This is a genomic window from Bryocella elongata, from assembly GCF_900108185.1.
GTDB lineage: Bacteria > Acidobacteriota > Terriglobia > Terriglobales > Acidobacteriaceae > Granulicella > Granulicella elongata.
The window spans coordinates 230686-692058 of record NZ_FNVA01000001.1 but is presented as its reverse complement, the minus strand read 5'-3'; the positions used below and the strand labels follow the sequence as shown (position 1 = coordinate 692058).

Below are 461373 nucleotides of genomic sequence, written 5' to 3'. Positions count from 1 at the left end.
GATGTTTGACAGCTGCAGCATGGTGACCGCGACGTAGCCGATGCTCACCGGTGCGTGCAGAGCTTCTCCGGTGCGAATGCCCGCGATGAGATTCGCAAAGTGCAGGTCCGTCATCGAGTCGGCGCCGATGGTGTCCTGCGACGACGTCTTGTCCCTCTTTGCGATGAACTCACTGGTCTTCCTGCCGTTGAGATCGTAGATCTCGTAACCATCGCGATCGACGACGACAGTCCCCTCCGTTCCCATGATGGCCGAGCCACGATCGCGGCCGTAGAACTTCATCCCCTGGCAGCACTTGCACTCCCAGTCGATCATCTTGTCGTCATACGCGAAGCTGGTTACGAGGGTGTCGTAGAACTGCCAGTCGTCTTTGAAGTGATAGCGGCCGCCGTTGGCCGTCACCTTCTTCGGGAAGTCCACCCCAAGCGCCCAGCGGCAGACATCCACCTCGTGCGTGCCATTGTTCAGCGTCTCGCCCGTGCCCCAGGTGCGGAACCAGTGCCAGTTATAGGGCTGCACGTTGTCCTTGTACTCCTGGCGCGGCGCGGGCCCCTGCCAAAGGTCCCAATCGAGCGTCGCCGGGACGGGAGCAGGCTTGCCGTAGCCAATGGACTTGCGAACATTGCTGTACCAGGCCTTGGCATAATACGCGCGGCCGATGGAGCCGCCATGAATCTTCTCAACGATTTCGATGGTATGCGGAGACGAACGTTGCTGCGATCCCTGCTGCACCAGCTTGCCGGTCTTCTTCTGCGCAGCCACCAGCATCGCTCCCTCAGCGGGGTTATGGCTGCAGGGCTTCTCAACGTACACATGCTTGCCTGCCTGCACCCCGGCGATCGCCATCGGTGCGTGCCAGTGATCCGGCGTCGCAATGGTGATCGCGTCTACGTCCTTGCTTGCGAGCACTTTGCGGAAGTCCTTCTCGGTCTTCGGAGCATAGCCGAGGTTCTTCTCCGCAGCCCCGGCATACTTCGCGAGGATGTTGCTCTCCACGTCGCAGACATAGGCCACACGCGAGTTGGCCTGGTTCGCTTTGAGCGAGGACAGGTGCGCGTAGGCTCGACTGTTGAGGCCGATAACCGCGAAGTTCACCCGCTCGTTACTTCCCATAATCTGCGCATAGCTGCGGGCTGAGGTGCCAAGAGCTGCCCCCGCCGTGCCCGCTGCCATCGTCTGCAGAAAACTCCGCCGACTCACCATCACTGCCTCCTTTGTTGCATCTCGCTATTAAATCCCACCAACACATCGCCCGCGCCGGTGGTCTCGCTGGACCCTTGTGGGGGAGATTGGCGTGCTTCGATCCGCGACGGCATTCTACACAGCCCGATGCAGCAAGCGCGAGCGAATCGTCCCAGACGCTGCTAGGATGGCGCGCAGAGCCATGTTGACCTTCCCCGTGTCGCCGCGCCGCATCCTCGTGCTTCTCTTCGCTTCGTTGACCCTTGGATTTGCTGGAAATGCCGTTGCGCAGACATCCGGCGCGATGGAAGTGAGCGCCGGATGGAAGCTCGAAGATGCAGCGAAGGTTACCGCCACCGGAGCTGCGGTGTCACGGGCGGGCTTCGACGCGAGCTCCTGGCACGCCGCGATCGTCCCGGGGACGGTGCTGGCCAACCTCGTCCGCGATGGCGTCTACCCGGACCCGATGTTCGGCGAGAACAACCGGCCCGACGTCATCCCGGAGTCGCTGGCTCGCACTTCCTGGTGGTACCGCACCACTGTCCGCGTACCCGCCAGCTACGCGCATAGGCATGTCTGGCTCAACTTTGACGGCATCAACTACAGCTCGGGCATCTGGGTGAATGGCAAGCAGGTTGGATCGACACTTGGGGCCTTCCGCCGCGGTCACTTCGACGTGACCAATGTAGTCGCCCCAGGCTCAATCGCAACCATTGCGATTCTCGTCGCTCCTGAACCGCATCCCGGCGACCCGATCGAGCACACCATCGCAAACGGAGTCGGCAAGAATGGAGGGATCACGGCAAGCGATGGCCCGACGTTCCTCGCCACCATTGGTTGGGATTGGATTCCAGGGATTCGCGATCGAGACACGGGCATCTGGCAGAAGGTGACGCTCTCCTCATCCGGTCCCGTGGAGGTAGTGGACCCACTCGTCACTACCGACCTTCCCCTGCCCCGGACCGACACCGCCGAAGTTGCGGTGAAGGCTACCCTCCACAACGTCTCGCAAACACCGCAATCCGGCGTGCTGGAAGGCAGCTTCGAGGGCGTGCACTTCACCGTCCCGGTCCAGATCGCCGCGGAGTCCAGCAAGACGGTCTTGCTCACGAGCGCACAGATCGATGCGCTGCACATCGCCAACCCACGGCTGTGGTGGCCGAACGGCTACGGCCCGCAGAATATGTACCACCTCCGGCTGGTCTTTCGCTCGCACGGCGTGGTTTCTGACCAGCTGACAGTCCCCTTCGGTATCCGCAAGATCACCTACAGCGTGCCCGATTCGCCCAACCTGACGATCGCTGTAAACGGTGTGCGCGTCTTCATCCGCGGCGGAAACTGGGGCTTCGACGAAGCACTGAAGCGCGATACGCGCACCCGGCTTGATGCCAAGATCCACATGCATGCGCTGGCGCGCATGAACATGATCCGCAACTGGGTGGGACAAAGCACCAGCGAAGATTTCTACGAGCTATGCGACCAGTACGGCATCCTGTTGTGGGACGAGTTCTTCCAACCCAACCCCAGCGATGGTCCCAACCCCGACGACGTCGACTCATATCTCGCAAACGTGCGGGACAAGATCCTGCGTTATCGCAATCATCCGTCCATCGCACTTTGGTGCGCACGCAACGAAGGTTATCCGCCGCCTGCCATCGACGCCGGAATTCGCAACCTCATGACCGAGCTCGAACCGACGCGCCTCTACCAACCCAGTTCTACGGAAGGCCGCGGAGTGCACTCCAGCGGCCCCTATTACTGGAGAGAGCCCAGGGCCTTCTACGCCTATAACGAAGCCTTCAAGACGGAGACCGGCAGCGTCTCGATCCCTACGCTCGAGTCCGTACACGGCATGATGCCCGAGAAGGACTGGGAGACCATCAACGACGACTGGGCCGAGCATGACCTCGCCCGAGGCGCCCAGCGTGGCAACCTCTACCCCATCGAGCTCGCGAAGCGCTACGGCCCGATCCGCAACCTCGCAGACTTTGTACGCAAGGGACAGCTGGCAAACTACGAAGCCTATCGCGCGATGTACGAAGGCCGCAACGCGAAGATGTTCGCGCCCGAGACCGGCGTCATCACGTGGATGAGCAACCCGGCGCAGCCCAGCTTCGTCTGGCAGCTCTATCACTACGACCTCGAGGCCAACTCATCGCTCTACGCCGTGCAGAAGGCATCCGAGCCGGTACATATCCAGTGGGATGAGGACAACGATCACCTCGCCGTCATCAATAACCTGCCTGCCCTCCTGACTGATGCCAAAGCAACCGCCACGTTCTACACCGCCGGCGGGGAGAAGCTCGACGAGCGCAGCTTCGATGTCGCAGCCAACGGATCTTCCGTGGCGGATCTCGGCGAGCTGAAGTCGCCACCAACCACTTCTCCGGTAGTCGTGCTTCGCCTCCAGCTCATCTCGCACGAAGGAGAGCGACTCTCCGAGAACACCTACTGGAGGGGCGTCAAGAATCCCGACGAGCTGGAAGGGCTGAACTCTATGCCCAAGGCAAGCCTTACCGCAGTTCCGGAGATCCGTAGCGGCAAACTCGGGCTGACACTGTCCAACCCCGGCCCCGGGATCGCCCTGATGGTCCATGTACAGCTGCGCAGGCTGGACGACAACAAGCGCGTGCTGCCGGCCTTCGCCGCGGAGAACTACATCACACTCCTGCCGGGAGAGACTCGCACCATCTCCATCGATGCAGATCCCTCCCTGTTGCACGGAACCAGGCCGCTGTACATGATCGATGGCTGGAACGTGACCGTTCCCCGAACCTCCTTCAGCGCTGGCGAGGTTCGGCCCAATCTCGATGCCGACCCACAGCACACGCCCGAGACCGGACTACCCATGGCAGCGCCTGCAAAGTAGGGATACGCCCCGAACAGCCTCAAGAGAGTATCCTCAAGACAGACCCAGCGCAGCACGCGATGACGGCCGATACCTCGGCCCCGTCGTATGCCGCAGGTCACCCTTTTGCAAGGAGAGCCGGATGTCCGATCGGCCAGATTTCGCCCCTTCGACGCTCGTCATTCACTCCAACCGGAGCTACGAAAAGCAGTCGAACTCGATCCTTTTCCCGATTCACCAGACCGCAACCTACATCCACGAGAGCGTCGGCGTCACCAAGGGCTATGGCTATTCGCGTGGCGCGAACCCTACGGTCAACGCGCTGGAACAGGCCATCGCGGCCATCGAGGGCACCAAGCACGCGCTGTGCTTCCGCTCCGGCATGAGCGCGATCCACACCCTCTGTATGGCCGTGCTCAGCGCCGGCGATCACGTCATCCTCTCCGACGTGATCTACGGTGGCACGATGCGCCTCTTCTACCAGGTGCTTCGCCACTTCGGCATCGAGTATGACTACGCCGACACCTCGAGTGCGGAAGGCGTAGAAGCAGCGCTGAAGCCGAACACGCGGCTCATCTTCCTCGAGACCCCGGCGAACCCGACGCTGAAGATCTCCGACATCAAGGCCATCTGCGAGCTCGCCCAGGCCAAGGGCAACATCCTCGTCGCCGTGGACAACACCTTCCTGACGCCGCTGCTGCAGAACGTGCTCGACCTGGGCGCGGACGTTGCGATGATGTCGACCACCAAGTACATCGATGGCCACAACGCCACCATCGGCGGCTCGCTGGCCACGCACGACGAGACGCTCACCGAGCGCCTGCGACTGGTGCGCAAGACCATCGGCAGCATCCAGACACCGTTCGACTCGTGGCTCGCCCTGCAGGGCATGAAGACCCTGCCGATCCGCCTCGAAGCCCATCAGAAGCACGCTGGCATCGTAGCCAAGTGGCTAGAAGATCATCCACGCGTCGTGAAGGTGAACTACCCCGGCCTCGACTCGTTCCCGCAGAAGAAGCTTGCCGAAAAGCAGCAGCTTGGCTTCGGCGGCATGCTTTCCTTCGAACTCGATGCCAGCACTGAGGACTCGCTGCACTTCATGGATGCCCTGAAGCTTTGCACCTGCGCCGAAAGCCTTGGCAGTGTGGAGACACTCGCCACCAACCCGGCCACGGCCTCGCACTGCGACCTCACGCGCGAGCAGCGGGAAGCTCTCGGTATCAGCGACCGCCTCATCCGCCTCTCTGTCGGTCTCGAAGCGCCGAAGGACCTCATCGCGGACTTTGAACAGGCCTTCGCCGCCACTATCGGGAGCTCGAAGTGAAGTCGAACTCCATGGGCTTCGGCACCCATCTGGTTCACTACGATGTTGCGCCGGATGATCCCAACCAGCCCAACGTCACGCCAATCTACCAGACAGCTACGTTCGAGCAGGACCACGTTGATGTCGGGGGCCGCTTCGAGTACTCGCGCAGCGGCAACCCCACGCGCAAGGTGCTTGAGGATCACATCGCCGCGCTTGAGAGCGGCACCCATGGCTTCGCCTTCGCCAGCGGCATGGCGGCCATCACCTGCGTCTGCCGGCTGCTCAGTGCAGGAGATGAGATCCTCGCCGATTGGGACCTCTACGGTGGGGCGGCACGTCTCTTCGGACGCGTCCTGGATCGCGCCGGTGTGCGTCTCAACATCTCCGATGCGCTTGACCTTGACCGCTTTCGCGCAGCGATCACACCCGCAACGAAGCTCGTCTATATCGAGTCGCCGACCAATCCCCTGCTGCGCGTGCTCGACCTGCGTGCCGTCGCCCAACTCGCCCATGAGCGCGGCCTCCTCGTTGCGGTTGATTCGAGCGCGATGACGCCCTACCTGCAGCGGCCGCTCGAGCTTGGCGTGGACATCGTCATTCACTCGGCGACCAAGTACCTCAGCGGCCACAGCGATGTGACCGCCGGCATTGTGGTCGTCAAGGATGCGGAGCTCGCCAAGCGCATCTACTTCCTGCAGAACGCCGAAGGCAATGCGCTCGCGCCCTTCGAGTGCTTCCTCCTGCTCCGCGGCCTCAAGACGCTGAAGCTGCGCATGGACGCACAGCAGAAGAATGCGATCGCCGTCGCAGAATACCTGCGAACTCAACCTGCGGTGGCAAGCGTCGGCTATCCAGGCTTCGGCGCTCTCGTCACGGCAAGGCTTGGCAGCTTCGAGCGTGCCAAGCAATTTGCCGAAGCGCTCAAGCTGTTCAAGATCGCCGTAAGCTTCGGCAGCGTGACCTCTGGCATCAGCCTTCCTGCAACGATGTCGCATGCGAGCGTCCCTCCCGAGCAGATGAAGACGCGAGAGATTCCGCGCGATCTCCTGCGAATCTCCGTCGGCATCGAGGACATTGATGACCTCCTCGCGGACCTGGCCGAACAACTCGCCCTGCTCGGATAAGACCGTGAGCCGCAGGCCCTCTCTTCCCATCGACGCGCTGCTCGATGAGATCGTCGTCGCGATCGCACGTTCTCCGAACGTCGTGCTTGAGGCCGCTCCCGGTGCTGGCAAGACGACCCGTGTCCCTCCCGCACTGCTTCCTCATGTCGATGGCGAGATCCTTGTGCTCGAACCGCGCCGCATCGCCGCGCGCCTCGCCGCCCGCCGCGTCGCGTATGAACTCCACGAAGAGCCCGGCGAAACCGTCGGCTACCAGGTGCGCTTCGAGAACGTAAGCGGCCCACGCACGCGGCTGCGCTTCCTTACCGAGGGTGTGCTAACGCGTCGGCTGCTCACCGATCGCGAGCTTCGCGGCGTCTCGCTCGTCATCCTCGACGAATTCCACGAGCGGCATCTCGACACCGACCTCGCCTTGGCACTGTTGCGGCGCCTGCAACAAACAACCCGCCCTGATCTGAAGCTGCTCGTCATGTCCGCGACGCTGGACACAGCACCGATTGCACACTTTCTCGGCGATGCTCCCGTGCTGCGTTCGGAAGGCCGCATCTTCCCACTTGCCATCGAGCATCTCCCGTACTCACCCGCGCCACTCGAACAACAGATCGCCAGCGCCGTCGATCAGGCCGCAAGAACATCGACCGGGCACACCCTCGTCTTCCTCCCCGGAGCCGCAGAGATTCGACGTGCAAACACCACGTGCGACCCCATCGCGCGCCGCTTCGACCTCGAACTTCTGCCACTGCACGGAGACCTCACGCCTGTCGAGCAGGATCGCGCCGTCGCGCCAAGTACGAAGCGCAAGGTCATCCTCGCAACCAACGTGGCCGAGTCCTCCATCACCATCGACGGCGTCACCACGGTCATCGACTCAGGGCTGGCCCGGATCGCCACCGTGTCTCCATGGACAGGACTGCCCACGTTGGAAGTAGCGCGCATCAGCCAGGCCTCTGCAAGACAACGCGCGGGCCGCGCCGGTCGCACAGGCCCCGGCGTCGTGCTGCGCCTCTATCCCGAAGAAGACCTTCGCCAACGCGCCGCACACGACCTGCCTGAGATCCTGCGAGCGGATCTCTCGCAGCTCGCCCTCGCGCTGCGCGTGCTTGGCATCGCCCACATGCAGCAGCTTGAATGGCTCGATCATCCACCGCAAGTCGCGATGGAGGCAGCCGCGGCGTTGCTGGATCGTATGGGAGCGACCGGCCAGCAAGCCGCAGAGATCGCACGCTATCCGCTTCCCCCACGACTCGCCCGGGTCCTTGTCGAAGGCCAGCATCGCAAGGTACCGCACAATGCTTGTGTTGCGGTCGCGCTGTTGAGCACACGCTCTGAGTCATCGGACCTGCTCCGATCCGTGGATCATCCGCCTTCGGAGCCGCGATTTCAGCAGCAGCTCGCACAACTCCTCCGCGTCAGCAAGGCTCCGCGTGTGGCAGAGCATGATGACGACGCTCTGCTGCAGTCACTCCTGGCAGGGTTCCCGGATCGTGTCGCGCGCATGCGTAGCGGCAAGCAACTGCTGCTCGCCAACGGCACATCCGCAGAGCTATCGAGCGAACCTCCGCAGTACGAGTTTCTCCTCGCGTTGGATGCTGAGGACCGCAAGGACAAACCCCTTCCGCTGGTGCGGATCTTCAGCCGCGTCGAACCCGAGTGGCTGCTTGATCTTTTCCCCGATGCCTTGCGCGAAACGAAGGAACTCGCCTGGCACCGCACCGGAGAGCGCGTCGAAGAAGTGAGCGCCTTGTGGTACGACCAGCTCGTTCTTTCGGAATCGCGAGGAGTTCCGACCGACCGCGAAGCCGCGGCCACTCTGCTTGCCGACAAGGCCCTTGAAGCTGGTATCGCACGTTTCGCAGACGCCGAAGCGGTGGATCAGCTCATGGCGCGGATAGAATTTGCAGGACTTGCAGCCGCCAGCCTCGAAACCGTGCTGCGAGAGCTCTGTGACGACCTCCGCAGCTTTGCGGAGCTCAGAAACCTCACAGCATCAAGCCTTCTGCCATTGCTGGAACAGCGCGCTGGAAACAGGCTGAACGAGCTCGCGCCTGCAGCACTTCGGCTTCAGGGTGGGAAGCAAGCGAAGGTCCATTATGAGCGCGGAAAGCCCCCATGGATCTCATCGCGGCTGCAGGACTTCTTCGGCATGGCCGAGACCCCGCGTATCGGTCCGGACCACGTCCCCGTGGTTCTGCATCTGCTCGCTCCCAACATGCGCGCGGTGCAGACCACCAGCGACCTCGCAGGCTTCTGGGAGAGACTGTACCCCGCCGTGCGCCGGGAGCTGATGCGCCGCTATCCGAGGCACAAGTGGCCGGAAGATCCGCGCTAGGCGACGGCAGATACCCGCGAAGGTGTCACCTGGTCCCTGGTGCGGATAGAATGGCGCGTAGCTTCGCGTGGCCAGAAGGATAGGCCTGATAGCGCTATCATCTTTCTGTACTTTAGAGCTGTACGCCTGCATTTGCTCTCATGACGCAACAGGCATAAGGGGATCGCTTCGCATGATGTCTCGCCGCAATTTTCTGCAGTCAGCTGCTGTCTGCGCTACGGCCACCCTTCCCCGCTCGCTGTGGTCAGCCCCTGTCGGCCCCGACGCGAACGATCCGTTGCGCTGGGTCGATGTGCGCATCGGCACCGGCGGACACGGCCACTGCTTCCCCGGCTCCAGCGTCCCGTTCGCCGCCGTGCAGTTGAGCCCCGACACGGGCGATGATGGCTGGGACTGGTGCGGCGGGTACTACGTCGAAGACACGTCCATCATGGGCTTCAGCCATACCCACCTGAGCGGCACAGGTTGCGGTGATCTGCTCGACTTCCTCGTCATGGCCGGCACTGGACCGGTGAAGCTCACCGCCGGACCGAAGTCCAACCCCGAAGCGGGCTATCGCTCTCGCTTCTCTCACGAAAAAGAAGTGGCCGAGCCCGGCTACTACAGCGTCTTCCTCGAAGATCCGAAGGTGAAGGTGGAGCTTACCTCCACCGAACGCACGGGCATTCATCGTTACACCTTCCCCGCCAGCGAAGACGCATGGCTCATCGTCGACCTCCACCACAGCTACCTCACCAACGGTGGTTCGAGCGTCTACAACGCGCATCTATCTCAGACAGCCCCCGACACACTCGCCGGTGGTCACGTGACCCGCGCCTGGGGCCACGATCGCGAGTGCTTCTTCACGATGAAGTTTTCTCGCAAGCCGGACACCGTGACTTTCTATAGCGATGACACACCGGTGACCAATCCTGAAACGCTGCGCGGGAACAACCTGAAGGCCGTCCTGCACTATCGCACGCATGCTGGCGAGCAGATCCTTGTACGCACCGGCATCTCGGGTGTCAGCACGACAGGAGCTGCAGGAAATCTCGCAGCCGAGCAGCCGGACTGGAACTTCGACCACACCCGCGAGACAGCGCGGCGCAAGTGGAGCGAGCAGATCGGCCGTATCAAGGCCGACATTCACGACCCAGAGCAGAAGAAGATCTTCTACACCGCGCTCTATCACATGTCGCTCGGGCCGCAGTTGTTTGACGATGCGGACGGACAGTATCGCGGCATGGATCGCACGACCCACCACCTCCCTGCGGGCCATCACAACTACACAACGTTCTCGCTGTGGGATACCTTCCGCGCCGCTCACCCTACATACACCTTGATTCAGCGCGACCGCCTGCCTGACTTCATCAACACGCTGACCCGTATGGCGCAGCAGAGCGAAGCTGGCATGGCGGTATGGCCACTCCAGGGCACAGAAACCGGCACCATGACCGGCTATCACTCGGCCAGCGTGATGGCCGAGGCCATCGTCAAGGGCACAACAGGCATCGACAATCAGGCAGCATACGAATGCATGCTCGAGCGCGCCAACCAGGAGAACTATCGCGGCCTCGGTTACTACCGGCAGATGGGCTACATCCCCGCGGACCGCGAGCCCGAGTCCGTATCGAAGACCTTCGAGTATTGCTATAACGACTACGCTGTCGCATGCACCGCAGCGAAGCTGGGCCAGCACGACATGGCGCAGAAGCTGCTGGAGCGCTCCAGGAACTACAAGCACTTCTTCAATCCGGCAAACACCTTCATGCAGGCGAAGATGGCGGACGGCAGCTTCGCTGTACCGTTCGACCCGATCGAGATGGGCCACTCCAAGGAATGGCGCGACTATACCGAATCGAACGCGTGGCAGACGACCTTCGGCGTCATGCATGATCCCGCCGGTCTCATCGCCTTGTTTGGAGGCATGGAGCCGTTCCTCACCAAGCTCGACCTTCTCTTCACCGTACCTTCTACGCTGCCGCCCGACGCCCCGCCCGACATCGCGGGCATGATCGGCCAGTACGCCCACGGTAACGAGCCGTCGCACCACATCGCGTATCTCTATGTGTACGCGGGCCAGCCATGGAAGACGCAGCAGCGCATTCGCAACATCATGGACACGCTGTATCATGCGGCTCCCGATGGCATGGCCGGCAATGAAGACGTAGGCCAGATGTCCGCGTGGTTCCTGCTCTCAGCTCTGGGCTTCTATCCCGTGGCTCCCGTGAGCCAGATCTACATCATCGGCTCGCCGCTTGTCGATCATGCCACGGTGGACCTTGGCAGTGGCAAGCAACTGATCATCGATGCGAAGCGTTCTTCCCCCACACACCAGTATGTGCAGAGCTGGACGCTCAATGGCGTCGAGCAGAAGCGCGCCTGGTTCCGGCATAGCGACATCACAAACGGCGGACACATCGTCTTTCAGATCGGCGCAGAGCCCAATCGCACGCTGGGTTCGGATGTGGCGTCGCTTCCCCCCTCGATGGAGCTGCCCCATGCCTAAGCTCCGCAGCGTCACACGTAACGGCCTGGGCCAACTCGCAACTGGAATCATCGCGCTTGGATTGTGCGCTACACTCTCAGCGGCTCAGACATCAGCCACAAGTGCTGGATCCCCACACACCTTCGCAGCAAGTGGCGACCACTTCGCTCTTGACGGCAAGCCCTTCCAGATTCTCTCCGGCGAGATGCACTATCCGCGCATCCCACGAGCCTATTGGCGGGCGCGCTTCAGGATGGCCCGCGCCATGGGGCTCAACACCGTCACAGCGTACGTCTTCTGGAACGTCCATGAAACATCGCCCGGCGTGTACGACTTCAGCGGACAGAACGATGTCGCAGAGTTCGTTCGCGAGGCGCAGCAGGAGGGCCTCTACGTGCTCCTTCGGCCAGGTCCCTACGTATGCGCGGAATGGGAGTGGGGTGGCTACCCCTCCTGGCTGCTGAAGGATCCGGACATGGTCGTCCGCACGCGCGATCCGAAGTTCCTCGCAGCGACCTCACGTTGGCTGCATCGGCTCGGGCAGGAGCTTGCACCGTTGCAGATCGGCAACGGCGGGCCCATCATCGGCGTCCAGGTAGAGAACGAGTACGGCTCCTACGGAGACGATCACGCGTACATGGAGGAGATCAAGCATGAGCTCCTCGACAGCGGATTCACCAAAGCTATGCTCTACACCGCAGACGGCCCGGAGCAGATACCGAAGGGATCTCTCCCCGAGCTTCCGGCGGTGATCAACTTCGGCGAGGGCGAGGCGGCTGGCTCATTCAAGATCCTGCACGACCTTCGCCCCAACGGCCCGTTCATGTCCGGCGAGTACTGGGATGGCTGGTTCGATCACTGGGGCGGTCCCCACGCTCGCACGGACACAGCGAAGCAACTCGCCGACGTCGAGTTCATGTTGAGCCATGGCTACTCGATGAGCATCTACATGTTTCATGGCGGCACCAGCTTCGGCTGGATGAACGGCGCCAACGTGGATCGCAATCGCTACGAGCCCGACGTCAACAGCTACGACTACGATTCCGCGCTCGACGAAAGTGGTCATCCGACGCCGAAGTACATGGCGTTCCGCGAGGCGATCGCCAAGGCAACGCATCGCGAACTTCCTCCGGTCCCCAAAGCACCATCCACCCAGACGATTGCACCGTTCACGTTGACCGAGAGCGCGTCTCTGCTGTCGCAACTGCCGACGCCTGCGGCTACCGATGTCGCTGATCCGCCAACGATGGAGTCGCTCGGGCAGGCCTATGGCTATGTGCTCTATCGCACACACCTCGGTCAGTCCGCCAAAGGCGATCTCACCCTCCACACGCTGCACAACTATGCTCTGGTCCTTGCTGACGGCAAGCCGCTTGGCGAGTTGGATCGGAGGACCGGTACCGAGACGCTCAAAGTGGATCTCCCCGCAGGCACCGAGCTCACTCTTCTGGTCGAGAACACTGGCCGCGTGAACTTCGGGAAGACCTTGCCGACCGAACGCGTTGGAATCCTTGGCGGCGTCACACTGGCAGGATCGCCGCTGCATGGCTGGGACGCGGTGAGCCTGCCGCTGCTCCACCCTGAGCAGCAACAGTTTGCGGCAAAGTCCTGCGAGGGCGCGTGCCTGTATCGCGGACACTTTGTTGCGAAAGCAGCGACGGACACGTGGCTCGATACACGGACCATCCAGAAGGGTCTCGTCTGGGTCAACGGTCATCCGCTAGGGCACGCTTGGGACGTCGGTCCGCAGCGGACGCTCTATCTGCCGGGCCCGTGGCTGCACCAAGGTGAGAACGACATCGTCGTGCTCGACCTCAAAGGGTCAGGGGCGCCCCTGCTGCGGGGGCTGGACCATCGCGTGGACGATCCGATCGCCCCACAGTAGAACGCTGGCCACCTAGAGAGACTCTGGACTGTCTAAACTCCACCAGAGCGAAATAAAAGCGAATATGCCACAATGAAGGTGCCGCCAGGAGGGCCGCACTCTGTGGACGATAGCCCTATCGCGAACAGCTCTCACGCTCTCCAGCGTGAGCCGGAAGACTCACTCCTGCATTCGCAGCAGCCGCCGCTGCGCAAGATCGTTCACGTCGACATGGATGCGTTCTATGCATCCGTGGAGCAGCGCGATGACCCCACCCTGCGGGGCAAGCCTGTCGTTGTAGCGTGGCGAGGGCTTCGATCCGTTGTATGCGCAGCCTCGTACGAGGCACGCAGGTTTGGCGTGCGTTCCGCCATGCCAGCGGTGCGTGCCGAGCGCCTCTGTCCCGAAGCCATCTTCCTTCCCCCCGACTTTACCCGCTACAAGGCCGTGTCCCAGGCGGTGCGGGAGATCTTCGGCCGCCACACCGACCTCATCGAGCCGCTATCGCTCGACGAGGCCTATCTCGATGTGACGGCGAACAAGACAGGCCTGCCCACAGCGACGCGCGTGGCCAGCCTCATCCGCCAGCAGATCAGGAGCGAGCTCAATCTCACCGCATCCGCCGGAGTCGCCCCGAACAAGTTCCTCGCCAAGGTCGCATCCGACTGGCGCAAGCCGGACGGACTCTTCGTGATTCAGCCGCATGAGGTGCTGGGATTTCTTCGCGACCTCCCCATTGGCCGCATACCTGGCGTGGGTAAGGTGACGGAAGAACATCTCGCCAAAGCTGGAATACGCACCGTCGGAGATGTTCAGGGCAAGTCGCTCGCGGAGCTTGAAGCGGAATTCGGGCGCTATGGGCACAGGCTGTTCGACTACGCCCGCGGCATCGATCACAGCCCGGTCATTCCGAATCGCGTCCGCAAACAGATCTCGGCCGAAGATACGTTTCCGGACGACGTTCCACTCCACGCAACGGTCGAGGCGCTTCGCAAGCTCGCCGAACGCGTGTGGATTGCGTCACGAGCCAACATCCGCGGCGCGCGCACGATCGTCTTGAAGCTCAAGACCAAAGAGTTTCAATCCCTGACCAGAAGCCTCACCCCAACGGCGATGCCCGGCTCCAGCGAAGAGCTTGCCAACGCCGCCATCACCATGTTCGAACGCGTGCCGCTGGGAGACAATCAGCTGTATCGGCTGATTGGGATCGGCCTCGCTAACTTTCAGACGGACGATGAACCACCGCTCTTCGCCGCGATCCCGAATGACGACGACTCATCGGACATTCCACTGGATAGCGGTCTCGACTAGGCAAGATGCATCGGAGCGCCCATCAGATCCTCGATGCGCACGGGGAGCCGTCGAACGCGTATGCCGGTAGCGTGATACACGGCGTTCGTTATAGCTGGTGCTACGCCAGCAAGGCCAATCTCCCCGACGCCGCGTGCCCCCAACGCATTCAGCTTGTAGTCCGGGTAGTCGAGGAAGGTGACGTCGATATGCGGGCAATCGGCATTCACCGCGACGATGTAATCCGCAAGACTCGCATTGATCGGTGCACCACTCGCGCGGTCATATTCGACACCCTCGAGCATCCCCATCCCAACTCCCATCACGACGGCGCCTTCAATCTGATTCCGTGCCGCCCGGGGGTTCAGCATGCGGCCTCCATCAATCACCGTCACCACGCGGCTCACGCGCAGGCGTGCAATCTCAGGCTGCCAGGTCACCTCCACAAACTGCGCGCCATAGCTATGGAAGGAGTATTCCTCCTTCGCTCCGAACGTGCCTTGGGACTTCCCTGTGCCCGTGATTCCCTTGACGTTCGCGCCCTTGAGCACCTCTGCCATCGTGAGTTGCGGAGTTGCGCTGCCCTTGGCACGAACCGTGCCATCAACCATCTCGAGCTCCGCAGGCTTCTTGCCCTTGAAGGGAGAATTGGGAAACGTGGCCGCCGATACCAGCAGAGTCTGCACGGCGTGGTGTGCCGCATCAAGCGCTGCGGGCGTCACGGAAGCTGTTGTCCACGAGCCACCGCTGATCGGTCCCGGAGGAAGTGCTGAGTCACCCAGGATTACGTTGACCTTCGCAACCGGCAACCCTGTCTCGTGAGCCACCATCTGAGCGATCGCCGTGTACGTTCCACCACCAATGTCCTGCGTCGCGCAGGTAACGCGCGCGGTGCCGTCCTGCAGGAGCTCAACACTCATCTCTGTGTCGATACGCATCGCTCCCCACGCACAGGAAGCAACGCCCCAACCCAGCGTGGCACCGTCCTCGTTCTTCATGGAACCAACCGCGGGAGTGCGCTTGGCCCAGCCAAACTTCTCCGCTCCCACGGTGAGACATTCCTTGAGATGTCGCGATGAGAATGGCAGGCCATTGCTCTCGTCCTTATCCGGCTCGTTGAGCAGACGAAGCTGCACGGGATCCATCTTCAACTTCACCGCAAGCTCATCCATCGCGCTCTCCAGCGCATAGAGACCAGGAACCGCGCCAGGCCCACGCATCGCTGTAGGAACACCCACGTTGCGGCGAACAAGCCCGCTGGTCACGGCAAGGTTAGGACACGAGTACAGAAAGCCTGTAGCTTCGCCACAGCCCTCGTCATACTCGGCTTCCATCGCCGTGTGATTGACGTAGTGGTGCCCCAGGGCAACCAGCTTGCCGGAGGGCTCGGCTCCAAGCTGAATCTGCTGGTCGATGGCCGGCCTGTGCCCCACACTCTGGAACATCATCGAGCGGCTGACAACCAGCTTCACCGGACGATTGATGTTTCGCGCAGTAGCAGCCGCAAGCATCGCATGAGGCCAGGGCCAAAGCTTTCCGCCAAAACCGGAGCCAAGAAACCTCGTAATCACCTGCACGTTTTCAGGAGGGACGCCCAGCATCGCAGCCATCACATCGCGATGATTCACCACCGCCTGCGAGGTCTCGTAGAGCGTGTACCTTCCGTCCTTGAACACTGCCACCGAAGCATGCAGCTCGATGGGGTTGTGCGTCTCATTCGGCGTTGAGTACACAGCATCGTGCTTCACCGCAGCGTTCTTGAACGCCGAAGTAACATCTCCGCGAGCGGTTCCCTTCTTGATCCCCGGTTCGGCGATGGGTGTGCCGATCAGCTTCTCTTCGACATTGTGAGATCGCTTGTCGTAGGTCACCTTGACGGCTTCGGCCGCAGCGCGCGCCTGCTCCACACTGCTCGCGACCGCAACTCCGACATACTGGCCGTAGTAGCTGACGACGTTGTCCTCAAGCGGTGGGCGCCGTTCGTCGATGATCATCGAAAAGCCCTGCGTTGGCGGTGTTCGATACAACGGACCGATGTTCTCGTGCGTGTACACCGCGAGCACGCCCGGCATCGCCGCGGCTCGCGCCGTGTCCATCGACGTGATCGTTCCGCTTGCGATCGTGGCAATCACGGGCCACGCATACACAAGCCCTGGAAAGTTATGGTCGGAGGTGTACATCGCCGTGCCCGTGGTCTTCAGCGGCCCATCAATGCGCGGCGTGGAGACTCCGATGATCCTGCTTTCGGTAACAGCCTTCTGTGCCTGATCCTGCATCGCGTCTCCTCCTTATGCCTGTTTGGTCGCCAGGGTCAATGCGTGCGTCACACAACGCTTTGCGAGCTCCACCTTGAAGCCGTTCTGCGTCTGCGGCTTCGCTCCATGCAGCGCGGCTTCCGCTGCAGCGCGGAAGTTCTCCCTGGTCGCGGCTTTGCCTAACAGAGCCTTCTCAGCTTCATGACTGCGCCACGGCACCGTGCCAACCCCTCCCATGGCGACGCGCGCAAAGCTGATGCGGCCACCCGAGACCTGGGTCACAATAGCCGCCGAAGCCAGCGCAAACTCATACGAAGCGCGATCCCGCAGCTTCAGGTACACACTCTTCGCCCCATCCGGCAGAGCTGGAATCGTGACATGAGTGATGAGATCGCCCGGCGCCAGCACCGTCTCGCGCTCAGGCGTCGCCCCTGGAAGCACGTAGAACTCCGCGATGGGAATTGCCCGTTCGCCCTTCGCTCCGGTAACGTGCACCGTCGCCTCGAGCGCAGTCAGAGCCACGTTCTGGTCCGAGGGATTCGTGGCAATGCAGTGCTCGCTCGTCCCCAGCACCGCAAGCATCCGGTTGTGGCCTTCAATCGCCGGGCATCCCGACCCCGGATTGCGCTTGTTGCAAGCGAACGCCGTGTCGCGATAGTAGACGCAACGAGTCTTCTGCAAGAGGTTGCCGCCGGTCGTCGCAAGATTGCGAAGTTGCACCGTGGCTCCGCTGAGGATCGCCTCCGAGAGCACCGGATACCGCGCCTTGATCAGCTCGTGCTGCGCAACATCCGTGTTGCGGGCGAGTGCGCCAATCTTCACCCCGCCCCCCGGCAGTGCCTCAACCCGATCGAGCCCAAGGCGGTTGATATCCACCAGCTGTCGTGGAGTTTCAACGTTCAGCTTCATGAAGTCGACAAGGTTGGTTCCACCGGCGATAAAGCGCACCGGAGCTCCCTGCTGGGCCGTTGGACTTCCCGCCTGGGCCTTCACGGCCTCGGTGACGGATGCGGGAGTGATGAGTTCAAAGGTATGCATCGATCGCCTCTCCTACGCCATGTGGCGCACGGCCTGCACCGCAGCCACAATGTTTGGATATGCTCCGCAACGACAGATGTTCCCGCTCAACGCTTCACGCACGGAAGCATCGTCGGCGCCGACCGGCTCCTTCAGCAGAGCCACCGCCGACATGATCTGCCCACTCGTGCAGTAGCCGCACTGATAGCCATCCTCCTGCACGAAGGCCGCCTGCATGGGGTGCAGTTTCTCGGGCGTTCCAATACCCTCGATGGTCGTGATCTCATCGTTCTGGTGCATGGTCGCAAACAGCAGACAGCTGTTCACGCGACGACCATTGAGATGCACCGTGCAGGCCCCACACTGGCCGTGGTCGCAACCCTTCTTGGTACCGGTCAACGAAAGAGTCTCGCGTAAGGTGTCGAGCACCGTGGCACGCGGATCCACCATGACGCGATGCGTACTCCCGTTAACCTTCAGCGTCACCGGGACAGCACCCGGAACCGCCGCCGCCTCCGTCGGAGCTGCAGCGGTGGGAGCCTGTGCCTGCGCAGACAGCGGTGCCGCGACCGCAGCGGTGGCTGTCGCCACCCCGGCAGCGCCTGCCCGCGTGAGAAACACTCGCCGGCTGATGCGCTCCAGCGAGGTCAACGGTTGCGGATCCTTCTCGTCGATAGGGGCCACAGAGCGGTCTCCTTGAGCTGAGATATTGAGGTTTTCGAGACGAAACGGGATGGATCGTTCAGCCCGTGAGACATCCTAGCCCAGTCTTGTCGCAAACGTCGCGACTGGATAGCCTCGATAGTGGTGTTTGATGCACAGGAACGAAGTCACGGAGAGAGTCGCCGTATCGACGCCTCCCTCCGTCCCGATTGCGACCTCGATTACCGGTATGTCATCTTTTCGAGAGCCTCAGGATAGCGGTCGCCTTCGACCGGAATCGTAGCGGCGGCATCGTCCAGCCGTTTCAACTCGTCCCCGTTGAGCGTGATCGCGACCGCTCCGCTGTTCTCCTCGAGCCGCGACAGCTTCGTGGTGCCAGGGATCGGAACGATCCACGGCTTCTGAGCCAGCAGCCACGCCAAAGCGATCTGCGCAGGCGTCGCGGTATGCCCCTTAGCGATCTCCGCGAGCAGATCGACGAACGCCTGGTTCGCCTTCATGGCCTCGGCCGTAAAGCGCGGCAGACGGCTGCGGAAGTCATCGCTCCCAAACGCCGTTCCCGTATTCATCGCTCCGGTGAGGAAGCCTTTGCCCAGCGGGCTGTAAGGCACAAAGCCGATACCCAGCTCTTCCAGCAGGGGAAGAATCTCCTCTTCGGGCCGACGCCACCACAGCGAATACTCGCTCTGCAGAGCCGCGACAGGCTGCACCGCATGCGCACGACGGATCGTCCCCGCCGCCGCTTCGGACAGACCGAAGTGCTTCACCTTTCCCTCCGCGATAAGATCCTTCACCGCGCCAGCCACATCTTCAATCGGCACATCTGGATCAACGCGATGCTGATAGAACAGGTCGATCGCATCGATGTTGAGGCGCTTCAACGACTCCTCCGCAACGATACGAATTCGCTCCGGCCTGCTGTTCAGCCCCTGCCAGCCCGGGCTTCCATCCGGATTGAGATTGAACCCGAACTTGGTCGCGATCACCACCTTTTCGCGGATCGGCGCGAGCGCCTTCCCGACGAGTCGCTCATTCGTGTACGGACCGTAGACCTCGGCGGTATCGAAGAAGTTGATGCCCATGTCGACGGCCTTGTGCATGAGGTCGACCATCTCGGCTTCGTCCTTCGGCTGGCCGTAGGAAAAGCTCATGCCCATGCAACCCAGCCCAAGGGCCGAGACCTCAAGCCCACTCTTGCCCAACATACGTTTTTGCATCGCAGTTCCTCTCTGATCGTTCTAGTTCGCCAGACGAGCGCGCTGTGATTCGCGCCAGTGCCCCGGTGGCACGCCTTCCCAGCCTCGAAACGCGCGCACAAAGCTGTTCGCGTCCTCGTAGCCAAGGAGATAGGCTGCCTCGTTGAGTTCCAGTACCGAGTTCCCAAGGTAGTAGCGCGCAAGCTCGTGACGAGCCTCATCGAGCACCCTCTGATAGCTCGAGCCAGACTCCTGCAATCGACGCTGCAGCGTTCGCGTGCTCACGTGCAGAGCCCGCGCCACATCTTCCATCGCTGGTCTCTGCCCGGTCAGGCGTTGCTGAATCGCATCGCGCACCAGGTTCACAAAGCCTCCCGCGTCGCTCTCCTGTCGGCTTTGACGCAGCTGCTCCTCCAGCTGCGGCGCCAGCAAATCGAGCAGCTCCGCATTGCGGGTGAGAAACGGTGTCGCCGCATCCTCCTCAAGAAAGATCATGGCATTGCGCGAAGCGTTGGAGACGATCTCGCAACCGAAGTGCCTCTCCAGCTCCCGGACATGCTTGCGCGGCTGCAACATCTCCAGCCTCTTTGGTGAAAGCTTCGTCCCGGTTCCATGACGGGAAAGCGTCTGGAGCCAGGCAAAGCAATACTCCACCAGAACGAGGGGCTCTACATCCGGAGCCTCGGTCCAACGAAAGCGGATGCTCCATTCCCCACCTGCTACGTCCTCGATGATCTCCTCCGGGCACGTGAGCTGTTTGTAACGGCTGAGGTGTTTCATCGCGGCGCCGAAGGTCTCCGAGGCCAGCGCAGCGATGCCACTCGGGTGGAATCGCTGCGCCTGCCGCTCGGTTCCCAGCTTCAGTGCGATCGCAGGATCTTCGCTGACCTCTCCAATCGCATGCCAGAAGGCAAAGAGCTCTTGCGTTGTCAGCAGTACGCGCCCCGAAGCAAAGAGGTCCGGAGAGAGTCCGGCCCTGCGCAACACCGCAGGTACACGGACTCCGTTCTCCTCCAACCTCTCAGCCAGCGAACCAGCGACCCGGAAGTGCTTGTTCATTGCCATCTATTAGCCCTTGAGTGACGCCATGTCGATCGAGAAGCGGTACTTCACATCCGACTTCAGCAACCGCTCATAGGCCTCGTTAATCTCCTGGATCGCGATGACCTCAACGTCTGCCGTGATGTTGTGCTCACCGCAGAAGTCCAGCATCTCCTGGGTCTCCGCGATGCCGCCGATCAGCGAGCCCGAAACGCTGCGACGCTTGAAGAGCAGGCCCATCGAGAACAGCGGGAGCGGCTTCTCGGGTGCGCCCACAAGGGTCATGTTGCCGTCGCGCTTCAGCAGGTGGATGTAAGCGTTGATGTCGTGGTCAGCAGACACGCAATCCAGGATGAAGTCGAAGCTCAAGGCGTGCTTCGCCATCTCGTCCGCGTTCTTCGAGATCACAACTTCATCCGCACCGAGTCGTTTCGCATCTTCGACCTTGCTCTCCGAGGTGGTGAACACGACCGTGTGTGCGCCCAGTGCATGCGCGAACTTGACGCCCATGTGCCCAAGACCACCCAGGCCTACGATGCCAACCTTCTGGCCCTTCGTCACACCCCAGTGCCGCAGCGGCGACCAGGTGGTGATGCCAGCGCAAAGCAAGGGGGCCGTGCCAGCGAGATCGAGGTTCGACGGCACACGCAACACAAAGTGCTCATCGACGACGATCGAATCGGAATAGCCACCATAGGTGACGCCGCCCGAATGCACATCAGGCGAGTTGTACGTGAGAGTCATGCCGTTGCAGAACTGCTCGAAGCCAGCCTGGCATTCGGGGCACGTTCCATCCGAACCCACAAGGCAACCGACAGCGGCAAGATCGCCAACCTTGAACTTGCTGACGCTGGAGCCCACAGCCGTCACGCGACCGACGATCTCATGGCCGGGAACGCAGGGGTAAACGGTGGGCATGACGGCATTCCACTCATCGCGAACGGTGTGCAGGTCGGAGTGACAGACACCGCAGAAAAGGATCTCAATCTGAACGTCGCGCTCCTTCGGCTCACGACGGGGAATGGAGGTGGAGGCGAGAGGCGAGGTAGGACTGCTGGCCGCAAAGGCCTTAGCGTTGCTCATGCACTTAAGGTAGACCCATGGCCCGTGGCGCGCCATGCATATCGCGCCATTTCCATGGCGGATCACGCCAGGAAAAGCGGCCCGTTACAGCACCGTGAAGCCCGGCATCTTGCATCGGGGCAACGATACCGATTGCCTGGGCGGGGTTCCGCGCGGCATCGGGGTTTGCGTGTGAGTCAAACGACTCCGCCGTCCCAGCCTGCACGCGACTTTCGCGAGAGGTTGAGATGGCGGGATCGTACCGCAGCTTGTTCTAGTGGATGGTTAGGTTCACCAGCGTTGTGACGCTGTTGGTGCCGTCGCTCGCTACGACGTTGAACGCCGAGCTCGTCACCTTATTGCCACCTCCGCAACCGGTCACCATCAGGAATCCTCCGAAGAGCATCGCAAGCATCAACAGACGAGATGCAAGGTTGCGATTCTTACGGAGCTTCCACAAGCCCAGCAGACCGGGGAATAGCATCGCGAAATACACGCTTTGCCCGCGCCGCGGTGCGCCTTCCAGCATTGCGTGTTGAGCCGCAACGGTGATCGTGAGAGTGGACGATTGCGATGCCGTGCTTCCCTGCGTGAACGTGAGAGACGCTGGACTGAACCCGCATGTGACTCCTGAAGGGAGTCCGCTGCAGGAGAGTGTCAACGTGCCCGCGTAGCCGGCGTTGGGCACGTAACTCAGCGTCGCGGTTGTAGTGCCCGGAGCTGCCACGCTGAGGTACAGCGATGGCGTGGAGGAAGTGATCCCGGCCGAAGCCGCAACCTTCGTCGTGAAGGCGACAGCACTTGAGGTCGCCGCCACATTCAGCGAGTCTCCGACGAACTGGGCTGTAACACTGTGCGCACCCAATCCCAGAGTCGACGTTGAATACGTCGCGACCCCGCTCCCGTTCAACGCAATACCGCTCGTCAGCTGCGTGGCTCCGTCGAAGAAGCTCACCGTCCCTGACGCTTTGCTTGCCGCACTGAGAGTCGCTGTAAAGGTAAGACCGACTCCCTGCAACTCGTTGCCTGACGTCGCCGCCGGCGAGACCGACAGAGCCAGCGATGGGGTCGCCTTCACGGTAAAACTTACAGCGCTCGCCGTCGAAGCCGTAAAGTTTGCGGTCGGATTGTAAGAGGCGCTCACCGAGTGGCTTCCTGCGGCAAGCCCCGATAGGCTGATCGTCGCAACCCCTGCAGTCGTCGTAATGGGCGACTGTGCGGCTCCGTCGACGACGAAGGTCACTGTGCCGGTAGGCGTAGCGCCGGTTCCAGCAACTGTAGCCGTGATCGACACCGGCTGTCCTACCGTCGGCGCTACTGGCGTAGGAGCGCTCAGCGACAGAGTCGTCGTAGTCGCGGAGCCGTTGCCAGTCAGGTTTGCCGTATAGGTAGCTGTTCCGGTGTTCGTTGTGATCGTCAACGTGCCGGTGCGCGCGCCCGCCGCCGTCGGCGTAAAGATCACGTTGATCGAGCAGGTCGCGTTGACGAGCAGCGTGGCTCCGCACTGGTTGTTCTGCGTGAAGTCTCCGCTGGCAGTGATGCCCGAGATCGTGATCGAGCCCTCGCCCGTGTTCGTGAGGATGAAGCCCATTGCACTCGACGAAGTGCCCTCGTTGACTGTTCCGAAGGAACCTGTCCCCGTGAGCGTTGCCGAAAGCACAGGAGCCGGGGTTGCGAAGTACCCAACAGCAGCGTCGTGATCGGACTCCCGGGCCGGCGTCGTCGGATCGTTATAGGCGATCAATGGCTGATCCGCATCGAAGTGCGCATAGGCAACATGCGCTCCCGCGCCAACAAGATCGCTGGTCGCGACAATGTGGTCCAGCACCTGTGCGTTGCCATACTCCTGATACGACCACTGGTCCGCCGCAGGGAGTAAAGTCACCAGATCCGTCGGAGACGGATTCACCAGGCCAGCGATTCCCGGCACCAGGACCTGGTCGGACGGAAGCACGTTGCGATTCGTCACCGTCGCAAGGATGTCGATATACGCGTCGGAGAACTGGAAGGCGTTGTAGTCGCCCACCGAAATCACATGCTCCCCTGATGACTGATAGCCCTGGATCAGGTTCGCCAGGTACTCGGCCTGCAACTCCTTCTTCGCGCGAACAAAGACTCCGCTGGAGGGATCGTTCTCACCGGACAAAGAACGCAAGTGGTTCACAATCACGGTGACCGGGTAGTCCTTGGCATTCGTGCGCTTGATGCCTGCGTGCAGCACGAGGGGCGGTCGATCGTTCAACGTCTGCTGCGTTGTATTGTCTCGGGGGTCCGTGAACAGATTGCTCGCACCAAACTGTTGGACATTGATCGTGTTCACCGTGGTCGACTTCACCAGGAAGCCCACCGAGATTCCACCTACGTCATTCGTATAGGGCGCATAGCTGGTCCCGGTACCATACGCAACGTACTGCGGATCGGTTTCTCCTGCTGCTGTTGCATCGCTGCTGATCTTTGCAGCGATGTCCGCGACGACAGACTGGTTCTCCACCTCCTCCAGGGCCACCACGTCCGGATTGCCCAGCACGTGCCGTACCGCAAGCGAAACCTTGGACAGACGATTGGCATAAGCAGCAGCGGTCAGATCGACGGCGCTGGAGTTCCCGGTCTTCTGCGTCACCGGGTTGTAGTCGATGTCATCCGCCGAGTTCGTATTGAAGAACCGTTCGATGTTGTATGCGGCCACGCGAAATTCATTGCTTGCAGGGGCGGGAGCGGGCACGACTCCGATACCGGCCACGACCTGCGAACGATCGTATGTCGCGTCAAGTGCGAGGCGGCTTGGATCGTAGTAGCTGTCCGAGCTATACGTAAAGTCCAGTACGCCCGTCACACTCGGCAGCACCGCGCCGGTGGAAAGATCGACCTTCGTCCCACCAAGCAGCGAGGTGTCAACCAGGATGCGCTCGGGGTTGTCGTCGAAGTGCGCCACGTTTGCGGGCAAACCGGTTTGAGAGTCGCGAATATCTACACCCGGCTCGCGGAACGGCCGCGGAGTGCCGGTAATCACCGCATAGAACTGGCCGTTTGAAGTCGTTGTCTCGTTCGCTTCGCTGCTCAAAGAACCATCCGTCCCTGAGACTGACGTGAGCGAGTTCACCGAGACCCGCATGCCCTCATAAGGGGTTAGTTGGTACAAGCCACCAGAAGGCGTCAGCATCGACGCCGTCAGAGCAATCGCCTTCGGAAGCGTCTGTCCCGTCGCGAGAACCGTTGCAGTAGTGCTCGAGAGCTCCGTTGCTGGCGTGTGGCTGGCCGATACCGCAGGATAAGTGCTGATCGCGCCAGTCACCCGGACGTAGTTGCCGATGACTGCCGTCGACGGCACCTTGCCACTGCCCGTGTACACGTAAATGCCTTCGGGAGTGAGAGGATCGGCGTCGATGTCAGAGTCCGGTGTCTGGATAAAGAAGCCCGCCGTGCTAACACCCGTCACGATACCCTGGGTTGTCACCGTCTGCCCCGCATAAGGCGAAACGGTCGTTGCCGTCAGAGACTTCTGCCCCTGAATCACGTGGATGGCCACGTTGGATGCGGGCAGATTGACGGTGAGTCCAATGCTCGCAGTTGCATTACGCAGTTGTGTATCCGCTACGCTGGCTGAGAGCGAATAGGTCTTGCTCGTAGCGCTGATTGCGGTGGTCGAGAACGAGAAGACGTTATCCCCAGCGGTGACATCGCCATGAGTTCCATCGTCATAGAAAGCTTGTGTCGCTGAGCCACCGATTCCGCTCAGGTCAGCAGTGACCGTAATTCCCGTGCTTGACGGGGCCGTCCCTGGAGTCACCGTGACGGTGAGGAGAGTTGACCCGCCAGATGTGACCGTCGACGGATTCGCTGCGCCAGCAGCGCTGATGCCCGCGCTGCTCGAACCATAGGAGGTGTTCCTCGGATTCGGTGTTGCCGCCGTAAAGTCGGCCGAATTGTTATTGGTATAGCTGCTGCGGAGCGCCGCCGTCGAATTCGACAGCGTAGGCGCATCACCAGACCCGGAGTAGCAATTCGCCGTACCAAAGCCAACGAGATCGAGCACTCCATCCATAGGGCACGCGCCACTGAGCGCAGTGGTCGAATTGACAAGGGCGACCTTGCCGGTCGTTCCGCTCAGATTGATGGTGCCAGTTGCATCCGGCGTGGGCAGTGCTGCGAAGGTGCCGCTCCCCTTGGCTTCCTGCACGAGAAAGTATTGTCCCGCGGCAAGGCTTGAGCTACCGAGTGGAGTCGCCTGCCATGCAGTACCAGTGCTGGAGGCATATTGCACCGACAGCCCTGCGAGACTGATCGCTGCAGAAGTCGGGTTGTAGATCTCGATGTAGTCGTTCGAGTACGGAGCGCCAGCATTCCCGCCGCCGCCAAAGATCTGAGAAATCACAAGCCCCGATTGCGCCATGGCTGACGCAGCAAAGAACAACGGGGACACCAGAAGTACGAAGCAGCACGCGCGCACGCGTGCTCGGGTCTTGTTAGCAAACAAGAGGAGGGCCTCCAGGCAAGAGTTAAGAACTACGAGAGCTACAGGTCGATCAGGTATTACTTGGTGCTGACTGAAACAGCCATCATCCAGGATGAATTCAGGTCTGTAGAGAGTTCTATATCACAATGGGCTGCAGAGACGGCAACGCAACATGAAAACCAAGGCCCTTTATGCGGAGTTTTCCACGTAGGACGTCAACGATCGCAAACGCTGATACAGCATCATGCACTCTCAGCCGCGATGGCGCGAACGACATGAGGCCTCTCAACGCAAATGTTCCGAGACGAGAGATTACTGCAATCGCGAGCGACAGTCCAGACAATCTTCACTGCAACAAGAGTGCCGCCCCAGCTTCACTTCGAGAACGGAAGGAAGTCCGGGGCGGCATTCAAATTCTGCTCGATCCTAGTGGATGGTGAGATTCACAAGGGTCGAGATGCTATTGGTTCCGTCAGTCGCCACAACACTGAATGTTGAGCTCGATACGGAGGAACCATTGCCGCAGCCAGTCAACGAAACGAAGCCGCCGAAAATCAGAGCCAGCAGCAACAAGCGCGACGCGAGCTTGTACTTCTTGCGCTGCCGCCACAATCCCAGGAGCCCCGGCAAGAGCAGCGCATAGTAGATCGGGCGTCCGTCACCCGGTCCATGTTGCAGCATGCCGTGAACCGCTGCCACAGCAATCGTCAGAGTTGTCGTTTGCGCAGCTGTGCTCGACTGGGTGAAGGTCAGAGTCGATGGATTGAAGCTGCAGGTGACGCCTGCTGGCAATCCCACGCACGAGAATTGCAGCGTTCCCGCATAGCCTGCATTCGGTGCGTAGGAGAGCGTGGCCGTGGTTGATCCAGGCGCCGACACCGACAGGTACAGGCTTGGGGTGGAGGTCGTAATGCCAGCCGTTACCGCAGCCTTTGTCGTGAACGCCACGGGGGTACTCGTCACAGTCTGATTCAGGGAGTCACCGGCAAACTGCGCCGTGATGCTGTGTGCGCCAACCGCAAGCGCCGAGGTCGTGTAAGTCGCAACGCCACTGCCGCTCAAGGCGACACCACTTGTCAGCAGCGTTGAGCCGTCGTAGAAGCTCACCGTTCCGACCGGAGATTTGCTCGCCGTCAAAGTGGCCGTGAAGGTCAACGCGATTCCTTGCAACTCGCTTCCCGATGTGACTGCGGGAGCAACGGACAGCGCCAGAGCCGGCGTCCCTTTGACTACAAAGCTCACGGCCGTCGCGCTCGATGCAAGAAAGTTGTTACTCGATGTATAGCTCGCGCCTACGGTGTGGTTCCCGGCCGCAAGCCCGGTCAGCGTAGCGGTCGAGCTACCTGCGACAATGGGAATCGGCGATTGCGCTGTCCCGTCGACCGTAAAGACCACATTGCCCGCAGGTGATCCGGCCGCCGCAGCCACCGTCGCTGTGACGCTCACCGACTGCCCCAACACAGGACTCGCGGGCGTTGGAGCACCCAACACAAGCGTCGTCGCCAGCGGAGTATTTGTTCCTGTAAGCACCAGTTGCAGCGCACCCGCTCCATTGAAGGACACCGTATCTGTAGTGTTGGTGAACGTTGTCGGAGCATACGTCGCAGTCAGTGCGCAGCCCCCACCCATCACCACCGCTGACGGCACACCGCCACTGACGGTGCAATCCGCTGCAGCGGCTGCTGTCACCGAGTAATCAGCACTGTCCGTCTGAGTCAGCGACGAGATGCTCAACGGTTGGCTACCCGTGGAGAGCAGCGTGAACGTAGCCGGAAGGATGCCCGTCCCCTTGAAGCTTGCCGCCGCTTGCGTTCGCAGCAGCTCAACAACACCGCCGCTGCCGTTCGCCGTATAGACGTTCCCGTTTCCATCGACCGCCAGGGCGCTCGCCGTGATCCCGCTCGCAACAGGAAACGATACGGTGTTCGGACTCGACGGAATCGCGCTGATGGTGCCCGCAGACTTGTCCGTCACCAATAGGTTCCCCGCCGCATCCACGGCGAAGGCGCCTGGGTGAGCAACCGCCGAACTCACCACAACTGGCGTCGCGCTGGAGTATCCATAGCGATAGATGGTTCCGGCGTCAGCCACGTACAGCGCGTTTGGTGCGGCCACAGCCATAGCCGTTGGGCCCGTAAGGCCCGACGCGATCAAGGTACGTTGCGCGATGCCGTTGGCACCCACCTCATAGACCATTGCGGTTGAACTGTCAGCAACGAAGAGATTGTTCGCGCTGTCGGTCGCAAGCGCCGAGGGCGATGCGAACGTCCCAAAGCTCCCACTTGCACCAGTGGACGAGACTTGCGTCACGGAGCCACTTGCATCCGCAACATACACGTTGCCGCGTTGGTCCGTCGTGATGGCGGTGGGGTTGTTGATGGTCGCGAGCACGGTACTGCTGGCAGAGGCCCCAGTCGCACCGGCCGCGAACCGCAGCAGCTTCTTACTTGTCGCGTCGGCCACATATACGTTGCCCTGGCTGTCCACGGCCACAAGTGACGGAGTCATTCCCGTGCCGATCGTTGTGGACGTCGCAGGATCAAGCGTCGCCCCAGATCCACTACCGATCCCGCCAAGACTGAAGACCGCGGTATGTGACCCCGCAGTCGTAACGGGCATCGCCGCCCCGCGTGGCCCTGCGACCGTCGGCGTAAAGGTCGCTGTTGCGCTGCAGTCCTGGGTCGTATCGGTGTTCGTCACGCAAGTGAGGGAACTCAATGTGAAGTCCGTCGAGACGAGCGGCAGCGAGGTTGTTCCAAGCGTGTCCCCTGCAATCAGGTGCAACCGCACTGGCTGCGTCGTCGATGCTCCGGTCGCAGTTGACGGGAACATGAGGTTGGTCGCGATCTTGCGGATGCGTCCGTTCAACGTGTCGGAGATATACGCGTTCCCTTGCAGGTCAACGCCAACACCGATACCACCGCCGGTGCCAGTACCAAAGCTCGCCTGCGTTCCCAGGCAACCATCGCCGATGCTGCTCGAGTTGCAGCTCGTTCCCTTACCTGCCAGCAATCGAATATAGCCAGTATGCGCGTCCACAAACCATGCCACGCCACTGCCATCGCTGATGTACAGGTTCGACGAAGCGTCCATGGCAAGCTTCTGCGGCGCGACGTCCACCGTGTTCGCGAGCGCCGGAGCGGTGTAGTTATAGGTGCTCGATCCTGTGCCTGCGATGGTGTAGATGTAGCCGTTGGTCGGTGCCGAAACACCGAGCTTTTGCAGCAGGTTATACAGGCCCGATCCGCTGGCGCACGTTACACACAACACGCGCACGCGTGCCGCATCTGCGACATAGACGTTGTCACTCGGGTCAACCAGAACACCCTGCGGATTGCTGACGGTCGCAGCAGTTGCTAGCCCGCTATCGCCCGTCGACGAGCTGATGCCGGTGCCAATGATTGTCTGGATGTTTCCCGACGTATCGACCTCGCGGATCTTGTTGTCCGCAGTATCTGCGATATAGATATTGCCGTAACTATCGGCCGCGGCCCCGCGCGGCTGGTTGATAAGCGCGGCTGTCGCGGCGCCTCCGTCACCATTCGTCTGGGTCGGGTCACTCGGTCGCGATCCACTGCCGGCGACCAGGTACATCAGACCATCCGCAACTTTCACTTCGTACACCTTGTTGTCGCTGTATCCAGCGATGAACACATTCCCGAACGCGTCAGCAAAGACGCCGCGCGGCTTATTCAGCTTTACGAGCGTTGGGTTGCACGGTGCTCCTGCGGCAGGCAAACAAGCTGTGCCGCTCAAATAGCCAGCAAAGAGCGTGATGGTGCCATCGGGAGTAATGCGCCGCACCTCACTTGCGTTCGCATCTGTGAGATAGAGGTTGCCGAAGGGGTCCGCGACCACGCTCCGTAGATCAAGCGACGAGCCACTGAACACCATTTGCGTGGCCTGGCAGCCATTCCCGTTTGCATCCGTGGAACCGGCGCACGTGGTATTGGCGTTAGCCGCAGTAGCTCCGCCTGCAACTGTGCTCACTGTCAGGGGAAGCGCTATCGGCGCGGAGGACAGCGGGTACACCGTCGGCGGATTCACCGTGATGGCCACTCCGGTCGAGGTGGAAGCGCCGAAGTTCACCGAGCCGATGTACGTCGCCGTGACGTTATCCGTTCCCAGTGGCAGGTTGAGGCTCGCGTTTGCGGTGCCGTTGTTCAGCGTGGCAGATCCCACCGTAGAAGCCACGCCGCCATTCACACTTGCAGCGAAGGTCACCGTCCCCGTGGGAGTCCCCGCTGTGGAGGTCGTGGTCGCAACAAACTTGATCTGCACACCAACAGTAGTCGTTTTAGAAGATGCCGTGACCACTGTCGTCGTAGCCGCCGCTCCGACCGTGACGTTCGCGGGAGCAGAAGCAGATGCGGCACTCCCCGCTGCCCCGAGATACTGCGCGACGATCGAGTATGCACCAACCGGCAGGTTCAGAGTGACAGAAGCCGCTCCTCCCGCAATCGCCGAAGTGCTTGCGACCACACCATTGACCACGAACTCCACGTTCCCTGTCGTCGCTCCGGTCACGTTCGCTGTCGCAGTAAACGCGGTGCCATACGAGACCGACGCCGGCACTCCCGTCAGCACAGTCGTTGTGCTCGACGTCGCGCCAGGATTGACCACAACCTGATAAGAACCGAAGCTCACATAGGGCTGACCACTTATCGCCGGAACATAGGTGGTGTCTCCGGAGTACGAGGCACTGAATGTATGCGTGCCTGCGGCAAGTCCAGTCAGCGGCACCATTACGGTATCGCTGGAGCCCGGGAGCGTGACGGTCGTGATGCCCCCGCCGTTGGAGTCGGTCAACGTGACCATCCCCGTGGGATAGGGATACGACGCGGCCGCAACCGTTGGCGTGAGAATGACAACCGCAGTGGCTGTCTGCCCCTGCGTGATGCTTTGGTTCGCTCCATTCGGGCCCGTGAGCTCGGGAGCGATGTAGGTAAAGTTGCATGTGGGCGGCAGCAGGGTGCTGACCGTGCGGTTGTCCGTCACGACCACACCGTTCGAGCCAGCATCTGCATTGATCGCGGTGACAAAGTTCGACGATACCTGGCCGGGACCAAGCGTCACAACGGTGTTCGAAGGTGCAGTCCCGTTCAGGTCTGAGGCCTGCAGGGTAGTGAATCCCACGTTGTCGAATGTGATCCCGAGGGGATAGACCGTTCCATTGTTCGAAGACCCGGTGAGCTGCACCGTGCCTTCGGTGAGGAAGGTCAGGTTCTGAAGCAGGATATTGTTGAAGTTCGGAGTCAACGTTCCGGTGTTCGTGTTGTACAGAGGCGTGAACTGCATCAACGCCTTATGGTTCTGGAAGCACGAGTTGGAATACTGAATATTCGTGACCACCCCGCCACGGTCGTTCGCACTCTTGATGCGGATACCCGTGGAGTTGGAATCGACGCTCGCGTTGCCTGAGAGCATGTTGCCGTCAAAGAGCACGTTGCTCACCCCGCCCGACGTATAGCTCCCAATCGATTCGCCATGGCCGGCATAGAAATGATTGTTGGTGATGGAGATGTTCGTCGCGGGATTGGAGCCCGATGCACCAACTGCAACGTTGTCATCGCCATCCGAGATATACGACCGCGTCACGGTGAAGTTGTTTACATTGCCCGGATCGATACCATCCGTGTTACGTGAGCTGGTCGGTGTCACGATCTTCACATCCCATGCCGTAAAGCCCGCAACCGAGCTCGTGGTCGAAACATGGAACATCGTCGAATTCATCAGCGTGATCTTGTACATCGTGATGTTCGAAGCATTGCCGCCCAGCTGAATCATGCGCGGATTCTGTTGATTTCCTCCGCTGTTTGCAATCGTCGCGAGGCCCCACCAGGTCTGCCCCGCATAACTGGCCGGGAACGCGTTGAGAACGACGTCGCCACCACGGCCGTTAATCTTGCCGTAGCCCATGATTCCTACATTGCTTACTCCGTTGATCAGGATCAGCGGCTTGCAGGAACTCGTCGCGCTGTTGCTGTTGACGGTGCCGCAGGTATGCGTCCCGGCAACGGCGTCATAGTCCTGTGCATTGCGTGATCCGTACATCGTCACGCCCGGATCGATGAGCAGCGTCACGTTTGACGGCATCACCAGCGGCCCCGTAAGGAACGCATCCGCACCGGCGTTGCCTGCGGAGAGCTCCACGGCCTGACCGGAAGTGCAGGCGTTCAGCGCCGCCTGAATGCGCGCTCCATCGGGATTGGTGTTGGTCGCATCCACGCTCGAGGGGATGTCGCCGTTCGTGTCGGCGATCGCAGCGACGAGCTGCATGCAGACCGATGGGAAGCTAGGCTCGGTCACTGTGCGCGTATCGCCAGTCGCGACTGCCGTGGTGGAAGGCGGTGCATTGATCGTGAGTGTGCCATTGACGAACGTGAAGCTATAGTTCGTTGCGCTAAGCGTTCCCTGCACAGCTGTGATGGTGTAGCTGCCGGGTGCCGTCGGCGTGGCGGGGATAGTGGTCAGCGAAGGGCTGCCGCTCAGGACACTCGTCGTATCGGGTGGTACGAACCCAATATAGCTCGCAGTATATGTCGCGGCGGACGTACCGTAAGCGATCGTCTGGCTGTTGGCTGTGACTTGCAACACAACCTTAGCGAGCGACACGCTGCCTGTGCCATTTCCGCCGCTATAGACCGTATCGCCGGTATAAACCGCACTCAGGCTGTGAGCACCTGCGGTCAAGCCGCTAAGCGTAAACGAGGCCGCTCCCCCCGTGAGGTTCTTCGATGCTGGAGTTCCGCCATCGACGGAAAAACTTACAGATCCCGTGGGCGTTACTCCCGTTCCCGACACCGCAATATTTGCGATAACGGACTGTCCATAGCTTGCACCAGCCGTCGCAGTGATGCCAACGACAGGGGTCAATTTGGAAGACGGCGTGATGGTAACGACATAGGCACTCGCTGATGTCGATCCGAGGAAGTTGCTGTCGCCGCTGTAACTCACTGTCAGGTTGTTTGGGCCCACCGGAAGCGAGGTCGTGGTGTAGTATGCCGAGCCCGAAGCATCCAGCGTCCCGCTGATAAGCAGGCTGCCATTGTCGTAGATGCTGTAGGTACCTGTCGGTACCACGCCGGCCCCGGGAGTCTGCGGGCGATAGAGCAGCGTCACGCTCGTCCCCGCGTGTGCACTGATCGCTGTCGTCGGAGTGAAGGCATTGCTGTACCCCGCAAGAGCGGTCGTCGGGTTCCAGGACGTTCCGTTTGCCATTTGGCCCAGGAACGTCACAGGCGCCCACTTTGCTGCTTGCGCCGCAGTGGTGTACACCTGCGGAGCGATGGACGTTGTCTCCCTCGTGCCAGTTACGCCCTGCCCCGTGTTGCCCTGCGCATCTGTATACGGGATGCTGTTGTACTCCGCGTACGTCGACGTCGGAAGGTTCGTCTGCCCGGAAAATTCCAGCCACCCAAGTGGATTGACCTGGTCGACCTTCGTGTTCAGTAAGACATTCGTGGAGAACTGACCATAGGGCCGCCCGAAGTAGAGGCCAGTCATGCCCGTGCTCTGCGAGGTGAGCGTGCAGGCATTCATCACATAGCCGCTCAGGTAGTCATTCGTGCTGCCGTTGGCCACAGCCTTGTTCTGCGCAGAGATCGTCTCTGTGCCGCCACCAGCGGTCGTCGCGTGCCACTGGGTGTAGAACTGCGTCTGATCGAAGACCATCGCGGCATCGCCGAAGACATAGTCAATGTCGCCCGTGATATAGCCCTTCCAGAAGTACTGTCGCGCTGCTGTGTACGACGATCCGCTCGATCCCTGGCTGCCCGCATACAGAGTGTCCTGCAAGCTGTTGAGGCGGACATTGTTGAAGACCGACTGATCCGACCTGGTCCACACCGAGAGTGCCTGCGGATAGCAGAGTGTGCCCGCAAGGTAGAGCGCGTTGTTCGACAGATTCGAAGTGTTGGCCACGCACGAGCCGCCGGACGACACGAGAGCCGACGGATTCACACTCGTATCTGTGTTCCACGTGTTGTTGACCGTCATGTACTCCGCATAGAAATTGTTCGGAACATAGGTCGTCGTATTGATCGTTGCCTTGTCGACGTTCAGTGTCGACGAGCCCTCATCTCCTGTCTTGCCACCGTTCTGTGCGTTCGGTGTAGCGCCCGCCTCGGCAGTCAGAATGACCTTGGTGGGATCACCACCCAGGCCACGCAGCGAGACATTGGGATACGCGATGCTGACCTGTTCCGTATACGTGCCGGGCGCGATGTAAATTGCCCCTCCTGCCGTCGGCAGTGCAGCGACGGCAGCGCTCAGTGTTGTGTAATTTCCGGAACCATCCGCGGCGACCAGGTTCGTCGTAGCACCAACAGTAGACGTGGTGCTGGCCTGTACGACGCTGAAGCTCGATACATTCCCGGTCGACCCGCTGTAGTCCGTAGCATCCGTCGGAGTGAACGTCACGGCCAGGGCATACGTTCCAATGGGCAGATAGCTCGCGGCATCGACAGATATCGCCGGACCACCGGAGGGTGTCGCAGTGTAGACATACGCCCCTGGGATGCTGCCTGACGTCGCATTCAATACGCCCGTGCCCAGCGCCTGGCTTACCGGCACGCTTACCATCGTCGGCGTCCACGTCAATGAGGTTGTCGCCTGGGCGATCGAGAAGTTGCTCACCGTCGACGTTGATCCGACAATGCCGCCCTGACTCGGGTACGTTGCCTGGATCGTGTGTGCCCCCGCGGTCAGCCCCGACAGCGGCACGGCCGCGGCGTTGCTCGTAAGAGCATAGGCGGTCGCTGTACCTCCATCAATCGACACGTTCACGCTGCCTGTCGCGCTTCCGCTGGAGGGCGTCACCGTTACGGTGAAGCTCACCTCGGTAGCACTCGGCACATAGACAGGCGAGGCTGGAGTCTGGTTCGTCACCGTGGTCATCGTCGTCACGGCGGTGCCCGTCTTGGTGCCGGTTAGCGTCAGCGAGCCAATGCTGCTCGCTGGAGTCAAAGTCAGTACGTCACTGACCGCCCCGGTCCCCGATCCCGTAGGAGTGAAGCTCGCACTGAAGGTGCAGCCTTGCCCCTTGCCGAGAGCGGTTGATGCGAAGGTGCAACCCTTCGTCACCCCGGCGACTAAAGCGAAGTCGCTGGCATCCGTCTGCGCAAACAGAGGCGCCGCAAGGTTGCCGGCGTTGCCCAGTGTTCCCGTCAACGTGGTCGACGTGCTCGTCCCAAAGCCAAAGCTCACGGACGTGCGCGTAATAGCGAGAACGCCGGCCGTCGCTGCATCTGCGCTGATCACGTCGCCGTTCGCTTGCACTGCTACACCAGAGGGTTGCGAGAGCCCCGATAGCAGCGTGGTCTGTAGGCCATTGCTGGTATGCACCACAAGCGTACCGCTCGCAGCATCCTGCAGATACACCGCTCCGCCAGCATCGACCGAGAGGGACGTCGGCGTGAAGCTAGTCGCTAGGCTCGTCTGCACGCCGAGTGGGTTGATGCGGTACAGCGTCTGCGCGCCCTTGTCCGCGATGTATAGATTCGCAAGCGGGTCCAGCGCGAGAGCCACGACGCTGGTGTAGCCCGTACCCATCACGGTGGGAGCTCCACTGGACAACGCGGTGTTGACGAAGCGATAGATCGACTGGTTCGTCAGATCGTAGACGTAGATTGTGTGATTGGCATCAACGGTCACTGCGCGCGGCGCCGCGGGGTTCGTACCAGGCGTATAGCTGATGGAGCCAGCCACGTACGTGCCGCTGGAGTTCAGCGTCTCCGTGCTGATGGTCGTGCTGCTCGAGCCCACGGCGTACAACGTCTCCGATGAGTCGACCGCCAACGACACCGTTCCAGTAGGTGCACCCGACGCCAGCACGGTCACGCTGCCGTCGCTGTGAATCTGGACGTAGTTCCCTGTCGCGGAGTCCACCGCATATACGTTGCCGCTGCCACTGATTGCGATGGCTGCGGGAGTAATCGCTGCGCCATACACACCTGTCGTTGGGTTCGGGATGTCCGAAGTCAGCACTGGGCCCGAGCCCACCCCGGAGAGAGCCAATGTTCCGGCGAGAGCTCCAGTCGTTGCTACCGCGGTAGACCTGACTCCAGGCTTCGTCGGTGCAAATGTCACAGGCACCGAGCACTCTACGGTGCTGTCGGCGTTGACCGAACCGCAGGTGGTCGAGCCAAGACTGATCTCCGAGGTGCCCGGCAGAGTCGAAGCGGAGGAGGTCGTTGAGTTGTGCAACACCACGGTCTGACTGGCGGTCGAGCCCATCGCACTTGGGATTAGAGTCGTTGCAGCAACCTCACGAACGCGACTGTTCGTGGTGTCTGCCATGTAGAGGTTGTTGAACGCATCAAGAGCTATTCCCAGACCGTTCGATCCACCATAGGTGGCCGCGCTTGCAGGACAGCCATCGCCGACCGTGTCCGTCGCACTGCCGCAGACCGCGCCCGATGCGAACAGCTTGCGGATATATCCAGTCGCTCCATCCAGGTAAAGCACCGCGGCGCTGTCACCGATGTAGATGTCTCCGTTCGACGAGACCGCAACTTTGAAGATGCTGGTATCCAGCTTCGCCGCCGAGCCGAGAATTGGAGTGCTGCTCGGGGCAGTACTCGCTCCGCCACCCGCAATGGAGTAGACGTAGCCCACCACTGGCGTTACGCCGGGGTTGTTCACCGTAATCAGGTGGGCCATCGCCGTGCCCCCCATGTAAAGCACACGCACGCGAAGGTCACTCGCCGGGACGAAGACCACATCTCCTGCAGGATCCACAGCCACACCCTGGGCGGAGGAGCTGCTCGTGTTCGTGCTGGTCACGTATGCCGGGCAGCCATCGCCGAGCGCATCCAGTGCGGTCACCGTCGCACCCGAGTAACACGCTGCACCCGACGAAGGGGATGTCGCTCCGCCCAGGATCGGATAGATATGCCCTGCAGCGGTTGCCGCCGTCACAGAGCTATACGTCGGGTTCATCGAGATGACACTGGCCATCGGATTTGCCACGCCGTTCCAGGTCGCTGGTCCCACGACCACGCGATAGCGCAGGTTCGCCGTGTCCGCAATGAACACGTTCCCATACACATCAGCTGCGACCCCGCGCGGCTGATTCAACTCCGCGACAGACGTGGAGCATGTCCCCGTCGGCAGCGCGATACCCCCATCAGCGCCTGCACCGCCGGTGCCCGCAGAGCTGGTCGTGGCCACGCAACCGGCCACCGAGTACATATAACCAACCAGATGTTTTCCAGTGGTATTCGGGCACAACGGCGAGGTCGCATTACAGAGCACCGAGATCAGGCTGCTCCCATACCCCGCCACGAACACGTTGCCCCATGGGTCCGTGCCAATGCCTCGCGGAGTGCTGCTGAACACCGTCTGAGACTGCGGACAGCCATCACCGTTGGAGTCAGTCTTGCTCGAGCATGCCGTGCCCTTACCCGCTGCGAGCGTAATGATGCCCGAACGTGCATCAATCTTGCGAATCGCACTGTTGCTGCTATCGGCTACCCATACGTTGCCAAACGGATCGACCGCAACGCCGCCACGCAGGTCGCTGCTGAACACCGCGGACGCGCCAGGGCAACCATCACCAAACGCGTCCAGCGCAGTCAGCGACGAGTCCGTAACGCACGCCGAACCACTCGCAACTCCGGTCGCGCCACCTGCCAGACTGGTGATCGTATTGGGCAGAGCGATCGGTGCCTGCTGGGCGCTCGAAGCGCTGCCACGCAAGGCTGCGGTCACAACAACGGCGATAACAAGACGTGCGAATACGTGCGGATAGCGCATGGGATCTCCCGGCAGCCTGACCCGTTCCAAAAGTTGCCTTACAGGTGCCGGAGAAATCTAGGAGCCCGACCCAAAGCTTGTCAAGCATGCATCTTGAAGAATCGGAGGATCGAGTGCTGGACCTCATCCACGTTTGATCTATATGAAATTGTTTCAATTGGGGATTCTTGCTCCACGAGCGTCGGGCGACCGTCGGCACTGGCCGCGCCGCAGGAGTCTTTCGACGCGGCTCCTGTTTCGTCCGATGTGCTATTTGCCGGTCTGACAGATCCGCTACGGCACCGCACTGAACCTGAAGGATCCTTCAGGCCGTATCGCGACGAATGAGCTAAGACTCACGGGAGATGCAGTGCAGAAGAAGCGTTCGGGCGAGGAGCTTCGTCGCAGCCGTATCAGGCAAGCCGTCCACAATATTCGATATTTTCATGCGGCCCGATCATGAAGACCCCGACGAAAGAAGTGGCTTTTCCATCGCGCTGGGCCAGGGCGGTAAAAGAGCATTCGCCAAATGGAGATTTTGTCGTTCCCCCGATTACGTTCCCGGAAGTAGCGTTCGCTTCAGTACATCGGCCGGCGTCATGTCCTAAGTCTTGCGATGGAACCGGGAACGCAGAGTCCAAGAGTTTCTCTGGCCTGTCGGCTGCCCGGGCGGAGCAGTTCTCTCTTGCGAGTGCCTGGGGGATCACACCTGGAAACATCTGGATGGACTCAGCTCTTATCGGCGTCTACTGCCTCCCCAGCGGAGCCGGAGGCCAACTCTGGGTTAGGGTTTCGCGATAACTCGATAAGACGCCGCAGCGGCTGGAACGAAGCTGAATCCATGGCCTTCTCGTCGGACTGCAACTGCGCGTCCTTCACCATCTACCACCTCCACCGAACGCCACGTCATACCTAGCCGCAAACCTTGGACTGCTACACGAATGGGCCTGTCACTCCCCGGCAGCGTTATCGTTGTCGTGGCTTGCAGCGATACCGGATAGATGCAGATGCGATTGACTCCATCAATTGCCTCAAGCGTGACACCGGGCCCTCCAATGAACATCGGAGTTTTTCCAATGGGCAAAGAATAGCCCCGCAACATTTGGTCACCGTCATACAGCTTGCCTGTATCGAAGTCCATCCATTCTCCGGCAGGCAGATAGACGTCGCGCCCTTTAGCCGTATCGAAATCTCCTCCATACAGCGGAGTCGCGAGAATAGAATCTCCGATCATCCACTCGTAAGCGCGATCCTTCTCGTTCTCGCGCCCGTAAGCTTTGGGGTCGTTCGGGAACGCGATTGGCAGCGGCGTCATCGTCCACGGATAACCGTCCTCATAGAACCTGCGCGCATTGCTGAAAAGGTAAGGTGCAATGCGTTCGTGCAGCTTTGCCGCCTGCAACATTACCTTTGCAGTCGAAGCCGAGAAGCTCCACGGAGGTTCGCCCATTCCCATCGAACTATGCATCGCGGCCCATTGCGCATTGCGTGCCACATATACCTGCATGCGCTCCGTGCGCTGTGTGTTGAAGCGGCTCTCGCCGAAGGTACCTCCGACGATGTCCGGATAGACCAGGGGGAACCCGCTGTAGGCGAATGCAAGCGCGTTCACCGGCCCACGATCCTGATCCTGGTCATAGTTGAAGTCGTTGATGCGATGCAGATCGCCGTTGGACGAAAGATACCCGTTCCGTTCGATGACGAGTTGCTTCTGCGCCATCAGGCGATCGTTTGTTGGGTCAACTTTGTCATCGCGTAGCCCGCTGCCACCATAGCCGTAGAAATCTTCCTTCCAGCCACCGATGCCGTAGTCCTGCCACTTCTTGACGAGAGACATGTACCAGTCCAGAGCTTGGGGGTTGTGCGCGTCCAGCAGATAGTAGGGAGAATGTGGCCAACCGCCGCGATAGATCCTCGCCCGCCCATCCTCTTTGAGGAAGTATCCCTTCGCAACCCCTTCGTCCGAATACGGGCCTCCAACGATGAAGGTGATCCTCAAACCAAGCATCACCGTGAGTTTCTCGTCATGCAGATGCTGGATCAGTGCAGCTGGATCGGGGTACTTCGCCTTATCCCACAGGCCAAAGCTGGTGGTCTCATGCATTGTCTCCGGCTTTGACGGCCAGAACCCCGAGCCGATGACTGCCCAGCGCAGAGGGTAGCCTTCTTTCAGGTAGCGATCGATGCTCTCCTGGTCGGTCTTGGCATTGGTGTTCCACCCCAACGCCCCGAATGCTTCCCAGCCCACACCAAGAGCTTCATACTTCGGCATCCAGATTCGGTACCCCGCAGCGTTGCGAGCCTCGCGATAGGCTGCGTAGATCTGGTGCGGGTCTCCGAAGAAATAGTAGAGCCGGAGCTCGCCTTCGGCGTGTTTCACCCCCTGCACGATCTCCTTCGCGGACGTGTGAACGATCTTCGCTGTCGGATCGATCAACAGCTCCGCAAACTGCTGCCTGGGATAGATCACGAAGTTGCTCACCAGCCGCGTCAGTCCCTGGCCGGAGAGAAACTCATCGTCCGTAAAGCCGCTAACCTCCGTATCGTAGAAAGGCTTGTGATCAGTCGAGAACTGCCTCTGCTCCACAGCATGATCGGCAAGTCCATACGCCGGTGCTGCGCCAGCTGTTACGAAGCGAACTTCTGCGCCAGCCGGCTGCACTTCGGCGGCAAGCACAGCCTCGTTTGCCCGCATCTCCACATCTAGCGTAAGAGTTGCTCCCCGAGTCGTTCTGCCGTGCAGCATGCAATTGCTGTGCGAGCATGCCTCGTGCGACTCCAGGGTGACTGGGCTTCCATCGATCAGAATCCCGGCAACCGGCGCTGCGCCAACAATCGTATCGGTGCCCTGCATGAAGCTGTAGCGTGCGCCTTCCATCGCTACAGAGATCTGAACCCGGCCGTTGGATAGGACAATAGGCTGTTCCGCAAGTGCACTCCCATTCACGCAAGACGCAGCCACAGCCGCACCAATCAATAAGAAACGTCGCACGATCACCTCTCCCCGCAAGGAACGTTAGAAGCGCAGCTTGGCGCCAAGCTGGACATTTCGTGGCGCAGACGAGGTCAGAATCTTGCCGAAGTTCGAGTTCGTATTCGTGCCTCCCTCGGCATATGGATTCGCGGGGTTGGCAGCAGGGCCCGCAGTGAAGCTTGTATTCGGCGGCCCCAGGTTCGTCTTGTTGAAGGCGTTGTAAGCCTCCAGACGAAGTTCCAGCGACGTCCGTTGCGTGATCTGAGTCGTCTTGAATACGGAGAGATCAAAGTTCAATGCGCCTGGTCCTCGAACTTTGGAGTAGTACCGCGGCACATTGCCGAAGCTATAGTCCGGAGGATCGATGAACGCGAGAGGATTGAACCATCTATTCTTGTTCGGCCCCGCCACCGCAACCGGAACCCCCGGATTGAAGTTCGGACGAGTCGCGATTCCCTGGTTGGAAGCCCCGGTGAACGCGAGTGGCCGGCCGGTCTCGGCGGTCATGATCATGTTCACCTGGTAACCGCCCACGACCCGGCTCACCAACCCATTGCCGTGGTTGAGGAATCGTTGATTTGTCCCGAAGGGCAGGTCGTACAGCGCCGATACGACGCCGCGATGCGTCACATCGATGGCGTCCACACTGTAGTCGCCGTCCGGGTTCAGGATGTTCTGCACCGAGCCGCCAGTCTGTGTGATGCCGGTGGTCGTTGCGATATCCGTATAGATCGGAAGACTCATCACCTTGCCATAGGTATACGAGCCCATGATCTGCAATCCGTGCTCGGCACGGCGTTGCGCCGATACATAGAGATAGTTCGCGTCATAGTGCGCGGTGCGCGGATTGCTGTACTGCACCGATGACATATACGGATAGGGCTTCAACAGGTTGGCTCGTGTAATCGTTGCTGCTCCGAGCGATCCGGGCACCATTCCCGCATACGGATTAGCAACGCTCGTGTTGAGGTACGCTGTCCCTAGGCCAAAATTGCTGGGATTCAACACATCGAAGTTCTGCGATCCAAGATTGAAGTGCGCCCCTTTATTGCCGAGATACGTGACATCAAGCACAGTGGCAAACGGCAGCTCTCTCGATACCGTCAACGTGTACACCTGCGATTGTGGATCCTTTGCATGGGGGAGGATGTAGTAACCCGTCTGCCCCAGAAACGCCGTCTGTCCTGCCGCAGCTCCTAGTGGAAGAGAAGGAGCGTAGGGCACGCCCGACGACAACTGAAAGGCTGGCCCGTTGGCCGTCGCAGAGTTGTAGTTCGTCGTGATGTTGCCAAATCCGTTGGGGTTGCCTGCCGCCTGATCGTAGGATGCCTGCGCCGTTGTCGGATAGTAGATGCCATAACCGCCCCGGGCCACCGTCTTGTTATCTCCCGTGAGGACGAGCGCGAAGCCTACCCGAGGTCCCCAGTCGTTCGCATTTTCCGCGACAAAGTTCCTGCCTTCACCATTCAGCCCCGCATACCGCACTGCCCCAGCAAGACCGGTAACAGCGTTCGTCCGAGTAATATCAAAATCATCGATGCCATTGTGTTTCTCGTACGGTTGCTGCTGAAAGTCATAGCGCAGTCCGAGGTTCAGCGTCAGGCGTTGATTCACATGCCAGTCGTCCTGCAGATATCCCGCGTATTGCCATTTCCGATACGCCGTGCCTGAGGCCAGCTGGATGTACGCACTCTGCACTGCACCCACCAGAAAGCTCGCGTACTGATTACCTGTACCGGAGGTGACGGTGGTGTTGTTCCCCGCTGCCGTCTGGGCTGTGCTGAAGCTGAAATAGCCCGACGCATTCCCGGACTGATTGTTGTACCCCTCTGAAAACCGTCCGTCGAAGCCCGCATGCAATGTGTGGTTGCCTAGAACCTTCGTCACATCGTCAAGGAGTTCGATCGTCGTTGAGGCACGGAAGCCGACCGTCCCATTCAAGGTGACCACACTGCTGTTAAAGATGGGCGCAACGTATGGCGTGTCGTTGGGCAGGCCCAGCTTGCCAGCATAGTTCTGATTTGCGGTCGCAGCCACAAATGGGAAGTCCGAGCGCAGCACAGCGACTCGTGCGTCATTCACCAACGAAGATGAGAATGTATGCGTCGCCGAGAGCATCGCATTCTGATTGGTCAGCGTATCGTTCCGATAAAACAGCGGACTCAGTCCGAGATTCCCATTGTTCGTATAGTTCTGGTAGTACGCGTAGCGCGCCACCACATTATCCTTCGCCGTCAGCTGGTAATCGACTCGGCCTAACGCGGTGCGCTCGTTCGATACCAGCTTCGGGTCCGCATAGTAGTTGTTCGCATGAGTACACGCATCGTACGATCCCACCGTATTGTTCGGGTGCGGATAAAACGCATTCTGGGCAGCCAGCGCCACAGGATCCATGTTTGTCAGCTGGTTGTTCGAGTACGCCGTACGGTTGACGGTCGTCGTCCCGGTGCTCGGGTTATAGAGTTGAAGGTCGTTCGCGCCGGTTGCGGGATTCAGGTTCGGGTACGTGTAGCAAACAATCGAACCACCCACCGCAACCTCCCTTCCGAGATCGCTATAGTTGCCCGTCCGTTCCTGGTCGGTCGGCACCGTGTAGTACTGAGGACTCCCGTTCACAAACCTATACTCCTCATAGTTCCCGAAGAAAAATGCTCGGTCATGCTTGATCGGGCCGCCAAGGGTACCACCATAGTTATTGAATCGGAGCTCGGGCTTTCCAAACGCTGGGCGCGGAATCGCTTGTGCCGCATCCAAAGCATCATTGCGGAAAAACTCGTACAGGGAACCATGCAACTGGTTTGAGCCCGAACGTGTGATGACGTTGATCACGCCACCCGAGGTGTAGCCGAATTGTGCTGGGATGATGCCGGTCATGATGCGAAACTCCTGCACCGAGTCAGACTTCAGGTTGATCGCAATCTCTCCCAGGTAGTTCTGGAGATTGGTCACGCCATCCAGCAGATCGTTATTTCCACCAGGAACACCGCCCGAGATGCGGATCGCAGATGTCTGCGTGCCCCGATTCGTGAAGCCTTCACTCGTAGCGCCCACCGCCGATTCAACCCCAGGGCTGATGGTTGCGAGAGCCAGCACGCTTCGACCATTCACCGGCAGGTCCTCCGCAGCCCTTGTGTCCACGGTGTTGCCCACCTGCGCGTCGACAGTATCCAGGGCCGGCGGAGTCGATTCCACCTTGACGCTGGTCTCAACACTTCCCACTCGAAGCTGGACGTTCGAAGAAACATGCGCGGCGGCGTCCACCACCACGTCCTGAACGTTGATGGTCGAGAAACCGGCCATGGTGATCGTCAGGGTATAGCGCCCGGGAGCAATGGGTTGTGTCGCAAAGAACCCTTCCGCATTGCTGCTCACGTCTTGCGATATACCCGTGCTGACATTAGCGACATGCACCTTGGCGCCCGGAACAAGGCTGCCCGCTGGATCCGTAATCGTTCCAGAGATCGTACCAACGTCCTGCTGCGCCTTCACCGGGAGCGAGAGGACGCTTGCCGCCGCCAGGCAGATCACGGCTACGCGGCAAACCTGCCGAAGGCGATGGAGGATTGCGTTGGACATTGTGCTGAATCTCCTTGAAGTGTACCTTTGTAAAACGCTTAACTCATCTTCGCAGGCTGGAGCCCGGATCATGGACAACTCAGGAACGCCGAGAATCCTAAGGACATCTCCACGGTGTTGTCAAACGCTTAATCCTGGAAATAATGGATTTTTCCGTAACCAGGGGTGTCCCCGCATCGTGCAATATGGCATGACGCTTTCCCTCCTCTCGTGTTGCTGGAGCGCCGCCGCGCAGACCGAAATCGCAGCTCCAAACTCGCGCACTGCTGATTTCGCAGCCATGGGACGATATCGCCAGGCCGATGCCGAGCTCATCAGTGCGCGCAGAACAGTTAAGGTCGTGTTTCTCGGTGACTCGATTATGGAATATTGGGGAGTTCGCGCCGGCGCCTGGTTCACGCATGCTGGCTGGATCAATCGCGGTATTGGCGGGCAAACCACAGCGCAACTCCTGCTACGCGAGCGCCAGGACGTGCTGCTACTACATCCCTCTGCGGTTGTGCTCGAAGGCGCCGGGAATGATATGCGGCTCGGATTCTCTCCCGAAGAGATTCGTGACAACCTGCGATCCATGGGCGAACTTGCGGAGTCTCACCATATCCGCGTCTTTGTCGCCGAAATGACGCCGGTCTGCGATTGCATGCGCCCCCTCACTGGCTTGCGCACGGTTGAGCGGATATCAGAGCTCAATTCGCTCCTGGCTGAGATGTGCCACGAAAGGCATTGGGGTCTCCTGCCAATCAACCGGCCACTTGCGGACGGCGACGGCCGCATGCGGGCAAGTCTGACGATCGATGGCGTACACCCGAACAGTGCTGGCTACGCTCTCCTCGCGCCGGTCATCGAGCAGGCCCTGCGGAAATACCGCTGAAGCAACTGGACAGGTTTATCGCTTAACTTATAAGCTCGCTTCGTCTCGTAAATGATTGGCGGGATCAGATGAGGGATTTGCGCAGCGTGAGAGAGTGCAACGAAATCGTGACGATGGCTAACCTCGTGGTCGTTGGAGGCGGACTCGCAGGTGTCTGCTGCGCCATCACGGCCGCGCGTGAGGGTCTGTCTGTTGTACTCGTGCAGGACCGTCCTGTGCTCGGAGGAAACTCCTCCAGCGAGGTGCGCCTTTGGGTCCTTGGGGCAACATCGCACATGGGCAACAATAATCGCTGGGCTCGCGAGGGCGGCGTCATCGACGAGATTCTCGTTGAAAATATGTGGCGCAATCCTGAAGGCAATCCCGTCATCTTCGATTCGGTTGTGCTCGAGAAGGTGCGTATCGAGGAGCGCATTACCCTCCTGCTCAATACATCCGTCCATGAGCTGCGGATGAAGGATCGGCAAACGATCGCCGCAGTGCGCGCGTTCAACAGCCAGAACCAGACAACGTACCATCTCGAGTCGCCGCTGTTTGTCGACGCGTCTGGCGACGGTATCCTCGGCTTCCTCGCTGGCGCCGAGTTCCTTATGGGATGCGAAGCTCGTTCGGAATTTGATGAGCCTCTGGCGCCCAACCAGCCGGAACACAAGCTCCTCGGACATTCCATCTATTTCTATAGCAAGGACGCTGGCCGGCCGGTTACCTATGTACCTCCGGCCTTTGCGCTGAACGACATCACCAGGATCCCTCGATACCGCGACTTCCGCGTATCGGATACAGGATGCCGGCTCTGGTGGCTGGAATACGGTGGCAACCTCGATACCGTCACGGCCACGGAAGAGATCAAGTGGGAACTCTGGGCCATCGCCTATGGCGTATGGAACTACATCAAGAACTCCGGCGACTTCCCGGAAGCTGAGAACCTCACCCTCGAATGGATGGGCAGCATTCCGGGCAAACGCGAGAGCCGTCGCTTCCTCGGCGATGTCGTGATCACCCAGAACGATATCGTCAGTCAAACATCGTTTCAGGATGCCGTAGCCTATGGCGGATGGGCCATCGACCTGCATCCATCAGACGGCATATTCAGCGCTGAGCCGGGGTGCACGCAATGGCATGCCAAGGGTGTCTACCAGATCCCCTATCGTGCGATGTATAGCCGTAATGTGGCGAACCTATTCCTCGCCGGTCGCATCATCAGTGCGAGCCATATTGCTTTCGGATCAACGCGCGTGATGGCAACCTGCGGCCATGGAGCTCAGTCAGTCGGCATGGCCGCTGCGCTCTGCACAGAATCCAGGCTGCTGCCACGCGATCTCTTGCAGCCCTCCAGGATGAACACCCTCCAGCAGCGCCTGCTGGCGGCTGGTCAGCACATACCCGGCGTCCGAGCTACAGATTCGGCGAACCTTGCCAGGATGGCGACGATCACGGCCAGCAGCTCACTCCAGCTCGACCACTTCCCTTCCAGCGAAGAGGTCAGTGAACCTGACATCCCGGTCGCACTTCTCCTTCCCGCACAGGCAGGAAAGCTTCCTGCGACCACCCTCTATGCACGGATTGATCTGCCAACGACGGTGCGTGTCGAGTTATGGACATCGTCCCGCAGAGGAAACACAACCCCGGACGAGTTCCTCGAGGCAGTCGAGATTCGCGTGGAGTCCGGTGCCTGCGTCGCGGTTCGCGCACAGTTCGACAGCGTGCTGGAGTTCCCCATGCACGTCTTCCTCATCGTCGCTCCGTTCGCTCATGGCGCTATGCTGTTGAGCCGCGCACAGTCTCCCGGTGTCCTCATGGTCAGCCAAAGAATGAATGCAGCTGTTGCGAAGTCGCCTGTTCAAACTCCCCCTCCCGGTTCAGGGGTCGACACCTTCGCGTTCTGGCTCCCAGCTCGCAGGCCCGGCGCAAGGCTCCTCGCCGCAACGTTTCATCCTCCGATTCCGGCCTATGAACCGGAGATGGTTGTTAACGGCTTCTCAAGGCCATGGTGCGGTACAAACGCATGGGCTCCCGCATACACCGATGAGCATCCATGGTTGCGACTACAGTGGAATGAGCCGCAATCTCTCCGTCGGATCACCCTCACCTTCGATACGGACTATGACCATCCCATGGAATCGGTTCTGCTGGGCCATCCCGAACGCATCATGCCAGGATGCATCAGATCCCTCCGCATCACCACAGCCGAAGGGGACGTGCTGGCGCACATCATGGAGAACCATCAGACGCGGTTCTCGCTGAAGTTGCCAACACCGATTGAAACCAAGGCGATCACGATCGAAGTACTCGCCCGCGGCGAAGCTCCACCAGCTATCTTTGAGGTATCTTGTCGCTGAGTCCGCACATGACAAAACGAAGCATCCGCCCATGGATCATCGTCGTGCTCATGTTCGTCGTGGCACTGCTCAATTACTTCGATCGGCAGAGTCTCTCCGTGGTAGCGCCACGTATGCAGGCCGCCCTACATCTTACGGATCGACAGTACGGACACATCATCAGCTTGTTCCTGATGGCATCCGCCTTCGCTTATGCACTCTCTGGTTTCATCGTGGACCGTCTGGGCGTCCGCGCCAGCATGACGCTCTTCGTAGGCGTGTGGTCGCTCGCGGAGTCTTGCACGGCCTTCGTGCATTCCATGTTTACGCTGGGCATCGCGCGATTCCTGCTGGGTTTGGGAGAGCCCGGCCTCTGGGTCGCGGCGCCCAAGGCGGTCGTCGAAACCATCGAAACGCGTCGGCAGAGCCTGGCCGTTGGGCTATATACCCTGGGTGCGACCTGCGGGGCGGTCATCGCTGTTCCGACCATCATGCTCATCACCACGCACTACCCGTGGCGTAGCATCTTCCTCGTCGATGGCATCGCCGGTCTTCTCTGGCTCCCACTATGGTGGCTGATCTATCGGCCGCGGTTCCCCTCTACGACGCGGCAACAACGACAACCGACAGCTGGTGCCAGTCTTCTGGCATTGCTCTCGCAGCCTGCGCTTTGGAAGTTCATGATCGCGCGCGGCATGACCGACCCGGTCTGGTACTTCTATCTCTTCTGGTTTCCCAAGTTCCTCCTGACAGCCAGGCGCCTCGACTCCACCGGGATCTCCCACTATGGCTGGATCGTCTATCTCGGTGGTGGCCTGGGCACCATCGGTGGCGGCCTGCTATCCGGCTATTTGATCCGGCGCGGCCTTCTTCCCGGCAGGGCGTATCGAGCCTCGATGATGATGTCCGCGGCATGTGTCATCATCAGCCCCCTCGCTTACTTCTCGCCTTCTATCGGGGGCACCGTGCTGGTGGGATCCATCATCGCCTGCGCCCATATGGGTTGGCTGGTCAATCTCTCCGCCGCGCTGCTCAGGGTCTTCCCCCCTGATACCGTTGGCAAAGCCTTCGGATTGGTGGCAGCCGGCAGCGCCTTCGGCGGTATGCTCTCCAGCGAGCTGATTGGCTACTTTGTGACGCATGGCGGATATGCCCCCGCCTTCTGGCTGATGTCCTGCATGCATCCGATCGCACTTGCGCTGCTGTGGAACGCCTACGAACAGCCCAACACGCGGATTGACGGACCGCTTGCTTCAGAAGTCCCGGCCTAAGGTAACGGCGTATCGAAGAGCTTCTGCACCACCTTCCAGCTATCACGATGCTGGCGCTCAAAGGTGACGACGCCCCACTTGCGGATGCCATCCTCCGGCGTGCCGCGGAAGAAGGAGCGGTAATCTGCCCAGGTCCATAGCGAACCTCCGATCATGTATGGCCTCGCCTTCATCGCATCGACCGCTTCTGTGATGTCCGCGATGCGCAGCGGGTCATGCACTCCGGGCTCTCCCATACGTCCAAACTCCGTGACGAAGATCGGCTTATCCGGGTAGAGTTCGTGCGCGCGATCGAACCTCATCGCGTAGTTCCCGTACACGTTGATGGAGACGAAATCGGAATACTGACTGGCTTCATCCGGGCCCGTCTTCACAGCAGGATCGCCCGTATAGCGAGAAGCAAACGTGATGAGCCTGGTCTTATCGAGTCCCAGCGTAAAGTCGCGCATGTCGTGTGTCCACGCGATGCCCTCGCGAGTGTACGACTCATACTCGTTCCCTACGCTCCAGGCTATGACCGAAGGATGGTTCCAGTCCTGCTGCATCATCTCGGTCATCTGCTGCTTCCACAATGACCGGATTCCAGGATCCGCCATCTGCCATGCGCTCATGTTCCAGTTGCCCGCTTCCGGGATGATCAGCATTCCATGCTCATCGGCAAAGTCAAGCAGCGACTGCGCCTGCGGATAGTGGGCGATGCGCATCATCCGCATGTTGTCCGCCAGCATGTCGCTCATATCGCGTTGCACGATCGCATCGCTCTCCAGTAGCCCGTCCTCCGGATCTTCGCTCACACGGTTCGCCCCGTAGAGATGAACGGGCCTTCCGTTCAGCAACAGTTGTGTCCCCTGTACACGCACCTCGCGGACACCAAACCGGCTCTGTATCGCATCTTCTGGCACCCGAACCTCAGCGTGATACAGGAAAGGGTCCCGAACACTCCATAGATGCGCGCCATGGAGGACGGTCGTCCAGGTCACCTCCGCGTCTGCGTGCGCCGCTACATGAACTGTTGGAAAGCGCGCCGGCATCTCTGCAACCGTTCCGGCGGCTTGTGCCGTCCGCGACGTGTCGCTACCGTTGTGCAGGGTCGCGCGCACGGAAACGACAGCATCGCCCGACTTCAGATCCGGCTTCGCTTCAATCTTCAATCCACGCAGATAGACCGGCCCGCTGATCAATATCGTGACCGGCCTCACGATCCCACCGTAGGGCAGCCAACCCACGATCGTTGCCCGCGCTTCCGCGCCCACACTCGTCCGGTCCGCGGAAGGAGATCCGGTCGCCAGCGCAGGAATCGACGTAAAGGTCGGTGTGTTGTCGACATCCACCAGCAAGTCGTTTTTCCCCGGCCTCAGCTGCTTCGTGATGTCGAACTCGAATGCCGTGTAGCCACCGTCATGGGTGCCCAGGCGCCTTCCGTTCAGCCACACCCGGGCCACATCGTAGACCGCATCGAAGTGCAGACGCACAACCTGTCCCGGCTGGACCGCGGGCACCTCGAAGTCACGCTCATAGAAAGCATGGCCGAGGTACTTCTCATAACCAGGATGCACCAGCCAGCAATGGGGTACCGACACCGGCTCCGGAGTGGCGCCGAGAGTGGTACGGAAAGTCCACCCCGGTCCATCGAGGTCAACCTTCGTTGCAGCCAATGCAGGACGCGGCACAACACCGGCACAAAAGAAGACGAAGCACGCAACGCGACTCAGGATCATTCAGACCGGCTCCTGGCTAACGATCAATTTCGGTTAACCGTTTAATCTTCGAGCCAGGCTCTTGTCAACTCAAGTGGTCGCTCCCTGCACCAGCTCAAAGGGCAGAAGCACCCTTTGCGGCGGGGTGCCGGGCTTCTCGATCGAATCGATCAGAAGCTCCGCAGCCAACTCCCCCATTCGGAGCGTCGGGGTTACGAGAGTCGTCGGCCTGGGTCGAAGATGATGCTCGGGCGTCGAGTTCCCACGATTGAGCACTGCGATATCCCCAGGCATCTTCAGCCCGCGCTGTTCCGCATAGTCATACAGATTCAGCAACAATTGGTCATCAGCCGTGAGGATTGCCGTGGGACGGTCACGCTTGGTTCTGAACCAGTCATCCAGAATCTGGAAGGCGCGTTCGACCTCGTACCCCGTACAACCGATCAGCTCCGGTTTCAGCTCAAGTCCGCGCTTTTCAAGGCTCCGGCGCATCCCCTTCACCAGCTGCTGGTGCGCCGGCAACGTCGCGGACCCACTCAGGAACGCGATGCGCTTGTGGCCCCGCTCCGTGAGATAGTCCACGGCCGCACTGCCGATCGCTGCATCATCCACCCCGACATAGTTGATCGGCGCACGCCCGTAGTAGGAGTTGATCATCGCAAACTTGATCTGAGCGCGATCCAGCTCTTCGATGGTGCGTTTGACATCCCCTGCCGTGCAGGAACGCGTGTTGATGAACACCAACCCATCCATAAAACGGCTTTCAAGGATCTGATCGCGCGTCGCCCTCCCAGGCTTGCCTGAGGGAGAGAACACCAGCAGGTTATAGCCCCGCTTCATCAGCGTTGATTGAATTCCAGAGAGCGCCTGCGCAATGAACTGGTTGAAGAAGATGGGATCCCGCAACGGAACGACAAGGCCCAGCAGACGTGTGCGCCGCTCCGCTAATGCTCGGGCAAGCTCATTCGGCACATAGCCCATCTCTTCTGCAATCCGCAGGATCTTCTGCCGCCGCTCCGCACTCACCCGGTTCGACTCAGACTTGTTCAACGCGATAGAGACGGCGGCGATGGACACGCCGGCACGCTTGGCGATGTCTGTGAGCCGCGGGGCGCTGGAGTTTCGCATATCCCATGTTACATACGGAGCCTGGGAGCACTCGGGGCCCGCGAATGGCGGAGTTTGTCCTCCTCTCCCATTCGCTCGGCGCTCGCTGCTCTTGCGTTCCTGCCTTTCTTGGTGTCATTCCTTCAAGGGCATCCGCGTCACTGCCGCACCACACATCCCTTGGCACCCGCATCCCCAGGCAGTACGCTCAAATCAGGAGGGCTGTCGCCCCATCCAACACCGAGCTACCTTTTCGCTCCCTCCCCCCGCAAGCCTGACGCATCTTCCGAGCCCTCGTTACCCATGGATCCACTCAGCACCACGCTCAAGCAACTCGCCGACCTGCACGGCCCGCAACCTCTGCCACCCGCCCGTGGCCCCTTTGAACTTGTGCTCTGGGAGAACGCCTGCTACCTCACCACCGAAGAGAATCGCCTCGAGACCTTCCTCGCGCTCAAGAGCCTGCTGGCGATCGCCCCCAACCGCATCGATCCTCAACGCCTCGCCGCGGCCACCGATGACGAGCTGATGCCCCTCGCCATCCTCGGCGGCAAGCAGCCGCAGACCCGCATCTTCCGCTGGCATGAGATCGCGCAGATCACCCTCGACCAATTCGGCGGCAACCTCGACACCATCCTCACGCTGCCCTTCGACGACGCACGCGCCGCGCTCCAACAGTTCCCCAACATCCGCGGCACAGGCGCGGAGAAGATCCTCCTCTTCTGCGGCGTCGCGCAGGGCCTCCCGGTCGAATCCAACGGCCTCCGCGTCCTCGTCCGCCTTGGTTGGGGGTACCCCATGCGCGACTACGTGGCTATGTATCGCGAGACGCAGTCCAACCTCGCCGACGCCATCCCCAGCGACGTCACCGAGCTGCAGCAGGCCTATCTGCTGCTCAAGCTCCACGGCCAGCAGCTCTGCACCGACAAGGAACCCCGCTGCAGCGCGTGCCCGCTCGAAAGCGTCTGCTACTACCCGAAGGAGCAGCAGGAACGGCAGCCCAGCTAGGCTGTATCGACAAATTCATAATTACGAAAGCTGTGTCATTTCGACCGGAGCAGGACAGTTTCATCGTCCTGCGCAGTGGAGAAACCTGCAGTCTGTGCCAGGACAAACTGCAGATCCCTCGACTTCGCTCGGGATGACACATCCTTCAGGGCTCCTATCGATCCGTGGCTTGCCGAATTTTTCGATACAGCCTAGCAAGCCCCACCGGCAAAATTCCCTTTCCACCTGACCATGGCTTCGCTACACTTTTCCCGACTTCAACCGGGAGCCCCATCATGTCCTCTGTCCGCCTGTTAGTCGGCACGAAAAAAGGCGCTTTCGTCCTCACCGCCGACGGCAAGCGCAAGGACTGGATCATCTCGCAGCCCCACTTCCCCGGCTGGGAGCTCTACCACCTGAAGGGCTCGCCCGTGAACCCCGACCGCATCTACGCTTCGCAGACCTCGGGCTGGTTCGGCCAAGTGCTGCAGCGGTCAGACGATGGCGGCCTCACCTGGAACCCCATCTCAAACAAGCTCCTCTACGATGGTGTCCCCGGCACCCACCAGTGGTACGACGGCACGCCCCATCCCTGGGAGTTCAAGCGCGTCTGGCACCTGGAGCCCTCGCTCACCGACGCCGACACCGTCTTCGCCGGAGCCGAAGACGCCGCGCTCTTCAAGTCCACCGACGCCGGCCAGAGCTGGACCGAGCTGAGCGGCCTGCGCACCAACGCCACCGCTCCCGGATGGATGCCCGGCGCGGGCGGCATGTGCCTCCACACCGTGATCCTCGACAAGGCCAACCCCGACCGCATCGTGATCGCCATCTCCGCCGCCGGAGCCTTCCGCAGCGATGACGCCGGAGCCACCTGGAAGCCCATCAACAAGGGCCTGCACTCTGCTTTCCTGCCCAACCCCGAGGCCCCCGTCGGCCACTGCGTCCACCACATCGCGATGAACCCCGCCAAGCCCGACACGCTCTTCATGCAGAAGCACTGGCACGTCATGCGCTCGGACGACGCCGGCGACAACTGGACGAAGGTCTCCGGCAACCTGCCGACCGACTTCGGCTTCGTCATCGACACCCACGCGCACGAGCCCGAGACGGTCTTCGTCGTCCCCATCAAATCCGACTCCGAGCACTTCCCCCTCGACGGCAAGCTGCAGGTCTTCCGATCCAAGTCCGGCGGCAACGAGTGGGAGCCCATGACCCGCGGCCTGCCGCAAGCCAACTGCTACGTCAACGTCCTCCGCGACGCCATGGCCGTCGACCATCTCGACGACTGCGGCGTCTACTTCGGCACCACCGGCGGCCAGGTCTACTGCTCGCCCGACGGCGGCGAGACGTGGCAGTCCGTCGCCGAAAACCTTCCCGGCGTCCTTTCGGTTGAAGTGCAAACGCTGGGCTGACGGATGCCCAACATCCGCATAGAACTCCCGCTTCACCTCCGCCGCCTCGCCGCCATCAGCGGCTACGAAGCCAGCATCGACGTCGCCGCGCCAGCGACAATCACGAGCACGCTCGACGCCCTCGAAGCCCGCTACCCCATGCTCGAAGGCACCATCCGCGACCACGTCACCCGCAAGCGCCGCGACTTCCTCCGCTTCTTCGTCTGCGGAGAAGACTGGTCCTTCGGCCGTAACGACGATCCTCTTCCCACCGCGATCCTCGAAGGCAAAGAACCCCTCATCGTCCTCGGAGCCATCGCCGGCGGCTGAGCCGTGAAATCGTCATCCTAAGCGAAAAAATGGCCGCCATCCTGAGCGGAGCAGGTCACAGCAACGCTGTGACCTGCGAAGTCGAAGGACCCCGATGGAGCCGGTCCAGCCCCGACCTCATCGGGTTTCGCGCGACGACCACTCTCTCTCAACGCGCTAACCCCGCCACAAAGAGAAGGGGCCGGAGCAACCGCCCCGGCCCACTTGTCACTTTTCACTTGCCACTGGCCTTACTTCTTCACCGGAGCGCTCGAAGGCGGTACCAGCCCATTCATCCGCAGGTACGTCACCATCTGACCATAGTGGTCATACCCATGCGCCGCGCCAAAGGTCGCCAGCGTCGCCCGCGTATTCATCCCATCCACTGGCTTGATCGCCAGGAACGCATTCTCCGGCGTAATCGTCGCGATAGCCTTGTGCGCGAACGCGAACGAGTCTTCCAACGCCTTCACCGCAACCTCCTTCGAGATCGCCGAGCTCTTCTCCATCGCCTGCAGCGCCTTCATGTCCACATCAGGCTTCTCGCCACTCACCGACATGTAGAAGTAGAAGTTCGCCTCGGCCACGTGAACCACCTGCTGTCCAAAGGTGCGCACCGTCGCAAACTCCGTCTTCTGCGAGCTCGCAAAGATCGCCTGGCTCGGCGCAAAGTTATAAGTCGCAGCCGGCATCGCCTTCGCCAGCGGCACGATATCGTGCTCCAGCAGACCAAGCTCGCGCTGAATCGCCGCTGCGGGGTTCACCGGCGAACCAACCTCGGGCGCCTTCATGTCCATGCCACCCATCTGTGCGGCTGCCGTCATCGCCATCATCGCGCCCATAAGCGCCGTACAACCACCAAGCTTCACACTACGCATCGTCTTCTCCTTCAATTGGCAGGGCTTCAAGCGAATCCAGCCTACCAGAGCGATTGCGTGCAGGGAGGAAATCTCCTGTGGCCGTAAAATGGCTCGGATTCCACTTCCGCTTCGGTGACCCGCATGGCCCGCGACGAAAACATCCTCCAGATCACGCCTTTCATGCACGTCCGCCTCGCGGATTTCGAGCGCACCGTCGCCTTCTTCCGCGACCTGCTCGGATTCGAGGTCTTCATCCACGGCGACGACTATGCCTACGTCCAGCGCGGCCCCGCCGGCATGCGCATCTGGGGCCGCAAAGACGACGACCCCGAAGCCCCGCCCTATGGAATCCGGAACTTTCGTTACTACATCGATGTGAAGGATGTCGAAGCCATCTATCAAGAACTCAAGCCAAAGCTGGCCGCACTGCCGCCCGAAGACGTCCATGGCCCCGCCGACAAGAAGTACGGCCAGCGCGAACTCCTCATCCGCACCCCGGACGGAGACCTCATCTGCTTCGGCCAGGAGATCCGATCCTACGAATCCCTTAAGAACCGACTCTCCCACGCCCGGCAAGAAAGTCTGTAACCCAATCTCTCGTTTCGAGTCCCATCGAAACAAGACACCCCTCTTGCCTGGAGAGCCCCATGATTTCCGCCTCGCGCGACTTTCGCAGCACCATCGCCAGCATCCGCTCCACCCTTCTTGCGACCGCCGCCGTTCTGCTCATTCTCGGCAGTGGCTTCGCCGTCGGCCAGACGCCGGCGCTAGGCGCCAAGGCACCGGACTTCGTCCTATCCACGCCCAGCGGAGATCCCATCCGGATCAGCAAGCTGGAGTCCAAGGGAACGACCATTCTCGTCGTCCTGCGGGGATTCCCCGGCTACCAGTGCCCTTACTGCGTGAAGCAGGTGCACGACTTCGCGCTGCACGGGGCTGACTTCGCCGCGAAGAAGACCAACGTGCTCCTTGTGTACCCCGGCCCGCCTGCGGAGCTCGATCAGCGCGCCAAGGAGTTCCTTGCCAAGCAGGCCGACCTCCCCGCCAACATCCAGCTCGTCATCGACCCCGACTACACGATGACCAACCTCTACGGCCTGCGCTGGGACGCTCCGCATGAGACGGCCTACCCCTCAACCTTCATCCTCGACAAACATGGCAAGGTGCTCTTCGAAAAGATCAGCCACGAGCACGGCGATCGCACCACCGCGACCGACCTTCTCGCGGAGATCAAGAACCGGTAGCCAGGAACGAAAGCTCGTCGTCCGTGCCGCAGTCAGAGTGCGATAGCCCGCTGCGGCGAAAACAGGTACACAGGAAACTCCCGCGCGCCGCGCTTCACACGCATCGCGCCCCACAGGACGCCGCACGCTCCGGCTGCAATGAGAAAGCCGAGGGAGAGCCCCCACGTCTGCCCGAAGCTCTCGATCTGCGCGTGCTCCGGATCGGACGCGAGATACCTCACCGCCACGGTTTGTCCGATCCTGTACGCATCTTCCTTGCCGCCGGCATTCGAGTGCACCGCGACTTCGCGCCCCTGCGTGGTGAACGTAAAGACCGGCACATAGGTGACCACCGTGCCACCGTCGCCAACATCTTCGCGCACATCCATCGAGACGATGGTGCCCGTCGCGGCTACAGCACGATGCAGAAACCAGCCTTCATACCCCGCGATGCCGATGGAGGTGACGCCGAAGATCACCGCCACCCACATCAAGCAGAGCTGCACGATATCCAGCACAGCGCGACCCAGCACCGCAGGCTTCACTTCGAGATCCCCTCCAGCGGAGAGCTGGCCGTTGCATACAGCTTCTTCGGCATCCGCCCGGCCAGAAACGCCTCACGCCCGGCCTCGGTCCCTTTCTTCATAGCGCTGGACATCAGTACTGGGTTCTTCGATCCCGCCATCGCCGTGTTCAGCAGCACCGCATCGAAGCCCAGCTCCATCGCCAGCGCTGCATCGCTCGCCGTGCCCAGCCCCGCATCCACCACCAGCGGCACTTCCGTGATCAGCTCGCGCATCATGCGCAGCGTGTACGTATTCGCAATGCCCAGGCCCGTCCCGATGGGCGCCCCCAGCGGCATCACCGCAGCCGCTCCCACATCGATCAGTCGCTTCGCAAACACAATGTCGTCGGTCGTATACGGCAGGACCGTGAAGCCCTCCTTCACCAGCACCCGCGTCGCCTCCACCGTCGCCTGCACGTCCGGATACAACGTCGCCTGGTCGCCAATGACCTCGATCTTCACCCAGTCGCTCAGCCCCACCTCGCGCCCCAGCCGTGCCGCGCGGATCGCCTCTTCCGCCGTGTAGCAGCCCGCCGTATTCGGCAGCAGGAAGTACCTCTTCGGATCGATGTAGTCCAGCAGCGATTCCTTGCTGCGGTCCAGGTTCACCCGCCGCACCGCGACCGTCACCATCTCCGCGCCCGAGGCCTCAATCGCGGCCTTCGTCTCCGGCCCATCCTTGTACTTGCCCGTGCCTACGATGAGCCGCGAGCGAAACTTTCGCCCCGCAATCACCAGCTCGTCCACAACGCCCAACCCGCTTCCTGCCCGCTCTTCCGCAACCGCAATACTCATGCGAATATCCTACCGCTGCGGCGCACGCGGATCTGTGATTTGGCGCCGGACGGTGGCCCTCCGGCTTCCTTAAAGCAAGTGGCCCGTCTTCTCCCCGAAGACGGGCCATGCGAACCAGTCTCTTTACTTACGCGATACTGCGAGACCGGCGGCGGGAGAAAACGCCACCCATCCCAAGCAGCCCAGTCCCCAGCAAAACCAGCGCCCCAGGCTCCGGCGTAGCCGCCACGGAGCCGGACAATGTAATCTCCGACACACCCGCGTACGCCCCCGTTATCGTGAACGATCCAATATCTGCCGTACTCTCCTGGAAGCCATAAAAGTAGCCTTCGTTAATCGCATCGGGCCCATCAGCTACTGCGAAGTCCAGAATCTCCGACTCGATCAGGTTACCGTTGGTATCGTAAACCGCTATCGTAGGGTTTCCCCAGGAAGGCGAGTAGTTGATGAACGCACCCGCCGCGGAAACAGAATCGCTGAAGGTGAAGGTCATCGAGTCCGACGACGAATTGACTCCGGCCATTGATAACCCGTTCCAGATTCCGTTATCGTTGAATCCGTAAGTGTCGCTATAGCCGAACACCGCGCCTGAATTTGTAGAGGTCCACGTGATTCCCGTAGCCACCGTCTCAGGCCCCGCCCCCTGCTGATTCACAGAGGGAATGGTGTATACCGTCCCGTTGGAAATCGAAGTGACCTCGCTCGCACGGGCCGCTGCAGAACCAAACATCAGACAAAAGCAGGCTGCGCCAACGCCAGCCAACCTAAAAGACTTCATTGCAAAACCTCAAAAGGAATTTCAAGTGTATCGCTTCACGATACAACAAAGTTGTTCATATCTGCAAATTGTGAACATCTCATCCTCCCGCTCAAAGCAAACGGCCCGCCTCTTCTTGGCGGGCCGTTTGGCGGTGGACTGTGGGGATTGACTTGAGGACACCCGTACCCGGATGGGCCTCGGCAGAGGTCTATGTTTCGCACTTCAACTGCAAGCTGCCAGGTCTAGAGCACGATGCCCTAAGCCTCAGTCACCTCACGTGTCGTGTTGCAATAACTACCAATCTTCATAGATTAGGATCGCCCTCCTTTCCCGTGTTGGATCGAAGATTAGTCCCAAACCCGGTGCAAAATCAACCGACGCAAACATTTTCTCTTCGACCGCATCACAGGTTGGGAAGGAACGTGTCAAGTCCCGTCTCTGAAGCAACTTAGGCACGTCCATTCGATGTGTCGTCCCTGGTTCAGGCCACCTGAACCTGAACTCCTGACACTTTCTCTTACTCCTGGAGCTGCCCATGAAACCCGCCACCCTCGTCGGAATCCTCCTCATTCTCGTCAGAATCGTCGGTTTCGCCGTCGGCGGATTCAGCTTCACCCACGAAAAGCAGGACGCCAAGATCGGCCCCCTCAACATCGAGCACAAAGAGACCAGCACCGTGCCGATTCCGCCAATCCTCAGCAGCATCGCACTCGTCGGGGGAATCGCGCTGGTAGCCGTAGGAGCCAGGAGCAAGTAGCCACGAACAAATAGCGTCCACCCTGCCCCACGAACGAGCGAAGCTCGCAAACCCACGCAGCAGCTGACCGCGAAGCGGCGAAGCCGCTGCCTACTTCAGATACGCGCGCACCAGGTCGATCAGGTCTTCCGCAATCTCCGGCTCAATCGCGCCTTTGCCCTGCGCCACCACGTGCAGCCGGATGTGGTCCTCCAGCACCTCGGCCATCAGGCTGTTGATCGCTCCCCGCGCCGCGGCCAGCTGCATCAGCACGTCCGGGCAGTCATCGTCCTCGGTAAGGGCTCGCTCCACCGCTGTGATCTGTCCGCGGATACGTTTGACGCGGTTGAGCAGCTTCGACCTCTCACGAGCTTCAGTCGCCTGGACCAGGCCAACCACCTTCAACTTCGGCTCACGTCGTTTTTCTGCGCCCATTTTCTTTCCTCTTGATACCCTAGGGGGGTATCCTATCAGAGTGAACTTGAAACTTGTGTTGCCCCGCTTCGTGGCGCACAGAGAGGAGGAGCTCCCATGACGATCATCACCCAGCATCGGACAGCTGTTACCCATCGCACACGCATGACCACCGCGACCCCAATCGTCGCGCCCGCGCCGTTCGTCGTGCAACCGGCCCGTCGCCGTCTCGTGCGGAAGTTTGTCGCAACCGGCGACGCACTCTGCCCGCTGATCGGCCTCTGGACCGCAGTACCAGAGACCGACGCCACCACCGACGAACCCGGATTACGCTGGCCCGTCCGGAGAACACTCCTCCGGGATTCCCCCTTCGGGCGGGCCCTTCATCGCACCTTCGCAATTGCCTGCTAACGTGGCGCTGGCCCCTACGGAAATTTTGCTTGCTCATGACTCTGACTTTGCTGATTCGCCCCCGCACGCTTCCCTTTATCCTTTGTCTCGCCACTGGCTGCCTCGCTGCAGCGCAGCAGCCCGACGCGCCTGCTCCAGCGCCGGCTGAAGCTCCGGTCGAGGCGCAAACTCCGCTCACGCTCTTCCCTCACCCGGACGCGCAGCGCTGGCTCATCGCAGGCCAGGCCAACATCATCTTCCAGGCCCACCCCGGCTTCCACTCGCCTTACTCAGATACGAACTCCCTGCTCGCGCGCGGCGAGTACAAGACCTCGCTGGTTGGCACGCTCTTCCTCGGGTATCAGGTCATCGCCAACCCGCGCTACGAACTCGACGCTATCTATGACGAAGAGTCCGCAGGCGGCCGAGGCATCTCCGAAGCGCTCGGCCTCGCCGGCTTCACCAACCTCGACGTCGTGCGCAATCCCAACCTCGGTCCCGTGCCTTACCTCGCGCGAGTGGAGCTGCACCAGACCATCGGCTTCACCGACAAGTTGGTCGACCAGGAGCGCACCCAGTTTTCCCTTGCAACCAAGGTTCCCGAGCGACGCCTCGACCTGCGCTTCGGCAAGATGGGTCTGCCTGACTTCCTCGACATCAACAATCCGGGTTCGGATTCGCACCTCCAGTTCATGAACTGGACCGTCGACAACAACGGTGCCTGGGACTACGCCGCTGACACCCGCGGCTACACCTACGCCGGCATCGTCGAGTACGACGACAAGGACTGGACAGCGCGCTATGCGGTGGCACTCATGCCCACCATCGCGAACGGCATCGACCTGCAATGGAACCTGCGCCGCGCCAGCGCACAGAACGTCGAGCTGGAGTACCGCCGCACACCATTCGCCTGGCTGCCGACACGCATCATCAGCCCCAAGCGCCAGGGCACCGTGCGCCTGCTGGGCTATGTGAACCACGCCAACATGGGCGACTACCGCGTCCAGAATGCGCTCGCGTTGTTCGCCCGCACGCATGGCAGTCCCACCGCAACCCCTGACATCACCGCGCACGCTCTGCAGACGACCGTGAAGTACGGCGTAGGCCTGAACTTCGAGCAGGAGCTTACCGACGACGTGCGCGTCTTCGGGCGCTTTGGCTGGAACGAAGGCCAGCACGAGAGCTACGCCTACACCGAGGTCGACCAGACCTTCGAACTGGGCGGCGACCTCAAAGGCACTCGCTGGTCACGCGCCAACGACAAGCTCGGACTCGTCGGCGTCAGCAACGCCATCAAGCGCGATCATCAGGAATACCTGAAGCTCGGCGGCAAAGGCTTCCTCCTCGGCGACGGCAAACTCAACTACGCCCGCGAAGATATCCTCGAGGCCTACTACAACGCCCACAACTGGCGCGGACTGTTCACCACCTTCGACCTCCAGGCCATCGCTCATCCCGGCTACAACCAGGATCGCGGCCCGGTGGTGGTCTTCAGCGTCCGCACCCACGTGGACTTCTAACAAACACTCAGATCCTCAGGCAAAGACGTCTGCATGACGCAGAGTTCATCAGGGATTCGAAAGATTCCCTTGAACTCGCAGGCGGCTCGCATAGAATCGCGGGAAACCTATGTCCACTTCAGCCAGTATTCTTCGCATCCTGCGCAAGGTGCATCTGTACGTCGGTGTCTTCATCGCGCCTGCCCTGCTCTTCTTCGCCTTCACCGGTTTTCTGCAGACATTAGGCCTTCAGGACCAGGCCAGCAGCCCCAAGTGGATCCACGTCCTCGCCCAGATCCACAAGAAGCAGACCTACATCATTCCGCAGCGCAAGCCCAAACCAGCGGCGGCTGAGGCCAAGCACGCCGATGGCGACATGCCCTCCGGCGATGCCGCCCTCAAGCACCACAAGGACGACGCTGACGGAGCCCCTAAGCCCGCCGCCGACGCCGCGCCCAAGCCTCCGTCCACACCGCCCCCTTCGCACACGCCGGAGAAGATCTTCTTCTACGTCGTCACACTTGGGCTGTTTACCTCGACGCTTAGCGGCATCTACATGTCCTACAAATACAACAGCAACAAGATCGTCGTGACCGCGCTGCTCGTACTGGGGGTTGTGGTTCCCTTGGTCCTGCTCAAGTTCTAGCCCATCGCTCGCAGACAAACGAAAGCGGCTGCCAACTGGCAGCCGCCTTATGTTTCGGGGACTTCATGCAATGTGCGTTGAGGCAGAGTTAGCGACGTCCGCCGCCCCCACCACCGTGGAACCCGCCACCGCCACCACCGTGGAAACCACCGCCACCGCCGCCATGGAAGCCCTGTCCGCCGCCAAAGCCGCCGCGAGCCGCTCCGCCAGCATAACCACCACCACGGTATCCACCGCCAGCATAACCACCGCGATAGCCGCCAGCGTATCCACCACGGTACCCACCGCCGTAGCCGCCACGATATCCGCCGTAGCCATAGCCAACGCGACCACCATAGCCGTAACCACGGCCATACCAGTGCGAGTGATACCACGGACCTACGCCGATGAACACACCGTTATAGAAGTAGTCAGGACCCCAGTAGCCATAAGGCGCGCAGCCGTAAGGATAGGTGTTGTAGTAGCCGTACGCGCAGGAGGGCTCAGCATACACCGGACCACCGTACACCGGGCCACCGATCCCAACGCCAACCGACACCTGAGCATCTGCCTTCTTCGCAGGCAGGAACAAGAACAAACCAAGAACCGCCAGCCAGCCGAATTTAAGTACGTTACGCATCGAACTTCCTCCTGCAACAACGGAGACCTGAGAGCGATCGTCAGCCATCTCCACGCTGCGGAAGCCTCGCCGTCTCCGGCTTGACTCCCCTCGCATAGTAAGAACCCATGTAGCCGGAAATTGTTGCATGACCGGACAAGACTCCGTGTGGGGTGGGCTAGACCTTGAAGCCCCGCCGCAACTCCAACGCAACAGGCAGGTTGGCAGCGCTCTGGAATGCTAGAAACATTCGGAATTCTCTGCATCGTTTCGGGCTCACCCGCATCAACCACCGGCCGTCGCGTCCGCTTGTCCGTTTATCGTCCCGGTGACCCAGCGCGCGCTGCCCTGTGTTTCAAGTCACAGAGCCGGACCGTCCGAGCAACCTAAAGTCCAAGTCGAGGCAGGAAGAGCCGAGCGCGCTGACAGGTAATCCCTGCGGCAACGCTGCGGGTCTGCCAGTTCCGGAGGAGACGTGGCCGCACCCCACGACTCCCACCAGCCCCCGCCAAGGACTTAGCCAAGGACCTCTATGAACTCGTTTCCAGCCGTCGATCCCATCCCGCTTCCGGCGCCGATCTGGCTCTTCAAGCTCCTGCATATCGTCACGTTGAGCCTCCACTTCGTCGCGGTGGAGATGCTGCTCGGTGGCCTCCTGCTGGCGGTACTGCTCAGTACCCGCAGCGCCGGTTCGCCCGCCCACACTGCAGCCCGCGCCATGGGCCGCCGCCTCACGGTCGTGATGACCTATGTCATCAACCTCGGAGTACCGCCGCTGCTCTTCGCGCAGGTGCTGTATGGCCGGGCTCTGTATACGTCGAGCGTGCTCATCGGCGCCTACTGGATCTCCATCATCGCGATCCTCACGCTCACCTATTGGCTCCTCTACCAGTTCAGCTTCCGCCTCGAAGCCGGCAAGAGCGCCTGGCTCGTCGGCCTGCTGGCATGGCTCGGCTGCGGCAGTGTCGCGAAGCTCCTCTCCACCAACATGACACTGATGCTTCGCCCCGAGGTGTGGCGCAGCATGTACACGGCCTCCGGCGCAGGTGTCTATCTGCCCAAAAGCGATCCCACCACCGAGCCGCGCTTCTTCCTGATGCTCTGCGGAGGCGTCTTCGTCGCTGGCCTCTGGATGATCTACCTCGCAGGCCGCTCCACCTTCGCCGCAGAAGACAAGAAGTTCCTCGCCGGCTTCGGCGGCAAGGTGGCTGTGCTCTTCGGCATCCTCTATATCGCCGCGGGTCTCTGGGCCAACAGCGTGCAGCCTGCCGCCGTGAAGGCCGGCATCGCCTCGCACCCGCTCTATCACCTCTTCGGATACGCAGCCTACGGTTGGCTCGCGCTGGTGGGCGTAGCAATCCTCCTTGGCGCCGCAGCAGGCTTTGGACGCATCACGGCGGGCTGGCTCGGATGGGCCGGCGCTCTCCTCACGCTCCTCTTCGAGATCTGTTTCACCACCTACCGCGACGCCATCCGAGACGTCACCCTGCTGACGAAGGGCTACAACGTCTGGGACCGAGTCGTCGTCACCAACTGGAGCGTCGTTGGCATCTTCCTCGTGCTCTTCGTCGCGGGCCTGGTCATCGTCGGCTGGCTCGTTTCGGTAGTGGCACGCGCCCAGAAACCCATGGAGAGCGCGGCCTAGCCGCGGACGGAGGACATCGATGAGCGACACCCTGGTCAACATCACGAACCCGGAAGCAGAGCTGCCCGGCAACATTCAGCTCGATCCCGCCCGCAGCGGCTACGGCGAGGACGGGGAATCGCCCACCACCCGCCGTGCCTTCCTGGTCGGCGCAGGTTGTGCGACTGCAGCCTACGCCGCAGCATTGGCCTATCCCGTCTACCGCTACCTCGCCTCGCCCATCGAGACCGCGATGAATGCCACCGCGGTCAAAGAGGTCACCCTCAAGGACGCACAGAAGCTCCCCATGGGCTCGGTAATGATGTTCAAGTTCGGCCCTTCGCCCGCGATGCTGATCCATCACCTCGATGGCAAGTGGGTCGCCTTCACCGCGGTCTGCACGCACCTGGGCTGCACCGTGCAGTACGAGGCCGGCCCCGATCGCATCCACTGCGCCTGCCACGGCGGTGTGTACAACTCGCAGACCGGAGCCAACGTCAGCGGACCTCCGCCCAAGCCTCTGCTCGCCTACAAGGTCGCCGTCAACGACGCCGACGTACAGATCTCGCGCGCCTAACGCCGGAAAGGATCAGACGCACCCATGACCACCAAAGCCATCACCAATGCCGCGTACGAATGGGTCGATGAGCGGCTCGGTATCTCCGACCTCATCACCTTCGGCAAGCACAAGACCGTGCCCGTCCACTCGCAGACCTTCTGGTACTACTGGGGCGGCATCTCGCTGTTCCTCTTCCTGGTGCAGTGCCTCACAGGCGTGCTGCTGCTGGTGTACTACCGCCCCGGTGCAGAGGCCTACGAGTCCGTCCGCCAGATCACCTACGTGATGCACTTCGGCTGGCTCATTCGCTCCGCCCACTCGTGGTCGGCAAACCTGATGATCTTCGCCATCCTGGTGCACATGTTCAGCGTGTACTTCATGAAGGCGTACCGCAGCCCGCGCGAGTTCGGCTGGTTCAGCGGTATGGCCCTGCTCGGCATCGCGGCAGTCTTCGGCTTCTCAGGCTACCTGCTGCCGATGGATGAGCTCGCGTACTTCGCCACCAAGGTCGGCCTGCAGATTCCTGCCGCCATCCCTGTCGTCGGCCCAGCCATCGCCAACATGCTTCGCGGTGGTACCGAGGTCGGCGAGTTCACCGTGCAGCGCTTCTTCGCGCTCCACGTCGTAGTCCTGCCCGCGATCTTCCTTCCACTGCTCGGCTTCCATCTCTGGCTCGTCCAGAAGTGGGGCAACGCCGCGCCGCCCAGCATCGAAGCTCTTCCGAAAGAAGAGCGCAAGACCATGCCCTTCCTGCCCACCTTCCTGCGCAAGGACCTGGCGATGTGGCTGATCTCGCTCAACGTGATCGCCCTGCTGGCTTCGCTCTTCCCCTGGCCATTAGGAAAACCCATCGACCCGCTCGCTCCCGCACCCGCCGGCATTCATCCCGAGTGGTACTTCATGAGCCCGTTCGAGATGCTCAAGCTCCTCGGCAACGTGCTTCCCGGCGCCATCGGTGAGATCGGCGGCCTGCTGCTCTTCACCGTGGGCATCCTGCTCTGGGTACTGATCCCCTTCTACGACCCGAACAGTTCGTCCGGCCGCAGGGGACGCAACGCGCATTACTTCGGTCTGGTCGCGGTCTTCGCGCTACTCGCCACCACCATCATCGGCTACTGGACGATTCGTTAAGCCTTCACCCGAAACTCGCGACTCACGACCCACAGCTCGATCACACTTATTTCGCACTTCCTGGCGCGGTAAGCCAGCCATAGGCTCACCTCGGAGACACGCATGAACTATCCATTCTGGGACATTCCCCATCTCGGGTCCGGCTGGGTGATCGGCCTCATCGCCATCTACCACGTCATGATCTCGCAGTTCGCCGTCGGCGGAGGTCTCTACCTCCCCATGGCCGAGCGCAAAGCGCTCAAGCTGCAGGACCCCACCGCCAAGGCCGCATGGCTCGAGCAGCTGCACAAGCACTCCAAGTTCTTCCTGCTCATCACCGGCGTCTTCGGCACCGTGTCCGGCGTGGGCATCTGGTTCGCCATCGGGCTCACACAGCCTGAGGCCACGAGCACGCTCATCCACAACTTCGTCTTCGGCTGGGCGATGGAGTGGGTCTTCTTCATGCTCGAGCTCACCACAGTCGCGGTCTACTACTACACCTGGGACCGCATCCCCGAGAAGCTGCACCTCAAGGTCGGCTGGCTCTATGCAGGCTTCTCCGCCGCGACGCTGATCATCATCAACGGCATCCTCACCTTCATGCTCACGCCCGGTGATACCTGGATCGGCGTGGCCGGCACGGGCCGCGAAGCCAGCGTCTTCTGGAACGCCTTCTTCAATCCCACCTACTGGCCGAGCCTCTTCCTTCGCACCTGCGTCTGCCTCTCCCTCGCCGGCATCTGGGCGCTCATCACCGCCAGCCGCCTCGACGGCGACAAGCAGCCCGCACTCAAGACGGCCGTCGTGAAGTACAGCACCAAGTGGCTCATCCCCAGCTTCCTGGCGACGCCCATCCTGATGGTCTGGTACGTCGCCATGGTTCCTGCCTCGCAGCGTGCGATCCTCTCGCTGGGCATCGACACCATCGGTGCGGGCACGTTCTCCGTCGTTACCCGCATCGCACTCGTCATCATCATCACCTCGGCGGCGATCATCGGCGTCACCTACTACACCGCCTACCGCAGCCCACGTGACTTCTCGCTCTCCCACGCGATTGCCATCCTGCTGCTCGCGCTCGCGGCTACAGGCTCCGGCGAGTATGGCCGCGAGATGCTCCGCAAGCCCTACGTCATCGGCCGCTGGATGTACTCCAACGGCGTCCGCGTGCCTCATGTCGCCACGATCAACCACGATGGCTACCTCGCCCACACCAACTGGGTGTGGAACGGCCAGACGGACTCCAGCTACTCGCGCGGCGAAGCGATCTTCCGCGGCGAATGCATGAGCTGCCACACCCTGGACGGCTACCGCTCCATGCGCAAGCTCATGGAAGGCCGCGACGGCGCAGCGATCGAGAGCTTCGTGCAGATGTTGCACGACTACAAACCCGACTCGCCCTACCGCCGCTACATGCCTCCGATGTCCGGCACCGATCAGGATGTGAAGGACCTGGCCAACTATCTCAATTCGCAGATCAACGGCGCCGGTGGACCTCCACCGCTCGTCACTGCGGGCAAGCTGGAAGCTCCGAAACCGCCTCAGCCTCTGCTGACGGCGCATAAGTAGGGACCGGGCGCGTGGTGTAAGTCCCCTTTGGACACCCACGCGACAACACACCGGCACGACGCTGCCGCGGCTTCCTCCCCGCAGCAGGCACGACCGGTGATCAAGGCGGGTGCGTGCGGGCGTATGAGAGCCGCCCACAGGCCCCGCGAGGCTGGTGCGACAGGATGTGGATCCAACTCATGGATCCGCATCCTGCAGCCTCACTTCCGTAGCACCCCATATACTTGACCCAAGATGCTGCTTCCCTTTGAGCTGATCGCGCTTTTCGTGGGCCTCGTGCTCGGCAGCTTCCTCAACGTCTGCATCGCCCGCCTCCCGAACCACGAGAGCATCATCCAGCCGCGCTCGCACTGCCCCCGCTGCCTGGCGACGATCCACTGGTATGACAACATCCCCCTCGTGAGCTGGTTGTTGCTGCGCGCCCGCTGCCGCGCCTGCAAGGCAACCATCCCCTGGCGCTATCCGCTCGTCGAACTCGGCGTCGGCGTCTGGGCGGTCATCGTCACGCGGCTCTACATCATCACCTCGGAGCAGGCCTCGAGCATCGGTTCCGCCTCCGTCGTGACGACCGTCAGCACCTTCAGCATGCCCACGCTGATCCAGATGACGAGCGTCTTCATCCTCGGCTTCCTGCTGATCGGCCTCATGGTGATGGACTGGCAAACCCACACCCTGCCCGACACTTTCACCCTCACCGGCACCGGTATCGGCTTTGCGCTCGCCTTCCTGCGAGCCGCCTTCCTCGGTCCTCATGAGAACGAGGTCGTTCTTCACAGCCGCAACCCCATCTCCAGCGCCGGCGCCACCCAGGACGCAGGCACCATGGTCCTCACCGGGCCTGAACACTACATCATGAGCCGGCTGCTGGCCATCGTGCTCGCCGCCGGGCTCGTGCTCGCTGTGCGCGCGCTGTACAAGGCCATTCGCAAACAAGAGGGCCTCGGTCTCGGCGATGCCAAGCTCATGGCGATGATCGCCGCCTTCCTCGGCTTCGGCCCGTCCATGCTCGCACTCTTCGCGGGAGTCCTCCTGTGCGCCTTCTACGCGGCTTCACTTCTCGCAAAGAAACAGGCCGACTCACAGACCGCCGTCCCTCTGGGCACATTCCTCGCGATCGGCGGCCTCTTCGCCGCGCTGTTGTCCGCGCCGGTACTTAGCTGGTACTCCTCGTTCTTCTAGAACGAAGATTGCAACACCGGAAGCGCGCCAGGCCCCGCCTGCTGGCAGGCGACGGCAAAATCCCTAGACGTCCGTCGCCAGCAGATCGCTGGCCGCTACCTTCGGCCGGGCGGCCGCGGTGGACACCTCCAGCAGAGTCGCCACCTGTGCCGAGAGCCGGGCAAGATCCGCCTCCGCCTGCTCCAGGTACTTCGGCGCGTTGGCCGCGTCGCTCCGCGCCAGGAACAGCGTGTTCGTCAGGCTCTGCAGCGGATTATTGATCCGGTGCGCCAGCCGATGCGCCATCTCGGCCACGGCAATCGCCTTTCCGCTCTCATGCAGCAGCCTCTGATGGTGCTGATACCGAACGATGATCGATGCGAAGTCGGCAAGACTCGAAAGCAGCGCGTAGTCTTCCTCATCGAACGCTGTCTCCGACGTGTGCGACACCGCCCACAACGTTCCTTTCAACGCCGTCGTCGCCCAGGGAATCAGCACACCGTCGGTCACCGGGCGGCCCATCACACCAAGATGATCGATCTCAGGCTTCGACACACGGAACAACTGGGGCCGCGAGGATTCAATCAGGCTCCCAAGGGGGCTGACATGCCTCGAAGCTCTGTCGTCGAGATATCGCGAAAGACTCCCGGCCACGACCACCCACCGGAAGCTGCGCCGCTCCGGCTCCTCCAGCGAGATTCCCGCGCCATCCGCGCCGCAGAACTCTACCGCTGTATTCACCAGCTCCTGCAGCACAGAATCCGGCTGCTCCGCGAACGATCGCGATAACCTCCGCAGAGCAATCGACTCACGATTCCCCTCGCGAACCCTCCGCGGCCGGGCCCGGAACGAGTCGTCCGTCAGCAGGTCGCGCATCTCCGTTCTGCTGTCGGGCGTGGCAATTTGAGTTTGCAAGTGGTCCTCGGGGCCTTGGAGGGAGTGTACTCCCTCCACGACCCTCCCGATTCCGCCAGGCACACCCGCCACTCACCCGCAACGCTGTTCGCGCTCTCCGCCTTGACCCTCGACGCACCCGCTCCTACACTTAACTTGTCCATGACTGCTCAAAACCCCATACCGTACAACGCTCCGTACCTCTGGCAGTACATCCCCCTCGCGCTGCAGGTTCTCGTCGCGCTCGGTGCGGCTTGCGGCATGGTTGCCGTTTCGTACTTCATCGGCAAGCACAAGCGCTCCCGCGTCAAGCTCGAACCCTACGAGTGCGGCATGGATCCGGTGGGCGATGCCCGCGGCCGCTACAGCGTCCGCTTCTACATGGTCGCCATGCTCTTCATCCTGTTCGACGTGGAAGCGGTCTTCATGCTCCCGTGGGCAGTCATCTATCGCCAGCTCCCGGCCATCACCGGATCGCGCATGTTCGGCTTCTGGGAGATGCTCGTCTATCTCGGTTTTGTCGCCGTCGGCCTCTTCTACGTCTGGAAGAAGGGCATCCTGAACTGGTCCAACGACAAGGCCGACCTGTAACGATCGTCAGGGCCGAAGGCCCGCCATATCACAGCCTGGGCCGAAGGCCCAGGTTCCGATGGAAGAAGCACCCAAGCGCTGAAGGCGCGACACATCGCCCCAGCCCCCATTCGAGGACAATACCGGCCGATGCCCGACCCCATCACCAACCCCGCCACAGCAGAAGCCATCTTCGGCAAGCAAGCCGTCGAAGCCGCGCTCGCCGACCACGCCGCCGTCAAGGGCCTCGCCCACCTCACCACCGACGCCAAGTGGGACCGCGGCGAACTCACCCTCACCATCGCGCCCGAAAGCATCGTCGCCGCCGCACGTGCCGCCCAGGCCTCCGGCTACAACTTCTTCGAAGACTGCACCGCCGTCGACTGGTACCCCAGCGAGCCACGCTTCCAGCTCAGCTACTCCCTGCTCTCTCACTCGCTCAAGCAGCGCATCCGCCTCGTCGCGCGCCTCGACTCCGAGTCACCCATCATCGACTCCATCACCAGCGTCTGGCCCTCCGCCAACTTCTACGAGCGCGAGGTCTTCGACCTCTTCGGCATCCGCTTCGCCGGTCACCCCCGCCTCACCCGCATCATGATGCCCGACAACTGGAACGGACACCCGCTGCGCAAGGACTACCCCGTCGAAGGCTACCGCTAGACCTTGAACGATCTGGGTGCCCCGGGTCCCTTAAGGGACCCGGGCTTCATCCCGGCACAGATCCCCAGCGGAGTCTAAAACCTCCGGCATCGACCTCAGGAGAACTACTCCATGCCAGTTCTGGAACACCAGCCGTTTACCGAAGACAAGAACAAGCCCACGGACTCCACCGGAGCTACGCTGGCGGGCTTCCGCAACGCCGAAGATCTGCTGGTTCCCGACGTCAAGGACGTCGTCGAGTCCTCCACCGGCCACCACAAGCCGCACGGCTCGGATCCCGTCTCCGACCAGACCATGGTCCTCAACATGGGCCCGCAGCACCCGTCCACCCACGGCGTGCTCCGCCTCGTCATCGAGGTCGACGGCGAGACCATCGTCTCCATGGCGCCGGACATCGGCTATCTGCATACCGGTATCGAGAAGACCTGCGAAGCCAAGTTCTTCAACCAGGTCACGCCCCTCACCGACCGCATCGACTACCTGTGCCCGATGACCAACAACACGGCCTACGCCCTGGCCGTGGAGAAGCTCCTCCAGCTTGAGGTCCCTGAGCGCGCCCAGTGGCTCCGCGTCCTCTTCAACGAGCTCACGCGCATCCAGTCGCACCTCGTCTGGCTCGGCACCCACGCCATGGACATCGGCGCGCTCACCGTCTTCCTCTACTGCTTCCGCGAGCGCGAAAACCTGCTGCGTATCTTCGAGGCCGTCAGCGGACAGCGCATGATGACCAGCTACGTCCGCATCGGCGGCGTCTCGCTCGAGCCACCCCTCGACCTCTTCAAGACCATCAAGGAGTTCCTCGACGACTTCCCCTCCAAGATCGCCGAGTACGAAGGTCTGCTGCAGAACAACCCCATCTGGCGCAACCGCCTCATGGGAGTCGGCATCCTCAGCGCTGCGGACGCCATCGCCCTCGGCGTCACCGGCCCGCCGCTGCGTGCCTCCGGCGTCGACTTCGACGTCCGCCGCGACATGCCGTACTCCAGCTACGAGAAGTTCCAGTTCAACGTGCCCGTCTCCAGCGTCGGCGACGTCTGGGCCCGCTACGAAGTCCGTATGCAGGAGATGCGCGAGAGCGTGAAGATCTGCCAGCAGGCGCTCGCCGGCCTGCCCGAAGGCCGCATCGTCGCCCACGCTCCCAAGATCCTCGTCCCCGACCGCGAGCAGATGAAGACCCAGATGGAAGCCCTCATCCATCACTTCAAGATCGTCACCGAAGGCTTCCAGGTCCCCGCCGGCGAGGTCACCAGCTCCGTCGAAGCTCCCCACGGCATGATGAACTACTACGTCGTCTCCGACGGCACATCGAAGCCCGTCCGCGTCCACATGCGCAACGCCGACTTCGCCAACCTCCAGGCCCTGGAGACAATGTGCAAAGGCAAGCTCATCGCCGACGTGGTCGCCATCATCGGCTCGATCGACATCGTGTTGGGCGCCATCGACCGGTAACCTGCGCAAGACACTCAATCGGGTGCCCCGGGTCCGGATTCTCGGACCCGGGTTTGCATTAGAGGGGATCCACTAGAAACCAGGTGCCCCATATCTCGGAGAGAGTGGTTTCGCGGGAAGCATACCACTCCTGTTCTCAGCCTTTCCTCATTCCTCCAGCCCGCGAAGCGGGCGACCTGGACACTCATCCCGCTACAGACTTGCCTTTGCCGGTTCCCACCCATGCGAGCGGCTGGGAAACCAAGGCGCTCGTCCCGACCATCCATCCTCCAGCACGAACGGCAGGTCACCCCTTCAGGGGTGACATTACGACGCCCCGAATCCGCGGCTTCAGCCGCCCGGGACCACATCCTCCGCTGACACAACGCCCGTTTCCCGCTACGATCACCCCATCACCAAATCCTTCTGCCCCGGAGATACGGGATGAACATCCTGTTGTGGATTCTGCAGGTCCTAGCCGCGCTCCTCTACGGTTCATCGGGTGTCATGAAGCTCTTCCTCTTCGAGAAGGTCAGCCACGACGTCCCATCCTTCGGCGCGCTGCCTCGGAGCGCCTGGACCGCGCTCGGCATCCTTGAACTCCTCGGCGTCATCGCGCTCATCGCTCCCGCCGCCTTTCACTGGCATCCGGACGTCACCATCGCGGCCGCCGCAATCCTCTCCATCGAGAGCCTGCTCTTCATCTGGGTGCACGCCCGCTACAAGGAGGCAGCCCCCATCGTGATGAGCGCAGTCCTCGGAGTTCTCATGGCATTCGTCGCCTATGGCCGACTGGCTCTGGCTCCGATCCATTGATCCCAACCTTGGCATAGTTCCCGCTCCAAGCCGTTATCATGGTCTTGGGGCGCCTTTCGCTCTTCATCCGGATTCCCCGGCCTCTAAGACCAAGGTCCACCCCTAACGTCTCTCTTCTTGAACACTTGCAGAAAACAGGGGGGAGGGGGGCCAACACAAATGATCGATCAGCTCCAAGCCGAACTCTGGACCTCCTGGGCCTCCATGCTGCGCGTCTACTCCGCCGCCCACGGCCTCAACGCCACCGAGCACGCCGTCACCGAGATCTCGGCTGACACCATCACCCTCCGCGTCGGCATTCGCTGGCTGCGCTTCACGCCAACAGAGATGACCGCGAGTGACGGAACCTCGCTGCCCTTCGCCATCCACGACGACGGCACCGTGACCCTGGGCACTGGCGCCCCGGAAGAGCTCGACATGGCCGCCGAACGTCTCACCCGCGAGATGCTGTACCCCGCATAGTCACTGCCGGCGAGGCCGTTTTCCGCACGACCCCTTGGCCCTGAGCCCTGAACCCTATACCCTAGAGCTGCTATGGCCGCGATCTCGAACTCAATCTTCTCTCCTGCGACTGCCGCCCGCTTCGACTACCTCGTCACGATCTACCCCGTGCAGCGCTCCGCGCTGGTGCCGATGCTGCTCTACGCGCAGGACGATATTGGCTACGTCTCCGACGAAGTCGTCGCGGAGATCGCGAAGCGGCTCGACCTGCTAGAGCTCGACGTGCGCAACGTGCTCAGCTACTACTCCATGCTGCGCACCAAGCCGGCCGGCAAGTACAACGTGCAGGTCTGCACGAACATCAGCTGCATGCTGCGCGGCGGCTTTGAGCTGCTGGACCACTGCAAGCACAAGCTCGGCATCGGCCATAAGGGCGTCACCGAAGATGGCCTCTTCTCGCTCGAAGAGGTCGAGTGCATCGGCGCCTGCTGCTGGGCCCCGGCTGTGCAGGTGAACTATGACTTCCACGAGAACCTGACGCCCGCGAAGATCGATCAGGTGCTCGAGGACTACGCCGCAGGCCGTGGCACGGACGTAAAGTAACCCAACGCCACCTGTATCAAATGAGGTGCTTGTTCGCAGAGCCACGTCGCGTCCGCGATAGGCTGGTGCGAGGAGCCCCCACTGTTGACAACGCCCGCTCGACCGCCTGAGACGACGTCATCGTCCATGACACCGCTGCTGATCGGCTGCGCGATCCTGCTGATCGTCTTCCAGATCCTGGGCACGTTCGTTCTGGGGATGCGGGACCGTTCGCCGGACTTCCGCAGCTTCTACACCGCCGGCTATCTGCTTCGGACAGACCGCACCCACCTGTACGACATGGACGCCCAGACCCGCGTCGCGGACGGCAAAGTGATGCCCGTCGCGATGCAGCTGTATTACTTCCATCCGGCCTATGAGGCTGTACTGGACGTCCCGTTGTCGTGGCTTCCCTTCAAGGCGGCCTATCGCACCTTCATGGTGCTGAATGTCCTGATGCTGATTGGTTGCGTTTTCATCGGGCGCTCGGCCTTTAGCCGGTTCATCCCGTGGATTCAACCGGGGCTGGGCCTGTCGATCTTCTTCTTCGCCCCCCTGCTGCTCACCGTGGCGCAAGGGCAGGACTCGATTCTTTTCCTGCTGCTCGTATGCGTCTGCTGGCACGAACTGGAACGCGACCGCGACGCGAATGCCGGCGTGGCGCTCGCGCTCGCGCTGTTCCGCTTTCAGCTTGCGATTCCCCTGGCGATTCTTCTGATCCTCCGACGCGGCTGGAACTTCGGCGCGGCCTTCGTAGCGACAGGCGCTGTCGTCGTCGCCTCGTGCTTCGCACTTGTCGGCGTGCAGGGGATGCGCGACCTGCTGCTGCTGCTGCGATTGAGCGGCGGAGGCTCCGGCAGCGCGGCGCAGCGGGTGCAGATGAATCTACCGGTATCGGCTATGGCAAACCTGCGCGGCCTCCTCTCCGGGCTGGGCACTCACACGCTGAGCCCGACCACCGCATTTCTGGTGGTCGCGATCGCTTCCTTTGCCGTCCTCGCGTGGTCAGCCGTGCTGATCCGGCGGACGCCATCGAACCAGGTGGCCTTCGCGATCGCCGCGCTCTGTGCGATTCTCGTCAGCTATCACATGTTTCTCTATGACCTCACGCTGCTGATCCTCCCGGTGGTGATGCTTGCGGGACGGGTTCGGGGCTGGCTCATCGCTGCAGCCTATCTGGCCCCGGCCGTCGGACTTCTGTACCTCGGAATTCATTCGTTCGTCATCGCTGTGGTTCCGCTCGTCATGCTGTTCGCGCTCTCCAGCCGACAATCGGCCAGTGCCAGCGAAGTCGATGCGATGCAGTTGACTTAGAGCTCCACTGTTCCTCTGCAACGGGGTATAGAATGAGGGCTCAGGGCTGTTTCAGGGGAAATCGCATTGCCAACACTCGTCTCCCATCCCGATGAAGTGCGCGTCATCTCGCGCCGCTTTGGTCAGGGCGCAGCAGATATCGACAAGTATCTGGAGCTCGACGGCTATAAAGCCGTGCAGAAGTCACTGGATCAGGGCGCTGAATGGATCATCAACGAAATGAAGGCCAGCGGCCTTCGTGGTCGCGGTGGCGCCGGTTTCCCCACGGGCATGAAGTGGAGCTTCGTGCCCAAGCAGAGCGAGAAGCCGAAGTATGTTCTCGTGAACGGCGATGAGTCCGAGCCCGGTACCTGCAAGGACCACGTGATCTTCCTCCACGACCCGCATGCCGTGGTCGAAGGAACGATCATCGCTGGCCTGGCCATCGGCGCGAAGATGGGCTTCATCTATCTGCGCGGCGAATATCGCTACCTGCTGAAGATCGTGGAGAAGGCTGTCGCCGACGCCTATGCCAAGGGCTTCCTCGGCAAGAACATCTTCGGTCGCGAAGGCGTGGACTTCGACATCGTCACCCAGTCCGGCGCGGGAGCGTATGAGGTCGGCGAAGAGTCCGCGCTCATGGAGTCGCTCGAAGGCAAACGCGGTGTACCGCGCATTAAGCCTCCCTTCCCTGCGGTCGTCGGCCTTTACGGCGGCCCTACCGTGATCAACAACGCCGAGACCATCGCCAACGTGCCGCATATCCTGCTGATGGGCGGACCGGAGTACGCGAAGCTTGGCACGGAGCGCAACGGCGGCACGCGCCTCTTCGGCATCAGCGGCCACGTGGAGCGTCCCGGCGTCTACGAGCTCCCGATGGGCTACTCGCTCCGCAAGGCCATCTATGAGGTCGCCGGCGGCATCAAGGGTGGCAAGCAGCTGAAGGCTGTCGTTCCCGGCGGCTCGAGCTGCCCGGTGCTGAAGGCCGATGAGATCGACGTGGGCTTGGACTTCGACCAGATGGCCAAGGCAGGTACGATGCTCGGCTCAGGCGGCATCGTGGTGCTGGACGAGACAGTCTCGATCGTGGAGTTCGCACTCAGAACGATCCGCTTCTACCAGCATGAATCGTGTGGTTGGTGTATCCCGTGCCGCGAAGGTACGGACTGGCTGAAGAAGACGCTGACGCGCTTCCACGCCGGCGCCGGCAACAAGAAGGATATCGACAACATTCAGTACTTGGCCGAGAACATGATGGGCCGGACCTTCTGCCCGCTTGGCGATGCTGCGGCCATGCCGACGCTCGGCTTCATCAAGAAGTTCCGCTCGGAGTTCGAGGAGTATCTCGAAGGCAAGCGCGTCGATACTCCGCTGATCCAGATTCAACCCTACGGCGAGCCGGAGCTCGCGGGAGCGCACTGATGGTCGAACCAGCGATGACAAACGTCTCTCCAATCACTTTGAACTTTCATTCTTTCTTGTCGGCGGACTGCCTTGAATAAACCGTAATCGTAGAAAACGAAGCCTCACCCATATGGAGCAACACTGAGGTGAAAAATCGCGATCTTCTCAAGCTCGTAAAGAAAGACGGTTGGAAGTACAGCTACTCAACGGGCGGTCATGACCACTACATCCATACAACGAAGCCCGGCAAAGTGACATTCTCTGGCCACCCTTCTGATGACGTTGCACCCGGAACACTTCTGAGTATTCTGAAACAGGCAGGCTTGCGATGACGAGACAATATCCAGTGATCTACGAATGGGCGGGCAGGAACTTTTCCGGCTACGCCCCAGACGTGCCCGGATGCGTGGCTACCGCAAAGACCTTGCCGGAGATGCGCTCGGCACTCAAAGGAGCGCTTGAAGCACATCTGAAATGGCTGGGAGCAGAAGGCGAGGATGTTCCCGCAGCGTCCGACTCCGTCACCGTTGACATGGAACCTGACGCAGAATTTCCGCAGCCTCGCGGCTACTATGTCGTGGTCGAAAAGCTCAACGTTGTCCTGCCGAAACCCAAGGCCTCGAAACCTGGACTCACCCAGGTCAAGCGGTCAAACCCCAAGCGCCGTGCGCTACAGGCGGCCTGAGGACCAAGATGCCAGACGTTTCGTTCACAGTAGACGGTAAGAAGCTGACCGCCCCAGCGGGCACGCTGCTCATCGATGCCTGCAAGTCCGCGGGCATCGAGATCCCGGCCTTCTGTTACTACCCCGGCCTCTCGCTGCAGGCGGCGTGCCGCATGTGCGTGGTCCGGATCGAGAAGCAGCCCAAGCTCGCGACGGCCTGCACCACCACGGTGGGCGAAGGCATGGTGGTCATCACCGAGTCGCCGGAGATCGCGCAGGCTCGCAAAGCCACGCTGCAGCTGCTGCTCGGCAACCATCCGCTCGACTGCCCCGTCTGCGATGCGGGCGGCGAGTGCGAGCTGCAGGACATGACCTTCAAGTATGGCGCGGCGGAGAGCTTCTACACCGAGCCGAAGAACCACCGCGAAGAGCAGCAGTGGTCGCCGGTCGTCTACTTCGATCGCCCACGCTGCATCCTCTGCTACCGCTGCGTCCGCATGTGCGGCGAGGGCATGGACGTCTTCGCGCTGGGCATCCAGAACCGCGGCTCGTCCTCTGTCATCGCGCCCAACGTCCCCGCCCAGCTTTCCCCGGAGAATCTCGCGCAGCTTGACTGCGAGCAGTGCGGCATGTGCATCGACGCCTGCCCTGTGGGTGCGCTGACCTCCGGAGCCTACCGCTACAAGACGCGCCCGTGGGAGATGAACCACGTCGCCACGACATGCACGCATTGCGCCGATGGCTGCAAGGTGACTTTGGGCGTGCGCTCCGTTTCGGACGGCAGCGAGATCCTCCGCGGCGATAACCGCGACAAGAGCGGCATGAATGGCGACTTCCTCTGCAACAAGGGGCGCTACGCCTTCGACTTCACGAACAGCTCCGAGCGCCTGACGACGCCGCTGGTGAAGAAGAATGGCAAGCTCACTCCCGTCAGCTGGGAAGAAGCTCTCACAGCGGCAGCCAAGGGACTTGCCGAAGCCCGAGACTCGAAGGGGCCGCGATCCATCGGCGTGATCGGCTCTAACCGGACGACGAACGAAGAGAACTACCTGCTGCAGAAGTTCGCACGCACGGTGCTGGGCACCAACAACATCGACCACCACCGCACGGCTGACTTCCTGGCTCTGGCCACCGCGCTCGCCGGGACAACACTTGCGGATGGGCGCCAGCGCTTCGCTTCGCAGCATTGCGTGGAGAAGGCCCCCGCGCTGCTGATCGTGGGTGGAGATCCTACCAACCAGGCTCCGCTGACCGCGTGGAACATCCGCACGAACGTGCGCCAGAACCGCGCGCGCGTCTACATCGCGAATCACGAAGAGATCAAGCTGCGGCGCCAGGCCAAGCTCTTCCTGCAGACGCAGCAGTTCGGCTACGGAGCCTTTGCCGCCTACATGGCAGGCGACGACACCGCAGCTGAAGCAACGTCGATCGTTGCCCAGGCTGACCAGATGTCTTCTTTCCGCGAGGCAGTCAAGGCGGAGGAGAAGCTGGTAGTCGTGGTAGGCAACGAGGTTCGCGGTGGCGAGCTCAAGGCTCTCGTCGCAGCCCTGCCGCACGCCAAGTTTGCAGTGCTCGGCGACTACGCCAACTCGCGCGGAGCCTCCGACATGGGCCTGCTGCCCGATGCCCTGCCTGGCTACCAGCCGCTGGCAACCGGCATCGTCGCAGGCGAATACAGCGCCAACAATCACCCCGCCCCCACCGAGCCCGGCCTCGACCTGCTCGCCATGTTCGACGCCGCAGCTGCTGGCACTTTGGGCGGGCTCTACGTGGTCGGCTCGAATCCCGTAGCTCGATACAACGTCGATCCCGCATCCCTCGCAAAGACCTTCGTCGTCGTGCAGGATCTCTTCCTGACCGAGACCGCGGCGCTCGCCGATGTCGTTCTTCCCGCCGCCTCTCTATATGAGAAGGCCGGTTCGGTGACGAACTCCTACGGCGATCTCCAGCTGGTGGCCAAGGCGGCGGATCGTGCGGGCGTCAAGTCTGACTTCGAGCTGATCGTTCGCATCGCGGACAAGATGGGCCACGAGGTGAAGACGCTCGTCCCCTTCGGCAAGGGCCTTCGCGCCGACATGGGACAGTCTCGCGGCGCGCAATCGGGCGAAGCCGACCGTCACTCCGTTTGGCTCACAGCGCACGGCATGGAACCGAAGCTTTCGCCGTTTGATCCATTCGCAATTCTCGATGAGATTCAACGCGTCGTTCCGGGCTATACCGAGCTGTCGCGCCTGAAGCTTCTCGCCGGCAACGATCAGCACCTCGCTCCGGCCTCGCAGGGGCTGGTGCAGATCGAGAACCGCAAGGATCTCGTGCTGCCCTCCTCCGACACACTGTTCACCTCGGGCTCGCTCACAAGGTATTCCGCCGCACTCAACGCCATCGATCGCCACCAGTCCGTTGAGGTGGCAGACCATCTGGCCGCTGACTGAAGAGAAGAAGCCGCCAGCTGCTAGCTTTTAGCTTCTGGCGAAACCAACACACACGCCACATCACGCATGCGATTCCCGTCTGCAGATAGTTGGCTAGAAGCTGGAAGCTAAGGGCTAGACGCTGACACAGATGCCTCATCTCAGCCAATTTCAGACCTTTCTACTGCTCACGATCGTGAAGGTCGTAGTGGTGTTCGTCATCACGCTGACTGCGGTCGCCTACACGGTGCTGCTGGAGCGCAAGTTCCTCGGACGCATGCAGAATCGCTGGGGACCGTCACGCGTAGGCCCCTTTGGCCTGCTGCAGCCACTGGCCGATGGCATCAAGCTCTTCCTCAAGGAAGACATGATGCCGCTCGCCGTTGAGCGACCACTGTTCATCCTCGCTCCGGTCATCGCCCTCAGCTGCGCGCTCATCTCTATCTCAGTCGTTCCCTTTGGCCAGCAGCACCTGATCGGCCAGACCGGTGTCGACGCCTTCCAGGTTGCCAACCTGAACATCGGCCTGCTGGTCATCCTCGGCATCACCTCGGTGGGCGTCTACGGCATCACCTTGTCGGGCTGGAGCGCGAACAACAAGTACACCCTGTTCGGTTCGCTGCGTTCGACGGCCCAGATGATCAGCTACGAGCTCGCACTTGGCCTCTCGCTGGTAGGCGTTGTCATGCGCGCCGGCTCGCTCTCGCTGCGCGATATCGTCAACTCGCAGTCGCACTACGGCATGCTGAGCTGGAACATCTTCGGCGGCCTGCAGGTCGTTGGCTTCTTCGTCTACATGATCGCCGCGTACGCTGAAACGAATCGCGCTCCCTTCGATCTCGCCGAGGCGGAGAGCGAGATCATCGGCTACCACGTCGAGTACAGCTCGATGAAGTTCGCGATGTTCTTCATGGCCGAATACGCCAACATGATCACGGTCTCGTGCGTGGCCACGCTGCTGTTCTTTGGTGGCGCAGGCTCCCCCTTCGGGCATCTCTTCGACCACGTCTTCGCTACGGGAATCATCTCGATGATCCTTCCCGTGCTTTGGTTCGTCGCGAAGGTCTTCGGCTTTCTTCTGCTGTATATCTGGGTGCGCGCGACGTTGCCGCGCTTCCGCTATGACCAGCTCATGGGCTTCGGTTGGAAGTTCCTGATGCCGGTTGCGATCCTCAATATCCTGGCCACGGCGCTGTGGCTGGCGTATCGCGGCTAAGAAACTTCCGACCGCGGCTGGCGGCTTCCATCCGCGAACGGCGCAGTACAATCGGTAGGAAGCCAAACATCTGAACGCAAGCGAGGCACCGAGTTTCGGCCAGCCTCGAGAGAACCTGGACGCTGATGCAACTTGCGCTATTTCTCATCTTCGGTGTGCTGGCCGTGCTGGCAGGGTTGAACCTGCTGGCGCAGCGTCACCCCATCAATTCGGCGCTCTCGCTCATCGTGGTGATGCTGTCGCTGGCGGTGTTGTACTGGTCGCTGGGCGCGGAGTTCCTCGCCGCGGCACAGGTCATCGTGTATTCGGGCGCGATCATGGTCCTCTTCCTCTTCGTCATCATGCTGCTGAACGCCGGCGAAGAGGTTCGATCGAAGGGCTCCAAGGTCGCCAGCCTGATCGGCTTCCCCGGCGCCGCTGCGATCTTCTGCGTGCTCTCTTTCGCGTTCCTGTCCGAGCGTGACAAGCTCGGCATGACGACGCTGGGCGGAGACCTCACGGGCGCCACCTCGAACATCACCGAGATCTCGCACGTGCTCTTCACGTCCCTGTTGCTGCCGTTCGAGGTCACTTCGATCCTGATTCTTGTCGCGATTCTCGGCGCGGTTGTCCTCGCGCGGAAGGAGCTCTAGTGGTTCCCATCGCTTATTACCTGATCCTGGCCGCGATCCTGTTCTCGATCGGTGTGGCAGCGTTCCTGATCAAGCGCAACGTGATCACCATCTTCATGTCGATCGAGCTAATGCTGAACGCTGTAAACCTGACCTTCGTGGCGTTCGCGCACATGTGGCACCAGGTCTCAGGACAGATCTTCGTCTTCTTCGTGATGGTGGTCGCCGCGGCGGAAGCTGCCGTCGGCCTCGCCATCATCATTGCGCTGTTCCGCACGCGCCAGACCCTCAGCGTGGATCAGATCAACCTGTTGAAGGACTGACCGCACCCGCAGCTGCTTTTGTTGTCATTCCCTCAGGGAATCTGCTTTTGGACTTCGAGATCTCATGAATCAGTTCGACACCAACCTGCTGTGGCTCATTCCGGCGCTTCCCTTTGCGGGCTTCCTGTTGAACGGGACGCTGGGCCGCAAGCTGCCGCGCGCTGCCGTGACGGCCATTGCGCTGCTCTTCACCCTCGCGCCAGCGCTGATCGTCGCCAACCTGTGGATTGTGATGAAGGCGGCAGGCGCACCTCTGTCGCTGAGCGTAACCGGCGGCCCCTGGATCGCTGTCTCCGGCTTCACCGTGCCGTTCGCGTTCACGGTCGATCACCTCACGCTGATCATGCTCGGCGTGGTCACCGGCGTAGGCTTCCTGATTCATCTCTACTCCGCCGGCTATATGGCGCATGAGGATGGGTACTGGCGCTTCTTCGCCTACCTGAACCTCTTTATGTTCTTCATGCTGGTGCTGGTGCTCAGCGCGAACTTCCTCCTGCTGTTCGTGGGCTGGGAAGGCGTCGGCCTCGCGAGCTACCTGCTGATCGGGTTCTACTTCAAGAAGGACTCGGCCGCGAACGCAGGCAAGAAGGCGTTCATCGTCAACCGTATCGGCGACTTCGGGTTCCTGCTGGCGATGTTCCTGATCATCGTGCACTTCGGCACGTTGAACTTCGCGGATGTCTTCGCGAAGGTTCCGTCTGTCGCAGCTCCCTTCACCGCCATCGCGCTACTGCTCTTCGTCGGCGCTGCGGGTAAGAGCGCGCAGATCCCGCTCTACATCTGGCTTCCGGACGCGATGGAAGGCCCGACGCCGGTCTCCGCGCTGATTCACGCAGCGACCATGGTGACCGCGGGCGTCTATATGATGGCGCGTTGCCACGCGATCATCGATCTTTCCCCCACCGCGATGGCCGTGATCGCCTGCCTTGGTGCAGCGACCGCACTGATGGCCGCTACCATCGGACTCGTGCAGCATGACATCAAGCGCGTGCTGGCCTACTCCACCGTCTCGCAGCTGGGCTACATGGTGCTCGCCTGCGGCGTGGGTGCCTACTCGGCGGGCATCTTCCACCTGATGACCCACGCCTTCTTCAAGGCGCTGCTCTTCCTCTCGGCGGGCTCGGTCATCCACTCGCTCTCGGGCGAGCAGGACATGCGCGTCATGGGTGGTCTGCGCACCAAGATCCCGGTCACCTTCTGGTGCATGACGGCAGGTGTCTTCGCGATCGCCGGGATGCCCCTTCTGTCGGGCTTCTTCTCCAAGGACGAGATCCTCTACCAGGCGTACATCTCGCCCTCGCCTGTGGGCAAGCTCGTGTGGCTCGTGGGCGTCATCACGGCTCTGCTGACCTCGTTCTACATGTTCCGCCTCTGGTTCAAGACCTTCTTCGGCGCACCTCGCTTCGATGAGCACGCGCTGGGTGGTCATGGCCACGAAGACCTCGCTCCAGTCCACGCACACAAGGACAAGCACGCGACGATGGTCGCCGAGCATGAGCCCTCGCACGGCCACGGTGGCGTGCACGAGTCGCCCCTCGTGATGACGCTCCCGCTCATGATCCTCGCAGTCCTTTCCGTGATCGGTGGCATCGTCGGCGTCCCAACGGCATTCGGCGGACACAACGAGTTCGAGCACTTCCTCGATCCGGTCTTCGCCGGCAAGGTTGAAGCTTTAGCGGGTAGCGGCGGCACAGCCATTACGCTGTCGACCATCGCTACGCTTTGCTTCGTGCTGGGACTCTTCGCGGCATATCTCTTCTACTTCAAGAACCCCGACCGCGCCTCGCAGCTTGCAGCCAAGGTCAAGCCGCTGTATTCCCTGCTCGACCACAAGTACTGGGTGGATGAGATCTACGGCGCGGTCATCGTGACGCCGCTGCTCATGTTCTCGCGCCTTTTCCTCGGCGGCCTCGTCGAAGGCGCCGCGGTACAGGGCTCGGCAGCCGGTCTTGCTGGCGGCGCACGGGGCCTTGGCTGGCTCGTTCGCCGCATTCAATCGGGCAATATCCGTTCCTACGCCGGCTGGCTCGCCTTCGGCGCCGCACTGTTCCTGGTGTTCACTCTGGTGATCTCCTACTCGCTGCATTTCTAGCGACTTCGATTCAGAACCGAAACGTACCGAACGCGGCGTGCCGCGACGCAGAAGACGAACCGTAACGCAGACATGAATCTTGATCATTCCATCCTGACGATCCTCCTCCTGACGCCGCTGGCCGGCGCGGCGGTGCTCGCGCTGCTTCCGGAGCGAGAGGGCAGCAAGACACACGCTGCCGTGGCCCTCGTGGTCACGCTGCTTACGTTCCTGTTCACGCTGCACCTGCCGTGGCACTTCGACTACGCCGCAGCCCCGGGCACCTTCCAGTTCGAGAAGAACTTGCCTTGGATCGCAACGCCGGCCATCCACTACCACGTCGGTGTGGACGGCCTGTCGATGTGGCTGATCGTGCTCGCGGGTTTCCTTGCGCCGATCGGCGTACTGGCAAGCTGGAAGGCCGTGAACAAGCGCGAACGCCTGTTCTACACGCTGTTCCTGCTTCAGCAGGTCGCGATGATCGGGGTCTTCATCTCGCTCGACACGTTCCTCTACTACGGCTTCTGGGAGCTCTCGCTGATCCCGATGACGTTGCTGATCGCAACCTTCGGCCGCACCGAGAACCGTCGCAGAGCCGCAATCAAGTTCTTCCTCTACGCGTTTATTCCGTCGGCAATCCTGCTGGTCGGCATGCTGTGGCTCTACGCGCGCACCGGCACGTTCGACCTGCCGAAGCTGACGGCGCTTGCAGCAGCACATGCAATCTCGCCGAACAATCACGCGCTCTGGCTCTGCTCGCTCGCGTTCCTCGTTGCCTTCGCCGTAAAGGTGCCGGTCTTCCCGCTGCACGGCTGGCTCTCGGAGAACATCCAGGAAGCTCCGACCGCTGCAGTCATGGTGCTCGCTGGCAAGCTTGGCCTCTACTCGATTCTCCGGTTCAGCTTCGGCATCTTCCCGGAGCAGTCGCATGCTGTCGCTCCGCTGATGCTGGCGCTCGGCGCCATCGGGATCGTGTACGGCTCGCTGATGGCGCTGGTACAGAACGATCTCAAGAAGCTCGCCGCGTTCTCAACCCTTGCGCACGTGAGCTTCGTGATCCTTGGCATCTTTACCTTTACGGTCGCAGGACTGGACGGCGGCACCTTCCAGATCCTCAACGAGTCCCTGGCTGGCGCTGCCCTTTTCGTGCTGATGGGCCTGCTCTACGAGCGCTACGGCAGCTACGATATGCGCGACTACGGCGGACTCGCAGTGCGCCATCCGTGGATGGTAACCATGTTCCTCATCACCACCTTCGCTGCGATCGGCCTGCCGATGCTGAATGGCTTCGTCGGTGAGTTCCTCATTCTTTCAGGCACAATGCAGTCCTACGTCATGCACCACGTTCTGTGGACTGTGATCGCGACGACCGGCGTGATCCTCTCGGCGAGCTACATGCTGTGGATGATCCAGCGGGTGTTCTACGGCCCGCTTGGGCTGCGCGCCGAAGAGGTGAAGGGCTGGGACCTTACCGCTCGCGAGCATCTCGAGCTTTGGCCGTTCGCTGCGCTGTTCCTGATCCTGGGCGTCGCTTCGCCCTACTGGATGAAGGCGATCGACACCTACGGCACCATCGTGGCCACGAAGCCTGACACGATGGCTCCTGGGGAGATCAAGCACATCGAGACCGAGACATATCGCACCACTGGCACGGCGTTTATGGATCCGGCGCTTGGAGCCGCAGCCCAGGGCAAGCCGACTCCGCCCGTGAATAAGGGAGCGCGCTACTAATGTCGCCGAACCTGATCGCTATTCTTCCCGAGATCGTTCTTACCTTGACGGCCGTGCTGGTGATGCTGGCCGATGCGAGCCTTGCTCCCGGCAAGCCGCGTCGCCTGTTAGGCTGGGTCGCCATCCTTGGAGCTTTTGCCGCGGGATCTTTTTCGCTCTGGCAGCTTCGCCTCGTCGATGCCTCCGGCCCCATCACCGCCTACTCCGGCACGGTGCAGGTCGATGCCTTCAGCGTCTTCTTCCACTTGCTGATCGCTGCCATTGTGATGGTGACGCTGCTCGGCTCGCTGGACTACTTCGCGCCCCCGGCTGCCATGGCGGAGCACAGCGAGACCGCTCGCCTGGCTTACACGCACGTGGGCGAGTACTTCGCTCTGGTGCTGTTTGGCGCAACCGGCATGATGTTCATGACCTGCTCGGTGGAGCTGCTCATGGTCTTCATCGGCCTCGAGATCTCTTCGATCTCCACATACATCCTTGCTGGTTTCCGCAAGGGCCAGGGCGTTTCGGCTGAGGCCGCCCTCAAGTACTTCCTCCTCGGCAGCTTCGCCACTTCGTTCTTCCTCTACGGCATCGCCCTGGCCTTTGGCGCGACAGGCTCGACCTCCATCGCGGCCATTGCAGCCGGCATGAGCACGACACACACGCCTGTGCTGGCCCTGCTCTCGGTTGCGATGATCCTCATCGGCATCGGCTTCAAGGTGTCAGCGGCACCGTTCCACGTGTGGACGCCGGACGTCTACCAGGGTGCTCCCGCGCCGGTGGTTGGCCTGATGTCCACGGCTCCGAAGGCTGCGGCCTTTGCCGTGCTGCTTCGCGTGCTCTTCAACGCCGTACCGACACTGCGCGCCACATGGCTTCCTCTGATCCTCGCGCTCTCCGTTGCTTCAATGTTCATCGGAAACCTTGGCGCGCTGATGCAGCGGGACGTGAAGCGGCTCCTCGCCTACTCCTCGATCGCGCACGCTGGCTATCTCCTGGCTGCCTTTACAAGCACGCATCCCGAAGCCGTGGCCTCCGCTTGTTTCTACACGGCAGCCTATGCTGCGATGAACGTCGGCGCCTTCCTCGTCATCACGGAGCTCTCCGGTGTGGACGAGACGATGCGCACCATCGATGACTTCACCGGCGCCGCCAAGTCGCGTCCGTACCTCTCAGGCCTGTTGGCCTTCTTCCTTTGCTCGCTGATCGGTATTCCCTTCACAGCGGGCTTCTTCGGCAAGTTCTACGTCTTCTCCGCTGCGGTCCACGGCGGCTTCACCTGGCTCGCGGTTCTCGGCCTGCTGAACTCCGGCATCGCCTGCTTCTACTACCTGCGCCTCATGACGGCTCTCTACTCCCGGCCGCTGCATGGCGAGGTTCGCGGAGCCATGGCAAGGGTGACCCCTTCCGCCGCGCTTGGTCTCGCGTTTGCCGGTCTTGCAACGCTGGCGCTTGGGATCTTCCCGGGCCCGGTGTTGAGCCTCGTGCAGCGCGCAGCGCCGAAGACCATCCCCATCATCAGCTCCGCTCCCTCCTCTTCTGCGACAGCGTCGCTTACGAACGGGCAGTAAATCGGGCCGCGCCTAGCAATTCGGCGCGGTTCTCTATTTTTCTCATCGGCACATTCACTGAGGAGTACTTCGCATGTCCACGCTCTACGACATCGAGCTGACCACCATCGACGGCAAGACCACGAGCCTGAAGGAGTATTCCGGCAAGGCTCTGCTCCTCGTGAATGTCGCGTCCAAGTGCGGCTTTACCAAGCAGTACACCGGCCTTGAAGCTCTCTATCAGGAATACAAAGATCGCGGCCTCGTGGTGTTTGGATTCCCGGCGAACGACTTCGCTGGCCAGGAACCCGGCACCAACGAAGAGATCGCAGCCTTCTGCTCCACCGAGTATCCGGTTACCTTTCCGATCTTTGCGAAGCTCACAGTAAACGGCCCCGAACAGCACCCGATCTATACGGCGCTGACGGCCGCTATGCCGCAGCATGATGCGGACTCCGCTGGCCTGCGTGGTGGACTCGACAGCTACCTCGCCAGCCAGGGACTGCCATTGTCGCCAGCTTTGCCTGCGGTGCTGTGGAACTTCGAAAAGTTCGTGGTGGCGCGTGATGGCTCCGCGGTAGCGCGTTACGCTTCGGATGTTGAGCCCAGCGATCCTCGTCTGATCGAGGCCATCGAGAAGGCCCTGCTCTAGATTCCACGACGGGCTTTTACCAGCCCACCCAGGTACACGACGCGGCCATCTGAGGATGGCCGCTCTGTCATTCAGGCCGATCACCGAAGGAGACCTCATGGCGTTTGGCACCGCCCTTCTTGCCCCCGCGCTGCTGATTGCATCGGGAGCCATTGCACAGACCCCTATCCGCATCACCGCCGATCTCACAGACGCTCCGCGCAAGCTCTATCACGCGGAGATCGATCTGCCGGTGCAGCCGGGATCCGCGACCTTCACCACGCCGAAATGGATCCCCGGCAACCATCGCCCTACAGGGCCGGTGTCCGACATCACGGGTGTGGTTTTTACGGCGAACGGCAAGACGCTGCCCTGGCGCCGCGATGACGTGGACCTCTACCAGTACCACGTCGAGGTTCCTGCGGGCGTCACCACACTGCATGCCCATCTGGACTGCATCGTGACCTCTCGTGCCAGCGACTACATGGCCGTGCTGGAGTGGGAGAAGCTGATGCTCTATCCCGCGGGTATTCCCGTGAAGCAGATCGCCATCCAACCCAGCGTGACCGTGCCGCAGGGCTGGGGCCTGGGTACCGCGCTGCAGCCCGTGAAGCAGTTCGACGCGAACACCAAGCCTGGTGGTACCGTTCAGTACCAGGCAACGACCGTGGAGCAGCTTGAGGACTCGCCGGTGATCGCAGGCGCCCACTTCCACGAGTTCGCGCTCGCGCCGGAGATCTCGCCGAAGCATTACCTCGACGTGGTGTCCGACGAAGCACACGATGAGGACCTCAATCCCGAGACGATCGACGCCGCGAACAACCTGATTCGTGAGGCGAGCGCGGCCTATGCGTCGCATCACTACAACGTCTACCACCTGCTGCTGACGCTCTCCGACGTCGCTGGCGGCGAAGGTCTCGAGCACGGCCAGTCTTCCGACAACGGTGTGGGCGAGAAGGGCTTTGCATCGCCGGCATCGCGACTCGGCAACTCCGATCTGCTGGCGCATGAGTTCACGCACTCATGGAACGGCAAGTATCGCCGCCCAGACAAGCTCTATCAGACCGACTTCGCCACCGCGCAGGTAGGTGAACTGTTGTGGGTGTACGAGGGCATGACGCAGTACATGGGCAATGTGCTGGCGGCACGTTCGGGGCTCGAGACGGTAGCTCAGTACCGCGACCGGCTGGCTATGACGGCCGCGAACCTTGACTACAAGTCGGGCCGCCAGTGGCGTTCCACGGATGACACGGCCCTGGCGGCAAGCATCCTGCGCAGCGAGGGGCCGGAGTGGGGTAACTGGCGTCGTGGCCAGGACTACTACGCCGAAGGCGAGCTGCTCTGGCTCGACGTCGACACCCTGATCCGGCAGCTAACCAACGACAAGAAAAACATCGCTGACTTCCACAAGCTGTTTCTGGCCAAGGGTGGCAACACCGGTCCACTCATCGTGACGTACGACCGGCAGGAATTGATCGACGATCTGAACCAGGTCGCCCCCTACGATTGGAAGATGTTCCTGCATGAGCGCGTAGATGACATCACACCGCACGCGGACGTTGCCGGCATCGAGCGCGGCGGGTACAAGTTGGAGTACAAGCCGAACGCCTCGAAGTCGGAGACCATGATCGCGCAGGCGCGCGCACGCCGCCCGGGCGGTGGTGGCCCGAGCGTCTGGTACTCGCTCGGCCTGCAGCTGAAGGGCGACGGTAGCGTGAGCGATGTTCGCTGGGGCAGCGTGGCCGACAAGGCGAAGCTCGCACCCGGCGAGAAGCTGATCGGCGTCAACGGCTGGGTCTACTCGGCGGATGCACTTCATAGCGCGATCGTCGACGCGATGAAGAGCACTCAGCCGATCCACTTCATCGTACAGTCGCAGGACAAGCTGCACGAGGTCGACGTGGACTATCACGATGGCGAACGGCATCCGGTACTCGTGCGTACCGATGGAACGAAGGATTACCTCGACGAGATCCTCGCGCCACTCACGCAGCATCCGCCGGCAAGCAAGCCGGCGAAGAGTGAAAGCGATTCGGACAGCAACTAAGCGAGAAGGCCCGCCATCACGGCGGGCCTCTTATTTTTTTGCAGCTACAACAGGAGGTTCCCCGATGACACGTTTCCAGCTCTTTATGTCGTTCGCTTTCACTGCACTGGCTTTCGTGTTCCTCGCTGCATCGTCCGGGCGCAGCCTGCACGGTCAGACGATGACGACCACGACTGCGCCCGCCTCGCCAACGTACAGCGGATCGCCCGGGGAATATATCGCGCACGACTTTCGCTTCGGTACAAGAGAGACGCTTCCTGCCCTGCACCTGCATTACCTCACGCTGGGCAAGCCGCATCGCAACGCCTCAGGCCGCGTGGACAATGCGGTGCTCCTGCTGCACGGCACCGGAGGCAACGCGCATACACTCTTCAATCCGGTCTTCGCCAGTGTGCTCTTTGGACCAGGCCAGCCATTGGACGTCGCGAAGTACTACCTGATCTTCCCGGATGACATCGGTCATGGCGAAAGTTCGAAGCCTTCCGATGGCCTGCGCATGAAGTTCCCCCACTATGACTACGACGACATGGTGCGATCGCAACACCAGATGCTGGTCGACGGCCTGCATCTGGATCATCTACGGCTCATCCTGGGGACATCGATGGGCTGCATGCAGAGCTTCGTATGGGGCGAGACGTATCCGGGCTTCATGGATGCCTTGATGCCGCTCGCCTGCAACGCCGTGGAGCTGGCAGGGCGCAATCGCATGACACGCTACATGGCGATCGAAAACATCGAGCGCGACCCGGCCTGGCAGAACGGAAACTATACGACGGAGCCAGAGGTCGGCCTGCGCACGGCCAACGAGATGTTGCTCATCATGGGTTCGGCACCGCTCTACTACCAGAAGATGTATCCCACCCGCGCGGCTGCCGAGCAGGACGTAGACGCCTATCTCGATCATGCAGTGAAAGCCACCGACGCGAACAACCTGATCTATTACGTGGATGCCTCACGCAACTATGACCCGAGCAGGAACCTCGCGAAGATCAAGGTTCCTGTGATGTGGATCAACTCGGCCGATGACTTCATCAACCCGCCAGAGCTTGGCATTGCCGAGCAGCAGGTAAAGGAGATGCCGCGAGCGAAGTTCGTGATCCTGCCCATCACCGATCAGACGCGCGGCCATGGAACGCACACCATCGCCAGCGTGTGGAAGCAGTACCTCGTGGAGCTGTTGGCGGAGTCAGAACCCAGGCCATAGTCCGTTCAGTCTTCTCTTGACCCACCCAACCGCGCGCGACATACTGTGCGCGGTCCCCCATTTCATCTGAACAAAAACCCTCGGAGCAGCTTACGGAGCGACGCGATGGCCTTCCCTGCCGGATGCATTCCTGGCGTTGATGTGTCTCACTACAGCGGTGTCGTAAACTGGCCCGCGGCTGCTTCCGCTGGCGAGTCCTTCGCCTTCACCAAGGCCAGCGAAGGCCTGTTCACCACCGATCCAACGCTGTCTCCCAACTGGGACGGAGCCAAAGCTGCGGGGCTGCTTCGCGGAGCGTATCACCTGCTGCATCCGGGTAAGAGTGGAGCGGACCAGGCGACGTTCTTCCTGCAACAGCTGGCGGCAGCCAACGGAGGCACGGCCCAGCTCGCCCCCGGTGATCTTCCCTGCGTGCTCGATATCGAAGTCGCCGACGGCGCACCCGCAGATACGATCGTCGCCTGCGCGACAACGTGGCTGAACACCGTGGAAGCAGCGACGGGGCGCACACCGATCCTCTATACCTTCGCGAGCTTCTGGATCGGCTCAGTCGAACATGTCCCAGCGTTCGCGCGCTATCCGTTGTGGATCGCAGAGTACGGTGTGCCCGCGCCCAAGGGCGTCCCCAAAACGTGGGCAGACTGGACGCTGTGGCAGTACGCGGAGCAGAACGTGCCCTGGGCAGCGGGTAACGCGGATCTCGACGCCTACAAGGGCAGCCTAGCGTCTCTGCAGGCATTCGCTGGAATCGTTGCCGATACCGGCCCCTAGTAGGGCTACTCCAGCATCGTGGCTGCGCGGTCGATCACTTCATCGAGCAGGGCGTCGGCTTCAAGCGAGTTACCAGGGCCAGCAATCATGGGCTCCATCGCGCGCCCCACGAGCAGCAACACGGGCGCTGTGCCAGGAGTGAGATGCTCGAGTTCGTGGAGCCTGCAGCTCACGTAGTTCTGCTCCGGCGTGGCTGCATGCGAGATCGCGCAACACGGCGTGTCTGGCGGCAGACCACCATCGCGCAGCTCCTGAGCGAGCCGCTCCATATCGCGGCCCGGCATGTAGAGGATGAGCGTGGCATCCTGTGGGATCGCGCCCTCGAAGACCGGCGCAGGATCTTTGCTCGACGCATGATGGCCGGTGGCGAAGATCAGCTTCGACGCGCTCGTGCGATCGGTCAGTGGCAGGCCCAGCGCAGCGCCTGCAGCAAAGGCAGCCGTCACTCCAGGGACTATCTCAAACGGTACGCTGGCCTCGCGTAGTGCAGCGAGCTCTTCTCCGGCGCGGCCAAAGACCAGTGGATCGCCTGACTTGAGACGGACGACGCTCCGGTTCGCTCGCGCGCCTTCGATCATCAGCTCATGAATTCCCTGCTGCGTGATGCGCGGCTTGCCGCAGCGCTTACCCACGCTGACGATCTCGGCCTGCGGGCCAGCGAGCGCGAGCACCTCGTCGGGCACGAGGTCGTCATGCAGAACCAGGTCGCAAGACTCCAGCAAACGCAGAGCGCGCACGGTCAGCAGATCCGGCGCTCCTGGGCCCGCGCCTACAAGATAGACGTTGCCGGGTGTTGCTGCGGTCTGCGTGGAATGCGTTGGCATAGGCGTTGACGTTATGGCTTCGACGCCGAAGACTCAGCTGGAACGTACCCCATCTCCACCGCATGCTCGCGGGCGCGAAGCCTTGAAGGGCACTGATCGTAGCCGCAGACCTCGCGCTGCGCGAGCTCATGCAGCAGCTTGCGGCGCGGATCGCCTAGCGGCTCGACAGCCACAACTTCGCGGCGCAGACGGCCGAGCTCCATCAGCCATTCGCCAAGATCAAGCGGTAAAGCCGCGTTGAGCTCCTTGCGCAACCGCTGCGCCAGCGCGGGGCTTTCGCCGGCGGTCGAGATGGCGATCTGTAGCTCACCACGTTGAACGATGGAGGGAAAGTAGAAGTCGCAAAAGGGTGGGTCGTCGACTGCATTGCAAAGGATGTTGCGCGAGGTGGCTTCCGCATAGACGGCACGATTCACCGCCGCGATCTCCGTGGCAGCCACCGCGAGGAACATCCCGGCAAGATCGCCGTCAGCATACTCACGCTGCAGCCATGTGATGTCTCCGCCTTCGGCCCAGGCCTGCACGCGCGGCAAAGCCTCGGGCGAGATCACCGTCACTCTGGCCTCTGCGTTGAGCAGGCTCTCGATCTTCGACTCGGCGATAGTGCCCGCGCCAACGACGACGCAGGGCCGCGCTGCGAGCTTGAGGAACATGGGAAACAGGCTCATAGCTCCCTCGTGGGCAACGCCACCTAGCTTACGTTCGCGGGCACGTGGCCGGGCGCAGGATCGCGCTCGACAGCCTCGGTGGTCACACCGTTCAGCAGTGTGCGCAGGTCTTCATCGCTGGTGCGGCGGAAGAACGACCGCAGCGATTCCTCGGGCGTGCGCTGCGCGAGGTAGCCTCGCAACAGGCGCTCGATGGCATCCGGGCAATCCTCCGCAGCCGCACGGAAGCCGATCTGTCGCGCGATGCCCGCGTATTCCGATCCCACCGCGCCGCCCACGCAGAAGTAGAAGGCGTCGACCAGCTTGCCGTCCTTCTTGATCTTCTTGCCTTCGAGGCCGAGGTCAGCGATCCACGACTGGCCGCAGGAGTTGGTGCAGCCCGTAACGTGCATGCGCAGCTGCTGATCGAACTGCGGCAGCCGCTCTTCAAGTTCGCCGACGAGCCACTTATTGAAGGCCTTGGTCTCCGAGATGGCGAGCTTGCAGAACTCGGTGCCGGTGCAGGCCACAGCGCCACGGAAGAACACGGTCGGCTCAACCGAAAGGCCGAGCGCGGTAACTTTCTCCGCGAGCTCTGCGACCTTTGCGTTGGGTACGTTGACGATGAGCAGGTTCTGGCCGATGGTGGTGCGCACGTGGCCCGAGCCGTACTCGCTCGCCAGGTCCGCCACGCCATGCAGCTGCGTGGGGTTCAAGCGGCCGTTGATGACGGTGACGCCAAGAGCGCTGAGGCCAGCCTGAAGCTGTGGCGAGACGCCCATGTGGTCGCGGAACTGGTCGCCCGAGACCGGCCCTTCCGGATGCGGCTCGAACTTGTAGCCGAGGCGCTCTTCGATGGCTGCGAGCATGGACTCAGCGGTCCAGCCATGCTTCATGAAGAGGTACTTGATGCGGGCGCGGGTGCGGCTCTCGCGCAGCGCGGTTTGATCCTTGAAGATCTCGCAGATCGTGCGCACCACATCGAAGGCCTTGTCCTGCGGGATGAAGGCATCCAGCCGGACCGCAATGTGCGGCTCGCTGGAAAGGCCTCCGCCGACGCGCAGCGAGTAGCCGATCTCCTCTCCGCCATCGGAGTTCGTCCGCTTCACGGCGGTCAGGCCAACGTCGTTGATCTCGGGATAGCTGCACCACACCGGGCAGCCAGTCACGGTGATCTTGAACTTGCGTGGCAGGTTGTAGAACTCGCCGTTGCCCATCAGCGTCTCGGCGATCTCATGCGCGAGGGGCGAAGCATCCAGCAGCTGATGGGAGTCGAGCCCCGCGAGTGGGCAGCCAGTCACGTTGCGGACGACGTCGCCACAGGCACCCTTGGGCGTGAGGCCTACCTTCTGCAGCGCGTCGATGACCTCGACAAGGCCCGCGATGGTGAGCCAATGGAGCTGGATGCACTGCCGCGTGGTGATGTCGGCGAGGTTGTTGGCGTACTTCGCCGTCAGGTCGGCAATCGTGTGGGTCTGCGCGCTCGTCAGCTGGCCGTTGGGAACGGCGATGCGCATCATGAAGTAGTCGGAAACCTTGCCTTCGCCGTCCTTGCCGCCGGTCACGCCCAGGCCATCGCCCTGCGTGTAAACGCCCCACCACTTGAAGTAGAGACCTGCCCAGCTTGGCAGCACACTCGTACGGCCCTCCTCGGCGAACTTGCGCACCTCGTCCCAGTTGTCCCAGGGGTTCTTCTCGAGCTTGAGACGCTCGGACTTCTGGGCCTTGGTCTCCTTCACAGCAGGAACGGTGGGTTGGGTGGCGTCGCTCACGAAACTATCTTCTCCGGGTTGGGGGTTGAGTTGAGGGCGGAAAGCAAAAAACCCACGTTGCAGTCGCAATCGTGGGCGGTCCGTGCCAGGCTATGCGCGCGCTACCAGCGTGCCGCAGCCGACGCAGAGGCGCCAGCGCTGGGACAACAGACCGTTGTGCGGAAAGCTCGCATGCAACAAGGGTAAAGGGATTCGCCTGATATGGCAACGCGGCGCGTCCCGGATTACAGACCGGATTGAAGACGTGCCGCGTGCACCGCAACAACTAGGCAGCTGCGTTACTGGACATGTCCACGCCCTTGGCCTCGGGGCCGAGAGACGTTATCAAGGCAACCAGCAGACCGACGATCAGGACCGTCCAGCCCAGCGCCGGCGCCATGTGGCCGTGGAAGAGATGTTCCGTCGCTCGGGACTGGAAGACGCCATTGCGCGACGAGAGCAGGTTGCCGAGCTGATAGGCCACGCCGGGAAGAATCGCCCGCACAGGCCCAGGCGAAAGCTCGTTGAGGTGCACCGGGATCACGCCCCACGCGCCCTGCACCATGAACTGCATCAGGAAGCCGCCAGCGGCGAGCATCACGGCGGTGTGCGAAAACGCCCAGAGCGGAATCATCGGGATGGCCAGCAACGCGGCAAACATGATGGTCTTGCGACGGCCGATGCGCTCTGACAATGTGCCGCAGGTCATACCGCCCAGCAGCGCGCCAAGGTTGCCGGTCATGGCGACCAGCGAGATCACCGGCGCAGACAGATGGTAGTCGTGCTTCAGGAACTTGGGATACAGATCCTGTGTGCCGTGGCTGAACGAGGTGAAGGCAAACATCATCAGCGTGAGGAACAGGAAGGTCGGCGCGAAGCGGGTCATCTGGCTGATGTTGCTCGCCAGCTTCAGCCCAAGCGCGACGGGAGGCTTAGCCAGCTTCGCGGCGCGACCCGCAATCCATGCCGGGGACTCGTCCACGGTGGCCAGCAGCGCCAGGACCAGCAGCGTGAGGCACGCGCCGATGACGAAGAGCATGCGCCAGCCCGCCGCGAAGCCTGTAAGCCCGAGGTGCGCCACCGCGACGGCGAAGATGCCGCTGAGCGCGGCCGCCAGCATGTTGCCGGTCACGTAGCCTTCCTGCAGCAGGCCGGAGAAGAATCCGCGGCCCTCCTTGGGGAGAGACTCCAGCGCCAGCGCTGCACCCACGCCCCACTCGCCGCCCATAGCGACGCCGAACAGGGCGCGGCAGACCAGGAAGATAGGCCAGGTGGGTGAGAAGGCGCTGGCCAACTCGAAGATCGCGAAACATGCCACGTTGATCATCAACGTCGGTTTGCGGCCGATACGCTCCGCGAGCAGACCAAAGAGCAGGGCCCCGACCGGACGCATCGCCAGCGTCCAGAAGAGGCTCTCTGCCACAGTCTCGAGACCGATGTGGAAGGTGGTGCCGATCTGGTCGAGGCAGAAGGTGAGGATGAAGAAGTCGAGCGCATCCAGCGTCCAGCCGAGGAAACAGGCACTGAAGACGCGACGCTGCATCGACGTGAGCGCGCGAAACGGAGCAAAGACCGAGTGACGCGGCGCAGGGCTACCTGGAGCGGTGGGAGAGTTCGACTGGAGGCTCAAGCCAACAGTCTACATTCGAAGCGCTGGCATGCAAGACCAAAGGCAAGCTCCCGCGCGAACGATGCGCACAGCCTTTAGAACTTGGCGCGCATCGGCTGGCTTCCGGCCATCGCCGGGACCGGCATCTCTTCGTGATCGTTCTGAAGGATCTTGTGGTGCAGGCAATAGAGGGCAAGCTCCAGGCGATCACTGACGCCAAGCTTGTCGTACACCTTGCGCAGGTAGTTCTTGATCACCTGCTCGGTCGTGCCGATCTGATAGGCGATCTCCTTGTTGCGCATACCGCGTGTGATGCACGCAATGATGGCGAGTTCCTTCTCGGAGAGCCGCGGAGCCTTGTTGGGATCCGTCGCAGCCGAAGCCTGCGCGCGGTAGGCTTCAATGACCCAGCCGATCGACTGGTTGTCGATCCACGTCTCGCCAGCCGCGATCTTGCGCACACACTTGATCAGCAGGTCCGGGGAGATGGAGCGGGGCACGACGCCACGCACGCCCTTGCGGTACAACTCCACGGTGCCGCTCTCGTCGCTCTCGGCGACCTGAACGATAAACTTCGCCTCCGGAGCGCGCCGCTGGAAGTTATTCAGGGCGTCAGGAACGCCCATGATCAGCGCACCCTCCAGCACGACAACGTCGGTGGGATAACGCTGCAGGGCAGCAAACATGTTCTCCAGCGTCTCTGCCTGGGCCACGACGCGGATGTCATCTTCCAGCGCGAAGACCTTGCGCATGCCCACGCGATAGATCGCCTGCGAGTCCGCAAGGATCACGCGGATACCGGGTCGCGCATCGACCGCTAAGGTTCCGTCCTCGAATCCGTTGGCGCCTTCGATGTTCATGCGTGTTCAGCCTTTAGGGAGTACTCGTCGATGACCGCGGCGGCCATCTTCTTCTCCGGGATGTGCCGCACGATCCGGCCCTTGCAATGCAGTGCCACATCCTCAGCTCCGCCCATGATCGTGGACGGCATCATCAGCTTGAACTCAACGCGTTCGCCCACAGCCGGAAGCTCATCGGCGCAGAACAGTACGCCGTTTGCAGACACATCCTCGGTCACCGCCACGTATTCGCGGTCGGGCGTCTTGAGGACGATCTCCAGATGCAGCGGGAAGCGCACAGCCGTGCGCACAGGATCGATGTTCACCGCGTTAGCAGAAGTCGGCACAGCTTCCCTCGACCGGGTGATATCGCTTGGCCCGGTATGGTGTGAATTTTACGCGAGCATGGCCCGTGCGAAATGACTAGATTGGGGGACGTAGCCCCGCCGATCCCCCCACCCACGTCCGGTCCCGGTTGTAGTCGACTCCCATCATGAGGCCACGTCCCATCCGGACGAGGCTGGTCATTGGAATCATGGACTTACCCTCCGGCCACGCGTAAAGGATCCGAATCTCAGCCTGCGTTGGCCCCTCCGGCGTCTGGATGACAGGTTCAAAATGGACCCGCTCCTGCAGGAGATAGTTCTGGCGCTCACTTGTGGGAATCGCGGCAAGATCTTCATCGCTGGGCCCGAACTGGATGCCCTTCCCGGCAAAGGAGTACAGCGGCTTGAAGACCCACTGGCTGCGATCGGCGGGCAGGCGGTCGTGGCCTTGGCCCGCAAACCACTCGTCGAGGAAGACCGCAGCCGGCACCGTCGGGTGCCGCAGATGAGGGATCGAGAACTTGCTGATCTGGAAGTACCAGTTGGGATGCCCGGCCCACTCAACATCAAGCTCATCGCGATAGTCGAAGGGCAGCTCGATTCCCTTCCGCTCCAGCTCATCGACGATGACGCGGTTGTAGATGCGATAGATGGGCACAAGCTCGCCTGTCGCCTCGTCGCGATAGAGCAGCTTGCGGCCCTGCTTCACCACCTTCGCCACGTCGACGATGCGGATGCCGAGGTGCTTCGCGTGCATCAGGAAGTCCGGCAGCGTCTTCTGCGTCTCCGGCTCGACCTCCATCAGCACCACGTTCTTCGGGTCATGCGCGGCGACAATGACCTCGCGCAGGATCTTCCAATAGCCAGCGTCATCCAGGCCGCCGAAGAGGTACTGGAGCGAGGGCTCGAGCCCGAAGACCTCGATGTAGGCCTTCGCCAGAGCCGGCTGGTACCCGAAGATCGAAGGGAACGCCTGCATCTCTACGAGCTTCGGTTCGAGTTCGCCTGCGGCATTGCGAACCAGGCCAAAGTCGACCGTCATGAAGTGGGGATGCGCGTTCTGCCCGGGCACATGAAAGGCCTCCGGAATCGCCGCACGGCTGGCCTGCATGTACGCTTCGTTGCCGAGGAGCTGCTCTGTGAGCTCGATGCCCGCCGTGACCATGCGCTGCATCAGCTCATCGGCAAAGAAGCACGGGGTCTCGGCGATGCGGAACTCGATCTCCGTTCCAGTCTCAGCGCTCAGGCGAGCGGTCAGCTCGCGATACCTGGCTTCCGTGAAGCGCGCATTGAAGTCACTGCGGTACGGCTCAAGCATGGGCAGATCCTGAACAGCTCACGCCCATCCTACAGGGTCTCTCCTCGCAGCTCGACACCTGAAGACCTCAACGCTCAACAGATCGAAGATGGATGATCGAGCTTTGAGCTTCGGGTTACGAGCTTCGAGCGCTTCATGACTCGATCAGGAATGTCCCGTCGCGCATGATCTGCTCTTCGCCATTCGGCCCACCGAGCCAGATATTGAAGCCCAACCCTACGACGTCGATGTGCGTCGTCGACTTCCACGGCGCGCCGGTGTGGTTTCCGTAGGGATCGCCAAATGCGATGTGGATGCCCGGGAACTTCTCGTCCTGCAGGATGTTCCCGATCACCTGCTTCACGCCGATGTTGGTGCCGATGGCGAACTCGCCCACGCGGTCCGAATTCTCATCCGTGTGCGTGTAGGCCCAGAACTCGCGCTCCAGGTCCTTGTTCTCGCACGCGATGGAGACGATGCGGTTCTCCGAAATCTCGATGGTCAGCGGCGTGGCCTGCAGCAGGCCGTAGCGCGCGCAGAGGAAGTCTCCCACGACGCCATCGACGACGAATCGGCCGTTCACCTCACCGGGCGACGTAAAGCACTCACCGCCGGGCAGGTTTCCCCACTTTTCGGTCGAGATGATGCCCGAGGTCTTGAACCACTTGTAGTCCGGGTTGAGCTCGGCGCGAATATCCGTACCTGCGGGCGTGGTCGCGCGCACATAGGTGGCCTCGCGGACCTTATCCAGTACCTTCTGGCTCAGCCGGTCGACTTTGTTGAAGTCCGCGCGCATGCCCTCCACCATCACCTGGGGGGTGATGTTGACCATGTGCGCGTGGCGCATGTGACGGCGGTTCACGACGTCGGTCATCTGCATGCGGCTGCCCAGTTCATTGGGCTGCACCTGCACAGCGAAGATGCTGACCTGCGAGCTCTCCATGTCCGCAAGCACCGGCGCGGGCATGTCCTTCACGGGACGCGGCGCAAGCTCTTCGAGGACAAACGCATTCCACACACAGCCGACCGCCTCGAGCTCGGTCGCCAGCGCGGCGGCGATCTCGATGGTGGAGTTGTCAGCGATGAGCGTGACCTTCTCGGAGGGCTGAACGCGCAGGCAGGTGACGACGGCATTGCGCGCGCCCTCGCGGAAAGCCTCAGGGAACGCGAGCGCGAGCAGGTGCTGCCCCATTCGCGCGGCGGGCACCGAAACCGCCTCAATCGGCTCGTTGATTGTCAGTGGTTCGCTGTTCGCAGCATCCAAGGCGAAGACTCCGGCATTCTTCATCGATTCATCCCCTATTCATTGTCCCGCAAAAATGCGAATGGGGGGATCGAAATTGCCGGATTTGCAGGCGAATCGCGTAAGTCTGTGCAGCAAAAGGAGACAGCGCCGGTCAGAGGCCCGCGCGTGTCTCCTCCGCCATGAAATCGACGACTTTTTTCAGGTCTCCGGTCTCCCGCCAGACCTTCAGCTGCCGGTCCGCGCCCGAGCCCTGACGGAGCATCTGGCGGATGTAGTTGATGGCCTCGCGCGACCCCAGTTCATCGACGGCATCTTCGACAAACGCCAGGTACTCATGGATGAGGTCGTGCTCCGGCACCTCCAATTGCTTGCCGAAGTCGATCAGCTTTCCCTCGAGCCCATAGCGCACCGCCCGGAACTTGTTCTCCATCAGCAGCGCGCGGGAGTAGCGGCGGAAGTCCATGTTGCGCGCATGCAGCTTCCATAGCGTGCAGGCCGTCGCCTGGATCAGCGCGGCGATGGCGATCGACTCCTCCGCCCGCAGCGGGATATCGCAGATGCGAACCTCAATGGTGCTGAAGTACGGATGCGGACGGATGTCCCACCAGATCTTCTTCGCGTTGTCGATGGTGTTGGTCTTGATCAGCAGATTCACATACGCTTCAAACTCCGAGTACGTCGCAAACTCGTCCGGGATATTCGTGCGCGGAAAGTTCTCGAAGACCTTGGCGCGATAGCTCTTGTAGCCCGTCTCCATGCCCAGCCAGAAGGGCGAGTTGGTGCTGAGCGCGAGGATGTGTGGCAGGAAGTAGCGCATCGAGTTCATCACCCGGATGGCCGACTCCTTGTCCTCGATGCCCACATGCACGTGCAGGCCAAAGATGAGGTTGGAGCGCGCCACCAGCTGCAGATCCTCCACCACCTTGGCATAGCGCGGATCAGGATAGATCTCCTGCTGCCTCCAGTCGGCGAACGGATGCGTCGCCCCGGCGACGAGGACAAGGCCATGCTCCTCCGCCAGGCGAATCATGCTGCGCCGCAGGTCGTACAGGTCCTCGCGCGCCTCTTCGATGTTGTGGCAGACGCGCGTGCCCACCTCGACCACCGACTGATGCATCTCAGCCTTGACGCGCTCCTGCAGCTGCAGCTTGCCGTGCTCCAGCATCTCCGTCGCAACATGCGACCGAAGGTCGCGCGTCACCGGATCGATGGTCTGGTACTCCTCTTCAATGCCGAGCGTAAAGCTTGGTCGCATGCGCAGCCCACCTCAGATGTGGCAACTATACCTACGAAGCATTCTTTGCAGCCTTCTTCGACACCTTCTTGGCGATCTTCTTGGCAGCCTTCTTCGGCGCAGGCGCCACCGGAGCTGGCCCCCGCTCACCCTTGAGGAAGCCAGCCCAGCGCAGCTCATTCATCGCGCCCGACGGCTTCTGCGCGCGCTTGATGGCCAGCTTCGCGACCTTGTCTACGATCCACTCAAAGTTCTCTTCGCCCACCGAGACGCGATCGGCATCGGGTGCAGGGTTCATAAAGTCGATGGCATACGGGATGCCGTTCTCGACGGCGAACTCGACTGTGTTCAGGTCATAGCCCAGGGCGCGGCACAGCTTCAGCGCATCGCGCTCCACCCGCTTGATCAGCTTCGGGTCATAGGGCGGAGGGTTCTGCACGTAGCGCAGGTGGTGCGGCTGCCGCGGGTCGTACGGCATGATGCGCACGTCCTGCTGCCCAACGACGTAGCAGCGGAAGTACTCCTTGAAGTTCACCGCCGCCTGCAGCGTCATGGCAAGATCGCGGCTCTGGTCGTAGGCGCAGAAGAACTCCTCGCGATCGTGGACATGAAAGACGTCGCGCCAGCCGCCGCCATCATGCGGCTTGAGGAAGGCCGGGAACTTCACGTAGTCGAAGACGCCATCCCAGTCGAGCGGAAACTGCAGGTTGCGCACGCTACGCTCGGTGATGTCGGGCGGAAACTGCTTATGCGGCAGCAGGACGGTGCGCGGCACGGCCACGCCGAGCCTTGCGGCCAAAGCGTAGTTGAAGAACTTGTCGTCGGCAGACCACCAGAAGGGGTTATTGATGATCTCCGTACCTGTAAGCGCGCAGTTCTTGAGCCACGCCCGATAGAACGGCATGTCATGCGAGATGCGGTCGACGATGACCGCGTACTTCGAGGGCTCGGCCATCTTCACGCCGCCCACCTCGCAGAACTCCGCGCGAACCCCTTCGATGTTCATGGAGTTGATGCGCTCCACCAGCGCCCCGGGAAAGGTATTCTCCATGCCGAACAGCACGCCGATCGTCTTTGCCAAAGGAGCACTCCTTCTTTGAATTCTCGTTGCGTTCAACGTTCTAAGTTGTACGTTCTACGGCTGCCCGCAGAGAAGATGTCCCGTACAACGTAGAACGAACTACGTAGAACCCTACAAATACACCTGCGCCATCCTCTGCCACCACGGCCAGTCGTGGCCGGTATTGTCTCCCCACACATCCAGCCGCACGGGGATTGCCTTGTGCCGCATCGCCGCCGCCATGCGCTCGTTGTCGTTCCAGCACTGGTCATGCACGCCAGTCGCGAGGATGTAGTTGTTGTGCCGCATGCGCTCCAGCCGGTGGTGGTCGTGCAGGTTCGGCACGTAGTCCAGCGGAAGGTTGAAGTACACGTTGTCGTCGTAGTGATGCCCTAGAAAACCGAGGCCACGCAGATCGAACGCCCCACTCATGGAGAGAAAGCCCGTAAACAGGAACGGATGCTTCAGCGCGATGTTCACCGCGTGGTAGCCGCCGAAGCTGCAGCCCAGGCTGACCAGGTGCGGTGAGTGGTTCAATTGCCGCACCAGCGGCACGACGTCATGCAGGATGTAGTGCTCGTAGTCGTTCTGGCGAGCGGCTCTCCAGTCCGGGCCCACGCCGCGGTTATACCAGCTCTCCGCGTCGACCGAATCAACGCAGAAAAGCTGCAGACGGCCAGCTTCGATCTCGCCCGCAACCGCGCCCACCATGCCGCGATCTTCGAACTCAAAGAACCGCCCCTGCGAGGTCGGGAAGACGATCACCGGCAGGCCGTGGTGCCCGATGACGAGCATCTCCATGTCCCGTCCCAGGTCCCGGGAGTACCACTTGTGGTAGTCGCGCTTCATCGGCTGACGGTCTCTCTCTGGTAGTCTGAGGCCTGACAGGCCCGCAGGGTTGTGTACGTGTTGGGGAGGCATCCGATCCGCCACCCGCACCGCAGACTCCGCCGGTGCAACTGGAACCTCCGGACGGGACACAAAGACGCTGTTGAACTCAACACTGCAGGACTCATCGCTCCAACCAGGAGCCTTTGCTCCCGATGGTGCCCAGCCTGCCGAGGCCGTGGACCTGCTCCCACTCTACCCAAAGCCGGCTCCCAGCAACGAAGCTGATTACAACGAGCTCGACGATAACCCGCGCTACCAGGTCTTCCGCCTGAACTCGAGGTTCCTTCGCAATGAACGGCTGGTGCGCGTCTATCTGCCAGAGGCCTACCTCCACGACTCGGAACGTCGCTTCCCTGTGTTGTACCTGCACGACGGTCAGAACCTGTTCGATCCTCGCACAGCGTATCTGCGCGGCCATACCTGGCGCGCGCACAGCACTGCGGACCGGCTGACCCGCGAGGGCCGAACCCGTCCCGTGATCCTTGTCGGACTGGACAACACGGGCATTCGGCGAATGTCGGAGTACACGCCTACGCGCGACCCGATGCGTGGCGGCGGCGAAGGAGAACTTTACGGCAAGCTCCTGGTCGAGGAGCTTCGCCCCGCACTCGCTTCCAGATTCCGCGTCGAGGACGGCCCCGAGAACACCGGCCTGGGTGGATCGTCTCTGGGCGGCCTTATCTCGCTCGCGCTCGGCCTTGAGCACCCTGACGTCTTCGGACGGCTCGCCGTCATGTCGCCAAGCTTGTGGTGGAACAACCGCAGCGTCTTCGAGTGGCTGGCGCAACGCGCCCCGCTGAAGACCTCAAAGATCCGGCCGCGCTTCGCGCCGCCTCCGCCGGAGTACCCGCATCCCCGGTTGTGGCTGGACATAGGAACCCACGAAGGCCTGCGCCATGTGCGCGATGCAGACATGCTGCACCGCAGGCTCATCGACCGCGGCTGGCGCGACGGCATCGACCTTCGTTACCTGAAAGTGCCTGGCGGATTGCACAACGAAGACGCGTGGGCGAACAGGTTCGACCAGATGCTCACGTTCCTGTTTCCGCCCCAAAAAGAGTCGTAGCCCGGCGAAACACGAGTGTCGGGGCATGTTTTCGGGAGTTTTCCTCCGCCAGGTCGCATTTTGGTGCAACCACCTCATTGCGGAGTCGCCTAAAATTCGAGATACTTAAGCGTTCGGGCTCGCATTGCCCTACTGAGCTGTCGCAGACTGCGATGTATTCCAGACGGCCAGCTTCCTGAACAAACTTCAGATTTGAACCTTGAGAGGAATATCTCCGTGTTGATGATCCGTCTGGCGCGTGTTGGCGCCCGCAAGCAGCCGCACTACCGCGTCGTTGTAATCGAAAAGGACCGCGCCCGCAATGGCCGTTCGGTCGAGGTCGTGGGAACCTATAACCCCCGCACTGAACCGGCCAGCGTGCTTCTGAAGCGCGACCGTATCGACTACTGGACTGCCAATGGCGCGCAGCTCTCTGAGACCGTTAGCAAGCTGCTGGCAAAGTATCAGCCGGCTGAAGCGACCCCTGCCGCCAGCTAACCATTACCACTTTGGTAATAGTTACTGGGGTAGCTGTTGACTCAGAATTGTCGGTGCCTAAAGTTTCTGGTTACCATTGCCCCAACCCCGCTTCGCCTCACGTAGACTCGCCGTTGAGAAAAGTCGTCAGTTGTTAGTTGTTGGCTTCTTTGAATCATTTGACCGGGATCGTTCAGGATCGGTAGACCACTTCATGCCAAACGGCAGCGGTACCTGCTCGTAGTACACGAGAAGCAGGGCCGGGATGGTTTGAAACGCTACCCGAGATTTACCCGAGGTGTGTATCAGTGACTGAGACATCAAGTCCCATGGATCTTGAAACGGCAGCGTCCGAGATGCGGGCTCTCATCAAAGAGATTGCCTGTGCGCTCGTGGACAATGTGGATGCCGTGTCCGTGGAAACCTTTAGCGAGACTGACTCAACAGTTATTCGGCTGCGTGTAGCACCGGAAGACATTGGCAAAGTGATCGGCAAGCAGGGCCGTACGGCGCGGTCCCTGCGTACCATCCTGAGCGCTGCCAGCATGAAGCTGAAGCGGCGCTTTGCCCTCGACATCGTCGAAGTCGATCGCCCCGGCGGTCGTCCCTTCGTAGATGACGAGGACTAACGCATTTCCTTGTGGGTGTAGCTTCGGGGACCGGCTCCAATGGGCGTTTTCTCCAATGAAAATGCCACGGAACATCACTTCCGAGGTACACCGCAACAAGGACATTGCTCTGGCCTAACCGACGGCAACGCAGGCATCAATTCGTGGAACCTTCTGTAGCGTCCTGGGTGGCGATAGTACGTCTGATGCGTCCTCAGGGACGCCGCGGAGAGCTTCTCGCCGATCCCCTGACCGACCAAACCGTGTTGCTAACACCGGGTCGCGAGCTTTGGCTCGCGAAGCCGGGAGCTTCCGAACCCTCCGAGGGAACTTCTCCGCTCAAGCTGGAAGATTCCTGGGAGCCCACCGGACGCAACGCCGGACGCTGGGTGCTGAAGCTCTCCGGATCGGATTCGATCAGCGACGCCGAAGCACTCTCGGGATACGAACTGATGCTTCCCGCGTCTGAGCTTCCTCCACTCGCGGAAGACACGTACTTCGTCCGCGACCTTGTCGGCTGCGAACTGTTCGACGGCGATGAACTCGTCGGCAAAGTTATCGGGATCGAATACCTGATCGGGTCCGACGGCAAACGGCAGGAAGATGCGGCGCCATTTCTCGCCGTACAACTGGCCGATACCGCCTCCAGCGATCCGGAAGAGGCACCCGAGGAATCGACTGCAGTCAGCGAAGAACAAACAACTTCTGAACCAGAGCTGATCCCGTTCGTCCGTATGTGGCTGGACTCCGTCGATCTCGACCAGCGGCGAATTGTGATGCACCTCCCTGACGGCCTGGTCGGCGCCGAGGGTTAGCCGCAGCATCCCTCATCCCTGGCCTCCGTTTAGACGTGCCCTCCATCCTGTATCCGACCAGACTCATGCGCTTCGAACTCATCACGATCTTTCCGGAGTTCTTCGGCTCGCCTGCCGACGGAAAAGGCCTGTTCGCCTTCGGGGTGGTGTCCCGCGCATTTCGTGAGGGTACGGCAGAGCTCGCGGTGCATGATCTGCGAGCCTTCACACACGATCGCCACCGCACCGTCGACGACCGCCCCTTCGGCGGCGGCGAGGGCATGGTTCTCAAGCCAGGCCCCATAGCGGAATGCCTTGAGAGTCTTGGCCTTGGCGCGAAAAATGAACGTGACACCTCCAGAGAGCGCGTCGTACTCCTGTCTGCCCAGGGCCGTCGATTTACCCAGGCAAAAGCCCGTGAGCTGGCCGGGCTTGACCGGATCGTGCTGATCTCCGGGCGGTACGAAGGTGTCGACGAGCGCGTAGTAGAGATGTTTTGCGACGAGGAGTTGGCGATCGGCGACTATGTCCTGTCGGGTGGCGAACTGGGAGCGGCCGTGATCGTGGACGCCGTCACACGGCTCCTCCCAGGCGTGCTTGGCCATGCCGACTCCAGCCGCTTTGAAAGCTTTGGCGAAGGCGATGCCGGGGAGCACAAGACCGAGGACGGAGTTCCCCGATCGACGCATGGCGCCGGCGGCATCCTCGACTACCCGCACTACACGCGGCCGGCGGAATTTCGTGGTCTCGAGGTGCCGGCGCCGCTGCAGAACGGCGACCACCTCGTTATCCGGAAGTATCGGCGCGAGGCTGCGCTCACCAAAACGTTCAGCAATCGCCCGGATCTGCTAAAAAACGCGGAGCTTAGCAAGGATGACCGCAAGCATCTTGAAAGTCTGGGCTGGAACGAGTTTGCTTTCGATGAGTAGGCTGGAACAGTATTTGCACCAGCTCTGAGGCAACGGATGTTTCGTCCCTGAAATCGGGATGTACCACAAATCGGTGGAAAACTACCGCAAATGCACTTGAATTGCTGTAAACTAAGGCCTGCGACTTCAAGCAAGGAATTCCCCTATGTCTATCCATCCCATCATGCAGAAGCTGGCTGACAAGCTCCAGCGCACCGACCTCCCAGAATTCGCCCCGGGCGACACCGTCCGCGTGCAGGTGAAGATCAAGGAAGGTGACAAGGAGCGTCTGCAGGCATTCGAGGGCATGGTCATCGCATGCAAGAAGGGCCCCCAGGGCTGCTTCACCGTTCGCAAGATGAGCTTCGGCCAGGGTGTCGAGCGCATCTTCCCTTACAACTCCAAGGTCGTCGATAAGGTCGAGAAGGTCCGCAGCTACCGCGTGCGGCGTTCGAAGCTCTTCTACCTGCGTGGTCTCCGCGGCAAGGCCGCCCGTCTGCGCGAGGTTGATCGCAAGGCTTAGTCTCCAGTCGCGCAAGCGGCCGGTACGACATACGGAACAAGAGAGGCGATCCCCGCGGGGATCGCCTCTTTGCTTGTGCAGGGAAATTCGCTTCAACCCTTAGGCTGGCGGTGGAGCGGCGGCGACCGGGTTCGCCCCGGGCGTGGCCGTAGCCGGAGCTGCCGCAGGAGTCACCGCCTTCGGAGCCGCGACGCACGGCGTCAGCCCCTTGGCATTGGCCGGACCGGGGACCTGGCCTGCAGGGCACTTCTGCCTGGCGAGCGTGGGCCGCAGATCCTCGGGAATCGGAGGAGGCTGCACCGGCCCCTTGAGAGCCTCACTCAACTTCGCGCCCGGCCACGCGTAGGGTGGCTTGCGCAGCGTTCCGTAGCCGACCACCGGAAACTTGGACGGCAGCTTGAAGTCGCGATCAACCAGAACGAAGGCGCTCTCGGGCTTCTTGCCAAGCAGCCGCTTTTCGCTGGCGAGTTCCATCTCATGCCCGTCCGCGTTCACCTTCAACGAGGCATCGTTGAAGGCGCCCTTCTGCTCCTGGGCTCCCGCGAACGGAGCGTTCGAGACCACGACCGTCCCCTCGCCCGGCACGTAAAAATAGAGGTACTTGAGATCGGCGATGTCGTAGTTCAGCGCGGCTTTGCCGATAACGCCATCCACGGTGAACGTACCGCGGGAGATGGAGACCGGCGTCTTCCTGGGCTCCTTCTCCTTCTTCTCCTTGATCTTGTGCCCCTTCTCGTCGTAGCCGAGGTCGGCGGCGGTCTGGAAGACGGGCTTGCCCTTCTCGTCGAACTCGGGGTGGCCTTTCTTGTCGCGTCGCTGGGCTACCGGAGGGTTGAACATGGGCTTGCCGTCCGGATCCAGCCGCTGCTTGCCGTCGTCGTCCAGCATCGGAGTCGGCGCCAGCACAATGACCTCGGTGGGCCCGGTATACGGTTCCTTGCCCTTGTGCTTCTTCTCCGGGGCCGCCGGCTTATCTCCCTGTGGCGATGGCTGGGCTGTTGAAGCGGGAGCAGCCGACGTGGGTGGCGTCACCGCCGCCGGAGTCGACACCTGCGGCGTCGCAGAAGCTCCTGGCGCCGAGGCTGGCCCCTGCGCCATCGCGATCATGCCCCAGGCCGCGAGCAACGGCACCACCCCGACTCCCCAACCGAAATTCTGCCGACGCATCTCGCCTCCCAGGCCCTGCGGACCATCCGACGCAGGACTTCCGGCCGCAGGCTGCCGCCAGGTAACTGCTTCGAAGTCCGCTGACGGCGCAAGGATATCGCGCCGGTGTGTTGAAACCGTAAACCAAATGCCTCCGGGCGGCCGTCTCATGCTCCCCCTGTGTCGGCTTGGGGTCGTGCTGCATGCACACCGGCCTGGTCTAGACTTGGGCTGAGGGGCCTGGCCTCCTCCGCTTGTCCAAAGTTCCCCAACAAACCGTATGAGTACCCTCTTCCGAGTCCCCATCCCGACTGGCGTTACCAAGGCCACGGCCAAGCAGAAGATGCTGCGCCAGCTGGTTTGCTCGAACGCGCCCGAGGAGGCCTTACGCTACCACGGCTACCGCGTCATCGCCGGCGTGGACGAGGTGGGCCGCGGCGCCCTGTTCGGCCCGGTTGTGGCGGCCGCCGTGATCCTGCCAGAGAAGGTCGGCGCGCTCAGCCGTATGGGGCTCACCGACTCCAAGCAGCTGGACCGCGACCAGCGCGAAAAGCTCGACGTGAAGATCCGGTCGATGGCCATCGCTATCGGCGTGGCTGAGATCGATGCGGAGACCATCGACCGCGTCAACATCTACCAGGCGACCCGCATCGCGATGCTGGAGGCGGTGAACCAGCTAAACCCCGCGCCCGACCACCTCATTCTCGACGCCATGCAGATCGACCACCCCTGCGCGCAGACCAAGCTGTACTACGGGGACGCGCTTTGCCTGTCGATCGCCGCGGCTTCGGTGGTTGCGAAGGTCTACCGAGACGGCCTGGTGCGAGATATGGACGCGCGGTACCCGCAATATGGACTCGCCAACCACAAGGGCTATGCCACGCCCGAGCATCGCAAGGCGCTGCGCGAGCATGGCCCCACGCCGCTGCATCGGCGCAGCTTCGCTCCCGTAGCCGCCTCGGACAGAAACGCCACCCTGGAACTGGTGGTCGAGTCGGGCGACCTCTTTCTCGACGAGCCGCTGGAAGAGTAGGGCTGCCACACCGCACGCGATCCGTGCCGCATCCTGTGTCTCAACTGTCGCATCTGGAGATCCATGCCGCTTCGCCTGCTGAACGTGTGTGCCCATCCCGACGACGAGTGCTTTGCCTTTGGGGGCGCACTCGCACTGGCGGCGGATCGCCACGTTGAGGTCATGGTCCTCTGCCTCACGGATGGCCAGGCCGGGCGGCATCGCGAAGATGGCGCGTCCAACGCGGATCTCGCCCGCATCCGCAGCGAAGAGTTCGCAGCCTCCTGCGGTATCCTCGGCGTCGCATGCCACGAGCAACTGGCCTATCAGGACGGCCGGCTCGAACACGAGCCGCTGTCCCGGATCGCCGCCGACATCGTCAGGCGCATCCGTAGCTTCCAGCCGCATGTGGTGCTGACCTTCGGTATGGATGGCGCAGCCAATACGCATCCGGACCACACCAGCACCTCGGCCGCAGCGACCGCGGCGTTTCACTGGGCGGGCTCGGTGAAGCGATTCCCCGAACTTGGTGCGCCGTGGCAGGCGCACCGGCTCTTCCACCACACCACGGACTACTTTCTGCCGGACCGCGCACGGCCTCTGCCTGCCCCGTGGACGCTGACGCTGGATATCAGCAGTGTCTTTGAGCGCAAGATCGCTGCTCTTCGATCTCACGCCTCCCAGGGACCACTGGCGGAGAAGACGATCCCGATCTTCGAAGCCCAGCCCAGGATCGAGCTCTATACGCTGATGGCTGCAGCCGAGCCGCAGCCCGCTACCCAGTCAACAGATCTATTCGACAGTGTGACCGCATAGGTAAAAATAATTTTCATTAGTGGAGAGTCCTGTTCCGCACCGGCGTGTTTGCAACGGAAAGCCTTCATCTCGTGTTCTGGAGCTCCCCTGATGCCAGTACCGTGGCCGCATCGCAGCACCACCGCCAGCCTTAGACTCTTCACGCTGGCCCTAGCCGCTTTCGTTCGGTTCAGCCCCCATGCCTGGTGCCAGGACGCACAGACACCGAACCAAAGCCCAGCCCTCCACGGAACGCAGCAGGCCCCCGTAATGCCAGCCGAGGTCATCGCCCCGGCCACAGAGGCTCACCAGGCGCTGCCCACGCCGCCGCCATACGATCCGGCCATCTTCCGCCACGCGCTCCCCTCTGCGGAGTTGGCTCCACTGCTAGGTGACAATGGCCTTCCCTCGGGTCAGATTTATGGCGACCGTGCGATGCACAAGCTGCTGCATTCCGCCGCGCCGGATGTGATGTTCCACTACGGCCGCGATGTCACTTTGCCCGACACGCTGGACATGAGCCTCTCAGGTTCCTCTAACCCCGTGGTGGTGCGTGACAACCGCTATATCTCGCTGTCGGGCTCCGGAGCGAACATGAAAGGGTGGATGCGCCATGATGGGAAGATCCTACTCTGGGTAGACACGCAGGACGGCGTGATGCTCGGCGCGTTCTTCTTCAAACCGACGAATGGTGAGCCCACGCCAACGGTGACGGTCTTCGGCAAGCAGATCAAACGAGAGTCAATCACCCTCAGCGAGCTGCCGCCAGGATTCGAGGTTGACCTGGAGCATTGGGAGCAGGCCAACGGACTTCCCACGGTGAGCATCCTCTACTTCATTGGAGATACTCCCCAAAAGCTGCCTCTCATACACGATAACGATTACTGCCTCTCAAGCGGCCCCGCCACCGGCCCAACAGCGGACTGTGACCAAAGCAACGCCGAAGCAGCCGACGACGATCTGGTCGCGGCCTCCTATCTTGAACAGGTGGCATTCGCCCCGAACGCTACGGCGCGGATGATCAGTGATCCTTCGCAAGAGGCCTGGGAGGCGGCCCGCAACGATACCTGCGGTCGTGGCCCCAATCCCATGCGTTGCCGCGTGGTGATGACGCGCGAACGTATCCGTAAGATCGCACCGAGGCCGGCGCGTGGAGGAGGGCGTCGCTGAGCCGCTCTGCCTAGCGCAGCTGGAACTCCGGCGCTCCCATAACGAGTGCCGTGAGCAGATTCAGGGTGTCCGCGGGTGTCGCGTTTGCGGGCTGCGAGACCAGCTGCTGCTGGATGAGCTGGTTGGTCTGCGCGCTGACCGGCGCACCGATCATCGTGGCTTCCAGAACATGCATCGCCACCTGCGTTCCGGGCGAGATGGGCGAAGTCGAGGTGGTGGCTGCCGACGCCGATCCGTTCGTTCCCGAAGGCGTAGCCACCAGGCCGACGAGCTTTGCAGTGCCGGGTGGCGGCAGGATCTTCGCGGCTGCGGGTGCTGCTCCCGGCAACGGCTTTCCTGCACCATAGGCTGCGAACTCACCAGCGCTCGATGGCGTCAGCAGACCCATCGCAAGCACGTTGGGTGCATCGAACTTCTGGTTCGCGTACTTGCCGTTCGTCAGCTGGTAGGCGAAGTTCAGTCGATCGACCAGCGCGGTGGTGTTCATCCATTGATCTGCGGTGAGGTAGTAACCCGTCGGCGGCAAAGCGTAGTACAGCGGCATGCCCATGGTGCGGACGGTGTTGACCAGTGCCCCGGGATTCTGCGGGTCCGTCGCCGTGGCGCGGAAGGCCGAAGCAAGAAACTCCTCCGGCGTCTTCACCTTGTTGTGGAAGTACTGCCGCGAGTTGAACTCCGGCGACGCGATGATGGTGCGCAGCAGGGTCTTGATGTCGCCCTGGCTCGCGAGATACGTCGCAGTGAGCCGGTCGACCAGCGCCGAGGGAGGATTGTCGGCGACAAAGTACTGCGCCAGCTTGGTCGAGATAAAGTGCGCGGTCTGCGGGCTCATCGCAAGGATGTTCAGCGCCGTCAGGCCCTGCTTCATGCTGTCCGCCGTTGCGATCTCTTCCAGCGGCATTCCCTGCCCGAAGGTCGAAGCGTACTTCTCATTCGGCGCGAGCTTATGCGCGTTGCCGTGGTCGTCGATCACATACCCAAACCACACCTTGGGCCCTGGCTCGTGCCGTTTGGGATCGAAGAGAAAGCCACTTCCCTTCTGCACGTTGTCGACACCCCACCCCGTGAGGATCGCCGAGAGCGCCGTCACGTCGGCCTGCGTGTATCCGCCGTTCACGCCGACGGTGTGCAGCTCCATCACCTCGCGGCCGTAGTTCTCGTTCAGCCCCTTGTTGCCCTTCTTCGACTTCGGATTCGCGGGGTTCACACCGTTCGCGATCGAGTCCGGCCCGATCGAAAGCCAGTTATCGAGGTACACCATCATCGCGGGCGAGGTGGCCGTCGCGACCAGCAGCTTCGGAAAGGTGTCGAGCGCGTGGGCGCGGATCACATCGCGCTCATAGCTGGTCGTGTACCACTGGTCGGAGTCCTTGCCGACGTAGACGTTGAAGTGGTTGAACCAGAAGTCGGACATCACCTGCTGCATCTGGCGCTCGGTGAGGATGTCGCGCAGCACGCGCGCCTCGGCCAGCTCCCGGGCCATGTTGCCCGACGAGCTCACCTGCCCGCTCATCGCGTAGAAGGCCTCTTTCTCCTTGGGATTGAAGTCCGCGAGGAGCATATTGCGCTGGTCGCCGGTGAGGTTGCCGTTGCTGGTCAGGATGATGCGGTCGTCCACCGGCATCTTGATGACCGCATCCATGCGCTGGTTCTTCGGCATCGCGATCAGCTCGCCGAAGAGACGCGAAGCCGTGGCCTGATCGGCCTTCTTCTGCGCGGCCTTCTCTTCCTCGCTGGGCTCAGCCTTGGGCTGGCCGTTGGCGTCGAGCAGCTTCTTCTGGTCGCGCTCCTTCGTGAGCTTGGCCACCTGCAGCTCGTAGACCGCTGCACGCAACGGATCGGTAGGCATCGGACCTTTGCCATCAGCCACAGTGCCCACCTGGGCGCGGTCGGGGTAGACCTCGAGCGCCTGGGCCGCCTGCATGTTGATGGTCGGGTACGGACCGAGGTGGCGATACAGCACATCGTCCTTGATGGAGTTCGGATCGAGCTGCTGAGCGACCCACTCGTCCTCCCCCTGCGCGAGCACGCGATCCACCTCGCCCGGACGCGGGCCAAAGGTAAAGCGATCCAGCAGTTGCACAACGCGCTCACGAGGATTCAGAGCGGTCAATGCGGCAGGCTTCGCCGGCATGGGTTTCTTCGCAGACCGCGGTGCGCCCTTCATCACAAAGGTCTTCGCGGCGCGCTGCTGCATCGCATCAGGCGCAGCGGCGGCGTCCTGCGCGGACAGCGGCAGGACGCATCCTGCGCAAAGGGCGGCACTTAGAGCACCGACCCCGATCTTCGCGGTGAAATTCCCAGGGACCCAGAACATCGGCTTCAACCTCATCACCGAACTTAGACCAGTTTCGGTGGACGAAGTTGCCCCAAGTTGACTAAACGCTGGCGGAAGTCACCGGAACGGAACGTCCGGAGCGCACCCGCTTCATAATCGCGAAGACCACGCGGATGCCCAGCAGAAGGGCCAGCACGAGGGTGTCCGGCAGAGGCCGGGTGACCCCGGTCTTGACCAGCCACCAGTAGTGGATGACCGCCGCGATGCCCGCAAGATAGACCAGCCTGTGCAAGCGCTGCCAGTTCTTGCCGCCCATCCAACGCAGCACGCGCTGCGGGCTGGTGATCGTCAGCGCCAGGAGAATCACCCACGCGGCGAAGCCTACCTGGATGAACTTCCGCTTGGTGATGTCCACCCAGATCGCCGGCCACGCCAGAGCGAACTGGTGGAACGGTTCCCCCAGCTTTCCATGGCGCAGCCCATCGATGGCGGTCGCGGTGTCGTACCCGGAGAAGAGGAAGACATACGTCGCGAGATGCAGCGTGGCGTAGAAGAACGCATACAGGCCGATCATGCGGCGCAGGCGAATGAGCCACGCCAGCGAGGAATGGATGCGGCGCACAGGCGTCACCGCGAGGCTCATCAGCAGGATCCATAGCGCCCAGTCGCCGGTGAGGTGCGTGATGTAGTTGACCGGATCGGCCTGGTTCGCCAGCGCTCCGCTCTGATAGTCGCGGAACAGCAGCGCGACAGGAATCAGCAACAGGACGTGGACTACCACTTTGATCCAGGGAACGGCTTTCGTGGGCATGGTCTCTCGCTCGGGCTCTAGTAGTTCTTCATCAGGTCCATGCCGTTGTACAGGCTTGCGACTTCGCTGTAGCCGTTGAACATGTCGGTAGTGCGAATCTTTGGCAGGATGGAGTTGGAGTTCAGCAGACGCTCACGCGCCTGCGACCAGCGCGGGTGGCTGCGATTCGGATTCACGTTGGAGTAGAAGCCGTACTCCTCCGAGTTCATGTCGTTCCAGGTGGTGTGCGGCTGCTTGTCCAGGAAGCGAATCGTCACGATAGACTTTGCGCCCTTGAAGCCATACTTCCACGGCACGATCACCCGGATCGGCGCGCCCTGCTGGTTGGCCAGCGTCTCGCCGTAGCTGCCGAAGGTCAGCAGCGTCAACGGGTGCATCGCCTCGTCCATGCGCAGCGCTTCGGAATACGGAAACTGGATCCCGAACGGCAGCACCATCGTCTTGGAGTCCTTCGCGGTGAGGAACTGGACGTACTTCGCGCTGGGCAGCGGGTTTACAAACTTGATGAGCTCGGAGAGCGGGTAGCCATCCCACGGAATCACCATCGACCAGGCCTCGACGCAGCGGAAGCGGTACACGCGCTGCTCGAGCGGGCGGTAGGAGAGCAGCTTGTCGATGTCCAGCGTCTGCGGCTGCTTGACCAGGCCCTCGATCTTCACCGTCCACGGGCGATCGTGCATCTTCCAGGCATTCTTGGCCGGGTCGGACTTGTCTTCGCCGAACTCGTAAAAATTGTTGTAGCTCTGCGCCTTGGGCTCAGGGGTCGTAGCGTCACTGACCGTGTACTTGGTCTGCACCACGTTGAGCTTGGTGAGCGTCTGCGTGGGCGCCGCAAAGGCAGCCTCCGGCAGCAACGCGCCGGCAGCCGCAGAGGCTCCCATGGCCACGGCCCCGCCCAGGAAGCGGCGACGGGTTGCATTGAAGCTTTCATAGGCGTCCTTCGAGGTGATCTCGGACGACGGGATCTGCTTGGCAAATTTCAGGAGCACAGGGTGTTCCTCCAGCACATAAGAGTCATGGGGTGCCTCAAGGTTACAGCGCTTCCCACAATCAATCTACGCTGGAGAGCCTCCGGTGGATGTTCCGCGGCCAGAAGCTGCTGCCGAAGCAAATTGCACCGCGAAAATGAGATACGGCTATCGCAATCGCTTCGGCGCTACGGACTCTTCCAGCGGCCGGCGCGCAGGATGGGCGACTCGAACCACCGCCACGAAGCCGCGGACCATGCCAGCGTAAGAAGGCCACACCCCAGAACAGCCAGGTTCCGGTTCGAGGTGAAGCGCAGCAGCAGCAGCAGGAAGCCCACATGGAACAGGTAAACGGAGTAGCTGATCTGCCCCAGGTAGCGCAGGGGGCCAAGCTGTAGAAGCCCGATCTTCCATCCGCCAAGAGCCCAGAGAATCACTCCGCCGCAGATCACGAGACAGAACTCGAAGATCAGAACGTTGCCGAGCCGGTTGTTGGCCGAGGTATTGAACGTCGGAATTACCCTGGACATCCCAATGAGCAGTGCAGCTCCAGCAAGAGAAAGAAGCAAGCCATATCGCCCCCAGCGCTCAATCAGGCCGCGCCGTTGCCTCCAGACGATGGCGAAGCAGGCTCCCAACGCGATCAGATCGCCGCGAAAGGGAGTCAGCTCGTAGATCCCTGCCCCTGTCGCAAACAAAGGCGTGCAGAGGCCACGAAGCAACGGCGCCACAAAGAGAATCGCAACCGCGACCCGCGCCACGTTTTTCTCGCTGAGGAAGTACACAACGAACGGCCACACCATGTAGAACTGCTCTTCAACAGCGAGCGACCAGAGAGTTGAAAACTCCTCGTGCCGGCCAATACCAAGAACGTCCAGCAGGTTCATGCCGAACAGGTACAGGTATCCATGCCGCAGCCAGTCCCAACCGGCCCATGTGGAGACCACGCACAGCATCAACAAGTACGCCGGCAGGATGCGTCGCACACGCCGCTCGTAGAAGACCTTGAAGTACGTCCCGAGTCCTTCCGAGCGGCGACGCAGCAGAATGTCGGTGATCAGGAAGCCCGACAGGATGAAAAACAGGTCCACGCCCATCCAGAGCAGCTTCCAGTGGTACGCGTGGTTGAAGAACACTGCCAGAATGGCGATCCCTCGTACACCGTCGAGTTGGGTGATGCGTCGCTGGCTCTCCATCCGCCTTCAGGGTACCCCATGGTCTGGCACCTTCCTCGATTTCCCAGTGTGCGAATGGTAGGTTGATCTCAACCCCGGGCCCATCTCAACAGGAGTTCTCCCATGGCTGACGCTGTCAAAGCGCTTGCTGTTCCCGCTTCTCGCCCGCCCGGGACCACAAAGCCCTCGAACGAGCCCGGTTCTCCGCCGGTTGGACGCCGGAAGCTGGCACTCGGGATCGCGATGACACTTGCTGGCCTGTGGGTGCTGATCACGACTGAGGTAGCCCTGGTCGCGGATGATCCGCTCTATCACTCGTTTCGGCTCCAGGCCATTGCAGACCGCTATCTGCTCCTCCCTCACGCCATCTTTGGCGGCTTCGCGCTGCTCTCCGGGCCGATGCAGTTCTCTTCCCGGTTGCGGCGCAAGCACCTCAAGCTCCATCGCGTCCTTGGCCGGATGTACGTGATCTCGGTCTTCTGCGCCGCTCCCCTGGCCTTCGCCATCTCGTGGGGACGTACGCTGTTCCCGGGCACCCTGGTACAAGGCTCAGCCTGGATCGTGTGTACCGCGATCGCCTTCGTCACGGCGCGCAACCGGCAAATCGCCGCGCACCGGGCCTGGATGATGCGCTCCTACGCCGTAACCTTCACCTTCATCTCGCTGCGCCTCCTCGACCCCTGGCCTAAGTTCTGGAACATGTCCGACGCAGCGAACGTGCTCTGCATCATCATCACCACGTTTGCCTCAATCCTGGCGGTGGACATCGGCCTGAACTGGCGCGAGTTGACCACCAGACGCAGCTGACCGGCGATGAGGACGCGGGCGGAAGCACCGCCGCCTGTGCGAAGCTAGAAACCATGCAGCGACTCGCGTCCCTGGCCGTGCTGGCCACCCTCGCGTCCGCCGTGATGCTGGCCCCCGCAGCCCGCGCGCAGGCGACCTTTGCCGATCCCGCCAACCTCGCTGGCGAACGGCCCACCGTGGTCAACGGACGCGAACTCCCCATCGACCTCGGCTCGCAGGGCCTCCAGCAGATGCTGCGGCGCCTCAACACACGCGCTTCGCTGCTGCTCATCGTCGCGCATCCCGATGACGAAGACGGCGGCATGCTCACCTATGTCTCTCGCGGCCTGGGAGCGCACACCGGCATCCTGACGCTGAATCGCGGTGAAGGCGGACAGAACGCCATGACCTCGGACTTCGAGGATGCTCTGGGCCTGCTCCGCACGCAGGAGCTGCTCTCCGCCGACCGCTACCTCGGCGTCACGCAGATGTTCGGCACCGAGGTCGACTTCGGCTTCTCCAAGACCAAGGAGGAGTCCTTCGCCAAGTGGGGCCACGAGCGCGTGCTCTACGATGCAGTGCGCGCCGTGCGCATCTTCCGTCCGCTCGTCATCGCGGCGGTCTTCGTCGGCGGCGTGACCGACGGCCACGGCCAGCACCAGGTCTCCGGCGAGATTGCGCAGGAGGTCTTCAAGGCTGCGGGCGATCCCAAGGTCTTCCCCGAGATGGCGAAAGAAGGCATCCTGCCCTGGCAGCCGCTCAAGGTCTACGCCCGCGTGCCGCGAGCCGCCATCACGGACAAGGGCCTGTTCGACTACGCGACCAACCAGTACATCCCCGCCCAGTTCAAGAACTATGTCACCGGCGAGGTGAGCGATCAGCCGCCGACCACCGACGTGATCGTCCACGAAGGCGCGACCGATCCCCTGCTGGGCAACTATCCGGCCAAGGAGCCGTTCGTCAGCTATGTGCAGTTTGCGCGACAAGGGCTGGGGCTGCAGAGGTCCCAGGTCGGCCCGGGCATGCGCGTGCCATCTCCGGGTGTCTTCGACGTGGGCTACCACCGATACGGCACCGTGCTGCCGCCAGCTCGCCAGAAGCTCGTCGAGGACACATTCTTCGACGGCATCGACACCTCGGTACGCGGCATCGGCTCATCGTCTGCGAACGCTCCGGCATTCCTCAGCGACGGCCTGCGCCAGCTCCAGGCGCTGATTGAGAACGCGACCTACCACTTCAATCCCGAGACACCCGGCAACATCGCCCCCACGCTGGCAGACGCCAACAGCCATGTCGAAGCGCTCATCGCTCGCGTTGAGTCGACCGAGACCATCGGAGCCGCGCCCCGCGCGCAGATCCTGCATGAGCTGAAGCTCAAGCACGCGCAGCTCAACGATGCGCTCGCCCTGTCCCTCGGCCTCACGCTGGACGCCATCGCCCCGGAAGCCGATCTTCCCTCGGCGACCGCCGTGAAGGTGATGGTCCGCACGCAGACAGCGGCGGAACAGGAGATGCGCGTCGACCGCACCCGGCTGATCACAGCGCAGGGTGGCGAGTCCATGACCGACGAAGACAGGCGCTCGGATCGCTCGTTCGTCGCAGGGCACCCGGACATGCAGCCGATCACCCTGGGCGCGCGCGAGACCACGGTCGTCACACGCCCCTACTTCTACCGCGACGACATCGAGCAGCCGGTCTACAAGCTGCGGGACGCGAGCCTTCGCAACGCTCCCGCCACACCTCCCGCGGTGGTGGCACAGGAGATGATCGGCTATCACGGCATGCAGATCGAGCTCGATCGCGTGGTTCACGCGGGAATCCAGCCGGTCGAGATCGTGCCTCACGCCAGCGTCTCCTTGTCCAGCAGCGGCATGCCGGTCCATGCGCAGGTGCTGCCGGATGGAGATCGCATCCTGCACCTCTCCATGATGCTTCACCCCGCAGCAGCCGGCATGAAGCCGAAGCTTGCCGCACCGGCGAACTGGAAGTCCTCGCTCGCGATGGGTGACGCGGCGATGCCCAACGAAGTCGAGTTTCAGGTCACCGCTCCGGCGATGCTGGAGCACGCCGCCACCCTGACCGGCGAAGCCATCGACGCAGGCGGGACGCGCTACATGGAGGGCTATCGCGCCATCGGCTATGGCGACCTTCCCCGCACCAACTACTTCACGCCCGCGACCGACCGCGTTGTTCCCGTCGACCTCAAGCTGCCTCCCGCCGATAAGCGCCGCATCGGCTACCTGCCGGGAACGGGCGACGATGTGCCCGCAGCCCTCGCGTCGATCGGCATGAAGCCCACCATGCTGACCGTGGCAGACCTCACGCCCGCCAGGCTCGCGCAGTTCGATACCGTCGTCCTTGGCGTGCGCACCTACAACGCCCATCCCGACCTGCACGGTGCGCCCACGCATGCGTTGCTGGAGTACGCGCGCAACGGAGGCAACGTCGTGGTGCAGTACCAGACGGCCGAGTTCACCGCAGCCGATGCACCCTATCCGCTGACCCTGGGTGGAGCTGCCGAGAAGGTCGTCGACGAGACCGACCCCGTCCAGCTGCTGGATACGACCTCCCCTCTGCTCTCCACGCCGAACCGCATCACTCCCGCAGACTTCAATGGCTGGATCGAGGAACGTGGCCATGGCTTCCTGGGCACATGGGATTCGCATTACACGGCGCTCACCGAGGTGCACGATCCCGGCTCCGAAGCAGAGCACGTGCAGCCGGAGCAGCCGCAAAAGGGCGGCCTCGTCACCGCTCCGCTGGGCAAGGGACGATGGACGTACCTCGCCTTCGCGGTCTACCGGCAGCTACCGGAGGCCGTCCCCGGCGCATTCCGGCTGTTCGTGAACCTGCTGAATCCGTAGGAACCCGAGACGACGGCGTCGCGCGCGCATCCAGTACCTCATGAGCGAACCGAAGCAAACCGCGATCACCGTCGTCCGCCCCGAAGACCTCAGCACCAGCACGGCGCAGACTGCGGGTTCGCAGCGATGGGCCGCCTTCGACGCAGCTACCGGCGTCAGCGGCCTGTGGGCCGGTAGCTTCGAGGTCCAACCCGGCGCAAGCACCGGCATCCATCACCACGGCGAGCAGGAAACCGTGGTCTACGTCCTCGAGGGCGAAGCTCTGGTGCGTTGGGGCGAACGCGGCGAACACCATGCCACGGTTCGAGCTGGCGACTTCCTGCACGTCCCCTCCTGGCTGATTCACCAGGAGGTCAACCCCTCCCCAACGCTTCCCTTCCGCTGGATCGTCGTCCGCAGCAGCGCTATGCCCGTCGTGGTGGACCTGCCCGACTCGCAGTGGCCAATAGTCCACCCCGAGTGAGAGTCCTGCAAACAACAACGGCCTCCCTTGGGGGAGGCCGCTGCCGTTGCGCTCTCACGAACGCGGATGATTACCTCTTGCGGACCGGGTGATGCACTGGTGCAGCCTTCTTGGGCAGCACCAGAGCGCCGTCGGACATCATGATCATGAGCGGCTTCTGGGTGTAGCTGGCGTAGGTACCGTCGATGGTGACCTTGTCGCCAACCTTCGGCAGATCCTTGTCCGGGATCGGAGCTTTCATCGCAACGGTGAAGTCCGCCGTCTTGGCCTGGACACTATCGTCCGAGACCGAGAGCTGCAGTTGGTCAGCCGTTACCGCGACGACCACCGCACCGGGGATCTCCACGCTCTTGCCCTTGATCGTGTCGAACACCTTGTCCGAGTCAGACTGCTTGCCGTACTGGAGGATGAACTCCTTGTCCGACAGAGCGAGCGTGGCCAGGTCCGGGGTCGAAGCGATGGTCTGCGCCACGATGTCCTCAGGCTTGGGAGCCGGGGTCACCTTGGTCGCGAGATCCGCCGGGGGATCGAGCTGCGTCTGCACCATCGCCTGGAGAGCGGCGTAGCCATCCGCCGTGCCGTGGTACTTCTTGTAGCAATAGGTCGCCAGCGGGGTGATCTGCGTGGCGAACTGGCCGGCAAATGCAGCTGCGCGGGTCGCGTACCAGGTGCAGTTCAGGTAATCCGGCGGGTTGGACGTGTAGTAAGCCTGTGCGAGAACGAAGACGTCCTGCAGCACGGGGCTGGGTCCGTGCGTCTTGTCCTCGTTTGCCGAGATCTCGGCCTTCAGAGCAGTGATGGCGCCGGCGTTGTCCTTCTTCGCCAGGTCATCATCCGCAATCGCCGACTGGAACGTCGGCAGAGCCGCATCCTTCAGCTTCTTGAAGTCGTCAGCGGACGTACCGGTCGGCGCGGTCGCACTCTCGCCGGTCTGGGCGTAGGTCGCAACCTTGTCCAGTGCAGCCTGCTTGGCGGCTGCATCGGTCAGCTGATCGGCATCCGCACGGCGGTAGTAGACCTCGAAGGTCAGTGCCCGAAGATTGTTCGGGTCTACCTGCAGCAGACGGTCCGCCGCGTCGAGAGTCTTCGCCTTGTCGCCGGTCTGGCTGTACAGATACAGGAGCTGGTTGAGAACATCCTGCTTCACGGCAGACTTCGGATATGCCGTCAGGTAGGCTTCGAAAGCCTGGGCCTTGGCCGCCGGGGTCGTCTGCGTGTTCGCGTTGTTGTATGCCGCATATTCATCCTGCGACATCTGGATCGATCCGGCTCCACCTGCCGGTTGCTGCGCGGCCATCATTGGCGGCATGGACGCTGCACCGGCGATTGCCAGCAGGGAAGCAAGTACGACCTTCTTCATAGTGAGAGCTCCTTCGGGGAGGGTATCAGCTTTGCAAGATAAACCGAAAATTGCGCACACCGCAGGGTGTGAGCAGATGCGCCCCACCCACCGGCGCGAGTTCAGCGAGGGGATGCGCGAATTATAGAAACCGGTACCGAAATTTCGCAACCTGCTTCCTGACAACATTTCCCGGAACCTCCTGATGTCTGCTTTCGGTACACGCCATTTGGGCCAAGCCATGGTTCCCCTGAGACAGTGCGCTTCGGGGGCTTCAACATCGTGAGATGCACCATGCCTGAGGCAACGTTGACAGCACTTGTGGTTGAGGTACGTCTTATCCACAACATATCGCCTGCGACCGTTGCCTCTGGGTATTCCCGACCATAGGATGCGGATTAGCGATGGACCGCACGGACCATCTGATTTCTTCGATTTCTCTAGGGGATTTGCACTCTTGCTCAAGCTGAAAAAAGTCCAGATTCTCGGTTTCAAGTCCTTCTGCGACCGCACCGAAGTGCAGCTCGCCGGACAGGGCATCGCCGCCGTGGTGGGCCCCAACGGCTGCGGCAAATCGAACATCTCGGATGCGATTACCTGGGTGCTCGGCGAGCAGTCGGCGAAGAGCCTCCGCGGCATCAAGATGGAAGACGTCATCTTCGCCGGAACGCGCGACCGCAAGCCCACAGGCATGGCGGAGGTCTCCCTCACCCTGGTTGATCCTGACGTGTACGACGGACAGACGTTAGCCGAGGGCGAGCTCGAGTTCGTGGGCGAAGAGCCGGAAAAGGCCGAGCCGATAAGCGACTGGGACGAGACCCAGCTCCGCGCCGAGATCGCCGCCGAAACTGAAGCCGCCGTCCTCGACGCACAGCCCGGCCAGGTCTACGAGACCGAAGCTCCGAAGAAGAAGCACGTCGAAGGCGAGTCCCCTGCCCCGTCCGCCGAGGCTACCGCCGACGCCAATGCCCAGGCCGGCATGGAGTCCGCCAGTGGCAGCGTTGTGCTCAAGATCCGCCGCCGCAAGTTCGGCCGAACGCCCGTCCGCGCGGGTGAAATCACCATCACCCGCCGCCTCTTCCGCTCCGGCGAGAGCGAATACCTGCTCAACGGCAAGATCTGCCGCCTGCGCGACATTCAGGACATCTTCATGGGCACCGGTCTGGGCGGCGAAAGCTACGCCATGATCGGGCAGGAGCGCATCGGCCAGCTCCTCTCCTCCAAGCCTTTGGATCGCCGAGCGATCATCGAAGAAGCAGCCGGCATCACTCGCTTCAAGACCAAGAAGCGCCTCGCCGAGCTGCGGCTGGAGAGCGCCAAGCAGAACCTCGCGCGCGTCAACGACATCTTCGAGGAGGTCACCCGGCAGATGGGCTCGCTGAAGCGCCAGGCCGCCAAGGCCGAGCGCTACGGCGCCATCCGCGACGAGCTGCGCGGCAAGCTGCGCGTCGTACTCGCCAGCCGCCTGACGCAGATGGACGCCGAACAGACCGCCGCCTCCACCGAGATCGCCCGCCTCGCCGAGCTGATCGAAGCGCAGTCCGCTGAGCTGGAGACGATGGACGCGCAGCACACCGCCGGCGTGACGCGCGGCTATGAGCTCGACGAGAACATCCGCTCCGCAGGCTCTCGTGCCAGCCAGTCGGCGATCGAGCTGGAGCGCATCACCGCGCGCACCAACTCCAACACCGACCGCATCACCGAGCTAGAGAACCGCATCGAGAGCGGCAACGACGACCTCGCACAGGCCCGTTCGCAGCTGGAGCAGCTCGCCGGCGAGCTCGAAGAGCATCGCAGCTTTCTCGCCAACGCCACGGCGGAGTCCGGCTCGCATCGCGAGAGCGCGCAGGCGCAGCAAAGCGCTGCCCAGGACGCCACGCGCAAGGTGCTCGCCGCCGAAGCTCTCGTCGAGCAGCAACGCCAGCAGTCCGTTCGCACGATGCAGCGAGCTTCTCAGGCGTCGAACGAAATCGCGCAGGCCGAAGCCGCGCTCGCCAATCTCGACCAGGAGAACCGTCGCCTCGAAGGCGAATCTGAGTCGGCACGCCAGGAGCTGGAACAGCTGGGCCACCAACGCGGCCAGGTAAAGATCACCTTCGAGAGCGTGACCGAGCGGCTGAAGGCTCTCGAAGGCGAGATGGCCGACACCCGCCGCCTCGTGGAAGAGAAGCGTGCCGCCGAGCAACAGTCGCGCCGTCGCGGCAACGAGCTTCGTGCCGAGGTCGCCACCCTGTTGGGCAAGCGTGGATCGCTGGAATCGCTCATCCGCGAGCACAGCTACTCCACCGACACGGTGCGCAACATCTTCCGCGCCAACGAACGCCGCGCGCAGCAGAACGGCACGGCACTTTCGCCCGTGGGCACGCTGGCAGACTTCCTTGAAGTCGATGGCCGCTATGAGCAGGTCGTCGACGAGTTCCTCCGCGACGAGCTCAACTACATCGTCGTCAAGAGCTGGGACGCAGCCAACGAAGGCATGCGGATGCTGCAGTCCGACGTGACCGGCCGCGCAACCTTCATGGTGCATCCGAACGACGCCGATGCAGCGTTTCCCTTCGCCGAGGGCATGAACGCCTCCGCCAGCCCCAGCGGTGAGGGCGTGGTCGCGTTGAAGGACTGCGTCCGCGTGAAGGACGGCTTTGGCAAGTCGCTCGAGGTTCTCCTGCCGAAGCTGCGTGAAGGCTTCATCGCTCCGGATGACGCGACGGCACGATCGCTCGCGCTCTCCTACCCGCAGAGCTTCTTCCTTTCGCCCTCCGGTCAGACCTTCAACAACGTAACGGTGACCGGCGGTCGCATCAACAAGCAGGGCCCGCTCGCCCTGAAGCGAGAGCTCGCGGAGATCGAGAAGAAGCTGCAGGCGGTGGAGGCTGAGCTATCGCAGAACGAGCTTGCGACAGCCGCGCTGACGCGCGAGATCGCTGAGCTGCAGTCCATGCTCGAAGCCAAGAACGCCGAGCGTCGCGACGCTGAGCGTGAGAGCGCCAACACCGGCGCGGCCCTGCGCCAGATGGAATCCGAAGCCGCCCGCATCGAGCGCCGTTTGCAGGAGTGGCAGGTCGCCGCAGGCCGCAACAAGGACCAGCGCCAGCAGCGTCTCGATCTCATCGCCCGCAAGCGTGAAGAGGCCTCCGCCTATGAGGCCGAGCGCTCCGGCATCGAAGCGCAGCTCGCTGAGCTGGCCGCCAACATCGCCAGCCTGCGCACGGCCCGCGAAGAACAGCAAGCAGCAGCCTCCGCAGCCACGGCCGCGCTCGCCGGCCTCGAAGAGCGCCGTCGCAACGCCAACGCGAACTTCGAGCAGACCAACCGCCTCTTCCAGTCGCAGCAACAGCGCATCGCGCAGATGCAGTCGCAGCTGGCCTCGGCTGCGGCAGAGAAGCTGCAACGTGAAGAAGAGCTCGCGTCCCTGGGTGGCCGCCACACGGAGCTCGCCGAGATGCGCGCCCAGGCCATCGCAGAAGGCGAGACGCTTTCTGCAGAAGCCAGCACCCTGCGCGCACAGATCGCTGAACTCGACGCCAAGCTGCGCACGCTGCGTCACGACACCGAAGCCCTGCGCGAACAGCGCGCAACGCTCTCCGCAAAGTCGGCCAAGCTCGCCTCGGACATCGAGCATCTCGAAGGCACATGCGTGAATGACCTCTCCGTTGAGGCGTCCTCGCTGCGTGAGGACGAAAGCATCGAGCGCATCGAGGGCGACGCTCTGCACATCGAAGACGAAGCCGCACGCGCACTGAAGCAGAAGCTTGAATCCATGGGCCCGGTCAACATGATGGCGCTCGAGGAGTACCACGAGGTCTCCGAACGGCACACCTTCCTCGAGACCCAGCGCAAGGACCTCATCGAGTCCATCGAAAACACGCAGGCCTCCATCAAGGAGATCGACGACGTCTCGAAGGACAAGTTCGACCACGCCTTCCACCTCATCAACGAGAACTTCTCGCTGACCTTCACCAAGCTCTTCGGTGGCGGCCAGGCCATGATGCGTTTGACCGACGAGGCCAACTCGGCCGAGAGCGGCATCGACATCATCGCGTCGCCTCCGGGCAAGAAGCTGCAGAACGTCCTGCTGCTCTCAGGTGGCGAGAAGACCCTCACCGCGCTGTCGCTGCTGGTAGGCATCTTCCAGTTCCAGCCCGCTCCGTTCTGCGTACTGGACGAGGTCGACGCTCCTCTCGACGAGACCAACGTTGGCCGCTTCGCGCGCCTCATCGCAGACATGAGCCAGAACACGCAGTTCGTCGTTATCACCCACTCCAAGCGCACCATGGAGCAGGCGGACGCAATGTTCGGCGTCACGATGCAGGAGCCCGGCGTCTCGAAGATCGTCTCCGTGTCGCTCGGCGGACGCGATCGCGGCAATCAGTCGCGGAGCGCTCTGGCCGCGGCGTAGGTTCCACCGAGGGTTCGCACACCAGCATCGCCGCTGATGATCCGGGACAATAGGCTTCGTGCCACTTGCGCCATGGAGAATCAGCGGCGATGATGCGTCTACGCATGAAAGCTTCGGGCCTCCTCGTGACGGTGCTGCTCATTCTCCCGAGCGGCTGCCGCACAACGTCGCCCGTCGCGGTCGACCGGCCCCGCATTCCCGACTCTGTCCACATGACCGACCTTACGCTGCACTCTACGATCCTCGGCCAGGATGTCCCCGTGCGCGTGGTCGCGCCCGCCGTCCTCGCACCCGGACGTCCGCTCTCTGTCATGTACGTCCTGCACGGTGCAGGCGAGGACTATCGCAACTGGACCAACGAAACTCCCATCGCGGAGTTTGCCAGCCGCAACGTACTTCTGGTCATGCCCGACGGCCTGCAGACCTACTACGTCAACGATGCGCTCGGCCATCGGTATGAGGACTTCTTCTTCGACGAGCTCATTCCGGCAATCCACAGCCAGTTCCCCACCGCGGCGAAGGATCGTGCGCACACAGCCATCATGGGGAACTCCCGCGGTGGCTTCGCTGCGACGCTCTACGGCCTCAAGCATCCGGAGATGTTCAGCTACGTCGTGGCCTTGAGCTCGGCGATGGACCTCGCCGACCGGCACTTTCGCTGGCGCAATCTGCGCGAGTCCCTGCACTACCGCCGCGTCTTCGGTCCAAGAGGAAGCAGCGTAAGACGAGACAACGACCCGTATCGTATCGTGCGGTCGATGGCGCCGGCCGACGCTCCGTATCTGGACCTCAGCTGCGGCGACAAGGATGTCTTGCTGCCTTCAAACGAGGCGATGGCGGCCCTGCTCGAGCAGCGGGGCTTTGCGCGTCGCTGGATCAAAGTACCGGGCGATCACAACTGGGGCGTCTGGAATGGCCAGCTCAGCGGGATCGAAGATCGCCTCGCCCTGCACCTTGGTCTTGATACTTCAGCTTCTCCCAGCTCTTCTCTTCGCTGAAATTTAGAGAAATCGCAGTACTCTCGGTATCAGAAGAAGCCAACCCATGGGAACAATGACCGAGCTCAACCCGCTGGACTGGATGCTCGCGCTGCTGTTTCTGCATTCGACGGTGCGCGCGATGTGGCGTGGCTTCTTCCGCGAAGCCTGCGCACTGGCCGGTCTGTGCGTCGGATTTCTGCTCGCGTGCTGGAACTTCCAGTGGGTTTCGACCTACCTCCTCAGCCTGGTCAACTCTCCGCAACTGGCGCAGATGTTTGGCTTCCTGCTGATCATCTTCCTCGTGATGCTGGTGGCTTCGCTGATCGGCAGGGCACTCCGGCGCTCCGCGAATGAGGTCGGTCTGGGCTTTGCCGACCGCATCGTGGGTGCGGTATTCGGACTATTCCGAGGGCTCGCCCTGGGCGTCGCACTCCTGTTGGCTCTGGCGGTCTTCCTGCCGGCTTCCGCATGGTTGAAAACTTCCGTGCTCGCACCGTATTTTCTTCGCGCCGATCATGCGCTATCCTTCGTCATGCCCGATGACCTCGAGCACCGGCTGCTGAGCGCCCTGGACACGCTCAAGCACAAAGAGCCGGGCTGGATCAAATTGGACTCCGCATCGCAAACTAAGTCTGAAGACAACGAAAGCAAGGTACCGTCGCCCCAGTGAAACGCGATTTCGACATCCTCGTCTCCCAGATGCATGCGTCGGGCATGGCCTATAACGACGCCGTCCGCGAGTTCAAGAAGCGTTTCCTGCACGAGGTTCTCGCGCACCATCGCGGCAATCAGTGCAAGGCAGCCGAAGAGCTTGGCATGCACCGCAACACGCTGAGCCGCACCATGGCTGAGCTGGGCATGGATTCGGCCACGATCCGGCGCGGCATGCGCAAGCCGGTCCGCTCCGTGCGCCCCGCCGCACGAAATCTCACCATCGTCTCCAATAGTCGTTAGCTTCGCGACGGACGTTAGCGCTCCCCACACGTCCAACTCTGCAGCATCCATGGCTGGCCCCTACCCATTCCGCGACGCCCCTCCGCTGCGGTGGGCCTGCTCTGCGCTGCTGCTGAGCAGCGCCTTGCTTTACGCTCAATCTCCTTCCGATGCGCCTGCCAGCGTTCCAGCCAACACCGGCGCTGCCACGGCGGCCGCAAGCCCTAGCGTCCCAGCCCCCATCTCCGCCAGGCAGGCACGCGACGCCGACGATGCTTACCTCTCCGGGGCGAAGCACGTCTCCCACGGCGAACTCGAAGCAGCAGAGCGGGACTTCGGCCGCGCTCTCAAGCTGAACCCCAACAACTCCGACTACGCCCAGGCCGTTGCCGTTACGAGGCAGCAGCGAGTCACCGCACTCGTGGAGCAGGCTGCCCGGTCACGCGTCGCGGGCGACAACGTCCAGGCGCAGCGCCTGCTCGCGGAGGCCCAGAAGCTCGACCCCGGAAACCCCATCGTCACGCAGCATCTGGGGCCGCAGGCAGTCACCTCCCCGGCCGCAATGCAGAACATCGACCTCTTCTCCGCTCCAGCGGATCACGTCGGCGGCCTGCTCGCAGGGCCAATCCATCTGTCCCCCACCGACGGCCTGCACAGCTTCCATCAGCGTTCCAGCCAGCAGGAGCTGCTGCGTCAGGTCTACGCCGCGTACGGCATCCGGGCCAGCTTCGACTCGTCGTTCACCTCCAACAGCTCACTCCGGCTCGATCTCGACGACGTGAACTTCGCCGATGCCACGCGCGTGATGCGTCAACTCACCCACTCCTTCGCCGTGCCCATCGATGCGAAAACCGCCCTGATCGCCAAAGACACGACGGAGGATCGCGACCGCCTCGAACCACAGATCGAAGAGACGATCTTCCTTCCCGGCATGAGCGGCGAACAGATGACAGAGCTCGCCAACGTCGCGCGCAACGTCTTCGAGATCAAGAAGGTCACCAGCAGTCCCGCCAGCGGAGGCCTCCTCGTGACCGGTGATGAGCCGACCCTGCGCCTGCTGAACGCCACCTACGATGACATGCTCGACGGTGGCTCGGACGTGCTGCTCGACATACGGCTCTTCGAGACCTCCAAGAGCCACACCAAGAACATCGGGCTCTCGACCCCCACCGGCGCGGGAGCCTTCTCCATCGCCGCCGAGGCCACCTCGCTGGTGAGCGCAAACCAGTCCCTGATCCAGCAGGCCGTCGCCTCCGGCGTGCTCACGCTGAACGGCACGGCTATCCAGAACCTCATCAAGGAGGTTGCGTTCCTGGTCGCTGCAGGAGCCGTCAGCTCCACGCAGTACAGCAACCTGCTGGGCACCTTCGGCGGCGGCCTTACCTATGCCGGCCTGTACCTCGCTTCGGGAACCACCTTCAACCTGCTGCTGAGCTCGACGGATACGCGGCTGCTCGACGCAGTGACGCTGCGCGCAGGCAATCGGCAGCCGGCAAGCTTTCGCGCCGGCTCGCGCTATCCGGTCATCACCGGCAGCTACAGCTCAGGAGCTTCGAGCGCCCTGGCCTCGCAGCTCGCCGGCCTCAACGTGAATGGAACCAGCGTCAGCTCCCTGCTCTCGCAGTACCTCGGAAGCACCTCGACCACCGTGCCGCAGTTCCAGTACGAGGACCTCGGCCTGACATTGAAGGCCACCCCCAACATCAACCACACTGGCGGCGTTTCGCTCACCCTGGACATGAAGCTGGAGGCTCTGGGCGGAACGAGCATCAACTCCATCCCGGTCCTCAACAATCGCGTGCTGACGTCAGTCGTCAACGTCCCCGCCGGACAGACCGCCATGCTGGCCACGGTGGTCGACCGCAGCGAGCTGCGTAGCATCGCGGGGCTCCCCGGCCTCAGCGAGCTTCCCGGCTTTCAGGGCACGGACAAGGACGCCGAGCTCAGCGACGATCAGCTGCTGATTACCATCACCCCGCACATCGTCCGCGCGTCAGCTCTGCATATTGCGAGCCGGCCGCTCAGCATGCCCAAGCCGTCGCCCAGCGCTGGGGCGGAGCCGTAAGCCACTATCTCCGGAGTCTTCCACAGATAAGCTCCTCGGCCGTGTCCTGTAGCCCTTTGCAATGGCCTTGTCTTTTGCTTATAATCAATTCAGCAGAGCGGGAGTAGCTCAGTGGTAGAGTGCTTCCTTGCCAAGGAAGATGTCGCCGGTTCGACCCCGGTCTCCCGCTCCAAACATTTCCCCCTACAAGCCCTGCTGGTACACTGCTCTTGCAGTTGTCTGCGCCTGTTTGGGTGTAGGCTCCCGAGGCGCGGTACCCAAGTGGTAAGGGAGAGGTCTGCAAAACCTTTATGCGTCGGTTCGATCCCGACCCGCGCCTCCAACACATTTGATTGATTGCAAAGGGCTTCCTCGGAAGCCCTTTGCTTTTGTATTGGAATCGTATCGTCAGGCATCACTGCGTGCATAAGCGACTGTCGCCGCAATCTCCGCGCTTACCTCAGTCCCACGGTGATGCCGCTCCGGAAAGACATTCCGGATGTCAATGCGTCCGCCGATCCGTTCCGCGCGTTCCCTCATCCCAACGACTCCCCAATGGCCTGCCGGGCCGGAGAGCATATCTCGCTCGTCTATGCCGATTCCGTCGTCGCGCACAATCACCTTCAGGCGAGAGCGCGTGTAACTGAGAAGGACCTCGACCTTCGACGCTTGCGCATGCCGAAAGGCGTTACTGATAGCCTCACGGCAGATAAAGCAGATCTCCTCATAGACAAGCGGAGCGAGATCGCGCTCGTGGCCCGTAACCACCAGTTCGAAATCCGCGAGATCCTCCCCCAGAAAGCGCTCCGAGAATCGCTCAATCTCCCGCACGAGACTACGGTTCGTCAGGCTCTCGAAGCGGAGTGCGCGGATCTTCTCGCGCCCTTCCTCCAGGACTGCCTCGGCACGATCGCCGACGGCGAGGATCGTTCCTCTCACGTCGTCTGCGAGACTTGGGTTCTCCGACAGCGCGTGGAAGCTTAGGATCAGACCCTGCATCCCCTGCAGGAGGGTGTCATGCAGGTCGCGCGAGACGTTGAGGCGTTCGGAGGTCTGTGCATTGATTCGCATCGACACCTGCCGGCAGAGGAAGTTGACGCGAATGCGATAGGCGATCCAAAGCAAAGCGGCCACCGCACCAATGCAGAAAAGAAAGAACCACGACGTCTGGTAAAAGGCGGGCGGCACCTGGATCAACAACGGGATCGCAAGTGTGCTCCACTCCCGGCCATTGCTTGCGCTCACTTCGAAGCGATACGTGCCGGGTCTCAGGTGCGTGTAGAAGGCCTGCCTGCGCTGCCCCGCGTCTTCCCATGCATTGGATTCCCCAATGAGCCGGTAGCGATAGTAGACGCGCTCAGGCGCAGAGAGCTGAATGCCGATGTAACTGATGGCCAGCTCATGAAAATCGGTTGAGCTTGCCGTGACAACCATACCCGAGGGGCCGCGCGCGGGGACAGCATCAACGCCATTGATGGATACGCTCTCGAGCAGAACGATGGGCGCAGAACGCGGCTGCAGGGCCTTCGAAGGATCGAGGCTGAAGACTCCGCCGGCGGTTGCGAGCCACAGGACGCCGCTCTTGTCCACGATGGCTGACGGCGTTCGCTTGGACTGCGTCGGCTGCCCCGTGAGTCCGTCATTGTCATCAAAGACATCGGCCTTGGTGAGATGATCCGGCTGCAGTAGAAGCTGCCGCACCTCGCTCGCGGGAATGCGTAAAGCTCCGGCAGCGGCGTTGAGCCACAGATTGCCTCCACGATCCTCGACGATGCCGGAGGTGCCACGAAAGAGGTCGGCCTCAAACGGATGCACGACGATCATCCTGCCGTCGTGCAGAAAGCAGAGACCATGCGCCCCGCCTGCCCAGATGGTATTCGCCGCTTCGTAGAACGTAATCGTGTTGCTCCACGGGCCACCTTCGATGGGGATTGTCTCGTAGCGTCCATCGTGCCGCTCGACAATCTGGTGGTCGTTATATCCAAGCCACAACCGGCCGCTGGAGTCTACGAGCATGCCCCAGGCGTCGGAGTCGTTAGGAACGGCCTTATCGGTGACCCTGTCCCAGTGCGCATCGTGATAACGCCAGAGCCCCTTGCCGATGAAAGACGCGAGCAACGTATCGTCGGAGTCGGCCGTCATCGACAGCGGCGGCACGTGATCCATGATGGGATCGAGTGGGGTTTCCTTGAAGCCTGCCGAACCATAACACTGCAGCACGTACCGCGTCGCATCCACGAAGCAAAGATCTCCGGAACGCATCTTCGCCAGTGGCCCCGTATTCACCGGACCTCCGACGAAAGTGGTGACGCCATCCTTCACGCGCATGAGTGGGGATCCGCGGGAGTTGATCCAAACGGCACCATCGTCAGTAGCCACCAGCGACGGAAAGTACTGCATCGATACCCCGCGGAACTTGGTGAACGTGGTCTGCTGAAAACGGTCCAGTCCCCTATCGGTCCCAAGCCAGATGTTTCCTTCGCGATCTTCCAGCAGAGCATTCGTGCCCATCGCGCTGATCTCATCCGGCACGGCGTGCTCGACTTTGTGAACGGGCGTATCGCTGGAGATGCTCATAATTCGCGAAAGCCCCTGATCGGCCTGTGCGACCCAGAGGTTGTCTTTGGAGTCCACCATCATCTCGGCTCGGCTGTTGAGTGCCAGAACGCCCTTCGAAGACACATCGGATATGGGCCTGATGGAGCGCCAGGCGTCCGCGATCCACAGCTCGCCCTTGCGGCTCTGCACCATTGAGCTGACGTAGTGGACCGGCACCGGCGCCTCTTCGAAGCGTTCAGCACCCTTGCGTAAGACCACCAGCTTCTTGTCTCGGCCAATCCATATGTTGTCGTCGCGATCAAAGAAGACGCTGAAGACTCCTCCGGAAGCAGACAGGCCATGATTGCCGCCAAAGTTGACCCATCGGCTTCCCACCAACTGAAAGAGCTTGCCTCCACCGAAAGCAAAGACGCGGCCATCGGGCCTCGGGATCACCTTATCCATCATGTCCGCGATCAAACCATCGCGTGGAAGGTACGTCACGCGCGTGCCGTCCGCGCAGAGGTGAAGAATCGCGGGATTGCGGAACGAGACCCACAGACCACCATCAAGATCCGCGGCAACGGAGCTCACGTAAAGAGACGGCATGGGCGGGTCAGAGGCGTTGAAGGGAAAGGACGCAAAGTGCAGACCATCGAATCGATAGAGGCCAAGGGTAGAGCCAATCCACAGGTATCCATCGCGGGTCTGGGCGAGCGAACTGATGCCCCCCGGAGCTCCATCACGCCGCGACCAGAATGTGTGCGTCGACTCCGAGATTGCAGGCTCGGGCACGGCTTGAGGAGAGCTGCCGGCCGGCTGTGACGGCGGAACCTGCGATGCTCCGAAGGACACGGAGCTACCAGCAAAGAGAACGAGGATCAGGAGCACCCATGCACTCGGGCCGCCGCTGCTCTGGAGCTTGCCTCCGAGACGCCCGAGGCCACTTCGGATAACTTCGACAAACTCTTCTTTATCTCGTGTCATCCGCGCGACCCCAAGCTTGGAGGGAGCCAGGATCACTTGCACTGCTGCGCCCGGGGCCATCATTCGAGTCTAACCTCAACCTACCCTCTTCCTGAGTGTGCTCCAGGAGGCGAGATCGCAGGCGATCGCGTTCAATCTGGCCAGCTTCGATACTCCGAGTCTGGACCAGAGTCGGTGTTGTTCGGTACGGACAGAAACTTCCCGGCGGAGTGTCGTCGCGTGGCATATCCAGGTTCCCGTTGCCGATTTGCCTGCTTGCCAGATCGTGGGCTAGCCCCGCACAGCCGACGGCCAAGAGATCACCCCATCAGGTGATCACGCACCAGCCTGGAAGGAGTGCGACATGGGTCAGAGGACAAGAGAAACTACGGTATGGATGGGCTATTGCAGATAGCAATGGGAGCAACGCAACGATGACGCCAGGCCGTGTGAGTATTGCGGGAGGATCGGTCGGCGGCCTCTTTGCCGCTGCCTTGCTGCAACGTGACGGATGGCGGGTCACCGTTCATGAACGGTCAAAGCGCGGTCTGGATGGCAAAGGCGCGGGCCTGGTGCCACAGAGCGAAGTCTCGGAGGTCCTTCAGGAGATCGGACGAGCGGATGTTCTCGATTCCCTTGTCATAGCGAAGGAACGCATCTTCCTCGATCGCACAGGAGATGTTCTCGGAGCCGCACACACACCGCAGGGACAGATGTCGTGGGATCTTCTTTACCGCGCCTTCCGGCAGGAGATCGAAGCCCTCCGGTATCATGCCGGCGCTCTCGTTCAACGCGTTGAGGACAGTGAAGACACCGCGACGCTGCACTTTGCGAATGACCCGCCGGTAGAAGCTGACCTGATCATTGGTGCCGATGGCATAGGCTCGAATGTGCGCGAATTTGTAGCTCCGGAGACGAAGCCCGTCTATGCCGGATACGCCGCATTTCGCGGGCTTGCGTCCGAACTGAAACTGCCGCAGCGGAGCGCAGCACTGCTCAGTGGTCGCTTCGTGTTCTACGACGCGCCTGGGATGCAGTTTCTCGGATATCTGGTCGCGGGGGCGGATGGAAGCATCGAACCTGGCCAGCGTAGATACAACTGGGTCTGGTATCGATCGCTGACGCAGCAGCGCTTCCAGGACGCATTGGCCTCCGAAGCCGGAGATCAGCTCACCTATTCGGCTCCGCCTGGTGGCCTCTCCTCTGTCACTCTTCACGAGCTACGTGAGAGTGCGCGGCGCGACCTCCCCGATGTGCTCAGTGATGTGCTGGTCGCGGAGGCCGCGCCATTCGTTCAAGGAATCTTCGACTATGAGACGCCGCGAATGGTCCGCAGCCGTGTCGCCCTCCTCGGCGATGCGGCTTTCGTCGTGCGGCCGCACACAGCAATGGGAGTATCGAAGGCCGCAGGAGATGCCATGGCCCTGCGGGATGCCCTGCGTTCTCACGAGACTGTGCCCGAAGCTCTGCTGGCGTACGAGCAGATTCGTCTCCCCATAGGACGAAAGATCGCGCAGTACGGACGACGCCTGGGCTCTGGCTTTCCGCGCTACTAGTGGCACATTCGGTTGAGTTGACCAGGATTCGCCCACATAACGAGCCCCTTCGCAGTGTCACGATCGTCAAGACAGCGCGCATCGCATCCGAAGGTTCATGAATCATACGAAACAGGAGATCGACACATGGATCTGAAGCTCGCAGGCTCGCATGGAATCGTCACAGGTGGAACAGCAGGAATCGGTCTGGCTATTGCAAGGCAGCTCGCAGCAGAAGGCGTGGATGTCGTTATCACGGGACGCTCAGAGAGCGTGCATACCGTGGCAGCACAGTTGCAAGCTGAGATGCCCAATGCCAAGGTCACCGGCGTGATCGCTGACGTGGGCAGTGCCGCTGGAGTCGAAGCCCTTTTCCGGGCTGTCCCGCAGACCGACATCCTCATCAACAACCTCGGGATCTATGAGGCAAAGAAGTTCGAAGACATTCCCGACGCAGACTGGTTGAACCTGTTTGAGGTCAATGTGCTCAGCGGAGTTCGGACGGCACGGCACTATCTGCCCGGGATGATTCAGCGCGACAACGGCCGCATCATCTTCATCTCCAGCGAATCGGCCGTGATGACCCCACCCGACATGATCCACTACGGCATGACGAAGACCGCGCAGCTTGCAATTTCCCGTGGACTTGCGGAGACGACCAGGGGCACGAAAGTGACGGTGAATACGGTCCTGCCTGGACCGACTCAATCCGCGAACATCGAACAGTTCCTGCGTTCGGTGGCGACTGATCCCGGTGCGCCGATCGAAGAGGTGGAAAAAGAGTTCTTCGCAAGGCATCGGCAATCGTCCCTGCTGCAGCGTCTCATTGCCGCGGACGAGGTCGCACACCTCGTGGCCTACGTGGCCAGCCCGCTATCTTCAGCATCGAACGGCGCCACGTTCCGCGCCGAGGGCGGATTGATTCGAAGCGTTGTGTAAAGGCCGTGTCATTGCCGTCATCACCCTAACGAGCTACTCCAGCGACGCTCCCCTTGGGGTCGCGTCGACTCCTGGCTTCGCCGAGACTCTGGTCATGTGGCCAGCTCGATTCGGACTTAGCCGATTCGAGGTACAGGCCGCAGGAGTGGTGGGATCGTGAACAATCGTGACATCCTGTCGGAAGCTGACGCTTATGCCCAGCATGACCTCGTCTTCCCGCAGCTTACCCAGGAGATGGTCGACCGTAGCCTCCCGTACGGCACGGTCGAACACTACCGTGCCGGCACAATCATCTACGATCGAGGAACACGTGGCGTCGATTTCCTTATCGTTCTGCGCGGCAGCGTGCTGATCACCGGCCCCTCCGATGACGGGCGCGAATCGGTCATCACGATCCACAAAGAACGCGAGTTTACCGGCGAACTCGATCTGTTCAGCTATCGGGAAGCGCTGGTCGGCGCTCGCGCTGCCACGGAGACTGACGTGCTGAAGATCGAGCGCGAGCAGTTTCGTGAGTATGTTTCCGGAGAGACGGACATCAGCGACATCATCATGCGCGCGGTGGTGCTCAGGCGTCTCGGACTGATCCAGCACATGATGGGTGGCGTTGTCGTGCTCGGCTCCGGGCGGGGCGTCGACACGCTGCGCATTCAGAATTTCCTCTCGAGAAACAGCTATCCCTACCGATTGGTCGACACGGAACTCGATTCCTCGGCTGAAGGTATCGTCCAGTCCTTTAAGCTCCGCTCTCAGGATCTTCCGGTCGTCATTTCAGGACAAACGGTGTACCGCAATCCCTCCATCCCGGAACTCGGCGACGCACTGGGGATAGCCGAGGAGATCGGCTCCGAGACCATCTATGACGTAGCCGTGGTCGGCGCTGGCCCTGCGGGCCTTGCCGCCGCCGTCTATGCCGCGTCAGAAGGTCTAAAGACCGTGGTGATCGAAGGCAATGCTCCCGGCGGCCAGGCGGGGACGAGTTCTCGCATCGAAAACTACCTTGGCTTCCCTTCTGGCATCTCCGGGATGGAACTCGCGGCCAGAGCACAGACGCAGGCTCAGAAGTTCGGCGCCAGGCTCGCCGTCTCACGGAACGTTACCGGTGTTGAGTGCAGTACCGATCCTTTCGGCATCACGCTACAAGGAGGAACGCGGCTAGTCGCGAGGACAATCGTCGTTGCTTCCGGGGCGCGCTATCGGAAGCTGTCTTTACCCAACTACGAGCGCTATGAGATGGACGGGATCCACTATTCCGCGACTGCGATCGAAGCGCGGCTCTGCGCCGAGCAGGACGTTGTTGTCGTGGGTGGAGGAAACTCCGCGGGGCAGGCGGCCGTGTATCTCGCGAGTTACGCTAGGCACGTCCACATTCTCATTCGCGGCCCTGAACTGGCCGCGACCATGTCCGAGTACCTCGTCCATCGCATTGTGAATAGCCGCCATATCACCCTGCACGCAAGCACTGAGATCGTCTCTCTCAAGGGAGATACTCATCTCACCGGCCTTACATGGCGCGACCGCACGACCGGCGAAGAGGAGACCCATGCCATACGGAACATCTTCGTCATGATCGGCGCGGAGCCCTGCACGGAATGGCTGGGTCACTGTGTGAATCTCGATGCCAAGGGCTTCATCACCACAGGAGCCGGAGACCAGGCGCACGGACACGGACCCTACCGGACATCCAGACCGGGAATCTTCGCAGTCGGCGATGTTCGATCCGGCTCCGTCAAGCGCGTTGCATCGGGCGTTGGCGAGGGTTCGGTGGTAGTCGCGGACATCCATGCATATCTGCGGGATCTGTCTGCAGCGCCCCCTCAGCCGCCGGTCTAGTTGAGATCGAGAAATCCCCTGCGCGCAGCGATCGTCACGGCATGCGTTCGATCATTAGCGCCCAGTTTCGACAGGATGTTCTTCATATGGGCCTTCACGGTGTCCTCGCTGATGTTTAGCCGGTCCGCAATCATCTTATTCGCGTTGCCGGCAGCGACACTCTTCAGCACCTGCACCTCGCGCGTGGTCAAAGAATCGTCAGCGGCGTATTCGGCCATCTCTGCTGCGATCTCGGGAGGAATGCGCTTTTGGCCAGCGTGGACCGCTCGAATCGTATCCAGCATATACACACGCAACATGCTCTTCAGCAGATATCCAGCAGCGCCCGCCTTCAGCGCACGCAAGGCCTGCACATCGCCCTTATACGTGGTCAGGACGATCATCCTCGCCCGAGGAAAGCGTTCGCGGATCAGCAACATCGCGTCAATGCCGTTGATGCCAGGAAGACGAAGGTCCATCAGCGTGATGTCAGGCTTGTGCTCAGCGTACAACTCAACGGCCTGCTCGCCCGTTGAAGCCTCTGCCACGAGTTCCATATCTTTCTGCGTGGCGAGCATAGCACCGATCCCCTCGCGGAAGACATGGTGATCATCGACCGTCATGACACGAATGGCCTTCAGGAGAGTTTCATGCATGGTTCGGACCTTTCCGTCGCCAAAGAGAGTCTGAGGCACTCTTAAGGATCGCAGGGGCGGGCGCAATACGCCTTACCCTTCCGGGTATTGACTGCAGGCTCCGCCCGTAAACGGCCTTCCGCGCTTGACGTCTACCAACAAGGTGTCGGGGCGACCAGGCGGCGCCTCCGTGGCTACGCGGCACAGATCGACTCATCTCCTCACGTGAGTCCCCGCGGAGGTACTCGAATGAGGTAACCGCCTTCCGCCAGAAAGGGGGCTTCCCTCACCTGCGAATGACCACTAGACTGAGCGCGAAAGCCCCGGGCGAACCCGCGCCGGAGTTCAGACCAAGATGAGTACTAGCGATCTTCGTGAGCGTTCATCACGACGATGGAAACTGCGGTCCTTATCAAGAGCATCCCGAGTACAGGAGCGAAGCTATGAGAGGCATCAAGCCCGCTGCAGTTCCGAGCGGTCCAGGTTGTGTCGAGTGCGAGAGAGCAGGAACGTGGTGGTTTCATCTCCGCCGCTGCGCTGAATGTGGCCACATCGGTTGTTGCGACAACTCCCCTGGCCAACATGCCACAAAACACTTCGAGCATACGGGGCATCCAGTGATTCGCAGCTTCGAGCCGGGCGAGAACTGGTTCTGGAACTTTGAGACGCAAGCCCAATTTGATGGCCCTGCCCTGGCGCCACCGCAGTCTCATCCCCGTTCTCAACCAACACCGGGTCCGCGCGGACGAGTGCCACGCAACTGGCAGGATCTGTTGAACCCGTAGATCCAAATGGTAGCCAGGCAAAGTGCAACGAGACCTGGCTGTCATACGCCGGTGCGGCAACTCGAAGGTTTCTGGAAAGAGAGTAACGATGTCTGGTCCCTCAATCCTGCAGGAGAGAACAGCCCTTCGGCTTGCGGCAGCGGCCTTGATCGCTGGAACAACCTCCCTCGCAGCGCAAACGGTAGCAGTACCCGTCGGGACCCTGCTCCCCGTCCCACCGGCCGTCTCCTCTCCATTCACTCTCAGCGCCATCAACGATGCATCGACGGGTCAGGGGGCATTCTTATACGCCGGCCAGGAGGTCCCTCCAATCATTCGGGTGAATCCCGGCTCGAAGATCCGCCTGGTTTACAGGAACCGAATGTCGGCGCACTCCACCGAAACCTGCGTAGATGGCCCATGCACGAATATGAGCAATCTGCACTTTCATGGTCTTCATGTATCGCCCAACAGACCGCAGGACGATGTGATCTCGATGATGTCGATGCCTGGTGAGTCCCTTCGGTATACCGTCGACGTGCCGGAGAATCAGCCATCCGGGCTCTACTGGTATCACACGCACCCGCACGGAGAGAGTTATCAGCAGGCTTTGGATGGGATGTCAGGCGCTATCGTCGTGGAAGGCATCGACCGATATGTCCCTGAGATACGCAGCCTGAAAGAGCAGATCCTTATCCTGCGCGACGTGCAACTGACGCCGGGCGATGCTCGGTCAGAGACTCTGGTTGAGGCGTCGGACGTCTCGAAAGAGAAATGCGGCGAAGCCACCGGTCCGCTCGAGCGGCTCTTCACGATCAACGGTGTCCTGCGCCCAAGAATCGGCATTGCAGCAGGAGAGAAGCAGTTCTGGCGCATCGTCAACGCGTCTCCCGATCTGTATGCGGATCTAACCATAGACGGCGGTTCGATGACGGTCGTGGCTTTCGATGGCATGCCCCTGGGCTACCACCATCCCAACCATCCGACCAGGCAACTGCAGCATGTTCTGCTCCCTCCGGCAGGACGCGTGGAAGCGATCGTTGTGGGCCCGGAGTCGCCGGGCAAAGCCTCTCTGCGAAGTCTTTGCGTGGACACGGGACCAGACGGCGACCCGAATCCCGAGTTCGTCGTGGCTGACCTCGACGAGACAAGCGCAGCACCTCGCACGCAGGTTTCAGCGAATATCCGTGCGGGACATTCCAAGCCGGTGGCTGTGCAGCTCTCCGCAGCCATGACGAAGCAGCTCGAAGGTAGCGAACCTGCCTTCACGGTGGACTTCACTGAGGATCAGCACGGCTTCTACATCAATGGGAAAAAGTACAGCCCCACGGATGGCCCCATGACCACGGTCTCGATCGGAGACTATGTCCACTGGCGTGTGAGGAATGACACCCATGAAGTCCATCCCTTTCATATCCACCAGGTCCATTTTCTTACGTACAGCGAAGACGGCCGCTTGATCGAGAACCCGGAATGGCTGGACACCGTCAACCTGAAGCCGCAGCAGACTCTCGATCTGATCATGGATTTCACTGATCCGATCATTCGCGGCATGTCGGTATTTCACTGCCACCTTCTGAAGCACGAAGACAAGGGAATGATGGCGAAGATCCTCTTTCAGTGAGCGGCATAGCGCGGCGCTTCGTTACCCCATGAGAAAGCTTCCATCAGGCTTCTCCGAGCCCACGGCCACGCGTTCAGACACCATCCTGCCCTGATCGACTCCAAGCGACATCACCTTCCGCCCGAGACCCTGCCGCGGACGACGAACGCATTCGCCTGCCTCTTTGAGACAGCGCAGACAGCTACACGGCTCTCTCGTCTGTGTCTTTGAGCCGACACTCTGCGAAAACTGTCGCCCACTCGACACTCCGATCCGCGAATACCAGCGGATTTGCCAGCTTTCGCGTGGCATGCCAATTGCATTCGCCTTGTGCAGAGGACCCGGACATGTTGCCAGGCTTTTGCTTCGATCGATTGGCGAGCTCACATCGAGGCGCACGCATGTGCACCTCCCTCGGGAGCGTGCCCTCATGATGTGGCTCGTGCGCGTCGCGCTTCAGCGCCCCTACACCTTCATCGTGATGTCGCTCCTGATCGCGGGTCTGGGGATCAGCTCTGTGTTCACAATGCCGATCGACATCTTCCCGCCAATCAATATCCCGGTGGTCAGCGTTATCTGGACGTACAACGGGATCTCACCCGACGACATGGCGAACCGCATCGTTACCATCTCCGAACGCGCCATGACCACGACCGTGAACGATATCGAGCACATCGAGTCCCGATCCTATGCGGGCGTGGCCGTCATCCGGGTGTACTTTCAGCCGACGGCGAATGTTGAGATGGGCGTTGCCCAGGTGACTGCGGTCAGCCAGACATTGCTGCGGCAGTTCCCTCCCGGAACGTTTCCACCGCTGATCGTGAAATATGACGCCTCGAGCGTGCCCATTCTGCAACTTGGAATCGACAGCAATACCCTCACCGAGCAGCAGCTCGCGGACTACGCCCAAAACTTTATTCGCGTCGATCTTTCAAGCGTACCCGGAGCCGCGGTTCCGCTTCCGTATGGAGGAAAGACTCGGTCCATCATGGTCGATGCGAACCCGCAGGCCATGTACGCCTACCGCGTCTCCGCGTCGGACATCTCGAGTGCCCTCACGAACCAGAGCCCCATCCTGCCGGCCGGCACGATCAAGATGGGCACGAAGGAATATCTGGTGAGGACGAACAGCAGCCCGAGCGTAGTTCAGGAATTCAACATGATCCCCGTCAAGTCGATCGACGGCGCGACGGTGTATCTCAAGGATGTCGCGCACGTCCGCGACGGGTTCCAGGTGCAGACGAACATCGTTCGGCAGGATGGACAGCGCGGTGCTCTGCTTACGGTTCTCAAAAACGGCTCAACCTCGACGCTCTCCATCGTGAGCAACGTACGAGAGCGTCTGCCGCTCATCCTTGCGGGCCTGCCAAAGACCCTGCAAATCAAACCCATATTCGATCAATCTGTCTTTGTGCGCGCTGCGGTAAGTGATGTCGTTCGCGAAGCCAGCATCGCCGCCGCGCTGACCGGCGTGATGATCCTGCTGTTCCTTGGCAGCCTGCGTAGCACGATGATCGTCTGCATCTCCATCCCGCTGTCCATCCTTTCGTCCATCCTCATCCTCCACACGTTGGGAGAGACGATCAATGTCATGACGCTCGGCGGTTTGGCACTGGCGGTCGGAATTCTCGTCGATGACGCCACCGTGGAGATCGAAAACACCAATCGCAATATCGCGATGAAGAAGCCAATCGTAAAGGCAATCCTCGACGGAGCCGAAGAGATCGCCACACCGACGTTGATTGCAACGCTCAGCATCTGCATTGTGTTCATCCCCGTCTTCCTTCTATCAGGCGCCGCGAAGTTCCTCTTCACGCCGCTGGCGATGGCAGTCGTCTTCGCCATGCTGACTTCGTACTTCCTCACGCGGACGCTTGTGCCAACGCTGATGCACTACCTGATGAAGCCGGAGGTTCCACGCATCGAGCGGCCAGAAGATGCTCCTGCTCGTCCTGGAGACGGACGGATATGGAAGACGCACAAGGCCTTCAACCATCGCTTCGAGGAAGGCCGCGGAAAGTACCTGGAGCTCCTTCGATGGTGCACACAACATCGAGCATCCTTCATTGCGATCTATGGCGCGATCGTCCTTGCGTCACTGCTCCTTGTACTGGTTGTTGGCCGCGACTTCTTTCCGTCGGTGGATGCGGGGGAGATTCGGCTTCACCTTCGCGCTCCTGCCGGGACCAGGATCGAAGAGACGGAGGTCCTTTTCGGCAACGTCGAGGGCGAGATTCGAAAGATCATCCCCGCAGACAAGCTGGACACCATCCTCGATAACATCGGACTTCCGGCCAGTGGCATCAACCTTGCGTTCAGCGATACCGCCACCGTCGGCGATGGTGATGGCGACATCCTCATTGCGATGAAAGATGGGCAACCGAGCGCTGCGTATGAGCCCCTGATCCGCAACATGCTGCGCAAGAAGTTTCCGGATTGCGTCGAGTTCTTTCAACCCGCCGACATCACCACTCAGATTCTCAACTTTGGCCTGGCGGCTCCGATCGACGTACAGGTCGGGGGGCGCGATAACGATGGCGACTACAAGATTGCCAAGGCCATCCGTGACGATATCTCACGCCTCCCCGGAACAACTGACGTGAATGTCTTCCAGGAACCTAACTACCCCGAAGTAGACGTTGCCGTCGATCGCGTGAAGGCGCAACAGGCCGGCCTCACACAGCGGGACGTTGTTGGCAGCATGCTCGTCTCGTTGAGCGCGAGTGGTCAGCTTTCACCCAATCAATGGGTCGATCCAAAGAACGGTGTCAGCTACCCCATTCTGGTGCAGACACCCCAGTACAAGCTCGACTCGATGTCGGATCTCTCACAAACGCCCATTACCTCATCTTCAGGCTCTCCATACACGGCGGTGCCCAGAGCGGGGACATTGCAGGCTCCGAGTGGTGGATCCCTGGCATACGGAAATCCGGGTGCGGTCAATAACTCCACGGAGCTGCTGGGAAACCTGGCCACATTCCAACGCAGCGTCTCTTTGGAGGCGATCGACCATTACTCCATCCGACCGGTGTATGACGTGCTGGTGACTCCCGATCGCCGGGATCTCGGCAGCGTCGCATCGGCTGTTCAAGAGATCATTCAGAGGCACAGGGCTCAGCTTCCTGGCGGTTCCACCATCACCTTGCGCGGCCAGGTGCAAACGATGAACGACTCCTTCACGCGATTGGGGATCGGCATCCTGTGCGCCATGATGCTCGTGTACCTGCTGATGGCGGTGAACTTCCAATCCTGGGTCGATCCTCTGATCGTTCTCTCTACCATCCCGTCTGCGCTCGCCGGCATCCTGTGGATGCTATTCCTCACCCGGACGACACTCAGCGTTCCTTCGCTCATGGGCACGCTCATGACCATCGGTGTTGCTACGTCCAATGCCATCCTCGTCGTCACCTTCGCCAACGATGAGCAGACCGCCGGAAAACTTCCGCTCGAAGCGGCAGTATCGGCAGGCCATGTACGCATGCGCCCCGTCATCATGACGGCCACCGCAATGATCCTCGGCATGCTGCCGATGGCGCTTGCCTTCGGGCAGGGCGGGGAGCAAAACGCACCGCTCGGGCGCGCCGTGATCGGAGGCCTGCTCTTCGTCACCGTCTCAAACCTCCTGTTTGTGCCTGTCGTCTATAGCTATCTGCGTACGACCCCGCCCGTGAACTTCGAAAAATTGATCGAAGCAGAAGCGGAAGGCCTCGCGCCATGACGCTATCGACGCGATCGATGCGTAATACGCCCCGTCAAACCATCCCATGTCGGTGGTCGAGGATCTGCCAATGACTCACGAAAATGAAGTGCACAAGCTCCCCGCGAACGAATCAGCCTCCACGGTGCCGGGCCTTCCATCCCATGGCACGCGCCGCAAGGTCTTCCTCCTCCTTGCTGTTTGCGCGGTCATCGCATTGATCTGTGTGGGTACAGTGCCCAGGCTCTTCCTCAGCCACGAACTGCGCTCACAGGCACATGAGCAGGCCGCCACGTCCGCCAACGTCTTCGTCACGCCTGCCCAGGCATCGCCACCGTTTGTCTCGGTGCAGTTATCCGGCACCATGTCCCCGATCACGGAGGCACCCATCCTCGCCAGGGCCGACGGGTACCTGAAGCGGCGCCTGGTCGACATCGGTGACCTGGTCCGTGCAGGCCAGGTCATTGGCGTGATTGAAACACCGGAACTCGACCAGCAGGTCCAGCAGGCCAAAGCGCTTTATGAGCAGAGTCAGTCGACCCTGGCGCAGAGTAGCGCGGCCCTCGAACAGGCAAGGGCGAACGCAGGTATCGCGGGCATCACGGCGGAGCGATGGGCCGCACTGGTGAAGCGCGGCGCTGTGTCGCGGCAGGCAAACGACAACTATCAGTTTGCCTACAGCGCGCAAGTTGCAGCCGTCAGCGTCGCCACCGCCAGCGTCGCAGCGGCGACCAACAGCGTCGGAGCGAACGCCGCAAACCTGGATCACTATCGCGAGCTTCAGAGCTTCGAGATCGTGCGTGCGCCCTTCGCTGGGGTCATCACGCAGCGCAACGTCGATGAAGGCGCTCTGGTCACGGCAACGGACACCCTGCTCTTCCGGGTCGCGAAGACAGACACACTGCGCACCTTCATCGATGTGCCACAGATCAACGCTCCATCGATTCATGTGGGAGATGCAGCTGATCTCACCTTCGTTCAGTTCCCAGGACACACGTTCCACGGAACCATCACTCGGACCTCAGGTTCATTGGACCTGAACACTCGCACCCTGCTAACGGAGGTCGATCTCGATAACCGCGATGGAAAGCTTCTCCCTGGCATGTATGCGACGGTCACATTTAGCTTGCCTCGTACCGTGTCCTCCATCCTGATCCCCAGCGAGGCGCTTGTCTTCCGCGCAGCGGGCACAACGGTAGCGGTGGTTGATGACCAGCACACGGTCAGATTTCGAAAGGTCGTTGTCGGCCACGACTACGGTCCTCAGATCGAGATCGTCTCTGGCCTCGGCGTGGGAGAGTCCGTGATCGTGAATCCCAACGACACTACGGCGGAAGGCGCGAAGGTGAACCCGGTGTCCCTGAAGCAGGCCTCGGGAAGCCTTGCGGCTGCATCCACCACGTCATCGGGCAACTCACGAGTCGAAGTTCCGCCTGCACGTGGAATGGCAGTCAATCATTAGGGAGAGAAGAACGATGAAGACCTCAAGGAACGCCCGGCGAAAAAGGAGATTGGACAGGTCTGTTCACGGCCGCCCGGTGAGCACCGCTCTGCTCTACGGGCTACTCGCATTCGCTCCTCTCGCTTACGCGCAGAACCGAATGGACCAATCCCCATCGACCGTGGCCGGCGCACCGAAGATCGACTTTCGAACAGCAGGCAGACTGAACTGGTTGTTCTCCGACTACAGGACTCCCGTCGCCCAGCCATCGCGCGCGGGTAACTCGGACCGCGTGGCAAGACTGATCCGAGATGGCAAGCTTCAGCTGACACTTCAGGACGCAATCCAACTCGCCATCGAGAACAACTTCGATGTAGAGTTGCGTCGATATGACCTGGCTGTCGCCGAAACCGAGATCCTGCGTGCCAAAGGTGGAGGCCAGCTTCGTGGCGTGCCAACCTCGATCAGCGAGCTTCCCTCTGGCGAAGGAGGTCCAGGAGAGCCACTTCTCACAGCTGTAGGAGGCTACACACCAGTCGTGCAACTTCCCAGCAGTTCTGCGGATCTCGCTACCATCACTGGCACGCAGAGCGATCTTTCCATCCTGAGTGCGACCCCATACTCCGCCGGATCCGGTATTCCCGCATTTGATCCCTCCGTAAGCGCGAATGTCGCCTTGTCCCAAACCGTCTATCCCCAGTCAGATGCCTTCTCTACGGGATCGAACTACTTCTCGAGCCACACCCTGGGTGGCTCAGCGCTCTATTCTCAGGGCTTCTCAACGGGCACCGTATTGAGTGCCTCGCTCCAGGGCAATCGGCTCAATGAAGCTTCCACGCGGCTCAACCTGAATCCGTTCGTCAGCGGCTCGCTGAATGTCAGCGTGGTGCAGCCTCTGCTCCGGGGCTTCGGCATCCATGTCAACCGGCGCTTCATCTCGATCGCAAAGAGCGAGAGCAGCATTGAGGCCGATGTCTTCAGGCAACAGCTGATCGCTACAATCTCGGACGTCACGCGTCTCTATTGGGATCTTGTGAGTCTCCAGCAGGACCTTCGCGTCAAGCACGAATCGTTGCTGGCTGCAGAGCGGCTCAATCAGGATACGAAGAACGAAGTAGATCTCGGGACACAGGCTCCCGTTGATCTGACCTCGGCCATGGCCCAGGTGGCGAGCAATCGCCAGGCTCTCATCAATGCCCAGGGACTGGTCTTGCAACAAGAGCTTCTGCTCAAGGAGGTGCTGACCCGCAAGGGGATATCGGACTCCTCGGTTGCCAGCGCATCGATCGACGCACTCACACAGATCGCACCTCCAGTAGCAGACCAAACCCCGCAACTTGCCGACCTGTTGGATTCGGCCATGAAACAGCGACCCGACCTTGCATTGGCTGAAGCGCAGGAACAAAGCTCCCGGGCTGCGCTGACCGGATCACGCAACGCGCTTCTTCCAGAGTTCAACCTCATCGCCTCCATGCAGAACAACGGTGGAGCCGGCACGGTCAGTGCGAACCTCGTAGCGTCCTCGGGAACAACCTCGACCGCTCCGCCATCGAATCTCGTCGGCGGCTACGGATCGGTACTCGGGCAGATATTCAGAAGAGACTTCCCCGATTACACGGTAGGAGCGCAAGTCAGCATCCCGGTGCGTAACAGGATTGCCAGGGCCGATGCAGCACGAGACGACATTCAATATCGGCAAAGCGAAGTTCGTGTGCAGCAGCTGCGCAGCCAGGTGCGTCTCCAGGTGGGCAACGCCTACATTGCGATGCAGCAGGCAAGCGAGAGCTACCATGCCGCGGTTGAAGCACGCCGGCTCCAGGAAGAAGCTCTCGACGTCCAGCAGGCAAAGTTCGAGGCTGGTGTGGCGACGGCCTATGAGGTGCTGCAGTATCAGAGTGGTGTTGCTGAGGCGCGGTCCGCGGAGGTGAGCGCGCTTGGGGTCTATGCCAAAGCCAAGAGCGCCCTCCAGCGCGCGACGGGGGCAACGCTCATTGACAACGGCATCACTATAGATACGACGCTGAGCCCGCGCTAACCGAATACAACGCAACCTCCTACCGAGACCTTCGCCCTCGGACCGCCTCCGAGGTGTCTCCTTCACGGCAATAACGCCGATGTATGCCACTGGGTCTTGCTCTCCAGCAACAGTGTTCCTTATCTCTCAAGATACTTCCGATACCGGGCTCCTTCCATAAAACGCGGAGTCCACAAAGGACTCCGCGCAGAACGACCGTGTTTCAGAGAATGTATCTTGCCCGTGTATCTGCGTACTTAGATCACCCCAAGGTTCTCTGCAGGTATCTTCATCGCTGTCTCCTTGTCGATGTTAAGGTGCGCCTTCAACATCTCACTCGGAACCCTTCGGAGCCACTGATTGAGAGAAACATCGAGGAACTCGTCGGCCGCAAAGGTCTCGAGGAACACCAGATCCGTATCGCCCGTGTTTTCGATGTAGTGGGGAGCATTGCTGGGAACGTACCCCACGTCATTTGCGTTGAAGTCGACCGTACGTGCATTGTCGACCGGGAAGAAGACAGTCATCCGCCCCTTGCCCGCGATGTAAAACTGCCACTCGGATGCATGAGGATGCCAATGCAGTTCACGCAGACCTCCAGGCTTCACCGTCACCAGAGCTGCCGCAATTTTCTTGGATGTGGGAAAGTTCTTCGAATCCACGATCCTCACCTCGCCTCCCTTGGACGACTTGGTCGGCTCCATGGACTTGAGCTTGAACGTGTACTGCTGATGCGCGGCAACGGCCTCTCCGCCGATCTCTGCCTTGTCCACGGAAAGCGCGGGAGGCACCTTGCCAGGGAAGATATACAACGGCGCTTCGGGGGCCTTGGCAAAGACGCTCGCATCCAGCCCCGTGTTCTTCGTCAGCACCTCTGGGGGCGTGTGAGCGATCCACTCTGAAAGCAGCATCGTCCCATCTTCGGAGAACGCCCCCTGGTTGAAGACCAGCAGAAACTCCGTGCCATCGGGTCCGAGGCCCTGGATGGAGTGCGGATGCCCCGCCGGGAAGATCCAGAGATCACCCTCCTCGACATCGCCGATGAAAATGTTCCCGTCTGGCTGCATGACAGTGACGCGTGCCTTGCCATAGAGAACGTAAGCCCACTCATCGGCGGTATGCCAATGCATCTCGCGATAGCTGCCGGCGGTAAGCCGCATGTTGACACCTGCGATATCCCGCGACGACGGCAGAACGCGCTCGGTCACCTCGTGCGTCCAGCCGCCCTCTTCAACGCGCTTCTTTACCAGGTCAAACGAGTACCAGAGAGGAGCTACGCTGCCATGGTCGGTAGGCGGAGGCGTGTTGGAGTTCGGGTTCAGTGCAAGCAGCCCCTTGTTCTCCTGCCCTGGGTCACTCAAGGAATGATCATGCTCGCCCTTTTCGATGCTCGTCTTCGTCTGGGCGTGGACGCTCAACCCAGTAAGTGCAGCAGCAGCCAGAGCTACAGAGCTCCGGCCAAGAAAGCTTCTGCGACTGGCATCCACCACTGGGAGCTCATCGTTTTCGTGTTCCATCATCGTATGACCTTTCGTGTTTTCGAGATTGGATCGCAGCTGTCGAAAGTCGGCAACGATCGGACACCCTGGGGTCGTCCTGCGTATTACCTCTGCATTCTTCGCGCCAAACTGCGTGGTTCTGTCAGGGCCTCGTTACTGCCTTAACCTTGAGCAAATGTGCGTACCGTTAGCGGTTTGCCGAGAGTTGCAGCGACAGCAGCGAGGTTGGTGGGAAGGTTTCGCTTCGCGCCGCCAGCGCTTCACGAGGGCGCGCCTACGACACAGTGTCGGCACAGCGACATGCCAGGTACTGACCGAAGCGGGTACACGTACGCTGGGATGCTTGTGCCCTACTTCGGCGGAAAGTTCTTAAACATGCGGCTCATGTCCTTCGACAGCTTCCCGATGTTCTTGTCCGGGTTCGAGGAGAGATCATTCCTGTCGACGCCTCGCCACACAAGCTTCTTCGTATGACCATCGAAGATGTCGATGACGACATTGCCGACCTTCGTCACAATCGTCGTTGTGGTCGACATCCCATCGTCCTCTCCAAATCCGCGCCAGCGCCAGCCCCCGCCGAAGCCATCGTAGAACGTCTGAAGTGTGCGTTGATCATGTGTACTCCGGAACGCACTCACCGAAGCATCTCCATTCGAGTCGACCTTGATCCAACCCTTCGCTGCGAGTTGTCCATCAACGTCCGCCTTGATTCGGTCGTCCCAAAGAGGGTTGCCCGACTGCACCTGCAGCCAGGTATACGTCTTGTAGGAGTTGAAGTTCGTTTGATGGTCATAGTCCGTCCTGGCCTGAGCCTGGATGCATGCACTGCCACTCAGCAGCGCGGCCGCGAGCAAGAAGACCGAGAGCTTGTGCTTCATTAGGTAATTCCTCCTGATGACAGAGCACTGCAATTGACGTGCCGCTCCATGAACTCGTAGGTTTCGCGAAAAAATCGAATGCTTCAAACCATATCGCGTGTCTTCGCGTCGACCAGTAGTCATCTGTCGCCGAGGAAACACCTTGGAACGCTGCCTTGCTCGCACGGTTCGGCTCCAAACAATGATGATGAGTAACTCCTCTTAAATGCTCTTTCCGTCCCTAATTCATCGACACCTCACACTACCCGTACGGGTAGTGTGGATAGACCTCCAAGGTGTGCTGCGCACTCCGCGTCGTGACGCTATTGTTGAAACGGTCGCAAAGCGACCTCGGATTGGAGTGACATCATGGCGCCGGAAGAATCGTCTGTCGGTAAGGAGGTCAACCGCGTTGAAGGACACGCGAAGGTAACCGGGAGCGCGCTCTATTCCGCAGACTTCCACTTCCCGAACCTTGCCTACGCCGCACTGGTACAGTCGGAGATACCCAACGGACGCGTTGAAGCGGAGAGCCTGCGCACAAGTGCAGAGCGTGCATCGCGGGCGCCTGGCGTCCTCTTCGTGCTCACCCCGCTCAATTGCCCTCCGCTGAATGTCCTGTCACGCGACCTGACCTTCGACCTGCCTCTCGAGCGTCGGCCGCCGCTATCGGATCTGAGTGTGCAGCATGTCGGGCAGCACCTCGCAATGGTCGTTGCAAACAGTCCCGAGAATGCGACCGACGGTGTGTCGCTCTTCTCACTCGAGTACGTGGAAGCCGCGCCACAACTGAGCGCTGAAGAGGTGCTCTCGCAGCCTGTTCCAGCCGACGAGAAAAACGGTCAAATCCGGCATGGCAGTTATCTCCCGGACCACTTTGTGAAGTTGACCGAAGAGAAGCTGCAGGACCACCGAGGGCCAGCCGAAGCATCTCCATCGACGTTCCAGGTGGACTCCACCTATACCACCCCGGTGAATGCGCATTACCCCATCGAGCTCGCATCAACAATCGCGTTCTGGGAAGAAGGCAAGCTCACAGTCCACGACAGTACACGCTGGATAGCGGGCGAGAGAAAAGCTCTCGCCGGCTATCTCGGAATTCCCGAGGCCGACATACGCATTCTCTCTCCCTTGGTAGGTGGAGCATTTGGCTCCAAGAGCTTCCTGTGGATGCACGTGGCCCTAACAGCGGTCGCGGCGCGCGAACTACAGCGCCCGGTAAAGCTGGTGCTTACGAGGGACCAGATGTTCTCCTCCACTGGTCATCGCCCAAGAACGAAACAACGAATCCAGTTATCGGCGTTCGAAGGCGGACTGATTGAGGGAAGCGAACATCACACTCTGACAGAAACCTCCACCGTGGCGCACTTCTGCGAACCGGCCGGGCTCTCCACTCGTTTTCTTTATCACTCTCCTCGTTTGGCGGTTTCGCACCAAGTGGCTCGCATCAACGCCCCAACTCCGTGTTTCATGCGCGGTCCCGGCGAGGCGCCGGGCCTGTTCGCACTTGAATCCGCCATGGATGAACTGGCCTACTCCGCTGGCATGGATCCAGTGCAACTCCGCGTCTTGAATCACGCGGACATCGATCAGACCAACGGCAAGACATGGTCCACCAAGCATCTGCTTGAGTGTTACGAGCAAGGCCGAAAAAAGTTTGGATGGGAAAAGAGAACAATGGCGCCACGCTCCATGACGCGCGATGGTGTCCAGATCGGGTGGGGCATGGCGACTGCCACCTATCCCGGACGCCGCATGCCTGCTGGATGCCGCGTCATCACCAACGTCGAGCGAGGTGTCGAGTTCGCCTCCGCAACGCATGAGGTGGGGAATGGTGTGCGAACCGTGATGTCGCAGGTAGCGGCCGACGCCTGTGGCCTCCCGATGGAACGCGTCTCATTTGCATCCGGAGATTCATTCTTCCCTGACGCCCCATACAGCGGCGCATCTCAGACGACCGCCACCGTGGGTTCGGCTGTATACAAGGCTGCGATGGAATGGCAGCAGAGAGTCAAGCAGCTTGTCATCAGCGATGCTGCATCTCCCTTTCACTCGCACGATCCGGCCGCGCTCACCATCACTGCAGGCGTGGTTCATAGCGCCGATGGCTTCAGTGTGGGCCTGTGGGAGTTGCTCAGGACCTTCGACACCACCACGGTTGAGCATGCCCTGACCTTCGACGTTCAAAGCGATGCAGGAGATCAGGAGAAATTCGCCTTCCAGTCCTTCGGTGCTCACTTCTGCGAGGTTGAGGTCGACGAAGAGATCGGCCGTGCCACGGTCACGAAGTGGGTCGCAGTCTTCGACTGCGGACGAGTTCTGAATCCCAAGCTCGCTCGGAATCAGATTATGGGGGGGATCACGTTCGGACTCGGCATGGCACTGCTCGAACAAGTTCCCTACGATGCGAAGACCTCGCTGCTCATCGGCGAATACTACCTCCCCACTCATGCGGACCGGCCTGACTTCGACATCAGCTTTATCGACAAGCCGGACTACGCGCTGGATCCTATCGGCGTCCGCGGCATTGGTGAGATCGGGGCCTGCGGCGTTCCGGCTGCCATCGCGAATGCCATCTTCCATGCCACAGGCAAGCGACTGCGCGATCTACCCATCATGTTGGAACAGCTGATGAAACCGTTCCCAGAGTCAACGCCACACATGGAGGCCGTATGATGCCCGACCATTCGCAAGAGCAAGCGAGCGCTTCCCTTCCGACCTTTCCATTGACTCTCAACATCAACGGGGAGACTCGGTCACTCGAGATTGACATACGTACAACGCTCCTGGATTTGTTACGCGAGCGGCTCAACAAGCCTGGAACCAAGAAGGGCTGCGATCACGGACTGTGCGGAGCATGCACCGTCTCGGTCAATGGAGAGCGCGTCGTCAGCTGCCTCACCCTGGCGGCATCCATCGATGGCTCTGACGTACTCACAATCGAGGGTCTCGCCGATGGCGCTGAGTTGAGTTCGCTGCAACAGTGTTTCCTGGAACACGATGGCTTTCAATGCGGCTATTGCACGCCAGGGCAGATATCGTCGGCCCATGCCATGCTCGCAGAGCATGCCCGCGGCGACCTCAGCATGGTGTCGTTTGAGACCACTCGAGAGGCAGTCCTTACGGGTCAACTCGAGCTAACAGAGCACGAGGTCCGCGAACGCATGGCCGGCAATATCTGCCGCTGTGGAGCGTACGCGAACATCGTTGCTGCAGTTCGCGCTGCCGACCAGAGGGGGCGAGCATGAAGTCCTTCGAGTTTACGCACGCAAGCACCATTGAAGATGCCATTCGAACGGCCGTTTCGTCCGGAGGAAAGTATCTTGCCGGGGGAACCAACCTGATCGACCTGATGAAAGATGGCGCGGAAACACCGCGCAAACTGGTTGACCTTCGACGTCTTGGGTTGAACGAGATCCTCTCTCTACCGGGTCGAGGAGTGATGATCCAGGCGAGAGTCTCCAACAGCGCCATCGCAAATCATCCGCTGATCCGAACACAATATCCCGTCGTGTCGCAGGCCATTCTCAGCGGAGCTACAACACAAATTCGCAACATGGCTACCGCGGGGGGAAACCTGCTCCAGAGGACGCGGTGCCCCTACTTTGCCGAGGTCGCCTTCAAGTCCTGTAACAAGCGCGAACCCGGCTCCGGCTGCGCGGCGCTGGACGGATTCAATCGCGAGCACGCACTCTTCGGAACAAGCGCCCAATGCGTCGCCATTCATCCTTCCGACATGGCCGTAGCCCTCGCCATCCTCGACGCCATCGTTCACGTACAAGGCCCTGATGGAACCAGAGCCGTTCCCCTGCGAAGCTTCTTCCGCGCTCCCGGGGATCAACCCGACCTCGATAACACGCTGCTGCCGGCGGAGTTGATTCTGGGTATCGAGTAGCCTCCTTCCGCGTTCGGCGCTACTGCGTGGTACCTGAAGGTCCGCGATCGGCACAGCTATGCCTTTGCCCTCGTCTCGGTTGCTGCCGGACTCGAACTCGAAGGTGGCGTCATTCGAAAGGCCGGCCTGGCGATGGGCGGGGTCGCCCCGATGCCCTGGAGGGTTCCCGATGCTGAGGCGAGCCTGATCGGCAGAACTCCATCGTTCGAAGCCTTTCGAGACGCCGCGGAGATCGCGATGCGAGGCGCACAGCCACTGAGCCAGAATGCCTTCAAAGTCGACTTGGGGAAACACAGCATCGTCCGCGCGCTGACCCTTGCCAGCAACGGCCCTCAGACAAAGTAAGGAGCGGAACATGCCTCTCACCATCGAACAGAACTCAGGCATCGGGGAGTCGACGAAGCTTCGACTCATCACGCTGGAAGAACACTTCACCACGCCGGGGCTCCTTCGCGCGACCCGGCCTTTTCTTCCGGCTCTCGCCACGGGGCCGGCGCTGGAAGCACGCCTCCTTGATCTCGATCAACAGCGGATCGATGCGATGGATGAGGGGGGCATCGATATTCAAGTGCTTTCCATCGCTGCCTCAGGACAGGAAAGCCTCGCGCCTTCCGACGCCACGGCACTGGTGCGCGAAGCCAACGATGCAGCCTTTGCCGCTACGGAGCGACACCCAACGCGTCTTCGCATGTTTGCCAGCCTTGCCCTGCACCAACCCGATGAGGCTGCAAAGGAACTTGAGCGCGGCGTCGAACGCCTTCGTTGCGTCGGCGCCTTTCTGAATGGGACCGAGGGAGGCACGTTCCTCGACGACCCGCGCTACTATCCCATCTTCGAAGCCGCGGAAGCACTGGATGTGCCCGTCTACATCCATCCCACGCCCCCTTCGCCGGTTGTGCGCGAAGCTTACTTCAGCAATCTGCCTGAAAAGAGCGCGTACTTCCTTTCGACCGCAGCCTGGGGCTGGCACGCTGAACTTGGGATGCACTGCCTGCGCCTCATCCTCGCCGGCACCTTTGATCGCTTTCCCCGACTGAAGGTCATCATCGGCCACATGGGAGAAGACCTTCCCTTCTCGCTCCTGCGCGCGCAGGATGGCCTCCCGCAATCAGTAACGGGCCTCGATCGGACCATCACTGAGTACTTCCTGAACCACTTCTATATCACCACCAGCGGCTACTTCACGGCCGCTCCCTTTCGCTGCGCCATGGACGTCATCGGAGCAGACCGCCTGATGTACTCGGTCGACTATCCCTATCGCACGAATCTTGCGGGGGCACGCTTTCTCCAGAGTTTGTCGATCCCTCCGGCAGACCTGCATCGAATCGCTCACGGCAATGCCGAACGCGTTCTGAAGCTCGCTTTCTAGCGGACGGCCCTGCCCTTCGATAAGACGGCAAAGACCGAGCGAATCGTCATGGCCACGAGCCCACTCGTGCGACCATCGCAAACGACATGCCATCCCATGGGCAATGGCGGCGAGCCTTCTCCCCCGTGAAAGAAGGCTGGCGAGATGATTGCATCTGACGATTCCCTCTAATAGTTACTACGCATATCTCACATCTCCGTGCGCTGCCCCATGGCGGCCTTCGCATCTGTCTGGCCGTTCGAAATCAAGTTGCCCAAATGGGTAATGCGCATTTCATTCGATCGAGGCTCGCTACACCCGCTAGGAGATGGGACGATAAAGTGACTTACTCAGCGAGCTTATGTTAAAAGCTCCCACTCTGCACTTACTGCGAATTTCCAGAAAAGAACAGCCGCAAGACGGACAAACGACGGCTCCCACGCGCCGGCTCTTCCATGCCAACATCGATCCTCTCCGTCAGTTCAACTATGGCTGCTCATACATGGATCACTCGATAGATGAGATCGACGGCTACCGCTCAATAAGATCTCATCCAGGTTACCGACTTGGGCGGCGGCCATGCGCCATCCCCGTATCGTGACACCGCACACTTCAAGAGGGAAAGACATGAGCATTCCGATAGGTTCCAGTCCTCGATTTCAGGAAGTCCTTGCGGACGTGCGGGCAGCAGCTCCTACTGAATGCTCTGTGCTGCTGCATGGCGAGACCGGCACGGGAAAAGAAGTGATCGCGAGAGCTATCCACGCGGCCAGCACACGCAGCCGCGGACCCTATGTTGCACTGAACTGCGCCGCGGTACCAGCGACCCTCTTTGAAAGTGAGCTCTTTGGGCACGAGCGCGGCGCGTTCACCGGTGCTGTCCAACAGACCACCGGCCGTATCCTCGCAGCAGACGGAGGCTCCCTCTTTCTCGACGAGATCGGCGACATGCCCCTGGATATACAACCCAAGCTCCTGCGAGCGCTTCAGGAAAAATGCTTCGAGCGACTTGGTAGCCCACGCAGCATTCGAACCAATACCCGTGTCATCGCCGCGACCAATCGCGATCTTGCGGCGATGGTCGAGAAGGGGCTCTTTCGGGCTGATCTGTTTTACCGTTTGAATGTCTTCCCCATCTCTCTTCCTCCGCTGCGAGAGCGCCGCGAAGATATTCAAGAACTATCTCTCCACTTCCTGCGCGAGTGTGCGCGAGCACAGGGAAAGACAACACTACGATTGCCGGATCCGCTGCTTCACGCGCTTCGTCAATACCATTGGCCCGGGAACATCCGCGAGCTTCAAAACTTCATCGAGCGTGCCGTCATCGTCAGTCAAGGGGACGTCCTCACGCCGCGCGAATCCGATATGCGCAAGCTCGCCCAGAAATCGCAGACCGCCGAGTCCGGGACCCTGGACGACATGGAAAAGCAATATATTCTGCGAATACTGCATGAGACGGGGTGGCTCGTGGGCGGCAGGCGCGGAGCTGCTGCAAAGCTCGGTATTCCGCGCACGACTCTGATCTCAAAGATGCATCGATTCGGGATTGCCAGGAATGCCATCGGCTTCAGATCGCATCTCCCGGTTGATCCGTTACCAGGGGCAGTCGCAGCAACCGTGATACCCGTGCAGTAAATGAGCATCGGCTTCTCCCTCTTTACTCGGCCGGGCGAAGCTCTGGATAGGGCCAGTGAAACTCCTGCTCGAAGAACTTCACCTACCTGGGAGCACGTGATTCGAAGCCCGCAGCAGCAGTAACTCGCCACGCTCCATCAGCCTAGGTTCGCCTGACGCATCATGCCTCCCCCATTTGAGTAATGCCGGGGATCCTCCATCGAGCGGCGTAACGAAGATAGGGCGCAGCAAAAAAAAGACTTGGAGCAGCCTTAGCATCTCGCGATCCATGCCGCGCTTTCTCTTGATGAGGAAGCGCGGACCGCCCGACGGCTCCTGGGGAGCGCATTGCGATGCTGCGCAGCCCTCTCCGGTGGTCTGTTCCTGCCCCGCATCCAAACCGTGCTACCTCGGCCTGCGCCACTTCCGGTGATCCTCGATTTTGCTCTGGCGAAGGTTGTCGCGTTCACAGCAACGCCTCGGTCGCTGATTCGCCGGAACTTGCATCGTGGAGGACGATGCTTTGTTGACCGGCTCAACAGGGGCGTTCTCCCACTTCCGTAACCGTATAAGGTTCCCCCGATAGGACACCCGCTGACTCCGATGGGCCATGGAGTCTTCGTGATATCACCCCAAATATCGTTAGAGGGACTAAGCCGCGCTCTCCGGTCCCATTCAAAGTGATTCGCTGCGAGCGGTATGCCGAGCCCACTTCCTGCCGGAAGGCGGAAAGCCCGCGTCGCGAAGGGAACACATGATGAGCATCCGTCGTCTTGCAGCATTGTCTTTCGTCTTGCTAGCGGCAATTGGGGCAGTGAGCCTTCCCGTCTGGAGTCAGTCCTCATCCCTGGGCCACGGTCTCAGTGCCGCAGCGGAGGCACGCGGTGGTGCCCAGGTCGCCGACCAGGGCAGCCCCATCGACGCCATTGAGAGCAATCCCGCCGGTCTTACCGGTATTCATGTCCCAGTACTGGAGGGCGGAGCCATCGGAGTCTTCGGCTCCGGCTCATTCCAGAACTCCGCCAACACGAACGGGCGCATGTCCGGCGTGGTCGGTGCGATGCCTTACGGCGCGTTCGTAAGACCGGTGGGGGATCATGGCTGGGACGTCTCCGTTGGATTTACCCCTGAGATCCTGATGCGTGCCAACTGGCGCTATGTCGATGCCCCGGGCACCGCCGGCGTGAGCTACGGCCTGCAGACCAATGAGGACGAGATCATCGCCGTGCGCACCTCTGTCGGTGTGGCGCATACCTTCGGGCCGAAGTGGTCTGCCGGAGCTGTGCTCGGTGTCGTCTACAACCAGAACAATCTCAACGCGCCCTATATCTTCCAGCAACAGCCGCAACTGGCCGGGTTGAAGGTGCTGCTCGATCTTGGCACCCACGGCTACGGCTGGAACGGCAACGCCGGTGTCCAATGGCAGCCCAATTCGCGGCTGCGCGTGGGTCTCGCCTGGAAGAGCGAAACGACGATCCATACGCATGGTGACGCCAACGGCTCGGCTTCGGCGCTCTTCACCGCGCTGGGCGTCTCCGCAGACCCCACCTTCCACTACCAGGCGCAGGTGCTCAACAAACTGCCCCAGGCCTTCGATACGGGATTCGCCTGGCGTCAGAGTCCGAGGCTCCTGTGGCAGGCGGAGGGTGATTTCGTCGTCTGGGGTCAGGCGTTTCAGCAACTCCCGGTGGCGTTAACCGGAGGCACCAACGCAGTCATCAACAGCGTCGTGGGCAGCAGCACCCTTCTGGATGCCGTACCTCTGTACTGGAACAATCAGACAGCCCTGCACATTGGAGTCGAGTCGCCGATAAGCGAGAGCACGACGCTTCGCGCCGGATACAGCTTCATGACCAACCCCGTGCCCTCCTCGACGCTGCTGCCCATGACGGCGGCAATCCTGCAGAACTCTCTGGGCGTCGGTGGCGGTTGGACGCATGGTCGTCTGCGCACTGACCTCGCCTATTCACTGCAGTTCCCCGCCTCGGAGTCAGTCGGCAAGAGCGGCATCCTCTCCACCGAGTACGACAACAGCAAGGTCCGGCTGCTGCTGCAGTCGGTAACCCTCACCACGCGTTACAGCTTCTAGAACGCACGAAAGGCCTAGAACGACATGCGGCAGCCGACTTCAGCGGTCCTCAAAATGGAGGTGACCAAGGATCCAACGCTCCAGGAGATCCTCGTCGCACTCTCGTTTGCATTGGATCTGACCGAAGGCGCGGTCCCGGGCCACGCGATCCGTTGCAGCCTGCTTGGCATGCGCATCGCGCTGGAGGCTGGCGTCTCCCGTTATGACCTGCCGGATCTCTACCATGCCTCACTGCTGAAGGATGTCGGTTGCAGCAGCAACTCGGCGCGTTTCTGCGCCATCGTCGGCGGCGACGATCGCGCCATCAAGGCCGGAGCTAAGCTCAGCGACTGGACGAAATCGATCCAGGATCCGGCCACGATGAAGATGCTCTGGAAGGAGGTTCTTCCCGGAGCGCCCGCCTGGCGCAAAGCCGCACGGCTCGCCAGGATGGCGATCACGCAGCAGACCAACAATCGCCAGGTCATCGAGATCCGCTGTGACCGCGGAGCGACGATCGTGCGCAAGCTCGGCCTGCCCAACCCGGTCGTGCTCGGTGTGCGGCACCTCGACGAGCACTGGGACGGTGGCGGATATCCCGACGGACTCAAAAAGCACGACATCCCGCTGATCTCGCGACTGATGCTCGTGGCCCAGCATCTCGACGCATTTGGCATGGAGCGCGGCGAGCAGGCTGCGATCGATTCGCTGAAGGAGCGCGCCGGCCGCTGGTATGATCCCTCACTGGTGCGGGCCGCCCAATCGCTCCACAAACGCGACTGGCTCTTCCAGCACTGCCGCGCCAGCGATCCTATCGAGCAGGCCAAGGCCGCGATCCTGCAAGCGCATCCCGGAGGCCAGACCATCCTCTCCGCCCCGGACATCGACAACCTCTGCGAGACCTTCGCCTGGGTCGTGGATGCAAAGTCGCCGTTTACCTTCCGGCACTCCGTCGGAGTCATGGACGCGGCCATGGCCATCGGCAACACCCTGGGCCTCAGCCCGCAACGTATGCAGGTGCTCCGCCGCGCGGCCCTGCTCCACGACGTCGGCAAGCTGGGCATCTCGAACACCATCCTCGACAAGCCCACCAGGCTGACCGACGAGGAGTTCACGCTGGTCAAGTCCCACCCCCGCATGAGCCAGGAGATCCTCGGCCACATCGACGCGTTCCAGGAGATCGCGGTGCTCGCGGGGGAGCATCACGAAAAGCTCGATGGCAGCGGCTACCCCAACCGGCTCCGCGCCGAAGACCTCTCCCTCGAATCGCGCCTCCTGGCCGTGGCGGACATCTACGGTGCTCTCTCCGAAGACCGGCCCTATCGCGCAGGCCTTTCGCCCGCGCAGATCCAGGGCATCATGGATCGCGACATCCCGATGAAGCTGGACCCGGTCTGCTATGACGCGCTGCGCTCGGTGATGGACGACCTGGCCGCCGCCAACCGGACCATCCAGCACATACCCGACACGTCCTGGTCCCCGGAACAGGGAGCCTACACGGACAACTACAGCGAAGCCTACATCTAGCGGTGCCGCCCGAAGCGTGCGCTCAACGCACATCGAGGCTGCGTCCGCCGCCATGCGGCTGATACCCTCTGAGTGCAAGCCCCGCGCAGTCAGCTCTGGTCTCCGGCCTGACTGCGCGCGGGTACTTCAACGGGAGGCCTACTCCGCTGCGCATCGCGCTCTTCGTCGCCTGCTACAACGACACGCTCTTTCCGCAGACGGGCATCGCCGTCACAGAGCTGCTGGAGCGCCTCGGCCACACCGTCGAGTTCCCTCTCGCGCAGACCTGCTGCGGCCAGATGCACTACAACACCGGCTATCACGGTGAGGCCGTCCCACTCGTGCGGCGCTTCGTCGAGCTCTTCCGCGACGCCGAGACCGTCTGCGTGCCTTCCGCCTCCTGCGTCGCGATGATGCGCGAACACTACGAGCTGATCGCGCGCAACGAAGACGATCCCAGGCTGCTCGCCGAGGTCCAGGCCCTGCTGCCACGTGTCTTCGAGTTCAGCGAGCTGCTGACGAAGAAGCTCAAGGTCACCGACGTGGGCGCGCACTTCCCGCACAGCGTCACCTACCATCCCTCCTGCCATTCGCTGCGCATGCTCAACATCCGCGAAGAGCCTTTGACGCTGCTACGAGCCGTAGACGGCCTCAACCTGATCGAGCTGCCTAATCGCGAGCAATGCTGCGGCTTCGGTGGCACCTTCGCGGTGAAGAACATGGACGTCTCCACCGCCATGCTCGCCGAGAAGAAGGCCTGCGTCATCGAGACGAAGGCCGACGTCGTCACCTCACTCGACAATAGCTGCCTGATGAACATCTGGGGCGGCCTGCATCGCGACGGCTCCAGCGTGCGGACGGTACACATCGCCGAGATCCTCAACTCTGTCAAAGGACTCGCTGGAGGCAACGCATGAGCATCCGTGTCGGCAAGGCCGCCAAGGCTCCCGCCTTCCCCATCGCCGCGCACAAGGCGCTCGAAAACAACCAGCTCCGCGCCAACGTCCGCCGCGCAACAACGACCATCCGCAACAAGCGCGCCCTGCGCGTGGAAGAGATGCCCGACTGGGAGTCGCTGCGCTCCGCAGGCGCTGCCATCAAGCAGCACACCCTCGCGCACCTCGATCATTATCTGGAAGAGTTCGTCCGTAACTGCGAGCGAGCCGGCGGCAAGGTGCACTGGGCCCGCGACGCCGATGAAGCCAACTCCATCGCGATCAACCTCATCCGCACCTATACTCCAAAGGATTCGACGGCGCCCGTAGAGGTCATCAAGGTCAAGACCATGACCTCCGATGAGATCCAGATGAACCACGCCCTGGAGCGCGAAGGCATCGTGCCCATCGAGACCGACCTCGCCGACATGATTGTGCAGCTCGGCAAGGATGAGCCCTCGCACATCGTCGTTCCCGCGCTGCACAAGAACCGCACCGAGATCCGCGACATATTTCGAGCCTCCATGGCTCAACCTGAATTAACAGACCAGCCGGAGGACCTCACCGCCGCCGCCCGCAAGTATCTCCGCGAGCGATTCCTGCGCACGAAGATCGCCGTCAGCGGCGCCAACTTCGCCATCGCCGACACCGGCTCGGTCTGCGTCGTCGAGAGCGAAGGCAACGGCCGCATGTGCCTCACGCTGCCCGAGGTGCTCATCACCCTCGTCGGCATCGAGAAGGTCATCCCCAGCTTCGGCGATCTCGAAGTCTTCCTGCAGACGCTTCCCCGGTCGGCCACCGGCGAGCGCATGAACCCGTACAACTCCCTCTGGACCGGCGTCACACCCGGCGATGGACCGCAGCACTTCCACGTCATCCTGCTCGACAACGGCCGCACCAAGCTGCTCGAAGACGAGATGGAGCGCGAGACCCTGCAGTGCATCCGCTGCGCCGCGTGCCTCAACGCATGCCCGGTCTATCGCGAAACCGGCGGCCACGCCTACGGTTCCATCTACTCCGGTCCCATCGGCGCGATCCTGTCGCCTCAGCTACAGAGCCTCGAGCACTCACGCTCGCTGCCCTACGCCTCCACACTCTGCGGCGCCTGCTACGAAGTCTGCCCGGTGAAGATCAACATTCCCGAGGTGCTCATCCACCTGCGTGGGCGCGTCGTGCGCGAAGACCAGAAGACCCTCAAAGGCAAGCTGGGCGTAGAGAACATCGCCATGCAGGCGGCAGCCACCATCTTCCGCAGCGAGCGCCGTTACGAGGCCTCGCAACGCCTCGCACGCATCGGGCAACTCGCCTTCGAGCGCAAGGGCCTGCTCACCAACCTGCCCGGCATGGCCGGCGGCTGGACTGCCACACGCGACCTCAAGCCCATCCCCTCGCATAGCTTCCGCGACTGGTGGAAGTCCCGCAACAACACTACGTGGTCGCCGAAGAGCAACATGAGTCAGGGAGGCGCGAACTGATGACTGCCCGCGAAGAGATCCTCGCCCGCATCCAGGGCGCATTGCATGTGCGGGCCTCCGACCCCGCCAACGGTCATGGCAAGATCGAGCGCACCTACACACGCACGACCTCCATGAACGAGCACGAGACCATCGAACTGTTCATCGATCGCCTCGTCGACTACGACACCGAAGTGATCCAGGTCGCCTCTGATTCAGAGATCGCAGGCGCCGTCGCGCAGTCGATGACCAAGGCGCAGGAGACAGCGCTGCTAGCCCCCGCAGGCTTCCCGCAGGAGTGGCTGCCCACAAGCATCGCGATCACCTTAGACGAGAACCTCTCGCATGTAACACTCGATGCCGAAAAGACGGTCATCACCACCTGTGAGGCTGCGGTCGCCTCCACCGGCACGATCTTCCTCGTGCATGGGGGCACGCAGGGACGTCGCGTGATCACGTTGCTCCCCGATCACCACATCTGCATTGTGCGTCGCAGCCAGGTCTACAGCGTGCTTCCCGAAGCACTCGCTGCGGTCACAGCCAACGCGACGAAGCCCATCACCACAATCTCCGGACCTTCGGCCACCAGTGACATCGAGATGGTGCGCATCCGCGGCGTACACGGGCCACGCAGCCTGACGGTGATCCTGGTCTCTTAGAAGAGCGTTAAGTGAAAAGTGGTAAGTGAAAAGTGAAAGGCTTCGTGCCCAGCACTTGTCACCCACCACTTGTCACCCACCACTTATCACTTTCCACGGCTCTTCTACTTCAACGTCGAGAGCGAAGGTTGCAGCGGCAGGTCGATACCGTCCTGTTTCGCCTGCCAGACGATCATCCTCTTCAGCGTCTCGTACGGAATCGCTGTCACCGGCAACAGGTGACCGTTCACTGCCAGCATCGGGGTCTGATCGACACCGAGATCGTCGGAGAGCTTCGTCGAAGCTTTGATTTCGGCCGCGATCTCCGGCGTCTTCGCGCAAGCGGCAGCAGCGACAGGATCGCCACCAGCAGCCGCCACAGCCGTCGCAAGAGTCTGATCTACCAGCTGCGGTGTCAGCGAATCCTGCTTGGTGAATACGGTGTTGGCATAGGTGAAGAAAGCTTCATCACCCTTCGCCTTGCGCACGCAGAGGCCTTCCGCGGCCGCGCGAAACGCATACGGATGAATCTCCAGCGGGAGATTCTCAAAGACAATGTGAGCCTGCGGGAAGTCGCTCGCCAGGTTGTTCATCGTGTCCTGGGCATCCTTGCAGTGCGGGCACTGCAGGTCGGCGAACTCGACAAGCTCAAGCTCCTTGGACTTCGCGCCTCGTGCCGGACCGGTTGCCTGCTCCATCAGCACCTTGCGATTGTCGGCCCAGGGCTTGGAGCCAAACTCAACCACCTGACCGGCGAACGCGTGCTTTCCATCAGGAAGCGTATAGAAGTCCGACTGCTGAACCTTGCCGGGCTGTGACTTATCGCCGACGAGAACGACAACCTTCGCCACACCCGGCGCCGTCGTCTTCAGGACAGCAGCCACGCTCCAGATGCGGTTCTCGTCATAACCCCACAGAGCTTTGAGGAAGTCATTGACCTCATCGCGAGATGGCGAGGCGACCGTAAAGTTCTTCGGGTTCGGCTCCGGAAACGTCGTCGTCGCAGCGCCGGGCTGCGGAGTCGGGGCAACGGGAGTCTGCGCCAGAGTTACACCACACGCGGAGATCGCCATTGCCATCGCCATTGTTGCTCGCCACATCATCTTCACTCGGTTGCTCTCTCCTGGGCCGCTTTGCTCCGGCCTTCGAACTACATTCAAACTTCGCGGCGAGCCGCAATCGGAAACCTGCGGCCCATGCCGAACGACTTCCTCGAAACCTTGAGGACAGGCGCAGCCTGCTGCCGCTTGTACTCGCTGATCTCCACCAGGCGAATCACCCGGCGAACAAGCTCCAGGTCCACATGCTGCGCTGCAGCGATCTCTTCCGCGCCTGCGTAGTCTTCAATGTACGCGCGCAGGATCGGATCGAGCACCTCATACGGTGGCAGCGAGTCTGTGTCCTTCTGCCCCGGCCGCAGCTCGGCCGAAGGAGGCTTGGTAATCGTGTCCTCGGGGATCACCTCGTGCTCACGATTGAGCCAGCGTGCGATGCGATAGACCTCTGTCTTGTAGACGTCCGCAATCACCGCCAGGGCTCCGACCATGTCGCCATAAAGCGTGCAATAGCCGCAAGCCATCTCGCTCTTGTTGCCGGTGGTCAGCACCAGCGCTCCCGTCTTGTTGCTTACGCCCATCAACAACGCACCACGCACACGCGGCTGGATGTTCTCCTCCGCAAGCCCGAAGTTCGTGCCCGCAAAGAACGGCTCCAGCACGTCCGTGAACTGCGTGAAGATCTGCTTGATGGGTAAGACGGTGAAAGCGATGTCCAGGTTCTTCGCCAGCTTTTCCGCATCTGTGATGGAACCCGTGGACGAGAACTCGCTGGGCATGCCGATGCCCTGCACGTTCTCCTTGCCCAATGCCGCGACAGCAACCGCCGCCACAATCGCAGAGTCGATGCCACCGCTGAGGCCGATGACGGCCTTCGAAAAGCCGCACTTGCGCACGTAGTCCCGCGTGCCCAGCACCAGCGCATTCCAGGTGCGCTCGGTCTCGATATCGGCTCCGTGCTCCAGGGGCAAAGCCTGCGTATCCGCAACCGTATCGAAGACCACGAGATCCTCGGCAAAGCTCTTCGCGGTCCGAACAACTTCGCCTTCGGCGTTCACCGCAAACGAGCTTCCGTCGAAGACCAGGCTATCGTTGGCGCCAACCTGGTTCACCATCACCATGGCCGCGTGATGCCGCTTGGCTAGCGCGCCGATCATCCGCTGCCGCACCTCGACCTTGCCATGCCAGTACGGTGACGCGGAGATGTTCACGATGAGCCGATCGTCGCTCAAAGGCTGTGGCAGCGCACCCCACTGCTTCATCAGATCCTCTACGGGATCGATCCTGTAGGTCTGACGCGGCCAGAACATCTTGTCGTTCCAGGCGTCTTCGCAGATCGTAATCGCAACCGCATGCCCCTTGATGACCGTGAGCGACTGGCGCTCCGCAGGTTCGAAGTAACGCTGCTCGTCAAAGACGTCGTAAAACGGCAATAGCCGCTTCTGCTGCACGAAGCGAACATCCCCGCCCTCAAGCACCGCAGCTACATTCCGTGCGCCCTTGGCCCCGGGCGTATCGCAGCGCATGGGGGAGCCAATGAGCACCGCTGGACGCGAAGGCCCGCGCGTCAGCTCAGCGACCTGCGCCAGCGTCTCTTCACTTCGCTGCAGGAAGACCTCTTTTTCCAGCAGGTCGGCAGGAAAATAGCCACAAGTTGCGAGCTCGGGAAACATCACGAGTTCCGCACCGAGCGCCGCCGCGCGCTCGATGTACTCCGAGATCTTGGTCAGGTTGCCGGAGAAGTCGCCAACCGTAGGGTTGATTTGCGCCAGAGCGATCCGCACCACTTCAGTTTACCCGGTCGTGAGAACAACCGCAGGTCTGACGCCTCCCCTAAAGCAGCGCGGACAAAGAAAGGGCGCAGCGAAGACTCGCAACGGCCGATAATGCGACTGCCCCAATACCTCTAGCTTCCTGTTCCACCAAGAACCACGGTGACCGTGCGAGCCAGGATGCGCAGATCGAGCCACAGGTTCCAGTTCTCAACGTAAGCCGTGTCGAGCGAAATGTAGCTGTCAAACGAAGGATCCTGCCGTGCCTCCACCTGCCACAGGCCCGTGATGCCAGGCAGCACGTCGAGCCGGCGAAGGTGCTCCACGTCATACTGCTCGACCTCGCTCGCAAGCGGTGGACGTGGTCCAACCAGGCTCATATCTCCCAGGAGCACGTTGAAGAACTGCGGCAGTTCATCCAGCGAATACTTCCGCAGCTTCGCGCCGATCTTCGTGATGCGCGGATCGTTGGACATCTTGAAGAGGATGCCATCCCGTTCGTTCTGCTTCATCAGGTCGGCTTTCAGCTTGTCCGCATTCATCACCATGGTGCGGAACTTGTAACAGCTGAAGTGGCGTCCTTTCCGTCCGATGCGAGCAGCTTTGTAAAAAACGGGCCCCTTCGAGTCGCGCTTGATGATGACTGCGATCGCCAGCATCACGGGGGCAACCGCAGTCAACGCTGCACCCGACAGGATCACATCCATGATGCGCTTCAGAATGAAGGCCCCGCGTGGGAAGTCGCGGCGGTGCAGCGGGATCGTGGGAAACTGCCCAACGTACTCAATCGGAGCGTTCCATGCGAGGCCATCGTAAAGATCCGGAACGACGCGAACATCGATGCCCGTAGCGCGCGCATCCTCAACGACCGTCAACACGGTCTGCTTATCAGCCGGCGTCGAAAAGTAAATCTCGTCGACAAACAGCGACCGCGCGAGAGCCACACAGTGTTCTACGTCGCCCAGTACCTGCTGCTGCGGCCCGTCCTCGCTTTTGTCCAGTGAGATAAACCCCTTGAAGCGAAAGCCCATATGAGGAAGCGATTCCAGGTGGTTCCGGAGTGCGTGCCCAACGCGACCGTTGCCCACGATGAGCACATTCCGAACTTCTTTGCCCTGGAGGTAGCGGCGCTCCCGCACCCTGCGCCATACTGCCCTGCGCCCCACCAGCATGATGCCCGTAAGGAATACCGTGATCACCACCACGACACGCGAAACAGCCGACATCTTCGTGAGATAGAGAGTCCCGCAAATCAGCAGCCCTGCGGTAAGCGTGGCTTGCAGCGTAAGGCGAGCTTCACTGAGCCCGCTCCGCGTCTCTGTCGCTCTGTACAGGCCATAGACGCGCGCGAAAATAAGCAGGTACACCCCAAAGATAAAGAGAAAGACCAGCGAGCCGAGGGGGGCGGCGCGCTCCAGATGCCGCAGGATGACACGGTTCGAGTCAGGAGTCGTGGGAGGGAGATAGACGCGAAACGCGATCAGCCCGGCAATGATGACGCTGAGAAAATCCAGCGTGGCCCAAATCAGATTCCCAACGGGCAGAGAGTCCAAAGTGCTGGAACGACGCGCACTTCCGCCGGCTCTTCGCCGCACATTCGAAACCACAACTTGCTCCAGATAGTCCGGTGTCGTCATCCAGGTCGTCCAGAATTCATGAGTTCGTTCTGTGCTCTGCGTCCTTGGAGAATCAATCGAGGGGGTTTCTGTAGTGTAGCCTTCTCCGCACCCGCATCCTAGCAAATTTGCAAGCGTTGCAATATCTAGACTTACAGAGCTTTTTCCACCGGCGCCTCGGGCATCGGCCGCCCCGGGAGCACAAGCTCATCCATGGCGAGGAACTCGCAGAGGATGGGGTCGTCGCTGGCCCGCATCTCCTCCATGGTTCCAAAGAATCTGGCACGCCCCTCATGCAGAAAAACCACCCGATCGGCCAGCTTCTCCGCGAAACGCATATCGTGTGTGACAACGATGCTCGTGAGATGCAGCTGCGTCTTCAGCCGTTGGATCAGCTCGCACAGCAGATTGCCCATGAGCGGGTCGACCATCGTCGTCGGCTCGTCGTACAGAACGGCGCTGGGCTGAGCTGCGAGCGCCCTCGCAATCGCCACCGACCGCTTCATCCCCGTGGACAGGTCCGACGGCAGATGATCCTCCATGCCGGCGACACCCACCATCTCCAGCAAGCCACGGACCACCAGCAGGATCTGGTCCTCGCGCATGTCCCCCCGCTCGCGCAGGGGAAACGCGACATTTTCTCCAACCGTGATCGAATCGAACAGCGCCCCGCTCTGGAAGACCATCGTCACTTTCTGCCGAACCTGCTGCATCTCCCGTTCGGTCAGACCAGCGATCTCCTGTCCTGCGACGAGAACCGTTCCGCTGTCCGGCTTCAGAAAGCCCATGATGATCTGTAGCGAGACGCTCTTCCCAACCCCGCTTCGCCCCAGGATGCATAAGGTCTCCCCAGGATTGACGAAGAAGCTGACATCCTTGAGTACGACAAAGTCGCCAAACGACTTGCATACATGCTGGAACGAGATGTAAGGTCCAACCTCCGCAGTCGCGAAGGACGCCCCTTCCAGACCGGCCGTGCCTGAAAATTGCGAGTCGTCCGCGACGGCAGCGCTCTCGGCCTCGTTCGCCAGGGCCGTCTCGGCCATGAACTCCTCGACGGCTGGAGCCAGGTCCGGCGATACGTTCTCGACCAGCGGCTCAATCTCCGCTTCCATGCGCTCCAGCGCCGTCATCTCGTCGCCCGGAAGCCCGTGAGTGTCCGCGACGCGCTTCTCCAACTGCGCATCGCTGGTCAAAGGGTCGCCCGGATGCATGGGGTCCTGGTGCGGGTCCGGCCGATTCGGATCTTCTTCGTGTGCCGCCATGAATCAAGTATCCCCGAGGTTTGTGACAGGGGGAATAGCCTCGTCATCAAACTGATATCAATGGTTCTGATTGCTATTGATTCTGCTGACCGAGACGGGTTGCCAGGGAATTCCAGTCTTCCGGCGTATTGATGTTGGCGAAGACGTTAGCGACCTCGGTCGACGTCCATCCACGGGTACAAGGGAGCGTCTCTGCCTCGACCGCCAGCAGCGATCCCGGCCCAAGCATCACGTCGAGCCGAAGCCACAGCCGCAAAAGCCGCAGCTCCCCTGCCCCGACCATCTCCCCGATCCGAGCTCCCAGTTCCTTCCGAAGCAGGATGAACGCTGGCTGTACCTGCCCGACGACGCTCAGGTAGCTCCCCTTCGCCTCCGTCCGCAGCACCAGCTCTGCCCACTGCTGCAGCAGCTCCACGGGAACGATCGGAGCGTCGACCGGCACAAACAACGCCCAGGGCTGGGTGCTGGCGGAAAGCCCAGCCTCGACGGCGGCAGCCGGCCCCAGTCCGGGCCGGAGATCCGGCACCACCCTCGCCAGGCCGGACAGATCCTCACGGCTGCCGGCAACCGCAACCTCGGCGCAGAACTCCCGCAGCTTTCCGATGGCGATCTCCGTCAGCGTCCGGCCATCGAGTTCGAGCAGCGCCTTGTCCCGACCCATGCGGGAGCTTCTCCCTCCGGCAAGGACAAATCCCGTGATCGGAAGGAGTTCCAGCATTGCGATCTAGACCTTTCCTACAATCTCGAAGAACCGCACGATGGACTCAATGCCCTTGTGAAAGTTGGCGATGTGGAACTTCTCGTTCGGAGCATGCAGATTATCGTCCGGTAGGCCAAAGCCCATCAGGACTGCCGGAATACCAAGCTGACGCACGAAGTCCCCAACAATCGGAATCGACCCGCCGCCGCGAACGTAGACCGTCTTCTTGCCCCAGACCTCCTCCATCGCCTCAGCCGCAGCGTGGATGTACGAGTTATCCGTCGAGATCACGATCGGTTCGCCCGAGTGGATCAACCGCACCTCCGCCTGGATGCCGCGCGGCGTGATCAACTCCACGAAGGCCTTGTACTTCGCGAACGTCGCCTCCGGCTTCATCCCCGGGACGAGGCGGAAGCTCACCTTCGCCGTTGCCTTCGCAGGAATGACCGTCTTCGCGCCGGCGCCCGTGAAGCCACCCACCACACCATGCACATCCATCGTGGGCCGCGACCACGTCCGCTCCAGTACCGAGAATGCCTGCTCGCCATCGAGCGCCGTCGAGCCGACCTCCGTCTTGCGGTAGTGCTCCTCATCGAACGGCAGCGAACGCCACGCCGTCAGCTCGGCCTTACTGGGGCTCTCAATGCCGTCGTAGAAGCCTGGAATCGCGATGTGACCGTCGCTGCGTTTCATCTGCGCGATCATCTGCGCCAGTGCCACGAACGGGTTCGGCGCAGCACCGCCGTACATACCCGAGTGCAGGTCGGTCATCGGGCCGCGCACCTCGAGCTCGGTATAGATCATGCCACGCAGGCCAACGCACAAGGTCGGGAGATCGGGAGCGAACATCTCGGTGTCGCTCACCAGCGCTGCGTCCGCCTTCAACAGGCCGCCGTGGTGGCCGACGAAAGAGGCAATCCCCTCGCCGCCAACCTCTTCCTCGCCCTCCACAATCACGCGGATGTTGACCGGCAGGCTGCCCGTCCCCTTCAGCAGCGACTCGAGCGCCTTCACGTGCATCCACATCTGGCCCTTGTCGTCGACCGCGCCACGAGCGTAGATGTTGCCATCCCGCTCGGTAGGCTCGAACGGCGGGGAGTTCCACTCGTCCAGAGGATCGGGCGGCTGCACATCGTAGTGGCCGTAGCAGAGGATCGTGGGCTTGTCCGCACCCGCATGCAGCCAGTCCGCGTAGACCAGGGGATGCGCATGGCCGCTCGCGCGGGGCACAGCGCTATCCGTTTCGATCAGGTGCACATGCTCCAGACCGGCCGACCGCAGGCCCTCCGCAACAAACTCAGCGGCACGACGAACATCGCCGGCCCGCTCCGGGTCCGTGGAGATCGAAGGAATGCGCAACAGGTCCTTCAGTTCCTCGATAAACCGCTCTCCATGCTCGTTGGCGTAGGCCACTGCAACATCACTCATCGTCAGCCAGATTCCTCTCTCGCCTGCCTCTCGACCGGGGTTCGCCGGGCAGCATCAGCTCGTTCCCTACGAGAATACTCGCGGGAGGAAGAATCGTCTGTGTTCAGTCTGCGTCTTAATAGGAATCCCGAAAGCGCCACACCATCGGGGGTACCGTCCCTGAAACGCTTGTGTTCCTATCGACTTGAAAGCCAGGAGAGACCTATTGCATCATTCAGCCCGCGCCACAGGAAATCGCCCCATGCAGCAATCATCGGAGAGGTGTGCCCAGCGCCGCAGAATTACCCTTGGAGCTTCGGTTCTGCTCTTCGCCCTCGCCGTAACCCCAAGCGGCTACGCTTCGATGCAGAACGATGACGTGCTTCCGGATGCCCCAGCGCCGCAAAGCTCCAGCTCCACGTCCCAGAGCTCTTCCGCCCCGGCCCAGGTCAGTTCGACGCAACACAGCAACGGCCAGACCAAGCGCATCCTCGGGATCCTGCCCAACTTCCGCGCAGCCACCACGGACGAAAAGCTTCCGCCCCAGACAGTGAAGGACAAGTTCGTGACCGCCAGCGAGGACTCCTTCGATTACTCTTCGATCGTTCTCCCGGTGGTGGTTGCCGCCTACTCCTACGGCACCACCAAGTACCCTGAGTTCGGCAAGGGCGGCGTTGGCTATGGACGCTACCTGTGGCACTCCGTCGTCGATCAGACGTCGGAAAACTACATGGTCGAGTTCGTCGTCCCGGCGATCACGCATGAAGACACCCGGTTCTACACGATGGGCCACGGAGGCTTCATAAAGCGCGCCGGCTACGCTGTGAGCCGAGTCGTCGTTACGCGCACCGACAGCGACGGTCGCAGCTTCAACTACGGCGAAGTCGTTGGCGCCGGAGCCGCCGCGGGAATCTCGAATCTCTACTACCCAAGCCGCGAGCGCACGGTCTCCAACACGATGGACCAGTGGGGAGTGAACGTCGGCATCGATGCCGCCACCTTCGTCTTCAAGGAGTTCTGGCCCGACATCAGCTACCACCTTCTGCATCAGGGGCAACGTCCGGGAACCACTCCTCCAGCGAACTAGGTTCGTCCGCGATCGCGTTCTGCTGAGGCCGGCTCGAGGGCTTCAGCAGAACCGCGATGATGACTGCGGCCAGCGCGCAGGGCACGGCCAGCACCGACACACCCGCCGCATACCCTCCAGTCCGCTCCCGCAGCCATCCCATCAGGTATGGAAAGACAAACCCTCCGGCGATGCCGCACATGTTGATCGCAGCCATCCCCACGGCTGCCGCCTCACCCGAAAAGATCGTGATCGGCAGCGAGAGCATCGGTCCCTGGAAGCTCGAGTAGGCAGCAACGCCCGCCCCCAGCGCCAGGGCCGCCAGCCAGCCGTGCAATCGGAGCCCACCGCCGGCAAGCAGCAGCAGAGCGCCCATGATCAGCAGCGGCGCCACGATGTGCCATCGACGCTCGCCATTGCGATCCGAGTGAATGCCGTTGAGCAGCATCAGCGACGCACCCGCAACACCGATCCATACCACCAGCGAACCCACCGCAGTCGACGACAGCCCCGTCGCCTGCGCCAGCATCGCGGGCAGTGAGAACGACAACCCGTAGTTGGCTCCAAGCATCAGGAAGTAACCGCCCCCAAGCAGCCATGTCATCGGACTACGGAGTGCAAGCCGCCAGCCACCGTGCGCCGCCGCTCCAAGGCCGGAAGCCTCCCCCTGCAGGTGCTCCAGGAGAGCGTTCCGCTCCTCGGGGGCCAGCCACTTCGCGTCGTGGGGATCGTCCGGCAGCAATGCGAACACGGCCAGACTGATCAGCACCGCAGGCAGTCCCTCGACGAGGAACAGCCATTGCCAACCAGCGAGGTGCAGCGTCCCGCTCAGCCTCAGCAGCGTCCCCGCCGCCGCGCCCATCACGACGTTGCTCAGCGGCAACCCGAGGTAAAACAGGCTGATCGCCCGCGCCCGCTCCCGCGCCGGAAACCACAGCGACAGGTAGAAGATCACTCCCGGAAAGTAGCCCGCCTCGGCAATGCCCAGCAGCATGCGCATGGAGTAGAAGCTCGTCGACGAATGCACGGTAGCCATCGCCATGGCCATCAGGCCCCACGTCAGCATGATCCGCGCGAGCCAGCGCCGCGCGCCAAAGCGCAGCAGCAAAGCATTCGACGGGATCTCGAACAGCGCGTAGCTCACGAAGAAGAGCCCGGCGCCGAGACCATAGGTCTCCGCCGTAAGCCCCAGCGCATGGCTCATCGGCTCCTGCGCGAAGCTGATGTTCACGCGGTCGAGATACGCAGCGATATAGCCCAGCGACAGAAGAGGCAGGAGACGCCATCGCGCCTGCGACAGCGCTCGCTCGAGGGCAGGTTCAGGGGAAAGTGACGCGTCGGGCAGGTCGAAACCTCCGAGGTGCTGGCGTCAGCATACGCGAGAGCCAGCTCCGTGGAAGCGCAACTTGCTTGCGGCCCCGCTCTACCCCTGCGGCGTCATCGGCTGAAAGATCGCGATCGCCGCCCCAGCCGGATCCGACATGATCGTCATCCAGCCGACGTTCGGGATCTCGTGCGGCCCGACGTGGATCGTCGCTCCGAGCTCCTTCGCCTTCTCCGTGGCGGCCTTCACATCGGCAACCCCGATGTAAGCAAGCCAGCCGGGATTTCCTCCAGGCATGCTCGCCAGACCACCACCGGGCCCATCACTCGGCTTGAAGGTCGAGTAGATCCCCATCGGCCCCATGTCGTTGTCCGTGAACTCCCATCCAAAGAGCTCGCCGTAGAAGGCCTTCGCCTTCGCCGGGTCTGCGGAGTTCAGCTCAAGATGCACAAACGGATTGCCTGTTGCGTTCATCCTTCACCTCATCTGCTGCTTCGATATCGGGGCCGGGTGTGAAAAATCAGGGCTTCGGTTGGCCGCCGGAGACCCACGCGGGCTTGAAGTCCGAATCGGCCAGCCAGCGAACAGGTTCAACCAGCGACTGGATCGCCGCGGTCATAAAAGCGAAGTCCAGGTGCGCCAGGTCGTCGTTCGGCTGATGATACGTCGGCACCGTGCCCCATCCAGCAGCAGTGTGCGCCACGATCCCTTTCAACGCCAGCTGGTAGTTGTCCGAGCGCTCGAAGAAGTGCTGCTCGGGATACGGATCCGCCCCCAGCAGCGCTCCATGCTGCGCCAGGGTCGGCCCCAGGTTCGACCGCTCCCATCCAGTCAGCAGGAGCACACCCTTCGGCATCTTCGGGTCCTGGTTGCCCACCATCTCGAACTCGAGGTCGGTGACGAGGTCCTTGAGCGGCACCACAGGGTGCATCCCGAAGTACTGCGAACCCAGTTCCCCTGCCTCCTCCGCGCCATAGCAGATGAACAGCACACTGCGCTTGAGCTGCTTGCCTGCGCCCAGCGCATGCGCCAGCTCCATCACCGCGGTCGTCCCAGCAGCATCGTCGTTGGCGCCGTTATAGATCGCATCCCCATTCACCGGCCGTCCAATGCCCAGATGATCGAGATGCGCACTCAGCAGGATGGTGCCGGCCTTCGGGTCGCTGCCCGGCAGATAGCCGATGGCGTTATAGGTGTACCGAGGTTCCTTCACCGGCAATACCGTCACGTTCAGCGACACCACGGACCCCGCTCCAACCGCTTCCAGCGTCTTCGCCGCAGCAGCGTGAACGATCGCCACGTTGCTGCCCCCGCGACGCATCTCCGACTCCGCTAGCCGGATTGGCGTCCGCGTCTTGCGGCCCATCATCCCGTATACCTGCGTAGTTCCAGGCGTTTCAACCACCAGGATCGCCGCAGCTCCAGCACGCCGCAGCGCCGATAGCCCGTCAAACACTTGGTCAGGGCCGTCCGCTCCGGTCAGCAACACCACCGATCCCCGCTCGAACTTCGCGCCCTTGACCTGCGCCGCGTCGACACGCACCAGCGGGCCGCTCACATTGGCCGTCGACGACATCAACAGGTCAAAGTCCGAGCCCTCGCTCAAAACCGTGTTGCCAGCCTTAACCGTTGCCTTCCCGTCGAGCTCCGGCGCAATTACCTCGCCGCGCTGAATATAGCCCGTCATGCCCGGCGCAAACTTCAGCCCGTAGGACTCGAACTCGCTGGCCACGTAGGTCGCTGTGATCTCTTCATCGTGAGTCGCGGAACCTCGCCCATGCATCGCATCGCTGGCGAGGTAATCCTCATGCGCGTGCACCCACTCGGGCTTCACCACCCACGTTCCCTGCTGCGCGGCGGCAGCCATGGTCATCACGCCGGCCAAGGCAATTGCATAACGTCGAACCAAGATCATTCCACTCCCCGTCCAAACAGCTCGAACTACAGTCCGCATCCTATCAGCGCCCACGGATGACATCTCGCCTCCTGGAGTGTCCAATCCCCATCCCCCGTTTTGCAAAAAAGCCAGCAGGAGGCAAAGACGATGATTCGGCACCTGACAAAGATACGGTACGTCGCGGCAGTGGCAACCGTTCTGGCGGCCTCGGTGGCGCAGGCCCAGACCCCGCCACGTCCTAAATTCGAAGCCTTTGAGGTCGCCACCGTGAAGCTGGTCGACCACGACCCCAAGGGTGGCCGTTACTTCCGCATGGAGGACCAGCACCGCTGGATCGCCAAGGACTACACCCTGCCGCTGCTCATCGCCGCGGCCTATGACCTCAACACCCGCACCATCTCCGGCGGCCCCGACTGGATCGACTCCGCTCACTTCGACATCGTCGCCATCACTCCCGGGACCGTGCAGCCCAACCGCGTCGAGCAGATGGCCATGCTCCGCAAGCTGCTCGCCGACCAGTTCCAGCTCACCTTCCATCGCCAGTCGCGCGAGTTCGCCCTGTACGAGCTGCAGGTCGCCCGCGGTGGACCGAAGCTGAAGGAAAGCACCGCTCCCGCCGACGAAGCTCCCAAGCTCATCACCACCGTCTACCCGCCCGCAAAGCTCGTCCTCCCGGCGCGCAACGCCACCATGCAGGACTTCGTCTTCATGCTGCAGCGAGCCATGCTCGACCGCCCTGTGACCGACAAGACGGGCCTCACCGCACGCTATGACTTCGACCTCACCTGGTCGCCCGACGAGACACAGTTTGGTGGCGAAGTCCCTGTCGCTTCACCCGATGCACCTTCGCCCCCACTCTTCACGGCATTGCAGCAGCAGCTCGGCCTGAAGCTGGTCGCCGCACGCGGGCCCATCAACGCGCTCGTCATCGACCACGCCGTCCAGCCCTCGTCAAACTAAGCCGAACTCTGGAATCTGGATCACTGTCATCTGGAAAACTGAATGGCTCTACCCTCCAGTGATAGCCTTCCCCCATGCGCCGTCCCGTCCTGATTTCCGCGCTGCTCTGCTGCTCTCCCCGCTCGTAATTGGCATTGCCTCAGCGCAAAGCCCCGAACATGTTCCAGACCGTCCCCCCGACACGCCCACGCAATCTGCGGCGCACCACGACGCCCCGCTGAACCCGGCGCTCCCGACAATCTTCATCGTCGGCGACTCCACCGCGCGCAACAACGCCGACCTCGGCTGGGGCGACCACTTCGCGCACCTCTTCGACACCTCGCGCGTCAACGTCGCGAACCGTGCCATCGCCGGCCGCTCCTCCCGCACCTACATCAACGAAGGTCACTGGCAGAAGGTCCTCGACGAGATGAAGTCCGGTGACTACGTCCTCCTTCAGATGGGCCACAACGACGGCGGCGACCTCGGCGGCGCCAAGCCCCGCGGCTCCCTTAAGGGCGTCGGCGACGAAAGCCAGGACGTCCCCCAGACCGCCGGTGCGCTCGCCGGAAAGACCGAGACCGTGCACACCTACGGCTGGTACCTGCGCAAGATGATCGACGAGGCAAAGGCCAAGGGCGCGCATCCGATCCTCCTAACCCTCACAGTCCGCAACATCTGGAAGCCCGACGCCTCCGGCAAGCCGCGCATCGAGCGCGACATGGGCTACACCGGCTATGAGCAGCAGATTGCCGCCCAGGAGCAGATCCCTCTCATCTACTGGAGCGACCTCGCCGCCTACATCTTCGAATCGCTGGGCCCGGAGAAGACCGCCGCCCTCTTTCCCGTGGATCACACCCACACCAGCTCCGAGGGTGCCGAGATCAACGCCAAGTGCGTCGCCCAGGCGCTCCGCGACGCCCACTCGCCCTTGGCCGCGTATATGGCCGGACGGTAAAGCCATTTCTCTTTGTCATTCCCGAGGGGAATCTGCGTCTTGCGATTTTCGTGGCACCCCAATACCTGCTTCTTCTTCACTCAAGCTTGAGCGCATCGTCTAAAATGTCCGTGATGCGTCTGCGCGCTCGCCATCTCGCTGGGCTGCTCCTGCTCCTTGCCGCCCTCGGCACGGCGGAGGCCTCGTCTCCGCGCGCTGGCTCCACCCCGGTTCCTACCCACTGCATCCACATGCTGCTCGCGCAGCGCACGACGCAGACCCGGGATGCCGCCCCCATCGACTTCGAGCCTCGCGAGCCCCTGACCACAGCGCTCGCACCGGACACAAGCGTGCCTCTGGCTGCCACGCACCCCATGGCTGCCTCTGCCGCCCACTCGGCACGGCTGCACGCCGTGACCGGCAGCAGCCTCTAGCCTCCGGGACGTCCAGGTCTCTTCGTCTCGCGTCCTGCCTGAACTTCGCCGCAGACGCATCCAAATCTGCATTGCCTGACTACCGCCCCTGCGCGCTGAGCCTGAATGGCTCGACCTTCGCCCGCGCGCCCGGCCAAAGGAACGATCTCCGTGTTCAACAAGACCCTCGCCAAGATCTTTGGTACCTCCAACGAGCGCGCCGTCAAGCGCCTGCTCCCCACACTCGCGAAGATCAATGCCTTCGAGGAAGACCTCAAGGGATTGACCGACGACCAGCTCCGCGCCAAGACCGCAGAGTTTCAGGCCCACATCGAAACCAGGCGCAACGCCGTTCCCCATGGGGAACTCAAAACCATGGACGAGCGCACCTCCTATCGCGAAGCCGTTCACGCGGTGGAGACGGAAGCTCTCGACGAGATCCTGCCCGAGGCATTCGCCGTCACCCGCGAAGCTGCCCGCCGCGTCCTCGGCATGCGCCACTACGACGTCCAGATGATCGGCGGCATGGTCCTCCACTCCGGCAAGATCGCCGAGATGAAGACCGGCGAAGGCAAGACGCTCGTCGCCACGCTGCCCTGCTATCTGAACGCCCTCGCCGGCCGCGGCGTCCACGTCGTCACCGTCAACGACTACCTGGCCAAGCGCGACGCAGAGTGGATGGGCAAGGTCTACGGTTTCCTCGGTCTCTCCGTCGGCGTCATCGTGCATGACCTCTCCGACGAGCAGCGCCGCGAGGCCTATGCCTCCGACATCACCTACGGCACCAACAACGAGTTCGGCTTCGATTACCTGCGCGACAACATGAAGTTCGACCTCAAGGACATGGTGCAGCGCGAGCACTTCTACTGCATCGTCGACGAAGTCGACTCCATCCTCATCGACGAGGCCCGCACGCCGCTCATCATCTCCGGCCCGACCGACCGCACCACCGATAAGTACGGCATCGCCAACGGCATCATCCCTCAGCTCGAAGAGGGCGAGATGATCGAAGACTTCGAGGCCCAGTCCAAGACCTGGACCGGCGACTTCGTCGTCGACGAAAAGGCCCGCGCCATCACCGTCACCGACGATGGCTGGCTGCGCATCGAAAAGCTCCTCGGCATCGGCAACATCGCCGACCCCGAAAACTGGGACATGAAGCATCACGTCGAGACGGCGATCAAGGCGCACAATCTCTACAAGCGCGACGTCGAGTACGTGGTCAAGGACGGCGAGGTCATCATCGTCGACACCTTCACCGGTCGCCTGATGCCAGGCCGCCGCTGGTCCGATGGCCTGCACCAGGCCGTAGAAGCCAAGGAAGGCGTTGAGGTCCGCAAGGAAGACCAGACCCTCGCCACCATCACCTTCCAGAACTACTTCCGCCTCTACAAGAAGCTCTCCGGCATGACCGGTACGGCCGAGACCGAGGCCGCCGAGTTCGAGAAGATCTACAAGCTCGACATCGTGGTCATCCCGACCAACCGCCAGATGCTGCGCATCGAGAACTCCGACGTCGTCTACCGCACCGCGAAGGAAAAGTACTTCGCCGTCGGTGAGGAGATCGAGCGCCTCCACGCGGCCAAGCAGCCGGTGCTCGTCGGTACAACCTCCATCGAGAAGTCCGAGCTGCTCTCCGACATCCTTCGTCGCAAGGGCGTGCGCCATGTCGTACTGAACGCCAAGTTCCACGAGAAGGAAGCCGAGATCGTCGCCCAGGCCGGCCGCCTTGGCATGGTCACCATCGCCACCAACATGGCCGGACGCGGCACGGACATCCTGCTCGGTGGTAACGCCGAGTTCATGGCCCGGCAGGACATGGTGAAGCGCAATCTCGCCCGTGTGGTCTCCCCCGCCGAGGGCGCAATCCATCCCGTCGCCGCTGCGGGCTTCACACGCTTCTACTACCAGGGCCAGGAGTTCGAAGTCCCGGAGCAGCTGTGGTCGGACACCTTCGCCGCGCACTCCACCGCCACCAAGGCCGAGCGTGAGGACGTCGTCAACGCCGGCGGTCTGCACATCCTGGGCACCGAGCGCCACGAGTCCCGCCGCGTCGACAACCAGCTGCGTGGCCGCGCCGGCCGCCAGGGCGATCCCGGCAGCTCGCGCTTCTTCCTTTCCCTCGAAGACGACCTCATGCGCATCTTCGCGCGCGAGTGGATCAGCACCCTCCTGCAGCGCCTCGGCATGGAAGAAGGCGTCCCCATCGAGAGCAAGATGATCTCGAACCGCATCGAGAAGGCGCAGGAGCAGGTGGAGAGCCAGAACTTCGAGGCCCGCAAGCACGTCCTCGAGTACGACGACGTGATGAACAAGCAGCGCGAGGCCGTCTACAGCCTGCGCCGCCAGCTCCTTGAAGGTGTCGAGCAACGCGAGCTGATCGTCGACGACTACACCGCGACCATCCTCTCCACGGTTCTCGATCAGGCCATCCCCGCCAAAGCGCAGCCCCACCAGTGGGACATCGAGAAGCTCTGGCAGCAGGTCTACGAGGTCTTCGGCGCAAAGTTCAACGAAGGCCCCGACGCCATCGACGCTGAAGCGCTCACCCGCCACGACCTCGGCGAAACCATCTTCGAGAAGCTCGGCGAGCGCTACAAGGTCAAGGAACAGATCCTCGGCGAAGCGCAGATGCGGTACCACGAGCGCGTCGTCATGCTCAGCGTCCTCGACGGCCTGTGGAAGGAACACCTCCTCAACATGGACCACCTCAAGGAAGGCATCGGCCTGCGTGGCTACGCGCAGCAGGACCCGCTGGTCGCCTACAAGAAGGAGTCCTTCGAGATGTTCGAAACGATGATGCTCACCTTCCAGGAGCAGACCGCGCGGCACCTCTACCGCATGCAGATCCTCGCTCCGGACGGCACGCCGATCGAGACGCCCGAGCAGCTCGCGCAGCTCCAGGCCTCGCATCAGCAGCGTCTCGCGCAGACGCCTCCTCCGCCCCAGATGCCCACGCCGGATCCCACGCACTGGCAGCCGCAGCAACAGCAGCAGCGCATCCCCACCTCGACCCACGAGGTCGCAGGCGGCTTCCCACGCCAGCAGCAGCCTCAGCAGATGCAGGGCGGCGTGCCTCCGCAGACCACCATCGACAAGCTCGAGCGTGAGTTCGAGTTGCGCAAGCAGCGCGAGCTCGAAGCGGCCCGCCAGGCCGGTGGTTCCGCCTCCAACGGAAGCACCCCCCAGCGCTCCGGCAAGGAGATGGGACGCAACGACCTCTGCTTCTGTGGCTCGGGCAAGAAGTACAAGAAGTGCCACGGAGCCACTGCCTAACATCGCTATGCGCGACTACCTATACATTGACCGAAATCGGATTGACTCGCTCGTGGACCAGTTGGCGCTTCCCAAAAACGCCACCTCAAAACGTTCTAAGAAGTGGTCGCTTTCGCTATCCGGACCAAAGGTCGAATTAGGGGAGGAAGATAACGCTCGGTCTCTCAATGATCACGAGAAGGTCGAATTTCTGTTGGGAGCCCTGCTGCGAAAGGGGCTCCTTTTCGGGACACGGCCTATTGAACAACCTGCTCCCAGGGGCTTCATTCTCGAGGAAACGACAGCGCGAAAGGTCATTTTGCCCACGAAGGACGTGAAGAGTGCATTAGGCGCCGAAGGCATGGCGGTCTGGGTTTCGGACCCAGACCCGACTGTCTACACTTCGGAGCGATGGGACTGGAAAGGCTCCTTTCTATATCTCACTGAGATTTGGCTGGACGATCGGGCACAAACCTCAATGTACTCGGGCCGATCCGCTCTTCAAGCTCTTACCAACCTGTGGAGGGGTGAAGATGTCCTCTCTCCGTGGTTGGGAGAAGAATGGGAGCCGCTTGGGCGAGGTAGCTACGCGCATCCGACAGACAAACTGCGGTCACTAGGAGCTACCGTCGGTGACGAGCGGTCAATTACCACGCTGTACATGCCTCGCTACATGAGCGACGAACAATGCTATCGATTTGACGGCCAAGAACGACGAGTACACGATCTCTTGGGCTATCCGGTCTTCATCACTCGCAACCTCGCCTAGGACCACTCACCGACATCCCGTCCCGAAATGCCCTCCGCCCGATAATGGAACAACACGCCCGGTAACCGGGGCCAGCGCCTTCGCGCCCGCGCTATGATTGTCTTGCTAAAAAGGAGCCCGCATGCCTCCCAAGTCGATCAAGGTCGAGATCAAGCGCCAGTCCGCCCCGGACCAGCCTTCTGTCACCGAGCGCTTTGAGATTCCCTATCGCCCGAACATGAACATCACCTCGCTGCTCGGAGAGATCGCGCTCAATCCCGTGGACGTCAGCGGCAAAGAGACGACCCCGATCACCTACGACTCGAACTGCCTCGAGGAGATCTGCGGCTCCTGCGCGATGCTCATCAACGGCAAGGCGATGATGGCCTGCTCCGCGCTGGTGGACAAGCTCATGGGCTCGGGCGACACCATCACCCTCGCTCCGCTCTCCAAGTTCCCCGTCGTCCGCGACCTCTCCGTCGATCGCTCGGTCCTCTTCGAGAACCTCAAGGCCGTCAAGGCCTGGGTTCCCATCGACGGCACCTACGACCTCGGCCAGGGCGCCAAGCAGGCGCCGCAGATCCAGGAAGAGCGCTACCCGCTCTCCAACTGCATCTCCTGCTGCTGCTGCATGGAGGTCTGCCCGCAGTTCAACGAGGAGACCGGCTTCGTCGGCGCTGCCACCATCGCGCAGGCCAAGCTCTTCAACCTCGATCCCGCAGGCTCCGTGCTCAAGGAAGATCGTCTCCGCGCCCTCGCCGGCGACGGCGGCATCCAGGAGTGCGGCTTCGCGCAGAACTGCGTCGTAGCCTGCCCCAAGGGTCTGCCCCTCACCGAGGCCATCAGCGACATGGGCCGCGACGTCTTCGTGCAGAAGGTCAAGGACTTCCTCTCGCGCTAAGCTTGCATCGTCGATCGCCGTGCGCCATTGACCACGATGCGTGGTTGAAACGTCGCAGGTTGCGGCGTACTCTGACTCCATGAAGGAACTCGTCTTTCACGTGACTCAGGAAAGTGACGGCGGCTATTGCGCAAAGGCCGTGGGCGAGGGGATCATCACACAGGGTGACACCTGGGAAGAGCTTCGAGAGATGGTTCTGGATGCGACGCGCGGTTACTATGACACCGCAGAAGAGCTTCCCGAACAGATTCGACTTGAACTCGTGCACAGCGAAGTCCTGGCCGTCGCGTGAAGGTCCCTCGAAGCGTCAACGGAATAGATTTCGCAAACCATCTGATCCGCCGATGGCACTTCGTTGAGTTGCGTCAGACTGGAAGCCACATCATCGTGCGGACAGAGACGCCGTCACGAAGAACTCTCTCGATCCCGGCGCATAAACCCCTCCGCTCGGGCACCTTTCAGGACCTTCTCGACGATGTAGCTCATCATAAAGGCCTCTCACGCGAAGATGTGTTGCGCGACCTTTGAATGATGCTTTCCGAGTTGCGCACCATTCATCCAAGCCACAAAAAGCACCTCAGCCGAGGTGCTCTTTTGCTTCTGTGCTCAACATCCCAAGAAACTCCCGCATCACATCTATCTTCGGCCGCGCGAGCTCGCGCGTAGCCTCCAGCCGGATCTTCCCTGGTAACGTGTCGAGCGCTTTCTGCAGGCTCACCCGTGCGTCCTCAAAGGTGTGAAAACGCGTATCGCAGCCCACCTTCGTCACAGTGCGCAGGATACCGATAGCTCCAAGCTGCTCCAGGATGTCCGCATCCCGCAGGACGGTCGCCTCCAACGTCTGCGGCTCGCTCTTGGGCAGGTGCTGCGCGATGCAAGCGACCACCGCCGGCGCCTTCTCCAACGGAAACCCAACGCGTTCCAGTACTGCAGGCGCCTGCTCACAGGCATAGCGCACGTTATCCCACCGCGCGAGCGCAGCCGGATCCTCCGGTCGATGCCCGAGGAAGACTCCCAGGTCATGCAGATACACCGCGGCGAAAACCACGTCATCATCGTAGGCATCCGCGGCGAACGTCCTCGCAATCTGCTGCGTCAACATATAGAGCCGCGGCTGATGGCTGAATTTATGCACTGGCTTGGCCTGCTCGCGAAGATACTGCACCAGCAGCTCACGCCAGCCCTGCGGCCTGGTTGAGACCTGCTTCGTCGCGCTCATGCCCCGCGCACCTGCGGCTCGGCATCCGGCCCGAAGAACCGTTCGATGGTTGCCGCCAGTTCCTTCAGCTTCGGCTCACGCACCGCAAGCTCTGCATCGCTCAGCGAGAAGCTCTTGCGCCACACCTCAAGCAACACAGGAAGAATCTGCGTCGTCGTCAGATGCTCCGTCTCCTTCGGCGACAACGCCGTGAACAGCTCTTCCTCCTCCGGCTCATACTCGTCCTGCGGCGCGCCATCGGCAATGTGGCCTTCAACATCCGCCTCGCGGACAAGCTGCTGGATAGACTCAAGATCTGGCGGGGGCGGCCACTTCGCTGACATGCTGGGGTTCAATCTCCGGTAGTTCGTCAGTTTGTCGCTATTGATTGCTGGACGTTGCTTCCATTGTCTCAGGCAGCCGGAGTCTACGCCCGCTAGGGCTTCGCCTCGGCACTTTCCTTCAGGTACTCCGGGGACAGCGTCTTCTTCTCCGTCGCGATGGGCAGTAGCGTGGGATAGAACTGCACAAACGTCGTCGCAACTGCACCATGCGACTCGTGGCAGCTGTAACAAGCCGCGGTCTTCGGCAGCAACTCGGCCTCGTCCTTGCCGGCAGCGCCCTCGTAGAAGCTCCACTCGCCCTTGTCCTTCACGTGGATCTCAAGCCCACGCACCTGCGCCGACTGCGTGTGCCCACGCTTGTTGATGGACACAGGACTATCCGCGCCACGCACCTCCAGGATGAACGTCGTCTTGTCCGGCCAGGTGCCAGTCCGCTTGAACTCCGCATACGATTCCGGGTTCACGAAGACATTGTCGAAGATGTGATTCTGCGGCTCGGTAGTCGACGCATAGGACATGTCGACACCCGTCGTCAGGTACTGCCACTCACGGTAGTTCTTCGGCGTCAGAAGCGCTCCCTTGGCGCTGTATGCGGGAGCGTTTGGGAAAGGAGCCGGGCTCGCTGCCGGATTCAGAAACGTGAGGCCACCGGCAAGCAGAAGGCCACTGCAGGTTGCGAGAGCTTTGAGCATCGAGACAAGACTCCTTCAGTAGGGGCGATGCTCCTGCTACGGAATCTCCGTAGCCCCGGTTCCCTTAAACTACGCCGGCTGCTGCTGTGTCATGCAATGCAGAGCTCCCAGACCCCAGATGAAGTCCGTGCAATGAATCCCTGTCACGACGCGATCCGGGAAGCATTCCGCAATCGTGTTCAGCGCGATGCGATCATTCGGATCGTTGAAGGTCGGCACCAGCACCAAGCCATTCGCAACGTAGAAGTTGGCGTAGCTTGCCGGCAGCCTCTGCTGCTCAAAGACGACGGGGGCGGGCATCGGCAGCGTCTTCACTTCGAATGCCTTGCCCTCGAGATTGCGCGCCTCATGGAGACGTTCGAGGTTCTCGGCCAAAGGCAGATGATTCTCATCCGCCGTATTGCTCTCCACCGCGGTCAGAATCGTGTTCTCACCCACGAAGCGCGAGATGTCGTCGACGTGGCCGTGCGTGTCATCCCCTGCGCAGCCTCGGTTGAGCCAGATCACCTTCTCGATGCCAAGATACTCCGCGAACGCAGCCTCAAGCTGCCCCTTGCTGACGCCCGGGTTACGCTGTTGCACCTCGCTCAGCAGACACTCTTCGGTCGTGAGCATCACGCCCGCACCATTGGTGTCGATCGAGCCGCCCTCCAGCACCAAACGATGCTCCGTCCCATCGGCGAGTGTCACCTTGGGCTCAAACGCCTTCATACCGTACAGCTTTTCAACGTGGCCTGGGATCAGATTGTCGTTGCGCCAGTTGTCATACTTCGCCCATGCGTTGAACTTCCAGTTCGTCAGCGCGACCTCGCCTTTGTCATCCTGAGCGTCGCGAAGGATCTGCTTCACCGAGCCCTCAGCGCACTTCTTCACAAAGATCGGCCCTGAGTCACGCAGCCACACGCGATCGGTGCGCCAGGTGTGGAAGTGGAGCCGCGCAAGATTCGCACCCTGTCGCCGCAGCATGTTTGTAGCCCGCTTCTCCGCAGCCTCATCATTCACAAGAATGTGAACGTCCTCAACTCGGGACAGATGCCGCACGATCTCGCAATAGACCCAGGGGATGGGTTGAAATTTGCTGGGCCAATCCTCGGGATTGTGCGGCCACGCGATCCACGTGGCAGAGTGCGGCGCCCATTCGGCAGGCATGCGATAGCGATTTACGTTCGGCTCACACATTCCTTCTTATTCTCGCAGAGACACGTAACGCGACGCAGCTGCGTCGCGTTACGTGTCTGTGACAAGGTTGAAAAACGTCCGCGCTACTTTGCGATCGCGTGCGTGTCCGTCGGCTCCTTCGGGTTGTACTTCGACGCCAGCTCCGGCGTCGAAATCAGCTCGCCCGGCTTCACATCGGTAGCCTTTGCCGTCTCCACCGCAATCACATACGCCGGCCCAAACATATTGCTGGTGAAGATCACCAGCGACTTGTCCGGCGAGAAGCGTACATTCGGCTCCAGGTGGTAGTCGTGCCACTTCATGTTCACCAGGTGCTCCGGCGTAAAGTACCCCGGCTGGAAGAAGTCCGGATCGTTCAGAGCCCCGGTCGTGTTCAGCGTGTGTGGATGGAAGAGCTCGATCCACTCTCCATCTGGAGCCTTCGCCACCTGCCCCACATCGCCACCGTCGCCGGTAAAGACGTCGAGGTCCTTCGTCAGGTTGAAGTGGATCGACCAGTCATTGCGATCCATGTGGAACGCCGTGCGCTTGCCCGTCGCGAGGTCATAACCCGCCAGATAAAAGTCCTGCCCCTTGATCGGCTGCCAGTCATACCAGATGGTCTTGCCGTCGAGGCCCCAGAACTCATGCCCCGCAATCTCCATCGCGATGCGGCGCTTGTGGATGAGCGTGTTGTGCGTCGCATCCGTATGGATCATCCAGATGCGGTCGACCTTCTGCCATGGACCTTCGTGGCAGTACATCAGCAGCGTGGGATCCGTGGGCGAGAACAGCAGATGATTGACCCAGTCAGTCGAATGCAGCAGCGGATGCAGCTTCCCTGTCGTCAGCTCGATCGTGTAGAGCGTCAGCGGAATCCGCGCCGCCAGCCGCTGCTCCATCATCTCGCCCTTGTTCAGCGGCTGCACCAGAGGCCCGCTCTGCCCCGCGGGATTCCGCCGCTGCGCGCCGTAATCCTGCGAGGTGTCCTGCTTGTCATTCATGGTGCCGGCGCCCAGCGTCTCGTCGGCATTGATCGTCGCCACGCTCATGCCCTTGGGAAGATCGCACAGCCGCGTCACCTTCTTCGTATAGACGTCCGCTTTATACAGCGTCACCGTGCGCGTCGCCGGGTCGGCCTGCGAGTAAAACACCGAGTTCGTCACGCGCCCGGCGATGATCGCATGCACATTGCCAAAGCGGAAGTCATACCCCTGTGCGATCGGATCGCCATCATGACCGGGCGCCGGCCGCGGAGGATTCGGCACGATCAGCCATGCCTTATGCGTCGCAAGATCGTAGCCATGAATGCCGTCCGGCGCCGTGTAGACCATCGTCTTCAGGTCCGGCGTGTAGGCATTCACATTGAAGTAGAAGCCCGACGAACCAGGCTCATCGGTGAGTCGCCACACACGGTGGCCGGTATCTTTGTCGACCCAGGTCTTCGGCGGGACTGCGCCCGTCACGGAAGGCTTCATCGGAGCCTGAGCTTGGGCGAACATCGCGGGAAGAAGGCTGAGCGCGAGGGCGGGAACGAGACTGCGGAGGTTGCGGTACATCGAGGCTTCTCCTGAAGAACGCTGAACCTGCGCCGGGTGACGCAAGGCGATACAAAACTCGAGCGCTAACTTTGTACAGGAGACGACGTGCTCTTGGAAATTGTTTCCCTAAAGAATTTTCGAGATATCAGATTCCCGGGATGCGGTACCCCGTTCCAGAGACACCGGCTAAGGCTTCGACACCGCCACAAACACCACGGCCAGCTTGTCTTCGTACCCCAGCCGGAAGCGCCCGTCCGTCCGCAACAGCTGTGTGAGCGGCGAGTTCACCGGCCCGACCACCATGCCCGCCGACTGCAGCTGCGGGTCCGACGCCCAGTTCGGACGTCCCTCCCATGTGCTCACCGAACGGTCGATCCGCTGGTCGCCATAGAGCGCCGCCCGCCCATCGATCGCTACGGGCTGACGCAGAGACCACAGCAGATATCCGCCCCAGCCGAAGTCGTTGTACAGAGGCCCCGCAAGGTGGCTCTGCTCCACAAACTCCACCGCGTGCACCGGCAGCTCCTTGGCCTGTAGCTGCCCGAGCTTCGCATTGCTCACGTCGAAGAGGCCGAAACCCGCAACCATCGCAAGAACCGCCATTCCGAGCGCCACCACACCACCCCAGCCCGGCAGCGGCGCGGTCTCCTTCTTCCGCTCAAACCGCACGGAAGCGATCGCCACCGATGCCATGATCGCCAGCACCCACACATCTCTCTGCGAGCGAAACGCCACCAGCGCAGCAAAGCCCAGCCACGCGGCCTCGAGCGAGATCAACTTCCCCTGCGACGTGAGCACCACCGTCGCCACCAGCAGCAGCCCCAGCGCGGAGAAGTCAATCGCATCCCGGAAAGGGATCGCCTGCAGCTCGCCAATCTTCGACATCACGCCGCTCTGCGTGGAGAGCGCGAAGGCGTCCTGATACAGCCTCCAGCCGTAAGGGTTCACCAGCGTCGCCAGCAACGTAGCCACCGAGAACGGAATCAACACCGCAGGCCTCAGCTTCGTCCGCAGCGATTCGACCCGCAGCCCTGCAATACTCTCGACACACGCAAGGAACAGCACCACCAACCCATCGAGAAACTGGATGTGCACGTTCGCCCACACGGCAAAGATCACCGGCAGCCACAGCAGGCGAGCGGCCTTGCCATCACGGCGCGAGCGCAGCAGCAGGTCCACCTCCAGCACCAGCGCCAGGATGCTGAACAGCCACGGGCGCGGCGTCTCCATGTGGATCATGCTGAAGCCCGCTACGAACGTCAGCACCGCCGCCACGCTGAAGTCCGGCTGAATGCGGTGGATCATGAGGAACAACGCCGCCGCGATCGCCACCGTCAGCCCCGCAGTAAGCAGCACCATGCCTCGCAGCCCCAGTGCACTGAAGAGAAACGACACCAGCAGCTCAAAGAGCCAGCTGTACGCGTGCCAGGGCGAGCCCGCGATTCCACGCGAGAAGATCTCGACGTGAGGCACAGCATGATGTGCGCGGATCCAGTCGCCCGTCGCCAGGTGCCACCAGATGTCATTGTCCGTAACGTAAGGATGCTGCAGACAACGCAGCGCCGGCGCCGCCAGCACAATGGCCAGCAGAAACGCCTGCATCCCCGCCGTAGCGCGGGGACTGGCGGCTGTGGACTTCGTCTCGGCGTTCTCCATCACCTTCGACCCTACGGTAGTCAGGAGACGCATTCCATGGCACGAAGGTGTGCGGCGTAACCCAACCTCGGCACTGCGCCCGCCCTACTGCGCCGCGCGATAGAACGTATACAGCGCCTGGTAGGGCACGTTGAGCTTCGTGCCCACCTGCGAGGCATCGCATCCGGTCGCCGGCGCCTGCCCTGCCTGCGTCTCCGACCGCCGCACCCACGCCACGTGGCTCAGCACGCCCTCGCTCCCGGTCGAATGCACCTCGACCAACAGCCACGGAATCGCATGAGCGTCCGGCGACGCCTGCTTCGCCTTCACCGTGCCCGCCAGCGCGCTGCCGTCGGCCCAGGTCCAGCTTGGCCCGGCAGCGTGTACCCCGACGTGCTGCCGCGTCTGCGGGTCGAACAGGTCCGCTGCCGGAGCCTGGAAGACCCACTGCGGCTGCCCATCCTGCACCTGGCAGGCGTAGATCTGCACCCCGCTGCCAACTGCCGTAGCGACAACGACCGCGCCAGCAGGAGGCGCGGTCGCATCGGCCGCCGGAGCAGCCTGCATCGGAACAAGTGCCAGCAGGAGCGAAAGAAGAAACTGCATAAGAAAATCCTAGCTCATGAACCTAGTCGAGGAACCGCTTCGTGATCCCCTCGTACGCATCGATCCGGCGGTCGCGGAGGAACGGCCAGTGCTGGCGCGTGATCTCCACTTCCTTCGAGTCCAGCTCCGCGTACAGGATCTCTTCCTTGTCGTGCGAGGCCTTGGCGATGATCCTCCCGAACGGGTCGGCGATGAAGCTTCCACCCCAGAATTCGAGCCCCGCGCCCTCCGGTCCCTTGAGGAGTTCTCCGTTGATCTCCACATCGCCCTGCTCATGGCCCACGCGGTTCACCGCGCACACCCACACACCGTTGGCAATGGCATGCGCGCGCTGGATCGTCTGCCACGCGTCGTACTGCCGCTCGCCAAACTCTTCCTTCTCCGAGGGGTGCCAGCCAATCGCCGTGGGGAAGAACAGCGTCTCCGCGCCACGCAGCGCCGTCAGGCGCGCCCCTTCGGGATACCACTGGTCCCAGCACACCAGCGTGCCAATCGGACCCGCCGAGGTGCGCTGCGAGCTGAAGCCCAGGTCGCCCGGCGTGAAGTAGAACTTCTCGTAGTACAGCGGATCGTCCGGGATATGCATCTTCCGGTAGATCGCCATGATGTTGTCCGGCTTGTCGCTGGTGTGGTCCAGGATCGCCGCCGTGTTGTGATACAGCCCCGGAGCGCGGCGCTCGAACAGGCTCGCCACCACGACGATCTTGTGCTCCCGCACGACTTCGCTGAGTGCCGCCGTCGAAGGCCCCGGAATGGACTCGGCCACGTCGAACAGCGCGTGGTCCTCGCGCTGGCAGAAGTACTGCGCACGGAACAGTTCCGGCAGGCAGATCAGCTTCGCTCCGGCCTCCGCGGCCTCACGCACACGAGCTACAGCCTTCGCAAGATTGGCGTCCACGGACGGCTCACACGCCATCTGGATCACTGCCACCTTTGTCTTTGCCATGATTTCAACTTCCTTTCCTTAAAACAGATGCTTCAGACACGGGAAAGGCGCTGCGGACTGCCAGCGCCTTTCGCAAACATTCATGATCCGGCAGGCGTCACGCGGGATCGTCGAAGAGCATGATCGCCGCCGCGATCGTCGTCGTCCAGCGGCCGTTCTTGTCGCCCACCGCCGACTGCGTCACATTGGCGGTGCGCACAATCTTGTTCGAGATCCGGTAGATCTCCTTCTTCTCGTCCCAGCTCTTCTCGGCGTCGAACTCCACATCCAGCGTGGTCGCAAGCATCTCCGCCGCAAGCTCCTCGGCGTAGTCGCCGGCCTGGTCTTCGCTCTCGCCGAAGCTGTGGTGCTCGCTCAGGTAGCCGTAGGTCTCCTTGTCGGTCGGAATCGCCACACCGATGGAGCTGGCCACGAGCCGATGAGCTTCCCGCGTGGCATTCTCCGCAATCACCGCAAACACCACCTCGCCCGCATTCAGGTACTTCACACCTTCCTTGCGCGGAATCAGCTTGCAGTTGGGCGGAAAGATCGACGACACCCGCACCAGGTTCTGTGCCGCGATGCCCGCGTCACGCAGCGCCAGCTCGAAACTGGTCAGGCGCTCCTTGTGCTTGCCGACGCCCTTCGTAAAGAACAGGCGGTTCGGGACCATGCTCTTGCCCAATGCAGATACCCCCACGACGCGGTCAATCCGACTGCCCTCAGAAGCCTTCCGGAGCCCAGCGCCCAGCAAAAAGTATCACATGCTCAAGCCCCCCAGACCTAATTGCCGGCCCGCCCCGCGAGCACCACCTTGGCCGTCGTCACCATCTGCCCGGAGTGCCTCTGCGTGTGGTCGGCGCAATGCACCAGCAGCCCCGCCACCGTCGTCGGAAGCTGCTTGCGCCCCACACCACGAGCCTCCGCAAACTGCACCGGAGAAAACGCCCTCACCCGCTCTTCCGCCTGTGCGAGTCCTGCCGCAAACTCGGTCCGCACCTGCTCTGCCGTAACGGCATCGTCCATCTCGGTCTTCAATGCCGCCAGCTGCGCCTCATCCAGCTGCCGCCCCTCGGCATAGGTCAATAGCCGATCCAACGACCGCACCATGTGCCGCAGATGAAACGCTACACTCGGCAATCCCGCGGGCCGCACATGGACCTCCGCATCGCTGAGATCATCCGCCCACCGGCCCGCATCCTCGCGAGCCAACTCCAACGCATGCAGCACCGCCCGCAACACAGGATCCACCTCGGTCAATGTGCCACGAAGCCACGGCTCGACACCCGGTCTCTCCATCACGCCTCCACTGGCATCTGGAACACTGGCATCTGGCAACTGAATGCTCCAACCCCCAGACTCACCACTCAATCAGCATTCCTTCTTCTTCCCGCCTAATCCCTACAACCCATGCGCCGCGCGGAACGCCCGCACCACGTCCCCCACATCCTGATGCTTCACCTCCACCGCAAGGTTCATCGCCCGCATATCCTCCGCGCTCACCTTGCCTGCCAGCCGAGCCATCGCGACGCCAATCTGCGGCCAGCGCGCCAAGGAATCCTCCCGCACCAACGGCACAGCCTCGTACGGCGGAAAGTAGTGCCGATCGTCCTCCAGCACCACGAAGCCCAGCCCTGCAATCGCCGCGTCGGTCGAGTTCCCGGCGACGATGTCCACCTGCCGCTCCGCCAGCGCCCGATACAGCAGCCCCAGCTCCATCGTCCGCGGAGCATCGGCAAAGTGCAGACCATACGCCGCGCTGAGTCCGCGCAGCCCATCCGGCCGCTCCGCAAACTCATACCCCACTCCCAGCCGCAGCGGGTGCCCATTCCCATGCGAAGAAGAGGTGTCATCTCGACCGGAGGCGGCGCCCTTTGCCGCCGCAGTGGAGAGACCTGCTTCTCCGCTCTGCAGCTTCGCCACATCCGAGATCTTCCTCAGCCCATACCGCCGCGCATCCTCCGCCCGCACCACCATCGCAAACGTGTCCTCGAACCCCAGGCCCGGCCCCTCGCGCACCTTGTACCGCTGCTCATACAGCTCGCCGACCTTGGCGTGCACACAAGCCTCATCGCACGTGCCCGGCTTCGGCAAAGGCTGCTTCAGGATCGCCGTCAGCGCCGTCCCGGTGTACTCCGGATACGCATCGATCCGGTCCGCCACCAGCGCCTGCTGGCACAAATAGCTCCCCGCCAGCCAGAACCGGCGCTCCACTGGCCCCCCGCCCGAAGCCTCAATCTCCTGCGCCAGCAACTCGCCCAGCACAGCCTGCTCGGTGAAGTTCTTCGAGCCAATCACGATGTGCGACGACCGCGGCGGAGCGCAGGAGGTCAGCAGCGAACAACATACCAGCACACCAGTCAGCGCCCTCACGAAAACACCTGCCACTGACCATTCACACGGCGTAGCAGCGTGTCGGACACCAAGTGGTGTCCGTTCTTGATCACGTAGTCCACCTCCGCGCGCAACTCCGCGATCCCCGCCCGGTCGTTCGCCCCACAGAACAGTAACGTGTCCCTGGCAGGGACGCCCAGCACCACATCGCCCTCCACAAGCGCACCGACCTGATCCCACAAGAAGTCCATCGCAACGACACTCGAGAGGTAGAACACATTCTCGGTCTCAAACGTGTAGCAGGAGGCACTATAAGGCCTGGCGGTTAGCCCTTCGAGTAGCTCAAGGACGTTCTCTTCGCCCCGCTTGAAAAGCGCCTCAAAATCCTCCGAGAGTGCTTCGGCATCCTTCTTACTCAAGGTTGTCACCGACTCCGCTCCGTCGCGCGCAAGTACCAGCCAAAGATCTGCGATCAGATGACGCGCTGCAATCGGGGATTCCTGCTGGACCACGCCGAGAAACTGTGCGTCCCGCACCAAGGTCACCAGATTTTCCAGCGAGTTCATTTCCCCTTCCGAGTCGCGCCCCGCGATCACACGCACGTAACGGTCCACGATGGCTGCGCGATCCTCAGGCTCACGCCTGCACTCTACCAGCATGTTCGTCAGGTACATCCGGTGTGTAGCCCCGTCCAGCGTCGTGAACTTCAACTCTTCCTTCGCCACGAGCTCCACCTGCAGATCAGGAAAGTGAAGCTGTGCCAGCAAATGTGTCAGCAGCACGATCGTCTCGTCCGACAAGCCCGGCCGCCCAAGTTTCTCCAGCGTCTCGTCGATCGATGCCCTCGGGCTCATCGCCTCACCACCATCCGCTTCTCGATCAGCCCCAGCACCCCGTCCGCACAAAGCGCCAGCAGAGCCGCAGGCACCGCTCCCGCCAGCACCAGCCCATTGTCCACGCTCGCCACGCCGCGGAAGATCAGCTCGCCCAGGCCGCCCGCTCCGATCGCCGCCGCAATCGTCGCCACGCCCACGCAGGTCACCGTCGCCGTCCGTAGGCCCGCAAGGATCACGCTTGCCGCCAGCGGCAGTTCTACCTTCGTCAATCGCTGCCACCCCGTCATGCCCAGTGCGTTGGCCACATCGATCAACACCGGGTCTACTCCGCGTATCCCCGCATACGTGTTGCGCAGAATCGGCAGCAGCGCATAGCCCGTCAGCGCCACAATCGCAAGCCGGGCCGCCCGTTCACCCAGCCACGGCACCGGCAGCAGCAGCCCGAACAGCGCCAGCGACGGAATCACCTGCAACACATTCGCGAAGCCGAGCACCGGCCGCGCCCAGCGCTCATGCCGCGTCAGCCAGATGCCGACCGGAATCGCAATCCCGGCAGCGCACAGCATCGCAATGCCCGTCAGCCACACGTGCTCGAAGGTGAGCCGCGCGATCTGGGCTCCGTACTCGTGCAGGAAGCCGCTCATGCCGGCTCCCGCAAGATTCCGGGTGCCCCGGGTCCGGTATCTCGGACCCGGGTTGTCGCGGCCACATACGCCTGCATGGCCGGATTCGCGGAAGCCAGCACCTCATCCGCAGCCATCTCCGCAACAACGCTTCCCTGCTCCAGCAACACCACGCGATCCGCCAGATACAGCGCCTCATCGAGGTCATGCGTCACAAGAATCGTGGTCACGCCAAGCCGCTTCAGCAGTGGCCGGAGCATCGTCTGCATCTCCGCCCGCGTGATGGGATCGAGCGCACCGAACGGCTCATCCATCAGCAGCACCGAGGGCTCCGCCGCCAGCGCCCGCGCTAACCCCGCACGCTGCCGCTGACCACCGCTCAGCTGCCACGGATACCGCGTCGCCATCGAGGCATCCAGCTCCACCAGCGCCAGCATCTCGAGACACAACGCCGCAGCCTCGCCCTTATCCGTTCCGGCCAGATCCAGAGAGATACCCACGTTCCGCGCCAGCGTCATATGCGGAAACAGGCCCGTCTCCTGGATAACGTACCCCACACCTCGCCGCAGGGAGACAAGCGCCTTCCCGTCCATCGCGGCCACGTCCCGGCCGCGCACCAGCACCCGACCCGCCGTTGGCCGCACCAGCCCATTCACGGCACGGAGCAGCGTCGTCTTGCCCGAGCCCGAACGGCCCAGCAGCGCCGTCGTCGTCCCCGCAGCAGCGCGTAAGGAAATCTCCCGCAAAATGCAATGGCCGCCCGGGGCGGTGAAGCTCACTTGCGCGAACTCCACTTCCCGGGCGGCCATCGAGGACTCCAGACTCCGTTCGGCGACGCGGCGGGCTATTCGCCTTCGCCGGGCTCGTCCACATTGGTAGCAGGCAGATCCGGCTCGACCTTGATCGTCGGCGCAGCGCCCTTGACGCGCACCACCGTGATCTTGTCGAAGCCTTCCTTGAACACCGGCGGACGCAGGCGCTCCGCCATCTTCTGCATCACGTCGTCCGACACCTGGCGCTCGCGCTTGGCATTGCGCTCCAGGCACACGGCCAGCGGAACGTCGAAGAACACCGCCTGGACCTCATAGCCAAAGCTCTTGGCCATCTTGATCCACTGGCGACGCTCGTGCGGGCTCAGGTTGGTCGCGTCCACATAGTTCCAGGGCATCTTGGCGATCAGCCGCGCCCGCAGCAGGCTGCGCAGCGTGGAGAACACCAGGCCCTGGTACCGCTGGTCCGTGATGTCGTCGAAAAGAATGTTGCGCAGCATGTCGCTCGAAAGCGGCGTGACGCCGCGGCGCTTGTACCAGGTCGTCTTGCCGGAGCCCGGCAGGCCGATCGTCAGCACTACGTAGCCGCGCGGCGACTTCGCCGAAACCGGCTGCACCGCCGGCGGAGGCGTAGCCACGGAGTCCGGCTGCGTCTCCAGCTCGATCTTCTTTTGCGGAGCAGCTTCCGGGACAGGGGTCTCCTGCAAAGGAGCTTCCGGGGAAACTTCAGGGGCGGCTTCAACAGCCTGCGGAGCTTCCACAGCGACGGGTACAGCCTCAACCTCGGGCTCAGCCGTTACTGCAGGTGCCGGAGTGGGATACTCCGGGCGGAGCGGAGCCGGCTGATTCTGCGGGATCTCCTGGCCAATCTTGCCCGTGGACTCCGAATCATTCGGGCCACGCTTGGAACGTCTTCTCATGAGTGTGTCGCGCAACCAGTCGCGCATAACCTACTGTGTAACACAGCGGTTCCACCTGCCGCAAAGCTGGTGCAACCGCCTCGACACCCCTTTGTACCGTTCCGGACGCCTTTTCCGGCGCGAATCTTCACCATTCCCGTTTGCGGCCCCCATTCGCGCTTTGATAGCCTTAAAGTGTTGCAACGTCTCCGGCTCGCCGTCCCTGTCCAGGCCGCTCTTTTCAGGATCTACACAACTCACACGAGGTAAGGCACTCCCATGGCAGTAAAGGTTGGTATCAACGGCTTCGGCCGCATTGGCCGCAACGTCTTCCGCTCCGCGCTGGGCAACCCCGACATCGAATTCGTCGCCGTCAACGACCTGACCACGCCCGCCACCCTGGCGCACCTGCTCAAGTACGATTCGATCCTCGGCAACCTCAGGAACGAGATCTCCGCGACCGAAGACTCCATCATCGTGGACGGCAAGGCCATCAAGGTCTTCGCGCAGCGCGACCCCGCGCAGCTCGACTGGGCCTCCGTTGGAGCCGAGATCGTCGTCGAGTCCACCGGCTTCTTCACCGACGCCACCAAGGCCAAGGCCCACCTCGGCGCCACCGTCAAGAAGGTGATCATCTCCGCCCCGGCCACCAACGAGGACCTCACCCTCGTCCTCGGCGTCAACCAGGACAAGTACGACGCAGCCAAGCACAACGTCATCTCCAACGCCAGCTGCACCACCAACTGCCTCGCGCCCGTCGTCAAGGTCCTCAACGAGACCTTCGGCATCGCCTCCGGCATCATGACCACGATCCACAGCTACACCAACGATCAGGTCATCCTCGACACGCCGCACAAGGACCTCCGCCGCGCCCGCGCCGCTGCCCTGTCCATGATTCCCTCCTCGACCGGCGCCGCCAAAGCCCTCAAGCTCGTCATCCCCGAGATGGACGGCAAGCTCGACGGCTTCGCCATCCGCGTCCCGACCCCCAACGTCTCCGTCGTCGACCTCACCTTCGTCGCCGAGAAGCCCATCGACGTGAAGTCCATCAACGCCGCCATCAAGGCAGCCTCCGAAGGCGAACTCAAGGGCATCCTCGGCTACACCGAAGAAGAACTCGTCAGCTCCGACTTCAAGGGCAACCCCCTCTCGTCCATCTTCGACTCCAAGCTCACGAAGGTCGTCGGCAACACCGGCAAGATCATCAGCTGGTACGACAACGAGTGGGGCTACTCCAACCGCGTCAAGGACCTCATCCTCTTCCTCGTCGAAAAGGGTCTGTAGTTCACGGTACGAAGACCAACGGAAACACAAAGGGCAGCCGCGAGGCTGCCCTTTTTCTTTTTCCACCCCCACCCAAAATTTGTCATCCTGAGCGAAGCAGGTCGCAGCGAAGCGGCGACCTGCGCAGTCGAAGGACCTGCATCCCCGCCAACCATCGCACACCAGTTCGAAGCTTTCTGCGAACCATCGCTGGGCCGAAGGACGAGGAAGCAAGCCGACCCTATGAAAGAACGGAGCGCCGCAGTCGGGGCTTCCCCTGAACGTGGCTGCGCTTTATGCTTTGCCGCATGCCTAGGATCTCAGTCTCAGCTGCCGCAGGAATGATCCTGGCCACCGCACTCGCCACCGGCTGTCATCGGCCAACATCAAGCAAGAAGGCTGACGAATCATATATCTCCCCAACTGGGCCCGAATGGCTTGGCTGGACGCAGACGGAGAAACAGAAATACGTCATCGGCTATCTTGACGGGAGCGCTCTCGCTATCTCAGAACATTGCTCCCAGGCCCGCGCGTCCGCCACATGGCCGGGACGAAAGGAGCCGCTCACAGAAGAGGAGCAATTCTGCACCTCTCCCGCCCGCTCGTACAGCCATGGCAAGACGGACTATCTCCCAACCTATACGGATCCTTATGTAAAGGTGATGGACGACTTCTATCGCCATCCTGAGTGCCGGTCGATCCCTTTCAGTACGCTTCTGGAACACCTCAACGACGCAGAGTTCACCGACGGCGACTCGCTCTTCAGGAAGGTCCACATCGAGGGCGTGAGGTGGGGTGGATTCACCATCCCTGGCATCGAAGACTGCTTCCCGCAACACCCACAGTGACAGCCAAAGGCCTACGTCCGGGCATCGATTTCTACCCTTCCCGCTCCACCAAAAAGTAAACCGCCGCAGCTCCCAGCGCCGCCAGCACCAGCACTCCCGCCACACAATTACCGATGCGGCGGCTCCAAGCCATAATTGAAAAATAAGCTCTACCCGGATGCCCGATATAATGAAAATGTCGCCATGGACAAGACCCTTCGCAAGTTCACCAGCCATGAAGAGATGAGGGCCGAAACCTATCGCTATTGGCGAAGCCGCCCAGATCAGGAAGTCTTCAACACGGTTGCCGAGATGAGCGAACAGGCATGGAATGAGTGGTACAGGCTGAAAGGAATCGCGCCTCATGTTGCAGGACCACCGCGATCTCTTACTCGCGTTCAACGAGTGCCACGTTAAATACCTTCTGGTGGGTGGCCACGCGCTCGGTCGATACGCGGAGCCTCGTGCTACTCGGGACATGGACGTATTCATCGAGGCCAGCCCGGACAACTCGCAAAGAGTCTTCGCAGGGTTGGCAAAGTACGGGGCGCCCCTTGCAGGCTATAGCCCCACTGACTTTCAGAACCCCTACGAGGGCTTTCAGATCGGCGCTCCGCCCCAGCAGATCGATCTGATCTTCGCGATCAGCGGTGTGAGTTTTCAAGAAGCGTGGGCCGACAGTCTCGAAGGAACCATCTTCGATGAAATTCCTGTCCGCTATCTCTCAGCTGACCACTTCATCCGCAACAAGAATGCCGCCGGTCGTCTACAGGACCTCGCCGACGTAGCCGCAGTCCTTGCAGCGCGCAAAGCGAACGAACCCCCAGAAGAATAGCCCGGAAACGTCGCTACCCTTCCCGCTCCACCAGAAAATAAACCGCCGCCGCTCCCAGCGCCGCCAGCACGACCACGCCCAGCCAAACCGTCGCTCCCCCCAGACTGGCAAGCCCAGCGAACGGGCTCGCAGCAGCGGCCTTCCATCCTCCCCAACCCACGCTAGAAGCGCCGTGCAGGCCAAGCCACGCCAGCAGCACGACCGCCACCAGCAGGCTCGTGCCCACGCTGACCGTCTGCACCTTCAGCATTGGGCGGCTCACCTGCTCCATCGCCTCGCGACGCTTGCGTAGCTGCGCCCGCCACCAGATCAGCCCCGCCGGCTCCAGCTTTACGCTCTCCAAGTCCCGTTCCCGCGCGCCGCGCATCGCCAGTGTGATCGAAGCCGTCAGCGAGCACCCCTTGCAGACGCTCACATGGCCCCTCAGCTCGTCGCCAGCCGCAGCAGGCCACTGCCCACCGATCACCAGCTTCCGCACCTCGTCAGCCCGCGAGCACGTCCCCCTCATGCCACGCCCCCGTTCTCCAGCAGCTGGCCGATCTTGCGCCGCGCCCGGAACAACAGCAGCCTCACGCTGGTCGCCCCCAGGTCCATCACCTCGGCGATCTCCTTGTGCGAGTAGCCCTCCGCGTGCGCCAGCCACAGCATCTGCCGCTCGCGAAGCCCCATCTTGGCCATCGCCCGCTCCAACATGGCCTCCGAGTCCATCGCACTCATCGCCGCAGCCCCACACATCGCCAATGCAGCCTCCGGAACTTCGTCCAGAGAACTCGCCACCGGCCTGCGCCAATGGTCGCGCAGCAGGTTCGTGGCGATGCGGAACAGGTACCGCCGCGCCTCCACCTCGCCATCGCAACCATGCGTCGCGCACAGAAAGCGCACGAAGCTCTCCTGCATCAGGTCCTCGGCCAACGTGCGATCCCCCGACACCCGCGACAGGTACGCCCACAACGGACGCGCCGAGCGCTCATAGAATGCGGCGAAGTGCGCGCTATCCATGGGCAGCTCGCTCGCCGCGGCCCGATCCCGCATCTGCTGTTCCAGTGCCAGTTCCCAGCTCATCGCCATACGCTCCGCCCCGCCCCAGCGCTGTCACCGCGCCTCACCGCTGCACTCTTTCTTCCGCGGTCACCGCTCCGGGCATCAGCCCCAGCCGCTGCGCAATCGTCCACGACAACGCCGCCGAAACGATGCAACCGATCCCCGGCATCAGCACCAGCACGCCCGTCACCAGCACGCCCGTCGCCGCATCTCCCGTGTAGTTTCGCACCAGCAGCAGGCCAATCCCCAGCAGCGTCATCACCACGCCCACCTGCAGCGTCGTCATCACCTTCGACACCATGTTCGGCACTGGAGCGTTGTCAATCTCAGTTGTAATCGGAGCCGCCTCCAGGAACCTCCGGCCGGCATCCGTGTCCATGTAGGCCAGCATCTCCTGGCTCGTCGCCATCTTGTCGATCAGCCGCGTGTGCACCTCGCTATGCAGCTTGAACGTCAGCTTCCAACGCTTGTTCTGCAGAATCAGCTTGATCAGCCAGATCAGCGCTCCACAGAAGAAGAACATGGCCACCAGCGGAGAAGCGTCGTTCATGAAGCTGTCCATGGGCGACCGCTCATCCCGGTGATGCTCCTCGAACCCGCTCCTCGGGCTCATCACGTCATAGGAGTGATGCCCCGGCTTCCGCAGATCCGAAAACAGGTAGAACCCCGGATTGCGGACGACCTCAGGATGCTGCAGCAGGAACGCCGCAAGCTCAGGATTGGTCTTGCTCACATACGCCTGGTCCGCCAGCAGCGAAGGATCGTTCGCCACCACGTCAGCCAGTGTCGGAGACACGCGCAGCAGCTTCAACAACTGCTCCTGCGTATATCCGGGGTCGGCCACCGACTTCGGAATATCCGGAACCTCAGGCGCATCAGGAACGACAAGAGCGTTCCGCTGCGCCGTTCGCGCCTGCCCAGCGGCAAATACGGGCGCAGGGGCAGCCATCGCAGCCGCCAGACAAAGGGTCGGAATCCATATCCGGGTCAACTTCAGCATCGGTTCGTCCTCATCACGAGACTTGTAGAGCAAATCTTCCTATGCCCATACAACGAACCAGCCCGACATCGGTTAACACGAATTATTTCGCGGCAAAAATCTCCCCCGGATAGCTCACGCGAACGTGTACCCGAACGGCCGCTTCAACCGGCTGCGCCAGAAGCTGGCCAGGATGATCACACTCGCCACCGCTGCATAGGCGCACCACACGCTGGTAAACGCATACCGCTTCACCGCCATTACAATGAGCACGAGCGCCAGGTTCGCCGTGCCGAACAGGATCATGTCCCGCCGGTCCGAGAAGAACAGCGAGCCACACGTGGCGATCACATACAGCACCGCAACGGTCGTAAAGTTCGTCATCGGGTTGATGTACACGATGCTGTTCTGCCTCACGAATACCTGCGTTGGATATGCAGCCAGCGCCCACAGCGTATAGAGCGTCAGCGCCATGCCCAGCACGACAAACGGCATCATCCGCCTTCGCCGCTGGTACGTCCGCTCGACCAACATTACACTGAGCGGAATCAGTGCGGGCAACAGCCCCTGCGCATACAGCATGAACGCCGCGCCCATGTTGTGCGCCACGGTCTGGGACATGTAGCCGTCCAGCCCCAGCCATACAAAGCCTTCGATGAACTGGTGCGCCGCAAACAGGATCGGAAGCGATGCAAACATCAGCTCGCGGCGGTTCTTGACCTGGGATAGCGTCGCAACACCGAGTCCGGCAAGCACGCCACTTCCGACAAAGTTCGCCGTCGCAGAAAAGCACATGACCGCAGTCACTCCCAGTTGAATTCGCAGTGAAATCGAGAAGCTTGAGTGGCTCGATCATATCCTGCCCTACAAGCCCCGAGAAATCGTCCGCTTAAGCAGCAAAGCCCGCTTACGCGGGCTTTGCTGTTGCGGCATGGCTTGCAGGTTAGAAGGTGATGCGTCCGCCGAACTGGAAGATCCGGTTCGGTGCAGCCGCGGTGATCTTGCCGAAATTGCCCGACGATAGCGTTCCCGTCGGATTGTTCAGGCTGACCAGGTTGAAGGCATTGGTAGCTTCCGCGCGGAACTCGAAGCCCATACCCTTCGGCAGAACGAAGTCGCGCTCCACCGCCAGGTCGATGTCCTTGAAGCCCGGACCAACCAGGAAGTCACGCGGTACGTTTCCGTCCGCGCCACCCGGCCCGATGCCAAGCCCCGGACCATTGGCAGTAAACGCCGCCTGGTTGAACCAGCCGGTGTTCGCAATCACAAAGCGATTGCGGTGCTTATCCAGCGTGATCGGAGTCACCCCGGGCACAAGATTCGGACGGTCGTTGTTATAACCGTCCAGATTCTTGTCCGAGCCCGTCGTCAGGTTGAACGGCGTGCCGCTGTTGAAGAACGAGATCGCCGAGAGCTTCCACCCATTGGCAAGGTTCTTCATCATCAGGCTGTCGCCACGGTAGTAGTCGATCTTGTACACACCCGAGATGGATGACGTGTTGCGCTTGTCGTTATCCGAAGGCCCACGCTCCTCGTTCAGCGCGCTGTAATTCTGCGCGGTCGAGATGCCGATCGCGCTCGAGTTGGCGCTCCACAGCGAGTGGCTCCAGACGTAGTACCCATTGATGAGGAAGTGGCTGGTCAGGGACTTGTGCGCCGACACCTGCAGCGAGTTGTAGTTCGCCGTCTGGCCGGAAGTAATCAGGATGACCTGGCCCAGAGCGCCATTGTCGTTATAGGGGCGACGTGCAGTAATGCTGGTCTGGCTCGACGACGCACCGGCAGCGTACACCGGATTATTCGCATCGATACCGTCGGCCACATGGCGGACAAAGTTGCCCACGTATGCGGTCTGCAGGCTGATACCCCAGGGCATCTGCTGCTCCACCGCTGCGTTCACCTGGTAGGCCACCGGCCACTTGTACTTCGGATCGATGGCCTCGACCGCGGCAGCAGGAAGGAACCGCGGCGAGGTCGGGTTGTAGGTGTACGGGAACGGATCGCCATTGGGGAACGACGCTGCATTGCCATAGACATTCGTGAACGACGTGATCGACTGGAACGTCTGGCGGATAGCAAAAGGCTGCGCATTGCCAGGCTGGTTCCACTCATTACCCGACACGCTGCCGAAGAACATGCCGGCGCCGGCACGAATCGCGGTCTTGCCGTTGCCGAACGGATCGTAGACCAGACCCAGGCGTGGCGAGAGGTGATCCTTCGAAGTCTGCGCAATACCACGCGAAATGCCCTTATCCCCGGGGAACACAACTCCCAGCGGAGCCGAAGGAACCACCGTGGACTGCTGGCCCGGAACGAAGCCCGCCGTCAGGTTCTGCGACTCCACCGGAGCCTGCTCGATGTCATAACGCAGGCCCAGGTTTGCCGTCAGGCGAGGTGTGATCTTCCACGCGTCCTGGATGAAGCCCGCACCGAAGAAGTAGCTGGTGAGCGTGTGGTACGGCGTGTCCTGCTCCATCGAAGCAACGAGGCCAGCGATGTAGTCGGCCATGGCGCTGTTCTTCGTGGAAGTCGGACCCGACGTCTGGAAGTTGAAGACGCCGAAGTTGTACAGGTTACCCTGCACCGCGTCCTTCTCCAGCGAGAACTCACCGCCGACATTCAGTGCATGGTGGCCGAGAGTCAGCGTAAAGACATCACGCAGACCGTAGAAGTTTGTGTTGCTCACCGGACCGGCAAGCGAGCCGCCTGCACTGAAACCGGAAGAGATCGCCAGCTGCGGCAGTGCCTTCGGTCCCTGGATGGTGAAGCTCGACCCGAAGGAGCTCAGGTCCGTCGCAGGCAGGTTGATACGGCCACCAGCAACGCGCGTCACCGTGAGCCAAATCTGATTGGCCTTCGTTGAGCCGATCGTATGCACGTCGCTGATGTTCAGATCCTGCTGACGCGCGTTCGACTGGTTGACCATGTACGGTATGTTGCCGCCGCCGTAAGCGCCGCTCACCGACTTGATCGTGAAGTAGCTCCCGAACAGGTGATCATTCCTGCCGATCTGCTGGTCGTACTTACCCAGATACTCATCTTCCGTCGTCGGCGTGGTGTACGCACCGGTGTAACCCTCGAGGTACGTCTTGCCACCGACTGTCACGTTGGTATTCGGCAACGGCACAAGTTTGGACGTAAGGCTCGCGGCCGTGGGATCCAGCGAAGTGATGGGTATGCAGCCAGCCTTGGCCGTGGTGCAGTTCGACGAAGAGTTGACGCCCGTCCAGGCCGTCCCCGTCGTCGGGTTGTTCGGGATCACAGGCGATTGAGTGAAGTCTCCAAGGCGCTCCAGCGCTGTCGGTACGATAGCGCCCGTCAGCAGCTGGCCGCTGGTCTGCCGCAAACCGGCATAGCTGAAGAAGAAGAACGCGCGATCTCGCTTGATCGGGCCGCCAACCGTCACACCATACTGGTTGCGATGCAACGGGAGACGGATCTGCGTCGATGGATTCTGCGCTCCGGTCGGTACCCAGGAGTAATCGTTCAGTGCCGTATTCCGGATGAACTCAAAGGCCGATCCATGGAAGGAGTTCGTGCCCGACTTGGTCACCGCCGTCACCACCGCGCCCGACATGCGGCCATACTGCGCGGCAAAGTTGCTCGTCTCCACGCGGAACTCTTCAAGTGCGTCGGGATTCGGCAGGGCGTTGCCGTAGTTGCGCAAACCCGTCATATTGAAGCCGCCATCCAGGTAGAAGCTCACCATCGGCACGCCGCCGTCGATGCCGCCGTTCACGATGACCTGGGTCGAAGGAACACCGATGACGAAGTTCGGGGTGCCGTTCGGGTTGCTCTGCGAACTGGCGCTGTTGGATTGCACACCCGGCGTCAACGACAACTCGGTGTATGCATTCCGGTTCACCAGCGGAAGATTGTTGATTTCATCGGGAGAGATGGTCCGGCCAAGCGTCTCCGACGAAACGTTCACCAGCGGAGGAGCCGTCGTGACAGTAATCGTCTCATCGACCGCACCCACCGTCAGCGAAGGGCTGTAGGCCTGCGCGGTGTCGACGCTCACCACGATGTTCTTCTGCAGCGTCTTCTTGAAGCCTGCCGCGCTCACTTCCACGCTGTAGTTGCCCACCGGCAGATACGTCAGCGTGTAGTTGCCGGCCGAATCGCTCACCGTTGATCGCGAGAATCCCGTCTCGCTATTGATGGCCTTTACCGAGGCGCTCGGTACCACTGCCCCCTGGCTGTCGCTCACCGTTCCGGCAATCGTGCCGGTAATCTGCTGCGCAAGTGCGGCGGTTGTCGTCATCAGCAACGCCACCGCAAAAAGTACCATCGCGATCATGCCCCGCGATCGGGATCGTTCATTCCGCACGACGTCAGCCGTGCCCTCTGTCGCGGGCTTCGCCATTACGAATGCCCTTAACAGCCTCATATTGTTTGAAGATAGAACCATTTGTGTACAGCCTCCCCAAGAAAATTGCGTGCTTCGTCCAGACTTCGGCGCATCGCCTGATCTTGTTTTCGAAGCGAAGTGAAGCTAAGCGTTTGTCCGCCTGATGGTCAAGCGGAATTTTCCTCATGGATGGACCACTCTTACCACTCGAACGGCAGGTCAGACAGAGGTAGCGATAACGGAAGATCCAGTTGCTGCAGCACTTCATCAGGGCCCGTCGCCAAATCAACGAGCATGATGCGCGCCGTGCGATCCCGCGGCCGGGCTCCGCACTTCGCTCGACCTGTGCCCCAGCTTCTACAATCTCAATCCATGGACACTTCGCAGCTTCCCACCCGTACGAACATCCCTGGAGCTTCACCCTACGAGCCCATCATCGGCTTCTCCCGCGCGGTTCGCATCGGCAACATCGTGCACGTCTCCGGAACCGGTCCCGTGGGCGCCGAGGACATGGCGCCGGCCGAACAGACCCGCCACATCCTGAAGACCATCGAAGCTGCCCTGCATCAGGCTGGAGCGACCTTCGCGGACGTCGTCCGCACCCGCATCTATCTCGCGAAGACCGAGGACTGGGAAGCGGTAGGACGCGCACACGGTGAATTCTTTGGCAGCATCCGCCCAGCCGCCACCATGGTCGGAGCGAAGCTCCTGAATCCCCTGTGGGCGGTCGAGATCGAGGCCGAGGCTGTTGTCCCCGAAGGACGCGAGTTGCCGGAGCCCGAGAAAGCTCTTCCCTCCCCCGCATAGCACCTGCGCCGGAGCCGGGCTGAAGGCACACGATTGCCTCTCAGCCCAGCCTCCGTTTTCCACGCCTGCAAGTCCCTTGTCTTCATCTCTGCGCCGCGAGTCGGGTATGCTTGCTTCGAAATGAACAAACTTTCTATCCGCGATCTCGATCTGGCGGGCAAGCGCGTCCTCATTCGTGTCGACTTCAATGTCCCTCTCTCCAAAGAGGGCCAGATCACCGACGACACCCGTATCCGCGAGACGTTGCCGACGATCGAGTACGCGCTGCGCCGCAAGGCCCGCGTCATCCTCGCCGCCCACCTGGGGCGCCCCAAGGGTAAGCGCGTCGACGCGATGAGCCTGCGCCCCGTGGTCGACCGCCTGCGTCGCCTGCTCGATGTCGTGCTCGACGACGAGGCGAACGTCGCCTTCTCGCCCGACTGCGTCGGCCCCATCGCCGAAGAGCTCGCCGATAACCTCGAGCCCGGACAGACGCTGCTGCTCGAAAACCTTCGCTTCCACCCCGAAGAGGAAGCCAACGACTCAGCCTTCGCCAAGCAGCTCGCCAAGCTCTGCGACGTCTACGTGAACGACGCCTTTGGCGCCGCGCATCGCGCGCATGCCTCCACGGAAGGCATCACTCACTTCGTCCCGCAGTCCGCAGCAGGCCTGCTGATGGAGAAGGAACTCGACTACCTCGGCCGCGCAGTCGGCGACCCCAATCGCCCCTTCGTCGCTATCATCGGCGGAGCCAAGGTCTCGGACAAGATCGAGGTCATCAACGCCCTGCTCGGCAAGGTCGACGCACTGCTCATCGGCGGCGCCATGGCCTACACCTTCCTCAACGCAAGGGGCCAGACCACCGGCAAGAGCCTCGTCGAGTTCGACAAGCTCGACGTAGCCCGCGCCGCCATGGAGAAGGCCGAGGCCCGCGAGGTCAAGTTCCTCCTTCCGGTCGACCACGTCCTTGCCAGCAAGTTCGCCGCGGATGCCAGGACGCAGATCTTCTCCGGCGACGGTCCCTTCCCCGAAGAGTGGATGGCCCTCGACATCGGTCCCGAAACCATCAAGCTCTTCGCCGCCGAGATCGCCGATGCCGTGACCATCGTCTGGAACGGCCCCATGGGCGTCGCCGAGCTCGCTCCCTTCGCCAAGGGCACCAACTCCGTCGCCAAGGCCATCGCGAAGAACGAGGACTGCATCTCCATCGTCGGTGGTGGCGACTCAGTCGCCGCGCTGCACAACTCCGGCGTCGCGGACAAGATCAGCCACATCTCCACCGGCGGCGGAGCCTCCCTCGAGTTCCTCGAAGGCAAGGTCCTGCCGGGAGTGGCCGCACTCAGCGACAAGTAGGTCAGAGCTTCTTCAACAGACCGAAAGTCATCTTGCGGACCTCGACGACTTGATCCGTGAGAGACGTGCTGAGTTCCAATCCGAAGAGTTTCAGGTCTCGAGCAAGCAGTACGAGGTATTCCACCTCGTTGCACTTCACGATGGTTCGCTGCAAGTCTGCAGCGAACGCCATCGAAGAGTCGCGCCCGCACCCCTCAACCAGACAAGTAGCTATGCCCACCGCTCCGCGTCGGAGCGTCATTTTCAGCCCGAAGACCTCTTCGTGTGGAAGCGCATGGGTTTCGCCGTAGACGCGAAGCGTCAATGCATGGGCCTTTTTCCACGCGTCCAGATGATGAAAATCCTGCATACGTACCTCTCTGCGAGATGCAAGAAAACTTGATCGAGTCAGGAGCCGTGAGCCCTGAGCTTACAGCCTACTCGTAACTCTCAGCTCCAAGCTCTCTACTCGATCACACTTCCTTCCTCGTTGCCCGGACGAATAGCGCCCCCAGCGGCTTGCCAGCGCTCTTTTGCTCGCCGTACTCTCCAAGAAACAGACCGCCCCCTGGAGCACCGCGACCCAATGCGCAAGCCCGTCATCGCCGGCAACTGGAAGATGTACAAGACCCCGCAGGAGTCGCTCGCGTTCCTCGAGGCCTTCCTGCCTCTCGTTGCTGATCACACCCGCGATGAGATCTTCCTCTTTCCTTCGATCACATCGCTGAGCTCAGCATTGCAAGCCGTCGCCGGCACCAACGTCCATGCCGGCGCGCAGACCATGCACTGGCTCAACGAAGGCGCATTCACCGGTGAGACCTCGCCCACCATGCTCACCGCTATCGGCTGCGGACACGTTCTGCTCGGCCACTCCGAACAGCGGCTCTACTTCGGCGAAACCTATGAACGGGTGAACCTCAAGTTCAAAGCCGCCGTCGCGCACGGGATTACGCCAGTTGTCTGCATCGGCGAGCAGCTCTCCGAGCGCGAGGCCGGCCGCACCGAGGAGACCCTTCGCCTGCAGGTCAACACTCTTCTGCGCAACGTCACGCGCGCCGAAGCGAAGCATCTCATCCTCGCGTATGAGCCCATCTGGGCCATCGGCACAGGCCGCACCGCGACTCCTGACGTCGCGCAGCAGGCCCACCAGATCGTCCGGGATGAACTCGCAGCCTGCTGCGGTGCCGAGCTCGCCGGCACCACACGCATCCTCTACGGCGGCTCGGTTAAGCCCGACAACATCAGCACACTCATGGCTGAGCCCGACATCGACGGCGCTCTCGTCGGAGGAGCTTCGCTCGATCCACATAGCTTCGCCAGGCTTGTGAAGTACGCATAGCCGATGCAAGGTGTGCAGGAAGCCTCTGCACACGTCCGCTTTGTCAGGGCGGGACTTTCAGTCCCGCCACAAAAATCGGCCTACCGAACGATGCCTGCCTGGTCGACCGGCCAATACACAAACGCCGCGCGGCCATAGATCAGATCCCGCGGCACGGTGCCAAAGTCGCGGCTGTCACTCGAGATCAGCCGATGGTCGCCCATAACGAAATACTCGTGTGGCGCCACGGTCATCTCCGGCTGCGAGCGGTCGTCGGCATAGCGTGATGGAACGTACGGCTCCTTCAACATCACACCATTGACGAAGACCTTGCCGTGGTCGATCCGGAGATCGTCGCCCGGCAGCGCGATCACGCGCTTGATGTAGCTCTTCGTGTGGTCGTTCGGATAGAGGAACACCACCACGTCGCCGCGATGAATGCTGTCGAAGCGGTATGCAAACTTGTTGATGAACAGCCGGTCCTGGTCTTCCAGCACCGGGAGCATGCTGGTGCCTTCCACCCGCACCGGCTGGTAGAGAAACAGGATGATGAAGACGGAGATCGCGACTGCGATGACGAGGTCCCGGGCCCAGGCACGCCAGCCCGAAGACTGAGCACGCACGACGTCCTGAATGGACTCCTCGTGGACACCATCCCCGCGCGACTCCTCCCCGACAGGCTGTTCTGCCATTGTGCCTGCGGAGCCTTCGGTACTGTCCTGCATCGTGTCCTGTTGTAGCGCGTTCTGGTTCATGGCCGGATCAAATCTCGCCCCGCCCTGCGGGGAGATCCCCCGTTACCGCTGCCGCGGGCGGGGGAACCTACTCGATTAATGTAGACGATCCACAGGCAGTTTCGGCACATCTCCCGCCCACGCACCCTACTTTGCCGCGAACGCTCCGCCTGGCTCCAGATCCAGCCCCGGCACAAGGTACTTGTCATCGATCCCCGCCGGCGACCAGCTGCTGACCGCCGCCTTCGCAATCTTCGCGATCAGAATCTCTGCCGTGTTATCCACAGTCCAGCTTTGGTCCTTGTTGTCGTGGGTAAAGATCGAGAGCACAATCGGCCCTGTTTTTCCTGCAACGATCGCTACATCGTTGCGCACCGCGTTCAGCGAACCTGTCTTACTGGCGATCGCGCTCCCGTGCTCGCTGGTATCCACCGTATCGAGGTACCGCGGCACCGTGTCCCTGTAGAACTGGCTCGAAAGCATGTGCAGCGCCACCTTGCAGACCGCGCGATCCTGCTCGTCCACCGGCCCGAACTTCTCTTCCCCGGCAGCGGTCGCCGCGCCCATCGGATGCAGTTCGCAGCGCCCAATCGTCTCCATCAGGATCGCCATCTCGCGCGGCGTCGTCTTGCCCAGGCCAAACTTCGGCTGGTCTGCCGGCATCGTGCCCACTGCGGGCTTGCCGATTCGCTTGTAGAGCCACGTGTTCTTCAGCCCCAGCTGCCCCATGCGCTGATTGACGGCATCCACGCCAATCCGGTCGATCGCCAGGTCCGTCGCCGAGTTGTCGCTCACGATCACCATCAGCGAGAGGACGTCCTTCAGCGTCAGGGTCATCGGTGTATCGAAGAACTGCAGAAACCCCGAGCCGCCGACCGTGTAGTTCGCCGGAACGGTGATCTTCTCGTCCCAACGCGCTTTGCCCTCGCGCACCTCGACCATCGCTTCGTAAAGCAGCCCCAGCTTGATCACCGAGGCGGTCTGCACCGGCTCATCCGCGTTGAGCGCAACCGTCTTATCCGTATTGAGCTGATGGAGATACACACCCACCTTGCCCTGGTGCGACGCTGCCAGCGCCTCGACCTCTGCCTGCACGCCAGCGGTCTGACCGACTGCCGCGAAAGACACCCCAAAAAGACAAGCGATTGCTCCCTGCAACAACCACGACGCCGGCTTCATGAATCGGGTCAACGTTTGATCCTCCACAGCTTTGCCAGTCCTGCCGACTGGCTACTCTCAACAAACTTACCTGCATTCGATGAGCTAGAATGGGCTTGCAGCATTTAGGCTATGGCTACCCTTACCATGTCATCTCCGCCAGCTCTTGATCCACAAGGCGCTAGTAAATCGGCCGACCTTCAGAGTCTCACGACAGAGCAGCTGAACGACGCCGCCCATGGTCTCGACACAAAATCTGCGATCGAGATCGCGCGCATCATCAACCAGGACGACGCCAAGGTGGCGGCAGCGGTGAAAAAGGCCCTGCCTGAAATTGCCATGGTGATCGACACCGTCGCCCGTTGCCTTCGCGACGGGGGCCGGCTGATCTACGTCGGCGCCGGAAGCTCAGGCCGCATCGCGGCGCTGGACGCCTCCGAGTGCCCGCCCACCTTTTCCACCGCGCCCTCGCAGGTGCAGTACATCATGGCCGGCGGACCCAAGGCCCTCGCCTCCGCCTCTGACGTCAACGAAGACTCGCCCGAGCTCGGCCAGCGCGACGTGGCCAAGCGCCGCCCCACCCGCAAGGACATCATCATCGGCGTCTCCGCCTCCGGCCGCACGCCCTACGTCATCGGCGCGACCGAGTACGCCCGCGCCCGCGGCGCCCGCACCGCCGCCATCACCTGCAATCCCGACTCCGACCTCTCCCGCGTCGCCGACATCACCGTCTGTGCCGAGGTTGGCCCCGAGGTCGTCTCCGGCTCGACCCGCATGAAGGCCTCCAGCGCCCAGAAGATGATCCTCAACATGATCACCACCGGCGCCATGACCCGGCTCGGCTACGTCTACGACAACCTGATGGTCAACGTGCACATGAAGAACGCCAAGCTCGTCGAGCGCGGCATCCGTGTGCTCATGAAGGTCTGCAACATCGACCGCGAGACAGCGATCCGCACCATCAAGTCGTCGGGCAAGTCGATTCCCATCGCCGTCGTCATGCTCAAGGCCAACGTCGACAAGATGGAAGCCGTACGCCGCCTGCAGAAGTCCGACGGCAACGTCCGCCTGGCCATCGAGGACTCGCGCCTGGAGCTGTAGCGAATGGTGAGCACGTCCCGCGTAACCTTCTCAGAGGCAAACAGCGCCGCACCAACCTATTTCGTTACCGCTTTCAGCGTTGGCCTGCTCGTTATCGACCGCGCAGCCCATTTGCTATTGCACTTCCAGACGCGGGCGATCTATATTGCCGCCTCGTGGGTGCTTTACCTAGGCGCTCTTCTCGGTATCAACGTTCTCGCTGGCTGCATCTGGCACCCCATCCCGAAAGAGCGACGGGCGGTCGGCGGCATGTCTCTGTTGAATCTAAACTCCCCTACACGCCCCCCATACAAGGCTCCCGGAACGTCGGCTATACTCCAGCAGCTCAATGAGCCAACCTCAGACTTCGAGGAGGTAGACGCGAGCCAGACGGAGATGCGCGATGCGATCGAGTGGCGCAAGCTTGTCGTGACCTCGGCAACGCTGGCCTCAGCCTTCTTCCTGCTCGTCCACTGGGCTCACTGAGCCATGGAAGCCGTGCAAGTTCTCCGCTCCACCCGCCGCTGGATCGCCCTCTTCATCCTCGGCCTCGTCCTCAGCGGCGTCACCGCCTTTCCGCTCGTCCACGAGACCTCCTGGCTCGTCCGCGCTGCCCAGGCGGTCTCGCTCGACCGGCACCTCCCCGCCCTCAATGCCTGGCTAGTCCGCGTCGAGACTGCACTCGCCGACACATCCTCCCGCTATCCTTTCCTCGCCTACGGCACTGACTGGCTCGCCTTCGGCCATCTCGTCATCGCGGTCGCCTTCGTCGGCCCCTGGCGCGATCCCGTCCGCAATCGCTGGATGATCGACGTCGGCCTGATCGCCTGCGCCGGGGTGATCGTCCTCGCCTTCACCGCAGGCCCAGTGCGCGGCATCCCCATCTACTGGCGGCTCATCGACTCCAGCTTCGGCCTCTTCGGCGCCATCCCACTCGCAATCGTGCGCCGCAAAATCGACAGCCTCAACGCACTCGAAGCTCTCCAGCAGACCGCGCCCGCCGCCTGAACCCGCCCGATTAACGCGGCTTCCGCAGCGCGACCCCTTAGTCTTTCCCTATGCCGTTCCCCGGGCGTTCGAAAGCCCTCCCCACCAGCGTCGTCCTGCTCGTCTACGCCTTTGCCGTCGCGGCTGCCTTGCTGTGGATCGGCGCCTTCGTCGCCCCCCACGCCACCGTCTTCCCCGCGGGCCCGAACTACGCGGACATCACGGTCTACAAGGGCCGCTTCACGCTGTATCACACGGCCCGCTTCTTCACCTCGAAGGCCTACTCCGGCTTCGCCTATCCCGCCGGGGCTGCGGTCCTCTACGAGCTCTTCTACAAGACCGGCGACGCCACTACGACCTACCTCGTGCTCTCTGCCATCGGAGTACTGGCAGGTACCGGCGTGGCTCTCTGGCTGCTGGCCCAGGCAGGAGCCCTCAAGCTCGCGGCGCCGCTCGCGCTCGCGACATCCTTCCCCCTCGTCTTCCTCATCCAGCGCGCCAACATCGAGCTGCTGCTCTGGCTCCTGATCGCCGCCGGCATCCTCATGGCATGGCGCGGCTGGTCCATCCCCGCGGCCATCCTCTTCGGCATCGGCTTCGCCATCAAGCTCTACCCGATCCTCCTGCTGGGCCTATTCCTTCGCCGCCGCCGCGACCTGCCGGCCTTCGCCATCGGCGTCGTCAGCGCAATCCTCGCCATGGGCTTCGCGATCGCTCACGCCGGTCCAACGTTCTCCATCGCGGCGCAAGGCTTCTTCACCGGGATCGACCGCTTCCAGAACCACTACGTCGATACCGTCAGCAAGGTCGAGATCGCCTTCGATCATTGCCTCTTTTCACCCTTCAAGTACCTGGCCTACCTGGACCACGAAAGCCCCGCACCGTGGCGCGCGACCTACTACCTCGTAGCCGCGACGCTCGCCATCCTGATCTTCCTGCGGGTGCGCACGCTCCCATTCCTCAACGTGCTCATCTTCCTCACAGGGGCCATGGTCGCGCTGCCGCCGGTCTCGTTCTCGTACACGCTGGTGCACCTGGAACTGCCGCTGGTACTGCTCCTGGCGGCGCTCGCCGGCCCTCGTCTGCGGGCGTCATTCACCGCGATGCTGGCGCTCGCGCTGCTCCTTGCGCTGATGCTTCCACTCCCGGCGCTGCACGCACTCGGAGTCGTCCCGACCGGCCCCCTCGCGTCCGTGCTGCTCGCGGCGCTGCTGCTCGCAACGGCTCTGCAGCCCTGGCCCAGCGGCACACCCGCGGACGGAGCGTAAGTCCCTTGCCGAAGGGGTACCAGATCGAAAGAGAGTTGCCCATCCGATGCTCTCTCGTTACACAATGTGACCAGAACAGCAGCCCTGCGCCCGCAACATTCGCTTCGCTGCGTGTTTGACTGCACAGTAGGCAGCGAGTTCCTCCCCCACGCTGCCAGGGAGTGATGAACCATGAAGCGTATTCTCCTTTCCGCAGCTCTTCTCCTCAGCCTGGGCGGCGTCGCCGCGCTCGCGCAGCAGGACGCACCGCCGGCTCCACAGCAGGGCCAGCCCCCCATGCACCATCGCCGCGCCGACCCACAGCGCGAGGTGGCTCACCTGACCAGGGCTCTCAACCTGACCCCGGACCAGGCCTCGAAGCTCGAACCGATCCTGGCCACCCGCGATCAGCAGATGAAGGCCGTCTTCCAGAACCAGCAGCTCGCCCCGCAGGACCGCCATCAGCAGATGATGGCCATCCACCAGACGACCGAGCAGCAGCTCGCCACCGTCCTTACGCCCGACCAGCTCCAGCAGCTAAAGGAGATGCGACACAAGGGACGTGGACGCGGTCAGTGGGGCCAGGGTCAGCGCCAGGGCGGCGCCCCGGCAGCCTAAGCAGTTCCTTTTCAGTACTTCAGCCCTTCCGCGCTCCACGGCGGAAGGGCTCTCGTGTATACGGACAGAGATGAAGTTTTTCTGCCGCACGCTCCGTACCGACCTGCTCCTCTGCTCGTTCTCCCTCTTCCTTGTATCGTTGGCCCCAGCCTCAGGACAAGCTCCAGCAGGATCACAATGGCCGACGTACGGTGGTGATCCCGGAGGCCAACGCTACACCGCGGCGTCACAGATCACGCCACAGAATGTGTCGCAGCTGCGTGAAGCGTGGCACTTCCATACCCACGCGCTCGATCTCGCGCGCAATGGAAGAGACGATGCCTCCTTCGAGACGACCCCGGTGCTGCTCGGGCACACGCTCTATCTCTCCACACCATTCGACGAAGTGATTGCGCTCGATGCCACGAGCGGCAAGCAGCTCTGGCGCTTCGACCCGCAGATCCAGCTCGTTCATCCCGGACAGCTGGTGACATCTCGCGGCGTAGCACTCTGGCCCGCCACAGCCACAGAGCCCGACCCCACACACCCTTGCGCGACGCGCGTCCTCATCGGCACCCTCGACGCCCGCCTCGTCGCCGTCGACGCTGCCACCGGCAAGCCGTGCCCCAGCTTCGGCACCAATGGAGCCGTGAGTCTGCGCGACGGGGTTCACATCTCCGAACATGGCGACTATGGGATGACCTCACCGCCCACCGTCCTGGGAGACGTTGTCGTCACCGGCTCCGCCGTCGCAGACAACCAGTCCGCCGAGATCGAATCCGGCCTCGTCCGCGGCTTCGACGTCCTCACCGGAAAGCTCCTCTGGAGCTGGGAACCGCTACCCTGGGCCCAGTCGATGCATCCGCGTACCGGCGCCGGAAACACCTGGTCCGTAATCGCAGCCGACCCCACCCTGGGGCTCGTCTATCTGCCCACCTCCAGCGCTTCTCCCGACTTCTACGGTGGCCTGCGCCCCGGCGACAACCGCGACGCCGACTCCGTCGTCGCTCTCGATGCCCGCACCGGTAAGAAGGTCTGGGCCTTCCAGACCGTGCACCACAACTTATGGGACTACGACATTGCTGCTGAGCCGCTGCTCTTCACCTTCCGCGGCGTCACGCCCGCGATCGCGGTCCTCACCAAGTCGGCGCAGATCTTCGTCCTTGACCGGCGTACCGGGCGACCCCTCTTTCCCGCGCCCGAAGCACGCGTGCCCCAGGACGGCGCTCCCGGCGAGCAGCTTTCACCCACGCAGCCGATCTCGTCCGTCGACTCACTGGCCCCGCTCACCGTGCCATCCCTTAGTACTGACACCTCTGGCTGGAAGCGCAGCGACGCAAACACCGCATTCTGCCAGAAACAACTCAGCGAGCTTCGCTATGACGGCATCTACACGCCGCCCACGCTGAAAGGTTCGCTGCTCTATCCCGGCAGCCTCGGCGGTGTGAACTGGGGTTCGGCCGCATTCGATCCCAACACCGGCCTCCTCTACGCAAACAACAATCGCTATCCATTCAAGATGCGTCTCGTCGATCGCAACAGCTTTGAGGTGACCTGGAAGTTCCACATCGAACCGACAGTCCGCGACTGGCCCTTCTGGGTCATTTACGGAAGCGGCATCCTCCTTCTTGGTTGTGTTAAGCGGCGCAGTCTTTGGCCCGGATGGAAGGGATTCGGTGTCGGCATGGGAGTCGCCGCCGTCTCGATCCTGACGGTTATCTTCCCGTGGAGCCCGTACATGTCGAACCGTCATTTCTCGGCAGAGACCTCGGCTCAGGAAGGCACGCCCTACCTCATCGAACGCGTACCGCTTCTCGATCACGACGGCAATCCCTGCATCGCTCCCCCGTGGGCTGCGCTCTCTGCCGTCGATCTGAACACCGGCAAGCGCGCCTTTTCGGTTCCCCTGGGAGTCAACGCCAGCGGCCAGCACGTCGGCACGCTCTCCCTGGGCGGCCCCATCGTCACCGCAACAGGTCTCGTCTTCGACGCCGCTACGCTCGATGCCACACTGCGCGCCTTCGATGCCACCAACGGCAAAGAACTGTGGTCTACGAAACTCCCTGCCCCGGCGCTCTCCACCCCGATGTCCTACAGCGTGAATGGAATCCAGTTCGTTGTCGTGGCTGCCGGGGGACATACGCTGCTCGGCAAGCAGCGCGGTGATGACGTCATCGCCTACGCGCTTCCATAAGCCGCAATTCAGATTCCGAGATTCATACCCCAGTTCGTGCACCGCCGGTACTCACATCCGGTGTGAGGCCGTCTCAATCGGGTAGTTCGCCACGCGCTCCGCACGCGCAACGGAGCAACACAACGTGGCCGACCACCTGATCTGCAACGGCTTTTTTCCAGGGGAACTGGCATGACACAACTGGCATCTGCATCATGGAGAGCGCACTCCACGCGTCCACGCGCCACCATCGCTCCATGGCCCGGCTCCACATCCTCCGCAGCGCGTGAGTTCGCAGTCATCGTCCCTGCCTACAACGAGCGCGACAACGTCGCAGAGCTTGTTCAGGGACTCACAGAGACACTGACAGCCTTCAACTGGGAGGTCATCTTCGTCGACGACGACTCTCCCGACGGCACCGCCGCAGCCGTCGAAGTCATCGCACGCAGAAACCCGCGCGTGCGTTTGATCCACCGCATCGGCCGTCGTGGACTCACCTCGGCCTGCGTGGAAGGCATCCTCTCCACCACAGCTCCGATCGTCGCTGTGATGGACGCCGACCTCCAGCATGATGAAGCCGCGCTGCCTGCGATGATCTCCACGCTGCAACAACAACACCTCGACCTCGTCGTGGCAACACGCAATGCCTCGGGCGGAAGCATGGGAGACTTCACGCCGGCGCGTGTCCTCATCAGCCGCGCCGGACGCGCCGTGAGCCGCCTCGTCTGTCGCACGCCCCTCACCGATCCCATGAGCGGCTTCTTCGTCGTCGATCGCAGCTTCTTCCTCAGCTCCGTGCGCGACATGCAAGGCAACGGCTTCAAGATCCTCATCGACCTGCTGGCCTCAAGCCCAGGGCCCGCGCGGGTCGGCGAGGTCGGTTACCACTTTCGCACGCGCCGCCATGGCGAGAGCAAACTCGATCTCTCCACCGGCATCGAGTACCTCACGCTGGTCCTCTGCAAGCTCACCCATGGGCTCGTGCCTCCACGCTTCTCCTTGTTCGCCGCCGTCGGTGCGCTTGGCATCCTCACGCATCTTGCATGCCTCGCGCTATGCATGAATGCCTTCCATCTTCCTTTCATCACGGCGCAAATCATCGCCACCATCGCCGCGATGACCGAGAACTTCTTCCTCAACAATCTCGTCACCTTCCGCGATGCGCGACTGCGCGGCAAGCGTCTCGGCGCAGGTCTCGCGGTCTTCTGGATCGTGTGCTCCTTCGGAGCCTGGGCAAACCTGCTTGTCGCATCTTCACTGGTCCGAAGCCACACTCCGTACCTCGCCGCCGGGCTCATCGGAGTTACGATCAGCTCCCTCTGGAACTACTCCATGAGCAGCTTGTGCACCTGGCGCAACCCCGTGCGCCGATCCGGCCACACACGCTCCTCTGCAGGCATGATCGAGGTGGCGCGATGAAGCAAACGAGCTCGGACGCGACAACGACTCGTACCGTCAGCCTCATGCCGCGCACACTCCTCGTCGTGTGCTGGCTCCTCGCCACCATCGGCATGGTATTCGTCGCAGCCACCAACTTCCCCGCTCCCGGCTGGGACATGAACGTCTACCGCAACGCCATTCACTCCGTGCAGATCGGCCATGATCCCTGGGCCGATGGCGTCGCCGTACAGAAGGCCCACATCGCTTACACCAGGACGCATCCCTACGAGATGCCGCCCTTCACCTACGTCTATTCGCCCATCACCTTACCGCTCCTGCAGCTCCTCGCACGCATCCCGGAGCATCCGCTCAAGATCGCCTACTGGGCGCTCTTTATCCTCGCGAACATCATCACCATGGTCGTCCTGCTGCGAACCTGTCTCGAGCAAAAATCCTTCCGCGACTTCAGAGCCTCGTCCGATCCCCACCAGTTTGAGTCCACGCTCTTCTGGTACCTCGCCCCCGCCTCAGTCTTCTTCGCCGGTCTGCTCTACACCAGCGTCGAGCTCAGCGGAAACCTCGCCTACATCCTCTACGCGATGATGCTCGCCACCGCGATGCTCGGCTGGCGTCGCAACGTATGGTCGCCGTTCTACCTCGCGGTAGTGCTCGCCGCGTGCTTCAAGGCGCCGATGCTCACCTTGCTGGCGCTGCCTGTCTTCACGACGAAGACCCAATGGCGCGCTGCAACCCTCACCGGAGCCCTCGGCCTCACGCTCTTCTTCCTGCCATCACGACTCTGGCCCGCGCAATTCCATCACTACCTTGAAGCCGTCTCGCTGCAGTTCTCCATCAACCACGACTTCGGCGACGGCCTTGCCTCCATCATCGGCAACCTGCTCTTCTACCTCGGCAAACCGTATGAGCTCGCAAGCCTGCTCGTCTACGCGCTCTACGCCAGCGCCGTGTTGCTGACCCTCTACGTGCTCTCGCGGTGCTACCTCCGCGGAGACTTCCCGCTCCATCGCTGGCTGCCCGTCCTTCTCTGCGGCATCATCCTCCTCAACCCCCGCATCAAGGAGTACGACGTCGCTCCCATCACCCTCCCCATGGCGATCATCGCGTGGCGCGTGCTTGGCCGCGGCATCACCTCCCTCCGCACCGGCTTCGAGTGCCTCCTCCTCTTCGTCACGCTCAGCGCCGTGGCGACCTGCTCCCCCATCGCCTGGAAACCCACCGAATGCTTTCTGCTGCTTGGAATCTTCGCGCTGGGAGCAAGCGACCTGCTGCAGATCAGCGCTACAAAAACGGCTCCGCCACTCAGGCCGAGCGGTGACCCGTTCGACGAACTCCGCGACGAACTCTACGCCGCACCACGCTACGAACCCTCCGGGGAGCTGGAACCGGTCGCGCGATAGACCGTCCCTGCGCCCGTAATCCTCCTTGCACCCCTCGGCACACCCCTCCAACGGGGCGCACATTTCCCCTTGCCAAACCACTACACTTTGGGGATGGACAAGTTTGTCGTTCGCGGCGGCAATCCGCTGCTTGGTACCGTAAAAGTCTCCGGCGCAAAGAACTCTGCGCTGCCCTGCATGGCTGCGGCCATCCTCACCGAAGGTGAGGTCGTGCTCGAAAACATCCCGCAGGTGCGCGACATCGAGACCGAGCGCAAGCTGCTGGAGTCGATGGGCGCAGAGGTCGAACTCGGCTACGGCCGCGCCCAGCACCGCACCACTATCAAGTGCGCCGTGCTCTCCGACCCCGTCGCGAAGTACGAGATCGTCAAGACCATGCGCGCCAGCTCCCTCGTGCTCGGCCCTCTCATCGCCCGCACCGGCATGGCCCGCGTCGCGATGCCCGGCGGCTGCGCCATCGGTGGCCGTCCCATCGACCTCCACATCAAGGGCCTCGAAGCCATGGGCGCGACCATCACCCAGGAGCACGGCTACCTCGAAGCCAGGTCTCCAGGCAACGGCTCCGGCCGCCTCAAGGCCGCGCACATCGTCTTCGACAAGATCACCGTGACCGGCACCGAGGACCTGCTGATGGCCGCCGTCATGGCCGATGGCGAATCCCTCTTCGAGAACTGCGCCCGCGAGCCCGAGGTCACAGACCTCGCGGCCATGCTCAACAGCATGGGCGCGAAGATCGAAGGCGCCGGGACGTCCACAATGAAGATCACCGGCGTCGCCAAGCTCAACGGCACGCGCCATCGCATCAATCCCGACCGCATCGAGGCCGGCACCTTCCTCATCGCCGGAGCCATCACCGGCGGCGACCTCATGGTCGACTGCCTCAACCCCGACCACCAGGGCGCACTGATCGCCAAGCTCCAGGAATGCGGCGTCAAGCTCGAGATCGGTGAAGACTCCATCCGCGTCCGCAGCGAAGGCGCCCAGACCCTCAAGGCCGCCGATATGTCCACCGAGGAGTACCCCGGCTTCCCCACCGACATGCAGGCGCAGTTCATGGCGCTCGCCACGCAGTGCCAGGGCACCAGCGTCATCACGGAGAACATCTTCGAGAACCGCTTCATGCACGTCTCGGAGCTCAATCGCATGGGAGCCAACATCAGCGTCAGCGGCCGCACGGCCACGGTGCGCGGAGGCGACAAGCTCCAGTCCGCAGCCGTCATGTGCTCCGATCTCCGCGCCAGCGCTGCCCTCGTACTCGCAGCCCTCGTAGCCGACGGAGAATCCATCCTCGACCGCGTCTACCACCTCGACCGCGGCTACGAGCGCATGGAAGAAAAGCTCCGCGGCGTAGGGGCCCAGATCCGCCGCATGGGAGACGTCTTCGGCAAGAAGTAGCGCTACGACTTTCCTCGTCGCTCATAGCTCGGCACCTCGTCGCTCTGCAGTACCCTGCGACGCAACCTCACACCTCAAAACCTGAAGACCTCGCACCTCTACAGCATCCCCACAATGCGCTTGCGGCCCACCGGCCGCAGGCGCATTCTATTTGCAGCGAGGTAACGACCATGGCGACCACTCCATCCCTGCTTCCCATCGACGCCTACCTGCGCACCAGCTATGAGCCCGACGCCGATTACGTAGACGGCGACATCGAGGAGCGTCACTTGGGCGAATACGAACACGCACGTATCCAAAGCTTATTGAGCGCCTTGTTCATTCGGAACGAGAAGGATTGGCGCATCACCACCGTCGTCGAACAACGCATCCGCGTCACACCCACACGCGTCCGCATCGCCGATATCGCCGTCCTCCGCGCCGACGCTCCCCGCGAGAGCGTCACCCAGACGCCCCCGCTGATCTGCATCGAAGTGCTCTCACCCGAAGACCGCATCCCGCGCGTAGAAAAGCGTCTCGCCGACTACCTCGCGATGGGCATCGAGAACATCTGGCTCATCGACCCCATCCGCCGCTCAGCGCACACCTACGACGCGCAAGGCCTGCACCACGCAGACTCGACGAACTTACACGTGCCCCACACGCCCATCCATCTCGATATGACCGAGATCTTCGCCGCACTCGACTAACCGGCCTTCCCTCGCAGCTCAAGCCCGCCCTGCGGGCGACCTGTTCGCCTCATCGCTCAACAGACCGATACACGCCCGTGTCCCCCGGAAAGGCTCGCGCGCCCAGCGGCAAACTCACAAGCCGGCAAACGACAGATGGCCTCCGCAGGGAGGCCATCTGTCGTTCACGCTTGCCGGGTGGCCCATATCTCGCCTTTGAGATGTGGGTTCGCAAACCACAAACCTTTACCCCAGCAACCCACCCACCACTTCAGCAGCACCCGCCAGCGCCCCATCCAGCGCCGCGACATCGCTGCCGCCAGCCTCCGCCAGATCCGGCCGCCCACCGCCCTTGCCGCCCACCTTCGCAGCCAGCGCGCTCACGATCTTGCCCGCCTGCACCTTACCCGTCAGGTCCTTCGTGACGCCCGCGATCAGCGACACCTTGCCCTCGTCGGTCGCCGCACCCAGCACCACCACGCCCGAGCCCAGCTTGCCGCGCAGCTCGTCCACGAGGTTGCGCATCTGCGCCTTATCCAGCGCATCCACGCGCAGCGCGATCACCTTCACCCCCTTCACCTCGATCGCGCTCTCCGCCGCATTCGCCGTCGCCGCGCTGGCCGACTTCGCACGCATCTGGTCAAGCTCGCGGCGCAGCTTCTTCATCTCTTCTTCCTGCGCATTTACCCGAGCCCGCAGCGCCTCCGCCGACGCATCACCCGCGCCGATGAAGCTCGCGGCAACTTTAGCCACATCCGCATCGCGCCGGAACAGTCCCAGCGAACCCGTGCCCGTAACGGCTTCAACACGCCGCACACCACTCGCAACCGCGCCTTCGCCCACCAGCTTGATCAGCCCAATCTCGCCCGTTGCTCCGATGTGCGTTCCACCGCAAAGCTCGGTCGAGAAGTCCCCGATCTTCACCACGCGCACCTTGTCGCCATACTTCTCGCCGAACAGCGCCATCGCGCCCAGCTCATGCACCGCCACATCGATCGGCACATCCACCAGCGTCTCCACCTTGCTGTTCGCCAGCACCTGCGCGTTCACGATGTCCTCGATCTCCTGCAGCTCCTCCTCCGCCACGCCCGCAAAGTGCGAGAAGTCGAACCGCAGCCGCGAGCGATCATTCAGCGATCCCGCCTGCTTCACATGCGTGCCCAGCGTCTGCCGCAACGCAGCGTGCAGCAGGTGCGTAGCCGTATGGTTGCGCATCGTCGCCGACCGCACCTCACCATTCACCACCGTATCCACCACGTCGCCGACAGCAATGGTCTCCTTCGCCGTCACACTATGCGCGAACACGCCCTGCACCGGCTTCCTGCAGCCGCTCACCTCGGCCACCAACGTGCCGTGATTGTCCGCATACAGCCAGCCCACATCGCCCACCTGCCCGCCCGAGTCCGCATAGAAGCTGGTCGTATCGAGCACCACCTCGCCCGTCTCACCCGGAGCCAGCGACGGCACACCCACGCCATCCTTCACCAACGCCAACACCTTCGCGCCCTCGACCTTCAGCGCCGTGTAGCCCAGGAAGTCGGTCTGCGCCAGCTCGCGATACACCGGAGCCGCCGTCTTCTGCGACCCGCCCTTCCAAGACGCCCGCGCCCGCTGCTGCTCCTCTTCCTTCGCGGCCTCAAAGCCATCTTCGTCAAAGTCGATGCGAGCATCTCGAGATGCGTCCGAGATAAAGTCTTTCGGAAGGCCATAGGTTTCGTAGAGCGAAAATGCCTTCTTTCCATCCAGCTGGGCTAATTGCATGTAGTTAGCAATCGGAGCATACATAGCAGCCGTAAGTTCAAAGTCAGGATGTTCCTGCTCTTGTTTCCAATCATCGTCAAGTACGCGCTCAAAGGTAGGTGCTTCGATTTCATCGAGTGACATGTAGTACTTAAGATAGGCTTGCCGATATAAGCTGTTTTTCTCTCTGTACGCCTGACTAACAGCCCTGGACATGACGTTATAAAGAGCAACATTTAGTTCGATTGAACCTCTTGCCATCACCCGAGCAAACTGCTGCTCCTCCGCCAGCACCACCTTCGCCACGCGCTCGGCCGACTCCTTCAGCTCCGGATACGCTGCGCGCATCTCATCGCGCACCGCCTCCACCATCTTGTAGAGGAACGGCTGCTCCTGCCCCAGCAAACGCCCGTGCCGAATCGCCCGCCGCATGATCTTGCGCAGCACATACCCACGCCCCTCATTCGCCGGCAACACCCCATCCGAGATCAGGAACGTCGAGCACCGCGCATGATCCGCAATGATGCGCAGCGAAGCCGCACCCTTCTCATCCGAAAGCGCCAACTCGCTGACTCGCTCACTCGCTAACTCGCCGCCCTCAAAGCCTGTAAGGCGCGCCGCCGCCGCAATCAGCGGCGTAAACAGATCGCTCTCGTAGTTCGAGAGCTTCCCCTGCAGCACCGCCGACACCCGCTCCAGCCCCATGCCCGTATCGATCGAAGGCTTCGGCAGCGGAGTCAGCGTCCCATCGGTCGAGCGGTCGAACTGCATGAAGACCAGGTTCCAGATCTCCATGTAGCGCTGCTCGTCCTGTGGAAACGGCACATCCTCACCGTTCTCCGAGGCCACCAGGCCGAGGTCATAATAAATCTCCGAGCAAGGCCCGCAAGGCCCCGTATCGCCCATCTGCCAGAAGTTATCCTTCGCGCCCATGCCGAAGATCCGTTCCTTCGGCACGCCCGCCGCAATCCAGAACGCCTCAGCCTCGTTGTCGCGCGGTACCTTCGCATCGCCTTCAAAGATCGTCACATACAGCTTGTCCTTGTCGATCCCAAACCAGTCCGGCGAGGTCAGCAGCTCCCACGCATACGCGATCGCGTCCTTCTTGAAGTAGTCACCGAAGCTGAAGTTCCCCAGCATCTCAAAGAAGGTATGGTGCCGCCGCGTGAAGCCGACGTTCTCGAGATCATTGTGCTTTCCGCCCGCGCGCACGCACTTCTGGCTGGTCGTCGCGCGGCTGTACGCCCGCGTCTCCGCGCCCAGAAACACGTCCTTGAACTGGTTCATGCCAGCGTTGGTAAACAGCAGCGTCGGATCATTGGCCGGGACCAGGGAGGACGAATGCACGCGACGGTGCCCTTTGCCCTCAAAAAAACGCAGGAAGTCTTCACGAATCTGGTTGCCGGACAAGTTACGCATAGAGTTCAAGTTTATCAGCGACATCCCTTTGCAACGAAGAAAGGCCCGCCGGTTGGCGGGCCTTTCCATTGCCGTGTCGAAGCGTCTGCTTAGAAGTGGTACGCAACGCCGATCGACGGGGTTTCGCTGAGGAAGTACTTGTTGGTCTTGAAGTAGCTCTGGCCAAAGTCCGGAGTCTTCAGAACCATGCCGCGGTACTCCGCACGGATGTCCCAGCTCGGGCTCAGCTCGTAAGCCACGCCCGCGCCGAACAACGCGCCGATGTTGGAGTTCTGCTTGGCGCCCAGCTGGTGGGTGCCGGTATCGAGAATCGGGGTGTAAATATTTACACCGATGCCGACCTCTACAAAGGGGTTCCAGTTGCGGTAGCTACGCGTGTAGACGTACGCCCCAGAAAGCTCCTGCTGCTTCGCATGCACTTCGCCGTTGTTCACGGTCACCGTGTTGTACTTGAACGAGTGCTGCGAGAAGTTGTAATTGAGCTCGAGCTGGCTGCGAGGGGTCAAATCGTAGCGGTAGCTCCCCAGCACGCCTAGCGTGGCAGTCTGGTGCATCGGGTGTACCAGGAGACCATTGGTATCAAAGCCCGTAACGCCGATTACGCTGACGCTCGCGTCCTGCCGGCTCTCCTGAGCGTTCGCTACGGTCGCGGCGCTCAACAGCAGAACACCGAGCCACATCATCTTCTTCATGCTTGCCAGAATCCCTCGCTTTCACATCCAGCGCCGGTGAAGACAATACCTCACCCGTCCTGAGTCCCTTCGGGTGGAACAGGCCTCTATCTTCCTGACGCCTCGCGCTTGCTCCTGATTGTACCTGCTCCGCCGCATGTGCGGCTTGAAATGCCCGGTGGATGAGGGATAGACGAGGATTCCGGCCTTTCGGAATCCACCTCCGGCACAAAAAACAAGCGGGATCCCGTATGGGACCCCGCTCGCTGCTCGAAGAGCTGGAATCTACAGCTGCGCCGGTGGAGGAGCCCCGCCGCCGCCCTGCATCCGCTGCCGCATCTGCTCCATCATGGCCTGGTACTTGGTCCACTGGTCAGCCGTCAGAATGGCCTTCAGCTTGGTCTGCTCGTCCTGGCGGATCGCCATCATCTGCGAGCGCGAATCTTCCTGCGACGCTCCACTCGCGCGAACCGCCTTCATCTTGTCAGAATCAGCCACCAGCACAGCCTTCACCTGCGCCGTCTGGTCATCCGAAAGCCCAAGCTGCTTCTGCATCATCTCCGCGCGCCTGGCCGGATCCATCATCATGCCGCCACGACCACCGCCCGGAGGCGGCCCCTGCGGCGGCGTGTCCGAGCTCGACTGTGCCCCGGCTGCCGCCACAAATCCCAAACAAAACAGCAGCATCGCTGCCATACGTCCGATTGAGTGCTTCATATGCCTTCTCCTCGTATCGTGAAACTGATTGCGTCGTGAACCGGAATCTTTCGTAAAACTGACCCAGCCAAAGCCCAGGGCTACCGTGCGCCATCGGGCCATCCGGCCGTTTTCAACCGGCTGTGGCTACCGTCCAGAGACGGCCCAGATTTCGCAAAGTTCCCGGCTTTCATGTAAAGATTCGTCACTTCGACCGCCCTCCGTCGAACCGCCGAAATCCTACGCTGCCCCGCTGCGATCTGTCACGTAGCAAAAGGGATCGCCCAGCGACGCAGCCTGCTCCTCCACCACCGTCAGAAACGCCCGCGCCGCATGGCTCAGCGCCGCCTGTCGCCGATACACCAGCCGCAGCCGCCGCTCCATCTCCAGCTCCTTCACCTTGATCGCCACCAGCGCCCCCGACGCCAGGTCCGGGTCGACCGTCAGCTTGGGAACCAGCGCCACCCCATTGCCCTGCGACACGAACCGCTTGATCGCCTCCAGCGACGGCAACTCGACCTCGATATTCAGCGGCGTCCTGTGTCTCTTGAAGGCCTGGATCACCTTCTGCCGCATCGGCGACGCCACGTTGTGCGCCACAAACAGCTCCCGCCCCAGCCGTTGAATGGTCACCGGCTCCTCCGCGTTCGCGGCCCGGCCTCGCGCCAGCTCGTGCTGCGGACCCACCACGCACACCAGCTCGTCGCGGTAGACCACCACCGAGCGCACCTGGGGGTCGTCCGGCCGGAAGCTCACCACCCCAATCTCCACCGAGTGCTGCAGCACCTCATCCGAGATCCGGCTCGCCAGCGCCCGCTGCACCTCGATCTTCACCCGCGGATGCGTGCGCCGATACGCATCCAGCACCGGCAGCAGATACAGGCAGGTGTACTCGTTTGCCGCCAGCCGCAGCCGCCCCGTATGCAGCGACCTCAGCTCCACCAGCGCCGCCTCGGCGTCCGACCGCAGGTTCAGCATCTTCTGCGCATGCTCGCGGAGCACCTCGCCCGCATCCGTCAGCCGGCCATCGCGCGACGTGCGCTCCAGCAGCGTCTCACCCAGCTCCGCTTCGAGCTTCGCAATCACCTGGCTCACCGCCGGCTGCGTGCGATGCAACCGCGCCGCCGCGCGAGAGAAGCTGCGCTCCTCCGCCACGGCCAAAAATGTCTCCAACTGAAAGAGGTCCATCGCTTCCCATCCCTCGCCGCGGCGGCGACATTCATCGCAACGTCATCCGGCGTTCACCTTGCGCTCGTATCGCTTGCGAACCACTCCAACAGGTCTGAAAATGCCTATTCCCTGATGCCCGCAGCTGTCGTACTCTTTCTGTCTAATGCCAATGGAGCCCTATGCTGGCATTAGAAGTTTTGATACGCCTCGCTCCGAGCATAAGGGCGGGTTATGCTTTAGTCCAGTAGCGAAGGGCAGCCAACGCACCCGATTGCCGCGCGCACGAAAGGTCTCACCGAACATGGCCATCTCGAACCACATCGTCTTCTTCGACACCACCCTCCGCGACGGCGAGCAGTCCCCCGGCTGCGCCATGCACCACGCTGAAAAGATGCGCCTGGCCGCCCAGCTCGCGAAGCTTGGCGTGGACATCATCGAGGCTGGCTTCCCCATCGCCTCGCATGGTGACTTCAACAGCGTGAAGGCCATCGCCGAGACCATCGGCCGAGGCAACGGCGCCCCCAGGATTGCGGGTCTCGCCCGCTGCAAGAAAGTCGACATCGAGGCCGTCGCCAAGGCCGTCGAGGCCGCCGACCGAAGCCGTATCCACACCTTCCTTTCGACCTCCGACCTGCACCTCACCGCCAAGCTCAAGATCACCCGCGAGCAGGCTCTCGACCAGATCGCCGAGTGCGTCGCCTACGCCCGCACCCTCGTCGACAACGTCGAATTCTCCCCCGAGGACGCCACCCGCACCGATCCCGACTTCCTCGTCAAGGCCCTCGAAGTCGCCATCCAGGCCGGGGCCACGACCCTCAACCTGCCCGACACCGTCGGCTACTGCATACCCGCCGACTACGCCGCCATGTTCCGCATGGTCCGCGAGCGCATCCCGCAGATCGACGCCGACGGCATCATCCTCTCCGCGCACTGCCACGATGACCTCGGCCTCGCCGTCGCCAACACCCTCGCCGCCATCGAAGCCGGTGTCCGCCAGGTAGAGTGCGCCATCAACGGCATCGGCGAACGCGCCGGCAACGCCTCCCTCGAAGAGCTCGCCGCCATCCTCACCGTCCGCAAGGACAAGCTCCCCTACGACCACAGCATCGTCACCACCGAGCTCTACAAGACCAGCCAGATGCTGGCCGAGTGCATCAGCTTCGGGGCCGCGCCCAACAAGGCCATCGTCGGAGCCAACGCCTTCGCCCACGCCGCCGGAATCCACCAGCACGGCGTCATCGCCAACCCGCTCACCTACGAGATCATGACGCCCGAATCCATGGGCGTGCCCACGAACTCCCTCGTGCTCACCAAGCACTCCGGTCGCGCCGCCCTTGCCGAACGCCTCACCAAACTCGGCCACCCACTCGACAAGGAACAGCTCCTCATCGTCTACGAACGCTTCACTGACCTCGCCGACCGCAAAAAAGACATCTACGACCAGGACCTCATCGGCTTGCTCCATGCCCCAGTCGCCGAAACCGCAAGCGTGTCGTAGCTACCGGAGCGCCCTATGGAAGCGCCAGACATCGACAACGGATTGACGCCGACTCAGAACTCACTCATCCGATGGCAAGGGATCATCGCATTCGGGCCTTTCGTAGGAGTGGTGTTATTTGCACAAACGAGCCTTTCGAACAGACTCCCAAACTGGCTGATTTTGCCGGGCATCATGATTCCAGTCGTCTGGGCCGTCGCATTCAAGGGGTACGTACTGTACCTCGGCTCTCAGAAGACCTGAGCTGTCGAATGAGCCATGAAGGAAATAGAAGACGCAAGCGCCAACAGCGCGACAACATACCAGCCTAGGCCGAAGGCCTAGGAATCGACCGAAAAGACCGAGCGCTGAAGGCGCGACACATCAACGCAGCGCCTTCCTAATCCCTAACCCCTAATCCCTGGACGCCATGAAGCTAAACATCGCCATCCTCGCCGGTGACGGCATCGGGCCCGAAGTTACGGGCGAAGCCGTCAAGGTCCTCAAGGCAATCGCCACTGCTGGCGGCCACGACTTCACCTTCACCGAAGCCCTCATCGGCGGCGTCGCCATCACCGCCGAAGGCACGCCACTGCCGCAGCGGACCATCGACATCTCACTCGCCGCCGATGCCGTCCTCCTCGGCGCCGTGGGCGACAACAAGTTCAACTCCCTCACGCCCGACAAGCGCCCCGAGGCCGGCCTGCTCGCCATCCGCCAGCACCTCGGCGGCTTTGCGAACCTCCGCCCCTGCCTCGCCTTCTCCGCGCTCTCCAACAACTCCGTGCTCAAGCCCGAGGTCATCGAAGGCGTCGACATCCTCTTCGTTCGCGAGCTCCTCGGCGGCCTCTACTTCGGCCAACCCCGCTCTTGGGACAAGGAGACCGGCCTCGCCATCAACACGATGGTCTACACCAAGCCCGAGGTCGAGCGCGTCGCGCACATCGGCTTCCAACTCGCCCAGAAGCGCAAAAAGAAGCTCACCCAGGTCGATAAGGCCAACGTCCTTGAGTGCTCCCAGCTGTGGCGGGCCACCGTCGAAGAACTGAAGCCCCAATACCCCGACGTCACCGTCGAGCACCAGCTCGTCGACTCCATGGCCATCCTGCTGATGAACCAGCCCAAGACCTACGACGTCGTCCTCACCGAGAACCTCTTCGGCGACATCCTCTCCGACGAGTCCGGCGTCATCACCGGCTCGCTCGGCATGCTGCCCTCGGCCACCATCGGCGGCAAGGTCAACCTCTACGAACCCGTCCACGGCTCCGCGCCCGACATCGCCGGCCAGGGCAAGGCCAACCCCCTCGGCGCGATCCTCACCGCCGCGATGGTCCTCCGCCACTCCGCCGGCCTCGAGCAGGAAGCCCTCGCCATCGAGAAGGCCGTCAACGCCGTCCTCGCCCAAGGCCACCGCACCGCCGACATCGCCAAGGGCGGCGCCACCGCCAACACCAGCACCACCCAGATGGGCCAATACGTCCTCGACGAACTGGCCAAGCAGTTAGCCACCGCATAGTTCTTCTTGTTTGTCATTCCGTAGCGCAGCGTAGGAACCTGCATTCGCTCTCACCAGCACCACGACTCGATCATGCGCAACTATCGAAAACTCGCCGCCGCCCTCGCTCTCACGAGCACGGCGGCGATGTGCGCCTCGATGAGCATTCCAGCCCACGCGCAGATCGAAGACCCCAACCACCTCATCGCACCTCCGCCCCGCAACCCCGCCCACCACTACGACCAGGCCCCGCTCAACGACCTGCAGTGGATGTGGAAGTACACCAAGCCCGCTCCCTCCGGCGACCCAACCGCGCTCCGCTACGACGCCCGCTTCAAGGCGCTGCTCGACGCCACCTTCAAGCAGCCCCAGGCCATGTGGAACGCCGACGTCACGCAGCCGCCCGCGCTCGCGCAGGTGATCCCGCTCTTCCTCACGGCCAACGGTGAAGTCACCGCCGACGGCAATCGCTATCTCTCCGTCGACGGCTGCGTGCCTGACTTCTGTCCCGCGCACGGCATGCTCTGGGCCGACCTCGGCCTCAAGACTCCACTGCTCGTCTTCGCCGGCGTCACCTGGTCCACGCAGAACCACACCACCGACTCCGCCGCAGCCGACTACACCCTCTGGCTCTTCGCCAGCCGCGACCTCTCCGCCGATTCCCTGCCCGTCGCCCTGCGCAACGCCATCTCCCGATGGGACGCGCGCCTCGCACTCGCGCACCGCATCGTGCCTCACATCAGCCGCGCCCTGCTCATCGCTCCCGACGGCAGCGCGCAGCCGGTAGACCCCGCGGATGCCGGAGCGAACACCTTCCCGCCACAGGCAGGCGATGATGGCTCGCGCGCTCAGGAGATGAACTAATGCTTCCTCTTCTGTTAGCTGTAGCCCTGGCAACGGCTCCAATGCACGCAACCGCGAAGGTTGCCTCTCCCTGTCCGAGCGATCTGCGCTGGATGCTCGAGTATGCCGCGCCAAATGGAAAATCTCCCGAGCAAAACGAGAAGCTGTTGGACGCGCCGTGCTTTCGTATCGCACTGCGCCGCGCATTTCCGCTCCGATACTCCATGAGGGGGAAAGACTTGACGTTCGCGGACTACGTCACATGGCATCTTCAGGTCTTTTCTGACGGCCCGCAGCAAAAGGCAAACCGCTACGTCATCATCAGGGGATGCGTTCCGCACTCCTGTCCCGACACAGGTTTGCTTTGGATTGATACCGCAACTGGATCTCTTGTGTTCGCTGGCTCCGAAGCAATGCGACCGTTCAAGAGTGATGCCTACCATCTATGGTTCGCTACGACTCTGCCAGACCGAAACGAGCGGCAGACGCTGAACTTGCCTGCAGAGTTACTGGACTCTCTCAAAGATACTTTCGTACGAGAAAGATTTGTCTCCGTCACCGTAATCGACTCCGCAGGAACGATGGACACTTACTTGCCCACTACATTCGGGCTGAATGAATTCGAAACAGAAAACACAAGCGAGCAGAAATGACTACACAGCCTCTCAAGCCGCGCACTCTCTTCGAAAAAGTCTGGGACAACCACGTCGTCGTCTCCCCCACAGGCGAGCCCACGATCCTCTACATCGACCTCCAGCTCGTGCACGAAGTCACGTCGCCGCAGGCATTCGACGGTCTCCGCCTCGCCGGCCGCAAGCTGCGCAATCCCGCACGCCATATCGCCACGGTCGACCACAACGTCCCTACGTCCTCGATCGAAGCGCGCCTCCACATCGTCGACCAGATCGCCTCCGCGCAGGTCAACGCCCTCCGCAAGAACTGCGCCGAGTTCGGCATCGAGTTCTTCGATGTGCAGGACTCCCGCCAGGGCATCGTGCACATGATCGGCCCCGAGCTCGGCGCCACCAAGCCCGGCATGACCATCGTCTGCGGCGACTCGCACACTTCGACCCACGGTGCCTTCGGCGCACTGGCCTTCGGCATCGGCACCAGTGAAGTCGAGCACGTCATGGCCACGCAGACGCTGCCGCAGTCCAAGCCCAAGACCTTCCGCATTAACGTCGAAGGCGAGCTTCCCTATGGCGTCACCGCCAAGGACATCATCCTCGACATCATCGGCCGCATCGGCACCGCCGGCGCCACCGGCTACGCCGTCGAGTACGCCGGCTCCGCCATCCGCGCCCTCTCCATGGAAGGCCGCATGACCATCTGCAACATGAGCATCGAAGCCGGCGCCCGCGCCGGCATGATCGCCCCCGACGAAAAGACCTTCGCCTACCTCAAGGGCCGACGCTTCGCCCCGGGCACCGCGCCGATCAACCTAGTTTCGCCGGATGCCCGTCCCGCGAACCCCGACCTCGGCACAACGACCGACGACTACGAAGCTCAGTGGAACCTGGCCGTCGAGCAATGGCGCGCCCTCGTCACCGATGAAGGCGCAACCTTTGATCGCGAACTCACCATCGATGCCACCAAGCTCGCTCCCTCCGTCACCTGGGGTACCTCCCCCGGCATGGTCACCACCATCGACGGCAAGGTCCCCGTGCTCACCGACGCCAAGGACGACGCCGACCGCAAAGGCTTCGAGCGCGCCTATGAGTACATGGACCTCAAGCCCGGCATGCCCATGGAAGAGGTCGCCGTCGACGCCGTCTTCATCGGCTCCTGCACCAACGGCCGCATCGAAGACCTCCGCGCCGCCGCAACCGTCGTCAAGGGCCACAAGGTCGCCACCACCGTCCGCGCGATGGTCGTCCCCGGCTCTCAGGCCGTCAAAGCACAAGCCGAAGAAGAAGGCCTCGACCTCGTCTTCAAGTCCGCAGGCTTCGAGTGGCGCGAGCCCGGCTGCAGCATGTGCCTCGGCATGAACCCCGACATCCTCCAGCCCGGCGAACGTTGCGCGTCCACATCCAACCGGAACTTTGAGGGCCGGCAAGGTCGCGGAGGCCGCACCCATCTCCTCAGCCCGGAGATGGCCGCCGCCGCAGCCGTCACCGGCCACCTCACCGACGTTCGCAACTGGAAGTTCAACGAAGCTTAGTCGGTCGACTGGAGAACGCCATAGGTCACCAGCAAATCAGGTTTCTCAACCAGCATCGCTTCAATCGCAGCTCTCACATGAGCTTCGTCCAGGAAATTTACTAACAAGGGGGGAGGATCGCTGAAGAAATGCTCACTGCCTTCATCCCTCATGCACCGGTAGATGTTCTTGGGCGTTGCAGCTAAGAGCGAATAAGCTCGCCCATCCCTGAGATGGATATGAACATCGACATTGTCGTCATCGGGATCGACATTATCGACCAGACTGACGAATTCAACGCTTAGCAGTTCAACATGATTCATAGGCGCACCGATCTCTAGAAGGTACCAGTTGCCATGACACCAATAGATAAGCTCACCAGCACCGCCGTCCCCCTCCCGCTGCCCAACATCGACACCGACCAGATCATCCCCAAACAATTCCTCAAGCGCATCGAGCGCACTGGCTACGGCGACTTCCTGTTTTACGACTGGCGCTACGAGCTCGACATCCCCGACCACGTCGAGGAGAAGAAGGACTTCGTCCTCAACAACCCCGCGTACAAAGGCTCGCAGATCCTCATCGCCGAAAAGAACTTCGGCTGCGGCAGCTCCCGCGAGCACGCCGCCTGGGCCATCGCCCAGTACGGCTTCCTCGCCGTCATCGCGCCCTCCTTCGCCGACATCTTCTTCTCCAACGCCGGCAAGAACGGCATCATCCTCGTCCGCCTCACCGAAGAAGAGACCGAGACCCTCATCAAGAAGTGCACCGCGAACCCAAAGCACGAGCTCACGATCAACCTTGAAGCCCAGACCGTCACCGACGCCGACGGCTTCTCCGCCCACTTCGACATCGACCCGTTCCGCAAGTACTGCCTCCTGAACGGCCTCGACGACATCGGCCTCACCCTCCGCCACGAATCCGACCTCGACAAGTTCGAAGAGAACCACAACAAAGAATTCTGGCTAAGCCCCAAGTCCGACAAAGCCGCGTAGCCCAAAGCCGAACCGCATAACTCGCAAGCGTGCGGCATAATCCGCAGCCGTCTTGTTAAGGGCACGGCTTCAGCCGTGCCGAACGAACGATTCAAAGACGGCGGCTTTAGCCGCTGAGGTACCCGCACCATCCAGCGCCAACGGCGCGACCTATACCAGCCTAGGCCGAAGGCCTAGGTTCAGACGACAAAAGGACTAGAGGGCTGAAGGCCCGACACAATAGGCCCAGCAAGAACGGCAGGTCACGGCTTCAGCCGTGACATTCAACAATCGCAATGATCGCGGCTTTAGCCGCTGAGGTAACAGCAAGTGTCGAACGTTCCCGGCAAAACCAACTCCATCGCCCTCACCGAAGGCCCATCGCGCGCCGCTGCCCGCTCCTATCTCCGCGGCGTAGGCTTCAGCAAGGAAGACCTGCACAAGCCCATCATCGGCATCGCCAACACCTGGACCGAGATCGGCCCCTGCAACTTCCACCTCCGCCAGGTCGCCGAGGCCGTCAAGCAAGGCATCCGCGAGGCCGGCGGCACGCCCATGGAGTTCAACACCGTCACCATCTCCGACGGCATCACCATGGGCACCGAAGGCATGAAGGCCTCGCTCATCTCGCGCGAAGTCATCGCCGACTCCATCGAGTTAGTAAGTCGCGGTAACTCCTTCGACGGCCTCGTCTGCATCGCCGGCTGCGATAAGAACATGCCCGCCGCCATCATGGCGCTTGCCCGCCTCAACATCCCCGGCCTCATGCTCTACGGCGGTTCCATCATGCCCGGCAAGCTGCCGCAGGCCGACGGCTCGAGCAAAGAGATCACCATCCTCAACGTCTTCGAAGCCATCGGCTCGCACGCCGCCGGCAAGATCAACGACGATCAGCTCGAAGCCGTCGAAGCCGCAGCCTGCCCCGGCCCCGGAGCCTGTGGCGGCCAGTTCACCGCCAACACCATGGCCATGGCTGGCGAGTTCCTCGGCATCTCGCCCATCGAAATCACCGGCGTGCCCGCCATGAGCCTCGAAAAGCACAACGCCTCGCGCGAAGCCGGACACCTCGTCATGGAGCTGGCCCGCAAGCAGGTCAAGCCCCGCGACATCCTCACCCGCTCAGCCCTCGAGAACGCCATCACCGCCGTCTGCGCTTCCGGTGGCTCGACCAACGCCGTGCTCCATCTCATCGCCATCGCACACGAGCTAGACATCCCGCTCTCGATGGAAGACTTCGACCAGATCTCCGAGCGCACGCCCTTCATCTGCGACCTCTCACCCGGCGGCAAGTACAACGCCAAGGACTACCAGGAAGCCGGCGGCTCCCGCGTGCTCGCGAAGCGCTTGATGGATCGCGGCTCGCTGCACAACATCTCCACCGTCACCGGCAAGACCCTCTTCGAAGAAGCCGCGCACGCCGTCGAGACACCCAACCAGCCCGTCATCCACACCTGGGAGAAGCCCCTCAAGCCGACCGGCGGCCTCGTCATCCTGCGCGGCAACCTTGCGCCCGATGGCTGCGTCGTCAAGGTAGCCGGACACGAGCGCATTCATCACACCGGCACCGCCCGCGTCTTCGATAGCGAAGACCTCTGCTTCGCCGCGGTGAACGAAGGCAAGATCAACCCCGGCGACGTCTGCGTCATCCGCTATGAAGGCCCCAAAGGCGGCCCCGGCATGCGCGAGATGCTCGCCGTCACCGCCGCCATCAAAGGAATCCCCGAGCTCTCGGAAACCGTAGCCCTGCTCACCGACGGCCGCTTCTCCGGAGCCACCCGCGGCCTCATGGCCGGCCACGTCGCCCCCGAAGCCTTCATGGGCGGCCCTATCGCCGCCGTGCACGAAGGCGACACCATCACCTTCGACATCCCCAACCGCAAGCTCCAGCTCAACATCAGCGACGAAGAGTTAGCCGCCCGCCTCAAGGACTTCAAAGCCCCCGAGCCTCGCTTCAAGCGCGGCGTCTTCGCCAAGTACGCCAACACCGTAAGCAGCGCCAGCATCGGAGCCGTAACAAGCTAACCGTTATGCCCTCAGTTTTAATCGCCGTCATTCTGAGCGAAGCGAAGAACCCCTGTATTTTGCTCGGACCAGCAATCAACCGCAAGGAACGCGACAATCGTCGCACCGGAGGTTTAACACTATGAGTACGCACCCCACCCTCACCGGCTCCGAGATCCTCTGGGCCACGCTCGCCGGCGAAGGCACCACCACCGTCTTCGGCTATCCCGGCGGAGCCATCCTGCCCATCTACGACGCGTTGCGCAAGTTCCCTTCCATCCATCACGTGCTCGTGCGCCACGAACAAGGCGCATCCCACATGGCCGATGGCTACGCGCGCGCCTCGGGCAAGGTCGGCGTATGCATGGCCACCTCCGGCCCCGGCGCGACCAACCTCGTCACCGGACTCGCCACCGCCATGCTCGATAGCATCCCGATGGTCGCCATCACCGGCCAGGTCTCCTCCAAGGTGCTCGGCTCGGATGCGTTTCAGGAAGTCGACATCACCGGCATCACGCTGCCCATCACCAAGCACAACTTCCTCGTGACCAAGGCCGAGGACATCGCACCCACCGTGCGGCTCGCCTTTCAGATCGCACGCTCGGGCCGCCCCGGGCCCGTGCTCGTCGACATCACCAAGGACGCACAGCAGGCCTCCGCCGTCTTCGACTTCGACATGTCGAAGCCCAAGCCCTATCGTCCGCACCCCATGCTGAGCGCGGAGGACACCTCCATCCGCGAAGCGCTCGCGCTCGTGAAAGCCGCCAAGCGTCCCGTCATCCTCGCCGGCCACGGCATCGTGGAGAGCGGAGCCCAGCGCGAGGTCATCCAGTTCGCCGAGACGCTGCAGATCCCCATCGCCAGCACCCTGCTCGGCCTCGGCGCCATCCCTGCCGCGCATCCGCTGCAGCTTGGCATGATGGGCATGCACGGAGAGAGCTGGGTCAACAACGCCATCCAGCAGGCCGACCTCCTGCTCGCCTTCGGCATGCGCTTCGACGACCGCGTCACCGGCAACCTCGCGCACTACTCGCCCAACTCGAAAAAGATCCACGTCGAGATCGATCCCAGCGAAGTCAACAAGAACGTCCGCGCCGACGTCGCCCTCATCGGCGACCTCAAGGAAGTCCTCAATCTCCTCTTCCCGCTGATGACCGCTGAGATCGGCGAACTCAAGGCTGACCACATCGCCTGGATCAAGGAGATCAACGCCAGCAAGGGCACCGCCGCCGTCCGCGACATCATCAACCTGCCCGACAACGGCCACCTCTACGCCGCCCACGTCATCCACGACATCTGGCGCGAGGCCCAGGCCGCAGGCCGTCTCGAACAAACCATCATCGTCACCGACGTAGGCCAGCACCAGATGTGGGAGGCCCAGTACTTCAAGCACGAAGCCCCGCGCTCGCTAGTAACCTCCGGCGGCCTCGGGACGATGGGCTTTGCTCTACCGGCAGCGATTGGAGCCCAAATGGCCTGCCCCGAGAAGGACGTCTGGGTCATCGCCGGCGACGGCGGCTTCCAGATGACCGCCTCCGAGCTCTCCACCATCGTGCAGGAGCAGCTGCCCATCAACGTCGCCGTCATCAACAACGGCTTCCTCGGCATGGTGCGTCAGTGGCAGGAGACCTTCTACGACAAGAACTACTCCGCCTCACCCATCCTCTCGCCTGACTTCGTCATGCTCGCCAACGCACACGGCATCGACGCTACCAACGTCAGCCAGCGCGCAGATGTAACGCCTACGGTGACGAAGGCCCGCACCAGCGGCAAGCCCTTCCTCATCAACTTCGCCGTCGAGAAGGAAGACGGCGTCTACCCCATGATCGCCCCCGGTGCCGCTCTACACGAGATGGTCCGCCGCCCCGTCCACGATCCATTACTCGAAACCGCCGAGGATGAGTAGTGACCAATCCATGGAGAAACGCTCACTGGCGCACTGCGATCATCACCTCGATCGTTCTCGTGGCTTTGTCGTGGGCCTGCTTCTTCGTACCACACCTCCAGGTGTGCGCCATTTTTCTATTTCCTGGCTTCTCCGTCGGAGGTCTTCTGTTTTATCGAGAAGGAGCCATAACAATCTCGAACGGTGCCTTCATCACCTTTGAGACGTTGTTTAGCCTCACGTTCTATTGCTTGTTGGTACGAACCTGGATCGCAATCGCCTCTCGTCGCCACACTTCAGCGAAATCTCTCGAAGCATGACCACCACGCTCCAACTCGCCAGCGAACGCCTGCTCCTCCGTGAGTGGCAGCCCCGCGACCTCACACCCTTCGCTGCGATGAACGCCGACCCCGCCGTGATGCGCTACTTCCACGCCCCCATGACCCAGCAGGAAACCGAAGAAGCCATGGCCCGCTACAACGCACAACTCGCCCGCGACGGCTTCACCATGTTCGCCGCCGAAGACCGCGCCACCGGCGAGCTACTCGGCATCCTCGGCGCGCAGACCATGCGCTTCGCCATTCCCAACGTCGCACAGCCCGCAGTCGAGATCGGCTGGCGCCTCGCCACCACCGCACAAGGTAAAGGCCTCGCGACCGAAGGCGCCAACGCCATCCTTAACTACCTTCGCGAAACTACGCAGCTTCACGAAGTCGTCGCCATCACCGCCGTCGAGAATCAACCCTCCCGCCGCGTGATGGAGAAGCTCGGCATGACCTACATGCCCGCCCTCGACTTCGACCACCCGAACATCCCCGCAGACAGCCACGTGAACCGCACCGTCGTGTATCGGAGGGCCCTGTAACCATGCCACGTCTGACACCCATCGCTGCCACCTTCGCGGCCCTCGCGCTTACGGCCTGCAGCTCCGCGCCCTCACCGCAATCGCAACCGGCGCCCACGAAGCCCGCAGCACCTGCGGTGCAATATCCCGCACGCCCCACCATCGCACCACCCGCATTCAAGGTCTTCCACCAGGACGCCATGGGCATCACCCTGGTCGCGCCCGAGAACGCCACAGACGAACAGATCTCCGCTATCGTCTGGCAGCTCCGCGACGCCGCGCACGACCACTCCTTCGACCAACTCCATATCTCGCAGAAGCTCGTCGACGCCCGCGATCCCATCGAGTGGTTCCACATCTACCGCGGCTCCAAGTGCGCCAGCGAAAAGTTCACCCAGGGCCCACTGCCCTGCGGCCACGCCTACCACGTTGCCGGAGAGTTCACCCTCGGCAGCTTCCACGACAAGGACCACAACATCGGCTCATTGGTCCATGACGAGAACCACCAGACACCGCTCTGGGATCCCAACACCCCCAATCACTCCTAACCGGTCCCTCTGAACCCTAACCCCTGAACCCTGGACCCTGCCTTTATGCTGCATACCTTCGTAGCCCTCGTTGACGACAAGCCCGGCGTGCTGACGCGCGTGGCCTCCCTCTTTCGCCGCCTCAGCATCAACATCGTCTCGCTCACGGTAGGCGAAAGCGAACGCTCCGATGCCTCGCGCATGACCATCGTCTGCGAAGCTCCCGAGAACGCCGCCCACCGCATTCGTGCGTCGCTCTACAAGCTCGAAACCACCATTCACGTCGACGAGGTCAACCGCGCCGAAGCCGTCGTGCGCGAGCTCTGCCTCATCAAGGTCGCGGCCGGCCCGCAGCATCCGCACGGCGTCCACTCGCGCTCGCAGATCTTCGAACTCGCCACCGTCTTCCGCGCCCGTATCGTCGATCTCGCGCCAGAGTCCGTCATGCTCGAGATGACCGGCTCCGCCTCCAAGATCGAAGGCCTGCTCCAGGTCCTGCGCGAGACCGGCTACGACGTCCTCGAGGTCTCCCGCACCGGCCGCATGGCCATGCGCCGCGGCCTCCACACCAGCCGCGTCCTCAAGGCGCTCGGCACGAAAGCCGACAGCAGCCCCCTCAACGAGCCGACCACCGACATCCTCGACCTCGATCCCGACGCGCTCCCCGAAGACGACAAGCTGCCCACCGAGTTCGACTAGATCCTCCACTACGCCTGAAGGCCTAACGATGAACCGCCGCCACTTCGTCCAATCAGCCAGCGTATTCTCCGCCGCAGCCCTGCTGCAGACTCGCGGCGTGCCGGCCCGCGCCACGGTACCGGCAAGTACCACGCGCCCCACAAAGCTCCAGCAGCTCGATTACTCCCAGGTCGAGCTGCTCAACGGCCCCATGAAGCAGCAGTTCGACCAGAACCACGCCTTCTTCCTCAGGCTCGACAACGATCGCATGCTCATGCCGTTCCGTCTGGCCGCCGGCCTGCCCGCTCCCGGGGATGACATGGGCGGCTGGTACGCATGGACCAAAATCTTCACGCCCGACACCGGAATGCCGGGCTTCGCCTCCGGTCACGCCTTTGGACAATGGGTCTCGGCTCTTTCGCGCGCCTACGCCGTCACCGGCGATCGCGCCACACAGCAGAAGGTCCACACACTCGTGAGCGAGTACGCGCGAACCATCTCGCCGAAGTTCTACGAGACGTATAACTTCCCCTGCTACACCTACGACAAGCTCAACATCGGCCTCATCGATGCCCACCAGTTTGCCGTCTGCCCTACGGCCTTCGACGCACTCAACGCCACCACCGATGTAGCCTTGCCGCACTTCCCGGAACGCGCTCTCACGCGCGCCGAGCAACACGATCGGCCGCACCGCAACGATGCCTACACCTGGGACGAGCCATATACCCTCCCCGAAAACTTCTACCTCGCCTACCAGCGCGGCGCAGGCGACCGCTATCACAAGCTCGCCCAGCAGTACCTGCAGGACCGCGAGTACTTCGATCCTCTCGCCCGCGGCGAAAACCCCGCCGTGCACGATCACGCCTACTCGCACGTCAACGCACTCAACTCAGCTGCGCAGGCGTACCTCACCGATGGCAGCGACAAACATCTCCGCGCGGCGCACAACGGCTTCGCGCTGCTGCAACAACAGAGCTTCGCCACTGGCGGCTGGGGACCCAACGAGACCATCGTCAGGCCCGGCACCAACGAGCTCGCCGACTCACTCACCAAGACCCACTCCAGCTTTGAAACTCCCTGCGGCGCCTACGGCCACTTCAAGATAGCCCGCTACCTCATGCGCGTCTCCGGCGACCCCAGCTACGGCGACAGCATGGAGACCGTGCTCTACAACACCGTGCTCGGCTCCCTGCCCATCACCGAAGAAGGCCACGCGTTCTACTACTCCGACTACAACCAGGACGCGGTCAAGACCTATCACCCCGACAAGTGGCCCTGCTGCTCCGGTACGCTGCCACAGATCACCGCCGACTATCACATCAGCACCGCCTTCTGCACCGCTCGCGGCCTCTCCATCAACCTCTACACACCCTCGCGCATTCGCTGGCAGCAAGGTGCAGCGCGCCTCTTGCTCACGCAGGCCACAACCTATCCCCACGGCAACGAAGTCACACTGCACCTCGACGCCGACCGCACAACCCAGTTCCCGCTCGACCTCCGCATCCCCGCCTGGGCCGGCCCGCAGACGCGCATCAGCATCAACGGCAAAGCTTTCCAACAGCCACTCATTGCCGGCACGTGGTTCACCATCGATCGCACCTGGCGCAAGGGCGATCGCGTCGAGATCGAGTTCGATATGCCGCTACGCCTCGCTCAGCTCGACGCGGAGCACCCCAACTTCGTCGCGCTCATGTGCGGCCCACAGACTCTCTTCGCCGTCCTTCCCTTGGCGAACGAACAACTCACGCGCGCACAACTCCTCTCCGCACAGCGCGTGTCCTCCACCTCCACCGACTGGACCGTCGCCACCGAGCGCGGCCCCATTACCTTCCGCCCGTTCACATCCCTGAACAAAGAGCATTACCGCCTTTACCACCAGGTGTCGTGAACGAGACAATAGAGTCAACCCAGAAGAAAGAAGACGAAGCGAACATGGCAAAGACTTACCACGATCAAGACGCAGACCTCTCCCTCATCCAGTCCAAGCGGGTGGCCATCATCGGCTACGGCTCGCAGGGCCACGCGCACGCGCTCAACCTCAAGGACTCCGGCGTGCAGGTCAAGGTCGGCCTCCGTCCCGGCTCCGCCAACGCCAAGAAGGCTGAGAACGCCGGCCTCGAGGTCGTCTCCGTCGCCGAAGCCTCGCAGTGGGCCGACACCATCATGGTCCTCGTGCCCGACCAGACCGCAGCCAAGGTCTACGCCGAGATCGAGCCCGCGCTCCACGCCCTCGGCTCCGACGGCCAGCCCAAGACCCTGATGTTCGCGCACGGCTTCAACATCCGCTTCCGCACCATCACGCCTCCCACCACGGTCGACGTCTCGCTCGTCGCGCCCAAGTCCCCCGGCCATCGCGTGCGTGAGGTCTTCACCGAAGGCGGCGGCGTACCCGGCCTGGTCGCGGTCGAGCAGGATGCCAGCGGCAAGGCTCTCGCCAACGCACTCTCCTACGCCAAGGGCATCGGCTGCACCCGCGCCGGCGTGCTCGAGACCACCTTCACCGAAGAGACTGAGACCGACCTCTTCGGCGAGCAGGCTGTCCTCTGCGGCGGCACCGCTGCCCTCGTCAAGGCTGGCTTCGAGACCCTCACCGAGGCCGGCTATCAGCCCGAGCTCGCCTACTTCGAGGTCCTCCATGAGCTCAAGCTCATCGTCGACCTCATGTACCGCGGCGGCCTCGAGTACATGCGCCACTCCATCTCCGATACCGCCGAGTGGGGCGACTACGTCACCGGTCCGCGCATCGTCACCGCCGAGACCAAGAAGGCCATGAAGGACGTCCTCACCGACATCCAGTCCGGCGCCTTCGCCAAGCGCTTCATCGACGACCAGAACAACGGCCGCAAGGAGTTCGAAGCCTTCCGCCAGCAGGACCGCGATCACCCGCTCGAGAAGGTCGGCGCCGAGCTCCGCAAGGCCATGCCCTTCCTCGATCCGGTCAAGGTCGAGAACGGCCACGTCGTCAAGGCGTAGCCCTGTCAATCCGTCACGAACAAGCGAACCCGGGTCCGAACCATCGGACCCGGGTTCGCGCTTAACCGCAACCTGGTATCTGGCAAACTGGCATCTGGAGTCTGGTTCTAAACATCCGCAACGACAAACTCGCAACCCAAAGCTCGCCACTCGAAACTCGATCCCGTCTCCTTCATCTTTCACAGCGCTGCGACGCCGCGCCTCTAAGATGGTCGTATCCGCCGCACCTCAAGGAGAACGAGCCATGGAACCGACTCAGGACAACGGGCTGAAGATCTTTCCCAGCAAGCACGCTCCCGCAGAAACGCTCGATCGACTCACCACCGCGCTCCAGCAGCACGGCGTCACCGTCTTCGCCCGCATCGAGCATAGCCAGCTCGCTGCAGAAGCCGGCCTGCACATGCCTCCCTGCGCTGTGCTCATCTTCGGCAATCCCAAAGCCGGCACGCCCGTCATGCTCGCGGCCCCAACCTCCTCCATCGACCTTCCCCTAAAGGCGCTCGCCTGGGAAGACGCCGACGGCAACAGTTACCTCGCGATCAACACGCCCGAGTACCTCGCCGCCCGCCACAACATCCCTGCCGACCTCATCAAGAACCTCGCCGCCGTCACACCGCTCATCGAAGCCGCTGCGCTGTAGCCATGGCTGCCACACCTTCTGGGTGCCCCACACCTCGAAGAGATGTGGGGTCGCAGGATAATCGCGCTACATCAGCTGCCTGCCCTCAGAACGGGTTGAAGCGCCATCGGCGCGACCACATACTAGCCTGGGCCAAAGGCACAGGTATCTGGGGAAGAAAGCTCCCAGCGCTGAAGGCGCGACATATCCGCAACGCAGAGGACATGATGCAGAGCGGCGCTTTATGCACCCTTCATCACCTGCTCTGTCACCCAGTCCGTCCAGATCGCCTCACGACCCGGCGCAACCAGCGCCTTACCATCCAGAACTCCCGCGACAAAATCTGCAATCAACGGCCCATGCGTGTTCTCCGCCGTCGGCAACTCTTCCTCGCCACCGGGCCAGCGCAACGCAGGCCCATTCAGCGGCGTGAGATTCATCTCCCCCTCGACACCAACAATGCGAAACTCATCCCGTGGTACCCGCGAGTTCCACCGCGCATCGACCACCGCCTGCACACCCCCCGCATACCCGATCACCGCCGTCGCCGAGTCCTCGACCTCCAGCGCATGCAGCGCATTCGACCGCATTCCCACAGCCCGCTCCGGCTTGCCAAAGAGAAAGTTCAGCGCGTCGATCCGGTGCGACGCCACGTCATATAGCGGACCTCCGCCGGCCATCTTCGGATCCCGCAGCCAGCCCCGCTCTTCGCTCTCCAGCCAGCCGTGATAGATCCCCTCGGCAAACACCGGCTGACCAATCACACCCTGCGCAAGTAACTCCTTCGCCCGCGCCAGCTTCGGATACAGCCGTCGATAGTAACTCACGCCAAGCAACCTCCCACTGCGATCAGCCGCCGCAACGATACTCTGCGCCTCCGCAAAGTTCATCGCCACCGGCTTCTCGCACAGCACATCCTTACCCGCATCCAGCGCCGCAATCGCCAGCTCCGCATGCATCACCACTGGCGTAGCGATATACACCGCATCGAAGCTCGACTGCATCCCATCCGCCGCCAGCGCCGCATCCAGCGTCGTCCACGAACTCACACCGGGATACGCCGCAGCCTTCGCCACATCCCGCGTGACAACACCCGCCAGCGTGCTACGCGCATCCGACAAGATCGCAGGAATCACCCGCTTCCGCGTAATGTCCCCAATGCCAACCACCAGCCAACGAACATGCATGCGAACCAGCTTACCTCGCCTCAGCCAAGCCCGCGTCACTGCCACGAATCCAGGTGCCCCACATCTCGCTTCTGAGATGTGGGTGCCCTGCCGCAGAAGCCTCAGAAAGCACGAACCGGGTGCCCGACGTCTCGACTTTGAGACGTCGGGGGCTTGGAGGCTTGGGGGCCTTACAAGATACCAAGCCCGGTCACCCGGCTACGTTTGCCACGAGCTTCCTACTTCGCCTGCTTCATCTCCGCGAGAACGTCGGCGATCTTGTCGAGGATCTGGTTCCAGCCTTCCATCTGTCCGCTGTTCTTCGCACTCTCCGCCGGTTCGTTTCCGATGAACGTAAGCCGTGTCTGGCCGTTGCCAAGATCCTCAAACAGCGTCACGTCAAACGCATCTTCGATCGCCTCGTGCTCAATCCCAAGCGTCGCTGGATCGATCTTGTTGCCCTTCGAGTCCGCGAAGTACATGGAGGAAACGATCTTCTCCTGCGGAATAATCTCGTGGAACTCGCTCGCATTCCAGAACTCCTGCCCATCCGGCGACTTCATGCAGCACAGCAGCTTCCCTCCAACGCGGAAGTCCATCTCACAAGCCGGCGAAGTAAAACCCTTCGGCCCCCACCACTGCATGATGTACTTCGGATCGGTCCACGCCTTCCACACCAACTCGCGTGGGGCATCGAACACACGTGTCACCACCATCCGCTCCACTTCGCTAACCGTCTTTTCTGCCATCTCGCACCTCCTCTTTCTTCATTTGATTGAGAACCACGCCCAGCTTGTCGAAACTCTCTTCCCAGAACCTGCGATAGCTGATCGCCCAGTCACTGACGGTCTTGATCGCCTCCGGCCTCAGCCTGCAAACACTCTCTCGTCCCCGCTTCGTCTTGATCACGATCCGCGCCCGCACCAGGCACGCAATGTGCTTCGAGATCATCTGCTGAGAAACATCAAACGGCTCGGTCAGAACACCCACCGTCGCCGGCCCACGAGTCAGCCGATCGACCATCGCCCGCCGCGTCGGGTCCGACAAAGCCGCCAACGTTGTGCCCAGAGAATCCACAACCACATAGTTGTGGATTTAGGCGATTATGTCAATCACCAAATTCCCCCAATCGTCGCTTTTGTCCGGTCGCTCCTGAACCATCAGCCGCCGTATTGCCTCCCGGCCAGCTGGGTGCGATCCTTTCCTCCATGCGGCTCAAAGACGTTCCTGCAGAGTACCCGTCCCGCGATCGCCACGCGGCCCGTCATCGCACTGTGTCACCTCGATCGAAGCGCAACGGTCTCATCGGCCCGCGTAGTGGAGAGACCCGCATCTTTCTTGTGGCATCCCTCTTGTGCCTCGTCGTTCTCACACTGAAACTCAGCGCGCAACAACTCAGGCCCGATCCGGTTCCGCTCCCCGACCGCATGGAGATGCGTCTCCTCACACCTGTCGTCAACATCCACGCCGACGACGACCCAGACCCGCCCAACCTCACGCCCATCCAGCGAGCCATGCACCAGGGCGGTCGCATCTTCGGCATGATGGTCAGCGTCACCCTCGAAGTCGTGGTCAACGAGAACGGACGCGTCGACTCCGCGACCCCCACGGGCGGCCCAGAGAAGTTCTACGCCCAGGCACAAGAGATCGAGATGCACCGCGCCTTCCAGCCAGTTCGCATCGATGGCCAGATCCGCCGCGTCGAATTCACCGACTACGTCCGTGTATACCCTCAGGAACGCTGGGAGAGTGTGCACATCCCTCTCCCTGAAGTGCCCTACATGAGGACAGTCAACATCTCCCTCGAACGCACCGGCTGCCTCGGCTCCTGTCCAAGCTACAAGGTGACGTTAAGCGGTGATGGAGACATCACCTTCGTTGCGCCAGATCGTCCTTATGCCTTCGTCACCGTGCCCGGAATCCATCACGCACGAGTCTCGTCGGACACAATGCGAGAGCTCTGGAACTCCTTCCGCCGCGCAGACTTCCTATCTGCGCAAAACGATTACACCTGCAACTGGACCGACATGCCTTCGCAAACCTTGACAGTCACCTTCGGCAAGATCACGAAGACGGTCCACGACTACGGGGGCCTCGTCGTCGGCCTCCCCGAAGCCATCGAACATCTCGAATCAGCGATCGACGAAGCCGCTGACACTGCACGCTGGGTTCGTGGCAATGACAACACCCTCTCCTCTCTCCGCGCCGAGCACTGGAACTTCGCCGCAGCCGACGCGACCAATCTGGCCCTCTACAACAACGCCATCGCCAGCAAGCGCACGCCTCTCACCGATGCCTTCATCGTCGCCAAGACGCCCCTCGTCTCCGCCGACAAGAACACCCCCTCCCCCATATGCGCCGCATCCGCCTCGGGAGACATCGACCTCGTCCAGCGCATGCTCGTCACCCCGGCAAAGGCCTCGAGTCTTCCGCCCCATGTCCGCTACGAATGTCTCTCGATGGCAGCGACATCCGGATCTATCCCCGTTGTCGACTTCTGGCTCGATCATCACGCGCCCCTCAGACTGGCCTATCCGAAATCCTCCGATGAGGACGATGACCAAGGCCCACAATCTCCTCTCTTCGCAGCGGTGAGCCGCGGCCACATCAGCATTGTCAAGCGCCTTCTGCAACGAGGCGCCAGCGTCTCCCTGGCGGCCAACGACGGCCATTCTCTCCTCGCGCAGGCCGTCGACCGCAACGATGACGAGCATCCCGGTGAGGCGGCCTCCATCGTCAAACTGCTGCTCGCAGCCGGAGAAGACCCCAACGAGGAAGACCTGTGGAACCGGCCGCCTCTCTTCATGGCCGACTCCGCAGAGATCGCTCAACTCCTCCTCGGCGCTGGCGCAAAGGTCAATCAACGCGACTCCTCCGGCGGCACCGCACTCATGTACGCCTTCGACCCCGAGATCGCAAAGCTCCTCCTCGAATCGGGAGCCGATCCCACCTCGCGAGATAAGGATGGTAAATCAGCCCTGGACCACGCAAAGGAATTTGGCCGCAAGGACTCCGCCGCGCTCATTCAGTCCGCGCTCGATGCCCAGATCGGCCTTCATCACACCGAGGACCCCAGTGGGAGTCCGCCCGAGAGCAAAGCGACCACCACCCCACCCACCTCCGGCCACCCATAACCGCAGCTGCGTCCAAGCCCTCCGCACCGTTCAAGCTGAACAAAGTTTGACCGACGGCTCCGTCGCGTCTAAAATTTGAACACGTTCAAAACTAGAACGCTCGCCTTGGAGGTCCCGTTGATCCACATCGAAGAGACCACCCTCATCCACGCCCCCATCGACCGCTGCTTCGACCTCTCCCGCTCCGTCGAGGTCCACCTCCGCTCCAACATCCACTCCGGCGAACAGGCACTCGCTACCGGCGGCGTCACAACTGGGCTGGTTGGCCTCCACCAGCGCGTCACCTGGCGGGCCAAACATTTTGGCATCTGGCAGAACCTCACCAGCGAAACCACCGCGCTCCAAGCGCCCACGTACTTCCAGGTCACCATGGTCGAAGGTATCTTCCGCTCCATGCAGGCCGACCACATCTTCCGTGCCATCTCTCCCACGTTCACCGAGATGAAGGACGTCTTCCGCATCGCCGCCCCGCTCCCGCTCCTCGGTCTACTCGCCGAGCTCCTCTTCCTCCGCCGCTACATGCTCAACCTCCTCCGCGAACGCAACGCCGTCATCAAACGTGTCGCGGAGTCGCCCGCCGAGTGGCAGCGTTATCTCCCTGACACCCAAACGCGGATAATCACGGAGTAAGGAGTTCGCTCGATGCCCACCCCCAAGACCCTCCGCCTCCACGCCTTCGGCCTCGACCACCTCGCCCTTGAGGACATCGTCCTCGGCCCCCTCGGACCTTCTGACGTCCACGTCCGCTTCCACGCCGCCTCGCTCAACTACCGCGACCTCATGGTCGTCCGCGGCGAATATAACCCCAAGCTCCAGATGCCCCGCATCCCCGGCTCCGACGCCGCAGGCGAGGTCCTCGCCGTCGGCCCCGCCGTCACCACCCTCAAGCCCGGCGACCGGGTAGCTTCGCTCTTCTTCCAGGACTGGCGCGACGGCCCCATCCAGAACGCAACCGGAAAGTCCGCACTCGGAGGCCCCATCGACGGCGTCTTCGCCACCGAGCGCATCCTCCCCGCGAGCGGCCTCATCCGCATTCCCGACTCCCTCACCTACGAACAGGCAGCGACGCTCCCCTGCGCTGCCCTCACCGCCTGGAACGCCCTCGTCGAGCGCGGCGGCCTCTTCGCTGGGCAGACCGTCCTCACCCTCGGCACGGGCGGTGTCTCGCTCTTCGCCCTGCAGTTCGCCTCCGCCATGGGTGCCCGCGTCATCGCCACCAGCTCGTCCGACGAAAAACTCGTCCGCGCCCAGGCCCTCGGGGCGAGCGCCACAGTCAACTACCGCGCGAATCCCCAATGGGATCAGGAGGTGCAAGCCCTCACCAACAAGCGTGGCGTGGACCACGTCGTCGAAGTCGGCGGCGCCGGCACCCTGCCGCTCTCGCTCAAGGCCGTCACGCCCGGCGGCAAGGTCTACGTCATCGGCGTGCTCAGCGGCAAAGGCGCCACCATCGACCCGACGCCCATCCTCGCCAAATCCGTTCAGGTCCACGGCATCTACGTCGGCAGCCGAGGCATGTTCGAACGCATGCTCGCCGCCATCGAGGCCAACCGTATCCAGCCGGTCATCGACCGCGTCTTCCCGCTCGCCGACTACCGCGCGGCCTTCGAGCACATGGCGAACGGTGCCCACTTCGGCAAGATCGTCCTCGACCTCGCCATGTAGCTCCTCACCCCAAAAGGAAAGACGCCCCGAACTCGGGGCGTCTTCGATCCTGCAAACCATTCAAACGGGGCCTACGTCGTGACGATCTCCACACCGCGCCAGAAGGCGACGTGGTGCTTCACCTTGCGGGCACCCGGCTTGGGATCGGGGTAATACCACGCCGCATCAGGATTCTCCTGACCATCGACCAGCAGCGTGTAATACCGAGCAAGACCCTTCAACGGGTGCGTCGAGCTCGTGGAGCTGGGGCGAAGAAACACCCTGTTTACAGCCTCTTCCGGAAAGAAGACGTTACCCTCAACTGTCTGAATCTCATCGCTCTCAGCCAGTGTCTGTCCGTTCCAAATTGCTTTGGCCATTCTCCCCTTCCATCTCTCTAAATAAAGTTGATGGCGCCAGCCCAGCTGCTGACATCCTGGTACAAGCCGGAGCCGGGTTCTGCCCAGCGGCTTACCCTAAGTATGCCACAAACCTACCGGAAATGGGAAGTTGCAAGAGCGATCCCTACAAAAGCCTGTAGAAGTCTTCCCCCTGTGACCCCACTGATACCCAACAGAAACAGACCAGCCTGCCACTTGGGCAGGCTGGGTGCCGTTGTATCTCGACCAGCGACCTATGCCACCGCTTCAGCGACCGGCCGCGTCTTCTCCGGGTCAGGCCGCTTCAGATCGACGGGTGTCTCCTTCGCCTTCGGAGGGCCAATCTTCTTCTCGAAGCTGCACTCTGGCGGAAGGTTCGCCTCCACCGCGTCGCCCTTGCGGCTCCGGCGCTTTGGCAGCATCTCGCGATTGTTCGGGCACACCAGGAACGTGCCGTCGCTGTTCGCATACTCCACCAGGTAGGCCGACTCGCACTTCGGGCAGGTCTCGTTCACCAGCTTCTGGTTGCTCGTGTAATCGCACTTCGGATACCGCGTGCAACCGTAGAAGATGTCGCCGCGCCGATTCTTCCGCGCCGCAATCTCGCCGCCACACTTCGGGCAGGGCACGTCCAGCAGGTCCTGCTTCACGTACTTGCACTTCGGGTAGCCCGAGCACGCAATGAACTCGCCGTACTGCCCATCGCGTTGCAGCAATGGCTTGCCGCACTTCGGGCACGGCTCTTCCAGCTGCACCGGCGGCTTCGACTGTACCTTCTGCGTCAGCTTGCGGATCGTCTTGCACGGCGGATCTTCGCTGTAACCCGGGCAGGACATGAACGGTCCCCACGGGCCGTTGCGCAGCACCATCACGCGGCCGCAGTTGTCGCAGTACTCCTCTTCCTGCTCCTCCTGCCCTTCCGCCGTCACCAGGTCGGGCTTCGCCGCGAAGTTCTCCTTCGTGAAGTCGCAGCTTTCGGGCTCGACCGTGACCTTCTTCCAGTCCTTGGTCGCCACACGCAGTGCAGCCCCGAGTTCCTTCTGGTCCTTGCTCGCCTTCACGTCCACGGAACGCTCGGCGCCGCTGGCGTCCGTGCCAGAGACCTTCAGCGTCGCATGTCCAAACTTGTCGGCGATCTTCTTCAGCACATCGCGCTCGCTCTTCTTCACCGCCGCGGCGCTCACCGACATCGGCTTCTCCTTCGTGTAGTTCACACACGAATAGAAGCTGCCAAACTTCCCCCACTTCAGCAGCAGCGGCGATCCGCACTTCTCGCAGACCTCCGTCGTCTCCTGCTCCATGGCCTTGATGTCGCGCATGTCCTTCTCCGCGACCTTCAACTCCTTCTCGAAGTGCGTATAGAAGCCCTTCAGCAGCTCCGTCCACTTCTCTTTGCCGTCCTCCACGTTGTCCAGCTCGTTCTCAAGCTGCGCCGTGTAGCCGATCTCGAAGATATACGGAAAGTTCTCCACCAGCAGGTCAGTCACGACCATGCCGATCTCCGTCGGCACCAGCTTCTGCGCAATCTTCTTCACATAGTCGCGGTCCTGGATCGTGTTGATGATCGACGCATACGTCGACGGCCGTCCGATGCCGCGCTCTTCCAACGCCTTCACCAGCGAAGCTTCGTTGTAACGCGGCGGCGGCTGGGTCGACTTCTGCTGCGCATCCAGCGAGACCTTCGTCAGCGGTTGACCTTCCGTCAGCGCGGGCAGACGACGATCCGCCGAGCCCTCTTCGCTGGTCGCATCCTTCGCCGCATCCGCAGGAGCATCGCCCTCGGCAGACTGCTCCGCCTGCTTCTTCGCTTCCGCAGCAACGGTCTTCGAATCCCGCGCAGCCTTGGCCTTCTTGCTGTCTTCGTCGAAGCGTAAGAAGCCGTCGAACTTCAGGATGCTGCCCGTCGTGCGCAGATCGTACGTCTTGCCGCCGGCCTTGGCCTCAATCTCCACCGTCGTCTGGTCAAAGACTGCAGGCGTCATCTGGCTCGTGACCGCGCGCTCCCAGATCAACCGATACAGCCGGTATTGCTCATCACTCAGGTACCTGCGAATGCTGTCCGGCGTAAACGCAATGCTCGTCGGCCGAATCGCCTCGTGGGCATCCTGTGCATCCTTCTTCGACTTGTAGGTGTTTTCCTTCTCCGGCAGATACTTCCCGCCGAAGCTCTTCTGCACGTAGTCGCGGATCTCGCGCACTGCGTCCGGGCTCATGCGGGTCGAATCGGTACGCATGTAGGTGATCAGACCCACCGTACCTTCGCTGCCCAACTCGATGCCCTCATACAGCCGCTGTGCTACGCCCATCGTGCGGCGTACGTTGAACCCCAGCCGACCCGCCGCCTGCTGCTGCAGCTGGCTGGTCGTAAACGGCGCCCGCGGATTCTGGCGGCGCTCCTTCTTTTCCACCGACCGCACACGATACGCCGCAGCCTCAAGATCGCGCAGCGCCGCATCCACCGCCGCCTTGTCCGGCAGCGCGTTCGCAATCCACTTGCCCTTGTCGTCCTTCGCAGCCTTGTCCGCCACGCGCAGTGGCTCGCCGTTGATCCCGACCAGCCGCGCGACAAACTCCTCACCATTCGCCTTCGGCGTCAGCGTCGCATCGATGTTCCAGTACTCCGTCGTCGGAAAGCTGTTGATCTCGCGTTCACGCTCAACAATTAACCGCAGCGCAACCGTCTGCACCCGGCCCGCGCTCAGTCCGCGCTTCACCTTGTCCCACAGCAGCGGCGAAATCTGGTAGCCCACCAACCGATCGAGCACGCGCCGTGTCTGCTGCGCATCCACCAGGTTTTCATCCACCTCACGCGTGTGGTTGAAAGCCTCCTTCACGGCCTTCTTCGTAATCTCGTTGAAGGTCACACGCCGAACCGGCGTTCCCTTCTTCACCGAAGGAACGATCTGCATCTTCAGATGGGCCGCGATGGCTTCGCCCTCGCGGTCAGGATCGGGTGCCAGAAACACCGCATCGCTCTTGGACGCGAGCTTCTTCAGCCTATCGACGACCTTCTCCTTGCCCGGAGACACAATCAGCGTCGGCTCAAACGTCCGATGCTTCAACTCCACACCAATATCGTTCTTGGGCAGGTCCATGATGTGCCCGATCGAGGCCTCCACCACATAGTCGCTGCCGAGATATTTTCCGATCGTCTTCGCCTTCGCAGGCGACTCCACGATCACCAGGTTCTTACCCATAATGAAACCTTTTGACCCACACCTTTAATACAGACGCTCTTCGGGCTTCCCCGTCCGCGCTCATTCCAATGCAACCTATCACGAGTCGCCAAGGCGAAGTCAAACTGCCTGTTGCGACAGGTAAACAGCAACTCCACTTTCGTCAGGCGACATACCGGGCCCGCGACCCACGTGGCAGTTGGACTTCCGTCCCACCGAACAGGTGCCGGCCATCGCCGATCTCCCTGTGAATATCGCCCGAAATCCACGCCCCTGCGCTACAGGCGCCGCACGTAATTCTTTCCCGGCATCTGCCGTACCCGGCCCGCGAGCTCCAGCTCAAACAGCGCCGTAAACACCTCGCCGGACGTCACCTTCGACTCCAGCCGCTCTATTAATTCATCCAGCTGCAGCGATTCATCCACTCGCAGCTGCTCCAGCACCAGCCGCTCATGCTCGCCCAGCGGCATCGCTCCCCGCTCCACAAATCCTGCGAGGGAAGCTCCCGTCCGGAACTCCGACCGCTCGGGTCCTCTTTCGTCGAATAGAGATGCCGTCGCCCCTTGCAAAGATTCATTCCGCGATCCATCGCCTCCCGCCCCATCGCTGTACCGGGCCGCCATCTCGTCCTCCAGCGCCAGCCGAACCTGAGAGGGCAGATCCTCCCAAACGTCCTCCCATGTTGCAGTTAGCTTCGCCCCCTGCTTGATCAGCGTATTCGGTCCCCAGGCATTCTTGGTGGTCACGTTTCCCGGTACGGCATACACATCCCGCCCCTGATCCAGCGCACACCGCGCAGTAATCCTCGTCCCGGAATACTCACCCGCCTCTACCACCAGCACTCCAGAACTCATCCCACTCAACGTCCGGTTGCGGATCGGAAAGTTCTGCGGCGCCGGAAACGTCCCCAGCGGAAACTCGCTCACCAGCGCCCCGCCCTGCTCCACAATCTGCTCCGCCAGCCGCTTGTTTTCCTTGGGATAGATCACGTCGATCCCCGTCCCCCACACCGCTACGGTAATCCCGCCGCCGGCCAGCGCGCCCTTGTGCGCCGCAGTATCAACGCCCCGCGCCATGCCGCTGAAGATCGTCATCCCGCGCGCCGCCAGGTCGCGGCTCAGCGACTCAGCCATCGCCGCTCCATACGTGCTCGGCTGCCGAGTCCCCACCACCGCAATCCCCGGCCGATTCAGCCGATCCATCCGGCCCCGCACCCACAAAATTGGTGGAGGATCGTAGATCTCCAGCAGCCCTGCAGGGTATTCGTCGTCATCGCGCGTGATCCACGCAGCCCCGGCATCCGCCGTCCGCGCCGACTCCTCAATCGCTGCCTTCCGAGCCCGCCCATCGAAGACAAAATGCGCAGCCTCGGCCGGCATCCCCGTGCCTTCCAGCTCCGTCAGCGCACAAGCAAACAACCGTTCCGGCGCTCCCAGCCGCTGCACCGCCCGCGCACATCGCGTAGGCCCCATCCCCGGCGACAACATCAATGCCAGCCAAGCCAGGCGTGCCTCCGCCTGTTGCTCTTCCTTCATCACGCGAACCTCTCTGCTGCGTAGTGGAAGCATCCTACCATCGCCGGCGCCGACTAGAATAAGGAGGTGCCCCTGCGCGTCTCGGCCATCTCGTTTCTGAACCCCGCTCCCCTCCTCTACAACTTCGAGCACGAGCCCACCGCCTCAGAGCTGCGGACCCGCTACGACATCGCCTACACCACTCCCGCCCAATGCGCCGCGCAGCTCCACGCCGGCGCAGCCGATCTAGGCCTCATCCCCATCGCCGAGCTCGACGAGCACCTCGCCATCGTGCCCGGCTGCACCATCGCCTCCACCAGCGAGGTCCGCAGCATCCTGCTCCTCGTCAAAAATCCGCACGCCTTCAGCGTCGACGAAGCCCTGCACCAAGTCCGAACCGTAGCCGCCGACTCCGCCTCGCGCAGCTCCCTCGCCTACGCCAAGGTCCTCTTCGCCCACTTCCACGGCAATCGCCCAGGCTTCGTGCAGCAACCCGCGGAGCCGCTCTCCATGCTCGAACACGCCGACGCCGCGCTCCTCATCGGAGATCCCGCCCTGCTCGCCCGCGAGCATCGCCAGGCCATCGACGCCGCCCAACCACATCTCCTCTGGCTCGACCTCGCCCAGCTCTGGCGCGACCGCACCGGCCTGCCCTGGGTCGCAGCCGTCTGGGCCGTACGCCCTGAAGCCCTCGGCCACCACAGCGGCGTCACCGCGCAGCAGCTCATCGACGACACCAACAACAGCCGCATCGCCGGCAAAGCCAACGTCGAAACCCTGGTCGCCGAATGGGCGCCCCGCATCGGACTGCCCGACCAGACCGTGCGCACCTACCTCACCCAAAACATCCACTACGACCTCGACGACGACTGCCTCCGCGCCATCCAGCTCTTCCGCAAGCTAGCTGCAGGCATCGACGCCCTACCCCCGCTCAACCATCTCCCCATACTGGCATCTGACGAACTGGCATCTGGAATCTGAACTCGCGACCCTAAACTCGAGACCCAAAACTCAATCAGTCCCGTTTCCACTTCCAACATCACCGCCCAATCCCCGGCCGCCACGTAATCCCCTCCAGCTTCAGCACCGGATCCTTCGTCGCCCGTAGCGACGAGAACGTCTCCGCATACCGCACCATCTCCATCGTGCTCACCAGCGCGTCGAACGCATCCTCCGACCCCTCGGCCTTCTTCAGCACCGCGCGCGTCAGCCCTGCAAACACCGCATCGTTCCTGCGCTTTGCCGCAAGATAGCTCTTCCGCGCGCTCTCATTGCTCTTCGCAACCGCACCCGTCATCAGCCGCGTATACATCTCCACCAGCAGAGGCTTCGCATCGCGTTCCTGTAACTTCGCGCCCTCGAACGGCCACACCCGGAAACCCACCGCGTGCAGCTTCAGCAACACCGGCATGGCACGCAGCGACGCCGTCCCCACACTCCCCGCCCCACCTATCTGGAACGGCGACTTAGGAGTAATCCCGCGCATCTTCGCCGCACGCACGACGTCGCCCCCTTCTAACCCCTGGGCGATCTTGTTATCGAACTCCGTCGCACGAAACATTCGCGGCATGCCCTCGCCGCAAAACTGCGCCGGCCTCTTATGCGGAGCGCCCCAGAACCGCTCATCCCGCGCCACCTCGTCGCACTCCCGCGAAAGCCAACGCTCGCCGCTGCCATCCACCACGTGCTTCCAGAAATCGAACACCGTCGCGCAGCCATGCTCCGCCAGAAACCACGCCGGAAAGCTGAAGCAGCAATCGATGCTCACCACCATGCGCGGCGTCTCGCGAGCCAGCTCAATCAGCCACGCCGCAACCTCGTCCCGCGTCCGCCCCGCCTCAAGCTCCACACGCACCTTGCCGTCCGCAAGCCGCGTCCATACCCCCGCCCAGATGTGCCGCCGCTGCCCCGCAGCATCCACACGCCCCGACCAGTCGATCGCCACCAACCGCTCCGGCGACAACCCCTTGTCATCCTGAGGAGCATCGCGACGACGAACCTGCTTCTGCTTCTGAGTCACCACGACCGTTAGATGGCCTCGCCGCTTCCGCCGATCTCGTCCTCCACAATCTCAACCTCCTCCACGTCGCTGCCGCCCCACTCCCGCAGCACCTTCCACACCGCGCGCGTGCTGAACCCCGCAGCCATCAGCCGCCGCATGATCTTCGCCGTCTCCTTCTGCTTCTGCTCCCGGTCTCCGCTCGGAGCCTTCATCCGCTTGCGCTCCACGTACGCCCGCGCCAACGCCGCCTCGTCCACATCGTCATACGCCGTCGCCAGCGCCGCACTCGCCACGGGCGTAGCGATCCCCTTCTGCATCAGCCCCTGCTGCACCCGCCGCCGCCCAAACTTCTCATTCTCCTGCCGAGACCGCGTGTACTCCGCCGCAAACCGCTCATCGCTCAGATAGCCAAGCTCCTTCAGCTTCGCCATCACACGGTCGACCGCCTCGCCATCCTCCGCGCGCTCCGCAATCTTCCTCCGAAGGTCCCGCTCACTCTTCATCTTCGAAGCCAGCGACTTCACCGCAAGGTCCAGCAACTCCTCATACGGCAACGCAGGCTTCGGCTTGCTCGATCTCCCAAATGACATAGCCCATTCTCTCTCAGCTGGTTGAGGCCGCTCACTCCGCGCAGCCCCAGCAACAAGCGCCAACGGCGCGCCGACATACCAGCCTGGGGTGACCGCAGGGAACCCCAGGTATCGCCCCACAGCAGACCAAAGCGCTGAAAGCGCGACATATCTCGCTTACCACAACCGGCGAGCCTCCACTCAGAACGCTCACCGCGAAGCGGCTAACGGCGAAGCCGCTACCGCATAGCGCTAACGCGAAGCGCTGCCCTTCCCCGTCCACTTGTCGCACCAAGCGTTCACCGTCTTGTACCAAAGCTCCGAGTTCTGCGGCTTCAACACCCAATGCCCTTCATCCGGGAAGTACAACATCTTCGATGGCACTCCCTGCAGCTGCAGCGCCGTAAACAACTGCAGACCTTCACTCACATCCAGCCGATAATCCCTCTGCCCATGCACCACCAGCGTCGGCGTCTTCGCATTCCTGATATTCAGCATCGGCGACCACTTCCGAAACGGATCCTCGCTAGCCGGCCGATCATAAAAGTCCCACGGCCGCGCGGGCTTTGCTTGCTCCACCACCGCATCCCCACCATCGCCCTTGCTCTTGCCTTCTGAACCCTGGGCCCTGGACCCTGAGCCCTGGGTCTCTGATCCCTGTTCCCTAACCCCTAATCCCTTGCCGTTGGCTTTAGCCAACGGCCGAAACTCCCACTCGTTAAACCAAAGCTCGTCCGTATCTCCAAACGCCGCCTGCGGGTTATACATCCCGTCATGCGTCACGATGCACTTGAACCGGTCCGTATGCGTGAGCACCCAGTTCGCCATGAATCCGCCATAACTCGCCCCCAGCGCACACTCACGCGACTTATCAATAAACGGGTATTTCGCTTCCGCATAATCCAGCCCCTTCATCAGGTCGATGTAGGGCCGCCCACCCCAATCCCCACTAACTTCTTCGAGAAACTTCTGCCCGTAACCCGTCGAACCACGCGGATTGATCATCACCACCACATACCCATCCGCCGCAAACAACTCCGGATTCCACCGGTACGACCACGCATCCCCCCAAGCCCCCTGCGGCCCGCCATGAATCAAAAACTTCAATGGATACTTCTTAGCGGGATCGAAGTTCGGCGGACGAATAAGAAATCCCTCGACCTTCGTCCCATTCGCACCCGGAAACCAAAAGGACTCCATCTTCGGAAGATCGAGCTGACGAAAAAGATCGTCGTTGGTATGTGTGAGCGTCCACTCCCCGCCCCATTCATTCATCGCCGTTGTAACAGGATTCAAATGGGCCGAGTCATACTCGAACAACTCCGTGGCTCTCTCCGCTGTCATTTGAGTGCCGACCATAACATTGCTGGTGACAACGATCGAGCCAAGCTCTCCCTCATGCATCAGTAAGCCATGCCCCGTGTTGTGATCATTGGCGTCTACCGGAACGCTGGCAATCGATTCGTCCCCGCTCGAGGGGAATGTGAAGAGCAGACCGTCAGATCTTGGCACCCAGACGAACTCGTCAACCCAGTCCGTCCAAGGCTTCGTCAAGTTCCGAATAATTCCCGTCCCCCGATCCATCACCACCAGATCGAACTTGTCGCTCTCATACCCATTCCTTGCCTGGCTTCTCCAAGCCAGCCACTTCCCATCCGGCGAGTACTGCGGCCCATCATCGCTCCCCGGCGACGTCGACACCTTCTTCGCCGCATGCACATCCCCCTCGGGATTCAGCACGAAGATGTCATTGTTCGTCGACTCCGCCGGCACCTTGTCGAGGTTCACCTCATACGCCACCTCCTTGCCATCCGGCGAGATCGCATACCCCAGCGGCCCACCCACCGAGTACGTCGGAGCCTCGTGATCCCCCACCACGCTCGCCGGCGTCAGGTCCTTCGGCTCCACTTTGTCATTCCGTAGCGAAGCGGAGGAATCTGCATCTCGCACCCGCGGCAACGTCCCCCAAAAGATGTGCGACCGCGTCTTGCCCTCGTAGTGGTCCCAGTGCCGATACAGCAGGCTCTCGAAGATCTGCGCCTTCACCGGGCTCTTCTTCTCCGCCTGCGCATGCTCGAGGTTGCAGAGAGCTTCCTCATGCACCCGCTTCGCCACATCCGCCGCCTTCGACTCGCACTCCGGATACACCGGCGCGGTAAAGAGAAAGTGGTTCGAGTCCGGAGCCCAGATCGCGCCATCCGCACCCGCCGGAATCGACGGCAGCATCTGGTCGTCACTCAGCGTTCCCGTAGCCTCGTTCCACTTCGCCAGCCACAACTGCCCCTCACCCTCGGCGCTCGAATACATCACCCACTTACCATCCGGCGAGAATCTCCCATTCGACTCCCCAACGCCGCTAGTCACTTGCCGTTCGCCGCCACCTTGCCCTTGTTCTCTGGACCCTGAGCCCTGGGCCCTGGCCCCTTGGCTCTGCTCCCTAATCCCTAATCCCTGTTCCCTAACCCCTCCAAGAGGAACCACCCATAGGTGGTTCACCTTGGAATTCTTCTCCAGCGACACCTCCGTCACCGAGAACAACACCCACTTCCCACTGGGCGAGATCTGCGGATCGGAGACACGCTTCATCGCCATCAGGTCCGCAAACGTCATCGGACGCTTCTGTTGCGCAAAGGCGGAAGGAACACCCGCCACGAAGAGAAGAGAGGAAAGAAGGAAATGCGCCGCGATCTTCATCGCGATGAGTGTAGCGCGGCTCGAATCCGGGTGCCCCGGGTCCCAAAAGGGACCCGGGCTGGCTCGGCACGAATGCCTCCGAAATACCGGCAATCTCCGTCTCGGAAGGCGTGTCCTTTCGACCGAAGCGGGACAGCGTCATCGTTCCGCGCAGTGGAGAAATCTGCATCCTGTCTGCACGGGAGACGAACTTTCGCCGCCGTGGCGTACTTCCCTGCGCAACTCTCTACAATGGAATTAGGCCCTATTTCGACCGCTGCTTGCCCGCAGTCGCAGGATCCGGCCCAGGACCGCACCGGCCGGGCCCGGACTCCACCCCTAAAGCCCCTCCGCTGAAGATTTTGCGCTCACCGGGGGGATGGGGGGCGCCCCACCGGAACCCTTTCAGCGCAGCCCCCGTCTATCCTTAACAGGTCTGCAGAACCCTGAAGCCATGAAGAAGCTCCTCCCCATCGCCGCCGCCTGCACGCTCGCCTTCGCCGCCCACGCCCAGACCGGCTTCGGCAAGCTCGACTCCACGCCCCCGGCCGGCATGACCGTCGACCAGATCATCCAGAAGATGGGCAACCGCGAAAGTGAATTCGCCGCGGCGCGCCTGCAGTACACCTTTCGGCAGGACGTAAAGTTCAACACCATCTCCGACGACACCAACCGGCCCGACGGCGAGTATCACCAGGTCACCGACATCACCTTCGACAAGGAAGGCCGCCGCCAGGAGCACGTCGTCTTCGCCCCGGCCAACACGATCGAACGCGTCATCATGACCGAGAACGACTTCAAGGACATCGAGAAGCGTCTCCCCTTCATCCTCACCGCGCCCGAGCTGCCCGACTACGACTTCCACTACGCCGGCCGCCAGAAGATCGACGAGATCGACACCTACGCCTTCGACGTCGCTCCCAAGAAGTTCGAGAAGGGCAAGCGCTACTTCCAGGGCCGCGTCTGGGTCGATCAGCAGGACGACGAGATCGTCATGGTCAACGGCCTGAACGTCCCCCAGGACACTCGCCCCGGCCACGCCGACCTCTCCCCGCCCTTCACCACCTACTACGAGCAGATCGACGGCAAGTATTGGTTCCCCACCTACACCCGCGCCGAAGGCACCTTGCACTTTCCCCCACAGAACGGCGCCATGGCCGAAGACATCACGGTGCGCTCCATCGTCAAGTACACCGACTACAAGCAGTTCCACACCAACGTCAGGATCCTCTACAACGGCGAGGACATCACCAACCAGAAGGACGACAGCGCAACGCCTCCGCCACCGAAGAACCCCAAGGACCCGAAGTAGCTCGGGCAGGCACCCGTCTTTGACCCCCTCCTGCGGCCACCCTATACTGGCCGCAAGATGACTCATCAAGATGGAGGCAGTGAGCTCCCGGCCTCCGGCGGCCCTTTGGCACGCGATCGACAACGCTTCCTCGCAGCCTCTGCAGCTCTGCTCACGCTTCGCCTGATCCTTCTTTTCCTGCTACGCCATGCTCCCTTCTCCAACGATGGAGGAGAGTACGCCGACATGGCGCGACAGCTTACCTCCGGACAAAGCTTCGTTCCCTACTGGCCGCCCGGGCTTCCGCTTTATCTCGTCCCCTTCGTCGCGTCGCCCGTGTTGATTCGAGTATCCATGCTTGCTTTCTGGATTCTCGCCAGCTGGGGCCTGTGGCGCCTGCTGCGCGCGATGGATCTCACCGCGCTCGCGTGGGTGGTCCTGCTCGTCTTCGGTCTGCTTCCCGACTCGATCCTTCTGTCCGTGGATCCGCTGACGCAGTTGCCGGTAGCTGCGCTACTGCTGGTAGCTTGCTCGGCTGCGGTGACGATCGTGCGCAGGCGCGCACCCTGCCCATCGCTGGAGTTCCTGCTGCTCGGTGCATCCCTCGGCTGGGCTGCACTCGTTCGCCCCAGCGCGTTGATTCTCGTTTTCGTCCTTCCAGTGATTTGCGCGGTGTGGTCGCGCCGCTGGCTCGCCGCAACCGCAAGCATCGCTCTCGCGCTTGCGATGGTCTGTGCGTGGATGCTGCACGTACGCTCCACAACAGGCCACACGCTTATCAACACCGCCAACGGCAAGAACCTTTACCTCGGCAACAACCCGTGGACGCCGGACTACAAGACCTGGTACTTCGGCTCGCACGCCAAGGATGGCGAAGAGCTCGACCAGTTTCCCGAATACGCCGAACAGGTCCGCGCCGTGGGAAGGGAGACTCCGGAGAAGGCTTCAGCCGAGTATCAACACCTCGCTGCAGTCGAGATCATGGCGCACCCGGGAACGTTCGTTCTTCGCACTCTGAACCGGATCCGCTGCTTCTGGGGATTCGACACCTTCGCCGGAGCGCAGGCCAGGGGACATCGCTGGATGCACCTTCCGCTGTCGCCGCTGACTCTCGCAGCCGAAGCGATGTTCTACCTGGCGCTGATCCTGCCCGCGGTGTACTGGCTGGCTCGCGCCGGAAGCGGCTTCTGGCGCAGGCCCGAAGCGATCCTCCTCACGGCGACGATCCTGCTCTACGCCGTGCCCTACTGGTTGTCGATGTCACACCCGACGTATCACTATCCCGTGCTCACGCTTGTCGCCGTGCTCGGCGCCATGGCCTTCGCCCACCGCGAACGCGCCACGGGTTCCTGGCGCGGTCTGGTGGCCGTGGCGTGCCTGCTGCTGGTGCAGCTGGAGTGGGTGTGGCAGATGAGCCGAGGCGTCTCCTAGCGGCGACTCGCCGTCACTCACTCAGGATGTCTCCGTTGTAGTTGAGTAGCAGCTTCTTCGCAGGCGAAGGCATCTTGCCAAGCGAGACCGTGCGTTCATAGGTGTCATTGCCGTTCAGCACCGCGGCGCCGATGCGGGTCACCGTGCCATTCTCCATCTGCAGGTAGATCGGGACGATCATGCGGAAGCTGCTCGATACGCCCGACTGCGTAAGCTTCATGTGCATCGAGGTCACGCCATCGGCAACGGTGAAGTCACCAGTGATGACGTAGCGAGGTACCTCCGTGCCATACACCCACTCGTTGAAGAACCAGTCCATCCTGCCGTTGTGGTCGAGGTCCATCCACGAGGGCATGCCCTTCTCCATCGAAGCCTTGAAGTCCTCGGTCGTAGCGGCGCGGCCGGCATAGTCGTGCGTAAATCGCTTCATCGATTCGCGGAATGGAGTCTCGCCGTACTTGGGCGTCCAGTAGAGCATCTCCAGCATGTGCAGCACGTACGCTCCCTTGCTGTAGATCAGCTCCTGAGCCACCCAATCGCCGGTCTTCTCGTTGTTGACCCGATAGCCCATGGTCAGGGGGCCAACATCCACCGGACGCTTCCCGTTCGTGTTCTTCTCCAGCAGGTTGCGGCGCTGCTCCTTCCAGAACGTGCGGTACTTGTCCATCGTCTTCTCGGTCTGCTTGAGATACACCCCGGTCGAGAAGTTGGCGAAGCCTTCGCTCATCCACTGGTCGCGATAACTGTCGAAGCCGATCAGCGAACCCCACCACTGGTGTGCCACCTCATGCGGCGTTACCTCATCCCAGTAGCTTGCGTCGTGAGCGTCCAGGCCAAGCCCGTGACGCGCCGTGGAATCCCAGAAGGCGCACATCGGAAGATAGACCAGCATGGGCCAGGACTGGCCAAAGCTGCACGAGCTCTGCTCTGTTAGTGCCACATGATCGAACGGCAACGGTCCGAAGTAGTCCGTGTAGACCTGTATCGCCGCCCACCCCTGCTCCACCTGATCCTTGAGCAGCATCGTGGTATCGAGACTCCCAAGCGCTCCCTGGTTCGCCAGGCCTGCAACAGAGTCCGGCAGAGCCGTGTTCGCGTACGACGTCACATCGAAGCCGGTCGGAGTCTTGCGTGAGGCCGTCTTGAACTCGCCGAGGTTAAAGCCGGCCACCGGAATGGGCTTGTCCGTTGCCCAAACCACGCGCGTGCCGTTCGCGTCGCTGTCCCTGCTCACTTCCTTGCCCGTCGCCACGATCTGCAGCCGCTTGGGGATGTGGAAGGTCATGCGGAAGTTGGTGAAGTCGCCGAAGCTGTTGTGGCCAGACGGGTACCAGCTCTCCCGCGCGCCATCCGCAAGGTAATACATCGCGTCGCCATCGCGTCGCACCGCATCTTTGCCGGCATACTTCGTCAGGATGCGCACCTTCTGCCCCGCCTTTGCAGGCTGTGCCAACACGACGGCAAACTGCGGATCGAACTCCTTACCCTCCTGGATGAAGTCGAGCGGAGTACCCGTTTCGTCGAAGACCGCGCTCACGCGCAACGTCGGGTACAGGTTGAGCGGAAGCACGCGGGTCTGGTCGCGGAATACGGTGAAGGTCGTCTCGGTCGAGCCAATCAGGTTTCCCGAGCGCTCGATCGTTACATCAGGCTGCTCTTCCACGATGCGCAGAGGCACCGCAACCTTGCTGCGATCGCTCATGCGGTAACCCGCCCAGACGTCGTAGGTGTAGTCGTCCCAGGTTGCGAAAGACACCTGGTCCGGCGAGTCATCCGGATCGATGGTGAACAGCACGTTGTGCCCGGTGAACGCGCCGCCCATGCGGAACGAAGCCAGGAAGAACGAACCACCGCGATCGGGAACGATGTCCTCCAGCAGACGCTGTTCGAAGTTTTCATGCAGATGCTGACGGAACTTCTTCGCGCTCTCCCCTGCGATCTGCTGAGCCTCAGTCGAAGGCCCGGTCGTTCCAGCCGAGGCCCTGGTGATCTCTGCCGCAGTCTCATCCGTGAAGCGAAGCAGCAGCGAGGTAAAGTCCTGCTCCAGCCCTTCGCTCTTGGAGAAGTATGCGAGCGAATGCTGCTCTCGAGGGTCACTCACCTTGAGACTGAAGTGCCCCTTGCCGAGGAAGACGCCTCCGGTCACGCGGCCGTTGATCGCGGGATAGAGATAGAAGTTGCCATCGCTGAAGGTGAACTTCGCGCCCTCGCGCTCGATGACAAGGTTCCTGACCGTAATCCCAGGCTGGCTGGCAACACTCGAACGAAGGATGCTGTATTCGACGAGCGCGTTGGGATTGCGCCCGGCCCCGGAAGGATGGATCGGAGCCTGCTCCTGCGCGAGAGCAGGAGACGCAAGCGGGGGAACAGACGCCACGGCCGCGACCGCGGCCAGGAGAAGCACTACCAATTTCGGCATGGCAGCAAAATAGCAGAACCAGCGCTGCCCCACCAACATACTTCAACGGCCATACTTCAACGGCAAAGATCGTCTCGGAGGCTGAGCCATGCCAGGCGCCATCAGTAGAACGTGTCGCGCGAAGCGATGCGCCAGTGCCCATCCCGCTTCATGAGCAGGACGCCATATGGATTTCCCTCATCGCTGCGAGGATCCCCATACGCAACCTGGTAGCTCACGTAGGCACCTCCGGCCTGATTGTCGATCGCCCTGAGCGTCCAATGTTCCAGGGGATACTTCAACTCACACAACGCCGCCTGAGTGGATGCTTGATCAAACTCGTCCTGAGGCAGGCGCGAACACGAGCCATCGCGGAGTGCCTCAAGATATCTCTCAGCTAAGCGATCCGGCGCATGATCCCGAAACGGATTCAGAATCGCAAACGGAGTGCGCTGCGCAAGCCCGCAAGCGCATCCGTCGGTTACATAGAGCTCGTACTTCGCCCACCCAGCGGTACATAGCGCCACCACGGCTATGGTCCCGCCTATGCGCCGAACAAGCCTCCAGCTCACGCAGCCGACTCGTTCTCGAAGAACAGGTACTTGCGCCAGTTCGCATCCGCCGAACCGATCATGCGCATGATGTGGCGCGAGGTGTGCAGCGTAAACGGCCGCGGCTCGCGGGTCAGCTTCATGTCCTTCAACTCGTGCAGCATCTGGCTTCCCTTGCGGCGATTGCAGTCGCGGCAGCAGGCCACGAGGTTCTCCCACGTCGAGAGGCCTCCGCGGCAGCGCGGCAACACGTGATCCAGCGTAAGGTCCGCCGCGATGAACACCTTCATGCAGTACTGGCAGGTGTTGCGATCCCGCAGCAAAATGTTCTTGCGCGACAGGGCCCGCGTCTGATGAGGAATACGGCGGTACTCCAGCAGGCGGATGACCGACGGCATCTGCATGGCAGCACGCTGTGAGTGCAGCATCGAGCCCTGCTGCTCCTCCGTGCGTGCGACGCCCTTGAGCACCAGCACCAGTGCCCGCCTGGCGCCGCAGATATTGATGGGTTCGTAGCTTGCGTTCAGTACGAGCACAGGCGTCTGCATCGCAGGCTGGCGAAAGACGCCCGCCCGAATGTCGATCGCCTCGGCACGTGCCGTAACAGGCTCAGGTTGGGTGTGATGACTACGATTGCGTTTGCCTCGAAGTTTGCCGTTGCTGGTGTGATTGCCCGCCTGCATCTTGCTGTCTCCTCCTTCGGTGCGTACCGCGAAGTTCGTGCGTTCGATGATTGCGTTCTAATTCCTGCAAAACGTTTGGCTCAACTTGGTTCGGAAGCACACCCGTGCGACGACCGGCCGTGCGAAGGCCTCGAAGCTCGTGTCGATGACGCGTTCCAGAAGGCGACGCCAGGCTGCGCGTCGGGATCGACGGTCCGGGCCCAGGTGGCGACCCAGACCCTGGTGGCGCCGGCCCGAAGCAGCACGCGCGTGCATTCGCTCGCCGTAGCGCCCGTCGTAAGAATGTCGTCAACGAGCAGCACCTCGCGACCGCGAATCACCGCTGCGTCGGTCACACGGAACGCTCCGCGGAGACCCACCTTGCGCTGGTGCGGTGTCAGCGGATAGAGCTCGTGCGTGTCGCGCACCCGCTCCAGCGCCCTGGCGTTGAGCGTCAGTTGCCACGACGGTTGAGACTTGCCGAGGACCTCGAGTCCGGCCTCCGCCAGCCGCTCCGCCTGGTTGAAGCCCCGGCGGCGTTGACGGGCCCGGAACAAGGGCACAGGAACCACGACCAGTTCCTTCGCAGCTTCGGGCTGAAGTTGGAGAATTGCCTGTGCCATCCCCTGGCCCAGCACCTCGCGGGCGATCGGTTCCATGCCGTCGAACTTCAGCATGTGCAGCAGGTCGCGATTGCTTCCGGAGTAAGGAGCGAAGGCGACGGCGCGCGCGAAGGCGGGCGGAGAGATTCTGCAGGCGGAACAGCGCCCATCACCCCAGCCTCCGGCCATGCGGACGCTCTCAGGCGCGATCAGGTCGCCGCAGCTGGCGCACAACGGCGCCCCGGGCGGCAACGCTTCGATCCCGAGAATGCAGCGCTCGCAGACGGGTGCGGGACGAAGCGTGGTCAGTGGACAGCCGCAAAGATGGCAGTCGGATGGAACTAGAGTAGTGGCCAGATCGGCGACTGCGGTGCGAGTCGCGGCCTGCAGGTGCGTGGTGCAACTTCGGAGCACGCGCGTCACCGCGCGCCATCCTGTGGGGCCCACCGAGTGACCAGGTGGACCGGCATTCCCGAGCTGGACTACCTTCGCGCGAACGTCGAAGACGAACCTCACTCGCGGAGCAGCGAGAAGAAGCACCAGCTGCGCCGATACCCCGGAGTATAACCGCGAATGATTTCCACAGCAAAAATCCACAGGCCGGAAAGTTCTCTTCGGGGAACGTTCTGGTCCGGATCGAGCTGGATCGATGGGAGTTGGTGAAAGACCTGCTAGATTGCGAAGCTCGTCAACGATTCCTCGTGGCGGAGCCGGGTCTTATCGCGGTACATGCTCTCGTCTGAGATCACGTAGAGCTCCTCCGCAGTGTCTGCGTCGTCCGGGAAGATGGCCGTGCCGACAGCTACCTGCAACCCGGCAGAGCGGGCGCCGTCGCGCGTGGGCAGGACGAACGGAGTGTCCTCGATAAGGCCACGCACCTTGCGCACGAGAGCTTCGCAACGAACGTTGACGGCATCCGGACGGGAGGAGCTGGAGAGGCCGTTGTCTACGTCTTCGAGTATGACGGAGAACTCATCCCCGCCAAGCCGCGCGACCGTGTCGGTCTCGCGGGTGGTATTGCCCAACCGCTGCGCCACCTGTTTCAACAGGGCGTCGCCGGCGGCGTGGCCGAAGGTATCGTTCACCTGCTTGAAACCGCTCATATCCAGGCTGAGGAGCAGCACACGGGTCTGGCGGCGGCGGCTGCGAGCCAGTGCATTGCGGAGGCGGCTCTCGAAGAGGGTCCGGTTCGCAAGGCCCGTCAGTGCATCGTGCAACGCAGCGTATTCGTTCACCGCGACACGCTCTTCGAGCGAATAGATCAACACACCGAAGGTTACGAGGTAACGCTGCAGGTCCCATACCTGGTCGAGTATCGGAGCCCAGGCAGCGTGGTGCTCCGCAATCCAGGGGTGAATCATGAAGCAGACGGACCACATGGCGAAACTTGCAGCCACCACCCAGCGCCCGCGACTGTTCCGGTTCAAACGGAACGCAAAGGCAAAGGCTGTGATTCCGTAGATGGACGCGAGCGAAAGGTAGACACCCAACCGCCTGGAGCTGTACAGGCCTGCGAGTACGATGGCCCACACCAATGCTTGAGCAATTGCTTCCGGCAGGGCTTTGCGGAAGGCCACTGCCACCAGTGGAGCTCCGACCAGGCCAACGAGAGCACAGGCGAAATAGAGCGACGCCTGCGGCAGCACAAGGCCATAGATCGTGAGAAGAACAACATGGGGAAGCGCGATCAGCAGAAGATACCAGCGCCCCGTAGCGTACCGGCTCTTCTTGATTGCCGAGGAGCGCAGAAAGACGATTCCGGCCAGGAAGTAGGCATCCAGAGCCACAACGTGGGCCAGACGATGCACCAGAGACGGCATTCCCGGCTGGTAATAGAGGATCCGCGACAGCCCTTCAAGCACGATCAGGAGCAGGCCGCCGACCCAAAGGCGAAGGCGCTCACTGTCGTTGCGGTCATGCACTCGTGCGAGGACGAAGGTCATCCACGTGATGCCGAGGAAGCTGGGAATCGCCAGAAAGTTCATGCGCGCCTCCTCCGACACGGGCCCGAAATCACACTAGCAGCAAACATACGTCCACGCAGTCTTACTTCTTGATTCTACAAAGCCCTGACGTGTCCCAGGCTCCCACAAAGGTGGGTTCAGTCTGCCCCTTCTCTGGCGTAGCTTGCCGGGCCGCTCCGGGGGAGGCTGAAGCAACCCCTTCCGCAAGCATGCATCTCTCACTCGCAAGGACTCTTACACACTGCCCATTCGTCTATTCGCAGCGCGGGCCGGAATGTACCATAAGGGGTAGATGAAGCTCTCCGACTATGTCATGAAGTATGTCGCCGACCAGGGCGTCTCGCATGTGTTCCTGGTCACCGGTGGCGGGGCCATGCACCTGAACCAGTCACTGGGCGCGGAAACTCGCCTGACGCCGGTCTGCAACTCGCATGAGCAGGCGTCGGCCATCTGCGCGGAGGGCTTCGCCAAGGCTGTCAACGGCCTTGGCTGTTGCATGGTGACGACCGGTCCGGGAGGCACCAACGCCGTGACCGGAGTCGCCGGCGCCTGGCTGGACTCGACGCCGGTTCTATACCTTTCGGGTCAGGTCAAGCGTCCCGACCGCATGTTCGATGCCGTCACGGGCAAGCCGCTCGGGATGCGTCAGCTCGGCGTGCAGGAGATCGACATCTGCTCGATCGTCGGACCGATCACGAAGTACGCTGTGACCGTCCTCGAACCCAGCGATATTCGTTATCACCTGGAGAAGGCGGTCTACCTGGCGCTGAATGGCCGCCCCGGCCCGGTGTGGATCGACATCCCGCTGGATGTGCAGGCCTCGCCGATTGACGAGACCAATCTGCGCGGCTTCAATCCAGACGAGTATGCGCACGCCGACTTTATCCATGGCACCTCCAACATTGCTGAAGAGGTGGAACGCGCGATTGAGGCTTTCAATAAATGCGAGCGCCCCCTCCTCTTCTGCGGGAACGGCGTTCGCCTGGCCCGCGCCGAGAAGGAGTTCGAAGAGCTGCGCAAGTACCTCGGCGTCCCTACCGTGGCTACCTGGTGCGCTGCGGACCTCGTTCCCTCCGACGACCCGACCTACGTGGGGCGGCCCGGCACCGTTGCAGCCCGCGGAGCGAACTTCGCGCTGCAGAACTGCGACTTCCTGCTGAGCCTCGGGGTGCGGCTGGACATGGCCATCACCGGCTATGCTCCGCAGAACCTCGCTCGCGAAGCTCACAAGGTCGTCGTGGACATCGATGCTGCCGAACTGGGCAAGCTTCATCCGCACATGCAGCAACCGGTTTGCGCGGACGCGAAGGTCTTCCTCACCGAACTGCTGAAGCACAAGGATCGCTTGATCCCCGGCGATATCAAGCCCTGGCTGGCCCGCTGCGCCGACTGGAAGACCCGCTACGCCGTGGTCACCGACGAGCATCGCAAGCCCGAAGGTCCGGTGTCGATCTTCAACCTCGCTGAAGTGCTCGGCAACACGGTCAAGCCCGCCGATCGGCTCGTGGTCGGCAACTCCGGCTCGGGTATCGAAATTTACCTGCTCGCCTGCCCTACCCTGCATTCGCAGCGGCTGTACCACACGGCGGGTCTCGGAGCGATGGGCTACGCGGTGCCGATGGCGATTGCTGTCGCGACAGCGAACCCTGGCCGCGAGGTCATTGCCGTCGACGGCGACGGCGGCTTCCAGTTCAACATTCAGGAGCTGGAGACAATCGCTCGGTTGCAGCTTCCAATCAAGTTCTTCGTCCTGAACAACGATGGCTACTCGTCCATCCGCGCGTCGCAGACCGCGTACTTCGGCAAAGCTTCGATCGGGGCCGATGCGCGCACCGGCATCAGCATTCCGGATCTCTCGAAGGTGGGCGCGTCCTACGGGCTCGGCACCTATGTCATCGAGGACCAGACGGACCTCGTCACAGAGGTGAAGAAGGTCCTGGCGATGGACGGCCCGGTGGTGTGCGATGTGCACGTCATCCCCGATGAACAACGCGCGCCGCGCCTGCAGAGCTACCAGCGCGCCGATGGTTCCTTCGTCTCCAAGCCGCTCGAAGACCTGTTCCCTTTCCTTTCACGCGAAGAGTTCCTCGCCAACATGATCGTGAAGCCGTTGCCGGAATAGTGAGCTGACAGCCGAAAGGCTCCATGCTCGGAATGACACAGCTATTTCTGGCGAAACACTTCTGCTACATCGAGCCTTACGGAGAGCACGCATGAAGGGCATCATTCTCGCAGGCGGATCGGGTACGCGCCTGCATCCGGTAACTCTTGCAGTCTCCAAGCAGCTGTTGCCGATCTACGACAAGCCGATGATCTACTACCCTCTGTCCGCGCTGATGCTTGCCGGAATCCGCGAGGCGCTGATCATCTCCACGCCACACGACACGCCTCTGTTCCGCAATCTTCTCGGCGATGGTTCGCAGTGGGGAATGAAGTTCGAGTATGCCGTGCAGCCTTCTCCGGATGGACTGGCGCAGGCGTTCCTGATCGGCGAGAAGTTCCTCGACGGGCAGCCGTCCTGCCTCGTCCTCGGCGACAACATCTTCTACGGCCACGACCTCGCAGAGAGCCTCTCGCGCGGCGCTGCCGTTACCGAGGGTGCAACGGTCTTTGCCTATCGCGTCAACGATCCCGAGCGCTACGGTGTGGTGGAGTTTGCGGAGGATGGTCGCGTCATCTCCATCGTGGAGAAGCCGACCGAGCCGAAGTCACACTATGCTGTGACGGGAATCTACTTCTACGATGCCCAGGTGGTTGAGGTCGCAAAGTCTCTCAAGCCTTCCCCGCGCGGCGAGCTTGAGATCACCGACGTGAACTCCTGGTATCTCGAGCGCGGACAACTGCGTACCGAGGTGCTGGGACGCGGCATGGCGTGGCTCGACACCGGCACGCACGATTCGCTGATCGACGCTTCCCTCTTCATTCACACACTGGAACAACGGCAGGGCCTCAAGATTGGGTGCCCGGAAGAGATCGCCTACCGGCTGGGTTACATCGATACCACCCAGCTTGCAAAGCTGGCAGCAAAACTGGGTAAGAGCAGCTACGGCAAGTACCTGCTGTCGATCGTCGAGAACAGGATTTGAATTCGGGAGTCGAGACCGTACCGAACGCGCCGGAGCCTTCTCTATGGACAAGGCTCCGGCAACACTTCCCTCCTGGGCAGTTTCTTCGCTACGTCGGCGTGGGACTCTTCAATACGGCCTTCGGCTATACGTGTTTCGCCATCCTCAACTACCTCTTCCATCGATCGAACGTACCGGCGTCCTACATGTACGCCGCCGTGCTCGCAAACATCCTCTCGATCACGGTCGCGTACCTGGGGTACAAGTTCTTCGTCTTCCAGACACGTGGCAACTATCTGCGCGAGTGGATGAAGGCGATGGGTGTCTACGGCGTCGCTGCAATCCCCGGACTGATCGTCCTCGCTCCCCTGGTGCAGCTGATCGCTTGGCTCCTGCGTGGACGGGTCTTTGCGTTGCCACTCCCGGTCGTGCAACTCTCCGCGCTGCACTTTGCAGTGGTGCAGCGCAGTTTCGCCGGCAAGGACGCCGCACCGTATCTCGCCAACCTGCTGCTGACGGGCTTCACCGTAATCTCGAGCTTCATCGGGCACAAGAAGGTGACGTTCCGGGAGAGCAAGTCGTAACGGCGATCGGGCGACCTGGAGCAGACCGTGCCGCCGGGGATGCGTCCCCTTGCGGCGAGACTTGTGGGCCGGTCTAATAACCCCAGGAACGTCAACAGCATCCAAGTCATCAGCACCTTCTGCGAGGCAGCGATTGAAGACGGTAAGCATCGTAACGCACGCGTATAACGAAGAAGACAATATCGAAGCGCTGTACCTGCGCGTGCGCGAGATCATGCAGGCGTACCCGCAGTACGCGTATGAGCACCTCTTCATCGACAACCACTCCACCGACGCGACGGCTGCGATTCTGACGCGCATCGCGAGCCAGGATCACCACGTGAAGGTGATCGTGAACGCGCGCAACTTCGGCCACATCCGCTCGCCGATCCATGCCCTCTTTCAGGCCGTGGGCGATTGCGTGATCGGCATCGCTTCCGACTTCCAGGAACCGCCAGACCTCATCCCGGAGATGCTGGCCGCGTGGGAAGAGGGCTACAAGATGGTCCTCTGCGTGAAGCGGTCATCGGAGGAGAACAGCGTCTTTTTCTGGGTCCGAAAGCAGTATTACTCGATGGTCGAGCGCTTCAGCTCCGTGGAGACGATCCAGAACTTCACCGGCTTCGGACTCTACGATCGCCAGTTCGTTGATATCGCCCGCAGCTTCAACGATCCGTATCCATACTTCCGCGGCATCGTGGCAGAGATCTCGCTGCCCAGCAAGCGCATCTACTTCGACCAGCCGGCACGCAAGCGCGGCTTCTCGAAGAACAACTTCTACACGCTGTATGACATCGCGTGGCTGGGCCTCATCAGCACCTCCAAGGTGCCGCTGCGGCTTGCGACGGCGGCAGGGTTCCTCGGTGCGGCCGTGAGCTTTCTGATCGCCCTGGGATACCTCATCGCGAAGCTGGTGATGTGGAATACCTTCTCCATCGGCATCGCGCCGCTGGTCATCGGCGTGTTCTTTCTGCAGTCGATGATGCTGGTCTTCTTCGGCATCATCGGCGAATACATTGGCGCCATCTACACCAAGGTGCAGCAACGCCCCTACGCCGTCGAACAGGAGCGCCTTGGCTTCGAATACTCTCCCTATCCGCCGGACTCCGCGAATGGAACGGCCGCACCGGCGTCCCTTCCGGTCGAATCTATCTCCACGGCTGCGGACTGAGTTCGCTCCGCTCCAGTGCAAGCTCCACAGAAAAGGCTGAAGACGCAATGAAGGAACTCGTTCGCAGGCAACTCGCGCAGTCGATTGAAACCATGTCCGCCGTACTGGCCGACGAGGCCATCCACGAAGCCGTCGTTGAGGCCGGGCAGATCACCGCCCACGCCATGAAGCATGGCCGCAAGCTGCTGGTCTGCGGCAACGGAGGTTCCGCGGCGGATTCGCAGCACCTGGTGGCGGAGTTCGTCTCCCGCCTCACCGTCGATCGCCCCGCTCTGCGTGCGATCGCACTGACCACGGACAGCTCGATCCTCACCGCCATCGGCAACGACTACTCCTACGACAACGTCTTCGAGCGTCAGGTGGAGGCCCTTGGCCTCACCGGCGATGTCTTGCTCGCGATCTCCACCTCCGGCAACTCGAAGAACTGCATCAAGGCGCTGAAGCTCGCGAAGAAGATGGGCATTCACACGATCTCCTACACCGGCAATGGTGGCGGCGCAATGAAGGAGCACTCCGATATCAACGTCATCATCCCCTCGAGGGTGACGATGAATATCCAGGAGTCTCACATCGCGCTGGAACACATCTTCTGCATGGTGGTCGAGCGCTTCTACTTCGGTCCGGACTTTGGCGACAAGCCCACGACGATCTCCGAGTGATGTGAGCGTGTGACGAGAACTGACGAATAGCGACCGGCATCGCCCTGCCTGCCAGTAGGCGATTCGCAATCGAAAGATACCGACAGGGCATCACAAAGTGGATAGCATCCACTCTTCGATGCTCTTCTTTCGTACTGTTTAGAGTGGCGGCTCGCGTACTGTCGCTTGCACGTTCTGTATGCGACGATGATGCGAGGATCTATCACAGGATTGCAACCGCAACGCCTGCGGGCTCCCGGAACGACCGATGCCGACCAAGCAGATCGCCCCGCAGGACCTGGATCACGTGCTCCAGCACGCCGAGAGTGCCTTCATGGCCCTTCGTGGAGCGCGTGTGTTTATCACCGGCGGCACGGGATTCTTCGGCCACTGGATGCTGGAGTCCATGCTGCACGCCAATCGTGCGCTCAATCTCCGGCTGCACGCCACGGTACTGACGCGCAGCGCGGCCAGCTTCCGCGCCCGTTCCCCGCACATCGCGCTGGATCCCGCGCTGCTGCTGCTCGAAGGGGACATTACCAGCTTCCGCTTTCCGATCGCGCCGTACACGCACATCGTGCACGCGGCCACGGACTCGGGCGGCAAACAAGGTGAGCGCCCGGCCTACGTTCTCGCAAACTCGATCCTCGATGGCACTCGCCGCGTGCTCGAGTTCGCGCGCGAATGCGGAGCGTCACGGCTGCTCTACACCTCGACCGGAGCGGTCTATGGCCGCACGACCACGCTGATGCGCACGCCGGAGACCTTCCTCTCCGGTCCCGACCCGCTGGCGCTCTCCAGCACCTACGACGAAGCCAAGCGCATGAGCGAGAACCTTTGCGTGGCGTACTCGGACCAGACGCCGCTCGAGCCCGTCATCGCGCGCTGCTTCGCATTCGTCGGACCGCATCTTCCGCTGGACGCTCACTTCGCCGTCGGAAACTTCCTTCGCTCGGCGATTCGCAACGAGACGATCGTGATTCGCAGCGACGGTACACCGCGGCGATCGTGGCTCTACATGGCCGATCTGGCGGTGTGGTTGTGGACCCTGCTGGTCCGGGGGCAAGCCAATCGTGCATACAACGTTGGCAGCGATCACGGCATGAGCATCGCCGACGCCGCCCGTCTGACCGCCAGCACGCTCAGGCCGGAACTCGAGGTCCGCATCGAAGGCAGCGTCGACCTCAACCATCCCCTGAACAGCTATGTCCCGGCGGTAGACCGGGCCCGCAACGAACTTGGACTTGAGGTGCGTGTGTCGCTTGACGAGGCGCTGAGGCGTACTGCGTCATGGCATGGCTACGTGCCCGAGCCCATGTTGATCCAGTAAACTCCCGGCCCCAACCGCCTCAACCGGCCCAAACCCAATGGAGAGCAATATGACGGAAAACCGTGAGCACGCGCTGCGTAACGCTGCATCCATCCTCATCGACACCCGCACCGTCGGACAGACTGTGACGGATCTGCCCGTTGAGCTTCAGCCCGTCGATATGGACGAGATCTACTTCGTGCAGGATCTCGTCGCGTCGGCCTTCGGGCCCGTGGGTGGATACAAGATCGGCGCGCCTACACCCGACGCGGCGCCCTTCTTTGCCCCGATGCCTGAGGCGTGGATCAACCCGAACGGCGCGACGCTGAGCGGACCGCACTGGCGATTCCGCGCGCTGGAAGCGGAGATCGCCTTTCTCGTCGGCGAGGACCTGCCACCGCGCGAGACGCCTTACAGCCGCGAAGAGGTCCTCGCTGCGATGGCCTCATGCCATCCCGCCATCGAAGTACTCGAGTCGGCGCTGGCCGACCCAATCAAGGCAGCCCGCGGCAGCTCCATGGGCGACCTCCAGATGCACGGTGGTTTCGTTCCGGGGCCCGCTGTCAAAGACTGGCAGTCCATTGACTTCACGAAGGAGCGTGTCACTGTCACGGTGAACGGAGAGGTGCTGGTCGAGCGGGTCGGCTCCAACACCTCCGGGGATTTCCTGCGGCTGCTTCCGTTCCTGGCGAACGAGGGTGCGGCCCGCACGGGCGGGCTGAAGCGCGGGCAATGGATCACAACCGGCTCCTGGACGGGAAACACCCCCGTCGCGGCCGGATCCCACTGCGTCGCGGAGTTCTCCACCGCCGGCAAGGCCGAGCTGACCTTCGCCTAGTCGTCCTGCAGGTCCTCGCCAAGGCTCCCGAAGTCGTCGAGGACCTGCGTCATCCCACATGGATAACTCTGAGCATCCCTCCCCGGGGAAACGCAATCTCATCGCATAGCAAGAGTTTGCGAGAGGTGTGTGCATGGCCCGTCCCTACTGGAGCGGACAGATCCAGATTTCGCTGGTGAGCTTCGGGGTGAAGCTGTTTGTCGCCACCGAAGCCCGCAGCGATATTCACTTCCACGAGATCGATCGCCGGACCGGCGAGCGCGTCCGCCATCAGAAGGTGCTGGCATCAGCGCTGGATCGCCACCCCGAAGAGGCTGCCGACCAGGACGAGGTCGTCGAGCGGCCCCAAATCGTGAAGGGATATGAGTACTCCAAGGGCCGCTACGTCACGATCGAGCCCGACGAGCTGGCCAACCTCCGTGTGCCCTCCAAGCACGCCATGGAGGTGGCTCGCTTCGTTGATGCAGCAGACATCCCTCCGGAGTTCTATGAGAAGCCCTACTTCGTCGTACCGGAAAACGCCTCTTCTACCGAAGCGTTTGTCACCGTGCGCAAGGCACTGATCGATGCCAGGAAGGTCGCGCTCTCCAAGGTGGCCTTCAGCGGGCGCGAGCACATCGTAGCGATAGCCCCGGCAGGCACAGACGCGCACCCCGGCATGATGGCCTACACGTTGCGCTACGACGCCGAACTGCGAAACGCGGCGACATACTTCGATGAGGTCAAGAAGACACCCGTCAATGCCGACTCGCTGGCGCTCGCGAAGGAGCTCATCAAGCGCCGTAGCGGGAGCTTCGAGCCCGAGAGCTTCGTCGACGGCTATGAGGCCGCGGTGAAGGAGCTCGTCGAGGCCAAGCTCCAGCATATTCCCGTGCCCAGGGATGAAGCTCCGGCAACGTCTCGCGGCAAGGTCATCAACCTGATGGATGCGCTGCGCAAGAGTGTTTCGGGCGATAGCGGCGTCGAGAATGAAGCAAAGCCGCACAGACAGAAACCTGAACCCGCAGCAAGAGAGAGCAGGACTCGAACGGTGAAGAGTCCCAACAAGGGACTGGCGTTGGTGAAGGGATCGGGCCGCACAGGGAAGGCCGCCACCAAGGCGGTTCGCCGGAGAAAGACGGCATAGCGAACGATGGCAACTTCAAAAAAGCAGGCCGCAGGCGCTGCGAAAAAGATCGCAACCAGAAAATCCGCGGCAAAAAGGCCCGCCAAGAAAGGCGCGTCCAAGGCGCAGGCTGAGCCCAGGCTGCGCGCTGCCGCGAAGACGCCGGTGACTTCCAAGGTCAGTTCCAAGTCGAACTCCAAGGTGAGTTCCCCAGTAAGCACCAGGAGCAAGCCTGAGCGCTCAGCAGATCTCGTCGATGAGCAGCTCGCGCGTTACAGATCGATGCGCGACTTCAGCATCACCAGTGAGCCTGCTGGCTCGGGCAGACAGGCCAGCTCGGGTAAGCAGGCTGGCCCAGGAACGCAGGCAGCGACCAAAGGCACGGCTGCCAGACCCGCGACCGTTAAGCTGAAGTCGAAGCTGAGTCGCGGCCTCCCGTTCGTGATCCAGAAGCATGCTGCCTCGCATCTGCACTACGATTTCCGGCTGGGCTGGTCGGGTGTGCTGAAGAGCTGGGCCGTCGCGAAGGGGCCAAGCTACTTCCCCGGCGACAAGCGTCTGGCCGTGCAGGTGGAAGACCACCCCATGGAGTACGGCGGCTTCGAAGGGATCATTCCCGAAGGCCAGTACGGCGGCGGCACCGTCATGGTGTGGGACCAGGGCACATGGTGGCCCCAGCTGGGCCACGAGAACGTCGAAGCCGGACTGCGCGAAGGCTCCCTCAAGTTCGAGATGAACGGGGGCAAGATGAAGGGCAAATGGACCCTGGTGCGGATGAAGCCGCACACCGGCGCCAACGGAAAAAGCTGGGGCTCCGCCGACAAGCCGAACTGGCTGCTGATCAAAGAACATGATCAGTTTGAGCAGCCCGAGGGCGCCAAGCCGATCACCGAGTCCAAGCCAAACTCCGCACTGACCGGGCGCACGCTGGAAGAGATCGCCCTGGCTGAAGACCATGTCTGGAACTCCAAGGACACCGCGAAGGGCGAAGGCCGCGCGTGGTACCGGCAGGGAGCGAACAGTTCGACCGCAGCGCTGCGCACGCCCGCGACACGAACCGTCGCCGCACGAACAACCCCCACACCCGCTCCGGCAAGATCGACCATTTCGGCTCACAAGCGTCCCGTGCGCAAAGCCGTGGCCGGCTCGCTGGGTGCGGCTCTCGCCAGGCTGCCGAAGGAACGACAGCCGCAGTTCCTTACGCCGCAACTCGCGCTCGAAGCCACGAATCCTCCTGAAGGGGATGGATGGCTGCACGAGCTGAAGCTCGACGGCTATCGCATCCAGGCACGCAAGCATGGCGACAAAGTAGAGCTGCTCACGCGCAAGGGCCTCGACTGGACGCATCGCATGCCCGCGATCGCGGCAGCCGTTGCCGCTCTGCCCGTCGATGCCTGCACGCTCGATGGTGAGGTCGTCGTGCTCTCCGCCAACGGCACCACCAGCTTCGCCGATCTGCAAGCCGCCTTCCAGGAGCATGCGAAACACGACCTCACGTACTTCGTCTTCGACCTGCTGCATCTCGACGGGCACAACCCGCGCGGCCTCCCGTTGCGTGAGCGCAAGGCCCTGCTCGAGCAGGTACTCACACCGAAGGACGAGACAGTGCGTTACAGCGAACATCTCGAAACCGGCGGAGCAAAGATGTTCGCCAAGGCCTGCTCGCTGCAGGCTGAAGGCATCGTGTCCAAACGCGCCGACTCACCCTACGCTGGCTCACGCAGCAACACCTGGCTCAAGAGCAAGTGTCGCCGCGAGCAGGAGCTGGTGATCGGCGGCTACACGCTCTCAGCCGAAGGCAATGACCGCATCGGCGCCCTGGTGTTGGGCTACTACGATAACGGTGAGCTGATCTACGCCGGCCGCACGGGCACGGGCTTCACCCAGGTCACGCGCCGCGATCTGCTGACGAAGCTCGAACACATCACGCGCAGGTCTCCGGCGTTCGATCGCATCCCCGCCGACGCCCGGAGGGACGTGCAATGGGTCGAGCCGAAGCTCGTCGCGGAGGTGCATTTTGCAACGTGGACCGCAGACAAGCTCGTCCGGCAGGCATCGTTCCTCGGTCTGCGCGAGGATAAGCCGGCGAACGAGGTGCGACTCGAAGAGCCGGCCGTGAAGGGCGATGGCAAGCCAGCCAACAGGCGCTCCTCGCACCGCCGCGCCGAGTCCGCAGCCCACCACAGCGGCCGTGACGTGGCCGCGCGTGTTGCGGCGAAAAGGAACCTCAAGTCCAGGGCATCCGGAGCTGCCGCCGCTCCCGCGTCGATTCGCCTCACCCACCCCGAGAAGGTTCTCGACCCCGACAGCGGCCTGACAAAACGCCAGCTCGCGGACTACTACTGGGCCTACGCCAGCCACATCCTGCCGCAGATCACCGGCCGGCCGCTCTCGCTGGTACGCTGCCCGGAGGGTGTTGGCGGCGAGACCTTCTTCCAGAAGCATGCGAATCACATGCTGCCAGCTGGTGTCGGCTCCATCCAGGTGCCGAACAAGAAGACCGGCGAGAAGGAAGCTTACATCGCGATCGACAATGCCGAAGCTTTGACCAGCCTGGCGCAGATCGGCGTGCTGGAGATTCACCCCTGGGGATCGACCAGCAGGGACCTCGAGCATCCTGACCGGATCATCTTCGACCTCGACCCCGACGAGTCGCTGCCCTGGTCGGCGCTGACCGAAGCCGCCTCCGACGTCCGCGCCCGGCTGAAGAAAGCTGGCCTCGAAAGCTTCCTCAAGCTCACCGGAGGCAAAGGCCTGCACGTCGTCGCTCCCATCGAACCGAAGCTCGGCTGGGCGGAGGTAAAGGACGCGACGCACCGTCTGGTTCTGGCGATGGAGCGCGCCCGCCCGGAGCTCTACCTGACAAAGATGAGCAAATCGGAGCGTAAAGGCAGGATTTTTCTCGACTATCTGCGCAATGAGCGAGGCGCAACGGCGGTTGCCGCGTTCTCGCCGAGAGCTCGGCCTGGGGTACATGTGTCGCTCCCACTGCCGTGGGACGCACTCAAGGAGACCCGTCGGCCGGAGGTTTCCGTTCAGGAGCTACTTTCGTCACACGACATGTCGCGCGCGGATCCCTGGAAGTGCATCTCAACCATCAAGCAGTCGCTCGACCCCTCCCGCTTCGCCGAGAAATAAGAGCAGGTGGACGAACCGGCGCGCATGATTTTGCGGACGACACCGCGCGAGCTGGAGGAAAGTTTGCCACGTACGCCAGTCAAGACAACAGATGAACCGGAGGCCTCAATGGGAGTCACCGCGATGAAGATGAGCCGCCCGGACGAATTGACACCGGCCAATGCACACTCGCCCGAAAGCGGTGCTAACTCCGTGCTGCAGGCTAAAGCGGTCAGCGTGGAGAGCCCGTTTTCGGTGGCGCCGGAGGGCGCAGAAGACCTTCTGGCGCATGCGCACCTTGGAAAGCGCATCAAGCAGCTTCGACTCAAACGCTCAATGGGACTCGTCGAATTAGGGCGCCGCACGGGCCTTTCCGCAAGCTTCCTTTCGCAGCTGGAGACCGGTCGCGTCGTGCCTACGCTGCGCAACCTCGCGCGCCTGGCTCTCGTCTTCGAGAAGGACCTTTCGCACTTCTTCGAGACTACCGACCGCCGCGTCTTCCGTATTCAGCGCCGCAAGGACCGCGTTCGTCTACCGCACGGGGGAGTCGAGCCGGACTACATCTCCGAGAGCTTCGGCATCCTCATCCCCGAAGGCGGTCTTCGCCCCTGCGTGGCCGAGCTCCAGCCCGGAGAGACGCGCCCATTCGAGCCCAAGATGTATCCCGGAACCGAAATGGTTTACGTCCTGAGCGGATCGGCGCAGCTGGAACGCAAGGGACAGCCTTATGCGCTAACGACCCGCGATGTCCTGTACATCTCGGGTGAAACGCCGCGGACCTACCGCTGTCTCGGCGACACCCCGGCTTCCCTGCTGATCGTAAGCTTCGACAGCGAATCGGCAGAGCCTCCCCGCATTCGCAGAAAGTCGCTAAACTCCGCAGCGTAACCGGTAACGTAACGCGACTTTGGTACTATGGTTCCTCGATTCTGGAAGCTATAGTTCCCCGCTTCCGAAAGAAGGAGCGCCCGATGTCTGCTACCGCCGTCTCGCCCGTGGACGAGTCCACCTCTGCTTCCTCCCTTCCCTCCGTGCCCCACTGGATCAACGGTGTGCGGGTGGAAGGCACATCGGGTCGCTACTCCGATATCTACCACCCGGCCACGGGTAAGGTGCAGGCGCGCCTTCCCCTGGCCACCGACGCCGAGCTGGACGCTGCCGTCGCCGCAGCGGCTGCTGCTTTCCCTTCGTGGTCCAGCCAGCCGCCGCTGCGCCGCGCGCGTGTCATGTTCCGCTTCCGGGAGATCCTCGACGCACGCATGGACGAGATCGCCTCGATCATCAACCGCGAGCACGGCAAGGTCTTCTCTGACGCGAAGGGCGAAGTGACGCGCGGCCTCGAGAACGTCGAGTTCGCTACCGGCATCCCACAGCTGCTCAAGGGCGAGTACACCGAGCAGGTAGGCACGGGCGTCGACTCCTGGAACATGCGCCAGCCGCTCGGCGTGGTCGCGGGCATCACACCGTTCAACTTCCCCGCGATGGTCCCGCTGTGGATGTTCCCGCTCGCAATCGCCTGCGGCAACACCTTCATCCTCAAGCCCAGTGAGCGCGATCCGTCTGCCTCCATCTGGCTGGCTGAGGCGCTCAAGGAAGCGGGCCTTCCGGACGGCGTCCTCAACGTCGTCCACGGCGACAAGACCTCGGTCGACGCCATCCTGCGTCACAAGACGATCCAGGCCGTCAGCTTCGTCGGCTCGACGCCCATCGCGGAGTACGTGTATGCCGAAGGCACGAAGCACGGCAAGCGCGTGCAGGCTCTGGGCGGAGCGAAGAACCACATGATCGTGATGCCCGACGCGGACCTCGACCAGGCTGCGGACGCCCTCGTCGGCGCGGCGTATGGCTCGGCTGGCGAACGCTGCATGGCCATCTCCGTCGCCGTTACTGTAGGACATGACACCGCCGACAATCTGCTCTCGCGTCTCGACTCTCGTATCTCGGATCTCAAAATCGGCGATGGCGCGAAGGATGCTCCCGGTGGTGAGAAGGACATGGGTCCGCTGGTAACGAAGCAGCACCTCGATCGCGTCACCGGTTATGTAGAACTGGGAACCCAGGAGGGAGCCACGCTCGTAGTCGACGGCCGCGCCTCAACCTCGAATCTCGCATCTCGCACCTCGAATCTGCCCTCCGACGGCTTCTTCCTCGGCGCTTCCCTCTTCGACCACGTCAAGCCGGAGATGAAGATCTACAAGGAAGAGATCTTCGGACCGGTCCTCGGCATCGTGCGCACCAACAACTTCGACACCGCGCTCGAGCTCATCAACGAACACGAGTTCGGCAACGGCACCTCCATCTTCACCCGCGATGGCGACACCGCTCGCGACTTCGCACGGCGCGTGCAGGCCGGCATGGTGGGCATCAACGTCCCAATCCCAGTCCCCATGGCCTTCCACTCCTTCGGCGGCTGGAAGCGCTCCCTCTTCGGCGATCACGCCATCTACGGTCCCGAAGGTGTGCGCTTCTACACCCGCCTGAAGACCATCACCGCACGCTGGCCGACGGGCATTCGTACGGGTGTGGATACGTCCATGCCGACCTTGGGGTAAAGACAGATGATGGTGGCGGGAGAGGTCACAAGCGGAAATGTCAAGGATGTCGAATGGGATGAGAATTACTTCAAATTCTGTACGTTCTCTGGCCTTGATGTGAGCGGACACGTGGTCGCTTCCGACTTCAACAGATGTACCTTTGAAAGCGTCTATTGGTATTGGGGGCTGTTCACGCAGACGAATTTCATCGACTGCAGCTTCGTCGATTGCACGTTTGCTGGGTCCTCATTCTCCGACGTACGCTTTGTCGCCTGCAATTTGTCAAATTGTAAGTTCATCAAAGACAACCTCGATGGCAGCTGCGATTTCGAAGACACCGTTGCATATGGCTGCTCCATAACGAACTGCATCGGTTTCAATCTCCCTGAGGTCCGAAGCTAGGCTGGGTTTAACGTCTTCCCCGCAAACAGAAAGGGCGGAGCCATTGGCTCCGCCCTCTTTCTTTCCGCCGTCATCGCTTCTTCTTTCCACCGTCATTCTGAGAGACCCGGAGCAACGCGAAGGGGAACGAAGAACCCCTGTATTTCGTCCGGAGGGGCGAGTAATCTCATCGGATGGGAATCCTAACCCGACTGCGGCGACATGGGACGTCCGCCCCGCCCAAGGCCGGTCCCTCGGCCCCATGGGACCTCCAAGCTGCGCACAAGCACTGTAGTTTGCACCGCGCCGAAATAGAATCCAGCGAGGTCTGTGGATGCTTCTGCTGCGGGGCGATCTATTCGCCAGCAGAGATCGTGGCGTGGGTTGACGATGCACAGACCGCAATCTGCCCCCACTGCCCTGTAGACTCCATCATCGGTTCTGCCTCCGGCTACCCAATCACCAAAGAATTTCTCGAAGCGATGCATACGCGCTGGTTTTGACAGCAGCCCGAACTCACAACGCGAACGATCTTCCCATTCCCTGCCTTCCGCCCCTGTCAATCCCCCAACCCCAGCCATCCCCATCAAAACCCGCGCCAACACTGCAGATTTCGCATCGCTACCCCTGGCGCAATCCCCTCGCCCATCATCTACCATGGACTTAGGCACAAAACAAAAACGATAGAGCCGTGGCGATCCATAGCCACGGCTCTATATTTTGCTCAAAACTATCTTCGCAACAACAACTTACCGATACCCCGGGGAGGGGGCCCGCCTACTCCGCGCAGTTGATGCTGTCACGCCCGAGGAACTGAGCCGTCTGGCCCAGTTGCTCTTCGATGCGCAGCAGCTGGTTGTACTTCGCGATGCGGTCCGTACGCGAGGCAGAGCCGGTCTTGATCTGGCCCGCGTTCGTTGCGACAGCGAGGTCCGCGATGAACACATCCTCGGTCTCGCCCGAGCGGTGCGAGATGATCGCGGTATAGCCGTTGCGGCGAGCCAGCTCGATGGCATCCAGCGACTCCGACACGGTGCCGATCTGGTTGACCTTCACCAGGATCGAGTTGCCGCAGCCTTCGTTGATGCCCTTCTGCAGGAACTTCGGGTTGGTGACGAAGAGATCGTCGCCGACCAGCTGCACGCGGCGGCCGATCGTGTCGGTCAGCTGACGCCAGCCGGTCCAGTCATGTTCACTCAGGCCGTCCTCGATCGAAATGATCGGGTACTGACGCACCCACGAGTCCCAGTAGTTCACCATTGCGTCGGAGCTCTTCTCGCTCTTGTCCGACTTCTTGAAGACGTACTTGCCCGTCTCCTTCACGTAGAACTCGCTGGCCGCGGGATCGAGTGCGATGGCGATCTGCTCGCCGGCCTTGTAGCCTGCGATCTCGATGGCCTCGAGGATGACCTCGATGGCTTCCACGTTGGACTTGAGGTTCGGCGCAAAACCGCCTTCATCACCGACGGCGGTGTTGTAGCCCTTCTTCTTCAGCACGCCCTTCAGCGTGTGGAAGACCTCCGCGCCCCAGCGCAGCGCATCGGAGAAGGTCTCCGCGCCGACCGGGATCACCATGAACTCCTGGAAGTCCACGTTGTTGTCGGCGTGTGCGCCACCGTTGAGGATGTTCATCATCGGCGTGGGCAGAACGCAGGCGTTCACGCCACCGAGGTAGCGGTAGAGCGGCACGCCGATGCTGGCCGCAGCAGCGCGGGCCGTGGCCATCGACACCGCGAGGATCGCGTTGGCGCCGAGGTTCGACTTGTTCTCGGTGCCATCGAGCGCGATCATCGTCGCGTCGATCAGGCGCTGGTTCGAAGGATCCATGCCCTCGAGCTCAGGAGCGATGACGGTCTCTACGTTCTCGACAGCCTTCAGCACGCCCTTGCCGAGGTAGTAGCCCTTATCGCCATCACGCAGCTCGACAGCCTCATTTTCGCCGGTGGACGCGCCGCTGGGAATAGCCGCGCGGCCAATCGTTCCGTCCTCAAGCATCACATCTGCTTCTACAGTAGGGTTGCCGCGGCTATCCAGAATCTCGCGCGCGTGAATCGATGCAATCTCGCTCATCTTGTTCCTCAATTTTTTGGGGTTCGCACCAGTCGCCGGTTGCGACACGATGCGGTGCTGAAGGCGCTCACGCAGCTTTGGCCTGCGGTCTACCGCAATCGCTTTGCCACCTGCTCCCGCGATCACCTCTACCAGCTCAGCCATGGCACATTTTCACCGGGGTTCATTCTAACAAAGCGTCCCATGCGTCCGATGAACGCGCAGTGTCAAATGACTCGAAGTGGCTCTGCGACACGATTTCGCTTGGGCATCAGCTCTTCCGAGCTATCGACGGGCATCACCAGCCGCACGCGCGTTCCGCGGCCCGGCCGGCTGACGATCTCTACCTGTGCCGAGTCGCCATAGAGCACCTCCATGCGCTCGCGCACGTTGCGCATACCGATGCCAGAGCCCTCCCGCACCAGCCCGCTGATCGGTGCCGTCACACTGGAGCGCGGCTCCATCCCGACACCGTCGTCTTCGATCTCGATGATGAGGTTCGTGCCCGAGAGCCGGCTCCGCAGCGTGACGGTACCGCCGGAGATGCGCGGCTCAAGGCCATGCTTGATGCTGTTCTCGATGAGCGGCTGCAGGAGCATGCTGGGCACCTCGACTCCCAGCGTCTCCTCGGCGATCTCCTTCACGACCTTCAGCTTGTCGCCGAAGCGCACCACCTCGATGGCGAGGTAGTCGTCGGTGAACTCCAGCTCTTCTCCAAGTGGGACAAACGCGTCGCGATCACGCAGCAGCACACGCATGATGTTGCCAAGCTTCACGATCATCTCGCGCGCCAGCTCCGGCCGCGAGCGCACCAGCGAAGCGATGGAGTTGAGCGTATTGAACAGGAAGTGTGGATTGATCTGCCGCTGCAAAGCATCGAGGCGGGCTTCCAGCAGCAGCCGCCCCTGCTCCTCGAGCTTGCGATCGATGCGCACCGCGTTCCAGATCTTCAACGGTATGCCCACAACGACCGGCGCACACGCACAGATCGCCAGTTCGATCAGCCAGCTGTCCGAGTACAGCGCGAAGAGCGAATGCGGACGCAGGTGTGAAATTACACTGAGCACGAACTGAACCGCTGTGAGCAGCACCAGCAGGAAGATCTGGCGATCGAGGTGCGGAAACTCCACCGTGCGCCGCACCCAGCGATAGAGGCTGAGGTCGATGAGCGGTGAAAAGGACCAGATATCGTCCTCGCCGACGAAGCGGCGGAAGTTGCCGAAGATCAGCGCGACGGCGAGATTGGCTCCAAGAGCGAAGATCTCCTTGTGCCACATCGCTGGTATTGACAGCACCGCGCCGCCTACCATTGCAGGTCCTGGCCCAAGAAGCAGGCCCATCAGAGCGGTCGCCTGGAAGGAAAGATCAGCGGCAAGGAAGTTGGGCACGCGCACACGAATCCACACGCCCAGCATGAGCGGGATGACGATCCATGCCAGCATCTTGATGATGTCGCGCCGGCTGCGCCGCTCGGCAACGAGGAGCCGTTTGAACTGCGAGGAGCGCGCGAGCGAGCTCGCCACCGCGGCCGCGACGCCAAGCTCCACCAGCAGCGTGATCAGGACCAGATCGTGAGTCTGCGGATGCACGTCTTTAATCTACGCGGGTCCATGGGTGCGAGGTCTTGTTTCCGCTAATTCGCCGCGGGCTTCTCGACATGGTCAACAATGAGCAGCGGCACAATGGCTCTCGTGGGCCGAAGCTTCAACCCGAGCTGCTCATGAATCGCCTCCAGCGCTGTTGGGCCGGGCTCGGGTGCATCCGTTGGCTCCGCACCGCCACGCGGCGCTGGAGCCGACAGCAGGGTGTAGTCCCACAACCCCGTCAGCCCCGTTCGATCCACCACGGGGCGATTGTTTGCAAAGCTGGACGCCCCCACCATCCCCAGGAAGTGCGCCAGCAACGCCGGCGTCGTGGCGCGCGAGCCTGCCAGCCACAGCTGGCCCTTAGGCATCGCGGCGTTGGCATCACAGACGGTCGGAAATACGTCCGGACCGGGTGTCGAATCACATGCTGGCCCCTGGGAGTGCGGAATGAGCTTCGGTCCCGTCTGTCCGGGCTTCTCGAGCTCCATTGCGAGCACCGGGATCTCGCGATTCTCCCAATGGACCTTGAGTCCGAAGCGTTCGGCCAGCAACGCCTGCATCATCAACCGGTACTGGTCTTTGGTGGCATGCAGCGGCGCCGTCGCCTCAATGTCGTAGCGTTGCTTTCTCGCCGATTCAGGAATGCCAGCCATCATCACATCCCGTTCGCTGCCTGTAAGCCACAGTTTGTAGGCGAACTCGATGTACGTAGGTAGCGCGAAGTCTGCGTGGAAACGACCGCTGGGCTCACGGAACCAGTCATCTGCGGAAAGAGCGAAGCTTGGAGGCTTGAACTCGCCATCATCCGGTCGGACGGAAGCGACCTCAAACTCCATGTGGCCGCCGGCGGCGATCTGCCATGCCGGCGTCACTGCATTGATTGGTGGCGCAGAAGACGCGGGAGTTTGAGCGTTCGCCGACAACGCGACACAAAGCAGAAAAGAGCGGCCTATGGCGCGAGGGTTCGTCACGTCGGCTCCCGGTCCCGTTGAGATCGTTTCAAGATAGACGAGCTGGATCGCATTTCGCTCACATATTGGTGTGCGATCAGCGATGACTGCAGCGGCAATCGACGCGGGCCTGAATCCACCGCACGCAATCAGGAATCTATAATCGTGATATGAGTTTTGTCTCGGTCAACAAGGTCGCGGATGCAGAGTTCCCCACCCGTTGGGGAACGTTTCGAATCCTCGGCTTTGAGGGCCTGACGCAGCCTGGCGATCCCGGCCGCAAGCCGGTCGAGACGGCCGTTGCGCTGACCATGGGCGACCTGCGAGCGAATCCTCCGCTGTTGCGCATCCACTCGCAATGCCTTACCGGCGATGTCTTTCACTCGCTGCGGTGCGACTGCCACGACCAGCTGCACCTCGCGATGAAGATGATCGCCGAGAACGGTTCGGGCATCCTCATCTACGAGCACCAGGAAGGCCGCGGCATTGGCCTGATGGCCAAGCTGCGCGCCTACGAGCTGCAGGACCAGGGCTTCGACACCATCGAAGCAAACGAGCGGCTCGGCTTCCGTGCCGATCATCGCGGCTTTGATCTCCCCGCAGAGATCCTGAAGCAGCTCAACGTGCCCGCCGTCCGGCTGATTACGAACAATCCTGAGAAGATTGCAGCGCTTGAGCACGCCGGCATCCGCGTGACCGAACGCGTCTCGGCAGTGATCCCGGAAGAGCCCACTTTCGCAAAGTACATCGAGACCAAGCGCGATCGCATGGGCCATCTCGTCGGCTGAGGCTTCCCTCTCTGATCTCCTGCACCGTTCCAACGCGCAACCTTCGATTTGGAACGTCGTGACTTAGATCACCGATTGCGCCAGGACTTAGCGCCTACCTTCGAGAACAGCCGGAGGTACGCATGGCCGCGCTGCTTGAACCACCCGTCGCCACACCCCAGCGGACAAAGAAGAAGCTCGTTCGCCGCGCTGCACCCGATCGCTCACAGCTCATCCGCCACAGCGTGCAGGGAACCTTCCTTCTGCTGAACCTCTGGATCGGCGCGCAGTTCTATCGCTGGGTCAGCTACTACAAGGGCGGCGGTACCGGTTCGTACGTCTCGCGCCCTGCTGGTGTTGAAGGCTGGCTGCCCATCGCTGGCCTGATGAACACGAAGTATCTCTTCGTCACCGGGCACGTACCCACGATCCATCCGGCAGCGATGTACCTCTTCCTCGGCTTCGTGCTGATGAGCGTGCTGCTGAAGCGCGCCTTCTGTGCGTGGCTGTGCCCCGTCGGCTTTGCGTCGGAGATCCTGTGGCGTGTCGGCCAGAAGCTCTTCGGGCGCAGCCTTACGTTGCCGCGATGGGCGGACATTGCGCTGCGCTCGCTGAAGTACATGCTGCTCGCACTCTTCGTCGGCGTCATCGGGTGGATGTCTGCGGAGATGCTCGAAGGCTTCATGAGCACGCCCTTCGGCATCGTCCTCGATGTCAAGATGATGGACTTCTTCTGGAACATGAGCCGCACCGCTCTGATCGTGCTCATCGCGCTCGCGGGACTATCGCTGATGGTCCAGAACTTCTGGTGCCGCTATCTTTGCCCGTACGGCGCTCTGCTGGGAATCGCAGCCATCGTCAGCCCGGTGAAGATACGTCGCGACGAGCAGGCCTGCATCGATTGCGGCAGGTGCTCGAAGGCCTGCCCCTCGCATCTCGCGGTCGACAAGCTGGTGCAGGTCCAGTCCGTGGAATGCAGCGCCTGCATGTTGTGCCTCGCCAGCTGCCCCGCGGAGAATGCCTTGCAGCTTGCGCTCCCGCCGCGCAAGGCAGAGACGTCGCAGCAGCGATGGAGCCGACGCGCAGTGCATCCACTCGCGCTGACCGCCGTGCTCGCTTACATCTTCTTCGGAGCGGTCTTGTGGGCCCGCACCACCGACCATTGGCAGACACACATTCTGGGCGCGGTCTATCTCAGGCTTGTACCCCACGCAGAGGAACTGGGCCATCCAGGGATGTAGCAGTGACTCTCCCGAGCTACTTAGAGACGAGAGCCTCGGCCTCTTCCTCGATTGACTGGCGCAGCAGCTGCTCGTGCACGAGCTGCTGAATCCGGCGTCGAACGTCCTCAGCCGTAAGCCCTTCCGGGTCGAAGTACATATTCAACGCCAGGCCATCGAGCGTTGCGCCGAAGTTGCCCCCGGTGCGGCGACGCTCGGCGTCCGTCTGGCAGCTGAATTCGGGAATCAGATCCAGCTTGCGAGCCGCACCCTCGCGGCAGATCTTGGCATGCAGCTCGGCGAGACGCTTCTGGTTGGTCGGGTGACGCAGCACGTACATCTTGAACTCGACATACAGCAGCATCCGCTTGCGGTCCCGCAGCAGCTCTTCGAGATGGCCGCTGATCACCTTGACGCGATCCTCGAAGGTCGACTCCGGGGTCAGCTGCTTCACATAGATCTCGGTATCGCGCGCAATGTCCTCTTCGATCAGGGCAAAGAACAGGTCTTCCTTGTTGGCAAAGTGCGTGTAGAGGGCGCCCCGGGTCTTCCCTGCGACCCGGGCGATGTCCTCCAGCCGGGCCAGTTCGAAGCCATCCCGCGCAAACACCCGGCGAGCCGCATCCAGCAGATCCTGGCGGGTTTGCAGGGCGCGGTCCTGCACCGGAGGCGCAGCCTTCCGGGCGGTTGGACGCCTCGAAACCGTTGTCGATTTCCTCAACCGTTCTCGAGATTTTTCTGCATCGAGCATGTCTTCTCCCGCATCACACACAAACATACACGCATGTATGTTTTACCATGACCGTGTAGCACCGTCGAGCAGAGGGCCCACCGAGCCGGTGGCTTTGTCCCCTCTCTCAGTATCTGATCCCCGCAGCGGCGAAACAGCCCCGGGAAAAGTGAGAAGGAGCAGTGATGAGTTCAGTGATGCATCGCGCACAAGACACCGCGAGCACCTCCGGCCGGAGTGCCGGAGGGTATGCCGCCCTGTTGCTGGCCGCGGCCGTGCCCGTGATTTTGAGTGGCTGTGACAGCAAGACTGCCGCAGCGCCCGCGTTTGGTCCCATGCCCGTCTCCGTCGTCACCGTGAGCTCCAGCGACGTTCCGCTGCGCAACGAGTGGGTAGGCACGCTGGACGGCAACGTAAACGCGCAGATCCAGCCGCAGGTCAGCGGCTACCTGATCAAGCAGGACTACAAGGAAGGTTCCGTCGTGCAGAAGGGCCAGGTGCTCTTCGAGATCGATCCTCGTCCCTTCCAGGCCACGCTCGATCAGGCCAAGGGCCAGGTCGGCCAGGCGCAGGGGCAGCTGGGTCAGGCGCAGGCGCAGATGGGCCTCGCGCAGATCAACCTGAACCGCGACACTCCGCTCGCTGAGCAGAAGGCGATCGCACAGAGCCAGCTCGATACCGACAAGCAGACGCTTGCGACAGCCGCAGCCAACGTCGCCAGCGCCCAGGCGGCGATTGCATCGGCCAAAGCGGCCGTCGAGACGGCGGAGCTGAACCTCGGCTTCACGCGTGTGCGCTCGCTGATCAGCGGCGTCGCCGGCCAGGCCACCACGCAGGTCGGCAATCTGGTCAGCCCGCAGTCCACTCTGACCTCGGTCTCGCAGCTCGATCCCATCCGCGTGTACTTCTCCATCTCCGACGCCGAGTACCTTGCTCTGGTCGATGCGACCCACGCCGGCCATGGAGATCTCCTGACGGCAGCCGCCGCTGTGCCGCTCACCCTCTCTCTGGCCGACGGCAGCACCTTCCCCGAGAAGGGCAAGATCGTCTTCGTCGATCGCCAGATGAACCAGCAGACGGGCGCGATCCGCGTCGCAGCGATCTTCCCGAACAAAGGCAACGTTCTTCGCCCCGGCCAGTTCGGACGCGTCTCTGCGAACACGCAGGTGAAGCACAACGCCATCCTCATTCCGCAGATTGCGGTCGCCGACCTGCAGGGCCTCAAGCAGGTCTACACCGTGACCTCCGACAACAAGGTGCACGTGGTGAATGTGCAGCTCGGCTCTGAGTCCGGCCCCAACGTCGTCGTGCAGTCGGGCCTGCAGCCCGGGATGAGCGTCATTACCGACAACCTGCAGAAGCTGCGCGAAGGCTCCCCTGTGAGCCCACATCCTGCAGCTGCGGCCACACCTGCACCGGGCGCCAACGCCTCGGAGAAGTAATCCATGTCAAAGTTCTTTATCCGTCGCCCAATCGTGGCGATCGTCATCGCGACGCTTACGGTCATCATTGGCCTGGTGTCGATGCTGACGTTGCCGACCTCGCAGTACCCGAACATCGTTCCTCCAGAGATCCTCGTGCAGGCGACCTACCCCGGCGCCGATTCGAGGACCCTGGAACAGGCCGTCGCTACGCCGCTCGAAGAGCAGATGAACGGCGTCGACAACATGATTTACATGTACTCGGTGAACGCCAACAACGGCCAGTCGGCTCTGTATGTTGACTTCGACGTAAAGACCAACGCGGACACCGACCAGATCCTTTCGCAGCTGCGTGTGTCGCAGGCACAGGCGCAGCTTCCCGCGCAGGTCAACACCGCCGGCCTGACGGTGCAGAAGGCTCTCACCTCGCCACTGATGCTGGTGGGCCTCAACTCGAAGGATGGCCGCTACGATGGCACGTTCCTCACCAACTACGCCATCATCAACGTGCAGGACGAACTCGCCCGCGTACCCGGCGTAAGCCGCGTGCAGGTCTTTGGTGGCCAGTACGCTCTGCGCGTTTGGGTCAACCCGGACAAGATGGCGAAGCTTGGCGTGACCGCCCAGGACGTGATCTCCGCGCTGAGCACGCAGAACAACGTGAACCCTGCCGGTCAGATCGGCGGCGAGCCCGTACCGAACGGTCAGCAGTTCACCTACACGGTTCGCACCCAGGGCCGTCTCGTGGAGCCGTCTGAGTTCGAGAACATCGTCGTGCGCGCGAACCCCGATGGCTCTGTGCTGCATCTTCGCGATGTAGCCCGCATCGAGCTCGGCGAGCAGATCTACTCCCTCAACGCACGCTTCAACGGCGAACCCGCCGGCATGCTGGCGATCTACCAGCTTCCCGGATCGAACGCCGTGCAGGTGGCAGCTGCCGTACGCGCGCGCATGGATGAGCTCACCAAGCGCTTCCCTGCGAGCATGAAGTATGACGTCCCGCTCGATACGACGTTGGCCGTCAGCGCCGGCATCCACGAGATCGTGCTGACGCTGTTCATCGCGCTCGCACTCGTCGTGCTGGTCGTGTACATCTTCCTCCAGGGCTGGCGCGCAACGCTGATTCCATTGCTCGCCGTCCCGGTATCGCTCATCGGTACCTTCGTCCTGTTCCCTCTGCTGGGCTTCAGCATCAACACGCTGTCGCTCTTCGGCCTTGTGCTCGCCATCGGCCTCGTCGTCGATGACGCCATCATCGTGGTCGAAGCTGTCGAGCACCACATCGACGAAGGCATGAGCCCCACCGAAGCCTCCGTCAAAGCGATGGAAGAGGTCGGCGGTCCGGTCGTGGCCATCGCACTCATCCTGGCTGCGGTGTTCGTTCCGACAGCGTTCATCCCCGGCATCACGGGGCGGCTATACCAGCAGTTCGCCGTCACCATCGCGATCAGCGTGCTCATCTCTGCGTTCAATGCGCTGACGTTGTCCCCTGCGCTCTCGGCACTGCTACTGAAGCCCAAGGACAAGACCGCGAAGCCCGGCCTGCTGGGCCGTTTCTTCGCCGGGTTCAATCGCATCTTCGGCCGTACCACCGACAAGTACGTCGACACGTCGCGTGTGCTGATTCACAAGTCTGGTGTCACCATGATTGCGCTGGCCGCGATCGCTGCCTGCGCCGTTTTCATGGGAACCAAGCTCCCGACGGGCTTTATACCGTCGGAGGATCAGGGCTACATCTTCGCCGCCATGCAGCTTCCTGATGCCTCGAGCCTGCAGCGTACCGACGCGGCTGGCCTCCAGGCCACCAAGGCGCTGCTCGCCACTCCCGGCATCCAGAGCGTCGTGCAGGTCAACGGCTTCAGCCTGCTGACCCAGACCCAGAGCACCAACACGGCGTTCTTCTTCGTCACGTTGAAGCCGTGGGATGTGCGCAAGTCGAAGGAAGAGCAGATCGACTCCATCCAGAAGGCTGTCTCCATGAAGCTGCTGGGGAATCCTGCGGCTCTTGCCTTCAGCTTCCCGCCACCGTCGATCCCTGGCATCGGTACCTCGGGCGGTGTGACGATGATCGTCGAAGACCGCTCCGGCAACGACGATCCATCGTTCCTCACCAAGAACCTCTACGCCTATCTCGGCGCGCTGAAGAACCGGCCTGAGATCGCAGCTTCGATTCCCTCTTACCTGCCCGCCGTTCCGCAGCTCTATGCGGATGTGGACAAGGAGAAGGCCATCGAGCAGCAGGTCGATCTCGGCAGCGTCTACAACACCATGTCCACCTTCATGGGCGGCTACCTGGTGAACTACTTCAACCGCTTCGGCCGCCAGTGGCAGACGTACGTTGAAGCAGAAGGTTCCTCGCGCACGAAGATCGACAACATCAACCAGTTCTACGTTCGCAGTGCGAACGGAAGCCAGGTTCCTCTGGCCTCGCTGGTGCATGTAAAGAAGATCAACGGACCCGAGTTTATCCTTCACTTCAATGAATACCCTGCCGCGCAGCTGAACATCTCCGGCGCTCCAGGCTACAGCTCGGGTCAGGTTCGGCATGCGCTGGAAGAGGTATTCAAGCAGTCGATGCCCGACGGCATGGGCTACGACTACAACGGCATGAGCTACCAGGAGCAGCAGGCCGAGAAGGGCGTGCCCACCTGGGCTGTCTTCGCTCTCTCGCTGGCCTTCGTCTTCCTCATCCTGGCAGCGCTGTATGAAAGCTGGTCGCTGCCCTTCAGCGTTCTCCTCTCGACGCCGGTCGCGATCCTCGGTGCGTACATCGCACTCTGGTCGCGCTCGCTGGAGAATGACATCTTCGCCACCATCGGTCTCGTCATGCTGATCGGTCTCTCGGCGAAGAACGCCATCCTCATCGTTGAGTTCGCCGTCACGAACTACAAGTCAGGCAAGCCCATCGCACAGTCCGCGCTGGAAGCTGCCCGGCTTCGCTTCCGCCCCATCCTGATGACGGCCTTCGCCTTCATCTTCGGCTGCTTGCCGCTATGGACGGCAACTGGCTCGGGTGCAGCATCACGCCGCATCCTGGGTACGGTCGTCATCGGCGGCATGTTGCTCGCTTCGGTCGTCGGTATCCTCATGGTGCCCGTCACCTTCTCGGTGGTCGAATATCTCTCGCATCGCTTCAGCAAGGGCGGCAAGGGCACGACGATGGACTCGGAGCACGACTTCGACCCGGTAGCTGCAGGCAAGGCTGCCGGACTCAACCAGCCTTCCAAATCGGAAGGAGGTCACGCTTGATCTCACAGACCAACACCATGAACTACCTCCGCAACGCGACGATCGGACTTGCTCTGATCGCCACGCTTGCCACTGCCGGATGTAACGTCGGCCCCAAGTACACCCGTCCGGTGGCGCCGGCTCCTCCGGCCTTCCGTGGCGCGGATGAAGCGCAGATCGCGAGCGAAGCGAAGGACTCGCTGGGTGACCAGCAGTGGAGCTCTGTCTTCCGCGAGCCCGAGCTTCAGAACCTCATCAAGCAGGCGCTGACGAACAACTACGATCTCCGTATCGCAGCACAGAAGGTGCTCGAAGCGCAGTCGCAGGTACGCATCGCGCGTGCAGCCCAGTTCCCCACCTTGAGCGGTGGAGGCACCGGCCTCGGCGCGGAGCTTCCCAACTCGCTGTCGAGCACCCTCGGCTCCAACCCGATCGCCGCTGGCAGCTTCAGCTTCTCCGCTTCGTGGACACCCGACTTCTGGGGTCTCTACCGCAAGCAGACCGAAGCTGCGCGCGACCAGATGCTCTCGCAGGAGTGGGCTCGCCGCGCTGTGCGCATGTCGCTCGTATCGCAGGTAGCTACCAGCTATCTCACGCTCCGCTCGCTCGATGAGCAGCTCGCCGTTGCGAAGTCCACCGCGAAGGCGCGGCAGGACTCACTGGACCTGACCAACAAGCTGCAGACGGGCGGCAACGCTCCCCTCAGCGACGTTCGCCAGGCCGAGCAGCTGCTCTACACCGCGCAGGCGCAGATCCCTGTCCTCGAAGAGCAGATCCAGCAGCAGGAGAACGCCATGCGCATCCTCCTGGGACAGACGCCCGGCCCTGTGACGCACACGGATGCCACGGCGCTTGCTCCCGTGCCGCAGGATCTTCCCGTCGGTGTTCCCTCGCAACTGCTCGAACGTCGTCCCGACATCCAGGAGGCAGAGGCGCAGCTCAAGGCGGCGAACGCGCAGGTCGGCGTGGCGAAGGCGCAGTTCTTCCCTCAGCTCACCATCAGTGCCTCCGCGGGTCTTGGTGGCAGCGACTGGTCGAACCTCTTCGATCCCGGCGGCCACACGATCTACGGCCTCGGATCTCTTACGCAGCCCCTCTTCGAAGGCGGCAAGCTGAAGGGACAGTACGAGCTTTCCAAGCAGCAGAAGGAGGAGATGGTCCTCACGTACCAGAAGACCATCCTCGGCGCCTTCCGCGATGTCTCCAACGCGCTGATCGCGGTGAACAAGACGCGAGCAGCGCGCGAGCAACAGGAGAAGCTCGTGGCCTCCGCACAGGATGCCACGCGGCTCGCACGCATCCGCTACCAGGGCGGCGCTTCGAGCTACCTCGAGGTGCTGACCAACGACACCAACCTGTTCAACGCACAGCTCACACTGATCAGCGCCGAGCAGGCTGAGGCGCTATCGCTGGTGCAGCTCTACCAGGCACTCGGCGGGGGCTGGCAGTCGTAACCTGTTCCACGAAACCACTGCACGCAAAAAGGGCGAGGCCAATGGCCTCGCCCTTTTTGCGTTGGAACGAAGACTGAAGCCGACAGTGCTCAGCGGGGAATGACGGGGCTGCAATGCTAGGATGGGCAACGTTGCAGCGCCTCGCGCCAAAGATCTTCCAGTGCCCTTTGAAGGTGAGAAAACGATGTCTTCGTCCGATTCGATCTCCCGCCGCGCCTTGCTCAAGACCGCGGCTCTCGGCGCATCTGCCGCTTGTCTGCCTCAGGCATCGCTCGCTGCACCCGAGGCCAGGCCGCACGCCTTCGCATGGCCCGAGAACGGCACACTGATCCCCGATGAGGGCTGGCACCTCTGGGTCGACACCAAGGCGCACTGGGAGTCCGATGACATCTTCCTGCCCGAGGACGTGGCCTGGGTCGAGCAAGATGGCAAGCGTGAGCTCTGCGGCAAAGGCCGTCCGCTGCCCGTGAACGAACCCACCGGGGGCTGGAGTGTGCTCACGCCAGCGACGGGCCTTGAGGTCATGCTGCCAACGTCAGTCGGGCAGCACTTCTGGGGCAAGTATGGCGCGGGTGTTGACGGCAAACCGCGCCCCTACACGCCCGAAGAATATCGCTATGCTTCCACGGCTTCGGGTGCCCCGGGGCCGGATTCTCGGACCCGGGTTCCTTCCGTTCCACCCGCCGATGACGACGTGCCGCAGAACGGTGCCTACTTCGGCGTGAGCTGGTTCTATCGCACGATCGATATCCCGGCATCGATGCAAGGCAAGCGCATCTTCCTGCACGTGCGAGGCGCGCATCTGCGTGCAGAGGTCTATCTCAACGGCAAGCTCTGCGGCTACTCCATCATGGAAGAGTTGCCCTTTGAGGCCGACCTCACGGCGGCAGCGAAGCCCGGCGGAGAGAACCAACTCGCCATCCGCATCACCAACCCCTTCGGCCGCTTCGACTGGGTCGACGGCCTCAATGCCAAGTGGGGCAAGGTGAGCCTCTATCGCTCGCATGGCTTCGGCGCTCTGGATCGTGGCATCTCGATCAGCACGCATGATGCCGTGCGCATCACTGATATCGCTGTTCTGAACACTCCCAATCCAAAGCACATCAGCATCAAGGTGGAGATTGAACAGATCAGGCCAGACGACTGCCTCGTGATGGAAGGAGAACTGAAGGTTGAAGTCCTCGACCCGGCCTCAGGCACACCGCTTCCCTCGAAGGGAACCGGGCCCGGCGTGGGATCAGGATGCGAGCGTGGCGCGGTCGCCAATCCGCAGGGGCCGCAGCGAAGGCCGAATCAAGCTTCCTATCGTCGCGAGCTGACGGCAGAGCTCACCTGCGACAGCGCCACTCTCTGGGACGTGGCGTCTCCGCAGAACTATCACCTTCGCGTCACGTGGCTTGGCGTCGACAAACACGCCGACACCCGCACCATAGCCTTCGGCTTCCGCAGCTTCACCACACCCGGCATCGACACCGATGCCATGTTCCGCCTCAACGGCAGGCGCATCCGCATCTACACCTCCATCTCCTGGGGATTCTGGGGGCTCAACGGCATGTTCCCTGTGCCAGAGCTTGCAGAGAAGGAGGTCCGCGCCGCGCAGGCGCTCGGTCTCAACTGCCTCAACTTCCATCGCAACCTCGCCAAGGAAGACGTGCTGCGCAAGCATGACGAGCTAGGCGTGCTGCGTTACCTGGAACCCGGTGCGGGCAAGATGGCCATCGGCAAACTGCCCGCCAAGACCGCGGCCAACGCGCCCGGTACGGTGATGGAAGACGCTAAGACCGACGCCGAGAAGTTTGCCCAGCGCTTCATGTTCGTCAAGTGCGTGGAGATGGTGAAGGCCTTCCGCTCGCACCCTTCGGTCATCGAGTACTGCCTGCAGAACGAGATCGGTGCGGACCTGAAGAATCCCGCCACGCTCGCCATCCTCAAGGCCATGCACGACGAAGACCCCTCGCGCTGCGTGGTGCTCAACGACGGCTTCGTGCAGCGCGGCGCCGCGCAGGCCTGGTACGAGCCCTGGACCGAGGAGTTGCAAACTGGCGAGCGCCCTTCCTCGCATCTCGCATCTGGCATCTCGAATCTGCATGAAGGCAAGCTCCATCGCAGCGATGAAGAGAAGGCCGGCGGCTGGTGGAACGATCACCAGGGCGCGGGCGACCAATGGTACGACCAGTTCTACAAGTCTCCCACGAGCTATACCTACCGCGCACCCTACAAGGACGTACTCACCGAATACGGGGAGATGGAAGGCTGCGCCCGGCCCGACAATCATCCGCTGATGGTGCACCAGATCGAGACAACGTACGCGAAGTACGGCAAGCGAGGCAGTGATGGCAAGATGCGGGGCCAAAGCTACGACCTTGCCGACCACGAAGAGATCATCGCGAGCTATGAGCGCTTCCTAGACAGCTGGGGCTTCCGCAAGGCCTTCCCTACGAGCGAGCACGTCTTCAAGGCCGTGGGCCGCACCTGCTACGAGTCGTGGATGAACTACATGGAGAACGCCCGCATCAGCGACGAGCTGGACTTCGCCGCGATCTCCGGCTGGGAGTCGACGGCCATCGAGAACCACTCCGGCATCGTCGACAACCTGCGCAACTTCAAGAGCGACCCCGAGCTTATCCGCGGCTCGCTGCTGCCCGTGCGCCCCATCGCCAAGCAACGCTCGCTGGTGATCGAACAAGGCAAGCCCGCAACCTTCGACCTCTTCCTCGCGAACGACACGACGAAGCCGGCGACCGGCACCCTGACCTTCACGATGATCACGCCCAGCGGCAAACGCCAGCAGCTCATCTCGCTGCCCGTCCCGCAGCAGCGCCCCGACATCTTCAGCTATCTCCTCAAAGAAGCCTTCGAGACTCCCGCACTCACCGAAGAGGGCCTTTATCGCTTCAAGTTTGCGATCAGTTCCCTGCCGCTGGCCACGCAGACGAAGGAGCTGTGGGTCACAGGCCTGCCCGCGGTGCTGAAGACCTATCAGGCAAAGCCAGCACATCCGGATCCTCACACGATCTACGACATGGTTGTCTTCGAAGATCTAAAGATCGCGGTGTCTGGCGTCGCTCCTGCACTTCGAGACCAATTGCTTGGCCTAAGAGGATTCGGGAAGATGGGTGAGCCGAAGATCGCTGACTACAAACCCGGCGAGCACTACGACCTCATCATCACCTCCGGCATCAACGCCCACACGAAGGCCGAAGGCCAGGTCGGCGAGACCACCGGCGAGTCTATGCCTGTGATGAAGCCCGGTCATACACCCGAACCCGGCGAGGTTGCAGAAACCAACAAGCTCGGCAGCTTCGCTCCCGGAATCCTCGACGCCGTGCGCAACGGCACGCCGTTGCTTGCGATCCCGCAGTCCGATACGCTCAGCGACGGCCTCGCGCAGGAACTCGCTGCTGCTGGAGCCTTCACCTACAACGGGGCCGTCGGCGACTTCCGCGCTCCATGGATGGGCAACTGGTACTTCGTGCGCGAGCACGCGCTTTTTGAAGGCATGCCGGTCAACTGTGCGATGGGCGGCTTCTATCAGACACCAGGACGGCAGTCGAATGGACTGCTGATCGAGCGCGCTCCAAACGGTCCGGAGGTCGAGGTCGTCGTCGGCTACTCCCGCGATCACGACCGCAAGGTCGGCGCCGGCACCTTCACCGCGAAGCTGGGCAACGGCAAGGTGATCTTCCACCGCGTGCCACCGATGCACCCGGTGATGCAGCAACGTTTCCTGGCCAACGCGCTCCGCTATCTAACGTCAAAGTAAGTCGGGCGGCCAATACCGAAGCGCAAAATCAAAACCGCTCCATTCCAGGCAAACCCTGGAGTGGAACGGCTGAGTCGCCCCGCCAATGGTGGCAATCGTAAGCTATGTCGCGGAGTCTTGCTTCCACTCGCGGGCAGCCATAACCCGGCTGAACCGGCCCGCTGACGGATGGACGAGGTCTGGCTCCGCGCCCTTGCGGCGCGGGTCGCTGAAGGTCTCCCAGAACGCGATGCCGAGAAGAGCAAGTACCGATCCACCCCAGATCGCTGCGACGATGGCAAGAACCCAGACAATGGTTGTCATCGGAGTCGTCTCCTTAGGAAGTGATTGTGCACTGCTGCGGCTGGGCTGCTGGTCACACCATCGTAAAACGATCGAACAATTTTCGCCAGCCAAATCTGGAACAAAGGTAATACTTACTGCCGGACGAAAAATCCTGTTGCCCCCACGAGAAAAGGAGCGTCTTCCGGGAATTTCGTGAAGATCTGATCGTCGGCCGGCCTAAAGGGGAAATCCACTCAGTAGGCTGTTGGATGCATATCTTCGCGACGGCGCGTTGTGGCGTTTTGACCACACCAACGGCGCGCTTCGGCTCTGATCTCGCCTAGTGTGAGGTCCAGGTCACCTGAAACCAGCCACTCGTGTTGTGCTGCGAACCCGGTTCGTACGAAGGAATCAGGAAACGCTCGCGCTGCACAAAGACCTGCAGACTGGTGTCATGGGTCAGCGCATAGGTTCCACGAGCGAAACCATCGGAGATGGTTGCGCCCCCGGGAAGGTACTGGGTGCCTCCTTTGTTCTGGCGATACCCGGCTTCCACCCGCGTTCTAGCGGTAAACCAGTAGCCCACCCGCCCTTCGATGGCGCGCGCGTCCCGGCCAACGGCATTGCCCAGCAGGAAGCTCTTGTTGGTGTTGGCGTCCAGGTAAACGCTGTTGATGAAAAACCGCTGGCCTCCCTCGTCCTGGCTCAGTTCCTCACTCGTCGCCGCCTCGAGCCGGAAATCAAGCTTGGGCAGACCCGGCACACTGGCCAGATACATTCCAACGTCCCAGGGTACGCGCCGGGGCGCATCGATGGGATTGACCTCGTCATCCGCGAAGGCATCCGCATAGATCGTCAGCAGATGGCTCAAGCCAGGCACATGGACCCGCATGTCGAAGTCACTCTTGCGATCGCCCGGATCTGTGCGGTTGAAGTATCCGTACTGCGATCCCTCGGAGTTGCTGCTGACGAGGTTGTGGTACAGGCTGCCGAGGGTCATTGGGTGCCCTACCCCCCAAAGGAGCGACCACCGGGTGAAGCTCATCTCGACGTACTTGCCTTGTCCAAAGGTGAAATCCGCCTTTTGAGCGTTGTAATAGGGCCGTGCGGGAAAGTGGTGTCCGGATAGCTTGCCGAAGACGAGGGAGAAACGGTAGCTACCCCAGCTCGGCACAAACGGAAATGGATGCGGACGTTCGGCCTCGAAGCGCAGGTTGTAGTTGGGCTCGGCGTTCATCGAGAACGACCAGGGCCCCATCGTCCCTGGTCCCCAGTAGAGCTCCTGCTTTCCAAACGAAAGTTCGTTGCCGCCAAAGGCGATTCCGGCATAGAGTTCCAGAGGCCGCTGTCGCGCGTACGCAGGCTGAGCCGCGGTCGCATAGAAGGTCGCAGGCGACGGCACCGGGTTGCCAGACATCATGTCGAGCTGTGTAAACAGCTGGGCCTGCGACGCGTTGATGGCAGCGGCGCCCGGGCCATACTGTCCTTCCTGGCGGTCGTAGAAAAAGAAGCGTCCGTGCGTCCAGCGCATGGACACACCGGCGATGGCGTCGGATCCCCTTCCCAGCTGCCGGCCGTAGTCGTTCCACCAGGTCTGCCCGATGTGGAAGCTGTCCGCCAGTGCCGGGCCGGCGATGGTGCCGGCGCGAGCATAAACCGTCTCCACCTTGAAACCATCAGAAGGGGCCAGCAACTCCTCGTCCAGCGCGGCAAGCAGACTGCGCGCTTGTCCATCAGGCCCGTCAGAGAGCTCCATATCCCGAAGCAGAAGCATCGCTTCTGTCACCTGCCGCCGACACTCCTGGCGCGTCCATGGGCGTATGGCGGTCTGTTGCGATGGAATCAATCCGTAGGTGCTCAGACGCTCGAGCGCAGGATAGATCCAGCTGTCCATAGGCACTGTCGGCGAACCCACTCGATCGTCGTCGGGCAACATCCCCAGCGGAAGCTTCCCTTCGACCATCGCGCTCCAGGGAGACACCGCTCGCACGATCGCAGTTGTCACTGCAGGATTCATCGATGGCGCTGGCAGAGGATTCACAGCCGTCCCAGCCACAGGCTCCGCGACGATAGCAGGCAGATCGACCGGCCGCGACGGGAGCTCACCCTCAGCGACGAGAACAAGGCCCGGCATCCCGAGCAGGGTTGCGAATGCAACCGCCTCAACCACGCGGAAGGAGAAAGACGCCAACATGAGAGGAAACCAGGTTGGAACGCAGCGAAAATCTCTTAGGCTCGGAAGGGGGGTCAGCAGGATCCAGCTCCGGAAGGACCACGTTCAAAAACGAGTGGGCGTGGGGGGCTTGAGGGAAGCCGTTGTGCTCTGAGGGCAAGATAGATAAGGTCTGAGTCGAGTATGCCCTCGTACTTTCCACGTAGCAAGATGCAAAACAGGACGGGACAAGCAATTTGACGAAAGATCCTGGCATCACGACCGGGCACGCCTCTGAAACTCCAGGCGATCACACCCACGCGCTCTCTACTGATGCCCTTCTCAAAGTGAAGGAAGGCGGCCGTCTCATCTACATGTCTGTCGTCTCTCAGCGGCGCAAACGTCCTCCCACGTTGTTCGAAACAGTCAACTCTGCGTCGTGAGATTTCAGCCCTGCTATGTTCTTCGCTCCGTGAGAGCCATTGCGATCTCCCTCGATTCGCCACATCGGGTCACATAAGCATCCAACCTAAGCGATGGCCTTCGTTCCATTCGTTCCACCGTGATCATCGTGGCTCTCCATCGGTGTATTTCTCTCTTAACTGATACGAAACAAGCGACTTCGTCGCATGTTGATACATACGACCGCAGTTGTGCGCATGCTAGACTGTCGCTGTTGTTCGTGAAATGTTCTTGCTCCTCGACCTGTTGAGATCTCCGCCATCCGAGGAAGTCACTTCGCTTCCCACTTCCGCTCTCTTTCGAGGCATTGCGTGATGGGTAGAGACTCATGGAGAAGCCTCACATGACCCATGAACACAGCTCGCCATCGCGTGCCAACGTGCTGGGCATCGGGATCAGCGTCGTCCGCATGCCTGATGCCGTGGGGCGCGTGACGCAGCTCATTCGTTCAGGGGGCAAAGGTTATGTTTGCGTAACCGGAGTTCACGGCATCATGGAGGCACAGCGGGACACCGCCCTCCGTTCCATCCTGAATCGATCGTTCCTCACACTGCCGGATGGCATGCCAACCGTTTGGGTCGGCCGTCACCAGGGCTTTTCGATGGAACAGGTCTCCGGTCCTGACTTCATGATTCGCATGTGCCAGGACGGTGTAGCGAACGGTCTGCGTCATTTCCTCTACGGAGGCGACGTCGGTGTAGCTGAGCGTCTCCGGGAAGCGCTTTGCGAGCGCATCCCCGGCCTACAGATCGTCGGTGTCTATACTCCGCCATTTCGCCCACTCACCAGCGACGAGCTGTCGCACGTGCAGGACATGATTGACGACTGCCAGCCTGACGTCATGTGGATCGGCCTCAGCACACCCAAGCAGGAACGCTTCATGGAAGAGTTCGTCGGGTATTTGAACGCAGGCGTTCTGGTCGGCGTTGGCGCTGCCTTTGACTTCCACACGGGTCGCATCAAAGATGCTCCGCGCTGGGTGAAGAAGATCGGCATGCAGTGGCTGCACCGGCTCTCACAGGATCGCCGACGCCTTTGGCGGCGCTACCTTACCAACAATCCCCGCTTCGTTTATCACATCCTGCTGCAATGCCTGGGCGTGCAGCGCAGGGCCCTTGACGTCAAAGAGGGTGCCGCCATCGATCACGCCTAGCGACTCGCGGTCTCTACTCGCTGAGACTGTCGTGAAGTTCCTCGACGTCGATTCTTAGGTCTCTTGCACGGCGAGCACTGGCTTCTGGCCTGGCCAGAGTTCCTCCTGCCGCGCACGGAAACGACGCGGATTGATGCCGTTGCGGATCACCCTCGTGCGGTCCAGTTCATCCAGCAACCTCCGAAGTACGTATCCCGGCGAGTTCAAGACCGCCCGGCACGCTTCGCGCATCGCTCCGATACGGTCCTTGCCTGCCATCCGAATGTTCAACGCGCGAAGATTTTCCTGCGCCACAAGGTCGCGCAGGGTCACCAGGTCTTCCAGCGTCGAGACGACCTCCGTCTGTGGAAGCGGCCGAAGCCCCCACAGCTCCGAGAGCAACAGGTACTGCACATACAGCAGGTCGATGGCGTTCTGCTTCATGGCCAGCGTCGTCGCTTGACCACCGTGCTGGCGGTAGCCCACCAGCGTCTCCGGGATGATCCGGATCTCGGCACTGCGCGCAATACGCCACCACAAGTCCGCGTCTTCAGCCCGGTTCAACGTCTCGCGATAGCCCCCGACCTTCTTTGTGCAGGCGATGTTGAGAGTCGCCGCTGGATGACAGAAGCTCAACAGGTATCCTCGCTCAACGATCGACCGCAGCTCATCACTCGTGCCGCGCGAAGCCCGAAAGGTCCCGATGGACTGTCCCGGCGGGAAATACTCCGCCAAAGCTGGCAGTAACCCTGCATCACCGTGACGCCGAATGTATTCGAGAGTCCTCTCTACCCGCTGAGGATAGGCAATGTCGTCGGCGTCGTGGCGCATCAGCCACGGCGTCTCCGCAGTCTCCAGCATGTAGTTGAGGGTGCGGCTCAACCGCAGCCCCGGCCGCTCTACGACGCGAAGGCGCGGATCGCGAAGGCTGTAAAGATAATCCAGACTTCCGTCACTGCCGTCCCCCACAACCGCGAGGATGCGAAAGTCCTCGCAGGTCTGGGAGAGCAGGCTTTCTACAGATTCCGGCAGGTATGGCATGGCTCTGTTTACTGGCAGCCCCACGGTCAAAATCGCCATGCCCCTCCTTGTACCTGAGTCTGGTGGCCCGTCACTCGAAGGGCAAGCTAGCGCGATAAGCCGGGTTCTGGCGTGGAAGCATCCCCGGCCTAAGGTGGTTCCCTCTCCATTACAACACCGGATGCTCTTGATTCCGTTGATGTTGGCCTCCGACGGACGCTTTGCAGCAAATGCAAAGAGCAAAATCGGTAGCTATGGCGTAACGCGAGTTAACCGGTTTGACGCCAATTTGCAGAATCAAGTCGCGGTGTCATGGAGAAAAGGCGAGACGGCATTGGAAAACCGTCGCATCAAGAGCCGACAGAGTCTCGTCGCAGGCTACGACTCTACCGCTCTCACGTTATGCTTCCTTAATACAGCTTCCCGCGTGCAGGAATTGAAACGCGATCCATGCGGCCCGAGAAGCGGCTCTGACTAGGCGTATGACCGGACTCGAAAACAGTATCGCGATTCGACTTACAGGCTCTGCACTCCCCGCCTCGGGAGTGCCAGCATGATCCTGCTTGCCCCGGTCGGCCTCCTCATTCTCATCAGTATCATTCGCTTCTTCGTTCGGAACTTTCTGGGCGGATGGTATGCATTACTTTTCGTGTCTGCCGCCGCCTATACGTTCGGAGAGGACTCCGCACGCTTTGCCGGAATCCACTTCTTCCCCATCGATCTCCTCAATATCTGCCTGCTGGCCGCCGGTGCGATCCGCTCGCGCGTCTGGGAGCTGCGTTTCAACGCGCTGAGCCTCACAGTCCTGTCATACATCGGCATCTTCCTCTTCAGCGTGGCACGCGGCTTCGCACACTTTGGCGTCACGACCACGGGTACGGAAGCGCGAGGCTTTATCTCCGAGATCGTGGCGGTCATCTACTTCATTACCGTGCCGCACGATCGCAACGTCATCCGCAAGATTGTGCGTGCTGACATCCTGTTCGCAGCGTTTCTCGTTGGCGTTGTGGCACTGCACTATGCCGGACTTCCCATTGGGGTCGATATGGCGAGTCTCGACCCCACGAACTACATCGACCGCGCAATCGAAGCCCCTGCTGCTGCTTCGATCATGCTTTCCGTCATCTTCGCCGCCTTCTGGTGGGTATACGAACGGCGAGGAAGCCGGTGGATGTTCGTTGCAGCTTCAATCTTCACGGCGGTGACGATTCTCCTGCAACACCGTACGGTCTGGGCGATGCTCGTAGTGGGTGTGCTGACGGCGTTTGTTCTCGACCGCTCTGTCTTTCGCGTCCTCGTCAAGACGCTCTGCCTCTCTGCCTTGGGAGGCGTGCTGGTGCTCGGCCTCTCCTCCAGCCTGCGGGCGCGTCTCGTAGCCGATCTGCAGGACAGCGCAACCAACAGCGGCACCTTCACCTGGCGGCTTGAAAGCTGGCAGCGATCCATCGAGCAGGAGGGCGGCATCTTCGACACCCTCCTGGGACAGCCGATGGGAACCGGCTACACACGACTCGACATCGATACGGGAACATACACGAATCTCCCGCCGCACAATGAACTGGTCAATCAGTACCTGCGGCTGGGCGTGCTGGGAACCCTGCTGCTGCTGGCCATCATGCTCCGCCCGCTGTGGAGCATCTGGCGAAATGACGACGACGCGCTGCTGTTTCCAGATCCCGCCGCCTGGGTCATCGTCACCGCCGCACTCTTTACGTTTGGTATCCCCTACTGCTACACAGGAGAGCTTGTGGCGCTCACAGCCATGGCCAACGGCCTGACCTCTGCCGAGTTTGCTCTCGAGCAGGAGGCCACGGACATCACGGAGGATGCGCTGGATGCAGAGGCGGAACCCGCGCACGCCATCTTCGACCCAGTACCCCAGGCCTGACGTCGCGATGAGCCGGTGAGTCGCCTAGATCTTTCCCCGTACGAGGCACTTCAAGACCAGCTTGACGTAAGGCGAAGTGGCGTAAAGCGGCCACAGCACGCCCATATGCTGGCGCGAAAAGTACGACCACTCCCGCCAGGATGAGCCCTTCGGCGACTGCATCTGCTTCCAGCGCCGGCGCAATGGGAGGCTCTCGTCCATCCACGTGCCGTCGTAGTTGTTCTCGCTGCAGGTTCCGATGTAGCCCGGCACAACATACACAGCAAATCCGGCAGCTGTGGCCCGCAGACCATAGTCGATATCGCCGAAGCTGTGGTTGTAGTGCGGGTCGATATTCCCCACAACCTTTGCCACGGAACGCGGGATCAACGTGCAGTTCCCGTTCATCGTGACGCAGGGCAATGACTCTTTGGGATCTGGATGTTGATGCCGGAACAGCGGCGGAATCCAACGGCTGCGGCGCACCAGGCCGCCGTAGGTGAACTCGCCCGTCACAGCATCTGCCGTGCTGCCGGTAACGATCGCTTCGATGCCACGACGATGGAGCTCCCTTGCGGTCTCGACCTCCAGAGCCAGGGCACCTTCACCCAGGATGGTGTCGTCGTTTACCCACAGGTAGTAGTCGAAGTCTTCGGGCAGGGCCATCGAAAATGCAAGGTGCATCCCGCGGTTCCAGAACAGCTTCCCGGAGCCCCTGCGGATATGCACCTGCGGAAAGCGCTCGGCGACTGCCTCTCCCGTGCCGTCGGAGCTTCCGTCATCCACGAGATAGATCTCCAGCTCACAGTCGGGAAGCCTCTGTTGAAGCAGGGCCTCCAGACAGCGCAGGGTCATCTCACGGCGATTGTGGCAGGCGAGCAGAACCGCTATCCGCTCGGGTTTCGGCGACACGCCGCCCTTAGGCTGTTCCAGATCAGTGGTGGTGGCTTGCATGGGATAGCTCCAGCCTAAACGAAACAGGTCACGACCGGAACTCCGATACGACCGTCAGCTTACCTGCCGAACAAGCGGCGTAGAAATCCACCCCGGAAACCCCCGCTCGGTTCGTCGTGATCGTCGATGCCTCGAGGATACGGTTGCGGCCCCAACGCTTCGCCTTCGAAGATGCGCTGCGGATTCGTAATGCAGAGACGCCGGGCAGTCTCCTCACCGAAGTTCTGAGACAGGTACTGATACGCGGGCCGCAGGTTGGGCGGACGGCTTGTCGTGTTATGGGCATCGGTCGCCACGATCGTTGCCCAGTGATCTTCCACGTATCGGTTCGAGATGGCCCTGGCAGTCTTACCGAACTCGCCCAACAGCGATCCAGCCGTGACCTGCACCAGCATTCCGTCCGCGACCCAGTGACGAATCCGCCCCGGATCGCGCTGAATGCTCATGTTCCGCTCCGGATGCGTGAGCACCGGGATCATTCGCGCCGACATCAGCTCCGTCTGCGCATTGGATACCGCATTCTGCAGAAACTGCTCGGGGAGCTCAATCAGGATGTACTGCTTCCCATTGATGCTGTAGCGCGAAGGGTGTTTCTTCGCATCCTCGATGTTGTCGTACGTGATATGAAAGTCGCACCCCTGCGCCAGCGTCAACGGGATGTTGCGCTCCGCGAGCACGGCACGGAGCTCCGCCAGACGCTCCGCATTTACCTCAGGCAGAAAGTCGTATCGATGGCTCGCGTGGGGCGTGCAAACGACGTGGGTAATACCGTCGGCCGCAGCAGCTTCAGCCTGCGCGATGGAGTCTTCCAGCGTCTTCGGACCGTCATCCAGCCCGTATAGAAGGTGATGATGCACATCAAACATGAAGTTTCCAGGGTCCTGAACGATCGGGTCATGAGAGGCGCCTAAATCCACGCTCTGATATCACTTCTTTCAGTGTACCGTTCTACGAAACCGGTTGCGGTGTGCGACTTGAATACAGCAACGTGCGTCCGCGTCAGCCCCGGCCCGCCCCTTTCGATCGACCGGTCAACGGCGCCGGGCGGCCGTAACGCTCCAGCGCCGCGGCGACAACCTCATACTCCGGTTTCGGTTGGAGATTTGCGTCGAAGAGCCCTGGACGATGCTTCAGGCCATCGACCCGCCGGTACTTCGGCGCAAATCCCGCCGCCCAGTCCAGCCAGTTGTACCTGTCCGAGAGCGTCCAGAAGGAGATCACTGTGGGTTGCGCCAGCGGCAGAACGACATCGAGGTATCGTCGCAGAGCATCTGCGCAGGCAGCGTCGCGCGTGGCCGGGTCGGCCGGCAGGCTCGTGTCATTGACGTCAATCTCGGTGAGCTGAACCTCATACCCCAGCGATCGAACCTCGCCAAGAAAGCTCTGCATTCGCGCCGTTGCCACCGGCTTGTCGGCAAAGATATGGGATTGAATGCCAATCCCGTGCAATGGCGCGTTTGCCTTGCGAAGCCGGCGAAGCTGCGTAAGGAACAGGTCGCGGTCCACCTGGTCGCCATGGTCATCGGACTCCAGGTAGTGTTCGTTCCAGATGAGTCGAGCCTTCGAATCCACCTCCGCCGTCACGTGGAGTGCCGTGTCCACATATTCCTGGCCGAGATACTGCGCCCACGGGTAGCTCGCGAGGCCATCCGGACGCTTGTCCCACACGTTCAAGGCCTCGTTCAGCACATCCCATGAGTACACTCGCCCGGCATAGCGGCCCGCCACGGTTCGGATATGGTGCTCCAGCATCGAGCTCGCATTGGAGGACGAGATGCGGCCCCGAACCCAATCCGGCGTACCGCTGCCGGGCCAGACCAGGTTGTGACCGCGAAAGACGAGCTTCTGGCTCTCCGCCCAGGCAAGGAACGCATCCGCCTGTTTGAAGTCATAGACGTCCGGGCTGTGGCTGAGGCTGGTCCACTTGAACTCTGCCTCCGCGGTCACAGCATTGCACTCCCGCAGGAGCCGGGAGACAAACTCCGGGTCCTTGGCGATGACAGCATTGCTCGTCACGCCGCCGATCAGCCATGGTCCGCCGGCTGCGACCTGGCGGAGAGCCCTGGCCGTCTGGGCCCACAGAGGCGACCCCGCGGCGGCAGCCGCCAGCACGCCTCGCCGAAGCAACCGCCTCCTCGTCCACAACTTCCCTGCCATTCGAGCCTCGCTCTTCCCGGATTCGCCCGTGCAATGCTCTGGGCCGGATACAACTGTGTCTCAAGATAGATGCGGATTCCGCCCAGACGCTCTCCGAGGCCGGCTGGCAGAGGGAGCGGACGCTAAACCAAGCAGCAAAGTGGCCGAACTCGGCGAGCAGTGCCCAACCTGCAGTTCTCCCCGGACGCTTGATGTACTTACGCTGCTGATCGGCTCTCTGGATTGGTTTGTCCCGCCTGCGTTGCTCACCGGGGCCCTTCTCGAATTCAAGAGCCGCCGCGCACCTCGGCGATGGCCGCGGCATAGATCTCCATCAGCTGTGCGTAGACGACTCCGCTCGCATATTGCCGATCGAAGTCTGCCCGGGCGCCGGAACGCAGCTGGCTGAGCGCATCTCCGCGCGCAGGAAACCTCGCAAGCGCCTCGGCAAGATCAGCATCATCTCCCACCCGGAACAGCACACCGTTGTCCCCCGGCCGCACCGCTGCGCCAATCGGCCCGATATCCGAAGCGATCACCGGAGTGCCCTTCGAAAATGCCTCCGTCATGACGCGGCTCAGGCCTTCGTACCAGATCGAGGGCAGGATCACCGCAGCAGCGTTGCCGATCTCCTCACGCACAGCGGCGCCCGGGAGGTGACCGAGGAACCGCACCTCGGGCCAACCGCTGGCAGCCGCTCGAAGCTCTATCTCCTTCGGCCCGGTGCCCACGATCCGCAACCGCCGGGGGACGCCAGCCGCGCCACTCGCCCGCAGCTTCCCCCACGCCCGCAGCAGCACATCGACGCCCTTCTCCGGAGACAAGCGGCCAACGAAGAGAAAATCATCGCCCTCACCAGTGCCCAGGCCCGTCTCTTCGACGCTGTTCGGCTTCACCACAATGCGCTCCGCAGGCAGGCCGCCGGCGATCATCTTGTCCCGCATGAACGCCGTAAGAGCCAGGTACCGCGTCACCATGTGGCTCCATGTTCCCAGGAGCCGATGCGACGACAGCATGCCTGCCGTGACCGCGCTCTGCACGCGACTTCCGCGATAGCAGCGATGCAATGCGGCCTTCCAGGGCAGCGCCGAGCCGAGACACTCTTCGCACACCTTGCCGTCGCGCAGGAAGGTCCCTCCCGGACAAAGCAGGCGGTAGTTGTGCAGCGTCTGGATGCTCGCCACCTTCTCGGCTGCGGCCGCATAGAAGATCGCAGGAGAGATGAGGGGAAAGAAGTTGTGCACCGACATCACATCGATGTTGTGCTGCCGAATAAGCCCGCGAACCGCTTTGTAGTCCTCCGAGCTCCAGAAGGCACGCCGCACCACCGACATGCGGGAGACGTCGGCGATGACTTTGTTGTCCTGCACATGCGTGACGACGTTGTGCCCATGACTTCGCAGCAGCTCGATCTCCGTGGCAAAGGCCTCGTCCTCACCACCGGCGTAGGCATAGCGGTTGTGGACCACGAGAATGTTCATGCCGTCGGCTCCGCCTCTGAGAGGGCTGCCGCTTTGATGGCGATCAGAATACGGTCCGCCATGTTGCGCTGATCGAGCGGCGATGCCGTCTCGATCGCGGCCAGCCGCATCGTGTCGAGCTCCTGCGCGGTAGCTGACAGTGCCCGCGACACCGCACGATCAACCTCGGTCGCCTGATCGGGATCGAAGGTCCAGCCGCTGATGCCATCGACCACCATGTCCAGCACCGCCTGGCTGGCGAGGCTGCCCAGCACCGGGAGGCCAGCGATCATCGCCTCGTTCACCACCAGGCCCCACTCGTCTGCCAGCGTCGGAAGCACGTAGAGGTCGGCGGCCCGATACTGCGCGGCTAGCTCCCCAAACGGCAACGCATCGATGAGCTGCAGCTCGTAGTTCGCGGGGCCTTCCCACACCGCGATGGACTCACGCAATGGTCCGCCACCGACCAGCGTCCAGTGGATGCGCCGGTCCGGATGAGCGTCACACCACCGGCACAGCGCCGCGTGCATGCGATCCAGCCCCTTCCGCTCGATCAGCTGACCGGTGTAGAGCAGCCGTGTGACATCACCCGGAGCCCGTTCGGCAGACCCGGCAAAGATCGCGTTGTCGGTCGCCTGCGGTACGAGGTGAATGTGAGTCGAGGGGAAACCCAGGCCTGCGATGTACCGCGCTCCGCTGGTGCCGTTGACCAGCACGCGAGTCACGAAGTGGACGAGCACCCGCCGGAGCCGGTCACGCATCCTGCCACGATGCCGCTCCGTCACCTCGCTCAGCGTCGCCCACACAATGAGCGGCTTGCTGTACAGCCAGCAGTAGAGGGCCGCCTGCACGGTCCGCATGCCAAACTCCGCGGCGATGACCACGTCAGGATCGCACAAGGCGAGCTGCGGAATCGTGTCCCATGGAACGTGGATGGTGGAGTGCTCGCGGAACGTGCCAGCCTGCCCGAAGGTCTTCGCGAAGGAGACGTTGCGCTGTACGGTGACATCCAGCGTTCCCCAGTCGGGCGTCCAGTCGCGATTGCCTTCCATCTTCACCGAAACGAAGATCCGAAGCTCGTGCAGGCCGCCCGCCAGCATCTCCAGCATGCGGATGCGGTATGGGGGAAGGAAGTTCGTCAGCAGAGCGACGCGACGCGGTACGGCTCCAGGAGGACGATCCAGAGCAAACCGAGGCAACGTTGCAGGCCGCCCCGAGCCGGACGTAGAACCACCCTCAGTACACACGGTAGATGATGGACGAGGTAGCAGCGCCGATGATCGAAGACCCGTTGACCAGGATCGTCTTCACGAAGCTCGGCGGCACGTAAACGATGTCCGTATCGTGAAGCGCCAGCGTGGGCCGTTTGCCCTTCGTGGAGGGATCGAGCTCAAACTTCTCCTCAGTGAATCCATCACCGTTCCGATGCAGGATGCGGATGGAGCCCGTTGCAGCTTCGAGCAACGTCCCCTGCGCCAGAGCCAGCGCTTCCATCACATCGAGCGAGCCGCGGTTGAGCATCATGAAGCCGCCCGGACGGTGCACCGCGCCCAGCACGTAGATGACGCCGGCACGGCGAACATCAACGGAATCGCCCGGTGCGATCTGAATCGCATTGAACGCGTTCTGATCGGCCCTGGCATTGGAAACATGCTCCAACACGTCAGCCGGCGCCTTCGCCCTATGGATATCGATCGTGACGCCAGCGTTCTCCGTCTCGCCACCCGCCTGGGCCAGCGCGGCCTGCAGCGATATGGGGGAGAGAATCTGGAATCGGCCCGGGGTATGCACCTCTCCGGTCATCGTTACGGCCGCAGGCGCAACCTGGGCGACGTCGAGCGATACCTGCGGATGGACAAAGTACTCACCCTTGAGCAGGGCCGCCTCGAGCGCCTGCCGCGCCTCGGGAAGAGTCATTCCTCCAACCTGCACCACCCCCGCGAGCGGCACATTCACCGAGCCGTCAGGAGCGACCCGCAATGACGCCGACATCTCCGGAGCGTCATACACGCTGAAGCGGATGAGTGTGCCTGGCTCGAGCTTCAGGGTGGCAAGATCCTGCGGCACGAGCGAGATGCCAGCTTCAGGAAGCTGCGGGACTGCAGTCTGGCGAGGAACCTGGATCGCCGGATCGGACGACACGCTGCCGTCGCTGGACTGTGCCCCGGCAATGCCCGCAGCCAGCAGCAGCACGGCCGCGGTAACCGATCGATACGATGGGCGGCTACGCATCGGAGTCCTCATAGTAGGTGCTGTCCCCGTAGTACTTGTATCCCCCGCCAAACTCGCTCGACTCGATGTCCGCGGCGTTCAGGATCAGACCGAGCAATCTGTTGCGCGATGGCGCCAGCTGCTCCAGCGCTCGTCGCAGCGGCGTGCGGCGGGTTACGCCGGAGCGTACCACCAGAATGACACCGTCGACCAGTGTGGACGTAAGCACCGCATCGGTCACGAGCAACACCGGCGGAGAATCGATGAAGACGTAGTCGTACTCTTTCTTCATCTGCTCCAGCAGCTTGACGAACCGCGGCGACCCGAGCAGCTCCGAAGGAGCGGGAGGCACAGGTCCCGAAGTCATCACATGCACCTTATCCATGTCGGGGTGCACCTGAATCACCGATGCCGGATCAATATCGCTCGTGAGGCACTGGCTCAGCCCGGATCCGTTGGTCAAACCGAGCTTCGTGTGCAACGTCGGGCGTCGCATATCGGCATCCATCAGCAGCACGCGACTGCCCTGCAGACCGAAGGCGAAAGCCATGTTCGAGGTCAGCGTGGATTTGCCCTCTCCACTGAAGGAGCTTGTAAACAACAACGTGCGAGGCTGTTCGGCCCGGCTCAGGAGAATCGCCGTACGTATCTGCCGGCAGGCCTCGGCCACCACGGAACGCGGCGCCTTGAGCACCCACGCGAACTTGCCTTCGGACTCTGCGGCCGCATCGGCCTTCTTGGTCGGAGCATACGGATACGCGTACGCCCAGCGGCGTCTCTTACCCGCCTGCGGCACAAGTCCCAGCAACGGCAGGGACGTCAGACTCGCAACCTCTTCCGGGGTGGAAAGCACGTCATTGTGATACGCCGTCGCAAAGGCCAGGAAGAGGCCCGTCGCCAGGCCGGCGAGGAAGCCCAACGCAATGTTCTGCACCGGCTGAGGACGCGAAGGCCCCGACGGCACCCGGGCGGGATTCACAATCGTCACGTTCGACGACTTCGCTCCAGCCAAAATGTTGGCAGCTTCGAGCTTGCCGTAGAGATCCTGGTAAAGCGTCCGGTTGGACGTCTCCTCCTGCTCCAGCAGCAGAAGCTGATCGGCGCTCGTGGTCATGTGACCGAGGCGCAGCTTCTCGCGATCGACACTCTGGAGAAGGCCATCTTCCGTCTTGCGCGCCAGATCCAGGTTGCGGGCGGCCTGATTGCCCACCCGGGAGATCTCTTCATTCGTCTGTCGCTGCAGCTCGGCGAGCTCACTCTTCAGAGACAGAATCGCCGGGTTTCGCGGGCCATACTTCTGCGTCTCCGCTGAGATCTGCACCTCGAGCTGTCCGGTCTGTGTGCGCAGCTGGTGAAGCCGCACAGTGTCGAGCGACGCCAGGGCCCCCGGTGCGCCGTTCAGCTGGCTGGAGTCAATCCCCAGCACCACGTCCGCATCGCGGGACTGCGTCATCCGGTAAGCGGCTTCAGCGGCAATCCGAACGGTTTCCGCGGCGGTCAGCTGCGCGTTCAGGTCATTCAGGCGAGCCAGTTCGACGGAGCCAAGGTCAGACCCCACCTGCGGGCTTCCGGCGCTCGACATCGTCGGCGCGCCGATGATGCCCACCTTCTGCCGGAAGTCATCCACCCGGCGTTGACTTTCCGCAACCTTGTTCTTCAGATCGGACAGCTGATTCGTCAGCCACGCGGACGTCTTCGAGGTCGCGTCGTAACGTTGTTGCGTGGAAGAGATCAGGTACGCTTCGACGACCGCATTCGCCACCCGCGCAGCCTGCTTTGGGTCTGCGTCCGTGTAGGTCACATTGACCAGCCGCGTCCCCTTCACCAGCGTAATTTTCAGACGGGACTGGAACAGATTTACAGCGGAGTCGCGGTAGGTCGGGTCCGTCTCCAGCAGAGACTGGCCTGAGGCGGTGGCATTGGCCGGGCGCAGGGCCAGAAACGGCTGCGAGTTCGTCAGGCCCAGGTCCTCAAGCACCTTCATCGCAATGTTTTCATTTCCGATGACAGCCTGCTGGGTCAGGAGGTCCACGCTAAGCTGATCTCCACCGATCAGCTGCTGCCCCGCTCCCGAGAGATCCTCGAGGCTCAGGCTCGTGCCGCCCTCTTTGTGAACCTCAATCGTCACCGTGGAGCTGAAACGCCGCTGCATGAGGCTGGTCAGCAGGACCGCAAGGCCCACACCCACAACCACACAGCCCACGATAAGCCAGAGCTTCTTGCGCAGGATCACCAGAGCGTCGGAGAGATGCATCTCGCGGCGAAATGCACTCCGGCGATGTGTGCTGGCCGACCGGGAAGTCACATCCTGTAGAGGGTCATACGGCATGATTTACGGTGCTGATCCTCCAAGACCTGATGATCGGAGCATCGGTCCGCAACTCCATAGAAAGTCAAAGCTACAACGGCAACGTGACGCGTTGGCAAAACGGATGGGGGTGCTTTCGTTGATAGTACCATCGACACACTCGGCGCCTGCGTGCACTCAGCGCGTTCGGAAAACTGAAGTTTGATGACCCCGTCAACAAATACGCGCGTGCTTCACGTCATGGCCGGCCTTCAGCCCTCCGGGATGGAAATGATGTTCCTGTCCTCGGCTCGTGAATGGTCTCGCCATGGGGTCTGCAGCGAGATCCTGGCGACCGCTCCCGAGGTAGGCCCGCTCGCACCCCGACTCATCGAGGCAGGGTACGCCGTCCACCACCTGCCCTTCCGCTCATCGCGCCGATATCTCCCCAGCACAGAGTTCGTCACCGGCTTTCAGCGTCTCTGTCGGGATGGGCGATTCGACGTCGTCCACCTCCACACCGAGGAGGCTTCCCCGCTTTTCGCCCTCCTCGCGCGAAGCGCAGGCGTGCGCCGACTTGCCCTGACGATGCACAACTCCTTTCACTTCACTGGAAAGCTTAGGGCACGCAAGATCGCCGAACGAGCGTTCCTGAGGCTCATGGGAGCGCGATTCGGCTTCGTCAGCGATGCCGTGGCAGCCAACGAAGCCCATCGCTTCCACAACCGGGGCGTCAGAATCACGAACTGGGTCGACACCGCCCGCTTCCGGCCTCCCACTGTCGCGGAACGCCAGGCGGCGAGGCAGCAACTCGGCCTCGATGACGATACAACCGCCATCCTGACCATTGGAAACTGTAACGAAGCCAAGAACCACGGGGCGCTGCTCGAAGCTCTCGCCCTCCTACCCACCGGCAAAGACCTCGTCTACCTCCACGTGGGACGCGAACAGCCTGACGCGCCCGAGAGAAGCCACGCGACAGCTCTCGGCATCTCCGACCGCGTGCGGTTCGCCGGCTCGCAGGCAGACGTGCTTCCCTGGCTATGGGCCAGCGACCTCTTCGCCATGCCCTCGCTGCACGAAGGACTTGCCATTGCTCCCCTGGAGGCCATCGCCGCGGGCTGCCCCGCCCTGTTGACCTCGGTCGACGGTCTCGCAGAGCTGGCCACAGCGGCGTCGCATGCCGTCTTCTCCGCTCCTGCGCCCAACGCCATCGCAGAAGCCTTAGGTGCGCTCCTGGCGCGCCCGGCAGAGAAGCGTCGCGCCAAGGCTCTGATCGATAGCTCCACGCTGAGCGCTGCGTTCTCGCCCGCTTTGGGGGTCGCGAGCATCTGCCGTCTTCTCTATGGGATCGAAGACTAGCTAGGCTCCGTGCGCACGGCAGGCTAGTGCCCATCCCATGAAACACCTCAGAGAGTAAGCGTCTCCGCCGTGGGCCGCTTGAACTGGTCCCGGAAGTATCGCCTGACCTCAAAGCTCTGCGGACCCAGGATCAGCGTATAGGACAGCAGCGTTCCTTCCACCGCTCCAATCGCTCCGAAGCGCTGCACCAGGAAGATCGACAGCGCAAGGTTCGCTCCAGCAGCAAGAAGGCTGACGATCGCCTGCAGCCGGTTCCGCTGCACCGCGCCCAGCAGGCAGGACTGCACGCCGGTCATGCCCGAGACGACCGCCCACACCGCCATCATCAGCAGCAGGGCCTCGCTGGGCACAGCTACGGGTCCAGCCCACAGGCGAATGATCCAGCGGCCCGCGAACACCAGCACGATGAGCGGAGCAATCGTAAGCGCCGTGCTGATGGCCATCGTGCGGCGGTAGTTGCGCCGGATCCAGTCGAACTCGCCCCGCGCGTTGGCCTCTGCATACGCAGCCCACAGCGACGGAAATACAAACGCCGGGATCAGCTGCGCGTACATGACGACCCGCATCGCCACGCTGTAGGGCGTCACCTGCGCCGCTCCAAGGTAGTGGCTGACGATCACGTTGTCGGTCGAAAACACCACCACGCTGGCCAGCCGGATCAGGAAGAACGGCAGCCCCGTGCTGAGAAGACCGCGGGCAATCTCCGGGCTCAGATGCTGGACCCGAGGCCGCAACCACGGCTTCGAGATCAGCAGCGTCCACACCAGGGTCAGCACGCCGCACGCTGTCAGCACGCCGTTCGACGCAAGGAACAGCACCGGCATCGACGCTCGCATCGAGACGCCGATCAGCAGCCCCACCAACGACAGCAGCGCACCCAGCGACGTCGCCGTGTTGGCCACATGCGTCTGCTGGTAGCCCGAGAGGATCTTGAGCCCCACCGTGCACATGGGCGTGAGCAGCACCAGCGAGCATGCCACTGCGACCGTGCGCGAGACCTCCGCAGGCAGTCCCGCGCCGTGGACATTGAGCAGCCGTGCGAAGTCGATGTGCGGCCAGATCAGCAGCCCGATGCCAAAAAGCAGGAGAGCGAAGCAGAAAGCAATCGCCACCGCGTTGGTCGCATAACGCGCAGCCGACTCGCGATCATCATGCGCATGCGCCGCCGAGATCATGTTGGTAATGGTGTCGGTGAGACCGAACTCGAAGACCGCCAGCCATGCCGAGGTGGAAAGGATCGTGACCCAGACGCCGTAGCGCTCTGCCCCGAAGTATCGGACACACAGTGGCAGGCTGACAAAACTCACCGCCGTCGTCAGCACCTTGGCCAAAGCGGCTGAAGCCGTCCCCTTCAGGACGGCGCTACGTCGGGAACTCCCGCCAAAACTCCGCAGGCGTTCCCGGATGGAGACCGTCTCTGTCGCAGCCATCGCAACGCTCCCGTGGAGATAAGCCCATTATCCTTTCCCCCGTTGACGCGGCGCAAACCCGCCACGCCTCTCGCATCTGCGACACTTGTCTTGTGCCCCCCGAAGCGAAGCCTGGCGTCAGCACGCGGTCCAGCGTCAGCACGCGGTCCAGCGGCAACACGCTGCGCCGCCTTCTGCAGGATCTCCAGATCTTCGTCGGCCTTCGCGCTCCGACGCTGCTTGCAGGCTGGCTGGCCCGGCGAAAGAAGTTGCCCGCTTCGCCCCAACTGCGCAGCGTGCTGATCGTCCGCCTTGATGGTATCGGTGACGCCGTACTGACGCTGCCGCTCATCGAGCGCCTTCGGCGATGCTTCCCCGTGGCAGAGATCACTGTACTCACGCGTGAAGAGCTCGCGGACGTCTTCCGCATGTCTCCCGCCGTGAACCAGGTTCTTGCGTTGCCCCGCGTCGTTCGCCGCCCCCGGTTCCAGCTGGTCAGCGCCTGCCTGGCCGCATGCCGCTTTGCCCGCAAAGAGCTCAAGGGCCGCAGCTTCGACGCCGCCCTCTGTCCGCGCTGGGATGCCGACGTCAGCATGGCGACCCTTCTCACCGTCCTCAGCGGCGCGCCCATCCGCATCGGCTACGAGGACGACACCACTCCCGACCGGCTGCGCTTCAACCGGGGCTTCGACAAGGCTTTTACGCAGGTCTTGCCCGCTGGCCCGCTGCAGCACGAAGCGCTCCGTGCTGCAGCACTTTCCGTACCGCTCGGCTGCACTGCAGAAATTACGCCCCCGCATCTCGTGCCGCAGGCCAGGATGCCGGAGGCGCTCTCGCTGCATCTCCGACAGGACGCCGAAGCTCCCGTGATCGCGATCGGTCTCCCTGCTGGAGCCCCCAAGCGCAGATGGCCAGCCGCATCCTTCATCGCGGCCATCACGGCCATGCGCCGTCAGCGGCCCGTATCGATCGTCATCTTCTCCGACCCTTCCACTCGCTCCACCGCAGAGGCCATTCTGGCCGCGGTGCCGGATGCCGTTCCCCTCGAAAGGCTCACGCTGATCGAGGTCGCAGCGGCGCTCTCCCATTGCCGGGTCTTCCTGGGCAGCGACACCGGCGTGGGCCACATCGCCGCGGCAATGGGCTGCGCGATGGTCACGCTCTCCCCGCATCCCGAGGACGGCGATCCGGCCCACCCCAACAGCCCGGATCGCTTTCGCCCCTTCACAGACCGCGCCCTGCTGCTGCGTCCCGCGCATGGTCTTCCCGGCTGCGAGCAGGGTTGCGAAGCCCAGGAACCCCACTGCATCCTGGAGATCGAACCGGAACGCGCCGCCGCAGCAGTGCTCTCGCTGCTCAATACGTAGCGATCGGCGAAAGATGCGAAGACATCAGGACCTGGGCCGCTGCCGGTAATAAAAGCGGTGGATCGTGAACAGCTCCAGCGCGGCCTTGAAAAAGTCGTTGGACTTCACCTTGGAACCGTCCACATCGCGCCAGGACGCCAACGGGTACTCCACCAGCCGCTGCTCGAGGCCACGTGAGCCCTGCGGATCCCGCACCATCAGCCGATACAGAATCTCCACATCGAAGATCCAGCGCGAGAGGAACGGCTGCTCCAGCATCGACCGCAGCTCCGGATTGACGCGAAACAGCTTCGCGCCGCACTGGCTGTCGTAGATGGGAAGATCGAGCATCGTAGACACGGCCGTCGCGAAGATCCGTCCAAGGTAGTGTCGAAGCGCCTTACGACGAATATCCCGGCCCAGCAGCCGCACTCGCGCGCCCATGACAACCGCGATCTGCGGGCCGCGATCGAACTCCTTCGCCATCTCCGGAGCCGCATCCAGTGGCGTGGCAAGGTCGGCATCCCAGTACCCGATGATCTCAGCCCCTGGCAGTTCGAGCGCGAACTGCATCCCATGCCGGACTGCTGCTGCCTTGCCGCCGTTCTGCGGCATCGACGTTACGAAGACGACCTCAGGAAACTCGGCCGCAAGCCTGCCCAGCACCGCCAGCGTGTTGTCCTTGCTGCCGTCGTCCACAAAGACCATGCGCACTTCGGAGTGTGCCTGCAGGAACCCGGTGAACGCCTTCACGTCAAGACGCTTCGCCTCGTTGTAACAAGGAACGACAAGGACGATGCTGTTCGGCATGATGACTCGCTCTCAGGGCCCCGCGAACGGGGGATGTGGCTCTCAGGATCTCGCGTCGCCTGTTGTCCCAAGTCGTAGCTCTGGGAGGAGCTCAGTGAGGTGACTCGAAGTCACCCAACGTCCGCGCCGGTCATGCGGTGGATCGTCGTAAGGATACTCGATGGGACTCGCACCACACCAGCGCCAGCCTCGCTGCGCATTGGCCCCACTCAGCTTCGCATGAAGCGCACCGCATCACGGAGCTTCGATCGCAGCCCCGGCGGCAGCAGCAGCACACTCGCCACCATCGCAATCGCTCGCAGGTCCGGTTCCCCCTCCGAGAACATCCTGCGCAGCAGCCCCGACACGACCTTCCGGCCCGCCTTGGCCTGCACCGCGCGCGTGACACATTCCGTCGCGAGGAAGCCCGCGAACGCGCGGCGCGTCAGCAGCGGGCGACGCTGCTCCACCCAGGCGAGACTCGCCTGCCAGTCCGGCGCCGCGCTGATGCGTCCTGTGCCTTCGGCCATGTTGTAGATCGAGGTGGGCAGTTCGAGGTAGACCAGCCCCGCTTCAGGGAGAGCAAGCGCCCGCAGCGCCCAGTCCCAGTCCTGGTGGCGGCGCAGCGCAGCGTCGAAGGGCACCCTCTCCATCAACTCACGCGGAACCAGCAAGACGGACGTCGCCAGAGCGTTCTCCCCATAGGTAAGGCTGCGGCGGCAGAACATGTACTCGGAGATGGGCTCGTCAGGCCCAGGCCTGCGCCGGCCCCACAGTGCATCGCGCCCATCCTGCCTCGCCCAGTACGATCCGCAGACAACAGGCAAAGCCGCATCGCTCCCACGTGCCGCATCGAGCTGCAGGGCAAGCTTCTCGGGCAGCCACTCGTCATCATCGTCGAGGAACGCGATCCACGGACCACGCGCTGCACGAACGCCCCCATTGCGCGCCGCAGCAGCTCCCATCGGCTCCGGCAGAGACAACACCTTCAGCCGCGCATCGTCAATCCGTGCCAGGGCAGCTTCAGTCTCTCCATCCTCGCCGTCGATCACCACCAGCACTTCGAGTGACTCGAAGCTCTGCGCAAGCGCGCTTCTTACCGCGACGCACACCGTCTCCGGTCTGCCGCGAGTAGGAATCACAACCGAGACGATGGGCGAAGGCTTCACGTCCTCACTCTATCTTTGGAACCACTGCGCACGCGACCCTGCTCTCGTCAAAGCACACCGTTCGAGCGCAAGGCATCGACCACACGCGAAGCTACGGCCGGCCAACCTCCCATCGCGGCGTATGCTCTCAGCGCATCGTCTCTTTGCGTTGACACATCTCCCGCCAGGATCGATCGCATCGCTTCAACCAGCTCATCGTCGCTGCCCTGTGGCACCGTCAGTCCACCAATGGGCGGCTGGACCGCCTCCGGGATTCCGCAGACATCACTCCCAATCACTGGCACGCCGAGCTGCAGAGCCTCGACGATGATGTGCGGACTGGCATCGAAACGCGACGCCACGATCAGCGCCCGCGCGCTTCGCAGCAACGACTCGACTTCATCCAGCGAAAGCCTGCGGGGCAAGAGCGTTACTCCTGCCGCAGGCTCCAGTGTCAGGCCCTCTGGATCGCCAGTCACGACTGCCTGGACTTCCCCATCTTCCGCATGCAGCCGCGCTCCCGCGCGTGCAACGAGGTCCATCCCCTTGCGCTGCCACTCATTGCCGATGCTCACAAACAGCTTCTTCGGAGCGGCTGAATCGTCACCTGGCTGCGACGGTGCGGCATCGAACATCGGCCCCCAGCCGATGCGCACCACACGCTGCGGCTCGAGATCATGCAACGCAAGCAGCTTCCGCCGTGCCCACTCCGACAGCGCGAACACCAGCGTGGCCTCGCGATAAATCGTGCGCTGTCGCGCAAAATACTCCGCCGCCCATCGCCGAGGCTTCCACTCGACGGGATAAGAAGCATCATCCGGATCGAACGGTCCATCCGTCACGATGGAATACGAGATCGTTCGCGCATCTCGCACCGGAGCGTACATCGCGCCCCATTGCAGCACATGCGTGACACCTCTCAGGCTGCTGATCTTCTGCTCCGTCAAGCGCTGCGCTGCAAGAGCCACCGCGGGAGAGAACTCCATGTCGGACCGAGTCTGCGCCATGTTCGGCGAGATGGAGGTAATCGCTCCAAGCAACTTCGTTGCCTTGGATGGAGTGATGCGTCCCAGCTGCATCGCTCCCGGCACCAGCGCCGCAACGGCGCGAAACAGAGGCTCAGCGCGATCGTTCTTCGAGACGCAGACCAGCAAAGCGAGACCTCGCGAAACAACGTTGGAGCCCGGGCAGTCCTCTACAATCAAGTTGCCGACGGCGTGCAGCATGGCGCCGGCCAGGACCACAAAGCCATGCACACTGCCCCCACCGTTCTTGTCTACCACAATGAGCTGCTGCCCTTCAGTGCGACGTTCATTCGCACGCAGGCGGCTGCGCTGCAACGTTATCAGGCAGCCTTCGCAGGCATCTTCCCCACCCGCCGCGACTCCCTTCCCTTGAACCTGAGCAAACCTCCAGTCCTGCTCACCCACGATCAGTCTCTGCCTTCACGCCTGCGCCGTCGCGCCTACAAGGAATATGGCATCGGCGGACGCCGCTTTCTTCGGGAGCTCGCCCGGCTGGAGCCAGCGCTGATTCACGCGCACTTCGCTCTCGACGCCGTCACTGCCATGCGGATCGCACACGAGCTGCAGATTCCCCTGGTCACGACCCTGCATGGGTACGACGTCACCATCCGCGACGAACAGCTCGCGAAGGATGCGGATGGCCGCATCTATCTCCGTCAACGCGATGAGCTGTACGAGCGCACCGCGCACTTCTTCACGAGCTGCGATTACATCCAGCAGCGCGCCCGGGAGCGCGGCTTCCCCGCCGCCAAGATGGAGACACTCTACTCAGGCCATGAGATGAGCAAGTTCGATCGGCCCGAGGTCGAGCGGAATCGCAACCTCATCGTGTACATCGGCCGCCTCGTCGAGAAGAAAGGCTGTGCCTACCTGCTGCGCGCTGCTGCGAGCGCTGCCGAACGGTGCCCCGACATCGAGCTTGCCATCATCGGACAAGGGCCACTCCGCGAAGAGCTCGAAGCCCTTGCGAAGGAGCTTGGCGTGCGTGCCAGCTTCCTTGGCCCTTTACTAAATCCAGAGCCCGGCAACGATGTCATCGACTGGCTGGCGCGTGCGCGCTTGTTCTGCATGCCCAGCATCACTGCCAGCGATGGCAACACTGAAGGCCAGCCCGCCGTCTTCGTCGAAGCCCATGGTATGGGCACGCCCGCCGTCAGCTTCGCCACTGCAGGAATCGGCGAGGCCGTGCTGCAAGGTGAGACCGGCCTTCTCGCACCCGAGAAGGATATCCCCGCACTCGCGGATGCGATGGTGGAGCTGTTGAGCAACGATGAGCTATGGAGCCGCTTCAGCGCACGCGCACGCACCTGGACGGCAGAGCGCTTCGACATTCGGAAGCTCAACGTGCAGCTTGAGAACGCCTACGAGCGCGTACTGACGGCTCGCTAAGACAGCTCACTCTTACCCGCGATTGCGCACCAGAACCACGGAGCCATCGAAGTCGAACGAGAAGTCCATCTCATCCGCCCCGGCATCGGCCATCGCCTTCCGGAGTCTGCGGCGATCTTCCGTCTGGAACAGCAGGAAGCCACCGCCACCGGCTCCCACGAGCTTGCCGCCCAGTGCCCCGCCCTTGCTTCTGCCAATCTCATAGAGTTCATCGATCACGGGATTGCTCATACCCTTCGAGCGCGAGCGCTTGCGCATCCAGTGCTCATGCAGAAGCGAGCCATACTCCAGGACCCTTCCGGTCTGCAGCAGGTCTCGGATCTCGAAGCCACTCTGCTTGGCGAAATGCAGGCTGTCGAGCATGTCCTTGCCGCCCTGCTCTGACTCCTTCCGCTGCTCGTCCAGAAGCGTCGAGGCCGTCCGCGTATTGCCGACAAAGAACAACATCAGCGAGTCCCGCAGCTCGTGGATGGCACTCTGCGACACGTTGAGGTGCGACACCGTCACCGTATCGTCCTGGTGATACTCCTGGCACAGCAGGCCACCATACGCGGCGATGTACTGGTCCTGCTTGCCTACCGGATCATTGAGCCGCTCCATCTCAATCTCAATCGCAGACCGCGCGAGCAGCTCCGCATCGGCCATGCGGAAGTTGTATGCAAGAATCGCGTGCACCAGCCCCACCGCAAACGTTCCCGAGGAGCCGAGCCCCGTCCCGCCGGGCACATCGGCCATACTCGTCATCTCGAAGGGACCATCGACGGGGTACAGCTTCAGAGCTTCGCGGATCAACCGGTGCCGAATCTCATCGACACTGGCCGCGTGCTCCACCTCCGAGTATTTGAGCCAGTACCCCGAGAAGAATGGACGGTTCACAGCGATGTAGATGTACTTGTTGATCGCCGCAGACAGCACAAAGCCGCCAAACTGACGGTAGTACGAAGGCAGATCCGTTCCGCCGCCGCCAAGGGAGATGCGCAGCGGTGTGCGTGTGATGATCATCAGTCGTTCCTCGCAATCAACGGTTCACGCGTTCCAGCTCGGCTGCGCAGAAGCTCTTCCGTGCTCTCAATGCCCGCCACGGAGCCGATCTCGTAGAACCTCTCCGGAACCTCGTACCCTGCAAGCTCCCCACGATGCAGAAGATCCGCCTGCAGCGCCGAGAGATCGAACGGCCCCTCTTCCCATCCAGCGAAGGCCTCCGCACGAAAGGCATTCACACCGTAGTCGATGTACTCCAGCCGGTCGTCGGAAGACCGCTTATCGTAGCGCAGGATCATGCCATCCGCATACTCGACATTGCTGCGATCGAACTGGTTTCTATTGCGGAAGACGGTCATCAGGCTGAGCTTCATCGACGCGACAAACGCGCGATCAATCGCCCGGTAGTCTGCCACGCAGTAGCTGTCGCCATACAGCAGCACAAAGCGCTCTCCGAGCAGCGGCAGCGCCTTCCGCACCGCGCCTCCGGTACCCAGCAGTACCGGGCCGTCCTCCGAGTAGCGGACGTGGCAGCCGAAGCTTGATCCGTCACCAGCAAACGCTCGGATAGGCTCGCTGAGGTGACCGCAGAGCAACACGACCTCCCTGAACCCGCTGGCAGCCAGCAGCCGCAGCTGATGCGCGAGGAAGGGCTCGCCTGCTATAGGCAGCAGCGACTTCGGTACACCCGCCGTCAACGCGCCGAGGCGTGTCGCCAGACCTCCGCACAGAATCGCAATCGGAGGTAGCTCCGCCTCAGGCACGGATGCGCTCCTCCCGCGCCAGCTCTTCGAGCGAACGTTTCAGCGCCGCGCGGGTATTCAACTGGCAGCGCCAGCCGGTCGAGCGGATGCGATCTGTATTCAAGCGGACCACGGGGACATCGCCCTTCCAGCCACGATCGCCTCCCGTGTACTCGAAGATCGGCAGCACCGGCAGCTCCATCACCTCGGCGGCCAGCTCCGCGATCTCCGTCACGGTAATGTAATCGCCAGTCGCCACATTGAACGGCTGAAACGGAAGCTCCGAAACCTTGTTGGCGTGCAGCACCGCCGCCACTACATCGGAGACATGGATGTATGACTTGCTCTGCTGGCCGTCGCCGAGAATGCGCAACCGCGAGGAATCCTGCGCAAGCCGGCGCACAAAGTCGAAGCCCACACCGTGTGTCTGCCGCGGGCCGACAACATTGCCGAAGCGAAAAGCACACGCTGTCAGGCCGAACATGTAGCAATAGCTCGTGATCAACGCTTCGCCCGAAAGCTTGCTGGCGCCGTAGGTCGAAGCGGGGATCATGGGGCCATGATCTTCAGTCGCCTCCTGCTGCCCCAGGTCGCCATAGACGCCTGAGCCGGAGGCATACAGCAGGCGGGGCACACCGGCCCGGCGCATCGCCTCCACCACGTTGTTGGTCAGCACCGTCCCCTGGTAGAAGTCGATCTCAGGCTCGGTCGCAGCTCGTGCAATGTCCGGATTGGACGCCAGGTGGATGACTACGTCATGTCCAGCCAGGGCCTCCGTCAACGCGGCAAGGTCTGAAACATCCCCGCGCACGATGTGAAAGCGAGGATCGCTGCGGTGATGCTCAAAGTGCCACTCCCGGCCTGAGCTGAAGTTATCGAAGATCGTGACACGATCCGTCTTGCTGTTTCCGAGGAGTGCGTCGAGAAAGTGGCTCCCGATGAAGCCGGCCCCACCCACAATCGCATACCGTCGATCAAGCCTCTCGGCCACTGGCGTACTCCACATTGGTTGTTGGTCAATCTTCGACGCTACAGGCTATACCCGGCGACAGCGGCATCGTGATGAAACATCTCTACGGTCTCAAGCGAGAACTGCGCCAGGTCCTTGCCTACCGAAGCCATCTTGCCAAGCACCTCGGGCGTTGCCGTAATGATGTCGGTGCCGCAGGCATCTGCCTGGAAGAGATTCAGCAGCTCCCGTGGACTCGCCCAGAGCGTCTCCGCGCGCGGTAACTCAGCCAGCATCGCGTGAGCCTCGCGCATGATCGGCATGGGATCGACCCCGGTGTCCGCGATGCGCCCCGCGAAGATCGACACAATGGCGGGCACCTCCGGTAACAGAGCGCTGCGTACAGCCTCTACTTGATCGAGCGTCATGATCGCGGTCACGTTCACCGCAACTCCGGCATCAGCCAGTGTGCGGACGACATGCATGGAAGATTCTCCATGCACGTTTGTGATCGGAATCTTGACGTAGACGTTATGGCCCCAGGCCGCGATGAGACGCGCCTGCCGCTCCATCTCCGGGAACTCGTCGGAGAATACCTCGAACGAGACCGGCAACTCCGGCACAAGCTCGAGCACACGGCGGCTGAAGCCCACATAGTCCACCACGCCCGCCTTACGCATCAATGTGGGGTTCGTGGTGAATCCTTGAATTCTCTGATCGGCACAGTACCGCTCGATGCTGGCCAGATCGGCCGCATCGGCGAAGAGTTTAACCCGCAGTTCTGAAAGGCTCGCCATAGACAAGAGAAAAGAGTTCGATTCGGTGACGGATACTACGGAAATTTGAGCGAAGTACTTCGAGTATACGTAACGGGGCCCGAAACAGATGGATATTGATAACCGGTAAAACCGTGTGATGCATGTTCATCGATTTGAGCTGCCTTGCATGCAGCCCCTCTCGCACAAAACATTCATCCGGTTGGACAGTTCCTAATAACCCCGACGAAGATTCAATGTCGCGCGAACATCGTCGAGAAGCTTCATCACGGCAAAGCCCTCTGCGGCCGTAGCAATGGCCGGCCACGCAGATCGAGAATCTTCAGGAAAGAGCAAAGCCTCGGTCTCCCGTTCAAAGACGTCAAGCCCATCATCGTTGACCTCCATCACCTCAGAGGCCACCTGGCTCGGAGCATCGCGCCATCCCCAACGCTTGCCGACGACGTACGTCTGCGGTCCATAGCTGCGATTGCGTCCGCTCACCGTCGCATAGCCCTCCGTACCGTTGATACGCATATGAAACGTGCTTCTCCACGCAACGACGGAGACCCGCACCTTCATGCAGAACGCACCTGCATCGAGAATCAGCGAGACCTCTTCCTCAATGCCGGTATTCCAGAAGCCGCTCCATGAGGCTCCTCCGATGGGCTTGAGCCCATCCGGAGCAAGCCGCAGACAAAGGTCGAGAAGATGGACTCCGGGGTCGATCAGACAGCCGCCTCCGGCCCGCTCCGCGTTGAGCTTCCAGGTCTTCTCCTGCCCCGGCGCGCAGCCATGTCCCAGCTCAAACTCGATGGAGACGATCTTCCCCAGCCGGCCCGACTGCACGTCAGCCACAGCCTTCTCAATGCCGCGATAGAACCGATAGTTGAAGCCGATCTTCAGCCTGTCACCACCGAGCTCCAGAAGGCGCTGAGCCTCAACCAGATCGCGGCCCATGGGCTTCTCCAGCAGCACACGTCCACCAGACCGCAGCACCTGCTCGGCCACCGTCACAGCAATGTCATGTGGGAGCGCGATCATGGTCCAGTCTGCGCGGGTAGCGATCACCGCCTCGACCGAGCTGAGCGCCGTCGTCGCATACTTCTCCGCCGCGGCCTGACATGTCACCAGATCGGCGTCAAAGATGCCAACGAGCCCGACATCGCGACCGGCACGTCGCAACGCTGCGACTGCATCCAGCCGCTCTTTGCCGATTAGCCCCGCTCCAATGACCGCAACACGTTTCACTCCACCCGCCTTAGCTTCCAGAGGTTTGCATCGAGAGGCTCTCCGCCATTGAGATACTCTGGCCAGCGGTCGCGAACATGGACAAATCTTCCCGAAAACCCACAGCTTTCCGCGGCGAGGAAGGCGCGCGCAAAAGCAACAGGCTCCTCGATACCAACCGTCGTCCGGATCTCCGCGCCTGTCTCGCGAACCCGCGCAAGCATATCGGTCTCGATCGCTCCCGGAGCGAGGATCGCCGTCGCGAAGTCCCCGGCGTCCTTCAGGTCCTCATGCAGGTTTTCGACGATCCGCACCAGCGCAGCTTTGGAAGCCGCATAGGCCGGAAACGCCGGATACGCATAGGCCGCGCCTCCGCCGCCAAAGAACAGTAACCGGCCAAAGCTGTTGGCGCGCTGCTTCGGAAGGATTGCCTTTGCGATAGCCAGGTTGCCGAAGACATTCGCGCGGAAGGTAGTCTCCCACGCAGCGATGGAGGAGGCTTCCAGCGGACCCTCCGGCCCCAGAACGCCCGCAGCAAACACCGCAGCAATCCTGCTGAAGGGCTTCCCACGAAGCCACTCGGTCAACGTCGCCTCCGATTCCTCAGGACGTTCGAGGTCGACCACCAGGGCGTCCGCGGAGCCGCCGTCCACTCGGATAGCCTCAGCGGTCTCAACCGCGCGGCCCGATCGGCTGAGGCAAAGCACGTGCGCGCGTTTCCCTTGATCCATCGCAATGGCATGGCCGATCCCACGCCCGGCGCCCGTCACCACCACGAGGTCCGGGGAAGCTGAAGCTGTCAAACAATCCCTCCTCGTGCTGGGTCCTGCGAGCAAAGACGCGCGGGCAAAGGAACGCGCCCGAAGGCCGCATCGGTGCGGTAACTGGATCAAGTTTATCGAACGACACCATTCCCGCAAGAGATTCACGCATCGTGCGACAACGATAGTCACATCAACGCACCCGTTGAGCCCCAGACTCCGTGGGTGCACGCCCGCGCAGGCGATGTATATCACCAAAGAAACGCTGAGGATGGGCCGCAATACGCCATCGGCCAAAGAATCTCTTATAGTTTGAGTACGCGGAACCACCGCCCCGAATCGAGAGACGGCTGATGGACGCATTCCTGCAGCGTTACTTTTCCGAAGTGATTGCCATCGCCAGCCAGCTCGATCTCGATGCCATTGGCGACATTGCCGGACATCTCGCCAGCGCCCGCGAGCAGGGCGGACGCCTCTTCCTGCTCGGCGTCGGTGGCAGCGCCGCCAATGCGAGCCACGCCGTCAACGACTTCCGCAAGATCTGCGGGATCGAATGCTACGCTCCCACCGACAACGTCTCGGAGCTGACGGCGCGCACCAACGATGAAGGCTGGGACACCACCTTCTCCGAATGGCTGCGCGGCAGCCGCATCCGTTCCACCGATGCGGTGATGATCTTCAGCGTCGGTGGCGGCAATGCGGAGAAGAACATCAGCACCAATCTCGTGAAGGCGATCGATGTGGCAAAGAGCGCGGGCGCCCGCGTGCTCGGCATCGTGGGCCGCGATGGCGGCTATACCGCGCGGCGCGCCGATGCATGTGTCATCATCCCCACAACGTCACCGGACCTGGTCACTCCCCACGCCGAAGCCTTCCAGGCCGTCGTGTGGCACGCCCTCGTGATGCACCCGTCTCTCAAACAGGCTGAGACCAAATGGGAGTCCACGACAGCGAAGTAAGCTCCCACTGCTCTCTACCGCCCCTCGTCATCAGCGGGCGGCACGTTCAAGATCAACTGCGCCGCTGCCAGGAGATTCTTTGCACGAAGATCGGGCGGAAACCGGGCCACCTCCGCTTCCTTGTCCGCGGAATGGTCCGGCGAGACGCGAATCGTGCGCACACCAGCGCGGCAGCCGCATTCGATGTCGGTGTCCCGATCTCCGATCATCCACGAGCTGGAAAGATCGATTCCATGCGCCGAGGCCGCATCCCGCACCATCTGCGGGGAAGGCTTGCGACACACGCATATGCGCATCGACGCATCCTGAGCTCGCGGATGGTGATAACAGTAGTAGCTCGCGGTAAGATCGATGCCCTGCTTCTCGAGGGTATGCACCAGAACCTGGTGCGTATGGTCGAGCTCAGCTCTCGTGCTCTTTCCCAGCGCCAGATTGGGCTGGTTCGAGATCACGATCAGCGCATAGCCAGCGTCGCGCAGCATGCGCAGAGCTTCCGGCACCCAGGGATAAACACCGCATCGATCGGGGGTGCGCGGCGCCTCCCACAGATTCGAATCGGCATAGAAGACGTTGGCCACCAGCACACCGTCGCGATCGAGAAATACCGCTGGCCGCAACTCATCGCCGCGTACCGAAGGAAGCCGGCTCTCACTCATGTTGCCCCCTCGGTGTGTCGCTGCCGTCCACGGCCGCGGAAGGGCCTGGCGATGTCAACGAAAGTCCGCTCGACGCCAGAGCCACATCCGCACCCAAAGGACTCAGGTGTTGTGTATCTGCGAACAACGGCGCTCCATCCAGGAGCACGCGACAGTTCATCCCGTCGCACAATGCGTCATAGAGGCTCACAACACGACTGCCATTGGACGCAGCGATCTCATCCAGCATCAACCGCATCCGTCGCTCATTGGCGGTGCGAACGTGCTGCTCGCTGGCTCCCGACGAAGGCGCGCCGGCAAGCCAACGTCCCAGTGTCGCGCGAACCGGAAGGGTGTCGCCAACAGCCAGGAGAAGAGGGTCGTAGCGCAACATAGGCACATCGTCGACGAGCACTACATTCTTCCCTGCGGAGCGTAACTCCGTGGATATCGTCTCGATGCCATAACGAAGATTGTCCCAACTCTGCGATGCAGGAATCGGTTCGCCGAAGCGGTCGCTGCGCACATAGCGAGCTTCATGGGCCGCGTCGTACCAGGGGTTGATCCAATATCCCGCAATCACTACCGTGCGAATCTGCTTATCAACCTTTAGATGCTCTACGGCTGCACGCATGAAATCCGAACAGGTATCGGGACCGTAGCTTCGGAGAGCAGCCCCCAGCAGAGGCGCGCACGATACCTTGTTATAAATCGCCGTCCTGGGGCTTTGCGCCAGCAGCGCCGCTGCAATGGCTGCGGCGTGGCTGTCTCCGATCAGCGCGACTGTAGCTCCAGGAAGGATGCAGCCCGCAGGGACACTGGCAAGCGTCGATCCCTCCTGCACCAGGCAATGTCTCCCGACGCCGCCATCGTGAAGTGGGCCTTCAATCTTCGCCGACTTCGGTCGAAGGGACGGAAAGCCCCTCGTAACGACAAAGGCACCAGCAACAACCAATAGAGCGATGCCCGCAGCCCCTATGGCGCGAAGCGCAGCCGCCTTGCTGCGAGGCCTTCGGAAGGGAACCTCGATGTACCGATAACTCAACTCTGCCAGGAGCAGAGCCGCAGCCAGCAGAACCACGCGCCCCCGTGGCGCGAGGTACGCCGCACCACAGATCGTCCCCAGGCTTAGCAAGGGCCAGTGCCAGAGATAGACCGAATAGGAACGCCTGCCGAAGCCGTATAAGAGCGGCGATGCCAGCAGTCTGCGATTGACCCAGCTAGTCGAGCTCACGCATAGAAGGACAGCCGCTGCTACGGGGATCAACGTCGGAGGCACAGGAAAGCGCACACCCGGTTGAGGAAGCCCCACGCAAAGAAGCACACCCGACAGTCCAACGAGGCCCAGTACCTCCGCAACCCAACCATGAGCGACGGGCAGGGGGGCGGAGGCGTTCGATTCGCTCGATCCAAGCACCGCGCCTGCAGCGAGCTCCCACCACCGGCTTTGCAGCAGATAGAAACCTCCAGCCCATCCGCGATGCATGGCAACTGTGCTGTACGCCAGGGACAGGAGGAGCGACACAGCAAGGACAATCGGAAAACTTCGCTTTGACCATCGGCCCACAAAGAGCGCCAGCAGCGGCAACAGGAGATAGAACTGCACCTCAATGCCCAGCGACCACGTCATCAGCAACGGCTGTAGATGCGAGTTAGGAGAGAAGTAGCTCGTGACCAGCCAGTAGAAGATGTTCGAAAGCGAAAGGGTGGCAGCTACAGACTGTTGCCCAAGAACACGGAGCTCGCGCCCATCCAGCAGGACAACGCCGGCGGCAAGAGTAAATGCTATGACCGCAAACAATGCGGGCAGAATCCTTCGCACTCGCTTTTCATAAAACGGCAGCAGAGCAAACCGCTGATCGCGAAGCTCCCGTGCCACCTGAAAGCCAATCAGGAAACCAGAGATGACGAAGAAGATATCGACGCCGCTATAGCCGCCTCGAATCCACGGAATTCCAGCATGGAACAGCAGCACAAGAAGAATCGCGACACCGCGCAGCCCATCCACATCCGCACGGTAGCCAAGTCCCCGTACCGGGTCCACAGCCGACGTGGTCGCAGTTGTCATGGAGCTTTTCTTCATGCCAGCAGTTGCCGATTCCCCTCAATTGGCTGTCCCCATTAGCGTAACGCAGGCCTGCGCGAGGCCAGGAGCATGCTTGCCTGCATTCAATGTCCTATCCGTTGCCGCACCCCGTCGCGCAGTTCATCGAATGTTTTCGGCACATTCTCTATGATGAGTAGACACATGGATCTCTCACGAAGGAAGTTTCTCGCGCTTGGCGCAGGCGCCGCAGCTGCCGCATCGTTGCCTCTGATAGACGCGTATACGCATGGCCGCCATCACCTGACCACCCTTCATCAGGACATCTTTATTCCGGATCTGCCGGACTCCTTCGTGGGCTTCACCATCGCACAGCTCAGCGACTTTCACTTTGGTGTGCATGACGAAAGTGTGTTGCTCTCTCACGCAATCGAAGTCACCAATGCTCTGAAACCTGACATGGTCGCTCTCACCGGCGACTTCATCACCTCCAACTACGACAACGCACGTGCCAATGTACAGGCCGCACACAAGTGCGCCGATCACTTCCGCGCCATCCAGGCACCGTTGCGATTCGCCAGCTATGGAAATCACGACATGATCGCTCCACGGGCTGTCTCCGATGCCCTCAAGGCTAACGGCATCACGCTGCTCCGCAATGCCGCCCTGAACATCAGGAAGGGCGGCGACACCTTCTGGATTGGCGGTATCGCCGACAGCCTGATCGACCTCCCGGAAGAAGATAAAGCTCTGCCAAAGACATCCCCCAACCAGCCGGTGATCCTTCTCGGCCATGAGCCAAGTTACGCCATCAAGATGACTGGAAGCATCGAGCGCTCCAACTTGCGTTGCGACCTGTTCCTCTCCGGCCACACGCATGGCGGGCAGGTAAACCTCCCCGGGATCACGAAGAACTTCGCCTCCTTTCAGGGCGAGCGGTTCCTCCATGGAGGCTTCGGTCTCGAAGGCTTCACCATGTATGTGAATCGCGGACTCGGCACGATCCATCTGCCACTTCGCTTGAACGCGCCGCCAGAAGTCACGCTCCTGACGCTTCGCCGCGGATAGTCAGCGTGCCCCGCCAGCCCGACGCAGCCCTCCCATTTTGCCTGCGTATCGCAGCCAGGGCACTTGACTGGCAGGTTCGGCGTTACGGTCAGGCAGATGTTCTTCTGCATCTTCCACCCGAACGCAATCCATACGTGTGAAGATAGGCCAGCACTCATTTCACATTTCGGCTTGCCTCGGTCTGGCCGGTCAGAGGACACGTGGCTTCAGCCACACAACTGAGGTCGTGGATCGCACGCTCCCAGCGAGTGAAGACGTCGCTCGGTTACGTGTGTGCACTCGCCTGTGCGTGGTTCACGGTCGAACTCAGCATGCGTGTTTACGCTCTGCGCGGAACGCCTCTTGCGCTCAGCTTCGCAGTCGCCGCGATCATCACTACCGAGTTCGGCCTGGGACCCGGTTTCGCCTCGGTCGGCGCTACAGCTGGAATCCTCTACGTCCGCTTCCTGCTGCCCGGCAGCTCTTCCCCGTACGCGCCCGGCGCCCTGATTCGGCTGGCGGTCGCAGTGTTCGCCGGGACGGTCATCGTCCTGTTCTGCGAGCGGCAGCGCGTCACCGGACTCAAGCTGCGCGGAGCCCTCAGCACCCTCCGCGAAAGCACAGCTATGCTCGCCCAGGCACAGCGCGCCAGTAACTCCGCCGCCTGGAGCTTCATGCACGGCGATAGCAAAGTGCGCTGGGCCACCGGCGCAGTCGAGATCTTCGGCCTCCCTCCCGCAGAGAGCTGGACCATCGAAGAGCTGCTCGCGCTGGTCGAGCCCGAGGATCGCCGACCCCTCATCCACGAGGTCGTAACGGCGCATCGCTTCAGCCTGCCCTTCCGCGCCGAGTTCCGCATCAGGATCCCCTCCGGCGATCTGCGCTGGCTGGAAGCTCAAGGAACTCTCGCGCCCGGCACAACGCAATGGAGTGGTCTGGTCCTCGATATCTCCAGTCGAAAGAAAGTCGAAGATGCGCTGCTGCGCGCCGAGAAGTTGGCCGCCATCGGCAGGCTCTCCGCAACCGTCGCGCATGAGATCAACAACCCGCTCGAGGCGCTGACAAACCTCCACTTCCTGATGGCCTCGGAAGACAACCTGTCGAGCGAGCTCCGCGCCTACCTCGAAGCCGCCGACGGCGAGCTCCGGAGGCTCGAGAGCATCGCCCGCCACACCCTTTCCTTCGCGCGGACACGCACCGACGCAGGCCCGATTGACGCGGTCCCTGTGACCATCAACGCCGTTGCCATGTTCCAGAGCCGTTGTGCTTCGCGCGGAGGAGTCATCCGGCTTGTGTCACCGGACCACGCCATGGTGCAAGTCCCCACCGACGAGCTGCGTCAGATCCTCACCAACCTGCTCTCCAACGCGTGCGATGCCCTTCAAGGGCAGGAAGGCACCGTCGAGGTCAGCCTCCAGCGCGAAGGCGACAACGTCACCATCACCGTCCGCGACACAGGTTCAGGCATCGCTCCCGATCACCTCGACCGCATCTTCGAGCCCTTCTTCACCACCAAGCAGGAGACCGGAACCGGCATCGGCCTCTGGGTAACCCGCGAACTCGTGCAGAAGGTTGGTGGCACCATCCGCGCGACGTCTAGCCTGCCCGCCGCAGCCCCTGAAGCCAGCCCGTTCCGCACCACCTTCGTCGTCACACTGCCGAGCGGCGAGCCCCCTCGCCCTAGCGGCCCACCATCAGGATCGTGAACGACCCCGGAACGATCGGCCCTTGAGCCGGTCGCCCCCCAGGCCCCGCAGGAGCTCCCTCAGGCACCGGCCCACGCTCCTGGGACATAGTGAACAGGTGGCCGGTCTTGCTGTCGAACGTCACGGTCCGAGCGCCATTCATCGTCTGCAGCGTCTGCTCCGATTCGAATACCCCAGGGCTTTTTTCGTGAATGATGGACATCGTCCCATTGCCCTGCGTGCTGAAGGCCTCCATCGTCTTGGCATTGAAAGTCGCGCCGTCTGACCCGCCGGCGATCGGCAGCGTGGTGAGGATCTTGCCATCCTTCGCGCTCATCACGACCATCGTCGGCTGAGGAGCCGGCGGAGTGCCCGCACGGCTGCAGGCCGCGAACAGCACAGAGTTTTTTGCGTCAAGAGCCAGCCCATTGCAGCCGCCCTTATCGACAAAGCTGTAGTGCGTGACGGTCTTCATCGCCTTCACATCAACCACGGCGACGCCGCCGACCGCGTCCTGCATCACCACGTACAGCATGCCCTTGCCGTCACCCACGCCCTCCTCAGGCACGCCGCCCAGATCGATCGTGCCCAACACCGTGCCGTCCTTCGCGTCGATCACCGTCGCGTCCTTCGTGGGATGGCTGAAGACGTACACCCGCTCATTGAAAGGATCGAAGTAGATGCCGTCCGGCCGCGCCGCGCCAACATCGATCTTCTTGATCAGCTTCATCGTCACGGTATCGAACATCGACACCTGCGGGTGGTCGCTGGTGAAACCATGATGTGATGCAGGATCGACCACCGCACCATTACCGCCCACACCAGCGATCTCTCCCACTGGCTTCAGCGTGTCGAGATCGAAGATGGTGAGCCGCGCGTCGACCGCATCAACGGCAGGCTTGCTGTCTGTCGCAGGAACGGCCTTCACCGCTCCCCGGGGGATATACAACCTGCGACCCGCTGCATCGGCATAGATGTAGTCCCAGCCGCCCTCTCCGCCCACCCGCGCGGACTTGAGCACCTTGTAAGGACCATCCACCTGGGAGACAGCGGAAGAAGCGCAAGCCAACAAAAGCGCCGCGGCGAGAACGGTTGCAGATCGCATGAGGGATTCTCCGCGAGCAGTGTAGCCCCCGAAACCTTAACGATTCCTGAAGGCTCCTGCGTTCCCCCGCGCCCACCGATGAGCCATCTACGCGCGGGGAAAAGCCTTGCCGAACATCGGCAACTTACTCTTCGACTGCTCCTCGGTAGCTTCATCCTGCAGCACATCCCAATGCTCCTTCAACACGCCCTCCTCGAACCGGAGAATGTCTGCGGCGACCCACGCAGCCGGCGCACCAAATCCTGAAAAGCGCCCGTGCGCGATGACATAATCTCCCTCCGCCACGATCAGCTGGTTCTCGTACCGCAACGTTGGCGGCAGGCTGCGGATGAGATCGAACAGCCCCTCGCGGCCAGGCTCGATATGTGCACTGTGCTGGATGTAGAGTGGCGACCAGTACGCCTCCGCGGCTTCATAGTCCCGTTGATTGAACAGCGTGTCGAAGGCCTTCAATACGAATGCCTTCTTTTCCTCCGACGTGCTCGTCGCCATGCGTTCCTCTTCGTCTCGGACTCGATCGGTTGTGCTATTCGTCGATGCCGCAAGCTTCGGCAAATCTCAGCTCAACGGCAGCCCATCGCCAGGCGATGCGCAGCCGCCAGCGTGTGCTCACCAAGCGCCGGATGGCCACGGTCCTTCCCATACAACGGAAGCTCCGTATACCGCAGCACAAAGCGGTACGGTGGCTCCTTCAGATACTTCGCCAACCCTGCGGGACCATCGATATCCACAATGCTCTGCGCCATCGCATACCCGATGTTGTAGAGCACCCCATGCCCAAGAAACCCGACTCCGTAGACATCGTCATAGGCCATTGGCTTCTCGGCCTCGAGCGAGATCACCGACATCTCCAATAACGTTGCACTCGTGCCCAGATGCTTCATGCCGTCATCGGTGTCCGCCAGCATGCGCGCAGCGGCCGCAGAGTGAGATTGTGGAATCAACGCAGGATCTGCAACAACAACAGCGGAACCTTCTTCATACAGATTCGCAAACAGCTGCTCGACCTGCTTGCAGGCGACGGTTCGAGAGGTCTCCGGCCCCGCAAACTTTACCTCGCGGTCATTCGCATATGCCCCTTGCACCGCGTGATACATCTCGTGCGTCGTCACACTTCGCGCCAACACCAGGTCGTCGATGATTCCAATATTCAGGTAGAAATCCGTGCTGCCAAACGCATAACCTCCACCATCCCCGCCGGCAACAACATATCCCTGCAGGGAAAGCTTTGAGTCAGGAAGCGAGAACTGCGCGATCCGTTGCTTGATTGCGTTCTGAAAGTTCTCCGGATTGGCCTGCATCTGCGCGAGCAGCTGCTTCAGCTTCTCGACGTTAGGCTGCACCAGCCCAAGCAGTACCGAAGTCTCCTCGGGTTTGGTGACGGCCTCGTGACGCGCCAGTTTGTAAAGTGCATTCGCGAAATCATCCGTCGTCGATGTGATCTTGAACTCGTGCAGCTTGCGAAGGATGCCTTGATTGCCCTGCAGATTCGCGATCCGCAGAGCTTCGTCATGCGTGAGCGAATCGTTCTGCAACGCCGCAAGCGTGTCGCGAGCGGCGTCGACGTTGATCGTCACAGCCAGCGCTGGCGCCTGTTGTGCACGCGCCGTCAGCGCAAGGCACAACACCATCCCGAGAACCGGAAGCAGCGAGCTCCTCACGTGCAACTTCATCATCAAGGTTCAACCTCCGCGACTGGCTCGGAAAACAGTGGTAACACTTCCAACGAATCGACCCGTGAGGGATAAAACGCCAGGTAATCGCGAATCTCAGCGACAGCGTCGTAAGGGTGCTCATAACTCCACACCGCGAACTCAGACTTCGCGCCACCGATCGGAATGCTGAAGTAAGTGCAGTCTCCCTTATACGGACAGTAGGTGTAGTGCGTCGTTCGCACCAGGAGCGACATGTCTGCGTCGGCGCGCGGAACATAGAAGACCGCTGGATACCCCTTCTCTTCAAGACGCAGAGCCTGCCTCGAATCCGCAACGACTTGTCCTGACACGGTCACACGCACCCGCGCGTCTGCTGGAGTAACTGTGATCGGGTGATCAGGCCCGGGAACCTTGATCACCTTTGCCGGAATGAACTTCTCCGTGGGCTGCGTATCTGCGCTCAAAGCTTCGATCCCCCGTCCACCGGAATGCTCGCTCCCGTAATCCAACGGGCCGCGTCGGATGCGAGAAACGCCACAACATCCGCGACATCTTCCGGCTTGCCGATCCTCTTCAGCGCCTGCATCGCCAGCGCTGTCTCACGGCCAGCCTCGGTCTTTGTAAAGTTCGACATGTCAGTATCGATCACACCTGGAGCCACCGCATTGACGCGAACCCCACTCGGCCCAAGCATCGCGGCCCAGTACTTCACAAGCGTCTCCAGCGCACCCTTGGTGGATGCGTATGCCATGATGCTCGGGTTCTCGACACCCGGCTTGCCGACAACCTCACGTGCAACGACGGACGTCACCGCAATAATGTTCGAGCCTTCCCCAAGTAATGAAACGAGCTGCTGAACGAGGAAGAACGGCCCACGCACATTGGTTTCAAACAGCGTATCGAGATCAGCGGTGCTATAAGCTGCAAGCGTCGCGGCTTTACTGACGCCCGCGTTCAACACGAGGACGTCGAGCTTCGCACCCACTAGCTGACGAACCCTCTCAGCAATCGCGCCTGCTGACTCCGGTGCCGAGAGATCCGCGCCCAGCGACTCTGCTTCGCCGCCATCTTTGCGGATCGCTTCGACGAGCGACTCCGCCTCTTCTACCGACCTGCCATAGTGCACCAGCACCTTTGCGCCCGCCGCGGCCAGCGCAAGGGAGATGGCGCGCCCGATCCCCCGGGACGCACCTGTAACCAGTGCTGTCTTACCTTCCAGCTGCTTCATACTTCCTCCCTGCATCCAGACTTACGCGTTGGTGCCACCGTCCACCGTGAGGTTGGCTCCCGTGATGTAGGAAGCCTCGGGGCTCGCAACAAACACGACGAGTGCGGCGACCTCATCGACATGGCCGTACCGGCCCAGCGAGGTGTTGGCGATCTGCGGCGTCGCCCAGTCTCCTGCCGCAGGATTAAGATCGGTGTCGATGGGCCCGGGCTGCACATTATTTACCGTGATCGCGCGCGAGCCGACCTCGCGCGCAAGGCTCTGCGTGAACATCTTCACCGCACCCTTGGTGGCCGCATAAGCAGCGAGGCCAGGCGTGAAGTTACGCTCGCCCACGCAGGAGCCAATGGAGATGATGCGGCCGCCCTTAGGCATGTGCTTCAACGCTGCCTGCGTCGCAACGAAGACACCGAGAATGTTCAGGCCAATCACCTGCTGCATCTCTTCTATCGTCGCCTCTTCAAACGGCTTCGGGATCGCAGTCCCCGCATTGTTCACGAGCACATCAATGCGTCCGAAGGCTGCGGCAACCTTGTCGACCGCGGCCTTCATCGCCTCGACGTTCGCAGCATCCGCCTGGATCGCAAGCGCCTTCACGCCGAAGGCCTCGATGGCCTTCACCACTTCGCCTGCTGACTTCGCATCGCGTGCATAGGTAATAGCAACATTGGCTCCAGCTGCTGCGAGCTGCTTTGCAATCGCTGCGCCGATACCGCGCGAGGCCCCTGTTACAAGAGCCATCTTATTCGATAACTTCGACATAAATTCTCCTTAGTCGGCCGGCAGAAAGTCATTGCCGGACATGCGATTCCCCGTTGTTACTAACTTTGAAGCAATTGATCCCTCACTGCGTCCTTCGCAAAGGGACAATCGCGGCAGGCATGCCCACGCAGTTTGCAACAACCCTGGTTGCGAACTCATGAGGCCTGCCCTGAAAGAAGCTGATCGACGCAGTGCGCGGCGCTCCTGTAGACGTGCCCGATAGCAAAGTCTGAGTTGTATCCGCAGAGAGCCCTCGAGGAAGCGGCCCTTTCTGACACACCACGAACGTCAGAGATGACCAGGTATCGCCCCTTACAGCTGCGCAGGTTGCGAGATCCCGGATATCAACCCCTGATGTACTATCGGCTCCTCTGGCGAACGGCGCGCCCCGGCTTCTAGGGCATTTTCAGCGCTTCCGGAGGGGGTCATCGCAACACCTAGAACGGGGGACGCAAAGACCCTCGCGATGTGCTCTGGTGTCCGCTGCACATCGCATCGTCCCTACAGTCGAATAATGCCGCGCCTTAGACCGATGGAGACAGCAGCGGTGCGATCGCTGGCGCCGAGCTTCTCCATCACGTGCTTGACGTGGCCTTTGACGGTCTCTTCGCTGATGAAAAGGAGTGCCGCAATGTCGCTGTTGCGATTGCCGTCTGCAATCTTTTCCAGCACCTCGATCTCGCGTTTGCTCAACGCCTCTTCGCCGAGGTGCTCGGCCAGCTGCGCTGCAACTTCTTTGGGAACGTAGCGCCGTCCCTGGTGCACCTTGCGCACCATCTCCACCAGCTCCTTCGGCGGCATGTTCTTGAGCATGTAGCCCTGGGCTCCAGCCTCAAGCGAACGCTGAATCTCCGCGTCGCCATCGAAGGTTGTGAGCATCACGATGCGGGCATCGGGGAAGTCGGCGCGAATCTCTCGCACGACATCGATGCCGCTGATGTCCGGCAGGCGAAGATCCATCAACGTAATGTCAGGACGATGCGCACGAAAGGCGGCGATCGCCTCGCGGCCGGTCGTGGCCTCGGCCACCAGCATCAGGTCCGGCTCATTGCGCACTACGGCCGCGATGCCCTCTCGCATCAGCGGGTGGTCGTCGACACACAAAACGCGGATCCGGACCGGCTCATTGCTCATAGTGTCTCCTCCGTGCTCTCTCGATCATGAAAAAGCGACTGCAGTCTTTGCCAGGATGTCTTCCAACGTCGGCGGCCACGATCTGCATACGCCACGCTTCCAGGAACAGTGAGATACACTGCGGTCCCTTCTCCCACGCGGCTACAGATTCGCAGCTCTGAGCCGATGGAGCTCGCGCGTTCGCGCATCCCCGCAAGCCCCCAGTGACCATCGCGGCCGTGCTTCAGGACCACCGGCTCAATGCCACTGCCATCATCGCGGATCACCATACGAAAGGACCTGCGCGCATACTCAAGTTCAACCGTGACGTTGTGCGCCATCGCATGCCGGAAGGCGTTGACCACAGCCTCCCGGCCAATACGAAAGATCTCGTCCCGCGCCACCGAGACGACTGGCAGCGTCTCCCCTTGCACAAAGACGCGATACACCAGGCTCTCGTCTGCATGCAGATCGAATGCAAGCGTCGAGAACGCCTCCTCGAGCCGCACCGTGGTCTCCGGCGCGCGCAGACCGCACACGGCTCTCCGCCCCTCGTCGCTCACCTGCCGCATCAGGTGCAGCACACGGCTCAGCATGGGCTTGGCCGCAACCTCGTCGGGTATGCGGTCATGCGCAAGATTAAGCTGCATGGAAGCACTCAAAACGCCTTGCAGCAACGTGTCGTGCAGGTCCTGCGCGATGCGTGTGCGCTCCGCCAGGCGATCGCGGAAGCGGATATTCAACCGCTCCGTGAGCTGCGTCGTGCGCAGGCGATGCAGACCGGCGGCCGCGGCAAACACCACCATGACTGCGAACAGCCTGAAGTACCACGTCTGCCAGAACGCAGGCTGGATGCGAACGTGCAGGGTCGTCTCCTCGCCCGTCCACTCTCCAAGCCCATTCGACGCCATGATGCGAAGGACGTAGCTGCCTGCCGTCAGGTTGGTGTACACAACCTCCCGCAGAGACGTATCGCTGCTCCATCCCTGGTCGGAGCCATCCAGGCGATACCGAAACCGGGTACGTTGTGGCACAGCCATGTTCGTGCCGGAGTAACGGATCGTGAGGCTGTGAGTGCCCGAAGGCAAGGTGAGAAGTCCACCCATGGGCAACGGTGGACCTGAAGAAGCGATCGATTCAATGCGCACACCGGTTGGCCCAATGTAACCAACCGCGCTCTCGACATCGGCAACTGCGATTGAGTTCGCGAGCGACAGCCACACGTGACCATGGGCATCCGACACCACCGAGCGATCGCGACGCACACCCTCAACCTCACTGAGCCCATCCGTCGAACCGAAGCTCGCCACCTCTGCGTCCGAAAGACTGCCGCTCAGCAAGCGCTCGCGGTTCACCCGCAGGATGTGCTCCGTCGTCGCAATCCACAGGAAGCCCCGCTCATCCTGCGCGATCCCGATCACCGCTTCGTTCAGCGGAAGTGGCAACGTCGTCGGAACGTTGACGCGGCCATTGCTGAACCAGCCAATTCCACGCGAGGTGCCTACCCACAACGTGTGTTCGCGATCCTCAAAAGCAGTACGAACGTTCGGCGACAAAGGCTCCGTTCCTGCTACATAGGTGCGGAACACGCCATCACGAAAGCAGACCAGCCCATTCGGCGAAGTGAACCACATCGTTCCGTCCGCGCCTTCGGTCGCCGAGAAGACCGCGTTGGAGTCTAACCCGTTCGCCACCGAATAGGTCGTGACCTTTCCGTTCCGAAGCAGCGCCAGACCGGCGCTGACGGTCCCGGCCCACACACTTCCGTCCTTCGCCCGATGAACCGTGTACACGCTGTTCTGCGGCAGGCCATCGCGTTCGAGCCACGACTTCGCCTCCCATGCGTCGCCGCGGCGCACCAACTCGGTAAGCCCACCCTGCTGGCGGCCGAGCCACACCTCACCGCCGCCGCCGCTCATGGAATACACGACATCGTGATCCAATCCGTCGACGGAGACCCGCGCCACTTTGCCGTTCTGCATCGTGTACAGTCCGCCAGACGCCGGGGCGAACCAGGTCCGGCCCTCGGCATCGACGAAGATCGGACCGCCGTGACCCTGGATATGAAGGTCCGCAAATCGAAACGATGTAAACATCCCGTCGCGGAGACGCTCTACGCCGCTCGGGCCGGCAAACCAGATATCGCCGTCATGGTCTTCGTAGACGGCGGAGACCTCTGCCGCGTCGCCTGCGGGAAACGATACTGATGTCACCTGCCCTGCGCGGTCCCGCCGAAGCAGGCCATGATCGGTAGCGACCCATAAGTTCTGTTCCCGGTCCTTCGTAAGAGCACGCACCTGCACAGGCGCGCTTCCATGGCCCACCATCAGGGGGACGCGCTCCAGCTGACCGTTCTTCCACAGCATCATGCCGTTGTCCGTACCCAGCAGAATGCCACCATCTTCGGCCGAAGCCAGTGCATTGACACTGTTGGTGCTCGAATCCGGGTTCGACGAAAGCAGCCCGTCCGGGCCGAAATGATAGAGCCCCTGGTCCCGCGTGCCAAGCCACACCGTGCCGTCCGCCGCCTCAAGCTCTGAGACCACGATGCCGTCCGTTCGCTCGCGAGGGGACAAACGCTCGAAGCCGCCGTTGCGAAAGCGAACAGTGCTGTTGCGAGGCCCCCACAACAGCACCTCTCCATCTCGGCCAAGAGTCATCGAGGTAAACACGACCTCGGACATGCTGTAGCGCTCGAGCACGTTCTCAAACGTACCGGCGTGATATCGCATCAGGCGCGAACCGTCCAGGCGGATCCACATGTCTCCGTGACGATCGCAGACCAGCCCACGCACAGCGCCCAGCGGTGCGTGCCCCTTCTGCGGTACATCGACCAGCGTGAACTCGAAGCCATCGAAGCGCACCAGTCCGCGCTCGGTGCCGAACCACATGTAACCATCGCCGGACTGCGCGATGGCAAACACCGCCGCCCCCGGAAACCCCTGTTCACTCCCCCAGAAGTCGTGAGTGTACTGCGCCATGCTTCGCCCGGGATCAAGTGCAAGGCACGGTGAGCCGATCAGGCACGCGAGGGCGAGCCAATGCCCCTGGCACAAGAGGCATCGCAACCATCGCAGCTCACGGAAGATACTCAAACCGCTCAATCACAACCTCGACGGGATGCTGCAGGCCACTCTGCGAGTGGAAGAAGTCATAGAGGTCCAGGTGTACCTTCTCCGCTGCTGGAATGGGTATGCCCGATTTGAAGACACGCTCCATCATCTGCCGTCCATGCGACGTGGCTGTCACACCCGCCAATGCGCGGAACGTAGCCGAGCCGGGCTCCCAGTTCACCACATATGTCACCGGCCCCGGCGGCACGGTGAAGTGAGTTGTGTTCTCGGGAATGTAGTACGGCTGCACCACGTAGTCCGCGTTGCGCCCCTTCGGCTTGCCCCACTGACTCAACTCGACATCCAGCCCGGTATGAGAGTCCTGCTCCTCGCGATCATCGCGCGTAAACATCGCCAGCACCGCTGAGGGTGGCAACATCGCGCTGTCCTGCACAACGAAGCGGTAGGTGCCATACCCCAGGCTTCGCGTCAGGCTCACGCCTGCACAGCGCCAGTGGCCATCCGCCTGCCCCATCAGAAGATGCAGGTGACCGTTTCCATCCACCCACGCGTTGGCCGGTTCATACTCCGTTGGCTCGCCGTTATGGTCGACCGGCGCCGTGCGCACCTTCCAGTCATAACCGCTGAAACGAAGTAGTTTGGGAGCTCTGGGTGCCGAGGAAGAACCGCGCATCGTGGTTACGGCCAGCACGCCATTGCCAACAGTTGGCGGCGCCGCGAGCTTCACAGGCGGCTGAAACTTCGGATCGACCAACAGCGCCGCATAGTCGTTGCCAATATGGGTCGGAGTCTTCCAGCTTCCATCCGCCGCGACCGCCGTGAAAGGCCGGCTTCGAAACGGTTGCACCCACCACCAGGCCCCAGAGTGCGAGTAGATGACGATCTGTTGCCCAGCCTCCGCGCCAATTACCTTGCCGGAGATGGCCTCAAAGGCTTCGGATCCCCCAGCCCCCGCGGGGGGAAGGTGGTCCAGCACGATTGTCGGATGATCTCCCGGACGTGACGCTCCGCATCCCGTCAGCAGCGCCACCGCCGCAAGCAGGAAGGTCCGCGCGGGCTGGTGCGCCTTCAATCTCGTGAACCGGAACATGAGGAATCTATCCTGCTGCAATCTGTTCAGCTTCCGTTCAGCCTGTGCGACGGCGTCGTGCTGCCGCCCTGCCAATCTGCCCTGAAGGTCGCAATCGTCTCCCATGACGTTCCCACGATCGGGTGGTCACGGCGAGCCTCAAAAGTGGTGTTTTGATCTGGCGCAACCTCAGCCCTCGGCACAACTGACCTCAGCCGCCCGGAAGGGCTTAGCCGGCAAGAGCCAGACGCCCCTCTTTCCAGCTGAGCTACACTATCAGTCCCACGACACAAATGACCCGGCGGAGCCCGTTAACGGCTCTGCGTTTCACCTTGAATGCAGGAAGGATCCGATGCGTTTTCAGCACCTTCGTTTCGCCGCTCTTCTGTCCCTGTTGGCCGTCTCCGCCGCAGCTCCCGCCCTCGCGCAGTCCGGTCTGAACCCCACCTTCGACCGCGATCCGCATCAGGCCGTCGATCAGGAATACACGAAGAAGATGAAGGAGTACACCACCGACTCGGCCTACACCTCGCCGCTGGTCGACTATCTCCCGGCCTCAAACACGGTGCCGACGCCCGCCAAAGTCCTCGGCGACGTCGCCGGCGCGCCCAACATGCTCCCCTACGCCGAGGACACCTACAAGTACTTCCGCATGCTGGAAAGGTCCTCCCCCCGCGTGAAGGTCGTCACCATCGGCCATAGTGAAGAAGGCCGCGAGATGATCGCCGTCGCCATCGCGGATAAGGACCTGCTCGACAAGCAGAAGGAGAACGACGCCCGCCTCGCCAAGCTCGCCGACCCGCGCCTCATCGGCATGGATGATGCCAAGGCCCGCGCCCTCGTCGACGCATCCTTCCCCGTCTACTACATCACCGGCACCATCCACTCGCCCGAGACCGGCGCGCCCACGGCCCTGATGGAGCTGGCCTACCGCCTCGCCGTTGATGACTCGCCCTACATCAAGTACATCCGCTCGCACATGATCGTCCTCATCACGCCGGTCGTCGAAGTCGACGGCCGCGATCGCCAGGTCGACCTCTACAAGTGGCACCGGGCACATCCGGATCTGCAGTATCCGCGCCTCGTCTACTGGGGCCACTACGTCGCGCACGACAACAACCGCGATGCCATGGGCATGACCTTGAACCTCACCAACAACGTGCTCTCCACCTACCTCGGCTGGCACGCGCAGGTGCTGCATGACCTGCACGAGTCGGTGCCGCTGCTCTACGACAACACCATCGGCGACGGCCCCTACAACGCGTGGATCGATCCGCTGTTAGCCGATGAGTGGCAGGAGCTGGGTTGGAACAACACCGCCCAGATGCAGAGCTTCGGCATGCCCGGCGTCTTCACCCACGGCGACTTCGACACCTGGAGCCCCGGCTACCTGATGTTCCTCGCCGGCCTGCACAACGGCATCAGCCGCCTCTATGAGACCTTCGGCAACGGCGGCGCCGACACCGAGAAGCGCATCCTCTCGCCCGAGGACTACTCGCGTACCTGGTACCGCCAGAACCCTCCACCGCCGGTGCTCACCTGGTCGCAGCGTGACAACAACAACTACGAGCAGAGCGCCCTGCTGACGACGCTCTCCTACTTCTCGAAGAACACGCACCACTTCCTCGAGAACTACTACCGCAAGAGCAAGCGCAGCATCGAGAAGCCCGCGACAGAGGGTCCCGTAGCCTACGTCCTGCCGAAGAACGACGCCGAAGCCAACCGCCAGGTGCAGCTGCTGAAGACGTTGCAACTGCAGCACGTCGAGCTCAGCCAGCTCGACGAAGCCGCGACGGTGAGCATCCCCGCCGCAAAGCGTGGCGACAAGCCCACCACCGTCAACCTGCCCGCAGGCAGCTACGTGGTTCGCATGGACCAGCCGTTCTCCCGCATCGCCGATGCCCTGCTCGACAAGCAGTTCTGGGCGCCCGACGATCCGCAGAAGCATCCCTACGACGACACTGGCTGGTCGTTCCCGCAGCTGTTCAACGTGAAGGTCGTACGCGTCACCGATGTCGCCTTCGCGAAGAACAAGATGTCGCCGCTGCCGGATCCCTCCGTCGCCACAGGTCACGTGGACGGAACAGGCAGCCTCTTTGCCGTATCGAACACCGGCCAAACGTCGCTGCTCGGCCTCGTCTTCAAGCTCAAGCCCGAGCATGTCTCCATCGCAGAGAAGGCCTTCGATCAGGATGGCAAGCACTTCAATCCGGGAACGTTGCTGATCCACGATCTTCCCGACACGGATGTCACTGCAGCGCTCAAGACTGCTTCGCTCGACAGCGTTCGCATCGCGACGATGCCTTCGGTAGCCACGCACACCGCCGCTGCTCCGCGCATCGCCTTCATGCACTCCTGGCTGGCAACGCAGACCGAAGGCTGGTGGCGCTATGCCTTCGACAAGGCCGGTGTGCCCTATGACTACATCAGCACGCAGACCATCGGCGGCATGTCCGATCTGCGTGGCAGGTATGACGTCATCGTCTTCGCTCCGGTAGGCCACGCAAGCTCGGATCAGATCCTCAACGGCACTCCCATGTACGGCAATGCCACGCCCTGGGAGAAGACCGACCTCACACCCAACATCGGCGTACTGGATCACACCACAGACACGCGTCCCGGCATGGGCTACGACGGGCTAAAGCACCTGCGCGAGTTCATCGAGAAGGGTGGCCTCCTCATCACCTGCGAGGACACCGCGCAGTTCGCCATCGAGATGGGCCTCGCCCCCGGCGTCAGCGTCTCACGGGGCGATGCTCGCGTCGTAGGCACGGTGCTCAACTCCACCTTCGTCACCCCCGAGCATCCGGCAGCCTGGGGCTATGGCGCCAACCTGCCGGTGATGAGCGCCGATGGCATGACCTTCAGCGTGAGCAACACCATCGGTGGCCGCGGAGGCCGCACCCTGATGGATCCCTATCAACAGCGGCCCACAGGCCGCGGCCTGGTCGGCGATGCCGACTTCCCGCAGGGCCGCAAGATCATCGAGCCCGAACCACTCCCGCAACCCAAACCCTGGGAGCCGCGTCCGCTCAACGAAGAACAGCTGCGCAACAATCCCAGCGTCATCCCCGAGCAATATCGGCCTGAGGTCGTGCTCCGCTTCACCGAGACGAAGGATCTCCTGCTCTCCGGTCTCCTCGATAAAGGCGGCGCTATCGCAGAGCATCCCATCGTCGTCGATGCCCACCTCGGCGCCGGCAACGTGCTGCTCTTTGCCAACAACCCCGTCTATCGCGGCGAAACCGTCGGCTCCTACCCGCTCGTCTTCAACGCCATCATGAACTTCGATCACCTGCAGCGGCAGCCCCCCGCTCCAAAGAAGGATGCTGCGAAGAAGGAAGCGCCCATGGAGAAGTAATCCGCAACCCTCAGCCTTCAAAGCGAAAGGGACATCTCCGTGAAGAGATGTCCCTTTTGTGTATCCGCCGTCACAGGCCAACCTGCAGCTTATGGCTCAAAGGAGGGCGGCACGTCAGACGCCCCCGTTCCCCAATGCGTCTCGGGCGCCGTTCCAAGCTCAAACTCAAGCCGCCCGCCGCGCTGCACGAAGCTCTGCGGCAACCATGTGCTGCTCGCTGCTTTGCCATCCACCTTCAGGCTCTGGACATACGGAGCATTCGTTCCCGCGCCATGCGCCTTCACCACGATATCGCCCGCGCCCCGCCGAATGGTGATGCTCTCAAACAACGGGCTCCCCAGCACAAGCTCTGCGCGCCCCGGAATCTCCGGATACATCCCCATGGCGGCCCATACATACCAGGACGACATCTCGCCCAGATCGTCATTGCCCGGCAGACCGTTCGGCTTGTTCGTCCAGATGGAGTTCAGCACCTTGCGCACCGCTTCCTGCGTCTTCCACGGTTGCCGCAGAAAGTCGAAGAGCCACGGCGATGCAATCGAAGGCTCGTTGTTCAGCTCCGCATGCAGTGGGCCGGAGTTCGTCACGGCGAGGCTGCCGTCCGCGTTATAGAAGAACGCGTTGAGCCGCTCGCTCGCCTTCGCATCTCCACCCATCATGTTGAACAGGCCCTTCGCGTTGAACGGCACCATCCACAGGTACTGCGCTCCGCTGCCCTCGACAAATCCCTCCGTCGACTTCGGATCGAACTTCGGCCACGTGCCATCGGCGTTGCGGTTCTGGATATATCCGCCCTCCGGCGTCGCCTGCGGATTGAAGATGTTCTTCCAGTACTGTGCGCGCTCGAGGAAGCTTCGCTGCATCGCACCATCACCCATCCGCCGCGCCAGCTCCGACATCGCAAAGTCCGCCGCCACATCCTCGAGTGTGTCCGCCGCCGGCCCCCAAGCATGTGCGCCGACCGGGATGTAATGCAGCTTCATCCATTGATCCAGCGAAGGCCGCTGTCCCACACACTCCACCGGACAACCCTCTTCGCTCAGATCGTGTGCTGTCGGCACAGTCGCCGCCTGTAGCAGGGACCTGTACGCAGCCTTCGCATCGAAGTTGCTTCCACCAAACGCCAGAATGTCCGCAATCGCAGGAGCCGCCGGGTCTCCGTTCATCACATGCGTGATGCCGGCATTGTGCGTCCAGCGATCCCACTCGCCACCATTCTGGGTAGCCTGGTTCAGCAGCGACTGCGCAAGGTCCCCTGCGATCTGCGGCTCGATCAACGTGAGCAGTTGCAGCTGCGACCGGTACACATCCCAGCCGGAGAAGGTTCCATACTGCGCCTTCTGCGGTGCCACCACGGTGTGCACCTTGCCGTCCATGCCGAGATAGCGTCCATCAGAATCGCTGTAGAGGTTCTCTCCCATCAGCGTGTGATACAGCGCGGTGTAGAAGACCACCTGCTCATCCGGCGTGCCGCCTTCGATCTCGATCTTGCCCAGCGCCTGATTCCACGCAGCGTGCGCTTTCTCTCGCACCATGTCGAAGGTCGTCCCCGCAGGGCTCTCCGCCCGCAGGTTCTCTTTAGCACTGCGCTCGCTGACGTACGAGACCCCAACGCGGATCCCCACAGTCTTGCCACCAGATGCATCGAACGCAACCCACGCACCCGAACCCTTCCCCGGCGGAATGAAGCCCTTGGGGCCATACGTCGTTCCGCCATGCGCTTCGGTCGAGCCCGCCTTCACCGCAGCATCCTGCCACGTCCCCGTAGCCGTGAACGGCGTATCAAACTGTGCAACGAAGTACAGCGTGTAGTAGCTGTGCCGGTCCGCCGTCCCGATGTAGCCGCAGAAGTTGCCACTCGTCACCGAACCCGAGATCGTCCGCGTCGCCGCGTCAATCTTCACCTGCGCCTCGCTGCTTCCCGTCTCCGAGTTCGAGGTCCGAACCAACATCACCGCCGCCTTCCCCGCCGGATAGGTGAACCGCCCCGCTCCCGTGCGCGGGGATGCCGTCAGCTCGACGGCCACGCCATTGGCCAGTTTCACCTTGTAATAGCCGGCTTTGGCAGTCTCGTCCTCATGCGAGAATGTGCTCCCGTAAACCTCGGCGCGCAGATCATCGGCAGGCGACGACGTGACTTCGCCAACGTACGGCATGAATGGGATATCCCCGCTCGCACCGGCACAGCCCGTGCCCATCAGGTGCGTGAGGGAAAACCCGCTGATGCGATCCGAGGAGTACTCATACCCTCCCGGGGCCGCAGGCCGTCCCGGGTCATCGATTCTCGATCCCGGAACACCTTCCACGCGTGCACGCGGCCGGTGCCGCGGCTCCTCCGGGCTCCAGGCCACCATGCCCAACGGCACCGTCGCCCCCGGATAGTCATTGCCGCCGTTGGTCGTCCCAATGATCGGATTCACCAGCGCCGCAGGATCGCGAAGCGGACCTCCACTTCCCTGCGCCCGAACCTCTGCCGCTCCGGCTACAAACAGGCCCAACAGCCCTGCCGCACATCCAGCCCGGAGGCCGGTCCACATCGAGTTCCGCATCTACGCTCCCAAGGCGATCTGAAGCCGCTCCCCATCGCATCGACCGAAGCCTGGCTGCTGATTCCATGGTGCCGGGAGGGGGACTTGAACCCCCACGTCGCTTTCGCAACTGCGGATTTTAAGTCCGCTGTGTCTGCCGATTTCACCATCCCGGCGCGGTGTGTCAGACCGATCCTACCCATCCTACCGTAGCCAATCCCTGCCGTAACCAGTCCCGGGCCGGCCCTCATGTTCCACATGACCTCCCGCAAGTCCACCCCACCCGGGAACCATCCTCTTCCTTTGCGCGTATCAACGCTCAACCGCGCAACCTGCGGTCGAACCCTATGCCGATTCGAGAGATCATCCTCCAGACGCTTGCCGCTCTCCGCGAAAGCAAGTTGCGCAGCTTCCTCACGATGTTCGGCATCGTGTGGGGCATCACGTCCGTGATCCTTCTCGTCGGCCTCGGCATCGGCTTCAATCGCGATCAGCATGAGCGCATGAAGGGCCTCGGCACCGACATCGCCATCATGTTCGGTGGCAAGACCGACCTCCCCTGGGAAGGCTATGCTCCCAACCGCGACGTACGCCTCAATATCTCCGACGCCGAAGCGATCCGCGACGGCGCGCCCCTCATCAAGACCGTCTCGCCCGAGATCCGCGCCACCGTCCAGCAGGTCAGCCGCTACAACGCCTCCAATCGCGCCGTGCGTGGTGTTTGGCCGCAGTACCAGAGCTTCCGCTCTCTCACCGTCTCCGAAGGCCGTCTCATGTCCGACGAAGACGAGAAAGACGGCGCCCGCGTCGTCCTGCTCGGCTTTGACAGCGCCCGCCAGCTCTTCCCCGGCAAGCCCGCCATCGGCGAAACCGTCATGATCGCGGGCTATCCCTACATCGTCATCGGCGTCATGGAGAAGAAGAAGCAGAACGGAAGCTACGGCTCAGGGCCGGACAACTCGCAGCTCTTCGTGCCCTTCAGCGCGATGGAGCGCGACTTCCCCATCACCGGCAAGAACATCACCGAAGGCTCGGTTAGCAACATCGTCATTCAGCCTGTCTCCGCCACGCTGCACAAGCAGGCGGTACGCCAGGTGCGCGCCATCCTCGGAGCCCGGCACCACTTCGACCCCGTGGATCCCGACGCCATCTGGACCTGGGACACGCTCGAAGGCGCAGAGTTCACCGACCACATCTTCGGCGCCATGACGTTGTTCTTCGCCATCGTCGCCCTGCTCACGCTCGCACTCGGCGGCATCGGCGTGATGAACATCATGCTCGTTGCCGTCACCGAACGCACCCGAGAGATCGGCGTCCGTAAGGCACTCGGCGCCACGGCCACCGACATCCGCCGCCAGTTCCTCGCGGAGTCCGCGGTGATCACAATCCTCGCCGGAGCCATCGGGCTCGCAGGCGGCACAGGGCTCTGCCTCATCATGCGCCTCATCCCCATGCCCGACTTCATTCCGCACCCTGCGATCTCGTCGCTCGCGATCATCGCCTCGCTGGTCACACTGGCCGCCATCACCGTCTGCGCAGGAACGTACCCAGCCCTGCGCGCCGCCCACATGACACCGATTGAATGCCTCCGCACCGACTGAAGCCCCAGAGTGATTCATGGGCTTCAGTCATGTGTGACTCGAAACCCGAAACTCACAACTCACAACTCACAACTCGTTGATTCCATCTTTCCTAGGCCCTACCCCCTGACTCTGAGCCCCGAGCCCTATGCAATTTCGTGAAGCCATCTCGCAGTCGGTCTCTTCGCTCAGGCGCAATCGCCTGCGCTCGGCTCTCACCATGCTCGGCATCGTCTGGGGACTCGTCACCGTGGTGCTTCTGTTGAGCTATGGCCGCAGCCTCGGCCAGACCGTCCTCAACGGCTTCCTCGGCCTCGGGGACAACGTCATCATGGTCTGGGGTGGCCAGACCTCCATGCAGGCCGGTGGCGAGCGCGCAGGGCAGAAGATCCGCTTTCACGCCGGCGACATGGAAGCCGTCCGCGACTCGCTGCCCTTCCTCAAAGCCGTCTCCCGCGAGACCGACGACACCTTCGCCCTCAAGTACGGCGACAAGGTCGTGAACATCTCCGCCAAGTGCATCGACCTGCCCTATGGCGGCATGCGCAAGCTCATCGTCGACCAGGGCCGCTACTTCGAGCCCTCAGACTTCAGCGATCATCGCAACGTCATCATCTTCGGCGCTCACGCCGCGCAGCAGCTCTTCAACGGCTACCCTCCCGTCGGCGAGACCATCGAGGTCGAAGGTCATCCCTTCACCGTGATCGGCGTCCTGCGCAACAAGATCCAGGACTCCTCCAACAACGGCCCCGACAACGAAAACGTCTTCGTCCCCTTCGACACGCTGCGCGAGATTCGTCAGCAGCGCGATCCCAACTCCATCGTCTTCCAGCCATCCTCCGGCGACCAGCACCTGCAGGCCCTGCAGGCAGTTCGCACCGTGCTCTCGCAGCGCTATCACTTCGATCCCAAGGACGAAAAAGCCGTCCCCGCATGGGACACCGTCGAGGACGCAAAGCAGATGCTGCAGTTCAACATCGCGCTCGAGGTCCTGCTCGGCCTCATCGGCGCGATGACCCTCGCCGTCGGCGGCATTGGCGTCATGAACATCATGCTGGTCTCCGTCACCGAGCGCACTCGCGAGATCGGCCTGATGAAGGCCCTCGGCGCCCGCCGCCGCGACATCCTCGCCCAGTTCCTCATCGAGAGCCTGGTGCTCACCTTCCTCGCCGGCGCCATCGGCATGGTCGTCGCCGTGGCCGCCGGGTACATCATCCCGCCCATGCCCCTCTACTCCGAGATCTACAAGACCGCCAACCATGAGGGCGACATCGTCCTGCGCGCGAGCATGGGAACCCTCGGAGCCAGCTTCATCATCTTGACCATCGTCGGCGTCGTCTCCGGATTTCTCCCGGCATGGCGCGCAGCCCGCATGGACCCCGTCGTCGCCCTCCGGCATGAGTAGTCGCTGCAAGTAATTGGCCTCACCAACGCATGGCCCGAGGCGCAGCACGCACCTCGGGCCTTTCTCGTTCTGGTAAGCCTGGCAATACGCAGGCTGGCCCCGTACTCTTCTCCTTGGAACGAGATCTCCCGCGGCTCAACTCAACTGCGTGCCCTCTTCCCGACCTCAGCAGCCCAACCATGCCCTGGCACCACGCGTACTTCGGCAACCTGTCGCTCACTCGCCTGCTCCTGCAGCGTGGCATGGCCACGATCTATGCGTTCGCGTTCCTCACGGTGCTGCTGCAGGGCAAGCCACTCATCGGCACGACCGGTTTGCTCCCCATCCCCGAGTTTGTAAAGGGCATCAAGTTCCGCCAATCTCCAAGCCTCTTTCACTGGCGCTACTCCGATCGCATGCTCGACGCGGTCTCCGTCACCGGGCTCCTCGTCGCCCTCTGCGCCATGCTGGGCCTCACCGACGCAGGCCCTCTCTGGCTCTCGATCTTCTCCTGGCTTCTGCTCTACGCCCTGTATCTCTCCGTCGTGAACGTCGGGCAGGCCTTCTTTGGCTTTGGCTGGGAGTCGATGCTGCTGGAGGCGGGCTTCTTTACCGCCTTCCTGGGCCCTCGCCCCGTCGCGCCCTCGGTGATCCCCATCCTGATCCTGCGCTGGATGCTCTTTCGCACCGAGCTCGGCGCAGGGCTCATCAAGCTTCGGCATGACGCCTGCTGGCGCGACCTGACCTGCCTCTACTACCACTACGAGACCCAGCCCCTGCCCAACCCGCTCAGCTGGTACTTCCATCGACTTCCCAAGGCCACGCATCGCGGCGGGGTCCTGTTCAGTCACTTCGTGCAGGTCGTGTGCCCCTTCGGTCTGTTCGCTCCACAGCCCTACGCGTCCATCGCAGCGGGTCTCTGCATCGCGCAGCAGCTGTGGCTCATCGTCTCGGGCAACTACGCTTGGCTCAACTGGCTCACTGTGGTGCTGGGCATCGCCGGCTTCTCCGACGAGATCCTTTATCGCGTGCTGCCCTTCATCGCTCCGTATGCGACGCAGCCCGCGCCGCTCCCCTTCACGATCCTGCTATGGAGCCTGGCAGCGGCTACCGCAGCTCTCAGCGTGCAACCACTCCTCAACCTCTTCTCGCGCCAGCAGCGGATGAACTTCAGCTACAACCGCTATCACCTGGTGAACAGCTACGGCGCCTTCGGCTCGGTCACCCGCGAGCGCTACGAGATCGTCCTCGAAGGCACCTCCGACCAGCTCCTGACGCCCGCCACGATCTGGCGCGAGTACGCCTTCAAGGGCAAGCCCGGCGATCTCCATCGCATGCCGCCGCAGGTCGCTCCCTACCATCTTCGCCTCGACTGGATGATCTGGTTCCTGCCCTTCACCGTGCAGGTCACCGCCCACGGCATCCATGTCCCGAGCTACCAACTCTGGTTCGCCCGCCTCCTCAAGAAGCTGCTCGTCAACGATCCCGCCCTGCTCAAGCTTCTGCGCGCCAATCCATTCCGCGGCGAGCCGCCCGCGATCCTTCGCGCACAGTTCTACCGCTACCGGTACACGGATGCAGCGACCCGGCGCACCACCGGCGCGTGGTGGACCCGCGAACTCCTCGGCGAATATGTTGGCCCCGTCAATCTGGAGACACTGAACGCAATCTGAGCGTCGCTCTCAAGAGCCACAAAGGAAAACGCTGCCCTGTGGAGGGCAGCGTCGTCACATTCAAAAAATCGCTCGAGAGATCCGAATCCATAAAGAAACGGGACTCGCCGGAAGACTACTTCACTCCGGCAGACGTTTTCTCGCCGACCGTCGTTTCGACGTGCTTGCGGCAACGGTCCATAATGGCGCCGCGCAGCTTCGACGACAGCTCGTCCGGAAACTCGTAGGGCTGGTGTCCGCGATACACATCAATCGTCTGGCGAGTGGTGTCCACAACCACCTCACAGTGATGACACGAGCCGAGGTGTTCCTTTACCTCTGTAAGCAGCTCCGCGTCGATCTGACCGTCAAAGTAGTCGGTAAGTTTCGCCAGAAAATCAGTGCAATTCACTTCAAGCCCTCATCGCGAGCCATGGCCGCAAACCGCTGCGCCACGCTCTTCAGCATCAGATTTCACCACGCCGCGCGTGCGGTCGTGTCGCCTTGCATTCCGTCCCGCGGCTTCTTCGAAGCCACCGCGAAATCAGTCAGGTCGACTACCCCTGGCCCCATACCATCGACCTGCACCACCACACCTGTCAAGCAGGTGTAGCAGCCTTGCGGAAATACCGGCTCAACCTCTCGCGAAGTTGCAGCCGGGCCCGCAGAAGACGGCTTTTCACCGCCGGAACACTCAGTCCCAGCGCTTCGGCCGTCTCTTCGGTCGACAGGTTTTCGATGTCTCTCAAGGTGAAAACGGTTCGAAAACCCGGAGGGAGACCCGCAATTGTCTTGCGCAGGATATCTCCCAGTTCAGATTGCGAAAAAGTCTGCTCCGGGTTGGGCCGCCATTCGGCGAAGTCGCGCGGAATCGAACCCTCGTCCGTCTCCACATCCTGGTCCATGGACACAGTCTTGGACGTCTTCCGCTTGCGCAGGCGCATCAGGCTCTCATTCACGGCAATCCGAACCAGCCAGGTCGAGAACTTCGAGTTCCCCTTGAACTGGTCCAGCTTCTGAAATGCCTTGAAAAAGACGTCCTGGGTGATGTCTTCGGCGTCCTCGCGGTTCTGCGTAATGTGCAGGGCCGTGCGGAAGATCTGCCGATCGTACTGGCGAATGAGCTTTTCAAAGGCCGCGGTGTCGCCCGCGCGCGCCTGTTCCACGAGCAGCACATCGGGATGTGGCTCGGCGGCGACGCCCTCGGGGGCCTCTTCGGTGGAGTCGACCGCGATCTCGTCGGTCGGCTCCAGTTCCTGGTCGATGCTGGAGAGTTCGGCTGCCATGATGCTGACTCTTCTAGTGTACAGGGTCTGCGGGCGCAAGACTCCATGGAGTCATCCACCAGCCCTCCCATTGCAACCTGAGGTTCCTTTCGCAGTACTCTTCCCCCCGGAGACCGCAAAGAGCGTCGTAGAGTCCAATAGAGGGTCCGGATAACAAGGGGCCACATTCGGGCCGGGACCGGGGGTTTGCAGTTGGGACACAAAATGAGCAAAGGCTGGACGATGGTGACGGCGACGCTGCTGATAGCAGCGCTGGCCATAAACAGCCCTGCCCAGACGGCAAAAAAGAAGCACAGCACCGCATCGAAGGGCACCGCCGCGGCCAGCAGATCGAAATCCGCCCACGGCAAGACCGCAGCCCACACCGCCGCCGCCTCCAAATCCCGGCACGGCCACCCGGCACGCGCAGTCCCCGAGACCGCCGAGAGCCGCCGCCTGCACGCCGCCTTCGTCGCTTCCTCCACGCTGCGGCCCATGGCCCAGCAGCTCGCCAGCACCCGCAGCGTCGCCGCCTACGCCGGCGTTGCCGCCTACGCCCGCTCCCACAGCGGGGACGCGGGCTCGGCCGCACAGCTTGCGCTCGGCCACGCCTACATGATGGACCACCGCTACTCCGAGGCGGAGGCAGCCTACCGCGCTGCCGGTTCCCGCGACGCTGCCCTCGCCGACTACGCCGATTACCTCGCCGCCCAGGCCGCCGTAAACGCCAACCACCCCGCCGAAGCCGCGCCGCTGCTCGAACACTTCGCCGAGCGCCACCCCGGTAGCCTCTTCGAGCCCAGCGCCCCCGTCCTGCTCGCCAAGGCCTACCTCACCGCCAACGATCCCCAGAACGCTCTCCGGGTGCTCGCGCCGCTCGAGGCCAGGCTCAACACCGCGCCCCCCGGCATCGAGGCCACGCCCACCCAGCCTCCGACCAACCTCGACCTCCGCATGACACTCGCGCGGGCCTACCAGGCCTCCGGCAACCTCGCGAAGGCAGCGGGCTTCTATCGCGGCATCTTCCTCGGCGCCCCAGTCTCCAGCGAAGCTGCCACCGCACACCAGCAGCTCGACGCGATGAACGTCCCACTCACCCCGGTCGAGCGCAAAGAGCACGCCGACGCCCTCTTCAACGCCAAGCAGTACGGCGAAGCCGCCAACGAGTACCGCTCCCTGCAGCGCTCCGGCTCCGGCCTCAACCAGGCCGACCGCGATGCCCTCCAGATCTACGCCGCCGTCTGCGATCTCCGCCTCAAGAAGCTCACCCGTCGCGACGTCAGCAACCTGCCCGTCACCAGCGACGACACCGCGGCGCTGCGCGTCTACCTGCAATCCGAGCTGGCCCGCAGCGAAGGCAACGCCGCCGAGCAGGACGACCTCGTCCACCAGCTTGTCGACCGCTACCCTCAGAGCCGCTGGACCGAGGAAGCTCTCTACTCCGCAGGCAATAACCACCTCGTCCGCCGCGACACCCTGCAGGCCGCCGACGACTTCGCCTCCCTGGTCGAGCACTTCCCGCGCAGCACCTACGCTCCCAACGCCCACTGGAAGGCCGCGTGGATGTACTATCGCCTCCACCACTGGGCGGATGCCGCGCGCATCATGGATGAGCAGATCAGCCGCTACGCCGGTGGCGCCGAGATTCCCGGAGCCCTCTACTGGCGCGGCCGTCTCTACGAAGAGGAAGAGCACAACCCCGCGCAGGCCGCAAACTACTACCGCGCCCTCGACGCCCACTTCGTCAACACCTACTACGGAATGCTTGCCCGCCAGCGCCTGGCTTCACTCGGCGCTCAGCCTGCCGTCGCCCCGGCGCCAGCCATCGCCTCGCTCCCGGCCGTTGGCAGCTACGACCTCGTCGACTCCGTGCCCGAAAACGATGTCCACCTCATCAAGGCACGCCTCCTCGCCAACGCCGCCCTCAACGAGTACATCCGTCCCGAGATCGCGCTCAGCCCTACCTCAAAGGAGTGGGGCGCACTCGCCGAGGCAGAGATCTACCAGAGCTTCGGCGAGACCACCCGCTCGCTGCAAGCAATGAAACGCAGCGGCATCCCGTTCCTCTCCCTGCCGGTCAGCCAGATTCCTCTGCCCTACTGGCGGCTCGCCTTCCCGCAGCCCTACTGGGCCGCCCTCAGCTCCAACGCCCAGGCCAATGGCCTCGACCCCTTCCTCGTAGCCGCACTCATCCGCCAGGAGTCTGAGTTCAACGCCGGTGTCGTCAGCTACGCCAATGCCTACGGCCTCATGCAGATGCTCCCGTCGACCGGAAAGCAGATCGCCAAGCGCACCGGCGACAGGAAGTTCGCGACCAGCGAGCTCCTGGACCCCAATAAGAACCTGAAGTGGGGAACGATCTACCTGCGCCAGGCCATCGACCGCTGGGATGGCCACGTGGAGTACGCCCTCGCCTCCTACAACGCCGGAGATACCCCGGTGAAGGCCTGGGTCGGCGCCAACGACTATCGCGATATGCCGGAGTGGGTCGAATCCATCCCCTACACCCAGACCCGCGAATACGTGCAGGCCATCGTGCGCAATCGCGAACTCTATCGCGCCATCTACTCCGGCAAGTAGCGACTCGTCAGTCCTGCATCAGTTCACGTCACCGAGCCACCTGCGCCCGCCGACGTGGCCCGTCCTTCGACGCGCGAAGAGTGTGTGATATCGCGGGCGATTCGTCCGTCCCACGAACGTGGAATGTTCTCCCACATACAACGCCGATAGAACCAAAGTAGGAAATGCAGAGCCGGATGGAGGTCACAATGCTCAACGCAATTCAGCTCGATCCCGATCTGCCGCGCCAGCGGAGATCCGTTCGCAGCGGCATTGTCTACTCGGTCCTGGCCATCACTGCCGCCCTGTTCGTCGTCGGCCGGCTTCCCGTATTGGATGCTCTGCTCGCTTCGGCGAACACAGTGATGCACTCCCACAACGATCAGATCGTGAATGCGGTGCTGGGCGTGATACCCTTTGGCTTCGTAGGGGTAGGTAGCTTCGGCCTCGTCTACAAGGCACTCGGCGTTCTGAACAAAGCTGGACGCTCGAGCTAGACCACTCCATCAGCCACGCAGCAACCCGATCCATACGGTACTAAAGTATACAAAGGCGCCCCGAAGGGCGCCTTTCGTAATGCAAGCTGATTTGCTCTTACTTCACAACCTGCTGGAAAAGCGGCGAGGTCAGAAGGCTGGCAAACTGGCTATCCGACGAGGAGTAGCCCACGTTCAGGTCTCCGCCCGTCGAGTCGACGTGCGTCTCATCCAGCGCGCTCTTCTCCAGCGGCGAACCCGAGGTCTTCTTCAGGATCATCACACCCTTCATCACCGTGGCTGCGGTCGCCGCGGTCATCGAGTCGCTCAGCACCACCGTCATGTCGAACTTCACGCCGTTGGAAAACTCCATCGTGTACCGCGAGCTGCGAAACGCCGCCTGCACCGTGTTGTAGTCCGCCAGCTGCGACGCCGAGCCCATCACGCTCTTCATCATCGTCTGGGTGCCCTTCTGATCCAGAAGGCTCCACACGGCGCGCGAATCGACGATGTTCATCTCGTTCATCATGTCGCCGTTCTGCAGGAAGTTCGGCGCCAGGCCGTCACGCGCATCGAGGGACGCCTTCACCGCTTCCTTGTCGCCAAAGACCATCGTCGTCTGGTTCAGGAACGACACGCTCATCCCGCTCGACCCCATCGGGAAGACCTGGTTGTTGCGGACCATGACCGGCTTGATCTTGTTCTTCGTGAAGTACGCCATGATCGAAGCCGTCTGGAACTGCCCCTGCGCCACACCGAGGATGCGCGCGCTGTTCGAGCTGGCGCCCGTGCGGAAGGCCGCAAACGCCAGCGTGTCGGCATCCTGATCCACCTTCAGGCCACTCGTCTTCAGCGCCGTCTCCAGCCGCTTCAGCTCCGGAGGAAGCACGTGGTCCTTCAGCTGCATCGCTGCCGGCGAGTTCTGCATCGCCCGGTAGTCCACCACGATGACCTGCTGCACGTCCTTCGGGATCGACGACCGTGCGTCGCCGCTCAGCTGCGCCGCGTGCAGAGCCGGAGCCCCCGCCAAAACCACCGCCCCCAACGTTGCGGCCCACTTCATCATGCTCATCGCCATATGTCCGTCGCTCCTGTCGCTTCGCGGCTGTACGACCGGCCTCGAGATCACTCTACGCCAATCCACCGCTGTCGCTTCAAATCCTGTTTCGATCGCTTCCTTCTCAATCGATCGCCCACCGGCTACACCGGCCCTGTCTGGACTCTTACGGCCAGGCCAGAGGATGCTTCAGTCTGCGTTCGAGAACCTTCTCTTCCGGATCGAACTGGTGTGTTTGACGTACCCATTCCGAGTTCGGTTCATACGCCTGCTCCGGAATCAAACCGATCAGTTCGCCTTCGGCCAGCGTCGCTCCATGCTTCTCTGCGATCTCGCGGACAGTGTCGTAGACACGCGACATCGGCGTCCGCTGGAAGTCGGTGATGTTCATACTCACCTGCGCGCGGCCATTCGCGAGCACACCCATCGCCTTCACGCCATAAAGGCCTCCGCCCGACGCGCGGATCTCCTTCGCGATCGAACGCGCCTGTCCCACATCGGGACCCGACGACTGCGTCGTCAGGTAGATGTTGTAGGCGATCAGAAACTTGCGCGCCCCGACCGCGCTGGCTCCCGCACTCGCATGCGGCTCCGGGCCGCCCACATCCGGACGCCGCGCAGCGTCCTTTGCGGCATCCCGCACCAGGCCCTCGAACTGGCCCCGCCGCACATCTTCCAGGTTCACGCGATCCGGCCGCGTCGCCGCAGCCTCATAGAAGTACACAGGGACGTGCGACCGCTTCCACAACGCCATCCCGGCCTGGTGAGCCAGCATCGCGCACTGCACCAGCGAGAGCCCTGCGACCGGCACAAACGGGATGACGTCCGCTGCTCCAATGCGCGGATGCTCGCCGCTCTGCCCACGCAGGTCGATCAGCTCCGCTGCCTTCCCGGCGCCACGCACCGCGGCCTCGACGACGGCCTCCGGCGCACCGGCAATCGTCACCACCGAGCGGTTGTGGTCCCCGTCCAGCGAATAGTCGAGAAGCTCCACCCCGTCGACACGCATCGCGCGGACGATCGCCTCGACCGTTCCCCGATCCCGACCTTCGGAGAAGTTCGGTACGCACTCAATGATCTGCAACTCTGCCATGGTCAGTTCTTCGTGCTGTTCTGCTGTTTCGCTACTCAGCTATTTAGCTGTTCCGCTGTTCCGCTGTTCCGCTGTTTCTCACTTCCACCACGAATATCCCACGGAGAACTGCACACTTGCGTTAACACCCGGGTTCTTATCGCCCAGGCTCGCCGACGAGATGTGCACCGCGTTTGCCGAGAAGTCTACCGAACGGTTCGGCTTCACAAAGTAGTGCGCTCCCACACCGAACTGAGGAGTGAAGTTGAACACACTCGTCTCGGTGTTGGGACCATCGTTGTTCAGGTTCAGGATCGGCGAACCAAACGCCGGGTACTTGTGCGTCGTGTACAGCAGACCACCCGCACCCTGCACCCACGGCATCAACCGGCGTCCGTGCGTAAAGTTCCACCGCAGGATGATCGGCGTAACCGAAGCTCCGTGGTACGTCCCACCCACGTTGAACAGCGGCGAGCAATACAGCCCCGGCGAGATCAGCGTCGTCCCCGGCTGCTGCGCTGCATAGCAGTTCGCGCGCTGGAAGGTCGGCGTGTTCGATTGCCAGTACGGAAACAGCTCAATCCCGTACTCGAAGTTGCCCTTCAGGCGCCCCGTACCAATCTCCGACGTCAGCACCTTACCGATGTGCGCACCCGCCATATAGAACTGGAAGCTGTTGCGGTCCTCCGTGAGCCCGATGCCGCCCTGGAAGAGCCCGCCGACCACCCACGCGTTCCGATTGGCCTGAGCGCCCACCGGCGTCACTGTGGTCGGAGCCTGCGCCTTCGCCGCTGCTCCCGCCATCATCACTCCACTCAACAACACTCCCAGCCACCGATTGCGCAATTCGTCTCCTCAAATCGAAAGCCGCCATCGGAGTGGCGGCTCTCTGGTTCTGGACCCTAAACCCTGGACCCTGAGCCCTGTCTCTAAGCCGTTACCGGCTCTTCGTCCATATCGAAGTTGGAGTACACATTCTGCGTGTCGTCCAGGTCTTCGAGGGCATCCAGCAGACGCTGCATCTGCGCCGCCGCCGTACCTTCCAGCTTCGTGTGAATCGAGGCCACCATCGTGATCTCAGCCTGGAGCGTCTCGATCTTCGCAGCCTTCACCGCTTCGTTCACGGCGTTGAAGTCCGCAGGAGCCGTCGTAATCTCCCAGTAGTCGCCGGACTCCGAAAGGTCCTCGGCGCCCGCCTCGAGCACGATCTCCGTCAGCTTGTCCTCGCTCGCCGCATCCTTCTCGACGACCAGCAGGCCCTTCTTCGCGAACATGTAGCCCACCGAGCCGGTCTCACCCAGGTTGCCGCCATGCTTCGAAAACGCATGCCGAACCTCGCTCACAGCGCGGTTGCGATTGTCCGAAAGGCACTGCACGATCACGGCAACGCCGCCCGGCCCGTAGCCCTCGAACTGGATCTCTTCGTAGTTCGCGCCCTCAAGCTCGCCCGTACCCTTCTGGATCGCGCGCTTGATGTTGTCCGCCGGCATGTTCTCAGCCTTGGCCGCCGCAATCGCGGTACGCAGACGCGGATTGCCGTCCGGGTCTCCACCGCCGCCCTTGGCAGCTACCGTGATTTCCTTGATCAGGCGGGTAAAGATCTTGCCACGCTTGGCGTCGAGTGCGCCCTTCTTATGCTTGATTGTTGCCCATTTTGAATGGCCGGACATTGCTGCAACCTCGTCGAATCTCAATCCAGATTTTTGGGTGAGCCAGCTTCGCCAGCCGCTCCGGAAAAGGCACAGAATGCCCAACATCGGAGCCAGAACACCGAGAAAATTCTAGCATGCAGGGGTGTGCGAACCTTCCCCGCCCCGGCACCAACGGCAGGTCACACCTTCAGGCGTGACCTCAACCATCACCTCATTCTAGATTCGGCCGACCAGGAGATTCCCCTCGTCAAGGCCCGCCACAAGAAAAAGGGCCAGCGGCCCGACCACATACCAGCCTGGGGTGGAGCGAAGCGCAACCCCAGGGTGCTCTACCAAACCACCCAAGCGCTGAAAGCGCGGCATATTCCGACGGAATCCCCAATCAAGGACGCACTTGGCAAGGAAAAGCGGCACCGTCGCTGTAAAGGACGACCGCGTACCAGCGTTGTTCGAGGCGCCAAATCTCTAGTGCATCAATCGGCAGTGCGGAGCTACGACGACATTTCCCCACATATGGGGCGAACTGAAGCCGATCCTCTGGATCGAACACGAGATAAACCAAGTTCGAACGGCCAGCCAGGTCCCACGCCTTCATCCTCACATCGTGGGCACTTGGTTGGGAGTCGGGATTCGACAGGACCTCACGCTCAAAATGATCCCGATGGAGGATCCAGCGAGCCTCGAACCGTACATAGTGGCCAAACACGCGATACCGAAAGATCGCGAAACACGCAGCCAATAAGACAAGAACGAGCGCCGCGGAGCGCAGGGCCGATCTTCTCCCAGCCAGAAATGCGAGTACAAGCATCACCAGAACGACCGGGATTAACAACACGGCATAAGCCGGATCGAGTTCCCACCACGACACATAGGCCGCCGCAGCAACCGCGCCAATCGCTACGATCAACGAAACTCGCCAGCAGACAACCTCACGCCGCATCGCTTTTTCCAGCCCCGGTTCAGAGTCCTACAACACCTCGCCAGCCAGCATCTCCTCCACCGTCTCCCGCCGCCGGATCAACCGCGCTTTCCCACCCTCAACCAACACCTCCGCAGCCCGGCCGCGGGTGTTGTAGTTCGAGCTCAAGCTCATCCCATACGCTCCCGCATCCAGCAGGGCGACCAGGTCGCCCGCCTCCAGCGCCTCAGTCTCACGATCTCGCGCGAAAAAGTCGCCCGACTCGCACACCGGCCCTACAATATCCGCCACCTGCGCCGCACGCCCGCGCAGCTCCAACGGCACGATCTCATGGTGCGCCTGGTACAGCGCCGGACGGATCAGGTCATTCATCGCTGCATCGGTGATCACAAACCGCTTCGCACCGTTCTGCTTCACCGCAATCACCCGCGTCAGCAGCGCTCCCGCCTGCGCGATGATGAACCGCCCCGGCTCCAGCAGCAGATGCACGCCCAGGCCCGCAATCACTTCCTTGATCGCCGCCGCATACGCCGTCACACGCTCCGCAGGATCGAACGCCTTGCGGCCATACTCGATGCCAAACCCGCCACCCGCATCGAGGTAGCGAATGTTCAGCCCATCCGCGCGCAGCTCTTCGATCAGCTGCCGCACCCGCTTCACCGACTCCGCAAACGGAGCCACATCGCGAATCTGCGAGCCGATGTGCACGCTCACGCCCGCAGGCTCCAGCCCCGGCAGCTTCGCTGCATGCGCATAGATCGCCCGCGCCCGCGCGATCGCGATCCCGAACTTGTGCTCGCTCATCCCGGTCGAGATATACGGATGCGTCTCCGCAAAGACATCCGGATTCACACGAAGCGCCATCCGCGCCGTGCGACCTAACGCTTGCGCGCGAGCCGAGAGCAGCTCAACCTCAGCTTCGCTCTCCACGTTGAACATCAAAATGCCGGCTTCCAACGCAGCATCGATCTCCCACGCCAGCTTACCCACACCAGAAAACACCACGCGCGACTGCGCTTCGGCATCCGCGCGATGCACGCGCTCCAGCTCACCGCCACTCACAATGTCGAAGCCGCAACCCATCTCGCCCAGCAGCTTCAACAGCGCCAGCGAGCTGTTCGCCTTCACCGCATAGCAAAGCGTGTGATCGACGCCTGCAAACGCACGCTGCAACAGCTCCACGCGCGACCGCACATTGTCGGCCGAGTACACATACAGCGGCGTGCCGTACTGCTCAGCCAGCGAAACAAGATCCACGCCCGAGACCTCCAGGCGTGGACCGTTGTAAGCGAAGGGCCGAGGCCCCAGATCGTTCATGCTGTTCGTCGTACTCTCGTTCACGAAGCGTTCGTTCCTGTCTGTTCGGAGTAAGGCGCCGCGGGCGGCGCAGGAGGCATAGGCGGAGCTCCGCCGGCAGGTGCATACATCACATACGGCGGCATGCCAATCGGCTCGTTCGGCATCGCAATCCACGCGATCAGATACGCCACAATCGGCGAGCCACAACCGAAGACCACCAGCAGCAGCAGGGCGATACGCACCAGCGTCACGTCCCACCCATACCGCAGTGCAAAGCCCGCGCAGACGCCCGCAATCGCGCGCCCTTGCCGCGGACGATAAAGTCGCGTCTGCACCGGGGGCACGGCTTGAAAGTTCATGGTCGCGCCACACTGGCTGCAGAAGCGAACACCCGAATCCATTGTCTTGCCACATACGTTACAGGTCATATTCGCCTCCTCAATCCAACATTGTTTCATACGGGATATCGATCGATTTGGTTCCCTGCAACCGCTGCCCAAGAACTCTCTGCTCGTATCTGTTCCGCTGTTCTGCTGTTCTGCCGTTCTGCTGTTTCTCTACTTCCCGCTATACGGCGTCTTCAGATACCGCCGCGCGGCATCCGCCTGCGACTGATCGCCGCCCGTCGCCAGCACCTGCTGGTACGCATGCACCGCCGCCGGACGATCATGCAGCATGTCGCTCACCTGGCCCTCATATAGCCACGCCCGCTTCTTCAGCCAGTCGCTGCAGTTCGGTTGCTGCACCACCTTCAGGTACCCCTCCTGCGCACCCTTCAGGTCGTTGTATCCACGCTGCGTGTCGGCCATGCCGAACCACGCCAGCTGCAGCCGCGCATCCACGAAGTACCCCGGCTTCGCCGCATCGTCCAGCACCTTGTGGTACTCCGCGATCGCATCCAGCCCATGCCCTTCGTCCTTCAACAGATTGGCCTCTTCGAGCCGGAAGAGATAGTCGTGCGGATACTGTGCCGCGAGCCCACGCTCCACCTCCAGCGCCTCGGGATAACGCCCATCATGCCGCAGAAACAACGACAGCGCCGTACGCGACTCCACACTCGTCACCACGCCATGCGCCGCCGCGTCGCGCAGCAGCGCAATGCCGCGCTGCTTCGATCCACCCACGCCCATGATGCCGACGATCATCCGCACCCAGCCCGGCAGGCTCGCCACCGCAAACTGCTGGATCCCCACCGCCATCTTGGCGTCCGCATACTGCGGGTCGAGCTTCAGCACCGTCTCGCAGTCGTTGCGCGCCGAGTACCCCTGACGCGCCGCTGCCGCAAAGCTGTGGTCCGCCAGCGTAATGAACGCCGCATGCATCCCCTTCGCATATCCCCGCTCGAACAGCGCATCCTTGTCGTTGGGATTGGCCTTCAGCGCCGCATCGGTCAACGCGGTCACCTTCGCCAGCAGGTCCTCGATCGCCCTCCGCTCGTTGGCAGGAATGTCCACCTGCCGCTTGGTCGAGAGAAAGCTGTCATGCGCGTAATACGTGGTGTCCAGCAGGTCCTGCTGATACAGCGCACGAAACACATGCGTCAGCAGCAGGTAGTCATACGCCATCGCATCGTTGGGGTGCCCCTGCGCCACCTGTTCGAAGATCCGCTGCGCTCCATCGAAGTCCATCTCGTAGAAGCGGTCATACCCGCGCCGCACCATGGGATCGAAGTTCAGCGCCGCGCTGTGCTGGCTTGCCTGCGAATTCCCCTGCGGCTGCGCCGCAGCCATCGCCACGCCAAGAGCACCTGCGACCACTGCCGCGCACATCGTCCTGCCCCATCGAACCACTGCCGGTCTCAAGCTCAAGTTGTCCTTTGCTGCTGCGCCAAGGCAACGGTTTCGGCGCGAAGGTTCAGCACTGCGGGAAAGTTGGTGCGTCGGGTCACACGCCGATCCGGACCGGCGCACCTACAATATAGATTGGACGCTAAGCACGCCGATGAAGTCCGCTTGGCTGGCAATGCCCCACCGAACCCGAAAGGCTTCACCCGACATGGATCTCTCCGCCGTCCTTCCCGCGCTCATCCTGGTTGCTGTCTGCTTCGCCTATGTCTTCTGGCCGCAGCCTCTTACCGCACCGACGGTGGAGAAGTCGCGCCTCGATTACCTTCGCGAACGGAAAGACTCCATCTACGAGAACCTGCGCGACCTGAACTTCGAGAACAAGGCTGGCAAGTACCCCGAAGCCGACTTCCTCGCCCAGCGCAACGCGCTCGAGAGCGAAGCCGCAGCGGTCGTCGAAGAGATGGATTCCCTCGGCGGCTGACGCCACGAGCCGCTGTGCGCCATATCACCGGCCACCATGGCACTCTCTGCCGTATCCTTGACTCGTGTACGGACCCGGACGAATCACCCCATCGCTGCGACTTCTCGCCCTCCTTCTCTCCCTCCCGCTCCTGGCTCACGCCTCCGGCCCGGTGACGGGCAACGTGACCAACCGCACCGTGGGCAAGCCCTCGGCCGGCGACACCGTCACCCTGTTGAAGCTCACCACGGGCATGGAAGAGGTCATCTCGACCACCACCGACGCCCACGGTCACTTCAAGCTCGATGTGCCGGACGACGCGATGCACCTCATCCGCGTCACGCACGACAAGGCCAGCTACTTCGCTCCGCTCCAGCCCACCACGCACGACGTCACCGTAGACGTCTATGACGCAGCACCCGTCGTCGCCGGCGTCTCCACCACCGTGCAGGAGCTTCACGTCGAGACCTCCGCCGACAAGCTGCAGGTCGTCGAGGTCATCCAGGTGACCAACCAGTCGCAGCCTGCCAAGACCCAGTTCGGCCCCAAGGGTTACGACTTCTACCTTCCGCCCAACGCACACATCGTGCGCACCGTCGCCATGCGCGACCAGCTCCCCGTCCCGGCAACCGCAACGCCCGTGGGCGACGCCAACCACTACACCTTCATCTTCCCCATCCGCCCGGGCGAGACGCAGTTCGGCATCTTCTATGACCTTCCCTACAACGGCAAGGCGGAGATCCCGCTCCACATCGTCCAGCCGGTAGCCACACTCGCGGTCCTGCTGCCGCCCAGCGTCACCTTCAAGTCCGGCCGCGGCGCCAACTTCGCGCAGCAGGCAGCCAGCGCCGACAACGGAAACGCTCAGACCTGGACCGCTACGCAGATCGCAGGCGATTCCACCCTGAGCTTCTCGATCTCAGGCACCGGATCCCTGCAGCCGCAGGGTCCCGCACAGGGTTCCACCCCCGGCGGTGGAGCTCCCGCCGAGGCCGGAGCACCCTCCGGCGGCGCTGACCCTGGCCAGGCAGCGACCGCCGACACCCGCCCCGGCGGTGGTCTCGGCAACCCCCTCGACCCCAACGGAGACCGCGACCCCTGGGGCAAGTACAAATGGTTCATCCTGGGCGGCTTCGTGCTCCTGCTCGCCATCGGAGCGGGCTTCATGCTCCGCGCTCCGTCCGGAACGGATGGCGCCCAGGCTGGCTCGGCGCAGAATCCCGTTTATGCTTCGCCCCTGCAGCCCCACCGTCCCGCCGCCCCCATCTCGTCGGACCAGCACATCCTTTCCGCGATGAAGGAAGAGCTCTTCGCGCTCGAGACAGAACGGCTGCAAAAGCACATCTCCGAGGACGAATACCTGGAGCATAAGGCTGCGCTGGAGGCCGTACTTCGCCGCGCGCTCAACCGCTCCAGCAACGCAGCTGCAGGGCAGCCGGACAAGGCAGACAAGTCCTCCGGCCCCACCACCCCCACCGGAGCCGCTTGATGCTGACTGTTCTTCGTATCCTCCGGACCTACGCCCTCGCCGCCTGGGTCGGTGGACTCGCCTTCTTCATCGTCGTCGCCGCCATCGCCTTCAGCACACTGCCCACGCCATTTCTGGCTGGGCAGATCGTGCGTGGGTCGCTCATTGCGATCCATCGTATCGGCCTTGGCGCAGGCCTCATCTACCTGCTCGCCACGCTCGTCATGCTTGCAACCCGCCGCGACGGTCACCCCACCCGCGTCGCCGAGGTGGTCCTGGCAGCGGTCATGCTCACCCTCACCATGTACTCGCAGATGTCGATCATTCCGCGCATGGACACCGACCGCAACGCCCTCGGCGGCGATGTGACAAAATCCAGCCCCGGCGTTCCGGCCTACGACGACTTCCAGAAGCTCCACGTCCGCTCGACCCGCGTCGAAGGAGCCGTCCTGATCCTCGGCCTCATCGTCCTCGCCCTTGGCCCCATCCACGGCCGCAACGAGTACATTCCCCCGATCCTGTAGCCTTCAGGCCGTGCCCAGCAACTCCGGCACGGCCTTCAAGGCGCGCTCGAACGGTGCTCCGTCCCCCATCACCCGTGAGAGCACCAGCCCCCCCTCGATGCGTGTGATGGCCTCCTCCGCCCGCGCGCGAGCCTGCGCACCGGAGATCCCCGCCTCCTTCGCAACTGCCGCAAAGGCGTCCAGCCACGCCTGCATCGTTGCCCGCAGCGCCTCCTTCAGCTCCTGTGAAGCGCCCGGGATGGACATGAGGTCGAAGACGCAGGACTTCAACCCGCAGCCATAGAACTCGCGCAGACGCTCGCAGATGAGCTGCACCCGCCGCCGCGCTGTGCCTCCACCAGTAGCCAGCGGATCGAAGATCAGCTGCTGCATCCCGCCCGCAACCCAAGTCACCACCGCCATGGCAATCTCATCCTTGCCGCCGGGAAACCTGTAGTAGAGGCTCGCCTTTTCGAGTCCCGTAGCCTCCGCCAGCTGCTTCAGGCTCACGCCCTCAAACCCAAAGGTCCGGAACAGCTCCAGGGCCCGGGTGAGAAGCTCGTCGTCGCTGATCGTTCGGTGCGCCATCGCTGAATCCTCCCCCTCTTTATATATGCCGAACCTTCGGTAGGGATTCATTCCAGGGCTCAGGAAATAATCTCGCAACTTTACCGATCGGTCGGTATCTATGTATGCAGAACCGACTGAGGCACGACCCACCGGCCCGGTCCAAGGAGAAACACCATGTCCCGTCTTTCAGTGATCGATCCCGCCACCTCTACCGGAAAAGCCCATGACCTCCTCAGCGCCGTCAAAGCCAAGCTGGGCATCGTCCCCAACCTCACTCGCGTCATGGCCAACTCGCCGGCGGTGCTTGAAGGCTACCTCGGCTTCAGCGGTGCCCTGGCCCATGGCCAGCTCGACGCCAGGCTTCGCGAGCAGCTCGCCCTCGCCGTCTCGCAGGAAAACGGCTGCGATTACTGCCTTTCCGCACACAGCGCCATCGGCAAGATGGTCGGCCTCAAGCCCGAAGAGATCATCGCCAGCCGCGAAGGCAAAGGCACCGATCACAAGACCACTGCGGCCCTCACGTTCGCGCACAAGGTCGTCGCAACGCGAGGGAAGGTGACCGCTGCCGATGTGGACGCCGTCCGCGCTGCCGGCTTCTCCGACGGAGAGATCGCTGAGATCCTCGCCCACGTCGCACTCAACGTCTTCACCAACTACTTCAACAACGCCACAGAACCCGAGATCGATTTTCCGAAGGTCTCCGCAGCAGTCCTGGCCTGATCGCGCCCAGAAAAACGGGGCCGTCGCAATCAAAATGCGGCGGCCCCATCGTCTTGCGCCAGCGAGCGCTACTCCACCGGCAGCTTCGCCTTATATCCATCCCGCGCAATGATCGAGTACTTCAGCGGCTTGCCCTTCTCGTCGACCATCTTCATCGGCTTGCCTTCGTTGTCCACCAGGTAGACCTTCACCTTGCGATAGCTGCCATCGTTCTTGCTGTTCGTCGGCCGGTAGGTCAGCACGTACTGGTTGCGAATCGACTGGTTGATCTGTCCGAAGATATCCGGCAGCTCTCCCTGGAAGATCGGAGCGAAATGCATGCCGCCGGTCATCGCGGCGATGGTCTTCATCTCGTTATCGGCCTGCAGGTAGCTCATATCGCGGGATCCGCCCATGCCTCCGCGCAGCTCGCGAACGAATCCGCCCGTACTCACCGTGAAGATCGTCACGTTGGGTGTGGCCTTGATCTTCGCCATCATCTGGTCCCACGTCAGCCGTGAGAGCGTGTCCCGACCGCTCGAGATCAGCACGATGTACTTGCGGCCTTCAATCCGCGTCAACCGGTCAAGCGTCTCGTAGAGCGCATCGAACTCATTCGTCTCGCTGAACGTCGGTATCACCATGCTCTGCAGCGCCTGCCGCACCGTGTCGCGATCGTTCGTAAAGTCGCACAGGATATGCGTCTGCATGTCATACGTCGCGACCGCCACGTAGTCCTCGGGCTGCATGGTCCGGAAGAAGCTCGCCGAAGCGTTCTGCATGTCCTGGATGAACGCCCACGAGTTCGCTGCGAACTCCAGCAACATCACCGCCGTGATCGGTGTCTTCGACATCCGCAGCGTCGCCACCTGCTGCTCCACACCGTCCTCCGTCACGAGGAAGTTCCCTTGCTTCAGCCCCGGGACGAACTGGTGGTTCTTGTCCAGCAACACCGATACGTCGAGGTTCACCACCGGCACGTCCACGCGCAGTGAGAAGACCTCGCCGTTGGGGTTCGCCACCTTCTCCTCAGCAGGCGCCGGAGGTGGCGTGTCGGCTTCCTTCTTCTTCCCCAGCACAATGCCACCGGAATCCGTGTTCGGCCCGGCATCATCCGGCGTTCCCTGCGGTGCGGGAGTCTGCTGGCCAGGCTTCTGATCACCCGGAGTCTGCGACGTGCTTTGCCCCCAGCCCGGACCGCCCGCCATCAACAGTCCCGCCAACAACATGGAGCTCCGCCACCCGCGACTCATCCTCATCGACATACGCCCGCCTCTTTGCCTGTAACGCAACTAGGTTAGACGACGACAGGGGTCTCCGGTTTAACTCCCCGCTTTGACCCGAGCATGTTGCAAAACAATGGGTCGCCAGGGGGTGCCGGCGACCCATTGCCTTCAAATCGCGCCTCCTATCCAGGGAATCAGCCGGTGGGGGACTGTCCCGACCAGAGGCGCGGCACAATTATCATCATCAGCACTACAACTTGCAAGGTCGAGTCCCAAAAATTCTGGTGTACTCTCAAAACACTGCGCCGCAAGTCCTATTTGTCGAGACGTTGGTGCGAGGGGGCCTTCCGTCGTGAAGTCTGAGATCCATGGCCTTGCCGTTCACGCCGCTGGTGCACAACTGCTGCCGTTCAAATACGTTGTCGAAGACCTCAGTCCTCACGACGTCGAAATCAAGATCAGCCATTGCGGTGTCTGCCACTCCGACATCCATCTCATCAACAACGACTGGCAGATCTCCAGGTACCCCTTCATCCCCGGCCACGAGATCGTGGGCGAAGTTACCGCCGTCGGCAGCGATGTCACCTCGCTGCAGCCAGGCCAGCGTGTAGCCGTCGGCTGGCAGGCAGGCTCCTGCGGTGAGTGCGAATGGTGCCGCCAGGGCCAGGAGCAGCTCTGCCCCAGGGTGCAGCCCACCTGCGTCGGCCGCCACGGTGGCTACGCCGACGCCGTCCGCGTGCAGGCAAAGTTCGCCATCCCCGTGCCCGAGTCGCTGCCCAGCGAAGGCGTCGCCCCGCTCATGTGCGCCGGCATCACCGTCTACTCGCCGCTCAAGAACTTCCTCGCCCGGCCCTCGAGCCGCGTCGGCGTCGTCGGTATCGGCGGACTCGGCCACCTCGGCATCCAGTTCGCCAAGGTCTTCGGCTGCGAGGTCACCGCCTTCTCCAGCTCCAAGGACAAAGAAGAGGAGGCAAAGACACTCGGCGCCCACCACTTCGTCAATACCCGCGACAGCAAGGGCCTCAAGAAGCTCGAAAGCTCCTTCGACCTCATCCTCTCGACCGTCTCCGCCGATCAGGACTTCCAGGGCTTCATCAACGCCCTCCGCCCCCGCGGAACGCTGGTCCTGCTCGGAGCTTCACCCTCGCCCGTAGCCATCTCAGCGTCGAGCCTTCTGGGCAAGGACCGCGGCCTCGCCGGAAGCAACACCGGCAGCCCGCACGACCTCGCCGAGATGCTTGACGTCGCCGCCCGCCACAACGTAGTAGCGATGACCCAGCGATTCCCCATGAAGGACGCCAGCAAAGCCATCGAAGCCGTGAAGAAGAACAAGGTCCGCTACCGCGCCGTGCTGGCGAACTGACCCACCCGCACAGCTCACCTCATCCAACCAGCCTCGTCGAACCCGCTATACGATTCCGCAGTGCCGTTGAGCTCAATTCACTCCCGGGAGCCGGATCCATGCGTTCTGCCGTTGCTGTCCTGTTCGCCCTTCCGCTGTTCGCCGTGTCACTGTCGTCAGCAGCGCAAAGTTCGCCCACACGCGTTCCACGTAACGAGGACTACGGTTCGGTCACCGGCCACATCACCTGCTCAGACACACAGCGCCCCGCCCGCGTCGCAGAGGTTCGCCTCGTTCCGGTGGTGCCCACGGCCCTCACGGAGAGCGAGAGGACCGGCCCCACAGACGGCGTGGCGCAAGGCAGCCAGCTTCCTCCCGTCGAAACCGACATGAGTGGCGCCTACACCCTCCACAACGTCGTCCCCGGCGACTACTACCTGCGCGTCGACTACATCGGGTACATCACGCCCCTCACCTCCTTCACCGGAGCACAACTCTCCAAGCCCGCACCGGATGTGCAACAGCGCATGCAGCGCGACCTCCAGATCGTGCGAGTCGCAGCACATGCCACCACGCAGGCCGATAGCGTCCTGCAGCGCGGTGCAGCCGTCTCCGGCAGCGTGCTTTACGACGACGGCTCACCCGCCATCGGCCTCCGCGTCGACCTTCTGCTGGCCAATGAAAAGGGCGAGTACAAGAAGGAGTTCCAGACCGGCTTCTACACCCCGCCCACCGACGATCAGGGGCGCTTCCGCATCGACGCTGTCCCTCCCGGCAAGTACATCGTCGTCGCCAATCTCTCCCTCAATGACCACAGCACCATGTCGATGCCCTCACCGGATGGCAAAGGGGCCGTTCAGATGAACATGACGCGCACCTGGTTCTCGCTGCCCATCTACTCTGGCAGCGTACTCCGCCGGCGCGACGCTATCGTGATCGACGCAACGGCAGGACAGGAGATCGCCGACGCGAACCTCACTGTGCCCTTGAGCAAGCTGCACCCGGTCTCCGGCTCCCTGCTCGCCCCTGACGGGCACACCGTCAACACCGGCACCGTCAAGCTCCTCCACGCCGACGACCGCGAAGAGCTCACCTCGGTCAGTGTCCGTCCCGACGACCAGCAGTTCCACTTCCCCTACGTCCCCGAAGACACCTACGCCCTCACCGTAAGCGGCGCCCGCGACACCAGACAGATCGAGGTCGAAAACGCCAAAGGCATCACACCGCCCAGCCACTTCGAAGAGAAGACCGTGCAGACCTACGGCGATGCTGAGCAAACCCTGAAGGTCGAGACCGACACCATGGGCCTGCTCGTGCAGGTTCCCGCAAAGAAAGCCACCGCAGCCGGAGCCGGCACCACAAACTAGAGTCGTCCCGCTCGAAACCGCAAGTATGCTGGAACCTGCATGCGCTTTGAGCTCTTTATCGCCGCGCGTTATCTCCGCGCGCGCCGTCGTCAGGCCGTCGTCGGTCTCATCACGCTGATCTCCGTCATCGGCGTCGCTGCAGGCGTGGCTTCGCTCATCATCGCGCTCGCCATCACCAACGGCATGCGGCGCGACCTCCAGGACCGCCTCGTCGGCTCCACCGCACACGTCCTCCTGATGAAGACCGCGGGCGACGGCATCGACAACTGGCGTCCCCTGCTCGACAAGCTCCAGCACCAGCCGCACGTCCTCGCCGCCGCCCCCGGCCTCTACGGCCAGGTCCTCATCTCGCGCGGTCCCCGATCCGGCGGCGCCCTCATCAAAGGCATCCTCCCCGACGACGAACTCAAGACCGGCAACCTTCTCCAATCCATCAAGCAAGGCTCCTACGGTGAACTCCAACCGACGACCCTAATCCCTAATCCCTCTCCCCTAATCCCTAAACCAATCGTCATCGGCCAGGACCTCGCCACCACCCTCGGCGCCGAGGTCGGCGACTCCCTCCTCGTCACCTCCCCGCAGGGCGAGCTCACACCCCTCGGCCTCATCCCCCGCTACGAGCACTTCCGCGTCGTCGGCATCTTCAACTCCGGCTTCTACCAGTACGACTCCAGCTACGCCTTCATGCGCCTCGCCGACGCGCAGCATCTCTTCTCCGAGCCCGACGTCATCTCCGTCATCAGCTTCAAACTCGACGATCTCTACAAAGCCCAGCAGGTCGGCCACGCGCTCGAGCAGGTTGCCGGCAACGGCTTCCAGGCCACCAACTGGATGGAGCAGAACCGCGAGCTCTTCCGCGCCCTCAAGCTCGAGCAGGTCGTCACCTTCATCGTGCTCGCGCTCATCGTCGTCGTCGCCGCGCTCAACATCCTCATCGCCCTCACCATGATGGTGATGGAGAAGACCCGCGACATCGCCGTCATGATGAGCTTCGGCGTCGACGCCTCGCAGATCCGCCGCATCTTCCTCGCGCAAGGCCTGCTGATTAGCGGCATCGGCACGGTGCTCGGCCTCGTAGTCGGCTACGCCGCCTCCCTCGCCGGCTCGCACTACAAGTTCATCCAGCTCGACGCCAGCATCTACTCCATCGACTATCTCCCCTTCGCGCCACGCATCATCGACGCCCTCGCCGTCGCCGCACTCTCCCTCATCACCGCACTGCTCGCGACCCTCTATCCCTCACACTCCGCCGCCAGCGTCCTACCCGCCGAGGCCCTGCGCTACGAATAGCAAGACTCGCAGCTCGAAGCCCACAACTCGAAACTCGATCACCACTTTGTTCTTCAAAGCCGGAACTTCTGCCTGATGCGCCTTCCCTACACCAAACTCGCCCCCGAGGCCTACGCCCGCCTCTCCGCTCTCGGCCACTACCTCAGCACCGAGACCACGCTCGAGCCCGTCCTCCTCGAACTCATCTTCCTCCGCGCCTCCACGCTCAACGGCTGCAACTTCTGCGTCGGCCTCCACACCGCCGCGCTGAAGAAGCACAACGAGCCCGACACCCGCATCGACGCCATCAAGGCCATGGATTCCATCGCCGACTGGCAGGCCTCCGACGCCTTCACGCCCCGCGAGCAAGCAGCCCTCGCCTGGACGGACGTTCTCACCAACCTGCAGGCCACCCACGCCTCCGACGCCGACTTCGCCGCCATCTCCGAGCACTTCCACGACAAGAACCTCGTCGACCTCACCTTCGCCATCGCCGAGATCAACGCCTGGAACCGCCTCGGCGTCGCCTTCGGAGCCGAGTGGAAGCCGCGCCCCGCAGCCCCCGTGCCGGAGACCAACGCCTGATGGCAACCAGCTCCCCCATCCTCCGCGCCGAGGCCCTCGAAAAGACCTACCCTCCGCTCACCTCCGGAGCCCCCGGCCTCACGCTCTTCCGCGACCTCTCGCTCGAGGTCGCCCCCGGCGAGATGGTCGCCGTCGTCGGCCAGTCCGGCGCCGGCAAGAGCACCCTGCTGCACCTCATGGCCGCGCTCGACCGCCCCACAACCGGCAACGTCTACGTTGGCGAAACCGAGGTCACCGCCCTCACGCCCCGTCAGCAGTCCGCCTTCCGCAACCGCCAGATCGGCTACGTCTGGCAGTTCCACTACCTTCTGCCCGAGTTCACTGCCCTCGAAAACGCGGCCATGCCGCTGCTCGCCCGCGGCGTTGCGAAGTCGGAAGCCCTCGCTGCCGCCGAAACCTGGCTCGCCCGCGTCGGCCTCGCGGGCCGCGGTCATCACAGGTCAGGCGAGCTCTCCGGCGGCGAGCAGCAGCGCGTGTCCATCGCCCGGGCGCTCGTGACACAACCCCGCCTCCTGCTCGCCGATGAGCCCACCGGCGATCTCGACACCACCACCTCCACCCAGGTCTTCGAACTCCTCCAGCAGCTCCATCGGGAGCAGGGCCTCGCGAGCCTCATCGTCACTCACAACCTCGACTTCGCCGCACGCTGCGACCGCGTCCTGCGCCTCAAGGGCGGCCAGCTGCACCCGGCGTAGCCCATCCCCGATACAAACTTCGTTGCCACGACCTCTGACCATTGGTACCCTGACCGCGTCCTCTTAGCGCCCCTGTCGAGGTTCCTTCTGTGCGCCGTCTCCGCATTCCTCTCCTGCTGTGTGCCGCTGCCCTGACGATCCCTGCCCCTCGCCTGTTCGCACAGCTTGAACCTCCAGGAGCCCACGCGACCGCTCCGGACAACGAGCAGGAGACCGACGAGGCCGAGGAAGGCTCCCGCCAGCTCATCCATGACGTCCGCGCCGACCTCATCGCCGAGCGCTTCGACAACATCGATCGCCTCGCCGCAGGCTTCCGCCGCGACAAATCCCGCTGGAACGGCGGCGCCTGGAAGCTTCGCACCCTCTACGGTGCCCTCGACGCGCCGCATCAGACCGAGCCCGACACCGTCGCCCATCTCGACCTCCTGCGTCGCTGGATGCAGCAGCGCCCCGAATCGATCACGGCCCGCGTCGCTCTCGCCACCAGTCTCACCCGCTGGGCCTGGGTTGCCCGTGGCAACGGCGTTGCCCGCACCGTCACCGACGAAGGCCGGAAGCTCTTCGAACAGCGCATCGCCGAAGCACAGGCCGTCCTCGAGGGTTCGCGCGACATGCGCAACCAATGCCCGCAATGGTTCTCCGAAGAGATGGTCGTCGGACTCGCGCAGGGCTGGAACGAACGGCAGATGCGCGAGCTCTTCGACCGCGCCGTCCAGTTCGAGCCCGAGTATCAGTACTTCTACAAGCAGCGCACCAACTACCTTCTGCCCAAGTGGTACGGCAGCCCGACCGACGCCAGCAGCTTCGCGAAGAGCGCCGCGGACCACGTCGGCGGGGACATGGGCGACTACATCTACTGGGAGACCGCCACCGTCATCCTGCATCGCGGCAACGGCGACCTCGAGCCCATGGTCAAGCAACTCGACTGGGCTCGCATCCAGCGCGGCTACCAGGTGCTCAACTCCCGCTTCCACGCGGATCGAACCCAACGCAACCAGCTCGCCTTCATGGCCTACAAGTTCAACGACAACGCCGTCGCCCAGCAGCAGTTCGCCTCCATCGGCAACGAGTGGAACCGCGGCGTGTGGCGAGACCGGAACTTCTTCGAGAAGGTCCGCGACTGGTCCACCGGCCACAACTCCTGGCCGTAGCCGGCAGCCCAGAATCGGCCGTTACCTCGCACCCCGATACCCATCTGGCCCAATCCGGGACACCGGCTGGCCCGTTATCCCGCTGACGGGCTGAACAATGTCCGGTTTGCGACCGATTTCCCACAGCGGCGTCCAATCTCTGATGTCGGACGCCGTGTACCCGCTACGTTTTTGGTGCAGCTGCGGATACACTAGGGCCAACTCTCTGGACGCCAGATCAATCCATTGCTCAGGCGTGCCAGGTCCCTACTCCGCGGGCAGGCGACCGCCCGCGGCGGCCACGGCAACCGTCATCGCAGACCGCGCCCCGCAACTTGTACCACCTCCAATGCGCGGGGGCTGCGGTCCGAAGGGGGAGCATGTTCGAACGCTATACAGAAAAGGCGCGGCGCGTCATCTTCTTTGCGCGCTACGAGGCAAGCCAGTTTGGCTCGCCCTACATTGAAACCGAACATCTCCTGCTGGGTCTTCTTCGTGAAGACAAGGCCCTCACCAATCGTTTTCTGCGTTCCCACGCGTCTGTCGAATCCATCCGCAAGCAGATCGAGCAGCACACCACGGTCCGCGAGAAGGTCTCGACCTCGGTCGACCTCCCGCTCTCCAATGAGTGCAAACGCGTTCTCGCCTACGCGGCAGAAGAAGCCGAACGGCTCTCCCACAAGCACATCGGTACCGAGCATCTTCTGCTCGGCCTGCTTCGTGAAGAGAAGTGCTTCGCTGCCGAGATCCTGACCGAACGCGGCCTGCGCCTCGCTACCATTCGCGAGGAGCTGCAGCGCACCACGCAGGAAAAGCCCGCAGCCCCCGCACAGGGAGGCAAGCAGCGCGGCAACCAGCAGGAGCAGTCCATGCTGGCGGAGTTCTCACGCGACCTCACCCAGGCCGCCTCCGACGGGCAGCTCGATCCCCTCGTCGGTCGCGACTTCGAAGTCGAACGCGTCATCCAGATCCTCTGCCGCCGCACCAAGAACAATCCCGTCCTCATCGGTGAACCCGGCGTCGGCAAGACAGCCATCGTCGAAGGCCTCGCGCAGAAAATCGCTGACGGAGAAGTCCCCAGCTTCCTCGCCGAAAAGCGCGTTCTCTCGCTCGACCTTTCGCTGATCGTCGCCGGCACCAAGTATCGCGGCCAGTTCGAAGAGCGCCTGAAGACCATCATGAAGGAGCTCATGGAGAATCAAAACTCCATCGTCTTCATCGATGAGTTGCACACGCTCGTGGGCGCTGGCTCCGCCGAGGGTTCCCTCGACGCCGCCAACATCCTCAAGCCCGCCCTCAGCCGTGGCGAGATCCAGTGCATCGGAGCCACCACGCCAGCCGAGTACCGCAAGTCCATCGAGAAGGACCGCTCCCTCGAACGGCGCTTCCAGGCCGTCAAGGTTCCGCCTCCCAACGAAGAGGATGCCGTCAAGATCATCATGGGCATCCGCGAGAAGTACGAGAAGTTCCATGCCGTCAGCTACACCGACGACGCGATCCACTTCTCCGTCTCGCACTCGCACCGCTACATCCCGGATCGCTTCCTTCCTGACAAGGCGATCGATCTCATCGACGAGGCCGGTGCTCGCGTAAAACTGCGCCAGACCACCCTGCCCGAAGAGCTCACCGAGGTCCAGAAGCGCATCAAGTTCATCGTGCATCGCATGGAAAACGCCATCGCGAATCACGAGTTCGAGAAGGCCCGCTTCTACTCCGACGAGGAACGCAAGGAGCGCGAGAATCTGCGCGCCCTCCGCGACAAGTACCACCTCGATGAAAGCTGCTCCGGCATCGTCACCCGCGAAGACATCGAAGATGTCGTCTCGCGCTGGACCGGCGTTCCCATCACCTCGATCAAGGAAGAAGAGACCCAGAAGCTTCTCCGGGTCGAGGAAGAGCTGCACAAGCGCGTCATCGCGCAGGACAAGGCCATCAGCGCCCTGGCCCGTGCGATCCGCCGCTCGCGTGCAGGCTTGAAGAACCCCAACCGTCCCATCGGAAGCTTCCTCTTCCTTGGGCCCACCGGCGTCGGTAAGACGGAGGTCGCTCGCACCCTCGCGCAGTTCCTCTTCGGCAGCGAGAAGAGCCTCATCCGCTTCGATATGTCGGAGTTCATGGAGAAGCACTCCGTCTCCAAGCTCATCGGTTCGCCTCCGGGCTACGTGGGCTACGAGGAGGGCGGTCAGCTTACTGAGAGGGTCAAACGGAATCCCTATTCCGTTGTCCTCCTGGACGAGGTCGAAAAGGCTCATCCGGACGTCTTCAACCTGATGCTTCAGGTCTTCGAAGACGGCCAGCTGACCGACGGTCTCGGCAACACGGTCGACTTCAAGAACACGATCATCATCATGACCTCGAACATCGGTGCCAAGCACCTGATGAAACGCGAGTCACTCGGCTTCCAGTCGAGCAAGGATGAAGTCGTGCTCGAGAAGATGCAGGAGATGGTGATGGGCGAGGTGAAGAAGACCTTCAACCCCGAGTTCATCAACCGCCTGGACGAAACGATCGTGTTCACTGCCCTCAGCGACAGCGATCTGATGCAGATCCTCGAACTCCTCGTGCAATCCCTCAACACCAACCTGGTGCACAAGGCGATCACGATCAGCGTGCAGGACGATGCCAAGCGCTGGATCCTCGAAAAGACGATCACCGATCGCAACTACGGTGCCCGTCCGCTGCGCCGCGCTCTGCAGCGCTTCATCGAAGACCCGCTCTCCGAGGCGCTCATCGCCGGGCAGCTAGCCGAACGCCCTGCGTTCCTCGAGGTCTACCTGCACAACAACCAGCTGCACTACCGCCCTGTCACCCAGGAAGGCGAAGAAAAAGCCGCCGGCCTGGCCCTCAGCGTGGTCTAGCCACTTTCAACTCCGGATTCATGCAACCCGAATCCGGATGCCACCAAACGACGACGCCCCGGCCAACGCCGGGGCGTCGTCGTTTCGAGCACACGCCTTTCCTCGTAGCCCGTAGCTGTTCCCCTCACAGCCCTACAGAACAAGAACCGCCGTTGCCCAACGCCGGCAAAATGTCCCCGGGCTGGCTTTCCTTCCGTCAGGTGCGTGGCCTCTCGTATCTCGCATCCCGTATCTTGTTCTCCGGAGGAACTCCATGCCCGACCTCGATCGCCGCGCCTTCGCCGCGATGCTCCCAGCCCTTTTCGCCGCCTTGTCTCCGGAAGCCCTGTCCCCGGAGGCTCAAGCGCAACAGCCTGCGGGCACCCCCGCGAAGGCTCCGCTCAAGACCCTCACCTCCGGCGTCTACCCTCCCGGCCCCGACCATGGATCAGGAGGCCGCAAGGCGCACAGCTTCCTCGCCGGCATGCTCACCGCCGGCAACATCCAGATCGAGATGCATGAGACCGAGCAGCAGCCCGGCACGCCGCACGAAGCCATCGGCACCCACCTCCACAACGAGATCTGGCTCGTCCGCGAAGGCACCTGCGACCTCATGACCAACGGCGTCACCCGCCGCATGAACGCCGGCGACGTAGGCCTCTGCTGCGCCGGCGACACGCATTGGGTAAGCAACGCGGGCGACACCGTCTGCAAATACTTCGTAGTCACCGTAGGCCCACCCGAGCCGCGCTAGTCTCACATCCCCTGAATTTCGGGCAAAAAGACGCCCGCGACGTTTTCACGTCGCGGGCGAATATGTCTGCCTTTCACGGGTAAGCCCGGTCGTAGTGTCGATGGCAGTCCCTTCTGCTCTACGACCTTGAAACACGGCGGCCCTAGGCCGTCCTGCTTCCCTACACCAGCTTGCTAAGCCCCTTCGCCGTCTTCGTGGCCGACTTCACCACATCCCCAGCCGAATCCAGCGCATCGTCGAAGCGGTCCTTGCTCACCTCGATAAACTTCTGCGTCTCCTTGGCCAGCTTCTCGGCCTGGTCCTTCAGGTAGTCCGCTGCCTCCTCAAGGGAGTCGGAAACATCTTCCGCCTTGCGCTTCAGTTGCTTGCGCGTCTGGGCGCCTGACTGCGGAGCGTAGAGCAGCGCCGCGATCCCACCCGCGATTGCGCCCAATCCCAAAGCAATCCAAAAATCCCGATTCTTCATCGTGCAGCCTCCATGTACGTTTCGCGTTTCAGTGCTTCGCGTTGTGATCCCGCAAAAATCCAGTTGCACATGAGATTCGCCTCCCCGCGCTGGAGTTGCGTCATTGCGAGCATTTCTCCCGTGAGTCGGAACCCACGGAACAAAAGCCCTACTCGATCCCCGCCAGCTCCAGCGCCCTCACGAAGATCTTCGCGAACATGGTGCTGTTCAGTCGGCCCGTCAGCGTGTTCCGCAACGACGGATGATAGCTCCCCAACAACGTCAACCCGTTCGGCAGCGCGTACTCGGCCCCGTGGCTGAACTTGTACGCCGCCCGCCGCGCGATCGTCCCTTCGTTTACCAGGTGGGCCAGGTAGCCGTCCCACGCGATCTTGCCCAGACACACCACCACCCGGACCTTCTTCAGCGCCGCAACCTCCGCCGTCAGGTGCGGCGAACAGTTGCGAATCTCCTCCGGCGTCGGCTTGTCGCCCGGAGGAGCGCAACGCACCACCGACCCGATCCACGCCTTCCGCAGCTTCAGTCCATCGTCCCGCGAGACGCCCTGCGGCTTACTCGCCAGGCCCAGGTCGTGGAGCACCGGGTACATAAAATCCCCCGACCCGTCGCCCGTAAACGGCCGCCCCGTCCGGTTCGCTCCGTGAGCTCCCGGCGCCAGCCCCAGGATGAGGATGCGCGCGCTCGGATCGCCGAATCCCGGCACCGGTCGTGCCCAGTACTCCTGGTCCTGGTACGCCCGCCGCTTCACCTCGCCGATCCGCGTACAGTACTCCCGCAGACGCGCGCAACGCTCGCAGGTAGCAATGGCATGCTGCACCCCGGAGAGCACCGTTAGAGCAGCCGGAGTCGCAGGCCCCGCCGGCCTTCCCGCCGCAAGAACCACGGCCTCGATAGGCCGTCGACCATCCTTTGCCGGACCCGCTGCCGGGGCGCTCTTTGCACGCTGTTTCGCCGGCTTGCCTGCTGACTGCGGTCGGGACACCTCGCCCCGCGCTTTCCCTTGTGTGTAACGCTCCATGCCTTGCTGATGATACCGTTGACTTTGGGCCTTTATCTGGTGCGCACGCAAGGTAACCTGTGCGTCCCCACGAACCAGCCCAGCGGCCACGGAAGAGTCTTACCGGGCCAGGAGAATGAAAGCTCATGAACGGGGAAGCACCGCGGCCCGACGAGCAGCACTGGGAGTCCTCAAGCCCCCGGAAACATCAGCTGTCCACCTCTGGATATATGACCCCGGCCCTGATCGGACTGGTGTGCGCGGGACTCCTCGTCGCCTCCTTCGAGCGCGGCCACGGAAATCTCCACCACATCACCGAGGCGGTCGTCCCCGCGTCGGCGCCTGTATCCAATCTCCCGAACGCTCCCGGCGGTCAGGACGCGATTCGGCTCACCCGCACCGCCAGCTCCATCGGCACGCAGGCCGAGTTCCTCTCCGCAACTCTGCTTCCCGGTCGCGGGCTGGAAGTCCTCCAGATCACAGCTTCGATCCCCGGCCACGGCGAAGTGCCTCTACTCATCGCCCCCACCTTGCCGCAGGCTCTTGAAGACTGGACCGGCACCGGTGCCGACGCGCACGGAGCCCTGGGCGCGACCTCTGCGGGAGCGTTCCTTCTACCCTGGGCGGGCCACCTGCTTGGCAACCCCGGCGTCCAGCCCGGCACGGTGCAGGTCGCCTGGCAGGGACGCACCCTCACGGTTCCCTCCAGTCGCGATATCGCCAGCCAGTCCACCGAAGGGCTCGTTCTCGACCGTGCCGTGGAAGCCGTCAAGACATCCGTTCTCCCCGACGGGCAGGCACTCGAAGCCACCTTGCACGCTGCTGACTTCAACGGCGCCTGGCCCTCCACCATCGACATCCAGTACCGCGTCGAGATGACGGGCCACACCCTCGACATGACCATCAAGGCGACCAACACCGGCTCCAGGCCCGCCCCAATGGGCATCGGCTGGAAGCCGCACCTCGCCATCCCCTCCGGCGACCGCGCCAGCGCCACGCTGAGCATCCCGTCCACCACGCTGAGCGCCGTCGATCCCCACTCCGGAAGGCCAACCGGCAAAACCCGCCCCGCCTCCGACACAGGAATGGACTTCTCCAGCGCCGCCGGAACTCCCCTCGGTTCGCGCGACATCGATGCCACCTACACCGACCTGCTGCAGGCCGGCCTCGCGGATGGCCCCATCGCGTCTCTGCACGATCCCACCTTCAACTACACGCTGCGCATCATCCCGCTCGCTGCAGCCATCGGCCGCCTCCACGTCGAAGCTCCCGCCGGAAAGCCCTGGATTGCCATCGAGCCCAATACCAACGGCGACGATCCCACTGGCCCCCAGTGGCAGACGCCGCCTGACGACAGCGGCCTCGTCACCCTCGCTCCCGGCGCCAGCATGCTCTGGAAGGTGCGGCTGGAAATCTCGACGACCGCTCTCCCCGGCGGTACCGCAGGCGGCGACACCAAGCCGACGCCTTAACTGCGAGCTTTCGACGGGAGGCAGCGCCGCAGCACTGCGGCGCATTGACCCCCGCCGCGCACGCTCGTATCCTTGAACCTGGCAATGTTGTTTCCCGCATGCGCCGGGCGGCGCTGAAGCGCCTTTCCAATGCCCGCGCCCTCTCCGAGACAAATCCCTGCCGATACGAATTTCCCCTGGAAGGCGATTGCACCTTGACCCCTGCAGATACCACCGAAGAGACCCTGACTCCCGCAACCGAGAGCCACGACCACGCTGGCCATGATCACGATCACGCTGGGCACGATCACGAGCACCACCACCACGGTCCCGTGCTGAACCCCGAGCTCACCCGCTCCATCCAGGTCGAAGCTCCCGCCGAGGACGTCGACAAGGCCTTCCGCAAGGTCGTGAAGAAGTACGCCAAGATGGCGCGCATCCCCGGCTTCCGCGCCGGCAAGGTGCCCGAGTCGCTCATCCGCTCGCGCTTCGCACGCGACGTACGCCAGGAAGTCCTCGAGTCCCTCGTGAGCGACAAGTTCCGTGAGGCACTCGAGTCCCAGAGCCTGCAGCCCGTCTCGCAGCCCCAGGTCTCCGAGCTCCTGCTCGCTGAAGGCGCGCCCCTCAAGTTCACGGCCTCCTTCGAAGTCCTCCCCGAGTTCACCGTCGACGGCTACGACGCCGTCACCGTCGAGAAGCCCGAGACCGCGCTCACCGACGACGAGTTCAACGCCGAACTCGACAACGTCCTCGAGCACCACGCCACCGTCGAGCCCGTCGAAGAGGACCGTCCCCTCGCCGACGGCGACTGGGCCGAGATCACCTTCACCGGCAAGATCCAGGATCCCGCACAGGTTGTCGGCGAGGAAGGCCTCGAGTCCGCCTCCGAGTCCCAGCCGATCACCGGCGAAGACATCCTGATCCAGGTCGCTGGCAAGAACACCCTCCCCGCTTTCACGGCCGCTCTCCAGGGCGCCAAGGTTGGCCAGGAGCTCGAGTTCGAAGCCTCCTACCCCGCTGAGTTCGGCGATGCACGCCTCGCCGGCAAGACCGTCAGCTACGACGTCACCGTCAAGGCCATCAAGTCCAAGACCTTCCCTGAGCGCGACGACGAGTTCGCCAAGCAGCTCGGCAACTACGACAGCTGGTCCGACTTCGAGACCAAGCTGCGGGAGCGCGCCGGCGAGCGCAAGAAGGACAACCTGGAAGCCCAGGCTCGCGACAAGATGCTCGACGACGTCATCGCGAAGTTCAACTTCCCCGTGCCCGAGACCTTCGTGCAGCAGCAGATCGACGCTCGTCTCGAGCGCGGCCTGCGGGCTCTCGCCCAGCAGGGCATGAGCGCCGATGCCATGCGTCAGCTCGACTTCGGTCGTCTGCGCGAGGCCAACCGCGATCAGGCCATCAACGAGGTCAAGGCCTCGCTGATCCTCGATAAGGTCGCCCAGGCAGAAGGCGTCGACGTCTCCGACGAGGAGATGGAGCGCGAGCTCCTCATGCTCTCGCTGCAGTCGCGCGAGCCGCTCGATCCCCTCCGCAAGCGCATGCAGGAAGATGGCACCCTGGTCCGGATGAAGGACCAGATCCGCCGCGAGAAGGCCGGTCAGGCCCTCTACGACAAGCTGGCCAAGTAGTCTCAAACAGAAACCCGGGTCCCAACGGACCCGGGTTTTCGTTTGAACTCGCAGCTCGGAACCCACAACCCGAGACTCGATCAGACGTTTCCTGATCGTCCCGATGTCCGATCTTGATACCCGGTCGGTTTCCCCCCACAAATCCACAGCACCCCGCGCCCTATCCTGAGAATCAACAACTTCGCGTACGCTTGAATCGAGCGGATGAACTGGAAACTGGGATCTGGATCACCGGGATCTGAAACAAGAACTGAATCACCAGGAAGTGAGGAGAACAATGGGACTAATTCCGATGGTGCTCGAGCAGACGAGCCGGGGCGAGCGCTCCTACGACATCTACAGCCGTCTGCTGCGCGACAACATCATCTTCCTGGGAACGCCGATCGATGACAACATCGCGAACCTCATCATCGCGCAGCTGCTCTTCCTCTCCGGCGAGGACCCGGAGAAGGACATCCAGCTTTACATCAACTCCCCCGGCGGCTCCATCTCCGCAGGCCTCGCCATCTACGACACGATGAACTACATCAAGAACGATGTGGTCACGTTCTGCATCGGCCAGGCGGCTTCGATGGGCGCATTCCTGCTCATGGCCGGCAAGAAGGGCAAGCGCTTCGCTCTGCCCAACTCGCGCATCCTGATCCACCAGCCCTCCATGGGCGGGCTCCAGGGCCAGGCCACGGACATCGACATCCACGCCCGCGAGATCCTCCGCATTCGTGAGCTCACCAACAAGTTGATGTCGCAGAGCACCGGCCAGCCCCTCGAGCGCATCGAGCGCGACGTCGAGCGCGACTTCATCATGACCGCTCCCCAGTCGAAGGAGTACGGCATCATCGACGACATCATCGATCGTCCACGAGCCTGACCTCTCCGATCGCCAAATCCCACGGCCCGCGAGTCACTCGCGGGCCGTGTTTTCGCCAGAACACTGTATTTCGCACTATCCGGACAAACCGCCGCAGACTGGCCCTGCGAGGCAGCCAAACCGGTGTCGGCTTCCGGGACAAACTACCCCGTACCGAGTTCGCCAACTGTACCGTTTTGCTCAACCGCATGCCACTTCCGTACAGTGTCGTTCGCAGACGAGGGTGTAAACTGACTCAGTTGCGCGGCGGCCCGTACCATCGCCGTTGGAGCTGTTCCCTTGCAGGTGTCTCACGAGCTTCGGCTCCCATGGGCGTATTCCATCCAGGAAACGCCACAGCACCAGCATCATCTCGGGATGCATTCCAAAGGGAACCTGCTCTAGAAGGAGTTTTGACCCGCTTATGAAGACCTCCCGAGGCCCCGAAGAGACCCTCCGCTGCTCGTTCTGCCATAAGTCGCAGGACGCTGTTGCCAAGCTCATCTCTTCCCCGTCAGACTATCCGCGCGCTTACATCTGCGACGAGTGTGTTGGCGTCTGCAACTCGATCCTTGAGGACGACAAGCAGGACCAGCCCACCACGGGAACGCCACAGCACCTCCCCAAGCCCGCCGAAGTGCGCGCCTTCCTGGACGAATACGTCATCGGCCAGGAGATGACCAAGAAGAAGCTCGCCGTTGCCGTCTACAACCACTACAAGCGCATCCAGATGAACCGGACGCGCGGCAACGACGTTGAGCTGCAGAAGTCCAACATCCTCCTCGTCGGCCCCACCGGCTCCGGCAAGACGCTCCTCGCGCAGACCCTCGCGAAGATGCTCGATGTTCCCTTCGCCATCGTCGATGCGACCACTCTGACCGAAGCCGGCTACGTCGGCGAAGACGTCGAGAACATCATCCTCAAGCTCCTGCAGGCCGCTGACGGTGACGTCGCTCGTGCCCAGACCGGCATCATCTACATCGACGAGATCGACAAGATCGGCCGCAAGGACGAGAACCCCTCCATCACCCGTGACGTCTCCGGTGAAGGTGTGCAGCAGGCGCTGCTCAAGCTCCTCGAGGGCACCGTGGCCAACGTTCCCCCGCAGGGTGGACGCAAGCACCCGCACCAGGAGTTCACGCTCGTCGACACGACGAACATCCTCTTCATCTGCGGTGGCGCCTTCGTCGGCCTCGAGAAGGTCATCGCTCGCCGTGTCGGCAAGAAGACCCTCGGCTTCAAGACCCAGGCGCCTGCCGGCAAGGACGAAGTGGCAACCCCGATCCGCGCCCAGCGCGACTCCGAGCTGCTGCGTCGCGCCGAGCCGCAGGATCTGCTCAAGTACGGCCTCATCCCCGAGTTCGTCGGTCGCCTACCGGTCCTCGGCATCCTCGATGAGCTCGACGAAGCGGCCCTCATCGACATCCTCACCCGCCCGCGCAACGCCATCCTCAAGCAGTACGCTCGCCTCTTCGACTACGAAGGCGTCAAGGTCACGTGGACCGACGAAGCGGTCCGTGCCATCGCTCACGAGGCCCTTGCCCGCAAGGTCGGCGCTCGCGGTCTCCGCATGATCCTCGAGGAGCTCATGCTCGACCTCATGTATCACGTGCCCGGCAACAAGCGCGTCAAGGAGCTGCTCATCACCGAAGAGATGGTGAACACCCGCGATATCACCTTGCCTGTGGTGCTTGAGAAGGCCGGCTGATCTCGCACTCGTATCCCTTGCAGCAAGCACTTCAAGCACCAGGAACGGACAGCTTCGGCTGTCCGTTTGTCTTTCTCAAAAAGACTTCCAACTTCTTTGCTTTGACTGGATTCGCGACAACATCGAGCCTCACGTTGTACAACACCCGGACAGCTCGACCACCTTGGTGCAGCCCTTCGAAAACCTTGGTAACGACCGCGCAGAATGGGCTCGCGAAACGCGTACAATCCTCTCCAAGCCAGCTACAGCGCATCCTTCCGCTGTGATGCACGTCTAATCGGGGAGACATATGACCAACGACGATCGGCAACTTCTTAACGGTGAACAGCGCAAGCTCCCCATGATGCCCATCCGCGAGATGGTGATCTTCCCGCACATGATGGCTCCATTCGTAGTGGGCCGCGAATCCAGTGTGCGTGCTCTTGAAGAAGCATTGAACGGTGACCGACGCATCTTCCTCGCGACGCAGCACGACGCGTCCGTGGATGAACCCACCGCCGACGACATCTTCTCCGTCGGCACCATCGGCAACATCGTGCAGAGCGTGCGTATGCCCGATGGCAACATCAAGGTGCTCGTCGAAGGCGTCGAGCGCGCTCGCGCCTCCGAGATCAACGATGACGACGGCTTCTTCGTCGCCACCGTGCGCACCTCCAAGGCGGAGCTCAAGGCCAACGCCGCGACCGATCAGCTCGTCGCCCGCGTGCACCAGCTCTTCGAGCAGTACAACAAGCTGCAGCAGTCCGTGAACCAGGGCGATGCCTCTGCCCTGCGCACCGACGATCCTGCCAAGCTCGCGGACGTCATCGGCTCCAACCTGCCTCTCTCCATCGAAGAGAAGCAGCAGCTCCTCGAGGTCTTCGACCCCGAGATGCGTCTCTCCCGCGTCGCCGACACCCTCGACATCGCCATTGAGAAGCTCAACATGGACCGCACCATCCAGTCGCGCGTCAAGCGCCAGATGGAGCGCGCCCAGAAGGAGTACTACCTCAACGAGAAGATCAAGGCCATCCAGAAGGAACTCGGCCGCGGCGAAAAGAGCGAGTTCGACGAGCTCAAGAAGAAGATCGAAGAAGCCGGCATGCCCAAGGACGTGCAGGAGAAGGCCCACCAGGAGCTCAAGAAGCTCGAAGCCATGCCTCCTATGTCGGCAGAGTCCACCGTCTCCCGCAACTACCTCGACTGGCTCCTCGCCGTGCCGTGGAAGAAGCGCTCCAAGGAGATCCGTTCCATCGAGAACGCGGAGACCGTGCTCAACGAGGACCACTACGGCCTCGAGAAGATCAAGGACCGCATCCTCGAGTTCCTCGCCGTACGTCAGTTGGTGAAGAACCCCAAGGGCTCCATCCTCTGCTTCGTCGGGCCTCCGGGCGTCGGCAAGACCTCGCTCGGCATGTCCATCGCCAAGGCGACCGGCCGCAAGTTCGTCCGCCTCTCGCTGGGTGGTGTGCGTGACGAAGCCGAGATCCGCGGCCATCGCCGCACCTACATCGGCGCGCTCCCAGGCCAGATCATCCAGTCCATGAAGAAGGCCGGCACCAAGAACCCGGTCATCATGCTCGACGAGATCGACAAGATGGCCTCGGACTTCCGCGGCGATCCTGCCGCTGCCCTGCTCGAAGTCCTCGACCCCGCACAGAACCACACCTTCCAGGACCACTACCTCGACGTCGAGTACGACCTCTCGCAGGTCCTGTTCGTCGCGACAGCCAACGTCCTCCACACCATCCCCGGCCCGCTGCAGGACCGCATGGAGATCCTCCGCCTCTCGGGCTACACCGAGCTCGAGAAGCTGGAGATCGCCAAGCAGTACCTGCTCAAGAAGCAGATCGAAGCCACCGGCCTTACCGAGGCGCAGATCTCTTTCTCCGAGGATGCTCTCCGCGACATCGTTCGTTATTACACGCGCGAGTCCGGCGTGCGTAACCTCGAGCGCGAGATCGGCAACGTCTGCCGCAAGGTCGCCCGCAAGGTCGTCAAGAACCCCGAGCACGTCGAGGCCATCACCGCAGAGAATCTCCCCGACATCCTCGGCGTCGCAAAGTATCGCGACTCCCAGGTGCAGGAGAAGAACGAGGTCGGCCTGGTGACGGGCCTGGCATGGACGGAGATGGGCGGCTCGATCCTCCAGACCGAAGTCCAGATCCTCGACGGCAAGGGCAAGATGACGCCCACCGGCCAGCTGGGCGACGTCATGCAGGAGTCCGCACAGGCTGCGCTCACCTGGATCCGCTCCCGCTCGCAGCACCTCGGCCTGCCCAGGGACTTCTACCGCAACATCGACATCCACATCCACGTGCCCGAAGGCGCCATCCCCAAGGACGGCCCCTCCGCGGGCATCACGATGGCCACCGCGCTCGCCTCGGCCCTTACCAAGATCCCCGTGCGCCGCGACATCGCGATGACCGGCGAGATCACGCTGCGCGGCAAGGTTCTTCCCATCGGCGGCCTCAAGGAGAAGCTCCTCGCAGCCCATCGCGCGGGCATCCGCGAAGCCATCCTTCCCGCCGAAAACAAGAAGGACCTCACCGATCTGCCCGACCTCATCAAGAACGAGATGAAGCTCAACTGGGTCGAACAAATGGACGAGGTGCTGGAGATCGCATTGGCATCGCGCCTCCCCAAGCTCGAGGAAGAAGTGCCCGAGGCCCTGGCCGCTGGCAAGAAAATCCCTCCTCCTGTCACGTCGCAGCCGCCCAACGTGGCACACCAGTAGTCACAACCCACGTATACAGCGAAGGCCGGGCATTATGCCCGGCCTTTCTAGTGTTCTGGAGACTGGCTGACTGAGATCTGGTCTCTGGTCGTCGTAAATCAATGCCCCTAGGCACTCGCTCGATTGCCGCCAACCAGGTGCATGACCAGCGAGATCACAGCGCAGATGATCAGCAGGTGGATGAAGAAGCTGGTCACATGGAGGCCGACGAACAGGCCAAGCCAAGCAAGGACGAGAACGATCGCAAGGATAAGAAACATGGTTTCCCCTTTCAGGTTGATCAGGACTCTGCCCCCGCGGAGGGCCACTTCCTGGTACGCCTAATTCAGAGGCATCGCAGCCACGCAACGTTGCTTGCAAACCATTTTTTCTTTCCGGCACAGCTGAGCCAACAAGCTCCACAACAACTGCATCTACTCAGAACGTTCGGGTAAGTGACCAGCAGTTCAGGTCGCTGGATACCGAGGTTCGGAGGCAACGTGGAACTCATTATCGTCATCGTGCTGGTGCTGCTGCTCTTTGGCTCTTTCCCTGCGTTCCCTTACTCTCGCAGCTGGGGCTACTATCCCTCCGGCACGCTCGGCACCATCCTGCTGATCGTCGTCATTCTCTGGCTGCTACACATCGTCTAGACAAACTCGGAGCTTCTTTGCTTTGTTGGGGCGGGGCTTCAGCCCCGTCGAAAATGGCCTGGAAATACAGGGCTTTAGCCCCTGAGGGATAAGGGCACCAGTTTTCAGTCCAGCCAATCTGCTCTACGATGAAGGGAGGCGCTCCACGCGCGTCCCTTCATCTATGTCGACCACCACGGCAACTCCGGCAAGCCTGCATCTCAGCAACCTGGCGCCCACCTTCTCGCAGTCCGAGATCCGCGCGATGAACGTCGCTTGCACCACCGTCGGCGGCATCAACCTCGCCCAGGGCGTCTGCGACACCGACCCACCCACGCCCGTCGTGCAGGCCGCGATGGATGCCATCCTCACCGGCCAGAACATCTACACCCGCCTCGACGGCATTACCGCATTGCGTGAAGGCATCGCGCAGAAGCTCGCCAGCTTCAACAAGCTCCACGTGGATCCCCACTCGCAGGTGCTCGTCACCAGCGGAGCCACAGGCGCCTTCTACTGCACCCTCCAGGCCCTGCTCAATCCCGGCGATGAACTGCTGATCTTCGAGCCCTTCTACGGCTATCACCTGCTCACCATCCGCGCCCAGGGCCTCAAGGCCAACACCGTGCCGTTGCACGCGCCCGAGTACTCCCTCGACATGGACCGCCTGCGCGCCGCGCTCACCCCTCGCACCCGCGCGCTTGTACTCAATACACCCGCCAACCCCAGCGGCAAGGTCTTCTCGCTCGCTGAACTCGAACAGATCGCCGCCTTCGCCATCGAGCACGACCTCTTCGTCATCACCGACGAGATGTACGAGTACTTCCTCTACGACGGCGCCCAACACCTGTCGATCGCCGCGCTGCCAGGCATGATGGAACGCACCATCACCATCTCCGGCTTCTCCAAGACCTTCTCCGTCACCGGTTGGCGTCTCGGCTATCTCGCCGCCGATCCGCGCTGGATCCCTGCCATCGGCAACTTCCACGACCTCACCTACATCTGCGCGCCCGCGCCCTTGCAACACGGAGCCGCCGCCGGTCTGCTGCAGCTCCCGCCGAGCTTCTACACCGATCTCGCAGCCGAGTATCAGGCCAAGCGCGACAAAGTCTGCGCCGCCCTCACCAAGGCCGGCCTCACACCCTCCGTGCCCGACGGCGCGTACTACATCCTCGCCGACGCCACCAGCGTCCCCGGCGCAAACGCAAAGCAAAAAGCCCGCACCCTGCTCGCACAGATCGGCATCGCCACCGTAGCAGGCTCAGCCTTCTTCTCGACAGACGAGCAAGGGCGCAATGCAGGCGATAACCTCCTCCGCATCTGCTACGCGAAGAAGGACGAAGAGCTCACCGAAGCCTGCCAGCGCCTCGAAAGCTACCGCGGCTAGCGCGAAATTAGCCACACAATGCGGGTGCCCCATATCTCGATTTTGAGATGTGGGCATCGCGCGGGTAGCGCGACCGTACCTCCATACAAAGCAAAAGGCCGGTGAGAGTTCTCACCGGCCTTTCGCTCGCGCGAAGCTCTATTCGCCGTCCTACAAAACCCCGCCCGCAATGCTCGGAATCAGCATGACCTCATCGCCATCCTCAAACGCCAGCGCATCGCCGCCGAGAAACCGGATGTCCTCATCGTTCACATACACGTTGATGAACCGCCGCAACTTGCCATGCTCATCCTTCACGTTCTGCGAGAGCGCAGGAAACTTCGCATCGAACTCCGCCAGCAGATCCGGCAGGTTCTTCGCCTCCGTCGTAATCGTCTTCACACCTTCCGTATGACGGGCCAACGCCGTCGGCAACACGACCTTCACACTCACTGCACACCTCCTGCTACTTCAAGCTCTTCTTCACGCGCCGTCCCAATGAGTGCCGGGTCAACCCCGCGGATGTACGTATCAAACTCGGCCAGCCGCGGCTTCACGGCGATGCCTGCATCGTAACGATCCGCCAGCGCATCGGTCGTCTTCAGCCCGTTGCCCGTAATGCAGATCACCGTCGTCTCGTCCGCACCAATGCGACCCTGCGCATATAGCTTGGCTGTCACAGCCGTCGTCACACCGCCAGCCGTCTCGGTGAAGATTCCTTCCGTTTCGGCAAGTTCCTGGATGCCGCTCACCACCTCGACGTCACTCACGTCCTCGGCCCAGCCACCGGTCTCCGCAATCATCTTCGCTGCAAGCGGACCATCGGCCGGATTGCCAATCGCCAGCGACCGCGCGATCGTGTTCGGGCGCTGCGGCTCAATGTGTTCCCATCCCTGCTTCACCGCATGCGAGATCGGCGAGCATCCGGTCGCCTGCGCTCCGAAAAACCGCACCGGTTTGTCCTCAACGAGACCCAGCGTCACCAGCTCCCTGAACGCCTTGCGAATCTTCCGCACCAGCGATCCGCCCGCCATCGGCACGACCACATTGTCCGGCAGCTTCCAACCCAGCTGCTCGGCGATCTCATACCCCATCGTCTTCGAGCCCTCGGCGTAGTACGGCCGCAGGTTCACATTCACGAAGCCCCAGTTGTACTCGTCCGCAATCAGCGTACACAGCCGGTTCACATGGTCGTAGTTGCCATCGATCCGCACCAGCCGCGCGCCATAGACCAGCGTGTTCAGAATCTTCGCCGGCTCGAGATCCGCTGGCACCAGGATGCAAGCATTCAACCCCAGCCGCGCCGACTGCGCCGCCACCGAGTTCGCGAGATTGCCCGTCGACGAGCAACCCACCGTCGTGAAGCCAAACGCCTGCGCATTCGCCAGCGCCACCGCCACCACGCGGTCCTTGAAGCTCAGCGTCGGAAAGCAAACCGCATCGTTCTTCACGAAGAGATGGTTGGCCCCAATGCGCTTGCCCAGCTTCTTCGCCTTCAACAGTGGCGTAAAGCCCACCGGAAGGTCCGGCTCAAAGCCTTCGGGGATGGGAAGCAGCTGCTTGTAGCGCCAGATGCTCGCCGGCCCCTTGGCTACGCTCTCGCGCGTAAAACGGCCGCGCACCGATTCGAGATCGTACTGGACCTCCAGCGGCGCAAGACAATCCTGGCAGGCTGAAAGGGGCTGATTCCCATAGCTCTTGCCGCACTCGCCGCAGCGAAGCTCATACACCGTACGCGAAGCACTCATTCGTCCGCTCCCAAAAGCGGTGGAGCGGATCTGCCGATGACGTCTCTCTAGGTTGTGAAGGGGGAATACAGGAGGTTCGTGGCAAATCAGTGAGGACTATCTCTTAACGAGAGACAAGTCCCTGCCACCGAATCTCATGTTCCCCGATCGCTCGGGAGAGAGTTGACACCGGTACCAACAAGCTGTCCGGTTGTCGTGGCGTCAAAGGGCTCGTCCCTCAACCACTCTTCATGAAATTCGTCCTGCTTGCGCAGGAGGAATGTATCTCTTGTAACACGACCGTTCCATGAGAGCAAACGCGGGATAGAAGCATCCGGGTGCCCCATGTCCATGAAGGGCAGGGCTCCCTGTAGCCCAAACCCGCAGCTCACAACTCGTACTTCACAACTCGATCATTCCTTTTCACCCTTCCGAACCACTCCTGTGCGACACATCACCAGCCCTCGCCGACCGCACCTTCTATACTCCGAGACGTGCCAGAACTCGTACAACCGGGCAGCTCTCACCCACTTCCAGCCGTCGAACTCGACCGCGTCTCGAAGATCTTCGGCAACTTCGCGGCCCTGCGAGAGGTCTCGCTCGCCATTCCCGCCGGCTCCAGCGTCGTCCTGCTCGGCGAGAACGGTGCCGGCAAGTCCACCCTCATGAAGATGGTCTCCGGCCTCTGGACGCCCAGCTTCGGCAAGCTCCGCGTCTTCGGCCTCACGCCCGCCGACCAGCGCGGCCGCATCGCCACCATGGGCCACGCCTCCATGCTCTACGACGAGCTCACCGGCATGGAGAACCTCGAGTACTTCGCCCGCCTCTATACCCTCGAAGGCCAGCCCGCGCCCAGGTCCGAGCTCCAGGCCCGCGCCGCCGCCGCCCTCCGTGCCGTCGCGCTCGACCCCGCCAACACCCGCCGCGTCGGCGAGTATTCGCAAGGCATGCGCCAGCGAGCCTCCCTCGCCCGCGTCCTCCTCACCGAGCCCGACCTCCTGCTCCTCGATGAGCCCTTCTCCAACCTCGACGTCCAGTCCGCGCACGCCATGATCGACCGCCTCCTTGCCTGGGTCGACGTACCCTCCGCCGACGGCACGCCCCGCACCCTCATGCTCATCACCCACCAGGCCGAGCTCGCCAGCCCGCTCGCCCGCACCACCGTCACATTGCGCCAGGGCAAGGTCGCAACGATCCAGCATCGTCAGGAAGGAGCCCACGCATGAGCAAGCACACCGCGGCCCCCAAAACCAACGCCGCTCGCCTCCTCGACGGCCTGGGCATCTCCTACGAGCTCCGCACCTACGACGTCGACCCCAACGACCTCACCGCGATCTCCGTCGCGAAGAAGGTCGGCCTCCCTCCTGAGCAGGTCTTCAAGACCCTCGTGACCGAAGCGGCCCCGCGCGAGCACTTCTTCGCCGTAGTCCCCGGCAACCAGGAGCTCGACCTCAAGAAGCTCGCCTCCGCCGCCGGCGTCCGCAAGGTCGAGCTTGCCTCCCTCAAGGACGTCGAGCCCCTCACCGGCTACATCCGCGGCGGCGTCACCGTCCTCGCCGCAAAGAAACCCTTTCCCGCCTTCGCCGACGAGACCATCGAGCTCTTCGACATCATCAGCATCTCCGCCGGCATGCGCGGCGTGCAGATCCTCCTCTCGCCCGCCGACTACCTGAAGGCCACCGAGGCCACGCTCGTCGACCTCAGCAAGGCAGGTGCCTCCGCATGAACTACGCCGACTATGTCCTGGCCCACTTTGCCAAGGAACTCCGCCTCGAATGGCGCGCCCGCGACGCCATCAACGGGATGCTCTTCTTCACCCTGCTCGTGGTGGTGGTCTTCGCCATGGCCTTCGACCCCGCCAGCTACCCCACCATCACGCGCCAGATCTCCGGCGGCCTGCTCTGGGTGGCCCTGCTCTTCGCTTCGATGAACGCCCTCAACCAGTCCTGGGCTCGTGAGCTGAAGAACGCAGTCCTCGACGCACATCGCCTCGCCCCCGCACCGGGCTCTGCGCTCTTCCTCGGCAAAGCCTTCGCCAACTTCTTCTTCGTCACCGCGGTAGAGATGGTCCTCGCCCCGGTCTTCGCCGTCTTCTACAACCTGCATCCGCTCGGCCAGACCTGGCTCCTGCTGATCGTCCTTCCGCTCGGCACCTGGGCACTGGTCGGCAACGGCACCTTCTTCGCAGCGCTTAGCCTTCGCACCCGCAACCGCGAGCTGCTGCTGCCGCTCATCCTCTTCCCCATCTCCCTGCCCGCGCTGCTTGCGATGATCCAGGCCACAACCTCGATCCTTACCGGCGAGGCATCCCCCAACCTTTGGATCAAGGTCCTCATCGGCTACAACGTCATCTTCACCACAGCCTGCCTGCTCTTCTTCGACACCGTCCTCCAGGGCGAATAACGCCCCCAACACCTGTGCGGTTCGTCACCAGCCCCCGTCGGGGCCACACGATAGAATCGAAGACGTGAAAGACAGCAGAAAAAGCACGCCCCTCGCGGGTATCTGGTTCGCTCTCACGATGCTCGTGATGGCCTACGGCTTCTATCAGGCGATGATTGCGCCCAAGGAAGCCACCATGGGCAACCTCTATCGCGTCTTCTTCTATCACTTCCCGCACACCATCCTCAGCTTCATCTTCCCGTACATCAACTGCGGCGCTTCGCTGCTGTTCCTCTTCTGGCGTCAGTCCAAGCCTGAGCTTGCAGCCAAGGCCGACGCCATGGCCGTCGCCGCCGCTGAGATCACCGTGGTCTACTCCACCGTGGGCCTCGCGACCGGAATGCTCTGGGGACGCGCCGCATGGGGCATCTGGTGGGCCTGGGACGCGCGCCTCACCACCTACCTCCTCCTCTGGCTGCTCTACGTCAGCTACATGCTCCTGCGCAGCTTCGCCTCCGGGGGCCAGACCGCCATGGTCGCCTCCGTACTCGGCGTCTTCGCTGCCATCGACGTGCCCATCTGCTACATGAGCATCCACTGGTGGCGCACCCAGCATCCCGCTCCCGTCTTCGGCGGCAGCTCAGACTCCGGCATCGACAAGAGCATGGTTCCTGCCGTCCTCTGGAACGTGGCCGCCTTCCTCATGTGGGGCATCTTCATCCTCGGCTGGCGCTACGCCCTCGAACGCCGCCGCCAGCATCAGGACACCCTCGCCACCGAAGCCATGCTGCGCGGTGAACCCGTACTGGAGGCATGATGATTCCCTTTTCCACACTCTCCGAGCGTCACCTCGTCTACGCCTACCTCGTGGTCTGGATCATCCAGTTCGGCTACGCCGGCTGGCTCGCCGTTCAGTGGAAGAAGACCCCACGCGACTAACTGGAATCTGGCATCTGGGAAACTGGAATCTGAGCTCCAAACCCCAAGCTCAAAGCTCCAGACTCGATCAACCTTCTCGCTCCACCAGGTGCCCCATGTCTCGATTCTGAGACATGGGTTCGCACGATGCCGGTGGAATCGCCACCTCTCGCGCTTTCACGTTGCGGGTCCCGTGTCATCCCCCTACACTCGAAGACGACCGTGGGATTCTCTCTGCAACCTCATCATCGGCGCGCTGCTTCGGCACTCCTGCTTGGCGCGGCTGCCCTGTCGCTGGCCGCCTGCCGCCGCGACCGCTTCCCTGCCTATCCATCCAACTACCGCGAGTTCGCCTACATCACCGATGGCCAGGCCAACGCAGTCACGGTACTCGACCTTGTCTACCTGCGCAAAGATCGCAGCGTCAACGTCGGCAGGAACCCCTCCGGCATCGTCGCCAGCCCCACCCGCAATGAGATCTATGCCGTCAACACCGGCAGCGACTCCGTCTCCGTCATCGATGCAGGGACCAACACCGTCGCGGCGACCATCGGCGTCCATCACACGCCGTACTTCCTCGCCGTTTCACCCGACGGCCTGCGCGCCTACGTGCCCAACTCCGGCTCCAACACCGTCAGCGTGCTGGACCTCGATAAGCGTCGCGAGATCGCCACCGTTGCCTCCGGCGAAGGCCCCGGCGTAGCCCGCGTCTCGCCCGACAACCGCGCCCTCGTCGTCAGCAACCGCACCGCCGGCAGCGTCTCGATCTATAACATCGGCAGCGACACACAAGCTCCACTGCGCTTCCGCTCCACCTTCTCCGGCTGCCCAGGCGCCACCGACATCGCCATCCTGCCCGACTCTTCGAAGGCCTTCATCGCCTGCTCCGGCGGCCACCAGGTCATGGTCGTCTGGCTCGCCGCCGCTCCCGAATCCTACCGCGGCCAGCAGGACGCTACCCTGCAGCAGGACCATCTCCTCAGCCTCCTCGACGTCGGCAAAACCCCCGTCCAACTCGCCATGGAGCCCAGCGGCAACGAAGTCTTCTCCATGAACTTCGACTCCGACTCCATCTCCGAGATCTCCACCTGGACCAACGAGGTCATCGCCACCACTCTGGTCGGGCCAAAGCCCGTCCGCGGCGTCATCAGCGAAGACACCGGCCTCGCCGCTCCCGGCACACTCTGGGTCAGCACCTTCGGCACCGACTCCATCGCGGCCTATTCCATCGACGACAGCCGCGTCGAGACCAGCGTCCGCACCGGGGCACATCCCGACGCCATCGCCTTCTCCACCGACCAGCATGCGCTCCTGGTCGTCGATACAGGCTCAGCCGACGTCGCTGTCATCCGCACCCAGAAGACCACCACCCCCGAGCTCGTCACGATGCTCCCCGCCGGCGCCCAGCCGCACGACATCGCGATCAAGTCCTTCCACGTGAAGCGCAACGGCGCACCGAAGACCGAGTAGCCTCCTTCAGCCGCCTCGACGCTCAGCACCTCGTAGCTCGACGCTCAACAGCGCCGCTCTACCTCACTCCTGAATCCCTGAAACCCTCGCACCTCTACAGCCTCACGTTGAAGAGGCCGCATACATCAGCTCGCCTCGCGCTCCGCATCGTCCGCACGCGCCTCGCGCAGCGCCTGCCGCGTCGCGGAGACGTACGCTCCGCCCAGCAACAGCAGCCCCGAAATGAACGCCCACATCATCAGCCCCACCGACACCTCGAACGGCCCATACACCGCGCGAAAATCCAGGTAAGGCAGCGCGAAGATGTAGATGTACTTTGCCGCCTCCCACATCACACCAACGACGATCGCCGTCGGCAGCACCGCTCGCGCCGGCACCTTGCGATTCGGCAGCGCCCAGTAGATCAGGAAGAACAGCCCGATACTCGCGGCCAGAGCCGCGACCCGCAAAAACCCCTGCGTGACCAGGTTGTACAGGAAGTTATCGGTGTGCCCGAAGAACACCTTCGCCATCACCTCACGCTGTCCGGCACTCAACGCAATCGACCCCATCGCGAGGATCGCAACCCCCGCCGCCAGCCCGATCGACACCACCTGGTTGTGCAGGTAGCTGCGATTCTTCTTCACGCCCCACACACTGTTCAGCGCCACCTCCAGCGGCAGAAACACGCCCGTCACCGTGATGAACAGCATCACCAGCGAGAACACCCGCGTGCCCGCATGCGAATTCGCGAGCACCCGCATATTGCGCATCACAAAGTCCTGGTTGCTGGGCAGAAAGTACGTCATCATCTGCCCCACCATGTTCGTCATCGCGGGCGAGTGAAACACCTTTTGCGAGATCGTCAGCAGCAGCACGATGAACGGAAACAGTGACAGGATCACCTGCGCCGCCACGCTGAACGCATACGTGTGCACCTCGGTGTGCGTCATGTAACGCGCCAGCGCACGCACCTGCTCCCACGTGCCGCTCTCCGCCACACGCTGCGCCGGAGCCGCCACCAGCGCAGGCGAAAGCTCTTCGCCTCCAGCCTTCTTGATCTCCAGATCCTTCTCTGGCGCCTCAACACTCATACGTCTAGTCTACGTTTCCGCTCCCGGCAAATCCCCGCCCCAACTCGAAGCTCAAAACCCGATACCCGCAACTCAATCACGCCTCTCTCCGCTCTGACCAAGCGCTTCGATCCTCGCCATCGCCCACCGAGCAGCATCGGCAAGTACCTCATCCGCTCCTGCTGCCCACGTTTCAAGCTGGGGCACAAACCTAGCCTCCCCACTGTTCCCCATCGCAATCGCCACGTTGCGATGCAGCCGCTTCTTGCCCGTACGCTCCAAGGGTGATCCCCGAAACCACTGCTTGAAGTCGCGGCTCTCCATCGAAGCCAACCATGCAAGGTCCGGATTGATCAGCGCCTCCCGCGAAGGCATCCTCTTCCAGTCCGCAACCACCGGCCCCCGCGCGCTCTTCGCATTCCACGGGCACACGTCCTGGCAGATATCGCAGCCAAACACCTGCCGCCCCATCGGCTCGCGCAACGCTTCGTCAATCGCGCCCTTATGTTCGATCGTCAGGTACGCAATGCAGCGCGAAGCATCCATCTGCCGAGGCGCCACCAGCGCATCCGTAGGACAAGCATCGATACACCGCGTGCAGCTTCCACAACGATCCGCGGCAGGCAGCGTCCATTGCGCCGACTCAAGCTCCAGCTCCGTCACAATCACGCCCAGCAGCATCCACGACCCACGCTCCTGGTTCAGCAGGCAGGCATTCTTGCCGACCCATCCAATCCCCGCCCACTCCGCAATCGCCCGCTCCACGATAGGCCCAGTGTCCACGTAGCACCGCGTCTCCAGAGCCTCACCAAAGCGCGCCTTCAATTCCGCCTCAACCGCCTTCAGCCGAGGCAGTAACACCTCGTGATAATCACTTCCTCCAGGCACCGCACTACCGTGTTCCGCTGTTCCGCTGTTCTGCTGTTCTGCTGCCTTTCCGTTCTGCTGTTCTGCTGCCTTTCCGTTCTGCTGTTCCGCTGCCCCTCCACTCCACGCATACCGAGCAATCCACCCCGCGCCAGCCTCCGCAGCGTCAATCGACCGTGGCGCTCCCTGCAACCCATACTCCAGCGCGCACACCAGTACGCTGCGAGCCCACGGGAACGCCCGCCGCACATCACCACGCACCAGCTGCCCTGCCTCATCCGTACGCTTCAGCCACTCCATGCCACCCGCGCGGCCTTCAGCGATCCACGCGGCATAGCGTGCATCCAGCCGCACCGCGGCATCGCTCTCCACCGCTGGCACCGCAGCAATCCCCGCAAGATCGAAGCCCGCGGCCAGCGCCCGCTCCACCAGCCACGTGCGATCTTCTCCCGTCATCCCCATGCCCCTATTTCACACTCGAACCGTCGTTGCTGTCCTAATCCCTGTTCCCTGATCCCTATTCCCTGCTCCTCATGCAGTATCGTGGGGGACAAGGAAACCAACCGGATGCCCGCATTCCCCATCGCCGATGACGCGCCGCGCGAGATCGCACCGCTCGACCCGCGCCGTACTGCCTACACCCGCTTTGTTCTTCTCGTCGCTGGCCTCGGTGGCCTGCTCTACGGCGTCGACGTAGGCATCATCGGTGGCGCGCTGCCCTACCTTCAGGCCACGCGCCAGCTCAGCGCGGGCCAGCTCTCCACCATCGTCGCCGCCGTGCTGCTCGGCAGCGTCATCTCCACGCTCTTCGCCGGCGTGCTCGCCGATCTCATCGGCCGCAAGCCGCTCATGATCGTCAGCGGCATCGCCTTCTCCATCTCCATTCCCATCATCGCGCTCTCGCAGAGCTACTCCGCGCTCTTCTACGGCCGACTGCTGCAGGGCATCAGCGGTGGCTTCATCGGCGTCGTCGTCCCGCTCTATCTTGCCGAGTGCCTGCCCGCCTCCACCCGCGGGCGCGGCACTGCCATCTTCCAGTGGCTGCTCACCTTCGGCATCTTCTCCGCCGCTGTCATCGGCCTCTACTTCAGCTATCGCGTCACGCACGTCACGGCCACCGCAAACGCCCACGCGCTCTTCCAGTTCAAGGACCACGCCTGGCGCAGCATCTTCTGGGTCTCGCTGCCTCCGGGCGCCCTCTTTGTCATGGGGGCTCTCTTCGTCGGCGAGTCGCCCCGCTGGCTCTTCCGCAAGGGCAAAACCTCTCAGGCTGAGACTGCCCTGCTCCGCTCCCGCATGCCCGAGCAGGCCGCCCTCGAGCTCGCCGAGATGGCCGCCAGAGACGCATCCGCATCCAGCTCCACCACCGCGCAGCCTTCCGGTTCCATCCTCCGCCGCAAGTACATCATCCCCTTCGTCCTCGCGTGCGTCATCCTCGCCTGCAACCAGGCCACCGGCATCAACTCCATCATCGGCTACAACACCAACATCCTCCTGCAGAGCGGCCTCTCCGACCTCGCCGCCCACTGGGGCTACGTCGTCTTCACCGCCGTCAACTTCTGCATGACCATGGTCGGCGTCGAGCTCATCGATCGCAAAGGCCGCAAATTCCTCTTCACCCTCGGCTGCTCCGGCCTCTTCGCTTCGCTCGTCCTCGTTGGCTTCCTCTTCCGCACCAGCGAGAGCAACAGCGTCGACGTCACGGCGCAGGTGCAGGCCATGGTCTCCCCCGACCAGACCCTCAAGCTGCCCTTCGATCCCACCTCCGCCGCGCACCTGCTCGGCTCCGGCGCCTCCACCGTCGACAATACCCGCGCCTCGCTCGCCGTCATCTACAGCTACGGCGACTACACCGGCGCCACCAGCATCCATCGCTCCGATGATGCAGGTTCCGCCCCCATCACCGTCACCCGCGCTGACGCTCTGCCCGGCTCCCGCGTCGAGTCCTTCTTCCAGAACCCCTTCGCAAATCTCGACACCGCAAAGACCGCCCCGCTGCACATCGTCGGCGCGAAGATCTCCGCCGTGCCCACCTCGCAGCACGGCTGGCTCCTCGCCATCGGCCTCTATCTATTCATGAGCTTCTACGCCATCGGCCCCGGTGTCTGCGTCTGGCTCGCACTCTCCGAGCTCATGCCCACCCGCATCCGCTCCAACGGCATGAGCATCGCGCTCGTCATCAACCAGATCGTCTCCACCGCCCTCGCCGGAGTCTTTCTCCCCGTCGTCTCCAAGCACGGCTACAGCTTCATCTTCTTCCTCTTCGCCGGCTGCAGCCTCGTGTATCTCCTCACCGTAGCCTTCTTCCTCCCCGAAACCAAGGGCCGCACCCTCGAAGAGATCGAACAGCTCTTCGACAAAGCCCCCGCTTCATAGGTCCACCACAACTCTGGGTGCCCCACGTCTCGCTCTTGAGACGTGGGTTCACAGGATGCTTCCCTCCAAACATCGAACACCCAACACCCAACAACGCTCTCTTGCCCCACCTGTAACCCGCCTGTAACAATCAGGACCAATGTCTCCCGCCACGACAAGTCTGTTGCCTACCCTCGTCCGGCGCTCGGCGTTAGCGTTGACGCTAGCCGCCTGCCCCAGCGTCCTCTTCGCCCAACAGCCCGACGCCGTCGAGAAGGCTCCCGTCTCCAACGCCATCAGCGCCAAGTGGGCCAGCCGCGTCGCGAAAGAGCCCATCCTCACCCACGACCAGAAGCTAGCTCTCATCAAGAAGGACATCCGCTACGTCTTCGTCCTCTTCCAGGAGAACCGCAGCTTCGACTTCTACTTCGGCAACTACCCCGGCGCCGACGGCCTCTACAACAAGCCCGCCAGCCAGGTCGCAGGCTTCACCCAGCCCATCGTCAACCTCGACGGCACCGTCACCACCATCTCGCCCTTCCGCATCCCCATCACCGTCAAGGACAAGGACGGCAACACCGTCCCCATCTACCCCACCGACATCGACTCCGTCGACCACTCCCACGTCGGCATCTCGCGCAAGCTTGACCTCGACGCGAACGGCCTCGCGCGCAACGACCAGTACGCCCTCAGCGAAGAAGGCGTCACGCTCGCAGACGGCAAGCCGTCCAAACTGCCCTCCCTCGCCCGCAAGCAGATGGGCGAGCTCGTCATGGCCCACGTCGACTGCGACATCGCGCCCTTCCTCTGGCAGTACGCCGACCGCTTCACCCTCTTCGATCACTTCTTCGACACCGTCGTCGGCCCTTCAGGGCCCAACGCCATCGGCATGATCTCCGGCCAGACCGGCGAGACCCAGTGGATGCTCCATCCCGAGCTCGCCGAAGGAGCCCACGGTGCCACCATGCCCACCGTCGGCAACGCGCGCCCCTACTGGGGCCTCGCGCAGGACGAAGCCGGCAATCCCGTGCAACCCAAGCCCAATCCCGAGAAGACCTTCGCCGACAACCTCACCTACGCTTCGCTGCCGCTCTCCTTCATGGGCTCCGACATCGTCAAGACCACCCAGGCCGACTACAACCCCGCCATCGACCTCGGCGACGTGCAGGACGACATCGAGAAGATCGCCGGCCACGGCGTCGCTCCCATCAATTGGGGCTGGTACCAGCAGGGCTACGCGCACGAGCCCAACGACCCAGCAGGCAAGGCCCTGCACGTCGGCTACGTCGCGCATCACAACGCTCCGCAATACTTCGGCTACGTCGCCGACAATCCTCTCGCGAACGTGCACATGCACTCGCTCAACACCTTCTTTTCCGACGTCGCCGAGCGCAAGCTGCCCGGCTCCGGCGTCTTCTACATCCGCGGCGGCTACGGCAACATCTTCGGCTTCACTCCCGCCGATCCCTCGCCCAACGCGCAGAAGAACTTCGCCGGCGACGACGACCACCCAGGCTACTCCGACTCCGGCATCAGCGAAGCCATGCTCGCCCGCGAGATCAACGCCATCGCCCAGAGCCCCTACTGGCCGCACGCCGCCATCCTCATCGCCTACGACGAGACCGACGGCCTCTACGACCACACCCAGCCGCACATCCGCTCGCACGACGCCAAGGGCCTGCCGCTCGATCAGGGCCCACGCATCCCCTTCCTGCTCATCTCGCCCTACGGCGCCTCGCACGCCATCTCGCACGCGCCCTCCGAGCACAGCTCCATCATCAAGTTCGTCGACGAGCTCTTCGACCTCATCCCCCTCGCCGACCTGCCCGACGAACTGAAGGCCCGCAAGATCGGCCACGAGAAGTACGGCCAGGACTTCCTCGGCCCCGCCGACGACCTCACCCCGGGCGTCTCCGACCTGCTCACCGGCTTCGACAACGCCCGCCTCCTCGGCAAGCGCAAGCTCCTGCCCGCCAGCTACGCCATCATCCCCGAGACCCAGCTCACAGCCTTCCCGCACTATGGCGGCCAGGGCTGCAAGACCCTCCACATCAAGCCCACCGACGCCGACCTCCCCAACCCCGTCCCCGCGGACTTCAACCCCCGCCCCAACACCACCCCCGGCGACCCGCACTCCGGTAACTGGAAGCCATGAAGCCGGCAGTTCTGGCGCTCGCCCTTGCCACCACCCTGGGTGCCCCGGGTCCCGTCTTTGGGACCCGGGTTCTCATGGCACAGACGCCCGCGCCCACCGCAAACTCGAAACTCGAAACTCACAACTCGCAACTCGATCGAAATCTCTCCACCGACCCCCTCACCACCATCCGCCGCCGCGGCACCCTCCTCTGCGGCCTCAACCAGTCCGAAGCCGAGTACAACCCCGCCGACCAGCACGGCCCCCGCGTCGCCTTCGACACCGACCTCTGCCGTGCTGTAGCCGCCGCCATCCTCGGCCCTCAGGCCCACTACGCCATCAAGGGCTATCCCGACAACGACACCGCGCTCGACGCCCTCCGCGCCGGCGAGGTCGACCTCGTCCCCTCTGTCTCCGACGACTTCACCCACGCCACGCAGCCCGGCATCCTGCTCACCCAGCCCGTCCTCTACGACGCCATCGGCATCCTCGTGCCCACCGCCGCACACATCACCACCCTCGCGCAGCTGTCGAGCCAGCGCATCTGCTACCTCGCCGAGACCGAGACCGAAACCCAGCTCCACACATACTTCGACACCCACCACCTCACCCTCGTGCCCTATCCCTTCTCCGAACAGGGCGAGATGGAAGCCGCCTTCTCCACGCACAACTGCTCCGCCCTCGCCGGAGATCTCACCCGCCTCGCCACCGTCAGACTCTCCCTGGGCTCCCACGCGCCCGACTACGAGCTCCTGCCCGAAACCCTCGCCCCCGACACGCTAGCGATGGCCTCGCGCTCAGGAACCTCAGAAGACCTCCAACTCCGCAACATCCTCACCTGGACCCTGAACCTCCTCATCGCCGCCGAAGAGCACAACATCACCCGCGCCAACCTCGCCGCGGCTACCAAATCTCAAGACCCCACCCTCCGCCGCCTCCTCGGCCTCACCCGCGAACTGGGCCGCCCCCTCGGCCTCGACGACGCGTGGCCCCAACACGTCATCGAAGCCACTGGCAACTACGGCGAGCTCTACGACCGCGACCTCGGCCCCAACTCGCCCCTCAAGCTCCCACGCGGACAAAACGCCTTAGCCCGCAACGGCGGCCTCCTCCAATCCCTCCCCCTGCAATAGCGCGCGCCAAAACCTGCTCTCTGGCCCCTGAACCCTGGGCCCTGGCCCCCAACGCTTCGGCCGACAGGGCCGAAGCGGTAAAATAGAGAGCGATGCCACAGGTTCTCCGCCGCAAATCCGCCACCGTTGACGTAGGAGGAGTGAAGCTCGGTTCCTCCGCTCCCGTCGTCGTCCAGTCGATGACCAACACCGACACCGCCGACGTCGAATCCTCCGTCCAGCAGATCGCCGCACTCGCGCGCGCAGGCTCCGAGCTCGTCCGCATCACCGTCAACAACGACGAGGCCGCCCAGGCCGTGCCGCACATCGTCGAAGGCATCCGCGCCAAGGGCTGGAACACGCCCATCGTCGGCGACTTCCACTACAACGGCCACCTCCTGCTCCGCAAGTACCCCGAGATGGCGCACGCCCTCTCCAAGTACCGCATCAATCCCGGCAACGTCAGCATCGGCCGCAAGGATGACGACAACTTCCGCACCATGGTCGAGTGCGCCGTCGAGTACCAGAAGCCCGTCCGCATCGGCGTCAACTGGGGCTCGCTCGATCAGGCCCTCCTCACCAAGATGATGGACGCCAACTCCAAGTCCACGACGCCGTTGCCCGCACGCGACGTGATGATGGAAGCCATGGTCGTGTCTGCTCTCGATAACGCCGAGGCAGCCGAGCGCTACGGCCTGCGCCGCGACCAGATCGTCCTCTCCGCAAAGGTCTCCAACGTCCGCGACCTCATTGACGTCAACACCGAGCTCGCCCGCCGCACCGACCACGCCATCCACCTCGGCCTCACCGAAGCCGGCATGGGCATGAAAGGCATCGTAACCTCCACGGCAGGCCTCTCGCCGCTGCTGCTCGCGGGCATCGGCGACACCATCCGCGTCTCGCTCACCCCCGAGCCCGGCGCCGACCGCGCCGAGGAAGTCCGCTGCGCGCAGCAGATCCTGCAGTCGCTTGCGATCCGCAGCTTCATGCCGCAGGTCACCAGCTGCCCAGGCTGCGGCCGCACCACCAGCACCTACTTCCAGGAGCTCGCCCTCCGCATCCAGAACTACCTCGTCGAATCCATGCCCGAATGGAAGAAGATCTACCCCGGCGTCGAAGAGATGAAGCTCGCCGTCATGGGCTGCATCGTCAACGGCCCCGGTGAGTCGAAGCACGCCAACATCGGCATCTCCCTCCCTGGCACCTTCGAGGAGCCCAAGGCCCCCGTCTACATCGACGGCAAACTAGCCATGACCCTCAAAGGCGATCACATCGTCGAAGAGTTCCAGGTCATCCTCGACGACTACGTCGAGAAGCGTTACGGCCGCCAGGCAGTCGAAGTCTAATCCAGGCTCAAATCGCAAACACAACAACGGCGTCCCCCAGGGACGCCGTTGTTGTTCATGACCGTCATTCCGACCCAGAAGCGTAGCGAGGGGAGGAACCCCTGTATTTCGCTCGCAGCAGCAGCGTCCTGCGTTGCGGCAACCGGTCCCTCAAGGGACCCGCGACTCAGTACAGGGCAAGCTGCTCATGGAACGAAAGCCAAAAGTATCCCAGCGTCTTCCTCGTCGCTCATACCTGTTCCCCTCATCGCTCTACAGCTCAGAAAGCGTCAGACCCGGCACCCAACCTCTATCTCTTCCACCGATCCACCCACCTCCGCAACCGCGAAGGCGCCGCGTTCTTCATCCGATGCCTTCGTTCCATCCCTTCCCGCATCCAGTGGAAGGGATCATTGAAGCTCCGCAGCTCACTCACCGGATACACCGTACCCCGCCACTCAATGCCTCCCCGCCACCACGTGTACGCCAGCGACCGCAGCATCGCATACAGGAACATCACCGCGCCCAGCGGAGCTGCCCAGCCATACAGCGCATCGATCAGGCTGTACTCCCCGATCACCCTGTACATCGACGCCATCGACAGCAGCACCAGCAGCGCCGGCAGCACCGTAGGCAGCCAAGCCAGCCCCAGCAGCGGCAGCAGGAAAAACACCACGATCCAAAGCGCCGCGCCTGCCAGCAGGAACGGGTTGAACCCAAATCCCGAAAACAGGTTCTTGGTCATCACCCGAATCACGCCACGCGCCCCCTTGGCCCAGTGCACCAGCACCAGCCCCGGCGCAAACGCCAGTCGCGACTTCAGCCCCGCCGCCTTGATCCGCCGCGCGATCGTCACATCCTCAATCACGGTGAGCCGCTGCGGCATCAGCCCGCCCATCTCCTCCAGCGCTGACCGCCGCACCAGGTTGAACGCACCCACCCCAATCGCATCATGCGCGCGATCATCCGCAACCTTCCACGGCCTCGCCGCCCAGAACCCCAGCAGTTGGAAGAACCCCAGGATCATGCCCTCGCCGCGCGACTTCACCTGCGCCGTCGGCATCACCACCAGGTGATCGGTATCCTCCATCTCGGCATACGCCATTGCCCGACGCAGCACCGAAGGCGAGAACAACACATCCGCATCCGTGAACAAGACAAACTCCGACCGCGTCGCATCCACCGCCGCCTGCATCGCATGCACCTTGCCCAGCCAGCCATCCGGCAGATCCGTGATGTGCAGCGCGCCAATCCGCTCCGGGTGCTTCGCCGCATAATCGTCGAGGATCGCCCCCGTCGTGTCGGTCGAGCGATCATCCACCGCCAGCACATACAGACTCGGATAGTCCGCCGCCAGCAGGCAATCCAGCGATGCCCCAATCGTCTCCGCCTCGTTACAGGCAGGTACCACCACCACCAGCGAGAGCTCACGCTCCGTCGCCACATCCCACCCCGGCGCGGAGAGATCCGGCAACGTAGGAAGCTGCCGCAAAATGCTGTTCGCCCGCACGCACCACGTGCCGCCAATCAGCCACCCACCCAGCTCCAACCATGGACTCCACAACGGAGAGACGTGCCAGCTCATGCTGCCTGCGGCGTCTCCTCACCTTCGGGCAAAGCGTGATGCAGCTCCGGCGCATACTTCGCGCCCACGAAGAAGATCACCGCCCCAATCGCGAACGTCACCAGCGTCGCCGCCAGCCCATGTCGCAGGTCGGACGTATCGCTGATGATGCCAATCAGCTTCGGCGAGAACATGTCGCCAAAGATGTGCAGCGCAAATAACTGCCCCGCCATCGCAGTCGCTCGAAGGTTCGCTGGCACCGCATTCAACGTGGCCGCATTCACTGGGCCCGTTCCCAGAAACACCAGGAAGATCGCAAGGCTCAGCGAAGGCAGCAGCAAGCCCTTCGGCCCGAAGAACAGCGTGATCGCCGGTGGTATCGTGAGCGCCGCGCTGATCGCAGGCACCAGGTACAGCGCCTTCGACGTCTTCCGTGACCACACCTGCGCGATCCACCCGCCCAGCGCCGTGCCACCGATGCCAGCCACCACGATGATCGGCCCCATCACGCCACCCGCAGCCTCAATCGAGTACCCCGCAAACCGATGCAGGAACGAAGGCATCCACCACGAGATCCCACCCAGCGAAAACGTCACCGCCGAGTATCCCAGGATCGCGCACAGATAAGCGGGGTTTCGCAGCAGCGAAACGACACTGCCCTTATCGGCCTTTGCCTTGCCTTCCACAACCGCCCGCTTGGGCTCGCGCATGAAGACCGCAATCAGGATCGCAACCAGCAGGCCCGGCACCGCCGACGCGATGAAGCTCATCCTCCATCCATGATGAGCGCCGATCCAGGCCCCCGCCTCCACACCCATCGCCGCACCAAACGGCAGCGACAGGTTGAAGATCGTCAGCACACGGTTGCGTTGATCATCCGCATAGAAATCCGCGAGCAGCGACGGTGCGAAGATCCCGAAGCTCGCTTCGCCGATGCCCAGCGCCGCATGCCGCAGGTTCAGCGACATGTAGTCATGGACGCTCGCGGTAAAGAAGTTCATCGCCGCAATCCCGATGGCGGCAATCACAATCATCGGTTTGCGTGGAAAGCGGTCACCCAGCCAGCCCGTGACCGGCGATGCCGCGACATACGCCACCATGAACCACAGCGTCAGCGAACCAATCTGATTGTCGGAGAGATGGAACTCGCCCTTGATCTGCTCCTGCACCGCCGGAAGAATGTACCGGTCCAGGTAGTTCACGAAGTTCATCGCGGTCAACAACACGAGCGCGACCGTCGCGCCTCGTGCCACACCCGCCGCAGGCTTGGTAACGCTCTCCGCCATCTGCATCCCCCGGCCGCCGCGAAACCTCAGCCTCTCGGAGAATACCAACCCCGGCCGATCTTGGGTGCCCCGGGTCCCTCGCACTTGGGGACCCGGGCTCATTCAGAAGCCCCGGCACCGGTCGGAGCACCCACGCTCCCGCTCCCGCTATTCGCTTCGATCCCCTACTTCCCCTGCCCGCTCAGCCGATACATCAGCAACGCCATGCGCTTGGCCTGCTTCGCCAGCGAGTCCAGGTACACCGTCTCGCCCTCCGCATGCGCTCCTGCGCCCATCGACCCCGTGCCCACCAGCCCCGGAACATAAGGCGCCACAAATGCAATATCGCCCGCGCCGCCTTCCTTCGGATCGACCACCGCGCTCGGCCCAAAACCCAGCGTTGCATTCACCTCCTGCAGCTTCGCCAACAGCGCCTGCGAGCCCTCCGTGACGCCCATCGCCGGGTAGGTATCGAAGAACTCGATCGTCGCTCCCGTGCGCGGAAGATGGTCGCGCACGATCGCCTCCATCTTCTTCTTCACCCGCGTATTCTGCTCTTCGTCCAGCGTCCGCAGATCGCCGCGCGCAATCGCTGCCGGCGGAATCACATTCGTCTTCCCTGTCGCTGTCCCGCCGGTCTTCTCCGCATTCTCCGCCGCGCTCGTTCCGCCCAGGATCACGCCCACGTTGTACGTCAGCCCCGGCTCCGGAAGCTCCTTGCGAAACTCGTCCAGGATGCGCGTCAGCTCATAGATCGCCCCATAGCCCATCGCATCGCCAAAGATCCCCGACGAGTGCCCCGTCCGCCCCGTCGTCTCAATCACCCACGTGCCCGAGCTCCGCCGCCCCAGCCGAACCGCATCCTGCCCGTCCACGCCGCCCAGCCGCGACGCGTTCTCAAACTCCAGCGCGAGGTCGCTCCGCTTGCCTGCATCGATCAGATCTTTGCGCGCCACACTGATCGGTGACCCCGGCTTCTCTTCATCGCCATCCAGCACCACCGTGATCTCGGTCGCATCCAGCGCGCCCGCGGCCTTCATCGCCCGCAGCGCACTCAGCAGGATCACCAGCCCGCCCTTCATATCCGCCACGCCCGGCCCGGTCGCTATGCGCCCATTCGTTCCTGGTACCACCGAGTACCGCTGGAACGGCGATGCCAGCTCGAACACCGTATCCATGTGCCCAATCAGCAGCAGGTGCTTCCCACACTTACCCTTGCCCGCAGGACAGGGATGCTCCGCCACCAGGTCGCCCGCACGGTTCGACAGCTGATCCATCGGATGAAACACCGTCTTGAAACCCAGCGCCTGCAGCTGCGGCTCAATCGTGTCCTTCACCCGCACCACGCCCGCAAAGTTCATCGTCCCGCTGTTGATATCGACGATCTGCTCCAGCATGGCGATATCGCTCGCCGCCGAAGCATCCACCGCCTTCACCATCGCCGACTCAGCCGCATCAGGAGGAACAGCAGCGGCCGAAGTCTGCGCACACGCAGAGACAGAAAACAAAGCCGCAGCCGCAGCAACGCACGCTCGAACAGGAAAAGTAGTCACGATGCGGTGAGAATACCATCCGCGATCACCCGATGCATCGGCCCCATGATCCTCTGCACTCCAGCCGGAGGAAGCCACTCCCAATTCAAGCCACACCAGAGTCAAGCCAACGAACCGATCGGATAACAATCCTGACCGTTGTGCCATCCGGTATCTGCTGAATCTGGCGATGAAAGTCGCCCATAAAGCTCACACGCTCCATCGAATCCACCCCGTAGACATTGAACGGCTCATACGAACCCTCTCGCGAGATCACCGGCGTCGTGAACGCATAACACTGCCCTTCCCGCAACTCGATGCCTGCATCCCGATACCGGCTCGCGAGTCTTCCATCGAAGTTGTCGGGGAACATCTCCGCAGCCGCACCTCCGCTGACCTCGGGTCCCATCAGCTTCCCGAAGTTCACATCCAGCAGCCAGTACATCCCCGCCGCATCGCGTGACAGCAGATCCCCAAACGGAGAAATCTCGAGAAGCTCAAACGACGAAGGCTCAAACAGCCACCGCCAACTCCGGGTCAGCGATTCGAGCCTCTCCTGCCGATTCATCTCCACCTTCTAATTTGCGGCATCATCCAGCCACTTCGGCCTTTCCGATGCGAGTAACACCTCGAGCCCCCCAACGAGCCGCCTGTCCTTAGAAGGGCTAAAAATCGGCCCCAGGAATATGCCGACTGCAACGACGAAGAGGAGACATGGGGCGGCCAACGCCCAAACCCGAGAGCCGCCGGAATCTCTCTCCAGTGCCTCGAACAGCTGATTCATCAACATTCCCGAAACAATCAGGAACATGATCAGCTGGGCGATGGCGTTTCCCCAGCGCAGCCGGAACTGTCCTTCTAACCGCGTTCCACCGCCATCCGGGATCATCCGGGCTCTGAGCACGCGAGCGGTCTGCGCGCCTCTTCCCCGCGGAGTCACGTAGATCGCGACACCCTCGCGACTCACCTTGCCCGAAAGAGCCTTCACCTGGAACATCTGCGACGGTGGCCCTATCGCCTCTTCCAACCGCTGCTGCACCAACTCCACGCGCAATGGCGACCACATCGCGAACGGCGTGGAGAACGGAAACACCTACCGCATCTCCTCAGTCCGCGGATACCGCGCCGTCACGATCGTCGAGATCCCGCCTCGCGGCCGAAAATCTCCCACAATCTCCGCCCACACCGGCTCCGTAGCCTTCACCACATCGTCCAGCACCTGGTTCACGATGTTCTCCTGGAAGATCCCCAGGTTCCGGTACGTAAACAGGTACTCCTTCAGGCTCTTCAGCTCGAGACACTTCTCGCGCGGCATGTAGCGGATCTTCAGCACGCCAAAGTCAGGCAGACCCGTCTTCGGGCACACGCTCGTAAACTCCGGGTCGTCGATCAGAATCTCGTACTTCTGAAACTGGTTCCGCCAGGTCTCGATGGCAGGAAAGTTGGTCTCCAGACCAGCCTTCGCGTGGTCGTCAGTGTAGCCGGTCGTATGCTTCTGGTCCGTGTTGCTCATACCCATATTGTCTCAAATCATCCGATTCGGACGTCACCCGGCCCCGGCGCTGCTCCTCATCGCTCACAGCTCAACCCCTCATCGCTGTTCAGAGACCTCGCTCCTCGCCTCTCCTGCACACCTCGCACCTCTACAGCTCAAATTCCAGTCAAGCCCAAAGCAGAAGGCGTGAGCCAAAGCCCACGCCCCACTTCACAGCTCAACCCAATCTACTGTCTACGCTCTACTCACTGCACATCAGTTCCTGCGGCCCAGCGTAGGCGGCCCGTCGTTCGAGTTCGAGTTCGTAGAGTTGGGATCGTTGTTCGAGGTTCCCGTGCGCCGCAGCGTGGGCTTATTACCGTTCTTCTTGTCGTTCACGCCTCGCTTGTTCTGGATGCGTGCCAGCCGCGCCTTCACCTGGTCAAACTCGCTCGTCGTTACCAGGTACTCAGGCCGCGCCGGAAGAATCGTCGCAATCTCATCCTCAACATTCGCAATGCGGTCCGGCGTCGCAGGATGATCGCTGAACGCCTTCGACAGCGCTCCGGGCTTGTGCTTCTCCAGCGCCGAAAGCTTCTCGAAGATCGTCACCATGCCCTGCGGATCGTAACCCGCCTTGTACATCCACTGCACGCCCAGGAAGTCCGCTTCCGCTTCGAATTGCCGCGAGAACGACAGGAACGCCATCGGCACCGCCAGCTGCGTCGCCTCGTAGATCCCGTAGCCCGTCCACGTGCCCTGCGTAAAGATCATCAGTGGAATCGAACCGATCTGCATGTAGTTCAGCCGAGTCATCTCGCGCGCCGCATGGTGCGCCACCACGTGCGAGATCTCGTGCGCCATCACGCCGGCAAGCTCATCTTCCGAGTCGCACGCCAGGATCAGCCCCGAGTTCACGTAGAAGTAGCCGCCCGGCAACGCCATCGCGTTGATCTCGTCCGTGTCCAGCACCTTGATCGTGAACGGCACCTTCGCGTCCGAATTCTTCACCAGGTTCTGGCCCACGCGGTTCACGTACTCCACCACAACCGGATCCGTGACCAGGTGCGAGCTCTTCTCGACTTCCATCGAGTACTGCTTGCCCGTTCCAATCTCCCAGTTCGTCGAGTACCAGTTGCCCATGCCGCGGCCACCGATATTCCTCGTCCCGATCGCGTTCACATCGTCCTCGCTGCCCTTCTTGATGTGCGGGTCAAGATGGTCGCCAGGATTCGGAATGTCGTCGTCCTTCTTCGAGTCGGCCGTGTCGGTCTTCCCGTCCTTGGACTTCTTCGCATTCTTGTCGTCCGTCTTGGACGCATCACCCTTCGGCTCGATGATCTTGTCCGCGTCGGCATTCGCCGAGTGCTCCGCCGCAATCGTCGCATCGTCCGACGAAGACTTCGCCGCAGGCTTGGCAGGATCCTGAGCCGCAGTCCCGCTCGACGTCGAAGCGCCAGAAGGAGCCGAGGCCGCCGGGGTTGCTGTGGTGGTGGTCGATGGCGTCGAAGAAGGCGAAGTCGTCTGAGCCAGCGCAACAGCGCCGGCCGAAAGACTCATCAGAGTAGCGAGGGTGAGGAGACGCATGAGGGGGTACCCCGAAGAGACAACGCCCCTGAGCAAATCGACAGGCCGAGGCGCAACTCTGGATACCATCTTAGACGCATCCGCGAGAAGTTTGGGTGACACACCCGGGCGATTCGGCGCCCTGGCCACACCGGCCCCTCACCGCGAAGCGGCGCAGGCGAAGCGCTACCGGCGAAGCCGCTGACGCGCAGCGCTCCTACCAGGTGTTATAGCTCGTCCCGTCGATCGCCACACCCTGTGCGCCCGAATGAACATCGTCGATTCCGCCCTCCGTCTCGTTGATGTCCATCATCGAGTCGGACTGCGCTGTAATCCACGTATCGCTATGACCGGTCATGGGATCGATCGGCATGGACTTCAGGTATCCCGCCTGCACCAGCTCATCCAGCGACTGCGGAGCCTTCTCCTTGTCGACCGTATACGCGTCGATGGCCGCCCGCATCACGTGCAGATCCTCCTGCAGCGTCGCTTCCTTGGCCTTCTTCACAATCTGGATGTAGCGCGGGATCGCAATCGCCGACAACGTCGCGATGATGGCCATGACGATGATCAGCTCGATGAGCGTAAAGCCCCGAGCTCTGCGCCCTTTCCGTGTTGTGATCGTCTTTCCCATGGAGTCGTCCGTCGCCCGGATCCGCCTTTGTCTACGCTCTAATCACTACTGTCTACTGTCTTGCTTTCACCAGGTGCTGTACTTCGTCCCATCAAGCGCCGTTCCGCTGCTCTTCGTGAAGACATCAAACACGTTCTGCCCGCCCCAGGAGTCCGAATCCGGCTCGTCCTGGTTGGACCGCATCCCCCACTCCGTCGTGCCCGTCATCGGATCAATCGGAATCTTGCGCAGGAACCGCAGGTGCTTGGTCTGTACATCGACTCCGTCCACCAGCGTCTGCAAGTCCGGAGGATAGTTCATCGAGTCGGCCTTGGTCTGGAACGCTCCCTTGTCCGCCGCGTCCTTGTACGCATCGATCGCCCGCCGCATCTCCTGCAGATCGCGGCGCAACGCCACCTCTTTCGCGCGCTTGATCTGCAGCTTCACCACCGGAACTGCGGCGACCGCCAGGATCGACAGGACCGTCACCACGATGATCAGTTCGACCAGCGTGAGCCCCGCTTCACCCCTCCGCGCGTTCTGCGCTCCTGCCACCATACGGTCTACTATCTGCCCTCTACTGTCTGCAGCTACTTGACGTGCACCACACCCTGCGAACCGACCGTGGGCAGGTTGTTCTGCTTGGAGTCCCGCGCGCCGATCCGCACCAGGGCCAGCGGCGAATCACCCGCACCAATGGCCTTGAACGTCAGCGTGCACAGCGAACCTTCGCCATTCACTCCCGGAGCCTGCGGCGGCCGTGTGCTCGTGATCGTCACCGAGCCGTCGTCGCCATCGCGATGGACCAGCGCTGCCGGCTGGCCGTCGCGGCTCATCAGCGTACCGTCCTCGACTCCAACCAGCTGCAGAACCTTCGGGTTGAACTGCATCTGCAGCGGTATGGTCGAAAGATCCCGGGCGTTGGTCACCTTCAGCACCACCTGGAAGGTAGACCCCACAGTCTGCACCGTCGACGGCGGAATCACCTGTAGCGAGACCGGGGTCGTCGATCCGCCCGCATTCGCCGCAGGCGGCGTGGGCGGAGGAACAGTCCCGGCTCCTGCGGGAATCGGACTTCCGTCGCGTGCGATCGCTCCCACCATCGCCGAAGCCGCACGCGCAGCGGACGTCTCCTGCGTCGAAGTCGAGGGTGCGGCCAGATCCATCCGCTCCGCCCGGGCCGCGGCAATCTTCGCCGGATCCTTACGCATCAGCTCAATCGACTGGCTCGTGCCCGTGTACACCGCTTCGGTGTTCTCGTCCGTCAGCACCTGCTCGCGAACGATGTGCGGAATCACCAGGAACACAATCTCATCCTGTTGCGTCGTCTTGTCCTGGCTCGAGAAGAAGTACTTGAAGAACGGGAGCGAAGCCAGCCCCGGCGTTCCATTCACAGAGGTCGAGTCCTGCTTCTGCAGCAATCCGGCCAGAATCGAAGGCTCGCCGTCCTTGAGCTGGATCACCTGCTCCGACACACGTTGCGAGATGATCGGCTCCGTCACGCTCGAAATCGTAACGCTGCCGTTCTGCGCCGAGACCTCGATCTTCAACTTCAGCGAGATCTCGCGGTCGTAGTGCACCGTCGGCGTGATGTCGATGTTCACACCCACGTCAAGGTAGGTGAACTGCGTCTGCACGCCATAGCTGCTCGCTGCGCTCAGCGTCGAGCTGTACGATCCCGTAGCCACTGGAATCTTCGAACCGATCTTCAGCGTCGAGTGCTGGCCGTCCGTCGCGCGGATGCGCGGGTTCTGAAGGATGCGCGTGTCCGCATCCGTCAGCAGCGCATTCACCGTACCGCCCGAAAGCGTCACGGCAAAGTTTGTCGCGTTCAGGTTCGCCAGCGTATTCAGCGTCAGTCCGCTGGTCGTCGAGGTCGACGTCGTGCTCGTGGACGTTGTGCTCGTACTGCTGGACGAACTCTGGTTGTAGTTGCTCTCCTGCGGCGTCAGTCCAATGCTCGTAGGCAGCGTAATGCCGAGGTCGCGCTCCTTGTTGCGGCTCACCTCGAGCACGGCGACGTCGATCACCACCTCAGCCCGCGTGCGGTCCAGATCGTTGATCAGCTTCTCCGCAAGGATCAGCTCGTCCGGCGTCGCGCGCAGAATGATCGCATTCTGGCTCGCCACGAGGTAGATCTTCACGCTCGGATCCAGCAGGTTGCGCAGCGCCACCAGGATCTCGTTCGAGTCGTTCTGCTGCGAGACGTTCGTCAGGTAAAACGTCTGCACCGCCATGTCATCCAGGTCGGTGCGTTTCGCGCGATTGTTCTGCGCGACAAAGATCGTGTTGGGCGTTACCGGCTTCCAGAAGGTCCCGCTCAGCATGCCCACAATACGAAGCGCGTCGTACAGGCTCACGCTCGTCAGGTCCACCGGAACCCGCTTCGAGCTGTAGTCCGGATCGAAGATCACGTTCAGGCCGGCAGCCTTGCCGATCGCCTGGTAAACCACCTTGGTGTCTTCCACCATGTGCAGCGTAATCGGGTCTTCGGAGACGGGCCGAAGACTCACCGGCGTGGCCAGCGTCAGAATGTCGCGCTGCACCTGCTTCTGGTACGGTGTCTGCTCGCCCAGCATCGGCGTAATCGGTGCGGCCCCGCCATTGTCTCCGGAAGCCAGCGCTGCCTGCGCGGCGGCGGGTGCGCTTGACCCGGCGTTCGGCGATGCCTTCTGCGTCTGCTGCAGCTCCTGAGCCGCCGCCTGGTTCCCCGGATCGATCTGCAGCGCGCGCGTAAACTCGTTGATCGCCCCGGCAGCGTCGCCTGACTGCCGCATGACCCGGCCCCGGTCAACATGCTGGTTCGCCGCCTCAAACCTTAGGCGCTCGTACCGCTCGCGATAGCGAAGATCTGTGGGCTTCTTCAGGTGCGCCTGGCGAAACGCCTCGAACGCCGTGTCGAAGTCGTCCCGCGCCTCCGCAACCTCGCCACGCTTGTTCCACGTGGACGCCGACTGCGCTTGCGCGGTCTTTTCACCTGCCGTCCACAAGGCGCCCAGCGCGAGCGCCATCACGGCGGCCGTTGTCAGTCTTGCGGCCCAGCTGCGGCGTGGCCGGGAAATTCCCTTGCGCCCCCCGACGGGCTCTCCCATCCTGCGTCCCTGCATGCTCGCGTCCTGCTCCAGAATGCCTCGTTTACGCGGCTTCAGAAGTTGCTGGTGGCCGGAGCCTGGGGCCGCTGCAAGGCGTGTCCCAACAGCATGTTTCGCGCTCCTGAGCGGTCGGTCGGGCTCGCTCCATACTACCATTCGCATCTCCCGCCTCATCCGCTGCAGAACCTGCCTCCCTTGCCTTGTAGAACCACTCCGACACCCTTCGACGGCCACCGCCGCCCGCCAGGCTACATCCGCCCTGAACCGTCTGCGGCTCTGCTAGCATCAAGAATCCGGAGGACTGCTGTTCTCCTCCTTTGGACGTACCAATGCCCCGTTCGCTATCCAACCCGACCACACCTTCCCACGCGAAGAATCCTGCCCCCAGGCAGAAGGACCGCGATCCCGTCGCCGCGGGCAACCGTGACGCTTCGTTCAACCGCGCCGCCAGTCACAATTACTTCCTCACCGACCGCTTCGAGTGCGGCGTCGCCCTCCGCGGCACCGAGGTCAAGTCCATCCGCGAAGGCAACGCCAACCTCAAGGACGCCTACGGCCTCCTCAAAGACGGCGAAGCCTTCCTGCTGAACGCCCACATCGGCCCCTTCTCCCACGGCAATGCCATGAATCACGAGAGCCTCCGCACCCGGAAGCTCCTGCTGCACAAGCGAGAGATCGAGAAGCTCAAGGGCCTCACCAACCAGAAGGGCTACACCCTCATCCCCACCCGGCTCTACTTCCGCCACGGACTCGTCAAGTGCGAGCTCGCCCTGGCCAAAGGCAAGCAGGACTGGGACAAGCGCGCCACCGAGCGCAACCGCGAAGCCGACAAGGAAGCCCGCGCCGCCATCGCCCGCTCCCAGCGTTCCTGATCACGCAGCGCTCCCGGTCATTCAGGACTCGCACCTCGCAGCCCGGAACTCGCGACCCATCCCTTTCTGCGATACACCCAGCTCCCGGCTGCTCGCGAAACGACATGAATAGCGCCCCTAACTGTCCGATACGCGGACAGTTAGCATCCGCCGCCTCAATTTCGCTCACAATCCTGCCGATATCGCAGAAGACCTCACGTTCCGGCCCGCCTGGAACCAGTCTTCTGCCTCATGCCGCCACTCCTGCCATCCCGGGCGCTCTACATCTGCTGGACCGCCCTCGTCATGCTCGGCGGCGGCATCCTGATGAGCTACCACGTTCCCTTCCAGGCCCCAGGAGACGAGATTCTCACCCTCGCGCCAGCGGTCGCCCCCGGCCATTGGCGCGAGGTTCACTTCCTCTCGCCCAGCTGCGCCTGCTCGCAGCGCGTTCTTCAGCACCTCGCAACCCGTGGCCCGCAGCCCGGTGTCGAAGAGCAGGTCGTCATGGTCGAAGGCCCCGAGCCACCTGACCCCGACGGCCCACGAAACCTCCAGCGCGTCCAGGATCGCGGCTTCTCCGTGATCCACATCAACTCCGAGACCATACCCGCCAAAATCGGCCTCGTCGGAGTTCCCCTGCTCGTCGTCGTCACGCCCGAAAGCAAGATCCTCTACCGTGGCGGCTACGGCGCCCTCGGCGATCAGGACACGAACATCCTCACGTCCCTGCGCTCCGGGGAAGAGCCTCACCCTTTGCCGCTAATGGGTTGCGCCATCAGCCAGCGACTTCGCGCACGCGTTGACCCATTCCGCATGAAATATCGACTTCCCTGACTGGATGCCTGACCAACATGACCTCCCTCTCCCAAAATCCTCTGCATCAGGACACCACCAACTACGAGAAGGCATACATCCGTAAGGTCAGCACGCTGGGCTTCTACTTCATGGCAGCCCATCTGCCCATCCTGCTGATTGTCGCCAGCATCATGCATTCCAGCATGACGGTCGTACTCGGCGTCATGATCGTGCTGCTCCTCGGCCCCGGCCTCGCCGTCTTCACCAACAACACCTGGGAGTTCGGCCCCGTCTCGCTCGCTGTCTGCTCCATGGGCGTCTGCGCCCTCGCCATCCACGTAGCCGGCGGCATGATCGAAGCCCACTTCGAGATCTTCGCCCTGCTGGCCCTGTTGGTCGCCTTTGGTCGCATCAAGCCCGTGCTCGTCGCCGCTGGCATCATCGCCGTGCACCACGTCACCTTCTGGCTGTGGCTGCCGGATAGCGTCTTCAACTACAAGGCTGGCTTCAGCGTCGTCCTCCTCCACGCCTTCTACGTCGTCATGGAGACGATCCCCACCGTCTGGCTCGCCATGCAGTTCGGACGTTCGCTCCGAGCCCAGGGCATCGTCCTCGAGTACCTCGACACCACCGCCACCGAGGTCGAAAACGCCACCGCGCAGGTCGAAGCCTCCTCGCACGCCCTCGCCAGCTCGGCCCAGAGCGAAGCCGCCTCCATCAGCGAGATCTCCTCCTCGGCCCAGATCATCAGCACCGTCTCCGCCCGCAACGCTGAGAGCTGCAACCTCGCCGGCTCCATCGCTTCTGAAAACGAACAACGCTTCGACGACGCCAACCGCCTCCTCGACGAGATGGTCAGCGCCATGGACACCATCAACGCCTCCAGCAAACAGATCTCCGGCATCGTCAAGACCACCGAGCAGATCGCCTTCCAGACCAATATCCTCGCCCTGAACGCCGCCGTCGAAGCCGCCCGCGCCGGTGAAACCGGTCTCGGCTTCGCCGTCGTCGCCGAAGAGGTCCGCAACCTCGCGCAGCGCTCCAGCGAGGCCGCCAAGCAGACCGCAGAGCTCATCGGCGTCTCCATCCTCAACGCCACCGCAGGCCTCGCCAAGGTCACCCACGTCACCACGGCCGTTCGCGGAATCACCGAGCAGTCCACCCGGCTCAACTCCATCATCGCCGACATCCAGACGGCCAGCCGCGAACAGGTCGAAGGCATCCGGCGAGTCAGCTCCGCGGTCGTGAACATCGAATCCATCGCGCAAACCACAGCCAGCACCGCCGAAGAGAACTCCGCCGCCGCCGCCCAGCTCAAGGCCCAGGCCCAGAGCCTCCACCACGTCGTCAACCAGCTCACGGAACTCGGCGGCGGAGACTCCGCGATGTCCGAAAGCGCTTCGAGCTCCAAGAGCTACGGCTATCAGCCGCACTACAGCCGCTGAAATCCAGGAACTCCCGGCAATCTGGCATCTGGCCATCAGACATTCCTGGCCGTCACCCCGGCCACGCCCCGAAACTGAGGGCAAACGGTCCGCCCCGTCTCCAAACTCCTAACTCAGACCTCCAAACTGGATCGCCCTGTTCCTGGAATCAACCTCCTGCCACCACCTTCACCCCATCAAACCGCCGGCGTTACCATGAAGAGGTGAACGCCAGCCTCCGCTTCCAAAGCCCCGTCGACTTCGCCTCCCCGCTCCTCGCAGTCTTTGCCGTCGACACGGCCAATGGCTCCACCGGCAGCGATCCTGCGCCTGCTCTGTTGACCACCTCGCAGCCGCTCCTCGCCGCTGCGGCCCCTTGGCTCCAGGGTGCGCATAAGGAGTTCAAGGCCACCCTTGGCGAAACGCTGCTGCTCCACAGGCCTTCCGGCATCGCCGCCGAGCGCCTCCTCGTCATCGGCCTCGGCAAGGCCTCCGCCCTCACTGCGGATTCCATCCGCAAGGGCGCTGGCGTCGCCATCCGCTTCGCCAAGCCTCGCTCCATCCGCGACGTCGCCATCGCCGCACCAGAATTCATCGCTCCCTCGGCGACCGTCCCCGGCGGCCTCGCCACCCGCGCCCTCGCCGAAGGCGCCCTCCTCGCCGACTTCGAGATCGACTTCTACCGCTCCGACCGCAAGGACCTCGGCGTCGACCTCGTCACGATCCTCTCCACCGAAGCGGACCAGGACGCGCGTCAATGGGCCCAAGTCGGTCTGAAGCAGGGCATCACCTACGGCGAGAGCCAGAACTTCGCCCGCGTCCTCGTCAACGAGCCCGGCAACATCCTCACACCCACCGAGCTAGGCCGTCGCGCCAAATCCATGTGCGCCGAGGTCGGCCTCTCCTGCGAGGTCTTCGGCATCGACAAGATCCTCGAGCTCAGGATGGGGGCCTTCGCCGCCGTCACCCAGGGTTCGTCCGAGCCGCCCTCCCTCATCGTCATGAAGTATGAGCCTCCCACCGAGCCGGCGGAAGGCACGCCCGTCTTCGGCCTCGTCGGCAAGGGCATCACCTTCGACACCGGCGGCATCTCCATCAAGCCCGCCGACAACATGGACAAGATGAAGTACGACATGGGGGGAGCCGCGGCGATGCTCGGAGCCATGCGGGCCATCGCCCTGCTCAAGCCCTCCGTCCGCGTCATCTCCGTCATCTGCTCCGCCGAAAACATGCCCGACGGCCGCGCCTACAAGCCCGGCGACGTCGTCACCGCCATGTCTGGCAAGACCATCGAGATCATGAACACCGACGCCGAAGGGCGCCTCGTCCTCGCCGACGGCCTGCACTACGCCCAGCAGCTCGGAGCCACCACGCTGGTCAACGCCGCCACCCTCACCGGGGCCATCGGCGTCGCGCTCGGCCTCATCAACGCCGGCCTGTTCTCCAATGACGACGTCACCGCCCAGCGCTTCCTCGACGCCACCCCAGCCACCGGCGAAAAGTATTGGCGCATGCCCTGCACCGACGACTACCGCGACCAGATCAAGAGCCAGATAGCCGACATCATGAACACCGGCGGCAGCCGCTACGGCGGAGCCACCACCGCCGCCATGTTCCTCAAGGAGTTCGTCGGCGAAACTCCCTGGATCCACCTCGATATCGCCGGCACCGCCTGGATGGACGAACAGAAACCCTGGCAGTCCAAAGGCCCCACCGGCGTAGCCGTCCGCACCATCGCCGAATGGGTCCGCAGCTACGCAAAGTAGCGGACCAGCTCCTCTCCGCTCCCTGCAGCGTCATCCTGAGCGAAGTTTGACGCGCCCCTTTGCGTCGAACGCAGTCAAAGGACCCCGACGAAACTTATTCCACCTCAACCGTCCGGCGCTTTCCTCCTCGAAAATTCCGAAGGGAATTCAGATAGACCACAAATCCGGGTGACCCGGGCCTTCGCAGCCGCACGGAAGCCGGGTGCCCCATATCTCGAAGAGATGTGGGTCCGACGCCCCGACATCGCTCGCGTACACTCGCCACAGCTCCATCCCCCTGGAAACGCCGCCGCGGTCATCCTCCGAAGCCAGCTATGCCCGAACTCAGCAACCCCGACTGGCCCGAAGCCATCGCCACCGTCACCTCCTGCCGCTACGACGCCGGCGTCGGCCGAGCCATGGCCTTCGGTCTGCCCACCTCCCGCCACTTCCGGATCACCTATAACTACTGGGCCGCTGGAGAACTTCACACCGCCGAGTTCTCCTCCGACAAAGCCGTCCCGCAAAACACCCTCTTTCCCATCCGCTATAACCCCGAAGCGCCGCACCTGAACACCCACGCGGCCTCTGCCACATCGCCGCGAAGCGCCATCCTCGTCATAGGAATCATCGGTTCAGTCCTCCTTTCCCTCGCGTGGTTCCTGCTCCTTCGCGGATGTCACTGATCCCGCTCTTGACACTCCCGATACAATCAAGTCAGAGCAAACGACCACCGCCCGGCCCAGCCGGGCGTTCGCATTTCCCGGACAACGGAGAACGGACCACGGAGAACCTCTCTACCGAGGTCCACCCCTAAAGTCTCTCCTTTGAATACTTTGACCAGATAGGGGGGGGGGGGGGGGGGGGGGGGGGGGGGTACCACCATGCGCTTCAACGAAACCGACCGCCTCTTCGTCCTCACCGGCGCAGGTATCTCCGCCGAATCCGGCCTCGCCACCTTCCGGGCATCCGACGGGCTCTGGATGAACCACCGCGTGGAAGACGTGGCCACCCCCGAGGCCTGGCACCGCGACCCAGCCCTCGTCTGGCGCTTCTACTCCCAGCGCCGCCGGGACGCCGCAGCCGCCCAGCCCAACGCCGCCCACCTTGCGCTCGCCGAACTTGAAAAGCAGATGCCCAACCGCTTCTACCTCTGCACCCAGAACGTCGACGACCTCCACGAACGCGCCGGCTCGCAGCACCTGCACCACATGCACGGCCAGCTCTTCGAGTCCCGCTGCGTCCGCTGTGATGCGCCCTTCGCCGACACCAGCCTCTACGAAGACGCGAGCGCTCTACCCACCTGCAAGCACTGCGGCGCAGCGATCCGCCCGCACATCGTCTGGTTCGGTGAGATCCCTCTCGACATGGACGCCATCTACGCTGAACTCGACGCCGCGACGCACCTCGTCGTCATCGGAACCTCCGGCAACGTCTACCCCGCCGCCGGCTTCGTCTCCATCGCCCGCCGCGCCGGGATCCGCACCATCTACATCGGCCCCGAACCACCCTCCAACGCCGCCAGCTTCGACGAGATCCTGCTAGGCACCGCCACCGCAGTCGTCCCGACGCTACTCTGACACGCTGTTGAACGGCCCGAAGCGCGCCTTCACGCGGTCGCTTTCATCCGCCGAGTCCAGCACGACCACCCAGAAGCGCTCGCCGCCAGGCTCGATCCGCAGCACCACGTGCCCCTGCTGGCTCAGCATCCGGTCCGAGAGCCGCGACTCCACAATCTCCGCCGCCTCCACCAGATCGGTGGCCAACACATCATGCTTGCCCGGCTCCAGCACAGGGCTGTAGATGCGGTCCAGCACATCGAACGCAGGGTGCGAAGCATGCCACGACTGCAGCACATAGATCCTCGCCTGCATCGCGCGCACAAAGCTCTCGCCCGTCGAATCGTAGTAGCCGTGGTGATTCAGCGAAGCCGCGCTCACCGGCCCCGCAACCTTCGCCACCGGGCTCTCGGCATCCATCCACGGCTGCGAACCAAACCGTGTATCCCACGTCAGGTCCCCGCCGATGTAGTACCGAAACCCGCCATACTCGATGCGCAACGCGTTGGAGCAAGGATTCTCCAGCGGCCACTGCGCACGAGGCAAAGTTTCCAACGGAGGAAACAGCGACCTCGTCTTCTCGCCCTCGCCCGTCCACACCTCACCATTGCTCGCAAGGTTGCGCACGCGAAACGCTGCATGCTTCGCGGCTTCATACATAAGCGAAATCTGCCCCGAAGCTCCGGCGCGGAACCGCTCCACCTTCATCCCGCGCGCCTGCTGTGCCTTGAGGAAGCTGCGATAGTTCAGCGTCGAGGGATCGCTGATCGGCCCCGGATACGAGTAATCCGGAAATCCCCGATCCAGCACCCGCCGAATCGGCAGCGTCTCCGCTACATCACTCACGCCGGTGAGCTTGTAGTTGCCGAGCTTCGACTGCGGAGACCGCGCCGTGAGCTGCCCCATGTGGTCGCCATGAAAGTGCGACAGCACGAACGTATCGATCTGCTTCGCCGGCGTCGCGGCCAGATGCCGCGCAGCATAGCGCGCAATCCACTCGCCCGGACGCCGCGAAGCATCCGGCCGAGCAGGAGCCAACGCACGCGCATCGCTCGTCTCATCCACCGCACCCGCATCGACCATCAGCGACGTGCCATCAGGTAGAATCGCCAGCATCGAATTCCCGCGCCCGGTCGAGATGTGATGTAAGTCCAGCCATCCCGCCCGCCACGGCTCGAAGCGAGACGGCTCCACCGCACCAACGCGTTCGGTCAACGCCAACAGGCTAAATAGCCCTGTGCTGAGAAATTGCCTCCGGTTCCAATGCCACATCGCCTCACCATACACTGGCTGCGTGTCTCGCATCGTCCTGCTATACAACCCAGCTGCCGCCGGAGGTCGCGACCAGTCCCGCACGCTCTCCGCAGTCGCCGAAGCACTTCGCTCCCACGGCCATCTCGTCGAAGCCATCGCCACACAAGGTCGAGGTACCGCAGGCATGCAGGTCGCTTCGCTACGCGCAGACATCCTCTTCGCCTGTGGCGGCGATGGAACCATCCATGACGCAGCGCAAGGCCTCGCCTTCCGCACCGACATCGCGCTCGGCGTGCTGCCCATGGGCAGCGCCAACGCCCTTGCACGGCACCTCAGGTTGCCTCGCGATCCCGTCAAGGCCGCGCTGCAGCAACTGGACCTCACACCCCGCATCATTCCCATGGGGCACGTGAGCTTCACCACGAGCGAAGGCGAAGGCGAGCGATTCTTCCTCGTTACCGCAGGAGCTGGCGCGGATGGGATGCTGGTCTACAAGCTTGCAGCCACCAGCAAGCGAAGGCTGGGTCGCCTCGCCTACTACCTCACCGCCGCGCACCTTGCGCTGACGGCGCACCTTTCGGAGTTCGCTCTGCACTGCGAGAGACCCAGCGAGCCCGCGCCGGATCTCGCCGTCACCGCAATGGCCGCTCGTGTGGGCGACCTCGGTGGGGCCTTCAGCCCGATGATGCGAGGCACGCGGCTCGGCGACAAACACCTGCGGCTCGCCGCGGCCCACCGTCCCGCCTGGCTATCGTTACCGATGTGGTTTGTCCTGAGCTGGCTGCGCCTGCATGCCTTCAACCGCTTCGCGTTTCACGGTGATGTCGAGAGCTTTACCTGCGGGGTAGGCCTCACCGGCCATGTACCCGTACAGGCCGACGGTGACTGGCTCGGCTACACGCCGATGACAATCTCTATCGTGCCCAATGCGCTCCGCATCCTCGCCCCGCCCGAGGTGTAGCAACTTCGTGGCCTGCTACTTCTTGTCGATCGGCCCACCCTTGAAGTCCGTCACCAGCGGGAAAAGGTCGCCACTCCCCTTGCCATAGACAGCAAGACAGAAGCGATGCACCCGCTCGCGTGCCTTCTTGTCCAGCGCAGCATCCAGAGGGCTCGCCCCCGAAGCATCGCGTACCGTCACCATCACACCCTGTGCGTGGTATACGCCCGAGTCCACGCCCGACGGCACAGTGAACGCAAAGTGATACACCTTGCCCCACTGCGAATCACGCGTTCCCGCACCACCGCCGCCAATCGCGCCCGAACCCGGCAAAGGAAGATCGCTCTCCTTCATCCCGCCGCGTGAGCGAAGCTGCAGATCGGCGTAGACCGACTGCGCCTCGTCGGCGCCGTCGAGAGTCAGCGTGTAGTGCACGACATCGCCGGCCTTGACCACAGGACAATGCCCGTCGCCCCGCACTTCGACACCGCTGGGCGCCATCGCCGGACCTGCATCCGGAGTCTGCGCCATGCTGCCAAGCCCAATCACCAACGCCACACCCACCGTCAGTACTGCTCTTCGCATGCGCGAGCCTCCACGTAACAGGCAACAGACTATCTCAGGCCCCTGGAGGCCATGTGGAAACCTTGGTACCTATTCTGCCGGGCACAGAGGTCGGTAACGGCCGGCCTTGTTCGTCTAGGCAAGTCCGCTGGCCAGCAGCTTGCCCTTCTGAAACAACGTTGCATTCACCGACCGCCGCGCCGGCACATTCGTCAGTTTGAACGGCGAGCTCTGAATCACGCTCGCGGCCGAGTCCATCAGCGGCTTGAAGTCCTTGAGGATGAGCGTCACATCGTCCATCCACCCCGCCTGCCCGAACTCATCCCACAGCATGGCGATCAGCTCCGAGTCTGAAGCTCCAATGAGCATGTAGCAGCCCAGCAGAGGAGCCTTGTTCAGCGTCTCGAGTCCGATGGAAGCCGGGTCCTTCAGCGCACGGTGCATGATCACCGCCTCCCGCACCTGCATGGCGAACAGCGTAATCGCGCGAATCGCCTGTGCCGTCGCCTCTGCCGCCCCCACAACGGGAGACAGGATCGCGCCTGCCCCTTTGGCCGCATGCAGGCCAACGTTGGCGCCAAAGGCAGCCGTACTGATCGTGGCCTTCGCCGCGGCGAAGTTCGTCTGCCGGCTCAACAGGTCGCGCAAACCCTGCAGGGCCGCGGTCGGAACTCCCGGCGCCACCGCGTTGCGATGCGAGTAGACGTTGATCTCTTTGTAGAGGTTGTAGACGACAGTTCCCCAGTGCGCGAGCACCTTCGCTCCACCTGCGATCAGTGAGATGACCGGGATCATGCTGGCCACGTGCTCGGCAACGGACTGCAGTGCCTGCGCTCCCGTCTCCTGCAGCACCCAGTTGGCCAGCGAGGTGACATCCTGAATCTCGGAGCCGAAGAGCTCGTTGACGGCGCTCATCACCTCGCCTTGCGCCGCGGCTTTCACGATGGACGAGCCTGCACTCTTCACGGCACTCGCCGCGCTCTTCATCGTATGCTCGGTGCTCTTCAACGTCATCAGCGCGTTGAAGCCCGGCAGCTCGAGCTTGGCATTCTGAAAGTTCCGATAGAGCAGCGTCTTTTGCTGCTCCACCATGAAGCGCAACGCCGCCTGCTCGTCCGGGGGCAGCTTGGCCTTCATCGCCGTCACGGTATCGTAGAGCTTGGAGATAGGGCGCTTCGGCGGCTTATTGCGATCGCTGTTCTCCCACGCAAGGCCCTTCGTCGCGATCCACCGGCTCAGCGCGATGCGGATCTTGCCGATGTTTTCCGGAGTGCGATTGAGGTTGTAATTCTCAATCGCCTTGTCGATGGCCTTCATCTCCGAACTTCGCATCGTGCGAAGTTCGGTATCAGCCTTCCATTGAGCAAGCGTAGGAATTCCGAGAGCACCACCAGGAAACATTGTGTTGACTCCTGTGAAATCGGGCGAGCGCGAGAAGTATATCCTCCGCTTCACGACAGGAACAGCACTGTATTTCAATTTCCCGCGAACGGACTCCGACCGCCAGGCTACATCGCGCTGGGAACGCCGATCCCCAGCCAGCCCAGCACCCGCACCAGCTCGCGGCGAGCGACCGCCGCCGTCGCCAGCAGCAGCGTCTTGCGCGTCTCGTCCGTCTCCGTAAGGATGTGATGCCGGTGATAGAAGTTGTTGAACTGCTGCGCCAGCTGGAAGGCATAGCGCGCCAGGATTGCAGGCTCCGCCGCAGCAATCGCCTGCTCCAGCACCGTGGAGACGCGCGAGGCAGCAAGCCACATCTCCCACACACTGGTTCCCTCTTCGCTCGCGAGCAGCGCAGCATAGTCGCCCGACTGCACCGCGACCAGCGCCGCCTCGGCCTCCACGCCTGCCTTGCGGAAGATGTTCGCCGCGCGCACAGCAGCATACTGCGCATAAGGACCAGTCTCGCCATCGAAGCTCAACGCATCCTTGAAGTCGAAGGCGATCAGCGTCGTCCGCGTGAAGCGCAGCAGGAAGAACCGCAACGCCCCCACACCGATCGTCTTCGCGATCTCCGCACGCTCCGCGTCCTCAAGCTCAGGATGCCGCGCATCGACCTCGGTGCGAGCCGCTGCAATCATGCGGTCGATCAGGTCATCGGCCTTCACGCCGAAGCCCTTGCGTCCGCTCACCTCAATGAAGTTCTTCGCACGCTCTTCATCGGTCAGGGTGTAACCAAGCTCTTCTGCCGTGCGAGCCGTCAGCCCGACGAAGGCATAGTTCAGGTGCGTGTAGCGCTCGCTCTCGGCTTCATAGCCGAGCCCGCGCAGCGCCTCCTTCACCTGCGTCTGCGGATCGTCCTGGCGCGAGTCGATGACGTTGTAGATCGCATCCGCATGCCCGAAGCCCTTGCCGTCGGGCAGCTGCCCCGTAGGCTTGTCCGTCGAGGTCCAGCACATGTGGCTCGCGTACTGGTGGAACGGGGCGTAGAAGAAGTCCTTACCCAGCAGGCCAAACTTCCAGAGGTGATACGCAATGTCCTTGCCGACATACGTGACCGTGCCGCTGGAGCGCACCAGGATCTTGGCATCCTCATCAGGGCCATCACTCGGAGTCAGCTCACCATTCACCTCAGGCCCAGGGCCATCGCCCAGACCCGCAGGAGCCACACCAGCGCGCCGCATCACCCAGCAGCCCTTGTTCTTGCCTTCGCTCTCGAAGTACAGCACGCCCTTCGCAATCATCAGTTCGCGCGCTGTGTTCCAGAAGTCGAGATGCAGGATCTCGCTCTCGCGTGGCAGGAAGTCGTACTCGATGCCGAGCCGCTCCATCGTCTCGAGATGACGGCGCAGCACGCCCGTCGCGATGAGGTCCGCGATCGTCGCCGTATCGTTGTTGCCTTCCTCAATCTTGTGCAGCGTGTCGATGCGCAGCTTCTTGCGCTCGACCGCCAGCGCGGGGTCCGAGTCGTACCACTGCGACACACGCGCATAGAGATCCCAGCACGCGTAGTCCAGCCGCTGGTTGCTCTCGAAGAGCTCCTGCATCCACTCCTTCACGCGGTCAAGGTCCATGCCTTCGAGCGTCGTCACGCCAACGACGATGTCCGCAACCTGCACGCCGGTGTTGTCGATGTAGTTCTGTACACCAATCTCCCAACCCGGCTTGTACTCATCACGCTTCAACATGCGCGCGAAGCTGTCGCCGAGAATAGCGTTGCGAAGATGGCCTACGTGCGCAGCCTTGTTGGGATTAATGCTGGTGTGCTCGACCAGACGAAAGCCCGCGCCGCCCACTGCCGCGTGCTCGTCCGCGGCCATGCGCTTCACCACATCACCACGGTCGAGCTTGAGGTTCAGATAGCCTGCGCCAGCGACATCAACGCTGGCCACGCCTTCTATGCCGGCAAGCAACGGCGCAAGCTCCTGCGCAATCATGCGCGGCGCCTTCTTCAACCGCTTGGCGAGCTCAAAGGCGACAGGCAGAGCCATCTCGCCGAACTCGATCTTAGGCGGCAGCTCGACAACCAGCGTCGCCAGTTCCACACCGTAGCGCTCCACGAGGAGCGACTGAATCTTTGCCTGAATGGTCTGTTGCAGCTTGCGATACATACGTTCTCTCAGCAGCGGCGGCATGGCGAATGCCTTGAGCCAGGTCCGCTCTTCCCTTACTGTCTAATCTCTACTGTCTACTCACTGTCTTTAAGGCAGCGTTCCCGGCAGCTCTTCAATCTCTTCGAGCAGCGGCTTGCGTCGCGCCTGGTGCACGCGGTGTGCGAAGAACATGCCGCCGCCCACCGCAGTAATCGCCGCGAGAAGCCACAGATGTACGAGCGGCGCATACAGCGCGGCAGCAGCAGGAGACGCTCCGTGCCGCGTCATCGCATCCTTGCATGCCAGCTCGAACGGACCGATGCCGCCAGGAGAGCTTGGGATGAGGAACGACAGGTTCGCCTCCGCAGTCGCCTGCCATGGACCCACCGGATCGGACTGCAGGCCAATACTCTTCGCCATCGCCACATACATGAAGCACTCAAAGGCCCATGCGATGAAGCTGTACACCACCAGCATCAGCGAGCCGACGATGCCGATCTGCCGCATGCAGTCGATGGCCAGCAGCAGCCAGTGCTCGAGCTTCTTCAGCAGCTTATTCTGCGTTCCGGCAAAGATCTTCTCGAGCAGCGGCTCGATGGCCTGCGCGCCAAAGACCATCACCAGCAGCCCAACGGTGGAGATGATCATGCCCGTCTCAGCCACCGTCTTCATGTGGCCGGAGACACCGCCACCAAACTGCAGCGTGCCCACAAACAGCACAGCGAGGGAGAAGACATCGAGCAGCTTTTCCAGGATCACCGTACTCAACACCGTCGACGGAGTGGCGTTGACGTCGGACGCGTAGCTGAAGATCCGCATCACATCGCCGATGCGCAGCGGCAGCACATTGTTCGCTGCCAGCGACGTCATAAAGACGCGCGAGCACACGCTGAACTTTGCGCCGGTGCTCTTCAGCATCGCGTAGCTGCGATAGCAGCGCGTGCCATAGCCCAGCACGCTGAAGACGACCACACCCAGCAGCCATACCGGAGCCACGACATGCAGCTGATGGAAGGTCTCGGCGTCGAAGCCGCGCTTGCCATTGGGGCCGATGCGGATATACGTCCACCAGATGAACCCGGCGCTGATCAGCAGCCCGGGCAACATCTTGAACAGGTTCTGACGGTTCTCCCGCGTCAACGCACCCACCCCGGGGCGCTCGAACGCAGGGAGGCTATCTTCGGCGACCTGTAGGAGCGAATCTGCATGCGTACCAGCCTCGACCATTGTATCGTCCCCTCGCGCCACTGGCCCGGCACACGCAACAGCTGTCTCCGACGGGTAAAGTGTTGTAGATGGCAGTCCTGCTCGCCGCAACGCCCGCGCTTCAGCCACGCTCGAGGAACTCCCGGCCGCCGCAGCAGGCTCGCTGGTCGGCCACGCGGTGGTCCCTGCTCATCACAGCTTTGACGTTGCTCTCCTTCGGCGTCGCCGGTTGGCATCCTTACGCGGAAGACGGCGGAATGTACCTGACGCGAGTGCTGTTGCGGCTCAATCCGACGCTGTATCCGCGATGCCTGCCGTTCATCGTCGAACCCCTGCGCACATCGTTGTTCGAACCGCTGCTCGCCGGCATGGTGCACCTGCACATCGCGTTGCCGTGGGCAATGATTCTGCTGCAACTTGCCGCGTTGGCACTCACCCTCACGGCGGCTCTCGCGCTGATGCGGCGAATCACCGAAGACCTGCAGGCACAGCTCGCTGGGATCGCTCTCCTCGCTGCGTGGACGACGGTACCGGTCGCCGGCACGTCGCTGCTGCTGTTCGACCCTTACCTGACAGCGCGAACCTTGTGCGCCCCGTTCACGCTCTTTGCCGCAGCCTTTGCGATGGACTCCTGGGGCCCCAGCCGCGTGCACAGCCGCAGGCCCCCTCGGGGCGGCACGCGCTCGGCCATAGCCTGCGCCGCATCGCTGTTACTGGGCTTCGCGTTCCACCCCTTGATGGCGACCTACGGCACGGGCCTCGTCGTGATGCTGCGTCTCGCGCGAACTCACCGAGCTACGCTTTGGATGGCAGTCGCTTCATGCGCCGCATTGCTGATCGCCGCCGCAATGCAGTTGGCTTCAGCTCCGAGCTCAGCTGCGGTGCTGGCCGCCGACACCAGTCGCTACTACTGGTTCCTGTCCCGATGGCAATGGTTCGAGCTGCTGGGAATCATCGGCCCGGCGATCATCCTTTTGGCTTTCGCCACTCAGCGACTTGCGAACTTCAAACCGGGAACAAGACTCCTCGCACGCGCGGCGCTTGGTCTCCTGGCGAGCGGAGTGCTCGTCGCATTGTGCTGCGGCCAGGAGCACTTCGCGGCACATCCTATTGCTCGCCTGCAGCCGCTCCGCGTGCTGTGGAGCGTATACGCTTTGCTGCCGCTCCTGCTGGGCGCGAGCCTCGCAAGCCGGGCCAGGGTGCTTGCGTCAAAGCAACGCTCTCAGACCGTCCGAAGCGCGCTCCGTTTCATGCCCACAGGAGTGATTGCAACGACGGCACTGATCTTCCTTCTGGCACAGTGCGGAAGCTTTCCAGCCTCACCGCACATCGAGCTACCGGGACGCACGAACAGCAATCCGTGGGTTCAGGCCTTCGTCTGGTCGCGCGACCACACCGCAAACACAGCCCTCTTCGCGCTCGACGCACGCTACGTGAATCGCGACGGAGAGGATGCGCAGAACTTCCGCGCGATCAGCCTGCGCAGCTCCCTGCCCGACTTCTCGAAGGATGGCGGCGAGGCAGCGATTCGCGCATCACTGGCTGACTCGTGGCTGCCCGCAGCCGAGGCCCAGCGCGATCTCATCGCTCTGACTCCCGCTGAACGCGAAGCCCGGCTGCGCCCCTTCGCTCCCGACTGGCTCATCCTCGCAAGCACTGCAAAAACAACTTCACCGTGCCCCTATGACAACGGCACGGTGAAGGTCTGCCGCATGTGAGAGATCGCGCCTCCCCGTTCATAACGCGCCACCGCCCAAATACCGGAGGACAGTCGGCCGCGCACCATTCAGTGCATCGCCGACCGAAAAAATGTTACTTCGTCTTGTCCTCCGGAGTTACAGGAATGCTGGTGACGGTGGTCGCCAGCCCCGGCTTCAGGACGACACTCTCCTGGTCCTTCGTTTCGAACTGCGTGTAGAACGCGCGCAGCTTGGTATAGTCAGCCGGGCTCACCAGAATGCTGTTGAGCGCCATGTCGCGCCGCGTGGTGAACTGTGCAGGAGAGTACGTGACACTCAGGCTGTAGCCCCCTTCCTGCGGCAGGCTGTACTTCGCGGCGTCCGGTACAGCCTCCGGTGTAAGCGTCTTCGGCAGATTGATGCGCAGGGCATCGCGGGTCATCGCAGCGTAGTGAAAATACACCGGTGCATCGCGCTTTTCGTGCGGAAACGTCGCAGAGCCACCCGCCGTAAACAAGTCCACGGGAAGCACCATGCGCTTGCCGGTCATTGTGCCCAGAGTACCGGTCGTCGTGAACTTCACCACCAGCGGCTTCTCGTAGTCATCGAGTGAATTCAGGCTCTCGACCTTGACTTCGATCGTTCTTGGCAGCATCTCCTGCAAGCTTTCCTCGAGTTGCTTCCGCACGCTCTCGTTATCGCCTCGAAGAGCAGCCTGCCGCCAACGCACGCCGGGAGCCCCCGTATACGTCATGTCGATTGAGCCCGTCACCTTGCCGCTTTCGTCCATCGTCAGGTTTGCAATCCGCTGCGTTACGTTTGCCGGATACGCATCGCCAGGCGTGGTGCCCCAGTCCGTTCCGCCATCGGTCTGGCGTAACACGGTGGGAAGAAAGGTATGCTCCCATGCGAGGCGTCCATACGGCTGGTAACGCGAGCCCGGATCGAAGAACTGTTCTTTGCCGTCGACCTTTACGATCGCAATCAGGTCATCGAACTGCGAAGTGCTCAACCACCCCTTGGTCACGAGTTCGATCGAACGATCCGGAACCCACACACCATAGGCCGACAGACCGGCGGCCCGCGCCATGCCGATAAAAAGCTCGGTGAGTTGCCATGGCGAGCCACGCTTATGCGCCAGCACATCGGCAGCATTGTTCGTCTTGCCGCTTCCGTTCGCCTTGTCCTCGCGCTCATCGCGCTCGCGGGTAAACGCCGTGTTCTCCAGCGACATCACCGTCGCATAGATGCGGTGGAGCTTCTCGTCGTCGGTAGTGGCGCCCGCGACGATCTTCTCCGTGGCGCTGCGCAGATCCCCATTCGGACCGGCGAAGCTGTTTACACCCTTGGACCAGTGCTTGGCTGTGTCCTTCCAGAAGTCATCTGCAGAGTGGTACTGCGTGAAGCTGAACAGCAGGCGGAGTGAGTAATACCTCGTGGGAGGCATGAATTCCTCCTTCGGCAGAGGAGGCACATCGGCGACGGACAGCTCATACAGTCTCTGTCCGGTGGCGAGCTGATGCTGCTCAAAGTGGTCCTCTTTCCGCAGGATGGGAAACCAGGCGATTGAGTTGACCAGGGCACCCGTCTCACCATCTTGAAGTTCCCGCGTCGTCGGGTACCAGACGTAGTGCGCCTTCTTCAAAAAGAGGTCCCCTTGCAGGAGCCAGGAAGGCGCTTCATAGATGTTGTCATTGATCCGCGTCGCATAGCGGTACTCAACGATGCTTCCCACCTCCACATCCGGCAGCGTAAAGACCTTCTCCTGCACCTTGTATTTCTTTCCACTCTCGAGCGTCTTCAGGTACGGCTTCCCCGTGAACGGGATGATCGTGCCGTCAGCGTGGATCGTCCGGCCCTGGATACTGTCAGCTGTCTTGTCGTCTCCGCTCGAGTCGTAGCCAGAATCATGAGTGCTGACGTAAGCCAGTTCCACATTCGCGTACTTCTTGCCCTCTTCCGTGAGGATCTTGATGCGCTCATAGTGCAGTACCGAGTGGAGGTCGTCCTTGGTGATCTCCTCACGGAAAAGAACGACGGCTGCGGCGTTCGGGTAGCCGTCGAGTGCCTTCATGGCCAGCTCTTCCTTCGTGGGAGGTGTGAACGCATCGGCTAATGCCGAGGGGACAATGCCTCCAAACATCGTTCCGACAAGCAGCACACATCCTGCCCACGAGAGGTGGGCCTTTCCGTGGTGCGTTCCGCTCATACTTCCCTGATTGCTGGTGCCCTCATTCCATGGTGCGTGGGTGGAAATCATTACTACTCCTTCTCTGCTGGACGGCTCTCGTCGTTTGGTCTCAACTTCCCACCTCCGCTTCCAGACATGTTGCTCCGGCTGAGTGATGCGGGTTGCGAAAATACTGTCGCTCTAATGCGCGCGCTTCAACACGGCGCGGCTGTCCTCGTCCGACGCAATCACGCTGGCGAGCTTCTGGACCTCACCATACTTCTCCGCCGGAACTTCGACCTGCCGGACCGTGTAGGTGCGCGTGTAGTGCAACACGCGACCGTTGAGCACGGTCTTGCTCTCGTAGCTCGCAAAGCCGAAGTCCTGCTGGATCGGATCGGGCAGCTCATCCACCGCGTAGCCTTCCGGCAACTCGATGTCGAAGCTGTCCGTGGCCTGCATGGCTGTCCCCATGTCGATGGGAACGGTGCGGGCCTTACGATCCGCGTTCGGCGCGTAGTCGCCGAAGACCCTGGGCCGCACCATCAGGAGCGGCCCGGTGGCCGTCGCGAAGTGTGCTGCGGTCAGTTGGAAGCTGGTGGTCAGGTCCTTGTCCAACGCGTCGACGTTCTCGAACTTCAGGTCCGTGAGCGATGCCGCCGCGAGGTCGTGTGACACCGTGCGATCCATGTACTGCTGCTGCTTGTGGCCGTCGCTGCTCGCCAGCTCGCGACGGCGCGTTGAGGCAATATCCCCGAAGCGACGATCGACCACCTGCCCCTTCAACGTCCCATCCGTGGCAAGCGCGAAGGTGGCCGTTCGCCGGATCGTGTTGAAGTTCGGATCGACCACAGGAATCTGCACCAGCTCGCTGGCCTTGCCCTCAACGATCAGACCGTAGCTGCCCTGCAGGTTGTCCTCAATCTGCCCAAACGGAGTGTCTGACCAGGTCGGATCGAAGATCAGGTAGCGCTTGCCGGCCTTCGTCGTGACGAGGCTATGCAGCTTCGGCGACTGATACCCTGCAGGCACCTCGATCGCCGCGATGGCATGGTTGCCCCAGCGCGATGGATTTTCCGGATTGACCGTGCCGCGCTGCGAGTCCACGAGAACGATGTCGCTGTGCAGACCCACGCTCGAAAGCATGGCCCCAAGCAGCGTCGCCTTGTCCTTGCAGTCGCCGTAACGGCCCTTGTAGATATCGGAAGCAAAGTGAGGCTGGTCGCCGCCAATACCCATCTCAATCACGAAGTAGCGAATCTGTTTCTGCACAAACTCGCCGAGCACCTCTGCCTGGTCGTAGAAGTCGGTCTTCCCCGCGACGAGAGCCTGCGCCTTTGCGGTGATGTCCGCGTTGGGCTGCATGCGATCCCGCGACAGGCCCTCATACCAGAGGCCGACACCCTGCCACGTACCATCCTGCGGCTGCGCCAGTCCCGGCCCGGAGTAGTGCACGGTCATGCGGCCCGAGAGGGACGCCGCCGACGGAGACAACGGAACATCTTCGAGATCGATACCTGCAACATTCGTCATCCCCCAGCGATAGCCCTTGCCTTCAAGGTCCGCCGCGTCCAGCTTCGCGTGGTTGGCCCACGTGGTGTTGTAGCTATAACCAGCCGGCAGGATCAGCGTGAACTGCTGGTTCAAGCGCGGAAGCTCATCCTGGAACACCCAGTTGGCTTCGGCCACATACGGGTGCTCGCGCTCCTCATACTCATACGCGATGATGCCTCCCGGATCGCGGCCCGGGGGATCTGCGACCTTCATCTTGGCATCGTCGTAGAGCTCACCACCCTCACCAGGATGGCCAATCTCGATGATCTCGCTGTCCTTCAGCGAGTACTCGTGACCGGCTGCATCGATGCTCCAGACATGCATCGAGAGGACCTTCGAGTCCTTGTCGAAGTACACGATCGGATAGCCGTACTCACGCCCTTGCGGCCGCAGGATCTTTACCACGCGGCGCACATGCTCGACGGCCTGCCCGTTCGAGCCCACGGTGTAGGTGGTGTCCTCCATCAGGACGACGGCTTTGGTGGACTTGGGATACGTCGGCAGCGTCTGCTTCGCGGCCTGCCGCACCCAATCCGGCATCGGTGGCGCCGCACCGAAGATGCCGCCCGCCATCGCCCGTGGCGAACCCGCGGACAACACCATCGCCAGTCCACACAGGAGACCCGCGGCTGTTTGCTTCCCTGTTCGATTCCCGACCGTCGCTTGACGGCAATTCTGCTCTGTACGGGCCCGGTTCATCTCGGGAGTTCTCCTCGCGCTGCAGCCATGTCGACGTGCCGATTTCAACTCCCCCAGGAGCTCTCGACAGCGTTCCTATCACTGAGGTGTTGAATGACTTATACCGGTGGGTTTGCTCCTTGACAAGACACAGTTTCGGGAATCGTCCCGAACGTTTCAGGAAGATGACCTCCGAGGCGCAAACAGAACAAAGCCCACCTGCCGGAAAGGCGGGTGGGCTGCGAAGAAGCCTCCGAGATGGGTACGTCTGCTATGGAACTCGCAGCGGACGAAGACCTTCAACCGGGAAGAGTCCGGTCGGACCCTGCGGCGTCTCGTACTGCGGACGGAAGAGGTACTTCACGAAGAAGCCTCCCTGCACCGTGTTGTAGTTGTTCGTGTTGTTGGCGCTGATGAAGCCGCCCACAAACCAGTGGTCTGTCACGTGGTATGACAGCTCCGAATCCACCGAGAAGTTCATGCCCGTGTTCGCGTTGTTCGGCTGGTAGCCGCAGTTGCGGTTGATCACCGCCACCGTGCTGCCGGTGTAGTTCACGCAGGCTGTGATCGCTGAAGCCTGGAGCGCGGGATCCAGCGGGAAGTACGAAGCGCTGGTCTCCTGGAAGCTCTGCACACCCACACTCGCGTTGATCACGTAGTGCAGGTTCTGCTGGTAGTGGCCCCGGAAGCTGACCGGGACCCCGGCGAGGAAGTACGCGTTCGGCGAGAAGTATCCGCCCAGGCCGTAGGTCTCAGCCCGCTCGTTGTGCCGGAAGTGCATGCCGTAGAACAGGCCGCCGATATTCAGCGAGCCATACTCCGGCCAGTCCTTCACCCGGAAGTAGGCGCCGAAGGTGCCATCGACCTTGGTGTTGTCGAGCACGTGATACCCGGTGAGGTATCCGCCTTCGAAGACGCCGTAGATGCCCGCCTTCTCGTTGCCGGAGTCGATGCGCACGCCGCCGCCGGTCTGCACCACACCACCCCAAACATTGCCGGGATAGATGGTCGAAACCGAGGCCGGATCACGCAGGCCAGCATAGGAGAGCTGCGTCTCCTGGACGGCATCGCGGCCACCGAAGAAGGTAAAGTGCCCATTCGCGGGACGCCACTTGCCGCGGCCGATCACGTTGGTCACCAGGAACTGGAACGGCGTTACGCCGACGGCTGCGGCGAAGGTATTCGTCGCAACCTGCACCTCGCCACCGACACCCGACGCGAACTGCTGCTGCGGATTGTTTGTCGCGCTGCCATACAGGGAGCCCAGCAGCGGAACGTACGGCGTCAGCGTTCCGCCCTGTGTGTCCAGCTGTCCGGAGTTCAGGAAGACCGGGGTGCCCACGAAGGTGAAGCGAACCGCGTTGTCCAGCGTGAACGAGTACTCGAACGGGGCCGTCAGCGCAGCGAGGCGATCGATGCCCGGCGTACCGCTGCGATAGCGGCCGATCACGCTGCCACCGACCCAGGGGCTGTAGCTGCCTTCGATGCTCGCAAGGTCAAGCTCCGTCTGCTGGCGCGGAGTGAGCGGCGCCGTCGGGTCGATGCGGGGATCGTAGTAGCCACGCAGCGGCGGTACCTGCTGCATCTGTAGCTGGTAGTCGCTCGGCGGCTGGCCAAGATTGACAGCGGTCCCTGCCGCCTGGGGCAGCGGGGAGCCCGAGAGCTGCGGATTCGCTCCCGGATAGACCATCGCAGGCTGAGGCGCGGGAGGTTGAGCGGCCGGAGCACTCGGCTGCGGTGCAGCCTCTGCGGCACGGGCCGTGCCCCTGCGAACGCGGCGATGCGACGTGGCTCCAGTACCCGTCGTCCCAGTGCTCGTGGCCGAAGGCAGGCTGCCGGTGCCCTTCGTGCGTGGCTGCGGATACTGCTGCTGCAGACCGCTGCCGGTGCCGTAGGGATCAGCACTCTGCGTGGGCAGTCCCTGCGAACCCTGCCCCGGAGCATACTGCGCTCCCGTGACCTTCGCCGCGGGTGCCTGCTCGGCGGGGACGTCATAGGTGTCGGAAGGCGGCCGGCTGACGCCCGTCATCGCAGCGTTGCCGGTGGACTGATTCGCCTTGATCGCAGCGGCGCGGCGGGCAGCGGCATCCATGTCGCCATCTACGGGCTGCTGTGCCGGCTGCGGAACCTGCGCGTTCGCTCCCGTGTTGGCCGAGGAGCCAGCCGAGCTCTGCTGCGACTGCGGCGCAGCCTTGCGCCGGGCCACCGGTGCATAGTTCACGATCGGCGTGCCGTCGGCAGTCGTAGCCTGTTGCGGAGCCACATAACGCGCCGACACGATCTGGGCATCGCCCACATGGCTGTTGCCGAGGAAAACAACGCGCGGCGCAGCGTCGTGGCGGGTGTCGCTCGCGAGCGCCAATGCTTCTTCGCCACCAACGATAAACCGTATACCTCCTGCTACCGCGGGGTCCGTCACCCGCGACTGCGGCGGCAGGTAGTCCTTCAGCCGCGGCTGCGTCGAGCTCTGGTTCGGTGCATACGCGGGAGACGTCGCAGGCATGCTCGAGCCCGGAAGAGTGCCCGGAGCATAGTCCCCGGGGATACTGTTCTTGAGCTGCACCGGAGCGTTGCTGGAGCCGTTGTAGCTGGGCAGGTAGGGCTGCGGACGGGCACCCCCCGGAGCCGCATCTGGCTGGCCAAGCAACGTCGCGAGATCCGCAGGCTGCCCATCCTTGACCGGGTGCGTCATCGCCGGCATTGGCTGATGCAGCTCGCCAGCCAGCTCCATTCCCGGATCGCCCTGCGGCATAAGCTTCAGCGCGGCACGGTAGTACTCGGCGGCACGGTTGGCATCGCCACGCTGCGATTCAAACTTGCCCGCCAGGTTCAGCATCTGCGGGTCGCGGGGATACTGCTCCAGACCGAAGCGAAGCCAGACCTCAGCATCCTTAAGATCGTTCGCCGAAAGCGCTGCACCGGCAGCTGCCTTGTAGTCATCGGCGCTCGCGGTGGTCAGATCCTGCGCCCGGAAGATGATGACCGCTTCCTTCGGCATGCCCGCAGCCGCATAGCCCGTCGCGAGCGCTCGCGTGACAGCGGTATTCCCCGGAAACGCACGGGCGGTAGCGTTCAGGATCGCAATGGCGCGGCGATAATCTCCACGCTCCGAGGCAGAGTTCGCGCGGCGCACGGCCCACTGGGTCCAGATGGTCTGCACGGCCATCCGCTGCTCGTCGCTGAGATCCTTGCGGCCGCCAAGCCCCATCAACTGCAGGTACAACCCGCGGTCATCGCCGGAGTTGTACTCAATCCATGCCGTCTGGATCGCTATGCTCGGCGGAGGCGGCATGTGTGAGGTCGCGTAGTGCTCCTCGGCACGATCCAGGAACGCCTGCGCGGTCTGCGGCTGGCCTACACCCGCATACACACCTGCGACGATCTCGAGGTAGATCGGATCGAGCTCCAGCTGCGCACGCGTCGCCGCTGGAATCTGCTGCAGCTCGGCGATCGCGTCATTGTCGCGCTTCGTCTCGTGCAATGCGCTGAGCAGGCCCTTCCACGCATCGGTGCTCTCGGGATTCGCCTCGATCATCGCCTGGTAGAGCGGGAACGCGCGCGCCGCATCCCCATGCTTCAGGTACAGGCCGGCGAGTTGAACCTCGGCCGGAACAAATAGCTTCTTCGTCTCCAGCTGCTGCTTGGCGAGGAACTTCTCCAGCAACGCCTGCGCCAGGTCATCATGCCCCTGCGCCTCGAAGACCGCCGAGACGGTCGTGACGAAACCCGGCTCCTGCAGAGCTGCCGAGTAGTTTGCCGCCGGCATCGTCTGGATGGCCTGGAAGGCATCGGCATCGCTGCCCTGCCCATGCAGGGTCTCGACGAGACCTTCCCATGCAGTCGTGTTGGTCGAGTCACCCGCAAGTACCTGCCGATAGAGGCCGGCGGCCTGCTCGCTGTGTCCCGCCGCAGCCAGCAAAGACGCGTACTGCATCTCCACATCGGCCTTGAGGCCGCGGGCGCCCGCCGGGAACGGAAGATCCAGCGCAGACTTCAGCACGCGCTGCGCATCGGCATCGCGGCCCATCGCCATGTAGACCGATGCCAGCGTGCGGAGGTAGTCCGGATCGTGCATCAGCTCCGGACGCAGCTTGGCAGGAACATGCTGGTCGGTGGCTAGCGCGTCGTTGTACCGCCCCGCGCCATACTGCGCCATCATCAGCCCGCGCCACGCCGCGCGATCGCCCGGCGCTGCCTTCAGGAACTGGGTATAGACCGGGAGCGCTGCCTGCGGCTGCTGCCCCTTCAGCAACGTTCCGCCCAGGCCCTCGAGCGCGGTCGGATCGTTGGGACGCATGTTCAGCGCGGACTGGAACTGCGCCTGAGCCGTCTTGAGGTCGTTCTGATTCAGCGCCGCCGTAGCGGTCTGCATCGTGTAGTAGAAGCGCGAATCGCTCAGCGCCTTCTCCACGGAAGGATCCTTCAGTCCGCCCTGCTGCGCCTGCTCCAGGTAGCTGATCGCTCCACCGAAGTTCGACTGCTGCATGCGCACGTAGCCCATGCCAGCGAGAGCCTGGCGGTTCTGCGGATTCGCGGCGAGCAGCGCCTTGAACCGATCCTCCGCTTCGGAGGTACGGTGCCCGTTCAGCGAAGCGTACGCCGCCTTCTCTTCCGCATTCCGGGTAACGACGGCCTGCTGCGCAGCCTTCTCTTCCGGAGTCTGCGGCCTGGCCGGAACTCCACCGCCGGAAGCCTTGCGCTGGGCCTTCTGCTGCTCCAGCGCGGTCTGCAACTGCTGGTCCGGATGATGCGTGAGATAGGCGCGAATGTCCGGCGCCGTCGAGGGATTCTGCGAGTCCCAGATCAGCGACTGGCGCAGCGCTTCCTGTGCGTCAGGGTCGTTCGGATGCTTTGCCAGTAGCTTGCGGCCTTCCGGACGCGTGCGCGGGTTGTAGGTCAGAATCTTGCCGAGCGCGATCTGGTAGCGCGAGTCCTGGGGATACTTGTCCACCAGCGCGCGAAGACCCGCAATCGCATGCGGACGGCCTTCCTCGGTCGCAGCTTCGGTCTGGTAGTACGCCAGCGCGGGATCGCCCGCTGGCGGGTTGCTGCCGTACACCTGGCGAAGGATCGTCATCGCCTGCGCGTACTGCCCTGCCTGCGCCAGTCGGCCCGCTTCGCCAAGCTCGGAGTTTGTGCTTCCGGCAGAGCCGACGTTCGCGAGACGCTGCAGGTTCGGATCATTGGGATTGATCGCGCGGATCTGGGCTTCGTACTTCGCCGCGTCTTCGTTCTTCCCTTCAAGCTTCGCGGCCCGCGCCATGCCGGCGAGCGCTTCCGTATTGTTGGGATCGACGTACAGGACCTGCTGCCAAAGCTGCTTGGCCATGTCCATACGGCCGCGCACCTCAAGGGTATGCGCCCGTCCCAACAGCTGTACGGTCGCAGTCTGGTCAACCTCTGCCACCGCGGGATACGCGTATGACGGCAGCGCCAGAGCGCACCACAGAAGCCCAAACGCCGGAACTCGAATCGGCCAGGTTGTTTTCATCGCCTCATTCGCCCGCCGCAGATCGAAACACGCGACTCAAAGATGCATTGTCCCGAACTACAGGTTTCTCGAAGATTACGCTCTTTCCCCGCGAATAGTCCGGTTTTTTTCGGGTTTTCGGGGTAACAACCCCAGCTTACCCCGGGTTTCTCGGGAGTGCCGCCCATCTTTTCCACACACGTGCTGCTATTTCCACTTCACGGATAACCTGCCGTCCTCGTTGAACCGGAACCGATGTTCGCTCCAGCCCGTCGCGAAGAGCGAGAGATTCTGGTCGTAATACCATCCTTCGCGACCGTAAAGCCCTGACTTCAAATCTTTTGTCGCTGCAAGACGATCGTTCTGCTGATCTTCCAGCGCCTTCAATCCCATCGCATGCAGATACGGTACGACAGCCGCGCTGAATCCGGGGGGAGAATCGGGCTGCGTGGAATGCCCTGCCTCGTCCACGGAAAGCGGAGGAACGGGGTGAGTCTGAAGCCACAGCGCCATCCCCGGAACAGCCGCGAGCGACTGGCGGACTCCTGGCGTCCTGGGGTCGGCCATGCCCAGCCAGAGGTAGACGCGGATCGCGTCGTAACTTCCGCGAGCGGGCGCTCCGGGCTGGTTCTTCTGCGACGCGTCCTCGTCAGCCTCAGGCGTCGCGCTGGGATGAGCCCCGTCCAGCCCCACCTTCATCCAGTCCATCGCAAACCCACCGGGCGACGCAACGACCTTGGGCAGGCTGTCCAGCACCCGCCTCCATGCCGAGCCCGGTTCGCGATGGGCAAAGTACACCAGCAGCTCGGGCGGAAGATAACTGGGGTTGAGGAACCACGTATTGGCGTCGGGGTGGAAGCCCTGCGCTCCCGGAATCATCGTCGTGCCAACGCCCGGCACCAGCACCACCTCCTGCTGCGCGATGCGATCGGCCATCAGCTTGCCGAGCTTCGCGTAGCGGTCGACGTTCCAGAGCCGCCCCGCCTCGCAGAGCGAGTAGGCCATCCAAAGGTCAGCGTCCGCCGCAGGATTGGGATCCAGCACACGCCAGCTGCCATCGGGAGCTTTGCCCCAGCTCCATGCAGGCAGACGCAGCGTCAGGTCACCCTGCGCCATGTTGTTCTCGGTCCAGTCGACCAGCTTGTCAAAGCGCGGCTGATCGTTGGCGACCAGCGCGAAGAACATCGCGTAGGCCTCGCCTTCGGTGGTGGTGCGGTCCTGGGCATTGTGGTCGATCACACGCCCCTGCTGGTCCAGAAACTTCGTCGCGTAGGCATCCCACAGCGGCCACACTGGCTGCGCATGACATCCACTCAGGCTCAGCAGCATCACGCACGCACAACCCTGAGCAAGTCGCACAGCACACCACGCCGCTCTCACACGCAAGAAAGAAGCGGCTGCGGGCAATACCCGGTCTGTCTTTCCCGAGCCAGTTGCCAGCAGCCGCCGCATTGTTTTCCTCACCGTCTCCGTCCCGATCGTGGGTTAGATACCCGGTAATAGAGAAATGCTCTAGTCCATCACCTGCAGCCGGCGGCGAGCGATACGACGCAGCGTAGCGCGCAGCAGAGCTGCCATGAGGAACGCGACCAGGGCAAGTACCACCACGATCAGCCACGGATACTGGCGGACGGTCATCACGATCCAGGTCCACCACGAGAGCGCGCCCACGTGATAGCTGGAGCTGCCCAGCTGATAGCTCGTGAAGCTCTGACCATCGAGGACGCTGACCGACTTCTGGATATCCGAGGACTGCGAGGTCTTCAGGAAGGTGTCCACGAAGTTCGACACAACCGACTTGTCCTTGAGCGCGACCACCACCACCGAGCGACCGCCCGAGAACGGGCTCTCGATGCCTTCGATCATCGCGTCAGGCAGGCCGCCCGACGTGACCAGCTTGCCCGAGTCCACGCGGTCCGAGCTGCGCACCTTCCACCAGGCAAAGTTGCCCGAGTCGAAGAAGCCGCCCGTGTCCTGGATCTTGAGGCTGCCCGAGTTGATGGCAACCGGAAGCTTGTCGTTGAGCTTGCCAATGGCAGGCTGGTCGTCCACGGTGCCGAGCACCAGGAAGTCCTTATCGCCCTTCATGCCTTCAGCGTTGGTCACGGTGACGTTCAGCACCGGGTAACCGGTCTGCGCGCCAAAGTGGCCCATGAACATCAGGTAAAGCTCGAGCTCTTCGACCGACGGAGCATCAGGCAGAACCACGGCGGTATCGGAGAGATCCGCGCGGCGCGTGAACGGATAGCCTGCGTTCGAGAAGACCTCGAGGTTCGGCAGCTGGATCCAGTGCGGGATGCCGGTGATGTCGAGGTACGAGGTCCGCAGGATGGAGCCCTGCAGGTTCATCGGCGCGGTGTCTTCGCACTTGCCCTTCTTCGCGATCTGGAAGATGAACTTCATCATCATCGTGTTCGAGAAGGGGCGCATGTCGACGACAGGCACGGGAATAGTCGTCGACAGGTCGTGCGAGGCATCCGTGGTGTGCGGCAAAGGCGTGGAGCTTACGTACGCCCCGTTCTGATAGACCTGCAGCGAGCTCTCGCTCGCGAGAGGAATGCCGTTGTAGCGGTAGTCCAGGTGATACGCGAGGTTCGCGGTCTCGCCGTAGTAGAGATCAGGCGGCGTGCGCGAGTAAACCGCGACCGGCACCGTCCCATCACCCTGCAGGTCGCCCTGCTGCGCGATCTCGCCAAGGTTGGTTACGTGCGAGGTGCTCAGCCAGCGCGGTGCATCGTCAGGCTGGCGCTGCTCCGGCTTCTTGGCGATAGAAACACCCTGCGAAGCGCCCGCGAGCGTCTTCGACTGCAACACCAGCGACTGCGCCGCGGTGAGAAGATCGTCCGCGTTCGCACCCGAAAGAATCAGCACCTTGGAGTACGGATCGTTCGGGTTGGTCTTCATCGTGATCGTTGGCCCGGAAGAACCGGCGACCGCAAGCTCAGGAGGAAGCGTGGAGGCATCTTCACTGATGACGATGGCGTTGCCTTGCGGGATCGTACCGAAGCTGACCGGGAAGCGCACGCTCTGGTAGTTCGTCAGCATGCCGAACCACGACGCGACCACGCCGGCGGCCTGCATGGCCTTGGCTGAGGGCTGCGTGAGAAACACCACCGGAACCGTCGGATGGAGGTTCACGCTCTTGTCGTAGAAAGGCAGCGGCAGCGACTTGAGGTCGTTGTCAAGCGGGAGCAGACTGCCAGCGAGCTCGATCGTCGTGGAAGGCGCGATCTCAGCCCATAGCGTCGAGTGCGAAGGGTCTTCGCACTGCGTGGTGTAGTGGCCCACGAACTCGAAGGTGAGCTCGTTGTCATGAACCATCAGCTCGGCCGGCATGGTGATCGTCGCCGTCATCACCTGGCTGTAGCCCGCGTTGACGACCTGACCGGTCTCGTTGTTCTTCAGCTTCTGATCGGGCGTGCTGTCGTTCGCTTCAGTGCCCATGACGACCGGCTGCGTCGTCACCGGGATCGTCGCGAACTGCGTACCGTTCAGCCCCACCTTCAGGTGCGAGATGCTGGGCAGCAGGCCGGGCGAGAACTGGAAGACCAGCTTCATCGTCGCCGTCTTGACGAGTTCCGTATGCGGCACCGAGAAGTAGACCGAGTGATAGCTGTCCACGCCACGCATCACGATCGACGCCGGCACGCCGGTATCGCCCAGCGAAAACTTGTTGTCGAAGGTGCCGGGAGGCACCGCGTGCGCCTGGGAGACAACCACTCCGCCAACAGAAGGCAATGTGACCGTCAGAGGCTGGCCGTTGGCGCCCACCTGCGGCTTCGCGCGGCTCACGGTCTGTGCGCCCGCATGATGCGTGGTGAGGAGCATGCCGAGCAGTGCCAGCAGCACAGCGATCACCGGGGCGATGCTGGTTGCCACTTTGCCGCGGGACTGGCCGTTACGACCACCCGCGACGCCACGAAGAGTTCCTGTCAAACCGCGAACCGAGAGCTGCATGATCCTCCACATACTGAGCAGGGGGCGATCGGCTTCGCGGGCTTCGCCCCAGCCGAGCCAAGTGTCCGCTCTCGAATACAGAACCATCGTGAGAGCTTCTTCTTCCTGCGTCGTCAGCGGGTCAAAGTGCGCCCGAAGAGTCTTGTTGTCCACGCCCACCACCGTGGCGGGCAGGCTCGCATCGCCATCCAGCACCGGGAAGACGATGGATACTTTGTCCCCGGCACGCAACGCGAGTCGCGCATCGGCATTGATCATCACGCCGCCCGAAGAGATATCCGCGGTCACACCGTTGATCAACGCGCCATCCGGAAGGATGACTCCCGCAGGGACAGCCGCCGTCACGCGCACCGTCTGGCGGCGTTGCTGCTGCTCCCACGCGACGGCCGTACCGACGCTGAGAATCATCATGTTGAAGAACGTCCACAGCACGTTCATCAGGACGGTTCCAGCGTGGTCGCCGTCATACATCGAGGCAGGAATGTTCAGGATCGCGCTGATCGGCCAGGGCAGCCCATCGCCGAGGTGCGGGAACGCAAAGTAGCGGGGTATCGCGCACAGCAGGCCGATGAAGTTGAGCAAGAGCAGCACGATGTACGGCTGCGCGATGCGCGCGTCGAAGTAGCTCTTGCTGACCACACCGCCCTTGGCCGTGACGTTGAACGCACCCGCCCTCGGATTCAGCAGCGCAAGCAGCGTCGGAATGAAGATGTACGGCGCCAGCACGGTCTCGTAGATCTCGTTCCAGAACGAGTGGCGATGCTGGCCCTGGATCCGTGAGTTCGTAAGGAAGCTCAGGATCAGGTGCGGGAAGGCATACGCAAGAATCGCGGCCCAGAAGCCCGGGACGTTGGTGTGCCCCAGGATCAGGTAGATCAGCGGAGCCGTGAGGAAGATGAGCCGCGGCAGCGCGTAGAGGAAGTGCGTCATCGCGTTGAAGTAGCACAGGCGCTGCGCAGGGGAGAGTCCCGGAGCCAGCAGCGGGTTCTCGATGCGAAGGATCTGCACCATGCCGCGCGCCCAGCGGATGCGCTGCTTCACGTGGCCGCTGAGCCGCTCGGTCGCGAGACCTGCAGCCTGCGGGATGTTGATGTACGCCGTGTTCCAGCCACGAATCTGCATACGCAGCGACGTGTGCGCGTCCTCCGTCACGGTCTCGACGGCGATGCCGTTGATCTCATCCAGCGCCTCGCGGCGAAGCACCGCGCAGGAGCCGCAGAAGAACGAAGCGTTCCAGAAGTCGTTGCCATCCTGCACCACGCCGTAGAACAGCTCGCCTTCGTTCGGAATGGTGCGGAACTGGCCGAGGTTGCGCTCAAACGGATCCGGCGAATAGAAGTGATGCGGCGTCTGCAGCATCCCCAGCTTCGGGTCGCGCATGAACCAGCCCATCGTCAGTTGCAGGAAGCTGCGCGTGGGGACGTGGTCGGAATCGAAGATCGCGACGAACCGAGCATCCAGCCGCGCCAGCGCACGGTTGATGTTGCCCGCCTTCGCATACTGGTTATCGTCGCGCGTCATGTAGCCGATGCCGGCCTCTTCGGCGAAGGCGCGGAACTCCTCGCGCTTGCCGTCGTCGAGGATGTAGACATTCAGCTTGTCCGCAGGCCAGTCGATGTTCATCGCCGCCAGAGCGGTGAACTTCACGACGCTCAGAGGCTCGTTGTAGGTCGGGATCAGCAGGTCGACCTCGGGCCAGGTATCCGTATCCTCGGGCAACGGCACGGGGGTGCGGCGCAGCGGCCACAGCGTCTGGAAGTAGCCGAGGAACAGGATGGCAAAGGCATAAGCTTCAGCCGCAACCAGCAGGAAGATGAAGAAGACGTCCAGCGCCGTGTAATTCGCGCCGGGAGCCTGGAAGAACCGGAAGACCTGCTCGATACGCCAGAAGCCATAGCGGAAGGTCGAAAAACAGCTGAGCAGGATCAGCGTCAGCGTGACCAGGTAGGAAGTCGACGCGCGATCGATCCAGATGGCGATGAGGACGATGAGCAGACCCAGCCAGAGCTGCTGTGGCCACGTAAGATCCAGCACGCCGGCCAGCAGCATAAACGTGATGCCGCCCACCAGGATCAGCACGCGCATCAACCGGACCAGGAAATTATCGCTGGACTCGAATTCCCTCCACAGCGGGCTTCTCGTCATTGCTCACTCCAACGGGCGTTCTTGCGCCCTGCGATCGCTGGCATCGACTGCGTGCGCAGCCACGATGCGAGATTCATGTAGTCGCCCGCCACAGGCTGGTCGGGGGCATAATCCATCACGGTCATGCCCTCGGCAAGTGCCTCAGACACCGCCGGTGCGCGGCGGATGACGAACGGCAGAAGCCGGTCGCCAAGCTGACGGCGCATCACCTCGCGAACATCGAGATGCAGCGGCACGCTGGCATCGAACTCATTGAGCACGTAGAAAGGCTGAGCGGGCTTGCCCTCTTCGTCCAGAACGCCGGCGAAGAACTTCTCCAGCGGGCCCAGGCTAATCACGGAGTTCATATCCGGCGCCACCGGCACCAGCGTGATCGAATTCAGTTTCGCCATGCGGCGCGCCACCCAGGCCGCACTCAGCGGCACATCGAGGAGGATGCGCTGCATGCCCCCACCCGTGCGGGTCAACTCTTTCACCAGCCATTCCTGCGACTCGGCACTCGCGTCACGCTGCGAGACGTCGTAGCTCACCAGCGCGATCGCGGCATCCGAAGCACCGGCGGGAGGAGAGAACGTCCGCACCACTCCGGGCCGCAGCTCGCTGGCGCCAAAGTAGAACGGCAGCAGGCCATGCGAGGTCGTATCCGTCAGCAGGACGCGCTCGCCCATCGAAGACAAGGTGCGGCCAAGCGTAGCCACGAGGCTGGTCTTGCCTACGCCGCCTGCCATCGAAAACACCGTCAACATCGGCACGCGGCGAACGGCATTCGGCGCTTCCGATGGAGCTTCCACGCCGCTCTGATCGAACACACCCTTCAGCGCGTACCACCGAGCAGCCACCCGCTCACGCGAGTGCTGCAAGGTATCTTCCACCGGAGATCCCGGCGCTGGAGATGCTGCCACAGGCGTCGGCGTCGCGGGGGCGGCCGGGGCCGGAGGCGCGGCACGCTTCAGTGCTGCATCGCGCTGGGCATCCGACTGCGAGATCCACTCCGGGATCGCAGGCTCCGGCTTGTAAGCCGGCATAATCCCACTGGCAACGTCCGGAGCAAAGCCACGCGGACGGCGACCACGCTCAGCCTCTTCGGCACGCGCGCGCTCACGCATCTGCAGGTACGGGTCGGTTACGGCCGGACGCTCCACGGTGTCGCCTTCATAGTAGTAACGGGCCGGCCCCTTGGGCTGATCGGCTGCCTTCTCCACGGCTGCGGCGCCAAGTGCCGCCAGTTCGGCACTCTGAGCCAGAGGAGCGGTCGTGAAGAACTCGCGGTCGCGTTCGGGAACAGGATGGGCAGGATCGGGCTGAGGCACGATCAGCCGCGCGTCCCGCGTCTGCGGGTAGCGGCTCGGCAGCATGTCGTCGCCCGCCGGAGGCACAGGATAGATGCGGCCCGACACCTGCTGCAGCGTCGTGTCCACGTATGGATCCGTGATGTCACCGCCGACGCCTGAGGTCGGCTGCGGCCCGGTGAGTGAGCGCAGGCGCGCTTCGTTCTCGTAATAGTGTGCAGACTGACGAGCTGCGGAGGCACGAGCCTCGGCCATCTCCCGAGCTTCGCGACGCGCGGCAGCCTCGGCAGCAGCCACGGCCTCGGCCCGGCGTGCGGCTTCAAGACGTTCCGCCGCAGCCTGCCGGTTGAGCTCGTCGGCGTGGCGCTGCGCCCGCTGGCGCGCGGCCTCCTCAAGCTCCGCCTGGCGCGCGCTTTGGTACGCCACGGCCTTCTGAGCTTCCGTCTGATGGAAACGAGCAGCCTCTTCAGCCTCCCGCGCAGCACGCTCGGACTCCGTGGCGGCGCGCTCTGCGGCTACCTTGGCTTCCAGTTCAGTGTCCCGCTGGGCCTGGGCCTGGCGATGACGAAGCTGTGCGCGATACTCCCGCCGCGATGCCGAGAAGTCCCGGTACTTTGCTCCCTGAAGATTGGCCCAGGAGTACAGAACTGCTACATCATCCGGTGTTTCCACCACATCGTGCTGGTCGTTCGACTCCGGTTTCGACCTCTCCATCGCCGCCCCTTCAAAAACCGTGATAAACCCGTCAATTGCCGATAGCATCCGGCTGAACCTGGCCCTACCGGTCTTTCATGTTATCCGGAGGCTACGTGCGGGGGATCAGTCGAGTCAATGCAACGTAAGTAATACAAAGCCGAAACCTTGGTCTTTCGAAAGTTTACGAAAACACTGATTCGGCGCGGGGTTTCGCCACCCTCACCCCTCACCGCATGGTAACCACTTTCAGGGTACCCAACGTCTCCCACTGTTGGGCCATAGCCGCAATTTGCAGACCTCCTGAAGACCCACCGGAGACACACTCCGCCGCCCCCTTGCCCATCGCTTCCACAACAATCCGCAAAGCCCGGTATTGCTGCAATTTGGGTGCATCCCCCCAGCCCTGCCCCACATTTGCGAGGCCCCCGATGTGCTACCTTAGGCAAGGAGCGAGCGGGTAGCTCAGTTGGTAGAGCATCGCCCTTTTAAGGCGCTGGTCCTGGGTTCGAGCCCCAGCCCGCTCACCATTTTTGCGCATCCCCGAGTGGTAACCGCTGCACGCCCCCCGCCGGTCACCGGGAACTGGTTTCCGGATCTCAACGGCCATCTCTCCGCCCCGAAAATCCATCGCCCCTTCTGGACTGACGGCCTCTTTTCCCGTCTCCAGCCTTCGTGGAGCCTTCATGCGCCTTGGTTTTGTCGTCTCTGCAGCCCTTTCCGTCGCCTCACTGCTTCCCATCTGCCCTTCGGCGGCCGGTCAGGCGTCCTCCGGCACCCTGCTGGCGATCTCCAAGAAGGACCACATGGTCTCGATTGTGGACGGAACGACCTTTGCAATCCGGGGCAAGGTCGCCACGGGAGAGGATCCGCACGAGGTAACCGCCTCTCCGGACGGGCGCAAAGCCTGGATCTCCAACTACGGCTTCGGCCAGTACCACAGCCTCCGCCAGATCGACATCCCTACAGCCAAGGTGGACAAAGTCATCGACCTCGGCGCGCTCACCGGCCCCCACGGACTCGACTTCCAGGGCGGCGAGGTCTGGTTCACCGCGGAAGCCGCCAAGGCCTTCGGGCGCTACGACCCGGCCACCGGCAAGATCGACTTTATCCTCGGTACCGGCCAGGACCGCACCCACATGATCTACGTCTGGCCGAACGGCGAGCATATCGCCACCACCAACGTGAACGCTGCCACCGTCAGCCTCATCGACCTGAAGCACGTCCGCGTCCCGGCGCCGGCAGCTCCCGGTGCACCCGGCTCCGGCCCCACCATGGTCGACCGCAGTGACTGGGAGCAGACCGTCATCCCCGTCGGCAAGGGCGACGAAGGCTTCGACGTCTCCCCCGACGGCAGGCAGCTCTGGACCGCCGACGCGCAGGACGGCACCGTCTCCGTCATCGACCTCGCCACGAAGAAGAACATCGCCACGCTGCCCCTCGACGTCGCCGGAGCCAACCGCCTGAAGTTCACCCCCGACGGCCGCTTCGCCATCATCAGCCTGCTGCGCGGCAGCACCATCGTCATCGTGGATACGAAGACGCACCTGCGTGTGAAGACCATCGAGATGGGTGGCGGGTCTGCCGGCGTCGTCATCGACGCTGCCGGCAACCGCGCCTTCATCGCCTGCGGCGGCGGCAACTACGTCGGTGTGCTCGACCTGAAGACCTTCACCATCGTCAAGAAGATCGACGTTGGCGGCGATCCCGACGGCATGGTCTGGATCCCTGGCCGATAGGACAGTCTCTTACGCCGGAACCTTGTCCGGCGCATCCATGCGCGCGTAGAAGTCATGCACGAAGCGGCTGCTGTAGTCCTCCAGCAAGGTTCGCACACGCTCTGAATCCGTGGATCGCACGATGAGACCGGCGTGGTGGAACTTCTCCATCCGCTGCACGATCTCCGCAGCATCGTAGGCGCTGAGGTCAGGCCGCTCCTGCTTCGCGAGGCAGATGACGCTGCCCGCGTACTCCTCATGCAGCGGCGGCAGCTTGTACTCCTCGCCCCGCAGGTTCGCCACCTCGAGCCGCGCCCACTCGACCCATGGATTCACGCCGCTGGCCTGCTCCGCTACGTCGGCGATGAACGCTCCACCCACACGCGCAGCGCTCTCCAGGAAGTAGAACCTGCCGTCGGCGTACGCCCGGATGAACTCCGAATGCGTGACGCCGTCCGTCATGCCCAGCGCCTTCAGCGTGGCCGCGTGAATCTCCAGCAGTCCCCTGGCCTCTTCGCTGTCGCGCTCCAGCGTGCGAGTGCTGAAGACACCGCCGTGATGCATCAGCTCAAATGGTGGCCGGCCGTACTTGTGGGGAAGTGCGAACTTCAGCTCGCCTCTCCAGGTCACACCCTCAACGTGATAGATCTCGCCGGGAACAAAGTGCTCCATCAGGTTGTTCGTGGCATCATCGTGCAGTCCTTCGAGCACCGGCCAGACATCCTCGGCCCGCTCCATCTTCTTGATGCCGATCGCCGAGGCACTCCACCGCGGCTTCAGCAGCCACGGCGCAGGCACACGCTGCATCCAGCGCCACAGAGCATCATGGTTCGCAACCGAGCAGAACTCCGGTACATTCACCCCACCAGCCCGCGCCGCCTCACGCATCGCCAGCTTGTCACGAAAGTTGCGTGTGCGCGTCTGCCCCATACCCGGGAAGCGCAGATGCTCCCGTGCCAGGGCTGCAGCCTCGAGATCGAACTCGTCCAGCGCCACAATCCGGGCGTACGCCTTGTGCTTCATCAGGCGTGCGATGAAGCGCATCGCATCCTCGGCGCTGAGGTTCTCGTGCATCGTGTGGAAGCCTGCAAGGATCTCGCGCGGCCAGTCCGCATGCGCAAGCTTGTCCACGGTGAGCAGGTCCACGGGAACACCCTGCCGCGCGACCTCACGCAGAAATGGCTGACCCTTCTCGTAGGTGCTGATGCAAAGAATGCCGGGCTGCTGCTCAGACATAAACTTCTCCTTCGCCAGAAGCGGATGGATCAAGCACCAGCAGTGAGTCGGCGACAGTTTTTCTACTCTCTACCCACTGTTCTCTACTCACTGCCCTTCAGCTTTTTCACGATATTCGTCGTCGAAAACCCTTGCACCGTGGGCACGATCTCGACACGCCCACCGGCTTCCATCACGATCTCATGCCCAACCACCGTCTCGACGTGAT

General features: G+C 62.3%; 364 protein-coding genes, 4 tRNA genes, 2 pseudogenes and 1 riboswitch (2 of these 371 cut by a window edge). Of the genes and pseudogenes, 197 read left to right on the top strand and 173 right to left on the bottom strand.

The window, feature by feature from the left end; genetic code table 11:
- Nucleotides 1-1203, bottom strand: partial view of a Gfo/Idh/MocA family protein gene (locus C4S68_RS02825; protein ID WP_103931482.1) — the 5' portion only. The gene continues 120 nt to the left of window position 1, outside the view; the window shows 1203 of its 1323 coding nt (coding positions 1-1203); the start codon lies at nt 1201-1203; the stop codon falls past the left edge of the window.
- A 181-nt stretch (nt 1204-1384) separates the two neighbouring features.
- Between C4S68_RS02825 and C4S68_RS02820 the strand changes: the two genes are divergently transcribed.
- The 7 genes from C4S68_RS02820 to dinB all read left to right on the top strand — a co-directional run bounded on the left by C4S68_RS02820 (nt 1385) and on the right by dinB (nt 14431).
- Entirely contained in the window at nt 1385-4051 is a 2667-nt protein-coding gene (locus C4S68_RS02820) for a glycoside hydrolase family 2 protein (RefSeq protein ID WP_235011301.1), read from the top strand.
- Nucleotides 4052-4172: 121 nt separating this feature from the next.
- On the top strand, nt 4173-5354 hold the full coding sequence (locus tag C4S68_RS02815; RefSeq protein WP_103931481.1) for a trans-sulfuration enzyme family protein: 1182 nt from the start codon (nt 4173-4175) through the stop codon (nt 5352-5354).
- On the top strand, nt 5351-6460 hold the full coding sequence (locus C4S68_RS02810; RefSeq protein ID WP_235011300.1) for a trans-sulfuration enzyme family protein: 1110 nt from the start codon (nt 5351-5353) through the stop codon (nt 6458-6460). The genes C4S68_RS02815 and C4S68_RS02810 overlap by 4 nt, the downstream gene beginning before the upstream one ends.
- Nucleotides 6414-8789 (top strand): ATP-dependent helicase HrpB, encoded by a 2376-nt coding sequence (gene hrpB / locus C4S68_RS02805; protein ID WP_103931480.1) that lies wholly within the window; start codon nt 6414-6416, stop codon nt 8787-8789. Before C4S68_RS02810 ends, hrpB begins: the two co-directional genes overlap by 47 nt.
- A gap of 172 nt (nt 8790-8961) precedes the next feature.
- Nucleotides 8962-11277: a GH92 family glycosyl hydrolase gene (locus C4S68_RS02800; protein WP_103931479.1), complete on the top strand. Its 2316-nt coding sequence runs from the start codon at nt 8962-8964 to the stop codon at nt 11275-11277.
- Nucleotides 11270-13141 (top strand): glycoside hydrolase family 35 protein, encoded by a 1872-nt coding sequence (locus C4S68_RS02795; RefSeq protein ID WP_103931478.1) that lies wholly within the window; start codon nt 11270-11272, stop codon nt 13139-13141. Before C4S68_RS02800 ends, C4S68_RS02795 begins: the two co-directional genes overlap by 8 nt.
- Nucleotides 13142-13243: 102 nt before the next feature.
- Nucleotides 13244-14431: a DNA polymerase IV gene (dinB, locus tag C4S68_RS02790; RefSeq protein WP_327333265.1), complete on the top strand. Its 1188-nt coding sequence runs from the start codon at nt 13244-13246 to the stop codon at nt 14429-14431.
- Here the strand turns inward: dinB and C4S68_RS02785 are convergent.
- The 10 genes from C4S68_RS02785 to C4S68_RS02740 all read right to left on the bottom strand — a co-directional run bounded on the left by C4S68_RS02785 (nt 14428) and on the right by C4S68_RS02740 (nt 44383).
- Nucleotides 14428-16686, bottom strand: coding sequence for a xanthine dehydrogenase family protein molybdopterin-binding subunit (locus C4S68_RS02785; RefSeq protein ID WP_103931476.1), 2259 nt, complete (start codon nt 16684-16686; stop codon nt 14428-14430). The genes dinB and C4S68_RS02785 overlap by 4 nt on opposite strands.
- 12 nt (nt 16687-16698) lie before the next feature.
- Complete coding sequence (locus C4S68_RS02780; protein WP_103931475.1) at nt 16699-17703, bottom strand: FAD binding domain-containing protein; 1005 nt, start codon at nt 17701-17703, stop codon at nt 16699-16701.
- A gap of 12 nt (nt 17704-17715) precedes the next feature.
- A complete protein-coding gene (locus tag C4S68_RS02775; RefSeq protein WP_103931474.1) occupies nt 17716-18366 on the bottom strand; it encodes a (2Fe-2S)-binding protein in 651 nt (216 codons plus the stop codon).
- 200 nt (nt 18367-18566) lie between these two features.
- Nucleotides 18567-19562: an aldo/keto reductase gene (locus tag C4S68_RS02770; protein WP_103931473.1), complete on the bottom strand. Its 996-nt coding sequence runs from the start codon at nt 19560-19562 to the stop codon at nt 18567-18569.
- A gap of 21 nt (nt 19563-19583) precedes the next feature.
- Nucleotides 19584-20600, bottom strand: a complete 1017-nt coding sequence (locus tag C4S68_RS02765) for an AraC family transcriptional regulator (RefSeq protein ID WP_103931472.1) — start codon at nt 20598-20600, stop codon at nt 19584-19586.
- A 9-nt stretch (nt 20601-20609) separates the two neighbouring features.
- Nucleotides 20610-21665 (bottom strand): NAD(P)-dependent alcohol dehydrogenase, encoded by a 1056-nt coding sequence (locus tag C4S68_RS02760; protein ID WP_103932142.1) that lies wholly within the window; start codon nt 21663-21665, stop codon nt 20610-20612.
- 253 nt (nt 21666-21918) lie between these two features.
- Nucleotides 21919-26034: an Ig-like domain repeat protein gene (locus tag C4S68_RS02755; protein WP_268807261.1), complete on the bottom strand. Its 4116-nt coding sequence runs from the start codon at nt 26032-26034 to the stop codon at nt 21919-21921.
- A gap of 489 nt (nt 26035-26523) precedes the next feature.
- Nucleotides 26524-37854, bottom strand: a complete 11331-nt coding sequence (locus tag C4S68_RS02750; protein WP_103931470.1) for a pectinesterase family protein — start codon at nt 37852-37854, stop codon at nt 26524-26526.
- 763 nt (nt 37855-38617) lie between these two features.
- Complete coding sequence (locus C4S68_RS02745) at nt 38618-40711, bottom strand: TIM-barrel domain-containing protein (protein ID WP_103931469.1); 2094 nt, start codon at nt 40709-40711, stop codon at nt 38618-38620.
- A gap of 138 nt (nt 40712-40849) precedes the next feature.
- Complete coding sequence (locus tag C4S68_RS02740) at nt 40850-44383, bottom strand: TonB-dependent receptor (protein WP_160114969.1); 3534 nt, start codon at nt 44381-44383, stop codon at nt 40850-40852.
- A 190-nt stretch (nt 44384-44573) separates the two neighbouring features.
- Between C4S68_RS02740 and C4S68_RS02735 the strand changes: the two genes are divergently transcribed.
- The 3 genes from C4S68_RS02735 to C4S68_RS02725 all read left to right on the top strand — a co-directional run bounded on the left by C4S68_RS02735 (nt 44574) and on the right by C4S68_RS02725 (nt 48843).
- Entirely contained in the window at nt 44574-45254 is a 681-nt protein-coding gene (locus C4S68_RS02735) for a GDSL-type esterase/lipase family protein (protein ID WP_160114968.1), read from the top strand.
- A gap of 113 nt (nt 45255-45367) precedes the next feature.
- On the top strand, nt 45368-47593 hold the full coding sequence (locus tag C4S68_RS02730) for an FAD-dependent oxidoreductase (protein ID WP_200821456.1): 2226 nt from the start codon (nt 45368-45370) through the stop codon (nt 47591-47593).
- Nucleotides 47594-47601: 8 nt separating this feature from the next.
- Nucleotides 47602-48843, top strand: a complete 1242-nt coding sequence (locus tag C4S68_RS02725) for an MFS transporter (protein ID WP_103931465.1) — start codon at nt 47602-47604, stop codon at nt 48841-48843.
- Here C4S68_RS02725 and C4S68_RS02720 read toward each other — a convergent pair.
- Nucleotides 48840-50561 (bottom strand): glycoside hydrolase family 2 protein, encoded by a 1722-nt coding sequence (locus C4S68_RS02720; RefSeq protein WP_103931464.1) that lies wholly within the window; start codon nt 50559-50561, stop codon nt 48840-48842. The genes C4S68_RS02725 and C4S68_RS02720 overlap by 4 nt on opposite strands.
- Before the next feature lie 69 nt (nt 50562-50630).
- Nucleotides 50631-51668, bottom strand: coding sequence for a LacI family DNA-binding transcriptional regulator (locus tag C4S68_RS02715; RefSeq protein WP_103931463.1), 1038 nt, complete (start codon nt 51666-51668; stop codon nt 50631-50633).
- A 282-nt stretch (nt 51669-51950) separates the two neighbouring features.
- Between C4S68_RS02715 and C4S68_RS02710 the strand changes: the two genes are divergently transcribed.
- From C4S68_RS02710 to C4S68_RS02700, 3 genes are all read left to right on the top strand, one after another.
- The gene (locus C4S68_RS02710) at nt 51951-52655 is read left to right on the top strand and encodes a hypothetical protein (RefSeq protein WP_103931462.1); all 705 of its coding nucleotides are present in this window, start codon (nt 51951-51953) and stop codon (nt 52653-52655) included.
- Nucleotides 52656-52930: 275 nt separating this feature from the next.
- Nucleotides 52931-54046, top strand: coding sequence for a WD40/YVTN/BNR-like repeat-containing protein (locus tag C4S68_RS02705; RefSeq protein WP_103931461.1), 1116 nt, complete (start codon nt 52931-52933; stop codon nt 54044-54046).
- A gap of 3 nt (nt 54047-54049) precedes the next feature.
- Nucleotides 54050-54355, top strand: coding sequence for a MoaD/ThiS family protein (locus C4S68_RS02700; protein WP_103931460.1), 306 nt, complete (start codon nt 54050-54052; stop codon nt 54353-54355).
- A 230-nt stretch (nt 54356-54585) separates the two neighbouring features.
- Here C4S68_RS02700 and C4S68_RS02695 read toward each other — a convergent pair whose 3' ends face one another.
- Complete coding sequence (locus tag C4S68_RS02695) at nt 54586-55212, bottom strand: DinB family protein (RefSeq protein WP_103932141.1); 627 nt, start codon at nt 55210-55212, stop codon at nt 54586-54588.
- Between the two features lie 123 nt (nt 55213-55335).
- Between C4S68_RS02695 and C4S68_RS02690 the strand changes: the two genes are divergently transcribed.
- Nucleotides 55336-55782: a bleomycin resistance protein gene (locus C4S68_RS02690; RefSeq protein WP_103931459.1), complete on the top strand. Its 447-nt coding sequence runs from the start codon at nt 55336-55338 to the stop codon at nt 55780-55782.
- A gap of 59 nt (nt 55783-55841) precedes the next feature.
- Nucleotides 55842-56438 (top strand): peroxiredoxin family protein, encoded by a 597-nt coding sequence (locus C4S68_RS02685; protein ID WP_103931458.1) that lies wholly within the window; start codon nt 55842-55844, stop codon nt 56436-56438.
- Between the two features lie 32 nt (nt 56439-56470).
- Here C4S68_RS02685 and C4S68_RS02680 read toward each other — a convergent pair whose 3' ends face one another.
- From C4S68_RS02680 to C4S68_RS02670, 3 genes are all read right to left on the bottom strand, one after another.
- Nucleotides 56471-56962, bottom strand: a complete 492-nt coding sequence (locus C4S68_RS02680; protein ID WP_103931457.1) for a DUF3592 domain-containing protein — start codon at nt 56960-56962, stop codon at nt 56471-56473.
- Nucleotides 56959-57777 carry a thiazole synthase gene (locus tag C4S68_RS02675; RefSeq protein WP_103931456.1) on the bottom strand — a complete coding sequence of 273 codons (819 nt, stop codon included), beginning with the start codon at nt 57775-57777 and terminating at the stop codon, nt 56959-56961. The genes C4S68_RS02680 and C4S68_RS02675 overlap by 4 nt, the downstream gene beginning before the upstream one ends.
- 127 nt (nt 57778-57904) lie before the next feature.
- Entirely contained in the window at nt 57905-58555 is a 651-nt protein-coding gene (locus tag C4S68_RS02670) for a PEP-CTERM sorting domain-containing protein (protein WP_200821455.1), read from the bottom strand.
- A gap of 517 nt (nt 58556-59072) precedes the next feature.
- On the opposite strand from C4S68_RS02670, the gene C4S68_RS02665 reads away from it, so the two are divergent.
- On the top strand, nt 59073-59294 hold the full coding sequence (locus C4S68_RS02665; protein ID WP_103931455.1) for a DUF3185 domain-containing protein: 222 nt from the start codon (nt 59073-59075) through the stop codon (nt 59292-59294).
- 90 nt (nt 59295-59384) lie between these two features.
- Here the strand turns inward: C4S68_RS02665 and C4S68_RS02660 are convergent, their stop codons facing one another.
- The gene (locus C4S68_RS02660; protein ID WP_103931454.1) at nt 59385-59708 is read right to left on the bottom strand and encodes a metal/formaldehyde-sensitive transcriptional repressor; all 324 of its coding nucleotides are present in this window, start codon (nt 59706-59708) and stop codon (nt 59385-59387) included.
- A 96-nt stretch (nt 59709-59804) separates the two neighbouring features.
- Between C4S68_RS02660 and C4S68_RS02655 the strand changes: the two genes are divergently transcribed.
- The 3 genes from C4S68_RS02655 to C4S68_RS02645 all read left to right on the top strand — a co-directional run bounded on the left by C4S68_RS02655 (nt 59805) and on the right by C4S68_RS02645 (nt 62222).
- A complete protein-coding gene (locus C4S68_RS02655) occupies nt 59805-60098 on the top strand; it encodes a hypothetical protein (protein WP_103931453.1) in 294 nt (97 codons plus the stop codon).
- 35 nt (nt 60099-60133) lie between these two features.
- Nucleotides 60134-61597, top strand: a complete 1464-nt coding sequence (locus C4S68_RS02650; protein WP_103931452.1) for a carbohydrate porin — start codon at nt 60134-60136, stop codon at nt 61595-61597.
- Nucleotides 61598-61706: 109 nt separating this feature from the next.
- Nucleotides 61707-62222, top strand: a complete 516-nt coding sequence (locus tag C4S68_RS02645; RefSeq protein ID WP_103931451.1) for a hypothetical protein — start codon at nt 61707-61709, stop codon at nt 62220-62222.
- Between the two features lie 88 nt (nt 62223-62310).
- Here C4S68_RS02645 and C4S68_RS02640 read toward each other — a convergent pair whose 3' ends face one another.
- Nucleotides 62311-62841 (bottom strand): hypothetical protein, encoded by a 531-nt coding sequence (locus tag C4S68_RS02640; protein ID WP_146071984.1) that lies wholly within the window; start codon nt 62839-62841, stop codon nt 62311-62313.
- Nucleotides 62842-63352: 511 nt separating this feature from the next.
- Between C4S68_RS02640 and C4S68_RS02635 the strand changes: the two genes are divergently transcribed.
- The 5 genes from C4S68_RS02635 (at nt 63353) to C4S68_RS02615 (ending at nt 68858) form a co-directional block, all read left to right on the top strand.
- The gene (locus C4S68_RS02635; protein WP_103931449.1) at nt 63353-64465 is read left to right on the top strand and encodes a hypothetical protein; all 1113 of its coding nucleotides are present in this window, start codon (nt 63353-63355) and stop codon (nt 64463-64465) included.
- Between the two features lie 19 nt (nt 64466-64484).
- Nucleotides 64485-65021: a QcrA and Rieske domain-containing protein gene (locus C4S68_RS02630; RefSeq protein WP_103931448.1), complete on the top strand. Its 537-nt coding sequence runs from the start codon at nt 64485-64487 to the stop codon at nt 65019-65021.
- A 24-nt stretch (nt 65022-65045) separates the two neighbouring features.
- Complete coding sequence (locus C4S68_RS02625) at nt 65046-66134, top strand: cytochrome b (protein ID WP_103931447.1); 1089 nt, start codon at nt 65046-65048, stop codon at nt 66132-66134.
- A 102-nt stretch (nt 66135-66236) separates the two neighbouring features.
- The gene (locus tag C4S68_RS02620) at nt 66237-67679 is read left to right on the top strand and encodes a cytochrome ubiquinol oxidase subunit I (protein ID WP_103931446.1); all 1443 of its coding nucleotides are present in this window, start codon (nt 66237-66239) and stop codon (nt 67677-67679) included.
- 234 nt (nt 67680-67913) lie between these two features.
- A complete protein-coding gene (locus C4S68_RS02615) occupies nt 67914-68858 on the top strand; it encodes a prepilin peptidase (RefSeq protein WP_103931445.1) in 945 nt (314 codons plus the stop codon).
- A gap of 63 nt (nt 68859-68921) precedes the next feature.
- On the opposite strand, the gene C4S68_RS02610 is transcribed toward C4S68_RS02615, so the two are convergent.
- On the bottom strand, nt 68922-69713 hold the full coding sequence (locus tag C4S68_RS02610) for a GAF domain-containing protein (RefSeq protein ID WP_103931444.1): 792 nt from the start codon (nt 69711-69713) through the stop codon (nt 68922-68924).
- Between the two features lie 180 nt (nt 69714-69893).
- On the opposite strand from C4S68_RS02610, the gene C4S68_RS02605 reads away from it, so the two are divergent.
- The 21 genes from C4S68_RS02605 (at nt 69894) to C4S68_RS02505 (ending at nt 92137) form a co-directional block, all read left to right on the top strand.
- Nucleotides 69894-70322: an NADH-quinone oxidoreductase subunit A gene (locus C4S68_RS02605; RefSeq protein ID WP_103932139.1), complete on the top strand. Its 429-nt coding sequence runs from the start codon at nt 69894-69896 to the stop codon at nt 70320-70322.
- Nucleotides 70323-70451: 129 nt separating this feature from the next.
- Nucleotides 70452-70961: an NADH-quinone oxidoreductase subunit C gene (locus C4S68_RS02600; protein WP_103931443.1), complete on the top strand. Its 510-nt coding sequence runs from the start codon at nt 70452-70454 to the stop codon at nt 70959-70961.
- Nucleotides 70962-71072: 111 nt separating this feature from the next.
- Nucleotides 71073-72410, top strand: a complete 1338-nt coding sequence (nuoD, locus tag C4S68_RS02595) for an NADH dehydrogenase (quinone) subunit D (protein ID WP_103931442.1) — start codon at nt 71073-71075, stop codon at nt 72408-72410.
- Between the two features lie 423 nt (nt 72411-72833).
- On the top strand, nt 72834-73205 hold the full coding sequence (locus C4S68_RS02590) for a DoxX family protein (RefSeq protein ID WP_103931441.1): 372 nt from the start codon (nt 72834-72836) through the stop codon (nt 73203-73205).
- A 159-nt stretch (nt 73206-73364) separates the two neighbouring features.
- Entirely contained in the window at nt 73365-73667 is a 303-nt protein-coding gene (locus C4S68_RS02585; protein ID WP_103931440.1) for a transcriptional regulator, read from the top strand.
- Between the two features lie 72 nt (nt 73668-73739).
- Entirely contained in the window at nt 73740-74249 is a 510-nt protein-coding gene (locus C4S68_RS02580; RefSeq protein WP_103931439.1) for an NADH-quinone oxidoreductase subunit NuoE family protein, read from the top strand.
- Between the two features lie 84 nt (nt 74250-74333).
- Nucleotides 74334-75542 (top strand): glycosyltransferase family 87 protein, encoded by a 1209-nt coding sequence (locus C4S68_RS02575; protein WP_146071982.1) that lies wholly within the window; start codon nt 74334-74336, stop codon nt 75540-75542.
- Nucleotides 75543-75608: 66 nt separating this feature from the next.
- Nucleotides 75609-76943, top strand: coding sequence for an NADH-quinone oxidoreductase subunit NuoF (gene nuoF / locus C4S68_RS02570; protein WP_103931437.1), 1335 nt, complete (start codon nt 75609-75611; stop codon nt 76941-76943).
- A 128-nt stretch (nt 76944-77071) separates the two neighbouring features.
- On the top strand, nt 77072-77257 hold the full coding sequence (locus C4S68_RS23900) for a type II toxin-antitoxin system HicA family toxin (RefSeq protein WP_103931436.1): 186 nt from the start codon (nt 77072-77074) through the stop codon (nt 77255-77257).
- Nucleotides 77254-77610, top strand: coding sequence for a type II toxin-antitoxin system HicB family antitoxin (locus tag C4S68_RS02560; protein ID WP_103931435.1), 357 nt, complete (start codon nt 77254-77256; stop codon nt 77608-77610). Before C4S68_RS23900 ends, C4S68_RS02560 begins: the two co-directional genes overlap by 4 nt.
- An 8-nt stretch (nt 77611-77618) precedes the next feature.
- Nucleotides 77619-80021, top strand: a complete 2403-nt coding sequence (locus C4S68_RS02555) for a molybdopterin-dependent oxidoreductase (protein WP_103931434.1) — start codon at nt 77619-77621, stop codon at nt 80019-80021.
- Between the two features lie 130 nt (nt 80022-80151).
- Entirely contained in the window at nt 80152-81216 is a 1065-nt protein-coding gene (gene nuoH / locus C4S68_RS02550) for an NADH-quinone oxidoreductase subunit NuoH (RefSeq protein ID WP_103931433.1), read from the top strand.
- A 125-nt stretch (nt 81217-81341) separates the two neighbouring features.
- Nucleotides 81342-81848, top strand: a complete 507-nt coding sequence (locus C4S68_RS02545; RefSeq protein WP_103931432.1) for an NADH-quinone oxidoreductase subunit J family protein — start codon at nt 81342-81344, stop codon at nt 81846-81848.
- Nucleotides 81848-82150 (top strand): NADH-quinone oxidoreductase subunit NuoK, encoded by a 303-nt coding sequence (gene nuoK, locus C4S68_RS02540; protein ID WP_103931431.1) that lies wholly within the window; start codon nt 81848-81850, stop codon nt 82148-82150. Before C4S68_RS02545 ends, nuoK begins: the two co-directional genes overlap by 1 nt.
- Nucleotides 82151-82214: 64 nt before the next feature.
- Entirely contained in the window at nt 82215-84242 is a 2028-nt protein-coding gene (nuoL, locus tag C4S68_RS02535) for an NADH-quinone oxidoreductase subunit L (RefSeq protein ID WP_103931430.1), read from the top strand.
- Between the two features lie 72 nt (nt 84243-84314).
- On the top strand, nt 84315-85952 hold the full coding sequence (locus tag C4S68_RS02530; RefSeq protein ID WP_103931429.1) for a complex I subunit 4 family protein: 1638 nt from the start codon (nt 84315-84317) through the stop codon (nt 85950-85952).
- Complete coding sequence (locus C4S68_RS02525) at nt 85952-87505, top strand: NADH-quinone oxidoreductase subunit N (RefSeq protein WP_103931428.1); 1554 nt, start codon at nt 85952-85954, stop codon at nt 87503-87505. Before C4S68_RS02530 ends, C4S68_RS02525 begins: the two co-directional genes overlap by 1 nt.
- A gap of 73 nt (nt 87506-87578) precedes the next feature.
- A complete protein-coding gene (locus C4S68_RS02520) occupies nt 87579-88136 on the top strand; it encodes a glutathione peroxidase (RefSeq protein ID WP_103931427.1) in 558 nt (185 codons plus the stop codon).
- A gap of 97 nt (nt 88137-88233) precedes the next feature.
- Nucleotides 88234-90162, top strand: a complete 1929-nt coding sequence (locus tag C4S68_RS02515) for a M61 family metallopeptidase (protein WP_103931426.1) — start codon at nt 88234-88236, stop codon at nt 90160-90162.
- 64 nt (nt 90163-90226) lie between these two features.
- Nucleotides 90227-91366 (top strand): alpha/beta fold hydrolase, encoded by a 1140-nt coding sequence (locus tag C4S68_RS02510; protein ID WP_235011299.1) that lies wholly within the window; start codon nt 90227-90229, stop codon nt 91364-91366.
- Between the two features lie 105 nt (nt 91367-91471).
- Nucleotides 91472-92137 carry a glycoside hydrolase family 25 protein gene (locus C4S68_RS02505; RefSeq protein WP_103931425.1) on the top strand — a complete coding sequence of 222 codons (666 nt, stop codon included), beginning with the start codon at nt 91472-91474 and terminating at the stop codon, nt 92135-92137.
- Between the two features lie 5 nt (nt 92138-92142).
- Here C4S68_RS02505 and cobA read toward each other — a convergent pair whose 3' ends face one another.
- The 11 genes from cobA to C4S68_RS02445 all read right to left on the bottom strand — a co-directional run bounded on the left by cobA (nt 92143) and on the right by C4S68_RS02445 (nt 103819).
- Nucleotides 92143-92961 (bottom strand): uroporphyrinogen-III C-methyltransferase, encoded by an 819-nt coding sequence (gene cobA, locus C4S68_RS02500; RefSeq protein ID WP_103931424.1) that lies wholly within the window; start codon nt 92959-92961, stop codon nt 92143-92145.
- Between the two features lie 11 nt (nt 92962-92972).
- Complete coding sequence (locus C4S68_RS02495; RefSeq protein ID WP_103931423.1) at nt 92973-93629, bottom strand: precorrin-2 dehydrogenase/sirohydrochlorin ferrochelatase family protein; 657 nt, start codon at nt 93627-93629, stop codon at nt 92973-92975.
- A 23-nt stretch (nt 93630-93652) separates the two neighbouring features.
- Nucleotides 93653-95380: a nitrite/sulfite reductase gene (locus tag C4S68_RS02490; RefSeq protein WP_103931422.1), complete on the bottom strand. Its 1728-nt coding sequence runs from the start codon at nt 95378-95380 to the stop codon at nt 93653-93655.
- Nucleotides 95381-95645: 265 nt separating this feature from the next.
- The gene (locus tag C4S68_RS02480; RefSeq protein WP_235011298.1) at nt 95646-96989 is read right to left on the bottom strand and encodes an MFS transporter; all 1344 of its coding nucleotides are present in this window, start codon (nt 96987-96989) and stop codon (nt 95646-95648) included.
- 74 nt (nt 96990-97063) lie between these two features.
- Complete coding sequence (locus C4S68_RS02475; RefSeq protein WP_103931420.1) at nt 97064-97828, bottom strand: response regulator transcription factor; 765 nt, start codon at nt 97826-97828, stop codon at nt 97064-97066.
- Entirely contained in the window at nt 97825-98154 is a 330-nt protein-coding gene (locus C4S68_RS02470) for a PilZ domain-containing protein (RefSeq protein ID WP_200821454.1), read from the bottom strand. Before C4S68_RS02470 ends, C4S68_RS02475 begins: the two co-directional genes overlap by 4 nt.
- A 76-nt stretch (nt 98155-98230) precedes the next feature.
- On the bottom strand, nt 98231-99451 hold the full coding sequence (locus tag C4S68_RS02465) for a hypothetical protein (RefSeq protein ID WP_103931418.1): 1221 nt from the start codon (nt 99449-99451) through the stop codon (nt 98231-98233).
- A gap of 133 nt (nt 99452-99584) precedes the next feature.
- Entirely contained in the window at nt 99585-100622 is a 1038-nt protein-coding gene (locus tag C4S68_RS02460; RefSeq protein ID WP_103932136.1) for an aminopeptidase, read from the bottom strand.
- Between the two features lie 205 nt (nt 100623-100827).
- Nucleotides 100828-101931: a carboxylate-amine ligase gene (locus C4S68_RS02455; protein WP_103931417.1), complete on the bottom strand. Its 1104-nt coding sequence runs from the start codon at nt 101929-101931 to the stop codon at nt 100828-100830.
- A gap of 31 nt (nt 101932-101962) precedes the next feature.
- Nucleotides 101963-102991 carry an ATP-grasp domain-containing protein gene (locus C4S68_RS02450; RefSeq protein WP_327333253.1) on the bottom strand — a complete coding sequence of 343 codons (1029 nt, stop codon included), beginning with the start codon at nt 102989-102991 and terminating at the stop codon, nt 101963-101965.
- A gap of 111 nt (nt 102992-103102) precedes the next feature.
- Nucleotides 103103-103819 (bottom strand): esterase family protein, encoded by a 717-nt coding sequence (locus tag C4S68_RS02445; protein WP_103931416.1) that lies wholly within the window; start codon nt 103817-103819, stop codon nt 103103-103105.
- Nucleotides 103820-103961: 142 nt separating this feature from the next.
- On the opposite strand from C4S68_RS02445, the gene C4S68_RS02440 reads away from it, so the two are divergent.
- The 6 genes from C4S68_RS02440 to rplS all read left to right on the top strand — a co-directional run bounded on the left by C4S68_RS02440 (nt 103962) and on the right by rplS (nt 108216).
- Nucleotides 103962-104927: an alpha/beta hydrolase gene (locus C4S68_RS02440; protein WP_235011297.1), complete on the top strand. Its 966-nt coding sequence runs from the start codon at nt 103962-103964 to the stop codon at nt 104925-104927.
- A gap of 222 nt (nt 104928-105149) precedes the next feature.
- Nucleotides 105150-105404 carry a 30S ribosomal protein S16 gene (gene rpsP, locus C4S68_RS02435; RefSeq protein WP_103931415.1) on the top strand — a complete coding sequence of 85 codons (255 nt, stop codon included), beginning with the start codon at nt 105150-105152 and terminating at the stop codon, nt 105402-105404.
- A 308-nt stretch (nt 105405-105712) separates the two neighbouring features.
- Nucleotides 105713-106012 carry a KH domain-containing protein gene (locus C4S68_RS02430; RefSeq protein ID WP_200821453.1) on the top strand — a complete coding sequence of 100 codons (300 nt, stop codon included), beginning with the start codon at nt 105713-105715 and terminating at the stop codon, nt 106010-106012.
- A gap of 185 nt (nt 106013-106197) precedes the next feature.
- A complete protein-coding gene (locus C4S68_RS02425; RefSeq protein ID WP_103931414.1) occupies nt 106198-106806 on the top strand; it encodes a ribosome maturation factor RimM in 609 nt (202 codons plus the stop codon).
- A gap of 65 nt (nt 106807-106871) precedes the next feature.
- The gene (gene trmD / locus C4S68_RS02420) at nt 106872-107714 is read left to right on the top strand and encodes a tRNA (guanosine(37)-N1)-methyltransferase TrmD (protein WP_103931413.1); all 843 of its coding nucleotides are present in this window, start codon (nt 106872-106874) and stop codon (nt 107712-107714) included.
- Between the two features lie 145 nt (nt 107715-107859).
- Entirely contained in the window at nt 107860-108216 is a 357-nt protein-coding gene (gene rplS, locus C4S68_RS02415; protein WP_103931412.1) for a 50S ribosomal protein L19, read from the top strand.
- Between the two features lie 99 nt (nt 108217-108315).
- On the opposite strand, the gene C4S68_RS02410 is transcribed toward rplS, so the two are convergent.
- Entirely contained in the window at nt 108316-109383 is a 1068-nt protein-coding gene (locus C4S68_RS02410) for a hypothetical protein (RefSeq protein WP_103931411.1), read from the bottom strand.
- A gap of 259 nt (nt 109384-109642) precedes the next feature.
- Here C4S68_RS02410 and C4S68_RS02405 point away from each other — a divergent pair, with 259 nt between their 5' ends.
- The 3 genes from C4S68_RS02405 (at nt 109643) to C4S68_RS02395 (ending at nt 112339) form a co-directional block, all read left to right on the top strand.
- Entirely contained in the window at nt 109643-110395 is a 753-nt protein-coding gene (locus C4S68_RS02405) for a ribonuclease HII (RefSeq protein WP_103931410.1), read from the top strand.
- Between the two features lie 63 nt (nt 110396-110458).
- Nucleotides 110459-111190, top strand: coding sequence for a PIG-L deacetylase family protein (locus C4S68_RS02400; protein ID WP_103931409.1), 732 nt, complete (start codon nt 110459-110461; stop codon nt 111188-111190).
- A gap of 249 nt (nt 111191-111439) precedes the next feature.
- Nucleotides 111440-112339, top strand: coding sequence for a DUF1311 domain-containing protein (locus tag C4S68_RS02395; RefSeq protein ID WP_103931408.1), 900 nt, complete (start codon nt 111440-111442; stop codon nt 112337-112339).
- Between the two features lie 10 nt (nt 112340-112349).
- Here the strand turns inward: C4S68_RS02395 and C4S68_RS02390 are convergent, their stop codons facing one another.
- The 4 genes from C4S68_RS02390 to C4S68_RS02375 all read right to left on the bottom strand — a co-directional run bounded on the left by C4S68_RS02390 (nt 112350) and on the right by C4S68_RS02375 (nt 117592).
- Nucleotides 112350-114656 carry a DUF1800 domain-containing protein gene (locus C4S68_RS02390; protein WP_235011296.1) on the bottom strand — a complete coding sequence of 769 codons (2307 nt, stop codon included), beginning with the start codon at nt 114654-114656 and terminating at the stop codon, nt 112350-112352.
- A 61-nt stretch (nt 114657-114717) separates the two neighbouring features.
- Nucleotides 114718-115428, bottom strand: coding sequence for a protein-methionine-sulfoxide reductase heme-binding subunit MsrQ (locus C4S68_RS02385; protein ID WP_103931407.1), 711 nt, complete (start codon nt 115426-115428; stop codon nt 114718-114720).
- Nucleotides 115429-115445: 17 nt separating this feature from the next.
- Nucleotides 115446-116417 carry a protein-methionine-sulfoxide reductase catalytic subunit MsrP gene (msrP, locus tag C4S68_RS02380; RefSeq protein WP_200821452.1) on the bottom strand — a complete coding sequence of 324 codons (972 nt, stop codon included), beginning with the start codon at nt 116415-116417 and terminating at the stop codon, nt 115446-115448.
- 167 nt (nt 116418-116584) lie between these two features.
- On the bottom strand, nt 116585-117592 hold the full coding sequence (locus C4S68_RS02375; RefSeq protein ID WP_103931406.1) for an acyltransferase family protein: 1008 nt from the start codon (nt 117590-117592) through the stop codon (nt 116585-116587).
- 102 nt (nt 117593-117694) lie between these two features.
- Here C4S68_RS02375 and C4S68_RS02370 point away from each other — a divergent pair, with 102 nt between their 5' ends.
- From C4S68_RS02370 to C4S68_RS02360, 3 genes are read left to right on the top strand one after another with little or no spacing between them, the layout of a single operon-like run.
- Complete coding sequence (locus C4S68_RS02370; RefSeq protein ID WP_103931405.1) at nt 117695-118378, top strand: DUF2306 domain-containing protein; 684 nt, start codon at nt 117695-117697, stop codon at nt 118376-118378.
- A 53-nt stretch (nt 118379-118431) separates the two neighbouring features.
- Entirely contained in the window at nt 118432-121221 is a 2790-nt protein-coding gene (locus C4S68_RS02365; protein ID WP_103931404.1) for a PIG-L family deacetylase, read from the top strand.
- 40 nt (nt 121222-121261) lie between these two features.
- Entirely contained in the window at nt 121262-121684 is a 423-nt protein-coding gene (locus C4S68_RS02360) for a cupin domain-containing protein (RefSeq protein ID WP_103931403.1), read from the top strand.
- Between the two features lie 70 nt (nt 121685-121754).
- On the opposite strand, the gene C4S68_RS02355 is transcribed toward C4S68_RS02360, so the two are convergent.
- Nucleotides 121755-123044 (bottom strand): tetratricopeptide repeat protein, encoded by a 1290-nt coding sequence (locus tag C4S68_RS02355; RefSeq protein WP_103931402.1) that lies wholly within the window; start codon nt 123042-123044, stop codon nt 121755-121757.
- Between the two features lie 436 nt (nt 123045-123480).
- Between C4S68_RS02355 and smc the strand changes: the two genes are divergently transcribed.
- The 7 genes from smc (at nt 123481) to C4S68_RS02320 (ending at nt 131719) form a co-directional block, all read left to right on the top strand.
- Complete coding sequence (gene smc, locus C4S68_RS02350) at nt 123481-127419, top strand: chromosome segregation protein SMC (protein WP_103931401.1); 3939 nt, start codon at nt 123481-123483, stop codon at nt 127417-127419.
- Between the two features lie 89 nt (nt 127420-127508).
- A complete protein-coding gene (locus C4S68_RS02345; protein ID WP_103931400.1) occupies nt 127509-128417 on the top strand; it encodes an alpha/beta hydrolase in 909 nt (302 codons plus the stop codon).
- A 55-nt stretch (nt 128418-128472) separates the two neighbouring features.
- Nucleotides 128473-129069 (top strand): CvpA family protein, encoded by a 597-nt coding sequence (locus tag C4S68_RS02340; protein WP_103931399.1) that lies wholly within the window; start codon nt 128473-128475, stop codon nt 129067-129069.
- Nucleotides 129066-129353, top strand: coding sequence for a helix-turn-helix domain-containing protein (locus C4S68_RS02335; RefSeq protein WP_103931398.1), 288 nt, complete (start codon nt 129066-129068; stop codon nt 129351-129353). Before C4S68_RS02340 ends, C4S68_RS02335 begins: the two co-directional genes overlap by 4 nt.
- 49 nt (nt 129354-129402) lie before the next feature.
- A complete protein-coding gene (locus tag C4S68_RS02330; RefSeq protein WP_103931397.1) occupies nt 129403-131397 on the top strand; it encodes a type II secretory protein PulD in 1995 nt (664 codons plus the stop codon).
- Between the two features lie 97 nt (nt 131398-131494).
- Nucleotides 131495-131569: transfer RNA gene (locus C4S68_RS02325), tRNA-Gly, on the top strand.
- Between the two features lie 75 nt (nt 131570-131644).
- A tRNA-Cys gene (locus C4S68_RS02320) sits at nt 131645-131719 on the top strand.
- A gap of 65 nt (nt 131720-131784) precedes the next feature.
- On the opposite strand, the gene C4S68_RS02315 is transcribed toward C4S68_RS02320, so the two are convergent.
- Nucleotides 131785-134937 carry a ligand-binding sensor domain-containing protein gene (locus tag C4S68_RS02315; RefSeq protein ID WP_160114967.1) on the bottom strand — a complete coding sequence of 1051 codons (3153 nt, stop codon included), beginning with the start codon at nt 134935-134937 and terminating at the stop codon, nt 131785-131787.
- A gap of 377 nt (nt 134938-135314) precedes the next feature.
- Here C4S68_RS02315 and C4S68_RS02310 point away from each other — a divergent pair, with 377 nt between their 5' ends.
- The 3 genes from C4S68_RS02310 to C4S68_RS02300 all read left to right on the top strand — a co-directional run bounded on the left by C4S68_RS02310 (nt 135315) and on the right by C4S68_RS02300 (nt 139187).
- Nucleotides 135315-136436 (top strand): FAD binding domain-containing protein, encoded by a 1122-nt coding sequence (locus C4S68_RS02310; protein WP_103931395.1) that lies wholly within the window; start codon nt 135315-135317, stop codon nt 136434-136436.
- 126 nt (nt 136437-136562) lie between these two features.
- Nucleotides 136563-137354, top strand: a complete 792-nt coding sequence (locus C4S68_RS02305; protein ID WP_103931394.1) for an SDR family NAD(P)-dependent oxidoreductase — start codon at nt 136563-136565, stop codon at nt 137352-137354.
- Nucleotides 137355-137510: 156 nt separating this feature from the next.
- Entirely contained in the window at nt 137511-139187 is a 1677-nt protein-coding gene (locus C4S68_RS02300) for an FAD-dependent oxidoreductase (protein WP_200821451.1), read from the top strand.
- Here the strand turns inward: C4S68_RS02300 and C4S68_RS02295 are convergent.
- Entirely contained in the window at nt 139184-139822 is a 639-nt protein-coding gene (locus tag C4S68_RS02295) for a response regulator (RefSeq protein WP_103931393.1), read from the bottom strand. The genes C4S68_RS02300 and C4S68_RS02295 overlap by 4 nt on opposite strands.
- Before the next feature lie 422 nt (nt 139823-140244).
- Here C4S68_RS02295 and C4S68_RS02290 point away from each other — a divergent pair, with 422 nt between their 5' ends.
- The 5 genes from C4S68_RS02290 to C4S68_RS02270 all read left to right on the top strand — a co-directional run bounded on the left by C4S68_RS02290 (nt 140245) and on the right by C4S68_RS02270 (nt 149341).
- On the top strand, nt 140245-140586 hold the full coding sequence (locus C4S68_RS02290; RefSeq protein WP_103931392.1) for a UBP-type zinc finger domain-containing protein: 342 nt from the start codon (nt 140245-140247) through the stop codon (nt 140584-140586).
- Between the two features lie 88 nt (nt 140587-140674).
- Complete coding sequence (locus C4S68_RS02285; RefSeq protein WP_103931391.1) at nt 140675-142189, top strand: multicopper oxidase family protein; 1515 nt, start codon at nt 140675-140677, stop codon at nt 142187-142189.
- Between the two features lie 409 nt (nt 142190-142598).
- Nucleotides 142599-145886, top strand: a complete 3288-nt coding sequence (locus C4S68_RS02280) for an efflux RND transporter permease subunit (protein WP_235011295.1) — start codon at nt 142599-142601, stop codon at nt 145884-145886.
- A gap of 70 nt (nt 145887-145956) precedes the next feature.
- Complete coding sequence (locus tag C4S68_RS02275) at nt 145957-147327, top strand: efflux RND transporter periplasmic adaptor subunit (RefSeq protein WP_160114966.1); 1371 nt, start codon at nt 145957-145959, stop codon at nt 147325-147327.
- A gap of 139 nt (nt 147328-147466) precedes the next feature.
- Nucleotides 147467-149341: a TolC family protein gene (locus C4S68_RS02270; RefSeq protein WP_160114965.1), complete on the top strand. Its 1875-nt coding sequence runs from the start codon at nt 147467-147469 to the stop codon at nt 149339-149341.
- A 236-nt stretch (nt 149342-149577) separates the two neighbouring features.
- Here C4S68_RS02270 and C4S68_RS02265 read toward each other — a convergent pair whose 3' ends face one another.
- Entirely contained in the window at nt 149578-150840 is a 1263-nt protein-coding gene (locus C4S68_RS02265) for a cupin domain-containing protein (RefSeq protein WP_235011294.1), read from the bottom strand.
- Between the two features lie 329 nt (nt 150841-151169).
- Nucleotides 151170-151697: a DUF4136 domain-containing protein gene (locus C4S68_RS02260; RefSeq protein WP_160114964.1), complete on the bottom strand. Its 528-nt coding sequence runs from the start codon at nt 151695-151697 to the stop codon at nt 151170-151172.
- A gap of 348 nt (nt 151698-152045) precedes the next feature.
- Here C4S68_RS02260 and C4S68_RS02255 point away from each other — a divergent pair, with 348 nt between their 5' ends.
- From C4S68_RS02255 to C4S68_RS02205, 11 genes are all read left to right on the top strand, one after another.
- Nucleotides 152046-154352 (top strand): xanthine dehydrogenase family protein molybdopterin-binding subunit, encoded by a 2307-nt coding sequence (locus C4S68_RS02255; protein ID WP_103931387.1) that lies wholly within the window; start codon nt 152046-152048, stop codon nt 154350-154352.
- Nucleotides 154349-154924: a (2Fe-2S)-binding protein gene (locus tag C4S68_RS02250; protein ID WP_200821450.1), complete on the top strand. Its 576-nt coding sequence runs from the start codon at nt 154349-154351 to the stop codon at nt 154922-154924. Before C4S68_RS02255 ends, C4S68_RS02250 begins: the two co-directional genes overlap by 4 nt.
- Nucleotides 154921-155571 (top strand): FAD binding domain-containing protein, encoded by a 651-nt coding sequence (locus tag C4S68_RS02245; RefSeq protein WP_235011293.1) that lies wholly within the window; start codon nt 154921-154923, stop codon nt 155569-155571. The genes C4S68_RS02250 and C4S68_RS02245 overlap by 4 nt, the downstream gene beginning before the upstream one ends.
- A 33-nt stretch (nt 155572-155604) precedes the next feature.
- Complete coding sequence (locus tag C4S68_RS23485; protein WP_235011403.1) at nt 155605-155916, top strand: FAD binding domain-containing protein; 312 nt, start codon at nt 155605-155607, stop codon at nt 155914-155916.
- 10 nt (nt 155917-155926) lie between these two features.
- Nucleotides 155927-156940 carry an amidohydrolase family protein gene (locus tag C4S68_RS02240; protein ID WP_103931386.1) on the top strand — a complete coding sequence of 338 codons (1014 nt, stop codon included), beginning with the start codon at nt 155927-155929 and terminating at the stop codon, nt 156938-156940.
- A 606-nt stretch (nt 156941-157546) separates the two neighbouring features.
- Nucleotides 157547-158554 (top strand): sigma-54 interaction domain-containing protein, encoded by a 1008-nt coding sequence (locus C4S68_RS02235; RefSeq protein ID WP_103931385.1) that lies wholly within the window; start codon nt 157547-157549, stop codon nt 158552-158554.
- 733 nt (nt 158555-159287) lie between these two features.
- On the top strand, nt 159288-160622 hold the full coding sequence (locus C4S68_RS02225; RefSeq protein WP_103931383.1) for an OmpP1/FadL family transporter: 1335 nt from the start codon (nt 159288-159290) through the stop codon (nt 160620-160622).
- Nucleotides 160623-160682: 60 nt separating this feature from the next.
- Nucleotides 160683-162128: an HD-GYP domain-containing protein gene (locus tag C4S68_RS02220; RefSeq protein WP_160114963.1), complete on the top strand. Its 1446-nt coding sequence runs from the start codon at nt 160683-160685 to the stop codon at nt 162126-162128.
- 95 nt (nt 162129-162223) lie between these two features.
- Nucleotides 162224-163024 (top strand): (Fe-S)-binding protein, encoded by an 801-nt coding sequence (locus C4S68_RS02215; protein WP_327333374.1) that lies wholly within the window; start codon nt 162224-162226, stop codon nt 163022-163024.
- Entirely contained in the window at nt 163021-164517 is a 1497-nt protein-coding gene (locus tag C4S68_RS02210; RefSeq protein ID WP_103931380.1) for a LutB/LldF family L-lactate oxidation iron-sulfur protein, read from the top strand. The genes C4S68_RS02215 and C4S68_RS02210 overlap by 4 nt, the downstream gene beginning before the upstream one ends.
- A complete protein-coding gene (locus C4S68_RS02205; protein ID WP_103931379.1) occupies nt 164517-165155 on the top strand; it encodes a LutC/YkgG family protein in 639 nt (212 codons plus the stop codon). The genes C4S68_RS02210 and C4S68_RS02205 overlap by 1 nt, the downstream gene beginning before the upstream one ends.
- 104 nt (nt 165156-165259) lie before the next feature.
- On the opposite strand, the gene C4S68_RS02200 is transcribed toward C4S68_RS02205, so the two are convergent.
- From C4S68_RS02200 to C4S68_RS02175, 6 genes are all read right to left on the bottom strand, one after another.
- Complete coding sequence (locus C4S68_RS02200; protein ID WP_235011402.1) at nt 165260-166237, bottom strand: DsbA family protein; 978 nt, start codon at nt 166235-166237, stop codon at nt 165260-165262.
- 53 nt (nt 166238-166290) lie between these two features.
- Nucleotides 166291-167973: an NAD+ synthase gene (locus C4S68_RS02195; protein ID WP_103931378.1), complete on the bottom strand. Its 1683-nt coding sequence runs from the start codon at nt 167971-167973 to the stop codon at nt 166291-166293.
- Between the two features lie 122 nt (nt 167974-168095).
- Nucleotides 168096-169598 carry a sugar transferase gene (locus tag C4S68_RS02190; RefSeq protein ID WP_103931377.1) on the bottom strand — a complete coding sequence of 501 codons (1503 nt, stop codon included), beginning with the start codon at nt 169596-169598 and terminating at the stop codon, nt 168096-168098.
- A 131-nt stretch (nt 169599-169729) separates the two neighbouring features.
- Complete coding sequence (locus C4S68_RS02185; protein ID WP_200821489.1) at nt 169730-170710, bottom strand: ABC transporter ATP-binding protein; 981 nt, start codon at nt 170708-170710, stop codon at nt 169730-169732.
- Between the two features lie 205 nt (nt 170711-170915).
- Nucleotides 170916-171560 (bottom strand): molybdenum cofactor guanylyltransferase, encoded by a 645-nt coding sequence (gene mobA / locus C4S68_RS02180; protein ID WP_103931376.1) that lies wholly within the window; start codon nt 171558-171560, stop codon nt 170916-170918.
- Between the two features lie 6 nt (nt 171561-171566).
- Complete coding sequence (locus C4S68_RS02175) at nt 171567-172970, bottom strand: dipeptidase (protein ID WP_103931375.1); 1404 nt, start codon at nt 172968-172970, stop codon at nt 171567-171569.
- A gap of 241 nt (nt 172971-173211) precedes the next feature.
- On the opposite strand from C4S68_RS02175, the gene C4S68_RS02170 reads away from it, so the two are divergent.
- Nucleotides 173212-174036 (top strand): hypothetical protein, encoded by an 825-nt coding sequence (locus tag C4S68_RS02170; RefSeq protein ID WP_200821449.1) that lies wholly within the window; start codon nt 173212-173214, stop codon nt 174034-174036.
- On the opposite strand, the gene C4S68_RS02165 is transcribed toward C4S68_RS02170, so the two are convergent.
- From C4S68_RS02165 to C4S68_RS02155, 3 genes are all read right to left on the bottom strand, one after another.
- Entirely contained in the window at nt 173978-175360 is a 1383-nt protein-coding gene (locus tag C4S68_RS02165; RefSeq protein WP_103931374.1) for an MFS transporter, read from the bottom strand. The two genes, C4S68_RS02170 and C4S68_RS02165, sit on opposite strands and share 59 nt — an antisense overlap.
- A gap of 78 nt (nt 175361-175438) precedes the next feature.
- Complete coding sequence (locus C4S68_RS02160; protein ID WP_103931373.1) at nt 175439-175813, bottom strand: VOC family protein; 375 nt, start codon at nt 175811-175813, stop codon at nt 175439-175441.
- A gap of 46 nt (nt 175814-175859) precedes the next feature.
- Entirely contained in the window at nt 175860-177254 is a 1395-nt protein-coding gene (locus C4S68_RS02155; protein ID WP_235011292.1) for a M28 family peptidase, read from the bottom strand.
- A gap of 129 nt (nt 177255-177383) precedes the next feature.
- On the opposite strand from C4S68_RS02155, the gene C4S68_RS02150 reads away from it, so the two are divergent.
- From C4S68_RS02150 to C4S68_RS02120, 6 genes are all read left to right on the top strand, one after another.
- Nucleotides 177384-178196, top strand: coding sequence for a TIGR03435 family protein (locus tag C4S68_RS02150; protein WP_103931371.1), 813 nt, complete (start codon nt 177384-177386; stop codon nt 178194-178196).
- A gap of 58 nt (nt 178197-178254) precedes the next feature.
- Nucleotides 178255-179133, top strand: a complete 879-nt coding sequence (locus C4S68_RS02145) for a rhamnogalacturonan acetylesterase (protein WP_235011291.1) — start codon at nt 178255-178257, stop codon at nt 179131-179133.
- A gap of 104 nt (nt 179134-179237) precedes the next feature.
- Nucleotides 179238-179546 carry a hypothetical protein gene (locus C4S68_RS02140; protein ID WP_103931370.1) on the top strand — a complete coding sequence of 103 codons (309 nt, stop codon included), beginning with the start codon at nt 179238-179240 and terminating at the stop codon, nt 179544-179546.
- A gap of 150 nt (nt 179547-179696) precedes the next feature.
- The gene (gene secA, locus C4S68_RS02135; RefSeq protein ID WP_103932123.1) at nt 179697-182801 is read left to right on the top strand and encodes a preprotein translocase subunit SecA; all 3105 of its coding nucleotides are present in this window, start codon (nt 179697-179699) and stop codon (nt 182799-182801) included.
- Between the two features lie 869 nt (nt 182802-183670).
- Complete coding sequence (sdhB, locus tag C4S68_RS02125; protein WP_103931368.1) at nt 183671-184429, top strand: succinate dehydrogenase iron-sulfur subunit; 759 nt, start codon at nt 183671-183673, stop codon at nt 184427-184429.
- A gap of 79 nt (nt 184430-184508) precedes the next feature.
- Nucleotides 184509-184721, top strand: a complete 213-nt coding sequence (locus tag C4S68_RS02120; RefSeq protein WP_103931367.1) for a type II toxin-antitoxin system HicB family antitoxin — start codon at nt 184509-184511, stop codon at nt 184719-184721.
- A 285-nt stretch (nt 184722-185006) separates the two neighbouring features.
- Here C4S68_RS02120 and C4S68_RS02115 read toward each other — a convergent pair whose 3' ends face one another.
- From C4S68_RS02115 to C4S68_RS02045, 15 genes are all read right to left on the bottom strand, one after another.
- Complete coding sequence (locus C4S68_RS02115) at nt 185007-185648, bottom strand: HD domain-containing protein (protein WP_103931366.1); 642 nt, start codon at nt 185646-185648, stop codon at nt 185007-185009.
- The gene (locus C4S68_RS02110) at nt 185645-185971 is read right to left on the bottom strand and encodes a hypothetical protein (RefSeq protein WP_103931365.1); all 327 of its coding nucleotides are present in this window, start codon (nt 185969-185971) and stop codon (nt 185645-185647) included. Before C4S68_RS02110 ends, C4S68_RS02115 begins: the two co-directional genes overlap by 4 nt.
- A gap of 92 nt (nt 185972-186063) precedes the next feature.
- Nucleotides 186064-186663 carry a cytochrome P460 family protein gene (locus C4S68_RS02105; protein WP_103931364.1) on the bottom strand — a complete coding sequence of 200 codons (600 nt, stop codon included), beginning with the start codon at nt 186661-186663 and terminating at the stop codon, nt 186064-186066.
- A gap of 69 nt (nt 186664-186732) precedes the next feature.
- Nucleotides 186733-187842 carry an agmatine deiminase family protein gene (locus C4S68_RS02100; protein WP_103931363.1) on the bottom strand — a complete coding sequence of 370 codons (1110 nt, stop codon included), beginning with the start codon at nt 187840-187842 and terminating at the stop codon, nt 186733-186735.
- 83 nt (nt 187843-187925) lie between these two features.
- Complete coding sequence (locus C4S68_RS02095; protein ID WP_103931362.1) at nt 187926-189380, bottom strand: oligogalacturonate lyase family protein; 1455 nt, start codon at nt 189378-189380, stop codon at nt 187926-187928.
- Nucleotides 189381-189548: 168 nt separating this feature from the next.
- Nucleotides 189549-191051, bottom strand: coding sequence for a hypothetical protein (locus C4S68_RS02090; protein WP_146071979.1), 1503 nt, complete (start codon nt 191049-191051; stop codon nt 189549-189551).
- Between the two features lie 51 nt (nt 191052-191102).
- Nucleotides 191103-191603 (bottom strand): DUF3455 domain-containing protein, encoded by a 501-nt coding sequence (locus tag C4S68_RS02085; protein WP_103931360.1) that lies wholly within the window; start codon nt 191601-191603, stop codon nt 191103-191105.
- Between the two features lie 22 nt (nt 191604-191625).
- On the bottom strand, nt 191626-192549 hold the full coding sequence (locus C4S68_RS02080; protein ID WP_103931359.1) for a carbon-nitrogen hydrolase: 924 nt from the start codon (nt 192547-192549) through the stop codon (nt 191626-191628).
- Nucleotides 192550-192646: 97 nt separating this feature from the next.
- Nucleotides 192647-193201 carry a pyruvoyl-dependent arginine decarboxylase gene (locus C4S68_RS02075; RefSeq protein WP_103932122.1) on the bottom strand — a complete coding sequence of 185 codons (555 nt, stop codon included), beginning with the start codon at nt 193199-193201 and terminating at the stop codon, nt 192647-192649.
- Between the two features lie 110 nt (nt 193202-193311).
- On the bottom strand, nt 193312-193827 hold the full coding sequence (locus C4S68_RS02070) for a DinB family protein (RefSeq protein WP_103931358.1): 516 nt from the start codon (nt 193825-193827) through the stop codon (nt 193312-193314).
- A 102-nt stretch (nt 193828-193929) separates the two neighbouring features.
- Nucleotides 193930-194901 (bottom strand): glycine betaine ABC transporter substrate-binding protein, encoded by a 972-nt coding sequence (locus tag C4S68_RS02065; RefSeq protein ID WP_103931357.1) that lies wholly within the window; start codon nt 194899-194901, stop codon nt 193930-193932.
- The gene (locus C4S68_RS02060) at nt 194898-195716 is read right to left on the bottom strand and encodes a hypothetical protein (RefSeq protein ID WP_103931356.1); all 819 of its coding nucleotides are present in this window, start codon (nt 195714-195716) and stop codon (nt 194898-194900) included. Before C4S68_RS02060 ends, C4S68_RS02065 begins: the two co-directional genes overlap by 4 nt.
- Complete coding sequence (locus C4S68_RS02055; RefSeq protein WP_103931355.1) at nt 195713-196342, bottom strand: ABC transporter permease; 630 nt, start codon at nt 196340-196342, stop codon at nt 195713-195715. The genes C4S68_RS02060 and C4S68_RS02055 overlap by 4 nt, the downstream gene beginning before the upstream one ends.
- Entirely contained in the window at nt 196339-197130 is a 792-nt protein-coding gene (locus C4S68_RS02050) for an ATP-binding cassette domain-containing protein (protein ID WP_103931354.1), read from the bottom strand. The genes C4S68_RS02055 and C4S68_RS02050 overlap by 4 nt, the downstream gene beginning before the upstream one ends.
- A 35-nt stretch (nt 197131-197165) precedes the next feature.
- Entirely contained in the window at nt 197166-198011 is an 846-nt protein-coding gene (locus tag C4S68_RS02045; protein WP_103932121.1) for an ATP-binding protein, read from the bottom strand.
- 258 nt (nt 198012-198269) lie between these two features.
- Between C4S68_RS02045 and gap the strand changes: the two genes are divergently transcribed.
- From gap to C4S68_RS23085, 3 genes are all read left to right on the top strand, one after another.
- Complete coding sequence (gene gap, locus C4S68_RS02040; protein ID WP_103931353.1) at nt 198270-199274, top strand: type I glyceraldehyde-3-phosphate dehydrogenase; 1005 nt, start codon at nt 198270-198272, stop codon at nt 199272-199274.
- Nucleotides 199275-199561: 287 nt separating this feature from the next.
- A complete protein-coding gene (locus C4S68_RS02035; RefSeq protein WP_146071978.1) occupies nt 199562-200101 on the top strand; it encodes a hypothetical protein in 540 nt (179 codons plus the stop codon).
- A gap of 343 nt (nt 200102-200444) precedes the next feature.
- Entirely contained in the window at nt 200445-200915 is a 471-nt protein-coding gene (locus C4S68_RS23085) for a hypothetical protein (protein WP_160114959.1), read from the top strand.
- Nucleotides 200916-200928: 13 nt separating this feature from the next.
- Here C4S68_RS23085 and C4S68_RS23080 read toward each other — a convergent pair whose 3' ends face one another.
- The 5 genes from C4S68_RS23080 to C4S68_RS02005 all read right to left on the bottom strand — a co-directional run bounded on the left by C4S68_RS23080 (nt 200929) and on the right by C4S68_RS02005 (nt 207226).
- Nucleotides 200929-201423: a hypothetical protein gene (locus C4S68_RS23080; protein WP_160114958.1), complete on the bottom strand. Its 495-nt coding sequence runs from the start codon at nt 201421-201423 to the stop codon at nt 200929-200931.
- Entirely contained in the window at nt 201420-201977 is a 558-nt protein-coding gene (locus C4S68_RS02020; RefSeq protein WP_160114957.1) for an RNA polymerase sigma factor, read from the bottom strand. Before C4S68_RS02020 ends, C4S68_RS23080 begins: the two co-directional genes overlap by 4 nt.
- Nucleotides 201978-202017: 40 nt before the next feature.
- Entirely contained in the window at nt 202018-202956 is a 939-nt protein-coding gene (locus tag C4S68_RS02015; RefSeq protein ID WP_146071977.1) for a hypothetical protein, read from the bottom strand.
- A 114-nt stretch (nt 202957-203070) separates the two neighbouring features.
- On the bottom strand, nt 203071-203730 hold the full coding sequence (locus C4S68_RS02010) for a DUF6629 family protein (RefSeq protein ID WP_103931348.1): 660 nt from the start codon (nt 203728-203730) through the stop codon (nt 203071-203073).
- A gap of 148 nt (nt 203731-203878) precedes the next feature.
- On the bottom strand, nt 203879-207226 hold the full coding sequence (locus C4S68_RS02005) for a TonB-dependent receptor (RefSeq protein WP_160114956.1): 3348 nt from the start codon (nt 207224-207226) through the stop codon (nt 203879-203881).
- Between the two features lie 432 nt (nt 207227-207658).
- Here C4S68_RS02005 and C4S68_RS02000 point away from each other — a divergent pair, with 432 nt between their 5' ends.
- Together C4S68_RS02000 and C4S68_RS01995 are read left to right on the top strand one after the other, a co-directional pair.
- The gene (locus C4S68_RS02000) at nt 207659-208093 is read left to right on the top strand and encodes a RidA family protein (RefSeq protein ID WP_103931346.1); all 435 of its coding nucleotides are present in this window, start codon (nt 207659-207661) and stop codon (nt 208091-208093) included.
- Nucleotides 208094-208213: 120 nt separating this feature from the next.
- Complete coding sequence (locus C4S68_RS01995; protein WP_103931345.1) at nt 208214-209425, top strand: phosphoglycerate kinase; 1212 nt, start codon at nt 208214-208216, stop codon at nt 209423-209425.
- Nucleotide 209426: 1 nt separating this feature from the next.
- On the opposite strand, the gene C4S68_RS01990 is transcribed toward C4S68_RS01995, so the two are convergent.
- Nucleotides 209427-209774: a four helix bundle protein gene (locus tag C4S68_RS01990; protein ID WP_103931344.1), complete on the bottom strand. Its 348-nt coding sequence runs from the start codon at nt 209772-209774 to the stop codon at nt 209427-209429.
- A gap of 216 nt (nt 209775-209990) precedes the next feature.
- Here C4S68_RS01990 and tpiA point away from each other — a divergent pair, with 216 nt between their 5' ends.
- On the top strand, nt 209991-210743 hold the full coding sequence (gene tpiA / locus C4S68_RS01985) for a triose-phosphate isomerase (RefSeq protein ID WP_103931343.1): 753 nt from the start codon (nt 209991-209993) through the stop codon (nt 210741-210743).
- 80 nt (nt 210744-210823) lie between these two features.
- Here tpiA and lepB read toward each other — a convergent pair whose 3' ends face one another.
- Both lepB and C4S68_RS01975 read right to left on the bottom strand, forming a co-directional pair.
- Nucleotides 210824-211477: a signal peptidase I gene (gene lepB, locus C4S68_RS01980; RefSeq protein WP_235011290.1), complete on the bottom strand. Its 654-nt coding sequence runs from the start codon at nt 211475-211477 to the stop codon at nt 210824-210826.
- A gap of 126 nt (nt 211478-211603) precedes the next feature.
- On the bottom strand, nt 211604-212647 hold the full coding sequence (locus tag C4S68_RS01975) for a serine hydrolase (protein ID WP_235011289.1): 1044 nt from the start codon (nt 212645-212647) through the stop codon (nt 211604-211606).
- 99 nt (nt 212648-212746) lie between these two features.
- Between C4S68_RS01975 and murQ the strand changes: the two genes are divergently transcribed.
- The 10 genes from murQ (at nt 212747) to C4S68_RS01925 (ending at nt 223580) form a co-directional block, all read left to right on the top strand.
- Complete coding sequence (murQ, locus tag C4S68_RS01970; protein WP_103931341.1) at nt 212747-213715, top strand: N-acetylmuramic acid 6-phosphate etherase; 969 nt, start codon at nt 212747-212749, stop codon at nt 213713-213715.
- A gap of 3 nt (nt 213716-213718) precedes the next feature.
- The gene (locus C4S68_RS01965; protein WP_103931340.1) at nt 213719-214180 is read left to right on the top strand and encodes a hypothetical protein; all 462 of its coding nucleotides are present in this window, start codon (nt 213719-213721) and stop codon (nt 214178-214180) included.
- Nucleotides 214181-214192: 12 nt separating this feature from the next.
- Nucleotides 214193-214702: a hypothetical protein gene (locus C4S68_RS01960; protein WP_407641091.1), complete on the top strand. Its 510-nt coding sequence runs from the start codon at nt 214193-214195 to the stop codon at nt 214700-214702.
- Between the two features lie 50 nt (nt 214703-214752).
- Complete coding sequence (locus C4S68_RS01955) at nt 214753-215949, top strand: glycosyltransferase 87 family protein (protein WP_103931338.1); 1197 nt, start codon at nt 214753-214755, stop codon at nt 215947-215949.
- Between the two features lie 171 nt (nt 215950-216120).
- On the top strand, nt 216121-216546 hold the full coding sequence (locus tag C4S68_RS01950) for a hypothetical protein (protein ID WP_103931337.1): 426 nt from the start codon (nt 216121-216123) through the stop codon (nt 216544-216546).
- Nucleotides 216547-216616: 70 nt separating this feature from the next.
- On the top strand, nt 216617-218719 hold the full coding sequence (locus C4S68_RS01945; protein ID WP_103931336.1) for a pyrroloquinoline quinone-dependent dehydrogenase: 2103 nt from the start codon (nt 216617-216619) through the stop codon (nt 218717-218719).
- 171 nt (nt 218720-218890) lie between these two features.
- Entirely contained in the window at nt 218891-220117 is a 1227-nt protein-coding gene (locus tag C4S68_RS01940) for a glycosyltransferase (protein ID WP_103931335.1), read from the top strand.
- Nucleotides 220114-221496, top strand: coding sequence for a glycosyltransferase 87 family protein (locus tag C4S68_RS01935; RefSeq protein WP_103931334.1), 1383 nt, complete (start codon nt 220114-220116; stop codon nt 221494-221496). Before C4S68_RS01940 ends, C4S68_RS01935 begins: the two co-directional genes overlap by 4 nt.
- A gap of 93 nt (nt 221497-221589) precedes the next feature.
- On the top strand, nt 221590-222891 hold the full coding sequence (gene murA / locus C4S68_RS01930) for a UDP-N-acetylglucosamine 1-carboxyvinyltransferase (RefSeq protein ID WP_103931333.1): 1302 nt from the start codon (nt 221590-221592) through the stop codon (nt 222889-222891).
- Between the two features lie 170 nt (nt 222892-223061).
- Nucleotides 223062-223580, top strand: coding sequence for a Uma2 family endonuclease (locus C4S68_RS01925; RefSeq protein ID WP_103931332.1), 519 nt, complete (start codon nt 223062-223064; stop codon nt 223578-223580).
- Between the two features lie 225 nt (nt 223581-223805).
- Here C4S68_RS01925 and alaS read toward each other — a convergent pair whose 3' ends face one another.
- From alaS to C4S68_RS01905, 4 genes are all read right to left on the bottom strand, one after another.
- Nucleotides 223806-226718: an alanine--tRNA ligase gene (gene alaS, locus C4S68_RS01920; RefSeq protein ID WP_103931331.1), complete on the bottom strand. Its 2913-nt coding sequence runs from the start codon at nt 226716-226718 to the stop codon at nt 223806-223808.
- Between the two features lie 89 nt (nt 226719-226807).
- Nucleotides 226808-227410 (bottom strand): outer membrane protein, encoded by a 603-nt coding sequence (locus C4S68_RS01915; protein ID WP_103931330.1) that lies wholly within the window; start codon nt 227408-227410, stop codon nt 226808-226810.
- A gap of 264 nt (nt 227411-227674) precedes the next feature.
- Nucleotides 227675-228106, bottom strand: a complete 432-nt coding sequence (locus tag C4S68_RS01910; protein ID WP_146071976.1) for a hypothetical protein — start codon at nt 228104-228106, stop codon at nt 227675-227677.
- A gap of 219 nt (nt 228107-228325) precedes the next feature.
- Nucleotides 228326-229273: a LysR family transcriptional regulator gene (locus C4S68_RS01905; RefSeq protein WP_103931328.1), complete on the bottom strand. Its 948-nt coding sequence runs from the start codon at nt 229271-229273 to the stop codon at nt 228326-228328.
- 283 nt (nt 229274-229556) lie between these two features.
- On the opposite strand from C4S68_RS01905, the gene C4S68_RS01900 reads away from it, so the two are divergent.
- From C4S68_RS01900 to leuC, 5 genes are all read left to right on the top strand, one after another.
- On the top strand, nt 229557-230753 hold the full coding sequence (locus tag C4S68_RS01900) for a 2-isopropylmalate synthase (protein WP_103931327.1): 1197 nt from the start codon (nt 229557-229559) through the stop codon (nt 230751-230753).
- A gap of 409 nt (nt 230754-231162) precedes the next feature.
- Complete coding sequence (gene leuB, locus C4S68_RS01890; RefSeq protein WP_103931325.1) at nt 231163-232248, top strand: 3-isopropylmalate dehydrogenase; 1086 nt, start codon at nt 231163-231165, stop codon at nt 232246-232248.
- Nucleotides 232249-232320: 72 nt separating this feature from the next.
- Nucleotides 232321-233091, top strand: a complete 771-nt coding sequence (locus C4S68_RS01885) for a hypothetical protein (RefSeq protein ID WP_103931324.1) — start codon at nt 232321-232323, stop codon at nt 233089-233091.
- Nucleotides 233091-233723, top strand: coding sequence for a hypothetical protein (locus C4S68_RS01880; RefSeq protein ID WP_103931323.1), 633 nt, complete (start codon nt 233091-233093; stop codon nt 233721-233723). Before C4S68_RS01885 ends, C4S68_RS01880 begins: the two co-directional genes overlap by 1 nt.
- Entirely contained in the window at nt 233720-235231 is a 1512-nt protein-coding gene (leuC, locus tag C4S68_RS01875; RefSeq protein WP_103931322.1) for a 3-isopropylmalate dehydratase large subunit, read from the top strand. Before C4S68_RS01880 ends, leuC begins: the two co-directional genes overlap by 4 nt.
- Here the strand turns inward: leuC and C4S68_RS01870 are convergent.
- Nucleotides 235228-235533, bottom strand: coding sequence for a hypothetical protein (locus tag C4S68_RS01870; RefSeq protein ID WP_103931321.1), 306 nt, complete (start codon nt 235531-235533; stop codon nt 235228-235230). The two genes, leuC and C4S68_RS01870, sit on opposite strands and share 4 nt — an antisense overlap.
- Before the next feature lie 33 nt (nt 235534-235566).
- On the opposite strand from C4S68_RS01870, the gene leuD reads away from it, so the two are divergent.
- From leuD to C4S68_RS01825, 9 genes are all read left to right on the top strand, one after another.
- Nucleotides 235567-236205, top strand: a complete 639-nt coding sequence (gene leuD / locus C4S68_RS01865) for a 3-isopropylmalate dehydratase small subunit (protein WP_103931320.1) — start codon at nt 235567-235569, stop codon at nt 236203-236205.
- Between the two features lie 309 nt (nt 236206-236514).
- Complete coding sequence (gene ilvD / locus C4S68_RS01860; RefSeq protein ID WP_103931319.1) at nt 236515-238206, top strand: dihydroxy-acid dehydratase; 1692 nt, start codon at nt 236515-236517, stop codon at nt 238204-238206.
- Nucleotides 238207-238327: 121 nt separating this feature from the next.
- Complete coding sequence (ilvB, locus tag C4S68_RS01855; RefSeq protein ID WP_103931318.1) at nt 238328-240091, top strand: biosynthetic-type acetolactate synthase large subunit; 1764 nt, start codon at nt 238328-238330, stop codon at nt 240089-240091.
- 295 nt (nt 240092-240386) lie between these two features.
- The gene (locus C4S68_RS01850; RefSeq protein ID WP_103932119.1) at nt 240387-240935 is read left to right on the top strand and encodes a GNAT family N-acetyltransferase; all 549 of its coding nucleotides are present in this window, start codon (nt 240387-240389) and stop codon (nt 240933-240935) included.
- Nucleotides 240936-240937: 2 nt separating this feature from the next.
- On the top strand, nt 240938-241462 hold the full coding sequence (locus tag C4S68_RS01845) for a hypothetical protein (protein WP_103931317.1): 525 nt from the start codon (nt 240938-240940) through the stop codon (nt 241460-241462).
- A 45-nt stretch (nt 241463-241507) separates the two neighbouring features.
- Entirely contained in the window at nt 241508-242140 is a 633-nt protein-coding gene (gene ilvN / locus C4S68_RS01840) for an acetolactate synthase small subunit (RefSeq protein ID WP_103931316.1), read from the top strand.
- A gap of 28 nt (nt 242141-242168) precedes the next feature.
- The gene (locus C4S68_RS01835; RefSeq protein WP_103931315.1) at nt 242169-244007 is read left to right on the top strand and encodes a beta-L-arabinofuranosidase domain-containing protein; all 1839 of its coding nucleotides are present in this window, start codon (nt 242169-242171) and stop codon (nt 244005-244007) included.
- 44 nt (nt 244008-244051) lie between these two features.
- A complete protein-coding gene (ilvC, locus tag C4S68_RS01830) occupies nt 244052-245092 on the top strand; it encodes a ketol-acid reductoisomerase (RefSeq protein ID WP_103932118.1) in 1041 nt (346 codons plus the stop codon).
- 244 nt (nt 245093-245336) lie between these two features.
- Nucleotides 245337-245732, top strand: a complete 396-nt coding sequence (locus C4S68_RS01825; RefSeq protein WP_103931314.1) for a DUF302 domain-containing protein — start codon at nt 245337-245339, stop codon at nt 245730-245732.
- A gap of 221 nt (nt 245733-245953) precedes the next feature.
- Here C4S68_RS01825 and C4S68_RS01820 read toward each other — a convergent pair whose 3' ends face one another.
- The 3 genes from C4S68_RS01820 to C4S68_RS01810 all read right to left on the bottom strand — a co-directional run bounded on the left by C4S68_RS01820 (nt 245954) and on the right by C4S68_RS01810 (nt 247954).
- Nucleotides 245954-246898, bottom strand: a complete 945-nt coding sequence (locus C4S68_RS01820) for a Gfo/Idh/MocA family protein (protein WP_103931313.1) — start codon at nt 246896-246898, stop codon at nt 245954-245956.
- A gap of 218 nt (nt 246899-247116) precedes the next feature.
- A complete protein-coding gene (locus C4S68_RS01815; RefSeq protein WP_103931312.1) occupies nt 247117-247626 on the bottom strand; it encodes an SRPBCC domain-containing protein in 510 nt (169 codons plus the stop codon).
- On the bottom strand, nt 247607-247954 hold the full coding sequence (locus tag C4S68_RS01810) for an ArsR/SmtB family transcription factor (RefSeq protein WP_268807253.1): 348 nt from the start codon (nt 247952-247954) through the stop codon (nt 247607-247609). Before C4S68_RS01810 ends, C4S68_RS01815 begins: the two co-directional genes overlap by 20 nt.
- Before the next feature lie 356 nt (nt 247955-248310).
- Between C4S68_RS01810 and C4S68_RS01805 the strand changes: the two genes are divergently transcribed.
- The 3 genes from C4S68_RS01805 (at nt 248311) to C4S68_RS01795 (ending at nt 251676) form a co-directional block, all read left to right on the top strand.
- A complete protein-coding gene (locus C4S68_RS01805; RefSeq protein WP_160114955.1) occupies nt 248311-250011 on the top strand; it encodes an ankyrin repeat domain-containing protein in 1701 nt (566 codons plus the stop codon).
- A gap of 117 nt (nt 250012-250128) precedes the next feature.
- Complete coding sequence (locus C4S68_RS01800) at nt 250129-250641, top strand: SRPBCC family protein (RefSeq protein WP_103931309.1); 513 nt, start codon at nt 250129-250131, stop codon at nt 250639-250641.
- A 12-nt stretch (nt 250642-250653) separates the two neighbouring features.
- Nucleotides 250654-251676 carry a zinc-dependent alcohol dehydrogenase family protein gene (locus C4S68_RS01795; protein ID WP_103931308.1) on the top strand — a complete coding sequence of 341 codons (1023 nt, stop codon included), beginning with the start codon at nt 250654-250656 and terminating at the stop codon, nt 251674-251676.
- 71 nt (nt 251677-251747) lie between these two features.
- On the opposite strand, the gene C4S68_RS01790 is transcribed toward C4S68_RS01795, so the two are convergent.
- The 3 genes from C4S68_RS01790 to dprA all read right to left on the bottom strand — a co-directional run bounded on the left by C4S68_RS01790 (nt 251748) and on the right by dprA (nt 256746).
- Nucleotides 251748-252035, bottom strand: a complete 288-nt coding sequence (locus tag C4S68_RS01790) for a DUF427 domain-containing protein (RefSeq protein ID WP_103931307.1) — start codon at nt 252033-252035, stop codon at nt 251748-251750.
- Nucleotides 252036-252289: 254 nt separating this feature from the next.
- A complete protein-coding gene (gene topA, locus C4S68_RS01785; RefSeq protein ID WP_103931306.1) occupies nt 252290-255232 on the bottom strand; it encodes a type I DNA topoisomerase in 2943 nt (980 codons plus the stop codon).
- Nucleotides 255233-255489: 257 nt separating this feature from the next.
- A complete protein-coding gene (gene dprA, locus C4S68_RS01780) occupies nt 255490-256746 on the bottom strand; it encodes a DNA-processing protein DprA (RefSeq protein ID WP_103931305.1) in 1257 nt (418 codons plus the stop codon).
- 66 nt (nt 256747-256812) lie between these two features.
- On the opposite strand from dprA, the gene C4S68_RS01775 reads away from it, so the two are divergent.
- Nucleotides 256813-257706, top strand: coding sequence for a menaquinone biosynthesis protein (locus tag C4S68_RS01775; protein WP_103931304.1), 894 nt, complete (start codon nt 256813-256815; stop codon nt 257704-257706).
- A gap of 58 nt (nt 257707-257764) precedes the next feature.
- On the opposite strand, the gene C4S68_RS01770 is transcribed toward C4S68_RS01775, so the two are convergent.
- The 3 genes from C4S68_RS01770 to C4S68_RS01760 all read right to left on the bottom strand — a co-directional run bounded on the left by C4S68_RS01770 (nt 257765) and on the right by C4S68_RS01760 (nt 261906).
- Nucleotides 257765-258745, bottom strand: a complete 981-nt coding sequence (locus C4S68_RS01770) for a hypothetical protein (RefSeq protein WP_235011287.1) — start codon at nt 258743-258745, stop codon at nt 257765-257767.
- 8 nt (nt 258746-258753) lie between these two features.
- The gene (locus C4S68_RS01765; protein ID WP_103931303.1) at nt 258754-259317 is read right to left on the bottom strand and encodes a regulatory protein RecX; all 564 of its coding nucleotides are present in this window, start codon (nt 259315-259317) and stop codon (nt 258754-258756) included.
- A 231-nt stretch (nt 259318-259548) separates the two neighbouring features.
- The gene (locus C4S68_RS01760) at nt 259549-261906 is read right to left on the bottom strand and encodes a dipeptidyl-peptidase 5 (protein ID WP_160114954.1); all 2358 of its coding nucleotides are present in this window, start codon (nt 261904-261906) and stop codon (nt 259549-259551) included.
- Between the two features lie 517 nt (nt 261907-262423).
- Between C4S68_RS01760 and C4S68_RS01755 the strand changes: the two genes are divergently transcribed.
- Together C4S68_RS01755 and C4S68_RS01750 are read left to right on the top strand one after the other, a co-directional pair.
- Nucleotides 262424-263281, top strand: a complete 858-nt coding sequence (locus C4S68_RS01755; protein ID WP_103931301.1) for a hypothetical protein — start codon at nt 262424-262426, stop codon at nt 263279-263281.
- A gap of 105 nt (nt 263282-263386) precedes the next feature.
- Nucleotides 263387-264691 carry a preprotein translocase subunit SecD family protein gene (locus tag C4S68_RS01750; RefSeq protein ID WP_103931300.1) on the top strand — a complete coding sequence of 435 codons (1305 nt, stop codon included), beginning with the start codon at nt 263387-263389 and terminating at the stop codon, nt 264689-264691.
- Between the two features lie 13 nt (nt 264692-264704).
- On the opposite strand, the gene C4S68_RS01745 is transcribed toward C4S68_RS01750, so the two are convergent.
- The 5 genes from C4S68_RS01745 to C4S68_RS01725 form a co-directional block, all read right to left on the bottom strand.
- The gene (locus C4S68_RS01745) at nt 264705-267110 is read right to left on the bottom strand and encodes a M1 family aminopeptidase (RefSeq protein ID WP_160114953.1); all 2406 of its coding nucleotides are present in this window, start codon (nt 267108-267110) and stop codon (nt 264705-264707) included.
- A gap of 101 nt (nt 267111-267211) precedes the next feature.
- The gene (locus C4S68_RS22850) at nt 267212-267391 is read right to left on the bottom strand and encodes a hypothetical protein (RefSeq protein ID WP_146071974.1); all 180 of its coding nucleotides are present in this window, start codon (nt 267389-267391) and stop codon (nt 267212-267214) included.
- Nucleotides 267392-267657: 266 nt separating this feature from the next.
- The gene (locus C4S68_RS01735; RefSeq protein WP_103931297.1) at nt 267658-268323 is read right to left on the bottom strand and encodes an HNH endonuclease; all 666 of its coding nucleotides are present in this window, start codon (nt 268321-268323) and stop codon (nt 267658-267660) included.
- Nucleotides 268324-268403: 80 nt separating this feature from the next.
- Entirely contained in the window at nt 268404-269327 is a 924-nt protein-coding gene (locus C4S68_RS01730; protein WP_146071973.1) for a ComF family protein, read from the bottom strand.
- A gap of 248 nt (nt 269328-269575) precedes the next feature.
- Nucleotides 269576-270889: a GGDEF domain-containing protein gene (locus C4S68_RS01725; protein ID WP_103931295.1), complete on the bottom strand. Its 1314-nt coding sequence runs from the start codon at nt 270887-270889 to the stop codon at nt 269576-269578.
- 271 nt (nt 270890-271160) lie between these two features.
- Between C4S68_RS01725 and C4S68_RS01720 the strand changes: the two genes are divergently transcribed.
- The 12 genes and pseudogenes from C4S68_RS01720 to C4S68_RS23895 all read left to right on the top strand — a co-directional run.
- The gene (locus tag C4S68_RS01720) at nt 271161-272990 is read left to right on the top strand and encodes a thiamine pyrophosphate-binding protein (RefSeq protein ID WP_103931294.1); all 1830 of its coding nucleotides are present in this window, start codon (nt 271161-271163) and stop codon (nt 272988-272990) included.
- A gap of 91 nt (nt 272991-273081) precedes the next feature.
- Entirely contained in the window at nt 273082-273954 is an 873-nt protein-coding gene (gene rfbA, locus C4S68_RS01715) for a glucose-1-phosphate thymidylyltransferase RfbA (RefSeq protein ID WP_103931293.1), read from the top strand.
- Nucleotides 273951-274517: a GtrA family protein gene (locus C4S68_RS01710; protein WP_103931292.1), complete on the top strand. Its 567-nt coding sequence runs from the start codon at nt 273951-273953 to the stop codon at nt 274515-274517. The genes rfbA and C4S68_RS01710 overlap by 4 nt, the downstream gene beginning before the upstream one ends.
- A gap of 133 nt (nt 274518-274650) precedes the next feature.
- Nucleotides 274651-275667 carry a glycosyltransferase family 2 protein gene (locus tag C4S68_RS01705; RefSeq protein ID WP_103931291.1) on the top strand — a complete coding sequence of 339 codons (1017 nt, stop codon included), beginning with the start codon at nt 274651-274653 and terminating at the stop codon, nt 275665-275667.
- 47 nt (nt 275668-275714) lie between these two features.
- On the top strand, nt 275715-276326 hold the full coding sequence (locus C4S68_RS01700) for a D-sedoheptulose 7-phosphate isomerase (RefSeq protein ID WP_103931290.1): 612 nt from the start codon (nt 275715-275717) through the stop codon (nt 276324-276326).
- Nucleotides 276327-276573: 247 nt separating this feature from the next.
- The gene (locus C4S68_RS01695; protein ID WP_103931289.1) at nt 276574-277635 is read left to right on the top strand and encodes an NAD-dependent epimerase/dehydratase family protein; all 1062 of its coding nucleotides are present in this window, start codon (nt 276574-276576) and stop codon (nt 277633-277635) included.
- Nucleotides 277636-277684: 49 nt separating this feature from the next.
- The gene (locus C4S68_RS01690) at nt 277685-278452 is read left to right on the top strand and encodes a 2-keto-4-pentenoate hydratase (protein ID WP_103931288.1); all 768 of its coding nucleotides are present in this window, start codon (nt 277685-277687) and stop codon (nt 278450-278452) included.
- A 133-nt stretch (nt 278453-278585) separates the two neighbouring features.
- Complete coding sequence (ku, locus tag C4S68_RS01685) at nt 278586-279578, top strand: non-homologous end joining protein Ku (RefSeq protein ID WP_103931287.1); 993 nt, start codon at nt 278586-278588, stop codon at nt 279576-279578.
- A gap of 6 nt (nt 279579-279584) precedes the next feature.
- Entirely contained in the window at nt 279585-282695 is a 3111-nt protein-coding gene (ligD, locus tag C4S68_RS01680; protein ID WP_103931286.1) for a DNA ligase D, read from the top strand.
- A 123-nt stretch (nt 282696-282818) separates the two neighbouring features.
- Entirely contained in the window at nt 282819-283562 is a 744-nt protein-coding gene (locus C4S68_RS01675) for a helix-turn-helix domain-containing protein (protein WP_146071972.1), read from the top strand.
- An 83-nt stretch (nt 283563-283645) separates the two neighbouring features.
- Nucleotides 283646-285226, top strand: coding sequence for a CoA-acylating methylmalonate-semialdehyde dehydrogenase (locus C4S68_RS01670; protein WP_103931284.1), 1581 nt, complete (start codon nt 283646-283648; stop codon nt 285224-285226).
- A 6-nt stretch (nt 285227-285232) separates the two neighbouring features.
- Nucleotides 285233-285460: pseudogene (locus tag C4S68_RS23895) on the top strand (hypothetical protein); the annotation flags it as partial.
- 30 nt (nt 285461-285490) lie between these two features.
- Here C4S68_RS23895 and C4S68_RS23480 read toward each other — a convergent pair.
- The 4 genes from C4S68_RS23480 to C4S68_RS01645 form a co-directional block, all read right to left on the bottom strand.
- On the bottom strand, nt 285491-285706 hold the full coding sequence (locus C4S68_RS23480) for a hypothetical protein (RefSeq protein ID WP_235011286.1): 216 nt from the start codon (nt 285704-285706) through the stop codon (nt 285491-285493).
- Nucleotides 285707-286366: 660 nt separating this feature from the next.
- Nucleotides 286367-287803 (bottom strand): phosphopyruvate hydratase, encoded by a 1437-nt coding sequence (gene eno, locus C4S68_RS01655; RefSeq protein WP_456061029.1) that lies wholly within the window; start codon nt 287801-287803, stop codon nt 286367-286369.
- A 62-nt stretch (nt 287804-287865) separates the two neighbouring features.
- On the bottom strand, nt 287866-289227 hold the full coding sequence (locus tag C4S68_RS01650) for a sensor histidine kinase (RefSeq protein WP_235011285.1): 1362 nt from the start codon (nt 289225-289227) through the stop codon (nt 287866-287868).
- A gap of 44 nt (nt 289228-289271) precedes the next feature.
- Nucleotides 289272-290195 carry a TIGR03435 family protein gene (locus C4S68_RS01645; RefSeq protein ID WP_146071971.1) on the bottom strand — a complete coding sequence of 308 codons (924 nt, stop codon included), beginning with the start codon at nt 290193-290195 and terminating at the stop codon, nt 289272-289274.
- A 149-nt stretch (nt 290196-290344) separates the two neighbouring features.
- Between C4S68_RS01645 and ribA the strand changes: the two genes are divergently transcribed.
- On the top strand, nt 290345-290962 hold the full coding sequence (gene ribA / locus C4S68_RS01640; protein ID WP_103931281.1) for a GTP cyclohydrolase II: 618 nt from the start codon (nt 290345-290347) through the stop codon (nt 290960-290962).
- Nucleotides 290963-291084: 122 nt separating this feature from the next.
- Nucleotides 291085-292182, top strand: coding sequence for a 4Fe-4S binding protein (locus C4S68_RS01635; RefSeq protein WP_103931280.1), 1098 nt, complete (start codon nt 291085-291087; stop codon nt 292180-292182).
- A 16-nt stretch (nt 292183-292198) separates the two neighbouring features.
- Here C4S68_RS01635 and C4S68_RS01630 read toward each other — a convergent pair whose 3' ends face one another.
- Entirely contained in the window at nt 292199-292825 is a 627-nt protein-coding gene (locus C4S68_RS01630; protein ID WP_160114952.1) for a TetR/AcrR family transcriptional regulator, read from the bottom strand.
- Nucleotides 292826-293076: 251 nt separating this feature from the next.
- Between C4S68_RS01630 and C4S68_RS01625 the strand changes: the two genes are divergently transcribed.
- From C4S68_RS01625 to C4S68_RS01610, 4 genes are all read left to right on the top strand, one after another.
- Nucleotides 293077-294333: an efflux RND transporter periplasmic adaptor subunit gene (locus C4S68_RS01625; RefSeq protein WP_235011284.1), complete on the top strand. Its 1257-nt coding sequence runs from the start codon at nt 293077-293079 to the stop codon at nt 294331-294333.
- 3 nt (nt 294334-294336) lie between these two features.
- Entirely contained in the window at nt 294337-297561 is a 3225-nt protein-coding gene (locus C4S68_RS01620; RefSeq protein WP_103931277.1) for an efflux RND transporter permease subunit, read from the top strand.
- Entirely contained in the window at nt 297558-298994 is a 1437-nt protein-coding gene (locus tag C4S68_RS01615) for an efflux transporter outer membrane subunit (RefSeq protein ID WP_327333223.1), read from the top strand. The genes C4S68_RS01620 and C4S68_RS01615 overlap by 4 nt, the downstream gene beginning before the upstream one ends.
- Nucleotides 298995-299178: 184 nt before the next feature.
- The gene (locus tag C4S68_RS01610; RefSeq protein ID WP_103932112.1) at nt 299179-302757 is read left to right on the top strand and encodes a sugar-binding domain-containing protein; all 3579 of its coding nucleotides are present in this window, start codon (nt 299179-299181) and stop codon (nt 302755-302757) included.
- 102 nt (nt 302758-302859) lie between these two features.
- Here the strand turns inward: C4S68_RS01610 and C4S68_RS01605 are convergent, their stop codons facing one another.
- Nucleotides 302860-303060, bottom strand: coding sequence for a hypothetical protein (locus C4S68_RS01605; protein WP_103931276.1), 201 nt, complete (start codon nt 303058-303060; stop codon nt 302860-302862).
- 301 nt (nt 303061-303361) lie between these two features.
- Entirely contained in the window at nt 303362-305215 is a 1854-nt protein-coding gene (locus tag C4S68_RS01600) for a capsule assembly Wzi family protein (RefSeq protein ID WP_235011283.1), read from the bottom strand.
- A 763-nt stretch (nt 305216-305978) separates the two neighbouring features.
- Between C4S68_RS01600 and C4S68_RS01595 the strand changes: the two genes are divergently transcribed.
- Nucleotides 305979-306788 (top strand): WecB/TagA/CpsF family glycosyltransferase, encoded by an 810-nt coding sequence (locus C4S68_RS01595; RefSeq protein ID WP_103931275.1) that lies wholly within the window; start codon nt 305979-305981, stop codon nt 306786-306788.
- Between the two features lie 54 nt (nt 306789-306842).
- Here C4S68_RS01595 and C4S68_RS01590 read toward each other — a convergent pair whose 3' ends face one another.
- A complete protein-coding gene (locus C4S68_RS01590) occupies nt 306843-307847 on the bottom strand; it encodes a glycosyltransferase family 2 protein (protein ID WP_103931274.1) in 1005 nt (334 codons plus the stop codon).
- A 493-nt stretch (nt 307848-308340) separates the two neighbouring features.
- On the opposite strand from C4S68_RS01590, the gene C4S68_RS01585 reads away from it, so the two are divergent.
- On the top strand, nt 308341-309675 hold the full coding sequence (locus C4S68_RS01585; RefSeq protein WP_103931273.1) for a hypothetical protein: 1335 nt from the start codon (nt 308341-308343) through the stop codon (nt 309673-309675).
- Nucleotides 309676-309699: 24 nt separating this feature from the next.
- Here C4S68_RS01585 and C4S68_RS01580 read toward each other — a convergent pair whose 3' ends face one another.
- The 7 genes from C4S68_RS01580 to C4S68_RS01550 form a co-directional block, all read right to left on the bottom strand.
- A complete protein-coding gene (locus C4S68_RS01580) occupies nt 309700-310608 on the bottom strand; it encodes a glycosyltransferase family 2 protein (protein WP_103931272.1) in 909 nt (302 codons plus the stop codon).
- Nucleotides 310609-310667: 59 nt separating this feature from the next.
- The gene (locus C4S68_RS01575; protein WP_103931271.1) at nt 310668-311474 is read right to left on the bottom strand and encodes a tyrosine-protein phosphatase; all 807 of its coding nucleotides are present in this window, start codon (nt 311472-311474) and stop codon (nt 310668-310670) included.
- Between the two features lie 133 nt (nt 311475-311607).
- Entirely contained in the window at nt 311608-312765 is a 1158-nt protein-coding gene (locus tag C4S68_RS01570) for an endo-1,4-beta-xylanase (RefSeq protein WP_103931270.1), read from the bottom strand.
- A 266-nt stretch (nt 312766-313031) separates the two neighbouring features.
- The gene (locus C4S68_RS01565; protein ID WP_103931269.1) at nt 313032-314225 is read right to left on the bottom strand and encodes a glycosyltransferase; all 1194 of its coding nucleotides are present in this window, start codon (nt 314223-314225) and stop codon (nt 313032-313034) included.
- The gene (locus C4S68_RS01560) at nt 314222-315403 is read right to left on the bottom strand and encodes a glycosyltransferase family 4 protein (RefSeq protein ID WP_103931268.1); all 1182 of its coding nucleotides are present in this window, start codon (nt 315401-315403) and stop codon (nt 314222-314224) included. Before C4S68_RS01560 ends, C4S68_RS01565 begins: the two co-directional genes overlap by 4 nt.
- A 37-nt stretch (nt 315404-315440) precedes the next feature.
- The gene (locus C4S68_RS01555) at nt 315441-316436 is read right to left on the bottom strand and encodes a polysaccharide biosynthesis/export family protein (protein WP_160114951.1); all 996 of its coding nucleotides are present in this window, start codon (nt 316434-316436) and stop codon (nt 315441-315443) included.
- Nucleotides 316429-318669, bottom strand: a complete 2241-nt coding sequence (locus C4S68_RS01550; protein WP_160114950.1) for a GumC family protein — start codon at nt 318667-318669, stop codon at nt 316429-316431. The genes C4S68_RS01555 and C4S68_RS01550 overlap by 8 nt, the downstream gene beginning before the upstream one ends.
- Before the next feature lie 258 nt (nt 318670-318927).
- Between C4S68_RS01550 and C4S68_RS01545 the strand changes: the two genes are divergently transcribed.
- Nucleotides 318928-320064, top strand: a complete 1137-nt coding sequence (locus tag C4S68_RS01545) for a glycosyltransferase (RefSeq protein ID WP_103931265.1) — start codon at nt 318928-318930, stop codon at nt 320062-320064.
- A 47-nt stretch (nt 320065-320111) separates the two neighbouring features.
- Here C4S68_RS01545 and C4S68_RS01540 read toward each other — a convergent pair whose 3' ends face one another.
- A complete protein-coding gene (locus tag C4S68_RS01540) occupies nt 320112-321494 on the bottom strand; it encodes a lipopolysaccharide biosynthesis protein (protein WP_103931264.1) in 1383 nt (460 codons plus the stop codon).
- A gap of 92 nt (nt 321495-321586) precedes the next feature.
- On the opposite strand from C4S68_RS01540, the gene C4S68_RS01535 reads away from it, so the two are divergent.
- Complete coding sequence (locus tag C4S68_RS01535; protein ID WP_103931263.1) at nt 321587-322840, top strand: glycosyltransferase family 9 protein; 1254 nt, start codon at nt 321587-321589, stop codon at nt 322838-322840.
- A gap of 24 nt (nt 322841-322864) precedes the next feature.
- Here the strand turns inward: C4S68_RS01535 and C4S68_RS01530 are convergent, their stop codons facing one another.
- The 3 genes from C4S68_RS01530 to C4S68_RS01520 all read right to left on the bottom strand — a co-directional run bounded on the left by C4S68_RS01530 (nt 322865) and on the right by C4S68_RS01520 (nt 326039).
- The gene (locus C4S68_RS01530) at nt 322865-323629 is read right to left on the bottom strand and encodes a glycosyltransferase (protein WP_103931262.1); all 765 of its coding nucleotides are present in this window, start codon (nt 323627-323629) and stop codon (nt 322865-322867) included.
- 209 nt (nt 323630-323838) lie between these two features.
- Nucleotides 323839-324777, bottom strand: a complete 939-nt coding sequence (locus C4S68_RS01525) for a glycosyltransferase family 2 protein (RefSeq protein WP_103931261.1) — start codon at nt 324775-324777, stop codon at nt 323839-323841.
- A gap of 47 nt (nt 324778-324824) precedes the next feature.
- Nucleotides 324825-326039 carry a glycosyltransferase family 4 protein gene (locus C4S68_RS01520; RefSeq protein WP_160114949.1) on the bottom strand — a complete coding sequence of 405 codons (1215 nt, stop codon included), beginning with the start codon at nt 326037-326039 and terminating at the stop codon, nt 324825-324827.
- Between C4S68_RS01520 and C4S68_RS22845 the strand changes: the two genes are divergently transcribed.
- Nucleotides 326007-327170 carry a glycosyltransferase gene (locus tag C4S68_RS22845; protein WP_160114948.1) on the top strand — a complete coding sequence of 388 codons (1164 nt, stop codon included), beginning with the start codon at nt 326007-326009 and terminating at the stop codon, nt 327168-327170. The two genes, C4S68_RS01520 and C4S68_RS22845, sit on opposite strands and share 33 nt — an antisense overlap.
- 12 nt (nt 327171-327182) lie before the next feature.
- Here C4S68_RS22845 and C4S68_RS01505 read toward each other — a convergent pair whose 3' ends face one another.
- The 6 genes from C4S68_RS01505 to C4S68_RS01480 all read right to left on the bottom strand — a co-directional run bounded on the left by C4S68_RS01505 (nt 327183) and on the right by C4S68_RS01480 (nt 332631).
- Nucleotides 327183-328172, bottom strand: a complete 990-nt coding sequence (locus C4S68_RS01505) for a GHMP family kinase ATP-binding protein (protein ID WP_103931258.1) — start codon at nt 328170-328172, stop codon at nt 327183-327185.
- Nucleotides 328172-328915, bottom strand: coding sequence for a sugar phosphate nucleotidyltransferase (locus C4S68_RS01500; protein ID WP_103931257.1), 744 nt, complete (start codon nt 328913-328915; stop codon nt 328172-328174). The genes C4S68_RS01505 and C4S68_RS01500 overlap by 1 nt, the downstream gene beginning before the upstream one ends.
- Entirely contained in the window at nt 328908-329885 is a 978-nt protein-coding gene (locus C4S68_RS01495; protein WP_235011282.1) for an NAD-dependent epimerase/dehydratase family protein, read from the bottom strand. Before C4S68_RS01495 ends, C4S68_RS01500 begins: the two co-directional genes overlap by 8 nt.
- A gap of 38 nt (nt 329886-329923) precedes the next feature.
- Nucleotides 329924-330640, bottom strand: coding sequence for a transaldolase (locus C4S68_RS01490; RefSeq protein ID WP_103931255.1), 717 nt, complete (start codon nt 330638-330640; stop codon nt 329924-329926).
- Nucleotides 330641-330832: 192 nt separating this feature from the next.
- Nucleotides 330833-331849, bottom strand: coding sequence for a Gfo/Idh/MocA family protein (locus C4S68_RS01485; protein ID WP_160114947.1), 1017 nt, complete (start codon nt 331847-331849; stop codon nt 330833-330835).
- Nucleotides 331846-332631 (bottom strand): SDR family oxidoreductase, encoded by a 786-nt coding sequence (locus C4S68_RS01480; RefSeq protein ID WP_160114946.1) that lies wholly within the window; start codon nt 332629-332631, stop codon nt 331846-331848. Before C4S68_RS01480 ends, C4S68_RS01485 begins: the two co-directional genes overlap by 4 nt.
- A gap of 311 nt (nt 332632-332942) precedes the next feature.
- On the opposite strand from C4S68_RS01480, the gene C4S68_RS01475 reads away from it, so the two are divergent.
- On the top strand, nt 332943-333548 hold the full coding sequence (locus tag C4S68_RS01475) for an SIS domain-containing protein (protein WP_103931253.1): 606 nt from the start codon (nt 332943-332945) through the stop codon (nt 333546-333548).
- Nucleotides 333549-333562: 14 nt separating this feature from the next.
- Here C4S68_RS01475 and C4S68_RS01470 read toward each other — a convergent pair whose 3' ends face one another.
- Nucleotides 333563-334204: a D-glycero-alpha-D-manno-heptose-1,7-bisphosphate 7-phosphatase gene (locus tag C4S68_RS01470; protein WP_103931252.1), complete on the bottom strand. Its 642-nt coding sequence runs from the start codon at nt 334202-334204 to the stop codon at nt 333563-333565.
- On the bottom strand, nt 334197-336251 hold the full coding sequence (locus tag C4S68_RS01465; protein WP_160114945.1) for an acyltransferase family protein: 2055 nt from the start codon (nt 336249-336251) through the stop codon (nt 334197-334199). The genes C4S68_RS01470 and C4S68_RS01465 overlap by 8 nt, the downstream gene beginning before the upstream one ends.
- Nucleotides 336252-336431: 180 nt before the next feature.
- Here C4S68_RS01465 and C4S68_RS01460 point away from each other — a divergent pair, with 180 nt between their 5' ends.
- A complete protein-coding gene (locus C4S68_RS01460) occupies nt 336432-337295 on the top strand; it encodes a metallophosphoesterase (protein WP_160114944.1) in 864 nt (287 codons plus the stop codon).
- 311 nt (nt 337296-337606) lie between these two features.
- Nucleotides 337607-338980 (top strand): sensor histidine kinase, encoded by a 1374-nt coding sequence (locus C4S68_RS01455; protein WP_146071969.1) that lies wholly within the window; start codon nt 337607-337609, stop codon nt 338978-338980.
- Here C4S68_RS01455 and C4S68_RS01450 read toward each other — a convergent pair.
- The 9 genes from C4S68_RS01450 to C4S68_RS01410 form a co-directional block, all read right to left on the bottom strand.
- Nucleotides 338955-340064, bottom strand: a complete 1110-nt coding sequence (locus C4S68_RS01450; RefSeq protein WP_103931248.1) for a YncE family protein — start codon at nt 340062-340064, stop codon at nt 338955-338957. The genes C4S68_RS01455 and C4S68_RS01450 overlap by 26 nt on opposite strands.
- A gap of 87 nt (nt 340065-340151) precedes the next feature.
- A complete protein-coding gene (locus C4S68_RS01445) occupies nt 340152-340556 on the bottom strand; it encodes a nuclear transport factor 2 family protein (RefSeq protein WP_103932108.1) in 405 nt (134 codons plus the stop codon).
- A 71-nt stretch (nt 340557-340627) separates the two neighbouring features.
- On the bottom strand, nt 340628-341740 hold the full coding sequence (locus C4S68_RS01440; RefSeq protein ID WP_103931247.1) for a DUF5700 domain-containing putative Zn-dependent protease: 1113 nt from the start codon (nt 341738-341740) through the stop codon (nt 340628-340630).
- Nucleotides 341740-342183: a DUF427 domain-containing protein gene (locus C4S68_RS01435; RefSeq protein ID WP_235011281.1), complete on the bottom strand. Its 444-nt coding sequence runs from the start codon at nt 342181-342183 to the stop codon at nt 341740-341742. Before C4S68_RS01435 ends, C4S68_RS01440 begins: the two co-directional genes overlap by 1 nt.
- A complete protein-coding gene (locus C4S68_RS01430; protein ID WP_103931246.1) occupies nt 342180-342947 on the bottom strand; it encodes an SDR family NAD(P)-dependent oxidoreductase in 768 nt (255 codons plus the stop codon). The genes C4S68_RS01435 and C4S68_RS01430 overlap by 4 nt, the downstream gene beginning before the upstream one ends.
- Nucleotides 342948-342968: 21 nt before the next feature.
- Nucleotides 342969-343709, bottom strand: a complete 741-nt coding sequence (locus C4S68_RS01425) for an SDR family oxidoreductase (RefSeq protein WP_103931245.1) — start codon at nt 343707-343709, stop codon at nt 342969-342971.
- A 501-nt stretch (nt 343710-344210) separates the two neighbouring features.
- Nucleotides 344211-344843 (bottom strand): response regulator, encoded by a 633-nt coding sequence (locus tag C4S68_RS01420; RefSeq protein WP_103931244.1) that lies wholly within the window; start codon nt 344841-344843, stop codon nt 344211-344213.
- On the bottom strand, nt 344840-347803 hold the full coding sequence (locus C4S68_RS01415; protein ID WP_103931243.1) for a sensor histidine kinase: 2964 nt from the start codon (nt 347801-347803) through the stop codon (nt 344840-344842). Before C4S68_RS01415 ends, C4S68_RS01420 begins: the two co-directional genes overlap by 4 nt.
- A gap of 97 nt (nt 347804-347900) precedes the next feature.
- A complete protein-coding gene (locus C4S68_RS01410) occupies nt 347901-348986 on the bottom strand; it encodes a glycoside hydrolase family 16 protein (RefSeq protein ID WP_103931242.1) in 1086 nt (361 codons plus the stop codon).
- 331 nt (nt 348987-349317) lie between these two features.
- Here C4S68_RS01410 and C4S68_RS01405 point away from each other — a divergent pair, with 331 nt between their 5' ends.
- On the top strand, nt 349318-352326 hold the full coding sequence (locus tag C4S68_RS01405; RefSeq protein ID WP_103931241.1) for a M14 family zinc carboxypeptidase: 3009 nt from the start codon (nt 349318-349320) through the stop codon (nt 352324-352326).
- An 89-nt stretch (nt 352327-352415) separates the two neighbouring features.
- On the opposite strand, the gene C4S68_RS01400 is transcribed toward C4S68_RS01405, so the two are convergent.
- Nucleotides 352416-354875, bottom strand: a complete 2460-nt coding sequence (locus C4S68_RS01400; protein ID WP_235011280.1) for a GH92 family glycosyl hydrolase — start codon at nt 354873-354875, stop codon at nt 352416-352418.
- A gap of 66 nt (nt 354876-354941) precedes the next feature.
- A tRNA-Leu gene (locus C4S68_RS01395) sits at nt 354942-355030 on the bottom strand.
- Nucleotides 355031-355201: 171 nt separating this feature from the next.
- On the opposite strand from C4S68_RS01395, the gene C4S68_RS01390 reads away from it, so the two are divergent.
- The 3 genes from C4S68_RS01390 to C4S68_RS01380 all read left to right on the top strand — a co-directional run bounded on the left by C4S68_RS01390 (nt 355202) and on the right by C4S68_RS01380 (nt 359491).
- Complete coding sequence (locus C4S68_RS01390) at nt 355202-356455, top strand: ABC transporter permease (protein WP_103931240.1); 1254 nt, start codon at nt 355202-355204, stop codon at nt 356453-356455.
- 127 nt (nt 356456-356582) lie between these two features.
- The gene (locus C4S68_RS01385; RefSeq protein WP_103931239.1) at nt 356583-357839 is read left to right on the top strand and encodes an ABC transporter permease; all 1257 of its coding nucleotides are present in this window, start codon (nt 356583-356585) and stop codon (nt 357837-357839) included.
- A 179-nt stretch (nt 357840-358018) separates the two neighbouring features.
- Nucleotides 358019-359491: a lipase maturation factor family protein gene (locus tag C4S68_RS01380; protein ID WP_103931238.1), complete on the top strand. Its 1473-nt coding sequence runs from the start codon at nt 358019-358021 to the stop codon at nt 359489-359491.
- Nucleotides 359492-359606: 115 nt separating this feature from the next.
- Here the strand turns inward: C4S68_RS01380 and C4S68_RS01375 are convergent, their stop codons facing one another.
- On the bottom strand, nt 359607-359882 hold the full coding sequence (locus C4S68_RS01375) for an anti-sigma factor family protein (protein ID WP_103931237.1): 276 nt from the start codon (nt 359880-359882) through the stop codon (nt 359607-359609).
- Nucleotides 359883-360069: 187 nt separating this feature from the next.
- Nucleotides 360070-360795 carry a sigma-70 family RNA polymerase sigma factor gene (locus tag C4S68_RS01370; protein WP_235011279.1) on the bottom strand — a complete coding sequence of 242 codons (726 nt, stop codon included), beginning with the start codon at nt 360793-360795 and terminating at the stop codon, nt 360070-360072.
- A gap of 165 nt (nt 360796-360960) precedes the next feature.
- On the opposite strand from C4S68_RS01370, the gene C4S68_RS01365 reads away from it, so the two are divergent.
- Nucleotides 360961-363315, top strand: a complete 2355-nt coding sequence (locus tag C4S68_RS01365) for a lytic transglycosylase domain-containing protein (RefSeq protein WP_103931236.1) — start codon at nt 360961-360963, stop codon at nt 363313-363315.
- A gap of 188 nt (nt 363316-363503) precedes the next feature.
- Entirely contained in the window at nt 363504-363791 is a 288-nt protein-coding gene (locus C4S68_RS01360) for a hypothetical protein (RefSeq protein ID WP_146071968.1), read from the top strand.
- Between the two features lie 97 nt (nt 363792-363888).
- Here C4S68_RS01360 and C4S68_RS01355 read toward each other — a convergent pair whose 3' ends face one another.
- From C4S68_RS01355 to C4S68_RS01320, 9 genes and pseudogenes are all read right to left on the bottom strand, one after another.
- Complete coding sequence (locus C4S68_RS01355) at nt 363889-364848, bottom strand: hypothetical protein (protein ID WP_235011278.1); 960 nt, start codon at nt 364846-364848, stop codon at nt 363889-363891.
- A gap of 145 nt (nt 364849-364993) precedes the next feature.
- Nucleotides 364994-365920, bottom strand: coding sequence for a glutamate formimidoyltransferase (gene ftcD / locus C4S68_RS01350; RefSeq protein WP_103931234.1), 927 nt, complete (start codon nt 365918-365920; stop codon nt 364994-364996).
- 78 nt (nt 365921-365998) lie between these two features.
- On the bottom strand, nt 365999-366745 hold the full coding sequence (locus C4S68_RS01345; RefSeq protein WP_235011277.1) for an acyloxyacyl hydrolase: 747 nt from the start codon (nt 366743-366745) through the stop codon (nt 365999-366001).
- An 83-nt stretch (nt 366746-366828) separates the two neighbouring features.
- Complete coding sequence (locus tag C4S68_RS01340) at nt 366829-367569, bottom strand: YebC/PmpR family DNA-binding transcriptional regulator (protein ID WP_103931232.1); 741 nt, start codon at nt 367567-367569, stop codon at nt 366829-366831.
- 364 nt (nt 367570-367933) lie between these two features.
- On the bottom strand, nt 367934-368491 hold the full coding sequence (locus C4S68_RS01335) for a hypothetical protein (protein WP_103931231.1): 558 nt from the start codon (nt 368489-368491) through the stop codon (nt 367934-367936).
- Between the two features lie 27 nt (nt 368492-368518).
- The gene (lysA, locus tag C4S68_RS01330; RefSeq protein WP_103932103.1) at nt 368519-369787 is read right to left on the bottom strand and encodes a diaminopimelate decarboxylase; all 1269 of its coding nucleotides are present in this window, start codon (nt 369785-369787) and stop codon (nt 368519-368521) included.
- Nucleotides 369788-369807: 20 nt separating this feature from the next.
- Nucleotides 369808-370128 carry a PspC domain-containing protein gene (locus C4S68_RS01325; protein WP_235011276.1) on the bottom strand — a complete coding sequence of 107 codons (321 nt, stop codon included), beginning with the start codon at nt 370126-370128 and terminating at the stop codon, nt 369808-369810.
- A gap of 6 nt (nt 370129-370134) precedes the next feature.
- Nucleotides 370135-370197: pseudogene (locus tag C4S68_RS23890) on the bottom strand (zinc-ribbon domain-containing protein); the annotation flags it as partial.
- Nucleotides 370198-370326: 129 nt separating this feature from the next.
- On the bottom strand, nt 370327-371538 hold the full coding sequence (locus C4S68_RS01320) for a tetratricopeptide repeat protein (protein WP_235011275.1): 1212 nt from the start codon (nt 371536-371538) through the stop codon (nt 370327-370329).
- A 226-nt stretch (nt 371539-371764) separates the two neighbouring features.
- Between C4S68_RS01320 and C4S68_RS01315 the strand changes: the two genes are divergently transcribed.
- The 3 genes from C4S68_RS01315 (at nt 371765) to C4S68_RS01305 (ending at nt 374008) form a co-directional block, all read left to right on the top strand.
- Nucleotides 371765-372037, top strand: coding sequence for a hypothetical protein (locus C4S68_RS01315; protein WP_103931229.1), 273 nt, complete (start codon nt 371765-371767; stop codon nt 372035-372037).
- 64 nt (nt 372038-372101) lie between these two features.
- On the top strand, nt 372102-373505 hold the full coding sequence (locus C4S68_RS01310; protein ID WP_103931228.1) for a peptidase associated/transthyretin-like domain-containing protein: 1404 nt from the start codon (nt 372102-372104) through the stop codon (nt 373503-373505).
- On the top strand, nt 373505-374008 hold the full coding sequence (locus C4S68_RS01305; protein WP_103931227.1) for a DUF4149 domain-containing protein: 504 nt from the start codon (nt 373505-373507) through the stop codon (nt 374006-374008). The genes C4S68_RS01310 and C4S68_RS01305 overlap by 1 nt, the downstream gene beginning before the upstream one ends.
- A 3-nt stretch (nt 374009-374011) precedes the next feature.
- On the opposite strand, the gene C4S68_RS01300 is transcribed toward C4S68_RS01305, so the two are convergent.
- The gene (locus C4S68_RS01300) at nt 374012-374575 is read right to left on the bottom strand and encodes a TetR/AcrR family transcriptional regulator (protein WP_103932101.1); all 564 of its coding nucleotides are present in this window, start codon (nt 374573-374575) and stop codon (nt 374012-374014) included.
- A 156-nt stretch (nt 374576-374731) separates the two neighbouring features.
- On the opposite strand from C4S68_RS01300, the gene C4S68_RS01295 reads away from it, so the two are divergent.
- A complete protein-coding gene (locus tag C4S68_RS01295; RefSeq protein ID WP_103931226.1) occupies nt 374732-375277 on the top strand; it encodes a carboxymuconolactone decarboxylase family protein in 546 nt (181 codons plus the stop codon).
- A 68-nt stretch (nt 375278-375345) separates the two neighbouring features.
- Here C4S68_RS01295 and C4S68_RS01290 read toward each other — a convergent pair whose 3' ends face one another.
- Nucleotides 375346-376485, bottom strand: coding sequence for a VWA domain-containing protein (locus C4S68_RS01290; RefSeq protein WP_235011274.1), 1140 nt, complete (start codon nt 376483-376485; stop codon nt 375346-375348).
- Between the two features lie 349 nt (nt 376486-376834).
- On the opposite strand from C4S68_RS01290, the gene C4S68_RS01285 reads away from it, so the two are divergent.
- The 8 genes from C4S68_RS01285 to C4S68_RS01250 all read left to right on the top strand — a co-directional run bounded on the left by C4S68_RS01285 (nt 376835) and on the right by C4S68_RS01250 (nt 386461).
- Nucleotides 376835-377845 carry an NAD(P)-dependent alcohol dehydrogenase gene (locus C4S68_RS01285; protein WP_235011273.1) on the top strand — a complete coding sequence of 337 codons (1011 nt, stop codon included), beginning with the start codon at nt 376835-376837 and terminating at the stop codon, nt 377843-377845.
- A 98-nt stretch (nt 377846-377943) separates the two neighbouring features.
- Nucleotides 377944-379191, top strand: a complete 1248-nt coding sequence (locus tag C4S68_RS01280) for a peptidase associated/transthyretin-like domain-containing protein (RefSeq protein WP_103931224.1) — start codon at nt 377944-377946, stop codon at nt 379189-379191.
- A gap of 39 nt (nt 379192-379230) precedes the next feature.
- Nucleotides 379231-380481: an ABC transporter permease gene (locus tag C4S68_RS01275; RefSeq protein ID WP_103931223.1), complete on the top strand. Its 1251-nt coding sequence runs from the start codon at nt 379231-379233 to the stop codon at nt 380479-380481.
- Nucleotides 380482-380556: 75 nt separating this feature from the next.
- Nucleotides 380557-381045, top strand: a complete 489-nt coding sequence (locus C4S68_RS01270; RefSeq protein WP_103931222.1) for a carboxymuconolactone decarboxylase family protein — start codon at nt 380557-380559, stop codon at nt 381043-381045.
- A complete protein-coding gene (locus C4S68_RS01265) occupies nt 381045-381740 on the top strand; it encodes an ABC transporter ATP-binding protein (protein ID WP_103931221.1) in 696 nt (231 codons plus the stop codon). Before C4S68_RS01270 ends, C4S68_RS01265 begins: the two co-directional genes overlap by 1 nt.
- Nucleotides 381741-381829: 89 nt before the next feature.
- Complete coding sequence (locus C4S68_RS01260) at nt 381830-382891, top strand: DUF4034 domain-containing protein (protein ID WP_103931220.1); 1062 nt, start codon at nt 381830-381832, stop codon at nt 382889-382891.
- Nucleotides 382892-383250: 359 nt separating this feature from the next.
- Entirely contained in the window at nt 383251-385728 is a 2478-nt protein-coding gene (locus C4S68_RS01255) for an ATP-dependent Clp protease ATP-binding subunit (protein ID WP_103931219.1), read from the top strand.
- A 253-nt stretch (nt 385729-385981) separates the two neighbouring features.
- On the top strand, nt 385982-386461 hold the full coding sequence (locus C4S68_RS01250; protein WP_103931218.1) for a cupin domain-containing protein: 480 nt from the start codon (nt 385982-385984) through the stop codon (nt 386459-386461).
- A gap of 160 nt (nt 386462-386621) precedes the next feature.
- Here C4S68_RS01250 and C4S68_RS01245 read toward each other — a convergent pair whose 3' ends face one another.
- Complete coding sequence (locus C4S68_RS01245) at nt 386622-386927, bottom strand: YtxH domain-containing protein (protein ID WP_103931217.1); 306 nt, start codon at nt 386925-386927, stop codon at nt 386622-386624.
- A gap of 148 nt (nt 386928-387075) precedes the next feature.
- Nucleotides 387076-387909, bottom strand: coding sequence for a uracil-DNA glycosylase (locus tag C4S68_RS01240; protein ID WP_327333203.1), 834 nt, complete (start codon nt 387907-387909; stop codon nt 387076-387078).
- 245 nt (nt 387910-388154) lie between these two features.
- Between C4S68_RS01240 and C4S68_RS01235 the strand changes: the two genes are divergently transcribed.
- The 5 genes from C4S68_RS01235 to lon all read left to right on the top strand — a co-directional run bounded on the left by C4S68_RS01235 (nt 388155) and on the right by lon (nt 396280).
- The gene (locus C4S68_RS01235) at nt 388155-389396 is read left to right on the top strand and encodes an aldose epimerase family protein (RefSeq protein ID WP_103931216.1); all 1242 of its coding nucleotides are present in this window, start codon (nt 388155-388157) and stop codon (nt 389394-389396) included.
- Nucleotides 389397-389590: 194 nt separating this feature from the next.
- Nucleotides 389591-391009 (top strand): trigger factor, encoded by a 1419-nt coding sequence (gene tig, locus C4S68_RS01230; protein WP_235011272.1) that lies wholly within the window; start codon nt 389591-389593, stop codon nt 391007-391009.
- A gap of 277 nt (nt 391010-391286) precedes the next feature.
- On the top strand, nt 391287-391877 hold the full coding sequence (gene clpP / locus C4S68_RS01225) for an ATP-dependent Clp endopeptidase proteolytic subunit ClpP (protein ID WP_103931214.1): 591 nt from the start codon (nt 391287-391289) through the stop codon (nt 391875-391877).
- Between the two features lie 403 nt (nt 391878-392280).
- Nucleotides 392281-393564 (top strand): ATP-dependent Clp protease ATP-binding subunit ClpX, encoded by a 1284-nt coding sequence (clpX, locus tag C4S68_RS01220; RefSeq protein ID WP_103931213.1) that lies wholly within the window; start codon nt 392281-392283, stop codon nt 393562-393564.
- A 289-nt stretch (nt 393565-393853) separates the two neighbouring features.
- Nucleotides 393854-396280 carry an endopeptidase La gene (lon, locus tag C4S68_RS01215; protein ID WP_103931212.1) on the top strand — a complete coding sequence of 809 codons (2427 nt, stop codon included), beginning with the start codon at nt 393854-393856 and terminating at the stop codon, nt 396278-396280.
- A 107-nt stretch (nt 396281-396387) separates the two neighbouring features.
- Here the strand turns inward: lon and C4S68_RS23335 are convergent, their stop codons facing one another.
- A complete protein-coding gene (locus tag C4S68_RS23335; protein WP_200821448.1) occupies nt 396388-396540 on the bottom strand; it encodes a DUF5670 family protein in 153 nt (50 codons plus the stop codon).
- Nucleotides 396541-396759: 219 nt separating this feature from the next.
- Here C4S68_RS23335 and C4S68_RS01210 point away from each other — a divergent pair, with 219 nt between their 5' ends.
- Both C4S68_RS01210 and C4S68_RS01205 read left to right on the top strand, forming a co-directional pair.
- The gene (locus C4S68_RS01210; protein WP_103931211.1) at nt 396760-396912 is read left to right on the top strand and encodes a DUF3309 domain-containing protein; all 153 of its coding nucleotides are present in this window, start codon (nt 396760-396762) and stop codon (nt 396910-396912) included.
- A 163-nt stretch (nt 396913-397075) separates the two neighbouring features.
- Nucleotides 397076-398275: a pyridoxal phosphate-dependent aminotransferase gene (locus C4S68_RS01205; RefSeq protein ID WP_103931210.1), complete on the top strand. Its 1200-nt coding sequence runs from the start codon at nt 397076-397078 to the stop codon at nt 398273-398275.
- Nucleotides 398276-398425: 150 nt separating this feature from the next.
- On the opposite strand, the gene C4S68_RS01200 is transcribed toward C4S68_RS01205, so the two are convergent.
- Nucleotides 398426-398707: a MoaD/ThiS family protein gene (locus tag C4S68_RS01200; RefSeq protein WP_103931209.1), complete on the bottom strand. Its 282-nt coding sequence runs from the start codon at nt 398705-398707 to the stop codon at nt 398426-398428.
- A complete protein-coding gene (gene thrC, locus C4S68_RS01195) occupies nt 398704-400002 on the bottom strand; it encodes a threonine synthase (RefSeq protein WP_103931208.1) in 1299 nt (432 codons plus the stop codon). Before thrC ends, C4S68_RS01200 begins: the two co-directional genes overlap by 4 nt.
- 131 nt (nt 400003-400133) lie before the next feature.
- Nucleotides 400134-400239, bottom strand: a riboswitch (SAM riboswitch).
- A gap of 236 nt (nt 400240-400475) precedes the next feature.
- Between thrC and C4S68_RS01190 the strand changes: the two genes are divergently transcribed.
- The 6 genes from C4S68_RS01190 to C4S68_RS01170 all read left to right on the top strand — a co-directional run bounded on the left by C4S68_RS01190 (nt 400476) and on the right by C4S68_RS01170 (nt 404751).
- Nucleotides 400476-401207 carry an ATP-binding cassette domain-containing protein gene (locus tag C4S68_RS01190; RefSeq protein ID WP_103931207.1) on the top strand — a complete coding sequence of 244 codons (732 nt, stop codon included), beginning with the start codon at nt 400476-400478 and terminating at the stop codon, nt 401205-401207.
- Nucleotides 401204-401707: a Cys-tRNA(Pro) deacylase gene (gene ybaK / locus C4S68_RS01185; protein ID WP_103931206.1), complete on the top strand. Its 504-nt coding sequence runs from the start codon at nt 401204-401206 to the stop codon at nt 401705-401707. The genes C4S68_RS01190 and ybaK overlap by 4 nt, the downstream gene beginning before the upstream one ends.
- Nucleotides 401704-402384, top strand: coding sequence for a heme exporter protein CcmB (locus C4S68_RS01180; RefSeq protein WP_103931205.1), 681 nt, complete (start codon nt 401704-401706; stop codon nt 402382-402384). The genes ybaK and C4S68_RS01180 overlap by 4 nt, the downstream gene beginning before the upstream one ends.
- 64 nt (nt 402385-402448) lie before the next feature.
- Complete coding sequence (ccsA, locus tag C4S68_RS01175; protein WP_235011271.1) at nt 402449-403180, top strand: cytochrome c biogenesis protein CcsA; 732 nt, start codon at nt 402449-402451, stop codon at nt 403178-403180.
- Entirely contained in the window at nt 403177-403302 is a 126-nt protein-coding gene (locus C4S68_RS23750) for a hypothetical protein (RefSeq protein WP_268807252.1), read from the top strand. The genes ccsA and C4S68_RS23750 overlap by 4 nt, the downstream gene beginning before the upstream one ends.
- A gap of 201 nt (nt 403303-403503) precedes the next feature.
- Nucleotides 403504-404751 carry a YncE family protein gene (locus C4S68_RS01170; RefSeq protein WP_235011270.1) on the top strand — a complete coding sequence of 416 codons (1248 nt, stop codon included), beginning with the start codon at nt 403504-403506 and terminating at the stop codon, nt 404749-404751.
- A 125-nt stretch (nt 404752-404876) separates the two neighbouring features.
- Here C4S68_RS01170 and C4S68_RS01165 read toward each other — a convergent pair whose 3' ends face one another.
- A complete protein-coding gene (locus tag C4S68_RS01165; protein ID WP_103931203.1) occupies nt 404877-405824 on the bottom strand; it encodes a YihY/virulence factor BrkB family protein in 948 nt (315 codons plus the stop codon).
- A gap of 72 nt (nt 405825-405896) precedes the next feature.
- The gene (queG, locus tag C4S68_RS01160) at nt 405897-407126 is read right to left on the bottom strand and encodes a tRNA epoxyqueuosine(34) reductase QueG (RefSeq protein WP_103932097.1); all 1230 of its coding nucleotides are present in this window, start codon (nt 407124-407126) and stop codon (nt 405897-405899) included.
- A gap of 111 nt (nt 407127-407237) precedes the next feature.
- On the opposite strand from queG, the gene C4S68_RS01155 reads away from it, so the two are divergent.
- From C4S68_RS01155 to ispG, 4 genes are all read left to right on the top strand, one after another.
- A complete protein-coding gene (locus C4S68_RS01155) occupies nt 407238-409046 on the top strand; it encodes an MFS transporter (protein WP_103931202.1) in 1809 nt (602 codons plus the stop codon).
- A 139-nt stretch (nt 409047-409185) separates the two neighbouring features.
- Nucleotides 409186-411180, top strand: a complete 1995-nt coding sequence (locus C4S68_RS01150) for an alkaline phosphatase family protein (RefSeq protein WP_103931201.1) — start codon at nt 409186-409188, stop codon at nt 411178-411180.
- Nucleotides 411177-412292: a type 2 periplasmic-binding domain-containing protein gene (locus tag C4S68_RS01145; RefSeq protein ID WP_103931200.1), complete on the top strand. Its 1116-nt coding sequence runs from the start codon at nt 411177-411179 to the stop codon at nt 412290-412292. The genes C4S68_RS01150 and C4S68_RS01145 overlap by 4 nt, the downstream gene beginning before the upstream one ends.
- Nucleotides 412293-412384: 92 nt before the next feature.
- On the top strand, nt 412385-413617 hold the full coding sequence (ispG, locus tag C4S68_RS01140) for a flavodoxin-dependent (E)-4-hydroxy-3-methylbut-2-enyl-diphosphate synthase (protein ID WP_103931199.1): 1233 nt from the start codon (nt 412385-412387) through the stop codon (nt 413615-413617).
- 289 nt (nt 413618-413906) lie between these two features.
- Here the strand turns inward: ispG and C4S68_RS01135 are convergent, their stop codons facing one another.
- The 10 genes from C4S68_RS01135 to C4S68_RS01090 all read right to left on the bottom strand — a co-directional run bounded on the left by C4S68_RS01135 (nt 413907) and on the right by C4S68_RS01090 (nt 424717).
- Complete coding sequence (locus tag C4S68_RS01135; protein WP_103931198.1) at nt 413907-415181, bottom strand: glycosyltransferase; 1275 nt, start codon at nt 415179-415181, stop codon at nt 413907-413909.
- Entirely contained in the window at nt 415178-416446 is a 1269-nt protein-coding gene (locus C4S68_RS01130) for a spinster family MFS transporter (protein WP_103932096.1), read from the bottom strand. Before C4S68_RS01130 ends, C4S68_RS01135 begins: the two co-directional genes overlap by 4 nt.
- Nucleotides 416447-416610: 164 nt before the next feature.
- Nucleotides 416611-417978: a M20/M25/M40 family metallo-hydrolase gene (locus C4S68_RS01125; RefSeq protein WP_235011269.1), complete on the bottom strand. Its 1368-nt coding sequence runs from the start codon at nt 417976-417978 to the stop codon at nt 416611-416613.
- An 85-nt stretch (nt 417979-418063) separates the two neighbouring features.
- Nucleotides 418064-418525 carry a hypothetical protein gene (locus C4S68_RS01120; RefSeq protein WP_103931196.1) on the bottom strand — a complete coding sequence of 154 codons (462 nt, stop codon included), beginning with the start codon at nt 418523-418525 and terminating at the stop codon, nt 418064-418066.
- A gap of 9 nt (nt 418526-418534) precedes the next feature.
- On the bottom strand, nt 418535-419050 hold the full coding sequence (locus tag C4S68_RS01115) for a hypothetical protein (protein ID WP_103931195.1): 516 nt from the start codon (nt 419048-419050) through the stop codon (nt 418535-418537).
- Nucleotides 419051-419470, bottom strand: coding sequence for a preQ(1) synthase (queF, locus tag C4S68_RS01110; protein ID WP_103931194.1), 420 nt, complete (start codon nt 419468-419470; stop codon nt 419051-419053). It lies immediately after the preceding gene.
- 237 nt (nt 419471-419707) lie between these two features.
- Nucleotides 419708-421018: a M48 family metallopeptidase gene (locus C4S68_RS01105; protein WP_103931193.1), complete on the bottom strand. Its 1311-nt coding sequence runs from the start codon at nt 421016-421018 to the stop codon at nt 419708-419710.
- A 196-nt stretch (nt 421019-421214) separates the two neighbouring features.
- Nucleotides 421215-421631, bottom strand: a complete 417-nt coding sequence (locus tag C4S68_RS01100; protein ID WP_103931192.1) for a type II secretion system protein — start codon at nt 421629-421631, stop codon at nt 421215-421217.
- Nucleotides 421632-421697: 66 nt separating this feature from the next.
- On the bottom strand, nt 421698-422168 hold the full coding sequence (locus C4S68_RS01095; RefSeq protein ID WP_103931191.1) for a type II secretion system protein: 471 nt from the start codon (nt 422166-422168) through the stop codon (nt 421698-421700).
- Nucleotides 422169-422200: 32 nt separating this feature from the next.
- The gene (locus C4S68_RS01090) at nt 422201-424717 is read right to left on the bottom strand and encodes a cohesin domain-containing protein (RefSeq protein ID WP_235011268.1); all 2517 of its coding nucleotides are present in this window, start codon (nt 424715-424717) and stop codon (nt 422201-422203) included.
- 314 nt (nt 424718-425031) lie between these two features.
- Between C4S68_RS01090 and smpB the strand changes: the two genes are divergently transcribed.
- The 6 genes from smpB to C4S68_RS01060 all read left to right on the top strand — a co-directional run bounded on the left by smpB (nt 425032) and on the right by C4S68_RS01060 (nt 431100).
- Complete coding sequence (gene smpB / locus C4S68_RS01085; RefSeq protein WP_103931189.1) at nt 425032-425574, top strand: SsrA-binding protein SmpB; 543 nt, start codon at nt 425032-425034, stop codon at nt 425572-425574.
- 231 nt (nt 425575-425805) lie between these two features.
- A complete protein-coding gene (locus C4S68_RS01080) occupies nt 425806-426390 on the top strand; it encodes a hypothetical protein (RefSeq protein WP_103931188.1) in 585 nt (194 codons plus the stop codon).
- 17 nt (nt 426391-426407) lie between these two features.
- Nucleotides 426408-427796 carry a methyl-accepting chemotaxis protein gene (locus C4S68_RS01075; protein WP_103931187.1) on the top strand — a complete coding sequence of 463 codons (1389 nt, stop codon included), beginning with the start codon at nt 426408-426410 and terminating at the stop codon, nt 427794-427796.
- Nucleotides 427797-427999: 203 nt separating this feature from the next.
- The gene (locus C4S68_RS01070; protein ID WP_103931186.1) at nt 428000-429541 is read left to right on the top strand and encodes a leucyl aminopeptidase; all 1542 of its coding nucleotides are present in this window, start codon (nt 428000-428002) and stop codon (nt 429539-429541) included.
- Nucleotides 429542-429855: 314 nt separating this feature from the next.
- Nucleotides 429856-430206, top strand: coding sequence for a DUF3592 domain-containing protein (locus C4S68_RS01065; protein WP_103931185.1), 351 nt, complete (start codon nt 429856-429858; stop codon nt 430204-430206).
- Nucleotides 430207-430404: 198 nt separating this feature from the next.
- Nucleotides 430405-431100 (top strand): SIR2 family NAD-dependent protein deacylase, encoded by a 696-nt coding sequence (locus C4S68_RS01060; RefSeq protein ID WP_103931184.1) that lies wholly within the window; start codon nt 430405-430407, stop codon nt 431098-431100.
- Here the strand turns inward: C4S68_RS01060 and C4S68_RS01055 are convergent.
- A complete protein-coding gene (locus tag C4S68_RS01055; RefSeq protein ID WP_235011267.1) occupies nt 431092-432195 on the bottom strand; it encodes a ComEC/Rec2 family competence protein in 1104 nt (367 codons plus the stop codon). The two genes, C4S68_RS01060 and C4S68_RS01055, sit on opposite strands and share 9 nt — an antisense overlap.
- A 178-nt stretch (nt 432196-432373) precedes the next feature.
- Between C4S68_RS01055 and C4S68_RS01050 the strand changes: the two genes are divergently transcribed.
- Nucleotides 432374-433294: a diacylglycerol/lipid kinase family protein gene (locus tag C4S68_RS01050; RefSeq protein ID WP_160114943.1), complete on the top strand. Its 921-nt coding sequence runs from the start codon at nt 432374-432376 to the stop codon at nt 433292-433294.
- A gap of 15 nt (nt 433295-433309) precedes the next feature.
- On the opposite strand, the gene C4S68_RS01045 is transcribed toward C4S68_RS01050, so the two are convergent.
- The 4 genes from C4S68_RS01045 to C4S68_RS01030 form a co-directional block, all read right to left on the bottom strand.
- On the bottom strand, nt 433310-433858 hold the full coding sequence (locus C4S68_RS01045; protein WP_103931183.1) for a hypothetical protein: 549 nt from the start codon (nt 433856-433858) through the stop codon (nt 433310-433312).
- Nucleotides 433859-433972: 114 nt separating this feature from the next.
- Entirely contained in the window at nt 433973-435238 is a 1266-nt protein-coding gene (locus C4S68_RS01040) for a hypothetical protein (protein WP_103931182.1), read from the bottom strand.
- 107 nt (nt 435239-435345) lie between these two features.
- Entirely contained in the window at nt 435346-437388 is a 2043-nt protein-coding gene (locus C4S68_RS01035) for an arginine--tRNA ligase (protein ID WP_103931181.1), read from the bottom strand.
- A gap of 90 nt (nt 437389-437478) precedes the next feature.
- Complete coding sequence (locus tag C4S68_RS01030) at nt 437479-438597, bottom strand: lysylphosphatidylglycerol synthase transmembrane domain-containing protein (RefSeq protein WP_103931180.1); 1119 nt, start codon at nt 438595-438597, stop codon at nt 437479-437481.
- A 68-nt stretch (nt 438598-438665) separates the two neighbouring features.
- On the opposite strand from C4S68_RS01030, the gene C4S68_RS01025 reads away from it, so the two are divergent.
- On the top strand, nt 438666-440294 hold the full coding sequence (locus tag C4S68_RS01025) for a hypothetical protein (protein ID WP_103931179.1): 1629 nt from the start codon (nt 438666-438668) through the stop codon (nt 440292-440294).
- A 94-nt stretch (nt 440295-440388) separates the two neighbouring features.
- Here C4S68_RS01025 and C4S68_RS01020 read toward each other — a convergent pair whose 3' ends face one another.
- From C4S68_RS01020 to C4S68_RS00995, 6 genes are all read right to left on the bottom strand, one after another.
- Nucleotides 440389-442515: a DUF3857 domain-containing protein gene (locus C4S68_RS01020; protein ID WP_103931178.1), complete on the bottom strand. Its 2127-nt coding sequence runs from the start codon at nt 442513-442515 to the stop codon at nt 440389-440391.
- A gap of 111 nt (nt 442516-442626) precedes the next feature.
- Nucleotides 442627-444582 (bottom strand): DUF3857 domain-containing transglutaminase family protein, encoded by a 1956-nt coding sequence (locus tag C4S68_RS01015; protein ID WP_103931177.1) that lies wholly within the window; start codon nt 444580-444582, stop codon nt 442627-442629.
- A 346-nt stretch (nt 444583-444928) separates the two neighbouring features.
- Nucleotides 444929-450148 (bottom strand): cellulose synthase subunit BcsC-related outer membrane protein, encoded by a 5220-nt coding sequence (locus tag C4S68_RS01010; RefSeq protein ID WP_103931176.1) that lies wholly within the window; start codon nt 450146-450148, stop codon nt 444929-444931.
- 186 nt (nt 450149-450334) lie between these two features.
- Nucleotides 450335-451486: a cellulose synthase complex periplasmic endoglucanase BcsZ gene (gene bcsZ, locus C4S68_RS01005; RefSeq protein WP_235011266.1), complete on the bottom strand. Its 1152-nt coding sequence runs from the start codon at nt 451484-451486 to the stop codon at nt 450335-450337.
- Nucleotides 451487-451639: 153 nt separating this feature from the next.
- A complete protein-coding gene (bcsA, locus tag C4S68_RS01000; protein WP_103931174.1) occupies nt 451640-456229 on the bottom strand; it encodes a UDP-forming cellulose synthase catalytic subunit in 4590 nt (1529 codons plus the stop codon).
- Entirely contained in the window at nt 456226-458232 is a 2007-nt protein-coding gene (locus C4S68_RS00995) for a cellulose synthase operon protein YhjQ/BcsQ (RefSeq protein ID WP_160114942.1), read from the bottom strand. Before C4S68_RS00995 ends, bcsA begins: the two co-directional genes overlap by 4 nt.
- 433 nt (nt 458233-458665) lie before the next feature.
- Between C4S68_RS00995 and C4S68_RS00990 the strand changes: the two genes are divergently transcribed.
- Both C4S68_RS00990 and C4S68_RS00985 read left to right on the top strand, forming a co-directional pair.
- Nucleotides 458666-458741, top strand: a tRNA-Lys gene (locus C4S68_RS00990).
- A 156-nt stretch (nt 458742-458897) separates the two neighbouring features.
- Entirely contained in the window at nt 458898-459950 is a 1053-nt protein-coding gene (locus C4S68_RS00985; protein WP_103931172.1) for a YVTN family beta-propeller repeat protein, read from the top strand.
- 9 nt (nt 459951-459959) lie between these two features.
- Here the strand turns inward: C4S68_RS00985 and C4S68_RS00980 are convergent, their stop codons facing one another.
- Nucleotides 459960-461165 carry an ATP-grasp domain-containing protein gene (locus C4S68_RS00980; RefSeq protein ID WP_103931171.1) on the bottom strand — a complete coding sequence of 402 codons (1206 nt, stop codon included), beginning with the start codon at nt 461163-461165 and terminating at the stop codon, nt 459960-459962.
- 83 nt (nt 461166-461248) lie between these two features.
- Nucleotides 461249-461373, bottom strand: partial view of a bifunctional D-glycero-beta-D-manno-heptose-7-phosphate kinase/D-glycero-beta-D-manno-heptose 1-phosphate adenylyltransferase HldE gene (gene hldE / locus C4S68_RS00975; protein ID WP_103931170.1) — the final stretch only. 1345 nt of this gene lie beyond the right edge of the window; 125 of the gene's 1470 nt are visible here — the last part of the coding sequence; its start codon lies beyond the right edge, outside the window; it ends in the stop codon at nt 461249-461251.

What these genes read in the sequence shown, in the direction of transcription:
- C4S68_RS02820 (WP_235011301.1), top strand. Translation starts at nt 1,385, where the DNA reads ATGTTGACCTTCCCCGTGTCGCCGCGCCGCATCCTCGTGCTTCTCTTC.
- C4S68_RS02815 (WP_103931481.1), top strand. Translation starts at nt 4,173, where the DNA reads ATGTCCGATCGGCCAGATTTCGCCCCTTCGACGCTCGTCATTCACTCC.
- hrpB (WP_103931480.1), top strand. Translation starts at nt 6,414, where the DNA reads ATGACCTCCTCGCGGACCTGGCCGAACAACTCGCCCTGCTCGGATAAG.
- C4S68_RS02800 (WP_103931479.1), top strand. Translation starts at nt 8,962, where the DNA reads ATGATGTCTCGCCGCAATTTTCTGCAGTCAGCTGCTGTCTGCGCTACG.
- C4S68_RS02795 (WP_103931478.1), top strand. Translation starts at nt 11,270, where the DNA reads ATGCCTAAGCTCCGCAGCGTCACACGTAACGGCCTGGGCCAACTCGCA.
- C4S68_RS02785 (WP_103931476.1), bottom strand. Translation starts at nt 16,686, where the DNA reads ATGCAGGATCAGGCACAGAAGGCTGTTACCGAAAGCAGGATCATCGGA.
- C4S68_RS02780 (WP_103931475.1), bottom strand. Translation starts at nt 17,703, where the DNA reads ATGCATACCTTTGAACTCATCACTCCCGCATCCGTCACCGAGGCCGTG.
- C4S68_RS02770 (WP_103931473.1), bottom strand. Translation starts at nt 19,562, where the DNA reads ATGCAAAAACGTATGTTGGGCAAGAGTGGGCTTGAGGTCTCGGCCCTT.
- C4S68_RS02765 (WP_103931472.1), bottom strand. Translation starts at nt 20,600, where the DNA reads ATGAACAAGCACTTCCGGGTCGCTGGTTCGCTGGCTGAGAGGTTGGAG.
- C4S68_RS02760 (WP_103932142.1), bottom strand. Translation starts at nt 21,665, where the DNA reads ATGAGCAACGCTAAGGCCTTTGCGGCCAGCAGTCCTACCTCGCCTCTC.
- C4S68_RS02755 (WP_268807261.1), bottom strand. Translation starts at nt 26,034, where the DNA reads ATGGCGCAATCGGGGCTTGTGATTTCTCAGATCTTTGGCGGCGGCGGG.
- C4S68_RS02750 (WP_103931470.1), bottom strand. Translation starts at nt 37,854, where the DNA reads ATGCGCTATCCGCACGTATTCGCACGTCTTGTTATCGCCGTTGTTGTG.
- C4S68_RS02745 (WP_103931469.1), bottom strand. Translation starts at nt 40,711, where the DNA reads ATGGAAGGCGCACGCTACAGCTTCATGCAGGGCACCGATACGATTGTT.
- C4S68_RS02740 (WP_160114969.1), bottom strand. Translation starts at nt 44,383, where the DNA reads ATGTCCAACGCAATCCTCCATCGCCTTCGGCAGGTTTGCCGCGTAGCC.
- C4S68_RS02735 (WP_160114968.1), top strand. Translation starts at nt 44,574, where the DNA reads ATGACGCTTTCCCTCCTCTCGTGTTGCTGGAGCGCCGCCGCGCAGACC.
- C4S68_RS02730 (WP_200821456.1), top strand. Translation starts at nt 45,368, where the DNA reads ATGGCTAACCTCGTGGTCGTTGGAGGCGGACTCGCAGGTGTCTGCTGC.
- C4S68_RS02725 (WP_103931465.1), top strand. Translation starts at nt 47,602, where the DNA reads ATGACAAAACGAAGCATCCGCCCATGGATCATCGTCGTGCTCATGTTC.
- C4S68_RS02720 (WP_103931464.1), bottom strand. Translation starts at nt 50,561, where the DNA reads ATGATCCTGAGTCGCGTTGCGTGCTTCGTCTTCTTTTGTGCCGGTGTT.
- C4S68_RS02715 (WP_103931463.1), bottom strand. Translation starts at nt 51,668, where the DNA reads ATGCGAAACTCCAGCGCCCCGCGGCTCACAGACATCGCCAAGCGTGCC.
- C4S68_RS02710 (WP_103931462.1), top strand. Translation starts at nt 51,951, where the DNA reads ATGGATCCACTCAGCACCACGCTCAAGCAACTCGCCGACCTGCACGGC.
- C4S68_RS02705 (WP_103931461.1), top strand. Translation starts at nt 52,931, where the DNA reads ATGTCCTCTGTCCGCCTGTTAGTCGGCACGAAAAAAGGCGCTTTCGTC.
- C4S68_RS02700 (WP_103931460.1), top strand. Translation starts at nt 54,050, where the DNA reads ATGCCCAACATCCGCATAGAACTCCCGCTTCACCTCCGCCGCCTCGCC.
- C4S68_RS02695 (WP_103932141.1), bottom strand. Translation starts at nt 55,212, where the DNA reads ATGCGTAGTGTGAAGCTTGGTGGTTGTACGGCGCTTATGGGCGCGATG.
- C4S68_RS02690 (WP_103931459.1), top strand. Translation starts at nt 55,336, where the DNA reads ATGGCCCGCGACGAAAACATCCTCCAGATCACGCCTTTCATGCACGTC.
- C4S68_RS02685 (WP_103931458.1), top strand. Translation starts at nt 55,842, where the DNA reads ATGATTTCCGCCTCGCGCGACTTTCGCAGCACCATCGCCAGCATCCGC.
- C4S68_RS02675 (WP_103931456.1), bottom strand. Translation starts at nt 57,777, where the DNA reads ATGAGTATTGCGGTTGCGGAAGAGCGGGCAGGAAGCGGGTTGGGCGTT.
- C4S68_RS02670 (WP_200821455.1), bottom strand. Translation starts at nt 58,555, where the DNA reads ATGAAGTCTTTTAGGTTGGCTGGCGTTGGCGCAGCCTGCTTTTGTCTG.
- C4S68_RS02665 (WP_103931455.1), top strand. Translation starts at nt 59,073, where the DNA reads ATGAAACCCGCCACCCTCGTCGGAATCCTCCTCATTCTCGTCAGAATC.
- C4S68_RS02660 (WP_103931454.1), bottom strand. Translation starts at nt 59,708, where the DNA reads ATGGGCGCAGAAAAACGACGTGAGCCGAAGTTGAAGGTGGTTGGCCTG.
- C4S68_RS02655 (WP_103931453.1), top strand. Translation starts at nt 59,805, where the DNA reads ATGACGATCATCACCCAGCATCGGACAGCTGTTACCCATCGCACACGC.
- C4S68_RS02650 (WP_103931452.1), top strand. Translation starts at nt 60,134, where the DNA reads ATGACTCTGACTTTGCTGATTCGCCCCCGCACGCTTCCCTTTATCCTT.
- C4S68_RS02645 (WP_103931451.1), top strand. Translation starts at nt 61,707, where the DNA reads ATGTCCACTTCAGCCAGTATTCTTCGCATCCTGCGCAAGGTGCATCTG.
- C4S68_RS02640 (WP_146071984.1), bottom strand. Translation starts at nt 62,841, where the DNA reads ATGCGTAACGTACTTAAATTCGGCTGGCTGGCGGTTCTTGGTTTGTTC.
- C4S68_RS02635 (WP_103931449.1), top strand. Translation starts at nt 63,353, where the DNA reads ATGAACTCGTTTCCAGCCGTCGATCCCATCCCGCTTCCGGCGCCGATC.
- C4S68_RS02630 (WP_103931448.1), top strand. Translation starts at nt 64,485, where the DNA reads ATGAGCGACACCCTGGTCAACATCACGAACCCGGAAGCAGAGCTGCCC.
- C4S68_RS02625 (WP_103931447.1), top strand. Translation starts at nt 65,046, where the DNA reads ATGACCACCAAAGCCATCACCAATGCCGCGTACGAATGGGTCGATGAG.
- C4S68_RS02620 (WP_103931446.1), top strand. Translation starts at nt 66,237, where the DNA reads ATGAACTATCCATTCTGGGACATTCCCCATCTCGGGTCCGGCTGGGTG.
- C4S68_RS02615 (WP_103931445.1), top strand. Translation starts at nt 67,914, where the DNA reads ATGCTGCTTCCCTTTGAGCTGATCGCGCTTTTCGTGGGCCTCGTGCTC.
- C4S68_RS02610 (WP_103931444.1), bottom strand. Translation starts at nt 69,713, where the DNA reads ATGCGCGACCTGCTGACGGACGACTCGTTCCGGGCCCGGCCGCGGAGG.
- C4S68_RS02605 (WP_103932139.1), top strand. Translation starts at nt 69,894, where the DNA reads ATGACTGCTCAAAACCCCATACCGTACAACGCTCCGTACCTCTGGCAG.
- C4S68_RS02600 (WP_103931443.1), top strand. Translation starts at nt 70,452, where the DNA reads ATGCCCGACCCCATCACCAACCCCGCCACAGCAGAAGCCATCTTCGGC.
- nuoD (WP_103931442.1), top strand. Translation starts at nt 71,073, where the DNA reads ATGCCAGTTCTGGAACACCAGCCGTTTACCGAAGACAAGAACAAGCCC.
- C4S68_RS02590 (WP_103931441.1), top strand. Translation starts at nt 72,834, where the DNA reads ATGAACATCCTGTTGTGGATTCTGCAGGTCCTAGCCGCGCTCCTCTAC.
- C4S68_RS02585 (WP_103931440.1), top strand. Translation starts at nt 73,365, where the DNA reads ATGATCGATCAGCTCCAAGCCGAACTCTGGACCTCCTGGGCCTCCATG.
- C4S68_RS02580 (WP_103931439.1), top strand. Translation starts at nt 73,740, where the DNA reads ATGGCCGCGATCTCGAACTCAATCTTCTCTCCTGCGACTGCCGCCCGC.
- C4S68_RS02560 (WP_103931435.1), top strand. Translation starts at nt 77,254, where the DNA reads ATGACGAGACAATATCCAGTGATCTACGAATGGGCGGGCAGGAACTTT.
- C4S68_RS02555 (WP_103931434.1), top strand. Translation starts at nt 77,619, where the DNA reads ATGCCAGACGTTTCGTTCACAGTAGACGGTAAGAAGCTGACCGCCCCA.
- nuoH (WP_103931433.1), top strand. Translation starts at nt 80,152, where the DNA reads ATGCCTCATCTCAGCCAATTTCAGACCTTTCTACTGCTCACGATCGTG.
- C4S68_RS02545 (WP_103931432.1), top strand. Translation starts at nt 81,342, where the DNA reads ATGCAACTTGCGCTATTTCTCATCTTCGGTGTGCTGGCCGTGCTGGCA.
- nuoL (WP_103931430.1), top strand. Translation starts at nt 82,215, where the DNA reads ATGAATCAGTTCGACACCAACCTGCTGTGGCTCATTCCGGCGCTTCCC.
- C4S68_RS02530 (WP_103931429.1), top strand. Translation starts at nt 84,315, where the DNA reads ATGAATCTTGATCATTCCATCCTGACGATCCTCCTCCTGACGCCGCTG.
- C4S68_RS02525 (WP_103931428.1), top strand. Translation starts at nt 85,952, where the DNA reads ATGTCGCCGAACCTGATCGCTATTCTTCCCGAGATCGTTCTTACCTTG.
- C4S68_RS02520 (WP_103931427.1), top strand. Translation starts at nt 87,579, where the DNA reads ATGTCCACGCTCTACGACATCGAGCTGACCACCATCGACGGCAAGACC.
- C4S68_RS02515 (WP_103931426.1), top strand. Translation starts at nt 88,234, where the DNA reads ATGGCGTTTGGCACCGCCCTTCTTGCCCCCGCGCTGCTGATTGCATCG.
- C4S68_RS02510 (WP_235011299.1), top strand. Translation starts at nt 90,227, where the DNA reads ATGACACGTTTCCAGCTCTTTATGTCGTTCGCTTTCACTGCACTGGCT.
- C4S68_RS02505 (WP_103931425.1), top strand. Translation starts at nt 91,472, where the DNA reads ATGGCCTTCCCTGCCGGATGCATTCCTGGCGTTGATGTGTCTCACTAC.
- cobA (WP_103931424.1), bottom strand. Translation starts at nt 92,961, where the DNA reads ATGCCAACGCATTCCACGCAGACCGCAGCAACACCCGGCAACGTCTAT.
- C4S68_RS02495 (WP_103931423.1), bottom strand. Translation starts at nt 93,629, where the DNA reads ATGAGCCTGTTTCCCATGTTCCTCAAGCTCGCAGCGCGGCCCTGCGTC.
- C4S68_RS02475 (WP_103931420.1), bottom strand. Translation starts at nt 97,828, where the DNA reads ATGAACATCGAAGGCGCCAACGGATTCGAGGACGGAACCTTAGCGGTC.
- C4S68_RS02465 (WP_103931418.1), bottom strand. Translation starts at nt 99,451, where the DNA reads ATGCTTGAGCCGTACCGCAGTGACTTCAATGCGCGCTTCACGGAAGCC.
- C4S68_RS02460 (WP_103932136.1), bottom strand. Translation starts at nt 100,622, where the DNA reads ATGGGGCAGCACCTGCTCGCGCTCGCGTTCCCTGAGGCTTTCCGCGAG.
- C4S68_RS02455 (WP_103931417.1), bottom strand. Translation starts at nt 101,931, where the DNA reads ATGCGACCAAGCTTTACGCTCGGCATTGAAGAGGAGTACCAGACCATC.
- C4S68_RS02445 (WP_103931416.1), bottom strand. Translation starts at nt 103,819, where the DNA reads ATGAAGCGCGACTACCACAAGTGGTACTCCCGGGACCTGGGACGGGAC.
- rpsP (WP_103931415.1), top strand. Translation starts at nt 105,150, where the DNA reads ATGATCCGTCTGGCGCGTGTTGGCGCCCGCAAGCAGCCGCACTACCGC.
- C4S68_RS02430 (WP_200821453.1), top strand. Translation starts at nt 105,713, where the DNA reads ATGGATCTTGAAACGGCAGCGTCCGAGATGCGGGCTCTCATCAAAGAG.
- C4S68_RS02425 (WP_103931414.1), top strand. Translation starts at nt 106,198, where the DNA reads ATGCGTCCTCAGGGACGCCGCGGAGAGCTTCTCGCCGATCCCCTGACC.
- trmD (WP_103931413.1), top strand. Translation starts at nt 106,872, where the DNA reads ATGCGCTTCGAACTCATCACGATCTTTCCGGAGTTCTTCGGCTCGCCT.
- rplS (WP_103931412.1), top strand. Translation starts at nt 107,860, where the DNA reads ATGTCTATCCATCCCATCATGCAGAAGCTGGCTGACAAGCTCCAGCGC.
- C4S68_RS02410 (WP_103931411.1), bottom strand. Translation starts at nt 109,383, where the DNA reads ATGCGTCGGCAGAATTTCGGTTGGGGAGTCGGGGTGGTGCCGTTGCTC.
- C4S68_RS02405 (WP_103931410.1), top strand. Translation starts at nt 109,643, where the DNA reads ATGAGTACCCTCTTCCGAGTCCCCATCCCGACTGGCGTTACCAAGGCC.
- C4S68_RS02400 (WP_103931409.1), top strand. Translation starts at nt 110,459, where the DNA reads ATGCCGCTTCGCCTGCTGAACGTGTGTGCCCATCCCGACGACGAGTGC.
- C4S68_RS02395 (WP_103931408.1), top strand. Translation starts at nt 111,440, where the DNA reads ATGCCAGCCGAGGTCATCGCCCCGGCCACAGAGGCTCACCAGGCGCTG.
- C4S68_RS02390 (WP_235011296.1), bottom strand. Translation starts at nt 114,656, where the DNA reads ATGTTCTGGGTCCCTGGGAATTTCACCGCGAAGATCGGGGTCGGTGCT.
- C4S68_RS02385 (WP_103931407.1), bottom strand. Translation starts at nt 115,428, where the DNA reads ATGCCCACGAAAGCCGTTCCCTGGATCAAAGTGGTAGTCCACGTCCTG.
- C4S68_RS02375 (WP_103931406.1), bottom strand. Translation starts at nt 117,592, where the DNA reads ATGGAGAGCCAGCGACGCATCACCCAACTCGACGGTGTACGAGGGATC.
- C4S68_RS02370 (WP_103931405.1), top strand. Translation starts at nt 117,695, where the DNA reads ATGGCTGACGCTGTCAAAGCGCTTGCTGTTCCCGCTTCTCGCCCGCCC.
- C4S68_RS02365 (WP_103931404.1), top strand. Translation starts at nt 118,432, where the DNA reads ATGCAGCGACTCGCGTCCCTGGCCGTGCTGGCCACCCTCGCGTCCGCC.
- C4S68_RS02360 (WP_103931403.1), top strand. Translation starts at nt 121,262, where the DNA reads ATGAGCGAACCGAAGCAAACCGCGATCACCGTCGTCCGCCCCGAAGAC.
- C4S68_RS02355 (WP_103931402.1), bottom strand. Translation starts at nt 123,044, where the DNA reads ATGAAGAAGGTCGTACTTGCTTCCCTGCTGGCAATCGCCGGTGCAGCG.
- C4S68_RS02345 (WP_103931400.1), top strand. Translation starts at nt 127,509, where the DNA reads ATGATGCGTCTACGCATGAAAGCTTCGGGCCTCCTCGTGACGGTGCTG.
- C4S68_RS02340 (WP_103931399.1), top strand. Translation starts at nt 128,473, where the DNA reads ATGACCGAGCTCAACCCGCTGGACTGGATGCTCGCGCTGCTGTTTCTG.
- C4S68_RS02330 (WP_103931397.1), top strand. Translation starts at nt 129,403, where the DNA reads ATGGCTGGCCCCTACCCATTCCGCGACGCCCCTCCGCTGCGGTGGGCC.
- C4S68_RS02310 (WP_103931395.1), top strand. Translation starts at nt 135,315, where the DNA reads ATGACGCCAGGCCGTGTGAGTATTGCGGGAGGATCGGTCGGCGGCCTC.
- C4S68_RS02305 (WP_103931394.1), top strand. Translation starts at nt 136,563, where the DNA reads ATGGATCTGAAGCTCGCAGGCTCGCATGGAATCGTCACAGGTGGAACA.
- C4S68_RS02295 (WP_103931393.1), bottom strand. Translation starts at nt 139,822, where the DNA reads ATGCATGAAACTCTCCTGAAGGCCATTCGTGTCATGACGGTCGATGAT.
- C4S68_RS02290 (WP_103931392.1), top strand. Translation starts at nt 140,245, where the DNA reads ATGAGAGGCATCAAGCCCGCTGCAGTTCCGAGCGGTCCAGGTTGTGTC.
- C4S68_RS02285 (WP_103931391.1), top strand. Translation starts at nt 140,675, where the DNA reads ATGTCTGGTCCCTCAATCCTGCAGGAGAGAACAGCCCTTCGGCTTGCG.
- C4S68_RS02280 (WP_235011295.1), top strand. Translation starts at nt 142,599, where the DNA reads ATGATGTGGCTCGTGCGCGTCGCGCTTCAGCGCCCCTACACCTTCATC.
- C4S68_RS02275 (WP_160114966.1), top strand. Translation starts at nt 145,957, where the DNA reads ATGACTCACGAAAATGAAGTGCACAAGCTCCCCGCGAACGAATCAGCC.
- C4S68_RS02270 (WP_160114965.1), top strand. Translation starts at nt 147,467, where the DNA reads ATGGACCAATCCCCATCGACCGTGGCCGGCGCACCGAAGATCGACTTT.
- C4S68_RS02265 (WP_235011294.1), bottom strand. Translation starts at nt 150,840, where the DNA reads ATGATGGAACACGAAAACGATGAGCTCCCAGTGGTGGATGCCAGTCGC.
- C4S68_RS02260 (WP_160114964.1), bottom strand. Translation starts at nt 151,697, where the DNA reads ATGAAGCACAAGCTCTCGGTCTTCTTGCTCGCGGCCGCGCTGCTGAGT.
- C4S68_RS02255 (WP_103931387.1), top strand. Translation starts at nt 152,046, where the DNA reads ATGGCGCCGGAAGAATCGTCTGTCGGTAAGGAGGTCAACCGCGTTGAA.
- C4S68_RS02250 (WP_200821450.1), top strand. Translation starts at nt 154,349, where the DNA reads ATGATGCCCGACCATTCGCAAGAGCAAGCGAGCGCTTCCCTTCCGACC.
- C4S68_RS02245 (WP_235011293.1), top strand. Translation starts at nt 154,921, where the DNA reads ATGAAGTCCTTCGAGTTTACGCACGCAAGCACCATTGAAGATGCCATT.
- C4S68_RS02240 (WP_103931386.1), top strand. Translation starts at nt 155,927, where the DNA reads ATGCCTCTCACCATCGAACAGAACTCAGGCATCGGGGAGTCGACGAAG.
- C4S68_RS02235 (WP_103931385.1), top strand. Translation starts at nt 157,547, where the DNA reads ATGAGCATTCCGATAGGTTCCAGTCCTCGATTTCAGGAAGTCCTTGCG.
- C4S68_RS02225 (WP_103931383.1), top strand. Translation starts at nt 159,288, where the DNA reads ATGATGAGCATCCGTCGTCTTGCAGCATTGTCTTTCGTCTTGCTAGCG.
- C4S68_RS02210 (WP_103931380.1), top strand. Translation starts at nt 163,021, where the DNA reads ATGAGCATCCGTGTCGGCAAGGCCGCCAAGGCTCCCGCCTTCCCCATC.
- C4S68_RS02205 (WP_103931379.1), top strand. Translation starts at nt 164,517, where the DNA reads ATGACTGCCCGCGAAGAGATCCTCGCCCGCATCCAGGGCGCATTGCAT.
- C4S68_RS02200 (WP_235011402.1), bottom strand. Translation starts at nt 166,237, where the DNA reads ATGATGTGGCGAGCAACAATGGCGATGGCAATGGCGATCTCCGCGTGT.
- C4S68_RS02190 (WP_103931377.1), bottom strand. Translation starts at nt 169,598, where the DNA reads ATGACGACACCGGACTATCTGGAGCAAGTTGTGGTTTCGAATGTGCGG.
- C4S68_RS02185 (WP_200821489.1), bottom strand. Translation starts at nt 170,710, where the DNA reads ATGACGGCGCTGGAGCGCATGGAAGCGGAGATTGAGCCGCTGGTCGAG.
- mobA (WP_103931376.1), bottom strand. Translation starts at nt 171,560, where the DNA reads ATGCTGGAACTCCTTCCGATCACGGGATTTGTCCTTGCCGGAGGGAGA.
- C4S68_RS02175 (WP_103931375.1), bottom strand. Translation starts at nt 172,970, where the DNA reads ATGAGTGATGTTGCAGTGGCCTACGCCAACGAGCATGGAGAGCGGTTT.
- C4S68_RS02170 (WP_200821449.1), top strand. Translation starts at nt 173,212, where the DNA reads ATGCAGCAATCATCGGAGAGGTGTGCCCAGCGCCGCAGAATTACCCTT.
- C4S68_RS02160 (WP_103931373.1), bottom strand. Translation starts at nt 175,813, where the DNA reads ATGAACGCAACAGGCAATCCGTTTGTGCATCTTGAGCTGAACTCCGCA.
- C4S68_RS02155 (WP_235011292.1), bottom strand. Translation starts at nt 177,254, where the DNA reads ATGATCTTGGTTCGACGTTATGCAATTGCCTTGGCCGGCGTGATGACC.
- C4S68_RS02150 (WP_103931371.1), top strand. Translation starts at nt 177,384, where the DNA reads ATGATTCGGCACCTGACAAAGATACGGTACGTCGCGGCAGTGGCAACC.
- C4S68_RS02140 (WP_103931370.1), top strand. Translation starts at nt 179,238, where the DNA reads ATGTCCGTGATGCGTCTGCGCGCTCGCCATCTCGCTGGGCTGCTCCTG.
- sdhB (WP_103931368.1), top strand. Translation starts at nt 183,671, where the DNA reads ATGCCTCCCAAGTCGATCAAGGTCGAGATCAAGCGCCAGTCCGCCCCG.
- C4S68_RS02120 (WP_103931367.1), top strand. Translation starts at nt 184,509, where the DNA reads ATGAAGGAACTCGTCTTTCACGTGACTCAGGAAAGTGACGGCGGCTAT.
- C4S68_RS02115 (WP_103931366.1), bottom strand. Translation starts at nt 185,648, where the DNA reads ATGAGCGCGACGAAGCAGGTCTCAACCAGGCCGCAGGGCTGGCGTGAG.
- C4S68_RS02110 (WP_103931365.1), bottom strand. Translation starts at nt 185,971, where the DNA reads ATGTCAGCGAAGTGGCCGCCCCCGCCAGATCTTGAGTCTATCCAGCAG.
- C4S68_RS02105 (WP_103931364.1), bottom strand. Translation starts at nt 186,663, where the DNA reads ATGCTCAAAGCTCTCGCAACCTGCAGTGGCCTTCTGCTTGCCGGTGGC.
- C4S68_RS02100 (WP_103931363.1), bottom strand. Translation starts at nt 187,842, where the DNA reads ATGTGTGAGCCGAACGTAAATCGCTATCGCATGCCTGCCGAATGGGCG.
- C4S68_RS02095 (WP_103931362.1), bottom strand. Translation starts at nt 189,380, where the DNA reads ATGTACCGCAACCTCCGCAGTCTCGTTCCCGCCCTCGCGCTCAGCCTT.
- C4S68_RS02090 (WP_146071979.1), bottom strand. Translation starts at nt 191,051, where the DNA reads ATGCGTCTCCTGACTACCGTAGGGTCGAAGGTGATGGAGAACGCCGAG.
- C4S68_RS02085 (WP_103931360.1), bottom strand. Translation starts at nt 191,603, where the DNA reads ATGCAGTTTCTTCTTTCGCTCCTGCTGGCACTTGTTCCGATGCAGGCT.
- C4S68_RS02080 (WP_103931359.1), bottom strand. Translation starts at nt 192,549, where the DNA reads ATGGCAAAGACAAAGGTGGCAGTGATCCAGATGGCGTGTGAGCCGTCC.
- C4S68_RS02075 (WP_103932122.1), bottom strand. Translation starts at nt 193,201, where the DNA reads ATGGTCCCGAACCGCCTGTTCTTTACGAAGGGCGTCGGCAAGCACAAG.
- C4S68_RS02070 (WP_103931358.1), bottom strand. Translation starts at nt 193,827, where the DNA reads ATGGAGAGACCGGGTGTCGAGCCGTGGCTTCGTGGCACATTGACCGAG.
- C4S68_RS02060 (WP_103931356.1), bottom strand. Translation starts at nt 195,716, where the DNA reads ATGAGCCCGAGGGCATCGATCGACGAGACGCTGGAGAAACTTGGGCGG.
- C4S68_RS02055 (WP_103931355.1), bottom strand. Translation starts at nt 196,342, where the DNA reads ATGAGCGGCTTCCTGCACGAGTACGGAGCCCAGATCGCGCGGCTCACC.
- C4S68_RS02050 (WP_103931354.1), bottom strand. Translation starts at nt 197,130, where the DNA reads ATGGCCGCCCGGGAAGTGGAGTTCGCGCAAGTGAGCTTCACCGCCCCG.
- C4S68_RS02045 (WP_103932121.1), bottom strand. Translation starts at nt 198,011, where the DNA reads ATGAGAAGACGTTCCAAGCGTGGCCCGAATGATTCGGAGTCCACGGGC.
- gap (WP_103931353.1), top strand. Translation starts at nt 198,270, where the DNA reads ATGGCAGTAAAGGTTGGTATCAACGGCTTCGGCCGCATTGGCCGCAAC.
- C4S68_RS02035 (WP_146071978.1), top strand. Translation starts at nt 199,562, where the DNA reads ATGCCTAGGATCTCAGTCTCAGCTGCCGCAGGAATGATCCTGGCCACC.
- C4S68_RS23085 (WP_160114959.1), top strand. Translation starts at nt 200,445, where the DNA reads ATGTTGCAGGACCACCGCGATCTCTTACTCGCGTTCAACGAGTGCCAC.
- C4S68_RS23080 (WP_160114958.1), bottom strand. Translation starts at nt 201,423, where the DNA reads ATGAGGGGGACGTGCTCGCGGGCTGACGAGGTGCGGAAGCTGGTGATC.
- C4S68_RS02020 (WP_160114957.1), bottom strand. Translation starts at nt 201,977, where the DNA reads ATGAGCTGGGAACTGGCACTGGAACAGCAGATGCGGGATCGGGCCGCG.
- C4S68_RS02015 (WP_146071977.1), bottom strand. Translation starts at nt 202,956, where the DNA reads ATGCTGAAGTTGACCCGGATATGGATTCCGACCCTTTGTCTGGCGGCT.
- C4S68_RS02010 (WP_103931348.1), bottom strand. Translation starts at nt 203,730, where the DNA reads ATGTGCTTTTCTGCGACGGCGAACTTTGTCGGAAGTGGCGTGCTTGCC.
- C4S68_RS02005 (WP_160114956.1), bottom strand. Translation starts at nt 207,226, where the DNA reads ATGGTACTTTTTGCGGTGGCGTTGCTGATGACGACAACCGCCGCACTT.
- C4S68_RS02000 (WP_103931346.1), top strand. Translation starts at nt 207,659, where the DNA reads ATGGACACTTCGCAGCTTCCCACCCGTACGAACATCCCTGGAGCTTCA.
- C4S68_RS01995 (WP_103931345.1), top strand. Translation starts at nt 208,214, where the DNA reads ATGAACAAACTTTCTATCCGCGATCTCGATCTGGCGGGCAAGCGCGTC.
- C4S68_RS01990 (WP_103931344.1), bottom strand. Translation starts at nt 209,774, where the DNA reads ATGCAGGATTTTCATCATCTGGACGCGTGGAAAAAGGCCCATGCATTG.
- tpiA (WP_103931343.1), top strand. Translation starts at nt 209,991, where the DNA reads ATGCGCAAGCCCGTCATCGCCGGCAACTGGAAGATGTACAAGACCCCG.
- lepB (WP_235011290.1), bottom strand. Translation starts at nt 211,477, where the DNA reads ATGAACCAGAACGCGCTACAACAGGACACGATGCAGGACAGTACCGAA.
- murQ (WP_103931341.1), top strand. Translation starts at nt 212,747, where the DNA reads ATGGCTACCCTTACCATGTCATCTCCGCCAGCTCTTGATCCACAAGGC.
- C4S68_RS01965 (WP_103931340.1), top strand. Translation starts at nt 213,719, where the DNA reads ATGGTGAGCACGTCCCGCGTAACCTTCTCAGAGGCAAACAGCGCCGCA.
- C4S68_RS01955 (WP_103931338.1), top strand. Translation starts at nt 214,753, where the DNA reads ATGCCGTTCCCCGGGCGTTCGAAAGCCCTCCCCACCAGCGTCGTCCTG.
- C4S68_RS01950 (WP_103931337.1), top strand. Translation starts at nt 216,121, where the DNA reads ATGAAGCGTATTCTCCTTTCCGCAGCTCTTCTCCTCAGCCTGGGCGGC.
- C4S68_RS01945 (WP_103931336.1), top strand. Translation starts at nt 216,617, where the DNA reads ATGAAGTTTTTCTGCCGCACGCTCCGTACCGACCTGCTCCTCTGCTCG.
- C4S68_RS01940 (WP_103931335.1), top strand. Translation starts at nt 218,891, where the DNA reads ATGACACAACTGGCATCTGCATCATGGAGAGCGCACTCCACGCGTCCA.
- C4S68_RS01935 (WP_103931334.1), top strand. Translation starts at nt 220,114, where the DNA reads ATGAAGCAAACGAGCTCGGACGCGACAACGACTCGTACCGTCAGCCTC.
- murA (WP_103931333.1), top strand. Translation starts at nt 221,590, where the DNA reads ATGGACAAGTTTGTCGTTCGCGGCGGCAATCCGCTGCTTGGTACCGTA.
- C4S68_RS01925 (WP_103931332.1), top strand. Translation starts at nt 223,062, where the DNA reads ATGGCGACCACTCCATCCCTGCTTCCCATCGACGCCTACCTGCGCACC.
- alaS (WP_103931331.1), bottom strand. Translation starts at nt 226,718, where the DNA reads ATGCGTAACTTGTCCGGCAACCAGATTCGTGAAGACTTCCTGCGTTTT.
- C4S68_RS01915 (WP_103931330.1), bottom strand. Translation starts at nt 227,410, where the DNA reads ATGAAGAAGATGATGTGGCTCGGTGTTCTGCTGTTGAGCGCCGCGACC.
- C4S68_RS01910 (WP_146071976.1), bottom strand. Translation starts at nt 228,106, where the DNA reads ATGAAGCACTCAATCGGACGTATGGCAGCGATGCTGCTGTTTTGTTTG.
- C4S68_RS01905 (WP_103931328.1), bottom strand. Translation starts at nt 229,273, where the DNA reads ATGGACCTCTTTCAGTTGGAGACATTTTTGGCCGTGGCGGAGGAGCGC.
- C4S68_RS01900 (WP_103931327.1), top strand. Translation starts at nt 229,557, where the DNA reads ATGGCCATCTCGAACCACATCGTCTTCTTCGACACCACCCTCCGCGAC.
- leuB (WP_103931325.1), top strand. Translation starts at nt 231,163, where the DNA reads ATGAAGCTAAACATCGCCATCCTCGCCGGTGACGGCATCGGGCCCGAA.
- C4S68_RS01885 (WP_103931324.1), top strand. Translation starts at nt 232,321, where the DNA reads ATGCGCAACTATCGAAAACTCGCCGCCGCCCTCGCTCTCACGAGCACG.
- C4S68_RS01880 (WP_103931323.1), top strand. Translation starts at nt 233,091, where the DNA reads ATGCTTCCTCTTCTGTTAGCTGTAGCCCTGGCAACGGCTCCAATGCAC.
- leuC (WP_103931322.1), top strand. Translation starts at nt 233,720, where the DNA reads ATGACTACACAGCCTCTCAAGCCGCGCACTCTCTTCGAAAAAGTCTGG.
- C4S68_RS01870 (WP_103931321.1), bottom strand. Translation starts at nt 235,533, where the DNA reads ATGAATCATGTTGAACTGCTAAGCGTTGAATTCGTCAGTCTGGTCGAT.
- leuD (WP_103931320.1), top strand. Translation starts at nt 235,567, where the DNA reads ATGACACCAATAGATAAGCTCACCAGCACCGCCGTCCCCCTCCCGCTG.
- ilvB (WP_103931318.1), top strand. Translation starts at nt 238,328, where the DNA reads ATGAGTACGCACCCCACCCTCACCGGCTCCGAGATCCTCTGGGCCACG.
- C4S68_RS01850 (WP_103932119.1), top strand. Translation starts at nt 240,387, where the DNA reads ATGACCACCACGCTCCAACTCGCCAGCGAACGCCTGCTCCTCCGTGAG.
- C4S68_RS01845 (WP_103931317.1), top strand. Translation starts at nt 240,938, where the DNA reads ATGCCACGTCTGACACCCATCGCTGCCACCTTCGCGGCCCTCGCGCTT.
- ilvN (WP_103931316.1), top strand. Translation starts at nt 241,508, where the DNA reads ATGCTGCATACCTTCGTAGCCCTCGTTGACGACAAGCCCGGCGTGCTG.
- C4S68_RS01835 (WP_103931315.1), top strand. Translation starts at nt 242,169, where the DNA reads ATGAACCGCCGCCACTTCGTCCAATCAGCCAGCGTATTCTCCGCCGCA.
- ilvC (WP_103932118.1), top strand. Translation starts at nt 244,052, where the DNA reads ATGGCAAAGACTTACCACGATCAAGACGCAGACCTCTCCCTCATCCAG.
- C4S68_RS01825 (WP_103931314.1), top strand. Translation starts at nt 245,337, where the DNA reads ATGGAACCGACTCAGGACAACGGGCTGAAGATCTTTCCCAGCAAGCAC.
- C4S68_RS01820 (WP_103931313.1), bottom strand. Translation starts at nt 246,898, where the DNA reads ATGCATGTTCGTTGGCTGGTGGTTGGCATTGGGGACATTACGCGGAAG.
- C4S68_RS01815 (WP_103931312.1), bottom strand. Translation starts at nt 247,626, where the DNA reads ATGGCAGAAAAGACGGTTAGCGAAGTGGAGCGGATGGTGGTGACACGT.
- C4S68_RS01805 (WP_160114955.1), top strand. Translation starts at nt 248,311, where the DNA reads ATGCGTCTCCTCACACCTGTCGTCAACATCCACGCCGACGACGACCCA.
- C4S68_RS01795 (WP_103931308.1), top strand. Translation starts at nt 250,654, where the DNA reads ATGCCCACCCCCAAGACCCTCCGCCTCCACGCCTTCGGCCTCGACCAC.
- C4S68_RS01790 (WP_103931307.1), bottom strand. Translation starts at nt 252,035, where the DNA reads ATGGCCAAAGCAATTTGGAACGGACAGACACTGGCTGAGAGCGATGAG.
- topA (WP_103931306.1), bottom strand. Translation starts at nt 255,232, where the DNA reads ATGGGTAAGAACCTGGTGATCGTGGAGTCGCCTGCGAAGGCGAAGACG.
- dprA (WP_103931305.1), bottom strand. Translation starts at nt 256,746, where the DNA reads ATGAAGGAAGAGCAACAGGCGGAGGCACGCCTGGCTTGGCTGGCATTG.
- C4S68_RS01765 (WP_103931303.1), bottom strand. Translation starts at nt 259,317, where the DNA reads ATGTCATTTGGGAGATCGAGCAAGCCGAAGCCTGCGTTGCCGTATGAG.
- C4S68_RS01760 (WP_160114954.1), bottom strand. Translation starts at nt 261,906, where the DNA reads ATGACGTTTGCGGACCTGATGGCGATGAAGCGTGTCTCCGATCCGCAG.
- C4S68_RS01755 (WP_103931301.1), top strand. Translation starts at nt 262,424, where the DNA reads ATGAAGAAGCTCCTCCCCATCGCCGCCGCCTGCACGCTCGCCTTCGCC.
- C4S68_RS01745 (WP_160114953.1), bottom strand. Translation starts at nt 267,110, where the DNA reads ATGCCGAAATTGGTAGTGCTTCTCCTGGCCGCGGTCGCGGCCGTGGCG.
- C4S68_RS01735 (WP_103931297.1), bottom strand. Translation starts at nt 268,323, where the DNA reads ATGCAGGCGGGCAATCACACCAGCAACGGCAAACTTCGAGGCAAACGC.
- C4S68_RS01725 (WP_103931295.1), bottom strand. Translation starts at nt 270,889, where the DNA reads ATGAACTTTCTGGCGATTCCCAGCTTCCTCGGCATCACGTGGATGACC.
- C4S68_RS01720 (WP_103931294.1), top strand. Translation starts at nt 271,161, where the DNA reads ATGAAGCTCTCCGACTATGTCATGAAGTATGTCGCCGACCAGGGCGTC.
- rfbA (WP_103931293.1), top strand. Translation starts at nt 273,082, where the DNA reads ATGAAGGGCATCATTCTCGCAGGCGGATCGGGTACGCGCCTGCATCCG.
- C4S68_RS01700 (WP_103931290.1), top strand. Translation starts at nt 275,715, where the DNA reads ATGAAGGAACTCGTTCGCAGGCAACTCGCGCAGTCGATTGAAACCATG.
- C4S68_RS01695 (WP_103931289.1), top strand. Translation starts at nt 276,574, where the DNA reads ATGCCGACCAAGCAGATCGCCCCGCAGGACCTGGATCACGTGCTCCAG.
- C4S68_RS01690 (WP_103931288.1), top strand. Translation starts at nt 277,685, where the DNA reads ATGACGGAAAACCGTGAGCACGCGCTGCGTAACGCTGCATCCATCCTC.
- ku (WP_103931287.1), top strand. Translation starts at nt 278,586, where the DNA reads ATGGCCCGTCCCTACTGGAGCGGACAGATCCAGATTTCGCTGGTGAGC.
- ligD (WP_103931286.1), top strand. Translation starts at nt 279,585, where the DNA reads ATGGCAACTTCAAAAAAGCAGGCCGCAGGCGCTGCGAAAAAGATCGCA.
- C4S68_RS01675 (WP_146071972.1), top strand. Translation starts at nt 282,819, where the DNA reads ATGAAGATGAGCCGCCCGGACGAATTGACACCGGCCAATGCACACTCG.
- C4S68_RS01670 (WP_103931284.1), top strand. Translation starts at nt 283,646, where the DNA reads ATGTCTGCTACCGCCGTCTCGCCCGTGGACGAGTCCACCTCTGCTTCC.
- C4S68_RS23480 (WP_235011286.1), bottom strand. Translation starts at nt 285,706, where the DNA reads ATGACGGTGGAAAGAAGAAGCGATGACGGCGGAAAGAAAGAGGGCGGA.
- eno (WP_456061029.1), bottom strand. Translation starts at nt 287,803, where the DNA reads ATGGCTGAGCTGGTAGAGGTGATCGCGGGAGCAGGTGGCAAAGCGATT.
- ribA (WP_103931281.1), top strand. Translation starts at nt 290,345, where the DNA reads ATGAGTTTTGTCTCGGTCAACAAGGTCGCGGATGCAGAGTTCCCCACC.
- C4S68_RS01635 (WP_103931280.1), top strand. Translation starts at nt 291,085, where the DNA reads ATGGCCGCGCTGCTTGAACCACCCGTCGCCACACCCCAGCGGACAAAG.
- C4S68_RS01625 (WP_235011284.1), top strand. Translation starts at nt 293,077, where the DNA reads ATGAGTTCAGTGATGCATCGCGCACAAGACACCGCGAGCACCTCCGGC.
- C4S68_RS01620 (WP_103931277.1), top strand. Translation starts at nt 294,337, where the DNA reads ATGTCAAAGTTCTTTATCCGTCGCCCAATCGTGGCGATCGTCATCGCG.
- C4S68_RS01610 (WP_103932112.1), top strand. Translation starts at nt 299,179, where the DNA reads ATGTCTTCGTCCGATTCGATCTCCCGCCGCGCCTTGCTCAAGACCGCG.
- C4S68_RS01605 (WP_103931276.1), bottom strand. Translation starts at nt 303,060, where the DNA reads ATGACAACCATTGTCTGGGTTCTTGCCATCGTCGCAGCGATCTGGGGT.
- C4S68_RS01600 (WP_235011283.1), bottom strand. Translation starts at nt 305,215, where the DNA reads ATGTTGGCGTCTTTCTCCTTCCGCGTGGTTGAGGCGGTTGCATTCGCA.
- C4S68_RS01595 (WP_103931275.1), top strand. Translation starts at nt 305,979, where the DNA reads ATGACCCATGAACACAGCTCGCCATCGCGTGCCAACGTGCTGGGCATC.
- C4S68_RS01590 (WP_103931274.1), bottom strand. Translation starts at nt 307,847, where the DNA reads ATGGCGATTTTGACCGTGGGGCTGCCAGTAAACAGAGCCATGCCATAC.
- C4S68_RS01585 (WP_103931273.1), top strand. Translation starts at nt 308,341, where the DNA reads ATGATCCTGCTTGCCCCGGTCGGCCTCCTCATTCTCATCAGTATCATT.
- C4S68_RS01580 (WP_103931272.1), bottom strand. Translation starts at nt 310,608, where the DNA reads ATGCAAGCCACCACCACTGATCTGGAACAGCCTAAGGGCGGCGTGTCG.
- C4S68_RS01575 (WP_103931271.1), bottom strand. Translation starts at nt 311,474, where the DNA reads ATGTTTGATGTGCATCATCACCTTCTATACGGGCTGGATGACGGTCCG.
- C4S68_RS01570 (WP_103931270.1), bottom strand. Translation starts at nt 312,765, where the DNA reads ATGGCAGGGAAGTTGTGGACGAGGAGGCGGTTGCTTCGGCGAGGCGTG.
- C4S68_RS01565 (WP_103931269.1), bottom strand. Translation starts at nt 314,225, where the DNA reads ATGAACATTCTCGTGGTCCACAACCGCTATGCCTACGCCGGTGGTGAG.
- C4S68_RS01555 (WP_160114951.1), bottom strand. Translation starts at nt 316,436, where the DNA reads ATGCGTAGCCGCCCATCGTATCGATCGGTTACCGCGGCCGTGCTGCTG.
- C4S68_RS01550 (WP_160114950.1), bottom strand. Translation starts at nt 318,669, where the DNA reads ATGCATCTCTCCGACGCTCTGGTGATCCTGCGCAAGAAGCTCTGGCTT.
- C4S68_RS01545 (WP_103931265.1), top strand. Translation starts at nt 318,928, where the DNA reads ATGACCCCGTCAACAAATACGCGCGTGCTTCACGTCATGGCCGGCCTT.
- C4S68_RS01540 (WP_103931264.1), bottom strand. Translation starts at nt 321,494, where the DNA reads ATGGCTGCGACAGAGACGGTCTCCATCCGGGAACGCCTGCGGAGTTTT.
- C4S68_RS01530 (WP_103931262.1), bottom strand. Translation starts at nt 323,629, where the DNA reads ATGCCGAACAGCATCGTCCTTGTCGTTCCTTGTTACAACGAGGCGAAG.
- C4S68_RS22845 (WP_160114948.1), top strand. Translation starts at nt 326,007, where the DNA reads ATGCACACTGCCCCCACCGTTCTTGTCTACCACAATGAGCTGCTGCCC.
- C4S68_RS01505 (WP_103931258.1), bottom strand. Translation starts at nt 328,172, where the DNA reads ATGATCATCACACGCACACCGCTGCGCATCTCCCTTGGCGGCGGCGGA.
- C4S68_RS01490 (WP_103931255.1), bottom strand. Translation starts at nt 330,640, where the DNA reads ATGGCGAGCCTTTCAGAACTGCGGGTTAAACTCTTCGCCGATGCGGCC.
- C4S68_RS01475 (WP_103931253.1), top strand. Translation starts at nt 332,943, where the DNA reads ATGGACGCATTCCTGCAGCGTTACTTTTCCGAAGTGATTGCCATCGCC.
- C4S68_RS01470 (WP_103931252.1), bottom strand. Translation starts at nt 334,204, where the DNA reads ATGAGTGAGAGCCGGCTTCCTTCGGTACGCGGCGATGAGTTGCGGCCA.
- C4S68_RS01465 (WP_160114945.1), bottom strand. Translation starts at nt 336,251, where the DNA reads ATGACAACTGCGACCACGTCGGCTGTGGACCCGGTACGGGGACTTGGC.
- C4S68_RS01460 (WP_160114944.1), top strand. Translation starts at nt 336,432, where the DNA reads ATGGATCTCTCACGAAGGAAGTTTCTCGCGCTTGGCGCAGGCGCCGCA.
- C4S68_RS01455 (WP_146071969.1), top strand. Translation starts at nt 337,607, where the DNA reads ATGCGTGTTTACGCTCTGCGCGGAACGCCTCTTGCGCTCAGCTTCGCA.
- C4S68_RS01450 (WP_103931248.1), bottom strand. Translation starts at nt 340,064, where the DNA reads ATGCGATCTGCAACCGTTCTCGCCGCGGCGCTTTTGTTGGCTTGCGCT.
- C4S68_RS01445 (WP_103932108.1), bottom strand. Translation starts at nt 340,556, where the DNA reads ATGGCGACGAGCACGTCGGAGGAAAAGAAGGCATTCGTATTGAAGGCC.
- C4S68_RS01440 (WP_103931247.1), bottom strand. Translation starts at nt 341,740, where the DNA reads ATGATGAAGTTGCACGTGAGGAGCTCGCTGCTTCCGGTTCTCGGGATG.
- C4S68_RS01430 (WP_103931246.1), bottom strand. Translation starts at nt 342,947, where the DNA reads ATGAAGCAGCTGGAAGGTAAGACAGCACTGGTTACAGGTGCGTCCCGG.
- C4S68_RS01425 (WP_103931245.1), bottom strand. Translation starts at nt 343,709, where the DNA reads ATGTCGAAGTTATCGAATAAGATGGCTCTTGTAACAGGGGCCTCGCGC.
- C4S68_RS01420 (WP_103931244.1), bottom strand. Translation starts at nt 344,843, where the DNA reads ATGAGCAATGAGCCGGTCCGGATCCGCGTTTTGTGTGTCGACGACCAC.
- C4S68_RS01415 (WP_103931243.1), bottom strand. Translation starts at nt 347,803, where the DNA reads ATGGCGCAGTACACTCACGACTTCTGGGGGAGTGAACAGGGGTTTCCG.
- C4S68_RS01410 (WP_103931242.1), bottom strand. Translation starts at nt 348,986, where the DNA reads ATGTTCCGGTTCACGAGATTGAAGGCGCACCAGCCCGCGCGGACCTTC.
- C4S68_RS01405 (WP_103931241.1), top strand. Translation starts at nt 349,318, where the DNA reads ATGCGTTTTCAGCACCTTCGTTTCGCCGCTCTTCTGTCCCTGTTGGCC.
- C4S68_RS01400 (WP_235011280.1), bottom strand. Translation starts at nt 354,875, where the DNA reads ATGCGGAACTCGATGTGGACCGGCCTCCGGGCTGGATGTGCGGCAGGG.
- C4S68_RS01390 (WP_103931240.1), top strand. Translation starts at nt 355,202, where the DNA reads ATGCCGATTCGAGAGATCATCCTCCAGACGCTTGCCGCTCTCCGCGAA.
- C4S68_RS01385 (WP_103931239.1), top strand. Translation starts at nt 356,583, where the DNA reads ATGCAATTTCGTGAAGCCATCTCGCAGTCGGTCTCTTCGCTCAGGCGC.
- C4S68_RS01380 (WP_103931238.1), top strand. Translation starts at nt 358,019, where the DNA reads ATGCCCTGGCACCACGCGTACTTCGGCAACCTGTCGCTCACTCGCCTG.
- C4S68_RS01365 (WP_103931236.1), top strand. Translation starts at nt 360,961, where the DNA reads ATGAGCAAAGGCTGGACGATGGTGACGGCGACGCTGCTGATAGCAGCG.
- C4S68_RS01360 (WP_146071968.1), top strand. Translation starts at nt 363,504, where the DNA reads ATGCTCAACGCAATTCAGCTCGATCCCGATCTGCCGCGCCAGCGGAGA.
- C4S68_RS01355 (WP_235011278.1), bottom strand. Translation starts at nt 364,848, where the DNA reads ATGGCGATGAGCATGATGAAGTGGGCCGCAACGTTGGGGGCGGTGGTT.
- ftcD (WP_103931234.1), bottom strand. Translation starts at nt 365,920, where the DNA reads ATGGCAGAGTTGCAGATCATTGAGTGCGTACCGAACTTCTCCGAAGGT.
- C4S68_RS01340 (WP_103931232.1), bottom strand. Translation starts at nt 367,569, where the DNA reads ATGTCCGGCCATTCAAAATGGGCAACAATCAAGCATAAGAAGGGCGCA.
- C4S68_RS01335 (WP_103931231.1), bottom strand. Translation starts at nt 368,491, where the DNA reads ATGCGGCGTGAGGTTGTCTGCTGGCGAGTTTCGTTGATCGTAGCGATT.
- lysA (WP_103932103.1), bottom strand. Translation starts at nt 369,787, where the DNA reads ATGAACGATCTGGGGCCTCGGCCCTTCGCTTACAACGGTCCACGCCTG.
- C4S68_RS01325 (WP_235011276.1), bottom strand. Translation starts at nt 370,128, where the DNA reads ATGAACTTTCAAGCCGTGCCCCCGGTGCAGACGCGACTTTATCGTCCG.
- C4S68_RS01320 (WP_235011275.1), bottom strand. Translation starts at nt 371,538, where the DNA reads ATGTGCGCGGCAGTGGTCGCAGGTGCTCTTGGCGTGGCGATGGCTGCG.
- C4S68_RS01315 (WP_103931229.1), top strand. Translation starts at nt 371,765, where the DNA reads ATGGATCTCTCCGCCGTCCTTCCCGCGCTCATCCTGGTTGCTGTCTGC.
- C4S68_RS01305 (WP_103931227.1), top strand. Translation starts at nt 373,505, where the DNA reads ATGCTGACTGTTCTTCGTATCCTCCGGACCTACGCCCTCGCCGCCTGG.
- C4S68_RS01300 (WP_103932101.1), bottom strand. Translation starts at nt 374,575, where the DNA reads ATGGCGCACCGAACGATCAGCGACGACGAGCTTCTCACCCGGGCCCTG.
- C4S68_RS01295 (WP_103931226.1), top strand. Translation starts at nt 374,732, where the DNA reads ATGTCCCGTCTTTCAGTGATCGATCCCGCCACCTCTACCGGAAAAGCC.
- C4S68_RS01290 (WP_235011274.1), bottom strand. Translation starts at nt 376,485, where the DNA reads ATGTTGTTGGCGGGACTGTTGATGGCGGGCGGTCCGGGCTGGGGGCAA.
- C4S68_RS01280 (WP_103931224.1), top strand. Translation starts at nt 377,944, where the DNA reads ATGCGTTCTGCCGTTGCTGTCCTGTTCGCCCTTCCGCTGTTCGCCGTG.
- C4S68_RS01275 (WP_103931223.1), top strand. Translation starts at nt 379,231, where the DNA reads ATGCGCTTTGAGCTCTTTATCGCCGCGCGTTATCTCCGCGCGCGCCGT.
- C4S68_RS01270 (WP_103931222.1), top strand. Translation starts at nt 380,557, where the DNA reads ATGCGCCTTCCCTACACCAAACTCGCCCCCGAGGCCTACGCCCGCCTC.
- C4S68_RS01265 (WP_103931221.1), top strand. Translation starts at nt 381,045, where the DNA reads ATGGCAACCAGCTCCCCCATCCTCCGCGCCGAGGCCCTCGAAAAGACC.
- C4S68_RS01255 (WP_103931219.1), top strand. Translation starts at nt 383,251, where the DNA reads ATGTTCGAACGCTATACAGAAAAGGCGCGGCGCGTCATCTTCTTTGCG.
- C4S68_RS01250 (WP_103931218.1), top strand. Translation starts at nt 385,982, where the DNA reads ATGCCCGACCTCGATCGCCGCGCCTTCGCCGCGATGCTCCCAGCCCTT.
- C4S68_RS01245 (WP_103931217.1), bottom strand. Translation starts at nt 386,927, where the DNA reads ATGAAGAATCGGGATTTTTGGATTGCTTTGGGATTGGGCGCAATCGCG.
- C4S68_RS01235 (WP_103931216.1), top strand. Translation starts at nt 388,155, where the DNA reads ATGACCCCGGCCCTGATCGGACTGGTGTGCGCGGGACTCCTCGTCGCC.
- clpP (WP_103931214.1), top strand. Translation starts at nt 391,287, where the DNA reads ATGGGACTAATTCCGATGGTGCTCGAGCAGACGAGCCGGGGCGAGCGC.
- clpX (WP_103931213.1), top strand. Translation starts at nt 392,281, where the DNA reads ATGAAGACCTCCCGAGGCCCCGAAGAGACCCTCCGCTGCTCGTTCTGC.
- lon (WP_103931212.1), top strand. Translation starts at nt 393,854, where the DNA reads ATGACCAACGACGATCGGCAACTTCTTAACGGTGAACAGCGCAAGCTC.
- C4S68_RS23335 (WP_200821448.1), bottom strand. Translation starts at nt 396,540, where the DNA reads ATGTTTCTTATCCTTGCGATCGTTCTCGTCCTTGCTTGGCTTGGCCTG.
- C4S68_RS01205 (WP_103931210.1), top strand. Translation starts at nt 397,076, where the DNA reads ATGTCGACCACCACGGCAACTCCGGCAAGCCTGCATCTCAGCAACCTG.
- thrC (WP_103931208.1), bottom strand. Translation starts at nt 400,002, where the DNA reads ATGAGTGCTTCGCGTACGGTGTATGAGCTTCGCTGCGGCGAGTGCGGC.
- ybaK (WP_103931206.1), top strand. Translation starts at nt 401,204, where the DNA reads ATGAGCAAGCACACCGCGGCCCCCAAAACCAACGCCGCTCGCCTCCTC.
- C4S68_RS01180 (WP_103931205.1), top strand. Translation starts at nt 401,704, where the DNA reads ATGAACTACGCCGACTATGTCCTGGCCCACTTTGCCAAGGAACTCCGC.
- C4S68_RS23750 (WP_268807252.1), top strand. Translation starts at nt 403,177, where the DNA reads ATGATGATTCCCTTTTCCACACTCTCCGAGCGTCACCTCGTCTACGCC.
- C4S68_RS01165 (WP_103931203.1), bottom strand. Translation starts at nt 405,824, where the DNA reads ATGAGTGTTGAGGCGCCAGAGAAGGATCTGGAGATCAAGAAGGCTGGA.
- queG (WP_103932097.1), bottom strand. Translation starts at nt 407,126, where the DNA reads ATGACGGGAGAAGATCGCACGTGGCTGGTGGAGCGGGCGCTGGCCGCG.
- C4S68_RS01155 (WP_103931202.1), top strand. Translation starts at nt 407,238, where the DNA reads ATGCCCGCATTCCCCATCGCCGATGACGCGCCGCGCGAGATCGCACCG.
- C4S68_RS01150 (WP_103931201.1), top strand. Translation starts at nt 409,186, where the DNA reads ATGTCTCCCGCCACGACAAGTCTGTTGCCTACCCTCGTCCGGCGCTCG.
- C4S68_RS01145 (WP_103931200.1), top strand. Translation starts at nt 411,177, where the DNA reads ATGAAGCCGGCAGTTCTGGCGCTCGCCCTTGCCACCACCCTGGGTGCC.
- ispG (WP_103931199.1), top strand. Translation starts at nt 412,385, where the DNA reads ATGCCACAGGTTCTCCGCCGCAAATCCGCCACCGTTGACGTAGGAGGA.
- C4S68_RS01135 (WP_103931198.1), bottom strand. Translation starts at nt 415,181, where the DNA reads ATGAGCTGGCACGTCTCTCCGTTGTGGAGTCCATGGTTGGAGCTGGGT.
- C4S68_RS01130 (WP_103932096.1), bottom strand. Translation starts at nt 416,446, where the DNA reads ATGGCGGAGAGCGTTACCAAGCCTGCGGCGGGTGTGGCACGAGGCGCG.
- C4S68_RS01120 (WP_103931196.1), bottom strand. Translation starts at nt 418,525, where the DNA reads ATGAATCGGCAGGAGAGGCTCGAATCGCTGACCCGGAGTTGGCGGTGG.
- queF (WP_103931194.1), bottom strand. Translation starts at nt 419,470, where the DNA reads ATGAGCAACACGGACCAGAAGCATACGACCGGCTACACTGACGACCAC.
- C4S68_RS01105 (WP_103931193.1), bottom strand. Translation starts at nt 421,018, where the DNA reads ATGCGTCTCCTCACCCTCGCTACTCTGATGAGTCTTTCGGCCGGCGCT.
- C4S68_RS01100 (WP_103931192.1), bottom strand. Translation starts at nt 421,631, where the DNA reads ATGGGAAAGACGATCACAACACGGAAAGGGCGCAGAGCTCGGGGCTTT.
- C4S68_RS01095 (WP_103931191.1), bottom strand. Translation starts at nt 422,168, where the DNA reads ATGGTGGCAGGAGCGCAGAACGCGCGGAGGGGTGAAGCGGGGCTCACG.
- C4S68_RS01090 (WP_235011268.1), bottom strand. Translation starts at nt 424,717, where the DNA reads ATGCAGGGACGCAGGATGGGAGAGCCCGTCGGGGGGCGCAAGGGAATT.
- smpB (WP_103931189.1), top strand. Translation starts at nt 425,032, where the DNA reads ATGCCCCGTTCGCTATCCAACCCGACCACACCTTCCCACGCGAAGAAT.
- C4S68_RS01080 (WP_103931188.1), top strand. Translation starts at nt 425,806, where the DNA reads ATGCCGCCACTCCTGCCATCCCGGGCGCTCTACATCTGCTGGACCGCC.
- C4S68_RS01075 (WP_103931187.1), top strand. Translation starts at nt 426,408, where the DNA reads ATGACCTCCCTCTCCCAAAATCCTCTGCATCAGGACACCACCAACTAC.
- C4S68_RS01065 (WP_103931185.1), top strand. Translation starts at nt 429,856, where the DNA reads ATGCCCGAACTCAGCAACCCCGACTGGCCCGAAGCCATCGCCACCGTC.
- C4S68_RS01060 (WP_103931184.1), top strand. Translation starts at nt 430,405, where the DNA reads ATGCGCTTCAACGAAACCGACCGCCTCTTCGTCCTCACCGGCGCAGGT.
- C4S68_RS01055 (WP_235011267.1), bottom strand. Translation starts at nt 432,195, where the DNA reads ATGCTGGCGATTCTACCTGATGGCACGTCGCTGATGGTCGATGCGGGT.
- C4S68_RS01045 (WP_103931183.1), bottom strand. Translation starts at nt 433,858, where the DNA reads ATGCGAAGAGCAGTACTGACGGTGGGTGTGGCGTTGGTGATTGGGCTT.
- C4S68_RS01040 (WP_103931182.1), bottom strand. Translation starts at nt 435,238, where the DNA reads ATGTTTCCTGGTGGTGCTCTCGGAATTCCTACGCTTGCTCAATGGAAG.
- C4S68_RS01035 (WP_103931181.1), bottom strand. Translation starts at nt 437,388, where the DNA reads ATGTATCGCAAGCTGCAACAGACCATTCAGGCAAAGATTCAGTCGCTC.
- C4S68_RS01030 (WP_103931180.1), bottom strand. Translation starts at nt 438,597, where the DNA reads ATGGTCGAGGCTGGTACGCATGCAGATTCGCTCCTACAGGTCGCCGAA.
- C4S68_RS01025 (WP_103931179.1), top strand. Translation starts at nt 438,666, where the DNA reads ATGGCAGTCCTGCTCGCCGCAACGCCCGCGCTTCAGCCACGCTCGAGG.
- C4S68_RS01020 (WP_103931178.1), bottom strand. Translation starts at nt 442,515, where the DNA reads ATGATTTCCACCCACGCACCATGGAATGAGGGCACCAGCAATCAGGGA.
- C4S68_RS01015 (WP_103931177.1), bottom strand. Translation starts at nt 444,582, where the DNA reads ATGGTGTTGTCCGCGGGTTCGCCACGGGCGATGGCGGGCGGCATCTTC.
- C4S68_RS01010 (WP_103931176.1), bottom strand. Translation starts at nt 450,148, where the DNA reads ATGAAAACAACCTGGCCGATTCGAGTTCCGGCGTTTGGGCTTCTGTGG.
- bcsA (WP_103931174.1), bottom strand. Translation starts at nt 456,229, where the DNA reads ATGACGAGAAGCCCGCTGTGGAGGGAATTCGAGTCCAGCGATAATTTC.
- C4S68_RS00995 (WP_160114942.1), bottom strand. Translation starts at nt 458,232, where the DNA reads ATGGAGAGGTCGAAACCGGAGTCGAACGACCAGCACGATGTGGTGGAA.
- C4S68_RS00985 (WP_103931172.1), top strand. Translation starts at nt 458,898, where the DNA reads ATGCGCCTTGGTTTTGTCGTCTCTGCAGCCCTTTCCGTCGCCTCACTG.
- C4S68_RS00980 (WP_103931171.1), bottom strand. Translation starts at nt 461,165, where the DNA reads ATGTCTGAGCAGCAGCCCGGCATTCTTTGCATCAGCACCTACGAGAAG.